This window comes from Pseudomonas sp. G11-1 (assembly GCF_024031555.1).
Taxonomy (GTDB): Bacteria; Pseudomonadota; Gammaproteobacteria; order Pseudomonadales; family Pseudomonadaceae; genus Halopseudomonas; species Halopseudomonas bauzanensis.
The window spans coordinates 56,078-422,956 of the sequence record NZ_QEYQ01000003.1 but is presented as its reverse complement, the minus strand read 5'-3'; the positions used below and the strand labels follow the sequence as shown (position 1 = coordinate 422,956).

Below are 366,879 nucleotides of genomic sequence, written 5' to 3'. Positions count from 1 at the left end.
AGTCATTGTTGCGATCAACAAGGACGAGGAAGCGCCGATCTTCCAGGTCGCGGACTACGGTCTGGTTGCTGACCTGTTTGAAGCGGTGCCGGAGATGGCCAGCAAGGTGTAAACCTGCGGCAAGCTAAGCAGTAGACAACAAGCCCCCGGCTCGGAAGAGCTGGGGGTTTTGTTTTTTGACCACCGCCCCATTCCTGATCCTGATCAATGTCCCACCCAAGCCATGAGGATATCCTTCCCGCCCCTCTTGTCTTGTAAACAGGATCATCCCATGCCCCACGCCCCTGAACTGCTGGCCCCGGCCGGCACCCTCAAGGCCATGCGTTACGCCTTCGCCTATGGCGCCGATGCGGTCTATGCCGGTCAGCCGCGTTACAGCCTGCGCGTACGTGAAAACGATTTCCACAACCCGGCCGTGCTCGCCGAGGCGATTGCCGAGGCGCATGCCCAGGGCAAGAAATTCTATCTGGCGAGCAATATCGCCGCGCACAACAGCAAGGTGGCCACCTATGTCCGGGATCTGCAAGAGATCATCGCCATGGGCCCGGATGCGCTGATCATGTCCGATCCCGGGCTGATCATGCTGGTGCGTGAACGCTGGCCGCAGATGCCGGTGCACCTGTCGGTGCAGGCCAATGCCACCAACTGGGCGACGGTGAAGTTCTGGCAGCAGCAGGGGCTGGAGCGGGTGATTCTGTCCCGCGAGCTGTCACTGGATGAGCTGGAGCAGATCCGTCAGCACTGTTCGGACATGGAGCTGGAGGTATTCGTGCACGGTGCGCTGTGCATCGCCTATTCCGGGCGCTGCCTGCTATCCGGCTATTTCAATCACCGCGATGCCAACCAGGGCGCCTGTACCAATGCCTGCCGCTGGAAATACGACCTGCAGCCAGCGCAGGAAACGGCCGAGGGCAATGTCGAGGCTGTCGCTCCGGCCAGGGAGCCACAGGAGGTGCAGCCGCAGCCGGTGTATCTGCTCAACCAGAGCGACAAGCCGGACGAACAGATGGCCATCGAGGAGGATGAGCACGGCACCTACATCATGAATTCCAAAGACCTGCGCGCGGTGCAGCATGTGCAGCGCTTCGTCGATATGGGGATGCACTCGCTGAAGATCGAAGGCCGTACCAAGTCGCACTTCTATGTTGCGCGTACCGTGCAGACCTATCGCCAGGCAATCGATGATGCGGTGGCAGGTCGCCCCTTCGACATGGCGCTGATGGATGATCTGGAAAGCCTGGCCAACCGTGGCTACACCGAAGGTTTCTATCGCCGCCACCCACCGGGGGTGTACCAGAACTACGAGCAGGGCAACTCGCGCATGTCGCGCCATCAGTTTGTCGGCGAAGTGCTGGAAGATCTGGGCGAATGGCTGAGCATCGAGGTGAAAAACCGCTTTGCCGTCGGCGACCGCCTGGAACTAATGACGCCTTCGGGTAATCATAGCTTCACTTTGAATTCGCTGCTGGATCGACGCGGGGAACCAGCGGACGTGGCGCCGGGTACCGGGCATATCGTACGCATTCCGAAACCACTCGGGCTGGATGTGAGTATGGCGTTGCTGCTCCGCTATCTACCGGAGCAATAACGGCTAAGCAAGACACTCGCGCTGGCGTTCCGATCATGGTTTACTGGCGCGCTCCACTGAACCCCACTCTTCCTATCAGGAGCGCGTATCCGCTATGGATTGGTTGCAAGTTGTCGTTCTCGCCCTGCTCCAGGGTCTCACTGAGTTTCTACCTGTATCCAGCTCTGCCCACCTGATCCTGGTCCCGGTCCTTACCGGCTGGCCGGATCAGGGGCTGGCGTTCGACGTGGCATTGCACTTCGGCAGCCTGTTTGCGGTGCTGCTGTATTTTCGCCGCGACCTGATCGGCATGACTACCAGTTGGACGCAGTCGCTGGTGACTCGCAAGCCCAATGACGATGCGCGCCTGGCCTGGGGGGTGCTGTTTGCCACTATTCCAGTGGGGCTCGCTGGGCTGGCGTTCAAAGATGACATTGAGCTATACCTGCGCTCTCCTTTCTATCTGGCTTTGGGGCTGGTTTTCTTCGGCCTGCTGCTGGGCTGGGCCGACTGGCGTTTTCGGGGCAGCCGCACCGAGAGTCAGATGACCTGGAAGGATGTGCTGATCATTGGCTGCGCCCAGGCGCTGGCACTGTTTCCCGGCACCTCGCGGGCCGGCATCACCATTACCGCAGCATTGATGATGGGGTTGAACCGGGAAGCAGCCTCGCGCTTCTCCTTCCTGCTGTCGATCCCCGTGATCCTGCTGGCCTGCCTGCTCAAGACCAAGGATCTGGTCGAAGCCCAGGTGCCGGTGGAATGGGGGGCCATGGCCCTGGGCGTCCTGGTCTCGGCGATCAGCGCTTTCCTCTGTATCCACTACTTCCTGGTATTCATCAAGCGCATCGGCATGCAGCCGTTCGTGATCTACCGGCTGATCCTGGGTGCAGCGTTGTTGGTGGTGTTCTACTGACCTGGACGGGTCGAGCTCCTGGGAACGTCGAGCCCACGGGCCGCGATCGGACTCGATGAAAGGAGCCAGCCGGCACGCACAAAACCGCCCGCCAGCACCATGGACGAGCTGGTGCTCGTCCCTCCCAGGGTTGTGGAGTGTCCGACATAAGGGGCTGCAGGCAGCCCCTCAGAGTTACCTCAGAAGCTGAAATCCAGCTTCGCCCACAGCGTCCGACCCGGCTCGTTGATCCGGGTATCGGCCGGGAAGCCGAAACTGCCGTTGCCAGCCAGATTGAGATGTTCGGCGTAAGCCTTGTCCAGCAGGTTATCTACCCCGACACTGCCCGTTATTTCAGCACTGAAGCGATAGGCCGCGTTGATCGACAACACGCCGAAACCGGACGAATCACCAAAGTCGCGACTGGTGACGTTACCCTTGCCATCAGCAGTGCGGCTCTGCGCCGCCACCACCCGCCACAGGGCACCAGCACTCCAGTTGTCCCGGGCATAGGTCAGATTGACGCGTGCATCCAGTGGCGGCATCTGCGGCAGGGCTTCGCCGTCGCTGCGATTGCGCCCCCAGGCCCAGGCCAGGCTGGTTTCCGCTTGCCAGTTATCCGTTATATCCAGCGCAACACCCGTTTCGGCACCCATGATCTGGGCATCGATATTTTCCGCGTTACTGCCCATGCCGGTGTAATCAAACAGGATAAAGTCATCAACCACCCCGGCATAACCGGAGATCCAGGCCTCCATCCCCTCGCGCTTGTACTGCAGTCCGACATCCAGCTGCGTGGTGCGCTCGGGATCAATACCGTCAAAGGCGTTGACCGCACCAAGCGATTGGTTGGGCGAGAACAGCTCCCAATAATCCGGGAAGCGCTGCACATGGCCAATGCCCACATAGGCGGTGGCCGGCAGGCTGGACAGATCCTGCTCCAGGCGCAGGAAAGCACTGGGCAAAGTTTCCCGGCGGGTATCGCCGGCAGTAGGGTTGGGCATGGCGTGCCCGCCGCCGTGCATGCCACCGCTGACAGTGGCCCGGGAGTCCTCGACGTGATGCTGATCCAACCGCATACCGCCGATCAGCCGCTGATCATCCTGCCGGGACCAGGTCAGCTCGGAGAACAGGCCAATCTGGCTGAAGCTGGCGTCCTTGACCCAGGGCTGCTGACGATAGGTGTCGATGCCCATGCCGTTGCGGGTGCGATGGGTGTTGCGCTGGGCGTCGGCACCGGCCAGCAACTCCAGTTCATCCCAGACCCAGGTCGAGGCCAGCCGCATGCCCAGGGTGCGGCGGTCGACATTGGACGCCATCGGGTGCGGCATCATCATCCCCGAGGGCACCCGCAGACTGTAGTTGTCCATTACATGGTCGGCATAGTTGTAATACACCCGCGCTTCCAGCTCCTGCAGCGCACCGCCGTGGAATTGCCTTTCGAAGCGCAGGCCCAGACTTTCCCGCTCGAACTGCGAGCCATCCATGCCGCGCCCAGCGTAGCGCGCCTCGCCATCACCGGCACCAACGCTCAGCTCCAGCAGGGTATCGTCATCCGGTGTCCAGCCCAGGGCCAGGTCGGTGTTCCATTTGTTCCAGCGCGACGGCACACGATCGCCATTGCCGTCCTTGTAATCCCCGGACCGGGAACGGTTACCGCTCAGCCGCAGATAGCCGTCGCGGCTGCCGATGGCACCGTCCACTTGCATATCGCGGCGGGTATTGGAGCCGCCTACCACGGTGGCATCCAGCCGGCTGCCCGGTTCATCGAAGCTTTCCGGCAGGCGATCAAACAGAATGGTGCCGGCTGACGCGCCCGGTCCCCAGGCCACGGTCTGTGGTCCCTTGATCACGGTCAGCTGATCGAAGTTCTGCGGCGCGATGTAGGAAGACGGGGCGTCCATGCGCGAAGGGCAGGCACCGAGCATCTCGCCGCCGTTGGTCAGCAGCTTCAGCCGCGATCCGAACATGCCACGCAATACCGGATCACTGTTGCTGCCACCGCTGCGGACGGCCGAGAAACCGGGAATGGTCTTCAGGTAGTCGGCGCCGTCGCTCGCCGGGATCGGCTGACGCGCTTCCTTGGGGTTGGTGATGATGGTCAGTGGTGAATCCTGCTGCACGGCGGTGATCACCCGAGGCGGCAGCGACAGGTGCTCCAGTGAGTGCGCGTGATGATGTTCGTCGGCCAGGGCGCCACCGGCGAGCAGTACGAGTAGCGCCGCATGGGCGGCCTGCCAATGCAGGCGCGCGGGTTGCACGGCAAAGATTCCGGGCAGACGCGCACGCGCCTGCCGGTCACACATATTTCGGGACATGGCAATTTCCACTTCAATATTCAACAGCGCCGCGACAGCGCGCGGCAACGGCGTTCAGCTGTGAAAATAGCCAGGTGGGGCCCGGGCATGACTGCCACCATGTCGCAGCATCGGCAACAACGGGGCGGTAGGCAGTGACGCAAACCGCTCCGGTTCATGCCGGGGCAGAACAAGGTCGACGGACAGGCTCAGCGGCGGGTTGAGGGTCAGCAGCTCGCAGTAGCCACACAGCTCCAGAGCGGCTAGCCAGGCTGGCTCGCCGGGACTCTGCCGGTGGTGGCCATGGCCGCCGGCATCCGGCTCGCCATGGCCCGCATGAACATGCTGCTCCTGCGGCGCCACGCTGGCCTGGGCCATTTGCAGCGCGGAATACAGCGGGCCGACATGAATCATCAGCATGGCAAACAGGCCAAGCCAGATACAGGATGTCGTCAGCCGTTTGCGCACCAGCAGCAGTTCCTTTCTCGTCAATGAAAGCCCGGTGAGTCTGCGTTCGAGATAATCAGCCGAGCGGCGGTCATGCGTGACCGGGCCATGCCAGTGTAGATGAATCCGTAAGTCCATTCCTTGGGCGCGGTCAATTTTTCCGGATTGTTTGATCTGCATCAGTTGCTGGTAAGAAGCCCCAGGCTAATCTGGCCCCATGCCATCATAACAACATCAAACGAGTCCCCATGTCTGCCCTCGTTGACCTGTTCTGCCAGCGACTCAGCTCCCTTCTTCCTGCCGAGCTGGAGCCCCATGAGCGCGTGAAACTACTGACGCCGCTCCGCCACCCGCTGCTGGTCAGCCGCCAGCGGGCGCACCTGATCGTGGACCGGGTACGCCTGTTCGCGTTGTTGTTCGCGCTGCTCACACCGCTATGGGGCATCGTCGATGTGCTCGCCTTCCCCAATCCCCTGTGGGCCCAATTGTTGGCGTTGCGATTGCTGGTGTGCGTGGCGTTCTTCTGCCTGCTGCTGTTCTACCGTGAGCGGGGCCGGATGGCCGATGCCTATCTGGCCATGTTCATCCTGTTCGCCATTCCGACGCTGTTCTATATCAGCTCACACACCTTGCTGGCGCACTACCAACTGGTGGACATGCCCGCGGCGGTCGCCGCCGGTTACGCCTTTCTGCCCTTTGTGCTGATGGCTGGTCTGGCGCTGTTCCCACTGACGTTGCTGGAGAACCTGCTGGTCGCCATGGTGCTGTTACTGGCCCAGGGCATCGCCGGTTATCTGAATTGGTCAACCTTGAACTGGCCCTCCTTCGTCGGCGCTTTCTGGCTGCTGATCCTGATTGCCGGTGTCACCGGGCTGGCCTGCATGAGCCAGCTGGCGTTCATGATGGCGCTGCTGCGCCAGGCAATCCGGGATGACCTGACCGGGGTGTTCAGCCGTGGCAGTGGGGAGGAAATCCTGCAGATGCAGTGGCACACCAGCCAGCGCAACAACAGCGCCCTGTCCCTGGCATTCATCGACCTGGACCGCTTCAAGGAGATCAACGACCTTTTCGGTCATGCCATGGGCGATCAGGCGTTACGCAGCGCCAGCCAGCACATCCAGAACTGCATGCGCAGCTCAGACAGCCTGGTGCGCTGGGGCGGCGAGGAGTTTCTGCTGATCATGCCCGATACCGATATGACCCGTGCCCGCCAGGCCATGGAGCGACTACGCAGCAGCGGGCTGGGCCAGCGACCGGACGGCCTGCCGCTGACCGCCAGTATCGGTCTGGCCGAGCGCTATTTCGACCACATCGACCTGCCCCAGCAGTTGCTGGAGCTGGCCGACCAGCGCATGTATCACGCCAAGGCGTCCGGGCGCGATCGCATCCATGCGCTCTGACGAGGCGGTCATTCGGCCGCCTGCAGATCCTCCACCAGCGCCTTGAGAAAACGCGCCGCTTCGCCACCGGTAACCGCGCGATGATCCACCGTCAGTGATACCGGCAGGATCGGGTGCACCGCCACCTGCCCCTGATGTGCCACGGCCTGCTCCCTGATCACCCCGGCACCGATGATCGCCACCTGCGGCGGCATGATCACCGGGCTGGCATAACGGCCGAACAGGGTGCCGTAGTTGGACAGGGTGATGGTCGCGCCCATCAGTTCGCGCGGCGGAATCGAGCGGTTCAGCACGTCCGCGCGCAGCCGCGCCAACCCCTGACGCAAGTCCTCCGCGTCACGGTTGCCAACATCACGCAACACCGGCACGAACAGCCCGTCGGGGGTATCCACCGCCACACCGAGGTCGATGTGCTGATGACGGGTAATGCTCAGACGTGCGCCGTCAAAGCCGACGTTCAGCGCCGGCTCTGCCTGGCAGGCACGGGCAATGGCTCGTGCCAGGCGCACCATCGGGTCACGCGCGCCAGCGTCCCATTGATGCAGATCGGCATCCTCAACGATGGTGACCGGGACCACTTCGGCATGGGCGCGGGACATGTTCTTGGCCATGGTCCGGCGCACGCTGCGTAGCGCTTCACCCGCTGTGGGCTGGGTGTCGGCGGCCTGCACATCGGCCACCGTGACCAACCCGCCAGGCCCGCTGCCTTCGAGCTGGCCCAGCTCCACACCGAGGCGCCTGGCCAGCTCGCGGGCCGCCGGCATTACCGGCAACGGGCGAGCATCGCGGCTGGAGGGCGCAGCGCCGATGATGAAATCATCCGCCGCCAGATCGCTGGTACCGCTGGCATGGCCCAGGTTACCGACCACGGTACCGCTGTCCTCGCCCTCGCCTTCGAATTCCACCAACGGCTCGCCCACATGCAGCAGATCACCCGACGCACCGAAACAACGGCTGATCACCCCGGCCTGGGGCGATGGCACCTCGACGATGGCCTTGGCGGTTTCCACCGAGACCAGCAGTTGATCCACCGCCACCTCATCCCCGGCCTTGACGTGCCATTCGACAATTTCCGCCTCCTGCAGGCCCTCACCCAGATCCGGCAATTTGAACTGTTTCATTGATCATTCCCCCGCATGGTCTGACGGCCGGCCTCACAGATACTGTCCACATCCGGCAGGTAGGCCATTTCCTGCCGGGCATAGGGAATCACGCAATCGAACCCGGTGACACGCTGCACCGGCGCATGCAGGCTGTAGAACAGTTGCTCCTGCACCAGCGCGGCGATTTCCGCGCCGGGCCCGTAACTGCGCGCCGCCTCATGCACGATGATGCAGCGCCCGGTCTTGCCGACCGAGGCGAGGATGGTGTCGCCGTCCAATGGTTTGAGCGTGGCCACGTCGATCACTTCGCAATCGATGCCCTCCTCGGCCAGCCGACTGGCCGCTTCCAGGGTTTCCTTCAGCGCTGCGCCCCAGCTGACCAGGGTCAGATCCTTGCCCTCGCGCAGGGTAAAGCAGGTATCCAGCGGCAACGCCTGGCCATCGTCCTCCACCACTTGCTGCACCGAGCGGTACAGCCGCGACGGCTCAAGAAAGATCACCGGGTCCGGATCGGCAATGGCAGCCAGCAGCAGACCATAGGCCCGCCGTGGCGATGAGGGCACCACTACGCGCAAGCCGGGAACGTGCGCCAGCAGCGCTTCGGTACTTTCACCGTGATGTTCCGGTGCATGGATACCGCCGCCGTGGGGCGTGCGCATGACCATCGGGCAACTCAACCGGCCGCGGGTGCGGCTGCGCAGGCGGCTGGCGTGGGAAACCAGATGTTCCATGCCTGCGTAGATGAAACCCATGAACTGGATTTCCGCCACGGGTTTGAGCCCCTGTGCGGCCATGCCCACGGCAATGCCGGTGATCAGCGTTTCGGCCAGCGGCGTATCCATCACCCGGCGAAAGCCGAAGCGCTCATGCAGACCGACCGTGGCGCGGAACACACCGCCATTGGGGCCGACATCCTCCCCCAGCACCACCACATCCGGATCGTCAGCCATGGCCCGGTGCAGCGCCAGGTTGATCGCCTCCACCATGCAGACAGGTTTGCGTTCAGTCATGGGCCGACCCTCCCAGGGCAGCTGCCCGAATCAGCAATTCATCGCGCTGTTGCCGGTAGCGCTCCGGCAACTCGGCAAACAGGTGGTCAAAGGCGGCGCCCGGATCAGCCTCAGGCAAACTGCGGAATGCCTCCACGGCGGCATTGATCCGCTCGCCGAGGTCCCGCTGCAGTTGCTGCTCCTTCTCCTCGTCCCACAGCCCCTGGCCATGCAGAAAGCGCTGCAGGCGACCGATCGGCTCGTGCTTCCAGGCCTCGCTCAGCTCATCGGCGTCGCGGTAGCGGCTGGCATCATCCGAGGTGGTGTGGTCGCCCAGCCGGTAGGTTACGCACTCCACCAGCGTCGGCCCCTTGCCCGCCCGGGCGCGCTCGATGGCGATACTGATGCGGTCATACACTGCCAGCACATCATTGCCATCCACCTGCTCACCGGGAATGCCCGCCGCCAATGCCTTGTGCGCCAGCGTCGGCGCAGCGGACTGCAGGCTGCGCGGCACCGAGATCGCCCACTGGTTGTTGTTCACCACGAACACCACGGGCAACTGCCAGACACCGGCCAGGTTCAGGCTTTCCAGAAAATCGCCCTTGCTGGTCGCACCATCGCCGCAGGTGGTCACCGCCACCCGTGGTTGCTGGCGGATACGGAAGGCCGAGGCCACCCCGCAGGCATGGCAGGCCTGAGTCGCAATGGGTACACAGATGGGGAAGTCTTCCAGCGCCCCGGGTGCGGTCCAGGCGCTGCCGCGCTCATCACCGCCCCAGTACGCCAGGATGTCCTGCATCGCGACCCCACGCTGCAGCTGCGTGGCGGTGTCGCGGTAATAGGGAATCAGCACATCGGCCTCGGTCATCGCCCGCCCCAGCGCAGTGCCAATGGCTTCCTGGCCGAGGGTCGAGGCATAGGTGCCGATCTGGCCAGTGCGCTGCAGAGCGACGCATTTCTGATCGAAGGCACGGACCAGGGTCATCTGACGATGAAAGTCGAGCAGCAGTTGGGGATCATCGACCCAGCCGGGTAGTTCACCTGATGGCTGGCCGTGATCATCAAGATAACGGGTATAGGAAATGGGTACGGATAAGGGCATGGCTATCCTCCTGACCATTGTGGACGGCCGGCTTGTGACCGGTCTCCCCGCTACCGCCCGGATAGGGCGGCGACGCTGACGGCGCGGATGCGCTCGTCAGCAGTATAGGTCAGGTTTCGCAGCGGCAAGGTTGCCTCAACGCGGCTCGCTGTTCCCGGCCGCGGTTTGGCGCAGGGCCCTGCGGTTGCGCTGCACGTGGCGCAGCCCCTCGAACACCAGCACGCCCACGGCTATCCAGATTGCGCCATAGGTGAGCCATTCATTCGGTGCAATGCTCTCGCCCAGCAACAGTGCCACCAGTACCAGCAACACCGGCTCGACGTAGCCAAGCAGGCCGAACAGGGTAAAGGTCAGCAGCCGGCTGGCGAGAATGTAGGTCACCAGCGCCAGGGCGCTGAAGGCGCCGAGCAAGCCTACCAGCGGATACAGCCGAGGAAACTCGCTGAACAGCGAGGGCGCCGTTCCACCGGCCCAGGCGAACCAGCCGGCGACCGGCAGCAGCAACAGCATGTCGAACCAGAAACCGCCGAGGTTATCGGTGCCCGTCAGCCGGCGCAGCACGAAGTAGGCCGGGTAGCCCAGGGCCACCAGCAGCGTCTCCCAGGCAATGTTACCGGCCTGCAGCAATGCATGGCCGACACCCAGTACGGCGAAGACGATGGCCAGTTTCTGCAGGCGCGAGGGATGCTCGCGGAAGACCAGATACCCCGCCAGCACCATGCTCAGTGGTAGCAGGAAATACCCCAGCGATACTTCCAGCGCCCGACCATTGACCGGAGCCCACATGAATATCCACAGCTGGAGGCCAACCAGCAGGGCGCTCAGCAGTTGCACCAGAATCAGCACCGGGCGCCGCCATATCCGCCTCGCCAACTCCCGCGCCAGCGGCCAGTAACCGGCCAGCAACATGAACAGGGTGACGAAGGGAAAGGTCAGCAGCATCCGCCAGCCGAAGATCTGCTCGCCATCGAGGGGCATCAACAGGGTGGAGAAGTAATACAGCCCCCCGAATAGCACCGATGCCGACACCGACAGGATTACCCCGATAGACATGTCACCTCCCGGCATATGAGAAAAAAGTGTTGCCCCAGCCCTGCGGGCGGACACAATGCACGCCGGCAAGGCAATTGTCGATCCCTGCCTCTGCTGTCATTCTGACGCTCTTGGACAATGAGTGAGACTGTCGTGCCTGAGTCTGTTGCCGTCAAGGTGGGTATCATCGGTCTGCCGGATGCTTCCCTCTGCAAAATACTGGAAAAGCAGCTGGAGCTGGTGCCGCAGCTCCAGTTGCAAGCGTGCCTGTCGGCAATCAACGGGCTCATCGTGTCGCCGGACAACCACACCAGTGATGGGATCGACGCCACTACATTGGCCTTGGCGCGGCCCGACCTGCCCATCGAAACAGCCGGCGCATTGGCCGATCCGGCGCAGCTGGTGCATTTTCTCATGCGGGTCCACGCCCATGCGGCGTGGCAGGCATTGCACGCCGCGGGGCTGTCGCGCAGCGCACTGGTGGATTTCCACTCCCGCTACAAATACCAGCTCATGGCCTGTTCGCCCCGCGCCTACCGCGCACTCGGTCGCCAGCTCGGTCAGAGCGCAGACCAGCCGCTGCAGCCCTTTGCCAATGACTATTTCCACGCACTGATGGAAGCGTTGCGCACGCCGCCAACGCCGGGGCTGCATTGCAATGTGCTGATGCACCTGAGCGGCTATTTCACCCGTCAGCTGGACGGCACCCAACGGCAGCGGTTGGCACGCAGCATCCTGGCGTATCGTCACGGAGCCGCTTCTCTGACTGAACCTCTGGGATTGCTCCGACAGCATCTGCGCGAACATCCCAACCCGTATCTGTCCCGGCAGGTCTATCTGCAGCCCTATCTCGATGACCTTTGAACAAAGAGCCCTTCACGTAACGGAATCTCCCATGCAACTGATCTGGTTTCGCAATGACCTGCGGGTGCACGACAACACCGCCCTGACCGCTGCACTGGAACAAGGGCCGACCATCGCCCTGTTCCTGCTCAGCCCCGCCCAGTGGCAGGCCCATGATGACGCGCCAGCCAAGGTCGACTTTCGGCTGCGCAACCTGCAGGCGCTGGCCGCCGAACTCCAGCAACTGAAGGTTCCGCTGTTGATCCGTACCGCAGACCACTGGGCGTCGGCGCCGGAGGTGCTGGCCCAACTCTGTGGCCAATACCGTATCGAGCAGGTACACGCCAATGAGGAGTATGGCGTCGATGAAGCCGCGCGGGATGAGGCCGTGGCCAGGCGGCTGGCCGAACAGGGGACCGGGTTTCGAGCCTGTCTTGATCAACTGCTGTTTCGCCCGGGCACTCTGCTGACGCGCTCGGGTGGCTATTTCAAGGTCTTCAGCCAGTTCCGCAAGGCCTGCCTGCAGCAGCTGCGGCTGGCGCCGCCCCGCTGCCTGCCCCGGCCGCAATCCCAACCCGCCCTGACTATCGACAGCGACCCACTACCCACCAGCGTGGCCGGCTATGCTCTTGCGGACGAATCATTGCGCGCCCTGTGGCCCGCAGGCGAAGCGGTAGCGCGGCAGCGCCTTGAGCTGTTTGCCGAGGATCATCTGCACGATTATGCCGAGCGCCGCGACCTCCCGGCCGAGCCCGGTACCAGCCAGCTCTCGCCTTATCTGACCACCGGGGTGCTCTCGCCGCGCCAATGTCTGCATGCCGCGCTGATGTCCAATCAGGGTGAGTTCGACAGCGGCAACGTCGGCGTGACCACCTGGGTCGATGAGCTGCTGTGGCGGGAGTTTTACAAGCACATTCTGGTCGGCTTCCCGCGGGTATCCCGTCATCGAGCGTTCCGTCCGCATACCGAAGCCGTGCCCTGGCGCGATGCACCGGATGAGTTGATGGCGTGGCAGCAGGGGCGCACCGGTTTTCCGTTGATCGACGCAGCCATGCGCCAACTGCTGGCTACCGGCTGGATGCACAATCGTCTGCGCATGGTGGTGGCCATGTTCCTGAGCAAGAATCTGTTGATCGACTGGCGCGAAGGCGAGCGCTATTTCATGCGGCACCTGATCGATGGCGATCTGGCGGCGAACAATGGCGGTTGGCAATGGAGCGCCTCCACCGGAACCGACGCGGTGCCCTGGTTTCGCCTGTTCAATCCGATCACTCAATCCCAGCGCTTCGACCCACAGGGACGCTTTATAAAGTACTGGCTACCGGAGTTGCGCGAGCTGGATCGGCGTGACATTCATGACCCGTCGCCCTTCTCCCGGAGGATGTGCGACTACCCTGCTCCGATCATCGATCTGGCGGACAGCCGAGCACGGGCCTTGGCGGCGTTCAGGAATCTGCCACCAGCGGGTTCTGGTCTGAATTGAGAGGTGGGGTGTGGCGCGGTACAAAGGCGAATTGGTCTCTGTACCGCGCCAGAAGGGCACAGCTGCTTAGAAAATATTCATCGGGAAGTCGACGAAGATGCGCACTTCGTTGCCATCGCTGTTGTAGTTGCTGGCATTGTTGGATACACGCAGATTAGAGCTGCGCAGGCGCACGCTCAGATCCTTGGCTGCACCATTCTGCACTACATACTTCAGCTGGTTGAAGAATTCGCGCTCGGTGCCATCACCACGGCCAGTGCCGTCGTCGATGTCGGTACCGCGGATATAAGCCACGTTGTAGCTCAGACCCGGAATACCGTATTCGGCGAAGTCCAGACCATAACCAACCTGCCAGGAGCGCTCGTCCTTGGCGTTAAAGTCAGACCAGAAAGAGTTGGCCACCCAGATGGTGGTGCCGCCATCACCCACAGCCTCTTGATTCTGGTAGAAGCCATAGTTGTAACCGGTGTCACCGCTGCTGCGCTGATAAGCCAGAGTAAAGTCATGCGAACCGGTGGCGTAGTTGGCGGACAGGCTCCACAGGTTGTTGCGATCACCCGCGCCATCCCACTCCTTGTCCTGCTTGGTGCGGTAGCCGCTGAAGCCCAGAGTCAGGGTATCGCCGCCGTTCAGGGGACGGATGTAGTTCAGGTTGGCGTACTGACGCTTGAGCACGTCTTCAACATCCGAGGCATAGAGAGCAGCATGGATATTGTCGTTGAACTGGTAGCTACCACCCAACACCTCGATGGAATTCAGACCGCCGCTGTCACGACCTGCATCGCTTTTGCGATGTTGAGCATGGAAACGACCAGCATGTACGGTCAGGCCATCAATCTCGTTGGAGGTAATCATGGTACCGGTATAGGCTTCCGGCAACAGGCGGCTGTCGTCATGGCTCAGCACCGGCAATACCGGGCGCTGGTCACCATAGGCCAGCACGGTCTTGGAGAAACGCGCCTTGACCGCAGCACCGGCATGGGCCATGTCACGCTCAACATCACCATTGTTGTCGATCATGAAGAAATCGATACCGCCGGCGCCAGCACGGCCATTGCCGCTATCCAGACGCAGCCCGTACATACCAAAGGCGTCCACACCAAAACCCACAGCGCCCTGGGTAAAGCCAGAGTTGAAGGTCAATACTGCGCCCTGGCCCCATTCGACCTTATCTTGTACGCCATGCTTGTAGTCACGGTTCATATAAGCGTTGCGCAAGAACAGATCAAGACTGCTGTCTTCAACAAAACCATTGGAGTCCGCCTGGCTGGCAGCCAGTACGGGGGCGGAGGTCATCAGAGCCAGTGCGATGGCGCTCAGTTTGTATTTAGTCATTTGGATGCCATAGATGCTGTTGTATTTAGTGTTGGACCCATCACCGGCCGATGACCGTTGTAACGGGATGGTCACGCATTATCCATATTCTGGAACGTTTTCCTAGCGCGACGAAAAGCCACATTCATGACCAGGTGAGGCGTTGGGGCTAACTGTCCGGCGACCTTCAGTACCCAGGCGGCAGCAGTGGTAACCAGAGCGCCAACGCTACCAGCGTGGCCAGCAGCACTGGCGGCGTGATCAACAGGCCGATTTTCATGTACTGGCCCCAGCCGATCCGGTAACCCTTGCCTGCCAGCACATGCAGCCATAACAGCGTCGCCAGGCTGCCTATCGGGGTGAATTTCGGCCCCAGATCATTGCCGATGACGTTGGCATAGATCATCAGCTCCCGGGTGGCTGCCGGTACCTGGGCCTGGTCGATGGCCAACGCACCGATCAGGGTCGACGGCATGTTGTTCATGAGCGATGCAACCAACGCCGAGAGAAAGCCGGTGCCGACGGTAGCGGTGAACTGGCCCTGTTGTGCCAGCCATTCCAGCGCCCGGGCCCCGTAGCTCGTCAGCCCGGCGTTGCCCAGGCCGTAGACCACCAGATACATACCGATCGAAAACAGCACTATCTGCCAGGGCGCCCCCCGCAAGGCGGCTGTTACCGGCACCACCGCGCCGCGCCCGAGCCGCCACCAGCGCCCAGCGATGGCCATCAGCAGCACTGCCGCGGTGCCAGTAACCAGGGAGATGGGTACTCCCAGCGGCGCGGTGATGAAGTAGGCGAGCAACAGCAGCGCCAGCAGCGGGAAGGTGGCGCGGAATATCAGCGGGTCTCTGATCGCCGAGCGCGGCGGGTCGAGTTCGGCAATCGAGTAGCGCTGCGGAATCCGCCGGCCGAAAGCGAACCAGAGCACGACCAGGGTCGCTGCCAGCGAGACCAGGTTGACCGGCACCATGACGGCGGCATAGCGGTCGAAGCCGATATCGAAATAGTTGGCGCTGACGATATTCACCAGGTTGGAGATGACCAGTGGCAGACTGGCGGTGTCCGCCACGAAGCCGGTGGCGATGATGAACGCCAGGGCCGCCGGCGGTGAAAAATTCAGCCGCAACAGAATGGCAACCACGATGGGGGTCAGCAGCAGCGCCGCGCCATCATTGGCAAAGAACGCCGCCATGACCGCACCCAGCACCACGATCAGCGGAAACAGCAGATGACCGCGACCATTGCCCCAGCGAGCCACATGCAACGCCGCCCAGGTAAAGAAGCCCGCCTCATCCAGAATCAGCGAGATGATGATCAGCGCGACAAAGGTGAAGGTCGCGTCCCAGACGATGTCCCATACCACGCCGAGATCCGACCAGTGCACCACGCCGGCTACCAAGGCTACCAGCGCACCGGCCAGGGCGCTCCAACCAATACCCAGCCCCTTGGGCTGCCAGATCACCAGGATCAGGGTGACGACGAAGATAGCGAATGCCAGCATTGAATCGGTCTGCTCAGAGGGTGTTCTGGTTAACGCGTCGGGATACTGCTTCGGCGCTTTCGACACGCTCCGAATAGCGGTCGGTAAGGTAACTGGAGCGCCCGCGCATCAGCCAGGTGAACTTCACCAGTTCCTCACAGACATCGACGACACGCATATAGAGTGGCGACGGCTTCATGCGTCCGGCTGCATCGAATTCGGTAAACGCCTTCGGTACGGAGGACTGGTTGGGGATGGTGACCATCCGCATCCATCTGCCGAGAATCCGCAGCTGATTGACTGCGTTGAAGCTCTGGCTCCCGCCAGACACTTCCATGATGGCCAGCGTCTTTCCCTGGGTGGGCCGAACACCACCCAGCGCCAGGGGAATCCAGTCGATCTGCGCCTTCATGATGCCGGTCATCGCGCCATGCCGCTCCGGACTCACCCAGAGCATGCCTTCGGACCACTCCGCCAGATCGCGCAGCTCCCTGACCTTGGGATGATCCGCCTCGGCATCATCAGGCAGGGGCAGGCCGGACGGATTGAACGTGCGCACGTCACAGCCATACCAACGCAACAATCTGGCCGCTTCCTCGGAGAGCAGACGCGAGAAGGAAACCGCGCGCAGCGAGCCATAGAGAATGAGGATTCTGGGGGGATGCCGGGGCGCATCCGGGCCGACCAGGGCGCCGACATCTATCGGCTGCAGCTGCTCCGGATCGATATTGGGCAGGTCAGCGGCGACTGACTCGCTCATTGCGCGCCTCCGGCGTAGCGAATGATTTCACCATCTTCCTTGGTGAAGAGCGCTACCGGGTTGGCCAGCAGGTCAAGTACCCGCTCCGATGGGCGGCACAGACGCGCGCCCCGGTCGGTGACGACGATGGGACGATTGATCAGGATCGGATGCTCCATCATGGCATCGACCAGTTGGTCGTCAGTCAGGGCGGGGTCGCCAAGATTCAGCTCGTCATAAGGCGTCCCCTTGTGGCGCAGCAGCTCGCGCGGCGTGATGCCCATCATGGAGATCAGCTCGATCAGGCGTTGCCGTGACGGTGGCGTGACCAGGTATTCAATCACCTCCGGCGTCTCGCCGGATGCTTCAAGCATCGCCAGCGTATTACGCGATGTCCCACAGTTGGGGTTGTGGTAGATCAACGGTTTCATGAAGTCTTTCTCTCTGCATTGATGGTGGAACAGGCGCCTGGCAGCGTCAGCGATGGCTCGCAGATCTCCGGGTGACCGCCGCAGCAATCGCGCACCAGAAACCGGAGCACGTCCTGCATGTGAGCAAGATCCGCGCGATAGATGATCGAGCGGCTCTGTCGACGCGAGGAAACCCAACCCGCACGCGCCAGCACCGCAAGATGTGCCGACATGGTGTTGTGCGGCACCGCCAGCTGGCGGGCGATTTCACCCGCCGCAAGCCCCTCTGGCTCATGGCGTACGAGCAGCCGGAATGCCTCCAGGCGTGTTTCCTGGGAGAGCGCGGCGAAACTGTCAATGGCACTTTTTATTTCCATGCGTCTAAACATATAGACATATTAAAGCCTCGTCAACGAATTGCAGCGCAGCGGCGCCTCCCGCCGAGAGCGGGCACGGAAAAATCCCGTAGCAATTGCCCTTCACCACCTTCTTCCAATCGACCTGCGGTCATGTCAGTTTGAATCAGCTCATTCATACTCAGGCGATGGGAAACCTGCTCCCCTTCGTCTTCCAAAGAGGTTTCGGTTCATGTGGTACAACGGTTTGCTCGATCCCTCCGGCTGGCAGCTGCTGGCAATCATCCTGGTGCTGACGCATATCACCATCGTCAGCGTGACGGTCTACCTGCATCGCTATTCGGCGCATCGCTCGCTGGAACTGCATCCGGCGCTGAAACATTTCTTCCGCTTCTGGCTATGGCTGACGACCAGCATGAATACCCGGGAGTGGACCGCCATCCACCGCAAGCACCACGCCAAATGCGAGACGCCGGACGACCCTCATAGTCCGGTGCAGAAAGGCCTGTCGACGGTTCTGCGCAAGGGTGCCGAACTCTACATGGAGGAAGCGAAGAACGAGGACACGCTGCGGATCTACGGCAAGAACTGCCCTGACGACTGGATCGAACGCAATCTGTACGGGCGCTTTCGCAATGCCGGGATCATCAGCATGCTGGTGATCGACCTGGCACTGTTCGGCGTGCTCGGTCTGACCGTCTGGGCCGTGCAGATGATCTGGATTCCGCTGCTGGCCGCCGGGGTGGTCAATGGCCTGGGCCATGCGTTGGGCTATCGTAATTTCGAATGCAAGGATGCGGCGACCAACATTCTGCCCTGGGGCATCCTGATTGGCGGTGAGGAGCTGCATAACAATCACCATACCTATCCCAACTCGGCCAAGCTGTCGGTAAAGAAATGGGAGTTCGATATGGGCTGGCTATGGATTCGCCTCTTTAGTGCGCTGGGCCTGGCCACCGTACGGCGCACCGCGCCGATTGCCCACCGCATCGAAGGCAAGCAAACCATGGACATGGACACCGCCATGGCCATTCTCAATAACCGCTTCCAGATCATGGCGCAGTACCGCAAGCAGGTGATCAAGCCCCTGGCGCAGCAGGAGATGCAGCGGGTGGATGAGTCTGTGCGGCATCTGTTCCGCCGGGCCAAGCGCCTGCTCAGTCGCGAAACCAGCCTGCTCGAACCGCAGCAGGAAGCGAAGATCCAGACCATTCTGGAGCAGAGCCAGTCGTTACGCATCATCTATGAAAAACGCCTGGCATTGCAGCAGATCTGGACCCGCACCAGCAGCAACGGCCATGAGATGCTGCAGGCCCTGAGCGATTGGTGCACCCAGGCCGAGGCCACGGGCATCAAGGCATTACGCGACTTCGCCGCACAATTGCGCACCTATTCACTGCAGCCGGCAGTCCCGGCCTGACCAGCATTTTCCGATCCGGGCGCCTGGCAGGGGCGCCCGTATGGATCGAACCGCTTCGCTAGCCAGCGCAGACGGGTGAACTATACTCCGGCAGTATGCCCCCGATTTCCCCGATTCCAGAGCGGGACTCGGCGACCGGATTTCGCTCGCTCAACGAAGAGGAACCCCTTCCGATGGCTACTGTCGACCGAACCTATCTGTATGCTCCCCACCCCCTGCACGCGATACTACTCGCCGGATCCATTCCCCTGTTTCTAGGCGCTCTTCTGAGCGACATAGCCTATTCGTCGAGCCACCACATACAGTGGAATAACTTCTCCTCCTGGCTGATCGCCGGCGGCCTGGTCTTTGCCGGCCTGGCTATTCTGTGCGGGATCATCGGATTGTTCCGGGCCGATGGCCGTCATCGTCACGCCCTGTTGTCATTGTTGCTGCTCGTGGTCACCTGGATTGTCGGCTTCATCAACGCGCTGATTCATGCCAAAGACGCCTGGGCGAGCATGCCGATGGGCCTGGTACTCTCGGTGGTGGTCACACTATTGGCCTGTGCCGCCGCCTGGTTCGGGCTGGCCACTGCACGTGGGGGTGACGCATGAAGTATTTCAACCTGCCCCCGGTTTTCCCGCTCTGCACCCTGGCAGTTCTGCTCAGCGCCTGTGGTGGCAATGAGGGCGATCAGCAGCAGACATACGGCACGGTCGATGAGCTACCCAAAGCCCAGCGCGGCCTGCTCCCCGACATGACCATTGCCGAGCCGACCGAATGGGGCGACCAGGTTCCCACCGTGCCTGAAGGCTATACCGTCACGGCCATTGCCACCGACCTGAAGATTCCACGCCAGACACTGGTATTACCCAATGGCGACATCCTGGTGGCTGAAGGCCGCGGCGGTAACGCCCAAGCGCTGAAACCCAAGGACGTGATCGCTGGCTACATCAAGGCCCAGGGCAATACGCAGGTGGAAAGCGGTAATCGTCTGACTCTCCTGCGCGATGCCAATGGCGATGGAACCTATGAGGAGCAGACGGTATTCGCTGAAGATCTCAATGCGCCCTACGGGCTGGCGTTGGTGGATAACAATCTGTACGTCGCCAATCAGGATGCCCTGGTGCGCTTCGACTACGAGGAAGGTCAGACCCGGGCCAGCGGGCCGCCGGAGAAAATCACCGACCTGCCGTCGGCGATCAACCACCACTGGACCAAGGCCATGACTGCCAGCGAGGATGGGCGCTTCCTCTATGTGGGCATTGGTTCCAACAGCAACATCACCGAACGGGGCATGGCGGCGGAAGTGAACCGCGCCGAGGTTTGGCAGATCGATGCCGAAACGGGGATGCACAAGCCCTATGCCACCGGCCTGCGCAACCCCACGGCGCTAGCTGTGCAACCGGGTACCGGCGTGCTCTGGTCGGTGGTGAACGAGCGCGATGAGATGGGCCCGGACCTGGTGCCCGACTATCTCACCTCCGTTCAGGAAGGCGGCTTCTACGGCTGGCCCTACAGCTACTGGGGCCAGAATGTGGATCCTCGCGTAAAACCGGGGGATCCGGAGAAGGTCGCCTCGGCAATCGTGCCGGATTACGCCCTGGGTTCCCACGTGGCAGCACTGGGCCTGGATTTCTCCAGCCCGGCGATGGGCGCTGAATATGCCGACGGCGTATTTATCGGCGAGCATGGCAGCTGGAACCGCAAGAACCCGGTCGGTTACAAGGTGATCTTCGTGCCGTTCAGTAATGGTCGGCCGTCTGGCCCGCCGGTCGATTTCGTCTATGACTTCCGTACGGCCGATGGCAAGACCCGTGGCCGGCCAGTAGGCGTGACCGTTGATCCCGAGGGTGCGCTGATCGTGGCGGATGACCTGGCCAATATCATCTGGCGAGTGACGCCTGCCCAGTAACGGCAGGCTTCCGACGAACGTAGCGGCTCGCGCGCCCTAACCTATTTGCGCGGGTCGCTTTCGCGCGCGTCACGGTTTATCCTTGGCGCTCGATCATGATTGACGGTTGCAACGGATGCGTACCTTTTTTCTGGGGGCTGTCCTGCTGCTGGCCAGCCCAGCCCTGCTTGGCTCCACCATCTACAAGTACACCGACGCGAACGGCGTCGTTACCTACACCGATCAGCGTGTGCAGGGCGCCCAGGTGTTCGTGTTCCGCGACCGGATGGTCGAGGACAATGACCGTCAGGTGTATGTCACCACGCGCAAGCATGCCGGCGGCGATACGCTGGTCGTCAACAATGACCTGTACGTGCCGGTCGAAATCGAACTGTCCATCACCGCTGCCGAACATGTGCTGGGCGCACCCGACGCGCCGGTGCGCTGGGTTCTGCCGCCGCGCGGCAATATCCGTCTGCTGACCCTGGCTCCGACTGGCACCGGCACGCCGCGCTACCAGCACAAGTTGCGTTACGCGCTGGGCGACCCCCGCGCCAAACCCAGCCCGCTCGCCTACCCGCTGCCCTGGCGCGGCGGCCCCTTCCGCATGACCCAGGGCCCGGGTGGACGCTACAGTCATACCGGTCCGAAAGGGCGCTACGCGGTGGACATCGCCATGCCGGTCGGCACACCCATCGTCGCCGCCCGCGGCGGACTGGTGGTCAAGACCGAGAACCAGCAAAGCGGCCGCGGCACCAACCCGGCTGGCAATTTCGTCCGGCTGCTGCATGACGACGGCACCATGGGCGTCTATCTGCACCTGAAACAGGGGTCGGTCAATGTGCGGGAGGGTCAGCGGGTGCGCGCCGGCGAGCTGCTGGCGCTGTCCGGCAATACCGGCAACAGCACCGGTCCGCATTTGCACTTCGTGGTGCAGAAGAACGTCGGCCTGAATACCGTGTCCATTCCCTTCGAATTCGCCCAGCCCGTGAACAGCATGCCCAACTTTGCGGTGGGTGGGGAACGCTAGATTACAGGCAACAAAAAACCCGCCGAAGCGGGTTTCTTGTCAGTCAGGCGGATCTTATTTGATCTTGCCTTCCTTGTACATCACGTGCTTGCGTACAACCGGATCGAATTTCTTGATTTCGATCTTGTCGGGAGTAGTACGCTTGTTCTTGTCGGTAGTGTAGAAATGACCAGTACCGGCAGAGGAGATCAGACGAATCAATTCACGCATGGTGCTGCTCCTTAAACTTTAATGCCGCGACCGCGGATTTCAGCCAGAACGGCGTCAATACCACGCTTGTCGATGATACGCATGCCCTTGGCGGACGTGCGCAGACGGACAAAACGCTTTTCGGATTCTACCCAGAAACGATGGTACTGCAGGTTAGGCAGAAAACGACGCTTGGTTCTGTTGTTAGCGTGGGAAACATTGTTCCCAGTCACCGGGCCTTTGCCGGTCACTTGACATACTCGAGACATGGTTAACCCTCTCCAACCACTTGCCCAACCCGAACTGGTTGGAAGTCAAAATAAGAATCTGTTGTCCAGCCGGGGCAACCCATCACGCTTCACTGTAATGTATGGATTACAGGTGCAGCCCCGAGAAGAGCGGAGCTTTATACCAAAATGTGCCACCCCAGGCAATGATTTTTGATGTAACCGCCTCATAAAAGCCCGCGCTCGGCAAAGGACACCGGGTCACCATCACCCACCACCAAATGGTCAAGCACGCGGATATCCACCAGCGCCAGCGACTCCTTAAGCCGCCGGGTCAGCTGCAGGTCGGCCTGGCTCGGCTCGGCCACTCCCGACGGATGGTTGTGGGTCAGGATCAGCGCTGCGGCATTGTGTGACAAGGCGCGCTTGATCACCTCACGGGGATAGACACTGGCGCTGTCCAGAGTGCCGCGAAACAGCTCCTCGAAGGCAATCACCCGATGCTGATTGTCGAGATACAGGCAGGCAAAGACCTCGTGGGGCAGCGCCATCAACTTGCTGCGCAGAAAGTTGCGCACCGCACCGGGCGAGGTCAGCGCATCGCCGCGCTTCAGGTCCTCGAACAGATGCCGCCGGGCCATTTCCATGACGGCTTGCAACTGCACGAACTTGGCCGGACCCAAACCCCGATGGCGACAAAAGTCCTGCTGCTCGGCGTGCAGCAGGGCACGTAGGCTGCCAAAGCCCTGCAGCAGATCGCGGGCCAGATCCACGGCGCTGCGCCCCGGCAGGCCCGTGCGCAGGAAGATCGCCAGCAGCTCGGCATCGGATAGGGCAGCAGCCCCTTGCAGCAACAGTTTCTCCCGGGGGCGTTCAGCCTCCGGCCAATCGGTAATGGGCATGACATGCACTCCTTGCGTTCATCAATGCACGTACTGCCCTTTTCGTGCTGGCAAAACCCGGAGTATAGGGTGGGCTCGCATCGGTGGTCGAGTCGCGCAGGGGGAGCGCGTGACAGGGTCGCCATATGGTATCGTTAGCGCCATTTGCCAGGCACTCTGGAGTCGATGATGCAGCGGTTGTTGAACAAGCAGGTGGTACTGGGAATCAGCGGCGGGATCGCTGCCTATAAAAGCGCCGAGCTGGTGCGCCGGTTGAAGGACGCCGGGGCCGATGTGCGTGTGGTGATGACCCGCGCTGCCCACGAGTTCATCACGCCCCTGACCCTGCAGGCGCTGTCCGGCAACCCGGTCCATGGCGACCTGCTGGACCCGGCGGCGGAAGCGGCCATGGGGCATATCGAACTGGCCCGCTGGGCGGATCTGGTGCTGATCGCGCCGGCCACCGCCGACCTGATGGCACGGCTGGCCACTGGTCGCGGCGATGATCTGCTGACCACCCTGGTATTGGCCACCGATGCCCCGATCGCCCTGGCGCCGGCCATGAACCAGGCCATGTGGCGCGACCCGGCGACCCAGGCCAACCTGCAAACGCTGTTGCAGCGCGACATCAAGGTCTACGGCCCCGCTGCCGGCGAGCAGGCCTGCGGCGATATCGGCCCCGGCCGCATGCTCGAACCCACCGAGATCGCCGCGCGCTGCGCCGAATGCTTCGAGCGCGGGCTGCTGACCGGCCGCCATGTGCTGATCAACGCCGGCCCGACCCGCGAGGCGATCGACCCGGTCCGCTACCTGTCCAATCACAGCTCCGGCAAGATGGGCTTTGCCCTGGCCGAGGCAGCCGCCGAGGCCGGTGCCCGGGTTACTCTGGTGGCCGGCCCGGTCAACCTGCCAACCCCGCCCCGGGTCGACCGGGTGGATGTGACCAGCGCCGCCGAGATGCTGGCTGCCTGCGAAGCCGCCCTGCCCGCCGATCTGTTCATTGCCTCGGCGGCGGTGGCGGATTACCGGCCCGCCAGTTGTGCTCCGGGCAAATTGAAGAAAGAAACCGACAGCGACGCCGGCCTGACCCTGACCCTGATACGCAACCCGGATATCCTGGCGACCCTCGCTGGCCATGCCCAGCGCCCCGGCTTCTGTGTCGGCTTCGCCGCCGAGACCGATGATGTGCTCGGTTATGCCAGTGACAAGCTCACCCGCAAGAACCTGGACCTGATCGTTGCCAATGATGTCAGCCAGCCGGGGATCGGCTTCAATGCCGATGACAACGCCGTCACCCTGATCGACCGCAGCCTGGCTCCACAGCCGCTGCCCCGCGCCAGCAAGCACAAGCTGGCCCGCCAGCTCATCGCTGTCATTGCCGATCGCCTGACTACTTCAGCCTGAGGAAACACCATGCACGCCCTGCAAGCCCGCATTCTCGACCCCCGCCTCGGCCAACAATGGCCGCTGCCCACCTACGCCACCACAGGCTCCGCCGGGCTGGATCTGCGGGCCATGCTCGACGCGCCGCTGACGCTGGAGCCCGGCCAGACCACGCTGCTGCCCAGCGGCATGGCCATCCACATCGCCGATCCCGGACTGGCAGCAATGATCCTGCCACGCTCGGGGCTGGGCCATAAACATGGCATTGTGCTGGGCAACCTGGTCGGATTGATCGATTCGGATTACCAGGGCGAGCTGATGGTGTCCTGCTGGAACCGCGGGCAGCAGGCTTTCACCATCGAGCCGGGCGAACGCATCGCCCAGCTGGTACTGGTCCCGGTGGTCCAGGCGCAGCTGGAGATCGTCAGCGAATTCGACGACAGCCAGCGCGGCGCAGGTGGGTTCGGACACACCGGCAGCCACTGATTTCTTTGATTTGCAGGGAGGCAATACACAAAGATGAAACTGACGAAACCATCCATGACCCGACAGCCCAGCACCGTACCGGGCACCCTGGCACCGCTGCTGGTGATGCTCGCCAGCCTGGCCGCCGCGCTGACGCTGCTGTGGCTGCTGCTGTTCGCCCCGGCGGCGGACAGCTATCGCAGCGATCTCAGTCAGGCCTATGCCAGTCAGCAGCAGAGCGCGCTCAATCGCGCGCTGGCGCAGCTCGATGCGGATGTGGCCCGGGCTGCCGCCAATCCCCAGCTGCAGGCCCTTCTGCAGCAGCAGGGCAGCCTCCGTCCCGCAGGCACACTGGTTCACCAGTTGGCAACCTACCTGCACCGTCCCGGCGCTGCACGTCACATCAATGATGCGCAGGCGCCGCTGAGCTTTGCGGCGCTGGACATGATCCGCCGCGCCGAACGTGGCCTGCCGGTCCCGGCCGAAGCGCACAAGGTCGGCGAGCACTGGCGGCTGTATCTGGTTGAACCGCTGCGCACCGCGCCCACAGCGCCGATTGCCGGCACCCTGTTGGTAGTATTCGAGTTGCAGCGCCTGACTGCGGCATTGCCGCAGCTGCCCCAGGATGCCGGCAAGGTCGCGCTGATCCAGCAATTCCCGGCTGGGCCGGCACAACCGCTGTATCAGGCCGGTAGCGGCCATGGCGACGTTCTCAGCCTGGCTACTGACAATCCCGCCTGGCGCCTGGAATTCCAGGCCGGGAGCGCCATGGGCGCAGGGGCACCCAATCCGCTGGTACTGCTCGCCGCAGTGCTGCTGGCGCTGGCCGGCGCCCTGGCCAGCCTGCTGTTGCTGCAACGCAGCTGGAACCAGGCACTGGCCGCCGATGCCCAGACCCTCGAGCAACTGACCCAGGGCCACAAGGCCGCTGGCTTGCGGCTGGGCCCGCTGGAGCCTCTGGCGCAGAGCATCATGCAGCTGGTCAGCCGCGGCAGGCAGGCACCGGTAGCGCCTGCTGCCAGTCAACCGGTACGGCCAACGCCACCCGTTGCCGATTCCGCCGCCGCGCCCCTGCCGCCGCTGGAAGATGTACTGGATATCGATATTCTCGATGACCTGCCCGACGAGCCGATGGCCGGCGCGCCTTCCCTGCCGGCAGAAATCTTCCGCGCCTATGACATCCGCGGTGTAGTCGGCCGCACCCTGAGCGCCGAGTACGTCTATTGGCTGGGACGGGCGATCGGCAGCGAATCGCTGGATGCCGGCCAACCCCGGGTTGCCGTGGCCCGTGATGGTCGGCTGTCCGGCCCGGAGTTGCTGGAACAACTGATCCGCGGTCTGACCGACTGTGGCTGTCAGGTGGTCGATCTGGGCATGGTGCCGACTCCGGTGCTCTACTACGCCACCCACACCACCGAGGCCACTTCGGGAGTGATGCTCACCGGCAGTCACAATCCGCCGGACTACAATGGATTGAAGATCGTCATTGCCGGTCAGACCCTGTCTGGCGAGCGTATCAGTGCGCTGCGCCAGCGGCTGGAGCAGAACCTCCTGCATGAGGGCAATGGCGAATGCCAGCCGCTGGACATCCTGGACTCCTATACCCATCGCATCGTCGACGACGTACTGCTGGCCCGCCCACTTAAAGTGGTGGTTGATTGCGGCAATGGCGTGGGCGGAGTGATTGCCCAGAACCTGCTGGAGCAGCTTGGCTGCGAGGTGGTGGCGCTGTACTGCGAGGTCGATGGCAACTTCCCCAACCATCATCCAGACCCGGGCAAACCCGAGAACCTGCGCGACCTGCAATTGATCGTCAAACAACACAACGCCGACCTGGGGCTGGCCTTCGATGGCGATGCCGACCGCCTGGGCGTGGTAATGGCCAATGGCGAAATCATCTGCGCCGACCGGCTGCTGATGTTGTTTGCCGAGGATATAGTGACTCGCAACCCCGGTGCCGATATCGTATTTGACGTGAAATGCACCCGCCAGCTACCACAGTTGATCAGCCGCCTGGGTGGTCGCCCGGTGATGTGGAAATCCGGCCACTCACTGATCAAGGCCAAGATGCAGGAAACCCAGGCCCTGCTCGGTGGCGAGATGAGCGGCCATGTGTTCTTCCAGGAACGCTGGTACGGCTTCGATGACGGTCTGTACAGCGCCTGCCGACTGCTGGAACTGGTCTCGATGCTGACTCAGGATCGCGAGCAGATCAACGCGATGTTCGACCGCTACCCGACCGGCCTGAGCACACCGGAGCTGCATATCGAGGTTGGCGAGAAGCGCAAGTTCGCGTTGATGAACGACCTGGAAAATACCGCCGAGTGGGGCGAGCAGGCCCGCGTCACCACGATCGACGGGCTGCGCGTGGACTACCCTGATGGCTGGGGCCTGGTACGGGCGTCCAATACCACCCCGGTGCTGGTGCTGCGGTTCGAGGCCGAAGACGCCGGTGGGCTGGAGCGCATCCGCCAGCGATTCCGCGAGCAGCTGACCCGCGTCGCGCCCGACCTGACATTGAACAATCTGTAATATCCACAGCCGGGGTTGCCCCGGCGCTGACGATTCCGATCAGGAGAAGAGAACCACCATGTTGAACCGTGACGCCGCTACCCAGGTATCCATGATCCTGACCGAGGCTCTGCCCTATATCCAGCGCTTCACCGGCAAGACCATCGTCATCAAGTACGGCGGCAACGCCATGGAGAGCGAAGAGCTGCAGGCCAGCTTCGCCAAGGATATCGTGCTGATGAAGACCGTTGGCATCAATCCGGTGGTGGTGCATGGCGGTGGTCCGCAGATCGGTGACCTGCTCAAGCGCCTGAACATCACCAGCGAGTTCATCGAAGGCATGCGCGTGACCGACGGCGCGACCATGGATGTAGTGGAAATGGTTCTCGGCGGCCAGGTGAACAAGAATATCGTCAATCTGATCAACCAGCATGGCGGTCAGGCGCTGGGCCTGACCGGCAAGGATGCCAACCTGATTCGCGCGCGCAAGCTCAAGGTCACCCGCCGCACCCCGGGCATGGACAAGCCGGAGATCATCGATGTGGGACAGGTCGGTGAAGTCAGCGAGGTCAATGTGAAGCTGATCAACCGACTGATTTCCGATGACTACATTCCGGTGATCGCTCCCATCGGCGTGGGTGACGACGGCACCTCCTACAACATCAACGCCGACCTGGTCGCCGGCAAGGTGGCCGAGGCGCTGGGCGCCGAGAAACTGATGCTGCTGACCAATATTGCCGGGCTGATGGACAAGGCAGGCAAGGTGCTGACCGGCCTGACCACCGCACAGGTCGACGAGCTGATCGCCGATGGCACCATCTACGGCGGCATGTTGCCGAAGATCCGCTGCGCACTGGATGCGGTGCAGGGCGGGGTTGGCAGCGCCATCATCGTCGATGGCCGGGTACCCAATGCGGTACTGCTGGAAGTCTTCACCGACACCGGTGTTGGCACTCTGATCACCAATCAGCAGCCGGAGTGAACCACATGCAGCAGAGCGACTTCCGGTTCAGCTGCCCGCTGCGCGTGCGCTGGGCCGAAGCCGACCCCCAGGGCATCGTGTTCAATGGTCATTATCTGACCTATGCCGATGTGGGCATTACCGAGTATTTCCGTGCTCTGCGGGAGGTGCACCCTGACACCGGTGTCAGCGGCAGCGACTTCTTTGCCGTACGGACCTTGCTGGAGTATCAGGCGCCAGCCTGCTTCGACGATGTGTTGCAGATTCATGTGCGTATCGCCCGGCTGGGCAACAGCAGCATGCAGTTCGCCATCGGTATCTACCGCGAACAGCAACTGCTGGTAACCGGGGAAATCGTCTACGTGCATGCGGATATGACAACCCGGCGGCCGCAAGCCATCCCGCAAGCGTTCCGCGATGCCATCGCTGCCTTCGAGAAAACCAGCGTTCAGCTATAACTTGCGCTGGCAGCTTGAAGCGCTGAATCGCCTCAGTCTGCCAGCAACAACTGCAACCGCTGACGGCGATTGGCGAAGGTGTCATTGACCGTCGCGATATCCTGACGGTTGTTATTGATCAGCCGCTGCAGGCGCTGCTGCTCCGCTTCTACTTCCGCCAACTCCCGGAGAATCTGCGGGTCTACCTTGCGACCAGCCCGCTCCTGCACCGCCGCCCGGCTCAGCAAGTCTTCGCGCTGGGTGTTCAGGGTGAGAATGCCCGTTTCGGAAGTGGCAATCAGGTTCTCGATCTGCTGGACCTGGCGACTGTAGGCACGGTCGAGGTCTTCCACACTGGAATACAACCGCAGCAGGGTCTCGTCGGCGCTGCGGCGCTGCTGCTGCTCGCGCTCGGCGGCCCGCGCCGCCTCCCGCTCCTCGGGAGTGAGCGCCGCCGGCACCACCTGCTTTACCCGGCCATCGCCATCGAGCACCTCATAACCGCGACTGACATGCTGGGGCGGCACGCTGCGATCCAGCACCGTGATGCCCTTGTCATTGACGTAGCGATACAGGTCAGCGGACTGGGCCTCGGCGGCAAGCGCAATACTGCCGAGAACCACGGCCATAGCTCGATACCCAATCCTTTTCTGCATAACTGGACCACCCTGTCCTGGCTTGGTTGACGGCCTCCGTTCAGATGCCGTACTGCTCGCGATACGCCTGCACTGCAGGCAGGTATTTGCGCAATTGCGCGTCGTCTTCAAGAAACGCAAGAATCTGGGTCAGCGACACGATGCTCACCACCGGGATGCCGAAATCACGCTCGACTTCCTGAATAGCTGACAGCTCGCCCTGGCCCCGCTCCTGGCGATCCAGCGCTACCATCACCGCGGCCGGCTCGGCGCCTGCCGCCTGGATAATCTGCATGACCTCGCGGATCGCGGTCCCGGCGGTGATGACATCATCGACGATTACCACCCGACCCTGCAGCGGCGCACCCACCAGAGAACCACCTTCACCGTGGTCCTTGGCTTCCTTGCGATTGAAACAGTATGGCAGATCGATATCAAAGCTGTCAGCCAGGGAAACGGCCGTGGCCGCCGCCAGCGGAATACCCTTGTAGGCCGGCCCGAAGATCATGTCGAATTCCTTCGGACCATTGTGGATCAGCGCCTGGGCATAGTAGCGCCCCAACCGGGCCAGCGAACTGCCAGTATTGAACAAGCCGGCATTGAAGAAGTAAGGGCTCTGGCGTCCGGACTTGAGGGTAAATTCACCGAAGCGCAAAACATTGCGATCCAGCGCAAACCGAATAAATTCCCACTGATACTCATGCATCTATTCTATTACCCTCATCTATAACAAAATTCCTTTCAGCTCGGGTATCATACACGCACGAATTTGAGGGAGCCATGTATGCGAATAATCAGTCTTAATGTCAACGGTGTCGAGGCCGCTGCGGCCCGGGGTCTGTTTGACTGGCTGCGCACGCAGGATGCGGACGTCATCTGCCTTCAGGACATACGCGTCACCGCTCCCGAGCTGGAACAGGACCCCTATTGGCTTGAAGGCTACTGGCAATATTGCTTCGAAGCGGAAGTGCCCAGCCAGGGCGGCGTAGCCATTTATACCAAGACCGCACCCAAGGCCATCATCATGGGGCTCGGCTTCGAGCTGGCCGATCGTTACGGGCGTTATATCCAGGCGGATTTCGACAAGGTCAGCATCGGTTGCCTGCTGCTGCCGTCGGGACGGGACGGGGATGCCAGTCTGAACCAGAAATTCAAGTTCATGAATGACTTCACCACCTACCTGACCAAGCAGCGACGCAAGCGCCGCGAGTTCATCTATTGCGGCTCGCTGCACACCGCACATCTGAAACTGGACGTGAAGAACTGGCGCGACTGTCAGCACCAGCCTGGCTTCATGGCGCCGGAGCGGGCCTGGATGGATGAAATCTTCGGCACCCTGGGCTATGTCGATGCCCTGCGCGAAGTCACCCGCGAGTCCGATCTGTACAGCTGGTGGCCGGATAGCGAACAGGCCCAGGACCTGAATCTCGGCCTGCGCATGGACTACCAGATCCTGACCCCCGGCCTGCGCCGTTTCGTGAAGCATGCGGCAATTCCGCGCAAGGTGCGCTTCTCGGAGCATGCTCCGGTCATCATCGACTACGATTGGGTGTTGAGCATCTGATCGCTGGCGGGCGCTGTCTCGGCGCCCGTTTCCCCTGCCTGCCGTTCTTGATATTGATCAATTACTGATCATTTCGCCCGCGCTAAACTCAATCCGGCTTATTACCACTTCCCCTTATATGAATGCACCTGGCTGCCCTGTGCTGCTGTCTGCGTTTCACAGGAATTGTCATATGTCCGAATCGTTGAAGCAGGATTGGGCCCCCCGGTCCGATAGCGTTCTGCGTGACCAGCGCGCCGCCTATGACGCCATGCGCGAGCGCTGCCCCGTCGCTCACAGCGACTATGCGGGCTGGAGCCTGTTTCGCCATGCCGATGTCAGCCGCGTTCTGCTCGATCATGTCAGCTTCAGCAACCGGGTATCGCGTCACGTGTCCGTACCCAACGGCATGGACCCGCCGGAACATACAGCCTATCGGAAAATCATCGAGCCCTACTTCAATGCCGAGCGCATGGCCGAGTTCGAGCCCATTTGCCGGGCAATCGCCGAGGACCTGGCGACCAGCGTCCTGCACCAGGACCACATCGAGGTGATGGCTGATTTCGCCCAGCCCTTCGCCCTGCGCATTCAGTGCGCCTTCATGGGCTGGCCGCTGAACCTGCAGGACCCGCTGCTCAGTTGGGCTACCCGCAACGCCCGGGCCACCCTGGCTCGTGACCGTGCGGCACTGGAAGAACTGGCGCAGGAGTTCGATGCGCTGATCGCGGATCTGCTGAGGATGCGCCGCCAGGCTGGCAGCGAAGCCGATGACGATGTCACCACCGCGCTGATGCAGGAGCAGATCGATGGCCGGCCGCTGAGCGATCAGGCAATTGTCAGCATCCTGCGCAACTGGACGGTCGGCGAAGTCGGTACCATCGCCGCCTCGGTCGGTATCCTGGCGCAGTTTCTGGCTGTGCATCCCGAGGTCCAGCAGCAACTGCGCGACAACCCCGAACTATTGTGGCAGGCCAACGATGAGATCCTGCGCCTGCACGGCCCGCTGGTCGATAACCGCCGGCGCACCACTTGTCCGGTTGAGTTTGACGGCCAACACATCGAGGCAGGGCAAGCTATCGCCATCAATTGGATCGCCGCCAATCGTGACCCTGCCGTGTTCACCCAGCCAGAACGCTTTTCCCTGGACCGCGACCCGTCGCTGAACCTGCTGTACGGCGCAGGAATACATGTGTGCCCCGGCGCGCCGCTGGCCCGCATGGAGCTGGTCATCATCATGCGCAGCCTGTTACAGCACAGCCGTGAACTCAGCCTGGTCGCCGGGCAATCCGCGGTGCTGGCGACCTACCCTTCGAGCGGTTACACCCGCCTGCCGCTGCGCCTGCGCTGACCCCACTCCTCCTGATCCGATGCCGGGCGCGACAGATTGCCGCCCGGGCAGCGCCTTCAAAGGGGCGACAGCCGCTATGCATAGGCGTATGATGCGATTGATATTACTTCCCATTATCATAAAAACCTCACCATTGGCAGCAACGAGTCATCGACTCTTGCCGCAGCCCCCGTGGACCTCACTCTCTTTCAGTGCAGCAGCCAGGCACCGTCAGACCGCGTCACTATCCATCCATGAACGGGCCGCAGCAGCCTTGCCGGTGTGGTTGAGAATGCATCGATCAGGACAATGGTAAAAACTGCAATCAATCTGCCCACACACCAGTGGGCGCTGCTGGCAACCGGTGCCGCCCTACTCACCGCTCTGCTCATGCTGTCCATGGCCACCGGCGCGGGCGTGTATGGTGCCGCGCAGGTACTCGGCTATTTCCGTGGCGACGCCGCCCTGCTCGCCGATGACAAACTGGCAATGATTATCCATACCCTGCGCATGCCGCGTACCCTGGCCGCACTGTTGGTGGGGGGTAGCCTGGCGGTAGCAGCCAGCCTGCTGCAGAGTGCCACGCGCAATCCCCTGGCCGAGCCGGGTCTGTTGGGGGTCAACGCCGGAGCGGTCATGGGGCTGGTGATCGGGCTGATCTATTTCGGAGTCGAATCGACCCAGGGCTATCTGGTGTGGTCAAGCGCTGGCGCACTGCTCGGCAACCTGGTGGTGTTGGGCATCGGCTTGATGCTGGGGCAGGCCAGCCCACTGAAACTGATCCTCGCCGGAGTGGCGCTCAGCGCGGTCTTCGGCGGGCTATCGAACTATCTGCTGCTGGCCAACCAGACGGCGCTGGAGCAGTTCCGTTTCTGGAACCTGGGCTCGCTATCCGCCTCGGAGCTGGATGCAGTGCGCGTCATCACCCCCGCTGTCCTCGTCGCACTGGGTCTGGCGGCCATGCTCTGTCGGCAACTGACCTTGATGCAAATGGGCGACTCGCAGGCCAAGGCGCTGGGCATCCATACCACCCGGGTGCGCATCGGCGTGCTGGTGGCGTCCACTCTGTTCACCGCCTGCGCTATTTCCCTGGCCGGCCCGATCGGCTTCGTTGGCTTTCTGGCGGCCTACTGCGCGCGCCTGCTGGAACCGGTGAAACTGATCACCCAGATGGTTTTTTCCGCCCTGTTCGGCATGTTGTTCCTGCTGGCCGCCGACATCCTGGCGCGCTGGGTGATCCAGCCCTTCGAGATGCCGGTGGGTACGCTGTTGGCGGTGATCGGCGCGCCGGTGCTGATCGCCATTGTGTTACGCGGCGGTTTCCGCTCGCTGTTGACGGTGAGGTGACGATGAACACGAGCATCCCTTCCGGCGTATGGCGTCTGCAGCTGGGCAAGGCCACCGTGCTGCTGCACCGCCGCACCTGGCTGATGACCTTGCTGATGCTGGTCACCCTGCTGTTGTTATTCGTCCTGTCGGTGAGTATCGGCTCGGCGGACATGAGCATGCGCGAGGTCATTGCCACCCTGAGCGGTCAGGGCAGCAAGCTGCATGAGATCATGGTGTACAAGATCCGCCTGCCACGGGTCACCGGGGTGGTAGTGGCCGGGCTGGCGATGGGTATGGCCGGCTGCCTGATCCAGACGCTGGTGCGCAACCGGCTGGCGACCCCGGACATGGTTGGGGTCAACGAGGGCGCTTCGCTGGCAGTCATCGTATTCGCTCTCTATCTCACCCTGGGCAGCTGGCCTTGGTGGGCATCGCCGCTGGGTGCGGCATTGGCCGCGGTGGCGCTGTTCGTACTGTGCCGTCGGCCGGGGGAGCAGGGCTATCTGTTCATCATCATTGGCATCGCGATTTCCGAGCTGTTCAATGCCATCGGCCAGTTCGCTATGTCCACCCAGCCCCTGACTCACCTGGGCAGCGTCTATCTATGGACCATGGGGCACTTCGCCCATGTCAGCTACCAGACCACCCAGCCCATCACCCTGATTCTGCTGGCGCTGTGCCCGCTCATGGCACTGATCAACCGACCGCTGGCGCTGCTGCGCTTCGGCGACGCCACGGCGCGTAATCTGGGCGTGAACGTGCCGCTGGTACAGCTGGGCATACTCGGGCTGGCGATCCTGGTGGCCTCGCTGGGCACCGCGATCGGCGGGCCGGTAATCTTCGTGGCGATGGCCGCGCCCATCCTGGCCTCCTGGCTTACCCGCGATAATCTGGCGCCGATCTGGCTGGCGGCGCTGTGCGGCGCCGTAATGCTCATGGGCAGCGACATTCTGGTACGGGTGCTGGCCCAGCCCAATGAAATCCCGACCGGCATCATGACCCGCATCCTGGGCGGCTTCCTGCTGCTCTTCCTCCTGATCAAAGACAGACAGTGGTCCGACTGATGACAGTTCTGCAAGTACGCAATCTGCAATTTGGCTATCACCAGAAACCGGTTCTGCACGATGTATCTTTCAGCCTGCCCCGGGGCAAGCTGATTGGCATCGTCGGGCCAAATGGCAGTGGCAAATCCACCCTGCTCAAATTGCTGGCGGGACAACTGCCGCTGCAGCAAGGCGAGGTGGATATCCAGGGCCAGGCGCTGGCCAGTTTCTCCACCAAGGCACTGGCCCGGCAACTGGCATTCCTGCCCCAGCGGCCGGTAATGGCCGAGGGTATACGGGTAGAGCAACTGGTGCAGTACGGTCGCCACCCGCATCAGGGGTGGTTCAACCAATGGAGCGCAGAGGATGCCCGGCAGGTGGCCCGCGCCCGGGACATCATGCAGCTGGAGCCTTTGTGGCAGCGCATTGCCTCTTCCCTGTCCGGCGGCCAGGCCCAGCGCGCCTGGCTGGGCATGATCCTGGCGCAGAATACCAACCTGATCCTGCTGGACGAGCCCACCAGCGCGCTGGATATCGGCCTGCAGACCGAAGTGATGGAGTCGATCCGCCACATCACCACCGAGAACCGCACGGTACTGATCGTGATCCATGACCTGGGCATGGCGGCGCGCTACTGCGATGAGCTGATCGCCCTTGATGAAGGGCGGGTCGCCGCCATGGGTCCTGCGCGGGAGGTCATCACAAAGGCATTGGTGGATCGGCTGTACAACACCAATGTGGATATTCTCGCCGCGCCGGATGACGGTGCGCCGGTGATCGTACCGCGTCGGCGGACGTCCTGACGTGGGTGAGACAATTTGACCCTTTAATGAGAATCGTTATTAATATCAACAAGTGATATCATCCCCTCACTTTCCCCGTCACAGGACATTCCCATGACCACATCAATCTATCGCAGCGCCCTGGCGCTGCTGCTGGCCGGGCTGGCCAGCGTCGGTGCCTTGGCCGAGACCCGTCAGGTCGAAGACGCCCAGGGCAACCAATTAACGGTCCCCGCCGAGCCCAAGCGTATCGTGACCCTCAGTGAACTGGATCTGGATACCGCGCTGGCTCTGGGTATCACCCCGGTGGGCACCACCGATGGCCGTGGCCAGGCGTCGCCACCACGCTATCTGGAAGGCAAGGTACCGGCGCAGACCCGCTCGGTCGGCCTCCTCAACGATCCCAACCTGGAAGCCCTGCTGGAGCTGCAGCCGGACCTGATCCTCACCGGCCCGCAGAAACCCGAGCAGCTGGCGATTCTCAATGAAATCGCACCGACCGCCGTGTCCTATGCGCTGGGCGAATACTGGATGGACGCCACGCTGCGCGTCGCCAATATCCTCAACCGCGAAGCCGAAGGCCAACAACTGTTAGAACGCTACAAGGCGCGCGCCGCCGCAGGCCGTGACAAGCTCAGCGAGCATCAGGACGAAACGATCAGCATTACACGCTGGAACCCCAAGGGGCCGGCCTACATGCTCAAGGATTCCTTCGCTAGTACCGTTGCCCATGACCTGGGCCTGGTGCGCCCGGCTCATCAGCAGGAACCGGGCACCACCCACTCCATGTCGCTGAGCCTGGAATCACTGGCTATGCTGGACGCGGATTGGCTGGTCGTCGGCACCCTGGCCACCACTGGCGATGCGGTAGACGCCATGCGTCAGGCGGAGCAAACCCCCATGTTCCTACAGATGGAAGCGGTCAAGGCCAATCAGTACAGTGCCGTCGACGGTTCCGTGTGGACCTCCACCGGCGGCCCGCTGGCTGCGTTGCAGGTGATCGAGGATATTGAAACCATGGTGCTGGACAGCGAAGCGAACGCCACCGCGGTCGCCGCTACCCCCTGATCCACCCTGCCACGCCCGGCTCGTTCAGCAAGATCGGGCCGGCGCGATCAGCAAGCGCCGCAAGAATCGAGGGAATCGGATAACACTGGAAAAGCCGACCACCGGGCGGTGGCCGGCCGTGCCCTACTTGATCAAGCGCAGGCAGAACGGATAACGATAGGCCGTACCTTCGTTGGCCTTGATCGCGGCGATGATCATCAGCACGATCGCACCGATCCCCACCACCCAGATCAGCAGAAAGCCAATCGCCACGATCATCAGCAGCAGGCAGACCAGCACCGCGATGGCGACGGTGATCTGGAAATTGAGCGCCTCCTTGCCCTGGTCATCGACAAAGGGATGCAGCTCCTTCTTCATCTGCCAGATGATCAGCGGGCCGATCAGGCTGCCGATTACCGGAAGGAAATAACCGAGAAATCCGGCCAGATGCGCAATCATCGCCCACAGGCGAGCATCCTTATCCGGTTCCAGCGTCTCGATGCGCGACTCATCATCAATCATGCTCGCGGCTCCTCATAGTATTGATGGGTATCATGCTTAGCGTCAGGATAGTCGAACACCACAAGACTGTCTTAACGCCGGTCAAGAATCAGTCCGCCAACGCTGCCAGCTGCGCCGCGAAGAGCTCGTTGATGCCCGCGGTGGCCAGCTCCAGCATGGCAGTCAGCTCCTGGGGCGTGAACGGCGCCGCCTCGGCAGTACCCTGCACCTCGATAAAGCCGCCTTTATCGGTCATGACCACGTTCAGATCGGTATCGGCTGCGGAATCTTCCGGGTAGTCCAGATCCAGTACCGGCGAGCCCTGGTAGATACCCACCGAAATCGCCGCGATCATCTGCACCGAAGGTACCTTCTTGATTGCGCCACGCTGCTTCATTGACCGCAGCGCATCGACCAGCGCCACGCAGGCTCCGGTAATGGACGCAGTGCGGGTGCCACCGTCGGCCTGGATCACGTCACAATCGATATAAATGGTGTTTTCACCCAGCGCCTTCAAATCCACCGCCGCGCGCAGCGAACGTCCTATCAGCCGCTGGATCTCCAGGGTCCGCCCACCCTGTTTGCCCTTGCTCGCCTCCCGTTGCATGCGCTCACCGGTCGCTCGCGGCAACATGCCGTATTCAGCAGTGATCCACCCCTGGCCGGTGCCGCGCAGAAAACGCGGCACGCCGCCTTCCACGCTGGCCGTACAGATCACCTTGGTATCGCCGAACTCAACCAGCACCGAACCTTCGGCATGCTTGGTGTAATGGCGGGTCAGGGTTACCTGACGCATCTGGTCTGCCGCGCGGCCGCTGGGTCGTATCATCTGTTCAATTCCTTACTGCATGTGTGAGCGGCGATTATACGGAGCCTGCCCGGCGGTACAACAGCAGCCTGTACCCCCGAGCCGACTGGCGGAGTACAATGCCCGCCGCCGAGCAATAAATAGACAAATTGGAGTGGACCCATGGTATTCAGCATGACGGCCTTCGCCCGCAGCGAACTCAGCACCGATCAGGGGAATCTGGCCTGGGAGTTGCGTTCGGTGAATCATCGCTACCTGGAATCCACCCTGCGCCTGCCCGACGCCTTTCGCGATCTGGAAGGCCCGCTGCGCGAACGCCTGCGCAAACACATCGCCCGCGGCAAAGTGGAATGCACCCTGCGCTTCAACCCGGCCACAGACGCCGCACCCGACCTGAGCCTCAACCAGCCCCTGCTTGATCAACTGATCGAGGCTGCCGGGCGCATCGGCAAGCAACTGGACAATCCGGCGCCCATCAACCCGCTGGAACTGCTGTCCTGGCCAGGCGTGCTCGGTGGCGAGGGCCGTGACCAGGTAGACCTCAAGGCGCAGGCCGACCAGTTGTTCAATCAGGCGCTGGAAGAACTCAAAGCGCACCGCGCCCGCGAAGGCGCCGAACTGCGCGAGCTGATCGAAAGCCGCCTCGACAGCATGGCCGAACGGGTCATTACCCTACGCGAGATGATGCCCACCCTACTCGCCGCCCACCGCCAGAAGCTGATCGATCGCTTCAATGAAGCCAAGCTGGAATTGGACAGCACCCGCATCGAACAGGAGCTGGTGATACTGGCGCAGAAGATCGACGTCGCCGAAGAGCTCGACCGCATCGACACCCACATCAACGAAACCCGCCATGTACTCGACAGCAAGGCCGCCATCGGCCGCCGCCTGGACTTCCTGATGCAGGAATTCAACCGCGAAGCCAACACCCTGGGCTCCAAGGCCATCGACGCCCGCAGCACCCAGGCAGCGGTGGATCTGAAGGTGTATATCGAGCAGATGAGAGAGCAGGTTCAGAATATCGAGTGAGCCAAGCGGCCTGACCTGATGCCCTCGAAAAGGGTGATATCACTAGATACATCCTGGTAATGACCCCGCAACACCAGGCCAGGCCGACGTTTGCTCCGATCACCCCCTTCCCTTTCCTGAAACTTCTCCAGGCCAGCTCCCTTCCTTATAGCCACCTGCCTTGACACCTCCCCGGCATCAATCGTAGCGTGAAGCTGACAGCTGTCAGGAAAGCAAGATGAGCTCTTCTCTCCGGCTAAACCTGTACCCCCTCCCATTGCCGGCGGAACCATATCTGAATGAGTCGATTCCCATCGGCCCCGAACCAAAGCCGTGCTACCGATATCCCAAGGAGAACTGCACGTGAATAATGACAATAACCGTGATGACCTCAATAACCTCGCCATATCAGAGAAGGCCAAGCCGCTGCTTGAAGCTGTAATCAAGCATGTGCGCGAGAACGTGGATCCGATACTGGAAGAATACGATCGGCTGGGCGAAGGTCGGGCAGATCGTTTCAGTTATGTGCCGGGACAGTTGGAGTTGATCGAAGGTGCCAAGGCCAAGGCAAAGGCCGCCGGGCTCTGGAATTTCTTTCTGCCTAATGCGGAAACCGGTGAAGGGCTATCCAACCTCGACTATGCCTATATCGCGTTCGAGCTGGGTAAGAACCCTCTGGCTTCCCAGACGTTGAACTGCTCTGCGCCCGATACCGGCAATATGGAAGTCCTGGAGCGGGTCGGGACCCCGGAGCAAAAGGAAAAATGGCTGAAGCCGCTACTGGCTGGCGAGATCCGTTCCTGCTTTGCGATGACCGAGCCGGATGTAGCATCGTCCGATGCGCGCAATATTGGCACCACCGCTGTATTAGAGGGCGATGAGTGGGTCATCAATGGCGACAAGTACTATATTTCCGGGGCAGGCGATCCGCGCTGCAAGATAATGATCTGCATGGTCAAGACCAGCCCAGACGCAGAGGCGTTCCGGCAACAGTCGCAGATCCTGGTGCCCATGGATACCCCTGGCGTCCAGATACTGGGGCCTATGAACGTGTTCGGCCATGACGACGCTCCCCACGGCCATATGCACATCAAACTAGACAATGTCAGGGTGCCCAAAGAGAACATTCTGTGGGGTGAGGGCCGGGGTTTCGAGATATCTCAGGTCCGCCTGGGGCCAGGTCGCATCCACCACTGCATGCGCTCCATCGGTGCCGCCGAAAAGGCGCTGGACCTGACTCTGGAACGCGGTATCTCGCGCGAGGCTTTCGGCAAACGCATTATCGATCTCGGCAAGAACATGGAGACCGTTTCCCGGGCCAGAATCGAGATCGAGGCGATGCGTCTTATGGTCCTGAAGGCAGCAAAAGCCATGGATGTGCTGGGCAACAAAGAAGCCCGTATCTGGGTCTCCATGGCCAAGGCGATGGTCCCGGAGAAATGCTGCAAGATCATCGACGAGGCCATTCAGATTCACGGCGCAACAGGCGTTAGCCAGTGGTCACCACTGACCGAAATGTATATGAAGCAGCGCACCCTGCGGCTGGCCGATGGACCAGACGAGGTGCATCATAATGTTGTTGCACGGGCTGAGGTGAAACGCGTCGAAAATCTCGGCTAATTCCGAGAAGAATCGGAGCGGCCGCCGATCAGCCAGATAGCACACCGCCTGTTGCGAGCACGCCGGACAGGCGGACAAGGCTCGCTTCAGCGGCCAATCCATTTCGACAAACAAATCAAATAACAGGATTATCAACCATGGATATAAGAGGTCGTATTGTCGTCGTTACCGGCGCGGCTGGTGGTATTGGCCGGGCCCTGGCTCTGCGTTTCCACGAGGCCGGAGCCAAGCGCATCATTTGTGCAGATATTGATGGTGCGGGGGCAGCCGCTACCGCCGAAGCCGTTGACGGCATAGCCCGGCAGGTCAACGTCGCCTCCGAGCAGGAGATAAAGGCACTGATTGATGACGTCGAGACGCAGGAAGGTCCTATCGACCTGTTCTGCTCCAACGCCGGCATTCTGCTGCGGGGCGGTCCGGAAGTTCCCGACGATGATTGGCAGCGTATTTGGGACATCAACGTCATGTCCCATATCTATGCCGCACGACATCTCGCGCCCCGCATGAAAGCACGCGGCGGCGGTTATTTGCTCAATACGGCTTCCGCCGCGGGCCTGCTTTCGCAGGTCGGCTCCGCTCCCTACGCAGTAACCAAGCATGCCGCGGTTGGTTTCGCCGAATGGCTGGCGCTCACCTATGGTGACGATGGGATCAAGGTCTCTGTGCTGTGCCCCCAGGCTGTGCGAACCGCAATGACCCAAGGTAAAGAAGACAGCGTTGCCAGCATCGACGGCCTGCTCGAGCCTGAACCGGTGGCAGAAGCCTGCCTCAAGGCAATCGAAGAAGAGACCTTCCTGATCCTGCCCCACCCAGAGGTACTTGGTTACATGCGTAACAAGGTGGAGAACTACGACCGCTGGATTGGCGGAATGCGTAAACTCAACCGCCGTTACGCTCCGTCGAAAGACTAACGGACAGCGCGCCCGTCAAAAACGGGTAGCGCGGCATTAGCGGCCATTTCTCCAAAGTTGTGGGCAAAGTCTGTGCCGAACGTCGCTGGCACATGCCCAACATGACGGATAAACTGACAGGCATCAGGATTGTCATTATTGCCTGTCAGTCCCCCACCGCTGCAGCGCAATACTGATACGTATCAGAACCTTTCCGTAATGGATTAAATAATGTCCGATAATAAAAACAGTTCGGGGTCAGCGGAACATGCTCCGGATCCGCTGTTCGAAGCCAGACTCGTAGGTATTCAGGACTCATCCCTTGCCGAACAACGTCGGGACCAGATATGCGACGCGGCGCTTGAACTCTTTTTGCAGAAGGGATTTGCCTCAACAACGATCCGTGATATTTGCGCGCTCTCGGGCGTCAACCAGGCGAGCATCTATGACTACATCGCCAACAAGAACGACATCCTTCGGCGCCTACTGAACAAGCTCTGGTTTCGGTCCGGGGTGCCCAATCTGCATGAACTACTGAAACAGGACCCCGAGGCCTCGCTGGAGGACTGCCTGCGCCTGTATCTGCGTGAATCCTGGACGACAAAACGCAAGGGTACGATACTCGCTTACCGTGCGGTTCCTCATTTGCAGAAGGACGACCGCGCTGCCATGCGCGCCCGTGACCAACTCGTGATTCAGGAAATGGCGATGGAGCTGCGGGAACGAGCGGATCTTGCGGAGAATGACCCAAGAGCCGACATCATTGCCAACCTGATCATGTACCTTGCCGGCTTCGGTCCCCTGCGCGACTGGTTGCATCAGGACATTGACGACGACGTCATCGTTGACACGATTGCGGCAGGTGTCACTGCCATGATCGAAAAACTCTCCGAACACCAGCGCTAGCCAAGCCCCTCCTACCGGTTCAGCCAGCGTAAGCTGGCCGCAATCCGGAGCCATCAAGAATCTCTGCCTCCGGATTGCCTGGCCAGATACGCCGGTCAGGCCAGACTCGGGCTCAGCCGATTCTGGCGCCAAATGATCGCTACCAGCAGGGCCGATGCCAGGCCGCCGACAATAGTCGTTATCACTCCCGGGAAGCTGAAGACAAAGCCGGCGACAATCAGCGGCAACCGCTGCCACGGTTTCACCAGACCCGCACCCAGCAAGTAACCCTCAAGACCACCAGAAATCAGCATGATACCGGCGATGATTGATGGCAGAACGTACAACAACGGCGTCAGGTCTCCCTGCAGTACCAGCGCAGGCTGGAACAGGAAGAACAACGGGATAAAGTAGATAACCACTCCGAGACGCATGGCTGTGAACGAGGTTTTCATCGGCTTCGCCCCAGCCATGGTGCCAGCCAGGAACGCCGCAGCGCCGACAGGCGGTGTGATCACCGACAGCATTGCGTAGTACACGATGAAGAAATGCACGGCGATGGTATTCAGCCCGCCAACTTCAATGATCGCTGGAGCCAGTGTCACCGCCAGGAAGATATAGGCGACGATGGCGAGGCCGGCCATGCCCATGATGAAACAGGCCGCGATACCGAAGAGAATGACCAGGAAAACGTTATCGCCACCGAGCCCCACCAGACCGGAGGTCAGTGACCCGGTCACGCCCGTAATGGTCAAGGCACTGACGACAAAGGCAATGGGCAAGATGATCGCGGCAGTCTGGGTGATCAATACGCCAATCTGCCGTATCGCACTGTATAGCCGCTTTGGCGTCAGGCGTGTCTCTTTACGCAGGAAGGACAGGCCAATCATCAGGATGCAGGCATACCAGGGCGTATAGTATTCCCACCGCATATACAGCAGACCCCAGATGAGGAATACCATCACCAACAGGAACGGCCACCCGCGCAGCAGAACCTTGCGCGCCGACGGAATGTCCTCTTTGGCCATGCCCTTCATACCGGTGCGGGCGGCGTAGGCATCCACCTGCAAGATCAGGCCGAAGTAGAAGAGCAGCGACGGCAGGATCGCAGCAATCATGATGACCGCGTAATCCACCCCAATGGTGATCGCCATGACGAAGGCGATCGCCCCCATGACTGGCGGCATTACCACGCCACCGGTCGATGCGCAGGCTTCAATCGCTCCAGCGTAATGCGCGGGATATCCGGCCTTCTTCATCGTCGGAATGGTGATCGAGCCCGTCCCGGCGATATTGGAGAAAATAGAACCGGAGAGACTTCCCATGAAAGCACTGGCGACCACAGCCACTTTGGCGGGACCGCCGCGATAACGCCCGAAACTGGCGTTGGCCAGGTCAATAAAGAAGTCGCCCGCGCCCGTGGCCAGCAGGATACCGGCGAACACCAGAAACCCCAGGATAATCTCAGCGACAATCTTGGTGGTGATGCCCATCATGCCTTCGGTGCGGAAGATATGGGCCTCTATCATGTGCTCGAACTGATAGGGGATGCCCATGAACAAGCCTGGGAAATAATCCGCAATCAGGGGATACAGCCCAATGAGCACGACCACCAGCAGGAAAGGCACTCCGCCGCTGCGCCGGGCAAGCTCCATCATCAGCAACCAGACCACAATGCCCATGTACAGGTTGCTCCACCCTGCCTGAGCCATATCCCAGGCATTGGCGGCAAAGTAGAAGCTCACGCCCACTACCAGCACGGCCGCGATCAAATCATAGAATGGCACCTTGTACTGGCCGGATTTCCCGGGCAGCGCTATAAACGCCGCCGCTGCGAAGAGGCCGATAAAGATCCAGTAGTATTCTCCTTCGAGCAACCGATGATCGGCAAATGTGAGCCCGAAAATATAGGCAATACCCGCTAGCAGCCCACAGACACAGAGTGTGACAAAAACGATACTCTGCCACGAGTTCGCGTCGCCAAGCCGAGTTACCTCAGAACTATGCTCAACACTTTCAGGAGCGACGGCATCAGACTTCATGAGTTTTCTTCCGAAGATAAGGGAATTTTGTGAGGCGTGGCCCGGCCACGCCCTGCTGCTTAGAGGCGGGTGCGGAAATGCTCCAGCCCTTTCGTATGCTCGTTCATGATTGCCATGAACTCTTCGTTGTTATGACTCGCCGGGATCCGACGCTCCCTTGCTTCATCCAGCGCCGCCTGGCGTGCCTTGTTCCAGAGATCCATCTTCTCGATTGCGGCCTGATTCCACTGGTCGTCTTCGGCGGTCCAGGCGCCAACTTCTTTCAGGTAGCGGATGGTGCCTTCATGAACCGGCAGCGGTGAGCGATCCAGGTATTCCCGGAAAACGGCCAGATCCATACGAGAGGATAAAGGGTGCGTGTTCTTGTACTTGTCAAAGGACTGATGGAGCCACTTGGCCATGTTGTAAGCAAACTCTTCATCAGCATCCGCCGGAACGGCATACAGGAAGTTGGACGCCAGACCATCGACACCTCTCGCCGTTGAAACCCCCAGATTGATGGTGGTAGGCACAACCATCGTACGGTGCTCCAGGAACCGGTCCCACGCTTCCTTGTTGTCCTTGTCCATCGGCAGCCAGCGAATTCCTCCGGGGGCGCCTTCCATTTCCGAGAGAATGGAACTGGTGGGCGCGCAATAAGCGACGTCAGCCCGGCCTTCCACAACAGAGCGGCAGCTCTGGGCGTAGCTGCTCGCAGACACGTAGGAGAATCTCTCAGATACCTCTTCATCCGTCATGTCCAGGTAGGCAGGGAGTGCTTTCGTTACAGCGACTACCATGGGAGGCGAGAATTCGCCCTGCGCGACGGAGATCTTGCCTTTTTTCAGATCATCCATGGTATGCAGGTTAGAGCTACCCGCAACGACAAAACCCCACGGCGTATCGTTATGGTGCCAGATCACGCGCTGGGCCACCGGCTTCATGCTGGCATAGCTTCCAATGCCTTCGATTTGAAAGCGCATTTCCGCAGATGATACCGAACTGATGCTCAGATCCCTGCGATCGGTCAACCGCCGGTAGCGCTGGGCTTCGTTGTCCACCGGGACGATACGGACGTTCGAGCCAGTCTCTTTCTGAAAAACCGGGCCCCAGCCATTGGTCGAGGCAAAGCTACCGCTGGAGGTACCGGATGTGCCTATCGCCAGCAGGCGCGGCATTTTGTATTCCGCCGCATTTGCCAGACTGACACTGCTTATTGCCAGGACGGCTGCGATCGATATGCCTGAGCTCAGGATACCTTTGAGAAACGTGGTTTTCATGTGGATCTTCTCCGGTTTTATTATTTTCACGACCCAGGGGGTAGCGTATGGAACAGACCGTCCTTGGCGGGCCTCCGGCCCCACTTTCAATCTGGCTGACACTTGTCAGGCTAAGATCGAAAGGGCATCAGGTCAAGCAAAGCTTGTGCTCTTTCGGTCATCGGGTAATCGTGGCGTAGCCCTAGATCAGGCCTTGCTCCGCCGCCACTGTGGCCATCTGTTCACGCAGGGATTTCTTCAGTATTTTGCCCACACCGCTGCGAGGTAGCGCCTCAACGAAAACGATGCCGCACGGCGTTTTATATTTCGCCAAGTGCTCGCGGCAGTAGTCCAGCAATTCGGCTTCGGTCACCATCGCACCCGGGACAGGTACAACCACGGCGATCACCTCCTCACCCATGCGTTCCGACGGCACGCCCACCACCGCTACTTCCGCCACGCTTGGATGAGCAATAATCAGCTCCTCCAGATCGCGGGGATAAATATTGAAGCCGCCCCGCAGAATCAGATCCTTCTTGCGGTCGACGATATAGAGATAGCCGTCTTTATCAAGGCGTCCAACATCGCCGGTATGGAGCCAGCCGTTCTGAATCGCAGCTCTGGTTGCCGCCTCGTTCTGATAGTACCCAGGTGTGATGTTTTCGCCGCGCACCAGTAATTCGCCGATCTCTCCCACGGGCAGTGGCTGCCCGGCCTCATCAGCAATACGTAGCTCGACGCCCGGGAAAGCGCGCCCCACCGATCCAGGTTTGAGGGGCTCACCGGTACGATGTGCAGACACTGTCGGAGCGGCCTCGGACAAGCCGTAACCCTCGTACACATCGACACCAAACCGCTGTTTAACCGCGGCTATCAAGGCTACTGGCATGGGAGCGGAGCCGGACCCCAGTATCTCCAGACTCGAAAGGTCGTAGTTATCCGTGGCAGGATCGGCTATCAGCGCCTGAATCATGGCCGGTACGGCGCTGAAGCGGCGGACCCGGTGTTCCTGAATCGCCTGACAGGCTTCGGCGACACTGAACTTCGCCAGCACGACAATCGTTCCCCCTCGCAGAAACAACGTATTGGCCGTGGTAAAGCCATAGATATGCGCCAAGGGCAGTACACCCAGGGTAACGCCAGCCGGCTCGCCGGACTGTTCAGCCAGAGCCGCCGCCGCAGCGGCATTGCTGTAGAGGTTACGGTGGGTAAGCATGACGCCTTTGGGCTGGCCTGTTGTGCCGGAGGTAAACAGAATCACCGCCGTATCGTCCGGTTGCAGGTCGGGCTTCCGGGCCAGCTCTGGCGCCAGTTCCACCAGCGTCTGAAGGTCCATAGTCCGCTCACTCACCAAGCCGGCATTCGCCGCATCCAGCCCAGCAACCAGCAATAGCGGCGGCACTGCAAGGCCCTCTACCGCTTGCTGCACATTGGGCAGCGCCGAGGCACTGGTAATGATCGCGCAAGCCTCGGACGCGCTCGCGATAAATCTGATTTCCTTGGGGTGGAGCACGTGCATCACCGGCAGCACAATCGCACCGGCGCGCATGACTGCCTGGTAGGCAATGAAAACCTCTGGCGAGTTCGCCATGCAGACAATGACCCGATCACCGGGCCTGACGCCCTGCGCCTGGAGCCCCGCCGCCATGCGATTAGCCGTGTCCAGAAGATAGCGATTACTCAAGGCCTGGCCATTGAAATACAGGAGCGGATATTCGCCAAAGCGCTTCAGGTTGTGTTCAGGCAGGTCAGTCAGAATCATCGTGAAGCCCTCAGACCGCTACAGCGACCAGTATTGTTGTTGTCGACTTATCTATTCACTCCACGTCATGTCAGGCTATGTTCAGCCTCAGTACAAGGAGAATCCATAATCCTGATAACGATAACTAAGAAAAAGCAAAGTGGCCGAGAGGGCAGCGTTCCGCCAACTCAAGCTTGGCTAGAACAACTGCCCAGACAGCATGTACTCCTGCGCTGACGCCATAGGCGTCCGCTGCTATCATGTGCAGCTCATCCATCCCGCACCGAAGATGTCACCTTGGCTCTCTCCGCTTCCCGCTTGAACGTCTACCGTCAGCCGGGCTTCATGCCCTTCGTCATCGCCCGCCTGCTGGCGGTATTCGCCATGCAGATCCAGGCCATTGTGGTCGCTTGGCAGATCTATGAGATTACCGGTGACCCGTTGTCGCTGGCCTGGGTCGGGCTGGCGCAGTTTTTGCCGATGCTGTTTCTGCTGATGCCAGCGGGCGACCTGATCGATCGCTACAGCCGCAAACTGATTCTCGCTCTCTCTTGGGCTGGCGCGGCGGGCTGCAGTGGCATCCTGCTGTGGCTGACCGCACGTGGCGAGCATGAGCCGGGCTGGTTCTATGGTGCGCTGGTACTGTACGGCTGCTCGCGGGCGTTCATCGGGCCGGCCCTACAAAGCCTGTTGCCGCAAATCGTGCCGCGGGATCAGTTGGCCCAGGCGATCGCCGCCAACAGCACCATCATGCGTACCGCGACCATCCTCGGTCCGGTGTTGGGGGGCGTGCTCTACGCCGTCGGCGGCGGTGAGCTGACCTATGCGATCTGCCTGGTGTGCTTTGCCGGCGGGTTGTTGCTGCTCAGCCGCGTACCGGTGCTCTATGCCGAAGCCATGCAGATTACCGAAACCTCCGGCTGGCAGCGCTTTACCGCCGGGCTGCATTTCATTCGCACCCGGCCGATCATTCTCGGCACCATTTCCCTGGATCTGTTCGCCGTGCTGCTGGGCGGTGTGGTCGCTCTGCTGCCGATCTATGCCAGCGATGTGTTGCACGTCGGCCCCGAGGGCCTGGGTATTCTGCGCAGCGCCATGGCCGTGGGTGAAATCTGCGTGGGCCTGTACCTGAGCGCCAGGCCATTCAACAGCAATGTCGGGCGCACCATGTTCATCGCCGTGGCGATCTTCGGTGTGGCCAATCTGGTGTTCGCGCTGTCGACGCTGTTCTGGCTGTCCTTCGTTGCGCTGCTGATAGCCGGTGCCGCGGACATGGTCAGCGTGTATATCCGCTCGGCGCTGATCCAGTTCTCCACGCCCGATGCCATGCGTGGCCGGGTCAATGCGGTCAACATGTTGTTTATCGGCTCGTCCAACGAACTGGGCAATTTCCGCGCCGGCACCAGCGCGGCCTGGTTCGGCGCGGTACCGGCCGCCTTGATCGGTGCCTTCTGCACCCTGGGCGTGGTGGCCGGCTGGGCCGCGGCATTCCGCACGCTGCGCCAGGTCGATCGCTTCGAGGATGCCTCGCCCGAGAGCCGGACCGCACGTAGCTGATATTCATGGCCGGCATTAGTCGGCCGCACCTGGCCGGTCGCACCTAACCGGCCGTACCTCGCCGGCCACACCGAAATGACGGCGCCGGCCAATGCCTTTATAATCCCGCCACTTCGTCGATCCCGTCAGGAACCTGCCATGAGCCAAGCCACCGGTACTCTTTATATCGTTTCCGCCCCGTCCGGTGCGGGCAAGACCAGCCTGGTCAAGGCCTTGATCGAGCAGATCGACAGTCTGCGGGTGTCGGTATCCCATACCACCCGGGCGATGCGCCCTGGCGAAGTGGATGGCGTGAATTATCACTTCACCCGCCGCGAACGCTTCCTCGAACAGGTGGGCCAGGGTGATTTTCTCGAACATGCGGAAGTCTTCGGCAATCTGTACGGCACCTCCCAGAGCACGGTGGAACAGACTCTGGCCGAAGGTCATGATCTGATTCTGGAAATCGACTGGCAGGGTGCCCAGCAGGTGCGACGGGCGCTACCCCAGGCCCGCTCGATCTTCATCCTGCCGCCAAGCAACTCCGCCCTGCAGGATCGCCTGAGCAATCGCGGGCAGGATAGCGACGACGTGATCGCCGGACGCATGGCGCAGGCGGTGGAAGAAATGAGTCATTACGTGGAATATGACTTCATTGTCATCAACGATGACTTCCATACCGCCCTGGATGACCTCAAAGCAATCCTGCGCAGCGGACGTCTGACCCTCGCCCACCAGCAGGATCTGCACCGGCACCTTCTTACCGGCCTGTTGTCAGACTGACTGGTTAACCGGTAAACTGTTCGGTCCCGCGTTTTTACCAAGCGCTTCCCGATTTTCTTTTTTCTGCCGTTCGGAGTACACCATGGCCCGCGTCACTGTTGAAGACTGCCTGGAAAATGTAGACAACCGCTTTGAGCTGGTCATGCTGGCCACCAAGCGTTCGCGTCAGATCGCTACTGGCGGCAAGGAACCCAAGGTTGCCTGGGAAAATGACAAGCCCACCGTCGTGGCTTTGCGTGAAATCGCCGAAGGCCTGATCACCGACGCGATCATGGCCGAAGAAGCTCTGCGTGAACAGCAGGAGCCGCTGTACTCGCTGGAAACCGAACTGCCGGAGTAAGCGGTTGCGATGGCCATGCGACCTCGTTCAAACTGCTCTGACAGCAGGGTGCAGGAGAGTTGCATGTCCGGTATAGAAGTCTTTGCCGATCGGCTGGATGACTACCTCGAACCCGATCAGGTCAACCTGGTACGCCGCGCCTATTTCTATGCGGAGCAGGCCCATGACGGCCAGACCCGCCGCAGCGGCGAGCCCTACGTCACCCATCCGCTGGCGGTAGCCAACATCCTTGCTGATATGCACATGGACCATCAGAGCCTGATGGCCGCCATGCTGCATGATGTGATCGAGGATACCGGCATCCCCAAGGAAGCCCTCACCGCGCAGTTCGGTGATACCGTGGCGGAGCTGGTCGACGGCGTCAGCAAGCTGACCCAGATGACCTTCGAGACCAAGGCCGAGGCCCAGGCTGAGAACTTCCAGAAAATGGCCCTGGCCATGGCCCGCGATATCCGGGTCATTCTGGTCAAGCTCGCTGACCGCCTGCACAACATGCGCACCCTCGGCGCCCTGAAGCCGGAAAAACGCCGCCGCATCGCCCGGGAAACCCTGGAAATCTACGCGCCCATCGCCAACCGCCTGGGCATGCACAGTCTCAGCACCGAGTTCGAGGACCTGGGCTTCAGCGCCATGTATCCGATGCGCTCGCGGATGATCGCCCAGGCCGTGCGTGACGCCCGTGGCAACCGCAAGGAGCTGCTGAACAAGATCCTCGACTCCCTGGAAGCCTGTCTCGAGCGCGAGGGGCTGCAGGGCAAGGTGCTGGGCCGCGAGAAGCATCTGTACGGTATTTACCAGAAGATGCGCGAGAAGCGTAAGGCGTTCAACGAGATCATGGATGTCTACGCCTTCCGGATCATCGTCGACAAGGCCGATACCTGCTATCGCGTGCTGGGCGCCGTGCACAGCCTGTACAAGCCCTTCCCTGGCCGCTTCAAGGACTACATCGCGATTCCCAAAGCCAACGGCTATCAGTCTCTGCATACCACCCTGTTCGGTATGCATGGTGTACCGATCGAGATCCAGATCCGCACCGAAGAGATGGAAGAGCTGGCCAATAACGGTATCGCCGCACACTGGGTGTACAAGTCGAAGGACGAGGTGATCAACGGCAACCATGCGCGCACCCGTCAGTGGCTCAAAGGTGTGCTTGAACTGCAGCAACGCGCGGGTAATTCGCTGGAGTTCATCGAGAACGTCAAGATCGACCTGTTCCCCGATGAGGTCTATATCTTCACGCCCAAGGGCCGGATCATGGAGCTGCCCAAGGGCTCCACACCGGTCGACTTCGCCTACGCCGTGCATACCGATGTGGGCAACAGCTGTATCGCCTGCCGTATCAATCGCCGCCTGGCGCCGCTGTCCGAGCCACTGGAAAGCGGCCAGACCGTGGAAATCATCACCGCCCCAGGCGCCCGGCCCAACCCGGCGTGGTTGAACTTCGTGATCACCGGCAAGGCGCGCAGCAATATCCGTCATGTGCTCAAACACCAGCGCCACTCCGAATCCATTGCGCTGGGCGAGCGGCTGCTGGACAAGGTGCTGGCGAGCTTCGACACCAGCCTGGAGCAGATTCCCGAGCGGCAGATCAAGCGCGTGCTGGCTGACTGCCGCATGGAGACGCTGGAAGATCTGCTGGCGGACATCGGGCTGGGCAATCGCATGGCCTATGTGACTGCACGCCGCCTGCTGGCAGGCGATACCGCGGCCGAGGCCGAGGCAACGCGCAGCGACGCCGTTATCCAGCAACCCCGCAGCGAAGAGAAACCCCTGGCCATTCGCGGCACCGAAGGGCTGGTGGTCAGTTTTGCGCGTTGCTGTAATCCCATTCCGGGCGATCCCATTGTCGGCTTCCTCACTACCGGCAAGGGCATGGTCATTCACCAGGAAAACTGCAAGAACCTGGCGGAACACCACGACAATAATGAAAAGATTCTGCAACTGACCTGGGATAAGAATGTCAGTGGCGAATTCACCGTGGAGCTGCGCGTGGAACTGGAGCATCAGCGCGGCATTATTGCCCAGCTCGCTACCAGCATCACCGTAGCCGATGCGAGTATCGACAAAATCAGCGTGGACGAACGCGATGGTCGCATCAGCGTGGTGCAACTGGTGCTGCGCGTGCGCGGCCGGCTGCACCTTTCCCAATTGATCAAGCGGATCCGTGCGCTGCAAGGCGTGCTACGGATTACCCGCCTTAAAAACTGAATCCAGATGGAGACCTTCATGAACAAGCAAGTCATCACCAGCGAACACGCTCCCGCCGCCATCGGCACCTACTCCCAGGCCATCAAGGTCGGCAACACCGTTTACCTGTCCGGTCAGATCCCGCTGGACCCGCAAACCATGGAAGTGGTTGAAGGCTTCGAGGCCCAGGTCTGCCGCGTGTTCGACAACCTGGCGCTGGTAGCTGAAGCGGCTGGCGGCAAGCTGCAGGACATCGTCAAGCTGAACATCTACCTGACCGACCTGGCCAACTTCGGTACCGTCAACGAAATCATGGGCCGCTACTTCGAACAGCCCTATCCGGCCCGCGCGGCCATCGGCATCGCTGCGCTGCCCAAGGGCGTGCCGGTAGAGATGGACGGTATCCTGGTCGTCGGCTAAGCGATCGCTGTGGTGTCCCGTGGAGCTCCTACCGGGCCCGCCCCACAGGTACACCCATAGCTGGACGTTTGCCGCTGAGGTTACTCGAGCATGCTCGAGTAACCCTCCCGGTAGCTGGGATACACCGGCTCCCACCCCATCTCCCGCGCCAGCGCATTACTGCAGCGCTTGCTGCCAACCCGATTGGCCGTGGGCCCTTCGGCCAGCAGTTCCACACCCACCTGCTCTGCCAGCCACTGCGCCACGTCGTGCAAGGGCGCCGGCTCATCGTCTACGCCCAGATAGCAGGGCGCCAGCAACTCGCCCTGGTCAGCAGCCAGTAACAGGCATTCCAATAACGTAGCGGCATCATCCCGATGGATGCGATTGGTGTATTGCACCGGGGTTTCCGGCACATGCAATCCGCTACGCACCTGTTCGATCAGTCGCGTGCGCCCCGGCCCGTAGATACCAGCCAGACGCACCACCGATGCCGGGACGCCGCTGCGCAGCGCCACGTCCTCGGCCTGGATCAACAAGGGTGCGGTTGCTGACTGGGCCAGCGCCGGGCTGTTCTCGGTTACCCATTCACCCTCGCTCTGGGCATAGACCGCCGTACTGGACACCTGCAGCAGGTGACGCAGCTTATGCCGACTGTCCTTCAGCCAGCCCAGAACGTGCTGCAGCCCATCGATATAGAGCTGCTGGTACAGTTCGGGATCGCGCCGCCCGGCGGCCGGGCAGTAAACCACATAGTCGACCCGCTCCGGCCAGTCAGCCGGCTTCTGCGGCTGGGTCAGATCAGCAGCGATCCGGCCAATATCCCCGGGTAAAGCCGAGGGGTCGCGGCGCAGTCCACTGACCTGCCAACCGCGCTGCAACAGACGCTCGGCGAGCGCCGTTCCCACATCACCGCAGCCGGCAATAACTACATGTTTCATGCTGATTGTTTTCCTCTATCGATCAACCCGCTATGCTTGCTGAAAATCTCCGCGAGCAGTATACGACATGACCCTGACCGAACTCCGTTACATCGTCACTCTGGCCCAGGAACAGCATTTCGGCCATGCCGCCGAGCGCTGCCATGTTTCCCAGCCGACGCTCAGTGTCGGCGTCAAGAAACTGGAGGAAGAGCTGGGCATCATGCTCTTCGAACGCACCAAGAGTGCCGTACGGGTTACCCCCGTGGGTGAGAAGATCGTCGCCCAGGCCCAGCGGGTACTGGAAGAGGCAATGGCCATCCGCGAACTGGCCAGCGCCGGCAAGAATCAGCTGTCGGCCCCGCTCAAGGTCGGCGCCATCTACACCATCGGGCCGTATCTTTTCCCGCACCTGATTCCACAGCTGCACCGGGTGGCCCCGGAAATGCCGTTGTACATCGAGGAGAACTACACCCACATCCTGCGCGACAAGCTGCGCAATGGGGAGCTCGACGCGATCATCATCGCGTTGCCATTCAGCGAGCCGGATATTCTGACCAAGCCGCTGTATGACGAACCCTTCAGCCTGTTGATCCCGGCCGATCACGCCTGGGCCAAGCGCGACTACGTGTCGCTGGATGACCTGGATGATGATCGCCTGCTGCTGCTCGGCGAAGGTCACTGCTTCCGTGATCAGGTCCTGGAAGCCTGCCCCACCACCCGCCGCAGCGATGAACAGCTCAAGCACACCACCATCGAATCCAGCTCCCTGGAAACCATCCGCCACATGGTTGCCTCGGGCATGGGCATGACGGTGCTGCCGATGTCGGCCGCCGATGATCGTTATTACAGCTCCGATCTACTGCTGACCAAACCATTCAGTTCGCCGGTCCCCTTCCGCACCGTGGCGATTGCCTGGCGCGCCAGCTTCCCACGCCCACGGGCAGTGGAAATCCTCAGCGACTCGATTCGCCTGTGCTCGGTTGGCGACCCCGCCGATAAGCGCCGGGCTTGATGACACCATGACGTTGCAGCTGGAACGCACACCGCTGACGGTGTTCAAGGGTATCGGCCCGGCGCTGGCGGACAAGCTGGACCGTCTCGGTCTGAGCAGCGTGCAGGATGTGCTGTTTCATCTGCCGCTGCGCTATCAGGACCGCACCCGCATCACGCCAATCGGTGCTCTGCGCCCAGGCATGGACGCGGTCATTGAAGGTGTCGTGCTGGGGGCAGAGGTGGTGATGGGGCGACGTCGCAGCCTGTTGTGCCGCATCCAGGATGGCAGCGGCACCTTGAGCCTGCGTTTCTATTATTTTTCCGCCGCACTGAAGTCCAACCTGCAGCGCGGCAGCCGCTGGCGCTGCTACGGTGAGGTGCGCCCCGGCGCCTCCGGGCTGGAGATCTACCATCCGGAAATGCAAAACCTGGACAGCCAGCAGGCAGCGCCGGTGGCCACCACCCTGACGCCTATCTACCCGGCGACCGAAGGCCTGTCGCAGCAGCGTTTGCGCAGCCTCACTGATGCTGCTCTCGCCTGGCTGGATCAAGGCAACAGCCTGCCTGACTTGCTGGCCCCCGAACTCACCGAGCAGTATCAGCTGCCGCCCCTGCGCGAGGCCATCCACACGCTGCACCGACCGCCGCCCGATGTCGACTTGCAGGCGCTGGAAGATGGTCGCCATTGGGCCCAGCATCGGCTGGCCTTCGAGGAGCTGCTGGCCCACCAGTTGACCATGCTCAAGCTGCGCGCCGAGGTGCGTGCCCATCGGGCACCGGTAATGCAGGCCCCCGGCGAACTGGCGCAGACCTTCATCAGCCAGTTGGGCTTTCCGCTGACTGGCGCCCAGCAGCGAGTAGCGGAGGAAGTCCGCGCCGACCTGCGCCAACCCCAGCCCATGCTGCGCCTGGTCCAGGGCGATGTGGGTGCCGGCAAGACCGTCGTCGCGGCGCTGGCGGCACTGCAGGCGCTGGAAGCCGGTTGGCAGGTGGCCCTGATGGCGCCAACCGAGATCCTTGCCGAGCAGCATTTCAACAACTTCCAACGCTGGTTCGCGCCGCTGGGCATTTCCGTCGCCTGGATGGCCGGCAAGCTCAAGGGCAAGGCCCGCAGCAATCAGCTGCAGATGATCGCGACGGGTGATGCTGCCATGGTGGTCGGCACCCATGCGCTGTTCCAGGCCGAAGTGCAGTTTCACAACCTGGGGCTGGCGATCATCGACGAGCAACACCGCTTTGGTGTGCAACAGCGGCTGGCCCTGCGTGACAAGGGCGCGGCTGGACGCTTCTCCCCGCATCAGCTGATCATGACCGCCACGCCCATCCCGCGCACCCTGGCGATGAGCGCCTATGCTGATCTGGATACCTCGATTCTCGATGAGTTGCCGCCGGGGCGCACCCCGATCAATACCGTGCTGGTGTCCGACAGCCGACGCGATGCGGTGGTCGAACGGGTGCGCGCCGGTTGCGCCGAGGGCCGCCAGGCCTATTGGGTCTGCACGTTGATCGAGGAGTCCGAGCAGCTCCAGGCCCAGGCCGCCGAAGTGACGTGGCAAGCGTTGTGCGAACAATTGCCGGACCTGTCGATCGGCCTCATTCATGGGCGTATGAAGGCAACGGAGAAGGCCGAGATCATGCAGGCGTTCAAGGATGGCGACCTGCACCTGCTGGTCGCCACCACCGTAATCGAGGTCGGCGTGGATGTGCCCAATGCCAGCCTGATGATCATTGAAAACCCCGAGCGCCTCGGCTTGGCGCAACTGCACCAGCTGCGCGGCCGGGTCGGCCGCGGCAACACTGCCAGTCACTGCGTCCTGCTGTATCACGCCCCGCTGTCGGCACTGGGCCGCGAGCGCCTGGGGATCATGCGGGAAAGCTCGGATGGCTTTGTCATCGCCGAAAAGGACCTGGAACTGCGCGGCCCCGGCGAAGTGCTCGGCACACGCCAGACCGGCCTGGTGCAGTTCCGCGTCGCTGATCTGGTCCGCGATGCCGATCTGCTCCCACAGATACAGGAAGCCGCAGCGGTCTTTACCCGGCAGCATCCCCAGCGGGTCGATCTGGTTATTGATCGCTGGCTGGCTGATGCACAACAGTTCGCTCAAGTGTGACGCCTAGGGCCCCAGCTTGCGGTGCTACGTGGACACCCCCTAAGATCACTTCAATCAAGCCATTCCGATTGTCCAGACAAGGAACTTTCTGATGACCGATCACGCAGCCATGCCGTCAGCCAGCGCCAGCTTGCCCGACCTGCTGGAAAAGCAGCTGCAGCGACAGCAGATTACCTACCGGCTGCGGCCTCAGGGGGCAGCCGGCCCGCTGGCCCAGCAGATTCGGGTGTGCCTGCTCAGCGACGCCGATGGCATGTTGTTGACGCTGTTTCCCGCTGACCATCTGCTGGACCTGCGGGAACTGACACGGGTGACCGGTCGGGAACTGCAGCCGGTGCGCGATCAGCAGCTGCAGGCGCTCCTGCAACGCTACCAGCTGGCGCAGTTGCCGGGCTTGCCGGTGTTGGTGGATTCACCCTGCCTCATCGAGCAACAGCTGCTGGCCCACGCCCAGGTATGGATGCCCAGCGGCCTGTCCGGTTGGTGTCTGGAGCTTGAGCAGAGCGCATTGGCCAGCCTGGCGGCAAACGCCACGGCCGCCGCCTTCGCCGTCCCGCTGAGCACCATCGAATGTACCGCTGAAGATGCCGAACAGGACCGGCACGACATCAACCTGGCGGTGAAGAACTTCACCGCCCTGCGCATGCGCCAGCGTCTGGAAGAAACCATCGAGATTCCGCCGCTGCCCAATACCGCCCAGCAGATCATGAAACTGCGGGTGAACCCCGATGCCACCGTCGAACAGCTCACCGATGTGGTGGAAACCGACCCCAGCCTGGCTGCCCAGGTGGTCAGTTGGGCCTCCTCCTCATTCTATGCCGCACCGGGCAAGATTCGCTCGGTGGAAGATGCCATCACCCGTGTGCTGGGCTTTGACCTGGTGATCAATCTTGCGGTGGGCCTGTCCCTGGGCAAGACGTTCAGCCTACCCAAGGATGCGCCCGAGTGCAGCACGCCCTACTGGGAACAAGCCATCTATACCGCCGCGGCGATCGAAGGGCTGGCCAGGGCGATGCCGCGTGAACATCGCCCCGAGCTGGGCCTGAATTATCTGGCCGGGCTGCTGCATAACTTCGGTTATCTGCTGCTGGCTTATATCTTCCCGCCCTACTTCAATCTGATCTGCCGCCACGTGGAAGCCAACCCGCATGTGCCGGCCCACCTGGTGGACCAGCATCTGCTCGGCGTCAACCGGGATCAGATCGGTAGCTGGCTGATGCGCTACTGGGACATGCCGGCGGAAATTTCCAGCGCCATCCGCCATCAGCATGATCCGCATTACGCCGGTGAGCATTATCAATACGCCAACCTGGTTTATCTCAGCCTGGCGCTGCTGCGTGAGCGGGAACTGGGTGGCGGGCCGGAGATGGTCATCCCCGAACTGCTGCTGGAGCGTCTGGAGCTGACCCGTGAACAAGCGGACAAGGCGGTGGACAAGGTACTGGACGCGCGCGATGCGCTACGCAAGCTGGTGAATGAGTACCAGCTGGGCTGGAATCGCTGAAAGATCGCTGAATCAGCTACCAGGGGCTATACAGCCCCCGGCCTTTCCGTTCAGTTGACGGAATCTTTCAATCCCTTGCCGGGCTTGAAGGACACGGTGTTGCTGGCCTTGATCTGAACAGGCTCACCGGTTTGCGGGTTTTTGCCGGTCCGGGCACCACGATGCCGCTGCAAGAAGGTCCCAAACCCGACGAGGGTAACCGTATCCTTGCGGCTCAGGGCCTGGGTGATTTCATCGAGAATCGCGTTGAGCGCGCGGTTTGCCTGGTCCTTGCTCAGGTCAGCCTTGTCGGCAATAGCCGCTGCGAGTTCCGGTTTACGCATATAGAGCCTCACTATGTGTTGTTTTTGTTTTTCGCTGCCTGCTGCAACGATGCTTGGCGACCGCCCCGCCGCTCCTGGCTCAAGGCTGTCAAAGCCTGCCCAGCATGGCACGACTCGGGCGCCTGCGCCAGCCAGAAACCGGGCTGACAGAGAGAGTTATCGCTGATTTACCGGAAAAAGGCAAAACTGTCTCATTGCCATAACGGTCAACCGATAGCGATCATCTCGAAGTCTTCCTTGCCAACTCCGCAATCCGGGCATTGCCAATCAGCCGGTACGTCTTCCCAGCGAGTCCCTGGCGCGATGCCGTCATCCGGCCATCCTTCCGCCTCGTCATAGATGAACCCACATACGATGCATTGCCATTTTTTCATCAATGATTCCTGAATAGTGCGCTGTAAAATCGGCTTCCGAGACTACCGCAAAGCGCTGACGCCGGCCAACCGCTGCGCCAGGGCGGGTGAATAACCGCCAAGTCATGATACCCTCTGCACCAGACACCCGCAGCGACAGTGAGATCCGTGAGTATTCCCGACTGGCAACTGGTAACCGATCATTCCGATATTCCCGACAGCGTTTTGCTCGATTGGCTCCGCGACACGGGGTCACTGACCCGGCGGCTGATGGCGGCCGGCAATGATGATTTCCGGGTCGAAGTACTGGCCGAGCAGCAGCAACCGGCGCGCGCAGATGAAGCCGCGGCGCTCGGATTGGCTGAGGCCCATCCGGTATGGGTCCGCGAAGTCCTGCTGCACACGGCGGGAGCGCCCCGGGTATTTGCCCGCACGGTAGCGGATTTGCAGGCTTTCAACGCTGCCGGCGTGCACCTGGAAAACCTGGGCAGCCGCAGCCTCGGCGAGCTGTTGTTCAATGATCCGCGGATCCGCCGCGAGCCGATCGAGATCAGCCGCTACCCGGCCCGCTGGTTGCCAGCGGATCGGCAGCAGCCTGGTTGCTGGGCTCGGCGCTCGTTGTTCGCCAGCGAGCGACTGCAGCTGTTGGTATGCGAGGTTTTTCTCCCCGGCTGGCCTCCGGCCGCCTGAGTCCATCACCGTTTCGGAGACTATTGTGTCTGGCCTGTTGATCAAACCCCTGTCGCGCCTCCATCCTCGCGCCATCGACTTCATCCAGCTCATGCGGCTGGATCGCCCCATCGGTATCTACCTGCTGCTGTGGCCCACGCTATGTGCACTGTGGCTGGCCGCAGGCGGCGTTCCGGATCTGCTGTTGCTGGCAGTGTTTGTCACCGGTGTGGTGTTGATGCGGGCAGCCGGCTGCGCCATCAACGACTTCGCCGACCGCAAGGTCGACGGCCATGTCACCCGCACCCGCAACCGGCCTCTGGCCACCGGCAAGGTCAGCCCCCGGGAAACCTTGCTGGTCTTCGCCGTTCTGGTAGCGCTGAGTGCCTCTTTGCTGCTGTTCACCAATCTGCTGACCTTCAAATTGTCACTGGTGGCACTGGCACTGGCGACCGTTTACCCCTTTTGCAAACGCTTCACCTTCTATCCCCAGGTGGTGCTGGGCGCCGCCTACTCCATGGCCATCCCCATGGCCTTCGCTGCACAGACCGGCGAACTGCCGGTGGCGCTGTGGCTGCTCTACATCGCCAATCTGCTGTGGACTGTGGCTTATGACACCGAGTACGCCATGTGTGACCGCCCCGATGATCTGGTCATCGGCGTCAAATCCACCGCCATCGTATTCGGCGAAGCCGACAAGTTGATCATCGCGCTGCTGCAGGGGCTGACATTGCTGTGCCTGCTGCTGGTCGGCAGCCGCTTTGAGTTGGGCGCCTTTTACTACCTGGGGTTGGTAGCCATGTTGTTGAGCTTCGGCTGGCAACACTGGTTGATTCGCGACCGCGAACCACAGGCGTGCCTGGCCGCATTCCTGTCCAATCACTGGAGCGGACTGCTGGTATTTGCCGGCCTGGTGCTGGATTACCGCCTGGGTTAAATGGTCAGCGGTCACACAACTGCAATATTCTTGTTATCTAATCGGTGTATGTCAGACACTGCAACTGGACGGAGTACCATGGCAGACAAGACCATACTGATCGTAGACGACGAAGCCCCTATCCGGGAAATGATTGCCGTTGCGCTGGAGATGGCCGGATACCGCTGCCTTGAAGCAGAGAATACGCAACAGGCCCATGCTGCCATCATAGATGCCAAACCGGACCTGATCCTGCTGGACTGGATGCTACCGGGCACGACCGGCATCGAGCTGGCAAGACGCCTCAAGCGCGACGAGTTGACCAGCGACATTCCCATTATCATGCTCACCGCCAAGGGTGAGGAAGACAACAAGATCCAGGGGCTGGAAGTGGGTGCTGATGATTACATCACCAAGCCGTTCTCACCCCGGGAGCTGGTTGCCCGCCTCAAGGCTGTACTACGCCGCGCCGGTCCGGTGGACGAGGAAGCCCCCATCGAAGTGAATGGTCTGCACCTGGACCCGATTAGCCATCGCGTCACCATTGACGGCGCACCAGCGGAAATCGGCCCGACCGAGTACCGGCTGCTGCAGTTCTTCATGACCCACCAGGAACGCGCCTATACCCGCGGCCAGTTGCTGGATCAGGTCTGGGGCGGCAATGTCTATGTCGAAGAGCGTACCGTGGATGTGCATATCCGTCGTCTGCGCAAGGCTCTGGGTTCCGCCTATGAAGGTTTGGTGCAGACTGTGCGCGGCACGGGTTACCGTTTTTCCACCAAGGGCTGAGGCGCTGCATTGCGGCAGTGTCTACCCATCTGATCCAGGATAATACCAGTGGAAAACAACTGGTTCCGCGCAATCTCAGGCAGACTGTTCTGGCTGCTGCTGGGCTGCCTGCTGATCGGCCTGCTGGTGGGACAACCTGCCTGGGCTCTGGTCATCGGGCTGGCCATCTATCTAGGTTGGATGCTACGCCAACTGCAACGTTTTCAGCACTGGTTGCAAACGCACCCGGGTGAGCCGCCACCGGAAGCCTCCGGCATCTGGGGCGAGATTTTCGATGGCATCTACCGCATGCAGCGCCGCGACAAGCGCATGCGTGGGCGCATGCAGACGGTCATTGAACGCATCCAGGCATCCACCGCAGCACTGAGCGATGCCGTGGTCATGATCGACAAGGATGGTCATCTCGAGTGGTGGAATCACGCCGCCGAAAGCCTGCTCGGCCTGCGCGCGCCCGACGACAGCGGACAGCATGTGCATAACCTGCTGCGCGATCCGCGTTTCGTCCACTATTTCGACCACGGCAATTACCGCGAGCCGCTGGATATTCCCTCTCCCTTGAATATCAACACCTGGCTGCAGTACAACATCACCCGCTACGGCAATGGCGAGCGGCTGTTGCTGGTCCGCGACGTTACCCGGCTGCATAACCTGGAGCAAATGCGCAAGGATTTCGTCGCCAACGTATCCCACGAGCTGCGCACTCCGCTGACCGTGGTAGTCGGTTATCTGGAAACCATGATCGATAGCGATGACGGCAGCAATCCGCGCTGGATGCGGCCGCTGCACCAGATGCAGCAGCAGGCCCGGCGCATGCAGAGCCTGCTCAACGACCTGTTGATGCTCTCGCGCCTGGAGACCTCAGAGGCCAGCGCCGAGGAAAAACCGGTCGATATCGCTCTCATGCTGCCCGGCATCCGCAAGGACGCCCTCGCCGTGTCCGGAGAACGGCAGCACAGCATATCCATCGACTGCGCCACCCAGGCCCGCATCATTGGATGGGAGTCGGAACTGCGCAGTGCCATCTCCAACCTGGTGTACAACGCCGTGAAATATACCCAGGATGGCGGGGAGATTCAGATCACCTGGGTGCAGGATGACCGCGGCGCGCGCCTGAGCGTAACGGATAACGGGCCGGGAATCGCCGCCGAACACCTGCATCGGCTGACCGAGCGCTTCTACCGTGTCGACTCCAGCCGCAACAGCACCACCGGCGGCACCGGCCTCGGACTGGCTATCGTCAAACACGTGCTGATGCGCCATCACGGCGAGCTGCAGATCAGCAGCACACCCGGCAAGGGCAGCAGCTTTACCTGCGTATTCCCGGCCGAACGGCTTATCTGAAGAATGAGCCGTCGTTGACGGCTCAGTGACCGCCCTCGGCAATCAGCATCGACAACCACTCCAGCTTGGCCGGGTCCTGGTCGACGAATTTCAGCGTCACCAGCACCCATTCGCAATCCATGCGATCCTCCAGCGCCGCCAGGGTATGCACGTAGCCGTTGATACGGGCCACGCCCTGCTCACCTTCCTGCTCCAGATCCAGCACCGCGCTGTCGAACACTGCCGGCAATTGCTCACCCCGGCGCACCACCAACCGTGCATCGCGCAGGCTAAGGCTCCGAATGACACAGGCGAACTGCTGACCAGCCACGCGCAGTTGCGCCCGAGCCGTTGAGCGTGCTGCTGTCCGGTTATCCACCGGCACGGCCGGCTTCGGGGTTGTCGGTGGGACAGGCGCCGGACGCGAGCCCAGCAGGCTGGTGATGGTCTCCTGGGCGTGTCCGCCGGTGGCAACGGGACGGGCACGCAACTGCTGCAGCTTACCAGCCCGCTGCAAGGCCTTGCGCACCTTGGAAATCAGCTGTTCGTTGCTGAACGGCTTACCAACATAGTCGCTGACACCCGCCTTGATGGCCTCGACTACATTATCGCGGTCACCCCGGCTGGTCACCATGATGAAAGGCGTCTTCTCCTGACCGGATTGGGTGCGAAACCACTGCAGCAATTCCAGGCCGCTCAGCTCTGGCATTTCCCAGTCGCACAGGATCAGGTCGAATGAGGTTCGGGCAAGCAACTGACGTGCCTTGCTGCCATTCACCGCCTCTTCGATCTGCAGACCCGGGAAATGACTGCGCAGGGCTTTCTTGATCAGGTCACGGATAAAGGGGGCATCATCCACAACCAGAACGGATACACTCGCCATTGAGATTCTCTCTGTCAGTTACCGCCACAGCTTACCCCAGAGTGATGGCAAATACCCAGCAAAGGGCGGCGGCGTGAGACAGCAGAAGGCAGCAAGAATGTCCGCTGACGCCACGTCAGACTCGACGTGGCGTAGCGGTGAGTCGACTCAGAGCTTGCCGGTCAGAGCATTGAGGAACAGCTGTTGGTATTCAGCGGCGGTCAACTGACGCGCATTGGTGCGAGCAGTGACGTCCTTGACCGACATTTCGCCGATCAGCTCGGCCTTGGAATCATCCACACCGATCTCGGCCAGGGTATGCGGCAGGCCCAATTCGGCGCGCAAATCCAGTACCCAATCCAGCATGCCATTGAAGTCCGCATGGGGCAGGCCCAGGTAGCGGGCAGCGCGGGCCATTTCCGGCTCGATCACCGAGCGGTTGGCCTGCATGACATAGGGCATGACGATGGCATTGAGCAGACCATGATGCGAGTCATACAACGCGCCGATGCTATGGGACACCGCGTGGATCGCGCCCAGGCCGCGCTGGAAAGCAGTTGCACCCATGCTCGACGCTACCAGCATCTGCAGCCGCGCATCGATGTCATTGCCGTTGCGTACAGCGCGCGGCAGGTATTCCTTGACCAGGCGCATGCCTTCCAACGAGATGCCTTCAGCCATCGGATGGAACGTCGGCGCGAGGAAGGCCTCCAGGTTATGTGCCAGAGCGTCCATCCCGGTAGCCGCAGTCAGCTTCGCGGGCAAGCCCAGGGTCAGCTCAGGGTCCAGAATGACGATAGCCGGGGTCATCTTGGGATGGAAGATAATGCGCTTGGCATGATTTTCCTCATCGGTAATGACCGAGGCATTACCTACCTCGGAGCCGGTACCCGCCGTGGTCGGGACAGCCACGACCGGCAGCATCAGGCTGGCATCGATAGTGGCCGGGTTACGCGCTTCCCACAGAGAGCAGTTCTGTCTGCCCACCAATGCCACCGCCTTGGCCGCATCGATGGCCGAGCCACCGCCGAAGGCGATCACGCCGTCATGATTGCCCGCCTTGAGCGCAGCGATGCCATCGGCCACGTTGCCGCCGGTGGGGTTGCCTTTGATCGCACTGAACAGACCGATTTCCAGTCCGGCTTCACGGCATACCTGCAAAGCCTGCTCGACAATCGGCAGCGCGGCCAGACCCGGGTCAGTGATCAGCAATGGCGCCTTCATCCCCAACTGCCCGCAACATTTGGCCAGTTCACGAATACGCCCAGCGCCGACACGAACGTTGGTGGGATAGCTCCAGTTGTTGCTGTAGGACGTGATTTCCATTTACTCTCCTGAGATATCAGATAAATGACGCGGCCGCGCGATCAATCCAGCATAAATAGATCGTTCGGATACACATTGAATTTATGTACCGCAAAATACCCAAACATGCGCCCCGCGTCCAACCAAATCCACCTGCGGCAATCTGACTACTTGAAATAACCCGTTATCTAAGCCATTTTAGACACATACCTGCCGCAGAGACTGACGCGCATAAGCAGGAGCTGCATCCATATTAGCCTTCGAGGATATATCATGAAGTTCTATCTGTTGCCCTTGGTCGCCGCAGCCGCCCTGACAGCTGCTCACTCAGCCTCTGCCGCTGAAGAATTGTTCCAGAGTAAGGTATGTGTCGCCTGCCACACCGTTGATACCAAGCTCGTCGGTCCGGCTATGAAGGAAGTCGCCGCCAAATACGGCGAGCAGGCCGATGGCAAGGAACACATCATGGCCAGCATCCAGAATGGTTCCAGCGGTATCTGGGGCCCGATCCCCATGCCGCCGAACCAGGTAACCGAAGAAGAAGCCGGCAAGCTGGCCGACTGGATTCTCTCGCTGAACTAAGCGACATCCGCACAGCACGCCGACAAGGGGCTGAGTCTGATTGACTCGGCCCTTTTTGTTTGTGCGGGAACCGCAGCCGTCTCAGTCGGCAGCTACGCCCGACTGCCAATATGCACGGTACCGTCAGCCAGCAGCGTATTCGAACCGGCCGGGCAGCCGCAGGCGACGTAGTCGCCGGCCCGCGCCGCCGGTCCCGCTGGCAGAACTACTGTTCTGGGTCCGACAGCCACGATGGGGCCGATGCCTTTGCGGCAAGCGGGGCAGCTTGCCTGATGACCGACCGAGCTGGCCACCAGGCCATCGAACATGATGCCGGGATTGCCTTCGATCACTGTGCCGCCGGTAGAGGTCTTGGAGCCTACGCCTATCTTGATCATCGCCGTCCCTGTTTTCCTGATGAATCCTGTGGATTGAGGCAGCGATGATCCTAGCGAAGCGCCGAGGCAGGTCAAGGCACTTGCTGTCTGGATGAGAGGTGCATCACAGCGTTGGCACATCCGCCATTATCCAAGGCGGCTGGTGCAGATTCGCAGCCAGCGGTAATACTGCCGAGATCAATCCTCGGCAGCATTATCCGTGGAGACACTGCCCTCCACCTGTTCGGCCATCCGCTTGAGGCCGACGTGCCGTACGTTGGTGCCTTCGACCATGTGGATCACGTGTTCGGCGACGTTACGGGCGTGATCACCGACACGCTCCAGCGAACGCAGCACCCAGAGGATGTTCAATACGCGGCTGATCGAGCGCGGATCTTCCATCATGTAGGTGACCATTTCGCGCATGGCGGTCTTGTATTCCCGGTCGACGACCTTGTCTTCGCGCGCCACTTCCAGCGCCTGCTGGCTGTCGTAGCGGGCGAAGGAGTCCAGCGACTGCTGCACCATCTTGTGTACGTGATAGCCGATGTGGCGGCATTCAACGTACCCACGCGGTGCCTGACCTTCTTCAATCAGTTGCAGCGCCCGACGGGCGATTTTCGAGGCTTCATCACCAATGCGTTCCAGATCGACAATGATCTTGCTGATATTCACAACCAGACGCAGGTCGCTGGCGGCAGGCTGCCGACGGGCCAGAATGCGCATGCAATCTTCGTCGATCATACGCTCCATGTCATTGATGACCCGGTCGTTTACACGCACGTGCTCGGCGAGCTTGCCATCCGCTTCGATCAGCGCGGTCAGGGCGTCGTGTACCTGCTTCTCCACCAGCCCACCCATTTCCAACAGCCGGGTGCGGAGCGACTCCAGCTCTTCGTTGAATTGCTGGGAAATGTGCTGGGTGAAGCTATCTATATCTTTATTCATGGCGACTCTCCTCACGGACTAGCCGTAGCGGCCGGTGATGTAATCTTCGGTCTGTTTCTTCGAAGGATTGGTGAACAGAGTGTTGGTATCGCCGTACTCCACCATCTCACCCATATACATGAACGCGGTGTAATCGGAAACGCGCGCCGCCTGTTGCATGTTGTGGGTAACGATGACGATGGTGTACTGGTCCTTCAGCTCGTGGATCAGCTCCTCGATCTTCAGTGTCGAAATCGGGTCCAGCGCCGATGCCGGCTCGTCCAGCAGCAGGATTTCCGGCTGGATGGCAATGGCGCGAGCAATCACCAGACGCTGCTGCTGACCGCCAGACATGCCAAAGGCATTGCTGTGCAGTCGATCCTTGACCTCGTCCCACAGAGCAGCAGCACGCAGCGATTGTTCCACCACCTCATCCAGCGTCCGCTTGGAGCGCACGCCCTGCAGATGCAGACCATAGGCGACGTTCTCGTAGATGGTCTTGGGAAAGGGGTTGGGCTTCTGGAACACCATGCCGACATTACGGCGCAATTCGGCTACATCCACATCCCGATCGTAGATATTCTTGCCACCGATAATGATTTCACCGGTGATCTGGCAGATATCCACAAGATCGTTCATACGGTTGAAACAGCGCAACAATGTGGACTTGCCACACCCGGACGGACCAATGAACGCCGTCACCTTGCGCTCGGGGATCACCATGTCGATACCCTTGAGCGCCTGAGCCTCGCCGTAGAACAGCTTCAGATCATTGACCTGAATCTTGGTTGTTTCATTTTCCATCAACAGCCTCTCTCTATTCTCCGGCAGTGCCTGAGTAGTAGTAACTGTCATCTTATCCGTTCGTGGTGGTATTGCCTGCGTATTCATTGTCGATTCAACATTCATTGGGTGTACCCCATATCGGTTAACCAATACCGAACAGCCGCCAAGCCGTCCGAAAAGTAATCAGGAGGTTGCCTTGTATTTTTTCTGCAGCTTGTTGCGCAGCAGAATAGCGATCAGGTTGAGACACACCACAATCATCAACAACAGCAAGGCAGTACCATACTGCAGGTGACGGGTCTGCTCGATATTGGTCCCTGCGGTCGCCAGCACATAGATGTGGTAAGGCATGGCCATGACTTCGTCGAAGATCGACGTCGGCAGCTTGGCCGTTGAAAACACAGCCGCGGTGAACATGATGGGTGCAGTCTCACCGGCTGCGCGGCTGATGCCCAGAATCAGGCCGGTCAGCATGCTCGGCAGTGCCGGCGGCAGCACCACACGATAGATGGTCTGCCAGCGAGTAGCACCCAGCGCCAGCGAGGCCAGGCGCATGTTCTTCGGTACCGCCCGCAGCGCCTCTTCGGCGGAGCCGATCACCAGTGGCAAAATGAATGCCGCCAGCGTCAGGGCACCTGCGAGAATACTCACACCCATCTTCATGATGATGACGAAGAAGGCCAGACCGAACAGGCCATAGACTACCGATGGCACACCCGCCAGGTTGACTACGCCCTGACGGATCATGCGGACCCAGAAACCGTCCTTGGCGAACTCGTTCAGATAAATGGCAGTACCGACCCCGATCGGAAATGCGACCAGAATAGCGCCCAGACTCAGATACACGGTACCCAGAATGGTCGGCAGGATGCCACCTTCGGTCATGGCGTTACGCGGCATCTCGGTCAGGAACGACACGGTGATGGCTGACACGCCCTGCACGGCGATGAACAGCAGAAAGCCGACCAGCACCAGCAGGTTGAGAGCAGCGGTGGCTCCCAGAATGCTGAAGGCTATTTTCTGGATGTTTCTTCTGCGGCGATTACGACTATTTGTGCCTATCATCAGATGGCCTCCCCTACGCGGCGATACTTGTTGGCAAGGTAGGACGCCAGCAGGTTGAACAGGAAGGTGATCACGAACAACACCAGACCGATGGCGAAGAGCGCATGATAATGATCACTGCGGAATGCCGCGTTGCCCATCTCTGCAGCAATGTTGGCCGGCATCGGACGCACCGGATCAAATATCGACCCGGGAATCATCGCAGCACCACCGGCAACCATCAGCACCACCATGGTCTCGCCAATGACCCGTGCAATACCCAGCACCACGGCTGTAGCAATACCGGTGATGGAGGCAGGGAACACTACGCCGCATATGGTTTCCCAATGCGTGGCGCCAAGCGCCAGAGCGCCATCCTTCATTGATTTGGGTACGCTGTAGATAGCGTCCTCGGCAATACTGGCGATGGTCGGTACCGCCATCAGTGCTAACAGGATAGAGGCGTTGAAAATGTTAAGTCCGGTATCGAGATTCAGCGTGTTCTGCAACCAGGGTGCAATCACCACCATGCCGAAAAAACCGATCACGACGGTCGGCAGGCCTTCGATCAGCTCGATCACTGGCTTGAGCACACCGCGCACGGCGGGCGAAGCGATCTCGGCCAGATAAAAGGCGGTCCCGACACCCAGGGGCACGGCAATCAATGTAGACAACACGACCACGCTGGCACTGCCGGCAATCATTGGCAAAATGCCGTAGTCCGCCGGATCGTAAGTGGGATACCAGGCTGAACCAAACAGGAAGTCGCTGACCGAGATTTTATCGAAGATCGGCAACCCTTCCATGACCAGAAACACAAGGATCAGGCCGAGAATGATCACGCCGGTGGCACTGACCAACAGAAAGAACAGATGAACCAGCAGATCCATGGCGCGGCTGCTGATCAATGGCTTTCTCTGGGCCTTGAATGTAGATAGTGACGATGCTGTTGACATGTTTTCTCTCTGCTTGCCGGCCGACCTATTGCGGCCTCAGCCAAGGCAGAAAGCCAGGCTTGAGCCTGGCGTTCTGTATTTCCGTAAAACGAATGGACCCTTGAGTCCTATCCCTTAGTACAGCGGCACGTAGCCGGTGGACTCAACTGCTTTCTGACCCTGCTCCGGGTGCAATACATAGTTGATGAACTTCAGGGTGTCGCCCTGCGGCCAGTTGTTGGTGAACACCCACAGGGTGCGGGCAACAGGCCAGCTACCATCGCGCACAGTGTCGTGACTCGGTACCACACCGTCCAGTGTCACCGGCTTCAGCTTGTCGTTCAGGTAACCGATACCAACGTAACCGATCGCATTGCGGTTGGTAGTCACAGCCTGCGAGATGGCACCGTTGGATGGCAGCAGCTGAGTGGCAGGGCTTACACGGTCACCTTTCAATACCACGTCAACCCAGACACCGTAAGTGCCGGAAGAGGAATCGCGGGAGATGGATACGATACGACTGTCTTCACCGCCCACTTCGCTCCAGTTGGTGATCGAACCGTTATAGATGCCGCGCAGTTGCTCAGAGGTCAGTTCCTTGACCGGGTTTTCCGGGTGCACAACTGGAACGATACCGTCGGCCGCAACAGCGAAAGGTACGACGTAAACACCGTTTTCATGGGCTTGCTGGACTTCACTGTCCTTGATCCAGCGCGAAGACATGCCGATGTTGGTCATGCCATCGATGACCGCACGGATACCGTTACCGGAACCGGTACCAGCAACCGAGAAAGTGGTGTCCGGGTTGGCTTTGGTGTACGCCTCAGTGGTGGCCTGCATGATCGGCAGAACGGTGGTGGATCCATTGATGCTGAGCTGCTCAGCAAACACCGGGCTCGCCAACAAGGCGCATCCGGAAACGGCAACTGCTGCAAATTTCATCAAACGTTTCATTCCAGTCTCCTCAGACATAGCGTGAACTACTTTGGTCAGCAGCACTTTCCGACTTTCCCTTGGATCCGCCAGAAGCCCGCTTTTACAACTCCTTTCCAGGACAGGGGCCATTATGTCGACGCTTTATTTCAGGAATGTTTCAGTTTAGGAAAACCCGCTACTATTCTTGACAGCTCCATCAGCCCACGCCTTGCGGGCACTCCCGGATCACCGTAGTATCCCACCCTGCGATAATGGACCGCCCGCCTCCTCGGGCACGGCGGCACAATAACGACAACATCTCCCAGAGTAGTTCATGCAAGAACTCGATCAGAACCCAGTGCCCAGGGGTGAACTGGCACTTAAAATCACCGCATTGCCCCGCGACTGCAACAGCTTCGGCGACATCTATGGTGGATGGCTCGTCGGTCAGATGGATATGGCCGGTACCAGCAGCGCCTCACGTATCGCCCGCGGCCGGGTAGCCACCGTTGCCATCGACCGCATGGGCTTCATGGTGCCGGTACCGGTAGGCGCGCAACTCGCGTTTCACTGCCAGGTGCAGGATATCGGCCGCAGCTCGATCACCGTGCTGGTGGAGGTGTGGAGTGATGACCACACTCACGAAGAGAGCCGCAAGGTGACCGAAGCCACCTTCGTGTTCGTGGCCATCGATGACCGGGGACGAACTCGGGTTATTCCTTCCTGAGCAGAGCATTCACAGGATGCCGGCGCCCCGTCAGGTAACGGGTGCCGGATCCTGAAGCACTACTGCGGCCTCAAGCCTGGGGATAATCCGCGTAGGAATGCTTGAGCGTGGCGTGGTTGAGCAGCATCTCTGCCTTCAGCTGGCTGCCGTCGGCAGAATAGATGCGTGAGCGCACCCAGTACGACTCAGTACGCTTGCTTTCCGACAGCGCCACCACTTCCCGGCGGATCAGATAGTCCTCGCCCACCAACAGCGGCCCGTCGATCATGCGGATTTCCTGGTCGGCGAACAGGCCGATTACCGGCTGGCGCACCGGGAAAGCCGCCTGCTTGCTGCTGTATTCCGCCAGCACACTGACCATCTCCAACGGAATGATCGGCCGGCCCCAGGGAGACACATCGGCCTGCGAATACCAGGGCGAATTTTCGGTAATACGCTCCAGCTTCTGGTTCAGCGAAAAGGGATACAGCTCACCCATGTGCTGATCGGCGTCCATGCGTACCCGCTCTTCCTCTGCTCCGGTCATACCCACCTGCAGATCGGCCAGAATCACCAGCCGCTCCGGCGGGCGCAGCCTGGCCATGCGCTCATCCAGCAGGCTCGGGCCCGCATCACCAATACTCGCACTGGCTTCCAGCACCGGCGTACCATCGGTCTTCTCCGCCCAGCAGCGCACGCGGGTCGCGCCCGGCGCCGGACGCTCGACGAAGGCGCGTACTTGCTCGCCCTCCACCACCATGTTCTGAAAGTGCGCCGAAAAACAACCGCGCTCGAACCAGTCCTGCCCCCAGATCTCCACCAGCAGCGGTGTGAACTGACTGAAATGAGTTGGCCCTTCGATAGGGCCAGCGCGGAAGCCAAGCTTTTCCGCCATATCGTCATCATGGATAGAGGTATGGCCACTGTATTGCTGATCAGCCAGCATCTGTTTTGGCTCGCGCAGCGGGCCGCACAGGTAAAGCGGGGTATCGAAACTCATGTGTCGTCTCCTCAACCGTTGAGCATGGCGCTGAGGCGCTCACGAATAATGCCTTCGGCCTCGGCCATGATGCGGTCGACCAGTTGCTGCACCGTCGGCACATCGCGGATCAGCCCCGCCACCATGCCGCAAGACCAGGCGCCCGCATCCATTTCGCCGGTCTTCATGATGCGCGGATAGACGCCGGCCACTTCCTCGACAATATCCTCGAACTTGATCGAGGTGCCCAGGCGCTGTTCTTTCTCAAGCAGGCGCTCGACCGCAGCGTTGTTCATTACCCGCTCGGTATTGCGCAGCGGGCGCATGACCAGCCGGGTATCCAGCTCGCTGGCCGCCACAATGGCCTGCTTCACGTTCTCGTGTACCGGTGCTTCCTGGGTAGCAATAAAGCGCGTACCCATGTTCATGCCGTCAGCACCCAGCGCCAGCGCAGCGGCCAGCGAACGACCATCGGCCATACCACCGGAAGCGACAAAGGGGATTTTCAATTCTTCGGCAGCACGCGGCAGCAGGATGAAGTTGGGGATATCATCCTCACCCGGATGCCCGCCGCATTCAAAACCATCCACACTCACCGCATCGCAGCCAATGGCCTCGGCCTTCAGCGCATGGCGCACCGCGGTGCACTTGTGGATAACCTTGATGCCGTTTTCCTTGAGGATCGGCAGCCACTTCTGGGGATTGTTGCCGGCGGTTTCCACCACCTTGACGCCACCTTCGATGATGGCCTTGATGTAACCAGGATAATCCGGCTGATTCACCGATGGCAGAAAGGTCAGGTTGACGCCGAACGCCTTGTCGGTCATCTCACGGCAGCGGCGAATCTCCGCGGCCAGCGCTTCGGGGTTCGGCTGAGTCAGCGCAGTGATCATGCCCAGCCCGCCGGCATTGGCTACCGCCGCTGCGAGTTCGGCATAACCGACGTGGTGCATGCCGCCCTGAATGATGGGATGCTCGATACCGAAGAGTTCTGTGATTCTGGTTTTCATGGCTACCTACCGAGTCGAGTTGGCAGCACGCCACGGGCGTGCCTCTGACAATAACGACTGAGTTTAGGCGGGCCGACGTAGCTCGGGCAAACACGAGATTGAAGGGGTATTCAGGAGGTTTATGGATGCCTCAGTACCGGCCACCCAAACGAGTGGCCTGGTGTTTTGGTGTTACCTGTCCGAGGCAGAATCTTCCAATGCCTCGCCGCCTCTCTGGATATCCCTGCCTGCGCCTTCCATGGTGTTACAGCCGGCCATGAACAGAACCATCATTCCGAGCAATACTGATTTCAGTGTCAGACTCATAATTTGACTCCAGCATTATTATTGAGCACCAGTCACGCGCCGGGGGCAGCGTGGGTCAGGCTGAATGGAGCGCAGCCACAATTATGGACAGCGAAGGGGCGGAGCTGGTTCATATAGGGTTTGCTGGGGCTTGTCTCAATCGGCCACCATAGCGGAAAGCTGGTACCCTGAGCCGCTGCGAAGCGTCAGACAATAAGAGAGCCCCATGTCCCAGAATGCCGATCGCCCTAATATGATCCTGACCGTGCTGTGCGGCACCCTCACCTCCCTCGTGGTGATCGGGTTCGCCCGCCTGGCCTACGGCATCATCCTGCCGGCGATGCGCGCAGACCTTGGCCTGTCCTACCAACAGGCCGGGATTCTCAGCACGGTTACCGCCCTGTGCTACGTCTGCTTTGTCCTGGCCGGCGGCCTGGCTGCGGCCCGCTGGGGAGCGAAGGCCTCAGTCATGTTCGGCATGCTCACGGTCACGGTAGGGTTCCTGGGCCTGGCTATCGCCACCCACTTCTGGCTGGTGATGTTTCTTATGGGGTTACTGGGGTTTGGTACCGCCTTTGCGTTCGCGCCAATGGTGGCGCTGCTGGCGACCTGGTTTCCCGAGCAGCGCGGGTTGGTCATCGGCTACATGTCCAGCGGTGTCGGCATCAGTGTCCTGCTGACCGGTGTCCTCGTGCCCATTCTGTTCGACGTGTTTGGCGAACAGGGCTGGCGGGTCAGTTGGGGCATGTTTGCCGCCGCCGCTCTGTTTGTCACCGTCATGATCGGTCTGTTTGTACGCAATCCACCCAAGGCCACAACCAGCGCTGCCGGCCAGTTGCCGTCGGAAGTGAAGTGGCGGATCTACCGCAACCCCCGGGTACTGATCGTGGCCACCACCTACGGCATCATCGGCCTGGGTTATATCGTCCAGACGGTATTCATGGTCAGCTTCATGGTCGAAAGCGGCCACACTGAAGCCATTGCAGGACGGTTTATGGCGATGATGGGCTTGCTGTCCATCGCCGGCGGCCCCTTGTGGGGATGGCTGTCTGACCGCTGGGGCCGGGGTAACGCACTGGCCATGTGCATGTTCCTGGTGCTCATCGCCGTGGCGCTACCCATTACCGGGCAGACCCTACCCCACTTCTTCTTGCACTTCCTGGTGATGGGCGCCTCGGTCAACGGCTTGTTCGCGATGATCCAGACCAGCGCGACAGACCAGGTGGCCCCCCGCTACATCCCTATCGCATTCAGTTTTGCGACCGTGTTCTTTGCATTCGGCCAATTCCTCGGGCCGGCCGTCGGCGGTTGGCTGATCGAAAATACCGGCGGCTTCACCGCGGCTTTCAGTTTTACCTTCCTGGTGCTGTCGGTCGGGTTTGGTCTGACGTTATTAATCCGCCGCTTCCCCAATGAATGGGCGGTCGGGGAGCCGAAGGCGGTGCCGATCCAACTTTCTGAAGACCGGGGAGCAGCGAAATGACCAACGGAGTCCCGGCGTCCACCGGCGGCGTTAGTTAGGAAGTACATTATGTCCGGCTCACTACCTCGCTTGTACTCCTTCCGCCGCTGCCCTTACGCAATGCGCGCCCGACTCGGCCTCCTGTTTGCCGAGCTGAAAGTAGAGCTGCGGGAAGTAGTACTGAAAAACAAGCCGGCGCAGATGCTGGCTATCAGCCCCAAAGGCACTGTTCCTGTTCTGGAACTCGCGGAGGATGACAGCTCTGAGAGACTCGTTATCGAGGAAAGCAGGCAAATAGTGGAATGGGCACTGCGACAGAACGATCCAAAAGGTCTATTGAACATCGATTTAGTAAGCGCTAATACCCTGATCGACCAGAACGATAACGAATTCAAACATTGGTTGGATCGCTACAAATACGCCGATCGCCATCCAGAGTTAACCCAGCCAGAGTATCGGCAGCAGGGCGAGGTGTTCTTGCAGGTGTTAGAACAGTTGCTCGCTAAAAACAAGTATCTGCTGGGAAGCAATATCAGCATCGCTGATATCGGCATCATGCCTTTTGTACGCCAGTTCGCCCATGTAGATCAGGAGGTGTTTTACAGCCTGCCCTATCCGAATCTACAGCAATGGCTGAGGGATTGGCTGGAACACCCAGTCTTTCAGCACGTCATGATCAAGTTCCAACCCTGGCAGGAAGGCCATGAAATAGTGGTGTTTCCATAGGGCGGCAAGCAAACTCGAGCCCAGCGTTTCAGGGTCTAATCCAAGGCCCTGGCAGTATCTGTTCCGTTCGGCACCTTTTCCCACTGGGCCAACATCCATTTATGCAGTGCATCAGCAACGGGCCTGGCATGTTTATTCCTCATGATTCAGCGCTGCTCTGACATGAACTCGCTGGCTTCCAGCTCGACCTGGTACAACAACTTGATGTACTCCAGTACCTGCTCGGCCAGCACGCTCTGATTGGCCGCGTGCAGATCGGCCTCTTACGAGGGGGCGCTTTTGGCCGGCAGCAGTAGGTCACGAACGGCCGAAACCGGCCAAGAGCAGTCGTTGGCAGAGATCTGCTCACGGTCAGTGAGATCTATGGGAAAATGCAATCGGCGATAGCTCCGGTACATTCCTGGCACTGCTGACCGCCGAGTTATGGGAACTGGGCAAACCGTATTTACGGTATGAATACCTGCTTATGTACTGAAGGTTATGGCGTTCGTTCAATACTGCGGTGTGTCCCAAGTTTCGAATGGCAGACATTAGCCATCTTTCCCCGCGTCCCCATAGCGTGCTCCTCTCATCCTGAATAAATTCAGGCGCTTCGATGCTTTGGTTCTTCCGCGCGTGTTCCCAACGACCGGTCAATACCTCATAGGCTAAACGTGACCTGTGAGTCGCAGTCGAGCCTTATCTGCATTTACCGTTTCGTCACGCACTCGTTCAACGACCCCTTCTGCCTCTTGCCCGGCGCTGGCGCTGGTTGCGAGCCCGCCTATGATCTTTTAGTTAGGCATACAAGTACGAATCCGGCTTACAACAACAACTGAGGGTGTCGTATGGCTACGCACGACCAGCGGTATCGAAAATCAAGTTCATCCCTTTCCTTCATAACGTTTGGAGCTTTGGCAGTAATTAGTCTGAGCGGCTGCTTCGGCGGAGGAAGCAGTAGCGACGATGACGTTGCTGAAGATCATGCCCCCAGTCCGGTCCTGGTCGGGGTGTTCACCGACAGCCCGGTGGAAGGCCTGGCCTACCGAACGGAAACTCAGCAAGGTACGACCGACCAGGACGGATCATTCAGCTACCGGAGTGGAGAAACCATCAGCTTCCATCTGGGCGATCTGCAGCTCGGAAGCGCCCGCGCTGAGGAGCGGATGAGCCCACTGAGTTTGGCCGATGGGTCCGACATCAGCTCCGATCTCGTGACGAATATGCTCGTCCTGCTCCAGAGTCTTGATCAAGACCGCAAACTCAACAACGGTATTCAGATTTCGCCTGCGATAGCTGATGCAGTGTCGGTCTGGGCCGACTCCATTGTGCTCGATCAGGACCCGGCGAGCTTCGCCAGCAGCGCGCCAGTGCAATCTCTGCTCGCCGAGCTGAACGCGGCACAGCCGGCCGTATTTACCGAAAGTGATCCCCGCCCAAGAAAGCTGCGCAGCGCTGCGGATTCTCGCGCGCATCTGGAGCGCTCATTAAGCGAACGGCGGACGGTGGCCACCAGGCATGGCGAGGTCGCGGGATTCTCCGTCGATGAGCAGGCATGGGCTTGGTACGGCATTCCGTATGCAGAGCCGCCGGTAGGTGATCTGCGCTGGAAACCTCCCGTCGCCCTGAGCGGCTGGGACGGCGTACGGGAGGCTACAGACTGGGCCGATCAATGCGCTCAGCCTTCCTATCTTGAGGTTTACGGCAAAGGCAGCATGAGCGAAGACTGCCTTTACCTGAACGTGGTGGTGCCCAAAGGGTTTGAAGGGGAAAAGCTACCTGTCATGGTTTGGCTACACGGAGGCGGCTACGCGATTTTGACCGCCAACAGTCTGTCCTATAACCATAGTGCGTTGCCTAGTGAAGGGGTGATCGTCGTCACGGTGAACCATCGCCTGGGTGCCTTCGGCTACATGGCACACCCCGAGCTCACTGCGGAATCGGAGCGTCAGTCGTCTGGTAACTATTCCCAGCTTGATCAGATCGCGGCGTTGCAATGGGTGCGCGACAATATCGGTCAATTCGGTGGAGACCCCGGCAATGTAACGGTCTTCGGGCAGTCCGGCGGCGGCTTGAAGACCATTTCGCTGCTCAACTCACCGTTGGCGGAAGGGCTCTTTCACAAAGCGATCATCATGAGCGCCGCTCCTGCGCCGGAAGATAAGATTCGCCCCATTTACGCCTCACTTGCCGATGAAGAGGCTGGCGGCATCGCGCTATCAGAGAAGCTCGGCCTGCAAAATGAGGAAAACGTGATCGCTGCCATGCGGGGAGTGCCATGGATGGATCTGGCCAGCGTGGCCAACACGTTCGGCGTCGACTATTTCAAGCCGAACGTTGATAACTGGTACGTGACATCTGACATACGCGACAACGGCTTTCACAATGATGTCCCGATCATGCTCGGGATGACCCAGGACGACTCGACGTTCGTGGCGCCCGGGATGAGATGGTATCTGCCCTTTCTGAAGAGCTCTCAGGATTCCGATGTTTATGCCTATGTTTATGATCATGTCCCGGAAAACTGGGCCAACCGTGGAGTCGGCGCTTACCACGGCATTGATTTGGCCTCGGTATTCGGATATCCAGACACCTATTACAGCCACTATGTACTGGGACTCACTGGTCTTCCCAACGCTACTCTGGATAACTATGCCGACAATCAGCCAGGTTGGGGCCCAGTGGACCAATCGGTTGCCAATGACAGCATGGCGTTGTGGGCACAGTTCGCCAAGACAGGCAGCCCCGCGACAACGGATATAGCTTGGCCGGTATACACCAATGAAGGCGAGGAGTTTTTGTTGATGGATTACGACATGAACTGGCGCCAGGGGTTACTCGACTATTTGCCGTGATCAAGCAAACGGGGGCGGATGCGGGCACCCCTCCCAGGCAGCCTCTACCGCCTGGGAAAAGACCGAATCGACGAAAAGGTCGCGTTTCGGGCCCTAAGGACCACGAACAGGTGATCGCCGGCCTGAAGCGCGCATATGCGGGACTCCGTTTCGTTATCGCCTGGAAAGCGATGCAGACATCATTGTGAGAGGTACGGCGTAATGTGCTGCAGTGCGTTGGTAACGTAGGCTTCTTTCTCGCCGACAGGTGCAACGTAGTGAAGTGCCGAGGCAGCGGCTTCAACCCCTTCGGTACGGGCAATGATCCAAGCTGCCAGATAGGACGAGGCGAGACAGCCGCCTGCCGTCGCCAGGTTGCCACGGGCATAGAAAGGCTGATTCAGAACGTCCACCCCAGCCTCCTGCACCCATGGTTTGCTGATCAGGTCGGTGCAAGCTGGCACGTTACCAAGCAGGCCTAGTTTGGCCAGGATCAAGGTGCCGGAACATTGGGCAGCAATCAGTTGGCGATTTGGGTCGAGTGTCAGACGGCTCATCAGCTCAGGACTATCGACGATCTCGCGTGTCAGCATACCGCTGCCGACAATCACGGCGTCGGCCAAGCGAGCCTCTTCAAGTGAGGACTGGGCTCGAACCGTGACGCCATTCATGGACGTGACCTCTGGCTCAGGGCAGCACAGGCTGACACGCCAATCGGGCTGCTTGATTCGGTTAAGGACGCCCAATGCAATCAAGGAGTCGAGTTCGTTGAAGCCCTGAAAGGTCAGAATCGCGATGTGCATGTGGGTTCTCCTTGTGCAAAGCCAATTGCGAGGGGGAAATCCTATGGCTGATAATCAGTACAATCAAATTATTGTCATGGATACATTTCCATATGCCCCGCGCCCGCTACAAACGCCTGGTGGATGCTTTCGCTGCCGATATCCGTTCAGGCATCTTGTCACCCGGCACGCGCTTGCCTACCCATCGACAGCTTGCGGCCAGGGAAGGGGTTGCCCTAGTCACGGCTTCGCGGGTCTATGCCGAGTTGGAGGCGATGGGTTTGGTCAGCGGGGAAACCGGCCGTGGTACCTTCGTCAGAGAAACAGCGCTGCCCCCCGGTCAAGGTATCGACCAACCCGCAACGGCTGCGGGCATGGCTGATCTCAACTTCAATCACCCTTCGCTCCCTGGTCAAGCAGAGTTACTGCGAGGGGCTCTGCGCCAACTGGCATCTGCGGGCGATCTGGAGGCACTGCTGCGTTACCAGCCCCATGCAGGTCGCCAGCATGAACGAGCCATCGTGGCGCGCCATTTAGCATGCCGTGGTCTGTCGGTTGAAGCCGGTGAGGTGTTGATCGTGAGTGGGGCACAGCATGGTTTGGCCGCTACGGTCATGGCATTGCTGCAACCGGGTGATGTGGTCGCGGTGGATACGCTGACCTATCCCGGGTTCAAGGTCCTCGCTGAAGCGCATCGATTGGAGCTGGCCCCCATTCCCGCGTCAGACCAGGGGCCTGATCTGGACGCACTGGAGCGCCTGTGCCGGAGCAGACGTGTGCGCGCCGTGTACGCTATGCCAACGCTGCACAATCCGCTGGGTTGGGTGATGAGCCTGCAACAGCGAGAGCAGTTGGTCTCGATTGCCCGCAAGCACGATCTGCTGATTATCGAGGATGCAGCCTATGCGTTCCTTGCTGAAGACCCGCCTGCTCCGCTGGCATTCCTTGCGCCAGAGATAACGGTATACGTCTCAGGGCTTTCCAAGAGCATGGCGACCGGGCTTCGTGTCGGATTTGTCACCGCGCCTACGCACTGGGTACCCATGATCGAGCGCGCCATCAGGGCTACCACCTGGAACACGCCGGGCGTCATGACAGCCATTGCCTGTGGATGGATCGAAGATGGGACCGTTGCGCGCCTGGAAACGGAGAAGCGCCGCGACGCAATGAGCCGGCAAGCGCTGGCCCGAAAGGTGCTCAGCGGCCTTCAGTATCTCGGCCATCCGGCGTCCTATTTCCTCTGGCTGCCCATGCCGGAAGAGGTACGAGCCGATCAGGTAGCCACGGCGCTGTTGCGCTCCAATATCTCCGTATCCACGGCTGAGCCGTTCGCCGTGTCCGAGCATGTACCCCATGCGATACGCTTGGCGCTCGGCTCAGTCGGGCTGGATGTGCTTCAGGTGGCGCTCAAGGAAGTACAGCGGGTAATAGCCGATCTTTCATATTGAATCCACGCACAATTTTGAACGATCTGCGCGCCTGGGGCTGCGGCCCCCTTCAAGATGACCGCAGCCAGAAGCTGATCAGCCTTCGCCCAACTCACGCATGACGGCATACAAGGCGGACTTGGCTTCGAAGCCGACGCCGGGGATATCAGGTAAGCCGACATAGCTGTTCTCTACACGGATGCCGTCAGCGAAGCCGCCGAAGGGCTGGAATACATCCGGGTACGACTCGTTACCCCCCAGGTGCAGACCTGCTGCGATGTTCAGGGACATCTGGTGACCGCCGTGGGGGACTACGCGACGGGACGACCAACCCATCTCTTCCATCACCTTCAAGGTGCGCATGTACTCCACGAGGCCGTAGGACAAGGCACAGTCGAACTGTAGGTAGTCGCGATCGGGGCGCATACCGCCGTGGCGCAGCAAGTTGCGAGCATCCTGGTGGGAGAACAGGTTCTCGCCGGTAGCCATCGGCAGTTCATAGTGATTCGCCAGTTCGGCCTGCAGTGCGTAGTCCAATGGGTCGCCAACCTCTTCGTACCAGAACAGGTTGTACTTTTTGATGGCCTCAGCGTAGGCAATGCCTGTCTGCAGGTCGAAACGGCCATTGGCATCGACGGCGAGGCGACGACCGTCACCAACCACTTCAAGTACCGCTTCGATGCGACGGATATCTTCATCCAGGGGCACCGCACCAATTTTCATTTTGACGACGTCGTAACCACGATCCAGATAGCTCTGCATTTCCGCCTTGAGTTTGGATTGGTCTTTGCCTGGGTAGTAGTAGCCGCCCGCTGCGTAGACCCAGACCTTGTCATCGGCCACGCCATTACGGTAACGGTCAGCCAACAGACGATACAGGGGCTTGCCTGCAATTTTGGCCACGGCATCCCATACAGCCATGTCGATGGTGCCCACTGCGACAGAGCGCTCGCCATGTCCACCTGGCTTTTCGTTGGTCATCAGGGTTTTCCAGATGGCGAAGGGGTCCAGGTTGTTGTTCTCATGATCGATGAGCGTTTCTGGATCAGCTTCCGCGATACGCGCCAGGAAGCGGTCACGCATGAGGGCGCCTTGCCCATAGCGGCCATTGGAGTTGAAACCGTAACCAATGACAGGCTTGCCATCACGGATCACATCGGTGACAACAGCGACAACCGAACAGGTCATCTTGGAGAAGTCGATGTAGGCGTTGGCAATGGGCGAGGCGATAGAAACTGTTTTTTCACGGATGTCGACGATGCGCATGCTGGGCTCCTCTGTTGTAGGTGGCCCAACAGTATTCTTTGCGATGAAGCCCGCCCAATGCTATTAATGCCTCACCCTATGCACAAAAGGCATGGCCTATGGAACTCGTATGGCTAGAAGACTTATCAGCCCTGGCGGAGTACGGCAGTTTTGTTCGCGCCGCTGAAGCACGGCACGTTACTCAGCCGGCATTCAGCCGTAGAGTGCGTTCGCTGGAGAAATGGATGGGGGTACAACTGTTCACCCGTACTCATCAAGGTGCGACGCTGACCGAAGCGGGAAGGCAAATTCTGCCGAGCGCTCAGGAGGCGGCCAGACGCCTGTATCGGATGCGGACTGAAGCTCAGGAAGTAGCAGGTATGACCGCTAGAACACTGAACTTTGCAGCGACACACTCCCTCTCGTTTACATTTTTCCCGAGCTGGCTCAGGAACACCGAAAACGGGGCGCCAATCGAGGCGGTACAACTGCATTCAGACAGCATGGCTGTTTGTGAGCAGATGCTGATACACGGCCAGATTCAGTTCATGCTCTCCCACCGCCACCGCGATGTTCCGCCATTACTGGCCCCTGATCAGTTCACCAGCAAGAAGGTGGGTGAAGATGTGCTTGTGCCGCTGGCGTGCGCTTCGGCCAACTTGGGCACATCACCAGCGGCCTTGCCTTACCTTGCTTACACCCATGAGTCGGGACTGGGCCGTATCGTTGCTCACCGGCTCCATGGCAAAGCGGATTACCTTCACCTGAAACCACGGTTCAGTAGCCATTTGGCCGCGGTATTAATGTCCATGGCTTTGGAGGGCAAGGGGGTTGCGTGGTTACCTGCGAGCCTCACCGAACAGGAAGTGGCAGATGGACGACTGGTCAGGGCGCTCGACGAAAGCTGGGATATCCCCCTGGAGATTCATCTCACTCGGCCGACTGCGCCGATTAGTCCGTCTGCCGAGGCGTTTTGGTTCAGGTTGGGAGGTTGTTGAGTGTTATTAGCGCAAGTGGGGGCTGAGTCGCCCCAATCACTCAAGGTGCTTTACAAGGAAACCAGATGACTATACAGCAGGCAATAACACGCTCCGGGTTCTACCCCGCTTCCACGGACGGTTTTAAAGAGCCGAAAACTTCAGATCTTGCTGAGCAACTCTACGACGCATTCGTGGGTTATGAAACCGCTCAATATAGTCGAACAGATCCGCTCGCGCTTCATCAAGTGTCCGGTACGATTGATGAGCAACACGCTCGCGCTTGAGTTGGCCGAAGAAGCCCTCACAAGCCGCGTTATCGCCACAATGGCCAATGGCACTCATGCTGCAAACCAGCGTGTTTCTGCTCAGAAAGCGCTGATAGTCGACGCTGGTAAATTGGCTTCCCCTGTCAGAATGTAAAATGACCGACCAGTTACCCTGACGCTGCCAAATCGCCATCTCCACTGCCCGGATGACCATCTGCCTATCTTGGCGATGATGCATCGATCAGCCAATCACTAGCTTGCTGTACAGATCCAGCACTACACACAGGAAGAGCTTGCCCTCCAGCGTGGCTATCTCCGTGATATCCGTGACCCATTTGCGCTCCGGCTCCAAGGCATTGAAGTCGCGTTCCAGTAGATTTTCCACACCTGCTGGGCGGCCAGACGTTACTCGGCCAAAGCCACGTCTCTTCCTGCGCGGCCAACCTTGAATTTGCTCTGCGGCCATCAAGCGAGCAACACGGTTCAGGCTGGCGGTTTCACCTTCGAATAGGAGATCCTCGTGCATGCGAGGCGCACCTATTGCACCGCGGCTATCCTCATGGATCTCACGAATACGCTTTATCAGGCGCGCATTATCCTGAGCGCGTGGGCTTGGCTCACGATCTTGCCAGTCGTAATAGCCACTGGCAGACACCTTCAAACAACGGCACATCAGTCGGACTGGGTACTCGTTGCGGCAGCGCTGGATCACCGAGTACCGTTCGATGATTCCCTGGCAAAGTACGCTGCCGCGTCTTTTAAAAAATCACGTTCCTTCGTCACTCGGGCCAGCTCGCGCTTGAGGCGGGCAAGTTCTTCATCTCGCGGGTTGCCTGTGCCGGGAAAAGGCTTCTCAGCTGCTCGCGCCTCACGCACCCAGCGATTTAGCAAGCTTGGCGCCACCCCGATCTCTTGAGCTATCTGACGACAGCTGGTGCCTGAGCGACGGGCCAGTTCTACGGCCTCCCGTTTGAACTCCGGGCTATATTGTTTGCGCTTGGACATGAACACTCCTATGACTCCACATGAGTCTACTTGAAAGTGTCCGTGTTAGCGGGGTAGAACCCGCGAATTTTTAGGAAAGAGCAGAAAAATGTTTACTGTCGCCTCATTTTTCGCCTGATGTCCAGTGATGCGAAACTCAACAGCTTGAGGGTTCGAAGAGTCATTTTCCAGCCTCTTTTTCCACGATGATCTGGTCATTCGGGATATCTAGCTGACGCTTAAGGCCATCATCCTCAAAAGAAATAACGGTCGTATTGCCAAAGCCCTTGAATTGTACTATTACGCCGGCAAAAGCTTTGTAGCCTTCTGGTGCCTTGGCTTCCTTGACTATTAGTGCATCAGGCATTATGGCGTTATAAGGTGCCTTCACGTAAATGGTGGACTGCTCAATGCGGACCTGTGCCATGCGCATGGCACCATCCATGAGTTGACCTGAAACACCACCAACCAGCAATGGCAGCAGCATAATCAAACTGATACACACGAGATATGCGTTTTTTACTTTCCCTGCATCTCCTGATCTCAGGAGTTCATCTTTCTCTGGAGTTTCTATCATAGTACTAAGCAACCGTTCATGGCTGCGGTACTCAGTGCCTGCCGCCTTTACCACGGAATAGAAGAGGTAGAGCGCGACCGAAAGCAATGGCAAGTTCCAATAGGCCATGTGATCCTGTCGCCCGAAACCCCAAACCAACAGCACGGCCAACGCGGCAAATGGAATTGCCCCCCAATGGAAAGGAGCCAGTTCATACGGCATTTTTTTAGTTGAGCGAGTTTTCTTTTTTATGTATGCATAGGCAAAATTGAGTATCGGTCGCGTCACAACGGAGAAGCAAATGCCTAGCGAAACCAAGCAGCCAACGAACATGGCATAAACAACACCAAAACAACTCGCTGCCAGCAAGAACAAGAGCCCGTCCCCCAAGGTAAGGCCCTGGGGGAAATGCCCAACTCGTAAAGCATAAATAATTACGCAAGCACTGCCTAAACCGATACTGAATTTGAGTGCCGCACCGGTTAGTTTTAAAAGACTATCGGCGGTCGATTCAAGGGAGGAAATCACTGTTTTCATGAAGACACGTCTGTATGGTGAATTTGAATTTTTCAGATCTGCCGTACGGTATCGTCGTAACGACTCATCGCATGAGCAGATTTGAACTGAGTCGTCCTAATCTTGTGGGCGCTGACTGACTGCTTTGGCCGATAGCAGCCTCCAACGCTCATCCAAGAAACACATTCTCCCGACGCCACCTAACCAACCCACCATTCGGCATAAACCGCTCAGGTAACACAATCTCACTCCCTTAATCCCAACCAGCGCCGATCGAGCAAATAAATTTGCACGAGTATTCAATTGATCGCTCATCATCACCGTAAACTCATCCGACAACGCAATAAATCCCTGATCGAGCGCCCGGTCGTGTGGACAAAACGGACTCCTTTCTCGTCTCGCTGTGGTGGCACCAGGATAGCTCAACAACACCGTTGCGGATATGATCCTGCTACGCACATTAGCAAGGAAGCCGTATGCAGCAGAAATGGACCGATCGCCCGCCAAGCGAGGACGCAATTGATGTTCTGCTGAATACCTCTCCGGCGTTTCTCCGAGCACATGGGGCGCTGCTGGCGAAAGCACTCCCTCCGGTTTCCGGGTTCGGTATCTTTTTGCTGTACTTCTACCGTAACCACTTCTACCCCAGCTTTGATCTATTTCAGTTTTCTTCGCTGTTGTTGGCAGCGGCGTGTATTGGCTTCGCCATTGTTGGTGCAGTGATCGTTATGATGGTTCTACCGGGTGCCGCTCTGTTTCATTGGTTCCTCAATACTAAGAGGGTCAAGGAAGAGATTGTCTATGCGATGCTCTATGCGGAGGATGCACGTACAAAAGCCGTTTGGCAGCTGGTACTGCTGGCGTATTTTGCGCCTTTCGGGGTGGTCGGACTAGGTCTGGTAGCAGCGCTAGTGCTTGAGCCGAGTCTTTTTACCATTACCGCCCTGCTATGGTCCGTCTTTGTTGCGCTGGGTTTCGGCATTGTTTTGCAAATACGGTTCGATCTGCCTCGTTGGAGCTTTCTCAATTACACTTGGGCGGCTTTCATCCCACTCCTGATCTTTGTAATCCTACTTTCGACGATCCTGCGAAGTAGCATACCGATCGTGGAGAACCTAAGGCTTCTGGCACTACCCGATTCTCTGGGCGGTTCCCGTCATCATTGCCATCATGGTATCGATCTGTTCGATGGCACATTTCGCGGGTTGGAATGCCGCTGTGCTCTTTGGCCTGTTCTTTGGTTTGCTTGTGGCTGGCTACAGCGGCCTGCTCACTACGGTCCCGGAAAAGGCTGCCAAAGCCCTCGGGCTCGGCGCTTACGAGGCGGAAATGGTCATGCTCGATCCGGCGTTCTGCAATGCCGACCTCAGCGAACTAGGCATCGCCGAGGACTGCACATTGCGCAATGTGCATGTGGTGTGGTCGTTCGGCGAGTCGATCATATTGCGACCTGCACTCAATCAGCCGCGCCAGATCCAGATTCCGGCGGTGTTTGTCCGGTCGTTGGTTCAAAAGTTCGGTGCAGATCATTAGTTACCGTCATCGAATCACCAGCGGTACCTCCGCTTCTGAAAACGTGTTTACGTATGCTCTCAAGCATCGGGGGACTCGGCAGCCGCCTGCTCCGCCGCTTCGCTATCTTCAATCGCCATTACCTCTACGGGATCGCGCTTCTGCAATTTCGGCGGTGGCGCCACCCAGGCTCTGAGCTTCTGTCCGACTTCCTGATAAAAATGCGGTACAGCCTTTTCGAGCTCCTCGATGAATACCTTTGCGCCGGAGAAGCGCGAGCCTAAATCAGCCATATAAAACACTTCGAAGGCGCTCGGCACCACATTGGTCGAAAGCGTTTCAAGTGCGTTCCCATCCGCGAGTAGTTTCCCCAGTGGTGCTTGCGTTTCTTCAGCACGGCCTGGGCGGATGGCTTTGACGTAAAAACCCTCTGCATTAGCCTTGTTGACTTGCTTTATCAGCCAGTTAATCCGAGCGGAACTACGTACCTTGTCTTGCGGTGCGACTAGACGCATGGAGCAGGTTATAGTGCGCTTAATTAAATCTGCAGTTATGTCGAGATCAGCCGCAGCATCAGGTATAGCCAGACAGCAGGTCAGCTTGTGTTCCTTGGCTAAAAGCTCACAGTCGCCCTTGAGCCGAAGAACGGGGTCATTACGGTGGGCTTTGCTGATCTTTTGCTTTACCTGCCTACCAAGCTGGCGACTCATGACAAGGCATAGATCACGTTGCTCCTGATGCCAGCTTGAAACCGTGTTCTCTACTTCCCCTGTGGTCTTGCCCAGCACTGCTCCGCTTTTGACCTTGGCAACGACTTCTTTCCATTCACGGTTCATGCTGTCAAACCGCGTTGCACCGCTGGAGTCATGGCTGAAATAGCGCAGCACTTCTTCGAGGATAAATCGTTGATCTGGTGATGTGATGTCACCCGAATCCAGTAGCAATGTTGCCTGCGTCACAGCGTACATCCAAGACCAATGATAGAGCTCTACGCCTTTCAATAGCGTTTTAGGGAGCTTTACGGGGTGATGATTGGGCAGAGCAACGAACTGGTTGGTGATGGTGATGACCGCATCGATCTTGTTTTTCTTGGCTTGCAGCAGATAACGCTTCAACTGCTCCTCACCCACTTCATTGTTACCGACTTTTGCTTCGATCAATGCGGACCATTGTTTGCTGCCGGTTACCAACTGCACCAGGCCGTCTGGGCGGTCTTTCTTCGGTATGTCTAGATTGCATTCCAATGCGACTTCAGTCCAGGCTCCCATTCGAGCCCGAGCGCTGACTCGATGCCCCAATGAAGCAAACATTACCTGCCGAAACTCATACACCCCACGCAACGCAGCAAGCAGAATCGAGGCCGCCCTTTGCTCGCGGTTGGTATCGGCTACTACCGGTATTAAGCGAGCTACTTCTCCATGAATTACGTAATCTGGCCGTTCCATATGCGTTTATCCTCTTTTGGTTCTCAATCAAACATTCACTACCCCACGGCACCCTGGATACTTAGAGCACCCCCAGAAAACGTTCCCTGCATTGGCACCGCGCTTGGCCAGTCGTTTGATCATCGTGCTGCTGCATACCGGGCACGTTGGGTTCTCAGGTATCGGTTGATGGGCTGGTTGGTCGGGCTCCGCTGGCTTGGGCTCTGCGGGCGTGGCGCGATGCTGGGCAAGCCATTGTTTGAGCCGAATCCCATCAATCAGTTGAATGTTGCGGCCGGCAGCAAAGGTTTTTGCGGCGTCGGTGAACTGGCCGGAAGTGACGACGAATCCCCCTGCTGCCCCTTCTGCCGCCATCGCACCGAAGAACTCACGCACCACCGGCACACCGACCTTCAGTGAGCGCCAGTGTTTGCACTGCACCAGAGACTTTTCTCCACCCTTGCGCAGGATCAGGTCTACGCCGCCGTCTGGGCCGCTGCCGCCGGTTTCGGTGACGCTGTAACCCTGACCTCGGAACGCTTCACCGATCAGTTGTTCGAATTGCTGCCAACTGAGGCCATCTATGGTTTTACCGGGTTGGGTGGCAGCTTTGACGTCTTTAAGTAGAGTTTTGCGACGGTGACGGCCGGCAATAGAGCCGATTGCGCCAAACAGGCATACGGCCGGAACCAGATATTGTCCGAACATGGCGAGCGTGCGCCACATCTGATTAAACATGACACCTGATATGTCCCCTGGCTTTATGCCGGTGGGAGTAACTACAGGACTGTTGGCTATGGGATTCAGAATCAGCCAGGCGAAAAAACCGATACCCAGGCTGATCCACCAAGGCAACCGGGAAAGGATTATTACCAGATCATCGAAAGTCGAAGTACGTCTACGCGCCATCCATGAGCTCCTGAGAGTGGCCTACTGCCTGTATTTAAAGTAGACCTTCCTTACAATAAAGGCCACCGCTGCGTCCCGGGCCCGACCCTTGGACACACCCGACACGCTGCTTTATGCTTCGTGCCATCAGGGACGCAGCTATACCCGCAACGGATCCTCGCCCCGCTTTATTTAGCCTCTCTCAAAGCCGATACACATGAGCAAACAAGCAGCATTCAGTAAAAAGACTCGATCCTTCGAACAGACCCTCTGGGATACCGCCGACAAACTGCGCGGCAGCGTCGAGTCCTCCGAATACAAGCACGTCGTGCTGAGCCTGATCTTTCTCAAGTTCGTCAGCGATACCTTCGAAGTACGCAAACAGGAACTGATCGACGAGGGCCAGGGCGACTATGTGGACATGGTCGAGTTTTACACCATGCGCAACGTCTTCTATCTGCCGGAACAGTCGCGCTGGTCGTACATTCAGCAACACGCCAAGCAGGACGATATCGCGGTCAAAGTCGATACCGCGCTGCACACCGTCGAGAAGAGCAACCCGTCATTGCGCGGCGCGCTGCCGGACAACTACTTCTCCCGTCTGGGGTTGGAGGCCAGCAAACTGGCCGCGTTGATCGACTCGATCAGCAACATCGATACCGTCGCCGACAACGAGCAGGACGTGGTCGGGCGGGTGTATGAGTATTTTCTCGGCAACTTTGCCGCGACCGAAGGCAAGGGGGGCGGCGAGTTCTATACGCCCAAGTGCGTGGTCAACCTGATCGCCGAAATGATCGAGCCCTACCAGGGCAAGATTTATGACCCCTGTTGCGGCTCGGGCGGCATGTTCGTGCAGTCGATAAAATTCATCGAGAACCACCAGGGCAACAAGAAAGACATCTCCATCTATGGTCAGGAACAGACCGCCACCACCTACAAGCTGGCGAAAATGAACCTGGCGATTCGCGGCATTGCCGGCAACCTCGGCGAAGTGCCCGCCGACACCTTCTTCAAGGACCAGCACCCGGATCTGAAAGCCGACTTCATCATGGCCAACCCGCCGTTCAACCTGAAGGAATGGCGCGCCAGCAACGAACTGACCAACGACCCGCGCTGGGCCGGCTACGAAGTACCACCCACCGGCAACGCCAACTACGCCTGGATACTGCACATGCTGAGCAAGCTCAGCGAAAACGGCGTGGCCGGTTTTGTATTGGCCAACGGCTCCATGAGCACCAACACCAGCGGCGAAGGCCTGATCCGTCAGAAGCTGATCGAGAACGACCATGTCGATTGCATGATCGCCCTGCCCGGCCAACTGTTTTACACCACGCAGATTCCCGTGTGTCTGTGGTTTATCACCAAAAATAAACGCGCCCAGCAATTCACTGACGATCGCCAACACTTCCGCGACCGCCAGGGCGAAACCCTGTTTATCGACGCTCGCAACATGGGCAGCATGATCTCCCGCACGCACAAGGAACTGACCAGCGACGACATCGCCCACATCGCCCGCACCTATCACGCCTGGCGCGGCGAGTTTGAAGGCAATAGCGATGCTGAAATGGTGTATGCAGACGAGCCCGGCTACTGCAAATCCGCCACGCTGAATGAGATCAAGACCAACGATTATGTCCTGACGCCCGGCCGTTATGTGGGTGCAGCGTATGTGGAAGATGATGGCGTGCTGTTTGAGGAGAAGATGAGTGAGCTGAGCCAGACCCTGTACCGGCAGATGCAGGAATCGACCAAGCTGGATGCGGTGATTCGGCAGAATCTGGAGGGGTTGGGTTATGGGGAGTGAGTGGACTGAGGTAGCGTTAACAGACGCATACTCAATCAGTTCGGGTCTATCCAAACCAGCTAAAGATTTCGGTAGCGGATACCCGTTCTTGGCGTTCAAGGATGTTTTTTACAATACCTTTGTACCCGCTGAGCTCACTCAACTCGTTCAGTCGAGCGAGAAAGAGCAGGCCGCGTGCTCGATAAAACGTGGCGACGTGTTCTTAACACGAACCAGCGAAACCATGAACGAGCTCGGGATGAGCGCGGTTGCCTTGAAAGACTATGAAAAGGCAACTTTTAACGGCTTTACCAAACGACTGCGCCCAAAGGCCGGCAATGGGTTACATCCAGAGTACGTAGCGTATTTCCTGCGCAGCCCCAGGTTCAGGGCTGAAATGATGGCTTTCTCGACAATGTCCACCAGAGCCAGTCTGAACAACGACATGATTGGATGCCTGAAAATTTCAGTCCCTCCGCTTGAGATCCAGCGTTCGATCGCATCGATACTGAAAACCCTCGACGACAGAATCGAACTCAACCGCCAAATGAACAGCACGCTGGAAGCCATGGCGCAGGCGTTGTTCAAAAGCTGGTTTGTGGATTTCGATCCGGTAATCGACAACGCCTTGGCCGCCGGCCATCCGATTCCCGACGAACTAGCCGCCCGCGCCGAACGCCGCGCTCAGGCCGCCCAGCAGCCATCGCCCAAACAACCCCACACATTGCCCGCCCACATCCGTCAGCAATTTCCTGATCGCTTTGTGTTTACCGAAGAAATGGGCTGGGTGCCGGAGGGGTGGGAGGTTGCTCCAATCTCTCACGTATCTAGCCTGAATCCTGAAAGCTGGACGCTGAAAAAACACCCAGATGTATTAACTTACATTGATCTTTCCAACGCAAAAAATGGCCGAATCAATGACACTGTCGCTTATTCGTTCACCGAAGCACCGAGCCGCGCACGGCGAGTATTACGAAAGGACGACTCGATAATCGGGACTGTTCGTCCAGGTAACCGATCGTTCGCATTCATTCACGATGATGGCCTAACCGGGAGCACCGGATTCGCGGTAATGAGACCGAAGGCATCCCACTTTAGATCCTTCGTCTATCTCGCGCTGACTCGTGACGAAGTTATCGAAACGCTCGCTCATTTGGCTGACGGTGGGGCATATCCGGCTGTACGTCCCGATGTTGTATCCAGTCAACCCGTCGCGCTTGCTGATAAGCGAATCATGACAACATTTGATGCCTGGGTGTACCCATGGCTGGAGAGAATTGGGAAGAATGAATCGACCAACAACACGCTATCGCAACTCCGCGACACCCTCCTCCCCAAACTCCTCTCCGGCCAACTACGCATCCCCGAAGCCGAGCAGTTGCTCGCTGAAGCGCTCTGAAACGAGCAACCATATGGTGTAAATTCACCCACGCCGTGGAGGATTTTACATCATAATTTCCACACCCATGGGCAGGCTGATCTGGCTATTATTCTTGCATAACAGCGATCAGGGCGGAGAGCTGCCCGTGGCGGCAACTACCAAGGAATCATTTACGAGTATTCCCGCCGAGCGTGCAAGGCTCGCAGGATGTCGATGAATTCAATCAAGTCGCTGGTGGCTTCTTCCGCTTCTCAAGTTTAGCCCGCACCTTCGACATGGCTTCATCGTGGGCCAGTTTTGGCTTTGTACTGTTCATCGCTTCCTGCACCTTGGTACGGAACCAGCGATCATGGCTGGTCGCGTGCTCCTCGGTCTCGAATTCAGAAACGATCGGTGATAAATGAGCGCTTATGGTTTATTCCAAGGTTTCGAGTGCAATTACTCGTACAGGCGTTCCTGTTCGGCGCTCCTGCAATCCTTCAAGCACTGCGGCCCGTCCTGAAGCACTTCCGGCAGATAGCTGTCGTCTGGGTCTGAAGCAAACCAGGGCCGAGCAGCTAAACATCTACACGCTAGCCAATCGATCAACCATATCGGGGTACTGCTCAACCAGTTTTATCAGCAGCGCCGCCTGAGCATTCGGCTTCGCCTTATCCTGTTCCCAGTTGCGTAGGGTTTCAGGGCTCGTTCGTATGCGCATAGCAAACACCCGCTGTGACATCTTCATTTTCTTTCGCAGAGCGACGATTTCATCTGCAGTCACCTTGGGGGCAGGCTTGTCTTCAACGGACACCTGACGCAAGGTGATCTTGCCCTCCCGCTGCGCCGCCATCTCATCGATGCCCTGCAGCATTTCATCAAACAGATTGCGCTTCTTCATTTGAGACCTCGCTTGCGGAAGTGTAGGCAAGCTGCCTATGCTTTTCAAGCAATGCGGGCCCGTCACACATGACCATCAACCACTCAGTATTGCTTAGCAGTTGCTGCGGCGAGAAGACGCCGCTTGCCCGGAGGCACCAGCGGCTGAGATGTTCAGCAGCCCGAGTTTACGCCACGCGAGAAACTGGCACTGTAGGTGTTACTATCTGCGCAGAAATAAACTCGGCATGACAATATCAACTGCAATACAAGGTTGCATCGGACTTCGATGATCCAGCTGCGCTGCACAAAGAAACTGTTCGCCAGACTGCCAATAGACGCCAACGGTCGATTGCCGAACACCAGAGCCCGCCCGCTCGCAGCCAATGATGCAGGCGATAGCCCCTTGAGCGGCTGGCACGCAAACCTGTTTACGCTGAATCGCCGCAACTGCGTGCTTTTTGTCCACGACGCTACCCGATTTCCGGTGCTGCTCACCTGCCTGACCAAACCGGACTTTGCTGAGCTGGACTACTTGTTTCAAGATGGGTTGATGAATGCCCTGCTCAAGGGCGGCGCGAATCAGGCGCAACTGAATGCGGCAGCCAGCGCTCTGACGCCTCTGCAATGCGACACGACGTGCGACCGATCGGTGCAAGGCACACTGAACCATATGAAGCAGGATGTGGATCATATGCTCTGGTACGACAGCGCATCGATCATGGATCTCAACCCCTACCGCACCAGCCTCTGGCTTGCTGACCGCCCCTGTAACGTGAAGGGCAGCAAGGACTTTGTTTGGCCCATGAAGGCAATGCTGGCACTATTGGATCAGCTTTCCCGAAAGTCCGAATAGTTGCTGAACAGATATACACTTTTTGCATAGTACTTTCTGCTCCGCAGAAACTGTCGTCATTGAGGATAAGGAGTACCCGATGAGTTTCAACGAGGCCAAGCTGGAGCAGGCGATTATCGAGCTGCTGGGTCAGCAGGGTTACTCGCATTACACCGGCGACAGCGTTCAGCGCGCTAGCAACAGCGACGTACTTATCAAGGACGATCTGCGCCAGTTTCTCGCGGCGCAGTACGCCGTTGATAACATCACCGCCAATGAGATCGAGTCGATCATCCAGCAGCTGGAAAGCCTGCCGGCGCTGGATCTGTATGAGTCCAACAAGACCATCCACAAGCGCGTGGCTGACGGCTTTCTGCTCAAGCGCGAGCGCTCTCAGCAGAGCCAGAAAGACCTTTATATCCAGCTGATCGACTACAGCGGCCTGCCGGAACAGCGTGTGCCCGTGGCAGGCGAGGTTGAAACCTTGCAAGCCGAGGCTCCGGCGACCTACCGGGCCGGCAGTAATATCTACCGGCTGGTCAGTCAACTCTCCATTGAAGGCAGCGAAAAGCGCATCCCTGATGCCATTTTGTATATCAACGGCCTACCGCTGGTGGTGTTCGAGTTCAAGAGCGCGGTGCGCGAGAACACGACCATCCATGACGCTTGGAAGCAGTTGGCCACCCGCTATGTACGCGATATTCCCGAGCTGATGAAGTACAACGCGCTGTGCGTGATCAGCGACGGGGTGAATTCGCGCATGGGCTCGCTGTTTGCGCCCTACGAATTCTATTACACCTGGCGCAAGATCACCGGCGATGAAAGCATCGAGCAGGACGGCATCAACGCTCTGCACACCATGATCGAAGGTCTGTTTCACCCAGACCGGTTGCGCGCGGTAATTCGTCACTTTATCTACTTCCCGGATGTATCGAGGAAGGAAGAGAAGATCCTCTGCCGCTATCCACAGTTCTACGCAGCCAACAAGCTGTACGAGAACATCCGGCTGCACCGTAAGCCATTGGGCGATGGCAAGGGCGGCACCTATTTTGGCGCGACCGGCTGCGGCAAGAGCTACACCATGCTGTTTCTCACCCGCTTGCTGATGAAAAGCGTGGAGTTCGAGAGTCCGACCATAGTACTGATCACCGACCGCACTGACTTGGACGACCAGCTGGCCGGCCAATTCACCAATGCCAAGGGCTATATCGGCGACCAGACGGTGATCAGTGTGGAGAGCCGCGCGCAGTTGCGCGAACTGCTCAAGGGCCGCAACAGCGGCGGGGTATTCCTGACCACTATTCACAAGTTCACCGAAGACACCGAACTTTTGACAGAGCGCACCAATGTGATCGTCATTTCTGACGAGGCGCATCGCAGCCAGGTGAATCTGGATCAGAAGGTGCGGGTGACAGACCAGGGTGTGAAGCGCACCTTCGGCTTCGCCAAATACCTGCACGACTCCCTGCCCAACGCGACCTATGTGGGCTTTACCGGCACGCCGATCGACGCGACCCTGGATGTGTTCGGTGACGTGGTGGACAGCTACACCATGACCGAGTCGGTAAAAGACGAAATCACCGTGCGCATCGTCTACGAAGGCCGCGCCGCCAAAGTGCTGCTGGATAACGACAAGCTGAAGGACATCGAAGCCTATTACGCCCAGTGCGCGGAAGACGGCACCAGTGAGTACCAGATCGAGGAAAGCAAGAAGGCCAGCGCCAGCATGAGCGCGATTCTTGGCGACCCGGATCGTATCCAGGCGCTGGCCATCGACTTTGTTCATCACTATGAAAAGCGCATCGAGGAAGGTTCTACGCTGAAGGGCAAGGCGATGTTCGTCTGCAGCAAACGCGAGATTGCTTATGCCTTCTGGCAGCAGGTCGTGGCGCTGCGGCCGCAATGGAATGAGGTGCTGGTCGCCGAGGAAGGTATAGAGCTGACAGAGCAGGAGCGCAAGGACATCAAGCCGATGGAGCGGATCAAGATGATCATGACTCGCGGCAAGGATGACCCAAAAGCGCTGTACGACATGCTCGGCAGCCAGGAATACCGCAAGGAGCTGGACCGTCAGTTCAAGAATGCCAAGTCCAATTTCAAGATCGCCATTGTCGTGGACATGTGGTTGACCGGCTTCGATGTACCCTTTCTGGACACCATGTATATCGACAAGCCCATCCAGCGCCACAACCTGATCCAGACCATCTCACGGGTCAACCGCAAGTTTCAGGGCAAGGAAAAGGGCCTGGTGGTGGACTACATCGGCATCAAGAAACAGATGAACATGGCGCTGGCCCACTACAACAAGGCCGACCAGCAGAACATCGAGGAGATCAACCAGTCAATTGTGGTGGTGAAGGACCATCTGGACCTGCTCAACAAGCTGTTCCACCGCTTTGATGCGCGCCTGTACTACACCGGTAGCCCGCTGGAACAGCTCAACTGCCTGAACATGGCCGCAGAATATGCGCAAATCACCGATAAGGTCGAAAAGCGCTTCATGGCGCTAGTGAAACGCCTGAAGGCTGCCTATGACATCTGCTGCGGCTCGGAGGGTATCGGCCAGGCCGAGCGCGATCAGATTCATTTTTATCTGGCCGTGCGCTCCATCGTATTCAAGCTCACCAAGGGCAATGCCCCGGATATCGCACAGATGAATGCCCGGGTGCGCGAGATGGTGGCCGAGGCGCTGAAAGCCGATGGCGTGGAGGAAATCTTCAAGCTGGGTGAGGATGGTGCCGGTGAGATGGATATCTTCGATGATGACTATCTGGCCAAAATCGAGAAGATCAAACTGCCCAACACCCGGATCAAGCTGTTGCAGCAATTGCTGGCCAAGGCGATCGAGGATTTCAAGAGGGTTAATAAAACCAAGGGCATCGACTTTGCCGCAAGATTCAAAGCGCTGGTGGATCATTACAACGAGCGTAAGGAAGACGACGTTCTGGTCAGTAATGTGTTGGAAGACTTTTCTGAAGAAATTGTCGATCTGATCCAAGCGCTGAAGAAAGAACGCGGGTCCTATGCTGATTTGGGCATTGATCTGGAAGAAAAAGCCTTTTACGACATTCTCAAGGCGCTAGCCGTTAAATACGACTTCTCTTATCCCGAAGACAAGCTGCTGACCCTCGCCGCTGCGGTGAAAGTGGTGGTGGATGACAAGGTGCAATACACCGACTGGAGCCAACGGGCTGACATCAAGGCCGAGCTCAAGGTTGGGCTGATCCTGGTGCTGGCGAAACATGGTTACCCGCCGGTGGATCGGGACGAGGTGTACAAGGAGATTTTCGAGCAGGCGGAAAACTTCAAGAAGTACAGGTCGTCGTGAAGCTTGCCCAGCAGATGATCCGTCTTGGTGTTGGCACTAACCTCGTTTATCGTGTCGAACTATTAGATTGTTAAGCATTTCGGTACCGAATTCCAAGGAGACAAGCATGACCACCGCATCAACCCGGGCCGCCGATATTCGCAGTGCGTTGCAGGTCAATCCGAACCTCAAGGGAGCCGCTGAACTCAAGCAGGAGATCGAGCGGCGTGTCGGTTTCATCAAGAATACGGTTCGTAGCTCCGGTACGCGGGCGCTGGTGTTGGGGATCAGCGGCGGGGTGGATTCAACGACGGCAGGCAGGTTGTGCCAGTTGGCGGTCGAGTCTCTGCGGCAGGAAGGTTATGAAGCGACCTTCTATGCCATGCGCCTGCCCTATGGTGTGCAGTTTGATGAACATGATGCACAGGCGGCGCTGGATTTCATCAAGCCCGACCAGATCCGCACGGTCGATATCAAGGGCTCGGTGGATGCGATGATGACCGACTTTGCCGACGAGCCCGCGGAGGCGGCCAAGCGCGATTTCGCCAAGGGCAACGTCAAGGCCCGCACCCGAATGGTCGCGCAATATACCCTCGCCAATTTCGTTAACGGTCTGGTGGTCGGTACCGATCATGCAGCCGAAGCGGTGATGGGCTTTTTCACCAAGTTTGGCGACGGGGCCTGTGATCTGGCTCCGCTAACGGGACTGGTCAAGAGCCAGGTACGACGTATTGCTGCGGATCTGGGTGCGCCGGCCGGATTGGTCGGCAAGATACCCACTGCTGATCTTGAAGAGCTGCAGCCCGGCAAGCCGGATGAGGATGCCTACGGGCTGAGCTATGAGCAGATCGATGCCTTCCTGTTGGGCGGCGCCGTTGATGATGCGGTCGCCAGCAAGATCATCGAGCGGTATGACATGACAGAGCACAAGCGTCAGCTGCCTCTGGCGCCCTGATCATTGCTGCGGCTCGCCGCCCTCAGCAGATACGGTTCGCATCACCGACAAGGGCACCTGCCGCGCCTCGCGCTGCGGCAGGTGCTGCCACCACTTGGTTTAAAGAGTAATCTGGGCGCCCAGCAGTTTGACGAAGGCGGCTAGCCAAGCGGGATGCGCTGGCCAGGCAGGGGCAGTGACCAGATTGCCCTGAACGTGTGCCTGATCCACCGGAATATCCATATAGGTGCCGCCGGCCAGTTTCACGTCTGGGCCGCAGGCTGGATAAGCACTGCATTCCCGGCCCTGCAGCACGCCTGCCGCTGCGAGCAGCTGCGCGCCATGGCATACCGCGGCGATGGGCTTCTGGGCCTTGTCGAACTGCTGCACAATGTCGATTACACGCTGGTTCAGTCGCAGATACTCTGGCGCCCTGCCGCCGGGTATCACCAGGCCGACATAGTCCTCGACTTTTACCTTGTCGAAATCATAGGTCAACGCGAAGTTATGCCCAGGCTTTTCCGTATAGGTCTGGTCACCTTCAAAGTCATGAATGGCGGTACGCACAGTGTCACCCGCTTTCTTATCGGGACATACCGCGTCCACCTGATAACCCAGCATAGTCAGTGCCTGGAACGGCACCATGGTTTCATAATCCTCGGTGAAGTCACCGGCCAGCAGCAGTAGTTTCTTGGCGCTCATCTTACGGCCCTCCAGATAGTGAAAAGACCAGCATGCACGGGTTTGCCGACATACGGGTTACAGGCAGCAATTACAAAGGGCGCAGCTAGCGCCCTTTCAACGAACCCAATAGCCCGCGCATGATCTGCCTGCCCAGTTGCGTGCCGAAGGCGCGCATGGCGCTGCGCCCGGCTTGCGTGATGAGATCACCCATAACGGATTTCTCTGCGGCCGGGCGCCGGGTTTGCTTGGCTTCGGACTGGCGGCGGGTAACCACGGTTTCTTCCGACAGTGCCCGTTCAGCGTTCTGTTGCAGGATCTCATAAGCCGATTCGCGGTCCAGCATCTGGTCAAACACACCCGCCAGCACCGAGCGTTGCACCAGGGTGCTGCGCTCCGGGTCGCTGATGGGCCCCATCTGGCTTGCGGGCGGACGAATCAGCACGCGCTGGACCGGCGTGGGCACGCCCTTGGCATCGAGCACCGACACCAGCGCTTCGCCCACACCCAGTTCGGTAATGACGACCTCGGTATCCAGCCCTGGATTGCTGCGAAAGGTCTGGGCGGCGGTGCGCACCGCTTTCTGGTCCTTGGGGGTGAAGGCGCGCAGGGCATGCTGCACCCGGTTGCCCAACTGTCCGAGAATGGACTCAGGCACATCCAGCGGGCTCTGGGTAATGAAATACACCCCGACGCCCTTGGAGCGGATCAGCCGCACGACCTGCTCGATGCGATCAACCAGGCTGGTGGGCGTATCCTTGAACAGCAGGTGCGCCTCATCGAAGAACAACACAAAGCGGGGCTTGTCGGCGTCGCCGACTTCCGGCAACTGCTCGAAGAGCTCGGATAACAACCAGAGCAGAATGCTGGAATAGGCCAGCGGGCTGTCGCGGTACAGGCGCGCCGCATGCAGAATATTGACTACGCCCTGCCCTTGCTGGTTGGTCTGCATGAAGTCATCGAGGGTGACCGCCGGCTCGCCGAACAGTTGATCACCGCCCAGGCTGTCCAGATTCAGCAGCGCCCGTTGAATGGCGCCGATACTAGCGGGTGAAACATTGCCGTATTTGGGCCCGATCTCGCTCCGATTGTCATTGACGTGACCCAACATGGCGCGCAGGTCCTTGAGATCGAGCAGCAACCAGCCGTTGTCGTCCGCGACCTTGAACACGATCTGCAAGACGCCGGTCTGGGTCTCGTTCAGGTTCAGCAGGCGCGACAGCATGATCGGGCCGAAGTCGGTCATGGTCAGGCGCAGGGGGTGGCCATGTTCGCCGTAGACATCCCAGAATACCGTTGGCGCACCGCTCGGTTGCAGATCATCCAGGCCAACCAGTGCCGCCCGCTGTTGCAGACGCTCGTTCATGACGCCAGGCTTGGCAATTCCGGAAAAATCGCCCTTGATGTCGGGCACCAGCACCGGCACCCCCATCTCTGAAAACGCCTGGGCCATCACCTGCAGGGTAATGGTCTTGCCGGTGCCGGTGGCCCCGGCAATCAGGCCGTGACGATTGGCCATGCGCGGCTCGATGGCAACGCGCTGTTCGCTGTTGGCGCCCAGCAATAGAGGCGGCAGAGTGGTATCGGTCACGGGCATGCTCCAGAGGAAGGATTACCCGAGTGTAAACGGCTTGTCGCGTACAGGTGAAGCCGGAAGTTACTGCCCGGCCAGTCCCACCGCCCGGCCCCGCGCCGCATGCAGCTTCTTGAAGCTATCGATCAGCCGTTGATGCCGGTCCAGCCCTTCCAGTTGCATGTTGGTCGGCGTCAGGCCATGGAAGCGCACGCTGCCCTCCATCGAGCCGATCACCGCGTCCATGCGCTCCTCACCGAACATGCGGCGGAAGTTGGTTTCGTAGTCGTCCAGCTCCAGCTCTTCGTCCAGTTCGACTTCCAGCACCACATTCAGCGCCTGGTAGAACAGGCCGCGCTCGACGGTGTTGTCGTTGTACTGCAGGAAGGTTTCGGTCAGTTCCTTGGCTTCTTCGAACTGCTGCAGGGCGAGATGAATGAGGAGTTTCAGCTCCAGAATGGTCAGTTGACCCCAGACCGTATTGTCGTCGAACTCGATGCCGATCAGGGTGGTGATGTCGGTGTAGTCGTCCAGCTCGCTCTCTTCCAGGCGCTCGACCAGTGCCTGCAGGCTGTCATCGTCCAGGCGGTGCAGGTTGAGGATATCCTCGCGGAACAGCAGCGCCTTGTTGGTGTTGTCCCAGATCAGGTCATCGACCGGATACACCTCCGAATAGCCGGGCACCAGGATGCGGCAGGCGGTGGCGCCCAGGTCGTCGAAGACGGCCATGTACACTTCCTTACCCATGTCTTCGAGGATGCCGAACAGGGTGGCGGCTTCCTCGGCGTTGGCGTTGTCGCCCTGGCTGGAAAAATCCCATTCGACGAAGTCGTAATCCGCCTTGGCGCTGAAGAAGCGCCACGAGACCACGCCGCTGGAGTCGATGAAGTGTTCGACGTAGTTGTTCGGCTCAGTGACCGCCTGGCTTTCGAAGGTCGGCTGGGGCAGGTCATTCAGGCCTTCAAAGCTGCGGCCCTGCAATAGTTCGGTCAGGCTGCGCTCCAACGCGACTTCAAGGCATGGATGGGCGCCGAACGAGGCGAAGACGCCGCCGGTGCGCGGGTTCATCAGGGTCACACACATCACCGGGAACTGGCCGCCCAGCGAGGCGTCCTTCACCAGCACCGGGAAGCCCTGCTCTTCCAGCCCCTGGATGCCAGCCAGGATCGCGGGGTACTTGGCCAGCACCTCCTGCGGCACGTCTGGCAGGGCCAGCTCGCCTTCCAGGATCTCGCGTTTCACCGCCCGCTCGAAGATTTCCGACAGGCACTGCACCTGCGCTTCGGCCAGGGTGTTGCCGGCGCTCATGCCGTTGCTGAGGAACAGGTTCTCGATCAGGTTGGAGGGGAAATACACCACCTCGCCGTCGGACTGGCGCACATAGGGAATGGAGCAGATGCCGCGCTCGGTATTGCCGGAGTTGGTGTCGTACAGGTGCGAGCCGCGCAGCTCACCCTCGGGGTTGTAGATCGCCAGGCAGTGTTCGTCGAGGATCTCCGCCGGCAGCGCATCCTTGCGGCCGGGCTTGAACCAGCGTTCGTTGGGGTAATGCACGAAGGCCGCATTGGCGATGTCTTCGCCCCAGAACTGGTCGTTGTAGAAGAAGTTGCAATTCAGCCGCTCGATGAATTCGCCCAGGGACGAAGCCAGCGCCGCTTCCTTGGTCGCGCCTTTGCCGTTGGTGAAGCACATCGGCGACTGCGCATCGCGCACGTGCAGCGACCAGACATTGGGCACGATATTGCGCCAGGAGGCGATCTCGATCTTCATGCCCAGCCCGGCCAGGATGCCCGACATGTTGGCGATGGTCTGCTCCAGCGGCAGATCCTTGCCCAGGATGCAGGTGCCCTCGTCCGTTGCAGTGGCCGGCAGCAACAACGCCTGGGCGTCGGCATCCAGGTTATCCACTTCTTCAATCACGAACTCCGGCCCGGTCTGCACCACTTTCTTCACCGTGCACCGCTCGATGGAGCGCAGGATACCCTGGCGGTCCTTGGCGGAAATGTCGGCGGGCAACTCGACCTGGATCTTGAAGATCTGCTTGTAGCGGTTCTCCGGGTCGACGATGTTGTTCTGCGACAGGCGGATATTGTCGGTGGGAATATTGCGGGTGTTGCAGTACAGCTTCACAAAATATGCCGCGCACAGCGCCGATGAAGCCAGGAAGTAATCAAAGGGCCCCGGCGCCGAACCATCACCCTTGTAGCGGATGGGTTGATCGGCCACCACGGTGAAGTCATCGAACTTCGCTTCGAGGCGAAGGTTGTCGAGAAAGTTGACCTTGATTTCCATGGGGGCGATTACCGGGTTGTGGGCGGGGCGAAGAGGCCGCCATTATCCGGGTTTTGCGCGGGAAGTCATGTGCTGAGCGCCCGGATGGGCACCGTTTATCGAGGACAGCGCCTGCAGCAGCCGTCCCTGGCCGCTCGCAAAGATACTGATTTACATGCGCTGATTCAGCCCCATGTCCCAGAAATCGATTTCCAGGCGAGTGGCGTCGCTGAAGATGCGCACCAGTTGTTCGAAACGACGCGGCGAGACGTCGGCCAGCTCGCGGTTCAGCCAGTCGATTTCCGCTGCGGTGGCGCTCTGGAATTCGTCGCTTTCGTACATGGCGATCCAGGCGTCGTAGGGGTTCTGCTCGCCGCGCAGGGTTTCGCTGCGGCTGTTCAGCCACTGGGCGATCTGACCGTAGCCCACCAGACAGGGGGCAAGCGCCACGTGCAGGTCGAGCAAATCACCGCGGTTACCGGTGTCCAGCACGTAGCGGGTGTAGGCCATGGTGGCGCGGGCTTCGGGCAGGGCCTGCAGCTCCTGTTCCGAGATGCCCCATTCGCGGCAGTACTGGATGTGCAGACCCAGTTCCAGATCCACAATCGCTTCCAGCCCGGCCTTGGCCTGACGCAGATCCTCCAGCGTCGGGCTCTTGTAGGCGGCCAGCGCGAAGGCGCGGGCGAACTGGATAAGGAATAGATAATCCTGTTTCAGGTAATGCCGAAACGCACCCGCCGCCAGCGTGCCGTCACCCAATTGCCGCACGAAGTCATGCTGGAGGTAGGCATCCCACTCGCTCTGGCAGGCTTGCTGCAGCTGCGTGAAATTGAAAGCCATGGTTTTATCTCACTGATTTGAAAGAGTTTATTGGTGGCAGATACCTATAAATACCTGACCAACGCCGCTGCCACTATGCCGGCAGCGATGGCTGGCAAGGGTTTCCGGAACAACAGCATCAGGGTTGCGGTGGTCAGCAACGCCAGCCGGGCACCATTGTCCCCGCTGACCGCCATGGGCGCGAGCAGTGCCACCAGTACCGATCCAGACATGGCCTCAATGAACCGCGTCACCCGGTCACTGATAGGCACGAAGGACATCACATACACCCCACCCCAGCGGGTTGCCAGTGTCACCACGGCCATGACCACAACAATGACCATTGCCCCGCTGCCTGTCGTGCTGATGGTCAGCATTTCCCGCCCCCACGGATCATTCCTGCCAAACCTCCCGCCAGCGCGCCCACCACAACATGGCTGTTTTCCGGCAGATACCAATACGCCAACAGTGAAGCGATGGCAGCGATGCTCCAGATGGCCAACATCCGCAGGCTCCTTTCGCCGCCCACCACCATTGCCAGCAGGAAGCAGCCCATGACCATATCCAGCCCCAGGCTCGCCGGATCACTGATCGCGTTGCCGAAATGAATGCCAAGCCAGGTGCCGACTATCCAGAACGACCAAAGCGCGCCGCAGCCAGACCGAAAGCAGCGCCGAAAACAATAACGAACAGAGAAATCGGCGCCAGTTGCTTGAAGCCCGTCCAGACTAATGATCTATCGAGTTGATGGAGTTCAGTACTCGCCTTTATCAATTCATGGCCCTCGAGCCGGCTTAACGGAACACTAGAGTGTACCAGCCATTCGATAGGCAAATTGTCGAGTACGGAAGATGACTCACCAGTTCAGGAATCATAGGGCGTCATGAACGCCCTCATGTACTTTCCACCGCCACCTCAGGCTCCTCCGGGCGACGCGCATACCGCTCGGCCAGCACCGCGCAGACCATCAGCTGGATCTGGTGAAAGATCATCAGCGGCAGGATCATCGCGCCCATACTCCCGCCGGCGAACAATACCTGGGCCATGGGCACCCCGGTGGCCAGGCTCTTTTTCGAGCCGGCGAACAGGATGGTAATGCGATCCTCGGTATTGAAGCCCATGCGCCGGGCCAACTGCTCAACCAGTACCAGAACCAGAGCCAGCAAGATGCAGCAAGCCAGCACCAGCCCGCCCAGTTGCAGCAGCGGGATGCTGTGCCACAAGCCCTCCACTACCGCTGCGCTGAATGCGCCATAGACCACCAGCAGGATGGAGCCCTGGTCCACGTTCTTCAGCCAGATCTTGTTCTGTTCAATCCACTGACCGATCCAGCGGCGGGCAATCTGGCCAGCGATGAAGGGTAGCAGCAACTGCACGGTAATCTGGCCGATTGCTCCCAGCGTATCGCCACTGCCAGCCTCAGCCCCCATCAGCAGCATGACCAGCAGCGGCGTGACGAAGATGCCCAGCAGGCTGGACGTCGCAGCGCTGCACACTGCCGCCGCGACGTTGCCCCGCGCCAGCGAGGTGAAGGCGATGGCGGACTGCACGGTCGCCGGCAGCGCGCAGAGAAACAGCATGCCGAGATACAGCTCATGGCCCATCATTGGCGCCAGCACCGGCTTGAGCGCCAGGCCAAGCAGCGGGAACAGCACAAAGGTGCAGCCAAATACCACCAGATGCAGGCGCCAATGGGTGGCACCGGCCCAGATGGCCTCACGCGACAACTTGGCGCCATGCATGAAGAACAGCAGGGCAATGGCCAGGTTGGTCACCCAGCCAAATACGACGGCCACGTGATCACGTACCGGCAGCAGACTGGCTGCCGCCATTACGGCGATCAGGCAGAGGGTGAAGTTGTCGGGCATGAAACGAGGACGGGCCATGGCGTCGATCTCCTGGGCAACGGAACGGCTTGCACTGATGAACGCATGAGTCTACTGTCGGGCAGACTTTCTGACTAACGCAATCAGGGCCATCAATGTCGAGAAACGGACAAAGCAGTCCCGTACATCGTCCGGTACCAAAGCTCCCCCACCTGCCCCGGCCGTTGTATGCACGGGTCGAATCACTGGCGCGGCCGGCTGCCACGGACTGGCACAGCCACCCCTGGGCGCAATTGTCCTATGCCACCCAAGGCGTGCTCTCGGTGCACACCCAGACCGGGCGCTTTCTCGCGCCGCCGCAGCGGGCGATCCTGGTGCCGCCGGATATGCCACATGCGGTGCTCAGTTCGCCGCGCACCGAAATGCGCAGCCTGTATCTGGAGCCGCAGGTAGTCGGTTGGGCCGAAGAGCACTGCCTGGTATTGGAGATCACTCCGCTGCTGCGTGAGCTGATCAGCGCCTTCGGCCAGGTGCCTGCCGAGTATGCGCTCGATGGGGCGGACGCTCGCTTAGTGGATGTCTTGCTCGATCAGCTGCGAGTGGCCCCGCGCACCGGCCTGTTCCTGCCTTGGCCTGGCGATCCCCGGCTGCAGGCGCCCTGCGAGCAGCTCTATCAAAGTCCCGAGCATAGCGTCAGCCTGCAGCAGTGGAGCCGGGAGTTGGGTATATCGGAAAAGACCCTGTCGCGGATATTCCTGCGCGAGACCGGCATCGGCTTTCGCGCCTGGTATCAGCGCCTGCGTCTGTTGCACGCCCTGCCGCTGCTGGATCAGGGCCAGAGCGTGACCGACGTGGCGCTCGCCTGCGGCTACGATTCCACCTCAGCCTTCATTGCGGCGTTCCGCCAGCAGCTGGGAATTACCCCCGGTGCGCTGGCGGGCAGGGTCGGCCAGATCGCTGAATTGGCGCCAGCTGACTAAGAGCGAGTCAGCCGGGGTCGAGACTACAACGGGCCGTCAGCGGACCAGCATCCGGTCAAATCGCCTCCAGCTTGGCATAGGCCACCATCAGCCATTTGCTGCCTTCATCGTCGAAATTCACCTGAATGCGCGCTTGGGCGCCATGTCCTTCGTAGTTGAGGACCACGCCTTCGCCGAATAGCGAGTGCATGACCCGCTGGCCCAGGGCGAAGCCGGTGCTCTCGGAGGCTTCCTGGGTGAACATGCTGCCCTTGCCCTTGCCGGGGCCGAAAGGTCGGCTGACCGTATTGCCCAAGCGTACTTCACGGATCAGCTCGGCGGGGACTTCACGGACGAAGCGCGAGACCTTGTTGAAGGTTTCGCTGCCGTACAGCCGGCGGGTTTCTGCCCAGGTGATGATCAGTTGCTGCATCGCCCGGGTGATGCCCACATAGGCCAGGCGGCGTTCCTCTTCCAGCCGACCCGGCTCTTCCAGGCTCATCTTGTGCGGGAACAACCCCTCCTCCACGCCAGCGAGGAACACCAGCGGGAATTCCAGGCCCTTGGCGCTGTGCAGGGTCATCAGCTGGACGCTGTCCTCGAAACGATCGGCCTGGGTTTCGCCAGCTTCCAGCGAGGCATGGGCGAGGAAGGCCAGCAGCGTGTCGCCCTCTTCTTCCTCGTCGGCCATGTCGTTCTCGAAGGCGCGGGCGGCGGAGACCAGTTCTTCCAGGTTTTCCACCCGGGCCTGGGCCTTTTCGCCCTTTTCCTTTTCGTGGAAGGCCAGCAGGCCGCTGTGTTCGATGACCTGCTGGGCCATGCTGTACAGCGGCACGCCTTCGACGCGTTCGGCCAGTTGTTCGATCAGCTGCATGAAGGTCTGCACTGCGTTGGCAGCGCGCCCCGGCAGGCCCTTGTTGTCGAGCAGGTCACAGCCGGCCTGCCATAGCGATACATCCTGCTGGCGGGCGTGCTGGCGCAGGGTTTCCAGGGTCTTGTCGCCGATGCCGCGGGTGGGAACATTGATGATGCGCTCCAACGCACCGTCATCCCCGCGGTTGGCAATCAGACGCATGTAGGCCATGGCGTTCTTGATCTCGGCGCGCTCGAAGAAGCGCTGGCCGCCATAGATGCGATAGGGGATCGCAGCGCGCAGCAGGGCCTCTTCCAATACCCGGGACTGGGCGTTGGAGCGGTACAGGATGGCGATCTCGCTGCGCGCCATGCCTTCGCTGACGGCCTCGCTGATGCGGTCGACGATGAACCGCGCTTCGTCCTGTTCGTTGAAACCGGCATACAGGGAAATCGGCTCGCCGTCGTTGCCGTCAGTCCACAGCTCCTTGCCCATGCGTCCGGCGTTGTTGGTGATCAGCGCGTTGGCGGCCTTGAGGATGGTGGCGGTGGAGCGGTAGTTCTGCTCCAGGCGGATCAGCTCGGCGGTCGGGTAATCCTGCTGGAACTGCTGGATGTTCTCGATCCGCGCACCACGCCAGCCATAGATCGACTGGTCGTCATCACCCACCACCATCAGGCTCGGATTGTTGCCGGCGATCAGCCGCAGCCAGGCATATTGCACGGCGTTGGTGTCCTGGAATTCATCCACCAGCATGTGTCGGAAGCGCGCCTGGTACTGCTCGCGCAGCGCCTGGTTGTCGCGCCACAGCTCCAGTGAGCGCAGCAGCAACTCGGCAAAATCCACCACGCCGGCGCGGGCGCAGGCCTGCTCATAAGCGGTATAGATGCGCAGCATGGTGGTCAGAAACAGGTCGCCAGCAGCCTGGATATGCTGCGGACGCAAACCTTCGTCCTTCTGCCCGTTGATCCACCATTGCGCCTGGCGTGGCGCCCACTGGTTCTCATCCAGCCCCAGCTCGCGGACCACCCGCTTGACCACCCGCAGTTGGTCATCACTGTCGAGAATCTGGAACTGCTCGGCCAACCCGGCCTCGCGCCAGTGGGCGCGCAGCAGGCGGTGCGCCAGTCCGTGGAAGGTGCCAACCCACATGCCCTGGGGCGATATACCGAGTAGTTGCTCGATACGCTGGCGCATCTCGGCCGCGGCTTTGTTGGTGAAGGTGACCGACAGAATGCTCCAGGGCGAGGCCTTTTCGACCTCCACCAGCCAGGCGATGCGGTGTACCAGCACGCGGGTCTTGCCGGAACCGGCACCCGCCAGCACCAGTTGTTGACCAGTGGCCGCGGTAACGGCCTGGCGCTGGGCGTCGTTGAGAGAATTGAGCAAATGAGAGATATCCATCGCAGCATTCTACCGTGCCGGCGCCGGGGTCGGAAGGAAGACTGCCGGAGCCATTTGGGTAATCGTCCGAATTGTCTCAAAGGGGTCTGTGCCGAATGGGATGCGCTGGTGTATGGTTTGCCAAATGGATTGCAGTCACATGGAAGCGTCATGACAGTAGACCCGACCCGGCGCCGTGGATGCGCCCCAGCATGACCGGTAGTGAAAAGGACCTCAGTACGGCGGCTGTTCGCCAACAGTTGCGCCAGCTTGATCTTTTGTTCGAATGCGCCCGGCTGCCGCAATGGCTGGTCATGCTGGCCGCCTGCGCTGTCAGCCTATTGATCTGGCAGGATGGATCGCAGCCGCTGGTGCTCGGCTGGTTGATGATGATCTGCATGCTGACGCTGCTGCGGATTCGCGTGGCGCGCTGTTACCGGCACAGCTCGCCGGAGCAACGCCTGCGGCCGCGCTGGTCGGCGTTGTTCTATCTCGGCAATGCCTTCTCCGGGTTGGCCATGGGCCTGGTGCATATCTTGCTGGTGCCGGTGGATACCTTCGCCGTGCAATCAGCAGCCTACGCCGTGACCACCGGCGTGATCCTCTGCGTCAGCATCATCTACGCGCACCGCTTCAGTGCCTTTTTCAGCTTCGCCCTGCCCAGTTGGTTGCCGCCGACCCTGTTCCTTCTGCTGCAGGACGACCCCACCAGCCCGTACTGGGGTCTGATGGGTACCACGCTGTTTTGTTGCATGTTGCTGGCAGCGGCGTTCATCAACCGCTCGGCCAGGCGCTCCCTGCAAAGTGACATCCATAACGAGGCGCTGCTGTACCGACTGAATGAGGCCCACCAACAAGCCGAAGCGCTGAACATCCAGCTGACCGGTGAAATCCAGCATCGCCGCCAGGCCGAACAGCAATTGCGTAACAGCCATGACGCACTGGAGCATCGCGTCGCCCAACGCACCACTGAGCTGCAGCAGACCCAGGCGCGACTGAGCATGGCACTGGAGGCCAGCGCCCTGGGATTATGGGACTGGGATCTGCGCACCGATGAGGTTCACCACTCCCACCTGCAGGAAATTTTTGGCCTGCCGGATACCCGCCTCACCATGCAGGGCGGGCTCAAGCCGCGGGTACATCCAGAGGATGTGGAGCGCGTACGCGCTGCGTTGATTGCCCATTTCAAGCACGCCACACCCTATTGCGTGGAATACCGGGTGAAACACCAGGCTGGCCATTGGGCCTGGGTCGAGGATAACGGCCGCGCCGTCGAGCGCGACAGTGCCCGGCGCGCATTGCGCATGATCGGCACCCGCCGCGACATCACCTCGCGCCGGCAGCACCATGAGCAGGAGCGCTTGGCCGCCACTGTGTTCGAGGCCACGTCGGATGGGATTTTCGTACTTGACCCACAGCGCCGCATCCTGGCGGTGAATCAGGCCTTCAGTGTAATCACCGGTTACGCCGCGAATGACGTGGTCGGCAAGGCTCTCACCTCCGCCAGCACCAATCCTGACACGCTGGCCACCTATGCGCGCATGCGCACAACCTTGCTCAGCCATGATCGTTGGGAAGGCGAGGTGCAAGAACAGCGACGCAGCGGTGAACGCTATCTGCAGTGGTTACAACTGACCGTGGTACGCAACGGCGCTGGCGATATCACCCACTATGTCGGCTTCTTCGCCGACCGCACCATTAACCGCCAGACCGAGGAACAACTGCGCTATCTGGCCAACCATGATTCATTGACCCAACTGGCCAATCGCGGCCTGTTCACCCGGACCCTGGCAGAGGCCACCGGTCAGGCCCGTGCTCATGGCACAGGCCTGGCGCTGCTGCATATCGACCTGGATCGTTTCAAAAACATCAATGAGACCCTGGGCCATGCGCAGGCCGACGCCCTGTTGCGGCAGGTGGCCGACCGGCTGAGCGCGACCCTGTCCGATGCCCTCATTCTGGCGCGATTGTCAGCCGATGAGTTCGTCGTCGTGCAGCAGGATATGCCTGGCAGTGCCCTGGAGCAGTTGGCGAGCCGGTTGCTGCAGATACTCGGCGAGCCGATCCGGCTCGGTGACAACGACCTGATCATTTCCGCTTCCATTGGCATCAGCCTGTTCCCTGGCGAGGCGCGCAACAGCCTGCAGCTGATCAACCAGGCCAATCAGGCGATGCAACATGCCAAGCATCTTGGCGGCAATGGTTTCCAGTTCTATTCAGCACAGTTGCCAACACGCAGCACCGACCGTCTGCATCTGGAAAACGACCTGCGCAAGGCGTTGACCGATGATCAGCTGCAGGTGCACTACCAGCCCAAGCTGCATCTGGCTTCCAACAGTATCAACAGTGCCGAAGCGCTGGTGCGCTGGCAGCACCCCACTCGCGGCATGCTGCTGCCCGGCGAGTTCATCGCCATCGCCGAAGAAACCGGATTGATCTTGCCACTAGGCGAAAAGGTACTGCGCCGGGCCTGTATCCAGGCCAGCCAGTGGCTGCATACAGGCCCCCTGGCCGTGCGGGTGGCGGTGAATCTATCGGTGCAGCAACTACGCCAGCCGCACTTCGCCGCCCTGGTTGCGGACATCCTGACGGACACCGGTTTGCCCAGCCACCTGCTGGAACTCGAATTGACCGAAAGCATGTTGCTGGAACACAGCGATAGCGTGGCAGACAACCTGGCGGCCCTGCGCCAGCTGGGGGTGGAATTGGCGGTGGATGACTTCGGCACCGGCTATTCCTCGCTGGCCTACCTCAAGCGCTTCCCGATCCGCTGCTTGAAAATTGATCGGGCCTTTATCTGCGAACTGGACGAGCAGCCCGGCGATACGGCCATTGTCCGGGCTATTATCGCCATGGCCCACAGTATGCATATGAGCGTGGTGGCCGAAGGTGTGGAGCAGGAGAGCCAGTTGGCCTTCCTACGCAGCCAGGGCTGTGATGAGGTGCAGGGTTACCTGATCAGCAAACCGCTGCCCACCGATGCCTTCACTCGGCTGCTGCAACAGCAGCAGTCTCAGGCGGACACCCCGAGCCAGCCCAGCGAAACGCTTTCCTAGCGCTCATCAGACCAGACATGCCCGGTGCGCTCCAGCAGGCTGTCCGCGGCTTCCGGGCCCCAGCTGCCGGCGGCGTAGCGCTTGGGCGAACGGTAGACTTCGCGCCAGCCGCGAATGATCGGGTCGACCCAGCGCCATGCCGCCTCGATCTCGTCACGGCGCATGAACAGGGTGGCGTCGCCCTGGATCACGTCCAGCAGCAGTCGCTCGTAGGCATCCCAGCGACGACGTTGGAAGGCTTCGTCGAAATGCAGGTCAAGATCCACTTCCTGCAACGCCATGCCCCGCCCCGGTGACTTGGCCATCAGCGACAGGCTGATGCTTTCATCGGGCTGCAGACGAATCACCAGGCGGTTGCCCACCGGGGTGTCGTTGCCGGGAAACAGTCGGTGCGGGACCGATTTGAACTGGATGACAATTTCCGATTTGCGCTGCGCCAGGGATTTGCCGGTGCGCAGATAGAAAGGCACGCCGGCCCAGCGCCAGTTATCAATTTCGGCCTTGAGCGCCACATAGGTTTCGGTATTGCTGTCGTGGTCGACGCTTTTCTCGAAGTAGTAGGCCGGCAGCTGTTCGCCGGCACGCTTGCCCTTGGAGTATTGACCGCGCACGGTCTGATCCTGCACATCCATACCGGTGATCGGCCGCAGGGCTTCGAGGATCTTGAGCTTTTCGTTCCGCACCGCTTCGGGTTCGAAGTGCACCGGCGCTTCCATAGCCACCAGGCACAACAGCTGCAGCAGATGGTTTTGCACCATGTCGCGCATGGCGCCGGCATGATCGTAGTAGGCGCCGCGGTTTTCCACTCCGACGGTTTCCAGCACGCTGATCTGCACGTGGTCGATATGGCCATTGCGCCACAGCGGCTCGAACAGCGCATTGCCGAAGCGCAGCGCCAGCAGGTTCTGCACTGCTTCCTTGCCAAGAAAGTGATCGATGCGAAAGACCCGTGACTCGTCGAACACGCTGCCGATCCGGTCGTTGATCTGGTTGGCGGTCTTGAGGCTGTCGCCCAGGGGCTTTTCCAGCACGATGCGGGCTTCGGCATTCACCAGCCCGGCCGATTCCAGGTGCAGGGCCGTGGGTGCGAACAGGTCGGGCAGTGTGGCCAGGTAGAACACCCGCACCCGGCCCGGCTGCTCGCCCAGATGCCGGGCCAGCCGGGCGAATTCAACCCGCTGGCTGACGTCCAGGGTCAGGTAGTCGAGACGCTCGGCAAACCCATCCCAGGTGGCCTCATCGAAGTCGGCCTTGGCCACGTGCTGGCTGACATGCCGGCGCACCAGTTTCCGGTAACTGTCCCCTTCATGCCGGGCGCGGGCCAGCGACAGGATGCGGGTATCGGGATGCAGATGACGATCACGATGCAGGTAGAACAGGGCCGGCAGCAGCTTGCGCATGGCCAGATCCCCGGTGCCGCCGAATACCACGATGTCGCAGGCTTTGCCATATCGCGCTGACACTATTGTTCTCCTCGGAAAAGCGGCCGGAGGGTTTTTGTAGTATAACTACACGACACTACGACTCCCGTACCGCAGACTATCATGAAGCTCACGTGAACTTGCTCCAACACATTGCCGGTAACCGCCAGATTCTCCGAAAATCGGAGCTGAAGGTCGCCGACCACGTCCTCACCAACGCCGCCCAGGTGATGCATTCGTCCATGGCCGACCTGGCCCGCGAAGTAGGCGTCAGCGAGCCCACCATAGTGCGCTTCTGCCGGGCCATCGGTTGCACCGGTTTCCAGGACCTGAAACTCAAGCTGGCGCAGAGCCTCGCGGCGGGCGCCAGCTTCGGGCAGTTCTCGATCAATGAGGACGACAGCGTCGATGAGCTGTCGCACAAGATCTTCGATACCACCCTGGCAACCTTGATGGATGTGCGCGAACGTCTGGATGCCGATGCCATGGAACAGGCCATTCTGGCCATGGCCGACGCCCGCCGCGTGGAGTTCTACGGCTTCGGCGCCTCCGGTGCGGTGGCCAGTGATGCCCAGCACAAGTTCTTCCGTCTGCAGGTGTCCACCGCAGCCTATTCCGACCCGCACATGCAGGCCATGTCCGCCGTGACGCTGGGCCCCTATGATGTCGCCGTGGCCATCTCCCAGACCGGGCGCACCAAAGATTTACTGCACTCGGCCACCTTGGTAGTGGAGGCCGGTGCCACCTTGATCAGTCTATGCCCCAGCCACACGCCGCTGGCCGAGCTGGCACGCATTCACATCCCCATCGATGTCATTGAAGATACCGATATCTACACCCCACTGTCATCCCGTATCGCCCATCTGGTGGTGATCGATGTACTGGCCATGGGTATGGCCATGCGCCGCGGACCAGAGCTGGTCAATCACCTCAAAAGCGTGAAGCGGAGCTTGCGCGGGTTGCGGCTGTCCAACAAGGGCAGCCAACGGAATACCGATACGCAGGAGTGAGCCGATGCGCAAAGTCTCTCGTGGCCCGAACCCCACCGAGCATGACGCCTCGCCCGTTCATTCCCGACCCTGGCAGCGGCTGCGCTTCGCTGATCATCTGGTGCCTCGCCCGCCAGTGTCAGGTATCAATGTCCGCTGCCGCCTGCAGCATTTCGCCATTGTGACTTACGCTGTTGCGGCGGACCGTTTGCGCCAGCTGATACCGCCCCGCTTCATGCTCGATAGCGTAATAATCGACGGCAAGGAACGCGGGCTGGTCTCTGCAGTACCCTTCGTCAATGTCGATTTCACCCTGGCGGCTTATCCTTTCCCACGCCTGCGCATGGGCCAGACCGACTATCGCACCTATATCATCGACCGCCTGACCGGGGAGCGTGCCGTCTGGTTCTTCGGTACCACCCTGGATTCCTGGACGCTGCCCCTACCCCGGCACGTCTGGCAACAGCCCTGGCATCACGGCTCCCTACGTTTCGATTGCGCGCTCGATGCCAGCGGCAGTCGTTACCAGCGTTATCGCCTGCATACCGCATCGGCCGGAGCCAGCGTCGAACTCAGCCTGACCCAGCAGGAAGTGCCGGAAGCCGACTACCCCGGCTTCGCCGATGCGGAGACCGCACTGGTCTACCTGACCCACCCGCTGGTGGGTTTCTTCCATCGCCGGCGGGACGGCCATATCGGCGCCTATCGCGTGTGGCACGATCAGTTGCAAGTGCAGCCCGGGCGCCTGGTGAATGCGCGCTTTGAACTCTTTACCCGGATGGGGCTGCTTTCGGTCGCCGAGCAGCAGTACCCGCACAGCGTGCTGATGCAACCGATCAATGATTTTATCGTATACCTGCCGCCAACCCGTCTTGAGCCCGAGTGAGGCATAATGGCCCGCCTTGCCTATTCATCAGGAGCCGCACATGCCCGTCGCCATGGCCCGCCATATTCTGGTCAAGACCGAAGCCGAAGCTGCACAACTGAAACAGCGTATCGCTGCCGGCGAGGCATTCGATGTGCTGGCGAAAAAACACTCTACCTGCCCCTCGAAGAAACGCGGCGGCGACCTTGGCGAAGTGCGCCCCGGCCAGATGGTGCGGGCTGTCGATCAGATCATCTTCAAAAAGCCGCTGAAAGTCGTGCATGGCCCGGTGAAGACGCAGTTCGGCTGGCATCTGGTGCAGGTTTTCTACCGCGACTGAATACCGCACCCCGCCGCGCTGCAAACCCCGGAATACCGTCTATGCTTGTAGGGACATTTTTCAATAATGACCCAACAAGGCAACGTACCCGGGGGCAGCATGCAACTGAAGAATCTCTACAAACCCGTGCGCATCGCGAGTTTCGTGGTCCTCGCGCTGATGGTGGTTTCCGCTCTGTATGCCTTCACCATGACCGTCCTGCACTGGACGGGTATCAACGTCTGACGAGGCGCGATCATGAACAACAGGCAAGCCAGGATCTTTGCATGGGGCTCGACCATCGCCGCCGCGGTGCTGTTCCTCGGGCTGACACTCGACAGTCATCGCCAGTTTCCCGAACTCACCAATGCCGACACCATTACCCCGCAGGTGACCCACGGCAAGGATGTGTGGCACAAGTACAACTGCATCAACTGCCACACCCTGTTCGGTGAAGGTGCCTATTACGCACCGGATCTGACCAAGATCACCCAGCACCGCGGCGAGGCCTATCTGCAGGCCTACATGCGCGATCCCAGCGCGTTCTACGATGAACAGACCCACCGGCGGCTGATGCCGCAGCAGAACCTGAGCGAAGAAGAAATCACCGACCTGATCCAGTTCCTCGACTGGGTCGCCAACGTCGACAACCAGGACTGGCCGCCACGGCCGATTCTGGTCACCGGCGGCTTCACCGCGGTGGCGGGCTCCGGGGGCGCCGGGCAGGCGGCTGAGGTGCAGAGCGGCTCGACCTCGGTGGGAGTGCGTCCGGTGGATGCCGATGATGACATCCGCGCGCTGGGTGAGAACGTGTTCCGCACCGCCGTACCCGGCTGCGTGGCGTGCCACTCGCTGACGCCCGGTGCCGATGGTGCCGGCCCCAGCCTGGCGGGTGTGGCCACCCGCGCCGAGTTGCTGGTGGGCGAAGCCGACTACAGCGGCCAGGCCAGCGATATCGAGGGTTATCTGCGCGAATCCATCCTCGAGCCCAGCGCACATCTGAGCACCGGCGGCATGTACTCGGCCAACGGCGTGTCATTCATGCCCGATACCTATGGCAACAGCCTGAGCGAAGAACAGATAGAGCAGCTGGTTGCCTTCCTTGCCACGCTCAAATGACCCCTGCGGACGGAGAACAACAATGCGCTACAAGTCACAGTCAGTCGCCTACTGGTACTTCGCCGTCGCCATGGTGCTGTTCGGGCTGCAACTGGTGTTCGGTCTGCTGTCGGCCACCAAGTACCTGGGGCCCGATCCGCTGCTGTATATCCTGCCCTTTGATGTCACCAAGGTCATTCACACCAACCTGCTGATCGTCTGGGTACTGACCGGATTCATGGGGGCGACCTACTGGTTGATCCCCGATGAATCGCGCACCGAGTTGCACAGCGTCAAGCTGGCTTATATCCAATTGATCCTGTGGACGCTGATGGGCGTGACCGCGATCATCGGCTACCTGTTTCGCTACGGCACCGGCAACAAGCTGCTGGAACAGCCGCTGCCGCATAAGCTGGTCATCGTGGTGTGCATGCTGATCTTCATCTACAACATCGGCATGACGATCAGGAAATCCGGGCGCTTCACCACCACCGAGGGGGTGCTGCTGCTCGGCATCGTCAGCTCCGCCGTGCTGTTCGTTCCGGCGCTGCTGCACTACGAAAACTACACGGTGTCGATCTTCTATCGCTGGTGGACCATCCACCTGTGGGTAGAGGGTGTATGGATGATGATCATGGGCGCGTTCCTCGCCTACCTGCTGATCCGCCTGTCCGGTGCCGACCGCGAGGTCATGGAGAAGTGGTTGTATGTGATCGTCGGGCTGGTCTTCCTGGCCGGGATCCTGGGCACCGCGCACCACTATTACTGGGTGGGCGTGCCCTATTACTGGCTGCCGATCGGCGGTTTCTTCAGCGCACTGGAGCCGCTGGCGATCGTCGGCATGGCGATGTATGCCTATGGCGCCATGCGCCGTGCGGGGCTATCGCACCCCAACGTACTGGCGCTGCACTGGACCCTGGGCAGCACCATCTTCACCCTGTTCGGCGCGGGCCTGCTGGGGCTGGCCCATACCTGGCCCAGCATCAACAAGTGGACCCACGGCACCCTGATCACCGCCATGCATGGCCATGCCGCCTTCTACGGCGCCTACGCGATGATCACCCTGGCGATGATCAGTTATGCCCTGCCATCGCTGACCCACGGCCGCCCGGAAAAGGGCAGCAGCATCGGCTACTGGTCCTTCTGGCTGCAGCTGGGCGGCATGTTCGGCATGACCATCTCCTTCGCCACCGCCGGCATCGGCCAGGTGTACCTGGAGCGGATCATGGGCATGGGTTATCTGGATGCGCAGCTGAAGATCCAGATCCACTTCGTCATGCTGATCATCTGCGGCAGCATCTTCGCCACCGGGGTCGGGTTGTTCATCTTCGACTTCTTCCGCTACCGACCGCGCTTCGAGGTCAGCGAACCGGAGGTGAGGGATAACGAGGTTGCCGTTGGGCGCGTTGTCTGATGAACGCGGGAGTGGGCGATTCCATAGTGCCGTGCAATGTTAATGTGGGAGAGGATGTTTGATGGCAGTTGATGAAGCCGTACGCGGCCAGGTCAATGTCCGCGAGGCGCCCTGGTATCACCCCACCGGCAACGAAGTGGCGCTGTTCGAACAATGCCATGCCCGGGGCCTGGCGGTGATGCTCAAGGGCCCGACCGGTTGCGGCAAGACGCGTTTCGTCGAACACATGGCCTGGAAGCTGGGCCGGCCACTGATCACCATTCCCTGCCACGACGACCTGGCGGCCAGCGATCTGATCGGCCGCTTCCTGATCCAGCACAACGGTACTGTCTGGCAGGATGGACCGCTGACGCGGGCGGTGCGCGAAGGTGCCATCTGCTATCTGGATGAGGTCGTGGAAGCCCGGCAGGACACCGTGGTGGTGCTGCACGCCCTGACCGACCACCGGCGCATCCTGCCGATCGACAAGACCGGCGAAACCCTGCAGGCAGCGCCCGGCTTCCAGCTGGTGGTGTCCTATAACCCCGGCTACCAGCGCATGCTCAAGGATCTGAAACCCAGCACCCGCCAGCGTTTCGTCGCCATGGACCTGGATTTTCCGCCGCCCGAGCAGGAAGCGCGTATCGTCCAGCACGAAAGCGGCGTGAACGAAGCCACCGCCCGCGGCCTGGTGGCCCTGGCCGAGCGCATCCGCCAACTGCGTGATCGGGGCCTGGCCGAAGTACCCAGCACCCGATTGTTGATAGCCGCCGGGGCGCTGGCGGTCTCCGGCATCGACCTGCGCGAAGCCTGTCAGGCCGCCATCGTCTCGCCGCTGTCCGACGAGCCTTCGATGGTTGCAGCGCTGCGCGATCTGGTTGATGCCACCTTTGTCTAGGGTGGTTTTTAGTGGCTGAAGCAGAGGAGCTGGTCAGCGACGCGGCGCGCCACGCGACCATCTATGCACGCCGATTGTGGCTGCGTTATCGCCCGCCGCCCGATGCTCCGCCCACGGCACTGCTGGTGGACATCGCCCCGCGTCTCGACCTGCTGATTACCGCGTTGACCGGCCGTAGCCTGCCGATCCGCATTGCCCAGTTGCCGGCACGGCCAACGCTGTTATCGCGGCTGTACCGTCGCCACCAGGCTCCCTGGTTGCGGCAACCGATACCCGCCACTGACGGCCAACGGTTATGGCTGCCCGCCGATTCCGGTATTGAGAATATCGCCCAGGGCAACGAATGCTATCGGGCCATGGCGTTGCAACAGGCCATGCGCGCGCAACGCGGCAGTACCGCCTTGCTGGACCCAGCATGGCCGGCGTTGCTAGCCGATGCCTACCTGTTACTGGAAGCCTGGGCCGCCGACGCAGAGCTGATTGCGCACCTGCCCGGCATGACCGCCGCAGTTACCCGGTTGCGCCAGCACGCTCTGCAGGCGCGACCGCCGTTGACTACCTTCTCGCGGCCACGCCAGCCATTGGAAGCACTCCTGCGCCAGCTGTTGGAAACGCCCTGCGGCGTGCCCTGCCCAGCCATACCGCTCAGCCGGTCGCCAGCAGAGTCGGTCCGCCTGGCGCCTGAACTGCTGGCCAGTATCGGCCTGTCGCCGGAAGACCGCGCCGGCGGTAACGCGCCGCTGCTGAAGAACTGGTGGACCGGCGAGTTGCGCCAGCCCGCATCCAGCGAGCGTAACGAGCTGGCCCTTGGCGACACGCCCACCGAGCCTCAGCCCACCGCGGAGCCAACCCGCAGTTCACGCCTGCTGCGTCGTCCCGAGGTGCGCGAGGCCAGGGAAGACGAAGATGATGACAGCGATCCCGGCATCTTCATGGTGCAGGCCGACGAGCCGCATCAGCATGCCGAAGACCCGTTCGGGCTCAATCGACCGGTGGACAAGGATGAGGACATCAGCGCCGATGACTATGGCGACATGCTGTCCGAGCTGTCCGAAGCCCGGCTGGTGTCGACCCCGGGTCGGTCGAAGGAAGTGCTGATTTCCGATGACCCGCCGGATACCAATACCGCCATGCAACTGAAGACTGCCATCCGCGAGCAGCAGGGTCTGCGCTACCCGGAATGGGACTACCGCATCCAGGCCTACCGCCAGCCCGGCGCGACCCTGCATGTGCTACCCAACCTGCCCGGCTCCCAGCAATGGGTGGATGACACCCTGGATGCCCACCGCAGCCTGCTCCATCATATTCGCCGCCGTTTCGAAATGCTCAGCGCCCAGCGTGTCACCCGGCGCAAACAGCTGGATGGCGACGACATCGATCTGCAGGCCTATATCGACAGCTACGCCGACTTCCGCGCCGGCGGCAGCCTCTCCGATGCCCTGTACCAGACTCGCCGCACCGCCGAACGCAACCTGGCCATCACCTTGTTGATCGATATCAGCGGCTCGACCGACAGCTGGGTCTCGACCAATCGGCGCATTATCGACGTGGAGCGCGAAGCCCTGCTATTGGTCAGCATGGCGCTGGACGGCATGGGCGAGCCCTGGTCGATCCAGGCGTTTTCCGGGGAGGGGCCCGATGCGGTCATCATCCGGCGAATCAAAGGCTTTGATGAGAATTTCAGCAACGAGGTCGCACTGCGCATCAGCTCACTGGAGCCGGAACACTACACCCGCGCCGGCACCGCCATCCGTCACGCCAGCCGTGATCTGTTGCAGCAGCCGGCCAACCACCGGCTGCTGCTGGTGCTGTCCGACGGCAAGCCCAACGACAAGGATATCTATGAAGGCCAATATGGCGTGGAGGACATGCGCCAGGCCGTCACCGAAGCCACATTGCAGGGTATCTCGGCGTTCTGCCTGACCATCGACCGCCAGGCCCCGGCCTATCTGCCGCGCATTTTCGGCGCGCAGCATTATGCGCTGCTGCCACGCCCGGAGCTGTTGCCGACGGTATTGCTGGATTGGATGAAGCGGCTGGTGGTGCACTGAGCCGGGAGCGGGCTTTTGTGGGAGCTTTACTGCTTATCTCCCGCCAACCCCAGCCGCTCATGCCACTCCGCCAGTGACTCCTGTGGATAACCATCAAACTGCTGATCCGCGGGCGCCAGCTGCAGCTCGACCCAACCGGCCCTGGAGCCCAGCAAGATGTGCGTATGCTCCGGCGGCACCGGCAATTCGGTGTCGATAGCCGAGGCGAACGGGTGGATCAGCTCCGGCCACTGCGGGTCGTACAACCAGAGCCCGCTGCCGCATCCACGGCAGAAGTGCCGCTCGCCGCTGCTGGTCTGGATACTGCCGTCGGGCTGTTCGATCCGCGCGTGGTACACCGAAATCGATTCGCGCCCGCTGACCTGCAGGCTACGGGCGTCGCCGCCCAGATTGATGGCGTAGCCGCCACCGCCCTGGGTCTTGCGACAGATCGAGCAATAGCAGCGCTGATAAGGATAAGGCTGGGCGCTGTCCAGACTGAAGCGTACCGCGCCACAATGGCAGGAACCTTCAAGCTGCATGGCGATTTCTCCCCTCGTTCATACCCCTATCAGATCACCCCGCAGGCAGAGCGCGCTCCGCCGCCACCCAGCGGCTCGGGGGTATCGGCATGGTTGTCGCCACCTGCGTGGATCATCAGCGCGCGGCCCTCGATTTCCTCGAGCTTCTTGATGCGCGGCGCCAGCACCGGATAGTCCGCCGTACCGTCGCTGTTCACATAGAGCGCCGGCAGGTCGCCCAGATGACCGTCGGCATAGGGGCCAAGGTGTTTGCCGGTATCCTGCGGATCGTAATGACCGCCCGCCGCCTGCGCTGCGGTCGGCTGGCCGTCTTTCTCCGCCGCTTCGCAGCTGCCGTTCTCATGCACATGGAAACCGTGCACACCGGGTTCAAGGGATGTCAGTTTGGGAGTAAATAGCAGACCGTGATCCGTCTCGCTGATCTCGATGGTGCCGATGGATTCCTGCTTGCCGTCGGCGCTGACCTTGTTGATGGTCACTTCCTGCGACGCCGCGTGAGCGGTACCAATGGTCAATGCGGCGGCGATTATCAGCCATTTCTGCGATTTCATGCTCGTCTCCTTGGGATGATTCTAAGCATGGGACAAAGCCGCCGGGCGGTCGTTCAGGGTTTTGCGTCCTGAGAGATGGCATCGCCGCTCAGTGCGCCTCTCGCCGATCGAATAGCTTGCCGCCCAGCATGATCACACCAAAAATCACCGCCCCGGCCAGAATGCCTACCCCCGCCGACATCAGCGTCGGCAACACACCGCCGAGCACCGAGCCGATCCAGGGCAGATCCACCGTATGCTCGGCGGTATTTTCGATCCAGTGACCCAGGGCGTGAAAGCCGTGGGTGAGAATGCCGCCGCCGACCATGAACATCGCCGCGGTCCCCACAACCGACAGGGTTTTCATTAGCCAGGGCGCCAGCCACAACAGACCGTGGCCGACTTTCTGCAATGCCGTGCTACCGCGCTCGGTCAGCGCCAGCCCCACGTCATCCAGTTTGACGATGCCGGCCACCAGGCCGTAGACGCCCACGGTGACGGCCAGTGCAATGGTACTGAGTACCAGCACCTGGGTGAGGAACGTCGCTGTCGCGACCGTACCCAGGGTGATGGCGATGATCTCGGCGGAGAGGATGAAGTCGGTGCGCACGGCGCCCCTGATCCTGGTCTTTTCAAAGGCGACCATATCCCGGTTGGGGTCAGCCAATGCTTCGAGCTTCTGGGCGCGCCGTTCAGTGTCGTCATGGAAGAACCGGTGCGCCAGCTTTTCAAACCCCTCATAACAGAGGAAAGCACCGCCCAACATCAGCAAGGGCGTGATCAGCCAGGGAATGAAGGCGCTGATCAACAACGCACCCGGTACCAGGATGAATTTATTGCGAAAAGAGCCTCGCATCACCGCCCAGACCACCGGCAATTCCCGATCCGCCCTGACGCCGGTCACCTGCTGCGCATTGAGCGCCAGATCATCCCCCAGCACCCCTGCGGTTTTCCGTGCCGCCAGCTTGCTCATGACCGACACATCATCGAGCAGGGTGGCAATGTCATCAAACAATGCGAGCAGACTGGAAGCCAAGGGCAACATCCTCATCAGGATCGGCAGCGCCGCTGCCGGGGCGGGGTTTGGCTTGAGTATTGTTCCTAAATCGGCAATCAGCCACCCCCCAACGGTGACGGCCAGCCGGTCAATCCGCAGCAGCGCACAAGCCTGCCGCCCCGCAACATGCTACTCTCCCAGCGTTATCCCTATTGCCAGAATGTCCCATGAGCGTTAACCAAAGCCTGCTGTTACTCGCCCTGATCATCGTCGGCGGCGCCTTTCTCGCCATCGCCGAGATTTCTCTTGCCGCCGCGCGGCCACTCAAGCTGCGGCGAATGGCCGACAATGGCAATGCCGGGGCGCTGAAAGTCATCGCGGTACAGCAGAATCCGGGCAATTACCTGACGGTGGTCCAGATTTCCATCAATGCGCTGGCGATTCTCGGCGGTATCGTCGGTGAAGAGTTTCTGACGGCCGCCTTCACCCAGCTGTTGCTGCTGGTGCTGGAGCCACCGCTGGCAACGACGCTGGGGTTCGCTTTATCGTTCCTGGTACTGACCTCGCTGTTCATCGTCGTCACCGATCTGATCCCCAAACAAGTAGCCATGGCATTGCCGGAGCCCCTGGCCATATTTTCCATCGGTCCGATGCGCGCACTGAACACGCTATTGCGGCCCTTGGTATGGTTCTACTCGCGCCTGGTCAACGGCCTGATCAGACTGCTGCGCCTGCCTGCCCGCCGCGATGATGAGGTCACGCCCGAGGATATCCTCGCGCTGACCGAGGCCGGTGCGCGCTCGGGGTTACTGGCGCCCGGTGAACAACAGGCGATCGAGAACATCTTCGAGCTGGATACCCGCACCCTGCCCAGCGCCATGAGCAATCGTGACGAGATTGTCTACTTCCTGATCGATGATTCCGATGCCCTGATCCGCTCGCGGATCGCCGACACGCCCCATTCCTGCTATCCGGTCTGCGATGGCGATATCGATCACATCATCGGCTATGTGTCGATGAAGGATCTGTTCAAGCGCGTGCTGCACAACGAGCCTATCTCCCTCACCGATCCGGCGCTGTTGCACAAGCCGCTGGTGGTGCCGGACCGGTTGACTCTAGCCGAGCTGCTCAAGCAGTTTCGCCTGGTCGGCGAGGATTTTGCGCTGATCGTCAACGAGTACAGCCTGGTGGTCGGGCTGATCACGGTGAACGATGTGATGAGCATCGTGATGGGCGACCTGGTGCCGCCGTGGTATGAGGAACAGATCGTGCGCCGGGATGATAACTCCTGGCTGATCGATGGCGTGACGCCCATCCAGGACGTGCGCCGGGCGCTGGAAATCGAAGACATTCCCCAGGAAGAAGGCTACGAGACGCTGGCCGGCTTCATGATGACCATGCTACGTCGGGTGCCACGCCGCACCGACCGGGTAATCTGGGGCGACTATACGTTCGAGGTGGTGGATGTGGACAGTTATCGCATTGACCAGGTCCTGGCAACCCGCACCTCATCCAGTTCAAACGAAGCAGATAAAACCTCCGCAGGTCATCACTGAGAAGCTGCTTGGCGCCCGCTGAAGAGCGGACGCCAATAGCAGAGCGCTGGATCAGATCATACGCCGCAGCACGCCATCCTTCTTGACGAAGTGGTGCAGCAGGGCGATGCCGACGTGGCCGACGATCATGATCAGCAGCAACCAGGCGATGGGCGAGTGCAGGCTGCCGATACTGGCCATCCAGGGAATCTCGTCACCTCTGGCGATCAGTTGGATGCCGAAAGGAGCCCAGCCATAGCCGTTGCCGATCATGTAGAGCAGCCCGGTAATCGGCATCAGCAGCATGCCGGCGTACAGCAATCCATGACCGACCTTGACCAGCAGCGCGGTAGCCGGGTCTTGTACCGGGCGGTTGTTCTTCTGTTTGCCGGCCCAGATGAGGCGCAGCACCACCAGCACCAGCAACAAGGAGCCAATGGAGATATGCCATGGCACCAGGGTCTGGCCGACCCAGTGTTCACCCTCACTGATGCGGTCAAAGAACTTCAGTAGCTGCCAAATGATCAGCAAGCCCATCCCCCAGTGAAAGAACCGGGAAATGCTGCCATAGCGTTCTTGGGTATCACCTTTCATGTCCTGCTCCTATCTCACAATCCATCAGTTTTTCAATCACGGTTGTTGCCATTCGATTTGTGGCACCAATGCTTGCACAAGCAGATCATCAAGCGCTCCGGCTTTTGTGTCTGAATGTGTGCAGTCGATAGCATCGCTAAGGCTCTACGGTACCGCTTTCCACCCGCAATGCCGAATCGGTTCAAGCGCGAACTATCAACCGAAGCGGAATGCTGAAATGGTGGTCTGCATGACCCGCTCGGAATATATTTTTTGCCCCGGGCCTTCACCACCAGCGCCAGCTGCGACCATCAAGGGAATCAGATGTTCCTCGGCGCCTTGGGGATGACACAGATAGGCATGGGGAGCCTTGGCCCAATTTTCCAACAGTTGCTCACGCTCTGCCGCCGGACCTTCCACCGCCTGGGTCAGCCAAATGTCAAATTCGTCGGAAACCGCGGAAAAGCGGCTGTCACCATAGGCGCGCATGTTATGGAAACTCATGCCGCTGCCGACGATCAGGATATTGTCATCCCGCAGTGCGGCCAGCGACCGGCCCGCCTGCAGGTGTGCCTGTGGGTCCAGGTCACTGCGCAGGGACAATTGGATCACCGGAATATCCGCCCCCGGAAACATGAGCTTCAGCGGAATGAACATGCCATGGTCAAACCCGCGCTCGGCATCCACCTGCGCCGGTATCCCCTTCGCATTGAGCAACTGGGCTACCTGCTCGGCCAACTGCGGCTGGCCTGGCGCCGGGTAGCTCAACTCGTAGGTGTGCGCCGGAAAACCGTAGTAATCGTAGATCAGCTCCGGGCGGGCGTGGCCGGTAACGCTGAACTGCGGTTCGCGCCAGTGGGCAGACACCATGACGATCGCCGAGGGCCGCTGCGGCAAGGATCTGGCAACCTGTTTGAGGAAATTGCCCATGCCCACCCAGGTGTCGGCTGGGTCCCATTCCATGAAGAAACAGGGGCCACCACCGTGGGGGATGAACAACACCGGCTGACGAGCATGCTTGGCGCTCATGAAAATACCCTCCAATTTCGTATGGCTATAGTTTCGCTGATGCGTTTAGGTAAGAGAACCGCCTAATATTCATTAACACTTGATACTGACAGTAGGAAATGAAAGATGGATCGTATTACCAGCATGCGCGTTTTCGTCCGTGCCGCCAGTGCCGGTAGCCTGTCCGCCGCTGCCCGGCATCTCGGCATGTCACCGGCCATGGCCAGCAAGCACGTCAATGCGCTGGAAGCACGGCTGGGAGTGAAGCTGTTCCATCGCACGACAAGGCGCCTGAGCTTGACCGAGGCCGGCAGCAATTATCTGGAAGCCTGCCAGCGCATCCTGCCGGAGATCGATGAAGCCGAGGCGGCTGCCGCCTCGCAGCGGATCAAGGCCACCGGCCTGTTGCGCATGAACGTGCCCCTGTCATTTGGCAGTCGCTTTGTGGCGCCGCTGATTCCGGAGTTCAGCCGTCGGCACCCCGAGGTCAGGGTCGAGTTGGGATTGAGTGATGCCCAGCTGGATCTGATCGCCGGTAACTGGGACCTGGCGATCCGTATCGGGCGGTTGGCCGACAGTCCGCTGCAAAGCCGCCAACTGGGCGATAGCCGCATGCAGGTCTGCGCCGCCCCGGAATACCTGGATCGCCGCGGCGTGCCCCGCACCGTCGGCGAGCTGGCTCAGCATAATTGCCTGAGCTACACCCTGTCAGCCATGCAGGACAGCAAGCAATGGTCATTCGGCGCCCATGGCGAACTGCGGGTGCCGATCAGCGGTAATCTTCTGGCCAACAACGGTGATGCACTACTGGCCGCCGCCGTAGCCGGCCAGGGGATTATCTATCAGCCGCATTTCATCGTTGGCGAAGCGCTGGCCCGGTGTGAGCTGGTGGTGCTGGAACTGGACAAGCCGGTGATGGAGCTCGGTGGGATCCACGTACTCTACCCACCGGATCGCCGACCACCCGCCAAGGTGCGGGTGATGATCGATTATCTGGCCGAGGCGTTTGCCAGCATGCCTCCCTGATGGGCATGCCCCGCTCTTCCTTGAGCATGGTTCTCCAGCAGCCACCGGTTGGGGCGCCCCGCTGGATTCAAGCCGGAAAGAACGGGAAGAACAGCAGCAACAGCGGAATGGCAATGGCGCCGGCGACAAAAATCAACGGCAAACCACACTTCATATAATCAGCGAATTTGTAGCCGCCAGCCGACAACACCATGAGATTCGCCGGCATGCCGATCGGCGTGGCATAGGCGCAGGAACCACCGATCACAATCGCCATCAGTACGGCCCGGGGGTCGGCACCCAGATTGGCGGCAATGGACATGCCGATGGGGACCAGCAGCGCGGTAGTCGCCGTGTTGGACATGAAATTGGTGAGTGTGCAGGAAATGAAGAAAATCACTATCAGCAGTATGGCCGGTGAAGGCTCGGTGCCGAGCATATCCATGATGAAGGTCGCCACCGCCGCACCGGCTCCCGTCTGATCAAGAGCGCTGGCCAGCGCCAGCGTGCCGCCGAAGATGAAAATGGTCTGGGTATCGATGGAGTGATACGCCTGCTTTTCGGTCAACACCCCTACCAGCACCAGAAATGCCGCGCCGATACAGGCGGTAATGTGCAGGGGAATGCCTATCGCCTTCTCGAAGACCATGCCAAGGATAGTGGCAACCATGACCACCAGCGACATGATCTGCTTCCACTTCGGCACAGCACTGAAATCATGCTCCTGATCGAACCCGCTGATCGCAGATGAATTACCTGCGGGCAGCAACCGATAGCCGAAGAAAGCGAAATAGATAATCCCGCCAACCAGCAATGGAAGTCCCACCTTGGCGTATTCGAAAAAGCTGAACTCAAGACCGGCATTCTGTAATGCGCTTTGGGCAATCAGGTTGCCTGGCGCACCGATCAGCGACAGATTGCCGCCCATTGCTGCGGCCAGTACCAGCGGCATCAACAACCGTGAGCGAGAGAAACCGGATTTAGCTGCGATGCCGATTACCACCGGAATCAGTATCGCAGCGGTGCCGGTATTGGACAGCAAACCGGACAGCACCCCGACGATTACCATGATCGCCACGATCAGTTGCCGCTCGGTCTTGGCGAAGCGCGTCACCAGCCCACCGATACGGTTTGCCATCCCCGTTTCGAACAAGGCAGCCCCCACGACGAACATCCCTACGAACAGGATGACGTTGGTATTGATGAACCCGTTGAATGCGGTTTTAGGGTCGAGGATACCGGTCACTACCAACGCCAGGCAGACAATGATGGCGGTCAACGCGAGAGGAATTCGCTCCCAGATGAACATGACGGTTGCGAACAGCAGGAGCAGCAGGGTTATCTCGATGTGAGTCATTCATTTCCCTCCTCAATCGAGAGGAGGCTCCATGTATTTTTGTTATGGGCAAGGCCGCAATCAGGCTACGACCGGCCGAGTATATACAGTGAAATGAACCAGATTGATCGCCTTAAAATCACATCTTTAGTGAAATGAAGTTAATAACAGGGGCGCGAAAAAATGATGCCAAAGGGCTTGGCAAGGCGGAGCGGCGGCGAAGGGATATCACTATCGATACAACAGAACCAGCCTGCCACAGCTGGATGGTGGCCCAGCCTGTGGCAACTGATTTGGAGGAGGAGACCGTACGAAAACCGCGGCCTGATTACTCTTTTACGTTCATATATTGCTCTGCCCAGGCGAGGTATTCCTCGGGGCTGGTGTAGCGGGTCGCCAGTTCCGAGGCAGTGAGACCATTGCCGGGGGCGATACCGCGTTGCTCGCGCAGGCTGTCGTAGGTTGCCTTGATCGCGGCGAAGTAGGCGCCGTGCCCATTTACCACAATACGCACACCCAACGCGGCCAGGCGCTCGTCGTCGCGCAACTGCGGATTGCCGTAGGTCACCAGCATCAGCGGCACCCGCAACCCTTCGGCGATGGCTTCCAGATGGGCGAAGTCCTCCACCCCGACCAGACAGATACCGTCGGCGCCGGCGTCCTGATAAGCGCGGGTACGCTGTATGACATCCGTGAGCGACTGCACACCGGCGTGGGTGCGCGCAATGATTGCCAGCGCAGCATCATTCCGTGCTTCCCGAGCAGCCACAAGTTTACCGACACCCTCCGCGACGCTGATCAGATCGTACGACTTACGCCCGAACTGCGCCGGCAGCAACGTATCCTCCAACGTCAGTGCGGCGACCCCGGCACGCTCCAGCTCGGTTACCGTGCGCATGGCATTGAGGGCGTTGCCGTAGCCATGATCGGCGTCGGCAATCACCGGCAGCCGAGCCACCCGGCCGATACGGGTGGCCTGTTCGGCAAACTCGCTGAGTGTGATCAGCGCGATATCCGGCGCCGCCAGCACCTGCAGGGATGCGACCGAGCCGCCGAGAATACCGACCTCAAAACCGAGATCAGCCGCGATACGGGCCGACAGCGGGTCGAATACCGACGCGGTCTGGAAACAGGCGGGGCGGGCAAGCAAAGCGCGGAAGGCGTTGCGCATCTCGTGATGGCAGACTTTCTGCATGGTCTTCATCTCTGTGATCTGTACCAAAGTGACAAAGCACTACATGCACCGTCACCAGAAGAGGGTCCGGTACGGTGCAGTTACTGCTAAGGATAGTGGAAAAGCTGACAACCATACCACGACGGACAAGCATGTGCCGCCGTGGCGGATGAAGGGATCACTTGATGAAACGCACCTGGCTGTTGATCTTCTCGATGATCGAGCCTTTGCGCTCATTGAAACGCGCCTTGTTCTGCTCGAACAGGTTATTGCCCTTGGTATCGATGGAGATGATAAGCGGGCCGAATTCGCGGACCCGATTCACCCACAGGGTTTCCGGCATGCCGAGATCCTGCCATTCGGCGCGCTCGATTTCTTCCACCTTGGTGGCCGCCAGTACCGCGCAACCGCCGGGGAATACCGCGTGCACGGCCTTGTTCTCCAGACAACCGGCGGTGGTTTCCGGACCCATGCCGCCCTTGCCGATGATTAGCTTGACGCCGGTTTGCTCGATGAATTCCTTCTCGAACTTTTCCATGCGCATACTAGTGGTCGGGCCAATGGAAACCATCTCGAAACTGCCGTCATCTTTCTTGCGGACGATTGGCCCAGCATGGAAGATCGCCCCACCTTGCAGGTCAACCGGCAACTGCTGCTTGAGTTCGATCAGGCGACGGTGGGCTACATCGCGACAGGTCACCAATTGTCCCGTCAGGTAAACGATGTCACCGACGTTCAGGCTCTCGAGGTCTTCATCCTTGATCGGAGTGGAAAGGGTCTTGATCACAGTACTACTCCTTCATGCGAGAGGATGTCATAGGACAGGTCGGCATTGATGCGGATCTTGCCGCGACGATGCGCCCAGCAGCCGGTTGAAACGGCTACGCCGATAGTCGACGGGTGCCGTGCGGAAGATTCGATATTCACCCCCATCACGCTGGTGTTACCCGTCAGGCCCTGCGGGCCGATACCAATCTCGTTCAGCCCTTCCTCGAGCAGCTTTTCCATCAGTGCCGCATTCGCGTTGGGATGTTCGGAGTCCACCGGACGCAGAATCGCCCGTTTGGACAACCGTGCGGCAGTCTCCACCGAGGTGGAAACACCCACCCCCACCAGCAGCGGCGGGCAGGCATTGACCCCCCGCGAGGTAATCACATCGAAGACGAACTCGGTCACCCCTTCATAGCCCTGTCCAGGCATCAGCACCTTGGCCGACCCCGGCAGAGTGCAACCGCCACCGGCCATGTAGACGTCGATCACGGCGTAATCGGCATCCGGGATGATTTCCCAATCCAGCCATGGAATCTTCGAGCCGGTATTGGTGCCCGTATTCTTCTCATCGAAGGTTTCCACAGCGTTGTGGCGCAACGGCCCCAGGCGGGTGGCATCCAGCGTGGCGTTCTCCAGAATACCTTCGAGTTCACCAAGCAGCGGAAACCGGGAGCCGGCCGAAATGAAGTACTGGATGACCCCGGTATCCTGACAGCTCGGGCGATCCAACCGGTCTGCGGCCTCCTGGTTCTCGGCCATCGAATCGAAGATTTCGATAGCCAGCGAGTTGGTTTCTGCAGCGCGCAACTTGGCGGTCTTTTCCTTGACGTCGGTTGGCAGCCTCTTACCGATATAGGCTGTGAACTTGCCTAAAACATCGGTAAGAGACTGGACAGCTACCTGGTTATCCATTGTCGTTCTCCTCACAAGGCGGGTTAGTCTGCGGCATACCGATGCCGCACATTGTTGTAGGAATGGGCGTGGGAGTACGGTAAGGTTTTCCAAGAAGGTTTGTAATACAATGAAAATCACTTCATTGTTTCCTGCAGGTTATCTATGAACCAGGTGTCGGAACTGGCGTTCTTCATCCAGCTGAATAAACTGGGCAGCCTTGCGGCTACTGCGCGCGAGCTCAACCTGACGCCACCGGCGGTGTCCAAACGACTGGCAAGGTTGGAGCAGCGGCTCGGCGTGCGCCTGCTCAATCGCACCACGCGCAGCATCAGTCTGACTGCCGAGGGCGAGCTCTATCTGACCAATGCCCAGCGCCTGTTGGGTGAAATCGAGGAAATGGAGCGCCAGGTATCCAGCAGCCGAGCGGAACCCAAGGGGCTATTGCGGGTAAATGCGCCGTTGGGTTTCGGGCGCACCCATATCAGTCCGGCGATCTCCTCGTTCGTGAAACGCTACCCCGAAGTCGAGGTGCAACTGCATCTGACCGACCGGCCGATCAACCTGCCGGATAACGCCATCGATGTGGCGGTCCGCTTCGGCGAGTTGCCGGATTCCCGATTGATTGCCCGCAAGATCGCAGTGAATCGCCGCCGTTTGTGCGCGGCGCCGGTTTACCTGGAAGCCTTTGGTCATCCCGACACGCCTGATGACCTGTCCCGGCACAATTGCATCGTGCTGCGCCAGAACGATTCGGCTTTCGGTATATGGCGGCTGAGCAAAGGCAAGCAGACCGAGTCGATAAAGGTGCACGGCAGTCTCAGCACCAATGACGGCGAAGTGGCCTTGAACTGGGCACTGGATGGCCACGGCATCCTCATGCGGGCTGAGTGGAATGTGGCCAGTTATCTGCGCACCGGGCAGTTGGTAGAGGTATTGGGGGATTACGAAACGCCACCGGCGGACATCTACGCCGTCTATCTGGAACGCCTCAACCTGTCGGCCAAGGTATCGTTCTTCATCCAGCATCTACGCGATTTCTTCCGCGACAATATCGACCGTCCGCATGACAGCCTGGCGGCGTGGCGGTAGTACCTTCTGTCAGAGCAGAAGAATTCCCAGCAGCTATTCCGAATGTCAGGCTCTCCGGAATCAGGTTACACCGATTGGTCCAACCTGATTCCGGAGACAGTCAATCTATTGATGTTACAGCGCCTGAAACTCTCTATTGTCGCCCTCTTCCGCCGCAGTGGTCTCCATCGGAGGGGCCTGGACGTTCCCAGATTGCTCTGGCACATCCACGTGAGGCAATTGCAGAGCCTGGCTGGTGTGACGGCGGATCTCATTGGTCAGCGCCGGGCTGTCGTTGAGAGTGCGCCCGTAGGAGGGAATGATGGCGTTCAGGCGGTCTTTCCAGCCAGCGGCCATCTGTTCCGGGAAGACCTTGGCCAGCACGTTCAGGATGATCGGCGGCGAGGTGGATGCGCCTGGCGATGCGCCTAGCAGGGCGGCGATGGTGCCATCGGCGTCACTGACCACCTCGGTGCCGAACTGCAGGGTCGCGCCCTTCTGGGAGTCAAGCTTGATTATCTGCACACGCTGCCCGGCGGTAACCAGCTTCCAGTCCTCGGGGTTGGCCTCGGGGAAGTACTTGAGCAGTTCGGCATGACGATCTGCATCGCTCAGGCTGGCTTGCTGCACCAGGTATTTGACCAGATCCAGATTCTGCCTGCCGACACTCAGCATGCCAGCGAAGTTGTTGTGGTTGACCGACGAAAACAGGTCGAACCAGGAACCGTCCTTGAGAAACTTGGTGCTCTGCAACGCGAATGGCCCGAATAGCACCACCGGTTTGCCATCCAGCTTACGCGCGTCCAGGTGCGGTACCGACATCGGCGGCGAACCGGCTTCGGCCTTGCCGTAGGCTTTCACCTCATGACGGGCGCTGATTTCGGGTGACTCAAAGGCCAGGAACTGGCCACCCACCGGAAAGCCTCCATAGTTGCGCGACTCGGGAATACCGGACAATTGCAACAGTTTCAATGCCGCTCCACCGGCGCCGATAAAGACGAAGCGCGATTTGATGGTGCGCTCCGTGTCTGTCTTGAAGTCATGCATGGTGACGTTCCAGGTCTTGTCATCATTCTGATCCAGACCGCGCACTTCATGATTCAATTCCAGCTGGAAATTGGGGTTGCGCTGCAGCGACTCGGTCAGCTGGCTGGTGATCACCCCGAAATTGACGTCGGTACCCAACGGCATGTAGGTCGCTGCTACTTTCTGAGCAGGATCGCGACCTTCCATCACCAGCGGTGCCCATTGGCTGATCTGCTCGGGGTCTTCGGAATACTCCATGCCGTAGAACAACGGATTCTTGATCATCGCCGCATGGCGCTTGCGCAAGAACTCGATGTTGTCATCACCCCAGACGAAACTCATGTGCGGAGTCGGATTGATGAAGTCGGAAGGCGTGGACAGGCGTCCCTGCTCGACCTGGTGGGCCCAGAACTGGCGTGAGATTTCGAACTGCTCGGCTGTGTTAACCGCCCGGCTGGTTTCAATGCTGCCATCTTCCCGCTCGGGAGTGTAGTTCAGTTCGGCAAAACCAGCGTGACCGGTGCCGGCGTTGTTCCAGCCGTTGGAGCTTTCCAGCGCCACGGCGTCCATGCGTTCGAACAGGTGCACGTTCCAGTCCGGCGCCAATTCCTGCAGATAGGTCGCCAGAGTCACACTCATGATCCCACCACCGATCAGCACCACATCCACCGGCTCTTCGTTCTCCGCCGGGGGTGCAGCACGCTGGTACAGCGGCCAATAGAGAAAGAGGGCAAGTATCACGGCCAGTGACACACTGATAGCAAGCAAGGTTTTGATAAGTTTTTTCATGTTCTCCGGACGCTCTCTGTCGACCTGGTCATTTATGGGAAGATATTTCCGTTCATTATAGGCTTGCACAGAGGAGCCATGGTCACTTTCCAGTAGAGCCTGGTGCAGAATGACATCGCACCATCCATCCGTGCCCCCCGCCCACCGCTGTTACTCACTCACCATAGCCAGTACAATGCGCCGCCGCTTTACCGCGACGCCCATTCTCTTTCTGCAGGACTGACCTTTGATCTCCACCGCCAACATCACCATGCAGTTCGGCGCCAAGCCGCTGTTCGAAAACGTTTCCGTCAAGTTCGGCAATGGCAACCGCTACGGCCTGATCGGCGCCAATGGTTGCGGCAAGTCGACCTTCATGAAGATCCTTGGCGGTGATCTGGAGCCCTCCGGCGGTCAGGTGATGCTGGAGCAGAATGTGCGTCTGGGCAAACTGCGTCAGGACCAGTTCGCCTATGAGAACGACAGTGTGATCGATACGGTGATCATGGGTCATGCCCAGCTGTGGAAAGTGAAGGCCGAGCGCGACCGCATCTATTCCCTGCCGGAAATGAGCGAAGCGGATGGCATGGCCGTCGCCGAGCTGGAGACCGAGTTCGCCGAGCTGGACGGCTATACCGCCGAGTCCCGCGCCGGTGAGCTGCTGCTGGGTCTGGGTATTCCGCTGGAGCAGCACTTCGGCCCGATGAGCGAAGTCGCCCCCGGCTGGAAGCTGCGCGTGTTGCTGGCCCAGGCGCTGTTTTCCGATCCCGACGTGCTGCTGCTGGACGAGCCGACCAACCACCTGGATATCAACACCATTCGCTGGCTGGAAGACATTCTCACGGCGCGCAGCAGCACCATGATCATCATTTCCCACGACCGCCACTTCCTCAACAGTGTGTGCACGCACATGGCGGACCTGGATTACGGCGAGCTGCGCCTGTTCCCCGGCAACTACGATGAGTACATGACCGCCGCCACCCAGGCGCGCGAGCGCCTGCTGTCGGACAATGCCAAGAAGAAGGCGCAGATCGCCGAGCTGCAGACCTTTGTCAGCCGTTTCTCGGCCAACGCCTCCAAGGCCAAGCAGGCCACCAGCCGCGCCAAGCAGATCGACAAGATCCAGCTGGATGAGGTCAAGCCGTCGAGCCGGGTCAGCCCGTTCATCCGCTTCGACCAACACAAGAAACTGCATCGCCAGGCAGTGACCCTGGAACAGGTCAGCCAGGGTTTTGATGGCGAGACGCTGTTCAAGAACCTCAGCCTGCAGATCGAAGCCGGTGAGCGGGTCGCCATCATTGGGCCCAACGGGATCGGCAAGACTACGCTGCTGCGCACCCTGGTCGGTGAAATGGCGCCCCAGGCAGGGGCAGTGAAGTGGGCCGAGAGTGCCGATGTGGGCTATTTCGCCCAGGACCACATGGAAGACTTCCGCGACGATTACACCCTGTTCGACTGGATGGCCCAGTGGACCCAGGGCGGCGAACAGCTGGTGCGCGGCACGCTCGGGCGCATGCTGTTTTCCAATGACGACATCCTGAAATCGGTGAAGGTGATTTCCGGTGGTGAACAGGGCCGCATGCTGTTCGGCAAGCTGATCCTGCAGAAGGCCAACGTGATGATCATGGACGAGCCGACCAACCACCTGGACATGGAATCCATCGAGGCGCTGAACCTGGCGCTGGAAAACTTCCCCGGCACGCTGATCTTCGTCAGCCATGACCGCGAATTCGTCAGCTCGCTGGCCACCCGTATCATCGAGCTGTCGGAATCCGGCATCAAGGACTTCTCCGGCAGCTACGACGATTATCTGCGCAGCCAGGGCGTGCTGGTCTGAGCCAACAGCTCAGGCACCGCCCCTGACCGGCCGGGTCCATCCCGGCCAACGGGTTAAAAGGCTCTGCTTACGGTACCAGCGTACCGGTTGCCTGCAGATAAACCTGTCCCTTTTCCTTTACGACCTCGGGCTTGCCGGTTTCCGAGGCGATATGCACCTCTTCCAGCACCTCGGCGGTTTCCACCAGGTCCGCCTGGATTTTCTGCAGGGCATTTTCCAGGGTGTAGGTCAGCATGTGTACTTCATGCATCTCCATCGCTGTCAGCTCATCCTTCGCCAACAAGGCTTCCAGTTTCGCGTTGTACTCGCGCATGTTGGTGACCGCCTGCTGCAGGGTTTCCGCGGGCTCACCCTTGGCATGGGCGGTACGCGTTGCCGAATCGCCGGCCCAGCCGGCCGCGCTCAGGCTGAGGGCGATGATCCCGGCGAATAGGCGAAATGAAGTCTGCATGATTGATCCTCCTGGAAAGGCCCGACATGGGCGGTTCAGCAGGACAATACTATTGATGATAATCAGTCGCAATTGATAATTTATTCCATCACTGCGGCAGAGCGACGCAGCGCCGGGTCCTTCATGGGCTCGCTGCCGCCGGGCAGCTGTCCCGAAATTGCAGCGTAACCGTCATCAATCGGTCATCCCGAAGGTCGCAAGATGGGCTCGCCCATATCATGTTCAATGCTCCGGGAGGCGACAGCATGGCTTTCGTTCCAGACTTTGCAGGTGAATCCGTCAAGAGCGTGCGCAACGAGCGCCGACGGCAGGAAGACAAGCGGCGTATGGCCTATCGCCGGGCGGTCGAGGATTATCGCGAAGCCCAGGCATTGAATGCCCAACTGCGCGACTTTCCGGAACTGATGAGCCATCATGACCACGGCGTGCTGCCCCGGCCCACGCTCTGATCCGGATACCGGACGCCTGCATCGGATTCTCGACGCCAGCGTCCAAACCGCAGACCTGACTTCAGGGCGGGGCTCTTTACCAGCGCTGCAAACGTGCATAATGCAGCGATGGACCAGACTTCGCATACCCCGGCAACCAGGACTCCGCATCGCCCGCGCTGGCGCAGTTTGGCGTTGCTGGCGCTGCTGCTGGTGCCGCTGTTATGGCCGGTGCAGCATCTGGCCGAGCGCTACTACCGCGGCGTACTGATCGAACAGAATCGCCAGACCCTCGATCTGTACATCGCCAACCTGCTCGGCACCCTGCGTCGCTTCGAGGTATTGCCGCAGATCCTCGGTGACCTGCCGGATCTGCGTAGCGCCATGCATGCCCCTACCGATACCGCGATCCTGCAGCAGGCCAACCAGTTGCTGGCGCAGATCCGTGAGCAGACCGGTGCCGATGTGATCTACCTGCTGAACCCCAAGGGCCATACCCTGGCTGCCTCCAACTGGGACCAGCCCGATACCTTCGTCGGCGGCAACTTCGACTTCCGCCCGTACTTTCGCGAGGCTCTGTCCGGCCAGCTGGGACAGTTCTTCGGCCTCGGCACCACCTCCGGCAAGCGCGGCTACTACTTCGCCTATGCCATGCATGAACAGGAGCGCAAGATCGGTGTGCTGGTGGTCAAGGTCGATCTCGACCATACCGAAACCCTGTGGGGCAACACCCCCGAGCAATTGATGGTTACCGACAGCAATGGCGTGGTCATCCTCACCTCGCGCCCCGAGTGGCGATTCCATGCCACCCGACCGTTGAGCGACGAGGAACGTGCCAATATTGCCGCCAACCAGCCCTATCCGACCCTGTCACCACGACCATTGCCGTTCGATCCGGGTGCCTGGCTGGTGCAGAGCAGTCACCTGCCGGAAACCGAGTGGACGGTCAGTATCATGGCGCCTCGACTGCTGCTCGATCGCCCGGTGCGCACCGCCCTGGCGGTGGGCGGCGCCACCCTGCTGGTGTTGCTGCTGCTATTCAGCCTGTTGATACTGCGCCGCCGCCACTATCTCGAGCGCATCGCTCTGGACGCCCGCGCCCGCGCCGAACTGGAGCAGCGTGTGCTGGAACGCACGCTCGACCTGGAGCAACTCAACGACCGGCTCAAGCAGGAAGTGCTGGAACGCGAACAGGCCCAGCAGGGATTGGTGCGCGCCCAGGACGAGCTGGTGCAGGCCGGCAAGCTGTCGGCATTGGGAACCATGAGCGCCAGCATCAGCCACGAACTCAATCAACCGCTGGCGGCGATCCGCAGCTATGCCGAGAACGCCGCCACCCTGCTCGACCATCAGCGCACCGATGATGCCCGTACCAACCTCGGATTGATCAGCGAGCTGACCGGGCGCATGGCATCGATCATCGCCCACCTGCGCGCCTTCGCCCGCCGTGATCGCCATGCCCCGGCACGGGTCGCCCTGCAACCGGCACTGGACGACACCATGGCGCTGCTGGCCAAGCGCCGCCGGGAGCTGGATGTGGAGCTGAGCCGTGACCTGCCGGAGGCGACCATCTGGGTCCAGGCCGGCGAGACACGCCTGCGCCAGGTACTCGGCAATCTGCTCGCCAATGCCCTCGACGCCCTGAGCGAAAAAGCCCCGCCGCGGCGCATCTGGATCAGCACCGAGCAGCATGGCGAGTACATCCACCTGCTGCTGCGCGACAACGGCCCCGGTTTTTCCGATGATGCCCTGGAGCACGCCCGCGAGCCGTTCTTCACCACCAAGACCAGCGCCCAGGGCCTCGGCCTCGGCCTGTCCATCTGCGATACCCTGATGCGCGCCCTGGGCGGCGAACTGCTGCTGGCCAATCATCCGGACGGCGGCGCGCTGCTGACCCTGCGTCTGCGCCTGGCCAGCCCGGGCGTCAATCTCCAGCCCACCGAGGATTTCTGATCATGACCAGCGACAACAGTATCGGTAACCATATCCAGGTGGTGCTGATCGACGATGACGCCCATCTGCGCCAGGCGCTCAGCCAGACCCTCGACCTGGCCGGGCTCAAGGTCCTCAGCCTTGGCGACGCCAATGGCCTGGCTACGCGTATTCCGCGTGACTGGCCCGGTGTGCTGGTCAGCGATATCCGCATGCCCGGCCTCGACGGCCTGCAATTGCTGCAACAGCTGCATGAGCAGGACGCCGAACTGCCAGTGCTGCTGATCACCGGCCACGGCGACGTTCCCCTGGCGGTCCAGGCCATGCGCGCCGGTGCTTACGACTTTCTGGAAAAGCCCTTCGCCAACGACACCCTGCTCGACAGCGTGCGCCGTGCCCTGGCCGTGCGCCAACTGGTGCTGGACAATCGCAGCCTGCGCCTGGCGCTGGCTGACCGCCAGGAACTGGCTGGCCGGCTGATCGGCCAGTCACCGGCCATGCGCCGCCTGCATGAACAGATAGGTGCCCTGGCCGGCATCAACAGCGATGTGCTGATCCTCGGCGAGACTGGCACCGGCAAGGAAGTGGTCGCCCGCGCCCTGCACGACCTGTCCAGCCGCCGTAATGGTCCCTTTGTTGCCATCAATGCCGGCGCCCTGGCCGAGTCGGTGGTGGAAAGCGAGCTGTTCGGTCACGAGCCGGGGGCCTTTACCGGCGCGTCGAGGCGCCGTATCGGCAAGTTCGAATTCGCCAACGGCGGCACCCTGTTTCTCGATGAGATCGAGAGCATGAGCCTGGAGGTGCAGGTCAAGCTGCTGCGCCTGTTGCAGGAGCGGGTGGTCGAGCGCCTGGGCGGCAACCAGTCGATTGCGCTGGATATCCGCGTGATTGCCGCCACCAAGGAAGACTTGCGCCAGGCCGCCGACCAGGGCCGCTTCCGCGCCGACCTGTATTACCGGCTGAACGTCGCCCCCCTGCGTATTCCACCGCTGCGCGAGCGCGGCGAAGATCCGCTGCTGCTGTTCCAGCATTTCGCCATGGGCGCCAGCAGCCGCCATGGCTTGCCCGCCCGCGAGTTGCCGGCCGGCCAGCGCGCCATGCTGCTACGTCATGCCTGGCCGGGCAACGTGCGCGAGCTGCAGAACGCCGCTGAACGCTTCGCCCTGGGCCTGGATCTTGAGCTGGAACCGGGTCAGGAGGGCCTGACCGACAGCGCCGCACTGAGTGGCAACCTGGGCGTGCAGGTCGAGGCCTTCGAGCGCGCCCTGATCGCCGCCGAACTGGACCATCCACACAATTCCCTGCGCAGCCTCGCCGAGGCTCTCGGCATCCCGCGCAAAACACTGCACGACAAACTGCGCAAGCACGGGCTGAGCTTCACACCGGTTGGCGGAAGCTCGCCAGAGGACCTCGACTGACCGGCGGGTTTCCGCCAAACAGCCCGGGCTCCACAGGATCCGGTGCCGCCCGAGCAACCTCCTCGCAACACGCCAGGCCTGATGCTATCTGGTCTGGCGGCCTTCTACCAAGCTTTCCCACACCACTGATAGCAGACTGGCATGGCCCTTGCTTTTGGCTTTGACAGGGCGCCTGAACCAACCTCGTTCGCCCTCAACGGTTCGGTGCTACGGCGCCTGACCAGTAAAACTAAAAACAAGAGGAAGCACTCACATGTTCAAACTGACTGCCAAGGCGCTGGCTTGCGCCCTGACGCTGAGTCTGGCTGGCCTGGTCCAGGCCGATCCGATCGCCATCAAGTTCTCCCACGTGGTTGCCGAGCACACCCCCAAAGGCCAAGGCGCGCTGCTGTTCAAGAAGCTGGTCGAAGAGCGCCTGCCCGGCCAGGTGACTGTCCAGGTCTATCCGAACTCCTCGCTGTTCGGTGATGGCAAGGAAATGGAAGCGCTGCTGCTCGGCGACGTGCATATCATCGCGCCGTCGCTGGCCAAGTTCGAGCACTACACCAAGCAGATCCAGATCTTCGACCTGCCGTTCCTGTTCGATGACATCGAGGCCGTCGACCGCTTCCAGCAAAGCCCGGAAGGCCTGGCGCTGCTGACCTCCATGGCGGACAAGGGCATTACCGGCCTCGGCTACTGGCACAACGGCATGAAGCAGCTGTCAGCCAACAAGGCGCTGCATGAGCCCAAGGATGCCCGCGGCCTGAAGTTCCGCGTGCAGGCTTCCGCCGTGCTCGACGAGCAGTTCAAGGCGTTGCGCGCCGCACCGCGCAAGATGAGCTTCGCCGAGGTCTACCAGGGCCTGCAGACCGGTGTGGTCAACGGTGCCGAAAACCCCTACTCGAACATCTACAGCCAGAAGATGCACGAAGTGCAGGAGTACATCACCGAGTCCAACCACGGCGTGCTGGACTACATGGTGATCACCAACACCAAGTTCTGGGATGGCCTGCCTGAAGATATCCGCAACGAACTGACCGCGATCCTTGCCGAAGTCACGGTGGCAGTGAACAAACAGGCCGAGGAGCTGAACCAGCGTGACAAGCAGCGCATTCTCGATGCCGGCACCACCGAGATCATCAACCTGACCCCCGAGCAACGTGAACAATGGCGCGACGCCATGCGCCCGGTGTGGGAGAAGTTCGAAGACGAGATCGGCGCCGAGCTGATCCAGGCCGCTGGACGGTCCAACCAGGCCGACTGAAGCCGGTCGGGCGGCGCTGCGTCACTGCACGCAGCGCCGCAGCCCCACCCGGGGCTTACTCACTCTCCCATTGACCGTTCCCCTGACGGAGACCCTGCATGAACCCTGTCGCTCGTGCCTGGAACCACTTGGAGGAGGTCCTGGTGTTCATCCTGTTATCGGGAATGACGCTGGTCACCTTCCTCTACGTAGTACTCAACAACCTCTATTCGGTGTTCTATTCCCTCGCCGATACGATTCCCCTTGCCGAGGATGCACTGTTCTCGATCGGCGATAGCATCCTCTTCCTGGCCCAGGAAATGACCTGGAGCATCGCCCTGTCCAAAGCCATGTTCGGCTGGCTGATCTTCGTCGGCCTGGCCTGGGGCGTGCGTATCGGCGCCCACATCGGTGTCGATCTGCTGGTACGCAATTTCAGCCGGCGGGCACGCAAGGGCGTCGCCCTGCTTGCCGTCGGCATCTGTCTCGCCTACTGCGCATTGATGGCCTATTCCAGTGAGCAATGGGTTGCCGCGCTGCTGCGCGCCGGCATCGGGGCCGAAGACCTCGATCGCTTCGGCATCATGCAGTGGCATATCGTGATGATCGTGCCCATCGGCTTCAGCCTCATGTTGCTGCGTTTCCTGCAAGTGTTCGTGCGCATCCTGCGCAATCAGCAACTGGACCTGGGTGGCCACGGCGAAGCCGAGGATGCCCTGAAACTCGCCACAGCAAACAAGGCCGAGGAGACTAGATAATGACCATTGCCTTCCTGTTCCTCGCCCTGTTCGCGCTGATGTTCATTGGCATCCCGGTGGCGATTTCCCTCGGTCTGTCCGGGGCCATGACCATCCTGATGTTCAGCAACGACTCGGTGCGCTCACTGGCCATCAAGCTGTTCGAAAGCAGCGAACACTATACCCTGATGGCGATTCCGTTCTTTCTCCTGGCGGGCGCCTTCATGACCACCGGCGGCGTGGCCCATCGCCTGATCGACTTTGCCAACGCCTGTGTCGGTCACATCAAGGGCGGCCTGGCCATTGCCGCGATTCTGGCGTGCATGTTGTTCGCCGCATTGAGTGGTTCCTCGCCGGCCACCGTGGCCGCCGTGGGCTCCATCGTCATCGCCGGTATGGTGCGCTCCGGCTACAAGCAGGACTTCGCCGCCGGTATCGTCTGTAACGCCGGTACCCTGGGCATCCTGATCCCGCCATCCATCGTCATGGTGGTGTATGCCACTGCTACCGAGACCTCGGTCGGCAAGTTGTTCATGGCCGGTGTGGTGCCAGGCCTGCTACTCGGCCTGTTCCTGATGGCAGCCATCTACATTCTTGCCCACATCAAGGACATGCCGGCGCTTCCGCGCGCCTCCTTCCAGGAAGTGCTGCGCACCGGCCGTCGCGCCATCTGGGGCCTGCTGTTGATCGTGATCATCCTCGGGGGCATCTACTCGGGCATGTTCACACCCACCGAGGCCGCCGCAGTCGCAGCGATCTATGCAGCCTTCGTGGCGATCTTTATCCATCGCGACATGACTTTCCGCCAGTGTCCCGGGACGGTGATCGAAGCCGCCAAGCTCAGTGTGGTGCTGATGTTCATCATCGCCAATGCCATGCTCTTCGCCCACGTACTGACCACCGAGCAGATCCCGCAGTCAATCACCGCATGGGTGGTGGCACAGGGTTTCAGCCCCATCGAGTTCCTCATCGTGGTCAACATCGTGCTGCTGGTCGCGGGGACCTTCATGGAGCCGTCGGCGATCATCCTGATCCTGGCGCCGATCCTGTTCCCGATCGCCACACAGCTGGGCATCGACCCGATCCACCTGGGGATCATCATGGTGGTGAACATGGAGATCGGCCTGATCACGCCACCGACCGGGCTCAACCTGTTCGTCACCTCGGCGGTTACCGGCATGCCGCTGACCCGCACCATCAAGGCGGTGTCGCCGTGGCTGCTGATGATGCTGGTGTTCCTGATACTGGTTACCTACGTGCCATTCATATCCCTGGCACTGCCCGAATGGTTGGGCATGTAGGACAGCTACTCTCTGCGTCAAGCACTTGCCCGGCCTCAGCGCCGGGCTTTTTTGTCTGCCAGCTGCCAGAAACGCGCCAGATCGGTCGCCCGTGCGGACAGTTGCGCCGCCGCATCGCGGCAGGCCTGCTCCAAGCTGATCGGGCCCGGCGTGAGACTGAAGGCCGCGTCGATACCTACCTCGTACAGCCTCTGATAACCCTCACCAAGGCTACCGGCCAGCGCGATCACCGGCACCCCGGCGGCCTGGGCCACACGCGCCACCCCTACCGGGGTTTTGCCGTGCAGGCTCTGACCGTCCAGCCGGCCTTCACCGGTAATGGCCAAGTCGGCGCCCTGCATGGCCGCGGCCAGCCCCGACAGCTCGGCTACCAGCTCGATACCCGGTCGGAAGCCGGCGCCGAGTACCGCCCGGGCGGCAAAGCCCAGGCCACCGGCCGCACCGACACCCGGCACGTCGCGTACGTCCTCCCCCAGGGCAGCGGCCATGATGTCGGCATAATGCCCCAGCGCCCGGTCCAGCTGCTCGACCTGCTCAGGATTGGCACCTTTCTGCGGACCGAAAACATGGGAAGCACCGCGCGGGCCACAGAGCGGGTTATCCACATCCGCCGCCACCAGTATTTCAACATCAGCCAGGCGGGGGTCCAGGCCATCCAGCTCGATGCGATGCAGGTCGCCCAGCGCCGCGCCACCTGCTGCCAGCGGCTCACCAGCCGCGTCCAGCAAGCGTACCCCCAATGCCTGCAGCACCCCGGCGCCGCCGTCATTGGTGGCGCTACCGCCAATGCCCAGAATGATCCGCCGGGCACCGGCATCCAGCGCCGCCAGTATCAGTTCACCGGTGCCGTAGCTGGTGGTGATACGGGCATCACGCTGGGCCGGCTCGACCCAGTGCAGGCCACTGGCGGCCGCCATTTCGATCACTGCCTGACCATCTTCCAGCAAGCCCCAGTGGGCCTGCACCGGCTGGCCGAGCGGGCCGCGCACAGTCAGCTCGCGCCGCTCGCCCCCGCTGGCTGCCAATACCGCATCCACGGTACCTTCGCCGCCATCGGCCATGGGACACAGGCGGATATCCGCATCGGGATAGACTGTCTGCCAGCCCCGGGCAATGGCGCTGGCCACATCCTCGGCGCTGAGGCTTTCCTTGAACGAGTCGGGAGCGATTACCAGCTTCATCACAGCAGCACCAGGCTGAACAGCCACACGGTTATGATGCCGACGATACCCTGGATCAACGTGGCCATGGTTTGCGCCTGGTAAGCGGTCGCTACCTTCATGCGACTGAACTGGGTAACCACCCAGAAGAAGCTGTCATTGGCGTGGGATACGGTCATCGCACCGGCACCGATCGCCATGACCGTCAGTACCCGACCCATCTCGCTGTCCAGCCCCAGCTGACCGAGCAGCGGCGCAACCAAGGCCGAGGTGGTGACCAGGGAGACGGTACTGGAGCCCTGCGCGGTCTTCAGACCAGCGGCTACCAGGAACGGCATGAACAGGCCGATGCCCAGGGTCGACAGGGTCTGGCCCAGATAATCCCCCAGCGGCGTGGCGCTGAGCATGGTACCGAAGGCGCCACCGGCACCGGTGATCAGCAGGATCGGGGCCGCAGCTACCAACCCCTCGGTAACACGATCATGCAGCTCCTGACGCTTGTTATCCGACTTGAGCAGGGTACAGGCCAACGCCAGGCCAATCGCCAGCGCGAAGATCGGCTGACCGAGAAAGGTACCCAGCGTATACAGTGCACCTTCGCCCACCGGACGTGCCGGCAGATTGACCACCGTGCCCAGACAGATCAGGACAATCGGCACGAAGATGGGAGCAAAGGCCTTTACCGGGCTCGGCAGTTCACCGTAGCTGTCGCGCATCGCCTGGTAATCGTTGCTGTCCATGATCGGCGCGCCATCGTCTTCCAGTTCGATGTCCTTGCCGATAAAGCGATTGGCCCACAGCATACCGGCCATGGCAGTGATGAACGCCACCACCAGACCGACCAGGATCACCAGCCCGAGATTGGACTCCAGGCCCAGGTTACCGGCTGCGGCAATCGGGCCGGGGGTGGGCGGTACGAAGGTATGGGTCGCATACAGGCCGGTGGCCAGGGCCACACTCATCGCCACTACCGACACCTTCATCCGCGCGGCCAGGGCATTTTTCAACGAGTTGAGAATAACGTAGCCGGAGTCACAGAATACGGGAATCGATACAAGATAACCGATGATCGACACCGTTAGCGTCGGGAAACGCTCTCCGAGTAAGCGAATCACCGTTTCCGCCATGGTGATGGCGGCGCCGCTGCGCTCGAGCATCACCCCGATGATGGTGCCGAACACGATGACGATACCGATGTAACCGAGTATGCCGCCGAAGCCGCGGGTGATGTGCCCGGCGATCTCCAGGACCGGCAATTGGTAGGCGAAGCCGGCCAACAGCGCGGCTCCGAGCAGGGCCAGGAAGGGATGCAGTTTGAATCGCGTTGTCGCCAGGACGATAAAGACAATCAGTGCGATCAGAATCAGGACCAGACCCATTATCGTGTTTCCTATCTATGTGTTTGAAGTGGCAGTGCCTCGGCGGAATTAACAACTCCCCAGCCAAGGCGCGCCATTATTGGACATTTAGCCGCTACTGGACAGGCTTTGAATCATTCAAGCATGCCGCCTCGATACTGTCAGCCTTCGGCTTTCACCGCTGGTCGATCAGCTAAAGGGCTCCGCCAGCTGTTTGATCAAGGCCCGTTCCTCCCGCAAGAAGGCCAGGAAGGCTTCAGCCACCGGGCTCAGGCGCTTACCCCGGGCATGCACTGCACACCAGCTGCGAAACAGTGGCAGGTCGGTGAAATCCAGGCGCGCCAATTGGCCATTACGCAACCAGGGTGCGGCGCTATGCGCCGAGACCAAGCCGATACCCAGCCCGGCGATCGCCGATTGCACCACCGTTTCCCCCGAGCCCATCTGCATTACCCGCTGCAGATGCACCCGTTTCTGCTGGAAAAACTCGTCGCAGGCCTTGCGGACCCCCGAGCCGATTTCGCGCACCAGTACCATCTGCGACTCCAGCTCGGCCAGGCCAAGCTGCTGCCGCGCGGCCAGCGGATGATCCGGCGCCGCCACGGCGATCACCGGGTTGTTCAGGAACGGGAAGAAATCCAGCGCCCGATCCGCCGGTACCATCCCCACCAGCACCACATCATCGAGGTTGTCACGCAAACGGCGAATCACCTCCGCACGGGTGCTGACTTCCAGCCGGAAGCTAACCTCCGGGTGACGCTGGCGGAAGGCCGCCAGCAGGTGCGGGGTCAGATACTGGATGCTGCTCGCCACCGCCAGCCGCAACTCGCCATGCAGGGTGCCCTGCAGTGCGGACAGCTGCATGTCGAGGATTTCCAGCCGATTGAAGATATCGCCGCTGGCGGCCAGCAGGATGGTGGCGGCGTCGGTCAGATAGAGCTTGCGGCCCACGTATTCGAACAGCGGCTGCCCGACCAGCTCTTCCAGCTGGCGCATCTGCAGACTCACCGCCGGCTGGGTCAGCGCCATCTCCTCGGCCGTTCGGCTATAGGACAAGGTGGCACACAGACTGCGGAATACCTGGAGCTGGCGCAGTGTTATCCGGTGCAATTCTTTGCGCATCGAACCTCTCCGCTGATGTTGGATAGGCAATATATTAGTAATTACTTATAAGTAATCCAACAAATACTCATTTTTAATCATTCATGCTGCGGTTGTATGTTGAGTTCACCCCCGATCACCCAACAGAGGAAAGGGATGTGATCAAGAAAATCCTGATTGCCAACCGTGGCGAGATTGCTGTCCGCATCGTCCGCGCCTGCGCGGAAATGGGCATTCGCTCGGTGGCCATCCATTCGGATGCGGACCGCTATGCGCTGCATGTCAAACGCGCCGATGAGTCCTATAACGTCGGCAGCGACCCCCTGGCCGGCTACCTGAACGCCCGGCAACTGGTCAACCTGGCGGTCGAGACCGGCTGCGATGCACTGCACCCCGGCTACGGCTTCCTGTCGGAAAATGCCGAACTGGCGCGCATTTGCAGCGAACGGGGGATCAAATTTATCGGTCCCTCGGCCGAGGTGATCGCCCGCATGGGTGACAAGACCGAAGCGCGGCGCAGCATGATTGCCGCTGGAGTGCCGGTAACCCCGGGCACCGAGGGCAACCTGAAGGATTTGCAGGAAGCGCTGAGCGAGGCGGACCGGGTCGGCTATCCGGTGATGCTCAAGGCCACTTCGGGTGGCGGCGGGCGTGGCATCCGCCGTTGCAACAGCAAGGAAGAGCTGGAGCAGGCCTGGCCGCGGGTGATATCCGAAGCGACCAAGGCTTTCGGCAGCGCCGATGTGTTTCTGGAAAAATGCATCGTCAATCCCAAGCACATCGAAGCCCAGGTGCTGGCTGACAGCTTCGGCAACACCGTGCACTTGTACGAACGTGACTGCTCGATCCAGCGCCGCAACCAGAAGCTGATCGAGATCGCCCCCAGCCCGCAGCTGACGCCCGAGCAGCGCGCCTATATCGGTGACCTGGCAGTGCGTGCGGCCCAGGCAGTGGGTTACGAGAACGCCGGTACCGTGGAATTTCTGCTGGCGGACAATGAAGTCTATTTCATGGAGATGAACACTCGGGTGCAGGTGGAACACACCATCACCGAGCAGATCACCGGGATCGACATCGTCCGCGAGCAGATCCGCATCGCCTCCGGCCTGCCCCTGTCAGTCAAGCAGGAAGATATCGAGCACCGCGGCTACGCCATCCAGTTTCGTATCAACGCCGAGGACCCGAAGAACGACTTTCTTCCCTCCTTCGGCAAGATCACCCGCTATTACGCCCCGGGTGGCCCGGGTGTACGGGTGGATACGGCGATCTACACCGGTTACACCATTCCGCCCTACTACGATTCCATGTGCCTGAAGCTGATCGTCTGGGCGAATAACTGGGAAGACGCCATGGACCGTGGTTACCGGGCACTGGATGACATGCATCTGCATGGGGTCAAGACCACCGAGCTATATTATCAACAGATCCTCAAGAATCCGGATTTTCGCAGCGGCGTCTTCAATACCAGCTTTGTCGACACCCATCCGGAGCTGACCAACTACTCGACCAAGAACAAACCCGAAGCCCTGGCCCTGGCCATCGCCGGCGCCATCGCCGCTTACGCCGGACTTTGATTTTGCGCCGCAAGCCAGACGCTTGCCGCCGATGAGGAATGCACCATGAGCAAGAAACGCATCAACGTTACCGATACCATCCTGCGCGATGCCCACCAGTCGCTGCTGGCCACGCGCATGCGCACCGAAGATATGCTGCCGATCTGTCCGAAACTGGACCAGGTAGGCTACTGGTCGCTGGAAGTCTGGGGCGGCGCCACCTTCGACGCCTGTGTGCGCTTCCTCAAGGAAGACCCCTGGGAACGCCTGCGCCAGCTGCGCACCGCGCTGCCCAACACCCGTTTGCAGATGCTGCTGCGCGGTCAGAACCTGCTCGGCTACCGCCACTACAGCGATGACGTGGTCCGCGCCTTCGTCGCCAAGGCCGCAGTCAATGGCATCGATGTGTTCCGCATCTTCGATGCGATGAACGATGTGCGTAACCTGCGTACCGCCATCTCCGCCGTCAAGGCCGCGGGCAAGCATGCCCAGGGCACCATCTGCTATACCACCAGCCCGGTGCATACGGTTGAGCTGTTCGTCGAGCAGGCCAAGACCCTGGAAGCCATGGGTGTTGACTCCCTGGCGGTGAAAGACATGGCCGGTCTGCTGACCCCGTTCGCCACTGGCGAACTGGTCGAAGCGCTAAAAGCGGCTACCAGCCTGCCGGTGTTCATTCACTCCCATGACACCGCCGGCCTGGCTGCCATGTGTCAGCTCAAGGCCATCGAGTGCGGTGCGGACAATATCGATACCGCCATCGGCTCCATGGCCTGGGGTACCAGCCATCCGGGTACCGAATCCATGGTCGCGGCGCTCAAGGGCACACCCTATGACACCGGCCTGGATCTGGAGCTGATTCAGGAAATCAGCATGTACTTCATGGAAGTACGCAAGAAATACCACCAGTTCGAAAGCCCCTTCACCGGTGTGGATACCCGGGTGCAGATCAACCAGGTACCGGGCGGCATGATGTCCAACCTGGCCAACCAGCTGAAGGAACAGGGCGCGCTGAATCGTATTCAGGACGTATTCGATGAAATCCCGCGGGTGCGCGCCGACCTCGGTTATCCGCCACTGGTGACACCGACGTCGCAGATCGTGGGCACTCAGGCGGTATTCAACGTGCTGGCCGGCGAGCGCTACAAGACCATTACCAACGAGGTGAAACTCTACCTGCAGGGTCGCTACGGTCAGGCGCCCGGCACCATCAACCCGGATGTGCAGGTGCGCGCCATCGGTGACGAGAGCGTGATCGACGTGCGCCCGGCGGATCTGCTGAAACCGGAAATGGATCGCCTGCGCAATGAAATCGGCAATCTGGCGAAAAGCGAAGAAGACGTGCTGACCTTCGCCATGTTCCCCGATATCGGGCGCAAGTTCCTCGAAGAACGCGCCGCTGGCACCCTGGAACCGGAAGTGCTGCTGCCGATTCCGGATGGCGACAGCAAACCACTCGCTGCCGAAGGCGTGGCGACCGAGTTCATGATTGACGTTCACGGTGAAAGTTACCGTATCGATATCACCGGTGTGGGCGTCAAAGGGGACGGCACTCGCCATTTCTACCTGAGCGTGGATGGCATGCCGGAAGAAGTTGTCCTCGAAGAGCTCAATCAATTCGTCGGCGGCGCTGGCGGCAAGAGCCGCGAACGCGCCAGCAAACCCGGCCATGTCACGACCAGTATGCCCGGCAATGTGGTCGATGTGCTGGTGGCCGAAGGCGACAAGGTCAAGGCCGGCCAGGCGGTGCTCATCAGCGAAGCGATGAAGATGGAAAGCGAGATCCAGGCGGCAATCGACGGCACCGTCAAGGCCGTGCATGTAGCCAAGGGTGATCGCGTCAACCCAGGTGAGATATTGATTGAGATCGAGGCCTGAGCATAGCGGGGGGCCGGCAGGCTCCCCGCTCATACCGAACCAGCGAGCGTAAGCCATGCCCTACAAAAAACTGAAAAGTGCTGATGATGACAATGCCCTGCAACAGATCATTGACGGCTACATGCACTTCCATGAAGAGGTATACCCCCAGCAGGAAGAACTGTTCAGGAAACTCGCTTTCGAGCAGACCCCCAAGGCGATGTTCATCACCTGCGCCGACTCACGTGTAGTGCCCGAACTGATTACCCAGAGTTCGCCCGGTGATCTGTTCGTCACCCGCAACGTCGGCAACGTCGTCCCCCCCTACGGCCAGATGATGGGTGGCGTCTCCACCGCCATCGAATATGCGGTAGTAGCGCTGGGCGTCAAGCACGTCATCATCTGTGGTCATTCCGATTGCGGCGCGATGAAAGCCGTGCTGGACCCTTCCCAGCTGAAAGGTATGCCCACGGTAAAAGCCTGGCTGCAGCATTCGGAAGTAGCCAAGATCGTAGTCGAGGAAAATTGTGGCTGCGCCGATCACACTACCCTCGGCATTCTCACCGAGGAAAACGTGGTTGCCCAACTCGGTCACCTGGCCACCCATCCTTCGGTCGCTTCACGCCTGGCCCGCGGCGATCTGTTCATCCACGGTTGGGTGTACGATATCGAAACCAGCCAGATCCGCGCCTACGATACCGAGAAAGGCGAGTTCCGCCGGATCGGTGATGGTCCGCTGCCGATGGCGACGCCGCGCCCGCGTTACTGACGAACGTCGGCTGGTCCGTCGCCCGCTTTGGGTTATAATCGCGGATCACGGCCACCTGGCCTGTATTCTTTTTCGAGCCACGCCTATGCGTGGCTTTGTTTTTCGTCATCAAGAGGCACGACAATGACCGCACTGGTTGGCGTGATCATGGGCTCCAAGTCCGACTGGTCTACCATGAGCCACACGGCAGACATGCTGGAGCAGCTGGGTATCCCCTACGAAGTGAAGGTGGTATCTGCGCACCGCACCCCCGATCTGCTGTTCGACTATGCCGAACAGGCCGCCGGGCGCGGCATCGAGGTGATTATCGCTGGCGCGGGTGGCGCTGCGCACCTGCCTGGCATGTGTGCGGCCAAGACTCACCTGCCGGTACTCGGCGTGCCGGTGCAGTCGTCCATGCTATCGGGCGTCGACTCGCTGCTATCGATCGTGCAGATGCCGGCTGGCGTGCCTGTGGCTACTTTGGCCATCGGCAAGGCCGGGGCGGTCAACGCAGCGCTGCTGTCAGCAAGTATTCTTGGTGGCCGCCATCCGCAATATCATCAGGCCTTGCAGGATTTCCGTAGCCGGCAGACCGATACCGTGCTGGATAATCCGGACCCACGTCAGGTTTGAGGAAGCAATCATGAAAATCGGCATCATCGGTGGTGGTCAACTCGGACGCATGCTGGCTCTGGCGGGTACGCCACTGGGTCAGCAGTTCGCCTTTCTCGATCCGGCACCGGACGCCTGCGCCGCCGCCCTGGGCGAGCATCTCTGCGCAGCCTATGACGATCGCGAGCAGCTGCGCCAGTTGGCCGAAGATGCCGACGTGGTGACCTTCGAATTCGAGAGCGTGCCGGCGGAAACCGTGGCCTTTCTCGAGCAACATGTGCCGGTATTTCCCAATGCAGAGTCGCTGCGCATCGCCCGCGATCGCTGGTTCGAGAAGTCCATGTTCCGGGAACTGGGCATCCCCACGCCCGAGTTTGCCGACATCCAGTGCCAGGCTGATCTGAATAATGCTGTGCAGAATATCGGCCTGCCCGCCGTGCTGAAGACCCGCACTCTGGGGTATGACGGCAAGGGTCAGAAACTGTTGCGCCAACCGGAAGATGTCATCGACGCCTTCGCCGAACTGGGCAGCGTGCCCTGCATTCTGGAAGGCTTCGTGCCTTTTACCGGTGAAGTCTCGCTGGTCGCCGTGCGCAGCCGCGATGGCGATACCCGCTGCTACCCGCTGGTGCACAACACCCACGAGCAAGGCATTCTGCGACTGTCGGTCGCCAGTACCGAGCATCCCTTGCAGGCCCAGGCGGAGAACTACGCCGGGCGCGTGCTGGACAAGCTGAATTACGTCGGCGTGCTGGCCTTCGAGTTCTTCGAGGTGGATGGTGGCCTGAAGGCCAACGAGATCGCCCCGCGGGTGCATAACTCCGGTCACTGGACTATCGAAGGGGCCGAGTGCAGTCAGTTCGAGAACCATCTGCGGGCCATTGCCGGCCTGCCGTTGGGTTCCACCGCCAAGGTGGGTGAAAGCGCCATGCTCAACTTCATCGGCGAGGTACCGGCAGTGGCCAAGGTCACCGCCATTCCCGACTGCCACCTGCATCACTATGGCAAAGAGTTCAAGCCCGGACGCAAGGTCGGTCATGCCACCCTGCGCTGCACCGATGCTGCCGTGTTGCAGTCACGTATCGCCGAGGTCCAGGCCCTGATCGATTGATCCGGGCCTGTTATCGGGAGGTCCTCATGCGGCATCTGTTAATCACCTTGGCGTTGCTTTTCCCCATTCTGGCAATGGCTGCTCCACGCACCGTGGACTGGCTGGACCTGCTGCCCGAGGAAGATTATCAGGCCATGCTCGACATGCCCGAGATCAGCCATGATTGGGGCACCGAGGCTCCCGGCGACTTCTCCAACAGCCTGCGCTCGTCCGATCGCAACCTGCCCGAAGTGATGTATTCCACCCGTGTAGTCGGGGAAATGGACGGTCAGCATATCGAGCTGGGCGGCTACCCGGTCCCGCTGGAAACCGATGAGCAGGGCCGCTACATCAGTTTCTTCCTGGTGCCCTATCCCGGCGCCTGCATTCACGTCCCGCCACCGCCGCCGAACCAGATCATCCTGGTCGAGTACCCAAGCGGTCTCGCCATCCGGGATATCTACCAGCCGCTGTTGCTCACCGGCACTCTGCGGGTAGCCCAGACCAGCAATGAATTAGCCGATGCCAGTTACCGGATGCGCGCCGACAAGGTAGTCAGTTACCCCGGCGGATAACCCTGGCTTTGCGCTATCGCCCACACGGGTGAGCGCTCTGGAACGGGCATTCCGTTAAGCTCACGGCCCTCAGCTAAGCATGCAACGGAGGCAGGATGGGGCTTTTCACAGGGGTGGTGATACTGGTGTTGCTGGCAGGTTGGTTTACCCACAGCTGGTTGCTCGACCGGCCTGTCCCGCAACGGCAGGCAGTGCCCATGGAGGCAGATATCTATCGCGTCGGTGAGGCCTTCATTGCCCGCCGCCGTAGCCAGAACCCGGTATCTTCCGTGGTGGTCATGCATGGCTTTCTGGAAAACCCGTTGTACTTCACCCGCTATTACCAAGACCCCAGTATTGAGCTGATCATGCTCACCAGCGCTGGCTATCACCTGCCGTTGCAGACCCCGGTGTTCCAGCAACCACCGTGGAAAGCTACTCCCGCACTGGCCACCGGCACCATCGTCGGTGATGCACAGGTGCTCAATTTGGCATTGGAGCATCTGGTCACTACGACCAATGTGCGCGTACACGGACATTCTCGCGGCGGCGCTGTGGTGCTGGAAGCCGCGCGTCAGCGGCCTGAGCTATTCGAACCGGTCGAGGTGATCCTGGAAGCGCCGGTCCTCCCTCAGGGGCAGCTCTACCAACCGACATCAAAAATAGTCCATTGGCTGATGCCGCTGGTTCATCTACTATGGCAACACAAGCCAGCCGGGATTCTGCGCAGCCCCATCTGGGGGCCGCTGGATGACAGCTTCAAGCGCGAGCTGATCCTGGCCATGCCGTTCAACCCACGGCGCAGCCGGGTGTTGATGACCAATACCAGGGATATCGCTGACTGGATGACCAACACCGGGCCGGATATCTATCGTCACGTCAGACGTGGCGCAGTGCTGGTACCGGGCCGGGATCGTGTCTTGCAGAGCGAGGCCATGCTGGACAGCGCCCGGCAGGCTGAAAACCTGCAGATCATCGAAGTGCCTGACGGCAGCCACTTCGTTTTGCTGGACAATCCTGAGGCAATACCGCCCTTGATCCGGAACTGACGATGTCCTATAGCTTCGAGCCGATTGGTGTTATGCACTCCTGTTTCGCCGAGAAGTTCGCCATTCCCCGCCAACCGCAGTTGGCCCCCGCCGCGCGGGGTATGCTCGAACTCTTCGCGCCCTATGACAAACCCGAAGCAGTAGCCGGACTGGAAGGTGTCAGCCACCTCTGGCTACTGTTCGTGTTCCATGCCGCCGCCTCGGGCGAACAGCATGTGCGGGTGCGGCCGCCCCGCTTGGGTGGCAACAAGCGCATCGGGGTATTTGCCAGCCGCTCCACCCATAGACCCAATCCCATCGGTCAATCCGTAGTCAGGCTGGAAGGCATCGAGCCGGGACGGCTGTTGGTGTCCGGCATCGATCTGCTGGATGGCACGCCGATCCTGGATATCAAACCCTATGTGCCCTATGCCGATGCCCTCGGTGACGCCCGCAATTCGCTGGCCGAATCCGCCCCGGCCCAGCTGCTGGTGGAGTGGTCCGCACCAGCCCTGCTGCAGGCCCGCGAGCAGGCGCAGCGCCTGCAGCAGCCGGTTCAGGAACTGATCGAACAATGCCTGGCACAGGACCCCAAGCCCGCCTATCAGCGGCCGGATGCGGACCGCGAGTATGGGGTACGCTTCTGGGATATCAATGTCCGCTGGCATTATCCACAGGCGGATCGCATTCGCGTACTGGCCGTGGAGCCCGTGGCATGATCGATCTGGGGCATGTAGCACTGATGATGCTGGCTGCCGGCATCGGCGCCTGGATCTGGCGGGGCCTGGGATTGCGGGATCAGGCGCTGCGCCTGGTACGTCAGCATTGCGTACGGACCAATGTGCAACTGCTGGACGAAAGCATTGCGCTCAATCGCCTGCGTCTTGGGCGTGGGCGTCATGGCCGGCCGGGACTGATTCGCCGGTACGGTTTCGAGTTCACCGTGACCGGCGAACGGCGCTATCCCGGCTTTATTGAAATGCATGGCGGGATGCTGCTGAAGATCGAGCTGGCTCCGCATCCCTTTCCCGGCGAAGGACCTGGGCCGGACGATCCGCCACGCCGAGACAACGTGCATTATTTACAGTAACGGTTATCAAAACCCGCTTCCCATATTCCTTTTAGTTCCACGTGGAACACCACTGTGCCCCCGCTTGCGGGCGATCATGCGGAGGCATTAAGGTAGCCGTTTCATCCAGGACTGGCACCATGAACCGCTGTCTGCTTTTTCTCACGCTTCTGCTCATCACCACCGCAGCGCATTCCGCCGCCTGCCTGATCGAATCCAATGACGATCAGGTGCCGATCCGCCTGTGCCAACAGAACATCAATATCCCGCCGCAGCTGTTCCAGGACAGCTTCTGCCAGCCCCAGATCGCCGAGCGCAGCTTCGATATCCAGTTTGTGGATGCCTGCCCCGAGGGCGCATATGGCATTTGTACCGGCGCACGAAGCGAGGGGGTGGCCTATCGGCAATCCATTCACTATTACAGCGAACCCGGTGATGCACCGGTGTTGAAGGCGTACTGTGAGCAGTTCAGTGACGGGCAATGGCAGCTACCCGAAATCCACTCAGATAAGGATCAATAGGGCGGGGGCTGTGATAGCTGATGATCCGCCAGGTCCAGCCGGTCACCCACTTCCAGGCCCAGTTTCTCAGCCGTTCCGGGCGGCACCTCGATCACGAAACGCAGCGCCTGATCCGCCTGATAGAGCGCACAGGGCGGCGCAGCGCACGGCGGCACCTTGGCAAATATCTGTACCAATCGGGCGTTCTCATCGACAAATAACAGGTCCAGCGATATCTGCATGTTGCGCATCCAGATCACCGGCCGGGTACCCTCGGGGAAATCAAACAGCATACCCTCGCCGGCAGCAAGTTCGGTGCGCCCCATCAGACCCTGGCGGCGGCTATCCGGGTCGGCTACCAGCTCCAGCTGAAACGAATGGCCGCCCAGCATCGCCTGGATGGTCTGCGCCTGCACCGGGGTTACCGCAAACAAAGCCAGCATCAGCAGCCAGCCACGCCCTAGCCTGCCCATCATGGATGCTCCTTGAGCATGTTCTGGTACACCATATTGCTCAAGTACAATCGGCCCGCCTCACCGAGCTGAGCGTATTCCACCCCGGTGATGTTCAGGTAAACCTCGTCCCCATTATTCAACAGCCGGCCGCTATCGATATGCTGGGTCCGGCGAAACAGCACCTTGCCGTCGGCATCCAGGAGATCCCATGGCAATGGCTCGCCGAGAACCACATCATCAGTATCCAGCAGTTTCAATAACACACCAATCTCCGTAGCGGTCCGGGATCATGCAATCTATCAGGCCGAGATAGCGTGATGCTATCGGAGAACCGGTTTCCGGTACATTTTCACCGATACAGGTCCTCACGGGTCCAGGGTACATGATGGGTGCCGTCCGCCAACGGCTTGACCGCCAGGATCTGGTGAATATTCATCCAGTTACGCTTGAAGCCATAGGCACAACCGGCCAGATAGATACGCCAGATACGCAGGGTCTTGTCTGACACCAGTTGGCCAGCCTGCTCCAGATGGTGTTCCAGGTTGCTACTCCAGTGCTCAAGGGTGCGCGCATAGTGTAGACGCAGGCTTTCCACATCCAGCACCTCCAAACCCTGCTCGCTCATACTGGCGATCGCCATCGACAGATGTGGCAGCTCGCCATGGGGAAAGACGTAGCGGCCGATGAACTTGCCTGCCCCGCGACCAACCTGACGGCCATCGATGTATTTGGCGGTGATCCCGTGGTTCATCACCAGTCCGCCGGGTTTGACCTGCTCGAACAGAATCTTGAAATAGGCGCCGAGGTTGGCATGGCCGACATGCTCGAACATGCCGACACTGACGATCTTGTCGTAATTCTCCCGACCGGTCAGGTCCCGGTAGTCGCGCAACTCCAAGGTCACCCGATCCGTCAGTCCCGCCGCCTCGCTGCGCGCCTGCGCCAACGCCAGCTGGGCTTTGCTCAAGGTAATGCCGTGCACCTGGACATCATAATAACGCGCCGCATGGCGAGCCAGACCGCCCCAGCCGCAACCCACATCGAGCAAGTGTTCGCCGGGCTTGAGACGCAATTTGCGGCACAGGTGATCGAGCTTCTGGGTCTGGGCAGTGGCCAGGCTGTCTTCGGGATTACGAAAATAGCCGCAGGAGTAGACCATCTGCGGATCCAGCCACAGGGCATAGAAGTCGTTGGACAGGTCATAGTGGTAGGAGATGGCTTCGGCATCCATCTGCTTGTCGTGTTCGGTGCGCTCCGGTGCCGGCTCGGTGTTGTCGCCCAGCAGCCCCTTGCTCAGCCGGTCCGCCACGGCGATGACATCCATGATGTTGCCCTGGATATCCAGCCGCTGGTCAATATAAGCGGCGCCCAGCTTGTCCAAGGTCGGATTCTGCATTTCCTGCAGCAATCCCAGATCATTGATCAACAACGTGACCCGGGGATCGGGACCGAGATCCAGTGTCGGCCCGCCCTTCACCACCACGCGCAGAGGCAGTTGCAATGCCCCCAAGGTTTCGGAAAATTGCGCAAACATCCGGTCATCTCCTGTGTCTATCGGCATTAAACCAATATAGGCCACAGGATCAGGGTTTGCCTGCTACTGGCCCTTGACCGGGCGCTTCCAGCCCGCCACATTGCGCTGGCGGCCCCGCGCCACACCCAGCTGGGCATCAGGAATATCCTGAGTGATGGTCGAGCCCGCTGCGGTGGTTGCCTGGTTGCCCACCGTCACCGGCGCCACCAGCGCCGTATTGGAGCCTATGAAGGCGCCATCGCCAATACGCGTGACGGATTTGTTGGCCCCGTCGTAGTTGCAGGTAATGGTGCCGGCGCCGATATTCGCCCCCTTGCCCACCTCGGCATCACCGACATAGGACAGGTGGTTGATCTTCGAACCTTCACCCACCACGGCCTTCTTGGTCTCGACGAAGTTGCCGACCTTGGCACCGCGGTGCAGCAGGGTACCGGGACGCAGGCGAGCATAAGGCCCGACATCGCAATCCTCGCCGACTTCGGCGCCTTCCAGATGACTGAAGGCCTTGATCACCGTGCCGCTCTTGATCACCGAATCGCGGATTACGCAGTGCGGCCCGATGATCACGTTATCTTCGATCACCACGCGACCTTCCAGCACCACGTTGACGTCGATGCTGATGTCACGACCGATGGTCACATCGCCGCGTACATCCAGCCGCGCCGGGTCCGCCAGTGAGGCGCCCTGGGTCATCAGCCGCTCGGCCTCGCGCTGCTGCCAGCCACGCTCGAGTACCGACAACTGCAAACGGTTGTTGGCACCCATGACCTCCAGCTCATCCGCGGCCTGGGCCACTTCCACCGGAATCGAGCCCGCTACCGCCAGGGCCACAACATCGGTCAGGTAGTACTCGCCCTGGGCGTTGTTGTTGGACAGGCTGGACAGCCAATCCGCGGCCTTGCTGCCCGGCAGGACCATGATGCCGGTGTTGCCTTCGTTGATCAGCAGTTGCTCAGCCGAGGCATCCTTCTGCTCGACGATGGCCTGTGCCTGGCCGTGCTCGTTGCGAATGATGCGGCCGTAGCCGGTCGGGTCCTGCATCAGCACGGTCAACAGCCCTAGCGCCTGGCTGCCGGCCTGATCGACCAGTGCGCGCAGGGTATCAACCCGGATAAGCGGAACGTCGCCATAGAGCACCAGCACCTGATCCGCGCCCTTGATGTGTGGCAGCGCCTGGGCCACGGCGTGGCCGGTGCCCAACTGTTCGGTCTGCAATACCCAATTGAGGTCCGCGCCGTCCAGCGTCTCACGTACCTGTTGGGCGCCATGACCGATGACCACATGGATGCCCTCCGGCAGTAGCGCACGGGCGCTATCGATTACATGCTCGAGCATCGGCTTGCCTGCCACCGGGTGCAACACCTTGGGGAGAGAAGAACGCATGCGGGTGCCCTGGCCGGCGGCAAGAATGACTACGTGCAGATTCATCGATCTGATCCTGGGTCGAGTTGAAGATGCTGGGATGATAGAAGCTGGCAGCAGAGTGCCGCAAGTCGATCAGTTACTCAGAAGCTCTGGTTCGCTGCTGCCATTCATCCGCGGTCAGCGTCATCTGACCGGTAAAAGCGGCTGCGGTTCAGTAGCCTGTAGGCACAGCGGCGCAAGCCTGCCGAGCGCCCAAAAAAAAGGCAGCCAAAGCTGCCTTTTTTGAAGCTGGACTCAGCGTTTGACCGCTGGTCAGCCGTACTTCTTGCGCAGTTCCTGCACGGTACGCAATTGGGCTGCGGCTTCGGCGAGACGGGCGGAGGCCGAACCGTAGTCGAACTCGGCGCCTTTCTCGTTGAGAGCCTTTTCTGCGGCCTTCTTCGCATCCTCTGCAGCTGCTTCGTCAATGTCGCCGGCGCGGATGGCCGTATCGGCGAGCACCTTGACCATGCTCGGCTGAACTTCCAGGAAGCCACCGGAGATATAGAACACCTCTTCGGTCTTGTCCTGCTTGATCACCCGAACCGGGCCTGGCTTGAGGTCAGTCAGCAACGGTGTGTGACCCGGCAGAACGCCGACGTCACCCATGTTGCCGTGTGCCACGACCATCTCGACCAGGCCGGAAAACAGCTCTTCTTCCGCGCTTACGATATCGCAGTGCACTGTCATAGCCATTCAAGTTGCCTCGGTTCTGCGCCCGCCAGAGCGGGCGCGGCCCATTACATGTTCTTCGCTTTCTCTACCGCTTCGTCGATGGTGCCGACCATGTAGAAAGCCTGCTCCGGCAGGTGATCGTAGTCACCATTCAGAATGCCCTGGAAGCCACGGATGGTTTCTTTCAGGGAAACGTACTTGCCGGGCGCACCGGTGAACACTTCAGCTACGTGGAAGGGCTGCGACAGGAAGCGCTGGATCTTACGAGCGCGGGCTACCAGTTGCTTGTCTTCCTCGGACAATTCGTCCATACCCAGGATCGCGATGATGTCCTTCAGCTCCTTGTAGCGCTGCAGAACGTACTGAACGCCACGGGTAACTTCGTAGTGCTCCTGACCGATGACCAGCGGATCCAGCGAACGGCTGGTGGAGTCCAGCGGGTCAACCGCAGGGTAGATACCCAGGGAAGCGATGTCACGGCTCAGTACCACAGTCGCGTCAAGGTGAGCGAAGGTGGTGGCAGGCGACGGGTCGGTCAAGTCATCAGCAGGTACGTAAACGGCCTGGATGGAAGTGATGGAACCGGTCTTGGTGGAGGTGATGCGCTCCTGCAGAACACCCATCTCCTCAGCCAGCGTCGGCTGATAACCTACCGCGGACGGCATACGACCCAGCAGGGCGGATACTTCGGTACCGGCCAGGGTGTAACGGTAGATGTTGTCGATGAACAGCAGAACGTCCTTGCCTTCCTCACGGAATTTCTCGGCCATGGTCAGGCCGGTCAGGGCGACGCGCAGACGGTTACCCGGCGGCTCGTTCATCTGACCGTATACCATTGCCACCTTGTCCAGAACGTTGGAGTCCTTCATCTCGTGGTAGAAGTCGTTACCTTCACGAGTACGCTCACCAACACCAGCGAACACGGACAGACCGCTGTGCGCCTTGGCGATGTTGTTGATCAGCTCCATCATGTTCACGGTCTTGCCGACACCGGCGCCACCGAACAGGCCAACCTTGCCGCCTTTGGCGAAGGGGCAGACCAGGTCGATGACCTTGATGCCGGTTTCCAGCAGGTCGCTGCCGCCAGCCTGGTCGGCATAGCTCGGCGCGGCGCGGTGGATACCCCACTTCTCTTCATGCTCGACCGGGCCGGCTTCGTCAATCGGCTCGCCCAGTACGTTCATGATGCGGCCCAGCGTGCCGACACCAACCGGTACAGCAATGGCGCTGCCGGTGTTGTTCACATCCAGGCCACGCTTGAGGCCTTCGGTGCTACCCATGGCAATGGAACGGACGATGCCGTCACCCAGCTGCTGCTGGACTTCCAGGGTGGTTTCCGCGCCGATGACTTTCAGCGCGTCATATACGTTCGGTACCTGATCGCGCGGAAATTCCACGTCGATGACGGCACCGATGATTTGAACGATACGTCCGCTACTCATTGTAGGTTCCTCTAAGTGGTATGAAACCGTTTCGTCTCACCGGCCGCTTTATACCGCGGCGGCGCCGCCGACGATTTCCGAAATTTCCTGGGTGATCGCGGCCTGACGTGCCTTGTTGTAGATCAGCTGCAGGCTGTCGATGATATCGCCCGCATTGTCAGTCGCATTCTTCATCGCGATCATCCGTGCCGCCTGTTCGCTGGCACTGTTCTCGACGACAGCCTGATAGACCTGTGATTCGATGTACCGCTTCAACAGGCCATCCAGCAATCCCTGGGCATCCGGCTCGTATACATAGTCCCAACGCTCCTGCAGCTCTTCGGTATCCGAAGCCACCAGAGGAATCATTTGCTCCACCTTGGGCTTTTGCACCATGGTGTTGACGAACTCGTTGGAGACCAGATACAGACGATCGATACGCCCTTCATGGTAGCCGTCAAGCATGACCTTGACGCTGCCGATGAGGTCGTTCAACGCCGGCTGTTCACCCAGATTGCTGATTGCCGCGACAACGTTGCCACCGTAGCTGCGGAAAAACGCAGCACCCTTGCTGCCAATCACGCACAGCTCGGTTTCGACGTTACGGTCACGCCACTCTTTCATGTTTGTTACCAGTGCCTTGAACAGGTTGGTGTTCAAACCACCGCAAAGACCACGATCCGTGCTGACCACGATATAACCAACCCGTTTGACTTCACGCTCCTGCATGAAGGGGTGGCGATATTCGGGGTTGGCGTTGGCCAGATGGCCAATCACCTGACGAATCCGCTCAGCGTAGGGACGGCTGGTCGCCATGCGCTGCTGTGCCTTGCGCATTTTGCTGACCGCCACCTTTTCCATGGCGCTGGTGATCTTCTGAGTACTTTTGATACTCGAAATTTTACCGCGAATCTCTTTTGCGCCTGCCATGTCACACCTTTCAGGTTAGCCCGTGGCCGTATCGCACGAAGCGGGACACGGCATCGCCGTATCCCGCCCTCGGCTTACCAGCTTTGGGTCGCCTTGAAGTTCTCGATGCCAGACTTGATACCGGCTTCGATCTCGTCGTTGTAGTCGCCCTTCTCGTTGATCTTGGCGAGCAGGTCGGCCTTCTCACGCTTGAACCAGGCCAGCAGAGCCGTTTCGAACGCGCCGATCTTGGCGATTTCGACGTCGGTCAGGAAGCCCTTCTCGGCAGCGTACAGGCTGATCGCCATTTCGCCGACGGACATCGGAGCATACTGCTTCTGCTTCATCAGCTCGGTGACGCGCTGACCATGCTCCAGCTGCTTGCGGGTCGCTTCATCCAGATCGGAAGCGAACTGGGCGAATGCCGCCAGTTCACGATACTGGGCCAGCGCGGTACGAATACCACCGGACAGCTTCTTGATGATCTTGGTCTGCGCCGAACCACCAACACGGGATACCGACACACCAGCGTTGACCGCCGGGCGGATACCGGAGTTGAACAGGTCCGATTCCAGGAAGATCTGACCGTCGGTGATGGAGATCACGTTGGTCGGAACGAAGGCGGATACGTCACCAGCCTGGGTTTCGATGATCGGCAGGGCGGTCAGGGAACCGGTCTTGCCTTTCACTTCACCGTTGGTGAACTTCTCGACATACTCTTCGGACACGCGGGATGCGCGCTCGAGCAGGCGGCTGTGCAAATAGAACACGTCACCGGGGTAGGCTTCACGGCCCGGCGGACGGCGCAGCAGCAGGGAGATCTGACGGTAGGCCACAGCCTGCTTGGACAGGTCGTCGAATACGATCAGCGCATCTTCACCGCGGTCGCGGAAGAATTCGCCCATGGTGCAACCGGAATACGGTGCCAGGAATTGCAGGGCAGCGGATTCGGAGGCCGAGGCGGCAACGATGATGGTGTTGGACAGAGCGCCATGCTCTTCCAGCTTGCGCACCACGTTGGCGATGGTCGACTGCTTCTGACCAACCGCGACGTAGACGCACTTGATGCCGCTGTCTTTCTGGTTGATGATCGCGTCGATCGCCATGGCGGTCTTACCGATCTGGCGGTCACCGATGATCAGCTCACGCTGGCCACGGCCGATCGGGATCATTGCGTCAACCGATTTGTAGCCAGTCTGCACCGGCTGGTCTACCGACTTACGCCAGATAACGCCAGGCGCTACCTTTTCTACCGCGTCAGTCAGTTTGGCGTCGATCGGGCCTTTGCCATCGATCGGGTTGCCCAGTGCGTCAACCACGCGACCCAGCAGTTCCGGACCTACCGGGACTTCCAGGATGCGGCCGGTGCACTTGGCTTCCATACCTTCGGCCAGGGTCAGATAACCACCCAGGATAACGGCGCCGACGGAGTCCTGCTCCAGGTTCAGAGCCATACCGTAAACACCACCGGGGAATTCGATCATTTCCCCGTACATCACGTCTGCCAGACCGTGAATGCGAACGATACCGTCAGATACGCTGACGATAGTACCGACATTGCGAGCCTGTGAGTTCACATCGAGTTTCTCGATGCGCTGCTTGATAATTTCGCTAATTTCGGAAGGATTCAGTTGCTGCATGCCATGTCCCTCAAATCAGGATTTCAACGCCTCGGCCAGCTTTGCAAGCTTGCCGCGGACCGAACCGTCGATGACCAGGTCACCCGCACGAATCAACACACCGCCAATAAGGGACGGGTTGATGGTCACATGAGGAGTTACTGTGCGGTCTAACCGCTTGGTTAAAGCGGTTGCCAGCGTTTTCTGTTGATCGTCAGTCAGCTCGAAGGCGGATTCCACCTCGACTGTAATGCTGCGATCGTGTTCCGCCTTGTATTGCTCAAAAAGCTCGGCGATGTCCGGGATCAGGGGCAGACGGTCGTTCTCAGCCAGAGTACGGATAAAGTTACCGAACTCCGCAGTCACACGACCTTCGCACACCATGAGCAGATCATCGGCCTTGCGTTCCCGAGTCAGCCCCGGGTCGCGCATCCTCTCGACAAAAAGCGGATCGGCGGCTACGACGGCTGTCAGAGCCAGCATGCCTGACCAGGCATCCAGCGCAGCAGCAGAAGAAGCAAACTCGAAAGCCGCTTTTGCGTAAGGCCGAGCTAGCGTAGTGATTGTAGCCATGCTCGCCTCGCTTAGAGTTGTGAGGCCAGTTTGTTGACCAGCTCACTGTGGGCCGAAGCATCTACTTCGGATTCCAGAACCTGTTCGGCTCCCTTGATCGCCAGTGCGGCAACCTGGGCGCGGAGCTGGTCCTTGGCGCGGTTCATTTCCTGCTCGATTTCAGCCTTGGCAGCTGCAATCAGACGTTCACCTTCGGAACGTGCCTGCTCGCGGGCTTCCTCAACGATGAGGGTGGCACTCTTGTTCGCCTGCTCGATGATCTGGGCAGACTGTTCCTTGGTCTCACGCAGGGTCTGGGCGGCTTTTTCCTGGGCGAGACCCAGGTCGCGCTGGGCGCGGCCAGCCGCATCCAGGCCTTCGGCGATTTTTTTCTGGCGTTCCTGCATGGCGTGGGTAATCGGCGGCCATACGAACTTCATGGTAAACCAGACAAAAATAGCGAAGGCAATCGTTTGACCGAGCAGCGTCAGATTAATATTCACAGCGATTTACCTCGTGCTATTTCATTGAGTCCTGGGGATAACACTGATACGGCAGAACCTGCGTTCTGCCGTTCATCGTTACCAGTCGATTAACCGGCAACACCAGGTGCAACAACGAAGATCAGGTACATCGCGATACCAACACCGATCATCGGCACGGCGTCGAGCAGACCAGCCATCAGGAAGGTCTTGGTTTGCAGCTGCGGGCCCAGCTCAGGCTGACGCGCAGTGGATTCCAGCAGTTTGCCACCGAGGATGGCGAAACCGATACCGGTACCCAGGGCGCCCAGACCGATCATGATAGAGGCAGCGATGATGACGAGTTCCATAATTACTCCTAGAGATCAAAGTTTAAGTTCAAGTTTATCGTTGGTTGAACACGGGTCTGGCTGCTCAGTGATGGTCCTCATGGGCAGCACTCAAATACACCACAGTCAGCACCATGAAGATGAAGGCCTGCAGCGGAATAACCAGAATGTGGAAAATTGCCCACGGCACGTTCAGCGCCCATTGCACGTAGAAGGGCAGAAGTGCAATCAGGATGAACACTACTTCACCGGCATACATGTTGCCGAACAGACGCAGTGCCAGACTCAGGGGCTTGGTCAGCAGACCCAGCACCTCAAGGAACAGGTTGAAGGGAATCAGCGCCCAGTGATTGAACGGGGTCAGGGTCAATTCCTTGGTAAAACCACCCACACCCTTGATCTTGATGCTGTAGAAAATGATCAGCGCGAACACGGCAATGGAGATGCCGAAGGTGCCATTGGGATCAGTGGTCGGAACGATCTTGAAGTAATCCAGGCCCAGCGCCATGCCGATACCCGGGATGTAGTCCACGGGGATCCACTTCAGCGAGTTCATCAGGAACACCCAGACGAAAATGGTCAGGGCCAGCGGGGCGATCAGTGGATTACGGCCGTGGAAGGTGTCCTTGACGATACCCTGCACGAAGTCGACGATCATCTCGACAAAATTCTGCAAACCACCGGGGGTGTCGACGGTGGCGCGACGGGCAACAAACCGGAACAGGCCGATGAAGATCAGCCCCATGAAGATGGACCAGCCCAGGGTATCCAGGTGAAACGCCATGAATCCCATGTCGGCGGCTTCGGTGCCGGTCCTGGCCAGGGTCCAGGTGGTTGCTTCGACGATGCTGCCGTCAGCCCGCTCATAACCTGCCGGTAGCTTACCGAAGGTCAGGTTCTGCAAGTGATGCTGAATGTATTCAGCTGATGTGGTTGCCATATTTGCCTCAGACACTAATGCTTTGGAAAGCCTTTGACGATGAGAAGTGCGCTGGCTCCTACCACCAGCACCGCCAGATAGCCGCCAAATACCGCTGCGACCTCCAGGGGCTTCACTCCAAGCCAGACTGCAATGAACAGTACGGCTGTCAGTATCAGTTTGCCTGCCTCGCCGGAGTAAAATTCTCCGACAATGGCACGGGCCGACCGGGCTCCGCTGTAGCGGTACACCCGAAAGGCGAAATAGCCGTTGGGAATCAATGCCACCAATCCCCCCAACAGACCGGAGTAGCCAGCTATCCAGCCCTGGAATCCCCACAGGACGAGCGCTACTGCCAAGGTCACAATCAATTGCAGCATCAGAACCGGGAAGGCGGGCGTTCGGTGAAAGGGGGACTTGTTGGGCGTTCTTGCGTCCATTCCGACCCTCTTGGTATTTCCGACGACGTCAACCGCTGTTGCTGCAATACACTGGTGCATTTTTGCCCAGCCAAAATAGCGCGAGGAGTATAGGTGGATTACGTAGTCGATTCAACTACAGCGGTTGATTTCCGTAGTGCGCTGCGATGTTGCAGTTGTTACTTAATGTGCATGAGTACGCCATCGAGTTCATCCAGCGAGTTATAACTGATAACCAGTCGGCCCTTGCCCTTGGCACCATGCTGGATCTTCACTTCGGCGCCGATTCGCTCCGCCAGATCCTGTTGCAGTCGATCGATGTCCGGATTGCTGCGGATGTCCTGGGCGTCCCGGCGTGGGTTCAGCCACTGGCGCACCAGCGCTTCGGTCTGGCGCACGGTCAGTCCCCGTGCCACTACCTGGCGGGCGGCCTCGGTCTGTTGCTCGGCCGGTAGACCGAGCAGCGCCCGGGCATGCCCCATTTCGATGTCGCCGCGCTCGAGCAGCAGTTTGACGTCATCGGGCAGTGACATCAGGCGCAACAGGTTGGTGATGGTGACCCGGGATTTACCCACCGCATCGGCCACCTGCTGCTGGGTCAGCTCGAATTCCTGCTGCAGACGCTGCAGAGCGATGGCTTCCTCGATGGGGTTGAGATCCTCGCGCTGGATGTTCTCGATCAGCGCCATGGCAATGGCCGCTTCATCGGGCACTTCACGGATTACCGCGGGGATGCTGTCCAGGCCAGCCTGCTGGGTGGCCCGCCAGCGCCGTTCACCGGCAATGATTTCATAGCGATCACCGGCAATGGGCCGCACCACGATCGGTTGCATCACGCCCTGGGCCTTGATCGACTGGGCCAGCTCTTCGAGCGCCTGGGGGTCCATGTCGCGGCGTGGCTGATATTTGCCGCGCTGAATCAGGTCGACCGGCAGATCGCGTAACAGCTGATCCTGACTGCCTTCGGTCTTCTCGTTGGGATTGGCCTGACCCAGCAGTGCATCCAGTCCCCGTCCCAAGCCGCGTTTCTTGACCGCCATGCCGTCCTGTCCTTTTTCGTTTAATCGTTTACCGGCGCAGCCTGTTTGGCCGCCTTGCGCGTACGCCTGACCAACTCACCGGCCAGGGCCAGGTAGGCCACGGCGCCGCGTGACTGCTTGTCATACATCAGCACCGGCATACCGTGACTCGGTGCTTCGGCCAGGCGCACGTTGCGCGGAATGACCGTCTGGTACAGACGTTCGCCGAAGTGGCTGCTCAACTGCTCTGACACCTCGCGGGTCAGGCTGTTGCGCGGATCATACATGGTGCGCAGCAGACCTTCGATCTGCAGCGCCGGATTGAGTACCGAACTGATACGCTGGATGGTATTGACCAGCGCCGACAGGCCTTCCAGCGCATAGTACTCGCACTGCATGGGAATGATCACCCCATCGGCGGCTACCAGTGCGTTGATGGTCAGCATGTTCAGCGACGGGGGGCAGTCGATGAGGATGAAATCGTACTTGTCGCGCACGTTGGCCAGCGCATAGCGCAGCCGACTTTCCTTCATCTTGAATTCCAGCAATTCGACTTCCGCGGCCGTCAGGTCACCATTGGCCGGCAGCAGGTCATAGCCGCCATGCTCGGACTGGCACAGCGCCTCTGCCAGCGTGCAACGGTCGGTCAGCAGCTCATAGACGGAGTTATCCAGTTGCGACTTGTCGATGCCACTGCCCATGGTCGCGTTGCCCTGGGGGTCGAGATCGATCAACAGCACCTTGCGCTTGGTCGCTGCCAGCGAGGCGGCCAGATTCACTGTGGTGGTCGTCTTGCCGACGCCGCCTTTCTGGTTGGCTATTGCCAGTACCTTGCCCACTGGGACCTCCTCTCGGGTTTTAACCTTGTGCCGTGCGTCGCAGTATCAGCAGATGCCGGCTGGCCTGGCAACCGGGTACCGCCAATTCTTCACTGTGGGTCACGGTGAAATCCGCATCCAGAGCCTGCAGTTCGGAGTCGGGATACAGGCCCTTCATGGCCAGCCACTGCGTCTCGGGACCACTCAGATGGCGGGTCAGGTTGGTGAAGTCGGCCAGCGAGCTGAATGCCCTGGACACTATACCGTCAAACAATTGATCCGGGGTAAAAGCCTCTACCCGGTTGTTGACCACGTGCATGTTGCCCAGCCCCAGCTCAAGCTGGACCTGGGTCAGAAAGCGGGTTTTCTTGCCGTTGCTATCGAGCAGGGTAAATTCGCTGTCCGGCCGCATGGTCGCCAGGATCACCCCCGGCATGCCGCCGCCACTGCCCACATCCAGCCAGCGTCCTGCGCTAACGAAGGGCAGCACACTCAGACTGTCGAGCAGATGGCGACTGACCATTTCATCGGGGTTGCGCACCGCGGTCAGGTTGTAGGCCTTGTTCCACTTGTTCAGTAACGTCAGGTAGCCGAGCAGTAACTCAACCTGCCGCTCGGTCAGCGACAGGCCCATCTGTTCAGCACCGCGAACCAGTTCCCTGGCGTGATCAACCATACCGCTCAAGCCTCCCGGGCCAATGTACCGTCGTTCAGCGCATTGCGCTTTTTCAGATGGATCAGCAACAGACTGACTGCCGCTGGAGTGACGCCGGGAATGCGCGATGCCTGGCCCAGGGTCTGCGGACGGATGCTCGCCAGCTTCTGGCTGATTTCCTTGGACAGGCCATTCAGGGTCGCGTAATCCAGATCGGCCGGCAGCAGGGTTTGTTCATGCTGCCGCAGCTTGTCGATCTCGTCCTGCTGCCGCTCGATGTAACCGGCGTACTTGGCATGGATTTCCACCTGCTCGGCGGCATCGGTGGGGATGTCCGTCGCACCGGTGATGCGGGTCAGGGTCGGATAATCCACTTCCGGCCGGCGCAGCAGATCCAACAGGTTGTATTCCCGGGTCAGCGGCGTATTGAAATGCGCGGCAAAGTCCTTGCCGATAGCGCTGGTCGGCTGCACCCAGGTGGAACTCAAGCGCTTCTGCTCCGCCTCGATCGCTTCGCGCTTGGCGCTGAAGGCCGCCCAACGGGCATCATCCACCAGCCCCAGTTCGCGCCCCTTTTCGGTCAGGCGCAGATCGGCATTGTCCTCGCGCAGCACCAGGCGGTATTCGGCGCGGGAAGTGAACATGCGGTAGGGCTCGCGGGTACCCATGGTAATCAGATCATCCACCAGCACACCGATGTAGGCTTCATCCCGGCGCGGGCACCAGCTTTCCAGATCCTGGGCGCGGCGGGCCGCGTTCAGTCCGGCCAACAGACCCTGAGCCGCCGCTTCTTCGTAGCCGGTGGTGCCGTTGATCTGACCGGCAAAGAACAGACCGCCGATCACCTTGGTTTCCAGCGAGTATTTCAGATCCTGCGGATTGAAATAATCATATTCGATGGCGTAACCCGGACGCAGGATATGGGCATTTTCCATACCGCGGATCGAGCGCACCAGCTGCAACTGCACATCGAAGGGCAGCGAGGTGGAAATGCCGTTGGGATACAGCTCGTGGGTGGTCAGGCCTTCCGGCTCGATGAACACCTGGTGCTGATCCTTGTCGGCAAAGCGATGGATCTTGTCCTCGATCGATGGGCAGTAACGCGGACCGACACCCTCGATCACCCCGGTGTACATGGGCGAACGGTCGAGATTGTTGCGGATGATCTCGTGGGTGCGTTCGTTGGTGTGGGTAATCCAGCAGTTGACCTGCTCGGGATGCTCGTCGGCGCTGCCGGTAAACGACATCACCGGGATCGGTGTATCGCCCGGTTGTGCGGTCATCTTCGAGAAATCGACACTGCGTCCGTCGATCCGCGGCGGGGTGCCGGTCTTCAGACGATCGACCCGCAACGGCAACTCGCGCAGCCGCCGGGCCAGCGCGATCGCCGGCGGATCACCAGCACGGCCGCCGGAATAATTATCCAGACCGATATGGATCTGCCCACCGAGAAAAGTCCCGGCGGTCAGCACCACGTTATCAGCGAGAAAACGCAGGCCCATCTGGGTCACTACACCGCGTACCTGGTCCTGTTCGACAATCAGGTCGTCACAGGCCTGCTGAAATATCCACAGGTTCGGCTGGTTTTCCAGGGCATGGCGCACTGCTGCCTTGTACAGCACCCGGTCAGCCTGCGCGCGGGTGGCACGCACTGCAGGGCCCTTGCGGCTGTTGAGCACGCGGAACTGGATGCCCGCCCGGTCGGTGGCCGTGGCCATCACGCCACCGAGCGCATCGATTTCCTTGACCAGATGGCTCTTGCCGATACCGCCAATGGCCGGGTTGCAGCTCATTTGCCCCAGGGTCTCGACGTTATGACTGAGCAACAACGTCTTCACGCCCATGCGGGCAGCCGCCAACGCTGCCTCGGTACCGGCATGGCCGCCACCAATCACAATCACGTCAAAACGATCCGGAAAATCCACCGTGCACCTCGTTGCCCGGGCTGAGCCGGACGTCGGGAAAAGGGGCTGATTATAGGCGCAGAGGGAAAAAATTGCAGCAGCAGCTGAACATTTTTTGAACAGCCTGTCGGAGCCGCCTGGCAAGCAGGTCATTCATAGAATAAAGATAGAAAATATTTAAAAAGCTTTATGTTAATGCTGTATATGGTGTCGTGTTTATCTGTGGATATCTAATAAAACTCCTTATGAATCATGAAATTGGCAAAAGCATAACCCTGTGCTCCGGCTGGGCACAGCCCGTGACGGGATGGGGGTGGATCCTGTGCATAAGCCAGCCGGTTATCCACAGCCAGGTTTGACCCTGGTTTACGCACAGGGTTATGGGCAGGGCTGAGGGTGAGTTGTACACAGGGCTTATGCGAGCAAAAAGGAGCCCGTCGCGGATAACAAGGGAGGGGAATTTCACGGGGAGGGAAGAATTCGGCGCATGTCAGGAAGAGCACAAGCCCGATTCGCAGCTGAACGAAGAGAGGCCGACAGGTTGATTGCCCATCGACCCGCGTTCACCAGCCGAGTTATTTGCCGATACAGAAGCTGGAAAAGATCCTACCCAACAGGTCATCCGCACTGAATTCGCCGGTAATGCTGCCCAGGGCCTGCTGCGCCATGCGCAGATCCTCGGCCAGCAGCTCCCCGGCGCCCATCAGGGTCAATTGCCGGTGGCCGTGGTCAAGGTAACTGGCAGCCTCTTCCAGCGCTTCCAGGTGGCGGCGGCGGGCGCTGAACAGGCTTTCCGAGGTCTGTTGATAACCCATGCAGGCTTTCAGGTGATCACGCAGCAGATCAATGCCGGCGCCGCTGCGGGCGCTGAGGTGCAGGCTGATGCTGCCATCAGCGGCGGTCTGCTGACCAACCGCCGCGCCGATAAGGTCGATCTTGTTGTGGATGAGGGTGATCTTCGCCGGATCGGGCCGTTGATCGAGAAACTCGGGCCACAGCTGATCCGGCTCGTTTGCCTCTGGCTGACTGGCATCCACCATCAGCAGGATGCGATCGGCATCGGCAATGGCGGCCATGGCGCGTTCGACGCCGATCTTCTCCACCACATCATCGGTATCGCGCAGACCGGCGGTGTCGATGATATGCAGCGGCATGCCATCGATGTGGATATGTTCGCGCAGGATATCCCGGGTGGTGCCGGCAATATCGGTGACGATGGCACTTTCGCGGCCGGCCAGGGCATTGAGCAGGCTGGACTTGCCAGCATTGGGCCGACCGGCGATAACCACCGTCATGCCGTCGCGCAGCAGCGCGCCTTGCCCGGCTTCCCGGTGTACCTGAGCCAACTGCGCCTGGACAGCCTGCAGCTGGCCGAGCACGTGGCCATCGGCAAGAAAGTCGATCTCCTCTTCCGGGAAATCAATCGCCGCTTCGACATAGATGCGCAGGCTGATCAGCGCTTCGGTCAATCCATGCACACGCTGGGAAAACGCACCCTGCAGTGACTGCACGGCATTGCGCGCCGCCTGTTCGGAGCTGGCTTCGATCAGATCGGCGATGGCTTCAGCCTGGGCCAGATCGAGCTTGTCGTTGAGAAAGGCCCGTTCGCTGAATTCACCGGGTCGGGCCAGGCGCGCGCCCAGTCGCAGGCAGGCCTTGAGCAGCATATCCATGACCACCGGACCGCCATGCCCATGCAGTTCCAGCACATCTTCACCGGTAAAGGAATGTGGGCCAGGAAAATACAGGGTAAGGCCATGATCCAGGGTAAGACCCTGGTCCTGGAACGGGCCGTAATGGGCATGCCGCGGTGTGGGCGTCAGGCCGCCGAGCTGCCGAGCGATATCCAGCGCCGCCGCGCCGGACACCCGGACAATACCGACTCCGCCCTGGCCTGGCGGGGTGGCGATGGCAGCAATGGTGTCGGCGTGATAAGGGCGGCTCATGATGCGTTCCTGTCGATGGGTCAAAGAATAGATAGCAAAACGCCCCGAAATCGGGGCGTTTGCGAGGGTAGCCTGGCGGCGGAGATCAATCCTTCTCCGCGGCGCCTTCGATCTGCCGGGTAATGTACCACTGTTGCGCGATCGACAGGATGTTGTTGACCACCCAGTACAGCACCAGACCGGCCGGGAACCACAGGAAGAAGAAGGTGAAGATGATCGGCAGCATCTTCATTACCTTGGCCTGCATCGGGTCCGGCGGAGTCGGGTTGAGCTGCTGCTGGATGAACATGCTCACGCCCATCAGGATCGGCAGGATGAAGTAGGGATCCTTCAGCGACAGGTCGGTAATCCAGCCAATCCACGGGGCCTGGCGCATCTCGACGCTTTCCATCAGGGTCCAGTACAGGGCGATGAACACCGGCATCTGTACCAGGATCGGCAGGCAGCCACCCAGTGGATTGATCTTTTCCTTCTTGTACAGCTCCATCATGCCCTGGGACATCTTCTGGCGGTCGTCGCCAAACTGCTCGCGCAGCGCCTGCAGCTTGGGCGCTACCCGACGCATGTTGGCCATGGAGCGGTAGCTGGTGGCCGAAAGCGGGAAAAATACCAGCTTGATGAGGACGGTCAGCAGGATGATGCTCCAGCCCCAGTTGCCGACCATACTGTGAATCAGACTCAGCACCCAGAACAGCGGCTGGGCGATAAACCACAGGAAACCGTAGTCGACAGTCAGTTCCAGGCCAGGGGATATTTCCTTCAGGCGATCCTGATCCTTCGGACCGGCATAGAAATCGGCACTGATGGTGGCCTGCTCACCGGCAGACAGGTTCACCGCCGGGCTGACAAAACCGACGATGTAGTTGCCCTGGCTGTCCTTGCGGGTCTGATAGACATGCTGCTGTTCAGCATTCGGAATCCAGGCGCTGACAAAATAGTGCTGCAGCCAGGCGATCCAGCCACCTTCGATGGTTTCCTTCAGGCGGCTGTCATCCATCTTGCCGAGTTTGAGTTTCTCGTAGGAGTTCGACGAACTCCAGTAGGCGGCACCCAGGAAGGTGGCCATGCCAGTAGCGCTGGAACTGGATGGATCACCGCTGCTGTCACGCTTGATCTGGCCGAACAGGCTGCCGGTCCAGGTGCTGTCGCTCTGGTTGTCGATCAGGTAGTCGACGTCGATCAGGTAGTCACCCCGGTTGAAGGTGAACCGCTTGATGTAATTGACATCGTTCTCGCTGAAATGCAGATCAACGGTCAGGCTGTCGCTGCCCTCGGCCAGCTGGTAGCTGGTTTGTTCGACGCTGTACAACGGCCGACCATTGGCGCGGGCATCCGGACCGTTACGCCCGGCCAGTCCACTTTGCGCGACATAGGTACGGCTGTTGCTCTGCTCGAGCAGCTGGAACGGCAGATCGGGACGATCCTTGCGGGTCGGGTAGGCCGGCAACGACAGGGCGACGATATCGCCACCCAGCGGATTGATGCTGACGTTCAGGGTATCGGTCTGGACACTGATCAGGCCGGAAGGAGTAGTGGCAGTCTGTACCGGCGTGGTCGGCACGTCGCCGGTTACTGGCTCGACCGCCTGTGGAACATCACCATCAGCGCCTTCGCTAGCGGGCAGTGATGGCAAATCACCATTCGCCATGCTCATCTCGGTTTCGCTGGCCGGCAGCGGTTCACCCTGACCGTAATCATTGTTCCACTGCAGAACCATGAGGTAGGTGATCACGAGCAAGGCAGCTATGAGGATGTTTCGTTGCATGTTCATGGTTTATTTGGCCATCCGAGAAGAACGGTTGTTCTGTAGGGGTACAGGGTCATAGCCACCCGGGTTCCAGGGATGACAGCGGGACAAGCGTCGCGCACTGAGCAGGCTGCCCTTGAGAAAACCATGTTGTTCGATGGCTTCCTGGGCATAGCAGGAACAGGAGGGGTAGAAACGACAATGACTGGCCATCAGCGGGCTGATAGCGTAACGGTAAACCTTGATCAGTCCGAGCGCGATACTACGCATTGGATGATGGGGGTCCGGAATTGCGGGTGCGATTGTACTTGTCAGCGGCCTTGTTCAGCCGGCGCCACATGTCCTGGAACAGGACATGCAACGCGGCATTGTCAAGCTCGCCCAGACCCTTGCGGGCCAGGACGACGATATCCAGGTGATCCAACTCAGCACGATGGTGTCTGAAGGACTCACGAGCAATACGCTTGACCTTGTTACGGTCAACCGCATGGCGGACATTCTTCTTGGCAATGACCAGCCCCAATCGTGCCTGTGCCTGGCTGTTATGCCGGGCCAATAACAACAGATTGGGGCCAGAGGCCTTACAGGTGGCTCCATCGAATACGTTCTTGAACTGAGCAGGCGTCAATAGCCGGTGTTCAGGACCGAATCCGAGATCCACCTGTAGTTCCGGTCTTAAGCTGACAGCTTGTGACGGCCTTTGGCACGACGACGAGCCAGAACGGCACGGCCGTTCTTGGTAGCCATACGAGCACGGAAACCGTGGTTGCGCTTGCGCTTCAAAACGCTGGGTTGAAATGTTCTTTTCATCTTCAGATACCTGAGTAATTCACGACAGAGCCGCTAAGCCCTTTCAAGGGATCGGAGATTCTAGAGAAGAAGGACCGCGAGGTCAATTTGAATTCTGTCCCCCAGCAGATAAATCACGATACAAGACAATACAAAGAGAAAGAATTTTAAAAGATAGTTTATGTAGATCTTAATAGGTAGCGGGTTTTCTGTGGATAACCGACGCCAGGCCTGAGCCAGCCAGTGTTCTGGCGATCGAAAACCCGGTGGGCAAATTGTGAGCGGAGCCCCTGCGAGCTTGTGCTCCTCCTGTGGATAAGCATGATGGATATCCACAGCCCGATTTATCCCCGCCGTTCGGATGGTCTTGCCAACAGGCTGGTACAGCAATTGTCCACAAGGCTTACGCGGCGCGAATGGCGGCGTTTTATCACAGGGCAGAAGGATCCTGAGGGCATTCTGGAAGCCTTTATGCTTGAGAATGGACACGCCTGGTTACCCAGCATGTGTGTGGATAACTGAGGGGGGACAGGCTAGAATACAGGCTGTTTTCGTCGGCTCACCGGACCGGTGTTCCACGGACCATTTTCAACAAGCAACTCGAGCCACGCAGGCTTGAAGTCGGGGGAATTTAGTGTCTGTTGTACTCTGGCAGCAATGCATTGATTTTTTGCGTGATGAGCTTCCATCCCAGCAGTTCAACACCTGGATTCGTCCCCTTCAGGTAGAAGGGGATCATGGAGAGTTGCGCCTGTATGCGCCCAATCGCTTTGTACTGGATTGGGTCAATGACAAGTATCTGAATCGCATCCAGGAACTGCTGGATGATTTGTCCCAGGGGCAGGCGCCGCTGGTTTCGCTGTTGATTGGCAGCCGCCGTAGTAGCGCGGCGAGTGCGGCGGCGCCCCAGGCCCCCGTTGCCCCGGCGGCTATCACGGCAACGCCCGTCGCCGAACCGCCAGCGACGCCAGCGACGCCCCGGGCGCAAGCGACTACCCAGGGCTTTCAACCCGAGCCTGGCCCCTATGACAAGCGCAGCGAAGAAGACCCGCGGCCGCCGCAACGGGCCGACCAGCCGAATAATGCGGTGGTCAAGCACACCAGCTATCTGAACCGCAGTTTCACCTTCGAGAACTTCGTCGAAGGTAAATCCAACCAACTGGCCCGGGCGGCTGCCTGGCAGGTGGCGGACAACCCGCGCCATGGTTACAACCCGCTGTTCCTTTATGGTGGTGTGGGTCTGGGCAAGACGCACCTGATGCATGCCGTTGGCAATCATCTGTTGAAAAAGAATCCTGCGGCGAAGATTGTCTATCTGCATTCCGAGCGTTTTGTCGCCGACATGGTCAAGGCGCTGCAGATGAACGCGATCAATGACTTCAAGCGGTATTACCGTTCGGTCGATGCGCTATTGATTGACGATATTCAGTTCTTCGCCAAGAAGGAGCGCTCCCAGGAAGAATTCTTCCATACTTTCAATGCCTTACTTGAGGGTAACCAGCAAGTTATCCTGACCAGTGATCGCTATCCGAAAGAAATCGACGGTCTGGAAGAGCGCCTGAAATCCCGCTTTGGCTGGGGCCTGACCGTGGCCGTGGAGCCGCCGGAACTGGAAACACGGGTGGCCATTCTGATGAAGAAGGCCGAGCAGTCGCGTATTGACCTGCCCCATGATGCCGCGTTCTTCATTGCCCAGCGCATTCGTTCCAACGTTCGCGAGCTGGAAGGCGCCCTCAAGCGAGTGATCGCCAGCGCGCATTTCATGGGGCGGGATATCACCATCGAGCTGATCCGCGAATCGCTCAAGGACTTGCTCGCGCTGCAGGACAAGCTGGTCAGTATCGATAATATCCAGCGTACCGTCGCTGAGTACTACAAGATCAAGGTGGCAGACATCCTGTCCAAGCGCCGTTCGCGCTCGGTCGCCCGGCCCCGCCAGGTCGCCATGGCACTGTCCAAGGAGCTGACCAATCACAGCTTGCCGGAGATCGGCGATGCCTTTGGCGGACGGGATCACACAACTGTGCTGCACGCCACAAGAAAGATCGCGGAATTACGTGAAATTGATGCGGATATCCGCGAAGATTACAAAAACCTGCTACGAACGCTGACCACCTGAGCGTATGTACCAGGCAAACAGCCAACCTGCACGAGGTCGAAGGAAGACAATGCAATTTACCATCCAGCGCGAAGCCCTGTTGAAACCACTGCAACTGGTGGCTGGTGTCGTCGAACGTCGGCAGACATTGCCAGTGCTGTCCAACGTTCTAGTGGTCGTTGATGGGAATACACTGTCGCTGACCGGCACCGATCTTGAAGTCGAGCTGATCGGCCGAATCCCCCTGGAAGAACAGGCCGAGCCCGGCGAGATTACCGTACCTGCGCGCAAGCTGATGGATATCTGCAAATCCCTGCCAGACGATTCGACGATCAATTTTCGTGTCGAAGAAGGCAAGGCTATCCTCAAGGCCGGGCGTAGCCGCTTCACCTTGACTACCCTGCCCGCTGCGGATTTCCCGAATGTGGAAGACGGCGAGAGCGCGATGAATTTCGCGGTCAGCCAGAACAAGCTGCGCCGCCTGATTGAGCGCACCGGTTTCGCCATGGCGCAGCAGGATGTTCGTTATTACCTCAACGGCATGCTGCTGGAAATCAATGCCGGCCAGCTGCGCGCTGTTGCCACCGATGGGCACCGCATGGCGATGTGCACTGTCGATGCCAGTATCGACTATCAGGAAAAGTACCAGCTGATCGTTCCGCGCAAAGGGATTCTCGAACTTGCCCGCCTGCTGGGTGAAGCGGATGACCTGATCAATATCACGCTTGGTACCCACCATATCCGCGCGACCACAGGCGACTTCACTTTCACGTCCAAGCTGGTTGATGGCAAGTTTCCTGATTACGAACGGGTATTGCCCCGTGGCGGCGACAAGGTGGTACTGGCTGATCGGCAATCCCTGCGTAACGCCTTCAGCCGCACGGCCATTCTGTCCAACGAGAAGTACCGCGGCATTCGGCTGATGCTCAGCGACGCAATGCTCAAGATCCAGGCTAACAACCCGGAGCAGGAAGAAGCTGAGGAAGATACTGTAGTCGATTATTCCGGCGCGCCGCTGGAGATCGGGTTCAACGTCAGTTACCTGCTCGATGTAATGAACGTGCTGAGCAATGAGCAGATCAAGATGACGCTGTCTGATGCCAACAGCAGTGCCCTGGTTCAAGAGTCCGAATCGGACGACAGCCTCTACGTCGTCATGCCTATGCGTCTCTGAGCTGCATGCCCCTCAAGCGACTCACCGTCACCGCGGTGCGCAATCTGCACCCGGTGACGCTTCACCCTTCCCCCCGCATCAACATCGTTTCCGGCGCCAACGGTAGTGGCAAGACCAGCCTATTAGAAGCCATCCATATTCTTGGCCTGGCGCGCTCCTTTCGCAGCACCCGCTTGCAGCCCGTAATTCAACATGGTCAGGATGCCTGCACCGTTTTTGCCGAACTCGTTCTGAGCAATGGTCTGGCTTGTTCCATAGGCATTACCCGCGGCAAGCAGGCCGATTACCAGATACGGATTGATGGGCAGACGGTGCGTAGCACAGCACAACTGGCGGAAACGCTACCATTACAGCTGATCAATCCCGACAGTTTCCGCTTGCTTGAAGGCGCGCCGAAACAGCGTCGTCAGTACCTGGATTGGGGAGTGTTCCACGTGGAACATCAGTTCCTCCCGGTATGGCAGCGTTTGCAAAAAAGTCTGAAACAGCGTAATAGCCTGCTGCGACGTGGTAGAATACAACGTTCGATGCTGGTCCCCTGGGAAACGGAGTTGGTTTCTGCCGGGGAGCGGATAGACGATTTCAGACGATCCTACCTGCTGCGGTTGAAGCCGGTGTTTGAGGAAATCCTGGCTCGATTGCTACCGCTCGATGATCTGACCCTTAGCTACTATCGCGGTTGGGATAAGGAGCGGGGTTTGGCTCAAGTGCTCGACGACCAGTTCGAACGCGATAGTCAGCTGGGGTATACCCAGTCGGGGCCTCAGCGAGCTGATTTGCGGCTACGCGTGAAAGGCATGAACGCGGTGGATATTCTATCGCGGGGGCAACAGAAGTTGGTTGTTTGTGCGTTGAAAATCGCGCAAGGCTATCTTTTACGCCAGTTGGGAGCATCCCAGGAATCAGTGTTTCTGGTGGATGACCTGCCGTCCGAATTGGATGAACGACATCGCCGGGCGCTCTGCAGCCTGCTGGAAGATCTGCAGTGTCAGGTCTTTATCAGTTGTGTTGATGACCAGCAAATGCAGGATTGTTGGAAAAACGATACACCATTGTCGATGTTCCACGTGGAACATGGACGCATTGTGCAGACTGAATAATGTCTGGGAGTGATTATAAATGACCGAAGAAAGAGCTTACGATTCATCAAGTATCAAGGTCCTCAAAGGCCTTGATGCGGTGCGTAAACGCCCCGGCATGTATATCGGTGACACGGACGACGGAACCGGTCTGCATCACATGGTGTTCGAGGTGGTGGACAACTCCATTGACGAGGCGCTGGCCGGCCACTGTTCGGATATCACCATCACCATCCATACCGATGAATCCATTACCGTACAGGATGATGGCCGGGGTATTCCGGTTGATATCCACGAAGAAGGCGTATCGGCTGCCGAGGTCATCATGACCGTACTGCACGCCGGCGGTAAATTCGATGACAATAGCTACAAGGTGTCCGGCGGGCTGCACGGCGTAGGGGTTTCGGTGGTCAACGCGCTCTCTGAAGAGCTGATCATGACCATTCGCCGGTCCGGTAAGGTATGGGAGCAAACTTACCGTCACGGCGTCCCTCAGGCCCCTCTGGAGGCCATAGGTGACACTGAGGGCAGCGGCACCCAGATTCACTTCAAACCCTCGGCGGAAACCTTCACCAGCATCAGTTTCAGCTGGGACATTCTGGCCAAGCGCCTGCGGGAACTGTCCTTCCTCAACTCGGGTGTGGGTATCCACCTGATTGACGAGCGTACCGGCAAGCGCGAGCTGTTCCGCTATGAAGGCGGTCTGCGTGCCTTCGTTGAATACCTCAACGTCAACAAGTCCACCATCAACTCCGTATTCCACTTCAATATACAGCGGGATGACGGCATCGGTGTGGAAGTGGCGATGCAGTGGAACGACAGTTTCAACGAAAGCCTGCTGTGCTTCACCAACAATATTCCCCAGCGCGATGGTGGTACTCACCTGGCGGGCTTCCGCAGTGCATTGACCCGCTCGCTGAACAGCTACATCGAACAGGAAGGCCTGCTGAAGAAGCTGAAGGTCAGCACCTCCGGCGATGATGCCCGTGAAGGTCTCACCGCCATCATTTCGGTGAAAGTGCCGGATCCCAAGTTCTCTTCCCAGACCAAGGACAAACTGGTTTCCTCCGAGGTGAAAACCGCGGTTGAACAGGAAATGAACAAGTTCTTCAGTGACTATCTGCTGGAAAAGCCCAACGAAGCCAAGTCCGTGGTTGGCAAGATGATCGATGCCGCCCGGGCCCGCGAAGCTGCGCGCAAGGCGCGGGAAATGACCCGCCGCAAGGGTGCGCTGGATATCGCCGGGTTGCCCGGCAAACTGGCCGACTGCCAGGAAAAGGATCCCGCGCTATCCGAACTCTATATTGTGGAAGGAGACTCCGCGGGCGGTTCTGCGAAGCAGGGCCGTAACCGCAAGACGCAGGCAATCCTGCCGCTCAAGGGCAAGATCCTCAACGTGGAGAAGGCCCGCTTCGATCGCATGCTGTCATCCCAGGAAGTCGGCACACTGATCACCGCACTGGGCTGTGGTATTGGCCGTGACGAGTTCAATATCGAGAAGCTGCGTTACCACAACATCATCATCATGACCGATGCCGATGTTGACGGCGCGCACATCCGTACTCTGCTGCTGACCTTCTTCTTCCGTCAGATGCCCGAGCTGATCGAGAAAGGCTACATCTACATCGCCCAGCCGCCGCTGTACAAGATCAAGAAAGGTAAGCAGGAACAGTACCTCAAGGATGATGAGGCGCTGGAGGATTATCTGACCCAATCGGCACTCGAGGATTCCTACCTGTACGTTAACGAGCACGCCCCGGGCATTACCGGCGAAGGCCTCGAGCGTCTGGTCAATGAATACCGTGGTGTAATGAAGACCCTCAATCGCCTGGGCCGTCTCTATCCCCAGGTATTGATGGAACAGCTGATCTATGTGCCGCGCCTGACGAAAGAAAATCTGGCAGACAAGGCGTTCATGGATAACTGGTTGATTCCATTTGAAAAATTGGTAAAAGAAGAAGAGAGCTCCGGACAGGAATACCGGGTCAGCTTGCGCGAGGATAAGGAACGTCAGCTCTGGTTGCCTGAGGTTGAAAGTATCAGCCACGGCCATACCAGTTATGTGACCTTCAACCGCGATCTATTTGCCAGTAACGACTACGGTGCCATCGCGGATCTGGGCGAGAAGCTGCAGAGCCTGCTGGAAGACGGCGCCTATATTCAGCGTGGTGAGAAGAAGAAGCCGATCCGCTACTTCAAGGAAGCCATCGAATGGATGATGAACGAAACCGCTCGCCGTCACACCATTCAGCGCTATAAGGGACTGGGCGAAATGAACGCTGACCAGCTGTGGGAAACCACCATGGATCCGGACAACCGGCGCATGCTGCAGGTCACCATCGAAGACGCCATCGGCGCCGACCAGATCTTCAACACCCTGATGGGTGACCACGTGGAACCGCGCCGCGAGTTTATCGAGCGCAACGCATTGGCGGTATCCAACCTGGATGTGTGATTCCAGGTGAATAAAAAGTCCCCGGCTGGAGCGATCCGCTGGGGACTTTTTTTGGGGGTGGCGGCAGTCTTACTGCAAGGAAGAGGCTAGTCGGCAGGGCTGTGCCGACTAGCCGTAAACACATCCATGTGGGCTCGCGGTTGCCATCCGTGGCAACCGACGGTCGGCCCAACCCTGCCGACCAACCTCTTCCACTCGCTCTCACGTTGCTGTTGGTTGAAAACCGCCTGACAACAAATGTCAGCCAACTCAGCCAGCCTGCATTTCCCGCATAGCCTGATTCACCCACGCCTCGGCCTGCTTGTTGACCTCAACGATGGAGCGCGGGTCCTGGCCTTTGGGATAGATAGCCGGCCCGATTCTCACCTGCACAGTACCCGGGCGCTTGCCCCAGCCGTTGCGCGGCCAGAACTCACCGGCGTTATGGGCTACCGGGATCACCGGAGCGTTGTTGGCGCAGGCCAGGGCGCTGCCGCCGCGGGTGAACTTGATCGGGTTGCCGGGCAGCACGCGGGTGCCTTCGGGGAATACCAGCACCCAGACGCCCGCTCGCAGACGCTGGCCGCCGATACGGCTGAGCTGCTGCAGGGAATTGCGCGCCTTGCTGCGATCGATGGCGATGGGCTTGAGCAGAGCGAAGGCCCAGCCGAAGAAAGGCACGTAGAGCAGTTCCTTCTTGATCAGCTGGGTCTGTGGACGAAAGATCTGCTGCAGGAAGAAGGTTTCCCAGGTGCTTTGGTGATTGGAGAGAATCACGCCGGGCTGATCGGGAATGTTTTCCTGACCGACCACTTCATAGCGAATACCGACCAGCCATTTGGTCAGCCAGATGGCAAACCGGCACCAGCACTCCAGAATCAACTTGAAGCGGATGCGGTATGGCAGCAAGGGACCGATGATCAGCATCGGCACGGCCCACAAGATTGCACTGGCGGACAACAGCAGATAGAACAGGGTGACGCGCAAGGCCATGAGTACGGACATGGAGTCAGGTTTCCAGCAGGTAACTGGCCACTGCGGCCAGATCATCGAACACACGGGTACCGGCAGGCAGTGACTTGCCTTCAGTAGCCCGACCTTTACCGGTACGCACCAGATAGGGCTGACACCCTACTGCGGCACCCGCCTGCAGATCCCGCAGGCTATCGCCGACCGTGGGCACACCATCGAGCGTAACGGCGTAATGCTCGGCGATCTGCCGGAACAGCCCTGACAGCGGCTTGCGGCAGTCGCAGCCATCATCCGGACCATGTGGGCAATGCCGGATCAGGTCCACGTGCCCGCCCTGTGCCGCGACCAGCTCACGCAGGCGCTGATGCATGGCTTCCAGCGTCTGGGCAGTGAAATAGCCGCGGGCCAGGCCGGACTGGTTGGTAGCCACGGCCACCGTCCAGCCCGCCTTGCTCAGCCGTGCGATCGCCTCGATGGACCCCGGTAACGGATGCCACTCAGCTACGGATTTGACGAAGGCGTCGGAGTCTTCATTGATGACTCCGTCGCGGTCGAGAATAATCAGCTTCATCCGAGCAGCGAGATATCGGCAACACCCAGGAACAGGCCGCGCAGGCGGGCCAGCAGCGCGTACCGGTTGGCTTTGATCTGCGGATCCTCGGCGTTGACCAGCACCTGGTCGAAGAAGCTGTCCACCGGCTCGCGCAGCGATGCCAGGCGCTCCAGGCTGGCCTGGTACTGCCGCTCGGCTGCCAGCGGCCCGACATCGCTCTCAGCGGCTTGTACCGCCTGTGCCAGCGTCTGCTCGGCAGCTTCGTTCAGCAGTGCCGGGTCGATAACCTCAGGTACCGGGTCTTCGGATTTGGCCAGGATATTGGATACCCGCTTGTTGGCGGCGGCCAACGCTTCGGCTTCAGGCAACCGGCGGAAAGCCTGCACTGCCTGTACGCGCTGATCGAAATCAAGCGGCGAATGAGGGTGCACGGCCCGCACCGACTGGTACACGGCCACGTCGATGCCTTCATCTTCATAACGGGCGCGCAGGCGATCGAAGATGAACTCCTGCACCTGATCGACCAAGCCTTCGCCCTTCACGGCGGCGCCGTATTGGTTGACGGCGGTCTGCAAGGCGGCATGCAGATCCAACTCCAGTCGCTTCTCGATCAGGATCCGCAGCACACCCAGCGCGGCGCGGCGCAGGGCATAGGGATCCTTGCTGCCGGTGGGCAGCATGCCGATACCGAAGATGCCGACCAGGGTATCGAGCTTGTCGGCCAGCGCGACCGCGGCGCCGGTCAGGGTACTCGGCAATTCGGCGCCGGCGCCGCGTGGCATGTACTGCTCGTTCAGTGCCAGGGCCACGTCTTCAGCTTCGCCATCATGCTGGGCATAGTAATACCCGGCAATGCCCTGCAGCTCGGGGAACTCGCCAACCATTTCGCTGGCCAGATCGCATTTGCTCAGCAGCCCGGCGCGGGTGGCGTTGGCCGGGTCACCGCCGATGCGCTCGGCGATGAAGGCAGCCAGGTTGGACACCCGTACGGCCTTGTCGTAGACGCTGCCCAGTTGGGCCTGGAACACGACGCTGGCCAGCCGCTGGTTGTTGTGTTCCAGCGGATGCTTCTTGTCCTGCTGGAAGAAAAACTCGGCATCGGTCAGCCGCGGGCGCACGACCTTCTCGTTGCCGGCAATGATCTGCGCCGGATCGGTGCTTTCGATGTTGGCCACGGTGATGAAGCGCGGCAGCAGGCGGCCGTTGGCATCCAGCAGGCAGAAGTACTTCTGGTTGTCCTGCATGGTGGAAATCAGCGCTTCCTGGGGCACGTCGAGGAACCGTTCTTCGAAGCTGCACACCAGCGGCACCGGCCACTCGACCAGGGCGGTGACTTCGTCCAGCAGGTCGTCGGGAATGATCGCGGTGCCCTGCTGTTCGGCGGCCAGTTGTTCCACGCGCTGACGGATCAGTTCGCGGCGTTCGGCGAAGTCAGCAATGACATGGGCCTGGCGCAGGTCATCGGTATAGCTGGCCGGCGTGCTGATGCGCACCTCACCAGGATGGTGGAAGCGGTGACCGAGGGAGGTACGGCCGGCCTGCTGGGACAGGATCTCGCCAGGAATCATGCTGTCACCCTGCAACATCACCAGCCACTGGGTGGGACGCACGAACTCGGTCTTGCCGGCACCCCAGCGCATGCGCTTGGGAATCGGCAGCGCCGCCAAGGCGTTATCCACAATCTGCGGCAGCAGTTCAGCAGCGGGCTGGCCGGCGATGGTCTGCACATGGCGCAGGCGCGGGCCGCTCTGATCCAGTTCGCTCAACTCCACGCCGCATTTGCGGGCGAAGCCCAAAGCGGCCTGGGTCGGCTGGCCCTCGGCATCGAAGGCCGCCTTGACTGGCGGGCCGTCCATCTGACTGGTGCGGTCGGGCTGCTGGGTCGCCAGTTGCTCGACGAACACTGCCAGGCGCCGCGGGGCGGCATAATAGCGGGTGGATTCATAGGCCAGACCGGCTTCGTTCAAACCTTTTTCCACACCCTCGAGGAAAGCTTCGGCCAGGCGCTTCAGCGCCTTGGGTGGCAGCTCTTCGGTGCCCAGTTCAACCAGAAAATCGAGTGCCAGCATCATTCGGCCTCCTTCAGTTTGGCCAGTACTTCATCACGCAGTTCGGGGTTGGCCATGGGGAAGCCGAGCTTGGCGCGGGCATGCAGATAGCTCTGGGCAATCGACCGGGCCAGGGAGCGCACGCGCAGGATGTAACGCTGGCGTTCGGTCACCGATATCGCCCGGCGCGCATCCAGCAGGTTGAAGGTATGGGAGGCCTTCATCACCATTTCATAGGCTGGCAGCGGCAGTTCGGCTGCGGTCAGGCGGTTGGCTTCGCCTTCGTAGAAGTCGAACAGATCGAACAGTTTGTCGATATTGGCGTGTTCGAAATTGTAGGTCGACTGCTCTACCTCGTTCTGGTGGAACACGTCGCCATAGGTGACTTTGCCGAACGGGCCATCGGAATAGACCAGGTCGTAGACCGAGTCGACGCCCTGCAGGTACATGGCCAGGCGCTCCAGCCCGTAGGTGATTTCGCCGGTGACCGGATAGCACTCAACGCCACCCACCTGCTGGAAGTAGGTGAACTGGGTGACTTCCATGCCGTTCAGCCAGACCTCCCAGCCCAGCCCCCAGGCGCCCAGGGTTGGCGATTCCCAGTTGTCTTCGACGAAGCGGATGTCATGCACCAGCGGGTCGATGCCGATGTGGCGCAGTGAATCCAGGTACAGCTCCTGGATGTTGTCCGGGTTCGGCTTGAGCACTACCTGGAACTGGTAATAATGCTGCAGACGGTTGGGGTTCTCGCCATAGCGGCCATCCGCCGGGCGGCGGCTGGGCTGGACATAGGCGGCGTTCCAGTTTTCCGGGCCGATGGAGCGCAGGAAGGTCGCGGTGTGGAAGGTACCGGCACCGACTTCCATGTCATAGGGCTGGAGTAACACACAGCCCTGCTGCGCCCAGAAGTTCTGCAGCGCGAGGATCAGGCCCTGGAAGGTCTGGGCGGCGGGATTGGTCTGAGTCACGTTTTTCACCGGTCAACTGTGAAGAAAGGGCGAAGTATACAATCCCGATGGGACGGCATACAGCGCGGGCGGATAATTGTTGGCCGGCGGCGCGCGGGGCGCCGCCGGCCGGGGGTCAGCTGACGACCCGGTAGGAAGGCTGATAGGCGCTACCGTTGGGTAGTTTCATCCGCTGCTGTTCGACGAAGGCGGTCAGCAGCGCCTCCAGTGGTTGCATGATCTGCGGATCGCCATGGATCTCGTAGGGCCCGTATTGCTCGATCAAGCGGATGCCCTTGTCCTTGACGTTGCCGGCGACGATGCCGGAGAACGCTCGACGCAAGTTGGCCGCCAGTTCATGGGGCGGGGTGCTGCGGCGCAGCTCCAGGTTGGCCATGTTTTCGTGGGTCGGATCGAAGGGCCGCTGGAAGCCCTCTTCAATCTTCAGCAACCAGTTGAAATGGAAGGCATCGTTGCGTTCGCGGCGGAAGCGCTCCACCTCCGCCAGCCCCTGCTTCATCTTGCGCGCCACCAGCACCGGATCCTCGATGATGATCTCGTAGCGCGCCTGGGCCTGCGAGCCGAGCGTGGCACCGACAAATTCATGCAACTGCTGCAGGTAGCCAGCCGACTCCTGCGGTCCGGTCAGGATCAGCGGGAATGGCAGTTCGCTGTTGTCCGGGTGCAGCAGAATACCCAGCAGATAGAGGAACTCTTCGGCGGTGCCGACGCCGCCGGGGAAGATGATGATACCGTGGCCGACCCGGACGAAGGCTTCCAGGCGCTTTTCGATATCCGGCAGGATCACCAGCTCGTTGACGATGGGGTTGGGCGCCTCGGCGGCAATGATGCCCGGTTCGGTCAGGCCCAGGTAACGGCCATCGATGACGCGCTGCTTGGCATGGGCAATGGTTGCGCCCTTCATCGGTCCCTTCATCACGCCCGGGCCGCAACCGGTGCAGATATCCATATTGCGCAGGCCCAGCTCGTGGCCGACCTTCTTGGTGTATTTGTATTCCTCGGTATTGATCGAGTGCCCGCCCCAGCACACCACCATCCTGGGCTCCACGCCGGGCGTCAGCGTGCGGGCGTTGCGCAGCAGGTGAAAGACGTAATCGGTGATGCCATTGGAGGTACTCAGGTCCACCCGCTGGTTGCGCAACTCACTCTCGGTATAGACGATATCGCGCAGGGCGCTGAACAGCATTTCCCGGGTACTGGAAATCATCTGGCCATCGACAAAGGCATCGGCTGGCGCGTTGCGTAATTCCAGGCTGACGCCACGATCGAGCTGGTGGATATGCACCTCGAAATCGGCGTAGGCTTCGAGGATGGTCTTGGCATTATCGACCCGGGCACCGGTATTGAGGATGGCCAACGCACACTGGCGGAACAACTGATAGGTGCTGCCGGAACCGGCTTCACTCAACTGCTGGACTTCACGCTGGGACAGGATTTCCATACTGCCCCGGGGAGTAACTGAAACATTGACGACGTGTCTAGGCATTATCGCTTCCGCGTTGAAAATGGATACCCCATCTTACGCTACAGCTACCCGGCCGATACAACGGGGGCTGGTATAAACTGTTTCGACCGGCAATCAGGAGCACCGCCTTGAAATCATCCCGCAACGACCTGTCCCGCTGCCATTGGTGCTCCGCGGACCCGATCTATCAGGCTTATCACGACCAGGAATGGGGCGTGCCCGAATACGATGCCCAGCGGCTGTTCGAGAAGCTCCTGCTTGATGGCTTTCAGGCGGGCCTGTCCTGGATCACCATTCTGAAGAAGCGCGAGCGTTACCGGCAGGTCTATCATGGGTTCGATGCGCAGCTCATGGCGGCGCAGACCGATGCCGACCTGCAGGAGTTGATGTTGGACCCTGGTATCATCCGCAATCGCCTCAAGGTGCATGCGGCGCGACAGAATGCCCGGTCCTGGCTGGCCCTGGCCGAGCAGACGGACCCCGCTGCCTGGCTCTGGCAGTTCGTCGGCGGCCGACCGCTGATCAACCATTTTGCCGTCCATGCCGAGGTGCCAGCCATCACCACCGAGGCCCAGGCCATGAGCAAGGCATTGAAGCAGGCCGGCTTCAGTTTTGTCGGGCCGACCATCTGTTATGCATTCATGCAGGCGACCGGCATGGTTATGGACCATACTCTGGAATGTTTCCGCCATGCCGAACTGGCTGGCGGAGCTGCTGCTGTCAAACAACAATAATGATGGAGAACATCCATGCGATTGACCAAACGACTGGGTCTGCTGGCCGCTGCCGCGGCGCTGACCGCCACCACCGCGGTATTCGCTGCACCCACCTATATCAACGTTCTCACGGGCGGCACCAGCGGGGTGTATTACCCGATCGGTGTAGCCATCTCCCAGCTGTACGGGCAGATCGACGGCGCCCGGCCCTCGGTGCAGGCCACTAAAGCCTCGGTGGAGAACCTCAACTTGCTGCAGTCCGGCCGGGGTGAACTCGCCTTCGCCCTCGGCGACTCGGTCGCCGATGCCTGGAATGGTGTCGAGGATGCGGGCTTCAAGGCGCCACTCAAGCGGCTGCGGGCGATTGCCGGAACCTACAATAACTATATTCAGGTGGTCGCCAGTGCAGAGTCCGGCATCAAGACCCTGGAAGACCTCAAGGGCAAGCGTATTTCGGTCGGTGCGCCCAAGTCCGGTACCGAACTCAATGCCCGGGCGATCTTCGCCGCCGCGGGGCTGAGCTACGAAGATATGCGTCGGGTCGAATTCCTGCCCTATGCCGAATCCGTCGAGCTGATCAAGAATCGCCAGCTGGACGCCACCCTCCAGTCCTCCGGTCTGGGCATGGCGGCCATTCGCGACCTGGCCAGCACCATGTCGGTGAATTTCGTCGCCATTCCCGGCGATGTAGTGGAGAAGATCAACAACCCGGCCTATCAACCGGGCATGATTCCGGCCGGTACCTATGATGGTCAGGACGAGGACGTACCCACTGTGGGCATCACCAATATCCTGGTCAGCCACGAAAAGGTCGACGAAGAAGTCGCCTATCAGATGACGAAGCTGATCTTCGACAACCTGGATGCTCTGGGCAATGCCCATGCTGCCGCCAAGGCAATCAAGCTGGAGAGTGCGGCGCAGAACCTGCCGATTCCCCTGCATCCGGGCGCCGAGCGGTTCTACCGGGAAGCGGGTGTTCTGGAATAGGTAGCAGGGAGTAGTCTATGAGTGAATACCAGGGGCTCCATGCGAGCCCCGCCGAGTGGCCCAAGGCGCTGTTCTATGTGGCGCTGTTGTTTTCCTGCTACCAGATCATCACCGCCGCCTTTCACCCCGTGTCCACCCAGGTGCTGCGGGCCGGGCACGTCGGCTTTCTGCTGATGTTGGTATATCTGAGCTATCCGCTGCGCGGCAAGGCGCGCCCCTGGCAGCCGCTCGCCTGGGTGCTGGCGCTGGCGGGCATGGCGACCTTTTTCTATCAGTGGTATTTCGAAGCGGATCTGATCCAGCGATCGGGTGACCTGACCAGCCTGGACATGGTGGTTGGCCTGGTGCTGATCGTGCTGGTCTTCGAGGCGGCGCGGCGCGTGATGGGGATTGCCCTGCCGATCATCTGTGGGCTGTTCCTGGCCTATGGACTGTTCGGCAACCATCTGCCCGGCGATCTGGCGCACCGGGGATACGGGCTGGATCAGGTGGTCAACCAGCTGTCCTTCGGCACCGAAGGGCTGTACGGCACGCCCACCTACGTCTCGGCCACCTATATCTTCCTGTTCATCCTGTTCGGCTCGTTCCTGGAGCAGGCCGGGATGATCCGCCTGTTTACCGATTTCGCCATGGGCCTGTTCGGCCACCGGGCCGGTGGACCGGCCAAGGTATCGGTGGTCTCGTCGGCGCTGATGGGCACTATCACTGGCTCCGGGGTAGCCAACGTGGTGACCACCGGCCAGTTCACCATTCCGCTGATGAAGCGTTTCGGTTATCGGGCGGCCTTTGCCGGCGGTGTCGAGTCCACGTCCAGCATGGGCAGCCAGATCATGCCACCGGTCATGGGGGCGGTGGCTTTCATCATGGCCGAGACCATCAACGTGCCCTATGTCGAGGTAGCCAAGGCGGCGTTGATACCGGCCCTGCTGTATTTCGGCTCGGTATTCTGGATGGTACATCTGGAAGCCAGACGCTCGAAACTCAATGGCTTGCCGAAGGATGAATGCCCCAGTGCCTGGGATGCGGTCCGTCAGCGCTGGTTTCTCCTGATACCGCTGATCATATTGATCTGGCTGCTGTTCTCCGGGCGCACGCCCATGTTTGCCGGAACCGTGGGGCTGGCGCTGACCGCTATCGTGATTCTTGGCTCGGCATTGATTCTGCGATTGTCATCCACCGCACTGCGGGTGGTGTTCTGGATGGTGCTGGGGATTCTCTGCGCCGGTTTCTTCCAGTTGGGGATCGGTGTCATCTTCGGGGTCATTGGTGCGCTGGTAGTGGCTTGCTGGTTCATCAAGGGGGGGCGCGACACCCTGCTGATCTGTTTGCACGCGCTGGTTGAAGGGGCGCGCCATGCGGTGCCGGTGGGCATTGCCTGTGTGCTGGTGGGGGTGATCATCGGCATCGTCTCGCTGACCGGGGTGGCCTCGACCTTTGCCGGTTACATTCTCGCCGTGGGTCAGGACAGTCTGTTCCTGTCGCTGCTGCTGACCATGCTCACCTGTCTGGTGTTGGGCATGGGCATTCCGACGATCCCCAATTACATCATCACCAGTTCCATTGCCGCGCCGGCGTTGCTGGATCTGGGCGTGCCGCTGATCGTCTCGCACATGTTCGTGTTCTATTTCGGCATCATGGCTGACCTGACCCCACCGGTGGCGCTGGCCTGCTTTGCCGCAGCGCCGATCGCCCGGGAGAACGGTTTGAAAATCAGCCTGTGGGCGGTGCGCATCGCCGTCGCCGGCTTCGTCGTGCCGTTCATGGCAGTCTACAGCCCGGCGCTGATGATGCAGGGCGGGGACTGGTCGGCGGTGCTGTACATGCTGGTCAAGGCGGGCTTCGCCATCGGCCTGTGGGGTATCGTCTTCACCGGCTATTGCCTGCGCCCGCTGGTCTGGTGGGAAAAACTGCTGGGCTTCGCTGCTGGCGCGTTGATGGTCCTGGCTTTGCCGATTACCGATGAACTGGGTTTCGCCCTGGGTCTGCTCTTTCTTGCGCAGCACTGGTGGCGGTCACGGCGCGTGCGCAGTCCGGCATGAATGCGCTGTGTCTCGGCTTGGCCGGGGTGATCTGGGCACAGCTGCCGCTGGCCGAGTTCACCCTGGCCTGGCAGCACAGTGTGGAGAAGATCCGGTGGGAGGAGGACTATCAGCTCGACCCGGCTGGCCTGCTACTGCGCGAGGCGCGAATCCGTGGCAGTGGCGCCGGGATGGATATCCCGCAGGACGCCATATTGCGTGATGGCAGCTGGCACTATCGGCCGCAGCTACCGGCATTGCAGCCGCTGCGGCTGGGGCGCAGCGATGCCCCTGCGGCGGGCGATTACCAGTTATGCAGCGAAGCTGGCTGTCGGCCGCTGGCCGATTGGCTGGGGCCGCCGAGCCCGCAGCGACCGGTGGTGGAATTGTGGAGTTGTCAGCCGTCGGTGGGCTGATGCCAGTGCGCAGGCTACAATGGCGTTTTTTCAGGTTGGAGAGTGGTGAGTGAAAAGGCTCAAGGGCGCTATCACGGTGGGGTTTCTCAAACTGTTCGCGTTACTGCCCTTCGGCGTGGCGCAGCGCCTCGGAGCGGCGGTGGGCTGGCTGATGTGGAAGCTGCCGAACCGGTCGCGTGACGTGGTACGCATCAACTTCGCCCATTGCCTGCCGGAACTGCCACCCGCCGAGCGGGAACGGCTGGTCGGCGAGACGCTGGTCAATATCGGTCGCAGCTTCGCCGAAAGCGCCTGTGCCTGGATGTGGAGTCCGCAGAAAACCGTGGCCCTGATCAAGGAAGTGGAAGGCGAGCAGCTGCTCGATGAAGCGCTGGCCGAGGGCAAGGGGCTGGTCGGCATCACCAGTCATCTGGGCAACTGGGAAGTGCTCAACCACTGGTATTGCCTGAAATGCTCACCGATCATCTTCTATCGCCCACCCAAGCAGAAGGCGGTGGATGAGTTGCTGCAGAAACAGCGCACCCAGTTGGGTAACAAGGTGGCGGCGTCCACCCGCGAAGGCATCATCAGCGTCATGCGCGAGGTGCGGCGGGGTGGCGCGGTTGGCATTCCTGCCGACCCGGAGCCGGCGCTGAAGAGCGGTCTGTTCGTGCCCTTCTTCGGTATCCAGGCGCTGACCAGCAAATTCGTGCCTGGCCTGCTCAAGGGCGGTGCGGCCAACGGTGTGTTCCTGCATTGTGTACGCCTGCCCGATCACAGCGGCTTCAAGGTGATCGTCGAGCGTGCCCCCGCAGCGCTCTACAGCGAGGATGAAACCGAGGCGGTGGCGGCGATGAGCGCCTGCATCGAGAACTACGTCCGGCGCTGGCCCAGCCAGTACATGTGGAGCATGAAACGGTTCAAGAAACGCCCCGCCGGCGAAAGGAAATGGTATTGAACTGAATCGGTAGCAAATGACAAGGACGGCAATCCATGAGCAACCAACGGCAATATCCACGGACGATGATGAAGTGCCGGATCAAGATCACCCACCCGGCGATCGGCTCCCTGACCGCCCAGACCCGCGACCTGTCCGATGGCGGCGTCTTCGTCGAGCATCCTGACCTGGCCGCGCTGGCCGTCGGCGATGAGGTTACCGGGCAGGTGCAGGATATGCCGATCGAGGCGCCGGTTCTGCGTATGGTGATCCAGCGGGTGGTGCCAGGCCAAGGTGTAGGCCTGGCCTTTCTCGACGAGGCCTGATCAGCGCTGCCAGAACATCGGCGTCAGCAACACCAGCAGGGTGAAGACTTCCAGACGGCCCAGCAGCATGGCGAAGCTGAGAATCCATTTGACCGTCGCCGTCATGTCGCCGTAGTGCGCGGCCACGTCGCCCAGACCCGGGCCCAGGTTGTTCATGCAGGCGGTCAGTGCCGAGAAGGCGGTAACAAAGTCCAGGCCGGTGCCGAGCAACAGCAGGAACAGCAGGGCGAAGGTGAACACATACACCGAGCAGAATCCCCATACCGCTTCCACTACCCGATCGCCCACCGGCTTGCTGCCCAGCTTGACCGGAAATACCCCGTTGGTATGCAGCAGCCGCTTGATCTCCCGCACGCCCTGCTTGAATACCAGCACCACGCGGATCACCTTCATGCCGCCACCGGTGGAACCGGCACAGGCGCCGACGAAGCTGGCATACAGCAGCATGAACGGCAGCACCGAGGGCCAGGAGGCGAAGTCGGTGACGGTGAAACCGGTGGTAGTGGCAATGGACACCGTCTGGAAAGCGGCAAAGCGCAGTGACGAAGCGACATCGTAGTATTGGGAGTAGCTCAGCAGCGCGGCGCTGATGACGAACAGTCCCAGCAGGATCAGCAGATAGGTCCGGCACTCGGGATCCTGCCAGTAGCTGCGGATCGAGCGAAAACGCCAGGCGGTGAAGTGCAGGGCGAAATTGATCCCCGAGATGACCATAAACAGCACGCAGATCAGCTCGATGAGCGGACTATCGTAATAACCGATACTGGCATCGTGGGTAGAGAAGCCGCCGATGGCCACTGTCGAAAAGCTGTGGCCAATGGCATCGAACAACGACATTCCAGCCAACCAGTAGGCGCCGGCACAGGCCAGCGTCAGACCGGTGTAGATGAACCAGAGCACCTTGGCGGTTTCGGCTATGCGCGGGGTCAGCTTGTTTTCCTTCAGCGGGCCGGGCATTTCGGCGCGGTACAGCTGCATGCCGCCGACACCCAGCAGCGGCAGGATGGCGACCGCCAGCACGATGATGCCCATGCCGCCGAACCATTGCAGCTGCTGTCGATAGAACAGCAAGGAGCGTGGCAGGGTATCCAGCCCGGTAATCACCGTGGCGCCGGTGGTGGTCAGCCCGGAAAAGGATTCGAACACCGCATCGGCTACCGTCAGATCGGGCAATTCCAGCAGGTACAGCGGCACCGCCCCGAACAACCCCAGTACCAGCCAGAACAGCACGGTGATCAGGTAGCCATCGCGGGTACGCAATTCGTTGCGCCGGTGGCGCACTGGCAGCCACACCAGCAGGCCGATGACCAGGGTGATGGCAAAGCCAACCAGGAACGCCTCCCGCGCGTGCTCGCCATAATGGAAGCCGACCGCGGCGGCCGGCAGCATGCTGGTGGAAAACAGCATCAGCAGAATGCCGAGGATGCGCTGGATCTGGGAATACTGCATGCGCTCGCTTACCTGTGCCGAGTCAGAGGAAGGTCAGCCCGACCTGGAACAACCGCTCGACATCGCGGGTGTGCTTCTTGTCGATAACGAACAGGATCACATGATCCTCGGATTCGATCACCGTGGTGTCATGGGCAATCAGTACCTCCTCCTTGCGCACCACCGCGCCGATGGTGGTGCCCGGCGGCAATCTGATCTCGCTGATCGCCTTGCCCACCACCTTGGAGGAGCGGGCGTCACCATGGGCGACCACTTCGATGGCTTCCGCCGCGCCGCGGCGCAGCGAGTAGACATTGACGATATCGCCGCGACGAACGTGCGTCAGCAGAGTGCCGATGGTGGTCTGCGAAGGTGAGATGGCAATATCGATCTGGCCGCCCTGCACCAGATCCACATAAGCCGGGTTGTTGATCAGCGCCATCACCTTGCGCGCCCCAAGCCGCTTGGCCAGCATCGAAGACATGATGTTGGCCTCGTCGTCGTTGGTCACCGCACAGAAGATATCGACTTCCTCGATATTCTCTTCCACCAGCAGCTCCTGGTCCGAGGCGCTGCCATACAGCACGATAGCCTTTTCCAGGTTTTGCGACAGGTAATCGGCGCGGGCCCGGTTGTTCTCGATGATTTTCACCCGGTAACGGGTTTCGATGGCCTCGGCCAGGCGTTCACCGATGTTGCCGCCACCTGCGATCATGATGGTCTTGTGGCTCTTTTCAACTCGGCGCAGTTCACTCATCACCGCGCGGATATCCTGCGAGGCGGCAAGGAAGAACACCTCGTCATCGGCTTCGATGACGGTATCCCCCTGGGGGGTGATTGGCCGGTCGCGGCGAAAGATGGCCGCCACCCGGGTATCCACATTGGGCATGTGCTGGCGCAGATAGCGCAGCTCCTGGCCCACCAGGGGGCCGCCGTAATAGGCCCGCACTGCCACCAGCTGCACCTTGCCGCCGGCAAAATCCAGTACCTGCAGCGCGCCGGGATTCTGAATCAGCCGCTTGATATAAGTGGTGACGGCCTGCTCGGGACTGATCAGCACATCGATGGGAATGGCTTCGTTCTGGAACAGCTCACCGCGGATGAGGTACGCCGACTCGCGGATACGGGCAATCTTGGTCGGGGTACGAAACAGGGTGTAGGCCACCTGGCAGGCAATCATGTTGGTTTCGTCACTGCTGGTGACGGCGATCAGCATGTCCGCATCATCAGCCCCCGCCTGGCGCATGACGGTCGGCAGCGAGCCGCGCCCCTGCACCGTGCGGATATCCAGGCGATCGCCCAGAGCGCGCAGACGTACCGTGTCGGTATCCACCACCGTGATGTCGTTGGCTTCGCTGGCCAGTTCGGCGGCCAGGCTGCTGCCGACCTGACCCGCACCGAGAATGATGATCTTCATGGCTAGTCCCTGCTGTCAGGCCCAGTGTAGCTGCTGGCCGGTGCGTTATTGGCGATTTTCAACAATTTGGCCAGATAGAAACCATCATGGCCATCCGGCTGGGGCAGCAACTGCCGTCCGCACGGCTGCTCGAGACCGTAAGGGCCTGCAATGGGAAGTTGGCGGGCGCCTGATTGGCGGGCCAGAAAGGCGTCGATCACCTGGGTATTCTCCTGTGGCAATACCGAGCAGGTGGCATAGACCAGAATGCCGCCGACCGCCAGGGTGCGCCATACCTGATCGAGCAGTTCGCCCTGCAGCGCGGCCAGTGCGGCGATGTCGTCCGGCTGGCGGGTCAGCTTGATATCGGGATGGCGACGGATCACGCCGGTGGCCGAGCAGGGCGCATCCAGCAGAATGCGATCGAAGGGCTGCCCATCCCACCAGGCGTCCAGATCGCGCCCATCGGCCGCCTTGAGAGTTGCACTCAGGCCCAGGCGCTGCAGATTGTCTCGCACCCGTTCGAGCCGGGCCGGCTCCAGATCCAGCGCAACGACTTCCTGCAGCCCGGGCTGCAATTCGAGAATATGGCAGGTCTTGCCGCCGGGGGCGCAGCAGGCGTCCAGTACCCGCTGGCCGGGCTGCAGCTCCAGCAGCGGCGCCGCCAGCTGAGCCGCCTCGTCCTGCACGCTGACCGCGCCGGTGGCAAAACCGGGCAGCTGCTGCACATCACAGGCCTGAGCCAGGGTTACCCCGTCGGCGCTGAACGGGCAGGGCGTGGCCGCGATGCCGGCCTGCTGCAACTCTTGCAAATAGGCATCGCGGCTGGTCTGCCGCCGATTGACCCGTAGGGTCATCGGTGGGTGCAGATTATTGGCCGCACAGAGCGCTTCCCAGTGCTGTGGCCAGACCTGCTTGAAGGTCTTCTGCAGCCACCGCGGATGGGAGACGCGAATCACCGGGTCGTGCTCCAGTTCTGTCAGCAGGGCGACACCCTCGCGCTGGGTACGACGCAGTACGGCATTGAGCATGCCCTTGGCCCAGGTTTTCTTCAGGGTGACGGCCAGCTGCACGGTCTCGGCAATGGCTGCATGGGGTGGTACCCGGGTATACAGCAACTGGTACATGCCGATCAGCAGCAGGACATGCAGGTCGCGGTCGGCGGCTTTCAGCGGTTTCTGCAACAGGTGACCGGCCAGGCCATCGAGGCGCTGAAACCAGCGCGCGGTACCCAGCGCCAGCTCCCGGGCCAGGGCATGGTCACGCGGCACTACCTGCTTGAGCTGTGCCGGCAGGCTGCTACCCAGTGATGCCTTGCCGGCCATCACGGTAGCCAGCGCATTGGCCGCGGCCAGGCGCGGACTCATTGACCGTTGGCCAGCAACTGGCCTGGGGCGAACTGCTCGCGCCGGGCGTTGTACAGATCGGCAAAGGCCAGCGGCTTGCCACCGGGCAGTTGCAGCCGGGTCAGGCGCAGGGCGCCGTCACCGCAGGCGACCAGCAGGCCCTGCTTGCTGCAATCGAGAATTTCGCCGGGCTGGCCGGTACCGGCTTCCGGCTGGGCCGCCCAGACTTTCAGCGGCTGATCCTGCCAGCGGGCATGGGCCAGCGGCCAGGGATTGAAGGCGCGGATCAGGCGATCCAGTTCGGTCGCCGGGCGGGCCCAGTCGATGCGCGCATCGGTCTTGCCGAGCTTGTGTGCGTAGGTAGCCAGGTCATCATCCTGCACCTCGCCGTCCAGTGTCCCGGCGGCCAGGCCATCAATGGCCTGCAGTACCGCCTGTGGTCCCAGCTCGGCGAGGCGGTCGTGCAGACTGCCGCCGGTATCCGCGGCGCTGATCGGTGTGTTCACCTTGAGCAGCATCGGCCCGGTATCCAGCCCCGCCTCCATGCGCATCACGGTCACGCCGCTGGTGCTGTCACCGGCTTCGATGGCCCGCTGAATGGGCGCGGCACCGCGCCAGCGTGGCAACAGCGAAGCATGGCTGTTGATGCAACCCAGCCGCGGGATGTCCAGTACCGCCTGGGGCAGGATCAAGCCGTAGGCGACGACGACCAGCAGATCCGGCTGCAGCGCGGCCAGTTCGGCCTGGGCCTCGGGCGCACGCAGGGAAACCGGTTGGTACACCGGCAGCTCATGTTTGAGCGCCAGCGTTTTGACCGCGCTCATGGCCAGCTTCTGACCGCGCCCGGCCGGCCGGTCCGGCTGGCTGTAGACGGCGGCGATATTCAGGCCGGCTTGCAGCAGCGCCTGCAGATGGGCGGCGGCAAATTCCGGGGTGCCGGCGAAAACGATGCGAAGATCAGAGCTGTTCATGAAATGGCCTTGTTGGCTCGGCAAGCGGTTACCGAGGGATCATCCGGGTAAAGAAAAGGCTTGCCGGAGCAAGCCTTCTGACCTGAAGGGCTCAGGCGTTGGCCTGCGCCTTATGCAGCTTCTCCAGTTTCTTGCGGATGCGGTCACGCTTGAGGTTGGACAGATAATCCACGAACAGCTTGCCATTCAGGTGATCGCATTCATGCTGGATGCAGACCGCCAGCAGGCCTTCACAAACGATGTCGAAGGCTTGGCCGTCACGGTCCAGCGCTTTGACCCGGACGCGCTCGGGGCGGATGACCGTCTCGTAGAAACCGGGTACCGAGAGGCAACCTTCCTGCATCTCTTCGAGATCCTCGGTCAGTGGCTCCAGCTCCGGATTGATGAAAACCCGCGGTTCGCTGCGGTCTTCCGAGAGATCGATGACAATGACGCGTTCATGCACGTTGACCTGTGTCGCAGCCAGTCCAATCCCTGGGGCTTCATACATGGTTTCAAACATGTCATCGACCAGTTGCCGGATGCGCTCATCAACAACGTCGACCGGCTTGGCGATGGTACGCAGCCGGGGATCGGGAAATTCTAAAATATTCAATATGGCCATGTCGGTTTGTGATGCACGTTGTAGAACTGTTTCGTAAGGTGCTGCTAATATGCACGCAGCTTGGAAGTATAGCTGGTTCACGTGCCGGAGAAGGCGCGGGACCTTGGGTGCTGGCCTCTATAATAAAGGGATTCATGTCATGAGGAAAACATTACTCGGCCTGTTGCTGCTCTCGATGAGCATTCTGGTGCAGGCCCAGGAGTCGGTGTTCAGGGAAAACCACCCCGAGCGTTACCAGGTAGTCAGAGGCGATACCCTGTGGGATATTGCTGGTCGGTTTCTCAATCTGCCCTGGAAGTGGCCGGAAATCTGGCACGCCAACCCGCAGATCAACAACCCCCACCTCATCTACCCCGGCGACATCATATCGCTGGTGTACATTGATGGCCAGCCACGGCTGATGGTTGACCGCGGCCAGGGTGGTACCATCAAGCTGTCGCCTACCGTGCGGTCCTCGGCTGTGGCCGAAGCCATTCCGACCATTCCGCTGGAAGCCATCAACGCGTTCCTGAATGCCGGACGCATCATGGATGACGCCGAGCAGCTGGAAGCCGCGCCCTATGTCATCGGCGGTGAAGCGGAAAGCGTGGTAGCCGGTGCCGGCAATCGCGTCTATGCCCGTGGTGATATAGATGAAACCATCCCCGCCTTCGGCCTTTATCGCCGTGGCAAGGCCTATACCGATCCGCAGAGTGGCGACTTCCTCGGCATCCACGCCCAGGAAATCGGTAACGCCGACGTGCTTGCCACCGAGCGCGATATCACCACGCTGATGGTCACCCGCAGCCGCCAGGAAGTGCGCATCGGTGACCGCCTGCTGGAGACCGAAGAGCGGGCTGTGGCCTCCACCTTCTTCCCCAGCGATCCGGAAGATGAAATCGATGGCCTGATTCTCGACGTGCCCAACGGTGTGACCCAGATTGGCCAGTATGACGTGGTCATTCTCAACAAGGGTGCCCGCGACAATCTGCAGGAAGGCAACGTATTGGCGATCTACAAGACCGGCGAAGTGGTTCGCGACCGGGTGCAGAACGAGCGGGTGCAACTGCCCGACGAGCGCGCCGGCCTGTTGATGGTATTCCGCGTCTATGACCGCATGAGCTACGGCATCGTGCTCAACGCCCAGCGCCAGCTGGCAATCATGGACAAGATCCGCAATCCCTGATGATCACACCCCCGCCCGTTTTCGGGCGGGGGTGTGTGCCGTTCTCAGCCCTTCATTCGTTCCGCAGAAGGCTGATTCCATGCCCCTCGATCTGACCGACCGCCGGCAAGCCTGGCTGGCCCTGAGCATGCTCGGGCTGGGCCCTGCCGTGCGGCGCGAGTTGCTCGACCAGCATCCCGACCCCATCCGGATATTCGGCGCTGATGTGCTGACCCTAGGTAGCCTGGGGCTGAATCGGCGCACCCAGAACGCCATCCTGCAATGCCAGCAGGGCGATAGTCCGATACTGGAGCGTGTCGAGCAGAGCCTGCAGTGGCTAGAGCAACCGGGCTGCCATCTGCTGACCTTCGACGATCCGGCGTACCCGCCGCTACTGCGGGAAATCACCGATCCGCCGCTGGTGCTGTTCGTGCAGGGCGAGCCGGCGCTGTTGGCGGACCCGCAACTGGCCATGGTCGGCACCCGCCATCCCGGTCCGCAGGGTGCCGCCACCGCCCGGGCCTTTGCCCACAGCCTCGCCGACAGCGGCCTGGTCATCACCAGCGGCATGGCGCTGGGCATCGACGGCGCAGCTCACCAGGGTGCGCTGGATGCCGGCGGGCAGACTATCGCGGTATGGGGCACGGGGCTGGATAATTGCTATCCACGGCGGCATCGCCGACTGGCCGATGCGATTGTCGCCGCCGGCGGCGCGCTGGTTTCTGAACAGCCCCCGCGCACCGCCCCGCATGCTGGTCTGTTTCCTCTGCGCAACCGCATTATCAGTGGCCTGAGTATGGGCACTCTGGTGGTCGAGGCCAGCCTCAACAGCGGCTCACTGATCACTGCCCGGCTGGCCATGGAGCAGAATCGCGAGGTGTTCGCCATGCCGGGCTCGATCCACAATCCGCAGGCCCGCGGTTGCCATCGCCTGCTGCGCGATGGTGCCACCCTGGTGGAAACCACCGCTGATATCCTCAGCGTGTTGCACCTGCCGCTGCGCGACGCCATTGCCGCAGCGGACGAGCCGCCCGTCACCGAGCACATCCGGCATCCCTTGTGGCGCTGGATCGGCCATGATCCGGTAACGGCTGATTGGCTGGCCGGACAAAGCAACCTGCCGGTTCACCAGGTGCTGCAGGGGCTGATGGAGCTTGAATTGAGCGGCTATGTGCAACACACGCCCCACGGTTATTCCCGCAGTGGCCAGCTGACCGGCACTCGCTGAGTGCAATACTTCCTTGAGCCCGGCCGCTGGCTCGGCTAATGTCGCCTCTCGCAAATCAAAGAGGTGGACTATGCTGGCGGGTTGGCGGTTGGGGCAGATACGAAGGGTGCTGCAGGCTGGAGGGGTGATCGCCTATCCAACCGAGGCGGTCTGGGGGTTGGGCTGCAATCCGTGGAAAGCCGAGGCGGTGGAGCGGTTGCTGTGGCTCAAGCAGCGACCGGTAGAAAAGGGCCTGATTCTGGTCGCCGGCAGTGCCGAGCAGTTCGAATTCCTGCTGTGGGATCTGCCGCACAGTCAGTTGGCTAAACTGCAATTGTCCTGGCCCGGACCGAATACCTGGCTGGTTCCGCACCAGGGCCGTCTGCCGCCATGGATTACCGGTAACCACGCCACCGTCGCCCTGCGCGTCAGCGACCATCCGCTGATTCGTCAGCTGACGGCCGCGGCCGGCCCGCTGGTCTCCACCTCAGCCAATCCCGCCGGCCGGCCGGCGGCCCGCACACGCCTGCGCGTAGAGCAATATTTCCATGATCGCCTGGACGATATCGTGCCCGGTGCTTTGGGTGCGCAGCGCAATCCCAGTATCATCAGGGATCTGCAAACCGATACCGTCATCCGCTCAGCCTGAGAGAGTCACTGATGAATACGATTCCCGATGCTACCGATGTGGCTGCCGTCAAAGATTATCTGATGAACCTGCAGGATCGCATCTGCGCGGCACTGGAGCAGGCTGACAGCCGTGGCCGGTTCGTCGAGGACAGCTGGGAGCGCCCCGGTGGCGGCGGTGGCCGTTCGCGGATTATGGAAAACGGCGCGCTGCTGGAAAAGGGCGGCGTCGGTTTCTCCCATGTTTTTGGCGACGGCATGCCGCCATCGGCCACGGCCCATCGGCCGGAGCTGGCTGGGCGCAGCTTCCAGGCCATGGGCGTATCCCTGGTGATGCACCCGGACAACCCCCATGTGCCCACGTCCCACGCCAACGTGCGCTTTTTCATTGCCGAGAAGGAAGGCGCCGAGCCGGTCTGGTGGTTCGGCGGCGGTTTCGATCTGACGCCCTATTACGCCAGCGAGGAAGACTGCATCCATTGGCATCGCATCGCCCGCGATGCCTGCGCGCCCTTCGGTGACGAGGTCTATCCGCGTTACAAGAAGTGGTGCGATGACTACTTTTATCTGCGCCACCGCGACGAAGCTCGGGGCATCGGCGGGTTATTCTTCGATGACCTCAACGAATGGGGGTTCGAGCGCTGCTTCGAATTCATGCGCGCCATCGGCGATGCCTATCTCGAAGCCTACCTGCCGATCATCGAGCGTCGTCGTCATACCGCCTGGACCGAGCAGCAGAAGGCCTTCCAGGAATATCGTCGCGGCCGTTACGTCGAATTCAACCTGGTCTGGGACCGGGGCACGCTGTTCGGCCTGCAGTCGGGTGGGCGCACCGAGTCGATTCTTATGTCGCTGCCGCCGACCGTGCGCTGGGGCTATAACTGGGAGCCTGAGCCGGGCAGTGCCGAAGCGCGCCTGCTGACCGAGTTTCTGCCGCCGCGCGACTGGCTGAAGGGGGCGAATTGATGGACCGCTATGCCGTGATCGGCAACCCGATCGCTCACAGTAAGTCACCATTGATCCACGGCCTGTTCGCCCGGCAGACCGGCGAGCAGCTGCAGTACGAGGCGCTGTTGGCGCCGCTGGATGATTTCGCCGGCACTCTGCGGGATTTTCTGCAAGAGGGTCGTGGCGTCAATGTGACCGTCCCCTTCAAGGAACAGGCCTGGGCGCTGGTCGATAGCCGCACGCCGGCAGCCGAACGGGCCGGTGCGGTGAATACCATCCAGCGTCTGGACGACGGCAGCCTGTTGGGCGACAACACCGATGGCAAGGGCCTGGTGCGGGATATTCAGCATAACGCCGGGTTGCCGCTGGCCGGCAAGCGGATCTTGCTGATTGGCGCCGGTGGTGCCGCGCGGGGCGTCATCCAGCCTCTGCTCGAAGCCGGGCCGGCGCAGCTGTGCGTGGTCAACCGTACGGTGGAGAAGGCCGAACAGCTGGCCATGCTATTCAAGGACCAGGGTCCGATCAGCGCGGCCGGCTTCGACTGGCTGGAGGAATCAGTGGACCTGATCATCAATGCCACCTCCGCCAGCCTGGACGGCCAGCTACCGCCGCTGCCCCCCAGCCTGATCCGTCCGGGGCACACCTGGTGCTACGACATGATGTATGCCAGTGAGGCGACGGTCTTCAATCGCTGGGCCGCCGAGCAGGGTGCAGCGCGCTGCATCGACGGCCTGGGCATGCTGGTGGAACAGGCCGCGGAAGCCTTTTTCCTGTGGCGCGGTGTGCGCCCTGACACCGCCCCGGTGCTGGCCTCGCTGCGGCAGCGCGGCTGAGCATCAACTGTTGCTTACGCCCGGCGCGGTATCAGCAGTGACAGCATGAACAGCCCTGCTGCGCTTACCACGATCGACGGCCCGGCTGGCGTATCCAGATTCCACGACAACGCCAGCCCGCCGAGCACTGCAACACAACCCAGACAACTGGCACCAACCGCCATCTGTTCCGGCGTGCGTGCGTGGCGCTGAGCGGCGGCCGGCGGGATGATCAACAACGAAGTGATCAACAGCACGCCCACCACCTTCATCGCCACCGCAATGACGATGGCGATCAGCAGCATCAATGCCAGGCGAATGCCGCTGACCGGAAGGCCTTCGACCCGCGCCAGCTCCTCATGCACGGTTACTGACAGCAATGGCCGCCACAACCAGGCCAGCAACACCATGACGACCACCAGTCCGCCGAGCATCCAGTTCAGATCCGCCGAGGTGATCGCCAGCAAGTCACCAAACAGGTAGGCCAGCAGGTCCACTCGCACATTGTCGGTCAGCGCCAGCACCACGATACCCAGTGACAGGGTGCTGTGGGCCAGGATCCCCAGCAGGGTGTCACTGGCCAGCCATTTGCGGTTCTGCATGGCCACCAGCAATACTGCCAGCAATACGCATCCGGCCGTTACCGCCAGGGTCAGGTTGAGCTGCAGCAGTATGCCCAGCGCCACACCAAGCAAGGCGGAATGGGCCAGGGTGTCGCCGAAATAGGCCATGCGCCGCCACACCACGAAGGAGCCCAGCGGGCCCGCCACCAGCGCCAGCCCGAGCCCCGCCAATAACGCATAGAAAAGAAAGTCAGGCATGTTTGCAGGTAGATCCGTCCGGATGATGATGGGGAGCGTCGATGACTTCGCCATGCATGTCATGGCTGTGGTCGTGGTGATGGTTGTAGACGGCCAGGGCGCTGGCCTGTTCGCCGAACAGGGCGACGAAGGCCGGGTCGGTACTGACCTGTTCCGGCCGGCCGGAACAGCAGACATGGCGGTTCAGGCAGACCACCGTATTGGTTGTCGCCATCACCAGATGTAGATCATGGGAGACCATCAGCACCCCGCAGCCGTAACGATCGCGCAGTCGGGTGATCAACTGATACAGCTCGATCTGGCCATTCACATCCACTCCCTGCACCGGCTCATCCAGTACCAGCAGGTCAGGTTGGCGCAGCAGAGCACGGGCCAGCAGAATGCGTTGCTGCTCACCGCCGGATACCTGCTGCAGCGGGCGTTGCGCCAGGTGAGCTGCACCGACTTCTTCCAGCGCGGTCAGCGCAGCGGCGCGCTTGACGCCGGGCGCCAGCAACAGAAAGCGCAGCACCGTCAGCGGCAGGGTGGCATCGATCTGCAATTTCTGCGGCATATAGCCGATCCGCAGACGCGGCTGACGCTGGAGCTTGCCACTGTCGGCCTTGAGCAGGCCGAGGACGATACGCACCAGGCTGGTCTTGCCGGCCCCATTGGGGCCAATCAGCGTGACGATCTCGCCACGACGTACCTGCAGGGAAATGTCTTCGAGAATGGCATTGCCATGCCGTTGCAGACCGATTCGGCTGAGACTGAGCAGCGTATCGCTCATGCCGCCTCCCGGCACTGACTGCACAGGCCGGCGATTTCCACGGTTTCCGCTTCCACAGAAAAATCCATCTGGTCTGCGACCTTGGCAATGGCCGGATGGATCAGCGACTGGTCCAGCTCGATGGCGACCCGACAATTGCGGCAAATGAGGAAGTGGCCCTGGTGGGTGTGTTCCGGACTCGCGCAGCCGATAAAAGCGTTCAGTGACGCGATGCGGTGCACCAGTCCCTGCTCCTGCAGGAAGTCCAGTGCGCGGTAAACCGTTGGCGGTGCCGGCCTGCGGTCGTCCTCACGCGCCAGGGTTTCCAGCAGATCATAGGCGCCCAGCGGTCGATGGCTTTGCCAGACCAGTTCCAGTACGCGCTTGCGCAGCGCGGTCAGTCTTGCCCCGGCCCGCTCGCAGACCTGCTCGGCGGCGCTCAGCGCATCGCTGACGCACTGGCTGTGGTCATGGGGACAGTGGGGGTGTTCCGGCAAAACGAATTTGTTCATGCGGGCCCTATAGCGAATTTGACGATGACTGTTATTATATAACAATTCTACATCCGAGGTATGTCCGATGATCCTGCGTTTCCTGCTTGCCCTGGCCTGCGGGCTGAGCCTGTCTTTTCCCGTGACGGCTGCTACACCCAGCGTGCTTACCAGCGTCAAGCCGTTGCAATTGATAGCCGCCGCTGTGCTGGACGGTATCGCCGAGCCTGAAGTACTGCTGCCGCCAACGGCCTCGCCGCACAATTATGCTCTGCGTCCATCCGACCGACGGCAGATCGCCGCGGCCGACCGCCTTTACTGGGTGGGCCCGGAACTGGAGCGCTTTCTGCAGAATCTGCTCGACACTCAGTCCGCCGCCCGCCGGCTGGACCAGGTTCCCGGTCTGACCCTGCGCAGCTTTGATGGAGCGCAGCACGCCGACAACAATCATGACCATGACCATGACCATGACCATGACCATGACCATGACCATGACCACGGCACGCATGACCATGGCGATCACCAACACGCGCCGGGGAGCCTGGACCCGCATATCTGGCTGTCCGCCGCTAACGCCAGCCAGATTGCCCGCTGGATGGCTGTCGATCTGGCGCAATTGTATCCTGAGCATGCCGATCGAATGCAGCGTAACGCAGCTGAGTTCAGCCAGCGACTCGATCAGTTGCAGGCGCAGCTGCAACAACGCCTGCAGCCCCTGGCCGGCAAGCCCTATTTCGTTTTTCATGATGCCTATGGCTATCTGGAAGACAGCGTCGGTCTGCGGCCGCTCGGCGTATTCACCCTGTCGATGGAGCTGCAGCCCGGTGCTCGGCATCTGCATGAGCTGCGCCAACAGCTGGCCGCTGCCGGTCCGAGCTGTGTCTTCCGGGAACCGCAGTTCCCCGCCGAGCGTCTCGCCACCCTGAGCGCCGGCATGCCGGTACATGAGGCTGAACTGGACCCGATGGGGACCACTATTTCTGCGAGCTCCGGCAGCTACGAGCAACTGCTTGAATCCCTGGGCAATGCCCTGGCCGACTGTCTCGAAGCACTCTGATCCTGTTCCGATCCTCCTGTCGCTCCGTTCTGCGCCCGGCTCAAGCTTCAGGCTAGCCGGGCCGATATAGAGGTATCCAAAGCACCCCATGTTGAAAGCGAAGCATGGGGTGTTTTTCCGTATACACCTGCTGACAGGAAAAGGTGCATGATTAATTTGCGCAATATCTCGATTGCCGCCCGGTTGACTGGCGGCTTCGTTGCCATGGCTGTCGTCGTTCTGTTGTTGGGTTTCATGGCACTTCGCGAGACCAGCAGTATTCACGACCAGACGATAGAAATAGAGCAGGTATGGCTGCCCAACCTGCAGGAGCTGAACAGTCTCAATCAGAACTTCATGCGGTATCGGATATATGCCCTGCGCTCGCTGCTGTCCACCGACCCGCAGGACATCCGCCAACAACGCCAGCGTATGGGCACGCTGGAGCAGAACCTGATGGAAGCGGAGGCTGCTCTCGATCAGGCCATCACCTCACCTCATCCGCAGCGCATTTTCGATGATTATCATCAACAGCGGCTGAACTACATGACCGTGGCGGGTGAGATGGCCGTTGAGTTGGATGCCGGCAATCGCGAGCGGGCATTGCAGATACTCGATCAGCAACTCAACCCCATTGCCGATGCCGCCACCGCCCAACTGATTCAGCTGGAGACGTTGATTATTGCCGGCGCCAATACCGCCGCGGCGCAGTCTGAGCAGAGTTATCAGTCCGCGATCCGCCAGGTCATCCTGGCCATTGTGATAGCCACGGCGTTGACGCTGCTGCTGGCCTGGCTGCTGACCCGCAGCATCATTGCGCCGATCCGGCAGGCGCTGCAAGTCAGCGAGGTGATAGCCACCGGCAACCTGACCCAGCAGATTCACGTGACCGGCCGCGACGAAGCGGCTCGACTGCTAAGGGCTCTGGCAGATATGCAGGGCAAGTTGCGCAACACCATCCAGGGTATCGCCAACTCTTCCTCGCAACTGGCCTCGGCCGCCGAGGAGCTGAATGCGGTCACCGAAGATGCGACCCGCAGCCTGCAGCGACAAAATGATGAAATTCAGCAGGCAGCCACAGCGGTCAATGAAATGAGCGCGGCGGTGGAAGAAGTCGCCGGCAACGCCGTGCAGACCTCCGAGCAATCCCAGAGCACTGCGGCGAGCGCCAATCAGGGCGGTGAACAGATCGCCCAGACCCAGATCAGCATGCAGCAGCTGTCGGACAATATCCACTCCACGGCCAAGGAGGTCGAGGCGCTGGCCAGCCATGCGCAGCACATCAGCGGCGTGCTGGATGTGATTCGCGCCGTGGCCGAGCAGACCAATCTGCTGGCGCTGAATGCCGCCATCGAGGCGGCTCGCGCAGGTGAACATGGCCGGGGATTTGCGGTAGTGGCCGACGAGGTGCGTGCGCTGGCCCATCGTACTCAGCAGTCGACCGCAGAAATCGAGGCGATGATCGGCAATATCCAGCAGGGCAGCGAGCGCACCGTGGCGGCCATGCAGATCAGCGATACCATGGCCGCCAGTACCCGGCAACAGTCGCAGCAGGCCGGTGATGCCTTCGCGCTGGTATCTGCTGCCGTCAGCCAGATCAATGAGCGCAACCTGGTTATTGCCAGCGCTGCCGAGGAGCAGGCCCAGGTGGCCAATGAGGTCGATCGTAATCTGGTGAATATCCGGGATCTTTCGACCCAGACAGCCGCTGGCGCTGAGCAGACCAGCGCTGCCAGTCGCGAGCTGTCACGCCTGGCAGTGGAACTCAACGAGCTGGTGACCCGCTTTCAGACCTGAGCGGCGGCTGGCGAAAGGCAAGCCGGGCGGCGCAAGCCCGCCCCGGCTTCAGGTCCCCTTGTTACCCAGAATGGCGGTGAGCAACCCGGGGAAGCGGCTGTCCATCTCTTCCCGGCGCAGGGAATTCATATGGCTGGTGCCTACGCCATAGGTGCAGACCAGGCCCGCGTCGCGAAGCACCCGGAAGTGGTGGGACATGCTCGATTTGGGCCGGCCACCGTCCAGTTCGCCGCAACTGGCCTCGGCTACCTGGGCCAGGCGTTGCACGACTTCCAGACGCACCGGATCACTCAGCGCATAGAGCACACGCTCGAGTACGAACTGATCGGGAGCAGGATGTTTGAAAGGTCTCATGACAATAATTCTACCTTGGGGTTTGTCTTTGATCCATTGTTCGAATAAAATCGAACAACTCATCCCCATCACAGGAATTGTTCATGTCCGCGTTATTCCAGCCCTTCACCCTGAAGGACATCACCCTGCGCAATCGGATTGCCGTACCTCCCATGTGTCAGTACCGCGCCGTCGATGGACTGGTGAACGACTGGCATCTGCAGAACTATGCCGGCATGGCCCGCGGTGGAGCCGGCCTGGTCATTGTCGAAGCCACTGCCGTGGCGCCGGAAGGGCGCATCACTCCCGATTGCGCCGGTATCTGGAACGATGAATTGGCCCAGGCGTTCATTCCGACCGTCCGGGCAATCAAGCAGCACGGAGGCGTGCCGGGCATCCAGATCGCCCACGCCGGTCGCAAGGCCAGTGCCAATAATCCCTGGGAAGGGGACGACCACATCGCCAACGACGACGCGCGCGGCTGGCAGACCATCGCGCCCTCCCCCATTGCCTTTGGCGCAAACCTGAGCAAGCAGCCGCAGGAAATGACCCTGGACGATATCGCCCGGGTACGTGATGACTTCGTCGCTGCTGCCCGGCGCGCGCTGGAAGTCGGTTTCGAGTGGCTTGAGCTGCACTTTGCCCATGGCTATCTGGCGCAGAGCTTCTTCTCCGAGCATTCCAATCAGCGCACCGATGCCTATGGCGGCAACTACGAGAACCGTAGTCGCTTCCTGCGTGAAACCTTCGCTGCGGTGCGCGAGGTATGGCCAGCGCATCTGCCACTGACCATGCGCTTTGGCGTGTTGGAATTTGATGGCAACGACGAGCAGACCCTGACCGAGTCCATCGACCTGACCCGCCGCTTCAAGGAAGGTGGACTGGATCTGATGAGCGTCAGCATCGGCTTCAACATTCCCGAGGCACGGATTCCCTGGGCGCCAGCCTTTATGGGCCCCATCGCCGAGCGGGTACGTCGCGAAGCGGGTATTCCGGTTGCCTCGGCCTGGGGCTTCGGTGAGCCGCATATTGCGGAAAAAGCGGTACAGGATGGCCAACTGGACCTGGTCATGGTCGGCAAGGCACATCTGGCCAACCCGCACTGGGCCTACTACGCCGCCCGGGAACTCAAGCTTGAAAAGGCATCCTGGGCGACCCTGCCTGCGCCCTATGCCCATTGGCTGGCGCGCTACTGAGCCGCTGGCCGGTGTCGAGAGGGAACTCGACACCCCATGGTTTCAGAAGGCGTGGTTACAGCGCCAATGGCAACCCCACCGCAATAGTCCCATGCGCCTCCAGCAGCCGCTGGAAGTGCGTCGGCTCCTTGATCAGCACACCGCTGTGTTCGGCATGACGGTCGGCGGCCAGCTGCCGTGATAACCAGAAGCGCAGCGCCGCCAGGCGTAGCAGGTCAGGCCAGTGTTCCGCTTCCAAGGGGGTAAAGCGTCGGTGGCTGGCATAACCGGCCAGTAGCGCTTCGGTGCGCCGTTCGTCCAGGCCGCCCTCGTCTGCCAGGCACCAGTCATTCACGCAGATGGCGACGTCATACAGCGTCCAGCCGCTGAAGGCATTGTAGAAATCGATGATGCCGGTCAGGTGATGGCCATCGAACAGCACGTTATCGCGGAACAGGTCCCCATGCAGTACCGCCTCGGGCAGTATCGGTCGTTGCTGACGCAGCCGGTCCAATACCGGCAGCATGGCATGCAGCGTGGCGCGGGCCCGCGGCTCGCAGCGCTCAAGCAGCGCCCGGGTCTCGGTGGTCATCCACGCCAGTCCCCGATCGCTTGGGCGCAGCAGACCGCTGGTCGCCGTGGCATCATGCAGTCGCGCCAGCGTCTGGCCGACCGCCTGGCAATGGCTGGCATCCGGGGTATCGATATGCCGCCCCGGCAACCTTGGCTGCAACAATGCCGGTCGATCATTGAGACGATGCAGGGCGATAGCGCTGCGGTCGCGCAGGGCATAGGGCACCGGCAAGCCAGCCTGCTGCAGGCGGTCGAGCAACTGGATGAAAAACGGCAGTTCGGCGATCGGGCCACGTTCGACCAGGGTCAACACGTATTCGCCCCGCTCGGTGGCGACGAAGAAGTTGCTGTTCTCGGTGCCGCCGGCGATGCCGCTGTAATCGATCAGCCGGCCGAGCTCGAAGCGCTGCAGAAAGTCTTCCAGTTCAGGTCGCTCGACCGGAGTGAATACCGACATGTCAGCGCCTTACCACTCGAAGATCTTCCATGAGGGAATGCGCAGGCCGTTGGGGTTGTCGGCCCGGGTGAAGTTGCCATCATCGTCCACGGCGACCAGAAAATAGGGCGCACCGTTCTTCGGCGTGATCTTGATCGCATAGAGGAAGCCGTTCATGCGGTACTCCTCGATGGTCTTGTCGCCCTCCTGACGAATGGTCACATCCGGCTCGCCGGTGAGTGGCGGTTCTTGTGCCATTACGGCGAAACTGGCGATCAATGTCAGTGCAGCCAACCCGCGGCCAATCATGCGTGTCATGTTAACCTTGTCCTTTAGTGGAATGACGTTAAGGTCATTCTAGCCCCTTTTTCTTCTGGAACGCTGACCTGACGCATGACTGACTCCATTGCCCCGCTGATTCTCGTTGACGGCTCCTCCTATCTGTATCGGGCCTTCCACGCGTTGCCGCCGTTGACCACCTCCACCGGCAAGCCCACTGGCGCGGTCAAGGGCGTGCTCAATATGCTCAAGAGCCTGCGCAAACAGTACCCGGACAGCCCTTTTGCGGTGGTTTTCGATGCCAAGGGGCCGACCTTTCGTGATGCCTTGTTCGAGAATTACAAATCCCATCGCCCACCCATGCCCGACGATCTGCGCCTGCAGGTCGAGCCGCTGCATGCCAGCGTCAAGGCCCTTGGCCTGCCGCTGCTGTGCATCGATGGTGTCGAGGCCGACGATGTGATCGGTACCCTGGCCCGGCAGAGCGCCGCGCTGGGCTGTCCGGTAGTGATTTCCACGGGTGACAAGGACATGGCGCAGCTGGTCGACGACCACATCACCCTGGTCAATACCATGACCGGCACGGTGATGGATGCGGATGGCGTGCGTGAGAAGTTTGGTATCGGCCCCGAGCTGATCATCGATTACCTGGCGCTGATGGGCGACAAGGTAGACAACATCCCCGGCGTACCGGGGGTGGGCGAGAAAACCGCGTTGGGTCTGCTGACCGGCCTGGGCGGCGGCATGGATGTGATCTACGCCAACCTGGACAAAATTGCCGAGCTGCCGATCCGCGGTGCCAAGAAGCTGGCGGAGAAGATGCTCGAACATAAGGACATGGCCTATCTGTCCCACCAGTTGGCGACCATCAAGGTGGATGTGGAGCTGGACGTGCGGGTCGACGCCCTGCATCCGACCGAGCCCAACCGCGAAGCGCTGATCGAGCTGTATCGCAAGCTGGAATTCAAGAACTGGCTCGACGATCTGCTGCGCGAGGCGAAAGCTGCCGGCGAGGCGGTGGAGGCGCCGAACCAGGCGGAGGCGGTCGAGCCGGAATACGAGACCATTCTCGACCAGGCGCGCTTCGATATCTGGCTCAACCGGCTGCAGAACGCCACGCTGATCGCCTTCGATACCGAAACCACCAGCATCCATGCCCAGCAGGCGGACCTGGTCGGCATCTCCTTTGCGGTCAGCCCCCACGAAGCGGCTTATGTGCCACTGGCCCACAATTACATGGGTGTGCCTGACCAACTCGACCGCGACCAGGTGCTGGCGGCGCTCAAGCCCGTGCTGGAAGATCCGGGCAAGCGCAAGGTCGCGCAACATGCCAAGTACGACATGAACGTGCTGGCGCATTACGGTATCCAGGTGCAGGGCGTGGCGTTCGATACCATGCTCGAATCCTACGTGCTGGACTCCACGGCCACCCGCCACGATCTGGACAGCCTGGCGCTGAAATACCTGGGCACCGGCACCGTGCGGTTTGAGGATATTGCCGGCAAGGGCGCAAAACAGCTGACCTTCGACCAGATCGCGCTGGAACAGGCCGGCCCCTACGCCGCCGAAGACGCCGACCTGACCCTGCGCCTGCACCAGACCCTGTGGCAGAAGCTGCAGGGCATCACCTCCCTGGCCAAGGTACTGGAACAGATCGAGATGCCGTTGGTGCCGGTGCTGGCCCGCATCGAGCGCAGCGGCGCATTGGTCGATGCCAAGCTGCTGGGTATCCAGAGCCGCGAGCTGGGCGACAAGATGGTCGCGCTGGAGCGCCAGGCCTTCGAACTGGCCGGCGAGGAATTCAACCTCGGCTCGCCGAAGCAGCTATGTGCCATCCTTTACGAGAAGCAAGGCCTGCCGGTGATCTCCAAGACCGCCAAAGGCCAGCCATCCACTGCTGAATCGGTACTCGCCGAGCTGGCCGACCAGGGCTACGAGCTGCCCCAGGTGATCATGCAATACCGCACGGTGAGCAAGCTCAAGAGCACCTACACCGACCGCCTGCCGGAACAGATCAACCCGCGCACCGGGCGCATCCATACCAGTTATCACCAGGCGGTCACCGCGACCGGCAGGTTGTCCTCCTCCGACCCGAACCTGCAGAACATTCCGATCCGCAGCGCCGAGGGCCGGCGCATCCGCCAGGCCTTCATCGCACCGCCCGGCTACAAGATCATGGCCGCGGACTATTCGCAGATCGAGTTGCGCATCATGGCGCATCTGGCCCAGGACGAAGGCCTGCTGGATGCCTTTCGCAAGGGCCTGGACGTGCACCGGGCCACCGCGGCCGAAGTCTTCGGCGTGGCTCTGGATGAGGTCAGCAACGACCAGCGGCGCAGCGCCAAGGCGATCAACTTCGGATTGATCTACGGCATGAGCGCCTTCGGCCTGGCCAAGCAGATCGGTGTCGACCGCAAGCAGTCCCAGGATTATATCGACCGCTACTTCACCCGCTATCCCGGGGTGTTGCGCTACATGGAAGACACCCGCGCCCAGGCGGCGGAGAAGGGCTTCGTCGAAACCCTGTTCGGTCGGCGCCTGTACCTGCCGGAGATCCACTCGAAGAACCAGGCCATGCGCAAGGGTGCCGAGCGTACCGCGATCAACGCACCGATGCAGGGCACCGCCGCCGATATCATCAAACGCGCGATGATCGAGGTTGACCGCTGGTTGCAGAGCTCGGGGCTGGATGCCCGGGTGGTCATGCAGGTGCACGACGAACTGGTGCTGGAGGTCCGCCAGGATCTGCTCGATCAGGTCAGCGCCGGCCTGTGTGAACGGATGAGCGCCGCGGCTGAGCTGGACGTGCCGCTGCTGGTTGAAACCGGCATCGGTGACAACTGGGACGAGGCCCATTGACCGGCAAGAAATAATTTTCAGCGGCCGGGGAACTTCCCCGGAAACCGCCCGGTCAGAGACTATGAATGGCCAGTCAAGCCCTTCATGCTCCTTAGATGTGATTTAGTGTTGGCAGAATACCGGGCATCCCTTTCCTAGCACAGCCCGGTTGTTGAACCCCGAACCTTCCCTCCCCATAGAAGTTCGGGGTTTTTTTTGCCTGTTATTCGGTGGCTGCCGGCTGGTCTTCGTCCTGCTCGGTATCTTCGGCGGGGTACAGCCAGCTCTCCAGCACCGCATGGGCCTCGTCGATACCCTGGCGTTTGGGCGAGGAGAACAGCTGCACGCTGGCGCGGTTGCCGAATTCCTTGCGTACCGTGCTCTGCACCTTGAGCAACACGCCCTTGGCCGCGCCGAAGGACAGTTTGTCGGTCTTGCTCAGCAGGATATGCGCCGGCAGGCCGGCAACATTCGCCCAATCCAGCATCATGCGGTCGAAGGCCGACAGTGGATGGCGGATATCCATCACCAGCACCACGCCGGCCAACGAATCCCGTTGGGTAAGATAGGCGTCCAGGTGTTTTTTCCAGTGCTCCTTCAACTCCAGCGGCACCTTGGCGTAGCCGTAGCCGGGCAAATCGACCAGGCGATGGGTATCATCGAGGGCGAAGAAGTTGATCAACTGGGTGCGCCCCGGGGTTTTCGAGGTCCGAGCCAAGCGCGCGTGGGTCAGGGTATTCAATGCACTGGACTTGCCGGCATTGGAACGCCCGGCAAAGGCGACTTCGTAACCCTGGTCTGGCGGGCATTGGTCGACCTGGCTGGCGCTTTTGATGAAGCTGGCTTGTTGGCAGAGAATGGGGAGCGGTGTGGCTGGGGGCATGGAATATCCGGTTTGTGTGGTAGGGTCAAACGGGAACAGACCCTAGATGCATTCACGTCAGCGGCTAGCTTAGTATATAATGCCGCGGTTTAATATCGTGGCAGGCACTGCGACAGTATGGCCATTGCGCTGCTTCCGAGGGGCGGCTAGCATGGGCGCTTATTCGAGCCGGCCTGTATTACTGTTGCCAGGCGTCGAGGCTGTCTGCACATAACGCGGTCATCGAGACCGGACGCGGACCAGGCCTGATTTTTCTTTTAGCCGTAATTGGATTAGCCGATGAATAAATTACTTGTAAGTCTGGTGTTATCCCTCGGTGTGGCCGGTTCGGCCCATGCGCTGCAGGGTGATGCCGAAGCCGGTCAGGGCAAGGTGGCCGTCTGTGCAGCCTGTCACGGAAACGATGGTAACAGCATCATGCCGAACTGGCCGAACCTGGCCGGTCAGGGCGAGCGCTATCTGCTCAAGCAGCTGGTCGAGATCAAGGAAGGCGTACGAGTGGTGCCGGAAATGACCGCCATCGTGGCTAACATGAGTGATCAGGACCTGGCTGACGCTGCAGCTTTTTATGCAGCGCAAACGCCGGCTCGCGGCGTTGCCGATCCCGAGCTGGCGGCACGTGGTGAAGCCATCTACCGTGGCGGCGACCTTGCCACAGGTCTGCCGGCTTGCACTGGTTGCCATTCACCGACTGGCCAGGGCAACGACCCGGCGGCCTACCCGCAGCTGGCTGGGCAGCATGCCACCTACACTGCCAAGCAGCTGACCGACTTCCGTGAAGGCGACCGGGTCAACGATGGTGATGCCATGATCATGCAGACCATCGCTTCGCGTTTGAGCAACAAGGATATCGAGGCCGTTTCGAACTATATCCAGGGTCTGCGTTGATCCCAGTTGCGCTGCAATAGCTGGTGTTAAAAAAAGGGTGGCTGCGGCTGCCCTTTTTTGCGACTGTAGAAAACCCAACCGGCTTGCGGAATAGCGCACCGGGGAACCTTTTTGCCATCATGATGGCCTGAATGTCACAGAAAGATTGTCTGGAGAGATACATGCGCAAGTTGTTGACTGTTGGATTGGTATGGCTGATGGGCAGCCTGGCAATGGTTCAGGCTCAGGAAACCCAGTACAAGGCCGGCGTGCATTACGTCGAGCTGCCCGCCGTGGCGCCGACCCAGGAGCCGGGCAAGATCGAAGTGGCCGAACTGTTCTGGTACGGCTGTGGTCATTGCTTTACCTTCGAGCCGATCATCGGCGAGTGGAAGAAAACCCTGCCCGAGGACGTACACTTCCGTCCCGTCCCCGCTTTCTTCGGCGGCGCCTGGGACACCCATGGCCAGCTGTTCTACACTCTGGAAAGCATGAACCAGCTGGGTGACGCCCACGCAGCGGTATTCCAGGCTATCCACAACCAGGGCAACCGCCTGGCTGACACCGATGCCATGGTCAAGTTGCTGGCACAATACGGCGTCGATGAAGATGAGTTCCGCAAGACCTGGGCGTCCGCCGGCGTGAACCTCAAGATGAGCCAGGCCAAGCGACTGGCCAAGGCCTATCGCGCCACTGGCGTACCCACGCTGATCGTCAACGGCAAATATCGAATCGAAGGCGGCATGGCCGGCAGCTTCGAGGAAATGCTGAAAATCGCAGAATACCTGGTGGATCAGGAACGTTCCTGACCAAGGATGCTTTGATGATTGCAACGGGCAATATTCCATGGCGACGCGCTACTCAGGGTTCCATGGCGCCCGCCTGCCTGCAGACCAATCCGAACTGGGCCTGCGGTGATACTGAACAGCCGCTGCCCGATGTATTGCGGCTGCTCAGCTTCAACATCCAGGTGGGTATCAACACCCAGCGCTACCATCATTATCTGACCCGTGGCTGGCAGCATGTGCTGCCCCACGCGCGGCGCCAACACACCCTCGGGCAGATCGCCCAGCTGCTCAACGACTTCGACGTCGTTGCGCTGCAGGAGGTCGATGGTGGCAGCCTGCGTTCGGGCTTCGTCAATCAGGTGGAGCATCTGGCGAAGGAAAGCCAGTTCCCCTTCTGGTATCAGCAGCTCAATCGCAATCTCGGGCGCTTCGCCCAGCACTCCAACGGGTTTCTCAGCCGCTACCAGCCGAAACTGCTGGAAGACCACAAGCTGCCCGGCATGTTGCCCGGTCGTGGTGCGATTCTCACCAGCTTCGGCCAGGGCCCGGACAGCCTGTTGGTAGTGATGATGCACTTGGCGCTAAGCACCCGTACCCGCGCCAATCAGTTGGCTTACATCCGCGAGCGCATCGCCGATCATGCCCATGTGGTATTGATGGGGGACATGAATACCCATGCCGAAGACCTGCTGGAGCGCTCACCGCTGAGCGGCAGCAATCTGCACACTGCCAGCCTGCCCGGCACCTACCCGAGCTGGAAGCCGGCCCGCGTACTGGATCACATCTTGCTCAGCCCCAGCCTCAACATCGAGCAGGTGGACGTGTTGCCGCAGCCGATCTCCGATCACCTGCCGGTGTCCATGCACATCCGCCTGCCGCCCAGCCTCTGCCACCTCCCGACGCCAGCGGTAGATTGATGCGCTGGCGTTGGTCGCGCCCGGTTCATACACTCTCCGGGCTGCTGTTGATCTGTCTGGCACTGGCCGGCTGCAGTCGTGGCCTGGTGATCGACACCAGCCATACCGCCCGTGGTCAGGATAGCCGCGTGCAGTATGTGATCCTGCACTACACCTCCTCGAACTCGGCCCGGGCGCTGAATACCCTGACCCTGGGTGAGGTCAGCAGCCATTACCTGATCGATGCCAATCCGCCGACCATCTACCGCCTGGTGGACGAGAACCGCCGTGCCTGGCACGCCGGTGATAGTAGCTGGCAGGGCCGCACCTGGCTCAATGCCAGTTCCATCGGCATCGAGATCGTGCACCCCGGCTACCATGACACCTCCGAAGGGCGCCAATGGCAGCCCTGGGATCAGGCGCAGATCGACCGGCTGATTCCGCTGTTGCAGGACATTCTGCAGCGGCACGGCCTGCCGCCGGAGCGGGTTATTGGCCATAGCGATATAGCACCGCAGCGCAAACTTGATCCCGGGCCGCTGTTCCCCTGGCGGCAACTGGCCGAGGCGGGCGTAGCCATCTGGCCTGATGCGGCGCGGGTAACGCAGTATCAGCATCTGCTGGGCGGCCAGACGCCGCCCCTGGCCTGGTTCGAGATGGCCCTGGAGCGCTTTGGTTACAGCCTGGCGGCGCGTCCCGGACAGACCAATGCGACCCGCAATGTGATCGCCGCCTTCCAGATGCGTTTTCGTCCGGCCCGCCATGATGGTCTGCCGGACGCAGAGACCGCTGCCATACTGGCGGCACTGGTTCCCGGCAGTTTTGCCGAGATCAGCCGCGTCAGCGAATTCACTGTACCCCCCGCCCCCACGATCACCCTACCCTGACCAAGGAACACTCCACCCATGCTCAATGGAATCTGGCTGAGCTTCTTCCTTGCTGCCTTCGCTGCCGCGCTCTGGCAATGGCTTGGGATGGGCGACAGCGAGGTATTCAGCCGGTTGGTGGCGGCGCTGTTCGATATGGCCCGGCTCAGTGTCGAGATCGTGCTGGTATTGGTCGGCACCATGACCCTGTGGCTGGGCTTTCTGGCGATCGCCGAGAAGGCTGGATTGATCCGCCTGCTCGCGCGCGTGCTGGACCCGCTGTTCCGCCGGCTGATGCCGGAGGTACCCAGCGGGCATCCGGCGCTGGGGCATATCAGTATGAACTTCGCCGCCAATATCCTCGGTCTGGACAACGCCGCCACGCCCATCGGCATCAAGGCCATGCACTCGCTGCAGGAACTCAATCCGCAGAAGGATACCGCCACCAACGCGCAGATCCTGTTCCTGGTGCTCAACAGTTCATCGCTGACTTTGTTGCCGGTGACCATTTTCATGTATCGCGCGCAGCAGGGAGCGACCGACCCGACCCTGGTGTTCTTGCCGATTCTGCTGGCGACCACCGTTTCCAGCCTGGTCGGCCTGCTGACCGTGGCCTTCATGCAGCGCCTGCGCCTGCATGATCCGGTGGTGCTGGCCTATCTGCTCGGCGGGGCAGCCGCGCTGGGCCTGTTACTCACCACCCTCGCCGGTATGTCCGCCCAGGCGCTGGCTGCCACCTCGTCGCTGGTCGGTAACCTGACCCTGTTCGGCATCATCATCCTGTTTCTGGGCGTGGCGGCCCTGCGCAAGGTCAAGGTCTATGACACCTTCATCGAGGGCGCCAAGGAGGGCTTCAGCTTCACCATCTCGCTGCTGCCGTTTCTCATCGCCATGCTGGTGGCCATCGGCGCACTTCGTGCCAGTGGCGTGCTGGACGCCGGGCTGGAAGGCATCCGCTGGCTGGCGGAAGGGTTCGGCTGGGATACCCGCTTCATCGATGCCCTGCCCACCGCCTTCATGAAACCGCTGTCGGGCAGTGGCGCGAGGGCAATGATGATCGAGACCATGGACACCTTCGGCGTCGACAGCTTCCCGGCGCTATTGTCGGCGACCTTCCAGGGCAGCACGGAAACCACTTTCTACGTAATCGCGGTGTATTTCGGCGCGGTCGGTATCACCCGCATCCGCCACGGCCTGGGCTGCGCACTGACTGCCGATCTGGCCGGTATGCTTACCGCCATCGGGGTGTGTTACTGGTTCTTCGGCTGAGGCGCCCTGCTAAGCTGTAGAGCAGAACCCTGATTGGAGGCCCCATGCCCGCACCGCGTTTTGACCAGTTGCACCGCCAGCCCGGCCCGTATTTCGTGGCCTTGGGCGGTGCGGGGATGTTTGGGGCTAACCTGTATCTGTACGGCTCCGGTGGCGAGTGGATCGCCATCGATTGTGGCTTCGCCCTGGAGTCCACGCCCAGCGGGGACAGCCGTGTGGCCGTTCCGCTCATCGAGGCGCTGGAAAAGCACGATATCAAGCTCAGTGCGCTGTTGATCACCCATGGCCATGAAGACCATATCGGCGCCATTCCCTACCTGTGGCGCCAGCTCGGCTGTCCGCTGTATGCCAGTCCCTTTACTGCCCGGCTGATCCGCAACAAGCTGGCGCAGAATCTGGAATGGCCGCCGTTGCATGAGATCCGGCCGCTGGAGCCTATCGGGCTCGGTGCCTTCCAGGCTGAATGGATACCCGTCACCCACTCGATTCCCGAATCCCACGGCATTCTCTTGCAGGTAGCCGGCAAGCGCATCTACCACAGCGGCGACTGGAAGCTCGATGCCCAGCCGCTGGTGGGTGAACTGACCGCCGAGGGACGGCTGCGTGCCATCGGCCGTGAAGGCGTGGACGTGGTGATCGGCGACTCGACCAATGCTCCGGGCAGTGGCGCCAGCCGATCCGAAGCGGCGGTGCAGGACGGCCTGTCGGATGCGATTCGCCCCTGCACCCAGCGGGTGGTGGTTACCTGTTTTGCCAGCAACCTGGCACGGCTGCACAGCCTGGCGGAAATCGCCTTCGATACCGGCCGTTACGCCGGCCTGCTCGGTCGCAGCCTGGTCAGCATGCACAGTTTTGGCAGGGCACATGGTTATCTGCGGGCCCGTCCGGGGTTTATCGGCCCCTGGGAGTTGGGTTTTCTGCCGCGCGATCAGCAGTTATGGATCTGTACCGGCAGCCAGGGCGAGCCGGCTGCCGCGCTGGGCCGGTTGGCGGCGGGCAGTCATCCGCACCTCACCCTGGCGCCCGGCGATACCGTGGTGTTCTCCTCACGGCTGATTCCCGGTAACGAGGAAGCGCTGGAGCGCATCAAGCATAACCTGCTCAGGCAGGACGTGCACATCATCGATGACGACATGGCCCCCATCCACGCGTCCGGCCACCCACCCCAGGAAGATCTGCGCCAGCTATATGGTTGGCTGCGGCCGCGCTATCTGCTGCCGGTGCATGGCGAGCCTTACCATCAGCAGGCCCACATGGAGTTTGCCCGCGGTCTGGGTATCGGTGGGCTGGTACCGGGTAACGGCGATCTGATCGACCTGAGTGGTCAGCCTTGTCGGGTGGCTGAGGTGCCGTGGGGGTTGATCGAGGTGCAGCGGTAGATCCCCCGCCCCCCTCAGAAACTCTGTTCCTTGATCTTCTGCCACAACATCCCCAACGCCAGCAATGGCGAGCGGAACAGTTCGCCCCCGGGAAAGGCCATATGCGGCACCTGGCTGAACAGGTCGAACCCGCGACTGGCCTGGCCGGTCATGGCCTCGCCGAGGATGCGGGCGGCCAGGTGGGTCGCGTTGACGCCGTGGCCGGAGTAGGCCTGGGCGTAGAACACGTTGGGCTGATCGGGCAGGCGGCCGATCTGTGGCAGGCGATTGGCGCCGATGCCGATCATGCCGCCCCACTGGTAATCGATACGGGTGGCCTCCAGCTGCGGGAAGACCTTGAGCATCTTCGGTCGCATGTAGGCGGCAATGTCCGCCGGGTCACGCCCCGAGTAATGGCAGGCACCGCCGAACAGCAGACGCCGATCGGCAGACAGCCGGTAGTAATCCAGCGCCACGCGCTGATCACAGAGCGCCATGTTCTGGGGAATCAGCTCGGCGGCCAGTTCGGGTGACAGCGGTTCGGTGGCGATCAGGTAGCTGCCGGCGGCAATGACCTGGCTATCGAGGCGACGCTGCAGGCCGCTGTGGTAAGCGTTGCAGGCGAGCACCAACTGGGCGGCGCGTACCCGTCCTCGGTCGGTGTGCACGGTGATGGTCGAGCCATGATCAATGGCGGTCACCGCCGAGCGCTCGAACAACCGCACGCCCAGCGACTGGGCCGCTGCTGCTTCGCCCAGGGCCAGGTTCAGCGGATGCAGGTGCCCCGAGCCCATGTCGATCAGCCCACCGACATACCGATCAGAGCCGACCACGCTGCGCATCTGGTCGGGCTCGACGATTTTCAGTTCATGCTGATAGCCCAGCGACAACAACTCGTCCCGATCAGCGCGAAAGGCGTCGAGATGGCGCGGCTTGTTTGCCAGGTCGCAATAGCCCCAGGTGAGATCGCAATCGATGGCGAACTCGGCCACGCGCTCGCGGACGATGTCGACCGCTTCGATACCCATCAGCTTGAGATCGCGCACGCCCTCCGCGCCGATGACACCGGCAAACTGATCGACGTCATGGCCGACGCCGCGGATCAACTGGCCACCGTTGCGGCCGCTGGCACCCCAGCCAATCCGCCGCGCTTCCAGCAGCACCACCGAGAGCCCGCGTTGGGCCAGTTCGATGGCGGTATTCAGCCCGGTAAAGCCGCCGCCGATGATGCACACATCGGCCTGTTCCTCGCCTTCCAGTATCGGCAAGAGCGTCTCGCGGTTGCGTGAGGCAAGGTACCAGGAGTTGGGGTAATCGGCGGAATGGATGGTGTGGCGTGACATGGAAGCTCCGTCGCACAGCGGAAATACAGACCGGCAGGATAACGGCAATTGTCCTGCCACAGAAGCCCTGGCATGCCGTGGCGCCGGAGCAGCGGACATTGCTCGCGGCTTTTGTCGGGATAATTTGCTATTCTTGCCGCCAGCGACCTCCCGCCGCACCCATCGTTTCAGTACTTACTTGCCTGTGGACCTGCCATGCGCCCAGCCTATGCCCTGATCGACTTATCGGCCCTGCGCCATAATTACCGTCTGGCCAAACGCCTGACCGGCTGTAACGCCCTGGCGGTGGTCAAGGCCAACGCCTATGGCCACGGGGCGCTGGAGTGCGCCGCTGCCCTGAACGAGGATGCTGATGGTTTCGCGGTCGCGGCGATCGAGGAGGCACTGGCCCTGCGCGAAGCGGGTCACCGGCAACCCATAGTGCTGCTCGAAGGCTGGTTCGAGGCCGCCGAGCTGGAGCTGATCTGCCGCCATGATCTATGGCCGGTGGTGCATCACCACGGACAGTTGGCTGACCTGCGCGAAGCGAACCTGAGTCGGCCGCTGCAGGTCTGGTTGAAGCTCGACAGCGGTATGCATCGTACCGGCTTCTCTCCAGTTGAGTATCCGCAGATCTGGCGTGAATTGCAGGCCAGCAACAAGGTCGCCAGCCTGACCAAGATCACCCACTTTGCCCGGGCCGATGAACCGGAAACCGGCCGAACCGAGGAGCAGCTGGAGACCTTCGCGCAAGCGACCGCAGGGCTCGACGGCCCAGCCAGCCTGAGCAATTCCGCCGGCGTGCTGGCCTGGCCCAGCGCCTATGGCGATTGGGTCCGGCCCGGCATCATGCTGTACGGGTCCAGCCCCTTCGACTTTGCCCAGGAGCAGGCCGCGCAGCTGCGGCCGGTGATGCAGCTGGATTCGAGGGTGATCGCGGTACACAACATTGCGGCGGGCGAACCCATCGGCTACGGCTCGCGGTTCGTCACCCGCCGGGCGAGCCGCATCGGGGTGGTCGCCATGGGGTATGCCGATGGTTATCCGCGTCATGCGCCGGACGGCACACCGGTACTGGTGGACGGCCAGCGCACCTGCATCAGCGGGCGGGTCTCCATGGACATGCTGACGGTGGATCTGACCGGGCTGCCGGGTAGCGGGCTGGGCAGCCACGTACGGCTTTGGGGCGATGGGCTGGATGCCGGCGAGGTGGCCAGCCATGCCGGGACCATTTCCTACCAGTTGTTCTGCAATCTGAACCGGGTACCGCGGCGCTATCAGGTCTGATTCCGGCAGGGGGCTGCGTTGAAAATAATGCACAGCCGTGCAATCATGCGGCCCACCTGATCCCATCTGTATTGCCCAGAGGATTCCGACCTTGGATGTTGGCGCCCGACTGAAAACCATCCGCAAACTCAAGGGCCTGTCCCAGCGCGAGCTGGCCAAGCGCGCCGGTGTCACCAACAGCACCATTTCGATGATCGAGAAGAACAGCGTCAGCCCCTCGGTCAGTTCCTTGAAAAAGGTACTGGCGGGGATCCCCATGTCGCTGGTCGAATTCTTTGCCGTCGAAGCGCCCGCCGATCAGCCGCGCAAGGTGGTCTATCGCACCGGTGAGCTGTTGGACATCGGCAGTAATGAGGTGATCATGCAGCTGGTCGGCAAGGATCACCCCGACCGCAGCCTGTCTTTCCTGCGCGAGACCTACCCGCCCGCCGCCGACACCGGGCCGGATATGCTCAGTCATCAGGGCGAGGAAGCAGGCATTGTGGTGCAGGGCCGGTTGGAGCTGACCGTGGGCGCGGAGATTCATGTTCTCGACACCGGGGATAGCTACTACTTCGAGAGCAGCCAGCCGCACCGCTTCAACAATCCCTTCGACGAACCCTGCGTATTGATCAGCGCCACTACCCCGGCGAATTTCTGAGACTCAATTCGGCGGGAAGGTGCTCAATACCCTGGCGGCCCGCTCGTGCATTTCCTGATTGCGTTCCAGGGGTGTATGGCGCTCGCGCACCGTCTGGCTGTCGCTGCCACGCCAGACCAGCCGCCCATCGCTGGCGTCAAGCATGTCAATCTGCAGCGTCATGACCTGATAGTCCACGGTGCGGGTCTGGCTGTATCCGGGGCCGCCCCAGTAAGGCCCCCAGTAGCCCCAGCCGCCACCATAGTGCGTGGTGACGTTATCCCGACGGGTTTCCAGCACCACCGAGGCGCGGACCTTCAGGTCAGCGGTATTCGCTGGCTGGGCTGGTCGTAGGCCGCGTACATCCAGCTGGGCGGCGACCGCTTCGAGGACGCGCTGGCTGGTGAGATCACTGGTCAGGCGCGGATCATTGGCTGGTGCGTAGGTCACCGGCGGATCGGCCCAGCTCCAGGTCTGGTACTGGCTGAAATCCCGGCTCAGATCATAATCTGCACGGGGTCCGGTGGCCTGGCAGGCCCCCAGCATCAGCAGCGACAGCAGGATCATAAAGCGCAACATGGGAAACCTCGGCTGCGTCAGTGGTATATGGAATCAGACTGCCAGGGCAGGTGATGGTTCTGTACCCAAGCTACACCAGCGGCAGCAGCAATTGGAAGCGTGCGCCCTGTCCCGGATGCGATTGCAGAGTAATCTGACCGCCATGCAGTTGCACTATCTCCCGGCACAACGCCAGGCCCAGACCGGCGCCGCCCCGGCTGGCGCCGATCTGCACGAAAGGCTCGAAGATGCGTGCCTGCTGGCCATAGGGGATCCCCTCGCCATCGTCTTCGACCGCCAGTAGCAAGCGCTCATCCTGCACCGCGGCGTGCAACCGCACTGCGCCGCCCGGGTGGCTGTGGCGGATGGCGTTGGCCAGCAGATTGTCCAGCACCCGCTCGATTTGCAAGTGATCCAGTTGTACCTCCGGTAGATCGGTCGCGGCCTGCACCTCCAGCGTCAGCCCTTTCGCCTCGGCCTGCCCCAGGAACCGCTCGCGGGCACTGGTCAGCAGCGCATCGATCGCGCACGGGCTGCGTTCGAGTTTCTGCAGACCGTTCTGGTAGCGAGAGAAGTCCAGCAACTCGTTGATCAGCCGCACCAGGCGGTGCATTTCCTCATCCACGGTCCGTAACAGTTCACCTTCCCGTGACCCGGCCGGAAACTGCAGGCGTTCCAGCAACAGGGCAAAGGCCATGTGCATGCCGGCCACCGGGGTGCGCAGCTCGTGAGAAGCGCGCAATACAAATTCGCTGCGGATACGCTCGAAAGCGCGCTGTTCGGTGACGTCATGCAGCACCATCACCATACCCAGCAGCCGCCCACCGGTATGGCTGACCGGCGTGATGCTGTAGGTCAACAACCGCGATTCGGCATGCACCTGCACCTGCAGGTCGCCCAACACCCCGCTTTGGGTGGAGCCGCGGGCTACCTGCCACAGTTGCTCGTCCAGTTCCGGGCGCTGCAGGGCCTGGCTGGCGCTGAGGCCGAGCTGGCGGGTATCGCAACCCAGCTGGCGCCCGGCCACTGGGTTGAAATGCTCCAGGCGGCCGCTGCGATCGAAAATCAGCAAGCCATCATCGATGCTGTCGAGTACTGCCTGTAACCGCCGCTGTTCGGCCAGCAGCGCTTCCACATCGCTGTGACGAAACTGCTGTAGCGCCGCCGCCATCAGACCGAAGCGCCGGCTCAGGGTGGCCAGCTCAGCGACCGGGGTGACGGGTAGGGTGACGCTGAAATCGCCCTTGCCAATCAGGTTGGCCGCGTCGGCCAGCGCCTCGATTGGCCGGCCGAAGCGTTGCGCGATGCTGTGGGCGGTCACCAGGCCCAGCACCAGTACCGCCACGCCAACCAGACCGAGCAACCCGGCGATCAACCAGGCGCGTTCACGGGCGTTCTGCTCCCCGGCGCGCAGTTCCACCAGATAGTGCATGAGCATCCGGTCGATGTGGTTGTGAATGGTACTGAAGTGGCGGCTGAACTCGTCACTACCGAGAATCTGCTGGCGCACTGTCAGCGGCTCGGCGAGCAGGTTCTCGAATACCGCATAAGCCTCGGTCAGCTCTGTCAGCGTCTGGTGTTCGGTCTCATGCCGGGCTTCCTTCCGGGCCTCGGCCAGCCACTCTTCGAAGCGGGCGTCGGCGGTGCGGATGGCGGTCAGATCCGGTTCGTCGACCAACAGCAAGGCCAGTTGCCGGTTCAGTTCCTGGCTCAGTCCGGTGGCGGCCTCGATACTGCCCAGGGTGCTGGTCATGGCCTGACTCTGGGCGCGGGTGAGATGCAGCACACTGAAGATACCCAGCAGCAGCCCGATCAGCGCCACCGTAAGCAGTGCGCCATTACTGAGAAACAGCCGGCTGCGCAGTTTCACAGGCCGAGTTGCTTGCGTTTGCGATAGAGCGTGGACGCGTCGATGCCCAGTGTGCGTGCTGCCTGATCCAGCGTCTCGCTATTGCCAAGCACGGCAGTGATGTGAGCGCGTTCCAGCTCTTCCAGACTGAGTTCCGCGCCGGCCCGGGGCACGCTGTCGAGTGGCGGAGCATCGAAACCCAGGTGCGTGAGATCGACCAGCTCTTCGGTGCAGATGATGCTGGCGCGCTCGATCATGTTGCGCAGCTCGCGGATATTGCCCGGCCAGGAATGCTGTTGCAGTGCCGTCAGGGCCGCGTCGCTGAAACCGCGGGCGGGGCGGCCATAATCGCTGACGAAGCGTGCGAGAAAGCGCTCGGCCAGCTCGGGAATATCCTCGACGCGTTCGCGCAGCGGCGGCAGTGTCAGGGTGATGACATTGAGACGGTACATTAGGTCCTCGCGGAACGCGCCGGCAGCAGCCATCTCCGCGAGGTTGCGATTGGTCGCCGATAGAATGCGCACGTCTGCATGGCGGGTCTGGGGATCGCCGACGCGCTCATACTCACGATCCTGAATAAAGCGCAGCAATTTGGGCTGCAGGGCCAGGGGAAAGTCGCCGATCTCGTCCAGGAACAGGGTGCCACCGTCGGCCTGACTGACTCGGCCCAGGGTATTTTCCGTGGCGCCGGTGAAGGCGCCACGGGCATGGCCGAACAGTTCGCTTTCCATCAGCTCGGCGTTCAGTGAGGGGCAGTTGACCGTGACGCAGTCATGCTTGCTGCGCTTGCTCCAGCCATGAATGGCTCGCGCCAGTTCGCCCTTGCCCGTGCCGGATTCGCCGAGAATCAGGATATTGGCATCGGTATCAGCCACCTGGCGCGCGGTATCCAGTACCGAGCGCATGCCTGGGCAGCGGGAGTCGAGATCGGCCCCGGCAGCGGCGGTTTCCTGCTCCAGCGTCTGTAAACGGGCCGCCATGCGGCTGGTTTCCAGTTGCCGTGCGGCGGCCAGGCGCAACTGCTCGGGACTGCAGGGTTTGACCAGATAATCCGCCGCACCCGCCTGCATGGCATTGACCGCGGTATCGATTGCCGAGTGGGCGGTTACGATCACCACCCGCATCCAGGGAGCCAGCACTCGCAGCCGGGACAGCACTGTCAGGCCGTCATCGGCACCCAGCCGCAGATCGAGAAAACAGAGATCGAATACCTGCCCCTGGACCAGCGCCTGCGCCTGATCGCCGGAGCTGGCTGTGGCAATGGCGTACCCCTCGTCCTCAAGACAATAGCGAAAGGTGCGCAAGATCGCCGGTTCGTCATCGACCAGCAGAATGCGGCCTTCTTTATTGGGTGTTTGCATGATCCGCTCCGTAGGCTGCCCCTGTGTGGTTAGTCACCGCTGCGTCATGCAAGTTGCACGATATTCTCTGGCCCTTCCTGCAATTTGCACGGCTTCGAAATCGTGGTGCATTAGATAACTTATTGATTTTAATTGAATTAGCGTAAAGCCAAAAGCTGGCATGACTGCTGCAACGGTATAAGGGAAAGGCCTTTACGGCCGCTGAAAGAGGAAGTCACTATCATGCATGCCTTGAAAAAACTCGCCATTGCCACCGCCACCGTCGGTGTCATCGCCCTGAGCCCGATGGCAGCGTATGCAGAGGATGGCGATATGAGCCGTCAGCTGACCGAAGCGCGTCAGGAAGGCTCGGTCTGGACCGCCTTCGCTCTGAACCGCCACCTCAGCCCCTTCAGCATTGATGTTGAGATCGAGAACGGCGTTGCCGTGCTTACCGGTGAGGTCGAATCGGAGGTTGACCGCGATCTGGCCGAGCAGGTAGCCCTGGGTGTGGAAGGCATCCGCGAAGTGGACAACCAGCTCAAGGTCGAAGGCGAGACCGCCGATCGCGCTGCCGATGATAGCGGGGCCGCCTTCTCCACGCGTTTCAACGATGCCACCACCACGGCAACCGTGAAGTCGAAACTCTTGTGGAATCGCAACACCGAAGGGCTGGACATCAATGTTGGCACTCGTAACGGGGTGGTGACCCTGCAGGGCAACACCGACTCAGCGGAATCGAAGGAACTGGCCGAGCGGCTGGCGCGCAATACCGAAGGTGTTCGCCAGGTCGACAATCAGCTGGAGGTCAATGCCGAAGCGGGCACGGCCGACAAGGCGCGGGACAAGGCGGATCAGGCTGGTGCAGCTATCAGCGATGCCTGGATCAGCAGCAAGGTGAAATCCAGTTTCCTGTTCAACAACAGTCTGGATGGGCTGGATATCTCCGTGGATACCAAAGGCGGCCAAGTGACCCTGGGCGGTCGGGTGGCCACATCGGCAGAGAAGGATCTGGCCATTGAAATCGCGGAAGACATCCGCGGCGTGCAAGGCGTCAATGCCGATTCACTGCAAGTCGGGAATGAAGGCTGAATCCGGCATATCAACTAATTGAGGAGAACTGCCATGTTAAGTTGGGCTATTACTTTTCTGATCATCGCCATCATCGCTGCGGTTTTGGGTTTTGGTGGTATCGCAGGCACTGCTACCGGGATTGCCAAGATTCTATTCGTGGTCTTTCTGGTGCTCTTCGTCGTGTCCTTCATCATGGGTCGTCGACCCAAGCTATAGGGCACAACAACTGAAGCGCAAACTCGAACCGGTCACTTTGTGGCCGGTTTTGCGTTGGCATCATCTGGAAAACGTACGCGCACCAACAGACCACCCAGTGCCCCCTGCTCCAGGCTGATCTGCGCCCGATGTGCACGGCAGATTTCGCCGACGATGGACAGCCCCAGGCCGCTACCAGTACCGCCTTGCCGATAGAAACGTTCGAAAACCCGGTTGCGCTCGGTTTCCGGAATACCCGGCCCGGTATCTTCGACCTCCAGGCAGGCGCCAGCGGTGAGCCGCAGAATGATCTGCCCACCCGCCGGGGTATGCACCAGCGCATTATCGATCAGGTTACCCAGCAGTTCCTGCAGCAGCGTCGGCTCGCCCCATACGGTAAAGGGCTGCTCGACTTCCAGCGCCAGTTCGACCTGGCGCCCGTAGGCAAGCGGAACCATGGCCATGGCCACATCCTGCACCAGCGGCGGCATATCCACATGTTCGGCGCTGCCATCGGCTACCGCCCGGGCGCCGCGCTCAATGCGGGCCATGGATAACAGGCGGTTGGCCAAGGCGATGGTGCGATCGGTACTGACTTCCGCATCCTGCAAGGCCTGGCGCCAACTCTCGGGCTCGGTCGCGCGCAGACCAAATTCGATGCGTGCCTTGAGCGCCGCCAGCGGCGTGCGCAATTCATGGGCGGCCTCGGCGATAAAGTCGCGCTGGCGTTCGAAGTTTTCCCTGAGCCGGCCGGTAAAATGGTTGATCGCATCCACCAGCGGGGTGATCTCCCGTTGCAGCCCCTCGGTACTGATCGGACTGAGATCATCGCTGCGGCGCTGGGCCACTTCTTCTTTCACGCGCCGCAACGGACCCAGGGCCGCATTGACCGTCAGGTAGGCCAGCAGCAATGCGCTCACGCTCAGTACGCTCAGATTGATCAGCGAGCGCTGCAGCAGATGACGTGCCATGCCCTCGCGGGCGTTCAGCGTTTCGGCGACCCGGATTTCCGCCATGCCTTGCAGCTCACCGCCGCTGACCGGCTGCAGCAGGCTGACCACTCGCACGCCGGCGCCGTTATATTCCGCATCGTAGAAGCGGGCCAGGGCGGGATAGTCCTGGGTCATGGCAACGCCGGCGGGCGGCGCGGGCAGGTCGTCATAGCCGGAAATGGGTTGGCCATTCAGATCCAGCACCTCGTAATACAGGCGGCCGGTGATGTCGTAGGCAAAATTGTCCAGGGCAATGTAGGGCACATCCACCTGCAGCTTCCCGTCAATATCGAACAGGCGCTCGGCAATGGCCCGGGCGGATGACAACAGGGAGCGATCATAGGCGGTATCAGCGGCCTTGCGCGCGTTCCAGTAAGAGGCGGAGGCGGCCAGGATCAGCAGCACACTGAGCATCAGCACCAGCCGCACCATCAGCCGGCGGCGGAGGCTGCCGGTACTGTGGCTGCGCTTCATTCCGTGGCTTCCAGCAGATAGCCCAGCCCGCGGAAGGTGACGATGCGTACATGACTGCCGTCGAGCTTGCGGCGCAGCCGGGAGATATAGATTTCAATGGCTTCGGGGCTGGCGTCCTGATCCAGACCGAAGACCTTGCTGGCCAGTTGTTCCTTGTTCAGCATCCGGCCTGGCCGGGTGATCAGGTTTTCCAGGACCGCATGTTCGCGCGAGGGTAGCTGCAGCGGGGCACCGTCAAGAGTGAAGCGCCGATCGGTCAGGTCATAGACCAGCGGTCCGCAGCATTGCTGGCGCTCGCCGCCCATCAGGCTGCGCCGCAGCAGGGCGTTGACGCGGGCTTCCAGTTCGCTGAGCTCGAAGGGTTTGGCCAGGTAGTCATCCGCGCCCAGGTTCAACCCGCGTACCCGGTCGCCCACCTCGCCGCGTGCAGTCAGGATCAGTACCGCCAGGGTCTGGCGCCGCTCGCGCAACTGGCGCAAGACCTCGAAGCCGTCCAGGCGCGGCAGGCCGACATCGAGAATGGCCAGGGCATAATCCTCACTGCGCAGCGCCAGATCGGCGGCCACGCCATCGTGCAGGGTGTCCACCGTCAATCCGCCAGCCTTGAGCGCGCGGGTCAGGCTGTCAGCCAGTTCCGGATCATCTTCCACCAGCAGAATGCGCACCCACTTCCCTCCTTCGATCATTTTGACGAGTGTACACCTCCCGTCGGCGGTGACGAAGGTTGCACCCTTGATCAGGTGGGGATGACAGGTTGATGAAAGGTTGCGGCATTAGGCTTCTGGGCGTTAGTCAAATATCACCCTGATTAAAACGAGCGCACAGCGCTTCTACAAAAAAAATAATGGAGAAGCTGATGACCGTCAGTATCAATACCTGTTTGCTGCGTGCCGCCCCGCTGGCCCTGCTGGTCAGCCTGCCCATGGCGCAGGCGGCAGATGAGGGCTTCCTGGACGGCAGCAAAGCCAGCCTGGAAATGCGCAATATCTACTACAACCGCGATTACCGCGAAGGTACCGGCCAATCCAAGCGCGAGGAATGGGCGCAGGGCTTTCTGCTGAACCTGCAGTCGGGCTATACCCGGGGCCCGATCGGCTTCGGTCTGGATGCCCAGGGGCTGCTCGGCGTCAAGCTGGACTCCAGCCCCGACCGCACCCGCACCGGCCTGCTGCCACGCCATGATGATGGCCGCGCCGCCGATGAGTACAGCAAGCTCGGGCTGACGGCCAAGGCGCGGGTATCCCAATCGGAGTTGCGTCTGGGCACACTGATGCCGACGCTACCTACCTTGAAGCCGAACAACAGTCGCATCCTGCCGCAGACCTTCGAGGGCGGCATGCTGGAGATCGGTGAATTCGACGATCTGTCCATGTCCCTGGGTCGGCTGACCAAGACCAAACTGCGCGACTCCTCGGACGCCGAAGATATCGTACTCAACAGCAAGAACGGCCGTTTTGTCGGCGTTACTGCTGATCACTTTGATTGGGCCGGGGTGGATTATCAGTTCACGCCTGGTCTGGCGGGCAGTTATCACCTGGCACAACTGGATGATATCTACCGCCAACAGGTCATGAGCCTGAGCCACCGCGGCGCTCTGGGTGCCGGCAATCTGCGCGCCGAGCTGCGCGTGGCGCTGTCCGATGACCAGGGCGCCGCGCGCGCCGGGTCGATCGACAACCAGGCCTGGCAGGGCGTGCTGGGTTACCGCCAGGCCGGTCACGGATTGGCGCTGTCGTTGCAGAAAATGCGTGGCGACAATGCCTTCCCGTATATCAACGGCAGCAACCCGAATCTGGTCAACTTCGTGCAGGTCAACGATTTTGCCGAAGCGGGGCAACGTTCCTGGCAGGTACGTTACGACTACGACTTCGCCAGCCTGGATATTCCGGGGCTGACCTTCATGACCCGTTATACCAGCGGCGACAAGGCTGAACTGGCCGCCGGTGGTCACGGCAAGGACTGGGAGCGCAATATCGAGCTGCAGTACATCGTCCAGCGCGGTGCGCTGAAGAACGTCGGCCTGCGCTGGCGCAATGCGACCTACCGCTCGAGTTATGCGCGTGATCTGGATGAAAACCGTTTGATCGTCAGCTACACCCTGCCGATCCGCTAGAAAACTGCCTGATTACAACACTCATAACCTCTGAAGAGGAATTGCGACATGAAAGCTTCTCTGCGCACAGTACTGCTCGCCATGGCCTGCCTGGGTCTGGCGGCGCCGACTCTGGCCGATGAACCAAGACGCCCCGAATGCATCGCCCCGGCCTCCCCGGGTGGCGGTTTCGACCTGACCTGCAAGTTGGCCCAGAGTGGCCTGCTGGAAGGCAAATACATCAGCAAGCCCATGCGCGTGACCTACATGCCCGGCGGTATCGGTGCGGTGGCCTACAACGCTGTGGTCGCTCAACGGGCGGACGAGGGCGGTACCATTACCGCCTTCTCCAGCGGCTCGCTGCTGAACCTGGCCCAGGGCAAGTTCGGTCGTTATGACGAAACCGCGGTGAAATGGTTGGCTGCCTTCGGCACCAGCTATGGCGCCATTGCGGTGCGCGCTGATTCGGAGTTCCAGACCCTGGATGATCTGGTCAAGGCGCTCAATACCGACCCGAGCAAAGTGGTGATCGGCTCCGGTGGCACGGTTGGCAGCCAGGACTGGATGCAGACTGCCTTGATTGCCCGCGCTGCGGGCGTCGATCCGCGCAAGTTACGCTACGTGGCGATGGAAGGCGGCGGTGAACTGGCCACCTCGCTGCTGGGTGGTCATATCCACGTTGCCAGCACCGACATCTCCGACTCCATGCCGCATATCGAAAGTGGTGATCTGCGCATTCTGGCGATCATGGCCGATGAGCGTCTGCCCGGTGCGATCACCGAGCAGATCCCTACGGCCAAGGAGCAGGGTTATGACGTCAGCTGGCCGGTGGTACGCGGTTTCTACATGGGACCGGAAGTGAGCGATGAAGAGTTCGCCTGGTGGAAGAATACCTTCGACCAGATGATGGCTTCGGAGGACTTCGCCAAGCTGCGCGAGAGTCGTGAGCTGTTCCCCTTCGCCTTGAGTGGCGATGAGCTGGACGCCTATGTGAAAAAAGAGGTGGCCAGTTACAAGGAGCTGGCTGCCGAATTCGGACTGATCCGCTGATCCGCTGATCCGCTGATCCGCTGATTGGCTAGTACGGGCGGACGTCCTGTCCGCCCGCTTCTTGAGGACTCCTGTCATGTATCAACGCCTGTTTGCCGGCTTTCTGCTGGCGGTCTGTGCTGTCCTCGGCTGGATGGCCTGGGGGCTGGAAGCCCCCTTCTCCTACGAGCCGGTTGGTCCCCGTGCCTACCCGCTGTTGCTGCTGGGCCTGCTGGCCGCCGGCGCGCTGGTGCTGGTCATCAAGCCGGCCCTGGAAAGTGGCAGCAACGAAGAGGCGCCGCTGTCGCCGGTCATGGTGCCGAAGCTGCTGCTGTGCCTGGCGTTGCTGCTGGCGCTGGCTGCCCTGTTCGAGCGTCTGGGCTTTGTCCTGACCAGCGTCGCCTTCGCCTATGGCATGAGCCGGCTGTTCGGCGGGCGCAACCTGCCGAGCATCGCCGTCGCACTGGTATTGGGGCTGGGCCTGTATTTACTTTTCGATCGCATTCTGGATGTGCCGCTGCCGCTGGGTGTGCTGGCTGCCCTGGAGAACTGATATGGATACGTTGCAATATCTCGGCCAGGGCTTTGGTGTTGCCCTCAGCCCGAATAACCTGATCACTGCCCTGGCCGGTACCACCATTGGCACCATCGTCGGGCTGCTGCCGGGCCTGGGGCCGATCAATGGCGTGGCGCTGTTGATTCCGGTCGCTTTCGCTCTCGGCCTGCCGCCGGATACGGCGCTGATTCTGCTCGCAGCGGTCTACCTGGGTTGTGAGTATGGCGGACGGATTTCCTCGATTCTGCTGAACATCCCCGGCGAAGCCTCGGCGGTCATGACCACCTTGGATGGTTATCCGCTGGCGCGGCAGGGCAAGGCGGGTATCGCCCTGTCGATTTCCGCCTGGAGTTCGTTCATCGGTGGCTTCATCGCCACCATCGGCGTGGTGATCTTTGCCCCCTTGCTGGCGAGCTGGGCGGTTTCCTTCGGGCCAGCCGAATACTTCATGCTGATGATCTTCGCCGTGGTCTGTCTGGCTGGCATGGCCGGTGACAAACCGGTGAAGACCGGGGTTGCGGTGCTTATTGGCCTGCTGTTGTCCTGCGTGGGCATCGACGCCAACAGTGGCGTCTACCGTTTCACCTTCGGTGCGCTGGGATTGTCTGATGGCATCCAGTTCGTGGTGCTGGTGCTGGGCCTGTTCAGCATCAGTGAGATCCTCACCCTGCTGGAACGCACCGAGCATGGCCAGACGGCACTCAAGGCCAGCGGCCGCATGCTGTTCAATGTGAAGGAAGGCGCCTCGGTATTCGCCACCAACATCCGCAGCGGCGTAATGGGCTTCGTTTTCGGCATTCTGCCCGGGGCGGGGGCGACCCTGGCCAGCGCCATGTCCTATATGACCGAGAAACGTCTGGCCGGCAAGGAAGGTCGCTTCGGCAACGGTGATCTGCGCGGCCTGGCGGCGCCGGAAACCGCCAACAGTGCCTCGGCGTGCGGCTCCATGGTACCGATGCTGACATTGGGTATTCCCGGCTCCGGTACCACGGCGGTGATGATGGGTGCGCTGACGCTGTACAACATCACCCCCGGCCCGCTGCTGTTCCAGAACCAGCCGGATCTGGTTTGGGGTCTGATTGCATCGTTGTTCATCGCCAACATCATCCTGATCGTGATGAACGTACCGATGATCAAGGTATTTACCCGCATTCTCTCCGTACCGAACTGGACCCTGGTCCCGGCCATTGCCATCATCACCTCGATCGGCGTTTACGCGGTGCATGCCACCACCTTCGATCTGTTCCTGATGATCGGCATCGGTGTGTTCGGTTATATCCTGCGCAAGCTGGACTTCCCGCTCTCCGGGGTACTGCTGGGCTTCATTCTCGGCGGGCTGATGGAAAGCAATCTGCGCCGGGCGCTGTCGATTTCCAACGGTGATCTGAGCGTGCTGTGGAGCAGCCCGATCAGCCAGGCGCTCTGGGCGCTGGTGGTGCTTATCGCCCTGCTGCCGTTCTGGCGTGCCTGGCGTGCAAAAAGACGGGCCCCGGCGCTGCAGCCGGATGTCTGACCGCTACCCACTGAAACACCTGGCAGCCCCGTTCGCGGGGCTGCTTGGCGGTTGGCTCGCCAGCCTGATCCACCTGCCACTGCCATGGATGACCGGCTCCCTGCTGGCGGTGATTCTGGTGCGCTGCAGCGGCTGGCTGATCACCGAGCTGCCCGGCGGTCGGCGGGTGGGGCAGTGGCTGGTCGCCAGCGCCATCGGTCTGCACTTCACGGCGCCGGTGCTTGAGCAGGTGCTGGGTCATCTGTGGCTGATCCTGCTCGGCTCGCTGGGCACTTGCCTGCTCAGCGTGCTGGGTATTGCGATACTACGCCGCAACGGTGTGGACCGGGCCACAGCCTTTTTCTCCAGCATGCCCGGCGGCGCCAGCGAGATGGTGGTCTTTGCCCTGCGTCACGGCGCCGATCCGGCGCGGGTGGCCGCCGCGCACAGCCTGCGCCTGCTGCTGGTGGTGCTGACCATTCCGGCGATCTTCATCTGGACGCTGCCGGCCAATGCGCCGCCGACCCTGGTTCAGCCCGACTGGGGTTGGCTGTTGATCCTGATGCCCCTGGGGCTGCTGGCCGCCCTGATCTGGCGGCGGCTGGGCCAACCCAACCCGTGGATGCTTGGTCCGCTGCTGTGTTGCGCCGCCGCCAGCGCGATATTCGATCTCAACATCGCCCTGCCGGCAGCAGGCAGTGCCATCGGCCAATGGCTGATCGGCAGTGCGCTGGGTTGCCATTTCGATCGTAAGTTCTTCCGCAGCGCGCCGGCGTTCCTGCTGCGTGTGCTGCTGTTTGCCGTGACAGCCATGCTGGCTGCGGCCGCTGGCGCCTGGCTGCTCGGGCGTTTTACCGAGATGGAGGTTGCCGGGTTGACCCTGGGGTTGATGCCGGGTGGGATTACCGAGCTCAGCCTCACTGCCGAGGCGCTGCATCTGTCCGTGGCGCTGGTTACTGCGCTGCAGGTGGCGCGGCTGTTGCTGGTGATGTTCTTTGCCGAGCCGGTGTTTCGCCTATGGCAACGCCGAGCGCCGGTGCTTGATGCCCCGCAGTGACGGGCCACACCTTTGTAACTGCGACCTTCGAGCCCTTGCCCGGCCTTGTGCCCAGCGTTTAGCCTTACCGCCTTGTTTCCATCAGGAGCGTCATGTCCGTGCGGATTACTGTCTGGGATTTGCCCCTGCGGCTGTTTCATTGGTTGTTGGTACTGGCGGTGACCGGTGCGCTGATTACCATCAATCTCGGTGATAGCTGGATGGAATGGCATGGCCGCTTTGGTCTGGCGGTGGTCGGGTTGATGGTCTTCCGGCTGGCCTGGGGCGTGCTGGGCTCGACCCATTCGCGGTTCGCCAGCTTCTTCCCGTCACCGGCAGCGATCGCTCGCTACTGCCGGGGGCAGTGGCGGGGTGTGGGCCATAATCCATTGGGCGCGCTGTCGGTCTATGCCTTGCTCGGGCTGTTTGCCTTCCAGGCGTTCAGCGGCCTGTTTGCCAGCGATGAGATCGCCTTCAGTGGCCCGCTCAGTCAGGCCGTCTCCTACAGCGCGGTCAATACCCTGAGCAGTTGGCACCGGCAGACCGAGCTGTGGCTGTATCTACTGATCGGGCTGCATCTGCTGGCGATCATTGCCTACCGCCTGCGCGGCCGGCAGTTGCTGGGGCCGATGCTGCATGGCAAGGTGGAGACCACCGAGGCGACCGAGCCGCGCGGTGGCGGAGCGGGTGCCTTCACTGTGGCGCTGGTAGTCGCCCTGGTCGCGGTCTGGCTGGCCAATGGCGGCTGGCTTCAGCCCTGAGCTGACGCGGTCGCCTCATCGGTGGGCCGCTTTAGCCCGCTCAGGGTATTGAAGGCGATGTGGGTGCTGGGGAATATCTCGCTGACCTGCTCCTGAATCCAGTCGGTCTGCTCCAGCTGGTCCATTACCGGCCCCTTCACCTCCGCCAGATGAACCTGAATATCCCGCTCGCGTAACCCCAGGCTCAGCTCGCACAGCATGTCCAGGCCGGTGCTGTCGATATGGTTGACCGCCGAGAGGATCAGCAGCAGCTCGCGGGTGTCGGGATAGTCGCGCAACGCCCGCAGGATGGCCCGCTCGATGGCCTTGGTGTTGGCGAAGAAGATATTTTCATCGATGCGCATGGCCAGCAGCTGTGGCTCGGTTTCCACCAGGTGGCGCTGGGTGTTGCGGAAATAGTGGGTGCCGGGCACTCGGCCCACGACCGCCACATGGGGGCGGCTGCCGCGCCACAGCTGAGTGACGACGGAGAGCCCGACGCCCAACACGATGCCGCCTTCGATTCCGAGCAACACAACCCCGGCGGCGGTGCAGATCAGCGTCAGGCCCTCGCGCCGGTCATAACGCCAGGCGCGTTGCAGGCTGGCCAGATCGATCAGCGGTGCTACCGCGACCAGAATCACTACCGCCAGCATGACCAGCGGCAGCCAGGCGAACAGCGGAGCGATGGTCAGTAGAATCAGACCGATCACCACCGCCGATATCACGCCGGCCAGCGGAGTATTGGCGCCGGCCTCGACGTTCACGCCCGAGCGGGAGAAACCACCACACACGGCGAAGCCGCCGGTCAGTGCCGAGCCTGCGTTGGCCGCGCCCAGTGCGAGCAACTCACGGTCGGGATTGATGCTCTGGCGTTTGCGCCGCGCCAGGGATTGGGCAATGGAGACACTCTCGACGAAGCTGACCAGACTGATCAGCGCGGCGGGCAACAGCAGCGCCTGCAGGGTGGCGACATCCGGTGTGGACCAGACCAGTGCTGGCAGACCGGCCGGCAGACTGCCCACCACCGGCACGCCACGGGCGCCCAGATCCCAGGCGATGGTGATCAGTAGTCCGATCAGCACCACCAGAATCGGCGCCAGCCGCGCCAGTAGCCGGGCAGCTCCTGCACTGATGCCCAGCCGCTGGAGATGGCCAGCCAGCCGGCTACGGGCATAGAGCAGCCAGGCCAGGGCCAGCAGCCCCATAATCAGCACCAGCGTATTGACCGGCTGCCAGGCGGCCAGCAGCTGCGCCGGCGAGCTTGGCAACTCACTCAAGCCGAGCAGATGGGGCAACTGACTGAGCACGATGAGGATGGAGGCGCCGCTGATGAAACCGCTGATCACCGGATGACTGAGAAAGTTGGCAAGAAACCCCATGCGCAACAAACCCAGCACGAACAGCAACACACCGGACATCAGCGCCAGCCAGATAGCCAACTGGTAATACTGCTCGCTGCCGACCGTGGCCAGCGGCGCCAGCAGGGCGGCGGTCATCAGCGCGGTCACCGCGACTGGCCCGACCGACATGCTCATGCTGGTGCCGAACAGGGCGTAGCCAAGCAGCGGCAGCAGGCTGGCATACAGCCCGATCTGCACCGGCAGGCCGGCGAGCATGGCATAGGCCATGCTCTGGGGAATGATCATGATCGCCGTGACCAGGCCGGCAACCAGATCGCCGCTGAGCCAGGGCAAGCGATAATGGCGCAGCCACGCCAACAGCTCCTCGCCGCCAGGCGGCTGCAATCGCGGATTGTCACGCATCAATCAATCACCTGCCCACTTCTCCCGCTCGTCTGGATCAGCGCCGTTACGCCAACTGTGGCGTACAGTGTAGCGCCAGCGGTCGGGCGCTGCACCGGTAGGGATCAGCCGGCCGCAGTGGCAACAGGTATATTGATCATCCGTTATTCAGTCATGGCCGAGGGCTGGAGGCGCGCCGGCGGATACTCGATACTCCAGTGATAAAAACCAACAGGGGAGAATGGCATGAACCAGCAACGCTTTGATCTGACGGGCAAGACGGCCCTGGTAACCGGCGCCTCGGGTGGCCTGGGCGCGCATTTTGCGCGGGTGCTGGCCGGTGCAGGTGCCCGGGTGGTGGTCACTGCACGACGCATCGAGCGTTTGCAGGCGCTGGTGGCCGAGCTGCAGGCGCAGGGGCATGAGGCGCTGGCCGTACCCATGGATGTGACCGATGCGGATAGCGTCAATCGCGGTTTCGAGCAGGCCGAGCAACATTGGCAACTGGTGGACGTGGTCGTCAATAACGCCGGCATCGCCGATCCGGTGATGTTCCTCAACATGACCGAGGGTAACTGGCGCAGCATGATGGACACCAATCTGGATGGCGCCTGGCGCGTCGCCCACCGCGCCAGCCTGGCCATGGCCAAGGCGCAGCGCGGCGGATGCGTGATCAATATCGCCTCCATTCTCGGCCTGCGGGTCGGCACCGCGTTGAGCCATTACGCGGTGGCCAAGGCGGGCATCGTGCAGTTGACCAAGGCGATGGCGCTGGAGCTGGCGCGCAACGACATCCGGGTCAACGCTATCGCGCCGGGTTATTTCCGTACCGAGATGAACAGTGATTATTTCGCGACGGATCAGGGGCAGGATTATATTCGCAGCAAGGTACCGATGCGGCGTCTTGGCCAGCTCGACGAGCTGGACGGCCCGCTGTTGCTGCTGGCCAGCGATGCCGGCTCCTTCATCACCGGGACCACCATCAACGTCGATGGCGGCCATCTGAGCAATAGCCTCTGACGGGCTATTGATTCATGATCCGTGGCAGCGATTGGCTCAGCTGCTGCGGATTCAGCGGGGGACGTAGAAACCCGACGTAGCGGCCCTCGGGATCGACCATGACCACCTGGCCGCTGTGGTCGACCAGATAATCGGGCTTGCTGGTATCAGGCTCGATGTAGGCGATGGACAACGCCTGGGCCAGCCTGGCCAACTGCTCCGGCTCACCAGTGGCGCCATGGAAGCCGGCCTTGAAGAAATCCAGATACTGGCGCATCTGTTCCGGCGTATCGCGCTGCGGATCGACGCTGACCATGGTGACGCGCAGGTTGTCCGCCTGCTCCGGTGGCAGGCTGGCAGTCAATTGCCGCAGCTCCGCCATGGTAGTGGGGCAGATGTCGGGGCAGAAGGTGTAGCCGAAGAACAATAGATCCCATTGCCCTTGCAGCGCCGCCGGGGTCCACTCGCCGCCATCGGCCGATTGCAGGTTCACCTCGGGCAGCGGGCGTGGACTGTCGAACAGGAAGACGCCACTCTGCGATAGCTGCTCGCGGTCCAGCGGTGCCGGGCGTACTACCTTGTTGACCACCGCGCCGATGACCAGGGCGATTGCCGCCACCGTGATCAGTACGGTCTTTTGCACTCCACTCAGAGCCATCCGGCTACTCCTGCGTAATGGTCCACCAGCAGGGCAACGAATAGCCACAGCAGGTACCACAATGAAAATTTGAAGGTCTTGATCGCGGCATGGGCGCGACTGTCACGGTACAGCGCCCAGGCCCAGTCGATGAAGCGCAGGCCCAGCCCTACGGCGACAAGCAGGTACAGCGGGCCGCTCATGTGAATCACATAGGGCAGCAGGCTGACGGCAAACAGCATGAAGGTATACAGCAGGATATGCAGCTTGGTGTATTGCTCGCCGTGGGTGACCGGCAGCATGGGAATATCCACTTTGGCGTATTCGGCCTTGCGGTGAATCGCCAGCGCCCAGAAATGCGGCGGCGTCCAGGCGAAGATGATCAGTACCAGCAGCAGCGCCTCGGCATTGATCTGGCCGGTCACAGCGGTCCAGCCCAGCAGCGGCGGAGCCGCTCCGGCCAACCCGCCGATGACGATATTCTGCGGCGTCGCCCGCTTCAGGAAGGAGGTGTAGATCACTGCGTAGCCAAGCAGCGAGCCGAGGGTCAGCCAGGCGGTCAAGGCATTGATCCAGAGCAGCAGAATGGCCATGCCGGTCACACCCAGCGCCAGCGCGAACAGCAGGGCGTGGAGCGGGCTCACGCGCCCCTGGGCCAGTGGCCGCCGTTGGGTGCGGGCCATATGCAGATCGATGCGCCGATCCACGACATGATTGATGGCCGCCGCCGAGCCGGCGCACAGGGCAATGCCCAGGTTACCCAGCAGCAGTACCTGCCAGGCCACCGCCCCCGGTGTGGATAGCAGCATGCCAATGGCCGAGGTGATGATCATCAGCGCGACTACCTTGGGCTTGGTCAGCTCCAGGTAGTCGCGCCAGCCGGCAACGGCTCGTGCGGTTCTGGTCATGGTCGTCATGGTATTCCCCCGCGCCTTGGGCGCTTATTGTTATTGCTTTGACCCAGTATGTGTCATGACCTGCCGGCTGGCCAGCCGACAGGTCGATTACCTCGCTACCGATCTCAGGCCGGTGTCCAATGTCCGACAGCGCCGGTGCCCTTTCTGTTCACCCGTATCACTACCGGGCGTAGCTGATAGTTCACCAGCACCAGGCTCAATAGCAGTACCGCGCCGACCGCGTTATGCGCCACAGCCACCGCCAGTGGCAGGTGTGCGAGGATATTGGTGATGCCGAGGCTGATCTGGGTCAGCAGCACCAGGGTCAACCAGGCTGCGGTGCCGGTCAGGCCGGCGCGGTACAGCCGCCAGGCCAGCAGCAGGGTAACCAGCAAGGTGATCACTGCGCCTACTCGATGGGTGAAATGGATGGCGGTGCGACCTTCGCCGTAGAGCATGCCGCCCAGATAATTGGGGCCGATTTCCTGGAAGATATTGAAGCCGGCGGCAAAATCCATCTCCGGCCACCATTCCCCATGGCAGGTTGGCAGATCGATGCAGGCGACCGCCGCATAGTTGCTGCTGGTCCAGCCGCCGAGGGTGATCTGCAGGATCACCACCACCAGCACGGCACGGGCCAGCGGGCGCAGAGCGGTCAGGCCGACATCGGCGGGGAAGCGCCCGGACAGCCGCAGGGCAAGCAGGAATAGCAGACTGAGGGTGGCGAAACCACCCAGCAGATGGGCCGTCACCACTTGCGGCCATAGCTTCAGGGTGACCGTCCACATACCGAACAGGGCCTGGCAGATCACCAGCGCCAGTAGCCCCAGCGGCAGTTTCAGCGGGTAGCCGTCGCGACCACGTTGTTTCAGGGCAAACAGCGCCAGCCCGAGAATAGCCAGCCCCAACAGGCCGGCGGCATAGCGATGGATCATTTCAGCCCAGGCCTTGAAGGCCTCCACCGGATCATCCGGAAAACGCAGCTGCGCCAATTCCAGCGCCGCATCGCTGCGCGGCACACTGAGAAAACCATAGCAGCCGGGCCAGTCAGGGCAACCCAGGCCGGCATGCACCAGCCGGGTATAAGCACCGAGAATGACCACCACAAAGCCCAGCAGCAGGGCCGCGATAGTGAAGATAAAACCGGGTTTACGCATGCTCATCAGCCCACCTTCGACACTTTCAACAGATGCCGCAGATCCTCCAGCAGGGCCTTGCCGGGATTGGCCGGATCGCGGTGCAGCACCACGCGGCCCAGGGGGTCGACAACCCACAGCTGCGGACCCTGCTGCCAGGCCTCCGGGTGGGCGCTGAGACTATCCCGGTAGGCTGCCGGCGAGAGCGGGATCTGCTGCAGCTGGGGATAGTCCCTGGCCAACTGAGCATTCAACTCGGCAGAGGCCGCTTGGCCGAGCGCCAGTACATGCTCCACTCGATCGGCTTCCCGGCCAGTAGCGACGTTGATCTGCCGTGCTTCATGAACGAGCGCCAGACAAGCCTCGGTGCATTCGCCCGGTGCGGTGACCAACAGGCGCCAGGGTGCACCATAGCCCACCTGATCCAGCTCCAGTTGCCAGTCCTGCACGGTCAGTTGTGGTTCGACCAGGGCGGAGTGGTTGGTCTGGGTATGCGGAATGCCTACCCCGGTAGTTGCCATCAGCCAGGCGGCCAGGATTGGGCCCAGCACCACTGCGATAATGGCCAGCAGCTTCAGCTGGCCGCGTGGTCGGCGGGTATCGGGTGTCTGTTCAGTCATGCTCATCATTGTCGTTCCCCCGGGAGTCGGGCCGCAGGCCGGCCCAGATAAACAGTATCAGCAGAGCGGCGGCCAGGGCGAACCACTGGACCGCATATCCGGTATGTTTGCTGGCAGTCATCGGCAGCCCCGGCCAGTTCAACTGGAAGCCGCCCTGGCTGCCGGCCCGCAGCCGGGCCATCCACGGTAGCAGCGGCGCGCCGGTATGCGCGGCGAAGGCGGGCAGGTCGATGCGCCCGACCACTTTCGGCCAGCCGGCCGTGGGTGCACTGTGCAGCGTGAAGCCCTGCTCTGGCGCGGGCAGCGCTTCGACCTGCAATTGCAGATTGCCTTGTGGTGTGGGTACGGCGGGCAACTGTCGGCGGTCTGGCCAGGGCAGCCAGCCACGGTTGACCAGCAGCCGTCGATCGCTGGCGTGGTCATGGAATACTTGCAGTACCTCGACGCCCGGCCGGCCATCACGGGTGCGGTTGTCGAGCAACCAGATGTAGCGGGTGTCCAGGGCGCCGGTCAGCAGCAAGGGGCGCCAGGCGGTGATGGTTGTCGCGTCGAGTTCGGCAAGGGGCGTGGCGGGCAGGCTGCGTTGTTGATCAATCTGCGCTTGCAGTTCGCGTTTCTCTTCGGCCCGCTCCAATTGCCAGAAGCCCAGGCCGATCAATACCGGCAGCAGCGCCAGGGTGAACACCCATAGCGGCCAGCCGGGCGCAAAACGATGCTGGCGAGGCATCGCGTCAATCTGGCTGTGGGACATGGGCCGGCGTCCTTGCGCGGTCTATACTGCGGAACACTTTCTTGAACATGGACCATCGCTTATGTGGTTGAAGATCATTATCGTGCTGTTGCTGGCCGCCATTGTCATCAGTCTGTTCAGTGGGGCGCTGTTTCTCCGCGACGCCGACTCCGGTGATCGTCTGCTCAGTGCCCTGACCGTGCGTATCAGCCTGACGGTGGTGGTGATGTTGCTGATTGCCTGGGGGCTCTGGTCAGGGCAGTTGCAGTGGGGCGCGCCGTGGCTGCACTGACCACGGCACGCTCTGGTCACAGCACGTAGACGAAGATGAATAGTGCGACCCAGACCACATCGACGAAGTGCCAGTACCAGCTGGCGGCCTCGAAGCCGAAGTGATTATCCGGGGTGAAATGCCCCTTGTGCACGCGCACCAGCATCACCGTCAGGATGATCGCCCCCATGGTCACGTGGAAACCGTGGAAGCCGGTGAGCATGAAGAAGGTCGAACCATAGATGCCCGAACTCAGAGTCAACCCCAGGTCCTGATAGGCGTGGACGTATTCGGCCAGTTGCAGGCCAAGGAAGATCACCCCCAGCACCACAGTCAACAGCAGCCAGTTCTTCAGTGCCTTGCGTTTGTCGGCGCGCAGGGCGTGGTGGGCAAAGGTCAGAGTGACGCTGGAAGCGATCAGCAGCAGGGTGTTAATGAGCGGCAGCTGCCAGGGGCTGATGGTCTCCTGCGGTCCCGGAAAGGCGGTGGGGTCGGGATTATTGATCAGCGGCCAGGAAAAGTTGAATTCCGGCCACAGCATGCTGCTTGAGCCCTTTTCGCCGACGCCGTCCAGCCAGGGGCCGGTAAGCACGCGTACATAGAACAGCGCACCGAAGAAGGCGGCGAAGAACATCACCTCGGAAAAGATGAACCAGGTCATGCCCATGCGGAACGAGCGGTCCATCTGCTTGCTGTACAGACCCTGACGGCTTTCCTCAATGACATTGCCGAACCAGCCGAAGAACATCCACACCAGAATCAGCAGTCCGGCATAGAGGATGTATTGGCCCGGCGAGGCGCCTGAGCCGCTGCTCAGGCCATTCATCAGCATACCGGCGCCGAAGACAGAGACCAGCAGGCCGATGGACCCGACTATCGGCCATTTGCTCTGATCCGGGACGTAATAGACTTCATGTTCTTCGTGACTTGCCATCTGTTGTTCTCCTTATCGGCAGCCGGAATTCAGTTGGTATGTACTGCAGCCAGATCGAGGCTGGCCGCCATGCGTTCGGTCACATCAAACAGGGTATAGGCCAGCGTCAGTCGTCGCACATCGTTGGGCAGAGCCGGATCGACCACGAAACGCACCGGCATCTCGATGCTTTCACCCGGTTGCAGCACCTGCTGGGTGAAGCAGAAGCATTCGGTCTTGTGAAAGAACGCCGCCGCCCGCGAAGGGGCGACGCTGGGAATAGCCTGGGCCACCATCACCCGATCGGTGGGGTTGTGAGCGAGGAAGTTGACGGTGCGGGCCTCGCCCGGATGCAGCATGATTTCATTATCCTCGGGGCCGAACGACCAGCGCATGCCCTCGGCATTGCTGGAGACGAACTGCACCCGGACCTCACGCTGCATATCCACCTGCTCCTGGCCCTGCCAGACGGACCCCGCGGTCTTGCCATTGATACCGAAGGCCTGACACATCACGTCATAGATCGGCACCAGCAGAAAACCGAAGGCGAACATGCCGACCACCAGCAGCAGCAGGCGTTTGACCAGACTTGCGGTACTTAGACCTTCGGTTTTCATGACAGTCTCCTATTTCACTTCTGGCGGGGTGCTGAAGGTGTGGTACGGCGCGGGTGATGGCACCGTCCATTCCAGCCCTTCGGCACCGTCCCATGGCTTGGCCGGGGCGGGTTTGCCGCCGCGGACGCACTTGATGACGATGAACAGGAACAGTAACTGGGTGGCGCCGAACATGAAGGCACCGACCGAGGACACCATGTTGAAATTGGCGAACATCATGTTGTAGTCGGGGATACGCCGCGGCATGCCCGCCAGTCCGACAAAGTGCATCGGGAAGAACGCCAGATTCATGCCGACGAAGGACATCCAGAAATGGGTCTTGGCCAGCACCTCGTCATACATGTAACCGGTCCATTTCGGCAGCCAGTAATAGGCTGAGGCGAAGATGCCGAAGATCGCTCCAGGCACCAGCACATAGTGGAAGTGCGCGACCACGAAGTAGGTGTCGTGGTACTGGAAGTCTGCCGGCGCGATGGCCAGCATCAGCCCGGAGAAGCCGCCGATGGTGAACAGGATGACGAAGGCGATGGCGAACAGCATCGGTGCCTCGAAGGTCAGCGAGCCGCGGAACATGGTGGTCGCCCAGTTGAATACCTTCACCCCGGTGGGTACCGCAATCAGCATGGTGGCGTACATGAAGAACAGCTCGCCGGTTAGCGGGATGCCGACGGTGAACATGTGATGCGCCCATACCGAGAAGGACAGGAAGGCAATCGCGCCGGTGGCGTAGACCATGGAGGTGTAGCCGAACAGCGGCTTGCGGCTGAACGCCGGGATGATCATGCTCACCGCGCCGAAGGCCGGCAGGATCATGATGTACACCTCGGGATGACCGAAAAACCAGAATATGTGCTGGAACAGCACCGGATCGCCACCGCCGGCAGCGTTGAAGAAGCTGGTGCCGAAGTGGATATCCATCAGCATCATGGTCACCACCCCGGCCAGCACCGGCATCACCGCGATCAGCAGGAAAGCGGTGATCAGCCAGGTCCAGACAAACAGCGGCATCTTCATCAGGGTCATGCCGGGTGCGCGCAGGTTGAGAATGGTGGCGATGATGTTGATCGCGCCCATGATCGAGCTGATGCCCGCCAGGTGGATGGCGAAGATAAAGAAAGTGGTGCTGTCTGGCCCATAGGTGGTGGACAGCGGCGCGTAGAAGGTCCAGCCGAAGTTGGGCGCGCCGCCTTCCATGAACAGAGTCGAGATCAGTAACCCGAAGGCCGCCGGCAGCAGCCAGAAGCTGAAGTTGTTCATCCGCGGCAGGGCCATGTCCGGTGCGCCGATCATCAGCGGCACCATCCAGTTGGCCAGGCCGACGAAGGCCGGCATCACCGCGCCGAACACCATGATCAGGCCATGCATGGTGGTCATCTGGTTGAAGAATTCCGGCTGCACCAGCTGCAGACCGGGCTGGAACAGTTCGGCGCGGATGACCATGGCCAGGGTTCCGCCAAGCAGGAACATGGCGAAGCTGAACCACAGGTACATCGAGCCGATATCCTTGTGGTTGGTGGTCAGTATCCAGCGCATCGGACCCTTGGCCGGACCGTGGGCATGGTCGGCGTGATGATTGTCGATCACTGCACTCATGACAGGTCTCCTATTGGCCATTCTTGAAGTTGAGGATATCGATGGGCGCGACTACTTCACCGGTGTCATGGCCCCAGGCGTTGCGCTCGTACGTGACGACCGCAGCGATATCCACTTCAGACAGCTGCTTGCCGAAGGCGGCCATGGCAGTCCCCGGCACGCCGTTGACGACCACATCGATATGCGCGGCAACATCGTTGAGCACCATGTCGCTGTCCTTGAGTCCCGGGAACATCGGCGGCAGGCCTTCACCGTTGGCCTGGTGACAAGCCACACAGGTGCTGGTGTAGACGCGCTCGCCGCGCTCCATCAGCTCCTCCAGGGTCCATTCCTTGCTGGTCAGTTCGGCCTCGGCGGCAGCGGCGGCCTTCTTCTCGGCCAGCCAGGCGGCATAATCTTCCGGCGTGCGGGCATCCACCACGATGGGCATGAAGGCATGGTCACGGCCGCACAGCTCGGTGCACTGGCCACGGTAAATTCCGGGTTCGTCGATGCGAGTCCAGGCCTCGTTGATGAAGCCGGGGATGGCATCCTTCTTCACCGCCAGCGCCGGTACCCACCAGGAGTGGATGACATCGGCGGCGGTGATCAGCAGGCGGACCTTCTGCCCGGTGGGCACCACCATGGGCTCATCCACCTCCAGCAGATAATGCTCGCCCTTGGCGGCCTGGTTGGCAATCTGGTCGCGCGGCGTCGCCAGATTGCTCATGAAACTGACATCCTCGCCCAGATAGTTGTACTGCCAGCGCCACTGGTAGCCAGTGATCACGATGTCGATATCGGCGTCTTCGGTGTCGTAGATCTCGATCAGGGTCTTGGTCGCGGGAATGGCCATGCCGACCAGGATCAGCAGCGGAATGACTGTCCAGAGAATCTCGACGGTGAGGTTCTCATGGAACTTGGCCGGCACCGCACCCCGGGAGCGGCGGTGCATGAACATGGACCAGAACATGACGCCGAAGACGATGGCGCCGATCACCACCGAAATCCAGAAGATGGTCATGTGCAGATTGAAAACCGAGCGGCTGACTTCCGTCACCCCCGGTGTCATGTTGACTTCCCAGCTGGCGCTGGTATTGGCGCTGAGTGCCATCAGGAACAGCACACCCAGCCAGGTACGTGCATGTCGCAACATCCCGGTTTCCCCTTATCTTATTGTTCTTATCACTCCCCTGGTGACGCCTGAAGGTGTAACCAGATAAAACCGAGTATAGACCCGATCGCGATCAAGGCAATGGCTTTGATTGTGGTTTTTCATTGAATTGTCAAGCCACAAATCGGTCAATTCCCGGGCGCATGGGCTCTGTTTCAAGGCACGGCCGTGCGGGCAATCGAGCTGCGCCGATATAGCCTGTCAGCTTACCGATGAGTCACTTTGACGATATGAAGGCACTCTGCTAGCTTGAATCCAACCCAAAACCCTGAGCATTTGCTGGCGTGCCACCCGGCCCGTCACCAGCGGGAGTACCAATGAAAGTTTCCGAATTACGAGAGCGGGTGCGAGTTGCTCGCGAAGACGCAGGCAGTAGTGAGGCCTTGCGGCAGTGGCTTGATCGAAAACTGCCGCAACTGCACCGAACCATCAGCATGCGGGATGATGCTGGCACCACCCTGTTCAATTTCATCCAGGCCTATATAGAGCGCGTGCCGGACATACTGGAGGCCGCACAGTCGGTAGCCAATCATGCAAAGATGCGGCCCCAGCTGATTCCGGTGTTGAAGGTGGCGGAGGAATTTTTCCTGCGGCCATCGGCTACGCCCGGATCTGATCGGGGCTTACTCGTACTGTTGGACGAAGCTTATCTGGCCCACCGGATGGTGGAGGAAGTCAACGACCGCTACGTCAGCCATGGTGGCGAATCATTGATTCCCATGAGCAACACCAAGGCCAACGTGATCGTCTATGAGCTGCTGGGTGAGGAATATGCCAATCAGCTGGATGCGGCGGTAGATGAAGCGGTAGCGGGGCTATTGCCGGAGGACGTGTTCGAGAGCCCGGCATTTCTGGCTTATAAGGCCGGCATCGACGAAGACGTGCGTCAGGACATGTGGCGCCGCTGGCCGAACATGGCGGAGGAGTTGGGGGTAGGGCTTACCTGGCGCGAGGACACCCCTGATTGCCCGTGATTGATGTGGCGGTGATGAGGCGGTATTGCCATGGGAGCGGCCAGGTCCGCGACGCTTTTCTGTCAGGCCCCTGCGCGGGCAAGCCCGCTGCCACAAGGTAGTGTCCGTGACCAACGAGACCCCGGACACGCCGCTGGCCGGAATGGAACCCGGCCGTTCCTTTCAGTCCTTCTTCTTCAATTTCGGATTCGGATAGAACTGCGCCACGTGCGAAGTGGGTGATGGCTTGCTCGATGGCTGGATGGTCACGCGGGTAGGAAGTTCGCTGGGAACCGAGTTGCCCCGTTCATCCAGAGTATCGGCGTAGCCGCAGGCCACGCATTCGCGATGGGGTACCTCGTCCACCTGAAACATGCGGATGGTATCCATCTGGCTGCATGCCGGGCAAACCGCCCCGGCAATGAAGCGTTTTACCGGTTCCGATTGATTGTTCATGCTGCTTGTTCTCCAGTCAGGCCACTGTGGCGCAGCAGGGCGTCTACGGATGGCTCGCGGCCGCGGAAGGCGACGAACAACTCCATGGGTTCGCGGCTGCCACCCCGGGCCAGGATATTGTCGCGGAAGGCCTTGCCGGTCTCGGCATTGAAGATGCCTTCTTCCTCGAAGCGGGAGAAAGCATCGGCTGACAGCACTTCGGCCCACTTGTAGCTATAGTAACCGGCGGCATAGCCCCCGGCGAAGATATGCGCGAAGCCATTCTCGAAACGGTTGAACGCCGGCGGTCGCATGACCGAGATCTCCTTGCGCACCGCTTCCAGTACTTCCCGCGCACCGCGGCCATTATCGCCCTGGGCGTGGAGTTCGAAGTCGAACAGCGAGAACTCGATCTGGCGCAACATGCCCAGCCCGGACTGGAAGTTGCGGGCAGCCAGCATCTTGTCCAGCAGGTCCTGCGGCAGCGGCTCGCCGGTTTCGTGGTGCCCGGAGATCAATGCCAGGCCTTCCGGCTCCCAGCACCAATTTTCCATGAACTGGCTGGGCAACTCGACGGCGTCCCAGGCCACGCCGTTGATCCCCGAGGCGGCAGGGTAGTCGACGCGGGTCAGCAGGTGATGCAGGCCGTGACCAAACTCGTGGAACAAAGTGGTGACTTCATCATGGGTCAGCAATGCTGGCTGGTCGCCCGCGGCCGCAGTAGCGACTGGCGGAGTGAAGTTGCACACCAGATAGGCGATCGGCCGCTGCAATTCGCCGCCCGGCAGGCGCCGGCGGTCACGGGCGCCGTCCATCCAGGCGCCGCCGCGCTTGTGGGTGCGGGCATACAGGTCGAGGAAGAAGCGGCCGATGACTTCGCCGTTTTCCAGCACCTCGAACAACCGCGCATCGGCGTGCCAGCGCTCGAAGTCGGCGACTTCACGCAACTCGATGCCGTACAGTCGTCCCACCACGCCGAACATGCCTTGCAGGACCCGATCTACCGGGAACCAGGGACGTAACTCTTCCTGGGAGATAGCGTAGCGATGCTGGCGTAATTGCTCGGCGTAGTAGCCAGTATCCCAGCTCTGCAGTTCGGCGCAGCCCTTGCTCACGGCAAAGTCCTTCAACGCCTGCAGGTCGGCCTCGGCAAAGGCGCGGCTGCGCTGGCCGAGGTCGCGCAGAAAGCCCAGCACCTGATCGGTGTTGTCGGCCATCTTGGTCGCCAGGGACAGCTCGGCGTAATTGGCATAGCCGAGCAGGCTGGCCAGCTCCTGACGCAGCTGCAGAATCTCGGTAATCAGCGGGCCGTTGTCATGCTCGCCGGCGTTCGGGCCCTGGTCCGAGGCGCGGGTGCAATAAGCGGTATAGACCTCTTCGCGCAGGGCGCGGTCATTGGCGTAGGTCATCACCGCGTAGTAGCTGGGGAATTCCAGGGTGATCAGCCAGCCGTCCAGTTCGCGGGCGGCGGCCGCCTGCCGTGCCTGGGCCAGAGCCGATTCGGGCAGGCCGTCCAGCTGTGCGGCGTCGGTAATGTGCTTGGTCCACGCCTGGGTAGCATCCATCAGCTGGTTGGAGAAGCGGCTCTGCAGCTCCGACAGGCGCATCTGCAGTTCGCCGTAGCGCTGCTGTTGCTCGGGCGGCAGGGCGATACCGGACAGCCGGAAGTCGCGCAGAGCATGCTCGATAATGGTCTGCTGTGCCGGCTCCAGTTCAGCAAAACCGGTGCTGTCGGCCAGCTGGCGGTAGGCGGCGTACAGCGCCTGGTTCTGACCCATTTCGGTAGAAAACTGACTGAGCAGTGGCAGGCAGCTGTTGTAGGCATCGCGCAGCTTGGGGCTGTTCATCACCGCGTTCAGGTGGCTGACCGGTGACCAGGCGCGGGACAGACGCTCGCCCATTTCATCCAGCGGCTCGACCAGGGTGCTCCAGCTCCATTGTGCCGGCGGGTTGTCCAGCAGCTCCGCCAGTTGGGCGCGACTATCCGCAATGACCTGCTCGATGGCTGGCTTGACGTGGCTCGGCTGGATCGAACTGAATGGGGGCAGGTCATAGGATTGCAGCAGCGGATTGGACATGGCGGGGTTTCCTGAATAGCGTGGGTTCGTACAATGGCGCCACGGTAATCAAACCAGCAGGCCATTGGCAGCCAATGAAATCGGCTGTAATGCCTAATTAGATGATGGCGACAGCCAGTCAATTCAAGGGGTAAGTGATGAATATACGCCAATTTGCCGGCAAGACGCCGCTTCTGGGTGAGCGCGTATTCGTGGACAGCAGCGCGGTGGTGCTGGGTGATGTGGAGCTGGGTGATGATTGTTCGGTGTGGCCGGCCACGGTGATTCGCGGCGACATGCATCGCATCCGCATCGGTGCACGCACCAGCGTGCAGGACGGCAGCGTATTGCACATCACCCACGCCGGGCCATTCAACCCGGATGGCTATCCGCTGATCATCGGTGACGATGTAACCATCGGCCACAAGGTGCTGCTGCATGGTTGCCGGATCGGCAGCCGCATTCTGATCGGCATGGGCAGTATCGTCATGGATGGTGCCGTGATCGAGGATGAAGTAATCCTCGGCGCCGGTAGTCTGGTACCCGCCAACAAGACCCTGCGCAGCGGCTATCTGTACATGGGCAGCCCGGCGAAGGAAGTGCGTCCGCTGAGCGACAAGGAGCGCGAGTTCTTTCCCTACACTGCGGCCAACTATGTGCGGTTGAAGGATCAGTACCTGCAAGAGGGGCTGTGATAGTCGCCGGCGCACTGAACGGTTTTAGAGAGAATGATGACCTGCTGGCGCATGATGGCGGATACTGGCGTGCAATCATTCCCATGAATAACGACCCGTTCAGCGTGCCCGGTGGTTTATGCTCGGGCAGAACCGGGGCTGGTGCCCCATCCCATCACAGCTCGGAGGCCTTGAGCATGTCTGCCCTTATCAATCGAAAAATAATTCTTGAGCGGCGCCCCCAGGGGGAAATCCAGGATGGCGATCTGGTCCTGGCCGAAGCGCCGGTACGCGAACTGCGCGACGGCGAAATCCTGATCAAGACCCTGTGGCTGTCCCTGGATCCCTACATGCGCCCGCGCATGAACGATTCCAAGGGTTATATGGACCCGGTCGGTATCGGTGAAGTCATGGTTGGCGAAAGTGTGGGTCGGGTAATCGAGTCCAAGTCGCCCAACTACAATGAAGGCGATCTGGTTACCTGTTATTCCGGGTGGCAGGAATACTGCATCGTGCCTGGTGACGCGCCGATGATCTACAAGATCGAGCCACGCGGTGTGCCACTGCAGACTTATCTGGGCGTGGCTGGCATGCCGGGCCGGACCGGCTATTGCGGGCTGACCTATGTCGGCAAACCCCAGGCCGGGGAAACCGTGGTGGTTTCGGCTGCCTCCGGGCCGGTCGGCACCGTGGTTGGCCAGACCGCCAAGCAGCTCGGCTGCCGGGTGGTCGGTATCGCCGGTGGTGAAGAGAAGTGCCGCTTCGTGGTCGAGGAGTTGGGCTTCGATGCCTGCGTCGATTACAAGGCCGGCAATCTGGAAGGCGATCTGGCGGCGGCCTGCCCGAATGGTATTGATGTGTACTTCGAGAATGTCGGCGGGGAAGTCACCCGAGCGGTTGCCAAGCTGCTGAACAAGGGCTCGCGCGTGCCGATTTGCGGTTACGTATCAGCGTATAACGCCGAAGACGCGAGCAAGGTCGAGACGCCGTTCCACGTATTCGGCGCCATGGGCGAGAACAAGCCGGAGCATCGTTTCTTCCTGGTTACCGAGTGGCAGGACCGCCACCAGGAAATCACCACCCTGTTGGCCGAGCAGGTGGCCAGCGGCAACCTCAAGTATCGCGAGACGGTAGCCGAAGGGCTGGAGAACGCCGTGGAGGCGTTCAAGGGCATGCTCAAGGGCAAGAACTTCGGCAAGCAGCTGGTGCATATCGCCGACTGAAGCCGTGGAGGGGTGATGGCGGCTCCAGATGACCGGGTTCATCCCCGGTCATCTGGAGTACCGGTGGCCGCGCTGTGTCGAGATGGAACTCGACACACCAACGAATCGCTCCCTGGGAGGGACGAGCACCAGCTCGTCCGCGGGGCTGTCAACGAGGCCTTTCATCGAGCTGGTGCTCGACGTTCCCAGGAACCCAACGTTCCCAGGGAGCTAGAGGTTGCCAGGCGCTCGGTACGCCATCAGCTCTTCGCCCACTCCTGCTCCTGCAATGCCCGCCACATGATCTTGCCGGTAGGTGATTTGGGCAGGGCGTCGGTGAATTGGATCAGCTTGGGACATTTGTAGGCAGACATGTTGGCCTGACACCAGGTGAGAATGTCATCGCCCGATGTATCGGCATGCCCTGCCGCCAGCGCGATCACCGCCTTGACCGTTTCCCCGCGGCGCTCATCCGGCACTGAGATCACGCAGACTTCCCGCACCGCCGGATGGCTGTACAACAGCGATTCCACTTCCGCCGGCCAGACCTTGTAGCCCGAGGCGTTGATCATCCGCTTGACCCTGTCGACCAGAAAGAAATAACCCTCTTCGTCGTAATAACCCAGGTCACCGGTACGGAAGAAACGCTTGCCATCCAACTCGATGAAGGCCTCGGCAGTGGCCTCGGGACGGCGCCAGTAGCCCTGGAATAGCTGTTCGCCCTGCAATACGATCTCACCGACCTCGCTCACCCCGACTTCCTGCAGGCTATCCACGTCGACCACCCGGGAATCGACCCCGATGATCGGAATGCCCAGGCACTGCGGCTTGGGTGCCTGCGGCGGGTTCATGTGGGTGGCGCTGAGGGTTTCCGACAGCCCATAGCCCTCTGAATACCGCAGCCCCAGCTTGCCTTCCAACTTGGCGGCAATAGCCGCCGGCATGGCAGCGCCACCGCCGCCGATGGCCTGCAGGCTGCTGATGTCGTACTGGTCGATATCCGGATCGGACAGCAGATCCACTACCATGGTCGGAATGTTGCGCCAAGCGGTGATGCCGTGGCGCTCGATCAGCTTCGCCGCGGTCCGCCGGTCCCAGCGGGTCATGATCACCTGGGTGGCACCCAGATAGATGGCGGCATTCATGCACACCTGCATGCCGGTGACATGGAACATGGGTACCGACACCAGTTGCACGCCATTATGCTGACTATTGCCCCAGACCGACGGATAGACCGTGGTTGCCATGGCGCTGTGATGGGTATGGGCGCAGCCCTTGGGGTTGCCGGTGGTGCCGGAGCTGTAGGGAATCACGCACAGGTCATCAGGCCCGGCGGTCAGTGGCCCCGGCTCGTAGGCGGCATCCAGGGCCTGCTGCCAGGCGGTAAGGCCATCGCGATGGGGCATGTCGGCGGACAGGGTCACTGCCTCGGGCAGCTCCAGATCGGTGGGTTCGCACACATAATCGCCGTAGGTGCCGACCACCACTTCGCGCAGCCCGCTGCTATCCAGCAGCTCACCGATGTTATCCAGCAGTTCGCGGCCGCACAGGGCAACCTGCGCCTCGGTGTCGGCGATCAGGTACTCCAGCTCGGCCTTGCGGTTCATCGGATTGACCGGTACCACCACCGCATTGGCCCGCAGGATGGCATAGAAGCCGATCACGAATTGCGGGCTGTTCTGCATGTACAGCAACACCCGGTCGCCGGCCTTGACCCCGGTGTGCTGCAGGTAACCGGCCAATGCTTCGGCCTGGCGTTCGAGTTCGGCGTAGGTCAGCGTGGACCCGTAATAAATAATGGCGGGGTGTTGCGGGTAGCGCAGTGCGGAGATGCTCAGATTGGAATAGAGGCTGGTGGCCGGCAGATCGAGAAAGTGCGGTACCAGATCAGGCCAGACGGCGTAATGACGATCGAACATACGCGAGGGCTCCGTGGGCGGTTGTTATCATTGTCGAGCCCATCAGCTAAGCATGTCCTGCGTCGCTGGCAAACCGTCAGAACCCATGGTGTTGATGGGTCATAAGTGCGACGGCTGCTCAGGGCAGATATAGCCGGAACTCGCCGCCACCGAGCTGCCCGCCGTTGCTCAGCTCGATGTAACCATGGCGGCCATTGCGCTGGTGCAGCCGGGCAGTACATTGCCCGAAGTACAGCCCCAGCCCGGTGCTGCTCTGGGTGACATCCGCATCGCGGGCGCCGGTGTTGTAGCGGCCCAGCATATCGGCGGGATAACCCTGGCCGTCGTCACTGACCAGGATCATCAACTGTCCATCTTCCAGCGCGGCGTGCAGATGGATGGCCGTGCGGGTATAGCGGATGGAGTTATTGATTACGTTGGCAATCACTGAACTGATCAGTTCTTCATCCATGAAATGCAACAACTCGTCATGTTCGATACTGTAGCTGCTGCTGATCTGACGCGCCTGCAGAATCTCGCTGTGCCGGGCCAGCTGGGCCTGCAGCAGATCGTCCACCTCCACCCAGTTGGGGCGCAGCGGCAGGGCATTGAGCTGCAGTTTATACAGGCCGAGCATCTGCATGAGCATGCCGTTGAGTCGCAGGGATTCGTATTCGATCACTCCACGCTCACCTGATTGTGCCAGTTCGGGCGGCAGCCGCTCGATCCACTGGGCCCAACTCTGCATCATCAGCGTCAGCGAATTCTTCATGTCATGGACGGTAGAGGCCAATACCGTGGAAAAATCCAGCCCTTCCTGGTCGTTGTCGTTCATAACTGCTCCAGCCGTTCACGAAGCTTGCGGTAACGCTCGCGGCGATGATCATTGGATGGCATCCCGTCCGCCTGCTGCAGGCAGCGCTCACACTCGGCGAGCAGTTCCGGTTTCGGGTCGGCGGCAATCAGACGCAGCAGCGACTGTGCTGTGTTCAAGGCAAAGCTGATGTTGCGCGGCTGGCTCACCAGCGCCTGGCGGAACCGTTGTAGCGCCTCGGCATAGTTCTTCTGCTGGTACAGCCGGATGGCCTGGCGGTTCCATTCCAGGGCCTGGGAGCCGGCCGCAAGAATGTCCGGGTTGTCGGTATGCCGGGCGATGTCAGCCAGCACCTCCGGGTCGTCGCCGTACATTTCGGCACAGGTCGCCAACACCGCATCGGCCGATCCGGCCTGATCCAGATCACGCAGCTGCCCGGCCACTTGCAGAGCAACCTCGGCATCGAAGAAGCTCTCCAACTGCGCGACATCAGCCGCCACCTGCTCTGCCAGCCGGCGCGCTTCGGTCGCATGGCCACTCTTGTCCAGGGTGCGGGCCTGCATCAGCCGAGAACGCACCGACAGCACCGGGTCGTCGCGCCAGGTTTTGTCCAGCTCGCCCAGGGTTTGACGAATTTCCGCCACCGCCCGTTGGCCGAGCGCTCCGTCGCCCGCTTGAGCGGTAAGGCTGGAGGCGAGATTCAGATGATTGTCGGGATTACGAAACAGCGAACTGCGGCCTAGATCAACGGCCTGGCGAAAGGCCCGTGCGGCTTGCTCATGATCATTGTTGCGCTGCGCGATCTGGCCCATGCGTTCCTGGCGCTGCAGCGAATTGGGCGAAATGCGCAGCCCTTGCTGCAGGTGCTGTTGGGCTTCCTCATGATTGCCGCGGGCCAGCTCCGTGGCCGCGAGCCCGTCATACAATGCCGGGATCAGCGGGAACTGACGGATACCGTCCTGATACAGCGTCAGCGCCTGGTCCAATTGTCCGCTCTCGCGCAACAGATCGGCCAGTGCTACCAGCGCCCAGGGCAATGGTCGCTCGCTGATCAGTGACTGCAGCAGGCGCTCCTGATCCTGGCGTCGGCCCAAGGCGGCCAGCGCCGTCACCTGATGCCGGCGGCATTGCGGAGCGTACCGTGGATGCGCTGCTATTACCGCTGCGCAGGCTTCCAGCACCGCCATATGATCGGCGCGCATCTGCGCATCCAGTACGGGATGCAGCACGGTCTTCATGGCGATCAACTTGTCCAGCCGCTGCTGCAGGCTGGCCAGGTTGAAGGGTTTGGTCAGATAGCTGTCCGGTTCGCACTCCAACGCCGCCATGACCATGGCCTGGCTGCTTTCGGCGGAGATAATGATGAAGATGCAATGTGGGCTGAGCAGCTTGTCATGGTGCAGCTCTTCCAGCACCTGCTGACCGTTCTTTCCCTTGCCGAGGTTGTAGTCATGGAGGATGACGTCATAGGTGTGCTTGCGGCACAGCGCCAGCGCCTCCTCACCATTGACCGCCGCATCGATATGCGCCACGCCCATCTGCCGCAGCATGCCGGTGAGCGCCGAGCGGAAATCGGTGAAATCATCCACGATGAGAAAGCGCTTGTTGTTGTATTCGATCATCTAGCCATCCGCTTCGATGCTTACCTCATATTGGAGTTGCTCCATTGTAGCTGGACCGGGACAAGGGCAGTAGGGCTATTGGCCATTATGGTGGCCGATGAAACGTTGTGGTAATACATCTGCCGGGAATAAGGGGGGCATCCGATCCTTGGGTTTCCCGGCAAGATTGTCAGCAATATGACAAAATTTCCGCATTTCGATGGATCGAAAATCAAAGGAAGGCAACGGTAAAAAAAGCGCCAGCCTTTCAGAAAACTGCTGCTAAGCTATAGATAGAAAGATCGATGATCATCCGCAATCCCATTGTGGTATCGGTCGCTGTTCTAGGATTTAGCTCCAGCCTCATGGACGGAGCCGATGTGGGCTGCGACATATGTTCGCAGGGAAGAACTTGTCGTAATCAAGGGGTCGGTTGCTTTTGATTGCATTGTAACCGCAGGTATTTGGGCGGGGAGCCAACGGCAACATGAATGATTTGAATAAAGTGCTGATTGTCGACAATGAGCCTTTTATTGTTGAGGAGCTATCTGAATATCTTGAAGCCGCTGGGGTCTCCTGCGTGGGCTGCGACAGCTCTGCCGAAGCGATTGATCTGTTCTGTCGGGACGAGCGTATCGGGGTCGTGCTGAGCGATTATCGGATGCCGGATATTAACGGTATTGATCTCGTCAAGCTGCTGCGTAAAACCTCACCCGAAAACAGGGTATTCGAAAGCATTCTCTTTACCGGCGATGCGGATAAAGAGGATGTCGTCGCGGCGATGCGGGCGGGGATCTCCGATTACTATCAAAAACCGCTGGATCTGGATGCTCTGCTGGCCGGAGTGCGCCATCTGCAGGCAAATGTGCAGCGGCGTTTTGCGGCACAGAAGGTGGAAGGGATCAGTGAGCGGCTGAAGGAAATGACTCACTCGCTGCGGGAGCTGCAGCAGGATGTGAGTGGCTTGAACAACAGCGACGCTACCGAGCCTGTGACAGCGGCCAAGCTGCTGCCCGTTACCCAGCTGCCAGGTTACTCCAAACTGTCACCGCGACAGATCGAGGTGGCCGAGTTACTGGGCAAAGGGCTGACCAACTATCAGATTTCCTGTGAGCTTGGGATCTCGGAAAACACCGTCAAGCTGTATGTTTCCCAGGTATTGCGAGCTACCAATATGCACAACCGCACGCTGCTGGCGCTGGCGTTGGGTGGGCGTCGGTAACGGCTGAAAAGGAGGAGGGGCGAGATACCTCGCCCCTTCCACATCGCTCCCGGGAACGTCGAGCACTAACTTGGTAAGCGGAACTGAACCTGGATTGTCGAGCACCAGATCGACGATAGCGCAATTGAGTGGCGCTAATGCCGCGCTTGAGCGCGGTCGGGGCGCATACCTCTGAATTAAAGCCGGATGGTAGAGCGCCCACGCAAGGTGGTATTACCGCTCTCATCCTGGGGCAGACTGGGGATATCGAGACCGAACACGGTTAATATCGGGATGATCGCATTGTCCTTGTTATATTCGCGTTGCAGGCAAACGTGCAGTTGTACGCGCTCTACAGTACCAAGCGACTCAGTTGCCAGGAAGCCGTACGGAGTCTCCAATTTTCCCCAATTCAGCCCGGTATTGGCGGGCGGATTCTCACACCCACCGCCGCGCCAATTCTCTGGTAGCCAGCTGTTCTCGACCTCACTCTTAATCACATTACTGACGGCTTGCGCATATCTAGCCGGGCCAATTGCCGGGTCCACCTTGACCACAGCCCTTGCTGCGTCGGCGCTGAGCTGATTGAAAGTCAGCGTTAGCAATAAGGGAACGCTGTAAGCGATGATGGCGTACAGCACGGTGAAGAACACCAGGAACAGCACGGCAAACTCGATAGCTACCGCGCCGCGCTGCTGCCTGCGCAATCTGCAGCGGCCTCGAATGCTGTGCCGGTCCAGTGTGGGAAAGAACATGATCTCGGTCCCCTGCTGTAAATTGCGCATGATCAACGCACCAATTGCGGCGTGCCGCAGCTGATCGTATGTACGGTGACGTCGGTGCGACCCAGTTCCAAGCCTAGTACGTCGGCTAGTACGACGCTGAGCAAATGGCCGATACCATTGAGGATCGGTTTGAGCAGTTCCAGTACCGGTTTCAGAAGGCTGCACAAAAAGCCGGAGCATGTGATTTGGTTGCTGTTGGGATTGGCTAGACTCTGACCATCAGTGCTAGCGCTCAGGTTGATGCCGCCAGGTTTTTCCTTCAGCAGTTTGGCCAGGTTATGCTCAACACACCCGTTCCAATTTAAGAGCGATGAGAGCAGCCCAGCGCAGCTCTGATAACCGTTACCTAACGTGGGGATGCCTACGATGTCCAGAATACCGTATGGGATGCTGGTATAGGCGTGGAATGCCTGACTGAACGTGCCATCTACCCAGAGGTTTGTGGGGCAGGCGCCAAGTACGCAGGATTTGGGGATGCTTTTCGATATATTCCAGTCATCATCTACCAAGGGCACCAATACCTGGTTGCCATTCGCGTCGCGTTCATCACTACCTTCCAGAATCAGCTTGGCAACGTTGTCCACATTATAGAAGCCATTAACCTTGCTAACATCCAGATACTGTCTCGCTAGCTGTTCGACCAATTTGTTTTGGGCCGCCTGGTTATAGTCCAGATCGGAGCCGTTCGCTGTGCTCGGCTTGCGAAACAGGCCGCTGAGCAAATCCAGCAAGCCGGTCACAAGGTTATCTACTGTGCTGCCTATAGAAAGCTTGTTGTAATCGGTCGATCGAGTTTCCCCTACAGCCATACTGGGCATTTCCTGATTATGCTCCAGCCCATGAATATGAGTTTTGCCACTGAGTACAGGTAGGTGCAACAATCGAATCAGCTCATCATCCTGCAAGTTTACTTCGCAGCTGGCACTGGTGGACCATTTCTTGTCCTCAGGTACCTTACCGACACAGGCATTGAGAATGTCTGACTCGACATAGATATCAGCAGTAGGCGCAGTGCCCTCGCAATTGATAGCTGTCAGGGTTCCCTGGCCTGAGATGACGTCGATCCAGATTGGCAGGTTTATCCGTGTCCCCAAGATGGTATTAGTCAGCCATGCCAGCGCGCCGCCAAGCAGGTTATTGGTATCTACTCCGACATATAGCCGCACCTGTGCGTTATAGGCGACGGTATCCACCGGCCCGATCCCGATGGAGGGCGGCTCGACAATACCCAGTTCTACAGTGGCGGCCCCCAGTATGCTGGCATCAAGCGTCAGTGCTCGGTTTGCATCATGCATGCCAATCAGCAGACCAGCGCCGAGCAGATCACCCAGGTTGACAGCGGTATCCAGCGCGGCACCAACGGTCCCGTCAGGACTGGAAGCCAAGCGCAGCAAGCCTGGCTCGGTTTCGGTGCCGAATAGCTGCAAATTGATGTCTTGGAGTATTGGGTTGTGCAGAATACCTTGGTGTAACAGGTCCAAGTCCGCAGCTAGTACTGAATCGGAAACCACATCCGCAGATAGTTCGATAACTTCAATCAAACGTAGCAGGGAAATATTGGTTTTCTTGAGTTCAAGAATCCCCTGCGGGCTGAGGGCTTTGAGTTCATGGATGCCGATTTCGACACCCAAGGCTTTCAGAAGGCCAGCGGGGGTGATTTGAGCATTAGCCAGCCCGTCAGAATCCAGTACGGTCAGGTGTTGGGGATTAAGCCCTACGCCTTTCAACAACTGACCGACCAAGCGATCGTTATCCAGTCGCAATAGTTGAGCGCCAACACTGAACGACGCCGTTGGTGTTTCGCGCTCGGCTACTGCGACTGCTTGTAGCTCGATCGTATCGGCGGTGTCGCTGAACAAACTGCTGAGCCGCAGCACCAGGCTGCTGGGAACGGTGTGATTGGCCGTAACCTGAACTGCGGGTCCAGCCTCGTCAACGTGCGCTTGACGCAGATTATCAGCGCCAGTCTCCACCCGAACGCACGCTGTTGTCAGGTTTTGCTGCGCCGTGTCGTTGTCCGCTTCTTGCAGAAATTTATGGCGGTCTCGGGCGTTTTCCTTAGCGTAGAGATCTGCGTCATCCGGCGCTGCGGAGCAGTTGCCCAGCGGCAGCCGCGAGATGGCTTCAAGCGCCGCCATGTCTGCTACCTTTTGCAACTGCCGCTGCTGCATATACAGACGGCCACTATCCAGCACCAATACCAGAAACAGCAGCAGGGTCAGCAGCGTGAAGGCAGTGAGCACGCTGAATACGCCTAGCTGGCGAGCTTTGGATGGTATCGATATGGTGGAATGAAACATTGTGAGCGAGCTCCTTGGCATCAATGCCGGCCGTGGGTAAGGGGCGGTGTTCAGTGCAGCTGCACTGTCGCTTCTCCACGAATCTCTTTGGGTAAGGGAAGCAGATCCAAGCCGAACAGCGATATGGAGGGCAGGATTGAAGATGGGTTGTCGTGGCGAATACAGGCGCTCCAAATGTCGCCATGTATTTTTAGATACCCCTCATAGCTAGGACATGGGCTCGCCCAGGCACTAGGTAGCCATGAATCTTCGATGACTCGGTCTGCTTGAAGCTGAATATCACCGTGCTCCAGAGTCGAGTATTTCAGGTTTATTGCTTGGCGTAGTGCTTCAGAAGATAGTTCGTGATAGGTGGCACTCAGCAGCAGGGGAATAAAATACCCCACCATTCCATAGAACAGCATGAATATCAGAACAAACATAAAGGCGAACTCAATACTTGCGACGCCCTGTTGGTTCGTCCTTGCTGTTGTGTGTTGTTTCATATTCTGACCTGCTGCCAAGGGGCTGATTGGCAGAATTACGCGCATGAGATTCTTGAAGGATGGCGTCCTGATACTGCTGTGCTTTATAGGACATAGCAGTGGTGATGGAAATAGTTACTTATGATTATCCAATAAGTTTGGAGGTCTTTAGGCTGTATATCCATATGAATATATCCAAGTAACTAATCTGCATTGACCGTCATCGTGTTACCCGGAGAGCTGCAACGCTTATCGCTAAGAGTAAGTGCCTTTCCGGTTAGTACTAATTCAGTATTTACTCTTTCGTGGTGCTGCTTAAGCTAGCTGCATACAGAACCCTTCACTTGGCACGGAGCCGGGCGGAGGTGTCGCCGTTGGCTATGGATTTGGATAATGGAGTTCCCATGGGAATCGTGATGAGAGTAACAGCCCTGTGCGCCCTGGCGCTTCTGACTGGATGTGCGAGCGTGAGCGATAGGGAGAGCGGGCAGCCCCTGGCGCTTTCGGAGTTTGATGATGTCGAGGTGAAAGTGCAGGACCTTGGCCCTGGCCATGTACGCCAGGGAGCTCCCAGTTCGCCCCAGACTATCTCTCAGGTGGTTCCCGGCAGCAGCAAAAGTGACGTCAGGGGACTATTGGGAAATCCAGCCAACGAAACCAATCAGCGGTGGTGGCTCTACAATATCAACTTGCCCCTGGACGCCGAGGGCGATTATCTGGTGTGCCAGTACGGCGTCGCCTTTGATCCTGCGGGCCAGGTAGCCAGCACTGAATGGCGCAGACCGCAGTGTAGCTCGCGCTATCAGGAACTGATCCAACCGGACGTTCCGGATGTGGAAGAGATCACTTTGTTCAGCGACGTGCTTTTTGGCTATGACAGCGCGACGCTTTCCTCCGAAGGGCTGAAAGAACTGGATCTCGCCGCCCATGTTGTGGCCAACAAGATGCAGCTCGAGCGCGTCGTTGTAATAGGTCACTCCGATCGCATTGGCTCTGACAGTTACAACGATGCACTTTCGAAGCGCCGCGCAGAGGCGGTTCGCAGCCATCTGATTTCCAAAGGGATTAATAGTTATCTGATTTCCGCCGAGGGGCGCGGCTCCAGAGAGCCGCTCATCGAGTGCCAAGGCAACAGAATTACGGCATCCCTCAAGCAGTGTCTGCAGCCCAACCGGCGTGTGCAGATCATGATCTACGGCCAGCGTTGAAAGGAAATGCACCTCGCGTTAGCAAGGGCGGCTCGATATGCCGCCCTTGTTCGCCAGAGGGTTCTGGATGCATGGATTCAGCGCTAATAAGAAGCTAGAAATTCGTTTTGGAGTGATTCAGCATGGCAGCCAACACAATCGAGATCATTGAAAAAACCGGCGGTTCAATTGTCAGCGTACCGGTGAGCGGCGAAATAACGCTCGATAAGGCCGGTGTCGTAAAACTGCCTTTCGGCCCTGAACAATTGGCGTCATCCAGCAGGGTGGGCAACGACCTGGAAGTCGTCCTCAAAAGCGGCGAGAAGGTGCTGCTCAAAAACTTCTTTGGCGTGCCCGGTGCGGAAGAACGCAGTGAGTTGATGCTCGAGGATGAAAACGGGGTTGTATGGCTTGGCCAATACGACTCGTCGACCGCGGATTTTGCCTTTGCCGAGGTTTCCGAGCTTGCCGCTGGTGGTGGCATGCCGGATTGGGGGTGGCTGCTGCTTGGGCTGCTTGGCGTAGGCGGGTTAGCGGCATTGATCGATCACAACCGCTCGTCATCTTCCTCCTCTCCCTTGCCGGATGATGACGGTGATGCCGATGCAGACGCCGATGCCGATGCCGATGCAGACGCCGATGCTGATGCAGACGCCGATGCGGACGCCGATGCCGATGCCGATGCAGACGCCGACGCAGATGCTGATGCAGACGCCGATGCAGACGCTGATGCGGACGCAGATGCCGATGCTGATGCAGACGCAGATGCCGATGCGGACGCCGATGCCGATGCCGATGCCGATGCCGATGCAGATGCAGACGCCGATGCTGACGCGGATGCCGACGCTGATGCAGACGCAGATGCTGATGCCGATGCAGACGCCGACGCCGACGCAGATGCTGATGCAGACGCCGATGCAGACGCTGATGCGGACGCAGATGCCGATGCCGATGCTGATGCAGACGCCGATGCAGACGCTGATGCGGACGCCGACGCCGACGCCGACGCAGACGCCGACGCAGACGCCGACGCAGACGCTGATGCGGACGCTGATGCGGACGCAGATGCCGATGCTGACGCAGACGCAGATGCTGATGCAGACGCCGATGCCGACGCTGATGCAGACGCCGACGCCGACGCCGATGCAGATGCCGATGCCGATGCAGATGCAGATGCCGATGCAGATGCAGATGCCGATGCAGATGCAGATGCCGATGCAGATGCGGACGCAGATGCCGATGCGGACGCTGACGCCGACGCTGACGCCGACGCTGACGCCGACGCTGACGCGGATGCTGACGCCGATGCGGATGCCGATGGCAACGAGCTACTCGATCCCGCAGATACGATTCTGTCGGCACTGGTGCCGGTGTTGGACGATGCCCTCGGGCTCAATGGCGCACTGGCCCCGGCAATCAATGCTACCGAGGGTCTGACGGATCGTCTCAATGATGCCCTGGCGCCGCTGCTGGGTAGCGAGTTTGACCCGGATGATCCGAACAGTCTGGACGTGCTCGATGACGCGCTGGCTGGCCTGGGAGGCGAACTGGGCGGCCTTTTGGCACCGATCGTTTCTGACCTGCTGGGTGGTGACGATCTGGCTCTGGCGGTGCTGGAAAGCCTGCTGGGCACCCAGATTGATTTCGTCACCGACGGCGTTGCCAACCTGCTGAATGAAGAAGGCTTGCTGGGCGGTGTATTGGCGGGTCTGGGCCTGGGTGGCGTACTGGACAGTCTGATTGACGAAGAAGGCGCGCTGGCCGGTCTCCTGAACGATCTGCTGGGCGAAGGCAGCCTGGCCGGTGGTTTGCTGGCCGAACAAGGCCTGATCGGCGGTCTGCTGGCTGAAAATAGCGCCCTGGGCGCCCTGTTGGCCGAAAACGGTATTTTGGGTGGCATCCTGGATGAGGGTGGTCTGCTGGGCGACGTACTGGCCGAGGGCACGGTACTGGGCGAACTGCTGGGCAGCCTGGTCGGTGATGAGGGGTTGATGAGTGGGCTGCTGTCGAACCTGTTGGGCGGCGATGCCAACCTGATCGGCCAGCTGCTGGGTGAGTCCACCTTTATTGGTGACTTGTTGGGCGAGACCGGTTTGCTGGCTCTGCTGACTGGCTCTGAAGGGGTGCTGGGCGAGGTGCTGGACACCTTGCTGGGCGAAAACGGCTTGCTCGGCGGCCTGACCGGTGAAGATGGTCTGCTGGGTGATGAGCTGCTGGGCACCCTGTTTGGCGATGACGGCCTGGTGACCAATCTGCTGAATGATCTGTTGAGCGATGGTGCACTGGCCGGTTTGACCGGCGAGTCCGGATTGCTGGGCGCCAACGGCGCGCTGAACGTGCTGCTGGGCGAGGACGGTGCGGTGACGCACCTGCTGCATGGCCTGCTCAACAGTGGCCTGGTGGATAACCCGGCGGTGGATCTCCTGCTGGGCCAGAACGGCCTGGTGTCCGAGTTGCTGAATACAGTGCTGGGGCAGGAAGGTCTGCTGAGCAGCGACGCGCTCGCCGGCCTGCTGGGTGACAACGGTGTGATCAGCAATCTGCTGGACGGCGTGTTGGGCAGTGGCCTGCTGGGTAGCGGCCTGACCGATAGCGATCTGTTATCCGGCTTGCTCGGCGAAGATGGCCTGGTCGGTGGGTTGCTGGACAGTCTGCTGGGTGGCGCGGACCTGGAAAGCCTGCTTGGAGACCAAGGGCTGCTGTCTGAGCTGCTGGGTAGCGAAGGGCTGGTGGCCGGCCTGTTGAAGGGCTTGCTGGGCGATGAAGGTGGTCTGCTGGACGGCTTGCTGGGCGGCGACACTGCCCTGCTGGGTGGCCTGCTTGGCCAGGACAGCTTGTTGAGCAACCTGCTGGATACCCTGCTGGGTGACAGCGGTCCGCTCAGTGGCTTGGTAGGTGAAGACCTGCTGGCTGGCTTGCTCGGCGAGGAAGGTCTGGTCACCGGTCTGCTCGATGCCCTGTTGGGTGAGCAAGGCTTGCTCGGCGGCCTGCTCGGTGACGAGCTGCTGGGCGGTGAACTGCTGAATGGCCTGCTGGGCAGCGACGGTCTGGTTGGCGGCCTGCTGGATGGACTGCTGAGCAACAATGAGCTACTGGGCACATTGCTGCCTGAGCAACTGCTGGCTGGCCTGCTCGGCGAACAGGGCCTGGTTACCGGTTTGCTTGAGACCCTGGTGGGTGAAAACGGTCTGCTGGGCGGCCTGTTGGGCGAAGATGGCCTGCTGAAAAACGAACTGCTGGACGACCTGCTTGGCAGCTTGCTGGGTGAGCAGGGTCTGGTCACCGGCCTGCTCAACGGCCTGCTTGGCGGGGAAGATGGAGGCCTACTGAACGGCTTGACCGGTGAGGGCCTGCTGGCCGGTCTGCTCGGCGAAGACGGCTTGCTCGGTGGCTTGCTGGGCGGTGACCTGCTTGGCGGTCTGCTGGGCGGTGAGAACGGCGGCCTGCTGGGCAGCGGTGTGCTGGACAGCCTGCTGGGCGAACAGGGCCTGGTCACCAACCTGCTGAACGGCCTGCTGGGCGATGATGGTGGTTTGCTGGGCGGCCTGTTGGGCGGGGAGGACGGCAACGGTCTGCTGGACAGCCTGCTGGGTGAAAACGGTGCGCTGACCGGGCTGCTGAACAGTCTCCTTGGTGATGGCCTGCTGGGCGGCGGTGATTTGCTTGGCGGCGACGGCATCCTGGATGGCCTGCTGGGCGAGACCGGCGTAGTGACCGGTCTGCTGAGCGGCCTGCTCGGCGACAGCCTGCTGGGTGGCGATCTGCTGCCCGGTGATCTGCTGGCAGGACTGTTGGGTGAAGATGGCCTGATTGCCGGACTTCTCAACGGCCTGCTCGGCGGTGGTGTGCTCGGCGACGACCTGCTTGGCGGTGATCTGCTGGCGGGGCTGTTGGGTGAAGATGGCCTGGTTGGCGGCCTGCTCAACGGCCTGCTCGGCGGTGGTGCGCTCGGCGACGGCCTGCTTGACGGTGACCTGTTGGCTGGGTTGTTGGGTGAGGATGGTCTGGTTGTTGGACTGCTGAACGGCCTGCTGAGCAACGGTCTGCTGGACGGACTGACCGGTGAAGGTCTGCTGGGTAGCCTGCTCGGCGACAATGGCCTAGTCAGCAACCTGCTCGACAGCCTGATCGGTGGCGGTCTGCTGGGAGACGACCTGCTTGGCAGCGGCTTGCTGGATTCGCTACTGGGCGAGCAAGGTCTGCTCAGCGGTCTGCTGGGCGGCGACCTGTTGGGTGGATTGCTCGCTGGCGAGAACCTGGTCGGTCTCGACCTGCTGAATGTGTTGGTGGGTGAAGAGGGTCTGGTTACAGGCCTGCTGAATGGCCTGCTAGGCGACACTGGTCTGCTCGGCAACGACCTGCTGGGTAGCGGTCTGCTCGACACCTTGCTGGGTGAAAACGGTCTGGTTACCGGACTGATCACCAGCGTGCTGGGCGGTGATCTGCTGGGCGGCGACCTGCCAGGCGGCGATCTGCTGGCTGGGTTGTTGGGTGAAGACGGCCTGGTTGGCGGTCTGCTCAGCGGCCTGCTCGGTGGTGGTCTGCTCGGCGACGACCTGCTAGGCGGCGATCTGCTGGCTGGGCTGCTGGGTGAAGATGGCCTGGTTGGCGGACTGCTCAATGGTTTGCTCGGTGACAACGGACTGCTCGGCGGCGACCTGCTGGGTGGACTGGTCGGCGGTGACCTGCTGAATGGCCTGCTCGGCTCTGACGGTCTGCTGGGTGGACTGCTTGGCGAAGGAGGCCTGCTGGGCGGCCTGCTGGGCAATCTGTCCGAAGAACAAGCCGGCGATCTCCTGACTAGCGTACTCGGTGAAGAAGGTCTGCTGGGTGGCGTGCTCGGTGACGGCGGTCTGCTCGGGAACGGCCTGCTGGAAGAGCTGGGCTTGGTCGAGACGCTCGATAGTCTGCTGACGGGGCTGCTCGGTGAAGGCGGCCTGCTGGGCGGTGTGCTCGGTCTCGTGAGTGACGACCAGGGTCTGCTGGGCAATCTGTTCGGAGAGAACAGCCTGCTGGGTGGCCTGCTTGGCCCCGACGGCTTGCTCGGTGGTTTGCTGGGCGGTCTGCTTGGTGGTTTAGGCGATCTGCTCGGTGGTCTGCTGGGTGGTTTGCTCGGCGGCGGTACTGGTGGAGGCGGGATCCTGGACGGCATCCTTGGCGAGGACGGCCTGCTGGGTGGTCTCTTGAACTCGGGTGCCAGTGGAGATGGTCTGCTGAGTGGCGTGTTGGGCGAAGCCGACCTGCCAGTAGCGGCGAATGCGCTTCCGGAGCAACAGGGTCTGGCTGCTGATCTTGACGGCGGACTGCTTGGCAGCATCCTCAGCGACGCTGATGTCAGTATCGAGGATCCGGTATCCGACTCCGCAGATGATCCGGCCAATGCTGAAACCTTGATGGCAGAGACTGCGGTGGACGACAACCTGGTCAACGACTTGCTGGGAGGCGCGGCGGAGCAGGATACGCTGGTCGATGAGCTGATCGAAGACGTACTGGCGGAACAAGCCCAGGAGGAAGACGTAGAAAACGCAGAGGTTGTGGCGGATAACCAGTCGGCGGAAGAGGCTGGTCAGGACGTCCTGGAAGATACCGCTCTGGCGGCATTGGATGTCCCTGGCGAGTTGGCCTTGGTGTTGGAGCCATCAAGCCTCGACGACCTGTTGTCCCAACAGAATATGTCGGTGATGTAATCGTTATTCCGCGATATTTGATCGAGGGAAGGCGCAATGGCGCCGGGTGAAAACCCGGCGCCATTCGTCGTTACCGGTAACCTTGCCGGGAACAGAGCTGGGGCGATAAGGATGTGGCACGCAAAATGGTCATTTACGGTCGGGTTCTTGTTATCGGCGGGCAGCGCGATCGCCGTTGCCGACACTGACATTCAGGTGGGGCAGGCCCCGCAGTCGCGTGCACTGTCGGTGGCGGAGTTCGCCAGGCTGATGGGTGACGACACAGCCGTCAGCACGCCGGAAGTACCTGCACCTGCTCCGGTGCAGACGACGCGAAGTCCGACTCATGAGCGGGCTGACTCGTCCGTCAGGCAGACCGGCGAACGCCGGGTCTTCTCCCTGGTGGGCTTGGTCGAGAAAGCCGCTGCAGAGGGTACTGCGGGAGAAATACCGAGAGTTTCACTGGTGGACCTGGTAGCTGACGCAGCCGATCCGGAAGCAGAGGCTGCGCCTGCCCCTGCCCCAATCAGTACTGAAACTACCCATGATGAGGAAGTCGTGGCAGTCATGCCGATAGTGCGCTCGGCGCCGTCAGTGGCGGTTGCCAGGCAAGCCGAGGTCGTTGAGCCGCGAATTGCAACAGTCGCTCCGAGCAATTCACAGCCAGTCGACGAACACCGCGAACCCGCGGGGTCTGCAGAAACTGCTCGGCAACCAGACGAAAGGGTGCCGCCGGTGAGTCTGGCGCAGCACACCACCAATACCAACAGTGTTGACCAGGCATCGCTGACATTGCCGCTGAGCGTATCCGGCGATGCCCCAGCCCGGCAGGACAGCGTGTCCTTCGAGCGGCTTGATCTGACGGACTCCGATGCCAGGTCCGGCACGCTGCGGCTTGCCGATGCCGTGCGCAGCGCACTGAATGAGCACCCCGCGATTGCCGAGTCGCTCAGTCGTCTCGATGCGCAACAGGAACAGGTGTCGGTTGCTCGGGCAGGCTACTGGCCGCAGCTCAGAGGGGGCATCAATACTGGCTACCGCCACACCACGGGGCGCTCCGAAGAAGCCCTGACCCTTTCCGCGTCCCAGATGCTCTACGATTTTGGCAAGGTGTCCAGCGCCGTGGAAGCGGCTGCGAGCGGAGTGGACCGGGAAGAGGCCGGCGTGTTGCTGGCGGCAGAAGATCTGATCCGCGAAACCACCCAGGCGTTCATCGAGGCGCGGCGCTACGAGGAACTGCTGGAGCTTGCCACCGCGCAGATCGAGGCCATTGGTGAGCTGGAAGCGTTGGCGGCCAAGCGTTCGGCGCTGGGCGCCAGCTCAGTGTCCGACCAGATGCAGGCCCAGTCTCGCCGCGAGGCCGCGCGGGCCGTGCAATTGCAGATGCAGGCGCAGCGCGACCAGTGGCACAGCGCCCTGGAAAAACTGATCGGCAGCTCCCAGCGGCTGACCCTGGACGAAGCCTATCCCCAGCCGCTGGAAGGACTTTGCCCGCGCCTGCCGGAGAACTTCGACAGCGCTCCCCGGGTAGTGATAGCGGAGGCCGAACGCGCCGAGGCCGAGGCCGCGATCCGTCAGGCACGTGCGGAACAGCGCCCAACCCTGTCGTTGAATGCGGATTTCGAGCATTACCTGAACCGCAACACCGAGGGGTTGCAGCAGCTCGACGATCAGGAGTTGGTCGTCAGCCTCAACCTGACCAGCAACCTGTTTCAGGGCGGCGCCCTGCGCGCCCGCAGTCGCGCTGCGGAGCATGCGTTGCAAAGCGCCAGCGCAGCCCGGGACCGGGCGCTGCTGGAGCTGTCGCGCTTCTACCGGGAAGCCCGCGACCGCTCGCGCAGCCTGACGACCAGCCTGGCGTTGCAGGATGAGCGCTACGCCAGCATCGTCAAGACCCAGGAGCTGTACCGTCATCAGTACCTGTCGCTGGGGACCCGCTCCCTGCTGGATATCCTCAACACCGAGCAGGAAATCTTCCAGACCCAGGTGGACAAGCAAAATACCCTGTTCGATCTGCGCAGCCTGCAGATCGACTGTCTCTACAGCGTTGGCGGGTTGCGGGAAACCTTCCGCGCCGGTGAGGCGCTGAATCACCGAGTATCGAGCCGCATAGCAGAGGTACGGTCATGACCGAACAATCATCATTTGCCGGTCAGCGTGCCGTTTTCGATCCCTGGATCGATGCCGTGCTGGCGGTTGCGCGTCATTACCGACTGGATTGCTCTGAAGAGAACATTCGCCTGGAGGCCGCCTGGTCAGAGGGGCGACCATTGGCGGAGGTGCTCGGCAGACTGGCGCGCCAGATTGGCCTCAGTTGCCGGGTGAGCGCATTCGACGCGAGTCAGTTGACGCCCTGGCGCCTGCCGCTGGCTGTGGAACTGGATGACGGCCAGGTGGCGGTGGTGGAAGCCATTGCCAGCGACGGTCAGCTCAGCGTGCTGCTGAGCGGCGATGCGGGTCTGCGTAGTGCGCTGCCGCGCGAGCAATTGCTGGCCCGTGGGCGGACCATGGTAGTACTGCGCCCGGCGCGGGCGGTGCCTGACGCGCGGGTCGATGACTACATCAAACCCTATCAGCCCCACTGGTTTCGCTCGATCGCTCTGGGCGACTTCAGGCCCTACGGGCATGTGATGCTGGCGTCGCTGATGGCCAACGTCCTGGCCCTGGCCGGTATCCTGTTTTCCCGCCAGGTCTATGACCGAGTCATTCCCGCCGAGTCCATGGCTACGCTCTACGTGCTGTTCGGCGGTGTGCTGGTCGCCATGGTATTCGACTTCGTGTTGCGTTGCTCCAGAGTGCGCATCACCGACCTGGTGGGCAAACGCGCTGACCTGATCGCTTCCGACCGGGTCTTCGGCCACGCCCTGCGCATCAAGAACAGCCAGCGACCGCGCTCCACCGGCACCTTCATTTCCCAGATTCGCGAACTGGAGCATGTGCGGGAATTGATGACGTCAACCACGGTGACGGCCCTGGCGGACCTGCCGTTCTTCTTCCTGTTCTGTGGGATTCTCTGGTACATCGCCGGTCCGCTGGTGTGGGTGCCGGTGGCCGCATTGCTGCTGATGGTCATCCCGGGCCTGCTGATGCAGAAACCGCTGCGGCGCCTGGCCGGTGAGGCGATGCGCGAATCCTCCCTGCGCAGCGCGATGCTGGTGGAATCGGTCCAGGGGGTGGAAGACATCAAGAGCCTGCAGGCAGAGCAGCGTTTCCAGCATCAGTGGAACCATTACAACGCGGTGACCGCCGACGTGAACCTGCGGCTGCGCTTTCTCGTCAACACCCTGGGGGTGTGGACCTACAGCCTGCAGAACGGCGTGTTTGCCTTGGTGGTGCTGTTTGGTGCGCCGCTGGTGATGGTCGGCGATCTCACAGTCGGCTCGCTGGTGGCGGCATCGATTCTGGCGTCGCGCATGATGGCGCCCATGTCGCAGATCACTCAGGTGCTGAGCAAGTGGCAGCAGGCGAAGCTGGCACTGGCCAGCCTCGACAATATCATGGAGCTGACGGTGGATGACCCGGGCGCCGAGCGCCGTATCCACCGGCCGGTCATCGCCGGTAATTTCGCCCTGCGCCAGGCGGTGTTCCAGTACGGCGAGGGGGTGCCGCCGGCCCTGCGCGTGGAGCAGTTGGATATCGCTGCCGGGGAGCGCATCGCGATCCTGGGACGCAACGGTGCGGGCAAGTCGACCCTGCTGCAGGCCCTGGCAGGCATGATCGAACCGTCTGCCGGAGAGGTTGTGGTGGATGGTGTGCGGCTGTCCCATATCGACCCGGCAGATGTGCGCCGCGACCTCAGCCTGATGGGGCAGAACGCACGGCTGTTCCACGGCTCCCTGCGCGACAACCTGTTGCTCGGCGCGCCGGACGCCAGTGACGAGGAGCTATTGTCCGCGCTGGCGATCAGCGGCGCTGGCGAGGTGGTGAAAAAGCTGCCGGGCGGGCTCGACCACATGATTCAGGAAGGCGGGCTGGGGCTGTCCGGCGGCCAACGCCAGACGCTGCTGCTGGCACGATTACTGGTGCGCCAGCCACGCGTGTTGCTGCTGGATGAACCCACGGCGTCGTTCGACGAGGTTGCCGAGAAACTCTTCATCCAGCGCCTCGGCCCCTGGCTGGAAGGGCGCACCCTGATCGTGGCGACCCACCGCCAGAGCATTCTCAGCCTGGTGGACCGCATCATCGTGGTCGACAACGGCCAGATACTGCGCGATGGCACCAAGCAGCAGATTCTGGGCAGGCTGGCACAAGGCGCCGTGGCGCGGCCGGAAACCATCGCACGGAGCGAGCCATGAAAACCACCCAGAACTATTACAACGACGATGTCGACGACGCCAGCATCGGTCGTGCCGCGCGAATCACCTGGCTGTCGTCGCTGGCGATTGCCGCGCTGCTGCTGTGGGCCTATTTTGCCGAGGTGGTGGAAGTATCCACTGGTGATGGTCGGGTGATTCCCATCTCCCGCGAGCAGGTCATCCAGTCCCTGGAAGGCGGCATTCTGCTTGACCTGATGGTACGTGAAGGCGACATCGTCGAGGCGGACCAGATCCTGGCCCAGATGGATCTCACCAAGACCGAGTCGAACGTGGAGGAGAGCGCCTCGCGTTACCGCGCCACCCTGGCCTCGGTGGCGCGCCTGGAGGCGGAAGCCAACGGTACGCCGCTGACATTTCCCGCCGAGCTGGACGATTACCCCGCTCTGGTCGCCAGTGAAAAACGCTTGTATCAAACCCGCCGTGAAGGCCTTAGCCAGACGCTGGCGGGGGTGAGCAAGTCCCTGGCCCTGGTGCGTGAGGAATTGAACATCACCGAATCCCTGATGGAGATCGGCGCGGCCAGCAACGTGGAAGTGCTGCGCCTGAAACGCCAGATATCCGAACTGGAACTCAAGGCGGGAGATACCCGCTCCGAATACATGATTCTGGCACGGGAGGAATTGGCCAAGGCGCGCGCCGAGGCGCAGTCGCTGGAGTCGGTGGTGCGTGGCCGCTTCGACTCCCTGACGCGCCTGACCATACGCTCGCCGGTGCGAGGCATCGTCAAGGACATAGAAATCACCACGCGTGGCGGTGTGATTCCGCCCAACGGGCGGCTGATGGAAATTGTGCCGCTGGGAGATCAGTTGCTGGTGGAAACGCGGATTTCGCCCCGCGACATCGCTTTCATTCATCCCGGCCAGCCGGCCAAGGTGAAGATCACCGCCTACGACTACACGGTGTACGGCGGCCTCGATGGCCAGGTGACCCTGATCTCGCCAGACACCATTCGTGACGAGGCCAAGCCGGACAGTGTGTACTACCGGGTATTCATTCGCACCGATGGCGATGCGCTGGTGAACCAGCTTGGCACCCGCTTTCCCATCGTGCCCGGGATGATCGCCACGGTGGATATTCGTACCGGGCAGAAAACCGTGTTCGATTACCTGATGAAGCCCATCAATTATGCGGGCGAAGCCTTGCGGGAAAGATAAGAGGCTTGCTTGTGGAAATGGTTTTACAGGTCAGAGTGGATGGTTGATAAAGGCATGAATAACGCCCTCCCGCAGCTGCTGGAAAAAATGCGGCCGGCGCTGGCGCAGCGGATCGCCGCGCTGCCGGCGCCCTGGCCGCGGCATACATTGTTTCTGTCGTTCAGCGACGGGCAGCGGCGGGCCGCCGTGGTGCATGGCAGCGGCGCGGATTTCGAGGTGCTGTGGACCGAGATCAGCGCCGCTTGCCAACGTCTCGCCGCGCGTCGCGATATGCAGGTGTGCTGGTTGCGGGCGGACTGGGTAACCCAGGCCCAGTCGCTGGATTGGAGGACACTGAGAGCCAGCCTCAAGATAATCAAACGCAATTATTTCCGCTATGGCCTGGCCCTGGATGCAAATTTCCACAGGGCGTTTCTCGAAGGTGAGCTCAACGGCAACGCCATGCTATACGGCGGCAGTCAGGTGAGCCACGCGCTGCTCAACGAGAAGAATTTCAAATTGTATGCGGGCCGACGCTTCCCCGGCCTGGTGCCGGATTTTGCCGACGACGCGCCGGTGTATGTGCTGACCACCGAGGGGTTGTACTGCGACCCCGACACAGCACCCCTGGCGCTCCACGCCACCGGCTATGATGCCGGTCGGCGTGTGGTTGACTGCGATGCCGACACCGTGCGCGGGCTGATCGAACGGAGCGGGAATTACCTGGCCTCCCAGGTCAGGGAGAACGGGCGCTTCCACTATGGCTGGCATCCCTGCTTCGACCGCCCGATCAACGCCTACAACACGCTGCGCCACGCCAGCACGCTGTACTCCATGCTCGAGGCCTGGGAAATCACCGGCGAACCGGCCCTGGCGCAGGCTATAGAAAGAGGGCTCGGCTATCTGTGCTCGGAGCTGATCCAGCGCGTAGTGCTGCCGACGGGTGAGCGTGCGGCGTTTCTGCTGGATGTGGGCAATGAAATCAAGCTGGGCGGCAACGCCGTGTGCCTGTTGGCCCTGGTCAAATACAGCGAGCTGTTCGACAGCGACCAGCATTTACCGCTGCTGGAAGAACTGGCGCTGGGTATCTGTCACATGCAGGACCCGAACACCGGGCAATTCGTGCATGTGCTGAATTATCCCGCACTCGACGTCAAGGCTGCGTTCCGCATCATCTATTACGACGGCGAAGCGGCCTTCGGTCTGATGCGTCTGTACCGCCTGACCGGCGATGGGCGCTGGCTGGCCATGGTGGAAAAGGCGTTCGACAGCTTCATTGCGCGGGAGCATTGGAAGGCCCACGATCACTGGCTGGGTTACTGCGTCAATGAGCTGACCCTTTACCGTCCGGAGGAACGCTATTTCCGCTTCGGCATTCGCAACATCGCCGACCATCTCGATTTCGTGCAGAAGCGGATCACCACCTTTCCAACGCTACTTGAGCTGATGATGGCGGCGCAGCGCATGCTCGAACGCCTTGCCCAAAGCCCGGAGCATCGCCATCTGCTGGGCGAGATCGATCCAGACAAGTTCGACCGGGCGCTGCATTTTCGCGCCGCTTACCTGATGAACGGCCATTTCTGGCCGGAATACGCGATGTACTTTCGCAATCCGGCAAGAATACTCGGCAGTTTTTTTATTCGTCATCAGGCGTTTCGCGTGCGTATCGACGATGTCGAGCATTATCTGTCTGGATACGCCGCTTATTTCCACCACCTGAAGTCCGGAGCCGTTGCAATGACCAAGATGATCCCCGCCATTGACTTCGCCCGCCAAGGTGATGAGCTACCTTTTGCTGAGGTGCTATGCGCGAGACTGGCGGATTTCCGGGTGGATGTATCGAGCCTGCGCGAGCACTTCGAAAGAACCAGGGCAACGGTTGCCCCCATGCCTTACAGGGACAACCGTGTCGATTACCTAGGCTGGGCCGTTACCAGTCGTGACGGTTCGGTGGACGATGGCGTTCGCCGCATCTCCTCCGCCAAGGGCGCGGGCAAGGTAGTGGACGGCAAGGGCAACCGGCGCGGCGTGACGCGCACCGAGATCTGCACCGGTTATCTGGCTGAGGTGATGGACGATCTCGAGGCCACGGCAGTTGCCCCCTATCGGGCGCGCTTCATGCAACTCGAAAGCGAGGGCGAGGAGATGCCTTTTCATACCGACGCGTCGCGGGAGGCCTGGCGCCTGCATATTCCTCTGGTGACGAATCCGGATGCGCTGTTCCAGTGGCGGCTGCCCGATGGTCGGATCGAAAGCGTCCATCTACCAGCGGACGGTTCTGCCTGGCTGGTACGGGTGGATGTGCTGCACCGCGCAATCAACCCCGCGGGTGGTGCGCAGCCCAGAGTTCATCTGCTGATGGGAGTGGGCAAGATACCGTCACGGGAACTGCTGGTTGACCCACTAAAGGTCGAGTAATGAGCCGCGCCCTGCTACGCCTGCAGCACCGGCCGCGTCGCGCCACCCGGTTGTCGAGCGGGTGCTCGACAACCCATTACCCCAGCCTTCGCTGAATCAACTGTTTCAGCGCACGCCGAGCAGCTCGAGACTCTCGTAGGTTACCGCGCCGACGGCGAGGCCATTGTCAGCCTGATAGTCCGATAGCGCGGCAATGGTGCGCTGGCCCAGGTGGCTGTCAATGTTGCCGAGGCTGTAGCCTCTGGAACTGAGCGCAGCTTGCAGTTTGCTGATCAGCGCAGGTTGCAGGTCCGAATCGCACACCGCGCGTCTGAGCACGATCTGCGGCTCGCCCTGGTACTTGGTGATATTCACGGTGCGGGTCACTGCTGGCTCGGTGCGCTGCTCGACTTTTTCCGGGTTCACTGTTTCGACAACCGCAACCGTGGCCAGCTGAGGCTCGGTGGTTACTTCAACCACCCGCGCGGGCTGGTCCACCACCCAGCGAGTCACGGTCTCGTACACCGCCGGCTCAGTGATCACCCGGGTAGTCTCGGGCTCGACCAATACGTTGACCTGGACAGTCTCTTCCCTGGCGGGGATCTCCTTCGCACAGAAGGCCATCGCGCCGCTATTGCCGTAACGCGTACCAGCGGCCTGACAGGGCTCAAGCACGGTCTTGGCTTGCTCCACTGTAAGCACTGCTTCACGTGCTTCGTACACGGCGGGGACTACCACAGAGCGCTGTGTCTCGGGTTTGACCTGGATCTGCTCCGTTACCTCCTTGAAGGTGGCGGGCATTACGCGATAGGTTTTCACACCCTCGCGGGTCACTACCTGCTGCAGCCCTTCGCGCAGGTGTGCCGGGGTGACAGAATACCGGACACTGGGCTCCTGCAACACGACTTCCACGTCTTCGTGCAGGGGGCGCGGCTTGATGGGCGCGTTGACCCAGCACTGGCCGGCGGTGATGACGGCGGTCTGATCCGGCTGCTCGGCGGCAACTTGCGCCGCCAGACTAAAGGATGCGGCGATAAACAACGGGGGCAGCCAAAGAAAAGAGCGCATTCTCACTATCCTGAGTCACATTTATCCAAGCGTTCAATGGTATTGGCTCGACCTGTAAACCACAAGGCGAAAAGCCGAGCCGGAACATAATGCTGTGCGGCTGAACCCTGTTACCGTTAGCGGTTGAAGCGTTCCACCAGCGTATGCAATGCCTGGGCGGTGGTTTCCATGTCCCTGCCGGTCTGAGCTGAGCGTTGCGCCAGTTCGGCGTTCTGGTCGGAGACGCTGGCGATGTTGGTAATCTGCCGTGAGATATCCTCGGCAACGTCAGCCTGCTGGTTGGAGGCCGCTGCCATCTGCTCACCCATGACATGGATCTGGGCGATGGCTTGGGTGATGCCATCCAGCGCCTCTTGGGTTTCCACCACCTGCTGTACGCCGGTCTGGGCTTCCTGGCTGCCCTGGAGGGCGATCTCTACCGCTTCGGTGGCGACTTGTTGCAGAGAGCCAATGATGCGCTGGATCTGCTCGGTGGATACCTGAGTCTTACCGGCCAGCGCGCGCACTTCATCGGCGACCACCGCAAAACCACGGCCCTGATCCCCGGCGCGTGCCGCTTCGATAGCAGCATTGAGAGCCAACAGGTTGGTCTGTTCGGCGATGGCGCGGATCATGTCGGCGGCCGTCTGGATCGACTGGGCTTCCGCCGCGAGGCTGTTCACCGAATGGCTGATATGGCTTACCGTATCAGCCAGCCGCTCGATGACCTGGCGGGTATTCTGCGCCTGCTGCGAACCGGTCTGGCTGAGGCCATTGACCTGCTGGGCGGCGCTGGCGGTGTCCTGGATATGCCGGGTCACTTCGGTGATCGACACCGCCATCTGGTTCATCGCGGTAGCTGCCATGTCGGCCTCATCACGCTGCTTGCGCAGTGCCTGGGCGGACTGCTCGGCCAACTGCCCGCTGGTGGATGCCAGCTCCGAGGTGCGGATGGCGAAATCATTGAGGCGGCTCAGCGCAGTGCGGATACGTGCCTGTTCGCTGATCATTGCCAGTTGCAGGCGGGCAATCGGGGCCGGGGCATCACTGTAGGTCAGGGCGATCAGCTCGCTGTCGAAGCTGTCGCCGGCGGTGGCGTGCAGGCTGCTGAAGGTACGCCGCTGGCGGTGCAGGGCGAGTGCCTGCAGGCCGAACAGCAGCAGCGCACTGGTGCCGAGGCTGAGCCAGTACTGGCCATTGTGCAGAGCCACTGCGGCAATGCCGGTGGCGACCAGTGGCGGGGCCAGTTGGGTTGCCAGATTGACCAGTGACTGCCCGGCAGCCGGCTGGCGCTGACCATTGCGCATGCGTTGGTACAGCGCTGCGGCGCGGCGCACCTGCTCCGGCTCCGGCTTGACTCGCACCGATTCGTAACCGGTGATCTTGCCATTCTCCAGAATCGGCGTGACGTAGGCATTGACCCAGTAATAGTCACCGTTATGGCAGCGGTTCTTGATGATGCCCATCCAGCTCTTGCCGCTTTTCAGGTACGACCACATATGCGCGAACACTGCCTCGGGCATATCCGGGTGGCGGACGATATTGTGCGGGCTGCCAATCAACTGTTCACGGTCAAAACCACTGACCGCAACGAACTCGTCATTGCAGTAGGCGATTACGCCCTTGGCATTGGTGGCGGAGATCAACCGCTGGCTGGCGGGGAAGGTGATTTCATGCTGAGTGATGGGCTGGTTGTTTTTCACGGGCGACCTCTGAATATCCGTTTCGTGTGGTGGCCCGTCGGGCTGCGACTCGTCGGTACTTATGTCGCGGCAAAACCGATCAATAGGCGGAAGGGGTGTTGTAGAGCAATATAATAGACGATGTTGGCACTGTGGCCAGTGCCAACATGTAGGGCGTCCGGTTAAACGGGAGTGCAGAGTTTAAACTTTACTCTGACCCCAATTATTCTAGGAGCGTAAATGTACCTGACCTCTTTTATTCCGAGTAAGTGCCATTCTGCACTGACCCCGATTTAAGCCTCTGGCGCAAGGGCGTCTTTTATTTCTCCAAATTTTGCGACAATTGCATCACCTACTTCACCTGTAGCAACAATAATCGCTACAGCAATCAACCCAGCAATCAATGCATACTCAATCGCCGAAGCCCCATCCTCACGCTTGATAAAAGAGCGCAGTGATTCCATCAACATGATCAATTTGGTGTTCATTGCTTACGTCCTTACCGGTGCCCGGTGCAGGTAGTTATCCACAGTCATGCGGACAGGGAGGTACATGTAGCGCAAGCCTAGCGGCTAATGCCGCAAAAGTAATTATGCAATTAGTACTAGCACTATATGGCAATAGGATATCGCGCTGCTGTCTGACTAGAATCCATGCTCATAAGTGCCCGGCTTTTGCCGGGTCGAGTAGGTTGGGCCAGCTGATTTCCTGCCATGGCTACCAAGGAGCGTGCCGCAATGAACAGTCGTGTAACCATGGTATTGGCGGGCTTGCTGCTGGTCGGAGCGGTCATCGCGGGGTATTGGGGGCTGTCATTGAGCCGCCAGCCGCAGGTGGTCGAGGCGGTTGCGGAGCCAGCACCTGCGGTTGCCGCGCCGAGCGTCGAACTGCCCAGCCTGCCGGCGCGTGAGCAAGAGGAGCGGGTGCCGGTGGTGGTGCTGGCGCAGGCGGTGGCGGCGATGAGTGAGATCAGTGCCGAGGATCTGTTGATCGAGGAGCTACGCGTGGCCCCGCCGGGCAGCTTTACCGAGAGCGAGCCGCTGCTGGGGCGGGTGGTGTGGCGCGATCTGCCGGCCGGCACCGTACTGAATGAAGCGAGCTTCGAAACCGGCGGTCCACTGGCGCGGATGATCCGCCCGGAAGAGCGGGCGCTGGCCATCCAGGTGGATGAGGTGATCAGTGGCGGCGGGCATATCCAGCCCGGTGACTACGTGGATGTGCTGCTGTTCCTGCGTGATGACGAGCGCAATAGTGATCGCACCGTGCAGGTGGTGGTGCCGGCACTGCGGGTGCTGAGCGTGGGTAGCGCGCTGGGGGCGGATCGCACTGGCGAGCCGCTGATGGCACCGGCATCTGCCGAGGAGCAGGACAGCCGTGCCAACCGCCGGGTTGAGCAGGCGCGCACGGCGGTGTTGGCGCTGCCGGCGGCACTGACCACCCGCTTCATGCTGGCCAGCGAGGTCGGCAAGCTGCGTCTGGCGGTGCGCAGTATCGACGAGAAGCTGCTGGCCGGATACCAGGCCGGCACGGCGCTGGAAGACCAGGTCGAAGAACTGAACCGCCAACTATTCCAATTCGAGAAGCTGGCCCTGCGCCAGGTCAAGCGTCCGCAGCCGGGGCTGGCACCGGCGCGTCCGGCCGGGATTCCGGTCTATCACGGTAGCGATGTTTCCCGCCAATACCCCTGAGCGAGTCAAGGATGCAGACCATGCTGATCAAGAATCCCCAACGTATTTTGCTCGCCCTGGGCGCGCTGGTTACCGGGCTGGCCAGCCCGCTGGCGCTGGGCCACGCGGCCACTGGCTGCGCCGCTCTGGCGCAGTGGCCAAGTACGCTGGAAGTACGCCAGGGCCAGCACCAGCAGTTGCAGTTGCCGGTGCCGGTGACGCGCATTGCGGTGGGCAACCCGGAGGTGGGGGAGGCCAGGTTGCTGAACCGCGACAGCGTGCTGCTGCTGGGCAAGGGACCGGGGGTCACTACCGTCAGCCTGTGGACGCGCTGCGCCAGCACGCCGCAGCAGAGCATGCTGTTTGTCGAGGGGGAAGCCACCGCAGCACTGGCCCGGCCGCTGCTGGCCGATAGCGCGGAGGCACCGCTGCCCAGCCAGGTACAGACCGATATCCGCTTTGTCGAGGTCAACCGCACCAAGCTCAAGGAAGTGGGGATTCGGATTTTCGGTACTGCGTCGAACAACTTTCTGTTTGGCTCGCCGGGTAGCAGTCTGGTGGAAAGTGTGCCGGTGGGAGGGGTCAGCGGGGTGACGCCGGGGGCGCAGGTGCCGCTGTCGGGGGATGGATTCAATATTGTCTGGGGTGGTGGCAGCAGCAAATTTCTCGGCGCGCTGAACGCGTTGGAGAACAGCGGCTTTGCCTACACTCTATCGCGCCCCAGCCTGGTGGCGCTGAGCGGCCAGAGCGCCAGTTTCCTGGCCGGGGGCGAATTTCCGGTGCCGATCCCCAGCAGTGGCAGCGATTCACTGTCGATCGAATACAAGGAATACGGCATCCGCCTGAACCTGACGCCCACGGTGATTGATCGCAACCGCATTCATCTGAAAGTAGCGCCGGAGGTCAGCGAGCTGGATTACAACGCGGGTGTGGTGATTGCCGGCATCCAGGTGCCGGCGCTGAATATACGGCGTACCGATACCAGCATCTCATTGGCCGATGGCGAGAGCTTTGTCATCAGTGGCCTGATCAACAGCAGCAGCCGCTCGGCAGTGGATAAGCTGCCGGGCCTGGGGGATATCCCGATCCTGGGAGCCTTCTTCCGCAACTCCGGCATGCAGCGCGAGGATAAGGAACTGTTGATGATCGTTACCCCACGGCTGGTCAACCCGCTGGCGGCGGATGCGCAGCTACCGGCGCTACCGGGCGAGCAGCTGCGTAACTATGACCCCTCGGTGCTGGAAATGCTGCTGTTCGAGAACGGCGATTTCGACCGTAACAATGGCCTGTCCTGGTGAGGAGCGCTGCAATGACACAGACCTTTCTGGCTTGCACCGAGCTGGAGGCTGATCTCTCCTGGCTGCAGACCGCCCTGGCACCCATGGGACAGGTGCTTCGCACCAGCCAGAGCCTGGACGAGCTATTCGGGCTGATCGATGCCACGGGTGCCACGCTGGTGTTCGTCGGTGTGGATCGGGAGAACCTGTCGGCCCAGTGCGCGCTGATAGAAAGCCTGCTGGAGGCCCGGCCGCTGTTGGCGGTGATGGTCCTCGGCGATGGCTTCGACAATGATCTGGTAATCGCATCCATGCGTGCCGGAGCGCGGGACTTTGTTACCCAGGGCTTGCGCGGCAGTGAGGTGCTGGGTCTGGTGCGGCGTATCACCGAGCGCCTGCCGGCGCTGCCGGCACGCAAGCAACAGGGCAACCTGACCTTGCTATTCGGCAACCAACCAGATGCCGATGCGGGATTGATTGCGGCACACATGGCGCTGACCATGCAAAAAAGCGGGCAGCGAACCCTGCTGGTGGATCTGGGTGTGCCGGTTGGCGAAAGTCTGGATGTATTGGCGCTTGAGCCCAGCTTTGTCTTCTCCGACGCGGTACGCAATCTGCGGCGGATCGACCGCAGCCTGATCGATAGTGCCTTTGTCGAACATGACAGTGGGCTGCGGGTCTTGCCGTCGGGCGGCACGGATGGACAGATCAGCCTGTACAGCTCATCGGAACTGTTTCTGCTGACCGCCGCATTGCGGCAGAACTTCGACCAGGTTCTGGTCAATCTGACGGGCCAGCCGGATAGCGAGGTACTGCGTAATTTCCTGGGGCAGGCCAACCAGTTGTGCTGGTATGTCGACCCGAGTGTGTCCTGCTGTCGCCGCAATCTGGATCTGCTGCTGAAGTGGCGTAACGATGGAGTCAAGCTGGACCACGCCCGATTGCTGATCGACCGTCACTTCAGCAACGTGGCTCCGGACGCCAAGGCCCTTGGCCGGACCTTCGAGATGCCGGTGCTGGCAGCGCTGCCGGCCAGCGCCGAGCTGCGCTTGAAGGCCCGCAATCAACGCATCAACCTGTTTCAGCTGGCGCCGCGCGATCCGCTTACCCGCTCCCTTGGCGAACTGGTCGCGCAGCTGACACCCGACGCCAACGCGCCCGCGCCGGGCCTGGTGCAGCGTCTCGTCGGATTGGTCAAATGAACAGTCAAATGCACACCGGACTCGGGCCGGGGGTAGCGGAGCTGAAGGCGCAGCTGCACCGCTTTATCATCGATGAGCTGGAAGACGAAGCGGACAATTTGCTGGACGGTCCACGACAGGCTCTGGTGCGGTTCGTCGCCGCCAAGGTGGCGGACTACACCCGCCGTTCCCAGTTCGCCGTGTCCCGCTATGAAGCAGACCGGCTGACCGAGGAACTGGTGGATGAACTGGTTGGTTTCGGGCCTCTGGAAATACTGCTGCGCGATCGGACGGTCACCGAAATCCTGGTCAATGGACCGCAGCGGATCTTCGTCGAGCGCAATGGCGTGCTGCACCATAGCGACCTGCGCTTTATGGATGATCACCATCTGCTGCGGGTCATCCAGCGCATTCTGGCCCCGCTGGGCCGGCGCCTGGATGAGTCCTCGCCCATGGTGGATGCGCGCATGCCCGATGGCAGCCGGGTCAATGCCATCATCCCCCCTGTTGCCCTGGACGGGCCCTGTCTGTCGGTGCGCAAATTCTCCCGCGACATGCTGAAAAGCACCGATATGCTGGCCTCACGCTCGCTGGACCAGGCGATTCTCGATTTCTTCCAACTGATGGTGAAAAAGCGCTGCAACGTGCTGGTCAGTGGCGGTACCGGGACCGGCAAGACCACTCTGCTGAATATGCTCAGCCAGATGATCAGTCCGCGTGAGCGGATCGTCACCATCGAAGATACCGCTGAGCTGCAGCTCAAGCACGACCACGTGGTACGCCTGGAAACCCGCCCGCCGAATGCCGATGGGCACGGCGAAGTGACGGCGCGGGAGCTGGTGCGCAACGCCCTGCGGATGCGCCCGGACCGCATCGTGCTGGGGGAGATTCGCGGTATCGAGGTGCTGGATGTGCTGACGGCGATGAACACCGGCCACGATGGTTCGATGACTACAGTGCACGCCAACAATGCCCAGGACGCGCTGCTGCGCCTCGAAACTCTGGTGGGTCTGTCGGGTATCCAGGTGCATGACCGCACCCTGCGCCAGACCATCTGCTCGGCAATCGACGTGGTGGTGCAACTGACTCGCACCAGTGATGGCCGGCGCTGCGTGGCCGAGGTGCTTGAAGTGGTCAGCCTGCGTGACTCCCAATATGTGACCAACACACTGTTTCGTCTGGAGCAGGGCATACATGGTGGTTTTGTCCGCGAAGCCCTGAATCCGGCCGGGGAGAAACTGCGCCCCGATATCAGCCAGCCAGGAATGCCAAGGCGATGAATATCGCGCTGTTGCTCTGTCTGCTCATGCTATTGGGCGCTGTGCTGCTGCTGCGCCGTAGTCTGCGCGAGGCGCGCTCGGAGCAATTGGTCGAACGTCTGGCCGAGCCGCAGACGGCGCCCCAGCGGATGAAGCTGAGCCGGTTGCAACGTGACCTGCTGCGGTCCGGTTTGCATATGCCGTCGTGGCTGGCGGTGCTGGTCTTGATGGTCTGGGTGTTGGCGATTCTGCTCGCCTTAATGGCTGGCGGCTGGTTGATGCTGCTGATCGTTCTGCTGCTGCCGCCGGTGCTGTTGCGGTTGTACATGGTATGGCAATACAACCGGCGCCTGCAGCGAATGATCAGCCAGATGCCGCAGTTTCTCGATCACGTGATACGCAGCCTGAAGTCGGGCAGAACCCTGGGTGATGGCATGCTGCTGAGCATGGAAAACTGCCAGGAACCCTTGCACGGCGCCATGGCGCGCACGCGCAGTGCGGTGCAGCGCGGCATGCCGCTGGCCGAGGCGATGGAAGAGTTCGCCGAACTGTTCGAGCGGGAGGAATTCCACATCCTGGCCATGGGTGTGGCGGTCAACCAGCGCTATGGCGGTAATGCCAGCGAACTGCTGGGCAACCTGATTGGCATGATCCGCGACCGCGACCGGGCGGCCCGTCAGCTGCGGGCGCTTACCGGCGAGACGCGGATCAGTGCCTTGGTCCTCGGCGGGCTGCCGGTGGCCATGGGCGGGTATATCTTTCTCAGTAACCCGCAGATGCTGCTGAACATGTGGGAGCAATCCGGTGGGCGGCTGGTGCTGATGGTGGCGCTGCTGATGCAGGTGATTGGCTGTTACCTGCTGTGGCGCATGATGAGGAGCATCGGATGAATCCGCTTTGGCTCAGTGCGTTATTGCTGCTGCTGGCTGGCGGTTTGCTGCTGGTTCTCGGCGTGCGCGCGCACCTGGCGGAGCGGCAGATGATGGCCCGCCTGGGGGCCCATCGAGGCGGCTCGGCGCTGGGGCACATGGGCGAGCGCAAGTGGGCCGCGCGCCTGGGCAAGTCCGACCCCGAGACCCTGGTCCTGCTGGCTCGACTGGGATGGCGCAGCAGCCGGCGGCGCGCCCTGTTCTTCGCCATCCAGCTCGCTCTGCCGGTGGGTCTGACACTGCTGACACTGTTGTTGCAATCGCGGCTGGATGAGCCGCCAGCGATGCCCTGGCTGGCCCTGTTCATCGCTTTTGCGATTGGCTATCTGATTCCCAAGCGGGTGCTGGCAGCGCAGGTACGCCTGCGCCAGGAGCGTCTGGCGCAGGAAGTGTCGCTGATGATTCCCATGCTGCGCATGCTGTTCGAAGTGGGCATGACTGTGGAGCAGGCATTGCGCGTGCTGGCCCAAGAAGGTGCGGAAATTCTGCCGGAGATGGCGGTGGAGTTGCGCCAGGTCTTGGGTCGAGTGGATGCCGGCCTGGAACTGGGACAGGAGCTGCGGCAGGTAGCATTCCTGATGCAGGTGGACGACATGACCGACTGCTTCGCCATTCTCGAGCAGTTGATCTATCAGGGCGGTGGCGCCATGGCGTCACTGCTGTCGTTGAAGGAATTACTGGACGATCGGCGCATGACCACCTTGCAGGAACGGGTTTCCAAGATGTCGGCAAAGATGTCCGTGGTGATGATGCTGTTTCTGTTCCCGGCGCTGCTGATCGTCTTGGCGGGGCCGGGCTTCGTGGCAATTATTCAGGCGTTGGGGGATATGGGATGAAGCGAGTCACTGCGATGCTGCTACTGGCTGGAAGCCTGGCCGGGTGCGCCAGTAACTCGGTGAGCGAATCACCCTGGCTGGTGCAAAAGGACGCGAGCGCGCCCAGGAGCTGTGAGCCCCTGACCGCTGATCAGGAACTGGTGCTGGGGCTATCCCAGGAAATGGCCAGTGCCGGGCGCCGGCATGCGGCGCTGGCCAACCTTGAGCGATTGCCCAGTGACGTGCCCCAGGTGCGCCTGAGCAAGGCCCGTCTGCTGCGCGTGCTGGGCCATGGCAATGAGGCTGAAGCACTGTACAGCAGCTTGCTGAACAGCTGTCTGATGGCGGATGCCAACCATGGGCTCGGGCAGATCGAGGCCGCTCGGGGCCGTTACACCGAGGCTCAGGGCTACTTGCGTAACGCTGCCAGCCTGTCGCCAGCAAATGAATCGATCCGCAACGATCTGGGCGTGGTGTACATGAACCAGCGGCGGTTGTCCGAGGCACGCTTCGAGCTGCTCACCGCCATGGAGCTGAACGAGAATTCCAGGCGCGCGCCACAGAACTTGCTGGCTTTGCTGATCTACCAGGGCGACTGGCAGGGCGCTCGGGAGCTGGTCAGCGCCAAGGGACTCAGTAGTGATGATTTCAAGCGTGCCGAGCAGCGTGCCCAGGACATGCGTAGCAAAGAGACCAGTGCGCCGACGCCGGCGGTGGCCGTGCAGCCATTGGCTACTCCGGAGCCGGCGGGAACTGCGGCGGCGGTGGCTTCACTGGCAGCGCCGGCAGCCGCGCCTGTGCGCTCAGCCGCCAGAGCGCCTGCCGCTGTGCCCGCGGCGACTCGAGTCCCGATTGCTGCGCCGGTCACTGCCCCGGCTCCTGCGCCAACGCCGGTCACTGCGCGAGCCCCGGTTCCGGTTCGTGATGTCGCTGGCGCTTCGACACCGGCGCGGTCGGTGACGCCGATACCGTTGTCGGTTGCCGCTCGCGCCTGGGCCTTGGAAGAAGCTGCTCCGCTCGATGGCGCTGCGCGTCAGATTCGCAGCGTGGAGCAGAAGCCCTCCGCTAGCGCCCGTCCCCTGGTATGCCGATCATCGGGCGCGAGTACGCCCGGGTTGGCGGTCATGGAGTGCCTACCCGATGAAGAATGAGATGACTATGTATACCCGGATACTGGCTGGTCTGGCGCTGGCGGTTACTTCCTGCACCCTGGTCGCCGGCGATGCTGCGCCGCCGCTGGTGGCGGAGCGTCCCGAGACGCAGACCGAGATGTGGCTGCAAGTTCAGCGCGAAGGCAACGCCGCCGCCCGTCAGCGCGTACAGACGGCGACCCCTGCAGAACGTGAACTGAGCATGCAACGCCTGCTGGACAGCTACAGCCATCCGATACCGGAATACTTCGGTGAGGACGACGGTGGTAGCTTCGAGCGCTGATCAGGGCTCAGCGCCGCTGCGGTCAGTGCAGCCAGAGGATGCTGGCCAGTAGACCGCAGAAGAGGAACGGCGCATAGGGAAGGCGGTTGCGGTTGGCCGGATCCATCATGGCCAGATGGTCGTGGCTGGAGGGTGGCAGGCGCCGCCAGATGATCGGGCCGCCAAGCGCCCATGCCAGCATGGCGACTGACGCACCGGCGATTGTCCCCAGTACGTGAAGAGGGCTGCTGGCCAATGCCAGTGCCGCCAGCAGTTTGACATCGCCGGCGCCCATCCTGCCGCCGATATAGCCCGGCAGCCCGAGCAGCACGGCCAGCAGCAGGCCGAGTATGACCGTGCCGGGTGTAACACCGGTGAGGCTGTGTCCGGTCCATACCAGAAAGGCTATGGCCACGGCGCCGCCGCCAAGCGTCAATACGTTGCTGATGCGGCGTTGCCGGGCGTCCTGTATCGCGCAGCACATACCCCAGGCGAGGAGGCTGGCTGGGGCCAGACAGGTAATGCAGGTTTCCACAGTCATGATCCATTGCCTTGTTATGGGCCAGTCATGATAGCAGCTTAACCAAGCCGCTCTGGTAAGCGGTTTACAGGGCGTCTACTTATGTATTGTGACCGGGCTGTTTTCCCTGCAACCTGCGAATTTGGCACAGGAGTGTGAAGTATGAACTGGTTCCGGTCCCTCGATAAACAAACTCGGTTTCCCGACCAGGTTGCGGTTGCGGATGTGGTGCTGGGCAAGGGGTATTACCTTCAATTGGATCATCAGGGCTGTATCCTGGACGCCAGTGCCGAGCTGCGCCGATTGTTTCCTGACGAGGTACCTTCTGGTGTTTCCCTGAGCACCTATCTGGCTCAACCATCCGCTGAGATATATGGCTCACCGGATACCTGGCCTGCCCAACTGTCCTCCATCGTGCTGCATGGTCGCCGCGGGCAACTGCTGTATTTCCAGGGTGGCCTTCTGCCCCAGGGCGATGGCTGGTTGCTGTTTCTGCTGGATAACACTGCAATGGTGCTGCGTCTGCAGCTGGAGGAGCGCCGACGCCAGATACTTGATTACTCAGTGCACCAGGCTTTGCGGATGCGCGAAGCAGAGCCCGAGCGAATGCAGGGCCTGACGGTGGAATGGCTGGAAGGGCTGCGCTTGCGCTTGCAGATTCCGTGGCTTGGGCTGCTGTTGCCAGGCCCTCGCGGCTGGTCATTGTATGCCCATGCCAGCTTGCCGGATGCGCCGCCGTTCTCCTGGCACTCCACCGATCTGCACCAGTTGCTGCTGGATACCGACAAATCGGTGCCACAGACCTGGCACTGCCGCGTAAGTCACGAGTCGGCCTGGTTGGTGCCCTATCGGGAGCATGATGGTGTGCGGGTGTGGCTGGTGGTGGCGGGCGTCGATAGCCAGCGTCAGGCGCCTTTCTTCAGCGAGGCCGATTGGGTCGGTATGTTGATGTTGTTCGCGGCACCCTTGAGTTCCGGGGTGCGCTATCTGCAGGTGCAACAGAGCCTGCGGCGCAATAGCGTGCTGCAGCGGGTGATGGATATTGGCTGGTGGGAGTACGACTCTGATACCCAACGGGTCAGCATGGCGCCGAACCTCGCCGATACCATGGGCTTAGAATTGAGCGCAGAGGGTGATCTCGGTCTGGAGGAGTCGCTGGTGATATTCGACCCGGTTGATCGGGAGCAGGTGCTCGACCGCCTGCGGGAACTGCTAATGAGAGGGGAAGGCGCCAGTGAATCGATCTGCCTGCAGGTTCGGGATGGCCGCCATTGGTACCGGCTGAGTGGGGAGGTGGTGGGCCGTAAGACCCCTAAGGTGGTCGGCTATACCATGGACATCAGCGACCTGCGGCGACAGGAAGCCCAGACCGCAGCCGCCCGCGCCCGCCTGGAGGGGCTGCTGGATAACGCGCCGGCGGTGATCTTCATTCAGAGTTATATCGATGGGGCGCTGGCCTTCGAGTTCTGCAGTGCCAGTTTGTATCAGCTATTGGGTTGGACGCTGAGCGACTGGCAACACAACAGCTTTTCCAGCTTTCTGCATCCGGAAGATCGCCAGCTCTACTACGAGCGCACCAGAACGCTGTTGCAGACAGGCTATACCAGCAGCCGTTATCGGGTGCGCGATTGTCATGGTGCCTTTCACTGGGTGCTGGATGAAGCCAAGCTGCTACGCGATGAGCGGGGAATGCCGACTGAAGTGGTGGGGCTGCTGATGGACGTGACGGAAGCGACCGAAGCCTCGGAATCGGTACGCAAGAGTGAAGAGCGTTATCGAATTCTGGTTGAGGACTCTCCTGCCATTATCTGTCGCTATCTGCCCGACCTGACGCTTACCTTTGCCAATAAACCCATGGTTGCGGCCCTCGGGTTAGAGGGTACGCGGTCCGGACTGACCAATCTGGGGCAGTTTCTTGCTCCGCAAGACCGTGAAGAGGTCTTGCGATGGATGGCCAGAATGACGCCGAATACGCCGGTGGGCAACCGCGAACTCCTGCTGCACCTGCCGGGTAATCGCCGGGCCTGGTGGGTCTGGACGGCGCGAGGGATGTTTGACGACAGTGGCCAACTGATTGAGGTGCAAGCGGTCGGTCGTGACGATACCGAAATACATGATGCCCGTGAGCAACTGTATCAGGGCGCAAAAATGGCCACGCTGGGCGAAATGGCCACGGGGCTGGCGCATGAAATGAACCAGCCACTGACGGTCATGCGTATGGCGCTGACCAATCTGGTCAAGCGCCTGGCCAAGGATGATCTGAGTACCGACTATCTACAGGAAAAGCTGACGAGATTGGAGAGCCAGGTCAGCCGGGCATCGCGGATCGTCGATCATGTGCGTATTTTTGGTCGCCGCTCGGAGAGCCGGGGGGTTCTGTTCGATCCATGCAAAGCCGTGGTGGAGTCCGTTGCGTTGACCAGTGAGGGCATGGAACAGAAGGGCATCGAGCTGAAGATGGAGCTATTGCCAGTGTCCGAGGTCACCGGGCACCATGATCGGCTGGAGCAGGTTCTGATCAACCTGCTGTTGAATGCCCAATATGCTGTCAGCCAGCGTGCGGCCCGGGAACCGGAGCATGAGCCCTGGGTCAAAATTTGTTGTTGGGAGACAAAAGGCAGAGTCTTCATCACGGTTGAAGATAATGGCGATGGTATAGGTCCAGGCCAGCTGACCCGGATATTTGAACCTTTCGTCACTACTAAACCGGTAGGTGAAGGAACTGGTCTGGGACTCTCTGTCAGCTACGGCATCATTACCCAGATGGGAGGCGAGCTGAGTGTCGAAAATCATCATCAGGGCGCGCGGTTCTTGATAACCCTGCCAATAGGACAGACCTGATGCGCTGCAGCTTGAAACCTGAGGCTGTTCGCAGGGTGGTCACTTTACAAAGCGATACTGCGGGATCTGCTTGAGAACCACTGTGCCTGCAAGTCACTTTTACTCATTCATTTTCAAGTAGCGAGCGCCTGGTGAACAAGATTCTATTGATAGATGACGATGAAGATATTCTGGTGGAATTGCAGGAATCGATGATGCTCCTCGGCTTCGTCTGTCGCTGTGCCTCTAACGCCAAGCTGGCCTTGATTGAGCTGGACAGGAATCCGGATATCGCATTGATCATCTCCGACTTGCGCATGCCGGACCAGAGTGGCTTGCGCCTGTTGCAGATACTCAATGAGCGGTACACCGAAGGGCACCGCATTCCGATCATCATTACGTCGGGCCATGCGGATATGGATGATGTCATCACCCTGTTCCGCAACGGTGCGGCTGACTTCCTACCCAAGCCCATTCATTACGAACATCTTGTCGAACAATTGAAACGGTTCTTTCCCGAGCACCAGATGGGCTGATCCCGGGATTATCCGGCGCGCAGCAGCTGCGCGTCGGATGGGCCATCTCAGAGGCCGGCTGGCTGACCTGTCCACAGGTTGGTCAGGGTACCCAGTAGCGGTTGGCCGACACCCTGGTTGCCAATGAACTGCAGCAGTACCGGGGCGAATTGGCCGACCATGCCGCTATCCATGCCCAATGCCGAAAAGGCGTTACCCACATCACCCAGATTTTGCAGGTTATTCTGAGCGCTGCTGTCCAGCGGATTGGACTTGCCCAGCAGCCCGCTGACCTTGCCAACCTGACCTCCCAGACCACCACCGGTCAGGTTGGCCAGGGCCGGAACGTTGCCTATCAGCTGGCTGTAGTCATCACCGGCCAGCTGGTTCTTGGCCAGACCCAGCAGCGCGCTGGTGCCACCCACTGCCTGTTCGGAGCTGACGTTCAGCTCGGTCAGTTTGCCCACCAGCTCGGCGGATTGGGCAGCGGTGGAGTTGGGTGCGGCGACCGCCCCGGTCAATTTGGCTGCGTCGTTGAGGCTGAAGGCCTGGGCAGTGCCGATTGCGCTGGTCAGACCCAGGGCCAGGGATAAGGTGATGTAGCTGATCTTCTGCATAATGGTTTTCTCATCGGGAAACGGCCATGTCTGGCCAGACCCGGTAGGTGGGCTACCGGCTGTTGTGCAGTTTACTTCATCACTGGCGCCGATAGCGCATCATCTGCGGTGGTTGCCGGCCCGGTGTTTATACTGCAGCCAACATCATTGAGAGGTCATGTGAATGCACAAGGTGGCACAGACCGGCCCGCAGAGCCGTTTTTATCATTCCCGCGGGCTGCGCCTGCATTACCTGGACTGGGGCAACAGTGATGCGCCGTTACTCATTCTGGTGCATGGCGGCCTGGAGCATGCGCGGGTATGGGATCAACTGGCGAGCCAGTTGCGTGCCGACTGGCATGTGGTGGTGCCGGATCTGCGCGGCCACGGTGACAGCGGTTGGAGCAGCGGCGGAGCCTATGGGATTGTCGACATGGTGCCGGACCTCGCCGCGCTGGTGGACGAACTGGGTGAGCGCCCGGTAACGCTGGTGGCCCATTCGCTGGGCGGCAATATCGCCACCCATTACACCGCGCTGTTCCCGGAGCGGGTCAGCCGGTTGTGCGTGATCGAAGGCCTGGGCTTTTCGCCGCAGGCGCGCGCCAGGCGCGACGCCAAACCACGTCGCGAACAGTTGCGTGAATGGGTGGACAAGGTGCGGGAACTGGATCAGCGGGGGCCGAGCAGTTATCCCAGCGTGACCGCAGCGGTACAGCGTCTGCTGGAGCATGATCCGCTGCTCAGTCGGCAGCTGGCCGAGTATGTCTGCGAACACGGCATGCGCCCGACCGAGGATGGACAATGGCGCTGGAAGTACGACCATCTTATTCGCGGCACGGGCGCCGCCGAGGTGGCCTCGGTGGAACCCAGCGATTTATGGCAAGCGATCACCTGCCCGGTGTTGCTGATGTACGGCGCCGAGAGCTGGGCGTCCAATCCTGAGCAGGATGGCCGCGTCAAACACTTTGCCCAGGCTCAGGTGGTAATCGTGGAGCAGGCCGGGCATAACCTGCACCACCATCAGCCGGAGGTGTTCATGGGTCATCTTCGAGCATTTCTGAGTTGAGACTGCTTGGGGACGAAGCGCGCACCCTCTCACTCAATGCGACGTTCCCTCCACAAAACCAATCTTGTTACCCACGTTGTACTTGCCCGACGGTTTGTTCATCGGGATGCGCTTCACTTCCTCCAGGGTCTCGCTGTCGAGTACCAGCAGCGCACCGTCCTCGTCCCAGATGCTCAACAGCAGGTGTCGGCCGTCGCGGGTGAATTCCACGTGGGCGGCGTTCTTGCCCGGAACCGGGCGCAGGGTGTGAGCGACTTCCAGGGTCTGTTTGTCGATCAGGTGGATGGCGTCGTTGTTTGGCCCGAAGAACACGTCGGTCCAGGCGTAGGGTGAATTCTCATGGCTGCGCATGAAGAAGCCCGGGCCTTCGGTGGGGATTTCCTTGATCAGCTCCCAGGTGTCCAGGTCCAGTACCGAGATCAGTCCCTGGCTGATGTTGGGCGTGGCGAATACCCATTTGCCGTCGCGCTGCCAGTAGATGCCCGAGCCCAGGTGCGGCATGCCCGGCAGCGGGATGTCCGTCAGCGCCTTGCCGGTATCCAGGTCGATCACCTGACCGCCTTTGGCCTTGCGCGAGGTGGCCAGCAGGTAGCGGTAATCCGGGGTGAAGGAGAAGTCGTCGAGATAATCCGCGGCAATGATCCGTCGCGGGGCGAAGTCCGGCTGGCCCGCATAGGACAGTTCCCAGACTTCCTGCACATCCTTCAGCGCAACCACGAAACTGTCGCGCTGGGGCGCGGTGTAGACGGCGCTGACCCGGGAGGGCGTACCGTCGCTGCCGACCGTGGGAATGGGTTTGACCAGGGACAGGTCGCGGGCATCCAGCACCACCAGGTTGCCCGGGAGATAATTGCCGACCAGCACCCAGCGACCATCATTGCTGACCGCCAGGTTGCGGGTATTCAGCCCGGCGCGCACCTCGGCGATCATGGTCAGGTTGTGCAGGTCGTACTTGCTGATCCAGCCATCCCGCGAGGCGAAGTAGACGAAGCGCCCTTCCGGCGAGAACTTCGGCCCGCCATGCAGGGCAAAGTGCGACTGGAACCGTGTCAGCTCCTCGAAATTGTCGCCGTCGAGGATGCGCACATGATGATTGCCGGCCTCGACCACGACGAACAGATTGAGCGGATCAGCGGTATGTTGCGGGCTGTCCGGCAGTTGCCCGGGATCAGCGAACAAGCGGTGACTGGCACGGATATCGGCGTCCTGCCAAGTGGGCGGCACCTTGGCCGGGGTGTACAGGTAACTGACCAGGGCGTCGATGTCTTCGCCGTTGAGCAGCGTGCCGAAGGCTGTCATTTGACTGGCCGGTCGGCCGTCCTGGATGACCTTGCGCACCTCCTCGGGCTTGATGCGGCCGAGACTCTCGGGCAGCAGTGCGGGGCCGGTGCCGCCGAGCCGATTGACGCCATGGCAGCTCTGGCACTGGGCCTGATACAGCATGGCGACATCGGGGACGCTGGAAGCATCGGCCAGGGCTGCTACCGGCAGGGTCATGCTGAATAGCAGGGTGGAGATCAGCCGCATGCCACAGCCCCCCGTTCGGCCAGTACCGGTTGGGCGCGCAGCCGTGCTGGGTGGGTCAACTGCTGGTCGGCGAACAGCCCGACCACCTGGCCGATGACGGTCAGCGTCGGTGCGCTGAGGTGATGCTCCTGGGCCAGTCGCTCCAGTTGCTGCAGGCTACCGCGTACCACCTGCTGATCATCCCGGGTGCCGTTACCGATCAGCGCCGCAGGCGTGTCGGCGGGCAGGCCGGCATTGATCAGCTCCCGGGAAATGGCGCCCAGACTGGCCAGGCCCATATAGAACACCAGGGTCTGACCGCCGCTGGCCAGGCTCTGCCAGGGCAGGTTGAGGGCGCCATCCTGCTGCAGATGGCCGGTGATGAACTGGCAGGATTGGGCCAGGTCGCGATGGGTCAGCGGGATGCCGGCGTAGGTGCTGCAGCCTGAGGCGGCGGTGATGCCGGGTACGACCTGGCAGTCGATACCCCGCGCCAGCAGGAATTCCAGCTCCTCGGCGCCGCGGCCGAAGATGAAGGGGTCGCCACCCTTGAGCCGCACCACGCGTTGGTCCTGCAGGGCCAGATCGACCAGCAGCTGGTTGATCTGCTCCTGCGGCAAGCTGTGGTAACCGCTGGTCTTGCCGACGAAGCGGCGAGCACACCCGGCTGGCAGCAGCGCCAGCAGTGCCGGGCTTACCAGCCGGTCATAGACCACCACATCGGCCTGCTGCAGCAGGCTCCAGGCGCGCAGGGTCAGCAGCCCGGGATCGCCCGGACCGGCGCCGACCAGGGCCACTTCGCCGGGAGCAAAGGTGGCGCGCAACGCAGCAGGAAAGCAATCCGGGTGCATGCCGGTTGTCGAGCCGTCAGCTAGGTCATGCATGTTCATACACCACTTGGCAGGGAATGAATTGGCTATCCGACAGGCCGATTTCGCTGTCGGTCAGGTAGCAACCCGGGTCCTCGCCCCAGAGGTCGCCGGTAGCCCAGGCGCGGGTCCGGGTGTTGCCGTTGCAGATCGGCAGCCATTGGCACTGACCGCAACGTCCGCCCACGGCACGCGGGTGCTGGCGCAGTTGCAACAGCAGCGGGTCGGGGTTGTCCAGCCAGATATCCTTGAAGCTGCGCTGGCGGATATTGCCGACGGAGTGCTGCCACCAGTAGGTGTCCGGGTGCACATTGCCGATGTTGTCGATATTGGCGATGCCGCTGCCGGAGGCATTGCCGCCCCAGGCGCGCAACATCTGCTCCAGCCGCGGGGCATGTTCGGGGATGCGCCGCTGCGCCCACTGCAACAGCAAGATGGCATCAGCGTCGTTATTACCCGTGACGAAGTCGGTATCGCGGCCCTGCTGTACATCAGTCCAGGCCTGCTCGAACAGTTGGTCGAGCACGTCGCGGGTCATCGCGTGATGGGCATCGGCCTTGCGGCTGCGTTTGCCGCGACCGCTGTAGTTCAGGTGTGACAGATAGAACTTCTGTACGTCATGCTCGCGCATCAGTTCCAGCAGCGCCGGCAGCTGCGGGTAGTTGTGCTGGGTCAGCGTGGTGCGCAGGCCCACGCGGAGGTCATGCTGGCGGCACAGGTCGATGGCGTGCATGGAGGCGGCAAAGCTGCCCTTGAGCTGGCGCCACTCGTCGTGCACCGCCTGCAGACCATCAATGCTGATGCCGACGTAATCGTAGCGAGCCGCGACGATCTGCCCGATATTGGCTTCGGTAATCAGTGTGCCATTGGTCGACAGGGCGACGAAAAAGCCCTTGTCCCGGGCGTAATCCGACAGCTGGAAAATGTCGTCGCGCAGCAGCGGCTCGCCACCGGACAGGATCAGCACGCGCACGCCAGCGGCATGCAGATCATCGATCACCCGCAGGGCCCCGGTGGTATCCAGCTCGTCGCGGAATTCGCTGTCGGCGGAGGTGGCGTAGCAGTGCTTGCAGGTCAGGTTGCAGCGCCGCAGCAGATTCCAGATGACTACCGGCGGGCGGGTGCCGGGCGTGCCGCGGGCGCCGAGGACGCGCAGGCTCGGATTGGCCAGGGCGCGTAGGTAATGGCTTATTCTGAGCATGAAGAACTCTCCTGTGACGGCGCCTGGGCGCGGTCGGTGGGGGCGGGGCGGTTCAGTCGCAGTCCGGTCTTTTTCAGGATGCGGCTGCTGACCAGCATGTCGTCGGCGCGGCAGGCATCGCCCAGCAGCTGACGGATGCGCTGGCGGTCACGGTCGATGTCCTCGGCGCTGCGCCCATGCACCATGGCAAACAGGTTGTAGCGCCAGCCGTCCCGGCGGGGGCGTCGGTAGCAGTGGCTGACAAAGGGCTGGGCGCCGACCAGCGGACCAAGCTGATCCATGCGCGCATCTTCCACGTCCCAGACGGTCATGCCGTTGTGGCGGTAGCCGAGGCGGTAATGGTTGGGTACAGCGGCGATACGGCGGATGGCGCCGTCGCGCTGCAGCTGCTGTAGCAGTTGCAGCGCCTGCTTGCTGCTGATGCCCAGGCGTTCGGCAATCCAGGCCCAGGGATCATCCACCAGCGGCAGGCCGGCCTGGGTCAGGTCGATCAGGCGGCGGGTCAGGTCGGGGTCAGACGGGCAGGTGCAGGCCGACATGGTAGGTCTCCTCCTTGGGCAGGTTGAGCACCGGCAGGCCGGTCAGCTGTTCGATATGCGCAATGCTGGCGCTGATGCCGTCCGGGGTAGCGCAGGCCAGCACGAACCACATGTTCCAGGTATGCCCACGCCGGTAGTTGTGGGCCACTTCCGGCATGGCGTGCAGTTGCTCTGCCACCGTATCGAAGCGTTCCTCGGGCACGGCGAGGGCCGCCAGGGTGAAGGCGCCGCCGACGCGCTCGATATCGAACATTGGCCCGAAGCGGGTCAGGGTGCCGTCATCCAGCAGCGCCTGGACCCGCTGGCGCAGCAGCTGCGGTTGGCTATTCAGCTCATTGGCCAGAGCTTGCCAGGGCTGTGGTACCAGCGGCAGGCCGTGTTGCAGACGATTGATCAGGCGCCGGTCCAGATCATCCATGGGCGGTCTCCTGCGGCAGGCTCGGGGTAAATCGCCCGCCCCGCTGCTTGAAGGCGCGGGTGCTGAACAGCAACCGGTGCGGCATTTGATCCAGCCCATGCCGGGCCAGCAGTTCGGCGATATGCGCCTGCACCGCGGCCCGCTCACGGCCATGCACCATGCAGAACAGGTTGAACGGCCAGTGTGGCAGCCGGCGGGGGCGCTGATAGCAGAGGTTGACGCCATCGGCGCGGCCCAGCCGTTCGCCGATGGCATCGACCTCATGGTCGGGAATGTTCAGCACCAGCATGGCATTGGCGCGAAAGCCCAGGTTACGGTGATGCACCACCAGGCCAAAGCGGCGGAATAATCCTTCATCGTTCCATTGCCGGGCCTGTTCGAGTACGGCGGCTTCGCTGCTGCCGAGTTGTTCGGCCAGGGTCTGCCAGGGTCGGGCGGTCAACGGCAGGCCATTTTCCAGCTGCTGTCGCAGCGCGGTGCGTTGTCGGGGGTCGAGCCCGTTCATGGGGTGGCCTCCAGGGAAAAGCCCAGGTCGATGCGATAGGCGCGGCGCATGGGCAGGTCGAGCGGAGCGAGTCCGGTGGTCTGCTGGATATCCTCCAGGCAACGCTCCAGGGACTGGCGATCCGGGCCGGTGAGGACGAACCACAGGTTGTAATCGTGCTCGCGCAGGTAGTTGTGATTGACCTCGGGGTAGCGGTTGACCAGCTCGGCGACCTGCTCCAGCCGGGATTCCGGCACCGCCAGCGCCACCAGGGTGCTGGCGCCGGCGCGGCTGTGCTCGAACACCGGGCCCACGCGCGACAGCGCGCCCTGCTCATCCAGCTGGCGCAGGCAATCCAGTACCTCGGCCGCGCTGCAGCCCAGCTCATCTGCCATGGCTTGCCAGGGGTCGGCACAGATTGGCAGTTGGTGTTGGTAGCGCTCGATCAGGCGGCGACTGAGATCGTCCAGTTGCATATGGGCATTCCCTTGTGGTGGGAGCGGGCTCGCCCCGCGAATGGCTACAGGGCTGCTCATAAGCCGGTGTCATGGGCGCGACTGCTGAAGAAGATACCGCTGGGGCTGTCTGCCGGCAGGCTGGCGATCTGCTTCAGGGTGTAGGGGTCCCACACCTGGATCTCGCCGCCGTCACGCACGGACAGCCACAGCTGGTCGCCACGGGCGGTGAATTCCATGTGCAGCACTGCGGGCCCGGGTTCGAGGGTGGCGATGATCTGGTGGGTTTCGCTGTCGATCACCTGGACCTGATGATTGTCCGGATGGGCGAAGTTGACCCAGATCTGCCGGGCATCCGGCCGCGCCATGACGAAGATCGGCTGCCCGGCCACATCGATGGCGCCGGTCTGCTGCCAGGTCGTGCTATCCAGCACCAGCACCTGATGGTGGCCGACGGCCGGAACGAAGGCCTGATCACCGGCCAGGGTCCAGCCCTCCAGATGGGGCATCTTGTAGACCGGCAGCTTCTGCTCGCCACGGCCATAGTCCTCGAGAATGCGCTCGACACCCCGTTCCGGGTGCCAGAGATCGATCTTGGCCATGCCGTTCTCACCGAACAGGCCGGCGATGTAATAGCGGCCTTCCGGGGTGAGCAGCGCATCATAGGGCTGGTTGCCGATGTTCTCGAAACGGGTGATCTGCGGATCATTCCCCTGACTGAAATCCAGCAGCCAGGTCTCGCCGGTATCGAACAGGCTGTAGATGAAACGCTGGCCGGGCACGTCGGTGACGCCGACTACGCGGGAGTTACGGCTGCCGTCGGCCAGCGGCGTGGCCGGAATATCGGCGATCAGCGCCAGGCTAACGGCATCGAACACCTTGACCCCGCCGGGTTCGTAGTTGCCCACGGCGATCAGCGAGCCGTCCTGGCTGATGGCACCGCCGATGCTGTTGCCGGCCTGGATCACGCGCTTGTCGACCTGTTGCAGCAACAAATCGACTTTGGTCAGGCCGCCGTCACGGCCGAATACATAGGCGTAACGCTGGTCATGGGAGAACACCACCGAGGCATGGGACAGATCGCCCAGCCCATCGATGCGCGCCAGGCTGGTGCGGGTGCTGCTTTCGATCAATTGCAGGGTGCCGGTGGCGCGTTCCACTACCACGCCCAGGTCGCCGGTACCGCGCAGCGGCAGGGTGGGTGACGGGTGGGCGCAACCGCCGAGCAATAATGCGGCGGCTATGAGACTGAGCAGAGGACGTTTCATGGCTGGGGAGCTCCTTCAAGCAGGCGGTCGACCAGCCAGGCGATGTCCTGCTCATCAAGCAGGGCCTTCCAGCCGGGCATGGCGGTCCCGGGGCGGCCATGGGCGACGGTAGCGAGCAGGCTGTCACGCGGTTTGTCAGTCAGCGCTTCACGGGTCAGTGCCGGGCCCAGGCCGCCGGTCATGCGCAGGCCGTGGCAGGAGCCGCAGTCCTGCAGCAGCAGGTTGGCGAGTTGCTGCTGGCGTTCCGTGGTCGGCAGCGGCGCTGCTGCGGTGGTGGCGGCCAGCAACAGTGCAGCGACCAGCAGCAGCGGACGAGAACAGTGCACCGATACAGCCATCAATTTCCCCATCAGCCCAGGAATTTTCCTTCATGAGCTGATTATGTGGCTGTGCTGCAAGGGATAATTTGATCTGGGTCAGGTTACGCTGCGACATAGTGTCCTGACAGCCAACAAGACGTTCGCTGACCCGGCGGGGTGGCCCAGAGGCCTGCGGCTGGCTATCCTGTGCTGACATTCCGAGGAGGGAGACTGATATGAAAGCGGTGGGTTATACCGAACAATTGCCAATCGATAATGACCAGGCGCTGATCGACCTGGAACTGCCCAAGCCTGCGCCGACCGGGCGGGATCTATTGGTGAAGGTGCAGGCGATATCAGTCAACCCGCGGGACATCAAGAGCCGGCAGGTTTTCAGCGCCTCGCCTGACGAGCCGCGGGTACTTGGCTACGATGCCGCCGGCGTGGTCGAGGCGGTCGGCCCGGAAGTCACGCTGTTCCAGCCTGGCGATGAGGTGTTCTATGCCGGCGAGCTGCAGCGCCAGGGTTCCAATGCCGAGTGGCAGTTGGTCGACGAGCGTATCGTCGGGCGCCAGCCGCGCAATCTCGATCCCGCCGCCGCGGCCTCGGTGCCGCTGGTTATGCTGACGGCCTACGAGATGCTGTTCGACCGCCTCGGCATGCCGCAGCAGGCGGCCGACCACGCGCCCAAGCTGTTGGTGCTGGGCGGTGCCGGCGGCGTACCTTCAGCTGCTATCCAGCTGGCGCGCCAGGCCGGCGCCACGGTTATCGGTACCGCTTCGCGTCCGGAAAGCGCCCAATGGGTGCGTGATATGGGCGCCCATCACGTGATCGATCACAGCAAACCCCTGGTCGCGCAGATTCTCGATTTGAACATCGGCCTGATCGACTTTGCCTTTTCCACCCACACCAGCGTCGAAGCGTGGGCGGCGCTGGCCGAGCTCATGGCTCCCCAGGGGCGGCTGGGCATCATCGATGATCCGGACCCTGTGGACCTGCGCCTGTTCAAGGCCAAGAGCGTTTCCATCCACTGGGAGTCCATGTTCACCCGCTCGATGTTCCAGACCGCCGATATGCAGCGCCAGCACGATATCCTCAACCGCATCGCCGAGCTGCTCGACCAGGGCGAATTGCGGGCGCTGGACAAGGTTCACCTGGGGCAGATCAACGCTGCCAACCTGCGTCAGGCGCACCAACTGATCGAAGGTGGCCATGCCATTGGCAAGATAGTGCTGGAAGGGTTCTGAGGCAGCATGCCGGACAGCGGTATTAACCGGTCTGTGGCGTGACAGCTGCGACTGGCTGCTGCAACAGCCAGTCCAGGGCCTGATCCCAGAACGCGTGCGACTCACGGCGAAAATAGCCCATGTGCCCGATGGCCTGATGCCCGGGCGCCGGACTGATATCCGCGACCATTTTCGCGGCATTGCTGTAGGCCTTGGCGAAGGCATCGCGCGAGCGCGGCGGTGCCCAGGGATCATCTGTTGCGGTGACGAAGGCGCAGGGTACCTGCACCGCTGCATATAGCGGCTTTACCCAGGTCATGGACGGATCGTCGAAATAATAGTGCGGAAAACCGCACCAGCGCTTCCAGTCCCGATACACCCCAAGTGGCAGGTCATCGCCCATGCCCAGCAGGCTCCAGGCCATATAACCTTTCCAGGACACGATTGCCGGCATGATGACATGCCAGAACAACCGAATCTTCAGCGCCTCGCCCGTGGGCATCCAGCCAGCCCAGCCGGCACCGGTGCCAAAGGTGTAGCACGCCGTCAGTTGGTGATGATTGGGTAGCAGGCCAATGGCATGCCCGCCGAAGGAGTGCCCGACCCAGTACAGCGGTAGTTGCTCTTGGGCCAGCAACGCCACCGCCGCCGCCAGATCCTTCTGCGACCAGTCCAGGTAGGACATTTCGAAGCCTTTCAGCGACGCGGGACTCGACTCGCTGGCGCCGCGGTAATCCAGCGTCAGCACATTCAACCCGCGCTGCGCGGCATATTCGGCGAAACGCCGGTAGAAACGCTGCGGCACACCGGTACCGCCAGCCACCAGCAGATTGCCCTTGGCTTCACCCCGGGCGGGATAACGATAGGCGGTCAGCGGATAGCCATCGCTGGCGGTCAGGGTGATTTTCTCGGCGGGGATGGCCGGGCTGGAAGTGTCGATAGCCGCATTCATGGTTGGAGTCCGTCAGCTGGATCGCGGTCGGCGTTCTAAAATCAAACGCTCGTTTTATTCAGCGTAAGCTAAACCAACCCTGAATGGGCGTCAAATCAGATCTCCCACACCAGATTCACCGCTGCGTTGCGTCCCGGTTGGCTGTAGCGGCCGATGCCGGGGTTGCTGGCGGTCTGGCCGCGAACATCCGTCCAGTGCCAGTGCTGCTTGTCGGTCAGGTTGAACAGGCCGGCGTTGACCGTCAGATTGTCTGCTACGCGCAGATAGCCATGCAGATCCAGCAGACCATAGCCGGCTGGCTCGAACTGATCGGCGGTGCTGTCGTCGGTGCGGCTCTTGCCATCCACCAGCGTCCAGACCAGCTCGCTGCCGTAACGTCCGCTGGGGGCGTCATAACCCAGACCCAGGACGCCCTTGAGTGGGTCGATGCTGTTCAGCGGCTGGCCGGTCTGTTCGTCCTTGCCCCGGGCATAGGCCAGGCTGCCGCGCAGGCTGCTGCCGGCGGGCAGACCAATGCGATCGAGGAACAGCTCGCCGCGCAGTTCCGCACCGCGAATGGTGACCCGATCGAGGTTCTGATACTGGAAGGTCAGCCGGTTATTGCCGGTGGGGTCATTCGGCAAGGTGACCTGCTCGATGAAGTCGTCATAGCGGTTGTAGAACAGCGCCAGGCCTATGCTGCCGCTGTCATACCGACCGCGCAGGCCGACTTCCAGGCTGTCACTGGTTTCCGGTTTGAGATTGGTGTTGGCCAGGGTCTGGTAATTGCTGGCGACGTTGACGAACTCACCGAAGATATCCACCGCATTGGGTGCGCGGAAGCCGGCGGCGTACTGGCCATACAGGCTGTGGGCGTCGTCCAGCTTGTAGGTCACGCCCAACTTGGGAGACAGCTGGCCATCGCTGAAATTGCCCGGGTTGCGCTCCACCGGATTACCGTTGAGGTATTCCTGGGTGACGTCGGGCTTGAGCCGGTAATGGTCATAGCGCAGGCCGGCGAGTAGGGTCCAGCGACCGATCTCCAGACGATCCTGCACAAACAGGGCATATTCCTCGGTGACCGGATCGGGGAAGTCGCTGATCGGGAAGCTTTCGCCGAAGGGGCTGGGCGGTACCGGCAGGCCGGTATCGGCGAAGATTTCCCAGCCGGTACGCAGGTCGCTGCTTTCCAGTCGGCGCAAATCGACGCCATAGGTCAGGTCATGGGCGACGGAGCCCATGTTGAAACGGGTGTTCAGTTGCGTATTGAACGCCCAGGCTTGTTCCTCGTAGCGCGAGTCCCGTTCGCGCTGGCGCAGGCTGCCAGCGGTAAAGCGATCCTGATCGGTGATCTGGCGCATCTGGCTGTCCTGATAGCTCAACTGCCAGCGCAGGCGCTGGGCCAGAGCGCTATTCAGGCGCATATCGTGGCTCAGGGTGATGCGTTCCCGTTCCGAGGTATCCACCGCGGCGTGCCGGCGGGTGGTGGCGGTCAGGCTCTCATCGCTGCGAACCCGGGTACGGATGTCGTCTTCGAAGCGTTCGTAGGCCAGTTGCAGCCGGTCACCATCGCGGTAATCCCAGCCCAGTTTGAACAGCAGATTCTCCCGCTGCTTGTCCTGTGGGTTGGCCTCTTCCCGGTCGGCGCCGATGCCGCCGCGTCCGCCGTAGGTGTCCTGGGCCTGGCCATCCCGGCGGCTGAGGTGCAGCAGCGCATCCAGACTGCCGCGTCGCCCGGCAAAGGTGGCGCTGCGTTGCCAGCTATCATCGCTGCCGTCGTAACCGGTTTTCAGGCGCAGGGCCTGATCATCGCCGGCGTCCAGATAATCACCTGCATCCCGGGTGACGAAGCTGACCGCACCGCCCAGCGCATCACTGCCATACAGCGAACTGGCCGGGCCGCGGATGATCTCCACGCTTTTCAGGGTATCCGGATCGACATAGTCCCGCTGCGCGCTGAGGAAGGGGCCGAAGGTGAAGGCGTCCGGTATGGCCACCCCATCCACTTGGGTCAGTACCCGATTGCCACCGATGCCGCGAATGCTGAATCCGGACAGGCCGAAGCGACTGCCAGTACCGCCCACCGAGACGCCGGGCTCGTAACGCACCAGGTCGCGGATGTCATTGATGTTCTGCTGATCCACCTGCTGTTCGTCATGCACGGTCACAGTGCTGGGCACCTCGTCCAGTCTTTGCTCTGAACGGGTGGCAGTGACCGTGATGGTATCGAACTGGGTCGCTGATCGTTCCTGGGCCAGCAGCATGGTGGGGGTGATTAGCAGAACCAGATATCCGTGGCGTGCGCGTGACAGTCGCTTCTTCATTTTTGCCTCCTGCGAAGGGGTCGCTTTCTTGGTCGGCTGGATGCTAAACGAGGTTGACAATCAAATGCAAATGCTTCTCAATAACTGAGATAAATTACTTGCATTGGACGTGGGAATGCGTGTCGGACTCTTTCTGCTGGTGTCAGTGGCGGTGCATCTGGCCGCCGGGCAATGGCTGGATTGGCGCACGCCGCCAGGCGCATCCAGGCCGACGGCGGTTGCGCAGGCGGAGGCTGTGGCGTTGCCCAGGCTGGTGACTGTGGTGCCGCCCGCACCGATTGAGCCGGAGGTCGAGTCTGTGGCTGAGGCTCCGCCAGCGCCCGTGGCACCGGCAGTAGTGCCGCGGCCGGACCCGCCAACCCCGATGCCGGAGCCCCGGAAACAACCGCTGGCGCAGGCGCCGCAACTGAGCAGGACGCCGCCAGTTGAATCGCCGCCTCCGGCAGCGCCGCAAGAAACGCAAGCAACGCAAGAGCAGCAAGCCAGCGCCGCCACGGCCCCGCAGCTCAATGCATCACCGCCGCTGCCTGCCGCCGAGCCGGTGGAGGTGGTCAGCCAGGCCCCGCGTTTTCGTGAACCGCCCGCGGCGCCGGTATATCCGGCCCAAGCCCGGCGACGCAACCAGCAGGGCCAGGTGCTGGTGGAAGTGCGGCTGGACGCCGAAGGCGAGCAGCGTGAGGTACGGGTGGTGCAATCGTCAGGCTTTACCAGTCTGGATCGGGCCGCACTGGAGGCGGTGGCCGACTGGAAGTTTCAACCCGAACTGCTGGCTGGGCAGCCAACCCCAAGCCGGGTGCAGATTCCCATTGATTTCGCGCTGAATGCGCGTCGCTGAGTAAACGAGAGGAACACATCATGACCTTGCAAGCCCATAGCGCTACACCGACATCGCCGCTGTTCGAAGCCTGGCAGCAACTGCTCCAGCAGCAACCCCGCCTGCGCACCCGGGATGTGGCCGAACAGCTGGCGGTCAGCGAGGCGGAACTGATTGCCAGTCGCTTGGGCATCGATACCCTGCGCCTGCGCCCGGAATGGGCACAGCTGTTGCCAGCGCTGGAGGGCCTGGGCCGGGTCATGGTGCTGACCCGCAATGCGCATTGCGTGCACGAGCGCAAGGGCGTCTACCGCGAGACCACCGTGGCTGGCAGCGGCAAGATGGGACTGGTGGTATCGCCGGATATCGACCTGCGGTTGTTCCTTTCCGGCTGGCACAGCCTGTTCGCGGTGGAGCAGCAGACGACTCGGGGCCTGCAGCGCAGTTTGCAGGTGTTCGATCAGCAGGGTGTGGCGATACACAAGGTATTTCTCACCGAGCAGAGTGATCTGGATGCCTGGGGTCTGTTGCTGTCCCGTTTTGCCGAAGCCGACCAATCCGCGCAACTGGATCTGCAACCGGCTCCGATAAAGCAGACTGAGCGTGTCGATGGCGAGGTGGATACCGGCGCCATGGCTGAGGACTGGCGCCAGCTCAAGGACGTGCATCACTTCCATGCCATGCTCAACCGCAACAAGGTCGGACGCTTGCAGGCGCTGCGGCTGGTCGGTCGGGAATGGGCCGAACCGCTGGCTACCCAGGCCTTGCCCACCGTGATGACCGAGGCCGCCGCCCAGCAGTTGCCGATCATGGTGTTTGTCGGTAATCGCCACTGTATCCAGATCCATACCGGCCCCGTGCATGAGCTGCGCTGGGTCGGTGACTGGTTCAATGTGCTCGATGCAGATTTCAACCTGCACCTGAAGATGCCCGCGGTGGCGCAGCTGTGGCGGGTGCGCAAGCCCAGCAGCGACGGTGTGATCACCAGTTGGGAAGCTTACGACGCGGACGGTGAGCTGATCCTGCAACTGTTCGGTGCGCGCAAACCGGGTCAGCCGGAGCTGGAGGGTTGGCATACCCTGGCCGAGCTCACGCCGGCGCTGGAGGCCTGAGCCATGCCGCTCTGGTTCGAACATATGGGTGCAGTGGGCTGGCCGCTGGGGCTGTGCTCGCTGTTGGCGGGGGCGCTGATACTGGAGCGCCTGCATGTGTTTCTGGTATTGGCGCCGCTGCGCCAGGCCGCCCGCCAGGCGGCGCTCACTGCCTGTCGCGATTGCAACTCGCAGGCGTGCGAACGCCTGTGGCGCTCTGACCGGCAGGGCTGGGGGCAGGCCCTCGGCCTGCTGCTGGAACACCGGCGGCTGGCGTCTGCACAGCGTGAGGATCTGCTCGGCTGCTGGCTCCTGGAGGAACGCCAGCGCCTGGGTCGGCATTTGCGCCTGCTGCAACTGATCGGCGTGCTGGCTCCCATGCTCGGTCTGTTGGGCACCGTGCTGGGGATGGTCGCCATGTTCGCCGATATTGCTGCAGTGGCTCAGCCGGTCACCCCCGCACTGCTGGCCGATGGACTCTGGCAGGCTCTGTACACCACGGTCTGGGGCCTGTGCATTGCGATTCCGGCACTGGCCGCCGGCCAGGGCTTTGCCCTGTGGGCCGAGCGCTATCTGGAAGGGGTGCAGGCACTGCTCAATCGCTGCCATCTGGCACTGGATGGCCTGGAGCTGACGCCGGGTACGGCAGTCGCAGGATGGGCCAGCGCATGATTCGCCTGCCCCCGGCCAGTACGGCCAACGCCAGTCTGCTGCCGGATCTCACGCCGCTGCTGGATGTGATCTTTATTGTGCTGGTGTTCTTTCTACTCACCGCTCAGGTGCCGCTGCTCCAGCGTCCGCTGGATCTGCCGCAGGATCAGCGCGATAGCGCCAGCATGGTTACCTCGGATGCCGAGCGGCAGTTGCTGGAGCTGGATGCGGCAGGGCGCTGGCGACTGGATGACCGCCCGTTGAGCCTCAGCGGACTGCCCGGGGCACTGAGCAGCGCCACCCACCCGGCGTTGGATCTGGCGATTGACCGTCAGGCCCCGCTGACCGCCTTTCTGGATCTGATCGTGCTGCTCCAGGAGCAGCAGGTCGATGATATCCGCCTGTTGATGGAGCCCACCCCCGATGCGCCTTGAACCTATCCTGGCCGGTCTGTGTACCGGCCTGCTGCTCAGTACCGCCAGCCTGGCGGATGAACTGCCGCAACGCTGGATCAGTGCTGGCGGCGCCGCGACCGAATGGGTAGTCGAGTTGGGCGGGCAGGATCGGCTGGTGGGCGTGGACACCACCAGCCAGCACCCAGAGACCGTCACTGCACTGCCCAGTGTCGGCTACCAGCGCCAGCTGTCCGCCGAAGGCGTGCTGACGCTGGCACCGGATCTGCTGTTGGGCACCGAAGAAATGGGCCCGCCACCGGTGCTGATCCAATTGGAGAAGGCCGGGGTGCGCATCGAGCGCTTGTCCGCCAGCAGTGAGCTGGGCGCGCTGAAGGACAATCTGCTGCGTCTGGGTGCCTTGCTGGGTGAGCCTGAGCGGGCGCAGCTGGCGCTGGAAGATTTCCATCGGCAATTGAATGACCTGCAACGGCAGATCGAGCTGGCCAGCAAGACTGATCAACCACCGGGTGTGTTGTTGTTGCTCGGGGTTGGCGGTAACAGCCCGCTGGTGGCTGGGCGCAATACCATGGCCGACTGGCTGCTGCGCCAAGCCGGCGCGCGCAATCTGGCTGAACACGAGGGTTACAAGAACCTGGCCGCCGAAGCCATGCTGGCGCTGGATGCCGATTGGCTGGTGCTGACCGACCGGCAGTTGCGTGGGGTCGAAGGGCAGCAGGCGTTGATGGCGCAGAACCCTAGCCTGGCCGCCAGCCGCGCGGTGCGCGAAGGCCATCTGCTGAGCATTGACCCGACCTTGCTGGTCGGTGGTCTGGGGCCGCGCCTGCCCGATGCGCTGCGGCAACTGAGCCATGCGTTCTATCCCCAATTGCAGGCGCACAGGGCAGAGGCCAGCCAATGAATCCGGTGCTGAATTGGCGGGTACTCTATCCGTTGTTGGCGGCGCTGCTGTTGCTGGCTGTGTGGTTGTCCCTGGCGCTGGGCCCGGTCAGCCTGCCACTGGCAGACACGCTGCGGGCCTTGCTCAATGCCACCGGCCTCAACCTGACCGAGGTGCAGACGCAGACCGAACTGATCGTCAGCCAGATTCGCCTGCCGCGTACCCTGCTGGGGCTGATGGTCGGTGCGGTGCTGGCGCTGACCGGCGTGGCGATGCAGGGCTTGTTCCGCAACCCGCTGGCCGATCCGGGGCTGATCGGCGTATCCAGTGGCGCGGCCCTGGGGGCGTCGCTGGTGATTGTTGGCCTGTCACGCTGGATAACGCTGCCGGTGGCCCTCGAACCCTATGTGCTGTCCGCGGCCGCTTTTGCCGGAGGGTTGCTGGTCACCGCACTGGTCTATCGGCTGGGGCGACGTGACGGTCAGACCCAGGTGGCGACCATGTTGCTGGCCGGGATTGCGCTGACCGCCTTGTCCGGCGCCATCATCGGGCTGTTCACCTACCTGGCGGATGACAGCACCCTGCGTGCGCTGACCTTCTGGAATCTTGGCAGTCTGAATGGTGCCAGTTACTCGCGGCTATGGCCCTTGCTCGTGGTGGCGCTGGGTGTGGCTTACTGGCTGCCGCGGCGGGCCGATGCGTTGAATGCCATGCTGCTGGGCGAATCCGAAGCGCGGCATCTGGGTTTTGACGTCGAGCGGGTCAAGCGCGAGCTGATCTTGTGTACTGCCCTGGGTGTGGGCGCGGCGGTGGCCGCCGCTGGCATGATCGGATTTGTCGGGCTGGTGGTGCCGCATCTGATGCGCCTGCTGGTTGGGCCGGACCACCGCCTGCTGTTGCCCGCCTCGGCGCTGGCCGGTGGCGCGCTGTTATTGCTTGCCGATCTGGCAGCGCGGCTGATCGTGGCGCCGGCGGAAATGCCGATCGGCATCGTCACCGCCTTGATCGGCGCACCCTTCTTCATTTACCTGTTGATACGGAGTCGCGGCTGATGTTGCAGGCCCAGCAAGTGAGCGTGGCCCGTGGTGGGCGTTGCGTACTCGGTGATGTGAATCTGACCTTGCAGCCGGGCCAGGTGCTTGGTGTACTCGGGCCCAATGGGGCCGGCAAGAGCAGCCTGCTCGGGGTGCTCAATGGTGAGCTGGCTGCCAGCAGCGGACAGGTGCTGCTGGATACCCGGCCGCTGGCCAGCTGGCAGGGGCGCCAGCGGGCGCAGCGGCTTGCGGTGCTGCCGCAAAGCTCCAGCCTGAGCTTCGCCTTCAGCGTCGAGCAGGTGGTGCGCATGGGCCGCATGCCCCATGACACGGGCATGGCGGTGGATGAAGACATCGTCAATGAGGTCTTGCGGGCGGTGGATGCGGGGCATCTGGCTGGGCGCAGTTATCTGCAGTTGTCCGGAGGTGAACGCCAACGAGTGCACCTGGCGCGGGTACTGGCACAGTTGTGGCCGGGTGCCGATGGTCAGGTACTGCTGCTGGACGAACCCACCTCGATGCTCGATCCATTGCATCAGCTCAGCGTGCTGGATGCCGTACGTCGCTTCGCCGACCATGGTGCCAGCGTGCTGATCATCCTGCATGATCTGAACCTGGCCGCGCGTTATTGTGACCAGTTGCTGCTGCTCGGTGATGGCAGCGTCCAGGCTTGCGGCACTCCCGAGCAGGTGCTGCAACCCGCGCATCTGCACCGCGTATTCGGTATAGAAGTGCTGGTACAGCGGCACCCGGAAAGAGGTCACCCGCTGATCATTGCCCGGTAAATCAGCCGGATGGAATCGCTTTGCTGCAGCCGATCAGGCATGCTGATAGGCATCTGTAACCGGAGCGGACCGTGTTTAGCGATTTATCCATTGACGATCAGTTTGACGAACTGGGCATGAACCTCGATGTACCCTTCGTACCGACCCATGAAAGTGTGGTGAAAGCCATGCTGGAGCTGGGCGCGGTAGGTGCCGATGATGTGCTCTATGACCTCGGCTCGGGCGATGGCCGCATCCCGGTGGCTGCCGCCCAGGAACGCGGTGCCCAGGCAGTGGGCGTGGAAATCGACTCTGGACGCGTGGCATTGGCGCAGGCCTACGCCGCGCAGATGGGCGTCGAGAATAGCGTCTGCTTTATTCAGGATGATCTGTTCGAGGTCGATTTCACTCCGGCCACCATCGTGACCATGTACCTGCTGCACACGGTCAACCTGCAACTGCGCCCACGCCTGCTCAACGAGCTGCGTCCCGGCACCCGCGTCGTCTCCCACACCTTCGACATGGGTGACTGGAAACCGGACGGACGGGTCTCGTTCAAGGGCGCTGGCATCTTTCTCTGGGTGATACCGGCCCAGGTCGCCGGCGAATGGCACTGGCAGAGTGCAGATGGCACCCGGTACCGGATCGAGCTGCAGCAGCGCTATCAGAAACTGATTGGTGAACTCTGGATCAACGATGAACTGGCCGAGCTGGAAACAGCCCTGCTCTGGGGCGACTTGCTGGAGTTGGTTATTCAGGACGATCAGAACTACGAAGCGCAGTCGATCGTGATGCATTGTCAGGATGATCAGTTGGTCGTGGTAAGTGAGAACCAGAAGGGGGCGGTGGCGCGAAGGGTGGCTGGCTGAAGGCGGACTTCGCCCCTAGGTATCATTCCGAATCCCACAGGCGCGCGGCAATCCAATGTCACGGTGTTGCGCATGTGTCGAAAAAACGCAAAAAATCGACACGTTTATCGGATATGTCGATACTGTCAACCAATGCAGCAGCGTGTGTTACATGGGGCGAACTAAAATAACGGAACACGCTATTGTATTTTTCCTCTTAAGTTAAAATAGCGGGTATTGCTAATTTTAACCAGAGGTCGCCGCATGGAGCGTGAATTTACCGGAGAGTATGTACCTGCCATTGCTGGGGGGCGCCCCTGTCTCGCGTTCATCCCTAGACCTTTGCCACCTGAACCACCCCTGCAACTGGATAGCAAACTGCAGGGCCGCATCAATCAGGCCATGCTGGCGCTCGGACGGCTGGATGCGATCAGTATGCTGCTGCCCGATGCACATTTGTTTCTGTACAGCTATGTCCGCAAAGAAGCAGTCATGTCTTCACAGATCGAAGGCACTCAGTCCTCCCTAAGTGACCTGATGCTGTACGAAATGGAAGGCGTACCCGGTGTGCCCATGGACGACGTGCAGGAAGTGTCCTGCTATGTAAGTGCTTTGTCTTTAGGTGTGCAGCGCATTCGGGAAGGGCAACCCATCGCCTTCCGTCTGCTAATCGACCTGCATCGAGCACTGATGACCTCCGGCCGGGGAATCGGTAAAAGCCCCGGTGAGTTTCGGCGCAATCAGGTATGGCTTGGGGGGCACCGTGCCGATGAGGCAGAGTTTGTGCCCACTCCAGCCAATGAACTTGCTGAATGCTGGGCCGATCTGGAACGGTTTCTCAATGATGTACCGGAGGCCACCGATCCGTTGATCAAGGCGGCGCTTGCCCATGTGCAGTTTGAAACCATCCACCCGTTCATCGATGGTAATGGTCGCGTCGGGCGGCTGTTGATTCCGCTGATTCTGGTAGCTGCCGGTGTATTGAGTGAGCCGCTGTTGTACCTGTCCGTATTTTTCAAGAAGCATAGGCAGCTGTACTACGACCGCCTGCAACAGGTTCGTCTGACCGGTGACTGGGAAGGCTGGCTGCTTTTTTTTGTGGACGCTGTTGCCGAAACGGCGCAGCAAGCCGTAGGTACTGCGCAGCAATTGAACGCCCTACGAAGTGACCATCTGGCGCTGCTGCCGGCCCTCGGCCGAAGCGCCCCCTCAGCCAGGCAGGTACTGGACGCCCTGTTTGCACAGCCGATTGCCAACATCAGCACCCTGGTAGAGCGTACCGGCCTCACTCCGGCAACGGTCGGCAAAGTGATGGATCTATTGGCTCAGCCGGGCCTCAATTTGGTTAAGGAGCTGACCGGTCAGAAACGCAACCGCGTGTATGCCTACAGCGCTTATATCGAGATCCTGAATCAAGAGTAAACCGGTTCGGCATTGCCCTGAGCTTTCGCAGGGGTTAGGGCGGTTGTCGGTTATTCCGAAGGATTAGCCGTGCTACAGAGCAACCCGCCACTGACGGCGGGCTACCTGCAGACCAGGTTATTACTGAGTCGAACGCTTCAGACTGAACCGGTAGTCATGCCGTTCCAACGGCCCATCCAGTCCTACCTGGTAGGTATCCACAACCACCTGATCATCATCCATCACCGTCAATACGCGGAACATCGGGACGTGGTGATCTTCGTCCGGAATCTTGGTGCGTTCCAGTGCCGGGATGTGCAGGTGGTGCACGCCGTCAATCTGCTTGGAATGCTCGCTGCGCTCCAGGTCCATGTGCAGGTCGCCGGAAATCATGGCAATCAGATTGGGTTGGGCGCTGACCTCGGCAAAGCCGGGATGGTGGATGCCCTTGTCGGCGTTTTCCGGAAAGGTGCCGGCGGGGGCGCCATGTACTACCAGCAACACGGGTTTGGGATGCAACTGCTGGATCTGCTGTTTAACCCAGGCAACACCCTCGTCATTGAACTCACGACCTTCGTCCGGTGAAGCCATGACCAGTGCCAGTTGCTCGAACTCCTTGACGTAGCTGGGGCCTTCGATTTCGACCTTGCCTTCATTCCAGAGTTGGACGTAGTGCATATAACGCTCGACGGTGGAGCCGTGTTCCTCGTTGCCCATGATCGGATAGAACGGCAGAGTCAGGCGCTGCAGTACCGGCGTGACGGCTTCATACTGCAGCTCGGTGCCCTTGTGGGCGATGTCGCCGACACCGATGACAAAATCCAGATCCAGGGTGTCGGTCAGATGATTGACGTGGCCGACGGCGGCGGCCAGACCGGGGAATTCGGCCTTGGGCTTGGGTTCGGCGTCACCGAGAATGGCAAAACGCAGTACCGGCTCGGCGGCGCTGGTCAGGGCCGGAGCCAGGGCGGCGCTTGCCAGTAGCAGGCAGGTGGGTAACAGGGTGCGGAGTTTCATGCTGGTTCCTTGTTCAAGTGGTAGTACGGTGTTTTGGCTGGGCCGTCCATCAAGTCCGATCGTGGCCCGTAGTGCTCGACGTTCCCGAAGGTGTGCCTGGGAGGGTCGAGCACCAGCTCGACCATTCGGTGCTGGGTACGGGCCGGATCAACTGCCGATCACCTTGCCCTGGTCATGGGTAATGACCACGGTGGTGGAGCGGGGACGGCTGTGGCCGTCACTGGCGGGGTAGCTGATGCCGGGGTGCTGGACGTTGATCCACAGGGTGCGGTAGTCGGGTGTCCAGGTGATGCCGGTGATTTCGCCGCCCCGCGGGCCGACCAGGAAGCGGCGTACTTCCCTGGTTTGCGGATCGGCGCAGAGCAACTGGTTGCAACCGGTGTTGACGGTGTGGGCGGCTTCGTCGTCCGAGTCGGTCTGGATCCACAGGCGGCCGGCACCATCGAAGGCCAGGCCGTCCGGTGAGGAGAAGATGTCGCCCTGGATATTGCCGATCAGGTTATCCGGCAACGGCTGACCATCGGCATCCAGCGCACCGGGCTGCTCGCCGGCGAGCAGGAACACATCCCACTCGAAGGTAGTGGCGGCGGGGTCGGCATTGGCTTCGCGCCAGCGCACGATCTGGCCATGCTGATTGTTGGCGCGGGGGTTGGCGGCATCCAGCGGGAAGCGGCTGCCGCGATCGCGGTTATTGGTCAGGGTGACGTAGACCTCACGGCTGTCAGGATGCACGGCGACCCATTCCGGGCGATCCATCGGTGTGGCGCCGAGTATGTCAGCGGCGCCGCGAGCGTTGAGTAGCACGGCCTGCTGGTCGGTAAAGCCGTTGTTCTCGGTCAGGCCGTTCTGGCCCCAGATCAGCGGTAGCCAGTGTCCGTGGCCATCCTCATCGAAGCGCGCGGCATACAGGGTGCCGCTGTCCAGCAGGTGGCGGCTGGTACTGGGGTTACTGGCGTCATGGCGGCCATCGGGCACAAACTTCCAGACATATTCGCCCCGGGCATCGTCACCGGAATACACTGCCATACGGCCATCGTCGCCCAGCGAGACCACCGAGCATTCGCGGCCGAGACGGCCCATGGCGGTGCGCTTGATGGGTTTGCTGTCCGGGTCAAAGGGGTCGATTTCCACTACCCAGCCAAAGCGGTTGGGCTCGTTCACATGACCCTGATATTCCGCTGCGGGGTCAGGGGTGGCGTCAAAGCGCGGGTCCACCGACTCCCAGGCGTAATAGGCGCTGTGCTGGCCCTGGCCGATGCCGTAGCGCTGATGCGTCGGTCTGGTCGCATGGTCGGCGGCGTCGCGGTTGACGAAGTAATTATGAAAGTTCTCTTCGCAGGTCAGGTAGGTGCCCCAAGGCGTCACGCCCATGGAGCAGTTGTTCAGGGTGCCGAGTACCTCGGTGCCGCTGGGGTCGCTGGCGGTACGCATGCGCAGGTCGCCGGCCAGCGGGCCGCCGATGGCCATGGGCGTCATGGCACTGATGCGCCGATGCAGGCGCGAGCCGGCTACCCGTTGCCACTGGCCTTCGGCATCGCGGCGAATTTCCAGCACGCTGACGCCGTGGGCAGCCTGCTCCTTGCGCACCTGATCCACCGGGCGCTGGCGCCGACCATCCGCCAAGTGAGTGAACGTCAGACCATCGGGGTGCAATGTCGGGTTGATGTACTCGTGATTGATGACCAGCAAACCATGCTCGTTGGGCGCATCCTCGAAGGGGAAGAAGTGCATGCCGTCGTGGTTGTCGCCGGCCTGCAGCAGCTGGGCCTGCCAATCCTGGCTGGCATCGTCCAGCCAGGCCGGGGCGTTATCCAGCACTGCATCGCCCCAGCTGAAGAAGGGCCGGGCGCTGTAACCCTCGGCGACCAGTACCTGATCGAAGTCCGCAGCGGTCTGCGCCGCCACGCCGGTAAAGCCCAGCAGCGGGGCGCTGCCTGGGGTGCCTGGGCTGCGCTGGCAACCGAGCAGACCACCGCCAAACAGGCCGATAGCAGCCAGTGCCAGACCGCCCTTGAGTACCTGGCGGCGGCTGCGGTTGATGATGGTGTCCAGATCGGCCGCCTGGCTCGGGTTGAGGCGACGGTCGTCTACCGCAGCGAGGTCGGTGTGGTAATGCTGATGGTCCTGTCTCATGTTCTGTCCGTCATTGGATGCGATAGCGGAAGGTGTTGCTGACGCCGGGTACGTCCACCGGCTGGCCGTTGACCAGGCGTGGCTGGTAACGGAAGCTGTTGGCGGCGTTCAGCGAGGGGCGTTCGAACGTCGGGTCGTCACAGGCACCTTCGACGACCTGCGGGTCCTTTACCCGGCCCTCGCGGGTTACCGTGTAGCGCACCGTGCAGTCACCTTCGACGCCGCGGTCCAGGGCCCGGCGCGGATAGGATGGCGGCTTCTTGCTGATGGGCTGGTACTGGGCAATGGCCGCGGCTTCAGCGGCGCGGCGGGCAGCTTCGGCGTCGGCCAGCGCGCGGGCTTCGGCCTCGGCGGCCTGCCGTTGTTGCTCGGCTCGTGCCTGTTGTTCGGCCTGCTCGCGTTGCTGCTGTTCCCGGGCCAACTGCTGCTGGCGTTCCTGTTCCCGTTGGAGTTCCTGTTGACGCTGTTCCGCCAGCCGTTGTTGCTTTTCCTGCTCTAGCTGCTGCTCTTCCAGTCGCTTGCGGGCTATCTCGGCCTGGTCCACCTGGGGCTCGACCGGCGGGGGTGGTTCGGCTTGTACTACCGGCTCGGGCGGCGGCTCGGGTATCGGTTCCGGTGCGGGCGTGGGCAGGGCTACCAGTTGGGTAATCATCACCGTCTGTGGCGCTCTGGCCGGTGCTTCGGGTGACCAACTGCTGTACAGCGCCCAGGCCGCTACACCGTGCAGCAGCACGGTGGCCGTTGCCGGCAGCAACCAACTGCCGATACGGCTGCTCGGTTGCTGGGGGCGGGGGCTGGTCTGAATCAACTCATTCATGCCTCAGGGTGCCTCGGTAATCAGGCCCAGGCGGGTGATGCCGCCCTGTTGCAGCGCGGCCATGCCTTCGATCACCAGGCCGTAGTCGGCATGGCGGTCGGCACGGATAAACACCTGGGTGTCGGGTTTGGCAGCGACCAGCGCGGTGATGCGCTGACGCATCTCCTCCAGCGAACTGCTGCTGTCGCTGTACTGCTCGGTATTGACCGTGTCGCCTTCGTTCCAGTGGTAATGCCCCTGATCATCGATGGACAAGGTGACAATATTGAGCGGGTCATCGGTGGCCAGTGCCTCGCTGGCAACCTTCGGCAGCTCGATCTGGATACCCTGGGTGAGCATCGGCGCAGTGACCATGAAGATCACCAGCAGCACCAGCATCACATCGATATAGGGCACCACGTTCATTTCTGCGTTGGGCCGCAGTTTTCTCCGGGCCGGACGCATGACTTATTGCTCCGCCCGGCTGTGCAAGCGCCGGTGCAGCAGGGTGGAGAACTGCTCGGCGAAGGTGTAGTAACGGCTGATCAGCCCTTCGCTGCGGGCGGCGAAGCGGTTATAGGCGATCACCGCTGGAATGGCGGCGAACAGGCCGATGGCGGTGGCAATCAACGCTTCGGCAATACCGGGGGCCACCGCTGAAAGGGTAGCCTGCTCGGACTGCGACAGGCCGATAAAGGAGTTCATGATGCCCCATACTGTGCCGAACAGGCCGATATAGGGGCTGACCGAGCCGACCGTGGCGAGGAACGGCAGGTTCTTTTCCAGACGCTCTTCTTCCTGCGAAATGGCCACGCGCATGGCCCGTTGCACACCTTCCATCACCGCGTCCGGGTCGCTCTGCTGCGCGCGCATATGGGCGAATTCGCTGTAGCCGGCGTGGAACACGCCTTCCACGCCGGGGCTGTCGGGTTGCTGTTGCTGGTACAGCTGCTGAAGATCGGTGTCTTTCGACCAGAAGCTGCGCTCGAAGCGCGTCAGCGAGCGCTTGGCGGCGCTCATCAGGCTGCTGCGCTGGATGATCAGGAACCAGGAGATCAGCGAGGCGAATACCAGGATCAGCATCACCCCTTGCACCAGCAGGCTGGCTTCGGCGACCAGCGTCCAGGGCGACATGCTATGGGTAGTGGATGTGGGCATGAGTGGGTTCTCCATCAATCGAGTTGCAAGGCGCTGGCGATGCTCTGCCAGGGCACGTATTTGTAGTTCTGATTACCTTCGGGCATGCGTTTGCGCCCGTCCTGCACCATCAGCATGCCCTGGCTCCATTGCCCGCCGAGGTTGGCCGAAGCCACTTCCAGGCCGTCGGTTTCCGAGACGCCATCGATACCCAGCTGGCTGTTCAGGCCGATGCGGAAGCTGCCGCGCAGCTTATAGGGCGGCTCGGCATCGACCACCACATAGCTGTCGTTGCCCTGGCTGGAGATCACCAGATAGGGGTGTTCGGGGTGCTGATAGATGGCCAGGCCTTCAATATCGGCTTCGATCGGGCCATCGGTGCTGATCACTCGGGTCATCTCGGTGGAGGCGTTCTCGCCGGCATCCAGCGCCCACACTGCTTCGCCTTCCTCGCCGATAAACAGCCGCTGGCGCTGATCATCGACCACGCAGCCTTCGGGCTGGGTAGCGACGGCAAACTCACGTACCAGGGTGCCGTTGAGCTCACCCTGGCTGCCGTCCAGGCGGTATTGCACAAAACGCCCGTCCTTGTCGTTGGCAATGGCGTACATGACACCGTCACTGCTCTGGCCCATGCAGAAGCCGTAGATTTCATCCAGCGCGGTGGTGATCTGGCCCAGTTCGCTTAACTGGCCGTTGGCGGGATCGATGGCAAATACATGCAGGCTGTTGTGGTCGCGATTGCTGGCTACCGCCAGATCGACCCGTTGCTCACCGAGCTGGAAACCGTGGCGCACATCGACGTTGTTCAGACGGCCCAACGGCAGATACTGCAGCTGTGCACCGTTGAGGTCGTACACTGCCAGGCCATTGCGTTTGTCCGTGCCCAGCACCCGAGAGGCAGCCGGATCGCTGGGGTGCAGCCATATTGCCGGGTCATCGGCGGCGTCGCCGGGGCTGGGGATCGGGTCGGTTTGTACGGTAGGCAGCACTACCGGCACCTTGGCAGCGGCGGGCAGGGCGCTGACCGGCCAATCGATTCGGCTCTGGTAGAGATTGCCGTCGTCGCCATCGACCAGCAGCAACTGATTCTGGCCGTTGGCGCTGTGTGCGGCGATGCGTTCGGGCTCGACGGTGCCCGCCAGCGCGACCGGCTCCAGGCTATCCCAGCCGTTTTCGGTCAGGCGATAACGATGCAGTTGCCGGGCGTCGGCGTCCAGAGCCAGCAGGCCGCCGGGTACTGCAGCCAGGCCCGCAACCATCTCCTGCATCCCGCCGAAGGGTTCGACCATATCCACCGGCTGACGGCTCTGTTCAGCCTCGGGATGCGCGCCATAGGCCCAGATGCCGACACTTTCCTCGCTGACATACAGCAGGTGCTGCTGGTCATCTACCGCGCAATGTTCGCTTTCCGGCGGCAGGCGCAGGCTGCGTACATGGGCGGCGGTATCGAGCAGCAAGCCTGGGTTGCCGACCAGCCACTGATCGCCCATGCCTTCCTCACCAATGACAAACAGGTGCAGGTTCTGGGACTCGTCCTGATACAGGCAGAGATTCTCGATGCGGTAGGTCGTGGCCGGCAGCTCCAGCTGCTGATGCACCTGCAGGTCCGCCGCTGCGGCGCGCAACAGGGTCGGTTGCTGGCTGCTGGCCTGGGTAGTTGCGATCACCAGTTCAGCGTTGTGCTGGCGGGTATCCAGGCTGTAGAAGTTGCCGGGGTGCCGGGCCAGGCGGTCACCGCTGGCATCCAATAACCAGAGGCCTTCGGCATCGGCGGCGAGGCGCTGATCGTTGGCCAGCAGTTGCCAGGATTCGGCCTGCGCGGCATGGCTCGGCTGCCAGTGTTGCAGTTCCACCGGATTCGCCATGCTGGCGCTATCGACGGTGGGCGTCACGCTGGAGTCGGCGTTGGAGCAACCCAGTAGCAGGCTGGATAAGGCCAGCGCGGCGAGGGGCTTGAGAGGATATCGCGGCATGAAAAGTGTCCGTACTGAATAAGAGTCGGGGGTACGGCGGCGGGCAGGTGCCCGCCACCGCTGGTCGGATCAGAAGTGCGTGAGGGTCAGGCCGATCTTGTAGCTGGGGCCGTATTCCTCGTATTGGGCGTTGTAGCGGCGCTTGCCGGTGTACACGTAGTAGGATTCGTCGGTCAGGTTCTGCGCTTCGAAGAACACCTGCAGGTTGTCGCGCAGGAAGTAGCCAGCGCTGAAGTCGACAAACAGCTGGTCGTCCACCTTGTAGTCGTAACGGGCGTCGAGCACGTCGCCGACCTCGTCCAGATAGTTGGATTTGTAGTTGGTGGACAGGCGCAGGCTGAGCTTGTCGTTCTCCCAGCCGACAGTCAGGTTGCCGGTCACATCCGACTGGCCGGGCAGGCGGATGCTGCGGCTGCGCATGGCACCCAGGTCCGGGTCGAACTGTTCGATGTCGGCATCGGACTTGGTGAAGGTGGTGTTGGCGTTCAGCAACAGGCCATTCCACGGTGACGGCAGCCAGCTGAACTTCTGCGAGTAGGCCAGCTCCAGGCCGTAGACCGTGGCGCTGTCGCCATTGATCGAGGTGATCGCCTCGCTGAAGCCGGCGTATGCACCCGTGCCGGCCACGTCGGCGGTATAGATGAAATTGTCGATGTCCTTGTAGAACACGAAGGCCGAGACCGCGCCGGCGCGCCCCATATAGTGCTCGATGCCCAGGTCGAAGTTGCTCGACTCCAGCGGTTTGAGATCGGGGTTACCGAACTCGGCTTCGTCGCCATCCAGCACAAAGCCGGGGAACATCTGGCCGAAGGTCGGGCGTACCACGCTGTTGGTCCAGGCGGCGCGGATTTGTGTTTGGTCGTTGAGCTGGTAGATGGCATGCAGGCCGGGCAGCCAGTGGTCATAGTCATTGCTGGTGTTGTTGGCAACGAAATCACCCTGATCCAGACCGGTACCGCGGGCCTTGATGCTGGTGTCTTCATAACGCAGACCGGCGATGATGCGCAGGTCATCGATATCCAGAGTGTTCATGATGTAGACGGCGTTGATGTCTTCTTCGATGGTGAAGTCATTGATGCGCGATTCTTCTTCATCATAGAAGTCAGCTCGGTTCAGGCCGCTGATCAGATCCTTCACCGCGCGGTCGGAAATGCGCGGTCCGAAACGGCCCAGCCCGTAATCGGTGGTGCCCCGGCTGAACTGCGACAGATTCAATTGCGCGTCGCTGAAACCCAATTCATCGAAGTCTTCAAAGACCCAGATGTCGAGGTCATTGTCTTTCTCCCGACGGCTGAGCTTGCCACCGAAGGCCAATTGCGAGGGCATGCCGCTCAGAGAGAAGTCGCGGGTCAGATCGAGCTTGATATTCTTCTCGGTGTCGGTGGTTTTCTGTTTTTCCCATTCCACCTCGGTCAGGCTGAAATGGGTGGCGTCGTACAGATCCTGCCCTGCGCGCAGGCGCGGTTTGCGGGTACCGCTGTAACCAACGTTGCTGAAATCCTCATCCGCTTCGAAAGCGGCGGTGCCGATGCCGCCCGGGCTGTCTTCACCCGCCTTGCTGTAACCGGCCTGGGCGCTGACACCCCAGTCGCCGAGCTGGCGCTTGCCGCCGAACACGAAACTCTTCACTTCCTGGGTTTCTTCCCGGGCCTTGAGCTCGCGGGCGACTTCCGCCTCGCCCAATTCACCAGGCAGCTGTGGGTCGCCAAACGTGGTGACTAAGCCTTGACGTACTTCATCATCCTTGTAACGGCTATACAGGCTGCGGAACCAGACTTCGCTGTGTTCGTCCGGGCGGTAATCCAGGTTCAGACCCAGGCCGGTGCGCTCACGGGCGATGTCATAGCGGCGCTGTTCGATTTCCTCCAGCCGGGCACCGTCATCAAAGTCCCAGGCACCGCCGGTTTCCACGTTGTCCGAACCGAATTTGCGCTCCTGCCAGCTCAGGGCAGCGGCGACACCGAAGTTATCCACGCCGTCGCCAATGCTGAAGCGATTGCTGAAGGCGCCGGACAGCTTGGGGCTGTTCTTGCTGGTGTTTTCATCATGACTGCCTTCGGCGCTAAGGCTGTAGAACAGGCCGTCATGGTCGAAGGCTGACAGACTTTCCACTTCGATGGTGCCACCCAGGGAGTTGGCATCCATGTCCGGCGTCAGCGTCTTGACCACTGACAGCGATTGCACCAGCTCGCTCGGCAACACGTCCATGGCTACCGCGCGGCGATCGTCCTCCGGCGCAGGCACCAGAGTGCCGTTGATGGTCACGCTGTTCAGGTCCGAGCCCAGCCCGCGCACCCGCACAAAACGGCCTTCACCCTGGTCGCGCTCGACCGACAGGCCGGGAACGCGTTGCAGCGCCTCGGCCGCGTTGTCGTCGGGCAACTGGCCGATGGCGTCGGCGTGCACCACGCTCTTGATGGTATTGGCGCGGCGCTGGTCATCCAGGGCCTGCTCCAGTTGGGCAGCCTGGCCGATCACATCGACCACTTCGGGTTGCTGCGCCTGCGCGGCCAGCGGTGTGCTTACGGCGATAGCCAGCGCCAGGGCGCTGAGGCGAAACCCGGGGCTCCGGGCGGTAGCGAGTTGCACAGACATTGTTCTTCCCCTGAAATGTGCGGCCGTTGGCGGGGCCGTTGTGGGGGGAACGTTAGGCACGGCTGATGACAGTTATGTGACTATATAGCGCCGATAAGCCGCTAAAAGCCGGGATTGGCACGACAAATTACCGATATTGAGCTGATTTGACTCGCCTGGAGTCACGCCGCCGCCCGGTGGCGTGTAATCGCCGCCATACAGGTATGCATTTGATATGGATAAGCTGACAACGCCATGAGCTGATATGACTCCCGCGTTGCCACCGGATTGTCACATCCAACTGCTTAGCTGGCCGGCAGTAAGGAGAATTGCTTATGACATCCATGCTTGCGATGCATCGTTTCAAGCTCACCGGCCTGCTGATCACGGCGAACACCGGCCTGTTGCTGCATCTGCTGGCCGGTGAGATCAAGCCGGTGGCCGACTGGGACTGGCTGGATATCGCCGGGGAAGGGGGCTCGGCCCTATTGCTGCTTACCTGGCTTGGCCTGCTGCTCAAGAGCCGACCGGCCGGCTATGTGACCAATCTGCTGTTCATGGGGCTGGCCTGCCTGTTCTTCAGTCTGTTCATGGATACTGTTGACGAATTCGTGGCATTACCCGACGCCGTGACCTGGGATGGCTGGCTGGAATCGGGCCCCATGCCCATTGGCTTCATCCTCATGACCCTCGGCATCTTCCACTGGCATCAGGAACAGCTGGCGATCAACGAGCAGATGCGCAACCGCGAGCGAGTGTTTCGGGAACATCGCCAGTTCGACAAGCTGACCCCGCTGGGAGATGCCAATTATCTACGGGCACAACTACAGCTGACACTGGCGGATGCGGCGGCGCAGCAGCAGCCAGTGTCGCTGATCATGCTGGATATGAACGCCTTCTCCCGGGTCAATCGCGAATACGGGTACGCCGAAGGAGACAGGTTGCTGCAGGTGCTGACGCAACTCATGCTGCTCAATCTGCGGACGCATGATCTGCTCTGCCGGCTGGCGGGCGATCGCTTTGTGATCATCCTGCCGCATACCGGCGAGCGCCAGGCCCAGATATTGGCTGAGGAGCTTGAACAGGCGGTGCGCAGCCTGGCTTACAAGAGCCGTGCCCAGGGCGAACGCCTGGAGCTGTCAGCCAGCGTGGTTGCGCTGATGGCCCGCGATGAGGACCCGGCAACCCTGCTGGAGCGGATGAACATAACCATGGCCCGGGCCAAGCAGAACCTGACGGTGCGCTATGGTTAGGACAGAGCGCAGCGACCGCTGGCTGGAGTGCACTACGCGCTTCATCCCGGCGCACTATCAGCCCGCCAGCCTGATTGATCTGGCGCTGGGCCGGGGAGTGAATGCCCACCGCTTGTTACAGGGCACCGGGCTGTTCCATGAGGATATCCTCACCGGTAATCGGCTGATCAGCCCGCAGCAGTTCCTGCGTATGATCGAGAATCTGCAGCAGCAACTGCAGGCTGATGACACCAGCTTTCTGCTGGGTCAGCAGTGGTTGCCCGGGCACTACGGCGCGGCCAGTCACGCCCTGAGTCATGCGGCTGATCTACAGGATGCGCTGGAGCGGCTGGTGCGATTGCAGCCCCTGCTCTGGCCGTTGCTGCGGCTGCGGCTGCGGGTGGATGAGCGCTACATCTGGCTGGATTGGGGTGACAGCTTTGGCGCCGACGGCCAGAGCATATTTCTGGTCGAGGCCAGCATGGCCGCAGTGACCGGCATGAGCCAATGGCTGTCGGGGCAGCGTCTGCCCTGGACCTTTCATCTGGCCCACGCGCAGCCGCGCTATATCGAGCAGTATTGGGTGCACCTGGGAGAAGAGCTACGCTTTGCCAGCCCGCTGAACCAGATGTGCCTGCCACGCAGCTGTCTGCATCACCCCTGGGCCAGCGCCTCGGTTACCGCCGGGCAGGTGGCCGAACAGGAAGGGTTGAAGATGCTGATGGCGCTGCCTGCTACCCGCAGTCTGCTGGATGGCCTGCATGATCATCTGGTGGCACAGGTGCGACAGCCGCTGCGGCTGGAAGGCGTGGCTGAGACCTTCGGCATGAGCCCGGCCACGCTCAAGCGCAAGCTGCAGAAGCACGGCACCGGTTTTCAGCAGCAACTGGACCATGCTCGCGCCCGTGTCGCCATGGAGCTGTATCAAAGTCGCGGCTACTCCAGCGATGAAGTTGCCGACTACCTCAACTTCAATGACCGGGCCAACTTCCGCCGATCCCTACGCCGCTGGACCGGCTTGTTGCCCAGTGAGTTGGGTAATTGGCTGGCGCGGTATTAGCGGGCACCTTCGCAAAGAGTCTCCTGCGAATAAAGCTGCCTGACGAATCTCGCGGGCCGCCCGTCATGTTGCAAGCCTGAGCTATCTACGGCATCGCTATTACTTGTTCAGTTGCTGCTGCCAGTGGCTCAGGGTCAGCCATTGCGGCCAATCTCCTCCGGCTTCCATCTGTCGTAGATAATGGGCGCCGCCCAATTGCCGGGACTGTTGCCGGATCCATCGGCTGCGCTGCAGCGCATGGGGCGGTGGGCTGGCGGCGCTCCAGCGGCGCGGGTTGGGCAGTACGGCGGCCAGCTGAGCGGCCTGTTGGTCGGACAAAACGCCAGCGGCTATCCCAAAGTGATGCTGCGCTGCGGCGCTGATACCGAACACGCCCTCATCCCACTCGACGATATTCAGATACACCTCGAGAATCCGCTGTTTGGGCCAGAGCGTTTCGATGGCCAGGGTGAACCAGGATTCGAGACCTTTGCGCAGCCAGCTGCGATCGGACCAGAGAAACAGGTTTTTCGCCACCTGCTGACTCAGAGTACTGGCCCCGCGCAGACTGCCGCCGCGCTGGTTATGCTCAATCGCGGCCTGGATGGCCCTGATATCGAAGCCGTGATGCTCGGCGAAACGCTGGTCTTCGGCGGCGATCACCGCCATCTTGATGTTATCGGGGATGGCGCGGTAGGGCAGCCAGCGCTTCTGGAAGTCCACCTGTCGGTCGTCACTGCGGGTTTCGACCCAGCGCTCGAGCATCAGCATCGAGCCGGGCACCGGCACCCAGCGAAACAGGAGTACCGGGAGCAGGCTCAATAACAGGAGAATCAGCAGCCATTTGGCGGTTTTGCGCAAAATCGTCTTCAATGGGTTGGCTCGTCTGCCGGCAACAGCGGTGGTATCGGGTGGTATAGAATGTGTCGCAGTATAAACCCATCGAGCCGGAGTCTTCATTGATGGCCAAGATCCTGTTGTTGCTGGCCTCGCTCAGCGGCTTTACCGGTGTGGCGTTGGGCGCCTTCGCCGCGCACGCCTTGCGCAGTCGTCTGCCGGAAAGCATGCTGGGTGTATTTCAGACCGGGGTACAGTATCAGTTATGGCACACGGCAGCGCTGATCGGCGTGGCGTTGTTGCTGCTGCGCTGGCCCGAGAGCCTGCTGTTCAAGACCTCCGGAGCACTGTTCGTGGTGGGTATTCTGTTGTTCTCCGGCAGCCTGTACCTGATGACGCTCGGTGGTTTGCGGCTGGGTATTGTCACGCCGATCGGCGGGGTGTGTTTTCTCGCGGCCTGGGTGTGCTTTGGGCTGGGGGTCTGGCGGTCGCTGTGAGTGCGCTCGCGGTGCCCCAACAATAGGCAGACCGGGCTGTTTCACGCTATCATGCCCAGCCTGATTCCTGAATTCATCGAGTTGTTCCATGCAGATCCAACTGAATGGCGAAGCCCATCCTCTCGATTCCTCCATCAGCCTGGCCGAACTGGTCGAGCGCCTGGGATTGACCGGCAAGCGACTGGCCGTCGAGCTGAATCTGGAGATCGTGCCGCGTAGCCAGTATGCCGACACACGTCTGAACGACGGTGACCGGGTCGAAATCGTTCACGCCATTGGCGGCGGCTAGCCGCAGCGGAGATACCCATGACAGATATGCAGCAAGATGCGCTGGAAATTGCCGGCGTTCGTTACCGTTCCCGTCTTCTGGTCGGCACCGGAAAGTATAAGGATATGGACGAAACGCGGGATGCAATCGAAGCCTCGGGCGCGGAGATCGTCACGGTGGCCGTTCGCCGAACCAATATCGGCCAGAACCCCGGTGAGGCCAACCTGCTGGATGTCATCCCACCGGATCGTTACACCATCCTGCCCAATACCGCGGGCTGTTTCACCGCTGAAGACGCCGTGCGCACCTGCCGCCTGGCCCGCGAGCTGCTGGACGGGCGCAATCTGGTCAAGCTGGAAGTGCTGGCCGATCAGAAGACCCTGTTCCCCAACGTGGTGGAAACCATCAAGGCCGCCGAAGTGCTGGTCAAGGACGGCTTTGATGTCATGGTCTACACCAGTGATGACCCGATCATTGCCCGTCAGTTGGCCGAGATCGGCTGCGTTGCAGTGATGCCGCTGGCCGGGCTGATCGGCTCCGGTCTGGGTATCTGCAATCCCTACAACCTGCGCATCATCCTCGAAGAAGCGACCGTGCCGATTCTGGTCGATGCCGGTGTCGGTACCGCATCGGATGCCACCATCGCCATGGAGCTGGGCTGCGCCGGTGTGCTGATGAACACGGCTATCGCCGGTGCCCAGAAGCCGGTGCTGATGGCCGAGGCGATGAAACACGCAGTGCTGGCTGGTCGCGGCGCTTATCTGGCTGGCCGCATGCCGCGTCGTCTGTATGCCGCGGCCTCTTCACCCTGGGAAGGTACCTTTGTCGGAAATGAATGACGTGAACGAGAATCAGCAGCCCGAGCAGCCAGAAGACGGCCAGCCGCGGCGCGCCATTCGCAGTTTCGTGATGCGGGCGGGGCGCATGACCGAAGGCCAGCAGCGGGGCGTGGAAAAGGGCTGGCCGCTGTTCGGTCTGAGCCTGGCCGACGGCCTGCTGGATCTTGACCAGGTATTCGGCCGGCAGGCGCCGCGCACTCTGGAAATTGGCTTCGGTATGGGGCACTCCCTGTTGGAGATGGCCCAGGCGGCGCCTGAGCAGGACTTCATCGGTATTGAAGTGCATCGCCCTGGTGTGGGTGCGTTGCTCAATGGCGTGCTCAATGCCGGCCTGGAAAATGTCCGGGTGTATGACTGCGACGCCATCGAAGTGCTGAACCAGGCCATCCCCGACGGTAGCCTCGACCGGTTGCTGCTGTTCTTCCCCGACCCCTGGCACAAGAAAAAGCACAACAAGCGGCGCATCGTGCAGCCGGCCTTCGCCGAGCTGGTGCGACGCAAGCTGCGCATCGGTGGTGTGCTGCATATGGCCACCGACTGGGAGCATTACGCCGAACAGATGCTTGAGGTCATGAGCGTTGCGCCGGGCTACCGCAACCAGGCAGCCGACGGCACCTTCATCCCGCGCCCGGATGAGCGCCCGATCACCAAATTCGAGAAGCGCGGTGAGCGGCTTGGACATGGTGTGTGGGATTTGAAGTTCGAGCGAATCGATTGATTCTATGGAGGGGCGAGTTCCACCTCGCCCACTGTCGCCGCACGAATTATCGCTGACGGGAGTGAAATCCGGCCTTCCGGGACGCTGTTCCCGGGAGGTTCGAGCACCAGCTCGTACCTGGGAGTGGCAGGATACGCTGATGTGGTGTTCGGGCTTTATTCATCGAGCTGGTGCTCGACGTTCCCAGGGGTTTATCTGCTCTGCCTATGGTCCTACATAGCGGTCACCAAGAGTAATGGCCGCAGATGGCCCAGCTACCTACACTGGCTCCCATCCAGAACAATTATCTGCGGAGTCACCATGCAATTTGAAACCCTCGATTATCAAGTCCAGGATGGCATCCTCACCCTGACCCTCAACCGGCCCGACCGGATGAACGCCTTCAATGGCCCCATGCGGCGTGAGCTGCTCGCCGCCTTTGATGCAGCGGACGCCGATGATGCGGTACGGGTAATCATAATGACCGGCGCCGGCCGCGCTTTCTGCGCGGGTGCCGACCTGGAGAAGGGCGGTGATACCTTCAACCGCCACACCCGTACCGATCAGCCGGAAGGCGCGGATCTGCGCGATGGCGGTGGTACCGTGTCGCTGCGTATCTACGAGTGCACCAAGCCGGTGATCGGTGCCTTCAACGGCGCGGCGGTAGGTGTCGGCGTAACCATGACCTTGCCGATGGATATCCGTCTGGCCTCGACCAACGCCAAGTTTGGCTTCGTCTTCGCTCGTCGGGGTATCACCATGGAGGCCTGTTCCAGCTGGTTCCTGCCGCGCCTTGTCGGCCCCATGCAGGCCGCTGAGTGGATCCATACCGGCCGGGTATTCAGCGCCGAGGAAGCGCTCAAGGGCGGGCTGGTCCGCAGTATCCACGAACCGGATGAGCTGCTGCCGGCGGCCTACGAGCTGGCCCGGGAGATTGCGGATAATACTTCGCCCATGTCAGCGCTGCTCAACCGGCAGCTGATGTGGCGGATGCTTGGCGCTGACCACCCGATGGAAGCGCACAAGGTCGACTCCCGGGCGATTGCCTTCATGGGCGAATCGGAGGATGCGAAGGAAGGTGTGCGTTCTTTCCTGGAAAAGCGTGCCCCCGAATTCAAGCTCAGCACCAGCCAGGACCGGCCCGAGTTCTTCCCCTGGTGGGAAGAGCGTCCGTTCAAGTGATCAGCTGAGCAGCAAGCGTTCCAGCGCCGCGCGCGGCCCCGGTGGGATCGGGCAGGCGCGGTTGCTGGCGCGTTCGACAAATACATGCACGAAGCGGCCGGCGGCGCAGGCCTCAGCCGTTCCCTCCTTGAACAGGGCCAGTTCGTAGTGCACTGAACTGTTGCCCAGCTTGGCCACACGTACACCAATCTCGATGGGCTCGGGAAAGGCCACCGGCGCGAAGTAATCGCAGCCGGAACTCACCACAAAAGCCACCTGCTCCCCGTCATGGATATCCAGCCCGCCCTCATTGATCAGCCAGCTGTTCACTGCGCTGTCGAAGAACGCGTAATAGGTGACGTTGTTGATATGGCCATAGATGTCGTTGTCGTGCCAGCGGGTGGTGATCGGGTGCAGGTAGGGATAATCGGTGCGTTGGGGTTTGGTGGTCATGCTGAGTGTCTCGATTAAATGGAGGACCGGTCGCGGCCCGGCCGGGTTCCATCCCGGCCAGTGGGGTTGATGTCACGCACGCGGGTACTGGGTGCGTCGAGCACCAGCTCGATGCGCGGAGTAGCAGCGCACGTTAAGGTACGAGCTGGTGCTCGAACCTCCCAGAACCCCCCGCTAATGCGTTTAATCAATACGCCTGCCGATAGATCGCCAGGGCATCCGCCTCGGTGACCTCGCGCGGGTTGTTCACCAGCAACCGCTGCTGCAGCATCGCCTCGCTGGCCAGCAGCTCCAGGCTGCTTTCCGGCACGCCGGCATCACGCAGCCGGCTGGGCAGGTTGCAGCGGGGGCTGAGCTGCGAGAGGGCGGTAATCAACTGGTCGGTCAGACTCGCGGCGTCACCCGGCTGGCAATCCGGCACCAGCAGCGGCGCCAGTTCGGCGTACAGGGACTCGGTCGCGGGAGCATTGAAGGCAACCACGCTGGGCAGCACCAGAGCATTGGATAGGCCATGGGGAATATGGAAATGCCCGCCCAGCGGATAGGCCAGCGCATGCACTGCGGCCACCGGGGCATTGGCAAAGGCTTGGCCGGCCAACAACGAGCCCAGCATCATGGCCTGACGGGCGTCACGATTGCTACCGTTGTGCACCGCCTCGTCCAGGTTGTTCGCCAGCAGGCGCAGGGCCTCGCGTGCCAACATGTCGGACAGCGGATTCTTCTTCAGCTTGCTGGTATAGGCCTCGATGGCATGCACCATGGCGTCAATGCCGGTAGCGGCGGTAACCGCCGGCGGCAGTCCGAGGGTCAGCTCGGCATCCAGCACTGCCAGATCCGGCAAAAGCAGCGGCGAGACTACCCCGGATTTGGTGGTTTCGCCGGTAGTGATGATGGCAATCTGAGTGACCTCCGAGCCGGTACCCGCGGTGGTCGGCACCTGGATCAGCGGTAGCCGCTGACCCCGTGCGTTATCCACACCGTAGATCTCGTTCAGGCTTTGGGAAGTATGCGGATGGGCCAGCAGGGCGACCAGCTTGGCCACGTCCATCGAGCTGCCGCCACCAAAACCGATGATCAGCTGCGCATTCATCGCCTGCGCCTGGTGCACGGCGGCGAAAACCACTTCCTCCGGCGGATCGGCCACCACCTGATCGAACACCTCCACGCTCATGCCGGTATCGGCGAAGCCTGGCAGCACATCGCCCAGCAGGCCCAGTTGGGTGATGCCGGGGTCGGTAACGATCAATACCCGCTGCGCGTCCCGCTCCCGGCACAGTTGCGCAAGGCGGCTGGCGGCGCCGGTTTCGCAGAGGATGCGGGCGGTGGTGGCGAAGCTGAAGGATGACATGGGCACCTCGTGGTCGCGGACAATGGTTTGATGAGCAACCACTGTAGGAGCATGGGCGCGAGGCGGCAAGCGTAGGCGGGACACATTGGAGGTTGTGAATACTTGCCTATGGCCGGGACCGCGATGCCGCATGGCGTACTCCGAACGCCGACCGGGGTGCTACACCCCGGATCAGTGCCACCCGCGATCGTCCTGGTTCGCGGGCGGATGAGGTTGGCGCAGGCCCTAGAGAAACATTTCCAGCAAATCGTTGAGGAACAGTCGGCCTTGCGCGGTGGGGCGCAGGTGTTGCTGCCACGGCTCCAGCAGGCCGCGTTCCACGGCGCGATCCAGCAGCGGAGCGATATCGGCGAGGGGCTGGCCGGTGCGCTCTGGATACGAGGCGCTGGGCACGCCATCGACCAGGCGCAGGGCATTCATCAGGAAGTCGAAGGGAACCTCTGCAGCGCTGAGGATCTTGTTGCCGGCGCGGTAAGCCTTGTCTGAATTCAGATAATCCTTCGGCTGGCGGGTCTTCCAGTAGCGCTCGATGCGGCCATCGGCGTGGGTGAATTTGCCATGGGCGCCGGCACCGATACCAAGGAAATCACCGTACTGCCAGTAATTGAGGTTGTGCCGGGCGCGGCGGTTATCCCGTGCGTAGGCGGAGATTTCATACTGGGCGTAGCCGGTCTCGGCCAGTCGAGTCTGCCCGGCTTCCTGGATATCCCACAGCACATCATCTTCCGGCAGGGTCGGCGGCCTGGAGTAGAACACGGTGTTGGGTTCGAGCGTCAGTTGATACCAGGACAGGTGTTCTGGCCCCAATGCAATGGCTTGCTCGATATCAGCCAGTGCCTGCTCCAGGGTTTGCTGCGGCAGCCCATGCATCAAGTCCAGATTGAGATTGTCGAAGCCGGCGCGGCGGGCCATATCGACCGCCGCCAGCGCCTCGCGGTCGTCATGGATGCGGCCCAGCGCCTTGAGATGCGTTGGATTGAAGCTCTGGATGCCGATGGACAGGCGGTTGATCCCGGCGGCGCGGTAATCGTGGAACTTGGCCTGCTCGAAGGTGCCCGGGTTGGCCTCCAGGGTGATCTCGATATCATCGGCAAAGCGCAGCCGTTGCTGCATGGCTTCCAGCAGCCGGCCAAGGCTGGCGGCGGAGAACAGGCTTGGCGTACCGCCGCCGAAGAAGATCGATACCAGTTCGCGCCCGCCGGTGTCCGGCAGATCCTGCTCCAGATCGGCGATCAGCGCATCGATATAGGCGTCTTCCGGCAGGCCGCCCTGGTGGGTGTGCGAGTTGAAATCGCAGTACGGGCACTTGCGCACGCACCAGGGGATGTGGACGTACGCAGCCAGCGGCGGCAGTGAAATCACGCCAGCCCCAACCGTTGACGCAGCAGCACCATTGCCCGGGCGCGGTGGCTCAGCTGGTTCTTCTGTTCGGCGGGCAGTTCGGCGCTGGAGACGCCCAGTTCCGGCACCAGGAACAGTGGGTCGTAGCCGAAGCCGTGTTCGCCCTTGGCGGCATGCAGAATGCGGCCTTCCCAGGCGCCTTCGCAGATGATCGGCACCGGGTCGTCGGCATGGCGCACCAGTGCCAGCGCGCAGATAAAACGCGCGCCGCGCTGGTCATCCGGTACGTTCTTCAGCGCGTCCAGCAGTTTGGCATTGTTCGCAGCATCGCCCTGGCCGTCGGCATAGCGGGCCGAGTAGATGCCCGGTGCGCCGCCCAGCGCATCCACTGCCAGCCCGGAGTCGTCAGCCAGCGCGGGCAGACCGGAAGCGCGGGCGGCATGGCGGGCCTTGATAATGGCGTTCTCGATGAAGCTCAGGCCGGTTTCTTCGGCTTCCTCACTGATGAACTGGCTCTGCGGCAACACCTCGATATGCGCGCCAAGCATGGCCTGCAGCTCCTTGAGCTTGCCGGCATTGTTGCTGGCCAGCACCAGCCGGCTGAAAGTGACCTCACTCATCGGGATGGAACTCCTGCTGGAAACGCAGGGTATGCACCGGCGCGCCTTCCTCGGCCTGTACGCGCACCTCGAACTGCAACAACCCGCGTTGGCCAGCGCTGTAGTTGGCAACGAAGTAGACGGCGTCCTGCTCCTGAATACGCATGAACTTGAGCGGGGTGGTCTGCTGCAGCAAGTTCTTCACCGAGCCTTCGACCCGGGCGTCCACCGCCTCAGGCCCATCGGCACCGTTGCGCTGCACGGCGATATTCACTACGCCTTGCCGGGGGCCGCGCTGCAGACCGGCAGCGGCGGCGATCTCAGGCTGCAGATAGGAGCTGTTGAAGGTGTTGTGATAGATCAGCAGGTCGCCGAAGCGCTGCGGGCTCTGCGCTGGGCCCGACTGGGCGGCGGCGGTGGCGGCGAGCATCAGCAGGCCGGCGAACAGGATGCGTTTCATGAAGTCTCCTTGTCAGCGGGTGACACGGTAAATGGCGACCTCGCCGAGCAGGTTGGGCCACATGGCGCTCAACATGCTGCTGCGATGGGTCTGATCCACCACCAGACGATCAAGGATGCGTACCGAGCGCTCGTGACACAGCTTCTCGAAGTCCTTGAAGGTGCAGAAGTGGATGTTGGGTGTGTTGTACCAAGTGTACGGCATGAACTCGGATACCGGCATGCGCCCCTTGGTCCCCAGGTACAGGCGGCAGCGCCAATGACCGAAGTTGGGGAAGGTGAGAATTGCCTCGCGGCCGATGCGCAGCATGTCCTCGAGGATGCGGTCGGGGTAGTGCACCGCCTGCAGGGCCTGGGTCATGACCACGGTATCGAAGCTGTGGTCCTCGAAATTGTCCAGATCCTGGTCGAGGTCTTTCTCGATGACATTCACGCCCTTGCCGATGCAGGCGTTGATGTTGTCCGGGTCGATTTCCAGGCCGTAGCCACGCACCTGCCGGTTGTCCTGCAAATAGTGCAGCAGCTCGCCCTCACCACAGCCGAGGTCCAATACCCGGCTGCCGGGCTGGATCCAGTTCTGGATGATCTGCAGATCTGCGCGCAGGGTCATGCGTCCACCTCGATACGGTTCATATAGCTGCTCAATGCCTGGATATAGCGGGGAATCGGTAGCAGGAAGGCATCATGGCCCTGGGCGGCGTCGATTTCCAGATAGCTGACGTCCTTGCGGGCGGCCAGCAGTGCGTTGGCCAGCTCCCGCGAGCGCGCCGGGGCGAAACGCCAGTCGGTGCTGAAGGAAATCACCAGGCTGCGAGCGGTGACTGGCGCCAGCGCCTTGGCCAGATCATCGCCATGGGCACGAGCCGGGTCGTAATAGTCCAGCGCCTTGGTCATCAGCAGATAGGTGTTGGCGTCGAAGCGCTCGGAGAACTCCTGGCCCTGATAGCGCAGATAGCTCTCGACCTGGAACTCGACGCTGCTGATATCGTAGTTCAGCCGCTCGCTGCGCAGTTCGCGGCCGAATTTCTGCCCCATGGCATCATCGGACAGATAGGTGATATGCCCGACCATCCGCGCCAGGCCGAGGCCGCGCTTGGGGATCACGCCGAAGGCAGCATAATCGCCACCATGGAAATCCGGATCGGTGATGATCGCCTGCCGCGCTACTTCATTGAAGGCGATATTCTGCGCCGACAGCTTGGAGGCGGTGGCAACGGCCACGCAATGACGCAGCCGGTCAGGGTAGTGAATAGCCCACTGCAGCGCCTGCATGCCACCAAGACTGCCGCCCACCACCGCGGCCCAGCACTCGACCCCCAGATGATCGGCCAGGCGCGCCTGGCTGTTGACCCAATCCTCGACCACGATCATCGGGAACCGCCCGCCATAGCTCTTGCCGGTCTCGGGATCGATACTGGACGGGCCGGTGGAGCCATGACAGCCGCCCAGGTTATTCAGGCTGACGACAAAGAAGCGGTTGGTATCGATGGCCTTGCCGGGGCCGATGCAGGCGTCCCACCAACCTGGCTTGCGGTCATCTTCGCTGTGATAACCGGCAGCATGGTGATGCCCGGACAGCGCATGGCAAATCAACACCGCATTGCTGCGGCTGGCATTCAGCTGGCCATAGGTCTCGTAGACCAGCTCGTACTGCGGCAGGCTCCGTCCGCACGCCAGCGCCAGGGGCTCGGTAAAGATATGGCGCTGCGGCGAAACCAGGCCGACGGAATCAGCAGGGAATCTGGACATGGGTGTTTCTACTTTCCTGTATCAGTGGAGCTGGTAGCGCTGAACTCAGAGCGCCAGCGTGAGCCCTCGTGGCATACCCGTGGCCATCGCCAGGTTGGTTACTACCAGCATATCCAGCAGATTCAGCGCGATGAAAGCGAAGATCGGCGACAGGTCCAGTCCGCCCAGGGACGGCAGGAACCGGCGGATCGGTGCCAGCACCGGCTCGCACAGCTGGTACACCAGCACTGCGGCAGGGTTATGGCTGTGCGGTGCGACCCAGGACAGTATCACGCTGATGATCAGGGCGAAGAAGAAGATCTTCAGGAACAGTGCGGTGATGCCTACCAGCGACCAGACCAGCAGCTGCAATATGGCCGGCAGGGCATAACCCATCAGCTTGATGATGATCGCCATCACCACCAGTTGCACGATCAGCGCCAGTACCAGGGAGGCGAAGTCGATCCCGGCGAAGCCCGGAATCACGCGCCGCAGCGGGCGCAGTATCGGTTGGGTGGCGCGCACGATGAACTGCGAGAGGGGGTTATAGAAGTCGGCGCGCACCAGCTGCAAGATGAAGCGCAGCAGTACGATCAGCAGATACAGGCTGCCGAGCGTCTGCACTATATAAATGGCAGCCATGTTCATTCCGGTCATGATGTCTCCTCAGGCGAATTCTTTTGATAGTTCGGCGGAGCGTGCGGCGGCGGCCTGCATCGCACGGGCTACCATGCCGGGCAGGTCATCCCGGCTGAAGCTGTTGATGGCCTGCTCGGTAGTGCCGTTGGGCGAGCAGACGCGGCGGCGCAGTTCGGCGGTATCCACATCGCTGTGCACGGCCATGTCGGCGGCGCCCAGGGCTGTGAACAGGGTCAGGCGCTCGGCGATGTCGCGGGGCAGCCCGAGCTGTTCGCCGGCATTGGTCATGGCTTCCATCAGATAGAAGAAGTACGCCGGGCCGCTACCGGAAACCGCGGTGACCGCATCGATCTGCTCTTCCTGGTCCAGCCACAGGCTGATGCCCACCGCGTTCATGATCTTCTCGGTCAGTTGTTTCTGTTCGGCGGACACCGCAGCCGAGGCGAACAGACCGCTGACACCCTGGCCGCGCAGGGACGGGGTATTGGGCATGCAGCGAATGATGGCGGTGTCGGCGCCCAGCCATTCGGCCAGACTGCGGCAGGCGATACCGGCAGCAATCGAGATCACCAGCTGGCCAGGCTTGCGCTGGCTCGGCAGTGCCCGGCAGACCGCCTGCATGATCTGCGGCTTGACCGCCAGCACCAGCACATCGCAATCGCGGGCCAACTGATCGTTATCGGTTGAGGTCTGGATGCCGAACTGGCGGCTGAGCTTGTCCAACTGCTCGGCATTGCGGTCGCTGGCCAGGATCTGGCCGGGCTTGAAGCTCTGCTGCAGCATACCGCCGATCAGGCTGGTGGCCATATTGCCGGCGCCAATGAATCCGATGGTCGGAGCGGTCATCTGAAATCATCCTTCGAAAGGGGAGTGGAATAGTCGCGGGCACCGAACAGGGCGCTGCCGATGCGGACAATGGTGGTGCCTTCCTGCACCGCTTCGGTGAGGTCGTCGCTCATACCCATCGACAGGGTATCCAGCGGCAGGTCCAGGCTGGCCATGGTTTCACGCAGAGCCTGCAACGGCGCGCGCCGCCCGGCGCTATCACTGGCCGGGGCGGGGATGGCCATCAGTCCGCGCAGCTGCAGATTCGGTAGCGCCGCAACGGCATTGGCCAGCTGCGGCAGCTCGGCCAGGGTGACGCCGGACTTGCTGGCCTCGCCACTGATGTTGACCTGCAGGCAGATATTCAGCGGCGGCAACTGTGCCGGGCGCTGCTCTGACAGCCGCTGGGCGATTTTCAGCCGGTCGACACTGTGCACCCAGTCGAAATGTTCGGCGATGGCGCGGGTCTTGTTCGACTGGATGGGGCCGATGAAATGCCAGACCAGTGGCAGGTCCTGCAACTGGTCGATCTTGTCGAGGGCTTCCTGCAGGTAGTTTTCACCGATATGGGTCAGTCCGGCAGCCCAGGCATCGCGAATTGCGCTGGCTGGTCGGGTCTTGCTCACGGCCATCAGGGTAATGCTCTGCGGGTCGCGCTCAATAGTGTGCGCTGCACGCGAAATGCGTTCACGAACGTTTGCAATATTGTCTGCTATCGTGGACATTACGGACGTTATTTACCTTGCCAATGGAATTGACCTGCCCGCCATTCTACATGCTTGCAGGTTGCAATGGGGAACCCTATGGATATAACCGAGCTGTTAGCCTTCAGCGCCAAACAGGGCGCGTCGGACTTACACCTGTCGGCCGGATTGCCGCCCATGATTCGAGTGGATGGCGATGTGCGTCGGATCAACGTACCGGCACTGGAACACAAGCAGGTTCATGCGCTGATCTACGACATCATGAATGATCGCCAGCGCAAGGATTTCGAGGAATTTCTCGAAACCGACTTCTCCTTCGAAGTGCCCGGCGTGGCCCGCTTCCGGGTTAACGCCTTCAACCAGAATCGCGGCGCCGGCGCGGTGTTCCGGACCATTCCCTCCAAGGTGCTGACCATGGAAGAGCTGGGGATGGGCGACGTGTTCAAGAAGATCTCCGATGTGCCTCGCGGGCTGGTGCTGGTCACCGGACCGACCGGCTCGGGCAAGTCCACCACCCTGGCGGCGATGATCGATCATCTGAACTGCAACAAGTACCAGCACATTCTCACCATCGAAGACCCGATCGAATTCGTCCACGAATCAAAGAAGTGCCTGGTCAACCAGCGCGAGGTGCACCGCGATACCCACGGTTTCTCCGAAGCCCTGCGCTCGGCCCTGCGCGAAGACCCCGACATCATCCTGGTGGGTGAGATGCGTGACCTGGAAACCATCCGCCTGGCGCTGACTGCGGCAGAGACTGGTCACCTGGTATTCGGCACCCTGCACACCACCTCGGCGGCCAAAACCATCGACCGGGTGGTCGACGTGTTCCCCGGCGAGGAAAAGGCCATGGTCCGCTCGATGCTCTCCGAATCATTGCAGGCGGTGATCTCCCAGACCCTGCTGAAGAAGATCGGCGGCGGTCGGGTGGCAGCTCACGAAATCATGATCGGCACCCCGGCGATCCGCAACCTGATCCGCGAGGACAAGGTGGCGCAGATGTATTCGGCGATCCAGACAGGCGGCAATATCGGCATGCAGACGCTGGATATGTGCCTGAAGAACCTGGTATCCCGCGGTTTGGTTACCCGGGAAGCTGCGCGCGAGAAAGCCAAGGCGGGCGAAAGCCTCTGACAGACAGAATGGCGGGTGCGGGATGCGCCCCGAGACGAGGGCATTATGGAGTTTGAAAAACTGCTGCGACTGATGGTCGAGAAGGGCGCTTCCGACCTGTTCATCACCGCTGGTGTGGCGCCGAGCATGAAAGTGCACGGCAAGATCCTACCGGTGACCAAGACTGTATTGTCGCCGGAACAGACCCGGGAAACCGTGCTGGGGGTGATGTCCGAGGCTCAGCGCCGGGAATTCGCCGAGAACAAGGAATGCAACTTTGCGATCAGCGCCCGGGGTGTCGGTCGCTTTCGGGTCAGTGCCTTCTACCAGCGCAACCTGGTGGGCATGGTGCTGCGCCGGATCGAAGTGAACATCCCGACCATGGAAGAGCTGCGGCTGCCGGAGATCCTCAAGCAGCTGTCGATGACCAAGCGCGGCCTGGTGATCTTCGTCGGCGCCACCGGTACCGGTAAATCCACTTCGCTGGCATCGATGATCGGCTATCGCAACAAGAACTCCAGCGGACACATCATCTCCATCGAAGACCCGATCGAATTCATTCACCAGCATCAGAATTGCATCGTCACCCAGCGGGAAGTGGGCATCGATACCGATTCCTTTGAGGTGGCGCTGAAGAACACCCTGCGCCAGGCGCCGGATGTGATCCTGATCGGTGAGGTGCGGACCCGCGAAACCATGGATCACGCGGTGGCCTTTGCCGAAACCGGCCACCTGTGTCTGGCCACGCTGCATGCCAACAACGCCAACCAGGCGCTGGACCGCATCATCCACTTCTTCCCCACCGAGATGCATCAGCAGGTGTGGATGGACCTGTCACTCAACCTCAAGGCCATCGTCGCCCAGCAGCTGATCCCGACGCCGGATGGCAAGGGTCGCCGTGCCGCCATCGAGGTGTTGCTCAACACCCCATTGGCCGCCGACATGATCCGCAAGGGCGAAGTGCATGAGCTCAAGCCGCTGATGGCGCGTTCCAACGAAGTGGGTATGCAGACCTTCGACCAGGCGCTGTACAAACTGTACAGCCAAGGCGAGATCACCTACGAAGATGCACTGGCTCACGCCGATTCGGCCAACGACCTGCGGCTGCTGATCAAGCTGGGCTCGGAGACCGACGGCAAGCACCTGATGGGCAAGGCGGTAGACGGCCTGGCACTGGAAGACTCGGATGATAACCGGCGGTACTGATACCGCCGGTTATTGTACTCAGGCCTGATACACCAGCCGCCCCTGGCACAGGGTGTGGGTGACTGCCCCCGGTGCACTCTGGCCAATAAAGGGGCAGTTGGTACCTTTGGACAACCAGTGCTGGCCGATTTCGCTGGTTACCGCCGGGTTGAACAGCGTGATGTCGGCACTGGCACCTTCGGTGAGCTGCCCGGCCGACAGGCCGAAGATGCCCGCGGGCCCGCAGGTCAGCCGCGCCAGCAGGGCCGGCAACTCCAGTAAACCATCCGCGACCAGGGTCAAGGCCAGTGGCAGCAGGATTTCCACGCTGCTGATGCCTGGCGCCGAGGCGGCGAAGGGTACCCGTTTGGCTTCCGACTCGTGGGGCTGGTGGTGCGAGGCGATGGCCTGGATCACGCCACTCTGCACCGCCTGGCGCAGGGCACGTCGGTCCGCGCTGCTGCGCAGCGGCGGCATCACATGCAGCAGACTGGAATAGCCATCCAGGTCCTCATCGCACAACAGCAATTGATACATGGCCACGTCCGCGGTCACCGGGAGGCCGCGGGCCTGGGCATCGGCCAGCATGTCGATGGCGCGCGCACTGCTCAGGCCACTGAAATGGGCACGGACGCCGGTCTGCTCGATCAGCAGCAGGTCCCGCGCCAGGGCCACGGTTTCTGCGCTTTCCGGAATCCCGATCAGGCCCAGGCGGGCGGCCGTCGGGCCTTCATGGGCGACACCGCCCTCGGCCAGTGACGGGTCCAGCGGAGTGAAGATGACCGGCAGGTCGAAGCCGGCGGCGTATTCCAGCCCCCGGCGCAGGATGCGATTGCTTTTCATCGGTGCCAGGCCCTGGGTAAAGGCCACGCAGCCGGCGTCACGCAGGGCCACCAGCTCGCTCAGATGCTCACCGTCCAGTCCCTTGGTCAGGGCGCCGATCGGGAATACGCGGGTCTGGGCGGCGCGCTCGCTGCGATCCAGAATGAGCTCGGCCACGGCCGGGGTATCCAGTACCGGGCGGCTGTTGGGTGGGCAGCACAGGCTGGTCACGCCACCGACTGCAGCGGCGCGGGTCTCGCTGGCAATGCTGCCTTTGCGACCGAAGCCCGGCTCGCGCAGGCTGACATTCAGGTCCACCAGGCCGGGGCAGGCGATCAGGCCGCGGGCATCGATGGTCTGCGCAGCGACAAAGCCCTCGGGCGTCTGGCCCAGAGCGCTGATCTGACCGGCATCGATATGCAGGTCGGTGATGGCGTCGAATTGGCTGGCCGGGTCGATGACCCGCGCGCCTTGAATGGTGATACGCATGTTCACTGCCCTCCCTGACTGGACTGGCGCTGGGTGGTCTGTCCAGCCATGGCCATGGACATGACCGCCATACGCACGGCGATGCCGTAGGTCACCTGATTGAGAATTACTGACTGCGGGCCGTCGGCCACCGCCGATTCGATTTCCACACCGCGGTTGATCGGGCCGGGGTGCATGACCAGGGCGTCCGGCTTGGCCAGCGCCAGGCTGTCGCTGGTCAGGCCGTACTGGCGGTAGAACTCGCCTTCGCTGGGCAGCAACCCGCTCTGCATGCGTTCCTTCTGCAGGCGCAGCATGATCACCACATCCACATCGCGCAGGCCGACGCGCAGGTCGTTGAACACCCGTACGCCGTATTGCTCGATGCCCACCGGCAACAAGGTGCGCGGGGCGATGATGCGGATATCCGGGCAGCCGAGAATGCGCAGCGCTTCCATGTTCGAGCGGGCCACCCGCGAATGCAGGATATCGCCGACGATGGCCACCGACAGTTGCTCGAACCCGGCCCGGTGCCGGCGGATGGTCAGCATATCGAGCATCGCCTGGGTCGGGTGGGCATGGTTGCCGTCGCCGGCATTGATGATGGCGACATCCGGGCAGACGTTGCGAGCAATGAAGTGGGCGGCGCCGGAATCGCCGTGACGCACCACGAACATGTCAGCGGCCATGGCCTCCAGGTTGCGCAGAGTGTCGTACAGGGTTTCACCCTTGCTGGTGGAGGAGGTCTGCACGTCGAGGTTGAGCACGTCGGCGGATAGCCGCTTGGCGGCCAGTTCGAAGGTGCTGCGGGTGCGCGTGGAGTTCTCGAAGAATACGTTGCACACAGTCTTGCCGCGTAGCAGCGGGACCTTCTTGATGGCGCGCTCGCCGACTTCGAGGAAGGAGTCGGCGGTGTCCAGGATCTCGGTCAGCAGTTCGCGGGACAGGCCGTCGATGCCGAGGAAATGGCGCAGCTGGCCCTGTTGGTTGAGTTGCAGTTGGCTGGATTTCAGGCTCATTGGGCTCTCATGGCTGGGCGACGTTGATCAGGGTCAGGTGCAGTGGGTCCGGGCCGGCTAATTTTACCCGCTGCCCAGGCGGCAGGGCCAGGCTGGCACCGAGAATGTCGGCACGGATCGGCAACTGGCGCGCTTCTATATCCACTAGTGTGACCAGCGTCACGGATGCCGGCCGGCCATAATCGAACAGTTCGTTGAGCGCGGCGCGGATGGTGCGGCCGGTCATCAGCACGTCGTCCACCAGCACCAGATGGCGATCATCCACGCTGAACGGCAGTTCCGAGGGGCGCACACCCTGTTGCAGGCCGATCTGGGCAAAATCATCCCGATAGAAGGCGATATCCAGCGTACCCAGGGGCGCGTTCGGCAACCATTGATCGCGCAACTGCTCCGCGATCCAGACGCCACCGGTATGGATGCCGACAATGGCGGGGTCGGTTCGCTGGGTGCGGTCCAGCCAGGCGGTCAGTTCCTGTCCCATGCGTTGCAGCAATGGGCCGACTTCAGGCAATGCAGTCATTCTTTCTCCTTTTGGCCTGCCAGCCAGGTTTCCAGTAATAGGGCGGCGGCCAGGCTGTCGACCGGGTTGTCCCGGTAGCTGGCCGGTGCACCGCGTCCGCTGTCCCGCAGGGTTTGTTTGGCTTCGAAGGTGGACAGGCGCTCGTCCACGCAATGCACCGGCAGCTGGAAGCGGCCATGCAGGCGGCGGGCAAATTTCTCCGCACGGGCGCTCATCTCGCTGGGGCTGCCGTCCATGTTCAGCGGCAGGCCGACGATCAGTGCATCGGGTTGCCACTCCTTGAGCAGCGTGCCGATCTGGTCCCAGTCGGGAATGCCATCGCGGGCGCGCAGTTCCTTGAGTGGGTTGGCATGGCCGGTGAGAGTCTGGCCGACCGCGACGCCGATCTGGCGGGTGCCGTAGTCGAAACCGAGCACGCGTTGCAGGGACGCCCCCATCAGGCGTGCCCTGCCTGACTGGTGAGCAGACTGAGATCGATCCCCAGATGGCGAGCGGCAGCATCCAGGCGCTGTTCGGCTGCCAGCTCGAAGAGAATCTGGTAATCGGCGGGGCAGCTCAGCCAGACGTTGTCGGCCAGTTCCTGGTCCAGCTGGCCGGCTTCCCAGCCGGTATAGCCCAGGGCGACGAAGATATCCTCGGGGCCGCTGCCGCTGCTCATGTCCAGGAGAATATCCCGCGAGGTGGTCAGCTGCAGTGGGCCGAGATCCAGGCTCGACTCCCATTGCTGTGGGCCGCGATGCAATACGAAGCCGCGCTCGGATTGTACCGGGCCGCCGTTGAACACCACCCGATCGCTGACGGTCCGGGGCACGCTCAGCTCAGGTGCGGTCTGCTCCAGCACATCACCGAGATTCAGGCCGCTGGGCTGGTTGATCACCAGGCCCATGGCACCGTCCTCGTTGTGCTCGCACAGGTAGATCACGGTGTGAGCGAAACGCGGATCGTCCATGTGCGGCATGGCGATCAGGAAGTGATGTTTGAGATAGGTAGGTAAGGTCTGGGTCATGCGCCATAGTATTGGGCGCGCGGGCGGGAAGGGCAAGAGCATGACGCGGTGAAGTTGTACGCATCATGCCCGTCCCGCTGGTTCAGAAACTGGAAATCCGGTCGCCCGGTTCGAAGCGCCAGGTGCGGATGATCTCCAGTACGTCGACGTCCATCAGCTCGCCGGTGAAGGGGGCGTAAGGGGCGGCCAGCCGGACGATGCGCATGGCGGCATTGTCCAGCACCGCATGGCCGGATGATTCGAGAATCTGCACATCTCGCAACGAGCCGTCACGATTGATCGCCACCAGCAGCCGCAGGTTGCCATAGATGCCCTGGCTGCGGGCTTCGGCGGGGTAATTCTGGTTGCCGATACGCTCTACCTTGCGGCGCCAGGCATCCTTGTAATAGGCGCCCTTGTCGCGCATGGTGGAAGCCGCATTGATCCGGTGCACCCGTGGCCGCTTGGCATACAGCTGGCGCTCTTCGGCCAGCTGCGCTTCGAGACTGCTGATTTCCTCCGACAGGCGGGACATGTCGAAGCGCTGCATGGTCTGCGGCGCCTCCACCGGATCGGGTTTGGGAGGCGTGCGCACGGCCTTGTCCGTTGCGGGCGCGGTGGTGGTCACGACTTTCTCCGGCGCGCTGGGCGCAGGGGGCGGCGCGGCTGGTTCGGCTGGTGATACCTGATTGATCTCGCTGTCCTGGAATACCGCTTCTTCCGGTGTGCTGGGTGCGGCCTTGTCATCCAGCGTGCCGCTGCCTTCCTGATCGAATTGCGCCAGGTAATCGGCATCCTCTGGCGTGGTCTCGCTCGGCTGACTGGCCAGGGTAATTTCCAGCGTGCGGGACAGTTTGCTCGGGTCGGGCAGGTCGAAGGTGATGCCGAGGACGATCAGCGCGTGCAACACGGCCGCCAGGAACAGGGTGAAGCCGAGACGGTCTCGGGGCTCGATGGCCGGCTGGGCAGCCGGTCGAGTGGTTGAAGGCGGCATCGCTGCTGTGTTCATGCTATCCATAGCCTGACGAGGGGGCATACTGCTGCGCAGTCTGCCCCTGTGATGAGAAAAAGTCTACGCACTGCGCCGCGCTTCGAGCTGCTGGTCGATGATGTCCATCAACTTGCCGCCGATATCCGTATCGTAGGCTGCATCGATTTCGCGGATGCAGGTGGGGCTGGTCACGTTGATTTCCGTAAGGTAATCACCGATCACATCCAGGCCGACGAACAGCAGCCCGCGACGGCGCAATTCGGGACCGACTTCGGCGGCGATCCAGCGGTCCCGTTCGCTCAGCGGACGGGCTTCGCCACGGCCGCCGGCGGCCAGGTTGCCGCGGGTCTCGCCGGCCTGGGGAATGCGCGCCAGACAATAAGGTACCGGTTCGCCATTGAGCATCAGGATGCGCTTGTCGCCATCCTTGATTTCCGGCAGGTAGCGCTGGGCCATGATCTGCTGCTGCCCATGCTCGGTCAGCGTCTCGATGATGACGCTGATGTTGGGGTCGTCCTGACGCACGCGGAAGATCATCGAGCCCCCCATGCCGTCCAGCGGCTTGAGAATGACATCCTTGTGCTCGGTGATGAAGGCGCGCAGCACATCGGCCCGGCGCGATACGGTGTTGGGCGGGCAGCATTGCGGGAATTGGGTGGCGAACAGTTTCTCGTTGCAGTCGCGCAGGCTGGCGGGGCGGTTCACCACCAGCACGCCGGCCCGTTCAGCGGCCTCGAGGATATGCGTGGCATAGAGGAACTCATTATCGAAAGGCGGATCCTTGCGCATCAGGATCACGTCGAGTTCGGCCAATGGTGCCTGACGCATATCACCGAGCTGATACCAGTGCTGCGGATCAGCGAAGACCTCCAGTGGACGGCTGCAGCCCATGGCCTGGCCATCCTGCAGATACAGATCCTGGGGCTCCATATAATGCAAGTTCCAGCCACGCTGCTGGGCGGCCAGAAGCATGGCCAGGGAACTGTCCTTCTTGTAATGGATCGCGCTGATCGGATCCATGACGATGCCAATGTCGATGCTCATGTTTGGAGGGTCGCTGTCATGATGGGGAAGTAGCCGCAGTGTACCCTTTGCTCCGGCAGCGATGAAAGTCACCGCATGTCTCATCTTCGAGAAGGGTTTATGGATTGCCCGGGAAATCTATGTTAAAAGTAGCCGCAAATGGAATTGGCCGGTCTCCGCCGGGAACCAGACCACCTTGCAGTTGACCGACGTTTATACAAGGGCTGTGTTTATGGATGAAAATTTCGAGAGCCTGAAAGTCATGGTGATTGATGACAGCAAGACCATTCGGCGCACTGCGGAAACGCTGCTGAAAAAGGTTGGATGTAACGTCATTACCGCTGTTGACGGCTTTGATGCCCTGGCCAAGATCGCTGACAATCACCCCGATATCATCTTTGTCGACATCATGATGCCCCGTCTTGATGGCTATCAGACCTGCGCGTTGATCAAGAACAATTCGGCGTTCCGCTCCACCCCGGTGATCATGCTGTCCAGCAAGGACGGGCTGTTTGACAAGGCCAAGGGGCGTATCGTCGGCTCCGATCAATATCTGACCAAGCCATTCAGCAAGGAAGAACTGCTGGGCGCCATCCGGGCGCACGTTCCGCAGTCGGAAACCAAAGTGGCCGGATCCGCGGGGGCCTGAGCTCTCGACGGCCCAATTTGACTATCCAGGGGGATAAATGGCTCGCATTCTAGTAGTGGACGATTCGCCGACCGAGTTGTACAAGCTCACCGGCATGTTGGAGAAACACGGCTTCGAGGTACTCAAGGCGGAAAACGGCGCCGATGGCGTAGCGCTGGCCCGTCAGGAGAAACCCGATGCGGTATTGATGGACATCGTCATGCCCGGCCTCAACGGCTTCCAGGCCACCCGTCAACTGACCAAGGATCCGGAGACCACTGGTATTCCAGTGATCATCGTGACCACCAAGGATCAGGAAACCGACCGGGTCTGGGGCAAGCGCCAGGGCGCCAGGGACTATCTAACCAAGCCGGTGGAGGAAGCCACCTTGGTGCAGACGTTGAAGGCAGTACTCGAGGCCTGACGACGCCGCGCGGCACGGCACATGACAACAGGGACGGTATGTCAGACACAACACATCCTTTCGATCTTCTGCTGCAGCTGGCGGCCCATTGCCGTCGGCAGGCTGCCGGCTTGCCGGCGCAGCAGGCGGTGGCCGAAACCTGGAGTGGCATCGGCTTCCGACTGGCCGGCCAGCCGATGGTCGCGGCCATGGGCGAGGTCAGCGAGATCCTTCATGAGCCGCGCTACACCGCGCTGCCCCGGGTCAAGTCCTGGGTGCGGGGCGTAGCCAACGTGCGCGGTCGGCTGTTGCCGATCATCGACCTGAGTCACTTTCTCGGCGCGTCGTCCAACATCCCGCGTAAACAACGCCGGGTGCTGGTAGTCGACCGCGACGAGCTGTTTGTCGGCCTGTTGGTCGATGAATTGTTCGGCATGCAGCATTTTCCAGTAAGCAGCTTTACCACCACGGTGCCGGCCCTCGCTGAGGAGCTCCGGCCCTTTGTGGTGGGCGCCTATACCGGGGAGCAGGTATCGCTGATATTCAATTTCCGAGCATTGGCGCGCGACCAGGCGTTTCTCGATGTGGCGATCTGATCGTGGGAGGGGCGTGCCGGTTCCCGGCATGCAATTCAGGACTCTAAGAAGCACGCGGTAGGCCAGGTAGGGGCCAGAAAATGAAAAAGCTTGATACCAATATACTGTCGACCTTGCGCAGCAATCGGACGATCAGTGGCCTGTTTGCCGCGCTGATCCTGTCATTGATCCTGCTGTTCATCAACTTCCTGTATCTGAACGTCCAGAGTTCATACGATACGGAATACATCGGTCACTCCGGCGAGCTGCGGGTACTGTCCCAGCAGATCTCCAAATCGGCGACCGAAGCGGCCACCGGTACGCCGGAGGCCTTCGGCCTGCTGCTGGAGGCGCGCAACGACTTCGAGGAGCGCTGGAGTTATCTGACCGACGGGCGCGAGGAAACCGGCCTGCCGCCGACTCCCTCATCCTTGCAGGAACCGCTGGCGCGGGCCCAGGCCGACTGGGACAAGGTGAAGAGCAACGCCGACGCCATCCTCAACAGCCAGAACACGGTTCTGTCGCTGCATGAGGTAGCCGCGACATTGTCCGACACGGTGCCGCAGCTGCAGATCGAATATGAAGACGTCGTGGATGTGCTGATCGAAAGCGGCGCGTCTCCCGCGCAGGTCTCCATCGCTCAGCGTCAGTCGCTGCTTGCCGAACGTATTCTCGGCTCGGTGAACCGGGTATTGACCGGTGACGCCGATGCGGTACTGGCAGCGGACAGTTTTGGCCGTGACGCCAGCCTGTTCGGTCGCGTCCTGCAGGGCATGCTGGAGGGCAACGAGATCATGGACATCAGTCGGGTAACCGATCCCGATGCCGTGAGCCGACTCACCGAAATTGCCGACCTGTTCAGTTTCGTTTCGGATTCGGTGGATCAGATCCTGCTTACTTCTCCTGAGCTGTATCAGGTACGTACCGCCGCGAACGATATCTTCACCGATTCCCAGGTACTGCTGGATAACGTGTCGGATCTGTCCGCCGGCTTTGAGCAGCGCAGTGATTCCCGTTGGTTGAACACCCTGCTGGGTTACCTGCTGGCCATCGTCGCGTTGGGTAGTATTCTGCTGATCGGTGTGCAGATGACCCGCGAGACCCGCCAGCGCCTGGCCGAAACCGCGGCCACCAACGAGCGTAACCAGGCGGCGATTCTGCGTCTGCTCGACGAGATCGCTGACCTGGCCGATGGTGACCTGACCGCCGAGGCGACGGTAACCGAAGATTTCACCGGGGCTATCGCTGACTCCATCAACTTCTCCATTGACCAGCTTCGCGCGCTGGTGGAAACCATCAACCACACGGCCTCCCAGGTGGCCATGGCGGCCCAGGAAACCCAGGGCACGGCGATGCATCTGGCCGAAGCCTCTGAACACCAGGCTCAGGAAATAGCCGGTGCCTCGGCGGCGGTCAACGAGATGGCGGTATCCATCGACCAGGTATCGGCCAACGCTGCAGAATCGGCGGCGGTAGCGGAGCGCTCGGTAGCCATTGCCAACAAGGGCAACGAAGTGGTGCAGAGCACCATTTCCGGTATGGATATCATCCGTGAGCAGATCCAGGACACTTCCAAGCGAATCAAGCGCCTGGGTGAATCGTCCCAGGAAATCGGTGACATCGTCAGCCTGATCAACGACATCGCCGACCAGACCAACATCCTGGCCTTGAACGCGGCGATCCAGGCTTCCATGGCCGGGGATGCCGGACGTGGCTTCGCGGTGGTAGCCGACGAAGTACAGCGCCTGGCGGAACGCTCCTCGGGTGCTACCAAGCAGATCGAAGCGCTGGTGAAGACCATTCAGACCGATACCAACGAAGCGGTTATCTCCATGGAGCAGACTACTGCCGAAGTGGTCAGTGGTGCGCGTTTGACCCAGGATGCCGGTGTCGCTCTGGAGGAGATCGAGAAGGTATCCACCAGTCTGGCGGCATTGATCCAGAACATCTCCAACGCCGCCCGACAGCAGGCTTCCTCGGCGGGCCACATCTCCAACACGATGAACGTCATCCAGGAGATCACCTCGCAGACCTCGGCAGGTACTACCGCCACCGCCCGCAGCATTGGTGAACTGGCCCAGTTGGCCGAAAGCATGCGGCAGTCGGTGGATGGTTTCACCTTGCCCGAGCAGGCCTGAGGGCAAGCGGCGGCTGCGGCCGCCGCGGATAATGGCACAGCGGGAGTCGCACAGTGCAGACAACGCCACACTGGTCATTGGAGCAGTTGCCAGACATGGATGGAGTGCAGTTCCGCCAGTGGCAGGCTTTGCTGGAGACGCGTACCGGCGTTTGCGTCAGCGAGCAGCGCCGGGCGTATCTGCAGACCAGTCTCGGTGCGCGCATGCGTGAACTGGGCATCCGCGACTATCAGGCCTATTACGACCACGTCACCCGGGGCATCAGTGGGGCACTGGAATGGTCGGCCCTGGTCGAATGGCTGACCGTACGTGAGACCAGCTTCATGCGCCACCGCGCATCCTTCGACTGCGTGGCACGGTTTCTCGACCAGCGCCGGGCAGCGGATGATCAGCGGCCTGCGCAGTTCTGGAGTGTCGGTTGCGCCAGCGGCGAGGAAGCCTATTCTCTGGCTATCATCATGGAGCAGAGCCTGGCGGCGAACGGTCATGAACGGCGCGACTACGGCGTGTGGGCAACGGATATCAGCCAGCACGCGCTGGATCAAGCCCGCGCCGGTTGCTATTCGGCCCGCCGATTGGGCGGCCTGACCGATGCCGAACGCGGGCAATGGTTTGAACAACTACAGGATGGACAGTATCGAGTGACGCCGGCGCTGCGTGATCGAGTGTGCTTCACTCGACTGAACATCCTGGAACTGGCCCAGGCCCCGATCCGGGACCTGGATATCATTTTCTGCCAGAACTTGCTCATCTACTTCCGGCGCTGGCGCCGTCGAGACCTGCTCAACCAGCTGGCAACGCGGTTGGCGCCGGGCGGCATGCTGGTGATCGGGCCGGGTGAAATAATGGACTGGAATAATCCCCTGCTGGAGCGCGTACCCGATGAGCGGGTACAGGCTTACCGGCGGCGGAACAGCATGGAATGTCTGGAGTGACTATGGGTGATCGGCATGATTATGTCGCCCTCGACTGGGTCAAAGGCGAAATTTCCGAGACGCTGAATCAAGCGCGTCAGGCCCTGGAAGCCTTTGTAGATAACCCCGAGGATACGACGCGCCTGCGTTTTTGCCTGACCTATATCCACCAGGTTCATGGCACCTTGCAGATGGTGGAATTCTACGGCGCAGCCCTGCTGGCCGAGGAGATGGAAAAGCTTGCCCAGGCGCTGATGCATGGCACCAGCCATCGGGAAAACGAGGCGCTGGAAGTGCTGATGCAGGCGATCCTGCAGATGCCAGCCTACCTCGACCGAGTGCAGAGTGGTCGGCGTGACCTGCCGCTGCTGTTGCTGCCGCTGCTCAACGACATGCGCACCGCGCGGGGCGAAAAGCTGTTGTCGGAAAATGCCCTGTTCAGCCCTGACCTCGCCGCTGGCAGGTCAGCCGGGGCAGCCCAGCAGGTCGATTTCACCAGCGAGCAGGTGACCCTGCAGTTGCGCAAGCTGCGCCAGGCCATGCAGATCGCCCATGCGGCAATCATTCGTGAACAGAACGTACCGGCCAGCGCCCACCAACTGGTTCGGGTCTTCGGCCGTCTGGAGAACCTTTTCCAGGGCACCGGTTTCGCCGAGCTGTGGAGTATTTTCGCTGGCGTGGCGGAAGGGCTGGAGACGGGTTCGATCGACAATGGCGCCGCTATTCGCCAACTCCTGCGCCAGGCTGACCGCGAGCTGCGTCAACTGCTGGACGATAGCGCCAGCATCGCCGACCGCGCGCCAGCTCCGGAATTGCTGCGCAACCTGCTGTTCTATGTGGCCAAGAGTAACGGCGATAGCCCACGACTGACTGCGCTGAGACAGCAATACCAGTTGCAGTCGCTGTGGCGCGAAGATGATCAGGCAGCAGCCAGCGACAACCGCATGGTCGGGCCGGACCGCGGCACCATGCATTCGGTTGCCCAGGCGCTGGATGAGGAGCTGTTGCAGGTCAAGGAGCGTCTGGATCTGTTCGTGCGCAGTACCGAGCGCGCGCCCCAACTGCTCGAAGAGTTGTTGCCGGCGATGAAACGTATTGCCGACACCCTGGCGGTGCTGGGCCTTGGCCAGCCGCGGCGCGTGCTACAGGAGCAGGTCGAGCGGGTCGAGATCCTGAGCCGCGCCGATTCCGCACCGAGTGATGCGCAATTGATGGAAGTTGCCGGCGGCGTGCTCTATGTGGAAGCCAGCCTGCATGGCATCTTCGCCATGGATCGCACTCCGACCGAGCCCGAGGAAGATGATCGCCAGAGCCGGCAACTGGCCGGCGCCCAGGAAATGTTCCTGGTGCAGCAACAGGTGGTGCTGGAGGCGCGCAATGCGCTGGAACAGACCCGAGATGCGATCAATGCCTTTATCGCCGGGCAGTGGGATCATGCCCAGCTGGAGCCGGTGGATGACCTGCTCAACAGTGTGCGCGGCGGGCTGGCCATGTTGCCCCTGGAGCGTGCCGCCGGCGCGGTTGCCGCCTGCCGGCTGTACCTGAGTCAGCAGTTGGTGCGCGAGCGCAAGGTGCCCGACTGGGAAGCGCTGGATGCGCTGGCCGATGTCATCACCAGCATCGACTACTACTTGGAGCGGGTGGCTGAGGATAATACCGACCGCGGCGATAGCATCCTTGCGGTCGCCGAGGAGCGTCTGGCATCGCTTGGCTATGGCCCGGAGCAACTGGCGGCGCTGGACTGCGCAGCGGAAACGCCGCCCGAGCCCGTTGCCCCGGTCGTACCTGTTACGCCAGCCGTGGCGGCGTCCGAAGACGATGATGAGCTGGATCCCGAGCTCATGGAGATCTTCATCGAGGAAGTCGGCGAAGTGCTCGACAGCTTCGATGAGTACCTGCCCGCCTGGCAGGCGGACACGCAGGACAAGGCGGCCCGCACCGAGGTGCGGCGCGGCTTCCATACCCTCAAGGGTAGCGGTCGTATGGTGCGTGCCGGGATCCTGGCCGAGCTGGCCTGGTCGGTCGAGAATATGCTCAACCGGGTCATCGATGGCAACGTCGAGGCCAGCCCGGCGGTCTTCACGGTGGTCAATGCGGTACGCGCGCTGATCCCGACCCTGCTGGATGATTTTGCCGCTGGCCATCAGCGCACCCTGCCGGAGGTCGAGCAGTTGGCGGCACAGGCTGATGCCCTGTCCCGTGGCGAACCGCTGCCCGTACTGGAAGACCAGACCGAATCCTGCAGCCTGCCGACTGCCGAACGGGAGATCTTGTCTACCGATGCAGAGTTGGAGCCGGCCGAGGCCGCCGAGTCGACGGATGCCTTCCCGCAGATAGAAGAGCTGGAGCTGACCGCGCTGGATGACATTGATGACGTCGCTCCGTCGTCGCCGACAGAATCAGGCGAGCCGGCAGAAGAGTGGGCTGCCGAACCAGTTGCTGAAATCGAGGCGGAATTCGAATCTGAAACAATCGCAGCCGAGCTGGCAACTGATGTCCAGTCCGAGGTCGAGCAAGCCGACGTCGAGTCTGCGGATATGGCAGCGCTGCTGGAGCCGTCTGGCTCTGATTATTCGGTGGATGCTGAACCGAGCGAACCGACTGATGGGCCAATCACCATTGAGCCGGAGGTCGACCAGCCGACTAGTGAGCTGGCAGATACGGCAGAGCTGGACCCGCTACTGCTGAAGATCTTCCGCGCCGAGACCCAGGCCCATATCGAGCAGATCAACGGCTTCCTCGACAAGAGCGAACAGCAACTGCCGTGTCCGCTCAGCGACAGCCTGCAACGTGCGCTGCATACTCTCAAGGGCAGCGCGCACATGGCCGGTATCCAGCCGATCGCGGTGCTGGCGACGCCACTGGAAAAACTGACCAAGGATTTCAAGGGCAACCTGATTCCGGCCGACCAGGCGGTGATCGAGCTGCTGCGCGACGCCGTGAATATGCTCGAAGCCTGGCTGGACCGGGCGGATGCCGCCTCGGTCGAACCGGTTACTGGCACCGATGCCTTCCTGCAGCGGCTGGACGCCATCTACCGCGATGGCATGGAGCGACGCGACAACAGCCGGGCCGATCTGGATGGGCCATCCGATGCCAGTCTGTTGTCGATCTTCCTCACCGAGGGCGTCGACTTGCTGCTGGATGCGGTGGATGAACTGGCGCATTGGCCGCCGGTTGCCGTCATCGACCATACCGGCCTGGCCCGTGCTCTGCGGGCATTGGCCGAGGTCGCGGTGGAAGTCGAATTACCGGCGATCGACGAGCTTTGTCAGGGCCTGGAAGATGTCCACGAAGCGCTGATTGGTCAGCGCCTGCCCTTCACCGCCGAGGTAGCGGCATGTCTGGCCAGCGGCCATGATCGGTTGATCGGCATGATGGACCAGGTTGCGGCGCACCAGCATGTGCAGCCGGCTGCTGATGAGCTGGCAGCCTTGCAGGCGCTGTTCCAGATCAGCCCGCCCAGCATGGACGAAGTGTCCGCGCTCGACGGCAGTATCGCCCAGGGTGCAGCAGACACCTGGCATCCGGCGGAGGCCGGTACCGACGCCGAATTGGTAGACATCTTCCTCGATGAAGCCCAGGAAATTCTGGATACATCCGCAGCCAGCCTGCAGTTCTGGCTGGCTGAACCCGATAACGAAGCCCCCCTGCATGCCCTGTTGCGGGATCTGCATACGCTCAAGGGTGGCGCGCGGATGGCTGAAATCCGCCCGGTGGGTGATCTCGCCCACGAGCTGGAATTTGTCTATGAAGGCTTGGTAGCGCAGCGCTTCAGCCTGATCGACGGCTTGCCGGAGCTGTTGCTGGCCTGCCAGGACAGCTTGACCGACATGGTCGAAGGCGTAGTGGCGGGGCGGCCAATCAGTGACGGCATGCGGTTGGTCCGGGCGATTCGCGATTTCCGTGCCCAGCCGGATCAACCGCCGCAGTGGGCTGACGTGGCTGATGCCCCGGTGGCCGACGCAACACCACCGCAGCCCGCTACCCCATCGGCGGAAGCAGGCATGCTCGGCATGTTCATCGAAGAGGCGCTGGAGTTGCTGCAGCCATGCGCTGATCTGCTGGCGCGCCGCGACGCCGAACCGGCAGCAGCTGATGAGCTGTTGCACCGCATCCAGACGCTCAAGGGCAGTGCCCGTCTGGCCGGTCGCACCGCCGTGGCGGAGCAGGCGCGCCAGCTGGAAACCGCGCTGCAGCAGGCTACCCTGGCGCCGGCCGACGAGCTGAGCGCAATGCTGGCCGAGCTGCAGACGATGATTGAGCAGTTGGCCGATGGACATCAGGATGCCGGCGAGTGGGTCACGCCCATTATGCCGGCACCGGCGCCGCTGTCGGTCGCGCCGGAGCGGTCATTGGCCGAGGTCCGGGCGCTGTTGCAACAGGCAATGGAAGGCACCCGGGAATCCGCGCAGACCAACAGCCGTGGCGCGGTACAGGAAACCATCAAGGTACCCGCCGGGCTGCTGGAGGATCTGGTCAACCTGGCCGGTGAAACGTCCATTTTCCGCGGCCGCGTCGAGCAACAGGTCAGCGACATCAGCCAGACCCTGAGCGACATGGAAAGCACCATCGAGCGGGTACGTGATCAGCTGCGCCGGTTGGACATGGAGACCCAGGCGCAGATCCTGTCGCGCCACCAGGAAGAAATCGAGCAGGGTTACGAGGACTTCGACCCGCTGGAAATGGACCGCTATTCCCAGCTGCAGCAGTTGTCGCGTTCGCTATTCGAGTCGGCCTCGGACATGCTCGACCTGAAAGAAACCCTGGCCACCCGCAGCCGCGATGCCGAAACCCTGCTGCTGCAGCAGGCGCGGGTCAATACCGAACTGCAGGAAGGTCTCATGCGCACCCGCATGGTGCCCTTCGAGCGGTTGTTGCCACGCCTGCGTCGGGTGGTGCGCCAGGTATCTTCGGAGTTGGGCAAGCAGGTCAATCTGGCGGTGGGCAGCGCTGAAGGGGAGATGGACCGCAGCGTACTCGAACGCATGATGGGGCCGCTGGAGCATATGCTGCGCAATGCGGTCGACCATGGTATCGAGTTGCCGGCGCTACGCGTGGCCGAAGGCAAGCCAGAGGCGGGTAGTGTCACCCTGGATGTACACCGCGAGGGCAGCGAGATCGTCATCCGTCTCAGCGATGACGGGCGCGGTGTCGATCTGCAGGCGGTGCGGGACAAGGCCATCGAGCGTGGACTGATGGACGCCGATGCGGCACTGACCGACCAGGAAGTGTTGCAGTTTATCCTTGAGGCCGGTTTCAGTACCGCTCAGCAGATCACGCAGATTTCCGGGCGTGGTGTCGGCATGGACGTGGTCAATGCCGAGATCAAGCAGCTGGGTGGCAGCATGACCCTGGCCACCGAGCCCGGCCAGGGCACCAGCTTCAATATCCGCCTGCCGTTCACCGTGTCGGTGAACCGGGCGCTGATGGTGTATTCTGGTGAAGACCTGTATGCCATTCCGCTGAATACCATCGAAGGTATTGTGCGGGTGTCCGGCTATGAGCTGGAAGCCTACTATGCGCCGGATGCGCCGCCCTTCGACTATGCCGGCAAGTCCTATGACCTGCGTTATCTCGGCGACCTGCTGGTCACCGGCCAGCAGCCCAGGCTGAGCGGGCACAGCCTGCCGCTGCCGGTGATTCTGGTGCGCGGTACCGATCACAGCGTGGCGGTGCAGGTCGATGCCCTGGCCGGTTCGCGGGAAATCGTGGTGAAAAGCCTCGGCAAGCAGTTCGCGGTCGTGCCGGGTATTTCCGGCGCGACCATCCTCGGTGATGGCCGGGTCGTGGTGATTCTCGATCTGCTGGCGGTGATCCGTGCCCAGCAGGCCTTGCTTTCGCAGCAGCAACTGGCTGCCGAAAGGGCCGCGGCGGGGGCGACGCCGACCCACCGTGCGACGCTGGTGATGGTGGTGGATGACTCCATCACCGTACGCAAGGTGACTACCCGCCTGCTGGAGCGCCATGGCATGGAGGTGGTGACCGCCAAGGACGGTGTCGACGCCATCGCGCGCCTGCAGGATATCCAACCGGACATCATGCTGCTGGATATCGAAATGCCGCGCATGGACGGTTTTGAAGTGGCCACACTGGTGCGCCATGACGAGCGGCTGAAAGACCTGCCGATTGTCATGATCACCTCGCGTACCGGCGAGAAGCACCGTGAACGGGCGCGCAGCCTGGGTGTGAACGAGTACCTCGGCAAGCCCTATCAGGAAACCCAGCTGCTGGAGGTTATCGACAGCCTGGTTGCGCTGCGTGACTGACGCCCAGGCGCCCACCATCGCGCTGCTGGTCAGCAGTGAGCGTGGGCGCCGGACGTTGGGCCAGGCGGTCCAGGGCTTCGGCTACCAACTGGTCTTCGACACCGCGCCGGAGCGGGTCCAGCTCAGCGAACTGACCGAGGTGGTGGCGGATCTGTGGCTACTGGATATGCCAGACGAATCAGCACTGGCGGATTGGTTACTGGAATCCAGCCCGGTACCGGTGCTGCTTGGCTCGGGGGAGATACCGCCGCCCGAACACGAGGATCATGTCCGCTGGCAGCGCCGGCTGTTACAGAAACTCAGCGCGCTGCTGGGTGACGCGCCGCAGGCACCGCCGGTACGGCTGGTGCCGACGCCGCTGCCCGTCAGCCGTCGCTGCGTATGGCTGCTGGGTGCGTCGCTGGGCGGCCCGGCAGCGGTCAAGCAGTTCCTGGATGTGCTGCCGGCGCAGGCGCCGGTGGCCTTTGTTTACGCGCAACATATCGACGCCGGCTTCGAGTCGCAGTTGCCCCATATACTCGGTCGTCAGAATGCCTGGCGAATCCGCAACTGCACGGAAGGTAGCCAGTTGCAGCATGGTGAGGTGCTGGTAGCGCCGATCGGCCGGATGCTGCATTTTGGTGCAGAAGGCCAGGTGCAACTGCAGGAACAGCCCTGGCCCGGCGCCTATCAGCCGGCGATAGAAACCTTACTCGATGAGCTGGCCAGAACCTTCGCGCCGCACTGCGGGGCGATCATTTTCAGCGGTATGGGTGAGGATGGCGTGGCCGCCTGCGGTCGGCTGCGTCGGCAGGGGATGGAAGTCTGGACGCAGAGCGCGGCCAGTGCCGCCTGCTCAACCATGCCCCAGGCCGTGCGAACAGCCGGCTACAGCAGTCGCGATGGCTCGCCCGACGAGTTGGCCGCCGCCCTGCAACAATGGCTAGAACAGGAACGTGCGGCGGATGCCTGAGGCACGGCGCGCAGTGAGAGGAATAATGCGATGACAGATGCACTGGAAAGCTTGAATGGCCTGATTGTTCCCCTGGCCGGGCAACCGCTGTTGCTGCCCAACGTGGCGGTGGCGGAACTGGTCGGCTATCGCCTGAGCCAGCCGGCGAATGACGGGCCGGCCTGGTTCCTCGGCTGGATACTGTGGCGTGACCAGCGGGTACCGCTGATTGATCCCGAGGTCCTGCTCGGCCAGCCCGCCGCGGAGCCGCCCCAGGCGCCGCGCAGCCTGGTGTTGAATGCGGTGGGTGGGCGTGCGGGTTCGAGTTTTATCGCCATGCGGGTACGTGGTATCCCGCGCTCGAAGAAGATCATCCGTGGGGAAATCGACGCGGCAGGCAGCGCCGATAAGTTCGTCAGCCAGCCGGTGCGACTGGCCGATGAAACGGAAACCCTGCTGATTCCCGACCTGGCGGCTATCGAGCAGGCATTGGCGCAGGCGGATATATTGCCAGCCGAGTAGCGAATGACATCGTTGGGGCTGCCCCTGGTGGGCCCTCTATTGGTCCGCCCATGCCTGTCTGCTGCATGTGTAGCAAAGCCTCTGTCGCCAGGGATGGCGACAGGGAGCCTACAGGGATGTATTCACGGCGTCTTTGCGGAACATGCAGCAGACAGGCATGTTGCACGGACCAAGGCGTCCGCTGCGCTCAGGGCATCTGCACCGGAAACATCAGCCGCGCTTCGGTACCGCCGCCGGCGCGATTGAGCAGTTGCACGCTGATGCCATGGCTGTCGGCGATACGCTTAACGATCGCCAGACCCAGGCCGGTGCCCTTGGTGGAGCGCGCCCGGTCGCCGCGAATGAACGGCGTGAACAGGTCTTCCCCTTCGCTTTGATCGATGCCCGGACCGCGATCCAGCACACTCACCACCACGCAGGGCTGAATGGCGCTCTGCTCCAGATAGCTGCAGACCTCCACCCCGGTGCCGCCATGATTCAGCGCGTTCTCCACCAGGTTGGTCAACAGCCGCTTGATCGACAACCGTCGCAGCGCCAGATCCGGAATCGGATCCAGCCATAGCCGCACCAGATCCTCATTGACGTTGACCGGCGCGACGACCTCGCGAATCAACTCGTTCAGATCGCAGGGCTCAATGGGTTCGGCGCTGCCGTCACGGATATAGGCCATGAACTGATCGAGAATCGCGTCCATGTCTTCAATGTCGCGGATCATCCCGTCGGTCAGTTCGGGTTCGACACCGGACATCAGCTCGGTGGACAGGCGCATGCGGGTCAGCGGAGTGCGCAAGTCATGGGACACCCCGGCCAGCAGCAAAGCGCGGTCATTGTTGGCCTGCTCGACATCCTGAGCCATCTGGTTGAAGGCGCGGTACACCTCGGCAATCTCCGCTGGGCCGCTGGTATCCAGCAGTCGCACGCTGTGGCCCTGGCCGATGCGCTGGGCGGCGCGTTCCAGCACCTTCAGCGGCCGGTTGAGCTGGCGCACGAAAATCCAGGCGGCACCAGTGGAGAGCATGCCGATCAGGCTCAACCAGCTGACCACCAGCCAGATCCGGTGACCGCGCAGTGGATGAGCGTACAGCGGCACTTTCAACCACTGATCGCCGTAGCTCGGCTGATGTACCCAAATCGCCGGCTGGTCCACGGTCTGTACGCGAATCTGGGTACGGTCACCCAGCTCATCACGCAGCTGATTGGTGAACACGCCGGAATAGGGCCAATGGATTTCCCCCGGGGGCACCAGGCTTTCGTGTATCAGCTCCATGCCGGAGAGCGCCTGCATATCGGCCCGGGCCTCGGGGCCACTGGCCCAGTAGGCCTGTACCAGCATGGCGGTACCGTGGCTGTACTGGCGATCGACCAACAGGTCCTCGTTGCTCATCAGGTAGAGCAGGGTGAGGATCTTGGAAAACAGCGTGACCAGCAGTACCAGCAGCAGAGTGCGGGCAAAGAAGCTGCGTGGCAGCAGCGGATGCCAGCCGGGGCCGCCCTTCACTGTTGTTGGCCATCCGGCACGAAGACGTAGCCAACTCCCCAGACTGTCTGGATATAGCGCGGCTTGGAAGGATCGGGTTCGAGCAGACGGCGCAGGCGCGAGATCTGCACATCGATGGAGCGTTCCAGCGCATCCCATTCACGACCGCGGGCCAGTTGCATGAGCTTGTCGCGGGTCAGGGGCACCCGTGGATGGTGCACCAACGCCTTGAGTACGGAGAACTCACCGGATGTCAGCATATGCACTTCATCGCCGCGCTTGAGTTCGCGGGTGGCCAGGCTGAGTACGAAGTCGCCGAAGGTCACTTCGTTGTCATCGGCTGAGGGCGCGCCGGGAATCTGCGGCGCCTGGCGGCGCAGCACCGCCTTGATCCGGGCTACCAGTTCGCGAGGGTTGAAGGGCTTGGGCAGATAATCGTCAGCGCCCATCTCCAGGCCCTGGATGCGGCTGGTTTCATCGCCCTTGGCGGTGAGCATGATGATGGGCGTGGTGGTGCCCCGTTCACGCAGGCGGGCGCAGGCCTTGAGGCCGTCTTCACCAGGCAGCATCAGGTCCAGCACGATCAGCGAAAACAGCTCGCGGTCGAGCAGGCGATCCATCTGCGCGGTATTTTCCACCGCGCGGGCGCGATAGCCTTGCTCGCTGAGAAAACGCTCCAGCAGGCGACGCAGGCCCGCGTCGTCATCCACGATCAGTATTTTTTCGCCTTCATTGCTCATAGGGCCACCACCTTTTTCGAAGAAATGTATTGTCGCTGATGCCAGTTGTCGCGGGAGCTGGCCATTGTTACAAGAGGTTTCCCCCGGTGCGATGGACTAACCGATGGCCATCGTCTGGGGACCGGGCTGCATCCCGCGGCGGCGACTCGGTTATACTGCCGCGTCTGAAATGATCGATGTGGATATCTAGCCATGGACAGTATTGCCTCGCGTATCGCTACCGAACTGGCGGTGCGCCCCGAACAGGTGACCGCCACCGTCGGCCTGCTCGACGAGGGCGCCAGCGTGCCCTTTATCTCCCGCTACCGGAAGGAAGTGACCGGCAGCCTGGATGATACCCAGTTGCGCTACCTCGAGGAACGGCTGCGCTATCTGCGCGAGCTGGAGGAGCGTCGCCAGAGCATTCTGGCAAGCATCGGCGAGCAGGGCAAACTGACCCCCGAGTTGGAGCGCGACATCCGCCAGGCCGAGACCAAGACCGGCCTGGAAGATCTGTATCTGCCCTACAAGCCCAAGCGCCGCACCAAGGGCCAGATTGCCCTGGAAGCCGGCCTCGGCCCGCTGGCCGAGCAGCTGTACGCCGATCCGAACCTGAATCCCGAACAACTGGCTGCCGACTTTGTTGACGCCGACAAGGGTGTGGCCGATACCAAGGCTGCGCTGGACGGCGCCAAGTACATTCTCATGGAGCGTTTCAGCGAGGATGCCCGTCTGCTCGAACGGCTGCGTCAGGCCCTGCGCCAGGACGGCCGGGTGGTGTCCCGACTGGTGACCGGCAAGGAGCAGGAGGGCGCCAAGTTCCGTGATTACTTCGAGTATGACGAGCCGCTGTGCAATGTGCCGTCGCACCGGGCGCTGGCGATTCTGCGGGGGCGCAACGAGGGTATTCTGAACATCGCCCTGCAGTTGGGCGACCCGGAGGCACCGGCCACCGCCAGCCACCCCTGCGAAGGCATGATCGCCGAGGCGGCGCAGATCAGTGACCAGGGCCGGCCGGCCGACCGCTGGCTGAACGAGGTGGTGCGCTGGACCTGGCGGGTCAAGTTGTCCGGCCATCTGGAAACCGAGCTGCTCGGCGAGCTGCGCGAGGCGGCGGAGGATGAAGCCATCCGCGTGTTCGCCAGTAACCTCAAGGACCTGCTGCTGTCGGCGCCAGCCGGGCCGCGGGTTACCCTGGCGATGGACCCGGGCCTGCGCACCGGGGTCAAACTGGCCGTGATCGAGGCCACCGGCAAGCTGGTCGATACTGCGACCATCTTCCCCCACGCACCGCGCAACCAGTGGGATCAGTCGCTGGCGGTGCTGGCGACGCTGTGCCGCAAGCACCAGGTCAACCTGATCGCCATCGGCAACGGTACCGCCTCGCGCGAGAGCGACAAGCTGGCCAGTGATCTGCTCAAGCAGTGCCCCGAACTGAAGATGCAGAAGATCACCGTCTCCGAAGCTGGCGCCTCGGTGTATTCCGCCTCGGAACTGGCAGCGAAGGAATTCCCCGATCTGGACGTGACCTACCGCGGGGCGGTATCCATCGGCCGCCGGCTGCAGGACCCGCTGGCAGAGCTGGTGAAAATCGAGCCCAAGGCCATCGGCGTTGGCCAGTACCAGCATGACGTATCCCAGGTGAAGCTGGCGCGCAGCCTGGATGCGGTAGTCGAGGACTGTGTGAACGCCGTCGGCGTCGACCTCAATACCGCATCGGTGCCGCTGCTGACCCGTGTGTCGGGGCTGAATCCGACCATCGCCCGCAACATCGTCGACTACCGCGACCAGCACGGTGCCTTTGCCAGCCGCCGCGAACTCCTGAAGGTCAGCCGGCTGGGCGACAAGACCTTCGAACAGGCAGCGGGTTTTCTGCGGGTAATGAGTGGCAGCAACCCGCTGGATGCCTCCGCCGTGCATCCGGAGGCCTATCCGCTGGTCCAGCGGATCGCCGAGCAGACCGGCCGCGACATCCGTAGCCTGATCGGCGACTCGGCATTTCTGCGCAAGCTGGATCCGGCGCGCTATACCGACCAGCACTTCGGCATCCCGACCATCACCGATATCCTCAGCGAGCTGGACAAACCCGGGCGCGACCCGCGCCCCGAGTTCAAGGCGGCTACCTTCCAGGAGGGCGTGGAGAAGATCAGCGATCTGGAGCCCGGCATGGTGCTCGAAGGCGTGGTCAGCAACGTGGCCAACTTCGGTGCCTTCGTCGATATCGGCGTGCATCAGGATGGTCTGGTGCATATATCCATGCTGGCTGACAGCTTCGTCAAGGATCCGCGCGATGTGGTCAAGGCCGGCGACATCGTCAAGGTCAAGGTGCTGGAAGTGGACATTCCGCGCCAGCGCATCAGCCTGACCATGCGCATGGGCGACCAGCCCGGGGCCACAAGCAACGCCCGTGCCGGTGCTCCGGCTGGTGAGCGCAATCGTCCGCGCCAGCCGCGGGCAGACAAGGGCCATGCTGGCTCCCCGCCACAGGCCGGTGGTACCTTTGCCAACCTGTTTGCCAATGCCAAGAACCTGAAGAAGCGATAATCATGAGCCAACACCCGAAACTGAGCGACATCCAGGACAACCGCATGAGCCCCTTCACCGAGTCCCTGGGCCTGGAGCTGGTCAGCCTGGATCAGGAAGGCTGCACCATGCGCCTGGAAATCAGCCCGCAGCATTTCAATACCACGGCGCGGGTCCATGGCGGCGTCATCTTCAGCCTGCTGGACTCGGCCATGGGCGCGGCCGTCTACGCCCGGCTGGACGCCCATGAGGCAACCGCTACCATTGAATGCAAGATCAACTACACCCGCGCGGTCACCGGTGGGGTACTGGAATGTCGGGCCAAGGTGGTGCATGCCGGCACGCGGACCATGGTTGTCGATGGCGAGGTCTGGCAGGACGGCGCGCTGGCCGCCAAGTGCCTGGGTACCTTTGCCCGCATCTGAACCGGTCGCCGATAGCCGACGCCGATCATTTTCACCGTTTGAGGAGTGACGCGCTTGTCACCACTGTTGAAGCAACGTCTCGACCTGCTGGCACAGCCGGCGCTGCAGAGCAGCCTCGCTGCCTGCATGCATGGCATCGAGAAGGAGAGCCTGCGCATCGATGCCGGCGGGATTCTGTCACAGCAACCCCATCCTGCCGGGCTGGGATCGGCGCTAACGCACCCGACCATCACCACGGATTATTCCGAAGCGCTGATCGAACTGATCACCCCGGTGAGTCGGAATATCGATGGACTGTTCCAGCATCTGGACGAGATTCACCGCTTTACCTATGGCGAGCTGGGCGAGGAGCGCCTGTGGACCGAGTCCATGCCCTGCGTGTTGCCGGCCCGTGACGAGGACATTCCCATTGCCTGGTACGGCAGCTCCAATGTGGGCATGCTCAAGCATGTCTACCGGCGGGGTCTGGCGGTGCGTTATGGCAAGCCGATGCAGTGCATTGCTGGTATCCACTACAACTTCTCGCTGGCGCCCGAACTGTGGGAGGCGCTGCGTCAGCAGGACCACGACGCGCGCAGTGAGCAGGATTATCAGTCTGAGCGTTATGTGGCGCTGATCCGCAACTTCCGCCGTTACGCCTGGCTGTTGATGTACCTGTTCGGCGCATCGCCGGCCCTGTGTGCAAGCTTCCTGCAGGGGCGGGATCACCGGCTGGAGCCACTGGGCGAGAAGAGCCTGTATCTGCCCTACGCCACCAGCCTGCGCATGAGCGACCTGGGCTACAACAACGATGCCCAGGCGGACCTGAGCGTCTGCTACAACAGTCTGGACAGCTACATCGCCAGCATGCAGAAGGCGATCAGCCTGCCCTATGCGCCCTACGCCGCGCTGGGCACCCATGATGCCGATGGCCAGTGGCAGCAGCTCAACACCAACCTGTTGCAGATCGAGAACGAGTTCTACAGTTCGATCCGACCCAAGCGCGTGGCGCGCAGCGGCGAGAAGCCGGTGCACGCGCTGGCCGCGCGGGGCGTGGAGTATGTCGAAGTACGCTGCATGGATATTGACCCGTTCAGTCCGCTGGGGATCGAGCCGAGCACCGCGCACTTTCTCGACAGCTTCCTGTTGTTCTGCGCGCTGGCCGATAGTCCGGCGATGTCTGACGAGGAGTGCCGGACGAGCAACGACAACTTCGCGCTGGCAGTCAAACGCGGCCGCGAGCCGGGTCTGCAACTGATCCGCAAGGGCCAGCCGTGCAGCCTGATCGAGTGGGGCGAGCACCTGCTGGACAATATCGCCGCTTGCGCCAGCCTGCTGGATCAGGCCGGGCAGACCACCGCGCACAGTGACAGCCTGCAGCTGCAGCGCGACAAGCTGCATGACCCGGCACTGACCCCCTCGGCGCGGGTGCTGGAGGCGATTGCCGAGCACGGCAACAGCTTCTTCCGCTTTGCCCTGGGGCAATCCGAGGCGCACCGCGAGCATTTCCTGGCACGGCCGCTGAGCGCCGCGCAGTCGCAGGAGCTTGCCGCCGTGGCTACCCAGTCGCTGGCGGATCAGGCAGCCGTGGAGGCAGCCGATCAGGTGGACTTCGATACCTACGTGGCGCAATACCTGAGCCAGTAACGACTGGCGGGTGGCGCCGGAGTTGCCCCGGCTGGCAGTTGTCTTATGCAGGGTGATCAATCACCGGTATGGTGATTGACCCCACCGCAGTGGGCCCAGCTAGACTGTGGAAAATACCCAATCAAGGAGCCACCATGAAAGCCGTACTGTGCAAAGCCTACGGACCTGCCAGCACGCTGTCGCTGGAAGAGACCGCCGATCCGGTCGCCAAGGACAATGAGGTTGTCATCGATGTCCACGCCGCCGGCGTCAACTTCCCTGACACCCTGATCATCGAGGGCAAATACCAGGTCAAGCCGCCGTTCCCCTTTTCGCCAGGTGGTGAAGCCGCCGGTGTGGTTGCCAGTGTGGGCAGTCAGGTCACCCATCTGAAGCCGGGCGACCGGGTCATGGGGCTGACCGGCTACGGCGGTTTTGCGGAGAAAGTAGCGGCCGCTGGTACTCATGTGCTGCCGATGCCCGATGATATGGACTTCGTCACCGCGGCTGGCTTCAGCATGACCTACGGCACCTCCATGCACGCCCTGGTCCAGCGTGGCAATCTGCAGCCCGGCGAAACCCTGCTGGTGCTCGGCGCCTCCGGTGGTGTTGGCCTGGCGGCGGTGGAAATCGGCAAGGCCATGGGCGCCCGGGTAATCGCGGCGGCCTCCAGTGACGAGAAACTGGAAGTTGCCCGTCAGGCTGGCGCCGATGAGCTGATCAACTACAGCGAAGGCGAGCTCAAGGAGCAGGTCAAGGCGCTGACCGGTGGTCAGGGCGCTGACGTGATCTACGATCCGGTGGGTGGTGACCTGTTCGACCAGTCCATGCGCTGCATCAACTGGCGCGGACGCCTGCTGGTGGTCGGTTTCGCCAGCGGTCGGATTCCCGAGCTGCCGGCCAACCTGGCCCTGCTCAAGGGCGCTGCGGTGGTCGGTGTGTTCTGGGGTGCCTT

Annotated in this window: 337 protein-coding genes and 7 pseudogenes (1 of these 344 running past the window's edge); 171 read left to right on the top strand and 173 right to left on the bottom strand. The window is 61.2% G+C overall.

Annotated features, from left to right (window positions below):
- The 3 genes and pseudogenes from DHB74_RS12240 to DHB74_RS12230 form a co-directional block, all read left to right on the top strand.
- Nucleotides 1-112, top strand: a pseudogene (locus DHB74_RS12240) (electron transfer flavoprotein subunit alpha/FixB family protein); the annotation flags it as partial.
- A gap of 159 nt (nt 113-271) precedes the next feature.
- A complete protein-coding gene (gene trhP / locus DHB74_RS12235; RefSeq protein WP_136868652.1) occupies nt 272-1,588 on the top strand; it encodes a prephenate-dependent tRNA uridine(34) hydroxylase TrhP in 1,317 nt (438 codons plus the stop codon).
- Nucleotides 1,589-1,682: 94 nt separating this feature from the next.
- Nucleotides 1,683-2,480 carry an undecaprenyl-diphosphate phosphatase gene (locus DHB74_RS12230; RefSeq protein ID WP_074778807.1) on the top strand — a complete coding sequence of 266 codons (798 nt, stop codon included), beginning with the start codon at nt 1,683-1,685 and terminating at the stop codon, nt 2,478-2,480.
- Between the two features lie 179 nt (nt 2,481-2,659).
- On the opposite strand, the gene DHB74_RS12225 is transcribed toward DHB74_RS12230, so the two are convergent.
- Nucleotides 2,660-4,777, bottom strand: coding sequence for a TonB-dependent copper receptor (locus DHB74_RS12225; RefSeq protein ID WP_499161588.1), 2,118 nt, complete (start codon nt 4,775-4,777; stop codon nt 2,660-2,662).
- Nucleotides 4,778-4,831: 54 nt separating this feature from the next.
- Nucleotides 4,832-5,227 carry a DUF2946 domain-containing protein gene (locus tag DHB74_RS12220; RefSeq protein WP_280165699.1) on the bottom strand — a complete coding sequence of 132 codons (396 nt, stop codon included), beginning with the start codon at nt 5,225-5,227 and terminating at the stop codon, nt 4,832-4,834.
- Nucleotides 5,228-5,451: 224 nt separating this feature from the next.
- Between DHB74_RS12220 and DHB74_RS12215 the strand changes: the two genes are divergently transcribed.
- Nucleotides 5,452-6,603, top strand: coding sequence for a GGDEF domain-containing protein (locus DHB74_RS12215; RefSeq protein WP_499161587.1), 1,152 nt, complete (start codon nt 5,452-5,454; stop codon nt 6,601-6,603).
- Between the two features lie 8 nt (nt 6,604-6,611).
- On the opposite strand, the gene DHB74_RS12210 is transcribed toward DHB74_RS12215, so the two are convergent.
- The 4 genes from DHB74_RS12210 to rarD form a co-directional block, all read right to left on the bottom strand.
- Nucleotides 6,612-7,724, bottom strand: coding sequence for a dihydrolipoamide acetyltransferase family protein (locus DHB74_RS12210; RefSeq protein ID WP_074778809.1), 1,113 nt, complete (start codon nt 7,722-7,724; stop codon nt 6,612-6,614).
- Entirely contained in the window at nt 7,721-8,716 is a 996-nt protein-coding gene (locus DHB74_RS12205) for an alpha-ketoacid dehydrogenase subunit beta (RefSeq protein ID WP_074778811.1), read from the bottom strand. The genes DHB74_RS12210 and DHB74_RS12205 overlap by 4 nt, the downstream gene beginning before the upstream one ends.
- Nucleotides 8,709-9,800 (bottom strand): pyruvate dehydrogenase (acetyl-transferring) E1 component subunit alpha, encoded by a 1,092-nt coding sequence (gene pdhA / locus DHB74_RS12200; RefSeq protein WP_074778814.1) that lies wholly within the window; start codon nt 9,798-9,800, stop codon nt 8,709-8,711. Before pdhA ends, DHB74_RS12205 begins: the two co-directional genes overlap by 8 nt.
- A 135-nt stretch (nt 9,801-9,935) precedes the next feature.
- Nucleotides 9,936-10,853 (bottom strand): EamA family transporter RarD, encoded by a 918-nt coding sequence (rarD, locus tag DHB74_RS12195; protein ID WP_074778816.1) that lies wholly within the window; start codon nt 10,851-10,853, stop codon nt 9,936-9,938.
- A 132-nt stretch (nt 10,854-10,985) separates the two neighbouring features.
- On the opposite strand from rarD, the gene DHB74_RS12190 reads away from it, so the two are divergent.
- A complete protein-coding gene (locus DHB74_RS12190) occupies nt 10,986-11,696 on the top strand; it encodes a YbgA family protein (RefSeq protein ID WP_074778818.1) in 711 nt (236 codons plus the stop codon).
- Nucleotides 11,697-11,727: 31 nt separating this feature from the next.
- A complete protein-coding gene (gene phrB, locus DHB74_RS12185) occupies nt 11,728-13,158 on the top strand; it encodes a deoxyribodipyrimidine photo-lyase (protein ID WP_499161586.1) in 1,431 nt (476 codons plus the stop codon).
- Nucleotides 13,159-13,224: 66 nt separating this feature from the next.
- On the opposite strand, the gene DHB74_RS12180 is transcribed toward phrB, so the two are convergent.
- From DHB74_RS12180 to DHB74_RS12160, 5 genes are all read right to left on the bottom strand, one after another.
- Nucleotides 13,225-14,493: an OprD family porin gene (locus DHB74_RS12180; protein WP_499161585.1), complete on the bottom strand. Its 1,269-nt coding sequence runs from the start codon at nt 14,491-14,493 to the stop codon at nt 13,225-13,227.
- A 166-nt stretch (nt 14,494-14,659) separates the two neighbouring features.
- A complete protein-coding gene (locus DHB74_RS12175; protein ID WP_499161584.1) occupies nt 14,660-15,973 on the bottom strand; it encodes an arsenic transporter in 1,314 nt (437 codons plus the stop codon).
- Between the two features lie 13 nt (nt 15,974-15,986).
- Nucleotides 15,987-16,712 carry an arsenical resistance protein ArsH gene (gene arsH, locus DHB74_RS12170; protein WP_499161583.1) on the bottom strand — a complete coding sequence of 242 codons (726 nt, stop codon included), beginning with the start codon at nt 16,710-16,712 and terminating at the stop codon, nt 15,987-15,989.
- A complete protein-coding gene (gene arsC, locus DHB74_RS12165) occupies nt 16,709-17,122 on the bottom strand; it encodes an arsenate reductase (glutaredoxin) (RefSeq protein WP_280164891.1) in 414 nt (137 codons plus the stop codon). The genes arsH and arsC overlap by 4 nt, the downstream gene beginning before the upstream one ends.
- Nucleotides 17,119-17,478, bottom strand: coding sequence for an ArsR/SmtB family transcription factor (locus tag DHB74_RS12160; RefSeq protein WP_499161582.1), 360 nt, complete (start codon nt 17,476-17,478; stop codon nt 17,119-17,121). The genes arsC and DHB74_RS12160 overlap by 4 nt, the downstream gene beginning before the upstream one ends.
- A gap of 211 nt (nt 17,479-17,689) precedes the next feature.
- Between DHB74_RS12160 and desA the strand changes: the two genes are divergently transcribed.
- The 4 genes from desA (at nt 17,690) to DHB74_RS12140 (ending at nt 21,783) form a co-directional block, all read left to right on the top strand.
- Nucleotides 17,690-18,877, top strand: a complete 1,188-nt coding sequence (desA, locus tag DHB74_RS12155; RefSeq protein WP_136868644.1) for a delta-9 fatty acid desaturase DesA — start codon at nt 17,690-17,692, stop codon at nt 18,875-18,877.
- Between the two features lie 173 nt (nt 18,878-19,050).
- Entirely contained in the window at nt 19,051-19,473 is a 423-nt protein-coding gene (locus DHB74_RS12150) for a DUF2231 domain-containing protein (protein WP_499161581.1), read from the top strand.
- Nucleotides 19,470-20,774 carry a PQQ-dependent sugar dehydrogenase gene (locus tag DHB74_RS12145; protein ID WP_499161580.1) on the top strand — a complete coding sequence of 435 codons (1,305 nt, stop codon included), beginning with the start codon at nt 19,470-19,472 and terminating at the stop codon, nt 20,772-20,774. The genes DHB74_RS12150 and DHB74_RS12145 overlap by 4 nt, the downstream gene beginning before the upstream one ends.
- A gap of 115 nt (nt 20,775-20,889) precedes the next feature.
- On the top strand, nt 20,890-21,783 hold the full coding sequence (locus tag DHB74_RS12140; RefSeq protein WP_136868641.1) for a peptidoglycan DD-metalloendopeptidase family protein: 894 nt from the start codon (nt 20,890-20,892) through the stop codon (nt 21,781-21,783).
- 54 nt (nt 21,784-21,837) lie between these two features.
- Here DHB74_RS12140 and rpmG read toward each other — a convergent pair whose 3' ends face one another.
- The 3 genes from rpmG to radC form a co-directional block, all read right to left on the bottom strand.
- Nucleotides 21,838-21,993, bottom strand: a complete 156-nt coding sequence (gene rpmG / locus DHB74_RS12135) for a 50S ribosomal protein L33 (protein ID WP_022960960.1) — start codon at nt 21,991-21,993, stop codon at nt 21,838-21,840.
- A gap of 11 nt (nt 21,994-22,004) precedes the next feature.
- Entirely contained in the window at nt 22,005-22,241 is a 237-nt protein-coding gene (rpmB, locus tag DHB74_RS12130) for a 50S ribosomal protein L28 (protein WP_036991876.1), read from the bottom strand.
- Nucleotides 22,242-22,426: 185 nt separating this feature from the next.
- Entirely contained in the window at nt 22,427-23,101 is a 675-nt protein-coding gene (gene radC, locus DHB74_RS12125) for a RadC family protein (RefSeq protein WP_036991874.1), read from the bottom strand.
- 168 nt (nt 23,102-23,269) lie between these two features.
- On the opposite strand from radC, the gene coaBC reads away from it, so the two are divergent.
- From coaBC to DHB74_RS12100, 5 genes are read left to right on the top strand one after another with little or no spacing between them, the layout of a single operon-like run.
- Complete coding sequence (coaBC, locus tag DHB74_RS12120) at nt 23,270-24,484, top strand: bifunctional phosphopantothenoylcysteine decarboxylase/phosphopantothenate--cysteine ligase CoaBC (protein WP_074778839.1); 1,215 nt, start codon at nt 23,270-23,272, stop codon at nt 24,482-24,484.
- 9 nt (nt 24,485-24,493) lie between these two features.
- Entirely contained in the window at nt 24,494-24,949 is a 456-nt protein-coding gene (dut, locus tag DHB74_RS12115) for a dUTP diphosphatase (protein WP_285275653.1), read from the top strand.
- A gap of 33 nt (nt 24,950-24,982) precedes the next feature.
- Nucleotides 24,983-27,460 (top strand): phosphomannomutase/phosphoglucomutase, encoded by a 2,478-nt coding sequence (locus DHB74_RS12110; protein ID WP_499161579.1) that lies wholly within the window; start codon nt 24,983-24,985, stop codon nt 27,458-27,460.
- Nucleotides 27,461-27,518: 58 nt separating this feature from the next.
- Nucleotides 27,519-28,421 carry an acetylglutamate kinase gene (argB, locus tag DHB74_RS12105; protein ID WP_074778845.1) on the top strand — a complete coding sequence of 301 codons (903 nt, stop codon included), beginning with the start codon at nt 27,519-27,521 and terminating at the stop codon, nt 28,419-28,421.
- Nucleotides 28,422-28,426: 5 nt separating this feature from the next.
- Entirely contained in the window at nt 28,427-28,858 is a 432-nt protein-coding gene (locus DHB74_RS12100) for an acyl-CoA thioesterase (protein ID WP_136868639.1), read from the top strand.
- 32 nt (nt 28,859-28,890) lie between these two features.
- Here the strand turns inward: DHB74_RS12100 and DHB74_RS12095 are convergent, their stop codons facing one another.
- Together DHB74_RS12095 and pyrE are read right to left on the bottom strand one after the other, a co-directional pair.
- Complete coding sequence (locus DHB74_RS12095; RefSeq protein ID WP_499161578.1) at nt 28,891-29,466, bottom strand: DUF4124 domain-containing protein; 576 nt, start codon at nt 29,464-29,466, stop codon at nt 28,891-28,893.
- 67 nt (nt 29,467-29,533) lie between these two features.
- Nucleotides 29,534-30,178, bottom strand: a complete 645-nt coding sequence (pyrE, locus tag DHB74_RS12090) for an orotate phosphoribosyltransferase (RefSeq protein ID WP_036991865.1) — start codon at nt 30,176-30,178, stop codon at nt 29,534-29,536.
- Between the two features lie 78 nt (nt 30,179-30,256).
- Between pyrE and DHB74_RS12085 the strand changes: the two genes are divergently transcribed.
- From DHB74_RS12085 to DHB74_RS12060, 6 genes are all read left to right on the top strand, one after another.
- Nucleotides 30,257-31,036: an exodeoxyribonuclease III gene (locus tag DHB74_RS12085; protein ID WP_036991862.1), complete on the top strand. Its 780-nt coding sequence runs from the start codon at nt 30,257-30,259 to the stop codon at nt 31,034-31,036.
- Nucleotides 31,037-31,208: 172 nt separating this feature from the next.
- Nucleotides 31,209-32,363, top strand: coding sequence for a cytochrome P450 (locus tag DHB74_RS12080; protein ID WP_499161577.1), 1,155 nt, complete (start codon nt 31,209-31,211; stop codon nt 32,361-32,363).
- A 288-nt stretch (nt 32,364-32,651) separates the two neighbouring features.
- The gene (locus DHB74_RS12075; protein ID WP_499161576.1) at nt 32,652-33,689 is read left to right on the top strand and encodes a FecCD family ABC transporter permease; all 1,038 of its coding nucleotides are present in this window, start codon (nt 32,652-32,654) and stop codon (nt 33,687-33,689) included.
- A gap of 2 nt (nt 33,690-33,691) precedes the next feature.
- Nucleotides 33,692-34,735, top strand: coding sequence for a FecCD family ABC transporter permease (locus tag DHB74_RS12070; RefSeq protein WP_499161575.1), 1,044 nt, complete (start codon nt 33,692-33,694; stop codon nt 34,733-34,735).
- A complete protein-coding gene (locus DHB74_RS12065) occupies nt 34,735-35,517 on the top strand; it encodes an ABC transporter ATP-binding protein (RefSeq protein WP_280164899.1) in 783 nt (260 codons plus the stop codon). The genes DHB74_RS12070 and DHB74_RS12065 overlap by 1 nt, the downstream gene beginning before the upstream one ends.
- A gap of 93 nt (nt 35,518-35,610) precedes the next feature.
- The gene (locus DHB74_RS12060; RefSeq protein ID WP_499161574.1) at nt 35,611-36,564 is read left to right on the top strand and encodes an ABC transporter substrate-binding protein; all 954 of its coding nucleotides are present in this window, start codon (nt 35,611-35,613) and stop codon (nt 36,562-36,564) included.
- Nucleotides 36,565-36,687: 123 nt separating this feature from the next.
- On the opposite strand, the gene DHB74_RS12055 is transcribed toward DHB74_RS12060, so the two are convergent.
- Both DHB74_RS12055 and rph read right to left on the bottom strand, forming a co-directional pair.
- Nucleotides 36,688-37,062 (bottom strand): DUF4870 domain-containing protein, encoded by a 375-nt coding sequence (locus DHB74_RS12055; RefSeq protein WP_499161597.1) that lies wholly within the window; start codon nt 37,060-37,062, stop codon nt 36,688-36,690.
- Between the two features lie 91 nt (nt 37,063-37,153).
- Nucleotides 37,154-37,873: a ribonuclease PH gene (rph, locus tag DHB74_RS12050; protein ID WP_074778857.1), complete on the bottom strand. Its 720-nt coding sequence runs from the start codon at nt 37,871-37,873 to the stop codon at nt 37,154-37,156.
- Between the two features lie 141 nt (nt 37,874-38,014).
- On the opposite strand from rph, the gene DHB74_RS12045 reads away from it, so the two are divergent.
- From DHB74_RS12045 to DHB74_RS12030, 4 genes are all read left to right on the top strand, one after another.
- Nucleotides 38,015-38,881, top strand: coding sequence for a YicC/YloC family endoribonuclease (locus tag DHB74_RS12045; RefSeq protein ID WP_280164901.1), 867 nt, complete (start codon nt 38,015-38,017; stop codon nt 38,879-38,881).
- A 342-nt stretch (nt 38,882-39,223) separates the two neighbouring features.
- Nucleotides 39,224-40,480, top strand: coding sequence for an acyl-CoA dehydrogenase family protein (locus DHB74_RS12040; protein ID WP_036991804.1), 1,257 nt, complete (start codon nt 39,224-39,226; stop codon nt 40,478-40,480).
- 137 nt (nt 40,481-40,617) lie between these two features.
- A complete protein-coding gene (locus DHB74_RS12035) occupies nt 40,618-41,391 on the top strand; it encodes an SDR family oxidoreductase (RefSeq protein ID WP_074778861.1) in 774 nt (257 codons plus the stop codon).
- A 210-nt stretch (nt 41,392-41,601) separates the two neighbouring features.
- On the top strand, nt 41,602-42,276 hold the full coding sequence (locus tag DHB74_RS12030) for a TetR/AcrR family transcriptional regulator (RefSeq protein ID WP_036991801.1): 675 nt from the start codon (nt 41,602-41,604) through the stop codon (nt 42,274-42,276).
- 95 nt (nt 42,277-42,371) lie between these two features.
- Here DHB74_RS12030 and DHB74_RS12025 read toward each other — a convergent pair whose 3' ends face one another.
- From DHB74_RS12025 to DHB74_RS12015, 3 genes are all read right to left on the bottom strand, one after another.
- Nucleotides 42,372-44,297, bottom strand: coding sequence for a TRAP transporter permease (locus DHB74_RS12025; protein WP_499161573.1), 1,926 nt, complete (start codon nt 44,295-44,297; stop codon nt 42,372-42,374).
- Nucleotides 44,298-44,356: 59 nt separating this feature from the next.
- Complete coding sequence (locus DHB74_RS12020) at nt 44,357-45,556, bottom strand: TAXI family TRAP transporter solute-binding subunit (RefSeq protein WP_499161572.1); 1,200 nt, start codon at nt 45,554-45,556, stop codon at nt 44,357-44,359.
- A gap of 181 nt (nt 45,557-45,737) precedes the next feature.
- The gene (locus tag DHB74_RS12015) at nt 45,738-47,297 is read right to left on the bottom strand and encodes a class I adenylate-forming enzyme family protein (protein WP_499161571.1); all 1,560 of its coding nucleotides are present in this window, start codon (nt 47,295-47,297) and stop codon (nt 45,738-45,740) included.
- Nucleotides 47,298-47,573: 276 nt separating this feature from the next.
- On the opposite strand from DHB74_RS12015, the gene DHB74_RS12010 reads away from it, so the two are divergent.
- The 5 genes from DHB74_RS12010 to DHB74_RS11990 all read left to right on the top strand — a co-directional run bounded on the left by DHB74_RS12010 (nt 47,574) and on the right by DHB74_RS11990 (nt 52,542).
- Nucleotides 47,574-48,833 (top strand): MFS transporter, encoded by a 1,260-nt coding sequence (locus DHB74_RS12010; protein ID WP_280164904.1) that lies wholly within the window; start codon nt 47,574-47,576, stop codon nt 48,831-48,833.
- A gap of 138 nt (nt 48,834-48,971) precedes the next feature.
- The gene (gene gmk, locus DHB74_RS12005; RefSeq protein ID WP_499161570.1) at nt 48,972-49,595 is read left to right on the top strand and encodes a guanylate kinase; all 624 of its coding nucleotides are present in this window, start codon (nt 48,972-48,974) and stop codon (nt 49,593-49,595) included.
- A gap of 82 nt (nt 49,596-49,677) precedes the next feature.
- Nucleotides 49,678-49,935: a DNA-directed RNA polymerase subunit omega gene (gene rpoZ / locus DHB74_RS12000; RefSeq protein WP_036991788.1), complete on the top strand. Its 258-nt coding sequence runs from the start codon at nt 49,678-49,680 to the stop codon at nt 49,933-49,935.
- A gap of 63 nt (nt 49,936-49,998) precedes the next feature.
- A complete protein-coding gene (gene spoT / locus DHB74_RS11995; RefSeq protein ID WP_036991786.1) occupies nt 49,999-52,143 on the top strand; it encodes a bifunctional GTP diphosphokinase/guanosine-3',5'-bis pyrophosphate 3'-pyrophosphohydrolase in 2,145 nt (714 codons plus the stop codon).
- 18 nt (nt 52,144-52,161) lie between these two features.
- Nucleotides 52,162-52,542, top strand: coding sequence for a RidA family protein (locus DHB74_RS11990; RefSeq protein WP_036992108.1), 381 nt, complete (start codon nt 52,162-52,164; stop codon nt 52,540-52,542).
- Between the two features lie 80 nt (nt 52,543-52,622).
- Here DHB74_RS11990 and DHB74_RS11985 read toward each other — a convergent pair whose 3' ends face one another.
- Nucleotides 52,623-53,462 (bottom strand): SDR family oxidoreductase, encoded by an 840-nt coding sequence (locus tag DHB74_RS11985; RefSeq protein ID WP_036991785.1) that lies wholly within the window; start codon nt 53,460-53,462, stop codon nt 52,623-52,625.
- A 67-nt stretch (nt 53,463-53,529) separates the two neighbouring features.
- On the opposite strand from DHB74_RS11985, the gene DHB74_RS11980 reads away from it, so the two are divergent.
- The 3 genes from DHB74_RS11980 (at nt 53,530) to DHB74_RS11970 (ending at nt 58,052) form a co-directional block, all read left to right on the top strand.
- The gene (locus tag DHB74_RS11980; RefSeq protein WP_036991782.1) at nt 53,530-54,456 is read left to right on the top strand and encodes a hydrogen peroxide-inducible genes activator; all 927 of its coding nucleotides are present in this window, start codon (nt 53,530-53,532) and stop codon (nt 54,454-54,456) included.
- 7 nt (nt 54,457-54,463) lie between these two features.
- On the top strand, nt 54,464-56,548 hold the full coding sequence (recG, locus tag DHB74_RS11975) for an ATP-dependent DNA helicase RecG (protein WP_499161569.1): 2,085 nt from the start codon (nt 54,464-54,466) through the stop codon (nt 56,546-56,548).
- Nucleotides 56,549-56,639: 91 nt separating this feature from the next.
- Entirely contained in the window at nt 56,640-58,052 is a 1,413-nt protein-coding gene (locus tag DHB74_RS11970) for an aminoacyl-tRNA deacylase and HDOD domain-containing protein (RefSeq protein WP_499161568.1), read from the top strand.
- 50 nt (nt 58,053-58,102) lie between these two features.
- Here DHB74_RS11970 and DHB74_RS11965 read toward each other — a convergent pair whose 3' ends face one another.
- Both DHB74_RS11965 and DHB74_RS11960 read right to left on the bottom strand, forming a co-directional pair.
- Nucleotides 58,103-58,375 carry an HU family DNA-binding protein gene (locus DHB74_RS11965; RefSeq protein ID WP_036991779.1) on the bottom strand — a complete coding sequence of 91 codons (273 nt, stop codon included), beginning with the start codon at nt 58,373-58,375 and terminating at the stop codon, nt 58,103-58,105.
- A gap of 206 nt (nt 58,376-58,581) precedes the next feature.
- On the bottom strand, nt 58,582-58,749 hold the full coding sequence (locus tag DHB74_RS11960; protein ID WP_036991777.1) for a rubredoxin: 168 nt from the start codon (nt 58,747-58,749) through the stop codon (nt 58,582-58,584).
- Between the two features lie 147 nt (nt 58,750-58,896).
- Here DHB74_RS11960 and DHB74_RS11955 point away from each other — a divergent pair, with 147 nt between their 5' ends.
- From DHB74_RS11955 to phoR, 4 genes are all read left to right on the top strand, one after another.
- Nucleotides 58,897-59,418, top strand: coding sequence for a chorismate--pyruvate lyase family protein (locus tag DHB74_RS11955; RefSeq protein ID WP_499161567.1), 522 nt, complete (start codon nt 58,897-58,899; stop codon nt 59,416-59,418).
- Nucleotides 59,419-59,443: 25 nt separating this feature from the next.
- Complete coding sequence (gene ubiA / locus DHB74_RS11950; protein WP_499161566.1) at nt 59,444-60,334, top strand: 4-hydroxybenzoate octaprenyltransferase; 891 nt, start codon at nt 59,444-59,446, stop codon at nt 60,332-60,334.
- 78 nt (nt 60,335-60,412) lie between these two features.
- Nucleotides 60,413-61,102 (top strand): phosphate regulon transcriptional regulator PhoB, encoded by a 690-nt coding sequence (gene phoB, locus DHB74_RS11945; protein WP_036991775.1) that lies wholly within the window; start codon nt 60,413-60,415, stop codon nt 61,100-61,102.
- A 48-nt stretch (nt 61,103-61,150) separates the two neighbouring features.
- Nucleotides 61,151-62,443, top strand: coding sequence for a phosphate regulon sensor histidine kinase PhoR (gene phoR / locus DHB74_RS11940; protein ID WP_499161565.1), 1,293 nt, complete (start codon nt 61,151-61,153; stop codon nt 62,441-62,443).
- A 22-nt stretch (nt 62,444-62,465) separates the two neighbouring features.
- Here the strand turns inward: phoR and DHB74_RS11935 are convergent, their stop codons facing one another.
- Together DHB74_RS11935 and DHB74_RS11930 are read right to left on the bottom strand one after the other, a co-directional pair.
- On the bottom strand, nt 62,466-63,305 hold the full coding sequence (locus tag DHB74_RS11935; RefSeq protein ID WP_036991772.1) for a response regulator: 840 nt from the start codon (nt 63,303-63,305) through the stop codon (nt 62,466-62,468).
- 147 nt (nt 63,306-63,452) lie between these two features.
- The gene (locus tag DHB74_RS11930; protein ID WP_036991771.1) at nt 63,453-64,610 is read right to left on the bottom strand and encodes an iron-containing alcohol dehydrogenase; all 1,158 of its coding nucleotides are present in this window, start codon (nt 64,608-64,610) and stop codon (nt 63,453-63,455) included.
- 252 nt (nt 64,611-64,862) lie between these two features.
- Between DHB74_RS11930 and DHB74_RS11925 the strand changes: the two genes are divergently transcribed.
- Nucleotides 64,863-65,171 carry a c-type cytochrome gene (locus DHB74_RS11925; RefSeq protein ID WP_036991770.1) on the top strand — a complete coding sequence of 103 codons (309 nt, stop codon included), beginning with the start codon at nt 64,863-64,865 and terminating at the stop codon, nt 65,169-65,171.
- Between the two features lie 92 nt (nt 65,172-65,263).
- On the opposite strand, the gene DHB74_RS11920 is transcribed toward DHB74_RS11925, so the two are convergent.
- The 6 genes from DHB74_RS11920 to DHB74_RS11895 form a co-directional block, all read right to left on the bottom strand.
- Entirely contained in the window at nt 65,264-65,548 is a 285-nt protein-coding gene (locus tag DHB74_RS11920) for a PAAR domain-containing protein (RefSeq protein ID WP_499161564.1), read from the bottom strand.
- Between the two features lie 177 nt (nt 65,549-65,725).
- A complete protein-coding gene (phoU, locus tag DHB74_RS11915; RefSeq protein WP_036991767.1) occupies nt 65,726-66,475 on the bottom strand; it encodes a phosphate signaling complex protein PhoU in 750 nt (249 codons plus the stop codon).
- An 18-nt stretch (nt 66,476-66,493) separates the two neighbouring features.
- Nucleotides 66,494-67,258, bottom strand: coding sequence for a phosphate ABC transporter ATP-binding protein PstB (gene pstB / locus DHB74_RS11910; protein ID WP_499161563.1), 765 nt, complete (start codon nt 67,256-67,258; stop codon nt 66,494-66,496).
- 165 nt (nt 67,259-67,423) lie between these two features.
- Nucleotides 67,424-68,305: a phosphate ABC transporter permease PstA gene (gene pstA, locus DHB74_RS11905; RefSeq protein ID WP_280164911.1), complete on the bottom strand. Its 882-nt coding sequence runs from the start codon at nt 68,303-68,305 to the stop codon at nt 67,424-67,426.
- Complete coding sequence (gene pstC / locus DHB74_RS11900; RefSeq protein ID WP_280164912.1) at nt 68,305-69,174, bottom strand: phosphate ABC transporter permease subunit PstC; 870 nt, start codon at nt 69,172-69,174, stop codon at nt 68,305-68,307. Before pstC ends, pstA begins: the two co-directional genes overlap by 1 nt.
- Nucleotides 69,175-69,354: 180 nt before the next feature.
- Nucleotides 69,355-70,173, bottom strand: a complete 819-nt coding sequence (locus tag DHB74_RS11895) for a phosphate ABC transporter substrate-binding protein (protein ID WP_280164913.1) — start codon at nt 70,171-70,173, stop codon at nt 69,355-69,357.
- Between the two features lie 295 nt (nt 70,174-70,468).
- On the opposite strand from DHB74_RS11895, the gene DHB74_RS11890 reads away from it, so the two are divergent.
- Nucleotides 70,469-70,861 (top strand): acyl-CoA thioesterase, encoded by a 393-nt coding sequence (locus DHB74_RS11890; protein ID WP_280164914.1) that lies wholly within the window; start codon nt 70,469-70,471, stop codon nt 70,859-70,861.
- 70 nt (nt 70,862-70,931) lie between these two features.
- Here the strand turns inward: DHB74_RS11890 and DHB74_RS11885 are convergent, their stop codons facing one another.
- The 3 genes from DHB74_RS11885 to DHB74_RS11875 all read right to left on the bottom strand — a co-directional run bounded on the left by DHB74_RS11885 (nt 70,932) and on the right by DHB74_RS11875 (nt 73,135).
- Entirely contained in the window at nt 70,932-71,840 is a 909-nt protein-coding gene (locus DHB74_RS11885) for a hotdog family protein (protein ID WP_499161562.1), read from the bottom strand.
- A gap of 11 nt (nt 71,841-71,851) precedes the next feature.
- Nucleotides 71,852-72,829, bottom strand: a complete 978-nt coding sequence (locus DHB74_RS11880) for an NAD(P)H-dependent flavin oxidoreductase (protein WP_074778890.1) — start codon at nt 72,827-72,829, stop codon at nt 71,852-71,854.
- 171 nt (nt 72,830-73,000) lie between these two features.
- Nucleotides 73,001-73,135 carry an entericidin A/B family lipoprotein gene (locus DHB74_RS11875; protein ID WP_051611213.1) on the bottom strand — a complete coding sequence of 45 codons (135 nt, stop codon included), beginning with the start codon at nt 73,133-73,135 and terminating at the stop codon, nt 73,001-73,003.
- A gap of 205 nt (nt 73,136-73,340) precedes the next feature.
- On the opposite strand from DHB74_RS11875, the gene DHB74_RS11870 reads away from it, so the two are divergent.
- From DHB74_RS11870 to DHB74_RS11860, 3 genes are all read left to right on the top strand, one after another.
- The gene (locus tag DHB74_RS11870; protein WP_499161561.1) at nt 73,341-74,597 is read left to right on the top strand and encodes an MFS transporter; all 1,257 of its coding nucleotides are present in this window, start codon (nt 73,341-73,343) and stop codon (nt 74,595-74,597) included.
- 48 nt (nt 74,598-74,645) lie between these two features.
- Nucleotides 74,646-75,302: a glutathione S-transferase gene (locus DHB74_RS11865; protein ID WP_499161560.1), complete on the top strand. Its 657-nt coding sequence runs from the start codon at nt 74,646-74,648 to the stop codon at nt 75,300-75,302.
- An 827-nt stretch (nt 75,303-76,129) separates the two neighbouring features.
- Nucleotides 76,130-78,136: a carboxylesterase/lipase family protein gene (locus DHB74_RS11860; protein ID WP_499161559.1), complete on the top strand. Its 2,007-nt coding sequence runs from the start codon at nt 76,130-76,132 to the stop codon at nt 78,134-78,136.
- 179 nt (nt 78,137-78,315) lie between these two features.
- Here the strand turns inward: DHB74_RS11860 and DHB74_RS11855 are convergent, their stop codons facing one another.
- Entirely contained in the window at nt 78,316-78,918 is a 603-nt protein-coding gene (locus tag DHB74_RS11855) for a DJ-1/PfpI family protein (RefSeq protein ID WP_499161558.1), read from the bottom strand.
- Between the two features lie 92 nt (nt 78,919-79,010).
- Between DHB74_RS11855 and DHB74_RS11850 the strand changes: the two genes are divergently transcribed.
- Nucleotides 79,011-80,345 carry an aminotransferase-like domain-containing protein gene (locus DHB74_RS11850; RefSeq protein ID WP_499161557.1) on the top strand — a complete coding sequence of 445 codons (1,335 nt, stop codon included), beginning with the start codon at nt 79,011-79,013 and terminating at the stop codon, nt 80,343-80,345.
- A gap of 75 nt (nt 80,346-80,420) precedes the next feature.
- Here DHB74_RS11850 and DHB74_RS11845 read toward each other — a convergent pair whose 3' ends face one another.
- Nucleotides 80,421-81,590: a mandelate racemase/muconate lactonizing enzyme family protein gene (locus DHB74_RS11845; RefSeq protein WP_280164920.1), complete on the bottom strand. Its 1,170-nt coding sequence runs from the start codon at nt 81,588-81,590 to the stop codon at nt 80,421-80,423.
- Nucleotides 81,591-81,688: 98 nt separating this feature from the next.
- On the opposite strand from DHB74_RS11845, the gene DHB74_RS11840 reads away from it, so the two are divergent.
- Entirely contained in the window at nt 81,689-82,567 is an 879-nt protein-coding gene (locus DHB74_RS11840; protein WP_499161556.1) for a LysR family transcriptional regulator, read from the top strand.
- Between the two features lie 100 nt (nt 82,568-82,667).
- On the opposite strand, the pseudogene DHB74_RS11835 reads toward DHB74_RS11840, so the two are convergent.
- Both DHB74_RS11835 and DHB74_RS11830 read right to left on the bottom strand, forming a co-directional pair.
- Nucleotides 82,668-83,820, bottom strand: a pseudogene (locus tag DHB74_RS11835) (IS3 family transposase).
- Nucleotides 83,821-83,980: 160 nt separating this feature from the next.
- Nucleotides 83,981-84,892 (bottom strand): hypothetical protein, encoded by a 912-nt coding sequence (locus DHB74_RS11830; protein ID WP_499161555.1) that lies wholly within the window; start codon nt 84,890-84,892, stop codon nt 83,981-83,983.
- A 1,167-nt stretch (nt 84,893-86,059) separates the two neighbouring features.
- On the opposite strand from DHB74_RS11830, the gene DHB74_RS11825 reads away from it, so the two are divergent.
- Entirely contained in the window at nt 86,060-86,404 is a 345-nt protein-coding gene (locus tag DHB74_RS11825) for a hypothetical protein (RefSeq protein WP_499161554.1), read from the top strand.
- Nucleotides 86,405-86,463: 59 nt separating this feature from the next.
- Here the strand turns inward: DHB74_RS11825 and DHB74_RS11820 are convergent, their stop codons facing one another.
- Together DHB74_RS11820 and DHB74_RS11815 are read right to left on the bottom strand one after the other, a co-directional pair.
- Complete coding sequence (locus DHB74_RS11820) at nt 86,464-87,828, bottom strand: hypothetical protein (protein WP_036991732.1); 1,365 nt, start codon at nt 87,826-87,828, stop codon at nt 86,464-86,466.
- 27 nt (nt 87,829-87,855) lie between these two features.
- Entirely contained in the window at nt 87,856-88,716 is an 861-nt protein-coding gene (locus DHB74_RS11815; protein ID WP_499161553.1) for a restriction endonuclease, read from the bottom strand.
- A gap of 196 nt (nt 88,717-88,912) precedes the next feature.
- Here DHB74_RS11815 and DHB74_RS11810 point away from each other — a divergent pair, with 196 nt between their 5' ends.
- Entirely contained in the window at nt 88,913-90,499 is a 1,587-nt protein-coding gene (locus tag DHB74_RS11810; RefSeq protein WP_499161552.1) for a type I restriction-modification system subunit M, read from the top strand.
- Complete coding sequence (locus DHB74_RS11805) at nt 90,489-91,877, top strand: restriction endonuclease subunit S (RefSeq protein ID WP_499161551.1); 1,389 nt, start codon at nt 90,489-90,491, stop codon at nt 91,875-91,877. Before DHB74_RS11810 ends, DHB74_RS11805 begins: the two co-directional genes overlap by 11 nt.
- Before the next feature lie 205 nt (nt 91,878-92,082).
- Here the strand turns inward: DHB74_RS11805 and relB are convergent, their stop codons facing one another.
- Together relB and DHB74_RS11795 are read right to left on the bottom strand one after the other, a co-directional pair.
- Complete coding sequence (gene relB / locus DHB74_RS11800; RefSeq protein ID WP_499161596.1) at nt 92,083-92,271, bottom strand: type II toxin-antitoxin system RelB family antitoxin; 189 nt, start codon at nt 92,269-92,271, stop codon at nt 92,083-92,085.
- 153 nt (nt 92,272-92,424) lie between these two features.
- Nucleotides 92,425-92,739, bottom strand: a complete 315-nt coding sequence (locus DHB74_RS11795) for a helix-turn-helix domain-containing protein (protein ID WP_499161550.1) — start codon at nt 92,737-92,739, stop codon at nt 92,425-92,427.
- Nucleotides 92,740-93,006: 267 nt separating this feature from the next.
- Here DHB74_RS11795 and DHB74_RS11790 point away from each other — a divergent pair, with 267 nt between their 5' ends.
- The 3 genes from DHB74_RS11790 (at nt 93,007) to nadE (ending at nt 97,814) form a co-directional block, all read left to right on the top strand.
- Nucleotides 93,007-93,573, top strand: a complete 567-nt coding sequence (locus DHB74_RS11790; RefSeq protein ID WP_499161549.1) for a DUF6933 domain-containing protein — start codon at nt 93,007-93,009, stop codon at nt 93,571-93,573.
- 79 nt (nt 93,574-93,652) lie between these two features.
- Nucleotides 93,653-96,880, top strand: a complete 3,228-nt coding sequence (locus DHB74_RS11785) for a type I restriction endonuclease subunit R (protein WP_499161548.1) — start codon at nt 93,653-93,655, stop codon at nt 96,878-96,880.
- Nucleotides 96,881-96,986: 106 nt separating this feature from the next.
- The gene (nadE, locus tag DHB74_RS11780) at nt 96,987-97,814 is read left to right on the top strand and encodes an NAD(+) synthase (protein ID WP_499161547.1); all 828 of its coding nucleotides are present in this window, start codon (nt 96,987-96,989) and stop codon (nt 97,812-97,814) included.
- A gap of 99 nt (nt 97,815-97,913) precedes the next feature.
- Here nadE and DHB74_RS11775 read toward each other — a convergent pair whose 3' ends face one another.
- From DHB74_RS11775 to DHB74_RS11745, 7 genes and pseudogenes are all read right to left on the bottom strand, one after another.
- Nucleotides 97,914-98,495 (bottom strand): DJ-1/PfpI family protein, encoded by a 582-nt coding sequence (locus DHB74_RS11775; protein WP_280164929.1) that lies wholly within the window; start codon nt 98,493-98,495, stop codon nt 97,914-97,916.
- 85 nt (nt 98,496-98,580) lie between these two features.
- Nucleotides 98,581-100,071 (bottom strand): helicase HerA-like domain-containing protein, encoded by a 1,491-nt coding sequence (locus DHB74_RS11770; protein ID WP_499161544.1) that lies wholly within the window; start codon nt 100,069-100,071, stop codon nt 98,581-98,583.
- Between the two features lie 60 nt (nt 100,072-100,131).
- Nucleotides 100,132-102,339, bottom strand: coding sequence for an OsmC domain/YcaO domain-containing protein (locus tag DHB74_RS11765; RefSeq protein WP_499161542.1), 2,208 nt, complete (start codon nt 102,337-102,339; stop codon nt 100,132-100,134).
- Between the two features lie 150 nt (nt 102,340-102,489).
- Nucleotides 102,490-103,158: a thiaminase II gene (tenA, locus tag DHB74_RS11760; protein WP_074778946.1), complete on the bottom strand. Its 669-nt coding sequence runs from the start codon at nt 103,156-103,158 to the stop codon at nt 102,490-102,492.
- 44 nt (nt 103,159-103,202) lie between these two features.
- Nucleotides 103,203-103,514, bottom strand: a complete 312-nt coding sequence (locus DHB74_RS11755; RefSeq protein WP_412917642.1) for an AzlD family protein — start codon at nt 103,512-103,514, stop codon at nt 103,203-103,205.
- A pseudogene (locus DHB74_RS11750) lies at nt 103,508-103,786 on the bottom strand (ABC transporter permease family protein); the annotation flags it as partial. The pseudogene DHB74_RS11750 and the gene DHB74_RS11755, both read right to left, overlap by 7 nt.
- A 244-nt stretch (nt 103,787-104,030) precedes the next feature.
- On the bottom strand, nt 104,031-105,023 hold the full coding sequence (locus DHB74_RS11745; protein WP_036991705.1) for a bile acid:sodium symporter family protein: 993 nt from the start codon (nt 105,021-105,023) through the stop codon (nt 104,031-104,033).
- 95 nt (nt 105,024-105,118) lie between these two features.
- On the opposite strand from DHB74_RS11745, the gene DHB74_RS11740 reads away from it, so the two are divergent.
- A complete protein-coding gene (locus tag DHB74_RS11740) occupies nt 105,119-105,943 on the top strand; it encodes an AraC family transcriptional regulator (protein WP_074778950.1) in 825 nt (274 codons plus the stop codon).
- Between the two features lie 55 nt (nt 105,944-105,998).
- On the opposite strand, the gene uvrD is transcribed toward DHB74_RS11740, so the two are convergent.
- A complete protein-coding gene (gene uvrD, locus DHB74_RS11735; RefSeq protein WP_036991702.1) occupies nt 105,999-108,179 on the bottom strand; it encodes a DNA helicase II in 2,181 nt (726 codons plus the stop codon).
- Between the two features lie 191 nt (nt 108,180-108,370).
- Here uvrD and DHB74_RS11730 point away from each other — a divergent pair, with 191 nt between their 5' ends.
- Nucleotides 108,371-111,214, top strand: coding sequence for a putative bifunctional diguanylate cyclase/phosphodiesterase (locus tag DHB74_RS11730; protein WP_499161539.1), 2,844 nt, complete (start codon nt 108,371-108,373; stop codon nt 111,212-111,214).
- Here the strand turns inward: DHB74_RS11730 and zwf are convergent.
- Complete coding sequence (zwf, locus tag DHB74_RS11725; protein WP_136868595.1) at nt 111,211-112,677, bottom strand: glucose-6-phosphate dehydrogenase; 1,467 nt, start codon at nt 112,675-112,677, stop codon at nt 111,211-111,213. The two genes, DHB74_RS11730 and zwf, sit on opposite strands and share 4 nt — an antisense overlap.
- A 92-nt stretch (nt 112,678-112,769) precedes the next feature.
- Between zwf and hexR the strand changes: the two genes are divergently transcribed.
- The 8 genes from hexR to DHB74_RS11685 all read left to right on the top strand — a co-directional run bounded on the left by hexR (nt 112,770) and on the right by DHB74_RS11685 (nt 120,248).
- Nucleotides 112,770-113,645: a transcriptional regulator HexR gene (gene hexR, locus DHB74_RS11720; protein ID WP_036991696.1), complete on the top strand. Its 876-nt coding sequence runs from the start codon at nt 112,770-112,772 to the stop codon at nt 113,643-113,645.
- A gap of 4 nt (nt 113,646-113,649) precedes the next feature.
- Nucleotides 113,650-114,510 (top strand): DUF2071 domain-containing protein, encoded by an 861-nt coding sequence (locus DHB74_RS11715; protein ID WP_280164934.1) that lies wholly within the window; start codon nt 113,650-113,652, stop codon nt 114,508-114,510.
- Nucleotides 114,511-114,550: 40 nt separating this feature from the next.
- Nucleotides 114,551-114,829, top strand: a complete 279-nt coding sequence (locus DHB74_RS11710) for a peptidylprolyl isomerase (protein ID WP_036991694.1) — start codon at nt 114,551-114,553, stop codon at nt 114,827-114,829.
- A 66-nt stretch (nt 114,830-114,895) separates the two neighbouring features.
- Nucleotides 114,896-115,054: a hypothetical protein gene (locus DHB74_RS11705; protein ID WP_169304539.1), complete on the top strand. Its 159-nt coding sequence runs from the start codon at nt 114,896-114,898 to the stop codon at nt 115,052-115,054.
- 12 nt (nt 115,055-115,066) lie between these two features.
- The gene (locus DHB74_RS11700; protein ID WP_036991693.1) at nt 115,067-115,927 is read left to right on the top strand and encodes a c-type cytochrome; all 861 of its coding nucleotides are present in this window, start codon (nt 115,067-115,069) and stop codon (nt 115,925-115,927) included.
- A 22-nt stretch (nt 115,928-115,949) separates the two neighbouring features.
- A complete protein-coding gene (locus DHB74_RS11695; protein WP_499161535.1) occupies nt 115,950-117,320 on the top strand; it encodes a cbb3-type cytochrome c oxidase subunit I in 1,371 nt (456 codons plus the stop codon).
- Nucleotides 117,321-117,381: 61 nt separating this feature from the next.
- Nucleotides 117,382-118,197 (top strand): CbbQ/NirQ/NorQ/GpvN family protein, encoded by an 816-nt coding sequence (locus DHB74_RS11690; protein WP_499161533.1) that lies wholly within the window; start codon nt 117,382-117,384, stop codon nt 118,195-118,197.
- Nucleotides 118,198-118,208: 11 nt separating this feature from the next.
- Nucleotides 118,209-120,248 carry a nitric oxide reductase activation protein NorD gene (locus DHB74_RS11685; RefSeq protein ID WP_499161532.1) on the top strand — a complete coding sequence of 680 codons (2,040 nt, stop codon included), beginning with the start codon at nt 118,209-118,211 and terminating at the stop codon, nt 120,246-120,248.
- Nucleotides 120,249-120,274: 26 nt separating this feature from the next.
- Here DHB74_RS11685 and DHB74_RS11680 read toward each other — a convergent pair whose 3' ends face one another.
- The 3 genes from DHB74_RS11680 to DHB74_RS11670 form a co-directional block, all read right to left on the bottom strand.
- The gene (locus tag DHB74_RS11680; protein WP_499161530.1) at nt 120,275-120,769 is read right to left on the bottom strand and encodes a GFA family protein; all 495 of its coding nucleotides are present in this window, start codon (nt 120,767-120,769) and stop codon (nt 120,275-120,277) included.
- A gap of 29 nt (nt 120,770-120,798) precedes the next feature.
- Nucleotides 120,799-121,320, bottom strand: a complete 522-nt coding sequence (sodC, locus tag DHB74_RS11675) for a superoxide dismutase family protein (protein WP_074778968.1) — start codon at nt 121,318-121,320, stop codon at nt 120,799-120,801.
- 88 nt (nt 121,321-121,408) lie between these two features.
- Nucleotides 121,409-122,335 carry a DUF808 domain-containing protein gene (locus DHB74_RS11670; protein WP_499161528.1) on the bottom strand — a complete coding sequence of 309 codons (927 nt, stop codon included), beginning with the start codon at nt 122,333-122,335 and terminating at the stop codon, nt 121,409-121,411.
- Nucleotides 122,336-122,523: 188 nt separating this feature from the next.
- On the opposite strand from DHB74_RS11670, the gene paeA reads away from it, so the two are divergent.
- Nucleotides 122,524-123,852, top strand: coding sequence for a polyamine export protein PaeA (gene paeA / locus DHB74_RS11665; RefSeq protein WP_499161526.1), 1,329 nt, complete (start codon nt 122,524-122,526; stop codon nt 123,850-123,852).
- A gap of 51 nt (nt 123,853-123,903) precedes the next feature.
- On the opposite strand, the gene DHB74_RS11660 is transcribed toward paeA, so the two are convergent.
- Entirely contained in the window at nt 123,904-124,425 is a 522-nt protein-coding gene (locus DHB74_RS11660) for a cytochrome b (RefSeq protein ID WP_499161524.1), read from the bottom strand.
- Between the two features lie 195 nt (nt 124,426-124,620).
- Nucleotides 124,621-125,433 carry a DODA-type extradiol aromatic ring-opening family dioxygenase gene (locus tag DHB74_RS11655; protein WP_499161522.1) on the bottom strand — a complete coding sequence of 271 codons (813 nt, stop codon included), beginning with the start codon at nt 125,431-125,433 and terminating at the stop codon, nt 124,621-124,623.
- Nucleotides 125,434-125,538: 105 nt separating this feature from the next.
- Between DHB74_RS11655 and DHB74_RS11650 the strand changes: the two genes are divergently transcribed.
- Nucleotides 125,539-126,438 carry a LysR family transcriptional regulator gene (locus tag DHB74_RS11650; RefSeq protein ID WP_499161520.1) on the top strand — a complete coding sequence of 300 codons (900 nt, stop codon included), beginning with the start codon at nt 125,539-125,541 and terminating at the stop codon, nt 126,436-126,438.
- A gap of 67 nt (nt 126,439-126,505) precedes the next feature.
- Here DHB74_RS11650 and DHB74_RS11645 read toward each other — a convergent pair whose 3' ends face one another.
- The 4 genes from DHB74_RS11645 to ttdA form a co-directional block, all read right to left on the bottom strand.
- Nucleotides 126,506-127,774, bottom strand: coding sequence for an SLC13 family permease (locus DHB74_RS11645; protein WP_136868590.1), 1,269 nt, complete (start codon nt 127,772-127,774; stop codon nt 126,506-126,508).
- A 307-nt stretch (nt 127,775-128,081) separates the two neighbouring features.
- Nucleotides 128,082-128,948: an isocitrate lyase/PEP mutase family protein gene (locus DHB74_RS11640; RefSeq protein WP_499161519.1), complete on the bottom strand. Its 867-nt coding sequence runs from the start codon at nt 128,946-128,948 to the stop codon at nt 128,082-128,084.
- A gap of 157 nt (nt 128,949-129,105) precedes the next feature.
- Nucleotides 129,106-129,714: a L(+)-tartrate dehydratase subunit beta gene (ttdB, locus tag DHB74_RS11635; protein WP_036991672.1), complete on the bottom strand. Its 609-nt coding sequence runs from the start codon at nt 129,712-129,714 to the stop codon at nt 129,106-129,108.
- Nucleotides 129,711-130,610 (bottom strand): L(+)-tartrate dehydratase subunit alpha, encoded by a 900-nt coding sequence (ttdA, locus tag DHB74_RS11630; protein ID WP_074778976.1) that lies wholly within the window; start codon nt 130,608-130,610, stop codon nt 129,711-129,713. Before ttdA ends, ttdB begins: the two co-directional genes overlap by 4 nt.
- A gap of 144 nt (nt 130,611-130,754) precedes the next feature.
- On the opposite strand from ttdA, the gene DHB74_RS11625 reads away from it, so the two are divergent.
- On the top strand, nt 130,755-131,681 hold the full coding sequence (locus DHB74_RS11625) for a LysR family transcriptional regulator (RefSeq protein WP_036991670.1): 927 nt from the start codon (nt 130,755-130,757) through the stop codon (nt 131,679-131,681).
- A gap of 114 nt (nt 131,682-131,795) precedes the next feature.
- Here the strand turns inward: DHB74_RS11625 and mqo are convergent, their stop codons facing one another.
- On the bottom strand, nt 131,796-133,475 hold the full coding sequence (gene mqo, locus DHB74_RS11620) for a malate dehydrogenase (quinone) (RefSeq protein ID WP_136868587.1): 1,680 nt from the start codon (nt 133,473-133,475) through the stop codon (nt 131,796-131,798).
- Between the two features lie 226 nt (nt 133,476-133,701).
- Here mqo and DHB74_RS11615 point away from each other — a divergent pair, with 226 nt between their 5' ends.
- A complete protein-coding gene (locus tag DHB74_RS11615) occupies nt 133,702-135,291 on the top strand; it encodes an ABC-F family ATPase (protein WP_036991667.1) in 1,590 nt (529 codons plus the stop codon).
- Between the two features lie 67 nt (nt 135,292-135,358).
- Here the strand turns inward: DHB74_RS11615 and DHB74_RS11610 are convergent, their stop codons facing one another.
- Nucleotides 135,359-135,742: a DUF6746 family protein gene (locus DHB74_RS11610; protein ID WP_074778982.1), complete on the bottom strand. Its 384-nt coding sequence runs from the start codon at nt 135,740-135,742 to the stop codon at nt 135,359-135,361.
- 245 nt (nt 135,743-135,987) lie between these two features.
- On the opposite strand from DHB74_RS11610, the gene DHB74_RS11605 reads away from it, so the two are divergent.
- The 6 genes from DHB74_RS11605 to DHB74_RS11580 all read left to right on the top strand — a co-directional run bounded on the left by DHB74_RS11605 (nt 135,988) and on the right by DHB74_RS11580 (nt 142,783).
- Nucleotides 135,988-136,191: a PA3496 family putative envelope integrity protein gene (locus DHB74_RS11605; RefSeq protein ID WP_499161517.1), complete on the top strand. Its 204-nt coding sequence runs from the start codon at nt 135,988-135,990 to the stop codon at nt 136,189-136,191.
- A 108-nt stretch (nt 136,192-136,299) separates the two neighbouring features.
- Nucleotides 136,300-138,123 (top strand): sensor histidine kinase, encoded by a 1,824-nt coding sequence (locus DHB74_RS11600; RefSeq protein WP_499161516.1) that lies wholly within the window; start codon nt 136,300-136,302, stop codon nt 138,121-138,123.
- Between the two features lie 2 nt (nt 138,124-138,125).
- Nucleotides 138,126-139,520 (top strand): sigma-54-dependent transcriptional regulator, encoded by a 1,395-nt coding sequence (locus DHB74_RS11595; RefSeq protein WP_499161515.1) that lies wholly within the window; start codon nt 138,126-138,128, stop codon nt 139,518-139,520.
- A gap of 253 nt (nt 139,521-139,773) precedes the next feature.
- Nucleotides 139,774-140,766 carry a C4-dicarboxylate TRAP substrate-binding protein DctP gene (gene dctP / locus DHB74_RS11590; protein WP_074778988.1) on the top strand — a complete coding sequence of 331 codons (993 nt, stop codon included), beginning with the start codon at nt 139,774-139,776 and terminating at the stop codon, nt 140,764-140,766.
- A gap of 98 nt (nt 140,767-140,864) precedes the next feature.
- A complete protein-coding gene (locus DHB74_RS11585; protein ID WP_499161514.1) occupies nt 140,865-141,503 on the top strand; it encodes a TRAP transporter small permease in 639 nt (212 codons plus the stop codon).
- Nucleotides 141,503-142,783, top strand: a complete 1,281-nt coding sequence (locus DHB74_RS11580; protein ID WP_499161513.1) for a TRAP transporter large permease — start codon at nt 141,503-141,505, stop codon at nt 142,781-142,783. The genes DHB74_RS11585 and DHB74_RS11580 overlap by 1 nt, the downstream gene beginning before the upstream one ends.
- Before the next feature lie 35 nt (nt 142,784-142,818).
- Here DHB74_RS11580 and DHB74_RS11575 read toward each other — a convergent pair whose 3' ends face one another.
- The 3 genes from DHB74_RS11575 to DHB74_RS11565 form a co-directional block, all read right to left on the bottom strand.
- Entirely contained in the window at nt 142,819-143,964 is a 1,146-nt protein-coding gene (locus DHB74_RS11575; RefSeq protein ID WP_499161512.1) for a glycerate kinase, read from the bottom strand.
- Nucleotides 143,964-145,322 (bottom strand): GntP family permease, encoded by a 1,359-nt coding sequence (locus tag DHB74_RS11570; RefSeq protein WP_499161511.1) that lies wholly within the window; start codon nt 145,320-145,322, stop codon nt 143,964-143,966. Before DHB74_RS11570 ends, DHB74_RS11575 begins: the two co-directional genes overlap by 1 nt.
- Before the next feature lie 168 nt (nt 145,323-145,490).
- Complete coding sequence (locus DHB74_RS11565; RefSeq protein ID WP_074778996.1) at nt 145,491-146,423, bottom strand: LysR family transcriptional regulator; 933 nt, start codon at nt 146,421-146,423, stop codon at nt 145,491-145,493.
- 137 nt (nt 146,424-146,560) lie between these two features.
- Between DHB74_RS11565 and DHB74_RS11560 the strand changes: the two genes are divergently transcribed.
- The 10 genes from DHB74_RS11560 to DHB74_RS11515 all read left to right on the top strand — a co-directional run bounded on the left by DHB74_RS11560 (nt 146,561) and on the right by DHB74_RS11515 (nt 155,437).
- Nucleotides 146,561-147,976, top strand: coding sequence for an acetyl-CoA carboxylase biotin carboxylase subunit (locus DHB74_RS11560; protein WP_074778998.1), 1,416 nt, complete (start codon nt 146,561-146,563; stop codon nt 147,974-147,976).
- Between the two features lie 45 nt (nt 147,977-148,021).
- Nucleotides 148,022-149,833 (top strand): sodium-extruding oxaloacetate decarboxylase subunit alpha, encoded by a 1,812-nt coding sequence (oadA, locus tag DHB74_RS11555; protein WP_136868580.1) that lies wholly within the window; start codon nt 148,022-148,024, stop codon nt 149,831-149,833.
- Nucleotides 149,834-149,954: 121 nt separating this feature from the next.
- On the top strand, nt 149,955-150,581 hold the full coding sequence (locus tag DHB74_RS11550; protein ID WP_499161595.1) for a carbonic anhydrase: 627 nt from the start codon (nt 149,955-149,957) through the stop codon (nt 150,579-150,581).
- Between the two features lie 123 nt (nt 150,582-150,704).
- A complete protein-coding gene (gene purE, locus DHB74_RS11545; RefSeq protein WP_036991646.1) occupies nt 150,705-151,196 on the top strand; it encodes a 5-(carboxyamino)imidazole ribonucleotide mutase in 492 nt (163 codons plus the stop codon).
- 10 nt (nt 151,197-151,206) lie between these two features.
- The gene (locus tag DHB74_RS11540) at nt 151,207-152,286 is read left to right on the top strand and encodes a 5-(carboxyamino)imidazole ribonucleotide synthase (RefSeq protein ID WP_136868579.1); all 1,080 of its coding nucleotides are present in this window, start codon (nt 151,207-151,209) and stop codon (nt 152,284-152,286) included.
- 26 nt (nt 152,287-152,312) lie between these two features.
- Nucleotides 152,313-152,840, top strand: a complete 528-nt coding sequence (locus DHB74_RS11535; RefSeq protein ID WP_136868578.1) for a DUF3299 domain-containing protein — start codon at nt 152,313-152,315, stop codon at nt 152,838-152,840.
- Nucleotides 152,841-152,935: 95 nt separating this feature from the next.
- Complete coding sequence (locus DHB74_RS11530) at nt 152,936-153,868, top strand: alpha/beta hydrolase (protein ID WP_499161509.1); 933 nt, start codon at nt 152,936-152,938, stop codon at nt 153,866-153,868.
- Nucleotides 153,869-153,870: 2 nt separating this feature from the next.
- Nucleotides 153,871-154,566, top strand: coding sequence for a tRNA (N6-threonylcarbamoyladenosine(37)-N6)-methyltransferase TrmO (gene tsaA, locus DHB74_RS11525; protein WP_036991637.1), 696 nt, complete (start codon nt 153,871-153,873; stop codon nt 154,564-154,566).
- Entirely contained in the window at nt 154,563-154,937 is a 375-nt protein-coding gene (locus tag DHB74_RS11520; RefSeq protein WP_036991636.1) for a DUF3301 domain-containing protein, read from the top strand. The genes tsaA and DHB74_RS11520 overlap by 4 nt, the downstream gene beginning before the upstream one ends.
- Nucleotides 154,938-155,056: 119 nt before the next feature.
- A complete protein-coding gene (locus DHB74_RS11515; protein WP_499161508.1) occupies nt 155,057-155,437 on the top strand; it encodes an NADH:ubiquinone oxidoreductase in 381 nt (126 codons plus the stop codon).
- Here the strand turns inward: DHB74_RS11515 and DHB74_RS11510 are convergent.
- The 22 genes from DHB74_RS11510 to rpmH all read right to left on the bottom strand — a co-directional run bounded on the left by DHB74_RS11510 (nt 155,431) and on the right by rpmH (nt 175,033).
- Entirely contained in the window at nt 155,431-155,892 is a 462-nt protein-coding gene (locus DHB74_RS11510; protein WP_499161507.1) for a DUF192 domain-containing protein, read from the bottom strand. The genes DHB74_RS11515 and DHB74_RS11510 overlap by 7 nt on opposite strands.
- Nucleotides 155,889-156,134, bottom strand: a complete 246-nt coding sequence (locus tag DHB74_RS11505; RefSeq protein WP_499161506.1) for a hypothetical protein — start codon at nt 156,132-156,134, stop codon at nt 155,889-155,891. Before DHB74_RS11505 ends, DHB74_RS11510 begins: the two co-directional genes overlap by 4 nt.
- An 86-nt stretch (nt 156,135-156,220) precedes the next feature.
- On the bottom strand, nt 156,221-157,405 hold the full coding sequence (gene cfaB / locus DHB74_RS11500; RefSeq protein WP_280164950.1) for a C17 cyclopropane fatty acid synthase CfaB: 1,185 nt from the start codon (nt 157,403-157,405) through the stop codon (nt 156,221-156,223).
- A gap of 63 nt (nt 157,406-157,468) precedes the next feature.
- On the bottom strand, nt 157,469-158,833 hold the full coding sequence (glmU, locus tag DHB74_RS11495; protein WP_499161504.1) for a bifunctional UDP-N-acetylglucosamine diphosphorylase/glucosamine-1-phosphate N-acetyltransferase GlmU: 1,365 nt from the start codon (nt 158,831-158,833) through the stop codon (nt 157,469-157,471).
- Between the two features lie 249 nt (nt 158,834-159,082).
- A complete protein-coding gene (locus DHB74_RS11490) occupies nt 159,083-159,505 on the bottom strand; it encodes a F0F1 ATP synthase subunit epsilon (protein WP_036991631.1) in 423 nt (140 codons plus the stop codon).
- A gap of 44 nt (nt 159,506-159,549) precedes the next feature.
- Nucleotides 159,550-160,926, bottom strand: coding sequence for a F0F1 ATP synthase subunit beta (gene atpD, locus DHB74_RS11485; RefSeq protein WP_036991629.1), 1,377 nt, complete (start codon nt 160,924-160,926; stop codon nt 159,550-159,552).
- Nucleotides 160,927-160,974: 48 nt separating this feature from the next.
- On the bottom strand, nt 160,975-161,835 hold the full coding sequence (gene atpG / locus DHB74_RS11480; protein ID WP_036991628.1) for a F0F1 ATP synthase subunit gamma: 861 nt from the start codon (nt 161,833-161,835) through the stop codon (nt 160,975-160,977).
- A gap of 74 nt (nt 161,836-161,909) precedes the next feature.
- A complete protein-coding gene (atpA, locus tag DHB74_RS11475) occupies nt 161,910-163,454 on the bottom strand; it encodes a F0F1 ATP synthase subunit alpha (protein ID WP_074779011.1) in 1,545 nt (514 codons plus the stop codon).
- Between the two features lie 15 nt (nt 163,455-163,469).
- Entirely contained in the window at nt 163,470-164,006 is a 537-nt protein-coding gene (locus tag DHB74_RS11470) for a F0F1 ATP synthase subunit delta (protein ID WP_036991626.1), read from the bottom strand.
- A gap of 11 nt (nt 164,007-164,017) precedes the next feature.
- A complete protein-coding gene (locus DHB74_RS11465) occupies nt 164,018-164,488 on the bottom strand; it encodes a F0F1 ATP synthase subunit B (RefSeq protein WP_036991624.1) in 471 nt (156 codons plus the stop codon).
- Nucleotides 164,489-164,577: 89 nt separating this feature from the next.
- Nucleotides 164,578-164,817 carry a F0F1 ATP synthase subunit C gene (gene atpE / locus DHB74_RS11460; protein WP_036991621.1) on the bottom strand — a complete coding sequence of 80 codons (240 nt, stop codon included), beginning with the start codon at nt 164,815-164,817 and terminating at the stop codon, nt 164,578-164,580.
- A 64-nt stretch (nt 164,818-164,881) separates the two neighbouring features.
- Nucleotides 164,882-165,736 (bottom strand): F0F1 ATP synthase subunit A, encoded by an 855-nt coding sequence (gene atpB, locus DHB74_RS11455; RefSeq protein WP_036991618.1) that lies wholly within the window; start codon nt 165,734-165,736, stop codon nt 164,882-164,884.
- Between the two features lie 14 nt (nt 165,737-165,750).
- Complete coding sequence (locus tag DHB74_RS11450) at nt 165,751-166,155, bottom strand: F0F1 ATP synthase subunit I (RefSeq protein WP_036991615.1); 405 nt, start codon at nt 166,153-166,155, stop codon at nt 165,751-165,753.
- Between the two features lie 158 nt (nt 166,156-166,313).
- On the bottom strand, nt 166,314-167,174 hold the full coding sequence (locus tag DHB74_RS11445; RefSeq protein WP_036991613.1) for a ParB/RepB/Spo0J family partition protein: 861 nt from the start codon (nt 167,172-167,174) through the stop codon (nt 166,314-166,316).
- A 20-nt stretch (nt 167,175-167,194) separates the two neighbouring features.
- Nucleotides 167,195-167,992, bottom strand: a complete 798-nt coding sequence (locus DHB74_RS11440; RefSeq protein ID WP_499161500.1) for a ParA family protein — start codon at nt 167,990-167,992, stop codon at nt 167,195-167,197.
- 19 nt (nt 167,993-168,011) lie between these two features.
- The gene (gene rsmG, locus DHB74_RS11435; protein ID WP_499161499.1) at nt 168,012-168,656 is read right to left on the bottom strand and encodes a 16S rRNA (guanine(527)-N(7))-methyltransferase RsmG; all 645 of its coding nucleotides are present in this window, start codon (nt 168,654-168,656) and stop codon (nt 168,012-168,014) included.
- The gene (gene mnmG, locus DHB74_RS11430; protein ID WP_499161497.1) at nt 168,653-170,551 is read right to left on the bottom strand and encodes a tRNA uridine-5-carboxymethylaminomethyl(34) synthesis enzyme MnmG; all 1,899 of its coding nucleotides are present in this window, start codon (nt 170,549-170,551) and stop codon (nt 168,653-168,655) included. The genes rsmG and mnmG overlap by 4 nt, the downstream gene beginning before the upstream one ends.
- 554 nt (nt 170,552-171,105) lie before the next feature.
- The gene (mnmE, locus tag DHB74_RS11425; protein WP_136868568.1) at nt 171,106-172,476 is read right to left on the bottom strand and encodes a tRNA uridine-5-carboxymethylaminomethyl(34) synthesis GTPase MnmE; all 1,371 of its coding nucleotides are present in this window, start codon (nt 172,474-172,476) and stop codon (nt 171,106-171,108) included.
- A gap of 85 nt (nt 172,477-172,561) precedes the next feature.
- Nucleotides 172,562-174,247: a membrane protein insertase YidC gene (gene yidC / locus DHB74_RS11420; protein ID WP_074779015.1), complete on the bottom strand. Its 1,686-nt coding sequence runs from the start codon at nt 174,245-174,247 to the stop codon at nt 172,562-172,564.
- A gap of 3 nt (nt 174,248-174,250) precedes the next feature.
- Entirely contained in the window at nt 174,251-174,493 is a 243-nt protein-coding gene (gene yidD / locus DHB74_RS11415; protein ID WP_074779017.1) for a membrane protein insertion efficiency factor YidD, read from the bottom strand.
- A complete protein-coding gene (gene rnpA / locus DHB74_RS11410) occupies nt 174,486-174,884 on the bottom strand; it encodes a ribonuclease P protein component (RefSeq protein WP_074779019.1) in 399 nt (132 codons plus the stop codon). Before rnpA ends, yidD begins: the two co-directional genes overlap by 8 nt.
- Nucleotides 174,885-174,898: 14 nt before the next feature.
- Nucleotides 174,899-175,033 carry a 50S ribosomal protein L34 gene (gene rpmH, locus DHB74_RS11405; RefSeq protein WP_074779021.1) on the bottom strand — a complete coding sequence of 45 codons (135 nt, stop codon included), beginning with the start codon at nt 175,031-175,033 and terminating at the stop codon, nt 174,899-174,901.
- Nucleotides 175,034-175,333: 300 nt separating this feature from the next.
- Between rpmH and DHB74_RS11400 the strand changes: the two genes are divergently transcribed.
- The 5 genes from DHB74_RS11400 to gyrB all read left to right on the top strand — a co-directional run bounded on the left by DHB74_RS11400 (nt 175,334) and on the right by gyrB (nt 181,818).
- A complete protein-coding gene (locus DHB74_RS11400; protein ID WP_136868567.1) occupies nt 175,334-175,534 on the top strand; it encodes a hypothetical protein in 201 nt (66 codons plus the stop codon).
- Nucleotides 175,535-175,646: 112 nt separating this feature from the next.
- On the top strand, nt 175,647-177,131 hold the full coding sequence (dnaA, locus tag DHB74_RS11395; protein ID WP_499161494.1) for a chromosomal replication initiator protein DnaA: 1,485 nt from the start codon (nt 175,647-175,649) through the stop codon (nt 177,129-177,131).
- Between the two features lie 49 nt (nt 177,132-177,180).
- A complete protein-coding gene (gene dnaN / locus DHB74_RS11390; protein WP_136868566.1) occupies nt 177,181-178,284 on the top strand; it encodes a DNA polymerase III subunit beta in 1,104 nt (367 codons plus the stop codon).
- Between the two features lie 5 nt (nt 178,285-178,289).
- Complete coding sequence (gene recF / locus DHB74_RS11385) at nt 178,290-179,384, top strand: DNA replication/repair protein RecF (RefSeq protein WP_036991597.1); 1,095 nt, start codon at nt 178,290-178,292, stop codon at nt 179,382-179,384.
- 19 nt (nt 179,385-179,403) lie between these two features.
- Nucleotides 179,404-181,818 (top strand): DNA topoisomerase (ATP-hydrolyzing) subunit B, encoded by a 2,415-nt coding sequence (gyrB, locus tag DHB74_RS11380; RefSeq protein WP_036991596.1) that lies wholly within the window; start codon nt 179,404-179,406, stop codon nt 181,816-181,818.
- Between the two features lie 249 nt (nt 181,819-182,067).
- Here the strand turns inward: gyrB and DHB74_RS11375 are convergent, their stop codons facing one another.
- The 5 genes from DHB74_RS11375 to ppnN form a co-directional block, all read right to left on the bottom strand.
- Complete coding sequence (locus tag DHB74_RS11375) at nt 182,068-182,802, bottom strand: lysophospholipid acyltransferase family protein (protein WP_499161493.1); 735 nt, start codon at nt 182,800-182,802, stop codon at nt 182,068-182,070.
- Nucleotides 182,803-182,806: 4 nt separating this feature from the next.
- Nucleotides 182,807-183,340, bottom strand: coding sequence for a D-glycero-beta-D-manno-heptose 1,7-bisphosphate 7-phosphatase (gmhB, locus tag DHB74_RS11370; protein WP_036991593.1), 534 nt, complete (start codon nt 183,338-183,340; stop codon nt 182,807-182,809).
- Nucleotides 183,337-185,391 (bottom strand): glycine--tRNA ligase subunit beta, encoded by a 2,055-nt coding sequence (gene glyS, locus DHB74_RS11365; protein ID WP_499161594.1) that lies wholly within the window; start codon nt 185,389-185,391, stop codon nt 183,337-183,339. The genes gmhB and glyS overlap by 4 nt, the downstream gene beginning before the upstream one ends.
- On the bottom strand, nt 185,391-186,338 hold the full coding sequence (gene glyQ, locus DHB74_RS11360; RefSeq protein ID WP_036991591.1) for a glycine--tRNA ligase subunit alpha: 948 nt from the start codon (nt 186,336-186,338) through the stop codon (nt 185,391-185,393). The genes glyS and glyQ overlap by 1 nt, the downstream gene beginning before the upstream one ends.
- 115 nt (nt 186,339-186,453) lie before the next feature.
- A complete protein-coding gene (gene ppnN / locus DHB74_RS11355) occupies nt 186,454-187,824 on the bottom strand; it encodes a nucleotide 5'-monophosphate nucleosidase PpnN (RefSeq protein WP_036991589.1) in 1,371 nt (456 codons plus the stop codon).
- Between the two features lie 128 nt (nt 187,825-187,952).
- Here ppnN and DHB74_RS11350 point away from each other — a divergent pair, with 128 nt between their 5' ends.
- Genes DHB74_RS11350 through DHB74_RS11325 form a run of 6 tightly spaced genes read left to right on the top strand, consistent with a single transcriptional unit; the run spans nt 187,953 to nt 193,182 of the window.
- Nucleotides 187,953-188,537, top strand: a complete 585-nt coding sequence (locus DHB74_RS11350) for a DNA-3-methyladenine glycosylase I (RefSeq protein WP_499161593.1) — start codon at nt 187,953-187,955, stop codon at nt 188,535-188,537.
- Between the two features lie 15 nt (nt 188,538-188,552).
- Nucleotides 188,553-189,506: a TAXI family TRAP transporter solute-binding subunit gene (locus DHB74_RS11345; protein WP_280164971.1), complete on the top strand. Its 954-nt coding sequence runs from the start codon at nt 188,553-188,555 to the stop codon at nt 189,504-189,506.
- A gap of 17 nt (nt 189,507-189,523) precedes the next feature.
- On the top strand, nt 189,524-191,545 hold the full coding sequence (locus DHB74_RS11340) for a TRAP transporter permease (protein ID WP_036991585.1): 2,022 nt from the start codon (nt 189,524-189,526) through the stop codon (nt 191,543-191,545).
- Nucleotides 191,542-191,940 (top strand): DUF1850 domain-containing protein, encoded by a 399-nt coding sequence (locus DHB74_RS11335; protein ID WP_036992083.1) that lies wholly within the window; start codon nt 191,542-191,544, stop codon nt 191,938-191,940. The genes DHB74_RS11340 and DHB74_RS11335 overlap by 4 nt, the downstream gene beginning before the upstream one ends.
- A gap of 49 nt (nt 191,941-191,989) precedes the next feature.
- A complete protein-coding gene (locus tag DHB74_RS11330) occupies nt 191,990-192,877 on the top strand; it encodes a lysophospholipid acyltransferase (protein WP_136868560.1) in 888 nt (295 codons plus the stop codon).
- A 35-nt stretch (nt 192,878-192,912) separates the two neighbouring features.
- Entirely contained in the window at nt 192,913-193,182 is a 270-nt protein-coding gene (locus tag DHB74_RS11325) for a PilZ domain-containing protein (protein WP_036991581.1), read from the top strand.
- Here the strand turns inward: DHB74_RS11325 and DHB74_RS11320 are convergent, their stop codons facing one another.
- From DHB74_RS11320 to def, 5 genes are all read right to left on the bottom strand, one after another.
- The gene (locus DHB74_RS11320; protein WP_136868559.1) at nt 193,183-194,631 is read right to left on the bottom strand and encodes a TrkH family potassium uptake protein; all 1,449 of its coding nucleotides are present in this window, start codon (nt 194,629-194,631) and stop codon (nt 193,183-193,185) included. It abuts the gene before it with no gap.
- A gap of 22 nt (nt 194,632-194,653) precedes the next feature.
- Nucleotides 194,654-196,027 (bottom strand): Trk system potassium transporter TrkA, encoded by a 1,374-nt coding sequence (gene trkA, locus DHB74_RS11315; RefSeq protein ID WP_499161492.1) that lies wholly within the window; start codon nt 196,025-196,027, stop codon nt 194,654-194,656.
- Nucleotides 196,028-196,029: 2 nt separating this feature from the next.
- A complete protein-coding gene (rsmB, locus tag DHB74_RS11310) occupies nt 196,030-197,373 on the bottom strand; it encodes a 16S rRNA (cytosine(967)-C(5))-methyltransferase RsmB (protein ID WP_499161491.1) in 1,344 nt (447 codons plus the stop codon).
- The gene (gene fmt / locus DHB74_RS11305) at nt 197,370-198,323 is read right to left on the bottom strand and encodes a methionyl-tRNA formyltransferase (RefSeq protein ID WP_499161490.1); all 954 of its coding nucleotides are present in this window, start codon (nt 198,321-198,323) and stop codon (nt 197,370-197,372) included. The genes rsmB and fmt overlap by 4 nt, the downstream gene beginning before the upstream one ends.
- A gap of 91 nt (nt 198,324-198,414) precedes the next feature.
- Entirely contained in the window at nt 198,415-198,927 is a 513-nt protein-coding gene (gene def / locus DHB74_RS11300) for a peptide deformylase (RefSeq protein WP_036991574.1), read from the bottom strand.
- A 139-nt stretch (nt 198,928-199,066) separates the two neighbouring features.
- On the opposite strand from def, the gene DHB74_RS11295 reads away from it, so the two are divergent.
- The 5 genes from DHB74_RS11295 (at nt 199,067) to aroE (ending at nt 203,686) form a co-directional block, all read left to right on the top strand.
- Nucleotides 199,067-200,092, top strand: coding sequence for a LysM peptidoglycan-binding domain-containing protein (locus DHB74_RS11295; RefSeq protein WP_036992081.1), 1,026 nt, complete (start codon nt 199,067-199,069; stop codon nt 200,090-200,092).
- Between the two features lie 79 nt (nt 200,093-200,171).
- Nucleotides 200,172-201,299, top strand: coding sequence for a DNA-processing protein DprA (dprA, locus tag DHB74_RS11290; RefSeq protein ID WP_499161489.1), 1,128 nt, complete (start codon nt 200,172-200,174; stop codon nt 201,297-201,299).
- Between the two features lie 70 nt (nt 201,300-201,369).
- Complete coding sequence (tsaC, locus tag DHB74_RS11285; RefSeq protein WP_074779049.1) at nt 201,370-201,927, top strand: L-threonylcarbamoyladenylate synthase type 1 TsaC; 558 nt, start codon at nt 201,370-201,372, stop codon at nt 201,925-201,927.
- Nucleotides 201,928-201,938: 11 nt separating this feature from the next.
- Entirely contained in the window at nt 201,939-202,871 is a 933-nt protein-coding gene (gene hemF, locus DHB74_RS11280) for an oxygen-dependent coproporphyrinogen oxidase (RefSeq protein WP_499161488.1), read from the top strand.
- Nucleotides 202,871-203,686 (top strand): shikimate dehydrogenase, encoded by an 816-nt coding sequence (gene aroE, locus DHB74_RS11275; RefSeq protein WP_499161486.1) that lies wholly within the window; start codon nt 202,871-202,873, stop codon nt 203,684-203,686. Before hemF ends, aroE begins: the two co-directional genes overlap by 1 nt.
- A 14-nt stretch (nt 203,687-203,700) precedes the next feature.
- Here the strand turns inward: aroE and znuB are convergent, their stop codons facing one another.
- From znuB to DHB74_RS11260, 3 genes are read right to left on the bottom strand one after another with little or no spacing between them, the layout of a single operon-like run.
- Nucleotides 203,701-204,486, bottom strand: a complete 786-nt coding sequence (gene znuB, locus DHB74_RS11270) for a zinc ABC transporter permease subunit ZnuB (RefSeq protein WP_036991568.1) — start codon at nt 204,484-204,486, stop codon at nt 203,701-203,703.
- Nucleotides 204,479-205,255 carry a zinc ABC transporter ATP-binding protein ZnuC gene (znuC, locus tag DHB74_RS11265; protein ID WP_499161485.1) on the bottom strand — a complete coding sequence of 259 codons (777 nt, stop codon included), beginning with the start codon at nt 205,253-205,255 and terminating at the stop codon, nt 204,479-204,481. Before znuC ends, znuB begins: the two co-directional genes overlap by 8 nt.
- Nucleotides 205,252-205,746, bottom strand: coding sequence for a Fur family transcriptional regulator (locus tag DHB74_RS11260; protein ID WP_036991566.1), 495 nt, complete (start codon nt 205,744-205,746; stop codon nt 205,252-205,254). Before DHB74_RS11260 ends, znuC begins: the two co-directional genes overlap by 4 nt.
- Before the next feature lie 67 nt (nt 205,747-205,813).
- Here DHB74_RS11260 and znuA point away from each other — a divergent pair, with 67 nt between their 5' ends.
- The 3 genes and pseudogenes from znuA to DHB74_RS11245 all read left to right on the top strand — a co-directional run.
- Complete coding sequence (znuA, locus tag DHB74_RS11255; protein WP_499161484.1) at nt 205,814-206,782, top strand: zinc ABC transporter substrate-binding protein ZnuA; 969 nt, start codon at nt 205,814-205,816, stop codon at nt 206,780-206,782.
- A gap of 147 nt (nt 206,783-206,929) precedes the next feature.
- A pseudogene (locus tag DHB74_RS11250) lies at nt 206,930-207,475 on the top strand (MCP four helix bundle domain-containing protein); the annotation flags it as partial.
- A pseudogene (locus DHB74_RS11245) lies at nt 207,473-208,558 on the top strand (methyl-accepting chemotaxis protein); the annotation flags it as partial. The pseudogenes DHB74_RS11250 and DHB74_RS11245, both read left to right, overlap by 3 nt.
- Before the next feature lie 48 nt (nt 208,559-208,606).
- Here the strand turns inward: DHB74_RS11245 and DHB74_RS11240 are convergent.
- The gene (locus DHB74_RS11240; protein ID WP_036991565.1) at nt 208,607-208,912 is read right to left on the bottom strand and encodes an ArsR/SmtB family transcription factor; all 306 of its coding nucleotides are present in this window, start codon (nt 208,910-208,912) and stop codon (nt 208,607-208,609) included.
- Between the two features lie 83 nt (nt 208,913-208,995).
- Here DHB74_RS11240 and DHB74_RS11235 point away from each other — a divergent pair, with 83 nt between their 5' ends.
- The gene (locus tag DHB74_RS11235) at nt 208,996-210,087 is read left to right on the top strand and encodes an NADH:flavin oxidoreductase/NADH oxidase (protein WP_499161483.1); all 1,092 of its coding nucleotides are present in this window, start codon (nt 208,996-208,998) and stop codon (nt 210,085-210,087) included.
- Between the two features lie 55 nt (nt 210,088-210,142).
- Here DHB74_RS11235 and DHB74_RS11230 read toward each other — a convergent pair whose 3' ends face one another.
- Nucleotides 210,143-211,096 carry a homoserine kinase gene (locus DHB74_RS11230; protein WP_136868551.1) on the bottom strand — a complete coding sequence of 318 codons (954 nt, stop codon included), beginning with the start codon at nt 211,094-211,096 and terminating at the stop codon, nt 210,143-210,145.
- 9 nt (nt 211,097-211,105) lie between these two features.
- Nucleotides 211,106-211,393, bottom strand: a complete 288-nt coding sequence (locus DHB74_RS11225) for a DUF2782 domain-containing protein (protein ID WP_036991562.1) — start codon at nt 211,391-211,393, stop codon at nt 211,106-211,108.
- A 75-nt stretch (nt 211,394-211,468) separates the two neighbouring features.
- On the opposite strand from DHB74_RS11225, the gene polA reads away from it, so the two are divergent.
- Nucleotides 211,469-214,213 (top strand): DNA polymerase I, encoded by a 2,745-nt coding sequence (polA, locus tag DHB74_RS11220; RefSeq protein WP_499161482.1) that lies wholly within the window; start codon nt 211,469-211,471, stop codon nt 214,211-214,213.
- A gap of 202 nt (nt 214,214-214,415) precedes the next feature.
- Here polA and yihA read toward each other — a convergent pair whose 3' ends face one another.
- Nucleotides 214,416-215,075: a ribosome biogenesis GTP-binding protein YihA/YsxC gene (yihA, locus tag DHB74_RS11215; RefSeq protein WP_036991558.1), complete on the bottom strand. Its 660-nt coding sequence runs from the start codon at nt 215,073-215,075 to the stop codon at nt 214,416-214,418.
- Between the two features lie 279 nt (nt 215,076-215,354).
- Between yihA and DHB74_RS11210 the strand changes: the two genes are divergently transcribed.
- From DHB74_RS11210 to DHB74_RS11185, 6 genes are all read left to right on the top strand, one after another.
- Nucleotides 215,355-215,963: a c-type cytochrome gene (locus tag DHB74_RS11210; RefSeq protein WP_036991556.1), complete on the top strand. Its 609-nt coding sequence runs from the start codon at nt 215,355-215,357 to the stop codon at nt 215,961-215,963.
- 161 nt (nt 215,964-216,124) lie between these two features.
- The gene (locus DHB74_RS11205) at nt 216,125-216,751 is read left to right on the top strand and encodes a thiol:disulfide interchange protein DsbA/DsbL (RefSeq protein WP_499161480.1); all 627 of its coding nucleotides are present in this window, start codon (nt 216,125-216,127) and stop codon (nt 216,749-216,751) included.
- A gap of 14 nt (nt 216,752-216,765) precedes the next feature.
- The gene (locus DHB74_RS11200) at nt 216,766-217,647 is read left to right on the top strand and encodes an endonuclease/exonuclease/phosphatase family protein (protein ID WP_036991552.1); all 882 of its coding nucleotides are present in this window, start codon (nt 216,766-216,768) and stop codon (nt 217,645-217,647) included.
- The gene (locus tag DHB74_RS11195; protein ID WP_136868550.1) at nt 217,647-218,513 is read left to right on the top strand and encodes an N-acetylmuramoyl-L-alanine amidase; all 867 of its coding nucleotides are present in this window, start codon (nt 217,647-217,649) and stop codon (nt 218,511-218,513) included. Before DHB74_RS11200 ends, DHB74_RS11195 begins: the two co-directional genes overlap by 1 nt.
- Before the next feature lie 18 nt (nt 218,514-218,531).
- A complete protein-coding gene (locus DHB74_RS11190; RefSeq protein ID WP_136868549.1) occupies nt 218,532-219,761 on the top strand; it encodes a nucleoside recognition domain-containing protein in 1,230 nt (409 codons plus the stop codon).
- Nucleotides 219,762-219,805: 44 nt separating this feature from the next.
- On the top strand, nt 219,806-221,140 hold the full coding sequence (locus DHB74_RS11185; protein ID WP_136868548.1) for a ribonuclease J: 1,335 nt from the start codon (nt 219,806-219,808) through the stop codon (nt 221,138-221,140).
- 14 nt (nt 221,141-221,154) lie between these two features.
- On the opposite strand, the gene DHB74_RS11180 is transcribed toward DHB74_RS11185, so the two are convergent.
- On the bottom strand, nt 221,155-222,462 hold the full coding sequence (locus DHB74_RS11180; RefSeq protein ID WP_074779070.1) for an NAD(P)/FAD-dependent oxidoreductase: 1,308 nt from the start codon (nt 222,460-222,462) through the stop codon (nt 221,155-221,157).
- Nucleotides 222,463-222,657: 195 nt separating this feature from the next.
- Between DHB74_RS11180 and alr the strand changes: the two genes are divergently transcribed.
- Together alr and DHB74_RS11170 are read left to right on the top strand one after the other, a co-directional pair.
- Nucleotides 222,658-223,728, top strand: a complete 1,071-nt coding sequence (gene alr, locus DHB74_RS11175) for an alanine racemase (protein WP_036991545.1) — start codon at nt 222,658-222,660, stop codon at nt 223,726-223,728.
- 91 nt (nt 223,729-223,819) lie between these two features.
- Nucleotides 223,820-224,368 (top strand): cupin domain-containing protein, encoded by a 549-nt coding sequence (locus DHB74_RS11170; RefSeq protein ID WP_036991542.1) that lies wholly within the window; start codon nt 223,820-223,822, stop codon nt 224,366-224,368.
- 3 nt (nt 224,369-224,371) lie between these two features.
- Here DHB74_RS11170 and DHB74_RS11165 read toward each other — a convergent pair whose 3' ends face one another.
- From DHB74_RS11165 to algB, 3 genes are all read right to left on the bottom strand, one after another.
- On the bottom strand, nt 224,372-224,926 hold the full coding sequence (locus DHB74_RS11165) for a DUF4136 domain-containing protein (RefSeq protein ID WP_499161479.1): 555 nt from the start codon (nt 224,924-224,926) through the stop codon (nt 224,372-224,374).
- Nucleotides 224,927-224,996: 70 nt separating this feature from the next.
- The gene (locus DHB74_RS11160) at nt 224,997-226,775 is read right to left on the bottom strand and encodes an ATP-binding protein (protein WP_499161478.1); all 1,779 of its coding nucleotides are present in this window, start codon (nt 226,773-226,775) and stop codon (nt 224,997-224,999) included.
- The gene (gene algB, locus DHB74_RS11155) at nt 226,772-228,115 is read right to left on the bottom strand and encodes a sigma-54-dependent response regulator transcription factor AlgB (RefSeq protein ID WP_136868545.1); all 1,344 of its coding nucleotides are present in this window, start codon (nt 228,113-228,115) and stop codon (nt 226,772-226,774) included. Before algB ends, DHB74_RS11160 begins: the two co-directional genes overlap by 4 nt.
- A gap of 222 nt (nt 228,116-228,337) precedes the next feature.
- Here algB and DHB74_RS11150 point away from each other — a divergent pair, with 222 nt between their 5' ends.
- Together DHB74_RS11150 and DHB74_RS11145 are read left to right on the top strand one after the other, a co-directional pair.
- The gene (locus DHB74_RS11150; RefSeq protein ID WP_136868544.1) at nt 228,338-229,186 is read left to right on the top strand and encodes a BON domain-containing protein; all 849 of its coding nucleotides are present in this window, start codon (nt 228,338-228,340) and stop codon (nt 229,184-229,186) included.
- A 33-nt stretch (nt 229,187-229,219) separates the two neighbouring features.
- Complete coding sequence (locus DHB74_RS11145; protein ID WP_036991535.1) at nt 229,220-229,384, top strand: DUF1328 domain-containing protein; 165 nt, start codon at nt 229,220-229,222, stop codon at nt 229,382-229,384.
- A 32-nt stretch (nt 229,385-229,416) separates the two neighbouring features.
- On the opposite strand, the gene DHB74_RS11140 is transcribed toward DHB74_RS11145, so the two are convergent.
- Complete coding sequence (locus DHB74_RS11140) at nt 229,417-230,829, bottom strand: sensor histidine kinase (RefSeq protein ID WP_499161477.1); 1,413 nt, start codon at nt 230,827-230,829, stop codon at nt 229,417-229,419.
- Nucleotides 230,826-231,494 (bottom strand): response regulator, encoded by a 669-nt coding sequence (locus DHB74_RS11135; protein WP_036992074.1) that lies wholly within the window; start codon nt 231,492-231,494, stop codon nt 230,826-230,828. Before DHB74_RS11135 ends, DHB74_RS11140 begins: the two co-directional genes overlap by 4 nt.
- Before the next feature lie 191 nt (nt 231,495-231,685).
- On the opposite strand from DHB74_RS11135, the gene DHB74_RS11130 reads away from it, so the two are divergent.
- From DHB74_RS11130 to DHB74_RS11105, 6 genes are all read left to right on the top strand, one after another.
- Entirely contained in the window at nt 231,686-232,942 is a 1,257-nt protein-coding gene (locus DHB74_RS11130; RefSeq protein WP_499161476.1) for an OprD family porin, read from the top strand.
- A 48-nt stretch (nt 232,943-232,990) separates the two neighbouring features.
- A complete protein-coding gene (locus tag DHB74_RS11125) occupies nt 232,991-233,971 on the top strand; it encodes a Bug family tripartite tricarboxylate transporter substrate binding protein (RefSeq protein WP_036991531.1) in 981 nt (326 codons plus the stop codon).
- A 76-nt stretch (nt 233,972-234,047) separates the two neighbouring features.
- A complete protein-coding gene (locus tag DHB74_RS11120) occupies nt 234,048-234,503 on the top strand; it encodes a tripartite tricarboxylate transporter TctB family protein (RefSeq protein WP_499161475.1) in 456 nt (151 codons plus the stop codon).
- Nucleotide 234,504: 1 nt separating this feature from the next.
- Nucleotides 234,505-236,019 (top strand): tripartite tricarboxylate transporter permease, encoded by a 1,515-nt coding sequence (locus tag DHB74_RS11115; protein WP_036991527.1) that lies wholly within the window; start codon nt 234,505-234,507, stop codon nt 236,017-236,019.
- Complete coding sequence (locus DHB74_RS11110) at nt 236,012-237,055, top strand: AbrB family transcriptional regulator (RefSeq protein WP_499161474.1); 1,044 nt, start codon at nt 236,012-236,014, stop codon at nt 237,053-237,055. Before DHB74_RS11115 ends, DHB74_RS11110 begins: the two co-directional genes overlap by 8 nt.
- 92 nt (nt 237,056-237,147) lie before the next feature.
- Nucleotides 237,148-237,795, top strand: a complete 648-nt coding sequence (locus tag DHB74_RS11105) for a cytochrome b/b6 domain-containing protein (protein ID WP_499161473.1) — start codon at nt 237,148-237,150, stop codon at nt 237,793-237,795.
- On the opposite strand, the gene DHB74_RS11100 is transcribed toward DHB74_RS11105, so the two are convergent.
- The gene (locus DHB74_RS11100; protein WP_136868540.1) at nt 237,786-239,540 is read right to left on the bottom strand and encodes a SulP family inorganic anion transporter; all 1,755 of its coding nucleotides are present in this window, start codon (nt 239,538-239,540) and stop codon (nt 237,786-237,788) included. The two genes, DHB74_RS11105 and DHB74_RS11100, sit on opposite strands and share 10 nt — an antisense overlap.
- Before the next feature lie 225 nt (nt 239,541-239,765).
- Here DHB74_RS11100 and DHB74_RS11095 point away from each other — a divergent pair, with 225 nt between their 5' ends.
- Nucleotides 239,766-240,539, top strand: coding sequence for an SDR family NAD(P)-dependent oxidoreductase (locus DHB74_RS11095; protein WP_036991523.1), 774 nt, complete (start codon nt 239,766-239,768; stop codon nt 240,537-240,539).
- Nucleotides 240,540-240,543: 4 nt separating this feature from the next.
- Here DHB74_RS11095 and DHB74_RS11090 read toward each other — a convergent pair whose 3' ends face one another.
- From DHB74_RS11090 to DHB74_RS11070, 5 genes are all read right to left on the bottom strand, one after another.
- Nucleotides 240,544-241,176 carry an SCO family protein gene (locus tag DHB74_RS11090; protein ID WP_280164987.1) on the bottom strand — a complete coding sequence of 211 codons (633 nt, stop codon included), beginning with the start codon at nt 241,174-241,176 and terminating at the stop codon, nt 240,544-240,546.
- Nucleotides 241,167-242,063 (bottom strand): heme o synthase, encoded by an 897-nt coding sequence (gene cyoE / locus DHB74_RS11085; RefSeq protein ID WP_499161472.1) that lies wholly within the window; start codon nt 242,061-242,063, stop codon nt 241,167-241,169. Before cyoE ends, DHB74_RS11090 begins: the two co-directional genes overlap by 10 nt.
- A 113-nt stretch (nt 242,064-242,176) precedes the next feature.
- Entirely contained in the window at nt 242,177-243,208 is a 1,032-nt protein-coding gene (locus tag DHB74_RS11080) for a COX15/CtaA family protein (RefSeq protein ID WP_051611243.1), read from the bottom strand.
- A gap of 5 nt (nt 243,209-243,213) precedes the next feature.
- Nucleotides 243,214-243,813, bottom strand: a complete 600-nt coding sequence (locus DHB74_RS11075) for a redox-active disulfide-containing membrane protein (RefSeq protein WP_499161471.1) — start codon at nt 243,811-243,813, stop codon at nt 243,214-243,216.
- The gene (locus tag DHB74_RS11070) at nt 243,800-244,558 is read right to left on the bottom strand and encodes an SURF1 family protein (RefSeq protein WP_499161470.1); all 759 of its coding nucleotides are present in this window, start codon (nt 244,556-244,558) and stop codon (nt 243,800-243,802) included. The genes DHB74_RS11075 and DHB74_RS11070 overlap by 14 nt, the downstream gene beginning before the upstream one ends.
- 61 nt (nt 244,559-244,619) lie before the next feature.
- On the opposite strand from DHB74_RS11070, the gene DHB74_RS11065 reads away from it, so the two are divergent.
- Entirely contained in the window at nt 244,620-244,829 is a 210-nt protein-coding gene (locus DHB74_RS11065; protein WP_036991520.1) for a DUF2909 domain-containing protein, read from the top strand.
- Between the two features lie 16 nt (nt 244,830-244,845).
- Here DHB74_RS11065 and DHB74_RS11060 read toward each other — a convergent pair whose 3' ends face one another.
- Genes DHB74_RS11060 through coxB form a run of 4 tightly spaced genes read right to left on the bottom strand, consistent with a single transcriptional unit; the run spans nt 244,846 to nt 249,066 of the window.
- Entirely contained in the window at nt 244,846-245,742 is an 897-nt protein-coding gene (locus DHB74_RS11060; protein WP_036991519.1) for a cytochrome c oxidase subunit 3, read from the bottom strand.
- Between the two features lie 29 nt (nt 245,743-245,771).
- Nucleotides 245,772-246,338 carry a cytochrome c oxidase assembly protein gene (locus DHB74_RS11055; protein WP_036991517.1) on the bottom strand — a complete coding sequence of 189 codons (567 nt, stop codon included), beginning with the start codon at nt 246,336-246,338 and terminating at the stop codon, nt 245,772-245,774.
- Nucleotides 246,339-246,347: 9 nt separating this feature from the next.
- Nucleotides 246,348-247,931 carry a cytochrome c oxidase subunit I gene (ctaD, locus tag DHB74_RS11050; RefSeq protein ID WP_036991515.1) on the bottom strand — a complete coding sequence of 528 codons (1,584 nt, stop codon included), beginning with the start codon at nt 247,929-247,931 and terminating at the stop codon, nt 246,348-246,350.
- Between the two features lie 10 nt (nt 247,932-247,941).
- Nucleotides 247,942-249,066 (bottom strand): cytochrome c oxidase subunit II, encoded by a 1,125-nt coding sequence (gene coxB / locus DHB74_RS11045; RefSeq protein WP_499161469.1) that lies wholly within the window; start codon nt 249,064-249,066, stop codon nt 247,942-247,944.
- A gap of 335 nt (nt 249,067-249,401) precedes the next feature.
- Here coxB and DHB74_RS11040 point away from each other — a divergent pair, with 335 nt between their 5' ends.
- Nucleotides 249,402-250,058 (top strand): hypothetical protein, encoded by a 657-nt coding sequence (locus DHB74_RS11040; RefSeq protein WP_499161468.1) that lies wholly within the window; start codon nt 249,402-249,404, stop codon nt 250,056-250,058.
- A gap of 162 nt (nt 250,059-250,220) precedes the next feature.
- Here the strand turns inward: DHB74_RS11040 and DHB74_RS11035 are convergent, their stop codons facing one another.
- The gene (locus DHB74_RS11035; RefSeq protein ID WP_036991511.1) at nt 250,221-250,493 is read right to left on the bottom strand and encodes a YheV family putative zinc ribbon protein; all 273 of its coding nucleotides are present in this window, start codon (nt 250,491-250,493) and stop codon (nt 250,221-250,223) included.
- The gene (gene prlC, locus DHB74_RS11030; RefSeq protein WP_499161467.1) at nt 250,490-252,550 is read right to left on the bottom strand and encodes an oligopeptidase A; all 2,061 of its coding nucleotides are present in this window, start codon (nt 252,548-252,550) and stop codon (nt 250,490-250,492) included. Before prlC ends, DHB74_RS11035 begins: the two co-directional genes overlap by 4 nt.
- Before the next feature lie 137 nt (nt 252,551-252,687).
- On the opposite strand from prlC, the gene DHB74_RS11025 reads away from it, so the two are divergent.
- A complete protein-coding gene (locus DHB74_RS11025; RefSeq protein ID WP_136868532.1) occupies nt 252,688-253,224 on the top strand; it encodes a gamma carbonic anhydrase family protein in 537 nt (178 codons plus the stop codon).
- Nucleotides 253,225-253,400: 176 nt separating this feature from the next.
- Nucleotides 253,401-254,426 carry an NADP-dependent oxidoreductase gene (locus tag DHB74_RS11020; protein ID WP_074779281.1) on the top strand — a complete coding sequence of 342 codons (1,026 nt, stop codon included), beginning with the start codon at nt 253,401-253,403 and terminating at the stop codon, nt 254,424-254,426.
- A gap of 239 nt (nt 254,427-254,665) precedes the next feature.
- On the opposite strand, the gene DHB74_RS11015 is transcribed toward DHB74_RS11020, so the two are convergent.
- The 3 genes from DHB74_RS11015 to DHB74_RS11005 form a co-directional block, all read right to left on the bottom strand.
- A complete protein-coding gene (locus tag DHB74_RS11015; RefSeq protein ID WP_036991507.1) occupies nt 254,666-256,324 on the bottom strand; it encodes a long-chain-fatty-acid--CoA ligase in 1,659 nt (552 codons plus the stop codon).
- Nucleotides 256,325-256,442: 118 nt separating this feature from the next.
- Complete coding sequence (locus DHB74_RS11010) at nt 256,443-257,138, bottom strand: sensor histidine kinase (protein WP_499161466.1); 696 nt, start codon at nt 257,136-257,138, stop codon at nt 256,443-256,445.
- Nucleotides 257,135-258,739, bottom strand: coding sequence for a response regulator (locus DHB74_RS11005; RefSeq protein WP_499161465.1), 1,605 nt, complete (start codon nt 258,737-258,739; stop codon nt 257,135-257,137). Before DHB74_RS11005 ends, DHB74_RS11010 begins: the two co-directional genes overlap by 4 nt.
- Nucleotides 258,740-259,205: 466 nt before the next feature.
- Between DHB74_RS11005 and DHB74_RS11000 the strand changes: the two genes are divergently transcribed.
- Complete coding sequence (locus tag DHB74_RS11000; RefSeq protein WP_499161464.1) at nt 259,206-259,940, top strand: response regulator; 735 nt, start codon at nt 259,206-259,208, stop codon at nt 259,938-259,940.
- 176 nt (nt 259,941-260,116) lie between these two features.
- Here the strand turns inward: DHB74_RS11000 and DHB74_RS10995 are convergent, their stop codons facing one another.
- From DHB74_RS10995 to DHB74_RS10985, 3 genes are read right to left on the bottom strand one after another with little or no spacing between them, the layout of a single operon-like run.
- Nucleotides 260,117-260,704 (bottom strand): TadE/TadG family type IV pilus assembly protein, encoded by a 588-nt coding sequence (locus DHB74_RS10995; protein ID WP_499161463.1) that lies wholly within the window; start codon nt 260,702-260,704, stop codon nt 260,117-260,119.
- Between the two features lie 2 nt (nt 260,705-260,706).
- A complete protein-coding gene (locus DHB74_RS10990) occupies nt 260,707-263,004 on the bottom strand; it encodes a pilus assembly protein TadG-related protein (protein WP_051611191.1) in 2,298 nt (765 codons plus the stop codon).
- Nucleotides 263,005-263,054: 50 nt separating this feature from the next.
- On the bottom strand, nt 263,055-263,534 hold the full coding sequence (locus DHB74_RS10985) for a TadE/TadG family type IV pilus assembly protein (RefSeq protein ID WP_051611189.1): 480 nt from the start codon (nt 263,532-263,534) through the stop codon (nt 263,055-263,057).
- Between the two features lie 338 nt (nt 263,535-263,872).
- Between DHB74_RS10985 and DHB74_RS10980 the strand changes: the two genes are divergently transcribed.
- The 6 genes from DHB74_RS10980 to DHB74_RS10955 all read left to right on the top strand — a co-directional run bounded on the left by DHB74_RS10980 (nt 263,873) and on the right by DHB74_RS10955 (nt 278,188).
- Nucleotides 263,873-264,676: an OmpA family protein gene (locus DHB74_RS10980; protein ID WP_499161462.1), complete on the top strand. Its 804-nt coding sequence runs from the start codon at nt 263,873-263,875 to the stop codon at nt 264,674-264,676.
- A gap of 122 nt (nt 264,677-264,798) precedes the next feature.
- Complete coding sequence (locus DHB74_RS10975) at nt 264,799-270,342, top strand: BapA/Bap/LapF family prefix-like domain-containing protein (protein WP_499161461.1); 5,544 nt, start codon at nt 264,799-264,801, stop codon at nt 270,340-270,342.
- Between the two features lie 111 nt (nt 270,343-270,453).
- Nucleotides 270,454-272,451: a TolC family outer membrane protein gene (locus DHB74_RS10970; RefSeq protein ID WP_499161460.1), complete on the top strand. Its 1,998-nt coding sequence runs from the start codon at nt 270,454-270,456 to the stop codon at nt 272,449-272,451.
- Nucleotides 272,448-274,616 carry a type I secretion system permease/ATPase gene (locus tag DHB74_RS10965; protein ID WP_036991500.1) on the top strand — a complete coding sequence of 723 codons (2,169 nt, stop codon included), beginning with the start codon at nt 272,448-272,450 and terminating at the stop codon, nt 274,614-274,616. The genes DHB74_RS10970 and DHB74_RS10965 overlap by 4 nt, the downstream gene beginning before the upstream one ends.
- A complete protein-coding gene (locus DHB74_RS10960; RefSeq protein WP_499161459.1) occupies nt 274,613-275,791 on the top strand; it encodes an HlyD family type I secretion periplasmic adaptor subunit in 1,179 nt (392 codons plus the stop codon). Before DHB74_RS10965 ends, DHB74_RS10960 begins: the two co-directional genes overlap by 4 nt.
- 54 nt (nt 275,792-275,845) lie before the next feature.
- Complete coding sequence (locus DHB74_RS10955; RefSeq protein ID WP_499161458.1) at nt 275,846-278,188, top strand: hypothetical protein; 2,343 nt, start codon at nt 275,846-275,848, stop codon at nt 278,186-278,188.
- 105 nt (nt 278,189-278,293) lie between these two features.
- Here the strand turns inward: DHB74_RS10955 and DHB74_RS10950 are convergent, their stop codons facing one another.
- From DHB74_RS10950 to DHB74_RS10935, 4 genes and pseudogenes are all read right to left on the bottom strand, one after another.
- A complete protein-coding gene (locus tag DHB74_RS10950; protein ID WP_136868521.1) occupies nt 278,294-279,235 on the bottom strand; it encodes a peptidoglycan-binding domain-containing protein in 942 nt (313 codons plus the stop codon).
- A gap of 116 nt (nt 279,236-279,351) precedes the next feature.
- Nucleotides 279,352-279,843, bottom strand: a pseudogene (locus DHB74_RS10945) (methyl-accepting chemotaxis protein); the annotation flags it as partial.
- A gap of 744 nt (nt 279,844-280,587) precedes the next feature.
- Nucleotides 280,588-280,917, bottom strand: a pseudogene (locus tag DHB74_RS10940) (PAS domain-containing protein); the annotation flags it as partial.
- A 272-nt stretch (nt 280,918-281,189) separates the two neighbouring features.
- Nucleotides 281,190-281,384, bottom strand: a complete 195-nt coding sequence (locus DHB74_RS10935) for a Flp family type IVb pilin (protein WP_499161457.1) — start codon at nt 281,382-281,384, stop codon at nt 281,190-281,192.
- Nucleotides 281,385-281,633: 249 nt separating this feature from the next.
- On the opposite strand from DHB74_RS10935, the gene cpaB reads away from it, so the two are divergent.
- From cpaB to DHB74_RS10895, 8 genes are read left to right on the top strand one after another with little or no spacing between them, the layout of a single operon-like run.
- Nucleotides 281,634-282,584, top strand: coding sequence for a Flp pilus assembly protein CpaB (gene cpaB / locus DHB74_RS10930; RefSeq protein WP_499161456.1), 951 nt, complete (start codon nt 281,634-281,636; stop codon nt 282,582-282,584).
- 20 nt (nt 282,585-282,604) lie between these two features.
- Entirely contained in the window at nt 282,605-283,861 is a 1,257-nt protein-coding gene (locus DHB74_RS10925) for a type II and III secretion system protein family protein (RefSeq protein WP_499161455.1), read from the top strand.
- A gap of 11 nt (nt 283,862-283,872) precedes the next feature.
- Nucleotides 283,873-285,042 (top strand): CpaE/TadZ family protein, encoded by a 1,170-nt coding sequence (locus DHB74_RS10920; RefSeq protein ID WP_280165007.1) that lies wholly within the window; start codon nt 283,873-283,875, stop codon nt 285,040-285,042.
- Nucleotides 285,039-286,301, top strand: coding sequence for a TadA family conjugal transfer-associated ATPase (locus DHB74_RS10915; protein ID WP_036991494.1), 1,263 nt, complete (start codon nt 285,039-285,041; stop codon nt 286,299-286,301). Before DHB74_RS10920 ends, DHB74_RS10915 begins: the two co-directional genes overlap by 4 nt.
- Nucleotides 286,298-287,170: a type II secretion system F family protein gene (locus DHB74_RS10910; RefSeq protein WP_036991492.1), complete on the top strand. Its 873-nt coding sequence runs from the start codon at nt 286,298-286,300 to the stop codon at nt 287,168-287,170. The genes DHB74_RS10915 and DHB74_RS10910 overlap by 4 nt, the downstream gene beginning before the upstream one ends.
- Entirely contained in the window at nt 287,167-288,045 is an 879-nt protein-coding gene (locus DHB74_RS10905) for a type II secretion system F family protein (protein WP_499161454.1), read from the top strand. Before DHB74_RS10910 ends, DHB74_RS10905 begins: the two co-directional genes overlap by 4 nt.
- Nucleotides 288,042-289,175, top strand: a complete 1,134-nt coding sequence (locus DHB74_RS10900) for a tetratricopeptide repeat protein (protein ID WP_499161453.1) — start codon at nt 288,042-288,044, stop codon at nt 289,173-289,175. The genes DHB74_RS10905 and DHB74_RS10900 overlap by 4 nt, the downstream gene beginning before the upstream one ends.
- Nucleotides 289,165-289,458: a DUF3613 domain-containing protein gene (locus tag DHB74_RS10895; RefSeq protein ID WP_499161452.1), complete on the top strand. Its 294-nt coding sequence runs from the start codon at nt 289,165-289,167 to the stop codon at nt 289,456-289,458. The genes DHB74_RS10900 and DHB74_RS10895 overlap by 11 nt, the downstream gene beginning before the upstream one ends.
- 22 nt (nt 289,459-289,480) lie before the next feature.
- Here DHB74_RS10895 and DHB74_RS10890 read toward each other — a convergent pair whose 3' ends face one another.
- Nucleotides 289,481-289,978, bottom strand: coding sequence for a prepilin peptidase (locus tag DHB74_RS10890; RefSeq protein ID WP_499161451.1), 498 nt, complete (start codon nt 289,976-289,978; stop codon nt 289,481-289,483).
- Nucleotides 289,979-290,119: 141 nt separating this feature from the next.
- On the opposite strand from DHB74_RS10890, the gene DHB74_RS10885 reads away from it, so the two are divergent.
- Nucleotides 290,120-292,798, top strand: a complete 2,679-nt coding sequence (locus DHB74_RS10885; RefSeq protein WP_499161450.1) for a PAS domain-containing sensor histidine kinase — start codon at nt 290,120-290,122, stop codon at nt 292,796-292,798.
- 131 nt (nt 292,799-292,929) lie between these two features.
- Nucleotides 292,930-293,313, top strand: coding sequence for a response regulator (locus tag DHB74_RS10880; protein ID WP_235818252.1), 384 nt, complete (start codon nt 292,930-292,932; stop codon nt 293,311-293,313).
- 47 nt (nt 293,314-293,360) lie between these two features.
- On the opposite strand, the gene DHB74_RS10875 is transcribed toward DHB74_RS10880, so the two are convergent.
- Nucleotides 293,361-293,909, bottom strand: coding sequence for a DUF2780 domain-containing protein (locus DHB74_RS10875; protein WP_499161449.1), 549 nt, complete (start codon nt 293,907-293,909; stop codon nt 293,361-293,363).
- Nucleotides 293,910-294,072: 163 nt separating this feature from the next.
- Between DHB74_RS10875 and DHB74_RS10870 the strand changes: the two genes are divergently transcribed.
- Nucleotides 294,073-294,954, top strand: coding sequence for an alpha/beta fold hydrolase (locus DHB74_RS10870; RefSeq protein WP_499161448.1), 882 nt, complete (start codon nt 294,073-294,075; stop codon nt 294,952-294,954).
- A 33-nt stretch (nt 294,955-294,987) separates the two neighbouring features.
- On the opposite strand, the gene DHB74_RS10865 is transcribed toward DHB74_RS10870, so the two are convergent.
- The 9 genes from DHB74_RS10865 to DHB74_RS10825 are packed head-to-tail and all read right to left on the bottom strand — an operon-like array spanning nt 294,988 to nt 302,032.
- A complete protein-coding gene (locus DHB74_RS10865; RefSeq protein WP_499161447.1) occupies nt 294,988-296,481 on the bottom strand; it encodes a cytochrome D1 domain-containing protein in 1,494 nt (497 codons plus the stop codon).
- On the bottom strand, nt 296,472-297,311 hold the full coding sequence (gene cobA / locus DHB74_RS10860; RefSeq protein ID WP_499161592.1) for a uroporphyrinogen-III C-methyltransferase: 840 nt from the start codon (nt 297,309-297,311) through the stop codon (nt 296,472-296,474). The genes DHB74_RS10865 and cobA overlap by 10 nt, the downstream gene beginning before the upstream one ends.
- Before the next feature lie 25 nt (nt 297,312-297,336).
- Nucleotides 297,337-298,530 (bottom strand): heme d1 biosynthesis radical SAM protein NirJ, encoded by a 1,194-nt coding sequence (nirJ, locus tag DHB74_RS10855; RefSeq protein WP_499161446.1) that lies wholly within the window; start codon nt 298,528-298,530, stop codon nt 297,337-297,339.
- The gene (gene ahbB / locus DHB74_RS10850; protein WP_280165014.1) at nt 298,518-299,069 is read right to left on the bottom strand and encodes a siroheme decarboxylase subunit beta; all 552 of its coding nucleotides are present in this window, start codon (nt 299,067-299,069) and stop codon (nt 298,518-298,520) included. Before ahbB (DHB74_RS10850) ends, nirJ begins: the two co-directional genes overlap by 13 nt.
- On the bottom strand, nt 299,044-299,487 hold the full coding sequence (locus DHB74_RS10845) for an Lrp/AsnC family transcriptional regulator (protein WP_499161445.1): 444 nt from the start codon (nt 299,485-299,487) through the stop codon (nt 299,044-299,046). The genes ahbB (DHB74_RS10850) and DHB74_RS10845 overlap by 26 nt, the downstream gene beginning before the upstream one ends.
- Nucleotides 299,480-299,992, bottom strand: coding sequence for a siroheme decarboxylase subunit beta (gene ahbB, locus DHB74_RS10840; protein WP_499161444.1), 513 nt, complete (start codon nt 299,990-299,992; stop codon nt 299,480-299,482). Before ahbB (DHB74_RS10840) ends, DHB74_RS10845 begins: the two co-directional genes overlap by 8 nt.
- Nucleotides 299,989-300,447, bottom strand: coding sequence for an Lrp/AsnC family transcriptional regulator (locus DHB74_RS10835; RefSeq protein WP_499161443.1), 459 nt, complete (start codon nt 300,445-300,447; stop codon nt 299,989-299,991). Before DHB74_RS10835 ends, ahbB (DHB74_RS10840) begins: the two co-directional genes overlap by 4 nt.
- 56 nt (nt 300,448-300,503) lie before the next feature.
- Nucleotides 300,504-301,694 carry a cytochrome D1 domain-containing protein gene (locus DHB74_RS10830; RefSeq protein ID WP_499161442.1) on the bottom strand — a complete coding sequence of 397 codons (1,191 nt, stop codon included), beginning with the start codon at nt 301,692-301,694 and terminating at the stop codon, nt 300,504-300,506.
- The gene (locus DHB74_RS10825; RefSeq protein ID WP_499161441.1) at nt 301,691-302,032 is read right to left on the bottom strand and encodes a c-type cytochrome; all 342 of its coding nucleotides are present in this window, start codon (nt 302,030-302,032) and stop codon (nt 301,691-301,693) included. Before DHB74_RS10825 ends, DHB74_RS10830 begins: the two co-directional genes overlap by 4 nt.
- 197 nt (nt 302,033-302,229) lie before the next feature.
- Between DHB74_RS10825 and DHB74_RS10820 the strand changes: the two genes are divergently transcribed.
- Nucleotides 302,230-303,240: a zinc-binding alcohol dehydrogenase family protein gene (locus DHB74_RS10820; RefSeq protein WP_036991471.1), complete on the top strand. Its 1,011-nt coding sequence runs from the start codon at nt 302,230-302,232 to the stop codon at nt 303,238-303,240.
- A gap of 22 nt (nt 303,241-303,262) precedes the next feature.
- Here DHB74_RS10820 and DHB74_RS10815 read toward each other — a convergent pair whose 3' ends face one another.
- Both DHB74_RS10815 and DHB74_RS10810 read right to left on the bottom strand, forming a co-directional pair.
- Nucleotides 303,263-304,171, bottom strand: coding sequence for an alpha/beta hydrolase family protein (locus DHB74_RS10815; protein WP_051611174.1), 909 nt, complete (start codon nt 304,169-304,171; stop codon nt 303,263-303,265).
- A gap of 95 nt (nt 304,172-304,266) precedes the next feature.
- Complete coding sequence (locus tag DHB74_RS10810) at nt 304,267-306,474, bottom strand: TonB-dependent hemoglobin/transferrin/lactoferrin family receptor (protein WP_499161440.1); 2,208 nt, start codon at nt 306,472-306,474, stop codon at nt 304,267-304,269.
- Between the two features lie 115 nt (nt 306,475-306,589).
- Between DHB74_RS10810 and DHB74_RS10805 the strand changes: the two genes are divergently transcribed.
- The 9 genes from DHB74_RS10805 to DHB74_RS10765 all read left to right on the top strand — a co-directional run bounded on the left by DHB74_RS10805 (nt 306,590) and on the right by DHB74_RS10765 (nt 314,391).
- Nucleotides 306,590-307,309 carry a TonB family protein gene (locus tag DHB74_RS10805; protein WP_280165022.1) on the top strand — a complete coding sequence of 240 codons (720 nt, stop codon included), beginning with the start codon at nt 306,590-306,592 and terminating at the stop codon, nt 307,307-307,309.
- 20 nt (nt 307,310-307,329) lie between these two features.
- On the top strand, nt 307,330-308,400 hold the full coding sequence (locus tag DHB74_RS10800) for a hemin-degrading factor (protein ID WP_499161439.1): 1,071 nt from the start codon (nt 307,330-307,332) through the stop codon (nt 308,398-308,400).
- A gap of 3 nt (nt 308,401-308,403) precedes the next feature.
- The gene (locus DHB74_RS10795) at nt 308,404-309,051 is read left to right on the top strand and encodes a MotA/TolQ/ExbB proton channel family protein (RefSeq protein WP_036991464.1); all 648 of its coding nucleotides are present in this window, start codon (nt 308,404-308,406) and stop codon (nt 309,049-309,051) included.
- Nucleotides 309,048-309,464, top strand: a complete 417-nt coding sequence (locus DHB74_RS10790) for an ExbD/TolR family protein (protein ID WP_499161438.1) — start codon at nt 309,048-309,050, stop codon at nt 309,462-309,464. The genes DHB74_RS10795 and DHB74_RS10790 overlap by 4 nt, the downstream gene beginning before the upstream one ends.
- Nucleotides 309,454-310,344 carry a heme/hemin ABC transporter substrate-binding protein gene (locus DHB74_RS10785; protein ID WP_499161437.1) on the top strand — a complete coding sequence of 297 codons (891 nt, stop codon included), beginning with the start codon at nt 309,454-309,456 and terminating at the stop codon, nt 310,342-310,344. The genes DHB74_RS10790 and DHB74_RS10785 overlap by 11 nt, the downstream gene beginning before the upstream one ends.
- Nucleotides 310,345-310,394: 50 nt before the next feature.
- Nucleotides 310,395-311,375, top strand: coding sequence for a FecCD family ABC transporter permease (locus DHB74_RS10780; RefSeq protein WP_499161591.1), 981 nt, complete (start codon nt 310,395-310,397; stop codon nt 311,373-311,375).
- On the top strand, nt 311,375-312,142 hold the full coding sequence (locus DHB74_RS10775) for a heme ABC transporter ATP-binding protein (protein ID WP_499161436.1): 768 nt from the start codon (nt 311,375-311,377) through the stop codon (nt 312,140-312,142). Before DHB74_RS10780 ends, DHB74_RS10775 begins: the two co-directional genes overlap by 1 nt.
- 71 nt (nt 312,143-312,213) lie before the next feature.
- On the top strand, nt 312,214-312,990 hold the full coding sequence (locus DHB74_RS10770) for a class I SAM-dependent methyltransferase (protein ID WP_499161435.1): 777 nt from the start codon (nt 312,214-312,216) through the stop codon (nt 312,988-312,990).
- Nucleotides 312,991-313,233: 243 nt separating this feature from the next.
- Nucleotides 313,234-314,391 carry a Fic family protein gene (locus tag DHB74_RS10765; RefSeq protein WP_499161434.1) on the top strand — a complete coding sequence of 386 codons (1,158 nt, stop codon included), beginning with the start codon at nt 313,234-313,236 and terminating at the stop codon, nt 314,389-314,391.
- 120 nt (nt 314,392-314,511) lie between these two features.
- Here the strand turns inward: DHB74_RS10765 and DHB74_RS10760 are convergent, their stop codons facing one another.
- The 7 genes from DHB74_RS10760 to DHB74_RS10730 all read right to left on the bottom strand — a co-directional run bounded on the left by DHB74_RS10760 (nt 314,512) and on the right by DHB74_RS10730 (nt 324,024).
- On the bottom strand, nt 314,512-315,387 hold the full coding sequence (locus DHB74_RS10760) for a metallophosphoesterase family protein (RefSeq protein WP_499161433.1): 876 nt from the start codon (nt 315,385-315,387) through the stop codon (nt 314,512-314,514).
- A gap of 147 nt (nt 315,388-315,534) precedes the next feature.
- A complete protein-coding gene (locus DHB74_RS10755; RefSeq protein WP_499161432.1) occupies nt 315,535-317,520 on the bottom strand; it encodes a PhoX family protein in 1,986 nt (661 codons plus the stop codon).
- Between the two features lie 10 nt (nt 317,521-317,530).
- Nucleotides 317,531-318,337 carry an energy transducer TonB gene (locus tag DHB74_RS10750; RefSeq protein WP_036991437.1) on the bottom strand — a complete coding sequence of 269 codons (807 nt, stop codon included), beginning with the start codon at nt 318,335-318,337 and terminating at the stop codon, nt 317,531-317,533.
- Nucleotides 318,338-318,340: 3 nt separating this feature from the next.
- Nucleotides 318,341-318,781 (bottom strand): protein TolR, encoded by a 441-nt coding sequence (gene tolR / locus DHB74_RS10745; protein ID WP_036991435.1) that lies wholly within the window; start codon nt 318,779-318,781, stop codon nt 318,341-318,343.
- A gap of 3 nt (nt 318,782-318,784) precedes the next feature.
- Nucleotides 318,785-319,474 carry a protein TolQ gene (gene tolQ, locus DHB74_RS10740; protein ID WP_499161431.1) on the bottom strand — a complete coding sequence of 230 codons (690 nt, stop codon included), beginning with the start codon at nt 319,472-319,474 and terminating at the stop codon, nt 318,785-318,787.
- Nucleotides 319,475-319,488: 14 nt separating this feature from the next.
- Nucleotides 319,489-321,429, bottom strand: coding sequence for a phytase (locus DHB74_RS10735; RefSeq protein WP_499161430.1), 1,941 nt, complete (start codon nt 321,427-321,429; stop codon nt 319,489-319,491).
- Between the two features lie 69 nt (nt 321,430-321,498).
- Nucleotides 321,499-324,024, bottom strand: a complete 2,526-nt coding sequence (locus tag DHB74_RS10730; RefSeq protein ID WP_499161429.1) for a TonB-dependent receptor — start codon at nt 324,022-324,024, stop codon at nt 321,499-321,501.
- Between the two features lie 314 nt (nt 324,025-324,338).
- On the opposite strand from DHB74_RS10730, the gene DHB74_RS10725 reads away from it, so the two are divergent.
- A complete protein-coding gene (locus DHB74_RS10725) occupies nt 324,339-325,256 on the top strand; it encodes a GGDEF domain-containing protein (protein WP_280165031.1) in 918 nt (305 codons plus the stop codon).
- Nucleotides 325,249-326,295 (top strand): AraC family transcriptional regulator ligand-binding domain-containing protein, encoded by a 1,047-nt coding sequence (locus DHB74_RS10720; protein ID WP_499161428.1) that lies wholly within the window; start codon nt 325,249-325,251, stop codon nt 326,293-326,295. Before DHB74_RS10725 ends, DHB74_RS10720 begins: the two co-directional genes overlap by 8 nt.
- Nucleotides 326,296-326,394: 99 nt before the next feature.
- Here the strand turns inward: DHB74_RS10720 and mtgA are convergent, their stop codons facing one another.
- Nucleotides 326,395-327,147 (bottom strand): monofunctional biosynthetic peptidoglycan transglycosylase, encoded by a 753-nt coding sequence (gene mtgA, locus DHB74_RS10715; RefSeq protein WP_051611165.1) that lies wholly within the window; start codon nt 327,145-327,147, stop codon nt 326,395-326,397.
- 89 nt (nt 327,148-327,236) lie between these two features.
- Here mtgA and DHB74_RS10710 point away from each other — a divergent pair, with 89 nt between their 5' ends.
- The 5 genes from DHB74_RS10710 to DHB74_RS10690 all read left to right on the top strand — a co-directional run bounded on the left by DHB74_RS10710 (nt 327,237) and on the right by DHB74_RS10690 (nt 330,594).
- Entirely contained in the window at nt 327,237-327,608 is a 372-nt protein-coding gene (locus DHB74_RS10710) for a DUF423 domain-containing protein (protein WP_499161427.1), read from the top strand.
- Nucleotides 327,609-327,696: 88 nt separating this feature from the next.
- A complete protein-coding gene (gene thiS / locus DHB74_RS10705; protein WP_036991423.1) occupies nt 327,697-327,897 on the top strand; it encodes a sulfur carrier protein ThiS in 201 nt (66 codons plus the stop codon).
- A 17-nt stretch (nt 327,898-327,914) separates the two neighbouring features.
- Nucleotides 327,915-328,715 (top strand): thiazole synthase, encoded by an 801-nt coding sequence (locus tag DHB74_RS10700; RefSeq protein ID WP_036991422.1) that lies wholly within the window; start codon nt 327,915-327,917, stop codon nt 328,713-328,715.
- Entirely contained in the window at nt 328,708-329,433 is a 726-nt protein-coding gene (gene trmB / locus DHB74_RS10695) for a tRNA (guanosine(46)-N7)-methyltransferase TrmB (RefSeq protein WP_136868483.1), read from the top strand. Before DHB74_RS10700 ends, trmB begins: the two co-directional genes overlap by 8 nt.
- A 300-nt stretch (nt 329,434-329,733) precedes the next feature.
- Nucleotides 329,734-330,594: a crotonase/enoyl-CoA hydratase family protein gene (locus DHB74_RS10690; RefSeq protein ID WP_036991417.1), complete on the top strand. Its 861-nt coding sequence runs from the start codon at nt 329,734-329,736 to the stop codon at nt 330,592-330,594.
- On the opposite strand, the gene DHB74_RS10685 is transcribed toward DHB74_RS10690, so the two are convergent.
- The 10 genes from DHB74_RS10685 to DHB74_RS10640 form a co-directional block, all read right to left on the bottom strand.
- Nucleotides 330,595-331,026 carry an acyl-CoA thioesterase gene (locus DHB74_RS10685; RefSeq protein WP_074779170.1) on the bottom strand — a complete coding sequence of 144 codons (432 nt, stop codon included), beginning with the start codon at nt 331,024-331,026 and terminating at the stop codon, nt 330,595-330,597.
- 187 nt (nt 331,027-331,213) lie between these two features.
- The gene (locus DHB74_RS10680; RefSeq protein ID WP_036991412.1) at nt 331,214-332,374 is read right to left on the bottom strand and encodes an iron-containing alcohol dehydrogenase; all 1,161 of its coding nucleotides are present in this window, start codon (nt 332,372-332,374) and stop codon (nt 331,214-331,216) included.
- A 225-nt stretch (nt 332,375-332,599) separates the two neighbouring features.
- The gene (gene hemW / locus DHB74_RS10675) at nt 332,600-333,736 is read right to left on the bottom strand and encodes a radical SAM family heme chaperone HemW (RefSeq protein ID WP_499161426.1); all 1,137 of its coding nucleotides are present in this window, start codon (nt 333,734-333,736) and stop codon (nt 332,600-332,602) included.
- Nucleotides 333,733-334,335, bottom strand: a complete 603-nt coding sequence (gene rdgB, locus DHB74_RS10670; protein ID WP_036991409.1) for an RdgB/HAM1 family non-canonical purine NTP pyrophosphatase — start codon at nt 334,333-334,335, stop codon at nt 333,733-333,735. Before rdgB ends, hemW begins: the two co-directional genes overlap by 4 nt.
- Nucleotides 334,328-334,774, bottom strand: coding sequence for a DUF4426 domain-containing protein (locus DHB74_RS10665; protein WP_499161425.1), 447 nt, complete (start codon nt 334,772-334,774; stop codon nt 334,328-334,330). The genes rdgB and DHB74_RS10665 overlap by 8 nt, the downstream gene beginning before the upstream one ends.
- A gap of 12 nt (nt 334,775-334,786) precedes the next feature.
- Nucleotides 334,787-335,377, bottom strand: a complete 591-nt coding sequence (metW, locus tag DHB74_RS10660) for a methionine biosynthesis protein MetW (protein ID WP_036992029.1) — start codon at nt 335,375-335,377, stop codon at nt 334,787-334,789.
- A 2-nt stretch (nt 335,378-335,379) separates the two neighbouring features.
- Nucleotides 335,380-336,522, bottom strand: a complete 1,143-nt coding sequence (gene metX / locus DHB74_RS10655) for a homoserine O-succinyltransferase MetX (RefSeq protein ID WP_499161424.1) — start codon at nt 336,520-336,522, stop codon at nt 335,380-335,382.
- A 45-nt stretch (nt 336,523-336,567) separates the two neighbouring features.
- Nucleotides 336,568-337,158 carry a YggT family protein gene (locus tag DHB74_RS10650; protein ID WP_036991406.1) on the bottom strand — a complete coding sequence of 197 codons (591 nt, stop codon included), beginning with the start codon at nt 337,156-337,158 and terminating at the stop codon, nt 336,568-336,570.
- 9 nt (nt 337,159-337,167) lie between these two features.
- The gene (gene proC, locus DHB74_RS10645) at nt 337,168-337,986 is read right to left on the bottom strand and encodes a pyrroline-5-carboxylate reductase (protein ID WP_036991405.1); all 819 of its coding nucleotides are present in this window, start codon (nt 337,984-337,986) and stop codon (nt 337,168-337,170) included.
- Nucleotides 337,983-338,690, bottom strand: coding sequence for a YggS family pyridoxal phosphate-dependent enzyme (locus DHB74_RS10640; RefSeq protein WP_499161423.1), 708 nt, complete (start codon nt 338,688-338,690; stop codon nt 337,983-337,985). Before DHB74_RS10640 ends, proC begins: the two co-directional genes overlap by 4 nt.
- Before the next feature lie 78 nt (nt 338,691-338,768).
- Between DHB74_RS10640 and DHB74_RS10635 the strand changes: the two genes are divergently transcribed.
- Both DHB74_RS10635 and DHB74_RS10630 read left to right on the top strand, forming a co-directional pair.
- Entirely contained in the window at nt 338,769-339,803 is a 1,035-nt protein-coding gene (locus DHB74_RS10635; protein WP_036991401.1) for a type IV pilus twitching motility protein PilT, read from the top strand.
- 45 nt (nt 339,804-339,848) lie between these two features.
- A complete protein-coding gene (locus tag DHB74_RS10630) occupies nt 339,849-340,988 on the top strand; it encodes a PilT/PilU family type 4a pilus ATPase (RefSeq protein ID WP_036991400.1) in 1,140 nt (379 codons plus the stop codon).
- An 18-nt stretch (nt 340,989-341,006) separates the two neighbouring features.
- On the opposite strand, the gene DHB74_RS10625 is transcribed toward DHB74_RS10630, so the two are convergent.
- From DHB74_RS10625 to gshB, 7 genes are all read right to left on the bottom strand, one after another.
- Entirely contained in the window at nt 341,007-342,278 is a 1,272-nt protein-coding gene (locus DHB74_RS10625; RefSeq protein ID WP_036991398.1) for a dihydroorotase, read from the bottom strand.
- Between the two features lie 2 nt (nt 342,279-342,280).
- The gene (locus DHB74_RS10620) at nt 342,281-343,276 is read right to left on the bottom strand and encodes an aspartate carbamoyltransferase catalytic subunit (RefSeq protein ID WP_036991396.1); all 996 of its coding nucleotides are present in this window, start codon (nt 343,274-343,276) and stop codon (nt 342,281-342,283) included.
- A 7-nt stretch (nt 343,277-343,283) separates the two neighbouring features.
- Nucleotides 343,284-343,796, bottom strand: coding sequence for a bifunctional pyr operon transcriptional regulator/uracil phosphoribosyltransferase PyrR (gene pyrR / locus DHB74_RS10615; protein ID WP_499161422.1), 513 nt, complete (start codon nt 343,794-343,796; stop codon nt 343,284-343,286).
- On the bottom strand, nt 343,793-344,233 hold the full coding sequence (ruvX, locus tag DHB74_RS10610) for a Holliday junction resolvase RuvX (RefSeq protein WP_036991393.1): 441 nt from the start codon (nt 344,231-344,233) through the stop codon (nt 343,793-343,795). Before ruvX ends, pyrR begins: the two co-directional genes overlap by 4 nt.
- Nucleotides 344,233-344,802, bottom strand: a complete 570-nt coding sequence (locus DHB74_RS10605; RefSeq protein WP_036991392.1) for a YqgE/AlgH family protein — start codon at nt 344,800-344,802, stop codon at nt 344,233-344,235. Before DHB74_RS10605 ends, ruvX begins: the two co-directional genes overlap by 1 nt.
- Before the next feature lie 82 nt (nt 344,803-344,884).
- Nucleotides 344,885-345,790 carry an energy transducer TonB gene (locus DHB74_RS10600; RefSeq protein ID WP_499161421.1) on the bottom strand — a complete coding sequence of 302 codons (906 nt, stop codon included), beginning with the start codon at nt 345,788-345,790 and terminating at the stop codon, nt 344,885-344,887.
- Between the two features lie 63 nt (nt 345,791-345,853).
- Complete coding sequence (gshB, locus tag DHB74_RS10595) at nt 345,854-346,816, bottom strand: glutathione synthase (protein WP_499161420.1); 963 nt, start codon at nt 346,814-346,816, stop codon at nt 345,854-345,856.
- Between the two features lie 211 nt (nt 346,817-347,027).
- Here gshB and pilG point away from each other — a divergent pair, with 211 nt between their 5' ends.
- The 8 genes from pilG to DHB74_RS10555 all read left to right on the top strand — a co-directional run bounded on the left by pilG (nt 347,028) and on the right by DHB74_RS10555 (nt 359,175).
- The gene (gene pilG, locus DHB74_RS10590; protein ID WP_036992025.1) at nt 347,028-347,444 is read left to right on the top strand and encodes a twitching motility response regulator PilG; all 417 of its coding nucleotides are present in this window, start codon (nt 347,028-347,030) and stop codon (nt 347,442-347,444) included.
- A gap of 37 nt (nt 347,445-347,481) precedes the next feature.
- Nucleotides 347,482-347,847 (top strand): twitching motility response regulator PilH, encoded by a 366-nt coding sequence (gene pilH / locus DHB74_RS10585; protein WP_036991389.1) that lies wholly within the window; start codon nt 347,482-347,484, stop codon nt 347,845-347,847.
- A gap of 38 nt (nt 347,848-347,885) precedes the next feature.
- Nucleotides 347,886-348,422, top strand: a complete 537-nt coding sequence (locus DHB74_RS10580; RefSeq protein ID WP_499161419.1) for a chemotaxis protein CheW — start codon at nt 347,886-347,888, stop codon at nt 348,420-348,422.
- Nucleotides 348,423-348,502: 80 nt separating this feature from the next.
- The gene (locus DHB74_RS10575) at nt 348,503-350,539 is read left to right on the top strand and encodes a methyl-accepting chemotaxis protein (protein WP_136868475.1); all 2,037 of its coding nucleotides are present in this window, start codon (nt 348,503-348,505) and stop codon (nt 350,537-350,539) included.
- A 53-nt stretch (nt 350,540-350,592) separates the two neighbouring features.
- Entirely contained in the window at nt 350,593-351,474 is an 882-nt protein-coding gene (locus tag DHB74_RS10570) for a CheR family methyltransferase (RefSeq protein ID WP_499161418.1), read from the top strand.
- A gap of 2 nt (nt 351,475-351,476) precedes the next feature.
- Nucleotides 351,477-357,722, top strand: a complete 6,246-nt coding sequence (locus DHB74_RS10565) for a hybrid sensor histidine kinase/response regulator (protein ID WP_499161417.1) — start codon at nt 351,477-351,479, stop codon at nt 357,720-357,722.
- Nucleotides 357,715-358,674 carry a chemotaxis protein CheB gene (locus DHB74_RS10560; protein WP_036992023.1) on the top strand — a complete coding sequence of 320 codons (960 nt, stop codon included), beginning with the start codon at nt 357,715-357,717 and terminating at the stop codon, nt 358,672-358,674. The genes DHB74_RS10565 and DHB74_RS10560 overlap by 8 nt, the downstream gene beginning before the upstream one ends.
- Nucleotides 358,675-358,704: 30 nt before the next feature.
- On the top strand, nt 358,705-359,175 hold the full coding sequence (locus DHB74_RS10555; RefSeq protein WP_499161416.1) for a chemotaxis protein CheW: 471 nt from the start codon (nt 358,705-358,707) through the stop codon (nt 359,173-359,175).
- Nucleotides 359,176-359,362: 187 nt separating this feature from the next.
- On the opposite strand, the gene DHB74_RS10550 is transcribed toward DHB74_RS10555, so the two are convergent.
- On the bottom strand, nt 359,363-360,673 hold the full coding sequence (locus tag DHB74_RS10550) for an ATP-binding protein (RefSeq protein WP_280165042.1): 1,311 nt from the start codon (nt 360,671-360,673) through the stop codon (nt 359,363-359,365).
- Nucleotides 360,670-361,392 carry an osmolarity response regulator transcription factor OmpR gene (gene ompR / locus DHB74_RS10545; protein ID WP_036991374.1) on the bottom strand — a complete coding sequence of 241 codons (723 nt, stop codon included), beginning with the start codon at nt 361,390-361,392 and terminating at the stop codon, nt 360,670-360,672. The genes DHB74_RS10550 and ompR overlap by 4 nt, the downstream gene beginning before the upstream one ends.
- Nucleotides 361,393-361,584: 192 nt before the next feature.
- Here ompR and DHB74_RS10540 point away from each other — a divergent pair, with 192 nt between their 5' ends.
- The 4 genes from DHB74_RS10540 to DHB74_RS10525 form a co-directional block, all read left to right on the top strand.
- A complete protein-coding gene (locus DHB74_RS10540; RefSeq protein WP_036991371.1) occupies nt 361,585-363,915 on the top strand; it encodes a Tex family protein in 2,331 nt (776 codons plus the stop codon).
- Between the two features lie 2 nt (nt 363,916-363,917).
- Nucleotides 363,918-364,319 carry a PaaI family thioesterase gene (locus DHB74_RS10535; RefSeq protein WP_051611162.1) on the top strand — a complete coding sequence of 134 codons (402 nt, stop codon included), beginning with the start codon at nt 363,918-363,920 and terminating at the stop codon, nt 364,317-364,319.
- Between the two features lie 54 nt (nt 364,320-364,373).
- Nucleotides 364,374-365,945 (top strand): glutamate--cysteine ligase, encoded by a 1,572-nt coding sequence (gene gshA, locus DHB74_RS10530; RefSeq protein WP_036991369.1) that lies wholly within the window; start codon nt 364,374-364,376, stop codon nt 365,943-365,945.
- 134 nt (nt 365,946-366,079) lie between these two features.
- Nucleotides 366,080-366,879 carry the 5' portion of an NADPH:quinone oxidoreductase family protein gene (locus tag DHB74_RS10525; protein WP_499161415.1) on the top strand. The gene runs 178 nt beyond the window's last position, so 800 of the gene's 978 nt are visible here — the first part of the coding sequence; it begins with the start codon at nt 366,080-366,082; its stop codon lies beyond the right edge, outside the window.

Excerpts from the sequence above, each read along its gene's own strand:
- oadA (WP_136868580.1), top strand. The coding sequence starts at position 148,022 with ATGAGCAAGAAACGCATCAACGTTACCGATACCATCCTGCGCGATGCC.
- dnaN (WP_136868566.1), top strand. The coding sequence starts at position 177,181 with ATGCAATTTACCATCCAGCGCGAAGCCCTGTTGAAACCACTGCAACTG.
- atpG (WP_036991628.1), bottom strand. The coding sequence starts at position 161,835 with ATGGCAGGCGCAAAAGAGATTCGCGGTAAAATTTCGAGTATCAAAAGT.
- DHB74_RS10800 (WP_499161439.1), top strand. The coding sequence starts at position 307,330 with ATGACCTTGCAAGCCCATAGCGCTACACCGACATCGCCGCTGTTCGAA.
- DHB74_RS10710 (WP_499161427.1), top strand. The coding sequence starts at position 327,237 with ATGGCCAAGATCCTGTTGTTGCTGGCCTCGCTCAGCGGCTTTACCGGT.
- uvrD (WP_036991702.1), bottom strand. The coding sequence starts at position 108,179 with ATGGATATCTCTCATTTGCTCAATTCTCTCAACGACGCCCAGCGCCAG.
- DHB74_RS11970 (WP_499161568.1), top strand. The coding sequence starts at position 56,640 with ATGACCGATCACGCAGCCATGCCGTCAGCCAGCGCCAGCTTGCCCGAC.
- spoT (WP_036991786.1), top strand. The coding sequence starts at position 49,999 with ATGTCCGGTATAGAAGTCTTTGCCGATCGGCTGGATGACTACCTCGAA.
- DHB74_RS10865 (WP_499161447.1), bottom strand. The coding sequence starts at position 296,481 with ATGCGGCTGATCTCCACCCTGCTATTCAGCATGACCCTGCCGGTAGCA.
- DHB74_RS10620 (WP_036991396.1), bottom strand. The coding sequence starts at position 343,276 with ATGAGCCTGAAATCCAGCCAACTGCAACTCAACCAACAGGGCCAGCTG.
- DHB74_RS11605 (WP_499161517.1), top strand. The coding sequence starts at position 135,988 with ATGGCTTTCGTTCCAGACTTTGCAGGTGAATCCGTCAAGAGCGTGCGC.
- tsaC (WP_074779049.1), top strand. The coding sequence starts at position 201,370 with ATGCTGGCGGGTTGGCGGTTGGGGCAGATACGAAGGGTGCTGCAGGCT.
- DHB74_RS10845 (WP_499161445.1), bottom strand. The coding sequence starts at position 299,487 with ATGGATGATCTGGACCGGCGCCTGATCAATCGTCTGCAACACGGCCTG.
- DHB74_RS10960 (WP_499161459.1), top strand. The coding sequence starts at position 274,613 with ATGAAAACCACCCAGAACTATTACAACGACGATGTCGACGACGCCAGC.
- DHB74_RS11960 (WP_036991777.1), bottom strand. The coding sequence starts at position 58,749 with ATGAAAAAATGGCAATGCATCGTATGTGGGTTCATCTATGACGAGGCG.
- DHB74_RS10635 (WP_036991401.1), top strand. The coding sequence starts at position 338,769 with ATGGATATAACCGAGCTGTTAGCCTTCAGCGCCAAACAGGGCGCGTCG.
- DHB74_RS11125 (WP_036991531.1), top strand. The coding sequence starts at position 232,991 with ATGAAAGCTTCTCTGCGCACAGTACTGCTCGCCATGGCCTGCCTGGGT.
- cfaB (WP_280164950.1), bottom strand. The coding sequence starts at position 157,405 with ATGTTTGCGCAATTTTCCGAAACCTTGGGGGCATTGCAACTGCCTCTG.
- DHB74_RS12180 (WP_499161585.1), bottom strand. The coding sequence starts at position 14,493 with ATGACTAAATACAAACTGAGCGCCATCGCACTGGCTCTGATGACCTCC.
- glyS (WP_499161594.1), bottom strand. The coding sequence starts at position 185,391 with ATGCTGGCACTCGATTTTCTGGTTGAACTGGGCACCGAAGAGCTGCCA.
- metX (WP_499161424.1), bottom strand. The coding sequence starts at position 336,522 with ATGTCCAGATTCCCTGCTGATTCCGTCGGCCTGGTTTCGCCGCAGCGC.
- ctaD (WP_036991515.1), bottom strand. The coding sequence starts at position 247,931 with ATGAGTGCAGTGATCGACAATCATCACGCCGACCATGCCCACGGTCCG.
- DHB74_RS11025 (WP_136868532.1), top strand. The coding sequence starts at position 252,688 with ATGAATATACGCCAATTTGCCGGCAAGACGCCGCTTCTGGGTGAGCGC.
- DHB74_RS12205 (WP_074778811.1), bottom strand. The coding sequence starts at position 8,716 with ATGACTGAACGCAAACCTGTCTGCATGGTGGAGGCGATCAACCTGGCG.
- ahbB (WP_280165014.1), bottom strand. The coding sequence starts at position 299,069 with ATGTCGGCCTGCACCTGCCCGTCTGACCCCGACCTGACCCGCCGCCTG.
- DHB74_RS10950 (WP_136868521.1), bottom strand. The coding sequence starts at position 279,235 with ATGCGCTCTTTTCTTTGGCTGCCCCCGTTGTTTATCGCCGCATCCTTT.
- DHB74_RS11810 (WP_499161552.1), top strand. The coding sequence starts at position 88,913 with ATGAGCAAACAAGCAGCATTCAGTAAAAAGACTCGATCCTTCGAACAG.
- DHB74_RS11345 (WP_280164971.1), top strand. The coding sequence starts at position 188,553 with ATGCGATTGACCAAACGACTGGGTCTGCTGGCCGCTGCCGCGGCGCTG.
- DHB74_RS12095 (WP_499161578.1), bottom strand. The coding sequence starts at position 29,466 with ATGGCCGTGGTTCTCGGCAGTATTGCGCTTGCCGCCGAGGCCCAGTCC.
- DHB74_RS11100 (WP_136868540.1), bottom strand. The coding sequence starts at position 239,540 with ATGCGTGACAATCCGCGATTGCAGCCGCCTGGCGGCGAGGAGCTGTTG.
- gyrB (WP_036991596.1), top strand. The coding sequence starts at position 179,404 with ATGACCGAAGAAAGAGCTTACGATTCATCAAGTATCAAGGTCCTCAAA.
- DHB74_RS11730 (WP_499161539.1), top strand. The coding sequence starts at position 108,371 with ATGACCGGTAGTGAAAAGGACCTCAGTACGGCGGCTGTTCGCCAACAG.
- DHB74_RS11150 (WP_136868544.1), top strand. The coding sequence starts at position 228,338 with ATGCATGCCTTGAAAAAACTCGCCATTGCCACCGCCACCGTCGGTGTC.
- DHB74_RS11990 (WP_036992108.1), top strand. The coding sequence starts at position 52,162 with ATGAACAAGCAAGTCATCACCAGCGAACACGCTCCCGCCGCCATCGGC.
- DHB74_RS10975 (WP_499161461.1), top strand. The coding sequence starts at position 264,799 with ATGGCAGCCAACACAATCGAGATCATTGAAAAAACCGGCGGTTCAATT.
- rph (WP_074778857.1), bottom strand. The coding sequence starts at position 37,873 with ATGATACGACCCAGCGGCCGCGCGGCAGACCAGATGCGTCAGGTAACC.
- DHB74_RS11010 (WP_499161466.1), bottom strand. The coding sequence starts at position 257,138 with ATGAACGACAACGACCAGGAAGGGCTGGATTTTTCCACGGTATTGGCC.
- tolQ (WP_499161431.1), bottom strand. The coding sequence starts at position 319,474 with ATGCCCACATCCACTACCCATAGCATGTCGCCCTGGACGCTGGTCGCC.
- DHB74_RS12075 (WP_499161576.1), top strand. The coding sequence starts at position 32,652 with ATGGTAAAAACTGCAATCAATCTGCCCACACACCAGTGGGCGCTGCTG.
- DHB74_RS10755 (WP_499161432.1), bottom strand. The coding sequence starts at position 317,520 with ATGAGACAGGACCATCAGCATTACCACACCGACCTCGCTGCGGTAGAC.
- DHB74_RS11865 (WP_499161560.1), top strand. The coding sequence starts at position 74,646 with ATGTCCGGCTCACTACCTCGCTTGTACTCCTTCCGCCGCTGCCCTTAC.
- DHB74_RS11140 (WP_499161477.1), bottom strand. The coding sequence starts at position 230,829 with ATGAAGCGCAGCCACAGTACCGGCAGCCTCCGCCGCCGGCTGATGGTG.
- DHB74_RS10625 (WP_036991398.1), bottom strand. The coding sequence starts at position 342,278 with ATGCGTATCACCATTCAAGGCGCGCGGGTCATCGACCCGGCCAGCCAA.
- DHB74_RS11550 (WP_499161595.1), top strand. The coding sequence starts at position 149,955 with ATGCACTTCCATGAAGAGGTATACCCCCAGCAGGAAGAACTGTTCAGG.
- DHB74_RS10750 (WP_036991437.1), bottom strand. The coding sequence starts at position 318,337 with ATGAATGAGTTGATTCAGACCAGCCCCCGCCCCCAGCAACCGAGCAGC.
- DHB74_RS10630 (WP_036991400.1), top strand. The coding sequence starts at position 339,849 with ATGGAGTTTGAAAAACTGCTGCGACTGATGGTCGAGAAGGGCGCTTCC.
- DHB74_RS12015 (WP_499161571.1), bottom strand. The coding sequence starts at position 47,297 with ATGATTCTGACTGACCTGCCTGAACACAACCTGAAGCGCTTTGGCGAA.
- ompR (WP_036991374.1), bottom strand. The coding sequence starts at position 361,392 with ATGAGCAATGAAGGCGAAAAAATACTGATCGTGGATGACGACGCGGGC.
- DHB74_RS11095 (WP_036991523.1), top strand. The coding sequence starts at position 239,766 with ATGAACCAGCAACGCTTTGATCTGACGGGCAAGACGGCCCTGGTAACC.
- DHB74_RS11575 (WP_499161512.1), bottom strand. The coding sequence starts at position 143,964 with ATGAAGCTGGTAATCGCTCCCGACTCGTTCAAGGAAAGCCTCAGCGCC.
- DHB74_RS11535 (WP_136868578.1), top strand. The coding sequence starts at position 152,313 with ATGCGGCATCTGTTAATCACCTTGGCGTTGCTTTTCCCCATTCTGGCA.
- def (WP_036991574.1), bottom strand. The coding sequence starts at position 198,927 with ATGGCCATATTGAATATTTTAGAATTTCCCGATCCCCGGCTGCGTACC.
- coaBC (WP_074778839.1), top strand. The coding sequence starts at position 23,270 with ATGCAGCGGTTGTTGAACAAGCAGGTGGTACTGGGAATCAGCGGCGGG.
- DHB74_RS11065 (WP_036991520.1), top strand. The coding sequence starts at position 244,620 with ATGTGGTTGAAGATCATTATCGTGCTGTTGCTGGCCGCCATTGTCATC.
- DHB74_RS11530 (WP_499161509.1), top strand. The coding sequence starts at position 152,936 with ATGGGGCTTTTCACAGGGGTGGTGATACTGGTGTTGCTGGCAGGTTGG.
- yidC (WP_074779015.1), bottom strand. The coding sequence starts at position 174,247 with ATGAACATGCAACGAAACATCCTCATAGCTGCCTTGCTCGTGATCACC.
- alr (WP_036991545.1), top strand. The coding sequence starts at position 222,658 with ATGCGCCCAGCCTATGCCCTGATCGACTTATCGGCCCTGCGCCATAAT.
- nadE (WP_499161547.1), top strand. The coding sequence starts at position 96,987 with ATGACCACCGCATCAACCCGGGCCGCCGATATTCGCAGTGCGTTGCAG.
- DHB74_RS10920 (WP_280165007.1), top strand. The coding sequence starts at position 283,873 with ATGACACAGACCTTTCTGGCTTGCACCGAGCTGGAGGCTGATCTCTCC.
- DHB74_RS11185 (WP_136868548.1), top strand. The coding sequence starts at position 219,806 with ATGCCCGCACCGCGTTTTGACCAGTTGCACCGCCAGCCCGGCCCGTAT.
- DHB74_RS11520 (WP_036991636.1), top strand. The coding sequence starts at position 154,563 with ATGATCGATCTGGGGCATGTAGCACTGATGATGCTGGCTGCCGGCATC.
- DHB74_RS11200 (WP_036991552.1), top strand. The coding sequence starts at position 216,766 with ATGATTGCAACGGGCAATATTCCATGGCGACGCGCTACTCAGGGTTCC.
- atpD (WP_036991629.1), bottom strand. The coding sequence starts at position 160,926 with ATGAGTAGCGGACGTATCGTTCAAATCATCGGTGCCGTCATCGACGTG.
- DHB74_RS10680 (WP_036991412.1), bottom strand. The coding sequence starts at position 332,374 with ATGTCATCCTTCAGCTTCGCCACCACCGCCCGCATCCTCTGCGAAACC.
- purE (WP_036991646.1), top strand. The coding sequence starts at position 150,705 with ATGACCGCACTGGTTGGCGTGATCATGGGCTCCAAGTCCGACTGGTCT.
- rpoZ (WP_036991788.1), top strand. The coding sequence starts at position 49,678 with ATGGCCCGCGTCACTGTTGAAGACTGCCTGGAAAATGTAGACAACCGC.
- DHB74_RS11450 (WP_036991615.1), bottom strand. The coding sequence starts at position 166,155 with ATGGACGCAAGAACGCCCAACAAGTCCCCCTTTCACCGAACGCCCGCC.
- DHB74_RS11655 (WP_499161522.1), bottom strand. The coding sequence starts at position 125,433 with ATGAGCGCCAAGCATGCTCGTCAGCCGGTGTTGTTCATCCCCCACGGT.
- hemF (WP_499161488.1), top strand. The coding sequence starts at position 201,939 with ATGAATACGATTCCCGATGCTACCGATGTGGCTGCCGTCAAAGATTAT.
- algB (WP_136868545.1), bottom strand. The coding sequence starts at position 228,115 with ATGCAAACACCCAATAAAGAAGGCCGCATTCTGCTGGTCGATGACGAA.
- DHB74_RS11805 (WP_499161551.1), top strand. The coding sequence starts at position 90,489 with ATGGGGAGTGAGTGGACTGAGGTAGCGTTAACAGACGCATACTCAATC.
- DHB74_RS10835 (WP_499161443.1), bottom strand. The coding sequence starts at position 300,447 with ATGCAACTGGACGATCTCAGTCGCCGCCTGATCGAGCGCTACCAACAC.
- DHB74_RS10700 (WP_036991422.1), top strand. The coding sequence starts at position 327,915 with ATGACAGATATGCAGCAAGATGCGCTGGAAATTGCCGGCGTTCGTTAC.
- trmB (WP_136868483.1), top strand. The coding sequence starts at position 328,708 with ATGAATGACGTGAACGAGAATCAGCAGCCCGAGCAGCCAGAAGACGGC.
- DHB74_RS12225 (WP_499161588.1), bottom strand. The coding sequence starts at position 4,777 with ATGTCCCGAAATATGTGTGACCGGCAGGCGCGTGCGCGTCTGCCCGGA.
- DHB74_RS10935 (WP_499161457.1), bottom strand. The coding sequence starts at position 281,384 with ATGAACACCAAATTGATCATGTTGATGGAATCACTGCGCTCTTTTATC.
- DHB74_RS12045 (WP_280164901.1), top strand. The coding sequence starts at position 38,015 with ATGGTATTCAGCATGACGGCCTTCGCCCGCAGCGAACTCAGCACCGAT.
- atpB (WP_036991618.1), bottom strand. The coding sequence starts at position 165,736 with ATGGCAACCACATCAGCTGAATACATTCAGCATCACTTGCAGAACCTG.
- recG (WP_499161569.1), top strand. The coding sequence starts at position 54,464 with ATGACGTTGCAGCTGGAACGCACACCGCTGACGGTGTTCAAGGGTATC.
- DHB74_RS11445 (WP_036991613.1), bottom strand. The coding sequence starts at position 167,174 with ATGGCGGTCAAGAAACGCGGCTTGGGACGGGGACTGGATGCACTGCTG.
- DHB74_RS11335 (WP_036992083.1), top strand. The coding sequence starts at position 191,542 with ATGAATGCGCTGTGTCTCGGCTTGGCCGGGGTGATCTGGGCACAGCTG.
- DHB74_RS11130 (WP_499161476.1), top strand. The coding sequence starts at position 231,686 with ATGACCGTCAGTATCAATACCTGTTTGCTGCGTGCCGCCCCGCTGGCC.
- znuC (WP_499161485.1), bottom strand. The coding sequence starts at position 205,255 with ATGAGCGATACGCTGCTCAGTCTCAGCCGAATCGGTCTGCAACGGCAT.
- trkA (WP_499161492.1), bottom strand. The coding sequence starts at position 196,027 with ATGAAGATCATCATTCTCGGTGCGGGTCAGGTCGGCAGCAGCCTGGCC.
- DHB74_RS10815 (WP_051611174.1), bottom strand. The coding sequence starts at position 304,171 with ATGAATGCGGCTATCGACACTTCCAGCCCGGCCATCCCCGCCGAGAAA.
- DHB74_RS10915 (WP_036991494.1), top strand. The coding sequence starts at position 285,039 with ATGAACAGTCAAATGCACACCGGACTCGGGCCGGGGGTAGCGGAGCTG.
- DHB74_RS10980 (WP_499161462.1), top strand. The coding sequence starts at position 263,873 with ATGGGAATCGTGATGAGAGTAACAGCCCTGTGCGCCCTGGCGCTTCTG.
- pstB (WP_499161563.1), bottom strand. The coding sequence starts at position 67,258 with ATGGAAAATGAAACAACCAAGATTCAGGTCAATGATCTGAAGCTGTTC.
- DHB74_RS11105 (WP_499161473.1), top strand. The coding sequence starts at position 237,148 with ATGTCCGTGCGGATTACTGTCTGGGATTTGCCCCTGCGGCTGTTTCAT.
- DHB74_RS11650 (WP_499161520.1), top strand. The coding sequence starts at position 125,539 with ATGGATCGTATTACCAGCATGCGCGTTTTCGTCCGTGCCGCCAGTGCC.
- DHB74_RS10885 (WP_499161450.1), top strand. The coding sequence starts at position 290,120 with ATGAACTGGTTCCGGTCCCTCGATAAACAAACTCGGTTTCCCGACCAG.
- DHB74_RS11225 (WP_036991562.1), bottom strand. The coding sequence starts at position 211,393 with ATGACACGCATGATTGGCCGCGGGTTGGCTGCACTGACATTGATCGCC.
- DHB74_RS10725 (WP_280165031.1), top strand. The coding sequence starts at position 324,339 with ATGACATCCATGCTTGCGATGCATCGTTTCAAGCTCACCGGCCTGCTG.
- DHB74_RS12230 (WP_074778807.1), top strand. The coding sequence starts at position 1,683 with ATGGATTGGTTGCAAGTTGTCGTTCTCGCCCTGCTCCAGGGTCTCACT.
- DHB74_RS11980 (WP_036991782.1), top strand. The coding sequence starts at position 53,530 with ATGACCCTGACCGAACTCCGTTACATCGTCACTCTGGCCCAGGAACAG.
- DHB74_RS10575 (WP_136868475.1), top strand. The coding sequence starts at position 348,503 with ATGAAAAAGCTTGATACCAATATACTGTCGACCTTGCGCAGCAATCGG.
- DHB74_RS11600 (WP_499161516.1), top strand. The coding sequence starts at position 136,300 with ATGGACCAGACTTCGCATACCCCGGCAACCAGGACTCCGCATCGCCCG.
- DHB74_RS10820 (WP_036991471.1), top strand. The coding sequence starts at position 302,230 with ATGAAAGCGGTGGGTTATACCGAACAATTGCCAATCGATAATGACCAG.
- atpA (WP_074779011.1), bottom strand. The coding sequence starts at position 163,454 with ATGCAGCAACTGAATCCTTCCGAAATTAGCGAAATTATCAAGCAGCGC.
- DHB74_RS11610 (WP_074778982.1), bottom strand. The coding sequence starts at position 135,742 with ATGCAGACTTCATTTCGCCTATTCGCCGGGATCATCGCCCTCAGCCTG.
- DHB74_RS11515 (WP_499161508.1), top strand. The coding sequence starts at position 155,057 with ATGAACCGCTGTCTGCTTTTTCTCACGCTTCTGCTCATCACCACCGCA.
- DHB74_RS11785 (WP_499161548.1), top strand. The coding sequence starts at position 93,653 with ATGAGTTTCAACGAGGCCAAGCTGGAGCAGGCGATTATCGAGCTGCTG.
- ttdA (WP_074778976.1), bottom strand. The coding sequence starts at position 130,610 with ATGGATAACCAGGTAGCTGTCCAGTCTCTTACCGATGTTTTAGGCAAG.
- radC (WP_036991874.1), bottom strand. The coding sequence starts at position 23,101 with ATGCCCATTACCGATTGGCCGGAGGCTGAACGCCCCCGGGAGAAACTG.
- pdhA (WP_074778814.1), bottom strand. The coding sequence starts at position 9,800 with ATGCCCTTATCCGTACCCATTTCCTATACCCGTTATCTTGATGATCAC.
- nirJ (WP_499161446.1), bottom strand. The coding sequence starts at position 298,530 with ATGCTCAGAATAAGCCATTACCTACGCGCCCTGGCCAATCCGAGCCTG.
- DHB74_RS11540 (WP_136868579.1), top strand. The coding sequence starts at position 151,207 with ATGAAAATCGGCATCATCGGTGGTGGTCAACTCGGACGCATGCTGGCT.
- ppnN (WP_036991589.1), bottom strand. The coding sequence starts at position 187,824 with ATGCCTAGACACGTCGTCAATGTTTCAGTTACTCCCCGGGGCAGTATG.
- DHB74_RS10825 (WP_499161441.1), bottom strand. The coding sequence starts at position 302,032 with ATGGCTGTATCGGTGCACTGTTCTCGTCCGCTGCTGCTGGTCGCTGCA.
- DHB74_RS10665 (WP_499161425.1), bottom strand. The coding sequence starts at position 334,774 with ATGAAACGCATCCTGTTCGCCGGCCTGCTGATGCTCGCCGCCACCGCC.
- DHB74_RS11375 (WP_499161493.1), bottom strand. The coding sequence starts at position 182,802 with ATGTCCGTACTCATGGCCTTGCGCGTCACCCTGTTCTATCTGCTGTTG.
- cobA (WP_499161592.1), bottom strand. The coding sequence starts at position 297,311 with ATGCACCCGGATTGCTTTCCTGCTGCGTTGCGCGCCACCTTTGCTCCC.
- DHB74_RS11145 (WP_036991535.1), top strand. The coding sequence starts at position 229,220 with ATGTTAAGTTGGGCTATTACTTTTCTGATCATCGCCATCATCGCTGCG.
- proC (WP_036991405.1), bottom strand. The coding sequence starts at position 337,986 with ATGACCGCTCCGACCATCGGATTCATTGGCGCCGGCAATATGGCCACC.
- pstA (WP_280164911.1), bottom strand. The coding sequence starts at position 68,305 with ATGATAGGCACAAATAGTCGTAATCGCCGCAGAAGAAACATCCAGAAA.
- DHB74_RS11860 (WP_499161559.1), top strand. The coding sequence starts at position 76,130 with ATGGCTACGCACGACCAGCGGTATCGAAAATCAAGTTCATCCCTTTCC.
- DHB74_RS11320 (WP_136868559.1), bottom strand. The coding sequence starts at position 194,631 with ATGCAGTATTCCCAGATCCAGCGCATCCTCGGCATTCTGCTGATGCTG.
- DHB74_RS10730 (WP_499161429.1), bottom strand. The coding sequence starts at position 324,024 with ATGTCTGTGCAACTCGCTACCGCCCGGAGCCCCGGGTTTCGCCTCAGC.
- DHB74_RS11470 (WP_036991626.1), bottom strand. The coding sequence starts at position 164,006 with ATGGCTACAATCACTACGCTAGCTCGGCCTTACGCAAAAGCGGCTTTC.
- DHB74_RS12020 (WP_499161572.1), bottom strand. The coding sequence starts at position 45,556 with ATGAAAACCACGTTTCTCAAAGGTATCCTGAGCTCAGGCATATCGATC.
- tolR (WP_036991435.1), bottom strand. The coding sequence starts at position 318,781 with ATGCGTCCGGCCCGGAGAAAACTGCGGCCCAACGCAGAAATGAACGTG.
- dprA (WP_499161489.1), top strand. The coding sequence starts at position 200,172 with ATGCCCCTCGATCTGACCGACCGCCGGCAAGCCTGGCTGGCCCTGAGC.
- gmk (WP_499161570.1), top strand. The coding sequence starts at position 48,972 with ATGAGCCAAGCCACCGGTACTCTTTATATCGTTTCCGCCCCGTCCGGT.
- DHB74_RS11790 (WP_499161549.1), top strand. The coding sequence starts at position 93,007 with ATGATCCAGCTGCGCTGCACAAAGAAACTGTTCGCCAGACTGCCAATA.
- DHB74_RS11400 (WP_136868567.1), top strand. The coding sequence starts at position 175,334 with ATGATGGATATCCACAGCCCGATTTATCCCCGCCGTTCGGATGGTCTT.
- DHB74_RS10830 (WP_499161442.1), bottom strand. The coding sequence starts at position 301,694 with ATGAAACGTCCTCTGCTCAGTCTCATAGCCGCCGCATTATTGCTCGGC.
- DHB74_RS11815 (WP_499161553.1), bottom strand. The coding sequence starts at position 88,716 with ATGGCGCGTAGACGTACTTCGACTTTCGATGATCTGGTAATAATCCTT.
- DHB74_RS11745 (WP_036991705.1), bottom strand. The coding sequence starts at position 105,023 with ATGGCCCGTCCTCGTTTCATGCCCGACAACTTCACCCTCTGCCTGATC.
- DHB74_RS12080 (WP_499161577.1), top strand. The coding sequence starts at position 31,209 with ATGTCCGAATCGTTGAAGCAGGATTGGGCCCCCCGGTCCGATAGCGTT.
- DHB74_RS11260 (WP_036991566.1), bottom strand. The coding sequence starts at position 205,746 with ATGAACAAATTCGTTTTGCCGGAACACCCCCACTGTCCCCATGACCAC.
- DHB74_RS11640 (WP_499161519.1), bottom strand. The coding sequence starts at position 128,948 with ATGCAGAAAGTCTGCCATCACGAGATGCGCAACGCCTTCCGCGCTTTG.
- DHB74_RS10785 (WP_499161437.1), top strand. The coding sequence starts at position 309,454 with ATGCGCCTTGAACCTATCCTGGCCGGTCTGTGTACCGGCCTGCTGCTC.
- DHB74_RS10805 (WP_280165022.1), top strand. The coding sequence starts at position 306,590 with ATGCGTGTCGGACTCTTTCTGCTGGTGTCAGTGGCGGTGCATCTGGCC.
- arsH (WP_499161583.1), bottom strand. The coding sequence starts at position 16,712 with ATGAGCGAGTCAGTCGCCGCTGACCTGCCCAATATCGATCCGGAGCAG.
- phrB (WP_499161586.1), top strand. The coding sequence starts at position 11,728 with ATGCAACTGATCTGGTTTCGCAATGACCTGCGGGTGCACGACAACACC.
- pyrE (WP_036991865.1), bottom strand. The coding sequence starts at position 30,178 with ATGCATGAGTATCAGTGGGAATTTATTCGGTTTGCGCTGGATCGCAAT.
- DHB74_RS10995 (WP_499161463.1), bottom strand. The coding sequence starts at position 260,704 with ATGCGCAATTTACAGCAGGGGACCGAGATCATGTTCTTTCCCACACTG.
- DHB74_RS11715 (WP_280164934.1), top strand. The coding sequence starts at position 113,650 with ATGCGCAAAGTCTCTCGTGGCCCGAACCCCACCGAGCATGACGCCTCG.
- DHB74_RS10600 (WP_499161421.1), bottom strand. The coding sequence starts at position 345,790 with ATGAACACAGCAGCGATGCCGCCTTCAACCACTCGACCGGCTGCCCAG.
- DHB74_RS10925 (WP_499161455.1), top strand. The coding sequence starts at position 282,605 with ATGCTGATCAAGAATCCCCAACGTATTTTGCTCGCCCTGGGCGCGCTG.
- DHB74_RS11110 (WP_499161474.1), top strand. The coding sequence starts at position 236,012 with ATGTCTGACCGCTACCCACTGAAACACCTGGCAGCCCCGTTCGCGGGG.
- DHB74_RS12035 (WP_074778861.1), top strand. The coding sequence starts at position 40,618 with ATGGATATAAGAGGTCGTATTGTCGTCGTTACCGGCGCGGCTGGTGGT.
- DHB74_RS12110 (WP_499161579.1), top strand. The coding sequence starts at position 24,983 with ATGAAACTGACGAAACCATCCATGACCCGACAGCCCAGCACCGTACCG.
- DHB74_RS11595 (WP_499161515.1), top strand. The coding sequence starts at position 138,126 with ATGACCAGCGACAACAGTATCGGTAACCATATCCAGGTGGTGCTGATC.
- DHB74_RS11075 (WP_499161471.1), bottom strand. The coding sequence starts at position 243,813 with ATGAGCATGACTGAACAGACACCCGATACCCGCCGACCACGCGGCCAG.
- DHB74_RS11565 (WP_074778996.1), bottom strand. The coding sequence starts at position 146,423 with ATGCGCAAAGAATTGCACCGGATAACACTGCGCCAGCTCCAGGTATTC.
- DHB74_RS11060 (WP_036991519.1), bottom strand. The coding sequence starts at position 245,742 with ATGGCAAGTCACGAAGAACATGAAGTCTATTACGTCCCGGATCAGAGC.
- DHB74_RS11795 (WP_499161550.1), bottom strand. The coding sequence starts at position 92,739 with ATGAAGAAGCGCAATCTGTTTGATGAAATGCTGCAGGGCATCGATGAG.
- DHB74_RS11235 (WP_499161483.1), top strand. The coding sequence starts at position 208,996 with ATGTCCGCGTTATTCCAGCCCTTCACCCTGAAGGACATCACCCTGCGC.
- DHB74_RS12140 (WP_136868641.1), top strand. The coding sequence starts at position 20,890 with ATGCGTACCTTTTTTCTGGGGGCTGTCCTGCTGCTGGCCAGCCCAGCC.
- DHB74_RS11705 (WP_169304539.1), top strand. The coding sequence starts at position 114,896 with ATGACCCAACAAGGCAACGTACCCGGGGGCAGCATGCAACTGAAGAAT.
- sodC (WP_074778968.1), bottom strand. The coding sequence starts at position 121,320 with ATGAAATCGCAGAAATGGCTGATAATCGCCGCCGCATTGACCATTGGT.
- DHB74_RS10775 (WP_499161436.1), top strand. The coding sequence starts at position 311,375 with ATGTTGCAGGCCCAGCAAGTGAGCGTGGCCCGTGGTGGGCGTTGCGTA.
- gshB (WP_499161420.1), bottom strand. The coding sequence starts at position 346,816 with ATGAGCATCGACATTGGCATCGTCATGGATCCGATCAGCGCGATCCAT.
- DHB74_RS11895 (WP_280164913.1), bottom strand. The coding sequence starts at position 70,173 with ATGAAACGTTTGATGAAATTTGCAGCAGTTGCCGTTTCCGGATGCGCC.
- pilG (WP_036992025.1), top strand. The coding sequence starts at position 347,028 with ATGGATGAAAATTTCGAGAGCCTGAAAGTCATGGTGATTGATGACAGC.
- DHB74_RS11070 (WP_499161470.1), bottom strand. The coding sequence starts at position 244,558 with ATGTCCCACAGCCAGATTGACGCGATGCCTCGCCAGCATCGTTTTGCG.
- DHB74_RS10555 (WP_499161416.1), top strand. The coding sequence starts at position 358,705 with ATGACAGATGCACTGGAAAGCTTGAATGGCCTGATTGTTCCCCTGGCC.
- DHB74_RS11510 (WP_499161507.1), bottom strand. The coding sequence starts at position 155,892 with ATGATGGGCAGGCTAGGGCGTGGCTGGCTGCTGATGCTGGCTTTGTTT.
- rpmG (WP_022960960.1), bottom strand. The coding sequence starts at position 21,993 with ATGCGTGAATTGATTCGTCTGATCTCCTCTGCCGGTACTGGTCATTTC.
- DHB74_RS11880 (WP_074778890.1), bottom strand. The coding sequence starts at position 72,829 with ATGAAAACCAGAATCACAGAACTCTTCGGTATCGAGCATCCCATCATT.
- thiS (WP_036991423.1), top strand. The coding sequence starts at position 327,697 with ATGCAGATCCAACTGAATGGCGAAGCCCATCCTCTCGATTCCTCCATC.
- glmU (WP_499161504.1), bottom strand. The coding sequence starts at position 158,833 with ATGAATCTGCACGTAGTCATTCTTGCCGCCGGCCAGGGCACCCGCATG.
- DHB74_RS10795 (WP_036991464.1), top strand. The coding sequence starts at position 308,404 with ATGCCGCTCTGGTTCGAACATATGGGTGCAGTGGGCTGGCCGCTGGGG.
- cyoE (WP_499161472.1), bottom strand. The coding sequence starts at position 242,063 with ATGACCAGAACCGCACGAGCCGTTGCCGGCTGGCGCGACTACCTGGAG.
- DHB74_RS11660 (WP_499161524.1), bottom strand. The coding sequence starts at position 124,425 with ATGAAAGGTGATACCCAAGAACGCTATGGCAGCATTTCCCGGTTCTTT.
- DHB74_RS12150 (WP_499161581.1), top strand. The coding sequence starts at position 19,051 with ATGGCTACTGTCGACCGAACCTATCTGTATGCTCCCCACCCCCTGCAC.
- DHB74_RS10970 (WP_499161460.1), top strand. The coding sequence starts at position 270,454 with ATGTGGCACGCAAAATGGTCATTTACGGTCGGGTTCTTGTTATCGGCG.
- ahbB (WP_499161444.1), bottom strand. The coding sequence starts at position 299,992 with ATGAACGGGCTCGACCCCCGACAACGCACCGCGCTGCGACAGCAGCTG.
- DHB74_RS11870 (WP_499161561.1), top strand. The coding sequence starts at position 73,341 with ATGTCCCAGAATGCCGATCGCCCTAATATGATCCTGACCGTGCTGTGC.
- DHB74_RS12025 (WP_499161573.1), bottom strand. The coding sequence starts at position 44,297 with ATGAAGTCTGATGCCGTCGCTCCTGAAAGTGTTGAGCATAGTTCTGAG.
- DHB74_RS11890 (WP_280164914.1), top strand. The coding sequence starts at position 70,469 with ATGCAAGAACTCGATCAGAACCCAGTGCCCAGGGGTGAACTGGCACTT.
- DHB74_RS11340 (WP_036991585.1), top strand. The coding sequence starts at position 189,524 with ATGAGTGAATACCAGGGGCTCCATGCGAGCCCCGCCGAGTGGCCCAAG.
- DHB74_RS11580 (WP_499161513.1), top strand. The coding sequence starts at position 141,503 with ATGACCATTGCCTTCCTGTTCCTCGCCCTGTTCGCGCTGATGTTCATT.
- DHB74_RS11625 (WP_036991670.1), top strand. The coding sequence starts at position 130,755 with ATGAACCAGGTGTCGGAACTGGCGTTCTTCATCCAGCTGAATAAACTG.
- DHB74_RS11825 (WP_499161554.1), top strand. The coding sequence starts at position 86,060 with ATGGCACATTTCGCGGGTTGGAATGCCGCTGTGCTCTTTGGCCTGTTC.
- dut (WP_285275653.1), top strand. The coding sequence starts at position 24,494 with ATGCACGCCCTGCAAGCCCGCATTCTCGACCCCCGCCTCGGCCAACAA.
- DHB74_RS11935 (WP_036991772.1), bottom strand. The coding sequence starts at position 63,305 with ATGGCGAGTGTATCCGTTCTGGTTGTGGATGATGCCCCCTTTATCCGT.
- DHB74_RS11205 (WP_499161480.1), top strand. The coding sequence starts at position 216,125 with ATGCGCAAGTTGTTGACTGTTGGATTGGTATGGCTGATGGGCAGCCTG.
- DHB74_RS11850 (WP_499161557.1), top strand. The coding sequence starts at position 79,011 with ATGCCCCGCGCCCGCTACAAACGCCTGGTGGATGCTTTCGCTGCCGAT.
- DHB74_RS11840 (WP_499161556.1), top strand. The coding sequence starts at position 81,689 with ATGGAACTCGTATGGCTAGAAGACTTATCAGCCCTGGCGGAGTACGGC.
- DHB74_RS10965 (WP_036991500.1), top strand. The coding sequence starts at position 272,448 with ATGACCGAACAATCATCATTTGCCGGTCAGCGTGCCGTTTTCGATCCC.
- aroE (WP_499161486.1), top strand. The coding sequence starts at position 202,871 with ATGGACCGCTATGCCGTGATCGGCAACCCGATCGCTCACAGTAAGTCA.
- DHB74_RS11700 (WP_036991693.1), top strand. The coding sequence starts at position 115,067 with ATGAACAACAGGCAAGCCAGGATCTTTGCATGGGGCTCGACCATCGCC.
- DHB74_RS12215 (WP_499161587.1), top strand. The coding sequence starts at position 5,452 with ATGTCTGCCCTCGTTGACCTGTTCTGCCAGCGACTCAGCTCCCTTCTT.
- mqo (WP_136868587.1), bottom strand. The coding sequence starts at position 133,475 with ATGAAAAAACTTATCAAAACCTTGCTTGCTATCAGTGTGTCACTGGCC.
- DHB74_RS11020 (WP_074779281.1), top strand. The coding sequence starts at position 253,401 with ATGTCTGCCCTTATCAATCGAAAAATAATTCTTGAGCGGCGCCCCCAG.
- DHB74_RS11295 (WP_036992081.1), top strand. The coding sequence starts at position 199,067 with ATGAGGAAAACATTACTCGGCCTGTTGCTGCTCTCGATGAGCATTCTG.
- DHB74_RS10685 (WP_074779170.1), bottom strand. The coding sequence starts at position 331,026 with ATGACCACCAAACCCCAACGCACCGATTATCCCTACCTGCACCCGATC.
- rarD (WP_074778816.1), bottom strand. The coding sequence starts at position 10,853 with ATGTCTATCGGGGTAATCCTGTCGGTGTCGGCATCGGTGCTATTCGGG.
- ruvX (WP_036991393.1), bottom strand. The coding sequence starts at position 344,233 with ATGGGGGCGTCCCTGCAACGCGTGCTCGGTTTCGACTACGGCACCCGC.
- DHB74_RS10765 (WP_499161434.1), top strand. The coding sequence starts at position 313,234 with ATGGAGCGTGAATTTACCGGAGAGTATGTACCTGCCATTGCTGGGGGG.
- DHB74_RS10565 (WP_499161417.1), top strand. The coding sequence starts at position 351,477 with ATGGGTGATCGGCATGATTATGTCGCCCTCGACTGGGTCAAAGGCGAA.
- desA (WP_136868644.1), top strand. The coding sequence starts at position 17,690 with ATGTGGTACAACGGTTTGCTCGATCCCTCCGGCTGGCAGCTGCTGGCA.
- DHB74_RS11755 (WP_412917642.1), bottom strand. The coding sequence starts at position 103,514 with ATGCTGACCATCAGCACGACAGGCAGCGGGGCAATGGTCATTGTTGTG.
- DHB74_RS10540 (WP_036991371.1), top strand. The coding sequence starts at position 361,585 with ATGGACAGTATTGCCTCGCGTATCGCTACCGAACTGGCGGTGCGCCCC.
- DHB74_RS12030 (WP_036991801.1), top strand. The coding sequence starts at position 41,602 with ATGTCCGATAATAAAAACAGTTCGGGGTCAGCGGAACATGCTCCGGAT.
- cpaB (WP_499161456.1), top strand. The coding sequence starts at position 281,634 with ATGAACAGTCGTGTAACCATGGTATTGGCGGGCTTGCTGCTGGTCGGA.
- DHB74_RS10640 (WP_499161423.1), bottom strand. The coding sequence starts at position 338,690 with ATGTCCACGATAGCAGACAATATTGCAAACGTTCGTGAACGCATTTCG.
- DHB74_RS10905 (WP_499161454.1), top strand. The coding sequence starts at position 287,167 with ATGAATCCGCTTTGGCTCAGTGCGTTATTGCTGCTGCTGGCTGGCGGT.
- rsmB (WP_499161491.1), bottom strand. The coding sequence starts at position 197,373 with ATGAGTCCGCGCCTGGCCGCGGCCAATGCGCTGGCTACCGTGATGGCC.
- pyrR (WP_499161422.1), bottom strand. The coding sequence starts at position 343,796 with ATGACTGCATTGCCTGAAGTCGGCCCATTGCTGCAACGCATGGGACAG.
- DHB74_RS11040 (WP_499161468.1), top strand. The coding sequence starts at position 249,402 with ATGAAAGTTTCCGAATTACGAGAGCGGGTGCGAGTTGCTCGCGAAGAC.
- DHB74_RS11055 (WP_036991517.1), bottom strand. The coding sequence starts at position 246,338 with ATGAAAACCGAAGGTCTAAGTACCGCAAGTCTGGTCAAACGCCTGCTG.
- DHB74_RS11930 (WP_036991771.1), bottom strand. The coding sequence starts at position 64,610 with ATGGAAATCACGTCCTACAGCAACAACTGGAGCTATCCCACCAACGTT.
- coxB (WP_499161469.1), bottom strand. The coding sequence starts at position 249,066 with ATGTTGCGACATGCACGTACCTGGCTGGGTGTGCTGTTCCTGATGGCA.
- DHB74_RS11080 (WP_051611243.1), bottom strand. The coding sequence starts at position 243,208 with ATGCGTAAACCCGGTTTTATCTTCACTATCGCGGCCCTGCTGCTGGGC.
- atpE (WP_036991621.1), bottom strand. The coding sequence starts at position 164,817 with ATGGAACTCGTCATCATCGCTGCCTCTATCATGATCGGTCTGGGCGCC.
- DHB74_RS10720 (WP_499161428.1), top strand. The coding sequence starts at position 325,249 with ATGGTTAGGACAGAGCGCAGCGACCGCTGGCTGGAGTGCACTACGCGC.
- DHB74_RS11920 (WP_499161564.1), bottom strand. The coding sequence starts at position 65,548 with ATGATCAAGATAGGCGTAGGCTCCAAGACCTCTACCGGCGGCACAGTG.
- DHB74_RS12160 (WP_499161582.1), bottom strand. The coding sequence starts at position 17,478 with ATGGAAATAAAAAGTGCCATTGACAGTTTCGCCGCGCTCTCCCAGGAA.
- phoU (WP_036991767.1), bottom strand. The coding sequence starts at position 66,475 with ATGAATAAAGATATAGATAGCTTCACCCAGCACATTTCCCAGCAATTC.
- DHB74_RS11585 (WP_499161514.1), top strand. The coding sequence starts at position 140,865 with ATGAACCCTGTCGCTCGTGCCTGGAACCACTTGGAGGAGGTCCTGGTG.
- DHB74_RS10910 (WP_036991492.1), top strand. The coding sequence starts at position 286,298 with ATGAATATCGCGCTGTTGCTCTGTCTGCTCATGCTATTGGGCGCTGTG.
- polA (WP_499161482.1), top strand. The coding sequence starts at position 211,469 with ATGACTGACTCCATTGCCCCGCTGATTCTCGTTGACGGCTCCTCCTAT.
- DHB74_RS10810 (WP_499161440.1), bottom strand. The coding sequence starts at position 306,474 with ATGAAGAAGCGACTGTCACGCGCACGCCACGGATATCTGGTTCTGCTA.
- znuB (WP_036991568.1), bottom strand. The coding sequence starts at position 204,486 with ATGCCTGACTTTCTTTTCTATGCGTTATTGGCGGGGCTCGGGCTGGCG.
- DHB74_RS10760 (WP_499161433.1), bottom strand. The coding sequence starts at position 315,387 with ATGAAACTCCGCACCCTGTTACCCACCTGCCTGCTACTGGCAAGCGCC.
- DHB74_RS11325 (WP_036991581.1), top strand. The coding sequence starts at position 192,913 with ATGAGCAACCAACGGCAATATCCACGGACGATGATGAAGTGCCGGATC.
- fmt (WP_499161490.1), bottom strand. The coding sequence starts at position 198,323 with ATGAACAGCTCTGATCTTCGCATCGTTTTCGCCGGCACCCCGGAATTT.
- dctP (WP_074778988.1), top strand. The coding sequence starts at position 139,774 with ATGTTCAAACTGACTGCCAAGGCGCTGGCTTGCGCCCTGACGCTGAGT.
- DHB74_RS11925 (WP_036991770.1), top strand. The coding sequence starts at position 64,863 with ATGAAGTTCTATCTGTTGCCCTTGGTCGCCGCAGCCGCCCTGACAGCT.
- DHB74_RS11695 (WP_499161535.1), top strand. The coding sequence starts at position 115,950 with ATGCGCTACAAGTCACAGTCAGTCGCCTACTGGTACTTCGCCGTCGCC.
- DHB74_RS12210 (WP_074778809.1), bottom strand. The coding sequence starts at position 7,724 with ATGAAACAGTTCAAATTGCCGGATCTGGGTGAGGGCCTGCAGGAGGCG.
- DHB74_RS10990 (WP_051611191.1), bottom strand. The coding sequence starts at position 263,004 with ATGTTTCATTCCACCATATCGATACCATCCAAAGCTCGCCAGCTAGGC.
- DHB74_RS10875 (WP_499161449.1), bottom strand. The coding sequence starts at position 293,909 with ATGCAGAAGATCAGCTACATCACCTTATCCCTGGCCCTGGGTCTGACC.
- paeA (WP_499161526.1), top strand. The coding sequence starts at position 122,524 with ATGAGCGTTAACCAAAGCCTGCTGTTACTCGCCCTGATCATCGTCGGC.
- DHB74_RS12065 (WP_280164899.1), top strand. The coding sequence starts at position 34,735 with ATGACAGTTCTGCAAGTACGCAATCTGCAATTTGGCTATCACCAGAAA.
- recF (WP_036991597.1), top strand. The coding sequence starts at position 178,290 with ATGCCCCTCAAGCGACTCACCGTCACCGCGGTGCGCAATCTGCACCCG.
- DHB74_RS11740 (WP_074778950.1), top strand. The coding sequence starts at position 105,119 with ATGTCGAGAAACGGACAAAGCAGTCCCGTACATCGTCCGGTACCAAAG.
- DHB74_RS11035 (WP_036991511.1), bottom strand. The coding sequence starts at position 250,493 with ATGAACAATCAATCGGAACCGGTAAAACGCTTCATTGCCGGGGCGGTT.
- DHB74_RS11845 (WP_280164920.1), bottom strand. The coding sequence starts at position 81,590 with ATGCGCATCGTCGACATCCGTGAAAAAACAGTTTCTATCGCCTCGCCC.
- mnmE (WP_136868568.1), bottom strand. The coding sequence starts at position 172,476 with ATGAGCCGCCCTTATCACGCCGACACCATTGCTGCCATCGCCACCCCG.
- DHB74_RS11180 (WP_074779070.1), bottom strand. The coding sequence starts at position 222,462 with ATGTCACGCCACACCATCCATTCCGCCGATTACCCCAACTCCTGGTAC.
- DHB74_RS11015 (WP_036991507.1), bottom strand. The coding sequence starts at position 256,324 with ATGTTCGATCGTCATTACGCCGTCTGGCCTGATCTGGTACCGCACTTT.
- DHB74_RS11690 (WP_499161533.1), top strand. The coding sequence starts at position 117,382 with ATGGCAGTTGATGAAGCCGTACGCGGCCAGGTCAATGTCCGCGAGGCG.
- DHB74_RS11230 (WP_136868551.1), bottom strand. The coding sequence starts at position 211,096 with ATGTCGGTATTCACTCCGGTCGAGCGACCTGAACTGGAAGACTTTCTG.
- rpmB (WP_036991876.1), bottom strand. The coding sequence starts at position 22,241 with ATGTCTCGAGTATGTCAAGTGACCGGCAAAGGCCCGGTGACTGGGAAC.
- rdgB (WP_036991409.1), bottom strand. The coding sequence starts at position 334,335 with ATGAGTGAGGTCACTTTCAGCCGGCTGGTGCTGGCCAGCAACAATGCC.
- DHB74_RS10605 (WP_036991392.1), bottom strand. The coding sequence starts at position 344,802 with ATGACCCAGACCTTACCTACCTATCTCAAACATCACTTCCTGATCGCC.
- DHB74_RS11190 (WP_136868549.1), top strand. The coding sequence starts at position 218,532 with ATGCTCAATGGAATCTGGCTGAGCTTCTTCCTTGCTGCCTTCGCTGCC.
- DHB74_RS12070 (WP_499161575.1), top strand. The coding sequence starts at position 33,692 with ATGAACACGAGCATCCCTTCCGGCGTATGGCGTCTGCAGCTGGGCAAG.
- DHB74_RS11885 (WP_499161562.1), bottom strand. The coding sequence starts at position 71,840 with ATGAGTTTCGATACCCCGCTTTACCTGTGCGGCCCGCTGCGCGAGCCA.
- DHB74_RS11855 (WP_499161558.1), bottom strand. The coding sequence starts at position 78,918 with ATGCACATCGCGATTCTGACCTTTCAGGGCTTCAACGAACTCGACTCC.
- DHB74_RS11985 (WP_036991785.1), bottom strand. The coding sequence starts at position 53,462 with ATGAAACATGTAGTTATTGCCGGCTGCGGTGATGTGGGAACGGCGCTC.
- yidD (WP_074779017.1), bottom strand. The coding sequence starts at position 174,493 with ATGCGTAGTATCGCGCTCGGACTGATCAAGGTTTACCGTTACGCTATC.
- DHB74_RS11090 (WP_280164987.1), bottom strand. The coding sequence starts at position 241,176 with ATGGCTCTGAGTGGAGTGCAAAAGACCGTACTGATCACGGTGGCGGCA.
- pstC (WP_280164912.1), bottom strand. The coding sequence starts at position 69,174 with ATGGATCTGCTGGTTCATCTGTTCTTTCTGTTGGTCAGTGCCACCGGC.
- DHB74_RS11775 (WP_280164929.1), bottom strand. The coding sequence starts at position 98,495 with ATGAGCGCCAAGAAACTACTGCTGCTGGCCGGTGACTTCACCGAGGAT.
- DHB74_RS10650 (WP_036991406.1), bottom strand. The coding sequence starts at position 337,158 with ATGACCGGAATGAACATGGCTGCCATTTATATAGTGCAGACGCTCGGC.
- DHB74_RS12085 (WP_036991862.1), top strand. The coding sequence starts at position 30,257 with ATGCGAATAATCAGTCTTAATGTCAACGGTGTCGAGGCCGCTGCGGCC.
- DHB74_RS10735 (WP_499161430.1), bottom strand. The coding sequence starts at position 321,429 with ATGCCGCGATATCCTCTCAAGCCCCTCGCCGCGCTGGCCTTATCCAGC.
- DHB74_RS11005 (WP_499161465.1), bottom strand. The coding sequence starts at position 258,739 with ATGATCGAATACAACAACAAGCGCTTTCTCATCGTGGATGATTTCACC.
- DHB74_RS11115 (WP_036991527.1), top strand. The coding sequence starts at position 234,505 with ATGGATACGTTGCAATATCTCGGCCAGGGCTTTGGTGTTGCCCTCAGC.
- DHB74_RS11765 (WP_499161542.1), bottom strand. The coding sequence starts at position 102,339 with ATGGAAATCAAGGTCAACTTTCTCGACAACCTTCGCCTCGAAGCGAAG.
- DHB74_RS10955 (WP_499161458.1), top strand. The coding sequence starts at position 275,846 with ATGAATAACGCCCTCCCGCAGCTGCTGGAAAAAATGCGGCCGGCGCTG.
- DHB74_RS11710 (WP_036991694.1), top strand. The coding sequence starts at position 114,551 with ATGCCCGTCGCCATGGCCCGCCATATTCTGGTCAAGACCGAAGCCGAA.
- DHB74_RS11195 (WP_136868550.1), top strand. The coding sequence starts at position 217,647 with ATGCGCTGGCGTTGGTCGCGCCCGGTTCATACACTCTCCGGGCTGCTG.
- DHB74_RS10690 (WP_036991417.1), top strand. The coding sequence starts at position 329,734 with ATGCAATTTGAAACCCTCGATTATCAAGTCCAGGATGGCATCCTCACC.
- trhP (WP_136868652.1), top strand. The coding sequence starts at position 272 with ATGCCCCACGCCCCTGAACTGCTGGCCCCGGCCGGCACCCTCAAGGCC.
- DHB74_RS10790 (WP_499161438.1), top strand. The coding sequence starts at position 309,048 with ATGATTCGCCTGCCCCCGGCCAGTACGGCCAACGCCAGTCTGCTGCCG.
- DHB74_RS10890 (WP_499161451.1), bottom strand. The coding sequence starts at position 289,978 with ATGACTGTGGAAACCTGCATTACCTGTCTGGCCCCAGCCAGCCTCCTC.
- DHB74_RS11820 (WP_036991732.1), bottom strand. The coding sequence starts at position 87,828 with ATGGAACGGCCAGATTACGTAATTCATGGAGAAGTAGCTCGCTTAATA.
- DHB74_RS11770 (WP_499161544.1), bottom strand. The coding sequence starts at position 100,071 with ATGCCCGTGACCGATACCACTCTGCCGCCTCTATTGCTGGGCGCCAAC.
- DHB74_RS11680 (WP_499161530.1), bottom strand. The coding sequence starts at position 120,769 with ATGCAGCTTGAAGGTTCCTGCCATTGTGGCGCGGTACGCTTCAGTCTG.
- znuA (WP_499161484.1), top strand. The coding sequence starts at position 205,814 with ATGATCCTGCGTTTCCTGCTTGCCCTGGCCTGCGGGCTGAGCCTGTCT.
- DHB74_RS12145 (WP_499161580.1), top strand. The coding sequence starts at position 19,470 with ATGAAGTATTTCAACCTGCCCCCGGTTTTCCCGCTCTGCACCCTGGCA.
- DHB74_RS10895 (WP_499161452.1), top strand. The coding sequence starts at position 289,165 with ATGAAGAATGAGATGACTATGTATACCCGGATACTGGCTGGTCTGGCG.
- DHB74_RS11165 (WP_499161479.1), bottom strand. The coding sequence starts at position 224,926 with ATGTTGCGCTTTATGATCCTGCTGTCGCTGCTGATGCTGGGGGCCTGC.
- DHB74_RS11965 (WP_036991779.1), bottom strand. The coding sequence starts at position 58,375 with ATGCGTAAACCGGAACTCGCAGCGGCTATTGCCGACAAGGCTGACCTG.
- DHB74_RS11645 (WP_136868590.1), bottom strand. The coding sequence starts at position 127,774 with ATGACTCACATCGAGATAACCCTGCTGCTCCTGCTGTTCGCAACCGTC.
- tenA (WP_074778946.1), bottom strand. The coding sequence starts at position 103,158 with ATGGCTTTCAATTTCACGCAGCTGCAGCAAGCCTGCCAGAGCGAGTGG.
- DHB74_RS10985 (WP_051611189.1), bottom strand. The coding sequence starts at position 263,534 with ATGCGCGTAATTCTGCCAATCAGCCCCTTGGCAGCAGGTCAGAATATG.
- DHB74_RS11000 (WP_499161464.1), top strand. The coding sequence starts at position 259,206 with ATGAATGATTTGAATAAAGTGCTGATTGTCGACAATGAGCCTTTTATT.
- DHB74_RS11120 (WP_499161475.1), top strand. The coding sequence starts at position 234,048 with ATGTATCAACGCCTGTTTGCCGGCTTTCTGCTGGCGGTCTGTGCTGTC.
- argB (WP_074778845.1), top strand. The coding sequence starts at position 27,519 with ATGTTGAACCGTGACGCCGCTACCCAGGTATCCATGATCCTGACCGAG.
- DHB74_RS11830 (WP_499161555.1), bottom strand. The coding sequence starts at position 84,892 with ATGAAAACAGTGATTTCCTCCCTTGAATCGACCGCCGATAGTCTTTTA.
- DHB74_RS11875 (WP_051611213.1), bottom strand. The coding sequence starts at position 73,135 with ATGAGTCTGACACTGAAATCAGTATTGCTCGGAATGATGGTTCTGTTC.
- phoB (WP_036991775.1), top strand. The coding sequence starts at position 60,413 with ATGGCAGACAAGACCATACTGATCGTAGACGACGAAGCCCCTATCCGG.
- DHB74_RS10535 (WP_051611162.1), top strand. The coding sequence starts at position 363,918 with ATGAGCCAACACCCGAAACTGAGCGACATCCAGGACAACCGCATGAGC.
- DHB74_RS11210 (WP_036991556.1), top strand. The coding sequence starts at position 215,355 with ATGAATAAATTACTTGTAAGTCTGGTGTTATCCCTCGGTGTGGCCGGT.
- DHB74_RS10870 (WP_499161448.1), top strand. The coding sequence starts at position 294,073 with ATGCACAAGGTGGCACAGACCGGCCCGCAGAGCCGTTTTTATCATTCC.
- DHB74_RS10580 (WP_499161419.1), top strand. The coding sequence starts at position 347,886 with ATGTCAGACACAACACATCCTTTCGATCTTCTGCTGCAGCTGGCGGCC.
- pilH (WP_036991389.1), top strand. The coding sequence starts at position 347,482 with ATGGCTCGCATTCTAGTAGTGGACGATTCGCCGACCGAGTTGTACAAG.
- tsaA (WP_036991637.1), top strand. The coding sequence starts at position 153,871 with ATGTCCTATAGCTTCGAGCCGATTGGTGTTATGCACTCCTGTTTCGCC.
- DHB74_RS11570 (WP_499161511.1), bottom strand. The coding sequence starts at position 145,322 with ATGGGTCTGGTCCTGATTCTGATCGCACTGATTGTCTTTATCGTCCTG.
- DHB74_RS12060 (WP_499161574.1), top strand. The coding sequence starts at position 35,611 with ATGACCACATCAATCTATCGCAGCGCCCTGGCGCTGCTGCTGGCCGGG.
- DHB74_RS12175 (WP_499161584.1), bottom strand. The coding sequence starts at position 15,973 with ATGCTGGCATTCGCTATCTTCGTCGTCACCCTGATCCTGGTGATCTGG.
- yihA (WP_036991558.1), bottom strand. The coding sequence starts at position 215,075 with ATGCCCCCAGCCACACCGCTCCCCATTCTCTGCCAACAAGCCAGCTTC.
- gmhB (WP_036991593.1), bottom strand. The coding sequence starts at position 183,340 with ATGAAGCTGATTATTCTCGACCGCGACGGAGTCATCAATGAAGACTCC.
- prlC (WP_499161467.1), bottom strand. The coding sequence starts at position 252,550 with ATGTCCAATCCGCTGCTGCAATCCTATGACCTGCCCCCATTCAGTTCG.
- DHB74_RS12100 (WP_136868639.1), top strand. The coding sequence starts at position 28,427 with ATGCAGCAGAGCGACTTCCGGTTCAGCTGCCCGCTGCGCGTGCGCTGG.
- rpmH (WP_074779021.1), bottom strand. The coding sequence starts at position 175,033 with ATGAAAAGAACATTTCAACCCAGCGTTTTGAAGCGCAAGCGCAACCAC.
- DHB74_RS11240 (WP_036991565.1), bottom strand. The coding sequence starts at position 208,912 with ATGAGACCTTTCAAACATCCTGCTCCCGATCAGTTCGTACTCGAGCGT.
- DHB74_RS11490 (WP_036991631.1), bottom strand. The coding sequence starts at position 159,505 with ATGGCTATGACAGTGCACTGCGATATCGTAAGCGCGGAAGAAGAGCTG.
- DHB74_RS10900 (WP_499161453.1), top strand. The coding sequence starts at position 288,042 with ATGAAGCGAGTCACTGCGATGCTGCTACTGGCTGGAAGCCTGGCCGGG.
- arsC (WP_280164891.1), bottom strand. The coding sequence starts at position 17,122 with ATGAAACCGTTGATCTACCACAACCCCAACTGTGGGACATCGCGTAAT.